Origin of the sequence: Pseudomonas fluorescens, assembly GCF_004683905.1 — a bacterium.
Classification (GTDB): domain Bacteria; phylum Pseudomonadota; class Gammaproteobacteria; order Pseudomonadales; family Pseudomonadaceae; genus Aquipseudomonas; species Aquipseudomonas putida_A.
Map to the genome: position 1 here is coordinate 3,606,795 of NZ_CP038438.1, position 457,573 is coordinate 4,064,367.

A 457,573-nucleotide genomic window follows, 5' to 3' on the forward strand; every position below is an offset into this window, starting at 1 on the left:
CGCGCTGGAGACCAGCGAACTGCCGGGCATCGTCAACGGTTTTCGCCAGGCTGCGGCAAACGCGATTACCGCCGGGTTCGATGGCGTGGAAATTCATGGCGCGAACGGCTATTTGCTCGATCAATTCCTCAGGGACAGCGCCAATCTGCGTACCGATGCGTATGGCGGCTCGATTGAAAACCGGGCGCGTCTGTTGCTTGAAGTGACGGCGGCCGTCGTTGATGAAATCGGCGCCAATCGCACCGGTGTGCGCCTGTCTCCGGTGTCGCCGGCCAACGGCGTCTCCAGCAGCGATCCGCAGGCGCAATTCGATTACGTCGCCGAGCAACTCGATGCCCTCGGCGTGGTTTATCTGCACGTGGTCGAAGGCGCGACCGGTGGCCCGCGCGACGTGGCGCCCTTCGACTTCGGCGCACTGCGCCAGCGCTTCAAAAACACCTACATCGCCAACAACGGCTATGACCTGGACCTGGCGACCTCGAAGCTCGCCGATGACCAGGCCGACCTGATCGCCTTCGGTCGCCCGTTCATTGGCAATCCGGATCTGGTGGAGCGCCTCAAGCAGGGCGCGCCGTTGTCCGCGTTCGATCCCGCCACCCTCTATGGCGGCGGTGCGGCGGGCTACATCGACTACCCGACGCTGGCTGAATCAAGCGTCAGCGCCAACTGAGCGCGTTCTGTTTCTCACATCCTGAAAGAGAGATCCCCCATGAGCACTCGCCCTACTGTTCTGATCACTGGCGCCTCCACCGGCATTGGCGCGGTCTACGCCGAGCGCTTCGCGCAACGCGGCCACGATCTGGTACTGGTCGCCCGCGACCAGGCACGCCTGGACGCACTTGCAGCCCGTTTGCGCGGCGAACACGATGTCACCGTCGATGTGATCCCGGCGGACCTGACCCAACTCGCTGATCTGAGCACCGTTGAAAACCGCCTGCGCGAGGACGCCCGTATCGGCATCCTCGTCAATAACGCCGGCGCCGCCCTCTCCGGTAACTTCATCGACCAAAGCACCGACAGCGTTGCGCAACTGGTCGCCCTCAACACCACCGCACTGGTGCGCCTGGCCAGCGCCATCGCTCCACGTCTGGTCAAGGCCGGTGACGGCGCGATCATCAACATCGGTTCGGTGGTGGGTCTGGCACCGGAGTTCGGCATGACCGTCTACGGTGCGACCAAGGCCTTCGTCCTGTTCCTGTCCCAGGGACTGAGCCTGGAACTGTCACCTCAGGGCGTCTACGTGCAAGCCGTACTCCCCGCCGCCACCCGTACGGAGATCTGGGATCGCTCCGGCATCGACATCAACACCTTGAGTGACATCATGGAAGTGGGCGATCTGGTGGATGCCGCTCTGGTCGGTTTCGATCGCCGCGAACCGGTGACCATCCCGCCGCTGCACCAAGCGCAACGCTGGGATGATCTGCAAGGCGCACGTCAGGGCCTGATCGGGCAAATCCGTCAGTCTGCGGTTGCCCAGCGCTACCTCGACCCACAGTGATTGTCTGGTAGCGAACACGCGCGGCGGATTCGATGCAGGCGCAAGTCACTGCATCGAATCCGGCCCGCGATCCGGAGCAGAAATGAATCAAACCCTGGCAAATAACCACACTGGCGCGTCGACGCCATTCAGCAACGCGGCGAACCAGTCGATCGTGGTCAACAGCGTGCGCTTCGCTTACCGCGACATCGGCCCCGCGATCGGCGTGCCGCTGGTGCTGTTCAACCATTGGGGCGCCGTGCTGGACAACTTCGATCCCGCGATCATTGATGGCCTGGCACGAACCCGACGCGTCATTACCACTGACTATCGCGGTATTGGCGGCTCTGGTGGAGCCGCGCCACTGACTGTCGGTGAAATGGCAGACGATGCCATTCAGTTGATCCGGGCGCTGGGCTTGGAAACCGTTGATGTACTGGGATTCTCGCTCGGCGGCTTCGTTGCTCAGGACATCGCCCTGAAGGCGCCTGATCGGGTGCGTCGCTTGATTCTGACCGGTACCGGTCCGGCCGGTGGCGACGGCATCGACAGAGTCGGTGCGGTCACCTGGCCATTGATCCTCAAAGGCTTGCTGACCTTGCGCGATCCCAAGGTCTACCTGTTCTTCACCTCGACAGCCAATGGCCGTCGATCTGCGTCGCAGTATCTGCAACGCCTGAAAGCACGCAAAAACAATCGCGACAAAGGCCCGACACCGAGCGCTTTTCTGCGCCAGTTGAAAGCGATCACCGCGTGGGGCCAACAGCCGCCGCAAGACCTCGGACGCTTGCGCATACCCACGCTTATCGTTAACGGCGACAGCGACATCATGGTGCCCAGCGTCAACTCGATGGCGCTGGCCAAGCGCATTCCCAACGCACAACTGGTGATTTATGAGGATGCCGGCCACGGCGGCATTTTCCAGCACTGCGTTGATTTTGTCGCCAAGGCCCAGGCATTCCTCGACGCCTGACGACACGGCGCAGCAACACCGCAACGCGCCAGCTACCCTCCTTACAACCGCCAAGAGCCGCACTACGATGAAAGCATTTCTGATTGATCGCTATGGAAAGAACACCGGGCGCATTGGCGAAGCGCCTGCCCCTGTGGTGGGCGCCCGTGATGTCTTGATCGAGGTACACGCCAGCAGCGTCAATGTGCTGGATTCGAAGATCAGCAGTGGCGAGTTCAAGCTGATTCTGCCCTATGCATTACCGCTGATACTGGGCAATGATCTGGCGGGTGTGGTGGTTGAGGTTGGCTCACAGGTGACGCAGTTCAAACCGGGAGACGAGGTTTACACTCGCCCGCCGGAAACGCGGATCGGAACGTTCGCCGAATGGATCGCCGTGGACGAAAACGCGGTCGCCCGAAAACCTGCCAATACCAGCATGGCACAAGCCGCGTCCCTGCCTTTGGTCGCGTTGACGGCGTGGCAAGTACTGATCGAAACCGCACAACTGAAAAAGGGTCAGAAAGTACTGATTCACGCGGGATCCGGTGGGGTTGGCAGCATTGCCATCCAGTTGGCCAGACACCTCGGCGCCTTCGTCGCCACGACCACCAGCACCGCGAACGTCGAATGGGTCAAGGCACTGGGGGCCGATCTGGTCATCGACTACAAACAGCAAGACTTCGAAAGCGTCCTGCACGACTACGACGTGGTGTTGAACAGCCTTGGCCCGGACGTTTTGCAAAAATCACTCAAGGTCCTGAAGCCCGGCGGCCAGCTCATTTCCATCTCGGGCCCGCCCACTGCACATTTCGCACAGGAACAAGGCTTGTCCTGGCCATTGCAACAGGTCATGCGCCTGTTGAGCTTCGGTATCCGGCGCAAGGCGCGCAAGCAGGCGGTCAGCTACACGTTCGTCTTCATGCGGGCCAATGGTGCACAACTGCAAAAAATTGCCACGCTGGTCGAGGAGGCAATCATCCGACCGGTGATTGACCGCAGCTTCTCGTTTGCCTCGACGGCAGAGGCGTTGAAGTACGTCGAGCAGGGGCGCGCCAAGGGCAAGGTCGTCGTTACGCTCAAATGACAACGTGTCCCCCGGCGGCCGGCTGAACTCGTCAGCCGGCCGCGTTCGACTCGACCAGATGAACTTCAGTCGCACTGCGACCGGCGCACCAAGCGAGCACCGACGCAATCACCAACACCGCCGCGCTGAGTTCGAAGGTGGCTTTATAACCGCTCAGATCAAACGCCAGGCCACCGACGATGGCCCCTCCGGCGATGGCCAGTTGCACGATGGCCACGAGCAAGCCTCCGCCGGCTTCGGCATCCTCCGGAAGCGTCTGCGCCAGCCATGTCCACCAGCCAACGGGAGCCGCTGTGGCGACCAGTCCCCAGAGTCCGAGCAGCACCGCAGTCAGCAGCGGCGATGCGCCGAAGTTGACCAGCGCCAATGCAATGACCGCCATTATCAGCGGGATAACTGTCAGCGTGCGATACAGGCCAGTGCCGAGGAATCTTTCGATCACAAAGGTCCCGATAAAACCGGCAAGCCCCAGCCCCAGCAGCATCAAGGACAGGGTTGCAACGCTGACCCCGGTGACGACCTCCAGAAAGGGCCGCAGGTAGGTGAACAGCATGAACTGCCCCATGAAAAATACGCTGACGGCGACCATCCCCAAGGCGACCGGCCATTGCTTCATCAACCGCAGGGCATTACCGCTACCGGCCTGACGCTCAAGCTTGAAGGACGGCAGACTGATCAGCAGCCATATGGCCGCCAGCGCGGCGACCGGAACCACACAGAAGAACGCGCCACGCCAGCCTATGAACGCGCCGAGGAAACTCCCCGCCGGAGCGGCGATTACCGTCGCCAGCGCGTTTCCGCCGTTGACGATCGCCAGTGCCCGGGACACTTGGTCAGGCGGCACCAGACGCATCGCGGTTGCCGCCGACAACGACCAGAAACCGCCAATGGCGATGCCGATCAGGGCCCGCCCGAACATGAACGACGGATAGCCCGGCGCGAATGCGACCACCGTCCCCGAGACGATCATCAGCAAGGTCAGACCCAGCAACAGCTTCTTGCGCTCGACGCGAGCAGCGACCGCTGCAATCACCAGGCTGGTCACCAGGGCGAATGCACCGGACACGGAGATCCCCTGCCCGGCCTGGCCCTCGGTGATGTGCAGTTCGGCGGCAATCGGCGTCAGCAGGCTGACCGGCATGAATTCTGAAGCGACCAGCGCGAAGGCGGCCAGCGACATGGCCAGCACGGCGCTCCAGCCGCGTTGTTCTGTAGAAAGGGAAGTCATGGGAACTACCTGTGTTGCGAGAGGCGTCAGGATCGCGTTGTCGAATCGCGGCTCTCCTGTAATGGTTTGACACATTCTCCCGGTCGATTCACCTCTGCCCTAGTGCATTCCTCTTGAATGCTTGCCTGATCCTCTGAGGATGCAGGGTGGTGTATAGGAATCGCCTGTGCAGCGGATTAGAGTTCGTTCAACAGGAGTTGCCCGACATGATCCCTACCCCGCTGCGCCACCAATCACCTCTGGCGTTGAACATTGACTCGCGCGTGAGCGTAGCGGGCGACTTCGCCACGTCGATACCCGGCCTGTCGCTGTTTCGTCGCGATCAGCCGGCGCCACCGGCCGTGTGCATGATCGAGCCGAGCCTGATTTTGGTGGGCCGCGGGGAAAAGCGCTTGTGGGTCGGCGGTGAGGGTTACCGCTACGACCCTTCGCGGTTTCTGGTCACCTCGCTGGATCTGCCCGCCAACTCTGAAGTGATGCTCGCCAGCCCCGAACAGCCCTGTGTCGGGCTGGTGCTGAGACTGGATGTCGGCATGCTCGCCGAGATCCTCAGCAAAGGTGGCTTGCCTGCGAAACGGCAGCCGTCGATGAACACCGGCGCTGGCATTGGCAACCTGTCGTGCGCGCTGGAAGGCGCGCTCGAGCGCCTGCTGGCATTGCTCGACGAGCCTGAGGCGATCCCGGTGTTGGCGCCGCTGGTGCTGCGGGAAATCCACTATCGGCTGCTCCATACCGATCAAGGCGCGCGGCTGCGGCAGATCACGGCCGTCGATGGCCAGGGTTATCGCATCGCCAAAGCCATCGACTGGCTCAAGGTCAACTACACCGAGGCGCTGCGCATCGATGAACTGGCGGCGCGGGTGCAGATGAGCGCACCGACCTTTCACCATCACTTCCGCCAGCTCACCGGTATGAGCCCGCTGCAGTACCAGAAGTGGCTGCGACTGAACGAGGCGCGCCGGCTGATGTTGATGGAGCGTCTGGACGTTTCGCGAGCGGCATTTGCGGTCGGTTATGAAAGTCCCTCGCAGTTCAGCCGCGAATACGCACGCCTGTACGGCACCGCACCCAGTCGGGACATCGCGCTGCTGCGTGGCGACCCCTTCGCCGCAGAAGCACTGGGCAACGCGGCCAGTTGAGCAAAGAACACGCTTTACCGGTGAGGCGCCACGCAGCGTTTCACCGCTTATAAAAATGCACGTCAACCGATGATCGAGCGGGTGAACCATGGAACTACGAATCAACCAGAAAACCTATCAGGTCGATGCCGACGCCGATACGCCCCTGCTGTGGGTGATCCGCGATGATCTGGGCATGACCGGCACCAAATACGGCTGTGGACTGGCGCAGTGCGGCGCCTGTTCCGTGCTGGTGGACGGCAACGTGGTGCGCTCGTGCGTCACGCCGGTGGCCGGCGTGGTCGGCCGCGAGGTCACCACCATTGAGGCGATCGAGGCCGATGATGTCGGTAAACGGGTGGTCTCGACCTGGGTTGATCTGCAGGTCGCCCAGTGTGGCTACTGCCAGTCCGGGCAGGTGATGGCGGCCACGGCGCTGCTCAAGCAAAACCCCAAGCCAAGTGACGCGCAGATCGAGGCGGCGATGGTCAACCTGTGCCGCTGCGGCACGTACAACGCCATTCATGCCGCCGTGCATGAGCTGGCCGGCAAGGGAGATGCCTGATGAACGTGCGTATCGATCCGTCCCAGGAAGCATCAGCACTGGCTCTGCATGAACCGATCAATGTGTCGCGCAGACGTTTTCTGACCGGCACCGCCGTCGGCGCACTGGTGCTCGGTTTCGGCCTGCCGCTGGGCACGACTCGCGTGCAAGCGGCAGTGGCGGCCGCGACTGCCGAGCGTGGCACGCAGGTACCGGCGTTTCTGGAAATTCGCCCGGACAACCGCGTGCGCCTGCTCTGCCCGTTCATGGAAGGCGGACAAGGTACGTTCACCGCGATGGCGCAGATCGTCGGTGAAGAACTGGATGCCGACCCGTCGACATTCCTGGTCGAAGCCGCGCCGCCCGGCGAAGCCTATGTGGTGATGGAAAACGGTATGCGCATCACCGGCGGCAGCATGTCGGTGCGCATGAGTTACCCGGTGATGCGCCGCCTCGGCGCCCTCGCCCGCGCCATGCTGCTGCAGGCCGGTGCGCAGAAACTTGGGGTGCCGGTCAGCGAACTGACTACCGAACCCGGCAAAGTCGTGCACACCAGGTCGGGGCGATCCGTGGCCTACGGCGAACTGGCCGAGCACGCCATGGATCTGCCGGTTCCCGATCCGGCTTCGGTGCAACTGCGTGATCCGAGCCAGTTCCGCTGGATCGGCAAACCGGTGAAGCGCGTCGATGCCTACGACAAGTCCACGGGCAAGGCGCTCTACAGCATCGATCTGAAGGTCGACGACATGCTCCACGCCGCCGTTCAGCATGCCCCGCGTTTGGGCATGACCGTGGGTAACCTGCGCAACGAAGAGCAGGTTAAAGCGATGAAAGGCGTGCATTCCGTGCATCGCCTGCCGGGGGCCGTGGCGGTGGTCGCCGAGCGCTGGTGGCACGCCAAACGTGCAGTGGAAGCGATTCAGGTCGACTGGCAGGAACCCACGGCCGACAGCAAAGTACGGCCGATGCCCGCGGATTTTTCCAGCGACGCCTGGCTCAAGCGCCTGGCTGACGACAAAGGCCCGGCCAGGGATGATGAAAATGAGGGCGACGTGGCTGCAGTTCTGGCCAGCGCCAAAACGCGGATTGACGCCACTTACCACAATCAGTACCTGAACCACGGCCAGTTGGAGCCGCCATCGGCGCTGGCCCGATTCAATCCCGACGGTTCGCTGGAAGTCTGGCTGCCCAATCAGGCGCCGGACATGTTCCGTGCCGACATCGCCAAACGCACCGGGCTGGATCCGTCGCGCATCACCTTGCATTCGCCATTGCTGGGGGGCTTCTTCGGTCGGCATTTCCTCTACGACGCCGCCAGTCCCTACCCGCAGGCAATCGAGTTATCGAAAGCGGTTGGCCGCCCGGTCAAACTGATCTGGAGCCGCGAGGAAGAGTTCCTGCGCGACGTGCTGCGTCCGGTGGCAGCGGTGAATTTCCGTGCGGCGCTGGATAATGACGGCTGGCCGCTGGCGATCGAAGCAATCAGTGCCACCGAAGGCCCGACCGAGGCGCTGGCCGGCAAACAGGGTGAGAAGCTCGACCCGACGGCGCTTGAAGGCTTGTCAGGCAAGTCCTATGCGATCCCCAACAAGCGCATCGCGCAGATCTACGCCAAAGGCCCGGCGATGCTGGGTTACTGGCGTTCGGTGGGCAATTCGCTCAACGACTTCTTCTATGAATCGTTCCTTGACGAACTGGCCGACAAGGGCGGCAAGGACCCGTTCGAATTGCGCCTGCATCTGCTGCGCGACAACCCGCGACTGACCACGCTGCTGCAAGCGGTGGGCGAGCTGTCGGGTGGCTGGAAGCGTGGGCCGTTTACCGCGGCGGACGGCAGCAAACGCGCGCGAGGCGTGGCGATGGCGTCGCCGTTCGGTACCCAGACGGCGGTGATCGCCGAGGTCTCCATCGAGAACGGCCAGGTCAAGGTGCACGACATCTGGCAGGCGATCGACCCCGGTAGCATCGTCAATCCGGCGATTGTCGAAGCACAGGTCAATGGCGCGGTGGCGCTGGGCCTGTCGCAGACCCTGGTGGAGGAAGCCGTGTGGATTGATGGCAAACCGCGCGCGCGCAACTACGACTTGTATCCGATCCTGCCGCCTGCGCGGATGGCCCGGGTCCACGTGCGTGTTGTCGAGAGCGGGGAAAAAATGGGCGGCATCGGCGAACCACCGTTGCCCGCTGTCGCGCCCGCCGTCGCCAATGCGGTGGCAACGCTGACCGGGCAACGGGTGCGCAGCCTGCCCATGAGCCGACACACCTTCACTTGATCAGCGCCGGAGCGTCCATGAATAACAGCCGATTCGCAAGAACCGCTGGCTGGCTGGCAGTGCCGTGCCTGGTCGCGGCAGGCCTGCTGGCCTGGTATGTCACCCGCGAGCCTGTCTCGCGCCTTGAAAACAACCACACCGCCGTGGCCGATATCGACCCGGCGCTGGTCGCTCGTGGCGAATACGTCGCCCGACTCAGCGATTGCGTGGCGTGCCACAGCGTGCCGGGCGGTGCGCCGTTCGCTGGCGGCCTGGAAATGGCCACGCCACTTGGCGCGATCCACGCGACCAACATCACCCCGGAGCCGGAAACCGGCATCGGTCGCTACAGCCTGGCGGACTTCGACCGTGCGGTGCGCCACGGCGTAGCGCCCGACAGCCGTCGTCTGTACCCGGCGATGCCCTACCCGTCCTACGCCAAGCTCAGTGACGACGATGTGCGAGCGCTGTACGCGTTCTTCATGAAAGGCGTGGCACCGGTCAAGCAGGCGAATATCCCGAGTGCGATTCCTTTCCCGTTGAACCTGCGCTGGCCGATTGCGTTGTGGAACGGTGTCTTCGCCGATACCGAACCTTACGTGGCCAAACCCTCGCAGGATGCCGTGTGGAATCGCGGCGCTTATCTCGTTCAAGGCGCCGGGCACTGCGGCAGTTGCCATACGCCGCGCGGTCTGGCGTTCAACGAGAAGGCTCTGGATGAATCCGCCACGCCGTACCTCGCCGGCGCCTTGCTCGATGGCTGGTACGCGCCAAGCCTGCGTGATGATCACAACACCGGTCTGGGCCGCTGGAGTGAGCCGGAGATCGTGCAGTTCCTCAAGACCGGGCGCAACAAACATGCAGTGGTTTATGGCTCAATGACCGAGGCGTTCAACAACTCGACTCAGTTCATGAGCGATGACGATCTGACCGCGATCGCCCGCTATCTCAAGTCATTGCCGGGGGATCCTCAGCGCGACGGCCAGCCATGGCAGTACCAAACGGTTTCGGCGACGGAACGTCTGGACGCGCCCGGTGCTCATACCTACGTCACGCGCTGTGCTTCGTGCCACGGTTTGGACGGCAAGGGCCAGTCGGAATGGATGCCGCCGCTGGCCGGCGCCACGTCGGCACTGGCCAAGGAAAGTGCCTCGGCGATCAACATCACCCTCAACGGTTCGCAACGGGTGGTGGCCGCCGGAGTACCGGACGCCTATCGCATGCCAGCCTTCCGCGAACAGTTGTCGGATCAACAGATCGCCGAAGTGCTGACCTTCATGCGCAGCACCTGGGGCAATCAGGGCGGTGCCATTGAACCCCAGGCCGTCAACAAGCTGCGTGAACGTACGGATCCGGCCAGCAGCAGCCCGATCATCCTGCAAATGCGTTAGAGGAACTTTGATGGAAAGCATCGACTTGCTGGTCCTGCGCACCGCGCGGGACTGGCTCGCCGCCGGCGAGCAAGTGTTGCTCGCCACGGTGGCGCGCACATGGGGCTCTTCGCCGCGCCCGACAGGCTCGATGATGGCCTTGCGTAACGACGGGCGTGTGGTCGGCAGCGTGTCCGGCGGCTGCATCGAGGACGACCTGATCGATCGCTACACCACCGCGCATGGCGGCAGCGGCCTCAAGGACAGTGCGCCCGAGGTGGTGCGCTACGGCGTCAGCGCCGACGAGGCGCATCGTTTCGGTTTGCCCTGTGGCGGCACGCTTGAGCTGATTCTGGAGTTCAATCCCTCATGGCAGGTGCTCGACGAGCTGCTGGTGCAACTGGATGCCGGGCAACTGGTGCGCCGCTGCCTGGCACTGGATAGCGGTCGCGTCACACTGCAAGCCACGGCAACTCCTGAGCAATTCAGTTTCGACGGCCAACAGATGCTCAATACCCTCGGGCCGGGGTATCGGCTGCTGATGATCGGTGCCGGCGCGCTGGCCGAGTATCTGGCGACCATGGCGCTGTTCAACGGCTTCAAGGTCGCGGTGTGCGACCCACGTGCCGAATACATCGACACCTGGGCGGTGAACGGTGTGGAGCGCATCATCGGCATGCCGGATGACGTGGTGCGCGACTTCGCGGTCGATCTGCGCACCTGTATCGTCGCCTTGAGTCATGATCCGCGACTCGACGATCTGGCACTGCTCGAGGCCCTGCACAGCCCGGCGTTTTACATCGGCGCCATCGGTTCGCGGCGCAACAGTCAGCTGCGCCGCGAACGTCTGATCGAGCATTTCGGTGAGACCCAGGCATCACTCGAACGGCTGCACGGGCCAATCGGCATCTACATTGGCAGCAAGACACCGGCGGAAATCGCGGTCAGCGTGATGGCCGAGATCCTGGCCGCGAAGAATGGCGCCAATTTGCCGAAGGCGTTTTCGATTGCCAGAGCCAAGGCGCAACAGGGTCTGGCGCAATCGCATTGAGCCCCGTTGCTTGGCCCTGTGCCTATATCAGGCGACTTTGATCACCACTTTGCCAAACGCGCCCTTCGCCAGATGCTCGTACGCCTCGCGCGCTTTCTCGAACGGATACACCTGATCGATCACCGGGCGAATCTTGTGCTGGTTGAGGAAGACGTTCATTCGGTCGAAGGATGAGCGCGGTGCCACGGCGATACCGCGAATGGTGGTCTGGCGGAAAATCAGCGGCATCAGATTGAGTGCAACGGTCTGCCCGGTCAAAAAGCCGATTTGTGCAATGCGCCCGGAAGCCTTGGTCGCTGCAACCGACTGATTGATGCCGTTGCCACCGGCCACGTCGAGCAGCAGATCCACGCCTTTGCCGTCAGTCAGCCGCAACACTTCATCGGCCCAGTTCGGTGTCGTTCTGTAGTTCACGCCCGCGACCGCTCCCAGTTCCTTCACGGCTTGCAGGTTGTGCTCGCTACTCGATGTGGCGATCACTTTGGCGCCCAGCGCCGTGGCGATCTGCACGGCAAAAATCGACACCCCGCCCGTGCCTTGTACCAGCACGGTCTGACCGGGCTGGATCTGTCCAAAGTCGACCAGTGAGTACCACGCCGTGAGCGCAGCAATCGGCAACGTCGCCGCCTCTTCGTCGCTCATGTTGTCCGGCGCGGCAACGGCGCTGTCTTCGTGGATGATCATGTATTCGGCCAATCCGCCGGGCAACGGCGAACCAAAGCAGTAGTCCGGTTCATTCGGCCCCGGCTCGCCATCCAGCCAGCGGGAATACAGATGCGAGTTGACCCGATCGCCGACCTTGAAGCGGCTGACGCCGTCACCCACCGCGACCACGGTGCCCGCTGCGTCGCTCACCGGAATCAACGGTTTGGGCACCATGTGCGGCTCGTAGATGCCGTCAACGATCGCCTTGTCGCGAAAATTGAGGGACACGGCGCCGACCTTTACCAGCAATTCGCCGGACTGTGGCTGCGGGGTCGCTGTCTCTTCCAGGTGCAGACTGTCGAGGCCGAACTCTTTCAGTAACCAGGCTTTCATTGCGAATCTCCAAAAACGGATCAATGGCTGCAAACCACCAAGGGTTTGCCTGGGCACATCTTTCGCTGTTGGGCTCGCGCAATAAATACGCAAAAAGGCACATGATTATTCTATCCTCAAGCAACAATTGAATTCCGTCAGGTCCCGATCATGGAATTGCTGCAATCGATGCGACTGTTCGCTCGGCTTGCCGAGCTCGGCAGCTTCACTAAAGCCGCCGAATCGCTGGACATCGGGCGCCCCCAGGTCACCCGTTACATCCAGGAGCTGGAAACATCCCTGGGTGTGCGTCTGTTTCAGCGCACCACCAGAAAAGTCGCGCTCACCACCGAAGGCCAACTGTTCTATGAGCGAGTGCAGGAAATTCTCGCGGATATCTCGGCCGCCACTTCGATGTTCGACCGCAGCGGAGCAACGCTCGAAGGCCGGCTTCGGGTCGATATCCCGACCGCGTTCGCGCAACTGGACTTCATCAAAAACCTGAAAACCTTCACCAGCGCCTTCCCCGGGATCGACATGGTGCTGGGCGTGACTGATCGGGCGGTCGACCTGATCGGTGAAGGCATCGACTGCGCGTTACGAATTGGCGAGTTACCGGACTCGACCTTGATCGCTCGCCCGATCGCCATGGCGACCATGGTCACGTGCGCAGCCCCCGAGTATCTGCAGGAACACGGCGAACCGCGGACACTCGACGATCTGAATGCCCATCGCGGGGTGAATTTTCTTTCCGGCCAAAACAACAGGACATTGCCCTGGCACTTCTCGGTCAAAGGCAAAGACCGCGCGTTCATCAGCAACGCCGGCATCACCGTCACCGAGTCGAATGCCTACGTGCAGTGCGGCGTAGCGGGCTTTGGAATCATTCAGGCGCCAGGCATCACCGTGGCCGAATATCTGGCCAGCGGCACCCTGGTGGAAATCCTCAGCGCCTATCGGCCCACCCCGCGCCCGGTATCACTGCTGTACCCCAGCCGCACGCACCTGGCTGCGCAAGTTCAGGTATTTGTCGAATGGCTGCAGCAGCACTTTGTGCAGATCTATCCTGACTGGCTGGAACAATAACGATCAACAGCGCCTTTCGAGGCTTGCGCGTAATCAAGGAGCACCGCACGACATGGAACAAATCACTTACCGCACCGCGACGGGCGCAGACGCGTTGAGCATGTGTGAGCTGGGGCAATTGCTTAACGACGTGCATCACAATGCCCGCCCCGACATCTATGCCCCGCCCACCGCGGACTTTTCCCGCGACCTGCCCCACTGGTCAGGCCTTTTCGAAAAACCCGGTCACGTTGTGTTCATCGCCCATGTCGACGATCAACCTGCGGCGTTTATCACGGCCAGCCTGTCGGCCAGTTCAGGGCCGTTGATGCAACCGCAGAATGTCGTTCGCATCGGCTCGGTGTGTGTCGCCGAACAGTTTTCGGGACAGGGCATCGGCCGTGGGCTGATGAATCTGGTGAAAAACTGGGCGATCGAACAGGATGCCCAGGATCTGCGGTTGACCGTCTGGCCATTCAATCGCCGTGCCGCGCGGATGTATGCGGAGTTCGGCTTTGAGACTCGGGCTGTCGAAATGGGCATGCGTTTGTAGCGGTTTGCCCTCGTCCAGACTTTTCCGGGACTGCGCGCAGCGATCTGGAAATCACGGCTTTCGCCAACCGGCTGGCAAACGTGTTCAGCGCCTGCGTGATGACGCTGAATCAACCTTCAACGTGAGGCGGCTGCACGGGTGAACTGCTGCTCCGTCACCACGCTGCCCCACTGACTGCCCGGCTCTTCCATGGTCAATTCGAACCCGGCCGCTTCGTACAGTCGGCGCGCGGCGTCGAGGCCCTTGAAGGTCCAGAGCTGAATCGCGTCAAACCCCCGCTGATCGCAAAACTCCACCGCCGCGCTCAGCAGTTGCCGGCCGACGCCACTGCCGCGGCAGCCGTCGTCGAGGATGAACCAGCGCAAATGCGCCTGATTGCTGCCCAGATCCTGGCCGTCGATTGCGATCGAGCCAACGATGCGCTCATCAAGCGTCGCCACCCAGATCTGGTTGCAGGGCTGATCGAGGCGCCCGACAAACTCCGCCACTCCACTGGCGACGCGGCTTTCAAAGATCGCGCCGAAACCGGAATGTCGCGAATAATAATCCGCATGCATTTGCGCCACGCGGCCGATCAGGCCGGGGCGATAGCCGGCGCTGATGTGCAGATTCGGCGCGAGCGGCCGGTCAGCACCCAGGCGGATGGTCTTGAGCGCATGCGCGTAGGTTGAAAGGCCCTGCGCCACGCTCTGTTGCTGCGACGGATTGAGCGTGTCCAGTGCCTTGCTGACCTGGGCCTGGCCGTAGGCATGAATGTCGGCGACGGTCTGCCGGCCCTGCGCCGTCAGGTGCAGATGCTTGACCCGGGCGTCCTCGGCGGCGCGCTCTTCGATCTCCCCGGCCTTGATCAGTTTGCCGACCATACGGCTGACACTGGACTTTTCAAGGCCAAGGCTTTGCGCCAGTTGCGCAGCGCTGACGCCGTCCCCGGCTTCGATTTCCAGCAATGCGTGCACGCCGGAGGCGGAATAGTCGGTCGCCGCCAGTGTGGCGCGCATGAAGCCCAACTCCCGCACCATCGTGCGTGACGCCGTGCGGATATCTTCGATCAAGGCTGGAGGAATAGTCATGACAAGCCACCACTGAGAACATAGTTGTACGATACAACCATATTCCGCAATCTCTGTGCAATGCGCCGACTACGCTGGGTAACGGCGAACAGTATCCAGTCGACAAACCTCCCGGCAGGTTCCACCATGGCCCCTTTCCCTGAAATGACAGCGAGGCGTCGTAATGAGCCAATCCACCATCCGCGCGTTGATCCTTGATGACTACGCTGAAAACAGCTTTCGCGAGGCGCAGATCGAACGCCCGGTGCCGCAGGACAACCAGGTTTTGGTGCGCATCATCGCCAGTGGTGTGAACCCCATCGACTACAAGATCCGCACCGGCAACGCGCCCTACGCCATGCCGGAACTGCCGGCGATTCTCGGTACTGACATGGCCGGCGTGATCGAAGCGGTGGGCGCCAACGTTACCCATCTGGCAGTGGGCGATGAGGTGTTTGGCATGGTCGGTGGCGTGCGCGGTTTGCCGGGGTCGCTGGCCGAGTACCTGGCCGTGGATGCGGATCTGGTGGCACGCAAGCCGAAAAATCTCGGCTTCCGTGAAGCTGCTGCGGTGCCGCTGGTGTTCCTGACCGCGTGGGAAGGTCTGGTCGACCGCGCACACGTCAAGGCCGGTCAGAAGGTGCTGGTGCATGGCGGCGCGGGCGGTGTCGGCCACATGGCAGTGCAAATTGCCGCCGCGCTGGGCGCTGAAGTGTTCGCCACGGTCTCGCCGGGCAAACGTTCGATTGTCGAAGGCTACGGCGCCACGGCCATCGACTACCAGAGCGTGCCAGTCGAGCAGTACGTGAATCAGTTCACCGACGGCCAGGGTTTTGACGTGATCTACGATACCGTCGGCGGCAAGAGTCTGGATGATTCGTTCGCGGCAATCCGCCTCTACGGTCACGTCACCAGTTGCGCAGCGTTCGGCACCCACAATCTGGCCACCGGCTCGCTGCGCAGTGCCACGCTGTCGGGGATTTTCGTGTTACTGCCGATGCTCACCGGCGTCGGGCGCAAGCACCACGCAGAAATCCTCGGCTACGCCACGCGGTTGATCGAAGAAGGCAAGGTCAAGCCGTTGATGCATGCTGAACGCTTCAGCCTCAGCCAGGCGCGCGAGGCGCATGACGCGGTGCAACAGGGCAAGGCAATTGGCAAGGTGGTGATCGACGTCGCCTGAACCACACAAACTCCGGCAAAAAAAAACCCCACAACCGAATGAGGTGCGGGGCAAAGTATTGGTTGGTTGCGGCCAACCAAAGGAGCTCGGATAAAACGGTTTGTGCAACCGGATCAGATGCAGTCCTGGGCGGCGCGTTCAAAACTGGAAGGCAGGAAGTTCGAAGCCAGCAAGTGGCGCTCGTAGATGAACACCTTGCCACCGTTGCCGGCCTTATAGGCTTCCAGCACGTTGTCTGCCGACACCTTGCTCGGCACCACAATCCGGTAGCTGCGCTGGGTCTGCGAAACGGTCGGGTTCAGCGCACTGCCCTGCAGCTTCGGCACCACGCAATCGGCGTATTGCGCCGGAGTCTTGTTGGTCTGCAAGGTCAGCGTCGGGTCGTTCGGTGCGGAGGCGCAACCGGCGAGCAGCAAGGAAGCAACGGCCAGGGTCGGGGCAAACAAAGCACGCATCGGGGTCATCCTGAAAATAAAGGTTCGGTTCATCTGGCAGCGATTCAGCGTCACGGCGCCGCCGCTGCCCTTTTGGTTTTGAGTGTTCAGCTGGAAGCCACCAGCGCCTTGAGCGAGGCATCGAACTGCTTCAAGGCATTGAGTTGCAGGTCACGTTGCTGCTCGATCTGCGCGGCAATCTCGTGCGCCGCTTTGTCGTGTACCCAGACCGACGAAATCTGTTTCTCCACCGAGCCCTCGGCTTTGCCGATGTACTGCAGGTCGGCATCGTAGAAACGCGCGATGAAATGCGCCTCGTACAGGCTGTTCTGCTGAGTCAGCAAGCGGTTGAAGGTGTCGAGTTTCACCACTATGTCCGGGTGTGCCTGAATCAGCGCATCAAGGTCGTCGTAAACGGTCACCGACAGAAACTGGCGTTGCAACGAGCTGAGCAACCAGTCGATCGCCAGTTCCGGGTCGGAGCTGCTGACAAAGGCTGCGCGAATTCGCGGATCCAGTGCATCCTTGGCCCCGTGCAGCGCCATATCGTGGTAGCGCGTCAGGTATTGCAGGTTTTCCCGGGTGTTTTCGCTGTACAACACACCCACGGTCTGTGAATGCTGCAAAGTCGCGCTGCTGCCGGCGATTGGCTGAAGATGACACGCACAGGCGTCGTCGGCGTAAGACGGTGCCGTGGCTACCATGCCGCTCATTAGCAGAGCGGTCAGCGCCAGTCGGGTCAGGGTCTTCATCGCGCAATTTCCTTGAGCTGCGTTTTCAATGAGGGCAATTTTCCGCCTATTGCCAGCAAAGCTGAACTTGCGTTTCGTGATGGTCACTATTACTTCTAGCGATAGTTGCGCACGATAAAGACGGGTACACACTCATCCCCAATGACTAAAACAACAGTGAGGAAGCCGATTTGAGAACCTTTGACCTGATCCGCGACGCGGTTCTGCCCGACTTTCGCGAGCGGGTGGCGGAATACCTGGTGCAGTACGAAAACGTGTTGCTGGACAAGGACATCACCGATGCGCAGCTCAAGCGCGATACCGCCAATCAGTTGCGTGGCTATTTGCGCGGGTTGAACACCACCCGGGTGCTGGGCATGGCGTACTGGGAAGAACTGGATCGGCGGGTCGTCGACACTTGGCTCACGCCTCACGAATGAGCGTGGACGCCGGTCGGTGACGATCGTATGCGGCGCCTGCCAAAACGGCCCCGAACGCTTACAATCGGCGGCCTTACCGACCTTCTGACAGGCTCCCCCGGAAATGCCGCTCGACCCACCAACGATGCTGACCATCTCGATCGCTCTCGCAGCCGCTGCCGCGCTGTACCTGGCGGTCGAGTGGCGCAGCATTCGTGAGCCTTCGCTGCTGTTCTGGAGCGCCGGTTTCGCCACCATCACCGTCGGTTCCACCTTGGCCCTGCTGCGCAGCAACGGTTTTCTGCTGATCGGCATCTGGTTCGCCAACGGCTTGCTGGTGACCGCGCATTTTCTGTTTCTGCTGGGAGTGGCGCGCTTTACGCAGATCCGCCTGTCACGCGCCTGGTACCTGATTTTCGTCACCTGGCTGGTTTTGCTGTTGCTGCCGGACGGGCCGTTGTGGTCGAAAGTCATGCTGGCCGCCAACTCGCTGCTGGTCGCCGCCTCGACGCTCAAGGCCAGTCTGTTGTTGCGCCCGCATGGCAAGTCGCTAAGCGTCGGTGCGGTGCAATTGCGCTATGTGCTGCTCGGTCACGGCATCTTCTATGTGGCCAAGGCCCTGACCGTGGTGATCCCCGGCACGCTGATCGACCTGGCTGCATTCCGTGGCGTCATCATCCAGATCTCGCTGGTCGAGGGCGCGATGGCGATCATGCTCATTGCACTGTCGATGACCGGGACCGAACGCTACCGGCGCGAGGAGCAGATCGCCCGACTGGCCGCCCGCGATCCACTGACCGCGCTCTACAACCGCCGCGCCCTCGACATGCGCGCGCCGGGCCTGCTGCGGGGCGTGTCTGCGGCGCATCCCGGCGCCCTGCTATTGATCGATATCGACAACTTCAAATCGGTCAACGATCAGTACGGCCACAGCGCCGGCGACCGTTTGCTGGTGGCGTTGAGCGAAATGATCCGCGCCGAGACCACCGATGAGGCGCTGGCCGCCCGTTTGGGCGGCGACGAGTTCGTGATTTTGCTGAGCAACGCGCCCAGTGATCACATCGTCAGACTGGGCGACGCCCTGCGCGATCAGTTTCAACGCAGCGCCGCCCAGACCTTCCCCACCGCCGAACCGGTGACGCTGAGCATCGGCGCCACCCTGTTCAACCAGCCACCGGCCAGCCTCGCGGCATTGATCGAACAAGGCGACGCCGCGCTCTACGAATCCAAGCGCGGTGGGCGCAACCGCCTGCGCCTGACCGGGCTCACCACTTCAGGATGATCAGACCCATGACCCGCTCCGAAACGCCTCTGCAAGACCTCGCCGCCCCCGAAGGCGTCTGCTACGGCTGCGGCAGCCGCAACCCCCATGGCCTGCACGTCAAAAGCTACTGGCACGAGGACGGCGTGCACGTCATGGCCGAACACCTGCCGGACGACAAATACTGCGGCTGGCCAGACCTGGTATACGGCGGCCTGCTGGCAATGCTGGTCGACTGCCATTCCAACTGGACGGCCATGGCCTACCACTACCGCCACGAACATCGCGAGCCGGGCAGCCTGCCGCGCATCGACTGCGTCACTGGCAACCTCGGCCTCAAGTTCATCAAACCCACACCGATGGGCGTCACCCTGACCTTGCGCGCCAGGGTCGAAGGCGACGTCGGGCGCAAAACTCGGGTGATCTGCGAGGTGTACGCCGGAGAAGTGCTGACGGCGGTGGGCGATTCGGTGTTCGTGCGGGTCGATACCGGGCAACTGGCGGACGCGGCGCACGGCCGCTGACTCCACACGCGCCCCTGTCGGAATGACACTTGAGCAAACTCGGCTAGGCGTGCCGACCCGGAAATCGACGAGGCTATAGCAGACCGCACTTCCAGGAGCTTCCAACCCGTGTCCGACCTGCCGACCCACCGCGCCTATACCCGGCGCTTCAACAGCGTGCTCGCCTACATCGATGCCCATCTCGAAGGTGACCTGTCGGTGAATACGTTGAGTCAGTTGGCGAACTTTTCGGTGTTTCACTTCCATCGGCAATTCAGCGCGTTCGTTGGCGTGCCGGTCTCGCGCTACGTGCAACTGATGCGTTTGCGCCGGGCTGCACATCGGCTGGCCGCGCAGCCGCAACACTCGATACTGGACGCCGCGTCTGACGCCGGTTTCGAGAGTCCGGAAGCATTCAGCCGCGCCTTTCGGCGCGACTTCGGCATGACGCCAAGTGCCTTCAGGAAGCAACCGAACTGGCAGACCTGGAATGCGGTATTCGCCATCCCCCACTTTTCCAGGAGCGTCATCATGCAAACCAGAATCATCAATTTTCCAACCCTACGGGTCGCTGCGTTTGAACATCGCGGCGCGCCGGGGGAGGTGCAGCAAAGCGTGCAGAAATTCATCGCCTGGCGCATGCACAGCGGGCAGTCACCGGTGGCCTCGAGTCGCACCTTCGGCATTCCCTACAGCAACCCCGATACCACGCTGGCAGAGGACTTTCGCTTCGCCATCTGTGGCGAGATCGACGAAGCCGTGGCGCCCAACACCTTCGGCGTGCGCGAAGCGGTCATCCCCGGCGGGCGTTGTGTGGTGGTACGGCATGTCGGTTCACCGGATCACATCGGCGAAACCATCTATCCCGTCTACCGCGACTGGCTGCCGGCCAGCGGTGAGGAATTACGCGATCATCCGCTGTTTTTCCATTACCTGAGCGTCTATCCCGAAACCCCACAGGATCAGTGGCAGACGGACGTGTACGTGCCTTTGCAAGGGTAAAGGTCACCGAGGTGTTTTTTCGCTTGTCGTGTGCAATGCCAAGCCCTTATAAGAGCGCTCTTTCTCTCTCGAAATAAAGGATGCGCACATGAGCAATGCCTGGAACGAAGGGTATTTCACCGACGAGGGTTACACCTATTCGTACAGCCGGGAAATCAACCCGGTGTTCCAGCGTTTTTGTTTGTTGCTGCGTGGCTTTGCCACGCTGGAGAACGCCGGCGGCTACCACTGCGAACTGGGCTTTGGCCAGGGTGTTTCCATCAATATCCACGCCGCCGCCAACCCGGGCAACTACGTTGGCACCGACTTCACGCCATCTCAGGCCGCGCATGCCATCGCATTGGCGAACGACTGGAACAGCCAGGCACGTCTGTATGACGACAGTTTCGAGCAACTGCTGGCCCGCGATGATCTGCCGGCGTTCGACAGCATCAGCCTGCATGGCATCTGGTCCTGGGTCAGCCGCGACAATCAGCAACTGATCGTCGAGTTCGCCCGTCGCCACCTCAAGCCCGGCGGCATGTTGTACGTCAGCTACAACTGCTTCCCGGGCTGGTCACCTTCGGCGCCACTGCGCAATCTGTTCAGCCTGCACAACCGCTTTGCCAGCCAGGCCTCGACCAGCCCGGCCAAGCGCATCGATGCCGCGATGCAGTTTTCCGAAGCGCTGTTGGCGGCCAATCCGAAGTACGCCAGAGCGGCGCCGGCCCTCGGTGCCCAGTTGCAGAGCATCAAGGGCCAGAACCGTCAGTACGTGGCCCATGAGTATTTCAATCGCAACTGGGACTGCATGTATTTCATCGACGTGGTCGATGCCATGACCGCAGCCAAACTCGACTACGCCACCACGGCCGTACCGCTGGACACCGTGGCTGCACTGAATCTGAGTGCAGAAGGCATGGACTTTCTGGAAGGTATCGAGCACCCGATCATGCGCGAACAGGCGCGCGACTACTTCATCAATCAGAACTTCCGCCGGGATCTGTACGTACGTGGCGCAAATCGGCTATCTGCCGCCGAGCAGCGCGACAGCTTGCTGAGAAGCCGGTTTGTCCTGCTGCAAGCGATTGAGAGCATTCCCGGCACGGTCACTGGTCCCGCCGGCGAGGCTGCGCTGCAAACAGAGATTTACAGCCCGGTGCTCGAAGCGCTCGCTGCCAGTGCCTACGCACCGAAAACCCTGCAGCAGTTGTCGATGGCCGTCGGCTCCGTGTCTTACGACGACCTGGTGCAGGCTGTCACCGTGCTGATCGGCATGGGCGTCGCCGCCCCGTGCCAGAGCGAAGCCGCCGAAAGGCAGGTGCAGGAACGTTGCGACACCCTCAACCTGCAACTGTGCAAGCGCGCCCTGTTCAACAGCAACATTCAGGTGCTGGCCAGCCCGGTCACCGGCGGTGGTGTGCCGATCAGCCGCGTGCAGCAGCTGTTCCTGATTTCGATCAAGCAAGGCATGACCGACCCGCAAGACTGGGCGCAGTTGGCGTGGGCCGTCATCGGTGATCAGGGCGAAGTGCTGCACAAGGGTGACCAGCCGCTGCTGACGGCCGAAGAAAACCTTGCCGAGATGACCGAACAGGCCCGGGCATTTGCCCAGACACCGCTGGACATTCTCATGGCGCTGAAAATTGCTTGAACCAGATATACGCCGGACGACTGGCCGCGATAGAGCCCGGCCAGTCGTCTGCGTGTATGGCCCTGACTGCCGCCTCCTGAGCCATCCTGCCCCCACCTGCCACGCAGCGCCCGTTAAAAAAGCAAAATTGCGATGTGTTTCCGTCGTTCCTTCTTGCGTCGCACTGTTCATTGCCCGTTCCTGTCTGCCTGGAGTTTCTTCGATGCCGTCGCCCAAATCCCTGCCCTCTGCCCTGCTGGGCCTGGCCCTCGCCTGCCCGGTCATGGCCGAGGAACCCAAAAGCATGGAGTTGGGACAGGTACTGATTTCGGCTGAAGAACAAAGCGGTGCAGATGCCTCCGTCGCCGAGGCCCAAGCGCGTCTGGCGCAAGTGCCCGGCGGCAGCAATGTGGTCGACATGCGTTCGCCGTTGCAGGGCCGGGTGGCGAGCAATCAGGATGTGCTGGCGTATCAGCCTGGGGTCTACGCGCAATCGGCGGGTAATGAAGGGGTGAAAATCTCGATCCGTGGTTCGGGAATCAACCGCGCACCGGGCGCGCATGCCTCGGGGTTGTACACGATGCTCGACGGCCTGCCGCTGACCGGCCCCGGAGGCACGCCCTACGAATTGCTCGAACCGCTGTGGCTTGATCATGTGGAGGTGCTGCGCGGCGCCAACGGCTTTGATCGCGGTGCACTGGCGCTGGGTGGCGCCATCGATTACGTCAGCCACACCGGCTATGACGCGCCGAAATTGCAGGTGCGCTATGCCACCGGCAGCCATGGTTATCAGCAGCGTCAGGTGAGTTCCGGGCAGGTGCTGGGCGACTTCGATTACTACGTGTCGCTGACCGACTCGAACGCCGACGGCTATCAGGATCACACCGCCAGCGAGAGCAAAGGCGTGATCGCCAACTTCGGCTATCGCTTCAATCCGAACCTGGAAACCCGCTTCTATATCCGCTATCGCGAGACCGACAACGATCTCGCCGGCCGCGTGACCAAACACTCGATCGAGCACACTCCAAGGGCGGCCAACCCGGCTTATGTGTCGCGCGACGACAGCCGCAAACAACCGGGCAGCACCTTCATCGGCAACAAGACCACCTACTACGTCGACGACGATTCGAGCATTCAGACCGGCCTGGTCTATCACGATTACCCGATGGACCTGCGCGAAGGCCCGAACCGTCTGAAAGTGGCCTACACCGATGTCAGCGGCACCTTCGACTACAAGCGCCGCGATACCGTGTTCGGCATGGAAAGCCGCAGCACCGTGGGCCTGCGCACCACCAAACACCTGCCCAACGACGGCGCCAGTGAATTCGTGCGCATCCCGTCCGGCAACACCGCCGCGTATGCGCCGGGCACCCGCATGCGCAACTTCACCTATCAGGGTTCGGACACCGTTCTGCACGTGGGCAACGACCTGGAAATCGCCGACGACCTGTGGCTGACCACCGGCCTCGCCGCCATTTACACCCGCCGCGAAAGCGCCGTCACCTACCCGCAAAGCGGCGGCAAGACCAGCCTGAACGACTGGGATTACGCGCCACGTCTGGGCCTGCGCTATCAGGTCACGCCGGACCTGCAACTGTTCGGCAACCTCAGCCGTTCGGTCGAAGCACCGCACCCGTGGTCGCTGATCTACAGCTCGAACATCCGCTTCCCGGCCGGCAACGGCGCGGCGACCGGCACCCAGAGCGACCCGATCAAACTGCAGAACCAGACCGCGACCACCCTCGAACTCGGCGGTCGCGGCGACAGCGCGCTCGGCCAGTGGAGCCTGGCGTGGTACTACGCCCAGGTGCGCCACGAATTGCTGTCGGTACTGCCGGACGCCAACGCCGTCACCCCGTACGAACTCAACGCCAGCCCCACCGTGCACCAGGGCGTGGAAGCCAGTCTGCAAAGCACATTGTGGTCGGCCCCCGACGGACGTAAATTGAGCCTGCGCCAGGCCTACACCTTCAGCGATTTCCACTACCGCGACGACCAGCGTTTCGGCGACAACCGCCTGCCGGGCCTGCCGATGCACTACTACCAGGGCGAACTGCGCCACGACTGGCCGCAGGGTTTCTTCGCGGCGGTCAACACGCAACTGGTGTCCAAGGTCGCAGTGGATTACGCCAACAGCTACTACGCCGATCCCTACGCATTGTTCGGCGCCACCGTCGGCTACAACGCGCCGAAAAACGACTGGCAAACCTGGCTCGACCTGCGCAACCTGACCAATAAGCACTACGCCGCGACGGTCACGCCGGGGTATGACGACAAGGGCCTGGATGCGGCGCGGTCTACGCCGGGTGAAGGGCTGGGGGTTTATGTCGGGGTATCGTGGAGTTTGCTCTGACGGTTTGCATACTCGGCAACCCGCCGGGTTACTACTCCAACGTAGGCAAATGATTACGCAAAATATTCTCCAGCCCCGGCCGCGTATGTTTCTCCCAAGGGCAAACATCCTGCGCATCGCCTGTGTGCAGATACTCGCCGGCATCAAATGCCTGATAGATGTCAAAGGCTGGCTGGGGCATTTCTGCGTGCATCGACACATCAACGATGGGGTTGATAAGTGCATTCATCACTTCATCGCCAAACTCAAAATCACGCGTGTTTGATAGGAAATCTCTGGCTACGGCGATCGCGACTTGATTAAGCAGATCGCGACGCTCGACCTGCAGCCGCTCACAAAAGGGTTGCAGATCGATGTTCAAGCCTTCTTCAATCGCTTCCAGCATGACCAGATAAAGATCGGCTTCACTCAACGGCCTACTCATCACACATTTTCCTGCTCTGTTCTTGATGCTCGCCCGGTTCACTCATAAAACTTGCCGGCCAGCAAAATGCTCGCACAGCGCTGCCATACGTTGGCCGAAGATTCCTCTGCTGCCACCTGCCTGGAACTGTCGATTGCCCAGGCACCTGCAGCCTCAAGAAACGCATCCACAGATCCATTTTCCCAACCCAAGGCGCCCGGACCATAGGGTGACAGCGGTTCGTTCATTGTCCGCTCACGGGCGAAATCGGCACCCAGTGCCTGAATAAACGTAATGAACGATTGCTCGTCGTTCACGCGTTCCAGCAACTCATCAAGATCATCAGGCGCAGACATCGTGGCAAATTCCTGTTGGTGAATGGGTTTGCCCGGGATGCTGCTATGCATCGACCAGAGGGTCAACCCGTCCGTCAAAACGGCCCCTGCGTCATCACCCGTGTCTCGATGATGCTGCGCAGCGCAACGACCCGCTTCTGATACAGATCGGTCAAACAATCGAGCTTCGCGCCACAGGCCTTACGGCCTTTGAGGAACTCCTGTTGTTCACCGATCAGAGCATCGCGCCCGCCCATCGGCAGCAGGCGTTTATCGAGGCTGAACAGCTCGCCCATGGTGACGTCCAGGTCGTTCAAGGCGCGGTTGGCGCAAACGGCTTTTTCGTCCATGGATTTGGCCTTGTCGCAGTCGAAACTGGCGGCTTGAGTTGAATTTGCAGCGATCAGCAGCGCACAGCCGAGGGCGGCTGCGGTCGCCCGTGAAATTTCTCGAACTCCCGTCATGGCTTCGTATCCAACGTTGTAGGTCAATGGAGGTATGAAAAATGAAAAGCACCGACGATATCAAGCCTGCAACACCTCATAACGCGCCACCGCTCGACTCCTCGGGCAAACCGGTGGATGTGGTGAACCGCGATCTGCAGGACAGCGACGACGACACCCGCGCCGTGGACGAGGTGATTACCCCCACCTCCACCCGCGTCATGGAACAGGACACCGAGGAGCTCAAGCGTAAGACCGATGCGATCGAACGCAAGGTCGCCGACGGTAACTGACGCGACGCTCCCCCTCCTTAAAGTGAATTTTCACCTTCCTGTCCCGGGTTTTCCTGCCCGGGACAACCCTCCCCCTGTCCTGCAAGCCGCGTTTTTACTGGCTTCGCCCCTTCTGCTTCAGCAATTTGTATTCACATCCCAGCTTAATAATATTTTACCGATACCCCCCTCCTGCCTAGTCTGACCGCAAGCAAAACGGACAAGCCTGAAGCGATCCGAATCCACTTGCCTTGCCAGGAAGGATGTAGAAATGACCACTGAAATAATAAAAACAGACACGCTTGTCGTGGGGGCCGGACAGGCCGGTGTGGCGATGAGCGAGCACCTGAGCAAACTCGGCGTGCCGCACCTGGTGCTGGAGCGCAGCCGCATCGCCGAACGCTGGCGCACCGGGCGCTGGGACTCGTTGGTAGCCAACGGTCCGGCGTGGCACGACCGCTTCCCGGGGCTGGAATTCGATGATGTCGATCCCGACGGTTTCGCCCATAAGGAGCGCGTGGCGGACTACTTCGAAGCCTATGCGAAGAAATTCAACGCGCCGATCCGCACCGGGGTCGAGGTCAAAAGCGTGGTGCGCAATGTCGGGCGTCCGGGCTTCACCGTCGAGACCTCCGAAGGCGTGATCGAGGCCAGCCGCGTGGTCGCGGCAACCGGCCCGTTCCAGCGCCCGGTGATCCCGCCGATCGCCCCGCAAGACCCGCGTCTGTTGCAGATCCACTCCGCCGACTATCGCAATCCGCAGCAACTGCCCGCAGGCGCAGTGCTGGTGGTTGGCGCCGGTTCGTCAGGCGTGCAGATCGCTGATGAACTGCAGCGCTCCGGCAAGCAGGTGTACCTGTCGGTAGGTGCGCATGACCGTCCGCCGCGTGCCTATCGCAACCGTGATTTCTGCTGGTGGCTGGGGGTGCTCGGCGAGTGGGATCAGGCGGCGATGAAACCCGGTCGCGAGCACGTGACCATCGCGGTCAGCGGCGCGCATGGCGGGCGCACCATCGATTTTCGTGGTCTGGCCCATCGCGGCATGACTCTCGTCGGTGTGACCGAGTCGTTCAACAACGGCGTGGTGACCTTCAAGCAGGATCTGCGCGACAACCTCAAGCGTGGCGACGAAAACTATCTGGCGCTGCTGGATGCCGCGGATGCCTACATCGAACGTAATGGCCTGGATCTGCCCGAAGAACCCGAGGCGCGCGAAACCTATCCGGATCCCGATTGCGTGAAAAATCCGCTGCTCGATCTCGATCTGGCCAAGGCCGGGATCACTTCGATCATCTGGGCTACCGGGTTCGCCGTGGACTATTCCTGGCTGCAGGTCGCCGCGTTTGACGACAAGGGCAAACCGCAGCATCAGCGTGGCGTGTCCAGCGAGCCGGGTGTGTATTTCCTTGGGCTGCCATGGCAGTCGCGCCGTGGTTCGTCGTTCATCTGGGGCGTGTGGCATGACGCCAAACACGTGGCCGACCACATCGCCACCCAGCGTAAATACCTCGATTACAAGGATGCCGAGCAGCGTGAAGCCGCCCTGCATTCGACCGCCAGCACGAAAGCCGCCGACACCGTCGACGCTTGATTGCCCTCTTTCGCGGCGGTGCCCGGTGCGCCGCTGAACACCTAGTCTGGAGCTGTACATGAGCAAGCCAACCCACACCCGCATCCGTATGTTCAACACCAAGGACACCTACCCGAATCAGACGCTGGATAACGACCTGTGCCAGGCCGTACGCGCCGGCAACACGGTGTACGTCCGAGGTCAGGTCGGCACCGATTTCGACGGTAATCTGGTGGGCCTCGGGGATCCGCGTGCGCAGGCCGAACAGGCAATGCGCAACGTCAAGCAACTGCTGGAAGAAGCCGGCAGCGACATGAGCCATATCGTCAAGACCACCACCTACCTGATCGACCCGCGCTACCGCGAGCCGGTGTATCAGGAAGTCGGCAAGTGGCTCAAAGGCGTGTTCCCGATCTCCACCGGGCTGGTGGTGTCGGCACTGGGGCAGCCGCAGTGGCTGATGGAGATTGATGTGGTGGCGGTGATTCCCGAGTAAGTCGGAAGACCGAGTCGCGGCCTTCGCGAGCAGGCTCACTCCTACAAGGGAACGCATTTCAAGGTAGGAGTGAGCCTGCTCGCGATGAGGCCAGTCAAGACACACAAGGAGTAAACAGATGACCTTTTCAATCGCAGCCCGTTGCCCCGAAACCGGCCAGTTCGGTGTCGCCATCAGTTCCTCCAGCATCGCCGTCGGCGCGCGTTGCCCGTGGCTGCTGCCGGGTGTCGGCGCGGTGTCGAGCCAGAATATCACCCTGCCGTCCCTCGGCCCGGAGGTCCTTGCATTGATGGAGCAAGGCCACGCGCCCGACGCGGCGCTGGACCAGGTGCTGACCCGCAACGGCTACAGCCAATACCGACAGATCACCGCGATCAACCACTTCGGCCAGACCGCGCATTTCAGCGGCGCGCAGACCCTCGGCGTGCACAACGCCGTGTCCGGCGAACAATGCGTGGCCGCTGGCAACATGCTCGCCGGGCGCTCGGTAATCGAAGCGATGGTCAGTGCCTTTGAGGACGGCGAAGGCCAGTTGGCCGACCGCTTGCTCAAGGCCTTGCACGCCGCACAAGCCCTCGGTGGCGAAGCCGGGCCGGTGCATTCGGCAGCCGTGGTGGTGGTCGGCGAACAGACCTGGCCGATCGTCAATTTGCGCGTTGATTGGGCAGACGCAGACCCGATCGGCCAACTGCAAAAACTCTGGGACGCCTATCAGCCGCAGTTGCAGGACTACATCGACCGCGCACTCGACCCGGCCAAGGCGCCGGGTTATGGCGTTGCCGGTGATGATCGATGAGCAGCAGCGTCGCGTTGCTCAAGACGCTGGTGGGCTTCGACACCACCAGCCGCGAATCCAACCTGCAGCTGATCGAGTTCGTGCGTGATTACCTCGCAGGCTTCGATGTGCCGTGCGAGCTGATCTACAACGCCGAGCGCAGCAAGGCCAATCTGTTCGCGACCATTGGCCCGGCCGAGCAACCGGGCATCGTGCTCTCGGGGCACACCGATGTGGTGCCGGTCGATGGTCAACCATGGACAGTAGCGCCGTTCGAACTCAGCGAACACGACGGCAAGCTGTTCGGGCGCGGCACCGCCGACATGAAGGGCTACATCGCTTGCGTGCTGGCGCTGGTGCCGGCGCTGGTCGCTGCAGAGCTGCGCATGCCGGTGCACATCGCCCTGTCCTATGACGAAGAAGTCGGCTGCCTCGGGGTACGCTCGTTGCTCGCCGAGCTGGAGCAGCGGCCGGTCAAACCGCTGCTGTGCATCATCGGTGAACCGACCGAGTTGAAACCGGTGCTCGGCCATAAAGGCAAACTGGCGATGCGCTGCGACGTGCGCGGCCATCCGTGTCATTCGGCCTACGCACCGCTGGGGGTCAACGCCATCGAGTACGCCGCCGAGCTAATCGGTGAGCTGGGGCGCATCGGCCAGCAACTGAAAGCACCCGAGCATCACGACACGCGCTTCGATCCGCCCTACAGCACGGTGCAGACCGGGGTGATCAGCGGCGGCAAGGCCTTGAACATCGTGCCTGCCGATTGCCGCTTCGACTTTGAGATCCGTGCCCTGCCCTCGCAAGATCCAACCCTGGTAGCGCAGCAGTTGCAGGCTTATGCCGAGCAGCAAGTGCTGCCGCGCATGCGTGCGGTCAGCGAGCACAGTGCGATTCGTTTCAGTGAGCTGTCGGCTTATCCCGGCCTGGCTACCGATGCGCAGAGTCAGGCGGCGGAGCTGATTGCGGCGTTTTGCGGTTCACGGGAATTCGGCACCGTGGCGTTCGGCACCGAGGGCGGGCTGTTCGATGCGGCGGGTATTCCCACCGTGGTCTGTGGCCCCGGCAGCATGGATCAGGGGCACAAACCGGATGAGTTTGTCAGTCGTGCGCATCTCGATGCCTGCGATGCGATGCTGCAACGGATGCTGGCCTCGATTCGCGCCTGATCCTTTCGGCCTGACTGCCTGCCTTCAAGCGTGCAGTCGGGCCAATTCCTCGCGGCAATGATCAACGAACAACTGCACCGGTTTGGTCAGTTGCACCCGACGCAGCCAGGCTGCCGACAAACCCGAGCCGGTCACGGTTTCCGCCAGCGGCACGCACACCACTTTCTGCCCGTCGTAGGTGTACTCGCCGAACGGTCGGGTCACCAGAATCGAAAAGCCGAAACCGCGCCCAACCATGCCGCGCACCATCTCGATCGACGGTGAGCTGAAGACGATGTGCGGGGTCAGTCCGCGCTCTTCGAAGATGCTCACGAAGTAGGTGCGGCTGGGCACCACGTCGAGCAGGATCATCGGCTCCAGCACCAGATCGTGCAGCGAGACTTTCGCCTGTTGCGCGAAGCGATGGTCGGCCGGCAGCAAGGCATAAGGCTGCTGCGGCGGCATCAGCGGTGTGGTTTCGATGGTGGTGTCGAGGTCGTGCTCGAACAGCATCGCGACATCGATGCTGCCGGCGGTCAGCGCCTGCACCAGTTCCTGCTGTTCGCCATCGCGAATACGGATTTCCACGCCCGGCCAGCGCTGCTTGAAACCGGCAATCAGGCGCGGCAGGTACAGCGGCGCGACGGTTTCGAAACAGCCGATATCGATCTGCCCGGAGACCACATCGTTATCCGCCAGCGCGTTCTGCTCGAACTCATGCGCCACTCGCAGCAATTCCAGCGCCTTGCGATAGAACCGCGAGCCGCTGGGCGTCAGCGAAACGCCCTGGGCGTGATGGCGGATGAACAGCTGCACACCGAAGCTTTCTTCCAGATGCTTGATCGCGGTAGAGACGGACGGCTGGGCGATATAGAGCTTGCGCGAGGCTTCGGCGACGCTGCCGCAATCGGCGGTGGTGACGAAGTATTTGAGCTGGCGCAGGTTGTAGGCGGCCATATAAAAACCTCTGCAAGTGAGACAACGCTTTTGTGGTGAGGAGATTTATCTGTTGTCAGGACATTTATCTGTAGTTAGGAGGCTCTGTGGTGAGGGGATTTATCCCCGATGGGGCGCGAAGCGGCCCCTGTTTCTAAAGTCAAAAGAGGGGCCGCTTCGCAGCCCATCGGGGATAAATCCCCTCACCACAAAACTGTGTAAATCCAGGACAGAGTGAAGCCTGAACATACCGGAGCTACGCATTACACGCGGCATATATTTTTTAAGGTCTGAAGCAACAAACTTACTAATTTATCTATCCCGGGCCTTTGCACATGATCGCTTCAACAAGAAATGCGCCGTCCGTGTCGGCGCTTACCGAAGTACGTCCACGTACTCATCCTTGCCTTGGAGTTCGTCATGTCCACCTCTGCAACAACATCCGCGCCGCTCATTGAAAAACACACGATAGGATACGTGCCCCCCGAAGATCGCCACGGAAAGGTCAGGGATCTGTTCACGCTGTGGTTCGGCGGCAACATCGCGCCGTTGCCGATCGTCACCGGCGCGCTGGGCGTGCAGTTGTTCCACTTGAATCTGGTCTGGGGCATCGTCGCGATTCTGGTCGGTCATCTGGTCGGCGGCGTGCTGATGGCGCTGCACTCGGCGCAAGGCCCGCAGATGGGCATTCCGCAGATGATCCAGAGCCGCGCGCAGTTCGGCTCGCTCGGTGCTCTGCTGGTGGTGCTGATTGCCGGGGTCATGTACATCGGCTTCTTTGCCTCCAACATCGTGCTGGCCGGCAAGTCGCTGCACGGCGTGGTCGACAGCGTGCCGGTGCCGGTCGGCATCGTCATCGGTGCCCTCGGTTCGGGGATCATCGGCATCATCGGCTACCGCTTCATCCACGTGCTCAACCGCATCGGCACCTGGGTGCTGGGGATCGGCATCGTCGTCGGTTTCGGCTACATCTTCACCCATATTCAAACCGATGACTTCCTCACCCGCGGCAGCTTCAACCTCTCCGGCTGGCTCGCCACCGTGTCGCTCGCCGCGCTGTGGCAGATCGCGTTTGCGCCGTACGTGTCCGACTATTCGCGTTATTTGCCGGCCGATGTAAAAGTCTCGTCGACGTTCTGGACCACGTATCTGGGTTCGGCGCTGGGCTCGAGTCTGGCGTTCATCTTCGGTGCGGTCGCCGTGCTGGCGACCCCGGTGGGCATGGACACCATGGATGCGGTCAAGCTCGCCACTGGCTCGATCGGCCCGCTGATGCTGGTGCTGTTCCTGCTCAGCGTGATCAGCCACAACGCCCTCAACCTGTACGGCGCGGTGCTGTCGCTGATCACTCTGGTGCAGACCTTTGCCTATCGCTGGATTCCGACCGCCAAGAGCCGTGCGGTGATCTCGATCATCGTGCTTCTGGCCTGCTGCTTCGCCGCCGTCGGCGCGTCGAAGGACTTCATCGGCCACTTCGTCGACATGGTGCTGGTGCTGCTGGTGGTGCTGGTGCCGTGGACGGCGATCAACCTGATCGACTTCTACGCCATTCACAAGGGCCAGTACGACATCCAGTCGATCTTCCAGGTCGACGGTGGCATCTACGGACGTTACAACCCGCAGGCGTTGCTGGCCTATGCGATCGGCATTGCGGTGCAGATCCCGTTCATGAACACCCCGCTGTACGTCGGCCCGGTGTCGGCGCACATCAACGGCGCCGACCTGTCGTGGCTGGTGGGGCTGCTGGTGACCTCGCCGCTGTACTTCTGGCTGGCCAGTCGTGACAGCGCCTATCGGCGGCGGATGATGGGCGGGAAACTGGTGGGCAGTCACTGAGATTGATTCGATGTAAAAAGAAGGCCCGCCATGCGCGGGCCTTCTGCGTTGTGGTGTGGTATTTCTTGATGCCCCGACAGGCACCCACGAGACAGGGAAAACTCATGCTGCGAATTCTGGGCAAGGCGTCATCGATCAACGTGCGCAAAGTGCTGTGGACCTGCGCTGAACTGCAGATCCCGTTCGAGCGTGAGGATTGGGGCTCGGGCTTCAAGCAGACTGATACGCCGGAGTTTCTCGCCCTCAACCCCTGCGCCATGGTGCCGGTGATTCAGGACGGCGATTTCACCCTGTGGGAATCGAACACCATCATTCGTTATCTGGCGGGCAACTATGGCGGCGCTGACCTCTACCCCGCCGAGCCGCGAACCCGCGCGCGGGTCGATCAGTGGATCGACTGGCAGGCGTCGGAGCTGAACCGCTCGTGGTCGTATGCGTTCATATCGCTGGTGCGCCAGTCAGCGGATTATCAGGACAGCGCCGCTCTGGCCAAGGGCATCGAGCAATGGTCGAAGACCATGGGCATCCTTGATCAGCAGTTGCAGAAGACTGGCGCGTACGTCAGTGGCGAGCAGTTTTCCCTCGCCGATATTCCTGTCGGGCTGTCGGTGAATCGCTGGTTCGAAACTCCGCTCGCGCATCCGGACTATCCCGCCGTCAGCGCGTATTACCAGCGTCTGAGCCAACGCGAAGGCTTTCGCCTGTACGGCAGAAACGGTACGCCGTGACAATCAGATCAACAGATCTTCATAAAACGCGCCGAACGGTCGCTGCGGGTGGGCGATCTGGATTTCCAGAATCCACACCCCGGCATTTGGCGTCTGGTCGAAATCGCCGAGATTGCCGCCGCGATGGATCGTGTGCGGGAAATCGCTGACGCGGTGGCCCTTGATGTCGAGATTGAGTTTCCAGCCCATGGTTTCAGCCTGATCGCTGGCGTAACGGTACAACTCGACACCGCTCACGCCTTGGCGCCACAGTGCCTCGACACGCTTGAATAGCTCCTTGGACGCCGCCGCGCAGGCGATCATTTCCGGATCGGAGCCGGTGGTGAAGGTTGCGCCGGCATCGCCTTCGTGCCCCTGCCAGACCACGCCCATGTCAATGAAGAAAATATCGTTGTCACCGAGCACCGGATCGCCTTCGGAACGCTCCTTGAACGCCTTCAGCGTATTGGCGCCGAAGCGAATCAGCAGCGGATGCCAGATGCGGTCCATGCCCAGTTCGGCGAGGATCTGCTTGCCCCGCTCCTGGGCTTCGGACTCACGCATGCCGGGCTTGATCACCCTGGCGATGGCATCAACGGCGTTCCAGGTCAGGCCCTGCGCATGACGCATCGTTTCCAGCACAAACCGCTCACCGACCGCTTCTTTACCGCTCAGGGCTGCACTCATTTGCTTGTTCCTCATGGCTACGCTGTGTAGTTTTTTATATTGCGAAACGCCGATCAAGATACAGCCATGACACAACGTGTCAATTACTCTTCCGCACGCACCACACCGCGCTCCTCCAGCAAACGCACGAACATGCTCAAGCTGCGCGACACCGTGCCCCGGCGCCACACCAGCCAGGTGGTCAGATAGCGAAAATCCGCCGCCAGCGGCCACACGCTCACGGTTGCGCTGCCAGGCATGCTCTGCAGCATTTTGCGCGGCATCAGCGCCAGCCCGGCGCCGGCGCTGACGCAAGCGAGCATGCCGTGGTAGGACTCCATCTCGAAAATCTTGCCCGGCACGGCAGCGTCGGTGCTGAACCATTTTTCGAAGTGATGCCGATAAGAACAGTTGGAGCGGAACGCATAGATATTCTCGCCGTTCACATCCGCCGCGCGCTGCACCGAGGGGTGATTGAGTGGCGCGATGATGACCATCTCTTCCTCGAACGCCGGCACGCCTTCCAGCGCCGGGTGCAGCACCGGGCCATCGACGAATGCCGCCGCCAAGCGTCCTGAAAGTACACCGTCGATCATCGTTCCGGATGGCCCGGTCGACAGGTCCAGATCGACCTTGGGATGCAATTGGTTGTACGCCGCGAGCAGTTCGGGGATGCGCACGGCGGCGGTACTTTCCAGCGAACCGAGGGGAAATGCGCCCTGCGGCTCCTCACCGGCGACGGTGGCCCGCGCCTCCTGCACCAGATCGAGAATGCGTCGCGCGTACTCGAGAAAACTCCAGCCAGCCGGTGACAGACGCAAACGGCTTTTCTCGCGAATGAACAGGTCGACGCCCAAGTCCTGCTCCAACTGCTTGATCCGCGTGGTCAGGTTCGACGGCACGCGATGAATCTGCGCCGCCGCAGCGCTGATGCTGCCGTGCTCGGCAACGGCCTTGAAGATTTCCAGCTGCACCAGATCCACAGTCATTCTCCAATCGTGAAAGAAACGATCTTTATTATTCAGTTTCCAGAAAACAAACGCCACCCTACTCTAGGCCCATCCACTGAACTCGCAGGAGCCCGCCATGAGCCAGATTTCCAGCCAGACCCACGCCATCTCGATCAACCCCGCCACCGGCGAGCAGATCGGTCACTACGCCTTTGAATCCGCCGAAGCCCTCGACGCTGCGCTGACCCGCGCCGCGTTCGGTTTCTCGAAATGGAAACGCAAGCCGCTGCAGGATCGCTCCCGCGCCCTGTCCGCCCTCGCCGGCGCCCTGCGTGACAGCGCCGAAGCCATGGCGACCATGATCACCCTGGAAATGGGCAAGCCGATCGCCCAAGCCCGTGGCGAAATTGAAAAATGCGCCAAGCTCTGTGAGTGGTACGCCGAAAACGGTCCGGCCATGCTCGACGCCGAACCGACTCAGGTTGAAGGCGGCAAGGCGCGCATCGAGTACCGACCACTCGGGCCGATCCTCGCGGTGATGCCGTGGAACTTCCCGATCTGGCAAGTGCTGCGCGGTGCCGTTCCGGCGCTTATCGCCGGCAACACTTACGTGCTCAAGCACGCGCCGAACGTGATGGGCAGCGCCTACCTGCTGCGCGACGCCTTCAAGAACGCCGGTTTCGCTGATGGCGTGTTTGAAGTGATCAACGTCACCCCGGAAGGCGTTTCCACCGCCATTGCCGACCCGCGCATCGCCGCTGTCACCCTGACCGGCAGCGTCCGTGCCGGTATGGCCATCGGCGCTCAGGCCGGTGCCGCGCTGAAGAAATGCGTGCTGGAACTGGGTGGTTCCGACCCGTTCATCGTGCTCAATGATGCGGATCTTGATGAGGCCGTGCAGGCTGCCGTCATCGGTCGCTACCAGAACTCCGGCCAGGTCTGCGCCGCGGCCAAGCGCCTGATCATCGAAGAAGGCGTGGTCGAAGAGTTCACCCGCAAATTCGTCGAGGCCACGCGTCAATTGAAAGTCGGCGATCCGCTGTCCGCCGACACCTACATCGGGCCGATGGCGCGTTTCGATCTGCGTGACGAACTCGACCAGCAAGTGCGCGACACCCTCGAAGAAGGCGCCACCCTGTTGCTCGGCGGCGGCAAGGCCCAAGGCCCGGGCAACTACTACGAGCCGACCGTGCTGGCCGATGTCACGGACCGCATGACCTCGTTCAAACAGGAACTGTTCGGCCCGGTGGCATCGATCATCACTGCCCGCGATTGCGCCCACGCCGTGGCCCTGGCCAACGACAGCGACTTCGGCCTGACCGCGACGATCTACACCGCCAACGTCGCACTGGCCCAGCAACTGACCAGCGAACTGGACACTGGCGGCGTGTTCATCAACGGCTACTCCGCCAGCGACCCGCGCGTGACCTTCGGTGGCGTGAAGAAAAGCGGTTTCGGTCGCGAGCTCTCGCACTTCGGCGTGCGCGAGTTCTGCAACGCGCAGACGGTGTGGCTGGATCGTAAATAATCAGGACTCCAACACGCACTGGTGGGAGTGGGCTTGCTCACGAAGGGGCCGGCATGTTCAGCATTGATCGTGACTGACCTGACGCCTTCGCGAGCAAGCCCGCTCCCACACTCGAAAATTCCGCACACACCGCTATAGCAAGTCGGGCGCTGTTTTTTGCGGCTGCGCAACCGCCGGCCCCTTGCTCAACAGCCCAAGCACCACTGCCGCCGAAGCCAGGGTAATCAGCGTAAGGATGTGCAGGAGGTACTGAAACGCCGTGGCATAACCTTGCACCAGACGTTCTTTGGCCAGCCCCGGAACGGTGTCGAGCGCATGCGCCATGTCCCCCGTGGTGACCCGGTGCGCGGTCTCGGCAATCAACGCCGCATCGACACTGCCTGCCACTGCCCCCGTCAGATCGGTATGCAGCAGCGAAGTCAGCACAGCGCCCACCACCGCCAGCGCAATACCCTCACCCGCCACGCGCACGGTATTGAAGATCCCAGCCGCCATCCCCGCGCGCTCCTTCGGTACAACGCTGACCGACAGACCATCCATCAACCCCCACGGCAAACCGGTGCCAATCCCGATCAACAGCATCGCAATGACCAAGGCGGATTTAGGCTCGCCGACGTTGTACAGGCTCAACCCGTGCAAGCCCACCGCAGCGATCAGAAAACCGATCCCCGACAGGATTCCCGCCGAGACAAACCGGGTCAGCGACGCCGCCAGCATCGGTACCACCAGCATGGGCGCCGACAGCGCCAGCAACAGCAGGCCGGCATCGATTTCGCTCAAGCCTTCCACGCCGATAAAGCGCAATGGCAAGATCACCACCAGCACGATGTAGCAAAAACAGGTGCCGATCGGCAGCATCTGCACGCCGATGAAGCGCGGAAAACGCAACAGGGTCAGATCGAGCATCGGATGTTTGACGCGCTTTTCGATCATCACGAACAACCCCAGCAACAATGCCGAAGCACTCAGCAGACCGACCACCAGCGGGCTGCCCCAACCGCTTTCCGGCGCCTGAATCACGCCGAAGGTGAACAGCGCCAGCATCGTGCTGAAGGTGATCGTGCCCGGCCAATCCAGTCCCGTGGCATCCGGGTTGCGGCTTTCGCGCATGCGAGGCAGGCCGAAGACCATGGCGATCACGCCGATCAGCGCGGTGAATACGAAAATCACCCGCCAGTTGAACGCTTCGATCAACGCACCGGCCAGCAGCGGCCCGAAAGCCAGACCAATGCCGAATGTGGTACCGAGTACGCTGTACGCGCGGGTCCGCGCATGGCCTTCGAATTCCTGCGCCAGCGACGCTGAACCGCTGGCCAACGCCGCAGCACCGGCCACGCCCTGCACTGCACGCAGCCCATCCAGCCAGTACACCGACGGTGCCAGGCTCTGCGCAATCGATGCTGCGGTGAACAGCAACATGCCGAAGCTGAACAGGCGTTTACGCCCATAGACGTCGGCCAACGCTCCCGCCGCCATCAGCAAACTGCCGAACGACAACATGAACGCATTGGTGATCCAGGTCAGGGCAACGGGACTTCCGCCCAGATCACGGCCAATGGCGGGCGTCGCCACCGCGCCACCGGTAAAACTCAAGGGCAGTACCAATGCCGACAGGCACACGGCCGCGAGGATCAGCAGCTTGTTACGCGCGCCTGGTTGATGAGAGACCGTTGTCATGCATTCATCCTTTAAAGAAATTGCCAGGCAGCGACTTTAAGGCCGTGAGATTGATGCGATAATCCCAGCAATTTTGCATGACTTTGTGAAAGGCATTCACAGATGAAATCACCCTCAGCGGCAGACCTTTGCGTATTTCTCTGTACGGCGCAGCACTTGAATTTCAGCAAGGCCGCCGTCGAACTCGGGCTCACCCCGTCAGCCCTGAGCCATTCGGTAAAGGCTTTGGAGAATCGCCTCGGTGTGCGTCTGTTCAATCGCACCACCCGCAGCGTGGCGTTGACCGAGGCCGGTGAGCGCTTTTACGCGCGCCTGAAACCGGCGTTCCGCGACATTGACGATGCACTGGAAGACCTCAACCATTTTCGCGACAAACCCACCGGCAACCTGCGTATCACCTGCGGACGCCAGGCGTGCGAACTGGTATTGCTGCCGATTGCCAGCGAGTTCTTGCAGACGTATCCGGACATTCGCATGGAGGTGGTCGAAAGCGAAGCATTGCTCGATATCGTCGCTGGCGGATTTGATGCGGGCGTGCGCTTTGGCGATCGACTGGAGGCCGACATGGTCTCGCTGCCGATTGGCTCGGCGATGCGTTCGGTGGTGGTGGCTTCGCCGGCATTCCTTGAACGCTATCCTGCGCCGCAAAAACCCGAAGATCTGCACGACTTGCCGTGCCTGCGCCACCGCTACCCCAGTGGCGCCCTGTATCGCTGGGAATTCGAACGCGATGGCATTGCCCAGGAAATCGAGGTCAACGGCCCGCTGACCCTGGGCGACGTCAGCTTGATGGTCGGCCCTGCACTGCAAGGCCTGGGATTGGCGTATGTGTTCGATGACATGGTCAGCGAACACCTGGCATCGGGGCGTCTGATTCAGCTGTTGGCCGACTGGTGCCCCTACTATCCGGGCCTGCATCTGTACTACCCGAGCAGGCGCCACGTACCGGCGCCGCTCAAGGCTTTTATCGACTTCGCGCGCGAGCGCAGTGGTCACTAGGGCTTACAGATATTTCAGCCAGGCAATATCGCGGCGCCGCGATTTCAGCGCGGAAAACCAGCGTACCGCCGGGTACAGTGCCAGCGCCAACAGCAGTGACACCAGCCAGATTGCCGCTACTGAATCGAAGCCGAAATAGCTACCGTGGTTAAGGCCGAACAGCGCCACGGCATTCAGATACAGCACCTTCAGGCCGTACAGGTGCAACAGATAAAAGAACATCGGCGCCGAACCGAAGACCGTCAGCCAGCGAATCCAGTGCCGCGTCTGCAGCCGTTCAGCAGCATGAACAGGATGACCAGACCTCTCAGTGCATCAATAGACAGCAAGCGGCCGGTCGGCGGCGGGTTGGAACGGGTACACACAATCGCCATGGAGATTTCGCCAACGAGCAAATGAATCAGGGGATCGCAACCGCACGCCCCGCCAAAAATTGGCGTTACTCTATAACATTAAAAGTCGATTCCCAAGCCAAACGCCATTTGCCCAATCACGTCAGGCTTCTATAGTGATCAGGCGCCCCCTGCGCTTTGCGCCTGCTGTCGAGCGTTGCCCATGACCTCAACCGAACACCTGATCATCTGCGAGCATTGCGACTGCGTGTACGAAAAGGTCGTGCTCGGCAAACACCAGAAAACCCTCTGCGTGCGGTGCGGCGGCGTGCTGCAGCGCTACAACGGCTTGACCGTCGAGCAGCGGCTGGCCCTGAGTTTCACTGCGGCGATGCTGTGGCTGTTCGCCAATTTCTATCCGGTGATGAGCATCAGCATGAAGGGCCTGAAGAACAGCGCGACGCTGTGGGATTCGGTACTGGCGCTGAGTCAGGGGCCGATCACCTTCATGGCGATGGTCGCGGCGATTTCGATCATCATCGCCCCGGCGTTTCAACTGGTGCTGTTGATCTGGGTGCTGAGTTTCGCCTTGTCATCGCGCCGGGCGCCGGGCTTCAAGCTGTGCATGCGCTGGCTGGAAACCCTGCGTCCGTGGAGCATGCTCGAAGTGTGTCTGCTGGGGGCGATGGTGGCGGTATTCAAACTGGCCGGGCTGCTCGATGTGCTGCCGGGTATCGGCCTGTTCGCTTTGGCGGTGCTGAGCCTGATGATGATCCGCATTGCCGGCCGCGACATTCGTGATCTGTGGGACATTCTATGAAGCGACCCGCGACCGCCAGCGAACTGAATCTGTGCCTGTGCCACAGCTGTGGGCTGGCCTGTGACATGACCGACGAGCCGCACGAGTGCCCGCGCTGCGATGCGCCGCTGCATCGGCGCAAGACCAACTCCCTGACGCGCACCTGGGCCTATCTGTTCGCCGCGTTGGCGTTTTACGTGCCGGCCAATCTACTGCCGGTGATGAACACGGTGATGCTCGGCAACGGCGCCGACAGCACGATCATGAGCGGCGTGCTGGAGTTCTGGGAGGGCGGCGCGTGGGACATTGCGCTGATCATTTTCATCGCCAGCATCGCGGTGCCGGGGATTAAATTCGTCGCCCTGTCGCTGCTGCTGATCACCGTGCAGCGGGGCAGCGACTGGGCGCGCCGTGAGCGCTCGAAGCTGTACCGTTTCGTCGAGCTGATCGGCTACTGGTCGATGCTCGACGTGCTGGTGGTCGCACTGGTCGCGGCGCTGGTGAAGTTCCAGGCGCTGGGCGATATCGAACCACGCCCGGGCATCCTGTTTTTCGGCATGGTGGTGGTGTTCACCATGCTCTCGGCGATGAGTTTCGACCCACGGCTGATCTGGGACAATGCCCCGGACGACGAACCGCTCAGCGACGCACCACCTCAAGCAGCACCTGCAACGGATGGCGCAGCGCCCGATCCGACTGGCGCTTGACCTGACTGCGGCAGGAATAACCGGTGGCCAGTGCTTCGCCCTGCTCCGCCGGCGCCTCAACCTGCCGCGCCCACGATTGCTCGTAGATCACCGCCGAGGTTTCGCGGTTGCGCGCTTCATGGCCGTAGGTGCCGGACATGCCGCAGCAACCGGTGGCCTGCGTCGCCAGTTTCAATCCGGCTCGCTCGAACACTTGTTCCCACTGGCGAGTGGCGGCCGGCGCGTTGGTTTTCTCGGTGCAGTGTGCCAGCAGACGGAATGACCGGGCCGGATCGGCAGTAGCCTGCTCCGGCATCACCTTGAGCAGCCATTCCTGCACCAGCGCGACTTCCGGGCAGTGGTCCATGCCGGGCACTTTCAGGTATTCCTGGCGATAGACCAGCGTCATCGCCGGATCCAGTCCCAGCAGCGGTACGCCAACGTCCGCCAGCTCGCGCAGTTGCTGCGCATTGCGCAACGCCGCGCGGTTGAACGCTGACAGGAAACCCTGCACATGCAGCGGCTTGCCATTGGCACTGAACGGTGCCAGATACACCTGATAGCCAAGTCGTGAAATCAACTCCAGCAGATCCGCTAGCAACGGCGCTTCGAAGTAACGGGTGAAGGCATCCTGCACCAACACCACACTGCGCTCGCGCTGGGCCGGGGTCAGCGCCGACAGATTGGCGACCGTCGCCGGCTGCACCTTCCAGCGGCGCAGCGCAGCGTGGAAATCAAAGCGACTGAGCAACGGCACATCGACCATGCCGCCAAGACGCTCCAACTGTTTGCGCACAAAGGTTGCGCCCATCAAACCGTTGTACAGCGCCGGAATCCGCGCCATGTACGGAATGCTGTACTCCAGCGAAGCAATCAGATAATCCCGCGCCGGGCGCAGATAACGGCTGTGATACAGCTCAAGGAAACGCGAACGGAATTCCGGCACGTTGACCTTGACCGGGCACTGTCCCGCGCAGGATTTGCACGCCAGGCAACCGGCCATGGCGTCATACACCTCATGGGAAAAGTCTGCATCCTGCGCGCGGCTGTTGCGCCAGCGTGTCCACAGGTTGCGGAAAAATGCCGGACGACGGATCGCCTCCGACAGCACATCCACCCCTGCCTCGCCCTGCAAACGCAGCCATTCGCGGATCAGCGATGCGCGACCCTTGGGCGATTGCGCACGCTCGCGGGTGGCTTTCCACGATGGGCACATGGCGTCGTCGGGATCGAAGTTGTAGCAGGCGCCGTTGCCGTTGCAATGCATGGCTGCGCCGTAGCTCTGCCAGACCTTTTCGTCGATTTGCCGGTCGAGTTCGCCGCGCAGGGTCACTTCGTCGATTTTCAGCAACGCCGCACCGGTATTGGCCGGGGTGGCGATCTTGCCCGGGTTGAACTGATTGAACGGGTCAAACGCAGCTTTCAGTGCCTGCAACGCCGGATACAGCTCACCGAAAAATGCCGGCGCGTATTCCGAGCGCAGGCCTTTGCCGTGCTCGCCCCACAACAGGCCGCCGTAACGCTGGGTCAGCGCCGCGACGCCGTCGGACACCGGGCGCACCAGCGCCGCTTGCTGCGGATCCTTCATGTCGAGAATCGGCCGTACGTGCAACACACCGGCATCGACGTGGCCGAACATGCCGTACTGCAAACCGTGGCTGTCGAGCAGTTCGCGCAGTTCGGCGATGTACTCGGCCAGGTGCTGCGGCGGCACTGCGGTGTCTTCGACAAACGGCTGCGGCCGCGCTTCGCCGGCAACGTTACCGAGAAGGCCGACTGCGCGTTTGCGCATGCCATAAACCTTGTTCACTGCCGCCTGGCCGACCGCCAGGGTATGGCCGAGGCGTTCGACGGCGGTGTCGCTGCTCAAGTGTTCGAGGAAGGCTTCGACCCGGTGTTGCAGGTCCTCGGGATCATCACCGCAGAACTCCACCAGGTTGATCCCCAGTGTCGGGCGCTCGGCACTTGCCGGGAAGTATTCGGCGACGCCGTGCCAGACGATGTCCTGCATCGCCAGCAACAACACCTTGGAATCCACGGTTTCAATCGACAGCGGCTTGAGCGCCATCAGCGCCCGGGCATCGCGCAACGCATCCATGAACCCGGCGTAGCGAATGTTCACCAGCATCGTGTGTTTGGGGATCGGCAGTACGTTGAGCTTCGCCTCAACCACAAACCCCAGCGAGCCTTCGGCGCCGCACAGCACGCTGTTGAGGTTGAAGCGGTTGTCGGCCTCGCGCAGATGCGCCAGGTCGTAGCCGGTCAGGCAGCGGTTGAGGTCAGGGAACCGTTGTTTGATCAACTCGCCCTGCTCATCAATGATCTGCCGCGCACAGCGATAAACTTCACCCACCCGATCTTCACGGGCGCACAGCGCTGTCAGTTCGTCTTCCGCAAGCGCTGCGCCGTGCAGGCGTTCACCGCCGCGCAGGACCATGTCGAGTTCCAGCACATGGTCGCGGGTCTTGCCGTAGGTGCAACTGCCCTGGCCGCTGGCGTCGGTGTTGATCATGCCGCCGACGGTGGCGCGGTTGGAGGTCGACAGCTCCGGGGCGAAAAACAGCCCGGCTGATTTCAGCGCGGCGTTGAGCTGATCCTTGACCACCCCGGCCTGCACCCGCACCCAGCGCTGCTCGACGTTGATTTCCAGAATACGGTTCATGTGCCGCGACAGGTCGACGACGATGCCATCGGTCAGCGACTGGCCGTTGGTGCCGGTGCCACCGCCACGCGGAGTGATCACCACTTGCTGATAAGCCGGCTCGGCGATCAGCCGTGCGACCCGCGCCACATCCTCCGCATCCATCGGAAACACCGCCGCTTGCGGCAGGCGCTGGTAGATCGAGTTGTCGGTGGCGAGCACCACGCGACTGGCGTAATCGGCACTGATCTCGCCACGAAAACTACTGGCTTTCAGGGCGCTGAGGAACAGTTGGTAATCAGTAGTCAATGCAGCGGCGGGTGACAGCTGGGCAATCATCGGTGAGGAAATCTCGGTCAAAATCGGGCCGTGTGGCGGTGAACAGTTGTGCGCAATGAATGATTGCGTCACGCTCCCGCCATCTCATGGTGCTTATGTTCATTGCTTGGCGCCGTCGGGACAAACGTAAAATCGACCCGCAATCCATGACTAAAACGAATGAATCCGCGAACTCTCACCCCTTCCATGTCGCTGTTGCTGGCCTTCGAGGCCGCCGCACGCCATGAAAGTTACACCCGCGCCGCCCATGAACTGTCGCTGACGCAAAGCGCGGTCAGCCGTCAGGTGCAGATTCTGGAAAAGATGCTCGGCATGCGCCTGTTCAGTCGCGAGGGACGGCAAGTGGTGCTGACCGATGTCGGGCGCATGTATCAGCGCGAACTGGCCGAAGCCCTCGGGCAGATCCGCAGCGCGACGTTGCAGGCCATGGCGTTCGGTTCCGGCATTCATAGTTTGCGTCTGGCGACGCTGCCGACCTTCGGCTCGAAATGGCTGCTGCCGCGACTCAAGGACTTCTACACCGCACACCCCGGCATGACCGTGCACTTGCATTCACGCATCGAAGCGATCGACTTCGACACCAGCGAGATCGATGCGGCGATCTGCGTCGGTGCGGGGGATTGGCCCGGGCTGAGCGCCCTGCCCCTGCACACTGAAGAACTGGTGGTGATTGCCAGTGCGCAGTTGTCGTTGGCCGAACGCGATGATGCGGAACAGCACATCGCCGGGCAGTTACTGCTCAATGTCAGCAGCAATGCCCAGGCCTGGGCGGAATGGTTCACGCATCATGGTTTGCCCCACCGCAGCATGCGCATCGGGCCGAGCTTTGAAATGACTTCGCACCTGATTCAGGCGGTCCGGGCGAATATTGGCGTGGGGCTGGTGCCACGGATTCTGGTGGAGGATGAATTGCTTAACGGCGAGCTGCTGCAACTGGGGGAGCCGATCACCAGCCGGCGCAGCTATTACCTGGTGTATCCGCCGCGTAATGAGGCGTTGCCGTCACTGAAAGCGTTCAGGGATTGGTTGGTACGATCGTTATGACAGATCGTCTCGCCCGAGCAACGTTCACCGCTTGGGAGGTGGTGGAGCGCTAGGACCACGGGCAGTTTGCGGCGAGTTCCTGTCGTTCGAGCCAAGGTAGCGTGCCACATCTGGCGGCATGGGTCTCGGTGCTTCGGCGGTCATGGCTGGCTCTCTTTTATGGTGGTGAATTCAACCCACTGAACTTTCGACGAATCTATCACCAACAGGTCGGCGTCAAAAGGCTGGGCAACGCCATCGTCACCCAACCATTTCGGGCTCTGCATCACAAACTGTCCATTCGCAGGTTCGGCAGGCCATTCACAAGGCCAGCCAAACAGGCGCCTTTCGTCGTTCAAATGCAGCGTAATGAGCCGATCGTGGCGTGCAAAGGTGCTGTACCACTGGCTGGGAAATGACGTTTTTCTGGTTACATTTCGAAACCGTAACCAGGCATGCAACTTGTCATTTGAAGCGAGATTGCAGGAAAGAAATCCGAGTGTCACTGACACAAAGAACGCCCATATTGTCTGCGCCTTGCCATCCCATATTCCTACAGAAAATCCCTTCGTCCCCACCCATAGACAGATTGCACCTATCCCCAATACAGCCCCATGAATCACAAACGTAAAGATCAACGCCTGCACAATCTGCCCAAACGTATCAGGCCGTTTGAACGCGGTGAGCGTGTAGAAAATCCAGGTAGAAACAAATCCGGGAATCAGATACTGCAACAACGGAATAACTTCTTTGACCAGATCATCCATGATCCGTGGCTCCTTGAAAGGCATGCCCCTCCGGTTACCGGGCGGCACTCAGAAGCCTAGCGCACACTGGGATACGCCTCATGCCGATCTGTCACAGCGCATTTCGCAAAGCAAAAAAAAGCAGAAACCATTGATCCGGTTTCTGCTTTTTGTGCGGCTGGTTTTTGCAGCGGAGGCTGGGCTTTACAGGCAGTCACGCACCGATTTGCGCAACGACCCGGACTTGGCCCATGGCGGTCCCTGATACAGGGAAACGCGACTACCGTCCTTGTATTTGATGATGTCGAGAATCTCGTCGGCGGTGACGAGGCTCGGCGCCTTGATCCGGTAGCCGTTGGAAATGGACGTCTGCGTGGTCTTAGGAATGTCCTGCTGCCACAACGGCAACAAGCACGCGGCATAGTCTTTAGGCGCTTTGGTAGTGGTTTTGCTGAGATTTGGCTCGCCCGGCACCAGCGATGCTGGCAATGAGCAACCCGCCAGCAATGCCAACGCCAAACTCCCGATCCATATCCGCATGGTGTTTCCCTGATCTTGAAAAACGCGAATGTAACGTGTAACCGGGTGTACATCCAGCGCGGCACGTCGCCCACAAGGGAGATTGGACAAATATTTACATGCATGCAGCCCGGTGGCAGACGAGCTGCGCATCATCGAAGAAAAATGCGACTACTCTGTTCTACCGAGAATGTTCCGGAGGTGATCATGCGGCTCAATGAATACGAACACGAACTTCAGCGCGACCTGCAAGCCGTTGCATCGGATCTGAGATGGTCGGCGGTCGACCTCAAACGCATCGCCGAACAGCTGCGCAAGAGCGGCAATGAAGCGGATGCCCAGGCGGTACTCAGGTCCTGCGAGGTGCTGCAAAGTGATGAAGAACGCCTGCAGCTGTATGCCAGGGAAGTGAAGACGCGCTCCATCAGCCGGACCAAAGTCCACTGATACCACCCCCTGCCCTCAACAAAAGCCCCGGCAATCACCGGGGCTCTTTCGTTACATTTGCTTCAACTTGCAGTGTGACTTCGCGCTCGCACCGAGCGTTTTCTGTAACCCGGCAACGCAGCGGCATAGGCCAGCGCCTCCTCTCTGCTACCGAACGACGCAAGCCGATCGCCTTGAGTACAAACCCGCCACGGGCCGTTGTTCACGCTGAGTACGTCGTAGCCGTTCATGTGCATTTTGTTCAAGACCGGAATGCTCATGGGTACCTCCTTTTTGCCGACGGTGGAGTCAGCTCTGCCTTTTTAACTTACACCCGGATGCCGCAGTTGTGCCGACCGGATGTCGCCATCGCGAGGCGCCAAGGCTCTGGCACTTTCAGCCACGCCAAACACTCAAAACCCCAAGGGAACCTTTGAATCCGGGCCCGGCTCGAATATTGCAGTTTTATTTCATTTATGTGACACGCAGTAAACAGGTAACAGATGAAAGTACGCGCCACCGTTATTTGCGAGCAGGATCGACACGTTCTCCTGGTGCGCAAACCCCGCTGCCGCTGGACATTGCCCGGCGGCAAGGTCGAGCCTGGGGAAACCAAAGCCGGGGCGGCGATGCGCGAGCTGCAGGAAGAAACAGCACTGGATGCCGAGCAGATGTTGTATCTGATGGAACTGCACAGCGGCAGCACCCAGCATCATGTCTACGAGGCGTCGGTGCTCGATCTTGAGCAGTTGCGCCCGCAAAACGAGATCACCGAATGCATCTGGCATCCGCTGGACGCGGTGCAGAATCTACCCACCAGCGAGGCGACGTTACGCATCGTGCAGGCGTTTCAGCGGCGCTTGTAAGGTATCAGCCGGCGAATGCCCGGCGCCCGGCGCTCATTTCCGTACGCAATTCGCCAATGAAGTTGGAAATGTCGCGGATCGTCACCAGATGTTCCGGTGAGACACCATTGAGCAACAACTCGACTCGCCCGGAGTCAGGCTCATAAACCTTGATCCGCAACAGTCCCTGCTCCACTTGTGTGCATTCGCATTCAAGCGACGGAAAGCCGGATTCGACAATCCGGCAGATGTCGGCAATGGCTAACATGGGCGCACGCCTCGCAGGCGATGAGTCGGTCGACCGATTCAGCATAGATGAGCGATCAATAATCTGCCGCCCAAGCAAGTGCCAACCCGATCACATTTCCAGCGCGGCCTCAGTGCGCGTCATGATCCCAGATCCAGTTCCACATTCCCGGCAACTGCACCGGCTGCGAACTCTGCTGAACCGTACGCGCCAGCGCCGCTTTCTGTAGCGTCGCGTGATCATCGTAGAACGGTTTGTCCGCCAGTCTCACGCCCGTGGCGGCGGCGCTGTCGAGCAGGATCTGCAGGTACTCGCGGGTATGCCGCGCGGTGTAGCGGTTGAGGTCATGAAAGGTCACCACCACTGGAATCACCCCGTCTACGGTCGGAAATTCGCCGAGGGCAATGCGCTCGCGGACTTCCGATAGCTGGCGCAGCATATTCGCCCGACGTCGGGGACTGGCGTTGAAGCCCCAGATCTTGCCGTCATTGGCGCTCAAATCGGTCAACAACACGTGCAAGCCATGCTGCTGATACGCGGCGAAGGTGCGCTTGTCGTAATTCCAGAATGGCGGGCGCAGCAGGATCGGTGCTGCTCCGGTGATCGCGGCGATATCCGCCGTGCCGTTGCGCAACGACTGCTCCAGTTCTTGCGGATCGAGCGAGCGATGATTGGTGTGCCAATGGGTGGCGGTGTGGAATCCGAGGATGTGCCCTTCGGCGTGCTCGCGCCGCATGATGCCGCGACCAATGTCACTGTTACCGGCGCGAGGCGCGCGGGTCTGGACGAAGAACACCGCTTTGATGTCCGGTTGCACCGGGTTGACCTTGAGGCTATCGAGCACGGTCGCCGAAGGGTTCCAGAAACTCGAGGCGCTGGGGCCATCATCGAAGGTCAGCAGAAAACGCACCGGGGCCTGGGCCTTGAGCCGGGTTTCGGTTTGCGCGGTCATCTCGATCGGCGCGGCAATGCAGCCGGCCAGCCCAAGCGCGATGGCCGCTGCACAGAGAAGATTGAACGCGTATTTCATGTTTTGCCTTGCGCCTGGCCGTTGCGGCCCTGTTGTCGACTGGCAAAACTCCCTCGCCCTGATCCATCCCTGCGCCCGGCTTCGCGAGCCAGATTTGGATAGGGTACACAGGCTTTGGTTCCGGCGCTCGCTCAGTCAGCCAGAGCCTGTTGAAACGAGGTATCGATGACCCCGGCGGTGGCCAGCGGCGCCGGCAGTGCCTTGACCTTGAACAGGAAGTCCGCGGTGCCTTGCAGGTCGACCGCCGCCTGCTGATCCACCGGCCCGACAGTCATGTGCGCCTGACGCAACCAGTGCCGTGAAACCTGCTGATCGAGATTGGCTTTCTTCGCCCACAGGTCCGCGTATTCGTCAGTGTGGCTGTCGACCCAGGCCCGCGCCTGTTTCAAACGCCCGAGAAAATCGGCAATCGCGGCACGCTTGCTGTCGATCGACGGCGCCGACGCGGCAATCGCGCTGAGTCCCGGCATCAGGTTTTTCGCGGTGAGAATCGGCCGCGCACCGGAGAACACGATTTGCTGGGAGATGTACGGTTCCCACACCGGGAACGCGTCGATGCTGCCCTGTGGCAATGCCGCTGCCGCATCAATCGGCATCAACTTGACGAAGTCGACGTAATTTTCCGGCAGACCGCCCTGCTCCAGGGCGCGCAAGGTCAGCTGCTGGCTCCAGGCGCCGGGCCAGTAGGCGACTTTCTTGCCCTTCAGATCAGCGATGGTTTTCACCGGCGAATCTTTCGGCACCAGCAAGGCGATAGTGTCCGGGTTCTGCCGCGACACACCGATCAGTTTCACCGGCGCCTGTTTGGCGGCGAGAAACAGAAAACCCGAATCGCCAAGAAATCCCAGATCCAGCGAGCCGGTCTGCAACGCCTCGGCCAGTGGCGCGGCGGCCTGGAAGTGCTTCCAGTCGACGCTGTAAGGCGCGTCTTTCAACACGCCGGAGGCTTCGACCGAAGCGCGGATGTTGTAGTAATTCTGGTCTCCGACGTGCAGGACCAACGGCTCGGCGGCGTGGGCAAGCGGTGCGGTGAATAATGCGGTCATCAGTGTGCTGCGGAGCAAACGAGAGAGCTTCATGGGGAGGTCCTGCGACGGGATTTTACATAGACCATAACGCTGTTGATAAACCGATTTTAAATTCGATTAAGGCATAAGCTCAGCGCTCGGAATGCTCACTGTCCGCTGCGCAACAGTGCCTTGCCACAATGTTTCCCATGCAACAGTTGAAAGGCGCTAAAACCGGGGAAAACCCCGTAAACATGGGTCGAAACGCACATGGCACAGAGCCTGCAATATTCCATTCATGCAGGACGCAGCCGATAAAAATATATTTTTGGACATAACAACCAGTGCCTTTGCCGGAGCGCCCCATGACATCGTTCTTACCGTTTACCCGCCTCAAAACGCTGCTGGTCGCCAGCGCCATGGCATTGAGCCTGCAACCGCTGGCCGAAGCCGCCGAAGCGCCGCCTGCGGAAGTCCATCTGGATTACGCTTACTACTCACCCGTGAGTCTGGTGCTCAAACATTTCGGTTTTCTCGAAAAGGCCCTGCCACAGTCCAAAATCAGTTGGGTGCTGAGCCAGGGCAGTAACCGTTCACTGGAATACCTGAACAGCGGTGGCGTCGATTTCGCCTCCAGCGCCAGCCTTGCCGCTGTGCTGAGCCGGGCCAACGGCAGCCCGATCAAATCGGTATACGTTTACAGCCGTGCCGAATGGACCGCATTGGTGGTGCGCAAGGATTCGCCCTACCAGAGCCTCGCCGACCTCAAGGGCAAGAAAATCGCCGCCACCAAAGGCACCGATCCGTACCTGTTCACCCTGCGCAGCCTGCAACAGGCCGGGTTGAAGAAAGACGACGTGGAACTGGTGCACCTGCAACATCCGGACGGCCGCACCGCGCTGGAAAAAGGCGATGTCGACGCCTGGGCCGGACTCGATCCGCACATGGCCGCCAGCCAGGTGCAGGCCGGTTCGCGTTTGCTGTATCGCAACCCGGCATTCAACAGCTACGGCGTGGTCAGCGTCACCGAGCAGTACGCCAAGGAACATCCGCAAACCATCGACACGGTGATCAAAGCCTACGAGCAGGCGCGCGAATGGGCGCTGAAAAATCCCGAAGAGTTCGCCGCGTTGCTGGCCAAGGAGTCCGGTCTGCCGCTGGACGTGGCCAAACTGCAGCTGTCGCGCACCGATCTGAGCAGCCCGCAACTGACCGCCAACGACGTGCAAGCGTCGAAAGCCGCAGCACCGATTCTGGTCTCCGAGGAACTGGTGCGGCGTGGAGTGAATGTTGATCAAGTCATCGATCAGTTGCTCGACAGCGGAGTGCAGCAAGCCGTCGCCCGCCAGTAATCGACCAGACTCACAGCCCATCCGCGCTCGACGCGGATTCGCTGTGAGCGGAGCCCACGTATGAGCACTCGCAGTAACGAACTGCCCGCGCCGCCTCGCAGCTTGTCGAGGCCGCGCCCTTCCACCCTCACCCCGACATGGCGCCGGCGCCTGAAAGGTCTGGCCCTGCCACTGCTGATCGTGGTCGCCCTGGAGTTCATCGTGCGTCTCGGCTGGCTGCCGTCCTATCAAATGCCGGCGCCCAGCGAGATCGCCCTGACCCTCACCGACCTCGCCGAAGGCGCGCTGTGGAAACACATCGGCGCCAGCCTGCTGCGGGTGTTGCTCGGTTTTGCGATTGGCGCCAGCCTCGCGCTGGTATTCGCCGCCTGGGTCGGTTTGAGCCGCGAGGCCGAGGCTTATCTGGAGCCGACGTTCGCCGCGCTGCGTTCGATTCCGAGTCTGGCCTGGGTGCCGCTGTTGCTGTTGTGGCTGGGCATCGATGAAACCTCGAAGATCGTGCTGATCGCCATCGGTGCGTTCTTTCCGGTGTACGTCAACGTGGTCGCGGCGATTCGCAACATCGATCGCAAACTTGTCGAGGTCGGGCGCATCTATGGCTTCAGCCGCCTGCAACTGGTGCGGCGGATTCTGCTGCCCGCCGCCCTGCCCGGCCTGTTCACCGGGCTGCGCAGCGGCATGAGTCTGGCGTGGATGTTTCTGGTGGCCGCCGAGCTGATCGCCGCGACCAAGGGCCTCGGTTATCTGCTCAGCGACGGCCGCGAAACCTCGCGCCCGGACATCGTGCTGGCGGCGATTATCGTGCTCGCCTTGCTCGGCAAACTCAGCGACGGTTTGCTCGCAGTGCTGGAACGCCGCTGGCTGATGTGGCGCGACACCTTCACCGGTCAGGAGGCGCAGGATTGATTGGCCAGAGCCAACTATGCTGAAAGCGTCCATCCAGAGATTCGGCGCATGTGCGGAAGACTCTCGCAGTACCGCGGCATTCACGACTTTGTCGCGGTGCTGAGCATTCCCGATGCGCTGATCAATCACGTCGGCGACGCCGCGCTGGAGCGCTACAACGCGGCGCCGACCACGTCACTCGCGGTGCTCCATCAACATGATCAACGCCTGTATGCCGACAACCTGCGCTGGGGCTGGCGCCCGCACTGGGCCAAAGACCGCGCGGCGCCAATCAACGCGCGCGTGGAGAAAGTCGCCCACGGGCCGTTCTTCCGGGCGATCTGGCGTCATCGGCTGATCGTGCCCATCGACAACTGGTTCGAATGGGTCGACGGCCCGGATAAAACCCGACAGCCGTGGCTGATCCGTCGTGCCGATCGCGGGCCGGTTTTCTGTGCCGCCATCGGACAGTTTCCAACACCCGGCAGCGATGCTCGGGACGACGATGGATTCGTGATCATCACCGCCGACAGCGTCGGAGGCATGCTCGATATCCATGATCGAAGACCAGTGGTGTTCCGCGCGGAGCTGGCTGCCGAGTGGCTCGACCCGGCAACACCGGCGGAACGTGCCGAACAGATGCTGCTGTTCGAAGGTGAATCCAGCGAGGCATTTGCCTGGCACAAAGTCGGCAAAGCCGTCGGCAATTCTCGTAATCAGGGTGCCGGACTGATTGACGAAGTGGCTTAAAGATCCGTGATCTCACGCGTTTACCCTGTAGGAGCTGCCGCAGGTGATTACAGGTAACACTCGATCTTTACAGCTGGTGTTTCATCGCTGAGACAGCCCGGAAAAAACAGTCGTTTGAGCGAACTAACCGCCTGTCTGACATTTCAACCGTCATACATACATTTACATGCACTACGGATAGCATGCGCGCCGCATTTCCATTTGGCATACCAGTTGACCAAAGAGTCAGCAAAACCAGGAATCCCCTACAACTTTAACAAGCCTTGCAGAGAACTAAGTTGCGCGACGATTTTGCAATCAAACAGGCCAACGGCCTGGAGTGTATTTATCTGTCCATGACAGAACGCTTTCAACTCGACTGTTTTATCGGCCACTACATCAAGACCCGAAACCTGCGTTCAGTGCCGGACATCGAACGCATCCTGCGCACCACGCTCGAAAGCTATCCCGGTCACCCGCCGGTGATGGTCAACGAGCTCAATGCATGGATCGACAAGACTCTGGGCTATCGGGCGTCACACCCGGACTTCCCGCACCTGGAAGACCTCTGAAAAAAAGAAGCCCCGCTGCTGCGGGGCTTCTTGCATGTTGTCAGAGTTTCACGTCAGGCCCGGTGAGTTCCTTGCCATCGTCGTGCTTCCACGTCTGTTCCTTGCGTTTCTCACGCTCGATTTCTTCTTCGCTGGGCTCGTCTACTTCATCGTCTACATGTTCGTCTTCATCCGGACGCTTTTGCTCGGTCGTCATGTGCACCTCGCCTTGTCAAAAATAGTCATCCAACCAGCTTAGAACAGTTTTTTTACCGGTAACTTACAACCACCAGCGCAGCAAAAAGAAAAACGCCATGCTCAAGAGCATGCTGAGCAAGGTATTGCGGGTGTACAGCACCAGCCCGATCGCTACGAGCGAACTCAGCAAATACGGATTATCCCACTGTAAATTCAACTGTTTGTCCGGCATGAACACGATCGGCCCGCAGATCGCCGTGAGCATGCCCGGTACGGCAAACCCGAGAAACTGCCGAGCATTGCTGCTCAAGCGCAGCGGCAGGCGCGGTTCGAGAAACACGTAACGGTTGAGGAACACCAGAATCCCCATGCCGAAAATCACTGCCCAGACCATCATGTGCGCCCCCGATAAAGCTTGTTGCAGACAAATCCTGCGGTCATCCCGGCCAGCCCTGACAACACCAGCGCCGAGCCCCACTGCCAATAGCTGAACAACACCGAGCAGAACAGTGACACCGCCACGCACACCACGGTCGGCACGTTACGCACCACCGGGGTGATCAACGCGATGAAGGTGGCGGCAATCGAGAAGTCCAGCCCCAGGTGCTCGAGCCCCGGAATGCTGCTGCCCAGGACGATGCCGGCCAGGGTGAAGAGGTTCCAGGCGATATAGAACGTCAGGCCGACGCCCAAGGCGTACCAGCGGTTGAACTGCTGGCGGTCATGCTGGCTGGTCAGGGCGAACAGTTCATCGGTGAGCAAAAAGCCCAGGCCGATGCGCCAGCGTCCGGGCAGCGGCGAAATCACCGGGCGCATGCTCATCCCGTACAGCAAGTGCTGCGAGGTCAGCAGCAGCGTGGTCAACAGAATGGAGAAAATACCGGCACCGCCCTTGAGCATGCCGATCGCCACCAGTTGCGCGGCCCCTGCGAACACGATGCTCGACAGGCCCTGCCCCTGTAACGGCGTGAGATTGGCTTCGATCGCCATGGAGCCGGCCAGCAGCCCCCACGGCGCCGTCGCCAGTGATAACGGCATGATCGCCGCAGCGCCGCGAAGAAACGCACGGCGCGGCATAAGTGAGTCAGACATAACGCTCTTCAACCGAGGAAACGGTCGCAGACTCTGCCAGCAAGTGCCCCTTCGTGGCTTGAACAATCTTGCGCACTTGCGCTAAATCGCAGCGCCCCAGCGTCGCTGTCGGCGTACCATGGAGGCCTTCACAACCACGTCAGGGAGACGACATGCTGTACCGAATCGCAGCCGACGGGCTGGTGCTGTTCCATCTGTCATTCATTCTGTTTGTGCTGTTCGGCGGGCTGCTGGTGCTCAAGTGGCCACGCCTGATGTGGCTGCATCTGCCGGCGGCTGCATGGGGCGTGGCGGTCGAGGTGTTGCACCTGACCTGTCCGCTGACCTACTGGGAAAACCTGATGCGCCACGCCGCCGGGCAGACCGAATACGCCGGCGGCTTCATCGAGCACTACATTTGGCCGATCATCTACCCCGCCGGGCTGACGCCGCAGATCCAGTTGGCGCTGGGCAGCGTGGTGCTGGTGATCAACCTGCTGGTCTACGGGCGTCTGGCCCGCGCGTGGAAACTGCGCCGCGCCAGCCGTATTCCGTTTTAACGAGCGGCGGGTTTCAAGGCTTGCAGCCAGGCCGGATCCAGGCGCTTCTGGTCGATCTCCAGACCCAGCGCCTGCATCCGCTCTTTGTGCGCTTCGACTTCCCGGCGCAACTGCGCATGATCGCTGGAGTTACCGTCCAGTTCGTGCATCTGGGTCAGCCCCAGATGATAGAAGCGCAGCACCTTCATCGCGGTCGGATCGTTCTGTTCCACCGCAGCGGTCACCTGATGCATCACGTTGGTCACGCTCATCAGGCTGCGCTTGAGCCGCCAGCTATAGACCGCCGGGGCCATCCACGCCTGCTGCCAGAACTGCCCGCGCATCAGCGCCGCTGTCAGCAGAAACGCCACGAACACCCCACCGACATTGAACCGCAGGTTATCGCCGCCGGGCTCGCCGAACAGCGCCACCGCCGCCGTCGAAAGCACCATCGCCAGCACCAGAAACAGCACCGCGATGATCAGCGTGCTGCGGCGGGTCTGCTGGCGAAACGTTGCTGGGTCCATCGGCTGGATCTCGAACATCAGGCATGACTTCCTTGAGCGATAAAAAGGGCAACGGAAAAAACTCGCTGCGCATTATCGCCTCTCTCGGGGATTTAGCTATGCTGGGGGCCCTTTTCAACTTTTCAGCGTCCAACGGGGACATGGCGGTACAGCGCAGATCGTGCCATCTTCATTCATGGATACACACTATTCGGATGCCATTTGCCTGCCATTGGAATGACATCGTTTTAAGGATCATTGCATGACCCAACGACACGTAATCAACGCCTCGGTCAGCCCGAAAGGCAGCCTGGAAACCCTTTCTCAACGTGAAGTTCAGCAACTGAGCGAAGCCGGCTCCGGCAGCACCTACACCCTCTTCCGCCAGTGCGCCCTGGCCATCCTCAATACCGGAGCGCATGTCGACAACGCCAAGACCATCCTCGAAGCCTACAAGGACTTCGAAATCCGCATTCACCAGCAGGATCGCGGCGTGCGTCTCGAGCTGCTGAACGCCCCGGCCGACGCGTTCGTCGACGGCGAAATGATCGCCAGCACCCGCGAGATGCTGTTCAGCGCCCTGCGTGACATCGTCTACACCGAAAACGAACTCGACAGCCAACGCATCGACCTCAGCACCTCGCAAGGCATCAGCGACTACGTGTTCCACCTGCTGCGCAACGCGCGCACCCTGCGTCCGGGTGTGGAACCGAAAATCGTCGTGTGCTGGGGCGGTCACTCGATCAACACCGAAGAATACAAATACACCAAGAAAGTCGGCCACGAACTGGGCCTGCGCAGCCTCGACATCTGCACCGGTTGCGGCCCCGGCGTGATGAAAGGCCCGATGAAGGGCGCGACCATCGCCCACGCCAAGCAGCGCATCCACGGTGGGCGCTACCTCGGCCTGACCGAGCCGGGGATCATCGCCGCCGAAGCGCCGAACCCGATCGTCAATGAGCTGGTGATCTTGCCGGACATCGAAAAACGTCTGGAAGCGTTCGTGCGTGTTGGCCACGGCATCATCATCTTCCCGGGCGGCGCTGGCACCGCCGAAGAGTTCCTGTACCTGCTGGGTATCCTGATGCACCCGGACAACGCCGGCCTGCCGTTCCCGGTGATCCTGACCGGGCCGAAACATGCCGCGCCGTATCTGGAACAGCTTGATGCCTTCGTCACCGCCACCCTCGGCGATGCGGCGAAGCAGCACTACGAGATCATCATCGACGACCCGGCCGAAGTCGCGCGGCAGATGACCGCCGGCCTCAAAGCGGTGAAGCAGTTCCGCCGCGAGCGCAACGACGCGTTCCACTTCAACTGGCTGCTGAAGATCGACGAAAGCTTCCAGCGTCCGTTCGATCCGACCCACGAGAACATGGCCAACCTCAAGCTGCACCGCGACCAGCCGCCCCACGAACTGGCCGCCAACCTGCGCCGCGCGTTCTCCGGGATCGTCGCCGGCAACGTCAAGGACAAGGGCATCCGTTTGATCGAAGAACACGGGCCGTACCAGATCCGTGGTGACGCGGCGATCATGCAACCGCTCGACGCGCTGCTCAAAGCCTTCGTCGCCCAGCACCGGATGAAACTGCCGGGCGGCGCGGCGTATGTGCCGTGCTATCGCGTGGTGGCGTAACTCTCCCGCCACCGCATCCCCCTGTGCCTGCCCCCCATGCAGGCACAACAAAACCAAAGTGGGAGCGAGCCTGCTCGCGAATAGGCCAGATCAGCCACTTCAGATGTTGACTGATCCACCGTTTTCGCGAGCAGGCTCGCTCCCACAGGTTGTGTGCCAGCCACAAATGCCAGGCACACCACAATGTTTCTGCGTGCGCCGATGCTGCCAATCAGCCTTTGTTTCTGACACAAAAGCCCCGTACATTCCGCACGACAGCCATCCCCGGCCCGTACTAAGCTTCGCGCTCAATTTTTCAGGGACGATTCATGAAACGGATTGCCGCGTGTCTGCTGTCACTCCTGGCCCTGGCAGCCGATGCAGCAGATCTGCAACTGCTCACCGACAACCATCGCCCCCTGCACTTTCAGCAAGGCGATCACCTGGAGGGTTACGGCGTCGACGTGGTGCGCGCGCTGGCAGAGCAAACCGGTGACCGGATCGACCTGCAGCAAGTCCCCTTGCTGCGAGCCTTGCGCACGGCCAGCGAAACACCCAACACCGGCGTCTTCACCGTCCTGCGTACCGACGAGCGCGATGACCGCTATCAATGGGTCGGGCCGCTGATTGAAGTCGAAACCGCGCTGTATGCCCATGCCAACAACCAGCCGCCGGTAAAAACCCTGCAGCAGGCGGATCAGGCCGGGCGCATCAGCGTGCCGCGCAAATGGCTGGTCTACAGCTACCTTAAGCAGCAAAACCTGAAGAACCTCGACGGTGTCGAAACCCCGGAACAGATGATGCGTCTGTTCAGCCTGGGCCGGACCGATTTCGTGGTCTCCGACACCCTGTCCACCGCCGCGCTCGCCCGCACCCAGGGCATGGAACCGGGACGCTTGCAATATCAGATGTCGCTGATGAAACAGGACACCTACATCGCCTTTTCGCTGCAGACCGATCCGGGTCAGGTCAAACGCTGGCAACAGGCGCTGGAAACCTTGCGCGCCGACGGGCGTCTGGAGCAGATTCGCCAGCGCTGGCTGATGAATGCACTTCCGAGATGACTGAGCTGCCCCGTTCAACTGTAGGAGTGAGCCTGCTCGCGATAGCGTCAGCCCCTTCAGCAATGAGGTGAAAGACCCACCGCTATCGCGAGCAGGCTCACTCCTACAGGGATCTGTGCAAGCCGGTCTGCTTTCATTCCACCAGCCGCGCCGCCAGCGCCTTCGCCTGCAACGCCACATCCGTCACCGCAGTGCTCTCCCACCACATCCCGCGCAACGGTGGCCCCATCGCGAACAATCGGCTGCCGGCCTGCCCTTCAGCATCCAGCACCGCCCCGTCCACCGCCGCTGCAATCCCCAACGCCAACGGCCCCGGACGCACCAGCCCACGCGCCAGCAACTGCTGCGGCAGCGGTCGCGCGACGCGGCGCCAGTCGTACTCGATGCCGCTGGAATTGATCAGCGCTGCCCCCTGTACCACACAGGTTTGCGCCTCGCCGCGACGCCGAATTCGAATGCTCACACCCTCGCCCGTCATCGGCTCAAGCCCTTTGAACGACGCCGCCTGAATCCGCAACCGTCCTTCGTTGTGCAAGCGCTCAACCAATGCTGCACTCAGCGGCGGCGACCGGTGATGATGACTCTCCCACCACGGCCGCACATGGCGTACGAATTGTCGACGCTGCACGTCAGTCGCCTGACTCCACAGCCGTCCGATATGGGCCCGCACCGTGTCCAGCGGCGCCTGCCAATCGATGCCCTGAGCGATCGCCTCGCGGCAATGCCTGCGCAGCTCGCGCAACAACTGTCGCGGCGTGCGAATGCTCTGATCTGCGGCAAGAAAATCCACCCACGCCGGCGGTTGCCGCCGCACATGGGGCAACAGTCCGTGACGGGAAAACACTTCGATCGGCCCGCGATGCCCGGCCTGCTCCAGTGAAACCACGGCATCGACCATGGTCAGGCCGGAGCCGATGATCAGCACAGTCGACTGCGGATCGAGCTGACGCATGGCGGCGACATCCCACGGATCAAGCGCTGCGGCGTTCAGGCCGCTGGACTCTTTCTGCGGCGTGCGCGCGGCGGGGAACATGCCCGTAGCGAGCACGGCATAGGCGCCGCGCAGAGTCTGCCCATTGCTCAAGCTCATTTGCACCGAATCCGCATCAGTTTGCAGATCGACGACTTCAGCGCGAACGTGCTCGACGGTCGAACCATGCTGCGCACCAACGACGCGCGCCTCGGCCAGACGCTGCTGCACATACACGCCAAACAGCCCGCGTGGAGGGAACAGCTCACTGATTGGCACATTCTGCTCGGCAGATTCCGGCCAGCCACCGGCAGCGATGTGCGCGGTCAGCCATTGAGTCAGGTCATCGGGCTTATCGGGGTCGACACTCATGCGCGCCGCATTGCCGTTGAGCGTGTGGCCCAGTTCGACGGCGCTGTAAGCTTCACCGCGACCGAGTTCGGCGCGCGGTTCGATGATCAGGATCCGACGCTGGCCGGGCAGTCGCAGCAATTGCACGGCCAGCATCGTGCCGCTGAGGCCACCGCCGATGATCAGGATGTCTGCGTTCTGACTCATTCAAATCACCACATTGCGCACAAAGCGCACCGCCACCGGCCCGTCATTGCGATAGCCATGGGGCTGGTTGCTGGCAAACATGAAAAACTCGCCGCTCGCAATGGTATTGGTCACATCACCCACCGTTAGCGTCAGGCAACCTTCGAACACATAAATCTGCTCGCTCCAGCCATCGGCGTCGGGTTGCGACGGATAGACCTCACCCGGTTGCAGGCACCATTCCCACTGCTCGACTTCACGGGTGGCGGTGGCCTTGGACAGCAGCACCGCCTTACTTCCCGGAATGACTCCGGCCCAGGCCACCTCGTTGATGCGGCTGGTATCGCGTGCGTCGGGGGCCTGGATCAGGTCGCTGAAGGCCACGTCGAGCGCTTCGGCAACGCGATCAAGGGTGGTCAGGCTGACATTCTTTTCCCCGGCCTCGATCGCCACCAGCATGCGCCGACTGACGCCGGACTTTTCCGCCAGCGCGGTCTGGCTCATGTCGGCAGCGTGGCGCAGGCGCCGAACGTTGTGACTGACGTGTTGCAGGACGGACGCCCGTTGGCTGGAATCTTTGTGCACTATATTGCTCACTCGGTGGGGTTGGGCAGTATACTGCGCAACGTTGGGCGCATTGTGCGTCCTGCCTTTTATAGTGCGCAAGGACATGACGTCAGTGAACAGCTCCCCCACGCCGCTTCGCTTCTCCCGTTTCAGCAAGGCCGAGTGCGTGCTGGTGCTGATCACCATGGTCTGGGGCGGCACGTTCCTGCTGGTGCAACACGCCATGACCGTCAGTGGGCCGATGTTCTTTGTCGGCCTGCGCTTTGCGGCGGCGGCTTGCATCGTCGCGCTGTTCTCCTGGCGCCACTTGCGTGAACTGACCCTGTTCGAGCTCAAGGCCGGATCGTTCATCGGCGTGGCGATCATGCTCGGTTACGGCTTGCAGACGGTTGGTCTGCAAACGATCCCGAGCAGTCAGTCGGCATTCATCACCGCGCTGTACGTGCCCTTCGTGCCGTTGTTGCAATGGCTGGTGCTGGGCCGTCGTCCGGGGTTGATGCCAAGCATTGGCATCATGCTGGCGTTTACCGGTCTGATGCTGTTGTCCGGGCCGTCCGGGGCGTCGTTGAATTTCAGCCCCGGCGAAATTGCCACCCTGATCAGTGCCATCGCGATTGCCGCCGAGATCATTCTGATCAGCACCTATGCCGGTCAAGTCGATGTACGCCGGGTGACCGTGGTGCAACTGGCGGCGACCTCGGTGCTGTCGTTTCTGTTGGTGGTGCCAACCGGTGAAGCGCTTCCGGATTTTTCCTGGACCTTGCTGGTGACCGCGCTGGGACTCGGCGCGGCGAGTGCGGCGATTCAGGTGGCGATGAACTGGGCGCAGAAAAGCGTTTCGCCGACCCGGGCAACATTGATCTACGCCGGTGAACCGGTGTGGGCCGGGATCGTCGGGCGAATCGCCGGCGAGCGCTTGCCGGCGATTGCGCTGGTGGGTGCAGGGTTGATTGTGGCGGCGGTGATTGTCAGCGAGCTGAAGACCAAGGGTAAGGTTGTCGAAGAAGACGCGGAGCTGGAGCGGGAGACCCAAGGTTAATCCGCAATATCTTTAGTGCCTGACCCATCGCCTTCGCGAGCAAGCCCGCTCCTACATTGGAATGTATTTCAAATGTGGGAGCGGGCTTGCTCGCGAAAGGGCCATCCGTCACAACATCCCTCCCCCTGAAACAATGCCAAACCAAATTTTTCAGACTACTTTGTAGGATTCTGAGACATCCTGGCGTTTGGTAATCAGGGAGCTGGCACGTATGATGCTTCACAAACTTCCGCAGATTAGAAGCCTATGTCCCTGATAGTTCTACTGCTTCTGCCATTCATTGGCAGCTGTCTGGCAGCGGTGCTGCCACACAACGCGCGTAATACCGAATCCCTGTTGGCAGGTCTGGTCGCTTTGATCGGCACCGTGCAGGTCGCGCTGTTGTACCCGCAAATCGCCCACGGCGGGGTGATCCGCGAAGAATTCATGTGGCTGCCCAGCCTCGGTTTGAATTTCGTCCTGCGCATGGACGGCTTCGCCTGGTTGTTCTCGTTGCTGGTGCTGGGCATCGGCGCTCTGGTCTCTTTATATGCGCGTTATTACATGTCGCCGGACGACCCGGTGCCGCGCTTCTTCGCCTTTTTCCTGGCGTTCATGGGCGCCATGCTCGGGCTGGTGATCTCCGGCAACCTGATCCAGATCGTGTTCTTCTGGGAGCTGACCAGCCTCTTCTCGTTCCTGTTGATCGGCTACTGGCACCACCGCTCCGATGCCCGGCGTGGCGCTTATATGGCGCTGATGGTCACCGGTGCCGGGGGACTATGCCTGCTGGCGGGGGTCATGATCCTCGGCCATGTCGTCGGCAGCTATGACCTGGACAAGGTCTTGGCCGCCGGCGATCAGATTCGCGCACATGCCCTCTACCCTATCCTGCTTCCCCTCATCCTCATTGGCGCCCTAAGCAAAAGCGCCCAGTTCCCCTTCCATTTCTGGCTACCGCACGCCATGGCGGCGCCCACTCCGGTTTCGGCCTATCTGCACTCGGCGACCATGGTCAAGGCCGGGGTGTTCCTGCTTGCGCGCCTGTGGCCGTCGCTGTCCGGCAGTGAAGAATGGTTCTACATCGTCAGCGGCGCCGGTGCGTGTACGTTGTTGCTCGGCGCCTACTGCGCAATGTTCCAGAACGACCTCAAGGGCCTGCTGGCCTACTCGACCATCAGCCATCTGGGCCTGATCACCTTGCTGCTGGGTCTGAACAGCCCACTGGCGGCGGTCGCGGCGGTGTTCCACATCCTCAATCACGCGACCTTCAAGGCGTCGCTGTTCATGGCCGCCGGGATCATCGACCACGAGAGCGGCACCCGTGACATCCGCAAACTCAGCGGCCTGATCAAACTGATTCCGTTCACCGCCACGTTGGCGATGGTTGCCAGCGCGTCGATGGCCGGCGTACCACTGCTCAACGGCTTCCTGTCGAAAGAAATGTTCTTCGCCGAAACCGTGTTCATCAACGCCACCGCGTGGGTCGAAGCAGCGTTGCCGATTGTCGCGACCATTGCCGGGACCTTCAGCGTCGCCTACTCGCTGCGCTTTACCGTCGACGTGTTCTTCGGCCCGACCGCCACCGATCTGCCGCACACCCCGCACGAACCGCCGCGCTGGATGCGTGCGCCGGTCGAGCTGCTGGTGTTCACCTGTCTGGTCGTCGGGATCTTCCCGGCGCAAGTGGTCGGCCCGTTGCTCGCAGCCGCCGCGCTGCCGGTGGTGGGCGGCACGCTGCCGGAATACAGCCTGGCGATCTGGCACGGTCTGAACGCGCCGATGATCATGAGCCTGATCGCCATGTCCGGCGGCATCGTGGTCTATCTGCTGCTGCGCAACCAGCTCAAGCGGGGCCGCTTCAAATACCCGCCGCTGGTGGGTCGCTTCAACGGCAAGCGCCTGTTCGAGCGCAGTCTGGTGCTGATGATGCGCATGGCCCGTCGGGTAGAACGCCGACTCGGCACCCGCCGCCTGCAAATGCAACTGTTCCTGATGGTCCTGGCGGCAGTGCTCGCCGGCCTGATCCCGGTGTTGCACAGCAGCCTGAGCTGGGGCGACCGGCCGAAGATTCCGGGTTCGATCGTGTTCGTCACCCTGTGGCTGCTGGCGATTGCCTGTGCCCTCGGCGCCGCATGGCAGGCCAAGTATCACCGTCTCGCCGCCCTGACCATGGTCAGCGTCTGCGGGTTGATGACCTGCGTGACCTTCGTCTGGTTCTCGGCGCCGGATCTGGCCCTAACGCAACTGGCGGTGGAAGTGGTGACCACGGTGCTGATCCTGCTCGGCCTGCGCTGGCTGCCCCGGCGGATTGAAGAAGTCTCGCCACTGCCTTCGAGCCTGCGCAAGGCCCGCGTGCGGCGCTTGCGCGACTTGCTGCTGTCGATTGCCGTCGGCGCCGGCATGGCGCTGTTGTCCTACGCGATGCTGACCCGGCAGACGCCCAACGACATTTCCTCGTTCTACCTCAGCCGGGCCATGCCCGAGGGCGGTGGCAGCAACGTGGTCAACGTGATGCTGGTGGACTTCCGCGGCTTCGACACCCTCGGTGAAATCACCGTGCTGGTGGCCGTGGCGCTGACCGTGTTCGCCCTGCTGCGCCGCTTCCGCCCGCCGAAAGAAAGCCTGCAGTTGCCGGCCCAGCAACGTCTGCTCGCGCCGGACGTGGTCACCGATCTGGTCAACCCGCGCAGCGCCAGCGACACCGCGCTCGGCTTCATGATGGTGCCGGCGGTGCTGGTGCGCCTGTTGCTGCCGATTGCACTGGTGGTGTCGTGCTACCTGTTCATGCGCGGCCATAACCAGCCGGGCGGTGGTTTTGTCGCAGGCCTGGTGATGTCGGTGGCGTTCATCCTGCAGTACATGGTCGCTGGCACCCAGTGGGTCGAGGCGCAAATGAGCCTGCGACCGCTGCGCTGGATGGGCACCGGCCTGCTGTTTGCCACCGCCACCGGTCTCGGGGCGATGGCGGTCGGCTATCCGTTCCTGACCACCCACACCTGGCATTTCGCATTGCCGCTGCTGGGCGAGATCCATATCGCCAGTGCGCTGTTCTTCGATATCGGCGTGTACGCCGTGGTCGTGGGCTCGACGCTGCTGATCCTCACCGCCCTCGCCCACCAATCGGTGCGTGGTCACAAGACCGCGTCGCTGCCCAAGTCCGTCGCCAGCAAAGGAGCCGTCTGATGGAAGAAGTCATCGCAATCGCCATCGGCGTGCTCGCCGCCTCCGGGGTCTGGCTGGTGCTGCGGCCACGGACATTTCAGGTGGTCATGGGCCTGTGCCTGCTGTCCTACGCGGTCAACCTGTTCATCTTCAGCATGGGCAGCCTGTTCATCGGTAAAGAACCGGTGATCAAGGACGGCGTGACACAGGATTTGCTGCACTACACCGATCCGCTGCCGCAGGCACTGGTGCTGACCGCGATCGTCATCAGCTTCGCCATGACCGCGCTGTTCCTGGTGGTGCTGCTGGCGTCGCGGGGCCTGACCGGCACCGACCACGTCGACGGCCGGGAGCCCAAGGAATGACGGCGATGACTCACCTGATCGCGGCACCGATCCTGCTGCCGCTGCTGACCGCCGCCATCATGTTGATGCTCGGCGAGAAGCATCGGCCGCTGAAGGCGAAAATCAACCTGTTCTCCAGCCTCGTCGGCCTGTTCATTTCGGTGATGCTGCTGCAGTGGACGCAAACCACTGGTGTGCCCGGTTCCATCGGCGTGTACCTGCCGGGCAACTGGCAGGCGCCGTTCGGCATCGTGCTGGTGGTCGATCGCCTCTCGGCATTAATGCTGGTGCTGACCGGGATCATCGGCGTCAGCGCCCTATTGTTCGCCATGGCGCGTTGGGACGGCGCGGGATCGAGCTTCCACGCTTTGTTCCAGATTCAGTTGATGGGCCTGTACGGCGCCTTCCTTACCGCCGACCTGTTCAACCTGTTCGTGTTCTTCGAAGTGCTGCTCGCGGCCTCTTATGGCCTGTTGCTGCACGGTTCGGGTCGGGCGCGGGTGTCGTCGGGCCTGCATTACATCTCGATCAACCTGCTGGCCTCGTCGCTGTTCCTGATTGGCGCGGCGCTGATCTATGGCGTCACCGGCACCCTGAACATGGCCGATCTGGCGCTGAAGATTCCGCTGGTGCCGGAAGCCGACCGCGGCTTGCTGCACGCCGGCGCGGGGATTCTTGCGGTGGCGTTTCTGGCGAAGGCCGGCATGTGGCCGCTGAACTTCTGGCTGGTGCCGGCCTACTCCTCGGCCAGCGCGCCGGTGGCGGCGATGTTCGCGATCATGACCAAGGTCGGCGTCTACACCCTGCTGCGCCTGTGGACGCTGCTGTTTTCCAGTCAGGCCGGGGCCTCGGCCTTCTTCGGTGGCGACTGGCTGATCTACGGCGGCATGGCGACCATCGCCTGCGCGGCGCTGGCGATTCTCGCCGCGCAACGTCTGGAGCGCATGGCCAGCCTGAGCATTCTGGTGTCGGCCGGGATTCTGCTGTCGGCGGTGGGTTTCGCCCAGCCAAACCTGATCGGCGCAGCGCTGTTCTATCTGGTCAGCTCGACCCTGGCCCTGAGTGCGCTGTTCCTGCTGGCGGAGTTGATCGAGCGTTCGCGTTCGGCCAACGAAATCCCGCTGGAGGATGAAAGCGAGTTGCTGCCGCGTCCGCAGGAATCGCTGCAACCGCCCAAGGGCATCAACCTCGATGACGAGCAGAAAGCCGTGGTCGGTCAGGTCATCCCGTGGACCATGGCGTTTCTCGGCTTGAGTTTCATTGCCTGCGCGCTGCTGATCATCGGCATGCCGCCGCTGTCCGGATTCATCGGCAAGCTCAACCTGATCGGTGCGCTGCTCAATCCGCTGGGGCTGGGCGGCGAGGCACCGATCTCGAACGCTGCATGGGCGTTGCTGGCGCTGCTGATCCTCTCCGGACTGGCCTCGTTGATGGCATTCGCGCGCATGGGCATCCAGCGTTTCTGGACGCCCGAGGAGCGCCCGTCGCCGCTGCTGCGCAAGCTTGAATGCGCGCCAATCTTCCTGCTGCTGGGATTGAGCATCGCCCTGACCTTCAAGGCCGAACCGCTGCTGCGTTACACCCAGGCCACCGCCGACGCGCTGAACAACCCGCAGCAATACGTGATGGCGGTGCTCGGCACCCGCGCCGTTCCCAGCCCTGAAGCCAAAGCGGCGATGCTGGAGGTGCAGCCATGAAGCGCGTATTTCCGGCACCGTTGCTGTCACTGGCGTTGTGGGTTTTGTGGCTGACGCTGAACCTCTCCGTCAGCCCGGGCAACCTGCTGCTCGGTGCAATCCTCGGGTTCGCCGCACCATTGATGATGCGCAAGCTGCGCCCGAAACAGGTGCGCATCCGCCGTCCGCTGACGATTTTGCGCCTGTTCGTGATGGTCGGTCGTGACGTGATCCTCTCCAACCTGATCGTCGCCTGGGGCGTGATCAACGCCGGTCGCCGCCCGCCGCGATCGCGCTTCGTCAAAGTCCCGCTGGACCTGCGCGACGCCCACGGTCTGGCCGCTCTGGCGATGATTTGCACCGTGGTGCCCGGCACCGTGTGGTCGGAGCTGGCGCTGGATCGCAGCATTCTGCTGCTGCATGTTTGGGATCTGGATGACGAGGCGCACTTCATCCACCACTTCAAGACTGCCTACGAGCAGCCGTTGATGGAGATTTTCGAATGAGCCCGCTGCTGTCGAACGCGATTCTGCTGACGCTGTTCCTGTTCTCGCTGGCAATGGTCCTGACCTTGATTCGCCTGTTCAAGGGGCCGTCGGCACAGGATCGGGTACTCGCGCTGGATTACCTGTACATCGTCGCCATGCTGATGATGCTGACCCTGGGCATTCGTTATTCCAGTGACACTTATTTCGAGGCGGCGCTGCTGATCGCGCTGTTCGGCTTCGTCGGCTCGTTTGCCCTGGCGAAATTCCTGCTGCGTGGCGAGGTGATCGAATGAATGCTGAATTGTCATTGTGGGTGGAGATTCCGGTGGCGATCCTGCTGGTGCTCAGCGGGGTGTTTGCACTGATTGGCGCGACCGGATTGCTGCGCATGAAGGATTATTTTCAGCGCATGCACCCGCCGGCGCTGGCCTCGACACTGGGCGCGTGGTGCGTGGCGCTGGCTTCGATCATCTGTTTTTCTGCACTCAAGTCCGGGCCGGTGATGCATGCCTGGCTGATTCCGATTCTGCTGGCGATTACCGTGCCGGTGACTACGTTGCTGCTGGCGCGGGCGGCTTTGTTCCGCAAGCGCATGGCCGGGGATGATGTGCCGGCTGAGGTGAGTAGTCGCCGCACCGAGAGTGGTAGTTAGTTTCTACATCTAGGGTGTCTGAACTGGCCTCTTCGCGAGCAAGCCCGCTCCCACATTTGGAATGCATTTCCCCTGTAGGAGCGGGCTTGCTCGCGAAGAGGCCGGTATTGCCAACACATGAACCGGGTCAGACCCAAGCCACCGCCAACAACCCGGCCCCCAACACCAGACAAAGCGGCGAATACACCCAGGTATCCAGCCGCGCAAACCGCGACCCCTTCACTTCCTTGAAAAACCCCACCAGATTCGAATCGCCGATCGCCCGGGCAAACATTAATAACGCAATCGCACTGATCACCCATTGCAACGCTTTGTGATGCACCGCCGGCATGCCCCAGCCGACCCGCATGCACACCAGCGCGGCAATCACCAACAATGCTGCCGCTACCAGCAAGGTAATCCAGCCTGACGGTTTGAACGCCGGTCGCACCGTCGCCACCAGTCCTCGCACCGGCACTTGCGGTACCGCCGCCACCGCCGCCCATTGCCCACCCAGCGCCCAATACACGTGTACCAGAGCGATTGCCGCAAATATCGTCACCAGCCATTGAGCCAACACAAAGGTCATGGTCGAGAATCCTTTCAAGGGATTTGAACAAAACATCCTAGTTGGCATTTTTTGAAGTGCACGACCGATCAGCGGTACGGTAAAGTGCCGCCCCATGAAATTCACCCGTTCCGATCGCTCACTGCTGGCCTGGATGCTTTATTGTTGCGTCCTGTTCAACGTGTTCGCCTGCAGCATCGGTCACGGGCAAATGGTCGGGATGCAGCTCAACGGCATCGGCGGGCAGTTCTGTACGGTCGACCCGGCCACCCAAGCGCCACTGACCAGCAATCCCAGCGAAGAACAATTGCCGACCCTGTCGAAGGCGTTCGGCTGTCCGCTGTGCTCGGTCGGCGGCGGCATGGGCCCGGCGTTCAACTCCAGCCTGACCCTCGCGGTTCTGCCCGAACAGCACAGCCCGCCGCTGGCGCCCATCGTCAGTGCTGACCTCCCTGCCCGCTTCACCTGGCCTTCGGCCAATCCTCGCGCCCCACCGCTCGCCTGAGTGTCTTTGCCTTTTTGATTTTTCAGCCCACTGCGCCAACGCGCGGCGTTCGCCTGTGCGCTGATTCCCAGACAAGCATTCAGGATTCAACGATGAAACATATTCCTCTGCTGGCGAGCCTGTGCGGCTGCCTGTCCCTTAACGCCTGGGCGCAATCCACTGTAGACCTGGCGCCGATCACCATCGACGGCGAATCCACCAGCGAACCAGGCCTGAGCCTCGATCAATCCAGCGGCATGGCCTCGCGCCTCGGTCTCAGCGTGCGCGACACACCTGCGTCAGTGGCCGTCGCCAACCGCAACGACATCGAACGCCACGGCGCGCAAAACTTTCAGGACGCCGCCAACACCCTGCCAGGGGTCAATGCCAGCGCGCCGCCAGGCTTTGGCGGATTCGTCTCCTATCGCGGTTTCACCAGCAGCCAGATCACCCAGATGTTCAATGGCATCAACGTCTCCGGCGGCCTCGCCCGGCCGGTGGATGCGTGGATCTATGATCGAGTCGAACTGGTCGGCGGCCCGTCGTCGCTGATCAACGGCGCAGGCTCGGTGGGAGGTTCGCTGAACTACGTGACCAAACTGGCAACTCGCGACGAACAAGCCGCTGAAGGTCGCGTCAGCTACGGTAGTTACGACACCACCGAAACCGCGTTCGGCCTCAACCATGCCCTGACCGACCCGAGCGCCGACGTGCAGCACTACGCGCGGCTCGATGTCAGCCACAACACCAGCAACGGCTACATCGACCGCCAGCAACGCGATGCCTGGAGCGTGGCGTTCTCGTTGCTCAGCGACCTCACGCCGGATCTGTCGCACACCCTGGCCCTGGAATATCAGGACGAACACGAAGACAGCCCGTACTGGGGCACGCCGGTGCTCAACCCCAAGGCCGGCGAGTTGAAGATCGACAAACACAACCGCTTCAACAACTACAACGTCGAGGACGGACGCTACGAACAGCGCACGATCTGGGTGCGCTCGATCATCGATTACCGGATCAACGACAGCACCACCCTGCGCAACACGCTGTATCACCTCGACAGCCAACGCGATTACCGCAACCTCGAAACCTATCAGTACAACGCCGACAATAGTGCGGTGACCCGCTCCACCGCCTATCAAGTGCGGCATCAGGGCGAGCAGAACGGCAACCAGTTCGAACTGCGCCACGACAACACCCTGTTCGGCCTCGACACCACTTGGTCCGGTGGTTTCGAGTACAAGGTCAACCAGACCACCAACTCGCCGCTGAATATCAAAGGCGCAAGCACGGTCGATCCGAACAACTACCGTCCGGGGCATTTCTACGATATTCCCGGCACCAACCCGACACTGATCAGCGACAAGACCAACGAGGTCACCACCAAGGCGCTGTTCGTGGAAAACCGCCTGGCACTGACCGACAAACTGGCGTTGCTCACCGGCCTGCGTTACGACGACATCGACCTCGACGTGACCAACCATCGCACCGTGACGGCCGCCAATCCGAAGCATCTCAAACGCAGCTGGGAGCCGATCACCGGGCGTGTCGGCCTGACTTACCAGTTCATCCCATCCGCCAGCGTCTACGTGCAATACAGCACTGCCGCCGAGCAACCGAATGGCACGCAGGACTTCGATGTTTCCACCGGCAAGCAATGGGAAGTCGGCAGCAAGTTCGACTACCTGGAAGGCCGTGGCTCGGCGACGGTTGCCGCCTACACCATCGAGCGCAAGGACTTCGCCGTGACTGACCCGCTGGACCCTACCAGCAGCATCCCGGTAGGACAGCAAACTTCGAAAGGCATCGAGATTGCCAGCTCCCTGCGGATCACCGACAAACTGTTGGCCGAAGGCAACTTCGCCTGGGTCGATGCACAATACGATGATTTCACCGAAAAGAACGCCGCCGGCGCGGTGGTTTCACGCAAGGGCAACACGCCGACCAACGTTCCGGACCGGGTCGGCAATCTATGGCTGACTTACGATTTTTCGCCGCAATGGCAAGGTGGGGTCGATGCGCGGTATGTGGCGTCGGTGTATGCGGACACGGCGAACACCATGACCGTGCCGTCGTACACGCTGTTCGGCAGCTTCCTCAGCTACAAGGTCGACTCGCACACCACCGTCACCGGCCGAGTGCGCAACCTGACCAATGAGGTGTATGCCGAGTTTGCGCATGTATCGCCGGCTTACTATCTGGGTACGCCGCGTACCTTTGAATTGGCGGTGCAAACGAAGTTCTAAAAGCATGAAAGCTTCGCGAGCAAGCCCGCTCCCACAGGAGAACGCGTTCCAATTGTGGGAGTGAGACTGCTCCCACAGGACAGAGCGCTCCAATTGTGGGAGCGGGCTTGCTCGCGAAGAGGCCAGCAGTCTCAACTATCTATTTCAGATCAGCCGCCACCTTCTCCGCCACATCCTTCGGCACCCAAGCCTGCCACACCTCCGGATGCGCCTTCATGAAGGCCTCAGCCGCCTGCCGTGGTGCGGTGTGTTTCTCGCTCATCTCGGCCAACGCCTTGTTCAGCGGCTCGATCGGGAAATCCACCTTGCTGAAGAAATCCGCGATCTGCGGATACTGCTTCTGGAACGGCGTAGACACGCCAATCGACAGCTTCGATGCCAGCGAACGGGTCGGTTTCGGATTGGGGTTATCGGCATCGGTCAGGGTCTTCCACGCCTCGGCATCGAACGGTGGCTCTTCCAGCTGCACCAGTTTGAATTTGCCCAGCAATGGCGTCGGCGACCAGTAATAGAACAGCACCGGTTTGCCCCGACGGATCGAAGAGCTGATCTCGGCATCCAGCGCCGCGCCCGAGCCACTGCGGAAATTGGTGTAATCGTCCTGCAGGCCGTAAGCGGTCAGCTTCTGTTTGTTCACCACTTCCGAGGTCCAGCCGATCGGGCTGTTGAGGAACCGACCCTTGCTCGGATTTTCCGGGTCCTTGAACACATCCTTGTATTTCTTCAGATCACTGACACTGCGCAGGTCCGGCGCCAGCGGCTTGATGCCCTTGGCCGGGTCACCCTTGATCACGTATTCCGGCACCCACCAGCCTTCAGTCGCACCCTTGACCGTATCGCCGAGACTGACGACCTTGCCCTCCGCTTCAGCCTTGACCCACACCGGACTGCGCCCGGCCCACTCTTCGCCAATGACCTGAATGTCATTGTTGGCCAGCGCGGTTTCCAGGGTGATGGTGGTGCCGGGCAACGTATCGGTCGGCAGGCCATAGCCCTTCTCGACGATGATCCGCAGGACATCGGTGATCAGGCTGCCGCTTTCCCAGTTCAGGTCGGCAAAATGAATCGGTGCCTGCGCCGCCGCTGCCGGCTGCGCGGCCGTCAGTACACCGAACGAAACCACGCTGGCGGCCAATAGCCGTCGAATTCCTTTCATGCTTTGCACCTCGTGCTGTTCACAGCAATAGCAGGATGGCCTGGCAGAAGACCGCAAGCCTCTGAATACTCAGTCAACTGACTGTAGCCGAGGTTCCTGCTTTTTCCGGGGGCCAATCCCGGCGAGGTTATGTTTCAGACTTTTCCTGCAAGCTTTGCAGCTCGCGTCTGACCATGCTGGCGTATTCCGCAGGCCGCAAGGTGTAGATCTGCGCTGCCACCCAGCTCAGCCACGCGCCGTGCAATTCGGCTTTGGCGTTGAACAGGCGCAATGCCTCCTCACGCGCACGGTCGAGGTTCTGCGAATGGAAGTCGGCGCGGCTCACACCACCGATCACTCGCTGGCCTTGAACGTGATCAGTTCGCCCTTGCGCCACTTCGCCGCTTTACCGGTAACGGCTTTCAGGGTCTTGGTCAGGCCTTCCTGCAGTTGCTGGTGTGCGGCAAACACCGTCACCACGCTGTGGCCTTCCTTGAACAGGATCGCGTGGCCGTCCGCTGTATCGACAAAGGCGTAATCGCCCAGGCCGTACACCGTGAGTTTGATTTCGCGAAAGCGAATGTCCATCTTGCCGCCTTCACGGCTGGGCAGCACGGCCGCGCTGAAATGATCGCCGACCTTGAGCTTGAGCCCCGGTTTGTCATCGACCACCAACGCACTTTCGGTGTCGATCTCGGCCACGTAAATGCCTTCGGCGTTCTGTTCGGTGATGTAAACAAAACGCGACTGGAACAGCTTGACCAGCTTTGCACGCAAATCACCCAACACGAACAAAGCATGCATATCGAGGTTACTGACTGCCAAAGAAACATCCCCACATCTGAAAAAGTACCCGGCGCCAAAACGCGCACGGCAAAAAAACGGCCAGGCCGATGCTGTTACCGAATGACTTCAGTACACCTGAAACAAGCGGAGCGCCCATACATCACAAGTTCGCAAGACTACTGGAAAGTCAGGCGAGAAACTTGCCTCGATGTTCGCCAGGCCTTGAAGGAAAAATCTTCATTGAAGCGCAACGAAGACGGACTACAAACTTTAGGGAAAAAACTGACGAAAAAAAGCCCTTTTCCGACATATCGCCGGTAAAAAATTGCTTTAGATAGGCACCTGTCGCCAGCAGACACTGGCGATTCTAGAGCAGCGATGCTGCTTCCGACTACCCGAACCGACCTGTAACCGTCGGCTATCTCATGAAAAGGACTTCATATGTGCACTCTGACTCACTTTGCCCAGCCCTCCAAACCAGTCATGGATACGCCTTTCGTGCTGCACGGCACTGATTTGCCGGAACTTGCGCAATACGCACAAAGCGTTCAGACCCCACGATTTCAGGTGGTCCCGGCAGGTAACGCGTTCTTTCATATCAAGGAATCTTCCACCGGTCGTGTAAGAGGTTTCCGCGAAGACCATAACGAGGCGTGCGCCCTCGCCCGCTTGCTTGAATCACGGATCGAACTCTTGTCCAACGGCTGCCTCAGATAAAGAGCGAGCGACAGCGCCATTCCGGCACACGCAAAAGGAGTACACGATGGAACTGCCTGCATATGATCTGAAAACCCTGTTCGACCAACTGGGCCTGCCGTCGGAAAACGGGGCAATCGACGACTTCATCGAAGCGCATCCGCTGGACGCTAATACCAAACTGATCGATGCCGACTTCTGGACGCCACAACAGGCGCAACTGCTGAAGGAGTGGCTGCGCGCCGACGGCGAAGAAGCGGTGATGGTCGATGAATTGAACGTACGCCTGCACGACGGACGTTAATAAATGTCAGTGCAGGCTGTCGCCAGGCTCGGCCATCAGTTGCGCGAGCCAGGCAGCCTTGCACTCCTCCGCCTCGTCGCGACTGGCGAACGCGGTGCCACGCCGCTCACCATTGAGCAACACCACCCAGCAGACGCTCTGGCCCATCGCGCGCAATCCGGCGGGCACACCACTGCCAATCATCACCGCGACATCGACTCTGCACATACTGACCTCTCGATTTCATTAGCTACCTAACTAACGGCCATGTTAATGACTTCATCGCAGAGGAAACAGCAACGCCCGTGCACAGATTCATTGCGCGAGCGGTAACAATCGATCAGCGCGGATTCTCCGGCTTGTAACCCAGGCGCAGACCGCCCCAATGCCGGCCCTTGACCATGATCGGCACCGACAAGTCGTGCATCAGCTCCCCGGTGTCACGGGTGTAGGTCTGCAGCAACACCGCCTGTTGATGGCTGCCGCAGCGGATCCCGGTGCGGTCGGCGAACTTGCGCTTGGTGCGGTTACCCACCGCGTCGACCTGCGCGTCACCGGTCAACGGCTGACTGAACGCCAGGTTGTGCGTCGGCACATAACCCTGCTGCGTGCAGGCAATCGCGAACACTAACCCCTCATGACGCGGCAGCAACGGCTCCTGGATCGCCGGCAGCACCTGATCGGTGTAGCGGTCGAAACGTGTCTGAAACTTCGCCGGCTGCGTCCCGGGAATCGGTTGATATTGACGGTCGAACAAATCCTCAAGACTGATCCGCCCCTGCTCGACATCCGCCTCGAACCGGGCCGCAATCTGACTCGCGCCCTCACGCGCCAGGTCATAGACGCGCTGGTGATAGTCATCCAGACCGACTTCGGCCAGACGCTCGCTGATGGTTTCCGCCTGCCCTTCCATCTGCACAGCGGCCTCGGCCAGACGCCGGGTTTGTTGATCGCTGATCGCCAGATCACTGCGCATCTGCTCGATGGCCTTGAACAGACTGTCGAGCTGCTCGCGATTGGTTTCCGCGCCACGGGCGATTTCGCCGACCTGGGTTTCCACCCCGGCCGCCAACCGCGCGATGTTTTCCAGATGCTGGCCGGTGTTCTCGACCTGCTCGACACCGGTCTGCAGATCGCTGGACAGCTCGCGGATCTGCTCCACCACTTGCGCCGTACGCTGCTGAATGTCGGCAACCATCTCCCCGACCTCGCCGGTCGCCGAGGCAGTCCGCGCTGCCAGACCGCGCACCTCATCCGCCACCACCGCAAAACCACGGCCATGCTCGCCAGCCCGCGCCGCTTCAATCGCCGCGTTGAGGGCGAGCAGATTGGTCTGGCTGGCGATGGACTGAATCACCAGCGTCACCCGTTGAATATCATCGCTGCGCAGACTCAGGGCTTCGATCAGCTCACGACTGGCGTTGGCGCGTTGACTGAGTTGGTGCATGCGCGCAATCGAATCCACCAGTTCGGTGCGCCCCGCCGCGCTGCTGTGATGCGCTTCGCTGGCGGCGTCCAGCGCTTCACGACTGAGCTGCGAAGTGGCGTGTTCGGTGGCGATCATCACTTCGGCGTTGCTGACAATCTGCGCCGCCGCATCGAGTTGCGATTCGAGTTTGCTCGCCAGTTGCTTGACGGAAAACGCCACACCGGCGGCTGACAGCGCGTTATGACTGGTGGTGTAGGAAAGATCGCGGGTGAGTTCGGCAATCGCGCTGCCGGCATCGACAGGCGCAGCATCAGGGGTGGCCCGCGAGCGCAGGCGCGGCAGCCAGACAATCAGCACCGCCAGCGGCAGGCCGATGTACAGCGACCCTCCACCCAGCGTCATGCCGGCGAGCAACAGCATCAGGGCGATGCTTTGCAGGGTCGGAGCGATCCAGCGGTTTTTCGGCAACAGCACTGGTGCGGGCAAAGCCCCAACCAGAGATCCATCTCTCGTCATATCAACACCCCACGCTTGTTCTCATTGTTGTGACTGCATTAAACGCCACTAGAACGCCATTATCCATGGTCCGTTAGTCGTGGAGTCTGCAGCAGGTCAATGGAACGGCGCGCAAAATATCGCAGACGAGCAAAAGCAAAGATCGCAGCCCCGTCAGCTCGTGTAGGAGCTGCCGAAGGCTGCGATCTTTTGCAGGCGCCCCCGATTCAGGGGGCAGCCATGGAATCAGGCCTGACGCTGGTGCTTGTCGATCTGCTCGTGACGCTCTTGAGCTTCGATGCAGTACTTGGTGGTCGGGCTGATCAGCAGGCGTTTCAGGCCGATGGCCTCGCCGCTGTCGTCGCACCAGCCAAAACTGTCTTCCTTGATGCGCTCAAGGGCTTGTTCCAGTTGCGGCAGCATGCGCTGGTCGCGATCGATCGCGTTCACCAGCCAGGTGCGCTCTTCTTCAACCGAAGCCGCGTCCGCCGGGTCGGCCGGAGTGTCCAGGCTTTCGATGGCGATACGGTTTTGCTCAATGCGCTCGTGGGTTTCGACTTTCATGTTCTGCAACAGCTCAGTGAAGAAAGCGTGTTGCTCGGCATTCATGTAGTCATCTGCCGGCATGGCCAGCAACTTGTCCTTTGTCATTGATATCTCTATAAAAAAACGTGCATTAAGGCGAAATAGGGAGCGTTCCGGCGAACCGTGTCCGGTCGACGAAAAGGCATCGTTTATTGCAAACGCCACCCGGCACTCAATTTACGAAGGGGCGGCAGTCTAAGGCCCGTTTGAGGCCTCAGCAACTGTAAATACCGGGAATTTGTCCGACAACAGCCGTAAACGGGTCTGACACAGGCTTCGTGGCGGTCATCGGAGTGCGTTTATAGCAAGAAATTCAGTCCAACGGCTGTATATAGAAGACAAACGGCTAACCGCTGGCGTCTCATCGCGAATTTTTCTACTCCCGGTGCATCGTTTCAGCCAAGCAGAACCCCAAAAGCCCTCCTAACATCAGCCACAACCCAGCACTTTGTGTGATTTGATCAGCCTGAAGGAAGACTTATGCCCCGCCCCGATCTGCCGGCCAACGACGAGCGCCCCCTCGCCAGCCCCCCGATCAATGCCGAGCGTCTGCTGCAACTGATCACCGACGAATACGACACCCTGCCGCGCCAACTCAAGCGCATCGCCAGCTACATGAGCCAGCAAAGCGACCGGATCATGGTCGACCGCATCAGCGACATCGCCCGGGAGTGCGAGGTGCATCCGTCCGCCATCGTGCGCTTCTCGCAGCGCTTCGGCTTCAGCGGCTTCAGCGAAATGCAGGCACTGTTCCGCACCGCCTACACCCACAAAGCCTCGCCGGTGCACAACTACCAGCAACGCATCCGCAGCATGATCGCCAACCAGTCGCAGCAAGCCAGCGACGGCGACCTCGCCCGCGAATGCATCGACGCCACCCGCTCCGGCATCGAACGCCTGGGCCGCGAACTCGACGACGTCGCGTTCGAAAAAGCCGTCGACCTGATCGTCAACGCCGACAACATCTATGTCGTCGGCGTGCGCCGCTCCTTCGCCGTCGCCGACTACCTCGTTTACAACTTGCAACATACTCACAAGCGCATTCACCTGGTTTCCGGGCTGGGCGGCAGTTATCGCGAGCAGATGCGCAGCGTGCGTAGCGGCGATTTGGTGATCGCCATCAGCTTCACCCCCTACGCCAAGGAAACCCAGCACTGCCTGCGCTACGCCCGCCAGCAACAGGCCAACACCCTGATCCTCACCGACAGCCACCTCTCGCCATTGGCCAAAAACGCCAACAGCCTGCTGCTGGTGAATGAGGGCAGCGCATTGGCGTTCCGTTCGCTGAGTGCGACCTTGTGTTTGTGTCAGGCGTTATTTGTGGCGGTGGCGTATCGGCTGGAATTGAATGTGGATGAGATTCACGAACAAGCCGGTTTTGACGACTGACATTTACCTCAGGCTCGGCTAGGTTATGCCTTCCCACCGGTTCGACTTGAAGGAACGCGTCATGAAACTGATCGGCATGCTGGACTCCCCTTACGTGCGCCGCGTGGCGATCTCCGCCAAACGCCTCGGCATCGACCTCGAACATGAATCGGTCTCGGTGTTCCGCCACTTCGAGCAATTCCAGCAGATCAACCCGGTGGTCAAGGCGCCCACGCTGATCCTCAACGACGGCGTGGTCCTGATGGACTCCACCCTCATCCTCGACTACCTCGAAGCCGCCAGCGGCAAAAGCCTGCTGCCGACCGACCTCAAACAACGCGCCCACGCCCTGCGCCTGATCGGCCTCAGCCTCGCCGCCTGCGAAAAAGCCGTGCAGCTCTACTACGAACGCAACCTGCGCCCGGCCGACATTCAATACCAACCGTGGGTCGAACGCGTCGAAGGCCAACTCGCCGCCGCGTTCACCGCCCTCGAACAGGAACTGGAAAAAACCGGCCTGCCCACCGACGGCACCCTCACCCAGGCCGGCATCAGCCTCGCCGTCGCCTGGAGCTTCACCGACCTCGTCGTCCCCGACCAGATCGATACCCGCCGCTACCCGCACATCGCCCAATACACCGCGTACGCCGAAACTCTCGAAGCGTTCGTCAGCACCCCGATGACCTGACCATGAGCACCACCGACACCGCCGCCCCGGCGTTAAAGGAAATCTTCAACGCCGAACGCCTGCAACACATCGCCAGCGAAATGAGCGCCGTGTACCCGGCGTTCAAGGCCAAGGCGTTTCTCAAGCACGCCAACCAAGGGCTGGCGGAATTGTCGGTGATGCAACGCATGGCCCGCGTCAGCGAAAGCCTGCACACCGTGCTGCCCCTGGACTACGAGGATTCCCTCGAAGTCCTGCGCGAACTCGCCCCCCGCCTCAACAGCGGATTCGTCAGCATGTGCCTGCCGCACTACGTCGCCAGCTACGGCAGCCACGCTTTCGAGACCTCGATGCAAGCACTCAAATACTTCACCACCTTCGGCTCCTCCGAATTCGCCATCCGCCACTTCCTGCGCAGCGACCTCGAACGCTCGCTGGAACACATGCACGACTGGACCCAAGACCAAAACCACCACGTCCGCCGCCTCGCCAGCGAAGGCACCCGCCCTCGCCTGCCCTGGTCATTTCGCCTGGAAGCCGTGCAAGCCAACCCGCAACTGACCGCCGTAATCCTCGATCGGTTGAAAGCCGATGAGAGTTTGTACGTACGCAAGTCCGTGGCGAACCATTTGAATGACGTCACCAAGGAACATCCGGAATGGGTGCTGGACACGATTGAAAGCTGGCCACTGGAGAACAAACACACGGCGTGGATTGCCAAGCATGCGTTGCGCAGCTTGATCAAACAGGGCGATCTGCGTGCGCTGACGGTGATTGGTGCGGGCGCCAAGGCTGAGGTTGAGTTGCTGGACGTGCGGGTTGAGCCGGCTGTGGTTCGGTTGGGTGAGGCGATTACGTTGTCGTTTACAGTGAAGTCGACGGTGGCGCATGAACAGCGGTTGGTGATTGATTATGCGATTGACTATGTGAAGGCGAATGGCGGGGTGTCGGGGAAGGTTTTCAAGTTGAAGACGGTGGTGTTGGCGGGGTTTGGGGAAGTGGTTGTGGGGAGGCGGCAGGTGATTAGGGATTTTACGACGCGGAGGCATTTTTTGGGGCGGCATGGGGTTAGGGTTTTGGTGAATGGGGAGGTTTTGGTGGGTGGTGCGTTTGAGATCGTTGCTGAGTGATATCGCTATTGGATTCAGTTGATCTGGCAGAACTCGGACTGATGGGAATTACGAAGGGGCTGCTTTCGGCCAAAAGCGGACTATCAGTAGAACCCCTAGCAGATTAATGATATTCCTACTTTCTTGATAATTTTGGTCAGTCTGAACGTAGCGTGGGGTGTGAACGCTTGCATGGTGTTGTCATCGAGGCAGGCCTAGAACGCAGTTGCCCCCTCGATTGGGAAGAGGAAGAAGACATAGGGTGGGCGGTATGGATGGTCAAAACCAGGAGCGAGTTTCAAGTCCAGCTGCCACCGGGAGCGCAGGCGTTTTCTTCGAGCAGCATGTTCAGGCGTATTGGTTGGCGCAATTGCTTGTCCGCAGCATCCCGCCAATACTGACTGATAGAGGTGTTACAGAGGTCCATTTTCAAACAGAGCATCTCGGTTTCAATACCGATGATTTCCTCGTCATCTGCGAGCGGGAAGGTGAAGCACCCGCAAAACTTGTTGGCCAAGTTAAGCGTAGCCTCACGATTAGTGCTGCCGACGATGAGTGCAAGAAAACTGTTGAAGATTTCTGGAAAGACTTCAAGAAAGCCGTCCCTTTCAACCTCCAGTACGATCGCCTTGTCCTCGTTACTCTACGGGGCACGAACACGCTCCTCGAAAATTTCTCTGGGCTACTCGATTGCGCCAGGGGGGCCGCTGATGGCAAAGAATTCCAGCGGCGCCTGTCTCTCAACGGATTCATCTCTAAGAAGTCAGTCTCCCAGTGCAATGAACTATGCACAATTGTAAGCGCACTGGAAGACACGCCCGTCACTGCCGAATATCTGTGGCCCTTCTTGTGCGTATTACACGTACTGAGCCTCGATCTGCACACATCGACCCGTCAGACCGAAGCACATGTCAAAACACTGCTCGCTCTCAAGTCCACTAACTCAGATCCGCTCGCAAGCGCGACTGCGGCCTGGAACAGCCTTTTGTCCTTTACCAGCGACGCTAATCCAGCCGCTCGAAGCCTGAAACGCGCTGACCTTCCAGATTCTCTTATCCTGTCATACGGCGAAGTCGGAACGCACGAGAGACACGTACTGGTAGCCTTGCAAAACCATACCGATTTCGTGCTGAGGAAAATCCGCAAAACGATTGGACCAACCTTACACCTGCAGCGCGCTAGGATTATTCAAAAAGTTATTGAAGCCCTCGAAACGAAGCAAGTTGTCCTGATCACGGGGCCAGCTGGTAGCGGAAAGTCGGTTATTGGCAAAGAAGTAATGTCTTTTCTTTCCCGCGAATTCTTCACCTTTGGCTTCCGGGTTGAGGAGTTCGCTGCCGCCCACATTGATGAAACCCTGCACAACAGTCAGATTCCCGCGCGCGCCACAGAGCTACAGGCCATTCTCGGAGCGCAGGACCGCAAGGTACTCGTCATCGAGAGCGTCGAACGCCTGCTCGAAAAGCCCACACGTGACGCCTTCAGTGATCTGATGACGCTTACCCAGGGAGACAACGGTCTCAGTATCGTCATGACCTGTCGCGACTATTCCGTGGAGCAAGTACAGGCCAGCTTCCTTCTACCTGCAGGAATTGATTACGCTGTTATCGAGGTACCAGAACTCGACGACTCCGAACTAGAAGAGATTCAGACAGCGTTTCCATCAATGGCGATCCCACTGGGCAATCCAGCTCTGCGCAAGATCCTGCGCAACCCGTACTTTATCGACAAAGCACGCCAGATTCCTTGGGATGCAGGACGCCCACTTCCAGAAAGCGAGAGGGATTTTCGGGCTGTTTTTTGGCGGCAGATAGTACGTGCGGATCACAACCCCGCCAGCGGCATGCCGCGTCTGCGCGAAGAGGCTTTGCAGGAGCTGGCTGTACGCAGGGCGCGTGCCCTTTCAGATCATGTATCCGCTTCTGGATTCGACCCTGTAGCCATAACTCTGCTGAAACAGGACTCCCTCGTTGTTTCTCCGGACGGGAAGCCTCTGCTCGTTGCGACGGCGCACGATGTACTCGAAGACTGGGCCATCCTGCAATGGATCGAGGAGCAGCACCTTACGGATGAAATGGCATTCAAGGCGCTCGCCTCCGCGATTGGCCCGCATCCCGCATTGCGCCGCTCTTACCGAAAGTGGGTTGCCGAACTGGTCGATCGCGATGAGCCTGCTGCAGACCGGATCTTCCGAGCAGCCATCACCCAAGCAGATACTCCCGCTCAATTCCGCGACGACACGCTGGTTTCGCTGTTGAAAGCACCATCTGCCCCCGAATTCCTGGCGCGGCACGAGGCTGATTTGCTCGCCAATGACCGAGCCGTACTCAAGCGGGTAATCCACCTACTGCGGGTTGCCTGCATGACATCGCCTACCTGGCTTGACGGCGTGCGCGGCCACAGTTCGATCCTGAGCGTGCCGGACGGCGTGGTCTGGGCGACCGTCGCAGGTCTTGTTCATCGCAACATTGGCAGTTTCGGTTCGGAAGACTCTCCACTGCTACTTGCATTGATCGAGGATGCCGTACGCGGCGTCAATTGGTGGGCACCGGACATCGAAGGAGCCGAACAGATCGCCGGAATTGCTCATTGGCTCCTCCCGACCGTTGACAACTACAGAAGGGGCGATGCACGCAAACGCGTTCTCAAGGTCATTGCCAAGATTCCAAAGGCCAACCCTGTTCGCTTCGAAGCTGTTATGCGCGGACAAATCAGGGACGGCTGGAATCACGACCCCGTCGCCGAAGAGTTTCGCGACATTCTTCTTGCGGGTCTCGACGGTGCACCTACGGCTCGCGACCTGCCGGATCTTTTGATCCGCGTCGCACTCGATAACTTTCTCGCCACGGAGGAGTACCTGCGCGAGGAGTCCTTCGGTCATTCATCCTTCGACATTGAGCTTTACTTCGGTATCAAGGAAGAACTGAGTCGCCATTTTCTCCCTGCCAGTGCGTTCCGAGGACCATGGATCAACCTGCTCACGCGCCATCCAGAAAAGGGCCTCGATTTCCTGGTACAGGTCTTCAATCACAGCGCCGAGTGGTACGCGCATCCACGCCTTGGTGATCGATTGGAACCCGCTTGGGAAGTCGAGCTGAAGCTCGCAGACGGGCTAGTGCGGAAACAATGGGTAAACCCGCGGCTCTGGGGGATGTACCGAGGCCTCGGCGTCAGCCCCTATGTACTTCAGTCGCTGCTAATGGCTCTCGAGAAGTGGCTGCTCGACTATGCTAAATCCCACCCTAAGGGATTGGACACTGTGCTGCTTGCGATCCTGCGCCGCAGCGAATCCGCAGCACTCGCAGCAGTCGTTGCAAGCGTGGCAATTGCCCATCCTCACCTGTCCGGAGAGGCCCTTCTAGTAATGCTTTCAGTGCAGGACTACATCCTTATCGACCGCATTCGCATGGCCAGCGAGCACCAGACTTCCCTGCTTGCGGGAATGTTTCCCACCATGAACGCCGAAAAAAAAATATATGAAGAGGAAAGGAAGCAGTCTAACGAGCTAGCGCATCGTCAACATGACCTCGAAGTTGCTATCGCAAACCTGCAATTCGGCTCTCTTGCCCCAAGGGTTCACGCCATCATCGACAAGCACCTGGCCGAACTACCTGCATTGGGCAAGCGTCAAGAAGATGACTTTGTATGGCAGCTTGCCCTTCATCGGATGGACTTGCGCCAGTATGTGGTAGTTAAAGACCAGCCAGCATTTAGCGCGACATCTCCAGTGGACAACGAAGAGCCAACTAATAGCTACATCAGTCTGGAACCCAAACCAGCGGCCCCAGAAGTGCAGCAATTCATTGAGGAGAGCACAAAGGGCACAGAAGCAACGAAAGCCCGTCTAGACATCTACAACTGGGGACTCCAAATCTTCCAATACAAACTTGGCTCTGCTGAACCCGCACAATGGAGGGAGATGCTCTCAGAGGCGAAGGAGATCGACCGCACCAATGAATACCCGGACAGTAGCCAAAATGCTCCCGGTTTTGTCGCTGCTGTGTGCATCCGCGATCATTGGGAGGATATGTCGCCACAAGAGCAGGACTGGTGCATTGATGTCATCTGCTCCGAAATCTCCAGGCACGGGGACGCATGGGGAAGCGTAAACCGGATGCAGAGGTTCTCAATGCAAGCCGATCGTCCGTGTGCTTCTGTGGCGCCGCTGCTCCTTGCCAAGCCTCTGACTCAAAGCCAAAAGCCGCGCGTGCGTTTGGCTTTTATTACTGCAATAACACACCCAATTGAAGAAGTCCGCTGGTATGCCAGCAATGGCATTGATGGCCACTTCTGGACAGAAAATGCCACGCTTGCCCTCCGCATTGTCAATGCTATTTCTACAGAGGCGTCTAACTCCAATTGTGATTGGGCAGCCGAAAAGAATAAGCGATACGATAAGCGTAAGCCGCTGGAAGCTATCGTCGCCGCGTCAGCCTCAGCGGTTCGCGAGCGTTTCTGGACTGACGGAACGATCGCCGAAGATGCGCACATCCGGCTCGAAATCACCGACTTATTCGGTGCTGAGGCGTTCGAAAAAGTTCTCGCAATACTCGGCCAAGTACCCAGTGATCCTCTCGCTGTGGCTGCGTACAGACGCGCCACTGAATACTTGGTCGACTGTTGGAGCCGCAAGTACGACCGCTCTAATGGGCAGCGTGAGCGAAACTTTGAAAGTGAACAGTCGATCTGCTACTGCGTGCAAGAGTTTGTCATGCGTGTGGCTGATGTCGATGCGGTACACGTCCTGCAGCCCATCTTGGATGCGGTTGAGAGGCACCCACGCGAAATCCATAGCGTCGTCCAAGGATTGACCAGCAGCGAGGATCGCAACCCTAATACCAAGCAGTATTGGTTTTTATGGAACCTGTTTGCCGAGAGGCTCAAGCACGCCAAGTGGCTTGCACAACTGGAAAAGGAGCATCCATACGGCAGTGAGGTACTCTTGACGATCTTCCTGACCGCGTATTGGAAGGACGAAGTCCGGCACTGGAGGAGCCTGGAAGGCCACGCTCATAACGTCGACTCACTGTTTAATGCTCTGCCGCCGGTCTCGATCGTACTGGACAGCTACGCGCGTTTTCTATACCACATAGGCGAGCGTTCCATGCCAGCAGCTTTTGTAAACATTGCAAGTGCGATCAGGCTCGGAAAGAGCGCCGACATGCTGCGCGAGTCCAACACCGTTTTCATACTCGAAAGTTTGCTCCAGAGGCATGTCTACTCACGTCCGTTAGAACTCAAACGCGATCCCATCCTGCGTGAGGCAATTCTGTATCTGCTCGACGCGCTTGTCGAAAGCGGCTCATCTGCAGCGTTCCGAATGCGTGACGACTTCGTAACACCGGCTACCTGACTTCACTACTTTTTGCTAATGAACTTGTTAGCAGGTGAATCGCCGCGGATTCCCTAAACAGTCGATGACCGCTTTTGGCCGAAAGCGCCCCTTCGTTGGACGCAGCAATGACTCGACGTAAGGACAGGCAGGAGATGTCTTCTTGCTGCCTCCTACCAACTCCCGTACGGAATGCCGAATCTCTCGATATACCGCTTGGACTTTTCACTGACAGGATACGCATAGCGCCCTTGGTTCTTACCTTGACTAGGCCCCAGCGGTTCGACCTCTGCCTGTGCTCTGGCGACTTTGACAGGATGGTGGCATGAGTCTCTAACCCAGACTTGCACGCCACCACCGGGAGCCAGGCCCAAGTAGAGAGACGCGTTATAGCGCCCCTTTTGTTCAGGTGTTTTAGCGCAGCGCTGATTGACGGACTCAAGCATGAGTTGTCTGGCTTCCTCTGGGATATCTACCCAGGCCTTGTACGTTTGCGGTTCAACAATGGACTGCCAACGGACATAGATCCTTTTGGGAAGATCAGCACCTACAACAGCTTTTCCGTTGCTTCCCACGCCGTGCCAACCTTGAGCAGATGCTGTTCCATCCTCTGGCTGCCCGCCTGAGGCCGATCCACCTCCGGTATGCATGAATGCTCTGCCTTTAATGTCTTCGACCGAAGTGTCCTCAACCCAGACTTTCATGTAGTTGGGCTCGGTAAAGCCTAGTTCCCACCAAGGAGATTTGGGGTCGTTTTTGGCTGATAGCGGATCACTTGGCTGGCACCCGCTGATCAAGAGAACACAAAGCATCGTTGTAAGTAGTTTCATCAGATGACTGTTACCAACTACCGTACGGAATGCCGTACTTGTCGATATAGCGCTTGGCCTTTTCACTCACAGGGTAGGCATAACGACCCCCATTTTTCCCCCGCTCCGGACCCAGCGGGTCGATTTCGCCTTGCGCTCTAGCAACCTTGATTGGTCGGTGGCATGAATCCCTCACCCACACCTGAACAACACCACCCGGAGCGAGCCCCAAATAAACTGAAGCCATGTAACGCGCTGTTCTTTCGGGCCTTTCCGGGCATCGTTGATTTGTGGAGGTCACCATTATTTGTCTGGCCTCCTCAGGAATATCCACCCACGCTTGCCAAGTTTTCTGCTCGACGATCGATTGCCATCGGACATAAATGCGAATGGGTAGATCGGCACCCACCACTCTTTTTCCGCTGCCTCCCACCCCTGTCCAGCCGCGGGCAGACTCAGTACCGTCTTCAGGTTCTCCGCCAGCAGCAGTCCCCCCGCCGGTTCTGAAGAAGACTCTGCCGGTAATATCCTGCACCGAACTGTCCTCCACCCAAACCTTCATGTAATCGGGTTCAGTGAAAGCCAGTTCCCACCATTCGGATTTAGGATCATTTTTGGCCGAGAGCGGATCAGCAGACTGGCAACCGGTCATGAACAAAGTAAGAAGTAAGGTGACGATTAGTTTCATTACCAGAGAGTCCAGTCAGGTACATGGGGATGTTGCACACGAATCATGTCTTCGGTGGGTGCGTTGATGTAGACGGCTCGGATACCACTGCCATCCCTTCTTCCAAGTGGATGATTCCAGTTAGCGGACATATGAATGTATTTCAACTTCAGCAATTTCTCCTCATCCTGAGTCGTGCTGTAGTCACCCGCCACAAATCGATCACACAGTGCCTGCAGCTCTGAGGGCACCGCCAGAGCCGCCGTTCCGGGAATCTCGTTGAATCGAACGCCCTTTTCCTTTGCGAGGCTATACATCACTCGCAGGTACACCCTCGACAACAGGCCGCTCACAGGACGTTTGAGTTGTACGGCGGCATAAACACGCTTCCTGCGAGGGCTGAGCCGATCTTGTTGATCTACAGGTAGGAGAAGCGCTTCAGGAGTAACAATCTCCAGCATGTCTTCAGACCAGCCTTTGGAGACCCACTGATTTTTCAAAGACACAGCATCCCGATAGATGGACGTGGTAGACACATCGGTAAACTGCGAGACCTCAAGCGTTTGCATCGGACTGACGAGTACACACTCCTCAATCTCATCGCGGTAGCCACCACCAATATCGGAATGCACACCTGGAAGAGTGATTTCCAGGTGATCGGCTTTGACGCGACTCAATGCAAAGTTCGCCCGATACTCATCACGCGCGGACAGCTGAACGACATCAGTAAAAAAACGACGGTCCAGGTAGAGCTTGATGCCCGTGGCGACTGGGCTCTTTACATTCCCCAGATTGGACCAGCCAGCAATCGAAGGCACGGTGTCGAACAGACCAATGAATCCCATATTGATACTGCTTTTGTACTGGTCAATGAAGGTTCGACTGAAGTCACTCGCATTGCTGCGGAATATATTCCCTAAGGGGCCCTGTTTTCCGCGAACGACTTCATTTGCAAAGTGCCGTGCGGCCGCAGCGCCTCGACTGAAGCCGAACGTATCGAAAGTCAGAGACGTGATTTCACTGTTTGGATTGTTATCCAGAACATCTTCAATACGCGATTTGATCTCTTCAAAAGAGTGCTGGACACGTCCCGCAACACCCGTATCACCTCGACCTGTGCCAGCGCCGAATTTACTGTCCTCTTCACCTGACCGGGTACCGATCCCCTCGACGTAAATCATGCGGAATGCTTGCTTGTGCGAACCATCGCCCTCCGCCTTCTGAGGTGCGAAATAGAGCTCACTCAGTTTTTGCACATTGCTGATGTCGTTGGCGTAGCTGCTATCCGGATCACTCATGTACGGCTTGCAACTGGCATCGATATCCTGCGGCGCAATGGGATGATGAGCACCGCAGAGCAACCCCGCAGCGGAGTTATTTGCGTTGTTACCAGTACCATCAAAGAAAACCCCAATCCTCAACGCGATGCCGACTTTCTCAGGCTCGCGCGCAGGTTCTTTCCCATGCTTCTCATACTCCGCCCAACGCTGGGCATGAATATCGACGGGTTTGGCTTCTTCGTAGCGGTAGTTTTTCGGGGGGTTGGGAACGTAGCCACTCAATCCTTGATTCCTTGTTCTGATCCTTGAAGAACGGGCCGAAGGGTGACAGCCGAGGCTTGGGGGCGCAAGGCGTGGCTCTGTGCCAGCTCGGTTGAAATTGCCGGGTGCGACGAGGGTATGGCTCGTCGCACGGGCACGGCTAGTGGGCGATTTCGACGTTGTCGAGGGCCTGGTTTACGGCGAGTTCGCCGAGCATGACGACCTGGGCGATGCCCAGTGCGGTTTTGCGGTGGGAGGTGTCGAGTGTGGCGGCGAAGTTGTTGAGCATTTCGCTGGCGGAGCCGAGGGTTTCGCTGGCGTTGGCGAGCAGGGATTCGGTGTCGCACTTCGGGTTGGCGAGGTACATGGGTTCAGGTTTGTGCGGGCTGGCCATGATTTGGGTGGCCGGGGACAGGTAATGGTCGAGGGCGCGTTCGGCGGCTTCGTGGAGTTTTTTGGAATCGAGGGATTCGTAGGGCGATGCGAGGTCGGTTTCTGGCGGGTTGGGTGTTGGTTTGATCATGGTGAAACTCCTAGTTATTGAAGAGGAGCCTTCACCCTCGCTACCAAACGAAGGGTGGCGGCCACACGCGGGTTGGTAGACCGGTAACTAGGACCCGGCACACCCGAAGGTGTCCTGCGCATGGCCACCATTGAGCAGCGACCTGATGAGGTCTGCGAACGGTGCGCGATGCGACTAGTTATGGCGGGCTACCAAACCCGATCACTGTTTTTCAGCGACCGACAGACGATAGAACCCGCGCCCTAGACGCACAAGCCGGCGGATTCTGGCGTACTCGTAGGCGATGGCGCAAGGCGTTGTAGGGCTTCGGTGGTAACGGCAGGCTTCATATAAACATCCCGATTATTTCCTGTTTATCCGCCGGTTGAACGAGCTACCGATCCAGCACCCAACCGGCAATGATCGGAATGCACTGTTCCGGCCAAAAAAGTCATTTACACACCTACCTCGCCATCGCCCGGCTCGCTAGAGTGCAGCGCTCTTTTCAACTGGCTGACGTACTGATGAATTTGTGGTTTCGACTGCTCTGCATGCTTTTTCGCCGACCGTGGCGCAAGCCTGTCAATGCGCTGGAATCCACCGTTATCCGCATGCGCGTGTGGCCGCTGGATCTTGATTTGAATCGGCACGTCACCAATGGTCGCTACTTCACCATGGCTGATGTCGGGCGCATGGATTTTGTGTTGCGCAGTGGCGCGTTTCGGGTGGCGCTGCGAGCTAAAGCGTTGCCGATCGTTGGCGATACCTGGGGTAAATTTCGGCGTGAGCTGAAGCTGTTCGAAGCGTTTGAAATTCACAGCCGGATGCTTGGCTGGGACGACAAATGGAGCTTCATGGAGCATCGCTTCGTGAGCAAGGGACGGGTGATCGGCGTGGTGGTCATGCGTGGGCTGTTTCGTTCGGCGAAAGGCACGATTGCGCCGGGTGAGTTTGTCAGGGAGTTGGGGTTGCCTGAACAGTCGCCCGAGATGCCGGAGTGGTTGACGTCGTGGTCGGCGAGTTGTGATCTGATGAGCCGTCAGCTTAGGGGTGAGGAGGTTTGAGTCATCGGGTGCCTGGATGATCGTGTTTATGGATGCAGTACGGTGTCGTTTGGGCTGGCGTCTTCGCGAGCAAGCCCGCTCCCACAGGTTCGCGGTCAGGCTCGGGAACTCGTTTTGACTGGGCTGGCGTCTTCGCTAGCAGGCTAGCTCCCACAGGTTCTGCGCAAGGCTCGGGAGCACGTCTGGCCGGGCTGGCGCCATCGCGGGCGAGCCCGGCTCCCACAAGGATTGGGGGATGGCTATTGGCGGTGGCGGGTCATGTTGATCAGGGCTGCGCGTCTGCCGCCCGGTGCCGGGCGTTCTTCGATGGAGAACGGCACGAAGCCGAGTTTCGGGTAGAGCAGCAACCCCGCCGTGTTTTCATTGAAGCAGGACAGCTGCACTTCCCTTGCCCCGTACTTTTCAAAGCCGACCGCAGTCATGGTTTCGACAATGTAGCGAGCGACACCCTGGCCCCGGGCGTAAGGCGCGACGATGACGTTGCCGATGCAGCAGACGCCGTCGTGCTCGGCACGGTAGAAGTTGGCGAAGCCGACGAACTCGCCGTTGGCCAAGAACGCCGTGGAGTCGAAGCGCTGGCTGATCGCGGTGTGCATCTGCTCTTCCGTCAGCGGGAAGCTCGCTTTCGGGAACATGAAGAACAGCTCTTGTTCGCCTTGCGGAAAGCTGCAGAGGGTGTTGACGTCGTCGGCCGTCACTGGCCGGTGGGAGAAAATCATCGCTGCCCTGCCCTCACTTTTTAACCGTCAGATGATGCGCAACCAAGGCGTTGGCATGACCGTGGCCCATGCCGTGTTCCTCCTTGAGCCACGCCACCAGCTCCATGTGCTTCTTGTCGGTGATGCCGGCGAGCAGGTTCAGCCAGTGCTCGATAGGCTGGCCATATTTTTTTTCGATAGCGGGAAAGTACGACGCCGGGCCTATTACCTTGTTGTCTTCGCTCATGCTGCCAGCTCCCTTGGGTCACGACGGAGGGTCGGCGGACGCTCCTTGTCGGCAGGTCATAGAGTGGACGCGGGACGCTGTTCCGGCAAGTGGCCCGGCCAGCCCGATCAGTTCACGCCGACCTTCACCGGGAATTCGGATGACCACGATTCCTGCCCTGCTTTGAGGATCGGCAGCGCGGGGTAGCGGTATTCGCTGAGTGCCTTCAGTACGGCCTGGTCCACGTCGTGATTGCCAGAACTTTCGACCAAGGTGAGTTGCGGCACCAGCGAACCGGGTTTGCCTTTCGCCTCCAACGTGACCGGTTTATTCGCGGTGCCGGGTTTGATCTGTCTGTTCAACAGCAACTCGGTGTCGTACACCGTACTTGCGAGACTGGTGCTAACAGCGTCGTACCATTTTTCGTTGTAACGCTGTGTCTGTTCGGCAGTCAGGGTCAACCCCTGGGCACGGACCCGCTGCACACTGGCCCAAGCCTGGTCATCGATTTGCTGGGTGGCATTAAGGTAATGCGTCAGCGCCCCGGACAAGTCTTGCGGGCCACCTCGGCCTTCTTCCATCAACCGGGCCAGCGCGAACTCACTGTTGAAGCTTTCTCGGTGTGCGAGCGCCAACTGATAAAGCCGTCGCGCCTCGACAGCGTCGGGCGTCTGCCCGCGGCCCTCCTCGGCCATGCGCGCCAGTTGCTCATAACCGGCGCCGTCCACCGTAGCGACAGACTCATACAGGGAGCGCGCCTTGCGCAAATCCGCCGATAAACCGCCACGACCAAACTCATACAAAGCGCCGAGCGCAAGCTTGCAGTTGAGGTTGCCGTTGTTGCTGGCGTCGCGGATGTAGTCGACGCGATCGGCGGAAAGGTCACTCACCTTGGCGAACAGCAGGCAGCGAGTGCCGGTGAGACTTGCTTCCTGAGGAGTGGGTGGAGTGGTTTTGCAGCCTGCAACGAGGATCGTGAGGGCCAGAATAGCAACTGCCTTGTTCATGAGGGTCATCCGTTCATATCGCTTTAAGGTGCCACGGTTGGAGCTGATTCAATCGAGGGAAGACTCAGTTCTTTCTGCTCTCGTCAAATCTCTGCCGCGGACTCTTGCCGTCCGTCCTGACGATCGGGATCGCCTGATAGCTCTTCTGGCCCGGTGGCATGATCGGGTCACCGGGAAAGCGATAATCGCTGAAGGCTTGCATGACTCTTTGATCAAGGGCGCTATCGCCCGAGCTTTGCCGTATCGAAACCACCGAGGCCAATGCGCCGGGGGTGTGCTCCAGCTGTACTTGCACCGGTTTGGTGGCAGACGTCGAATTGACGTTGTTCTCCAGAGACTTCTCTATGGCGGCGACCCGTTTCTTGAGGCCGCTTTGCACGCTGCTGACAAAGAGATTGTTATAGCGCTGTTGCTGCTCGATCGTCAGAGGCAAGCCTTTGGCGCGCAGGCGTTCGATGCCTTGCCACGCGTCATCACCGAGATACTGCGTGGCGTTGAAGTAATGCGTCAGCGCGCCTTGCAGGTCCTGCGGGCCACCGCGCCCGTCCTCCATGTATTTGGCCAGTTTGGCTTCACTGCGCTGCTGCTCGGGCTTGCTCACGGCACGCTGATAAAACTGCCGCGCATCGGTGTCATTGACCGGCCCGCCGATGCCTTCTTCGGCCATGCGCCCAAGTTGGCCATAGGCGCTGGCGTCTTTATCGGCCACGGCTTGATAGAGGGCCTTGGCTTTGGAAATGTCCTGGGGCACACCGCGCCCCTTCTCGTACAGGTTGCCCAGCATGATCGTGCACGGCAGGTTACCGCTCTGACTCAGGTCGCGGATGTAGCTGACTTCCAGCGAGGTGATGGCTTTATCATCCCAGTAGGCGAAGCAACGCAGAGCGGGAAAATCTGCGACCTGGGTATAAGCGCTGTTGGTTTTGCAGCCTGCGATGAGGGCGGTGAGTGCCAGTAGAGCAACAACCTTGTTCATGAATGGCATCCGTTGAAATCGTGCAGATTTCATCGGCAGGCAGGTGCAAAACCTGAAGTCCAAGCACTCGAACACGCCACAAAAACTGTGGGAGCGGGCTTGCTCGCGAAGGCGTCGTGTCAGCCGAAATCATCAGTGGCTGATACTCCGCCTTCGCGAGCAAGCCCGCTCCCACAGGGATTGGGGGTTGAAGGGGCTCAGGGTTATTCGGTGCGGCCCGGCAACATCCGCACCAGCGTGTTATCCCGCACCCAGTAGTGGTGAAACAGCCCCGCCGCCGCGTGCAAGCCGATCAGCCAGTAGCCGGCGCTGCCCAGCGTTTCATGCCAGTACTTGAGCTGTTTGGCGAAGTCCGGGTCGATGGCGACTGGTGCCGGGACGTGGAAGCCGAAGTACGGGAAGGGTTTGTCGGCCGCGGCGAGCATCAGCCAGGCGAGGATCGGCGTGGCGATCATCAGCACGTACAACGCCAGGTGCATCAGGTGCGAGATGCCGGTCTGCCAGGCTGGCGGCTTCGGAGTGATCGGCGGGCGTGGGCTCAAGCGGCCGAGGAGACGCACCCACACCAGCACGAAAATGCTCGCGCCGAACAGGCCGTGGAAGCCCATCAGCAGGCCGCGCGCTTCGCTGCCCTTGGGCATGAAGCCCTTGATTTCGACACAGGCATAGACGCCGACGAACAGCGCCAGCATCAGCCAGTGCAACGTAATTGACAGTTTTCCATAACGGGTTACGGCGGTGTCGCGGGTCATAAGTAGCGCCTCGTGATTGTCGTGAGTGACGGTCGATTCGTTCGACAGTCTCGATCCGGTTGCAGGGCGAACCGACGGGGCCACCCTGCCCTTGCAGTCTTAAGACAATCTGAAGATTGCCCGTTGATTAACCTTTTTTCACCTTCAGACTTCGTTAAGAAACGCCTCCGATACTGCGCTCAAATCATTGAGGGAGGCGTTCTGCCCATGCCCGATTTCGACTGGAACATTCCCCTGCCCCTGCGCTTCGGTCAAGCCGAAACGCCGCAGATGACGTTGACCGGCGCCTTGCCCGACGACGCGCTGCGAGAGACTTTCGAAGCTTTCATCCAGCAGCGTTTTCGCAAAGCCCACGGCGCCGACATTCGGCACTTTATGCCCGAGCTGTTCGGCATGCACAACGGCGACGGTGAGCTGTGTGCGGTGGCCGGTGTACGTCGTGCACATCAAGAGCCGCTGTTTCTCGAGCGCTATCTGGATGAACCGATCGAACCGTTGATCAGCGCTGCGGCGGATCGTCCGGTGGATCGCACCGGCATCGTCGAAGTCGGCAACCTCGCCGCCAGCGACACCGGCAGCGCACGCATGAGCATCATCGCCATCACCTACCTGCTGGCCATGGGCGGCCTGGAATGGGTGACGTTCACCGGCAACATCGGGCTGGTCAACAGCTTCCATCGGCTCGGTCTGAAGCCAGTGACATTATGCGCCGCCGACCCGGATCGCCTGGGTGACGAGCGTCAACACTGGGGCAGTTATTACGAAAGCAAGCCGTGGGTGCACGTCGGCAACATCCGCGCCGGCTTCATCCATTTGCGCAATATCGGCCTGTTCACTCGATTGGGCCTGCCGACCTCGATTGAAGGAGCCTGCCATGTCGCTTGAACTGCAACGCTTCCAGGAAACCCTGCGCGACCATGCCCGGCGCAATGACAACAGCACCGCGCTGTGGGGCGATACGCTGAAACTCGATTACGCCACTGTTTACGCCGAGGTGCTGTATCGCCAGGAGCGCCTGCGCGATGAACAGGCGCAGGTGATCGCCTTGGCACTGGATAACGGCGTCGATGCGATGCTGTGGGATCTGGCCGTGTTGTTCGAGGGCTTGACCTGCGTGACGCTGCCGGCGTTTTTCAGCCCCGCGCAACGGGCCCATTGTCTGGAACAGAGCCAGGCCGAACGGGTGATTGCCGAACCGGAGCTGGACGCCGAACTGCTCGCCGCCGGTTACGAGAAGCATGGTGAGTTCTGGTGCCGCACGTTCGATGGCCCGAATCGCCTGCCAGCCGGCACCGCCAAACTGACCTTCACCTCCGGCACCACCGGCACACCGAAAGGCGTGTGCCTGAGCGCCAACAGTTTGCTGCGTGTGGCGCGTGAGCTGGATCAAGCGAGCAAATCCACCGATCCGCAGCATCATCTGGCGTTGCTGCCACTGGCGATTCTGCTGGAAAACCTCGGCTGCTACGCCGCGCTGTACGCCGGTGCGACGCTGAGTCTGCCGAGCCAGAAAACCTTGGGCATACAGGGCGCCAGCGGCGTCGATGTACCGCACCTGCTGGGTTATCTGGCCGGACGTGCGCCGGAGAGTCTGATTCTGGTGCCGCAACTGTTGCTGATGTTGGTCAGCGCTGCCGAACAGAAAGCCTTCGATCCACAAAAACTGCGTTTCGCCGCCGTCGGTGGTGCGCGGGTCTCGGAGGACTTGCTGCACCGAGCGCAGCGTGTCGGCCTGCCGGTTTTCGAAGGTTATGGCTTGTCCGAATGCGCCTCGGTGGTGTGCCTCAATCGCCCCGGCGCACGGCGTCCGGGCAGCGTCGGCCAGCCGCTGCCGCACGTTGAAGTGCGCCTGGCCGAAGACGGCGAAGTACTGATCAAGGGCTCGGCGCTGCTCGGTTATCTGGGGGACGCGCCATACGCTGATGAATGGTGGCCGAGCGGCGATCTGGGCGAGTTCGACCCCGAAGGTTTCCTCTACCTCAAGGGCCGCAAGAAGCACCAGTTCGTCACCAGTTTCGGGCGCAACGTCAACCCGGAATGGGTCGAGTCGGAACTGACCCAGCGCCGCCATATCGCCCAGGCTTTCGTCTACGGCGAGGCCCTGCCGCACAACCACGCCTTGCTCTGGCCGCACCGTGCCGATTGCAGCGACGCGGAGCTGGCGGCAGCGGTCGCCGAAGCCAACGAAGCCCTGCCCGATTACGCCCAGGTGCACCGCTGGACGCGCCTGCCGCAACCGTTCACCGCCACCAATGGTTTGCTCACCGCCAATGGTCGCCCGCGCCGCGAGGCGATTGTCGCGCTGTACCACGCCCAATTGACTGAATCCGCTGTTTCCGAGGAGTCCGCATCATGAGTTTTTTCGACACCCTGCAAGAAGCCACGCAGCAGGAACGTCACGAGCTGTTCAACCTGCCGATCATCCTCGATGCCCTGCAAGGCAAGGTCAGCCTGGAAAGCTATCGGGCATTTCTGGCTCAGGCGTATTACCACGTGCGCCACACCGTGCCGTTGATGATGGCCTGCGGCGCGCGCCTGCCGACACGGCTGGAGTGGCTGCGCAAGGCCGTCTGCGAATACATCGAAGACGAATACGGCCATGAACAGTGGGTGCTCAACGACATCGCCGCGTGTGGCGGTGATCGCAACGCGGTGCGCGACGGGCAGCCATCGCTGCCGATCGAATTGATGGTCAGTTTCCTCTACGACTTGATCGCCCGAGGCAATCCGGTGGGCCTGTTCGGCATGGTCAATGTGCTTGAAGGCACCAGCATCGCCCTGGCCACACATGCGGCGGGGAGCATTCGCGAGCGTCTGGCGCTGCCGGACACCGCGTTCAGCTACCTCAGCTCGCACGGTTCTCTGGACATCGAGCACATGCAAACCTATCGCCACTTGATGAATCAGCTGGAAGATCCAGAGGATCAGGCAGCGGTGATCCACGCCTCGAAAGTCGTCTATCGCCTGTACTCCGACATGTTCCGTGGCCTGCCACGTGACGCGGAGGCTCAACATGCAGCTGCGTGATGCGCGGGTGGTGTTGACCGGCGCCAGTGGCGGCATCGGCATGGCCATCACCGAGGCCTTGTGCGCCGCCGGCGCCCAGGTATTGGCGGTGGCGCGGCATGAGCAGGCGCTGGCGCCGTTGCTTGAGCGCTACCCGAATTCGCTGTGCTGGGTCGCCGCCGACCTGACCTTCCTCAGCGACCGGCGCAAAGTGCTGGCCGCCGCCGAAGCCATTGGCGGCATCAACCTGCTGATCAACGCGGCCGGGGTCAATCATTTCGCCATGCTTGAACAGCTGGATGACAGCGACATCAACGCAATGCTCGCGGTGAACATCAGCGCACCGATGTGCCTGACCAAACTGCTGCTGCCACTGCTCAAACAGGCCGACAGCGCGATGGTGGTCAACGTCGGTTCCACTTACGGCTCGATCGGCTACCCCGGTTACGCCAGTTATTGCGCGACCAAGTTCGCCCTGCGCGGATTCTCCGAAGCGCTGCGCCGCGAACTGGCCGACACCCGGGTCAACGTGCTTTACGTCGCGCCCCGGGCCACGCGCACTTCGATGAACAGTGCGGCGGCGCAAGCCTTGAACGATGCGCTCAAGGCCAACGTCGATGACCCGCAAACCGTCGCCTCGGCGGTGATCCACGCGATCGCCGGCGACCGCCGCGACCTGTATCTGGGCTGGCCGGAGCGCTTCTTCGTACGCCTGAACAATCTGCTGCCACATCTGGTGGATCGAGGCCTGCGCAAGCAGTTGCCGCTGATTCGCCGCCTCAGTGAGAAACCTGACAACGAGCCGCCAAAATCATGAAAAGACTTTCCGCATGCCTGTTGCTCGCCGCCCTCAGCCAAAGCGTCTGGGCGCTGGAACCTGCCGATCAGCAACGCCTCAACGGCATCCAGCAGAGCTGGGCGCACATCCAATATGAAGTGGCAGAAAAACAGCGCGCCGCCGCGTTCGAGCAGTTGTCGTCCGAAGCCACTGCCTTTACCACCCAGCGTCCGGCAGTGGCCGAAGCGTGGATCTGGAAAGGCATCGTCACCAGCAGCTGGGCCGGCGCTCAGGGCGGACTCGGTGCCTTGGGCAAGGCCAAGGACGCCAAGGCCGATCTGGAAAAAGCCCTGACACTCGACCCCAAAGCCTTGCAAGGCTCGGCCTACACCAGCCTCGCCGCGCTGTATGATCGCGTCCCGGGCTGGCCGATCGGTTTCGGCGACAGCGACAAGGCCGAGCAACTGCTCAAGCAAGCGCTGCAACTGAATCCGGAGGGCATCGACAGTCTGTACTTCTGGGGCGATCACCTCTACCGTCAGAAGCGCTACGCTGAAGCCAGGGTCGCGCTGCTCAAGGCTCAGCAGGCTGCACCGCGCCCGGGCCGGGAAACCGCTGACGCCGGGCGCCGCAAAGAGATCGCCGCCCTGCTGGTGGATGTGAACAAGAAACTCGACTGACAGGAGTCCGCGTGCGTTTATTACTGATTGAGGATGACGTAGCCCTCGGTGAAGGCATTCATCAGGCATTGGGGCGCGAGGGCTACACCGTCGATTGGTTGAAGGATGGCAGCAGCGCGTTGCATGCGCTGCTCAGTGAAACCTTTGACGTTGCCGTACTCGATCTGGGCCTGCCGCGCATGGACGGCCTCGAAGTGCTGCGCCGTCTGCGCGACAGCGGTTCGAACCTGCCGGTGCTGATCCTCACCGCGCGCGATGCCACCGAAGACCGCATCGCCGGGCTGGACGCCGGCGCCGACGACTATCTGGTCAAACCCTTCGACCTCAATGAGTTCAAGGCACGCCTGCGCGCCTTGTTGCGTCGCAGTGCCGGGCGCGCCCAGGCGCTGATCGAACACGCCGGGATCAGCCTCAACCCCGGCACCCAGCAGGTCAGCTATCAGGGTCAACCTGTCGCGCTGACGCCCAAGGAATATCAGTTGCTGCATGAATTGCTCTCGCCGCCGGGCCGGGTGATGACCCGCGACCAACTGATCCAGTTGCTTTACGGCTGGAACGAAGAAGCCGAGAGCAACACCCTGGAAGTGCACATCCATCACCTGCGCAAAAAATTCTCCACCGACCTGATCCGCACCATTCGCGGTGTGGGTTATCTGGTGGAGGAGCGTCGATGACCTCGATTCGTCGCCGTACGCTGACGCCGATCATCGGGCTGTTGCTCGCCGGTCTTGCGGTGCTCAGCGTGTTCAACCTGCACGACAGCAACCACGAAATCGCCGAAGTCTACGACGCGCAACTGGCGCAAAACGCTCGCCTGCTGCAAGGCGTGATGCGCATGCCGATGGCGAGCAAGGATCACTCGCAGTTGTATCAGGCGTTCAATCAGGCGCTCGGCGAAGCCAAGCCACGCGTCGACGGCCATCCTTACGAAAGCAAGATCGCCTTCCAGGTGTGGAACCCGAAAAACGAGGTGCTGGTGCACACCGCCAGTGCCCCGTCGTTCACCGCCCCGCCGACGAAGCCGGGCTTCAGCGATGTGGTCGACTTGAACAACCGTCACTGGCGCGCCTTCATGCTCGAAGACCCGCAGAACGGTCTGCGCATCTGGGTCGGCGAACGCGATGATGTGCGCGCCGATCTGGTTGATCGCATCGTGCGCCACACGCTGTGGCCGAACGTGCTCGGCAGCCTGATACTCGCGGCGATGGTCTGGCTGGCGATCGGCTGGGGACTCAGGCCCTTGGCGAACATGGCGCAAACCTTGCGCGCCCGACACAGCGGCTCGCTGGAGCCGCTGCAACTGACGCCGCTGCCCAGCGAACTGGAACCGATGCAGGCGGCGCTCAACCGCATGCTCGCGCAGATTCAAGAAGTGCTTGGCCGCGAACGACGGTTTATCGCCGACGCCGCCCACGAGATGCGCACGCCACTGGCGGTGCTGCGGGTGCATGCGCAAAACCTGCTGGAGGCCGGTACCGAACAGGAGCGCCGCGAGTCGTTGCAGTTTCTGATTTCCGGCGTCGACCGCACCAGCCGTCTGGTCAACCAGTTGCTGACCATGGCCCGCCTCGAACCGAAATCCAACCCGCCGCCGCTGCAACGCATCGACCTCAGCGAAACCGTGCGCAACAGCCTCGTGCAACTGACGCCGTGGCTGTTGAGCAAACACCTGGAACTGGCCTTCGAGGACGGCGAACAACCGTTCCACGTCATGGCCAGTACCGCTGCGATCGACATTGCCCTGGGCAACCTGATCACCAACGCCGCCAACTTCTCGCCGGAGCACGGCGTGATCACGGTCAAACTGAGCCAGGCCGAGGGCTGGTGCCTGCTGAGCGTGGAGGATCAGGGCCCGGGAATAGACGAAGCGGATCGGGCGCGTCTGTTCGAACGCTTTTACAGCCGCGGCAACACACAAGGTGCGGGCTTGGGGCTGACCATCGTCAACACCATCGCATTGCGTCTGGGCGGGCGGATTACCTTGGTCAACCGGCCTGAGGGCGGCTTGCGCGCCACCTTGTCGATGCCTCTTGGCTCAGTTGTGCAGCAACGCAGCGGCGGATGACACCACCAGCAACACCGCCAGAATCCGGTTCAGCCACTGCAACTGCGCCGGATTGCTCAACCAGCGCGCCGCACCGCGACCGAGCAACGCCCACAGCGCCAGACACGGCAACGACACCAGAAAGAACGCCAGGCACAACGCGTTCAAGCCCTGCCCTTGCGCGGTAAATACGCTGATCACCGCAATCGACATCATCCACGACTTGGGGTTGACCCATTGCAACAGCGCGGCGCCGAGCAAGCTCAGTTCGGCTTTTTCCTCGCCGGCAGTGGGATCGATGGCGGTGGCCGGCGCGGTGAAAATCTGCCACGCCAGCCACAGCATCCAGCACATCCCCAGCGCACTGATCACCGGGCGCACGCCGGGCAGCATCAGCGTGCTGGCGCCTGCGCCGGCCACCCAAACCAATGACGCAGCGCCCGCCCCCGCGCCGAGAATGATCGGCAGGCACGGCCGCCAGCCGCGTCGGGCGCTGGTGCTGAGCACGATGAGGTTGGTCGGCCCCGGGGTGATCGAGGCAACGAAGGCAAAGAGGATGAACGCAAGCATGGCACGGCCCTGTAGAAAGTCAGGGCTAAGTGTGATGGTCGAGCAAGGTGACGGTCTTGAACGTTTGTTCAGCGTCGAAAGGTGCCAATGGCGCGTTGCTGATAGGCGCCCGGCGTGATGCCGTAGGCACGCACGAACCAGCGGCCGAGATGGCTTTGATCGGCGAAGCCGAGGCGGCCGGCGACTTCCACTGGCTGCATGCCGGCGGCAAGCATCTGCCGGCCACGGCTCAGACGTAGCTGGATCAGCCACGCGTGTGGCGCCAGACCATAGGCAGCCTTGAACGCGCGCGTCAGACGAAAGCGGTCGGTGCCGCAGACGTCGGCCAGGGTTTGCAGGCTGATGTCCTGTTCGTGGTAGGTCACCAGGTAATCGCGTGCCTGCCGGGCGAGCAATGGCGCGTGGTTGGCAGCGGTCGGTTGCGGTCGCCGGTACAGATGAATCGCCAGTCGTTCGAGCAAGGCATCCAGCGCCACATCGCGCACCATGCGCACGTCCTGCTGATGCAGCGCATTGAAGGCAAACAAGGTGGCGCGAGCCAGTTCGGGATCATCGTTGAGCACACTGCCGATCCCCGGCAAGCCGCTGCCGTAACTGCCCAGATGCAAACCGTCCAGCGCTTGCTCCAGCCATGCCGGTTGCAGATAGAGCATGCGATAGGTGAAACCGTCCGGGCTCGGCGCATCGCCGTCATGGATGTCGCCGGGCTCAAGCATGAACACCTTGCCCGGCGTGCTGTCATGCCGCGCCCGACGGCTGTTGAAACGCTGCACACCTTGCTCGGTGAAGCCGATCAGGTAGGTTTCGTGCCAGTGCGGATCGTAGGCGTGCGCATGCCCGGCGAAATGCGCGTGCAGGGTTTCGATGCCGGTCTCCCGGTCGCGGGCAAGGTCGATCCAGTTGCTCATGGCGTGCGTACAGTGGTGGGCTGGGGCCAGTAATCCACAATTGGCGGGTTGAGGCTAGAAGGTTTGTGCATTTCAGATCGAGCGCTGATTGACCCGCGCCATCAGTTGCTCGGCACTTTCCTTGCGCTCGGAATAGCGATCCACCAGAAAATCCTGGCGCTCGCGCAGCAGCACGGTGAACTTCACCAGCTCTTCCATTACATCGACCACGCGATCATAGAACGGCGAAGGTTTCATGCGCCCCGCCTCATCGAATTCCGTGAACGCCTTGGGCACCGAAGACTGATTGGGGATGGTGAACATGCGCATCCAGCGCCCCAGCACGCGCAGTTGATTGACCACGTTGAACGACTGCGAACCGCCGCAGACCTGCATCACCGCGAGGGTTTTGCCCTGGGTCGGACGCACCGCGCCGAGCTCCAGCGGAATCCAGTCGATCTGTGCCTTGAACACCGCCGACATCGCGCCGTGGCGTTCCGGCGAACACCAGACCTGACCTTCCGACCACAGCACCAGCTCGCGCAGTTCCTGGACTTTCGGATGGTCGACCGGGGCGTCGTCAGGCAACGGCAGACCGGACGGATTGAAGATGCGCGTCTCGGCACCGAAGTGCTCCAGCAAGCGTGCGGCCTCCTCCACCAGTAGACGGCTGAAGGAGCGTTCGCGGGTCGAACCGTAGAGCAGCAGGATGCGTGGTTTGTGTTCGTGCGAAGGTGATGTGATCCGGCCTTCGAACAGGCTGTGATCAAGATTGGGCAGGAGCTCTGACATACGTCCTCCGGCTCAGAGGGAGCCGATGCGATCCAGTTCGCGCTGAAGCTCAACGCGGCTGAGTGATTTGAAAGGAAGACCGAGGAAGGTTGCGCAGCGGCGCTCGATGATCGCCAGCGTGGCACGGAACGCCGCATCCACTGCGGCCTCGTCACCGCTCACATCAGAGGGATCTTCCAGCCCCCAATGACATTTGATCGCCGGGCCGAAGTACACCGGGCAGGTTTCGCCCGCTGCCTTGTCGCAGACGGTGATGACGATGTCCGGCGGGTTGCCTTCAAAGGCGTCGTTGCCTTTGCTGTACAAACCGTCGATAGCGATACCGGTCTGTTGCAGCGTCGTCAGGCTGCGCGGCAACACCTGGCCTTTTGGGAAACTGCCGGCGCTCACCGCCTCGAAACCCTCGCGTGCCAGATGATTGAACATGGCTTCGGAAAGGATGCTGCGGCAACTGTTGGCCGTGCACATGAACAGGACACGCATGGATAGCTCCGGGGATATTAGAAGTTCAGCAGCACGCGGTTTCGCGGGCAGGACGGCCGTCCATGTTGTGCAGGCGACAGGCATTGTCCTTGAGCCAATCGGCGTTGGCCGTCGCGGTAATCTTGAGGATCTGGTGAACCCAATCCGGCAGCTCCGGGTTGAGCCGGTAATAGACCCACTGACCCTGACGGCGATCGAGCAACAACCCATTGCTGCGCAGTTGCGCGAGGTGGCGGCTGATTTTCGGCTGGCTGTCGTCGAGGGCGCACATCAGCTCGCAGACACACAGCTCACCCTGCTCGGCAATCAGCAAGGTGGCGCGGGCACGGGTTTCATCGGCCAGGCTTTTGAACAGTTCAGTGGGGGTGAGCATGGGGGGGCGGGCTCGAACATATGGAAAACCGAATATACGGATATCCATATATTATTCAACCCCAGATGCGATCCCTTGTAGGAGTGAGCCTGCTCGCGATAGCGGCATGACTGTGAAGCAGAAGTCGCCTGATACACCGCTATCGCGAGCAGGCTCACTCCTACAAGGGAATTGTGTGGGCAGGATCAGCCGCGCAACAGGCCTTGCTCCGCCTCGCAAAGACCGACGACATAATCCCAGACCACCCGCACCTTACTGACTTGTGCAGCTCGCGCCGGGTACTGATCCAGTAACTGCGCTCGATGCTGTCATCCGGCAGCAACCGCAGAACCCTGTGGGAGCGAGCTTGCTCGCGAAGGCGTAGCGTCAGTCGATATCTACGTCACAGACATACCGCTTTCGCGAGCAAGCCCGCTCCCACAGGGGGATTTGTGCGGGGCAGGACTAGCCGCGCAACAGGCCCTGCTCCGCCTCGCAAAGGCCGACGACATAATCCCAGACCACCCGCAACCTTACTGACTTGTGCAGCTCGCGCCGGGTACTGATCCAGTAACTGCGCTCGATGCTGTCATCCGGCAGCAACGCCACCAGATCCGGGTCCGACGCGGCCATGTAGCAAGGCAACACCGCAATGCCCAATCCCGAGCGCGCCGCTTCCTGCTGGGCGATCACGCTGGTGCTATGGAACACCACGCGCGGGCTGCGGCAGAAGCTGTTGAGGAACATCAGTTCCTGACTGAACAGCAGATCATCGACATAACCGATCCACGCATGCCGCGCGAGGTCTTCGCGGCTGCGCAACAGCGGTGCGTTGTCGAGGTAGCGTTGGCTGGCGTAGAGCGCCAATCGATAGTCGGTGAGCTTGCGCGTGACCAGCATGTCCGCTGCCGGGCGCTCCAGATGAATGCTGATTTCCGCCTCGCGGTTGAGGATGCTGACGAAGCGCGGCACGGCGACCAGTTCCACTTCCAGCCCCGGATAACGTTCGAACAGGCCGATCATCCGGCTGGCGAGAAACTTGATGCCCAGCCCTTCGGTGACGCCGACACGGATCTTGCCCAGCGGTGCGGTTGACTGGGTGATTTCTTCCTGGGCCAGCAGCGCGACGTTCTCCATGGCTTCGGCGTGCTTGAGCAGCGCCTCGCCTGCCGGGGTCATTTCATAGCCCTGGGCGTGCTGGACGAACAGCGCGGTGCCGAGGCTTTTCTCGATGGCCTCGATGTGTCGGGCCACGGTGGCGTGAGTAGTGTTCAAGCGCCGGGCAGCGGTGAGCAGGCGGCCGCTGCGTTGCAACTCCAGAAAGAACCGCAGGTCGTTCCAGTCGAACATGGGGTGTCCTTGTCAGCTATGGTCAATCCTGGCTGTTTGAAAACGCACAGCGGCTGCGCAAAAACTAACATTCTTTTAACGAAAGCTAACAACTAGAGTGTCCGACAATAAAAACAAAAAGCGAGGTCAGGGAATGCAGACTTCCCTTGAAGAATACGACTACATCGTGGTCGGCGCCGGCCCCGCCGGGTGCCTGCTGGCCAATCGACTGTCGGCAGACAAACAGCAGCGGGTGTTGCTGCTCGAAGCCGGCGGACGCGACAACTACGCATGGATTCACATCCCCGTGGGTTACCTGTTCTGCATCGGCAACCCGCGCACCGACTGGTGCTTCAAGACCGAAGCGCAACCCGGCCTGCAAGGTCGCAGCCTGAGCTACCCACGCGGCAAAGTGCTCGGTGGCTGCTCCTCGATCAACGGCATGATCTACATGCGCGGCCAGGCCGGTGACTACGACGGCTGGGCGGCCGAAGGCAATTCGGGCTGGGCCTGGAACGACGTGCTGCCGCTGTTCAAACAGAGCGAAAACCATTTTGCCGGCGCCGCGGAATTTCACGGTGCCCAGGGTGAATGGCGGGTCGAGCAACAGCGGCTGTCATGGCCGATTCTCGACGCCTTTCGCAGCGCCGCCGAGCAGAGCGGCATCGCCAGCATCGACGATTTCAATCAGGGCGACAACGAGGGTTGCGGCTACTTTCAGGTCAACCAGAAGGCCGGGGTGCGCTGGAACGCGGCCAAGGCTTTTCTCAAACCTGTTCGCGAGCGGACCAATCTGACGGTGCTGACCGGGGTTGAAGTGGATCGGGTGCTGCTGGAAAACGGCCGTGCTTCAAAAGTCAGCGCGCGTCACGAAGGCCAGGTGAAAAGCTTCAAGGCGCGCAAGGAAATCGTCCTCTGCGCTGGCGCCGTGGGTTCGCCGAGCATTCTGCAACGCTCCGGGATCGGCCCGCGTCCGTTACTGGAACGCCTCGGCATCGGGGTGATTCATGAGCTGCCGGGGGTCGGCGGCAATCTGCAGGATCACCTGCAACTGCGCCTGATCTACAAACTGCAGAACGCTCGAACCCTGAATCAGATCGCCGGCAGCGTCTGGGGCAAGATGGGCATGGGCCTGCGTTATCTGTATGACCGCAGCGGGCCGCTGTCGATGGCGCCGAGTCAGCTCGGAGCGTTTGCCCGATCCGGGCCGGAGCAGACCTCGGCGAACCTTGAATACCACGTGCAGCCGCTCTCGCTGGAGCGCTTTGGCGAGCCGTTACACAGCTTTCCGGCGTTCACCGCGTCGGTGTGTGATCTGCGTCCGCAGAGCCGTGGGCGCATCGACATCCGTTCGGCAGACCCGCAGGAAGCACCGCTGATTCAACCCAATTACCTCAGCCATCCTGAAGACCTGCGCGTGGCCGCCGACGCGATCCGCCTGACCCGACGCATCGTCAGCGCCCCGGCCCTGCAAGCGTTCAAACCGGTCGAGTATCTGCCCGGCGACAGCCTGCAAAGCGAGGAGCAATTGCACGAAGCGGCGGCGCGCATCGGTACGACGATTTTCCATCCGGTCGGCACCTGTCGCATGGGCAGTGACGCTGACGCGGTGGTCGACGCGCAATTGCGCGTGCATGGCGTGCCCGGCCTGCGCATCGCCGACGCCTCGATCATGCCGCGCATCACCTCAGGCAACACCTGTTCGCCTACGCTGATGATTGCCGAGAAGGCGGCACAGTTGATCCTTTCAGGACCTGTTCACAGCCCCAGTGTGGGAGCGGGCTTGCTCGCGAAAGCGGAGTGTCATTCACCCATGATTTGACTGACACAGCCCCTTCGGGAGCAAGCCCCCTCCCACAGGAATCAACAGCATTCAAGGCAACGCGCAACACCCGGACACGCAACACCAGTGGAACAACAAAAACAATCACTGTGAGGGATACCGACATGTCAGAACACGCTCAGCCGCTGGACGCCGCGAGCGGCGCCAGCACCAGCAATGCCACGCAGAAAGTCATCTTCGCCTCGTCTCTGGGGACGGTGTTCGAGTGGTATGACTTTTTTCTCTACGGCGCCCTCGCGGCGGTGATCAGCAAGCAGTTTTTCGCCGGGGTCAACGACACCACCGCGTTCATCTTCGCGCTGATGGCCTTCGCCGCCGGGTTTATCGTGCGGCCGTTCGGGGCGCTGGTGTTCGGTCGGTTGGGGGACATGATCGGGCGCAAATACACCTTCCTCGCCACGATCATCCTGATGGGTATCGCCACGTTCTGCGTCGGCCTGTTGCCGACCTACGCCAGCATCGGCATTGCCGCGCCGATCATTCTGGTGGTGCTGCGCATGCTTCAGGGCCTGGCGCTGGGCGGCGAATACGGCGGCGCTGCGACCTATGTGGCGGAACACGCGCCAATCGGCAAACGCGGTTTCCACACCAGCTGGATTCAGTCCACCGCGACCCTCGGCCTGCTGCTGTCGTTGCTGGTGGTGCTCGGTTGCCGCTACTTCACTGGCGATCAGTTTGAAGTCTGGGGCTGGCGCATTCCGTTCCTGCTGTCGATCGTGCTGCTGGGCATTTCCACCTGGATCCGCCTGAGCCTGCACGAATCGCCGGCGTACCTGAAAATGAAAGAAGAAGGCAAAGCCTCGAAAGCGCCGATCCGCGAATCCTTCGGCAAATGGGAGAACCTCAAGGTTGTGCTGATCGCGCTGTTCAGCATCAACGCCGGGCAAGCGGTGACCTTTTACGCTGCGCAGTTCTACGTGCTGTTCTTCCTCACCCAGTTCCTGAAAATGGACCCGGCGGTGGCCAACAGCCTGCTGATCATCAGTGTGGTGATCGGTGCGCCGTTCTTCATCATTTTCGGCTGGCTGTCGGACAAGGTTGGACGCAAACCAGTGCTGATGCTCGGGCTGCTGCTGGCCACTGCGCTGTACTTCCCGATCTTCAAATCCCTGGCGCATTACGCCAACCCGGCTATCGATCAGGCCAGCCGTCAGGCGCCGATCACCGTGCTGGCCGATCCGGCCACCTGCACCTTCCAGTTCGACCCGGTGGGCAAGGCCAAATTCGACAGCCCGTGCGACAAGGTCAAGACCTTCCTGGTCAAGCAGGGCCTGCCCTACTCCAGCGTCGCCGCCCCGGCGGGCAGCGGCGTGCAGGTGAGCGTCGGCGACGTGAAAATCGACGGCTACGACGAATCGGCCCTGCGCGGCGCGGTGACCCTCGCCGGCTACCCGCAACAGGCCGACCTGCAACAGATCAACAAACCGATGATCGTGGCGCTGATCGTCGCACTGATCATCATCTCGGCCATGTGCTACGGCCCGCTCGCGGCGCTGATGGTCGAACTGTTCCCGACCCGCATCCGCTACACCTCGATGTCCCTGCCGTATCACATCGGCAATGGCTGGTTTGGTGGATTCCTGCCCACCGTGTCGTTCGCGCTGGTGGTGTACACCGGGGATATTTTCTATGGGTTGTGGTACCCGGTGCTGATCACCGGGGTGAGCTTAGTGGTGGGGATGATTTGTTTGCGGGAGACGAAGAATATCGATCTCGATAAGAACTGAATCTGAAACATGATCCTTTGGTAAAAAAACCTGTGGCGAGGGGATTTATCCCCGATGGGGTGCGTAGCGCCCCCGTGAAAAAGGGGACTACTACGTAGTCCATCGGGGATGAATCCCCTCGCCACAATTAGATCTCTTCCTCCAGTAACTAAGCGTCAGCCTTGATCACCTCAAACTTCACCTGATCCGGATAAAACGCCACATAGTTCTTGATCGCATCGACCGAGATCTTCGGTTTCTCGTACGTCCACACCGCATTCGCCCCCTCATGCCCCGGCACTTGCAGGCTGAAGTAATTGGCATCGCCCTTGTACGGGCAATAACTGGTGTGGTCGGTGCGGGCGAAGTATTTCTCGTCGATGTCCTCGCGGGGCACGTAGTACACCGGCGGGTAGTTGGCCTCATGGAGCACCAGCACATGCGAGGACGCCGCGACCTGGATGCCGTGGAACTTCACCAGCAGGCAACCGGGGAGTTCTTCGAGGGTGATGACGGGATTGAGGCCGGTGGTGCTCATTGGGGTTTCTCCAGGGACAAATGAACTGTGGCGAGGGAGCTTGCTCCCGCTGGGCTGCATAGCAGACCCAAATCCGGAAATCGCGCTGCATCAGGTATAACGCGATTTCAGGTTTTGCGACGGCTTCGCCGCCGAGCGGGAGCAAGCTCCCTCGCCACAAGCGTCAGGTTGGCCCTGTCATTTCACATCAAACCACGATATCAGTCGCCACCGCCTGCCCCACCACACCCACGGCAAAGTCAACCTGCCCCTGCCCGGTCAGATCGACCAGCAGCCCGGTCTGACCGTTCTGCGCGTAGTAAGTCAGGATCGCATCGCCCGCGTGGCCGGTGAAACTGCTGACGAAGTTCAGTGACGCCGCCCCCGTGGCAAACGCGGCGATGCCCGAGAGGTCGATCTTGTCCACGCCGCTCTTGAAATCCATGATCCAGTCCGGCTGGTTGTTGGTCGAGTCGCTGGCCGCGCCGAACACGAAGGTGTCTGCGCCCTCGCCGCCCCACAGCACATCCGCGCCGCCACCGCCGTAAAGGATGTCGTTGCCGGCTCCGCCGAACAGATGGTTGACGGCCGAGTTGCCGATCAGCAGGTCATTGCCCGAACCGCCAACCGCATTCTCCACGGTCACGCCATAGGCAATCGATACGTTGCCGACCAGCCCGCCAACGTCAGAGAACGAACCCTCATTGAGGTTGATCTTCTGGTTCTGGGTGAAGCCGGAGAAGTTCAGCGTATCGTTACCGCCACCGTCCCACACTGAGAACACAACTTTCGACGCCGCCGATGTCGCGCTGTAGAAATCGCGGCCGGCGTTGGAGCCGAAACCGTAGGTGGTGTCATCGGCGCGGGTTGCATAGTTGGCGCCATAGAGTTTCTGCACCGCCACGATATCGTCCAGCAACGGCGCGGAGGCGTAGGCGCCGCTGCCGTCCTTGCTGAAGTTCTGGTCGGTGTTGGCTTCGCTCCAGTAGCTCATCAGGCTGTAGCCACGGGTGTCTTCGGCGTACTTGGCGTCGTTGTAGGTCGGGTTGCCGTTGCCGGCGTTGTAGGCGCCCGGGTGCGACAGGCCAAGGGTGTGGCCGATTTCGTGGGTCAGGGTCTGACGCCCGTAGTTGTTGGTGTCCGGAGTCTTGTTGACCTGATATTGATTGTTGATCAGGTACCACGACTGACCGTCATAGCTGCCGCCGCTCGGCAGGTAGGCGAACGCCGCGCCGCCGGTGCTGACGTCGTAGTTGCCGAAGGTCATGTGGCCGTCGCCGCCCTTGCCTTCAGTGAACGTGACCTTGGCCACGTCGGCCCAGGATTGCATGGCCAGTATGGCTTGAGCCTTTTGCTGAGCGCTGAACTGGCTGAAGTTGCCGAGGTTCGGGTTGTAGTTTGCCGGTTTCTCGGTAAGGAAGGTGTAGGTCAGCGAGATTTTGCCGTCACCGTTCTTGTCGTGCCACGATAGGTTTTTGCGCAGGATTTCGTCGGCTGCCTGATCGGCGGTAAACGACGGTTTGCCGTTCACCAGGCCGACGCCACGGTCGTACAGGTGGCTGAAGGCGTTCACTTCGTCATAGGCGCTGCTGGATTTTGCTTTGGCTTGAGCCATGGTGGGACTTCCTTGTTTCAGAGTGGTCAGTGCGTTCGGACCGTGGCGATCTTCTGGCGAGATCGTCCTGTCGCTCGCGTTTCTTAAAGGCCCGACGAACCTGCCATGCCCGGCAAGCGCGGTGCCATTCGATTTCTCGATAGTCGCCCGCGCCGTCCCGGTAATACCGGTCATTCCCGGCAACGTTTTTATCTGTATATCCATACAGATAAAAGTTGCCCCAAGCGCGAACTCCGGCCATTCTGTGCACCTCCAGTGAACTGAACGACGACGGTGGTTATGCGGCTGTACCTCTGTGAAAAACCTTCCCAGGCCAAGGACATTGCGGCCGTGCTCGGCGCAAAGCGTCGGGGCGACGGCTGCTGGCTGGGAACGGACGTCACAGTGACCTGGTGCATCGGCCATCTGCTGGAAACCGCGCCGCCGGATGCCTACGACGCGCGCTACAAGCGCTGGGTGCTGGCGGATCTGCCGATCATTCCCGACAAGTGGAAAATGACCGTGAAGCCGCGCACCGCCAGCCAGTACAAAGCGGTCAAGCGCCTGCTGGGCGAGGCCAGCGAACTGATCATCGCCACCGACGCCGACCGTGAGGGCGAAATGATCGCCCGGGAACTGGTCGAGCACTGCCGCTATCGCGGGCCGATCCGTCGCCTGTGGCTGTCGGCGCTGGATGAAGCGTCGATTCGCAAGGCTTTGGCCGCGCTGAAGCCAGGAGCGGAAACCTTCAGCCTGTATCACTCGGCGCTGGGGCGCTCGCGGGCGGACTGGCTGATCGGTATGAACATGAGTCGCCTGTTCACGTTATTGGGCCGTCAGTCCGGCTATCAGGGTGTGCTGCCGGTCGGCCGGGTGCAGACGCCGACACTGCGGCTGGTGGTGGATCGCGACCGCAGCATCGCCGATTTCGTGCCGGTGCCATATTGGGCGATCAATGTGCAACTGCTGCACGACGGCACGCCGTTCACCGCGCAATGGCGTGCGCCCTCCGACGCTTGCGACGATCAGGATCGCTGCCTGAATCAGGCACTGGCCCAGCAGGCAGCCGCCGCTCTGGACAGCGCCGCCAGTGCGCGGGTGGTCAAACTGCGCACCGAACGCATGCGTGAAGTGGCACCGCTGCCATTCGATCTGGGCACCCTGCAGGAGGTCTGCTCGAAGAAACTCGGTCTCGGCGCCCAGGAAACTCTCGACATCGCCCAGGCCCTCTACGAAACCTACAAGGTCATCACCTACCCGCGCAGCGATTGCGGCTTTCTGCCGCTGAGCCAGCACAGCGAGGCGCCGGGGATACTGGCGGCACTGCGTCAGGCCGACTCAAGCCTCGATGCGCTGAACGGTCACCTCGACCCGCAACGCCGCTCACGGGCGTGGAACGACGCCAAGGTCAGCGCCCACCACGGCATCATCCCCACAGCGGCGGCGAAAAATCTCGAGCGTTTGAGCGGTAAGCACCGGGCGGTCTATACCCTGATTCGCGCGCGCTATCTGGCGCAATTTCTGCCCAACCACGAATACGATCGCACCCAGGCCGATTTCGATTGCGCCGGTGAAGCATTGCGTGCCGTCGGCAAGCAGATCATCGAACCGGGCTGGAAGCGCGCCTTGCCCGAAGCCCTCGCTACGGCCAAGGGCCGTGAAGCGCCAGCCCCGCAAACCCTGCCGGCGCTGAGCCAGGGTATCGATTGCGCCGTGGCCGGCGTGAACCTCAAGGATCTGTGGACCCAGCCGCCGAAGCCCTACACCGAGGGCGACCTGATCAAGGCGATGAAGAACGTCGCCAAACTGGTGGAAGATCCGTTGCTCAAACAGAAACTCAAGGACACCACCGGCATCGGCACCGAAGCGACACGCGCCTCAATCATTCAGGGCCTGCTGGATCGCGGTTATCTGGTGAAGAACGGCAAGGCGCTGGCAGCGACTGCGGCGGCCTTCAGCCTGATCGACGCCGTGCCCCGGGCGATTGCCGATCCCGGCACCACCGCCATCTGGGAACAGGCGCTGGACATGGTGCAGAGTGGCGAAATGAGCCTGGAGGAGTTCGTCACCAAACAGGCGGCGTGGATGAGCAAGCAGGTCAGCCGCTGTTCGGCGCTGAGCCTGACCATCAGCGGCCCGCCACCGGCCGGCAAGGCTGCGGCGCCGTGGAAGAAAAAGCGTAAATCGACCCGAAGCAAAACTGCCAGCGCAGCCAAACGCACAGCGAAGTAATGATCAGTCCTGTGGTGGGGGACTCTGTGGTGAAAGACTCTGTGGTGAGGGACTCTGTGGTGAGGGACTCTGTGGTGAGGGGATTTATCCCCGATGGGCTGCGAAGCGGCCCCAGCTTTTACTTAAACAAGAGGACTGCTGCGCAATCCATCGGGGATAAATCCCCTCACCACAAGGTATGAGTCGACAATACTGAAGTCGCAATCTTCAGGAATTCCCCCCAATGCCCACTATCGAACTGCACCCCGCCCACCGCGACGAACTGCAAACCATCGAAAACCTCATGCAGTTCTACATGTACGACTTCAGCCAATGGCTACCACTGAAGCTCGGCGAACATGGCTTCTTCAGCATTCAGCCGAAAGACGACTACTGGCGCAATCCAGCTACCCAACCGTTCCTGATCTGCGTCGACGGTGAACTGGCCGGCTTCGTGACCGTGGATGACGAAACCCACATCGACGGCGCCGAACACAACATCGGCTACTTTTTCCTCTCCCGACGCTATCGTGGCCAAGGCGTCGCGCAGTTTGTCGTCTCTGCCCTCTTGAGCCGTCTGCCCGGTCAATGGCAGATTTTCCACATCGACGCCAACCTGCCTGCGCAGCGCTTCTGGGCCAGGTTGATCCCCGAATTGACTGGCGGCACATTCACCCGCCAACAGCGCGCCGTGGACGGTTACCCCTGCACCTTCTACGTCCTGCGCGCCCCCGCATCCGTTGCCTGAACGGAACTTTTCTCATTCCAAAACCGCTTTGTCCGACAATATGTAGTGCGCAAAAATAATCACTACAAAACCGTTGACGGCACCGTTTTGCTTTTGCATGATGAAGACGTTCCCCGATCGGGAACATCGGTAACACGCTTGAGCAAACTCGTCTGACCGCCGAGTTGTTTTTTCCGGATACACGCTGCCCACAAGGCAGATTGAAGAAGCTGACCTGGCCTGAACGTCCAGTACAAGGACGAGAAGCGCTGGCGAAAATTCTCAAGACGCTTGTGGCCGACCCTGAAAACGTCGTCAAGGAGCCTCCCGGTTTTCGCTGCTTCTCCTCGTTGTGACGCTATTGCGTAGCAGTTATTCAACACGACTACATGCAACAGATGCATGACCCCGTATTTCACACGGGCGACCGCTGACGTCCTGGTTTCGGTGCCAGGGATCAACTAACCGATGGGCTACCTGTATTAGCGAATCAACTTTGAAAGATCACCAGACTGGTCAAGGGGCAAACACCATGAATCTGAACAATCAACCTACTATCGAAGAACTGGCTCGTATGTTCGCTGCGCAAAAAGACAGCCACGACAGCCACATTCTCTGGATCAGCAAGTCGGGTCAGGTGCATATCGACTGCCTGTCGCCCCACGCTGGTGAAGAAGAATTCGACCGCAGCAACCAGAACCTGCTGGCCCGCCTGAAGATGTACCGCCGCGGCCACGGTTATGTTGGCAAGAAAGCTGCGGCCGACAAGGACTTCATCGGCAATGTGCTGCAGACGCTGAAACAGGCGTGGGATTCGATGCAGAACAAGAATGAAGTTCGGGTGATTGACCGGTTCTACTGAGTTACAACTTCAATAAATAAAAGGGCCTGCTTCCAACAGAAGCAGGCCCTTTTTATATCCGCAATTCACACACAATCCTGTGGGAGCGGGCTTGCTCGCGAATGGGCCGGGTCAGTCACCATCACCTCAACTGAGACACCGCATTCGCGAGCAAGCCCGCTCCCACAGGGGGCTGTGTTGTTGGTCAGATTTTCGTTTGCAGCACCAGATTCACAAACGCCAGCGCCGCCGCACTGTGGTAATTATTCTGCCGCCGCAACAACGCCGCCCCACGCTGCGGCGCTTCGTTCTCGACGCTCAAGCGACGCAACGCCCGGTCTTCGCTGGCAATCGCTTCGGGCAACATCGTCGCCATCGGCGAATGCCGCACCACTTCCAGCAACGTACTTACCGAGTTCACCTCGATCCGCACCTGCGGCGTGATCCCCTGCTGACGGAAATACTCATCGATCGATAACCGGGTGATGAAATCTGGCGCCAGCAAGGCGAAATCCAGTTGCGCAAGATCACGCGATGTCAGCACCGCACTGCTGTCGTACAGCGGATGCTCGCGCCCGACCATGATCCCCAGGGTTTCAGTAAACGCCGGAATATACTCGATGTCCGGGTGGCGCACCGGGGTAAAGGCAATCGCGATGTCCAGCGAATCGTCCGCCAGCCCCGCCTCGATGTCGTCCATCGACAGCTCGAAAATCTGCAGATGGATACCCGGATAGCGTGCGGCGAAATCACGTACCAACGGCCCGACCAGATAGGCCATGAACGTCGGGGTCATGGCCAGCCGCAAGCGCCCACGCGACAGATCCTTAACGTCATGCAACGCCCGCTTGCCCGCCTCCAGTTCCACCAGCACGCGCCGCGCACACTCAATGTAAGCCTCACCGGCATCGGTGGGTTTAACGGTGCGCGAGGTGCGGTCGAACAGGTTCACGCCAAGGGATTCTTCCAGTTGGCGGATCTGTTGCGACAGAGTCGGCTGCGACACATGCAACGCCTCCGCCGCCCGGGTGAAGCCGCCGTGATCGGCCACGGCCAGCAGATAACGTAAATGTCGCAACAACATGGGATCACCATCTATAGGTAGAGCTTATGCGAAGCATTGTATATCGGTCTTGGACGCTATGGATCAATCGGCAGAAGATTGCTCCCACACAGCAAGCCAACCCTGAAAGGAGTGACACCATGCAACAGTCCCACGCCTACAACGATGCCAGCCTGGCCCTGACCACGCGCATTCTCGACATCAAGGCCCGCAAGAATTTGTCATGGCAGGATCTTGCCGATGGCACCGGCCTGAGCCTGGCCTACGTCACTGCTGCCCTGCTCGGCCAGCACCCGCTGCCACAAGACGCCGCGCAAGTGGTTGGCGACAAACTCGAACTGGACGCCGACGCCGTTGCCGCCCTGCAGATCATCCCGCTGCGCGGCAGCCTCAGCGGCGTGCCGACCGACCCGACCATCTACCGCTTCCACGAGATGATCCAGATCTACGGCACCACCCTCAAAGCCCTGGTGCACGAGCAGTTCGGCGACGGCATCATCAGCGCCATCAACTTCAAGCTCGACATCAAGAAAGTCGAAGACCCGGAAGGCGGCTCCCGCGCCGTGGTCACCCTCGACGGCAAGTTCCTGCCGCTGCGTCCGTTCTGATCCACCCCGGCCCGCACCCCGTGTGCGGGCCCATCCAAACCTCAATTGCCAAGTCGTCACCCCATCTGCCTGGAGGCTGCCCCATGCACAAAATTCTGTTGACCCTGACCCTGACCCTGCTCGCCGGCCTTGCCGCCCAGGCCCAGGCTGATGAAGAGGCGATTGCCTACCGCTACGGCATGACTCTGGATATTGCTGAAATCGTGAACATCACCCCGGTCGCCGACGTCTGCGGCGTTGTACCGGTCGAGATGACCTACCTCGACAGCCACGGCGCAAAACACATTCTTCAATACAGCGAATTCGGCACCGGCTGTTCGAACTGAGAGGACAACACTATGAAAAACCTGATCGAAGGCTTCCTGAAGTTCCAGAACGAGGCGTTTCCGCAACGCACCGAGCTGTTCAAGCACTTGGCAACCACTCAAACCCCGGGCACCTTGTTCATCACCTGTTCCGACAGCCGCGTGGTGCCGGAACTGCTGACCCAGCAAGAACCCGGCGAGCTGTTCGTGATCCGCAACGCAGGCAATATCGTGCCGTCCTACAGCCCGCATCCGGGCGGGGTTTCGGCAACGGTGGAGTACGCGGTGGCGGTGCTTGGGGTGACGGACATCGTGATCTGCGGCCACTCCGATTGCGGCGCGATGACCGCGATTGCCCAATGCAAATGCATGGATCACCTGCCCGCCGTCAGCGGCTGGCTGCAACATGCCGAGTCGGCGAAAGTGGTGAACGAGGCGCGGCCGCATGCCAATGACGCGGCGAAATTGAGTTCGATGGTGCGGGAAAATGTGATCGCGCAACTGGCGAATATTCAGACCCACCCGAGCGTGCGCCTGGCGCAGGAGAAAGGCCTGCTGAACCTGCATGGCTGGGTGTATGACATCGAGACCGGCTCGATCGATGCGCTGGCGGCGGACCGCCGCACGTTTGTGCCGTTGGCTGAGCAGCCAGCGACTTGCGCCATTCAGGCAAACACCAGCGCAGCCGCCTGATACAAATCCGCTGAGGTGAAGAGGAACTTGTGGCGAGGGGATTTATCCCCGATGGACTGCGCAGCAGGCCCGATCTCTTGGGGCCGCTTCGCGCCCCATCGGGGATAAATCCCCTCGCCACAGGGCCGGTGTGCATCAATCGGGATAAGGCGTTTTCAGCGTTTTACGCTGAGGTCGATCTGGGTCATACGGCTACGCACCGTGAACACCCCATCCCCCGAAAGAATCGCACTGCGCGCAAACAAGCGCCCGCTCTCCCAGTTCGAAAGCCCCAGTTCCGGCTTGTTCAGCGCGTACTGGCCATCGACCCAACGGGTAATCCCGTTACCCACAAACGGCGCGTTCACCGCGTTGTAAAAACGCTCTTGCGCAGCAGCATCCTCGCTGATCAACGACACCGTGAACTGCGGGCTGTAGCGGTTGAACAGCGCGATCGCCTGATCCAGATCGTCGACGATCATCAGGCTGACTTCCGGGGTTTCTTCCCACTCCCACTCGCGGCCCAATTCGGATTCCGCCAGCACTTCGGCCAGGGCTTCGGTCTGATAACCCTCGGCGCGATAGACCTCGACCGTTGCGTTGTGCCACTCGGCCGGCAGGTAACTTTCGCTGCCTGCGACGATGTGCAATTTGCAGCCCTGACCGCGTGCGGTACCGGCCTGCTGCAGCGCATTGAGGAACAGCGGGATCAGCTCGACGGCACGATCACGTTGAATCAGGCAGACGTTCAGCGTGTTGCAGACTTTGCGATCCAGCGAATTACGCACCACGGCGGCGAAGCGCGTGGCGTCGGCGTCACGATCGGCAATCAGCCACGCGCCACCAGTGCCGTGCAGGCTGACCGCCGTGCCCGCCTGCTGGGCGATGCTGCCCAACTGGCTGACCGCGCGCCCCGAACCCCGGGCCACCGCCAGCGACAAACGCCGGTCGGCGAACATCGCCCAACCGGCGGCGTGATTGACGCTTTCCACCAGCGACACCGCACCCGCCGGCAGACCGGCATCGGCCAGCGCCGGGTTCAGCGCGTGAGTGACGATTGCTTGCGCGGTGCCCAATGCATCGCTGCCGATGCGCAGCACCGCGGTGTTGCCGGTGCGCAGTACACCGGCGGCATCGGCGAACACGTTCGGCCGTCCTTCAAACACGAACGCCACGATGCCCAGCGGCGATACCACTTGCTCGACCTTCCAGCCGTCGTGTTCGACGCAGCTGATGACCTTGCCGCGCGTGGCCGGCGCATCCCGCCAGGCGCGCAGACCGGCGATCATGTCGCGGCGCATGCGTTCGTCGGCGAGCAGTCGGGTGGTCGAGCGGCCACGGGCCTTGGCGCGTTCGATGTCGGCCAGGTTCGCGGTTTCGATCAAGGTCCAGCATTCCGGGGTTTCCAGGCGTTGCGCGAACAGGTCGAAGAAGCGACTGATGGCTTCGTCGGACACTGCCGACAATGCAGTGAATGCCGCTTCAGCACGCTCGATCGCCACCGAAGCCGCTTGTTGATCGATCACCGGAATCAGCAACAGCTCGCCACTCACCTGCTCGACCAGCAGGTGGTCACCGGGCTGAAACCGCGCCGCCAGTTCGGGGCTGACCACGGTCACGCGGTTACCAGCGAAAGGGATCGGCGTGCCAGCGACTAGACGTTCGAGCGCAAGAGACATGAAGCGGATTCACCATATGAGGGGCGGCCGGAAAATGTAGCGGATTCTGCGCTGAAACACACCTTCTACAAACACCACCGAACCTGTGGGAGCTGGCTTGCTCGCGAAGGCGTCGGCACCATCAACATGGATATTGAATGTGCTGGCCTCTTCGCGAGCAAGCCCGCTCCCACAGGTTTCGTGGTGTTTAAAAGATTGGGTCAGAACACCGACCAGCCAATCCGCGAACTGAGCATCTCCAGCGCCGCCATCCCCGCCAGCGAGTTGCCGGCAGCGTTGAGTTCCGGCGACCACACGCACACCGTGAACTGCCCCGGCACCACCGCGACAATGCCGCCGCCAACCCCGCTCTTGCCCGGCAAGCCGACGCGATAAGCGAAGTTGCCGGCCTCGTCGTACAGACCACTGGTGGCCATGATCGAGTTGACCTGCTGGGTCTGGCGCCGAGTGAGGATCTGTTCGCCGCTGTGCTTGCAGAAACCGTCGTTGGCGAGGAAGCAGAATGCGCGGGCCAGATCGATGCAGTTCATGCGCAGCGCGCAGTGGCTGAAGTAGCTGCGCAGCACCGCTTCGACGTCGTTGTGGAAGTTGCCGAACGATTGCATCAGGTACGCCATGGCCGCGTTGCGGGCGCGATGCTGGTACTCGGATTCGGCGACCTTGCCATCGACGATCACCTGCGGATTGCCCGACAGGCGCCGCACGAAGTCACGCATCGACAGGGCTGGCGCGGCGAAACGCGACTGGTTGATGTCGCAGATCACCAGCGCCCCAGCGTTGATGAACGGATTGCGCGGACGCCCGCGTTCGAACTCCAGTTGCACCAGCGAGTTGAACGGCTGGCCGGACGGCTCGTGCCCCAGGCGCTCCCAGATCGCTTCGCCGGAATGCTCGATCGCCTGCACCAGACTGAACACCTTGGAAATACTCTGCACCGAGAACGGCGTCTCGGCGTCGCCGGCGCAATACATTTCGCCGTCGTTGCCATACACGGCGATGCCCAGCTGATTGGCCGGCACGGTGCCGAGGGCGGGAATGTAATCAGCCACTTTGCCCTGCCCGATCAGGGGCCGGACAGCGTCAAGAATCTCGTTCAACAGCGCTTGCATGCCGGGTTCCGAAGTCTCGCCCCATGGGATTGCGGGGACACTGGGGCTAGACGCTGCGCAACTGCCACGAATCACACTGGCTATCACAGGGGACTGTGGTAGATGAAAGATTCAGGGCTGGCCACGATCAAGGGTGGGAGTGGGCTTGCTCACGAAGGGGTCGGCACAGTCAGCATTGATGTTGGCTGACCTGACGCTTTCGCGAGCAAGCCCGCTCCCACTGGGGCTGTGGTGGATGAAGGATTCAGGGCTGGCCACGATCAAGTGTGGGAGTGAGCTTGCTCACGAAGGGGTCGGTACAGTCAGCATTGATGTTGACTGAACTGACGCTTTCGCGAGCAAGCCCGCTCCCACTGGGGCTGTGGTGGATGAAGGATTCAGGGCTGGCCACGATCAAGTGTGGGAGTGAGCTTGCTCACGAAGGGGTCGGTACAGTCAGCATTGATGTTGACTGAACTGACGCTTTCGCGAGCAAGCCCGCTCCCACAGGGGGGGGCTGCTGCAAATCCGGAACTCAGTGTGCGCCGTCGAGACCGGCGAGCAGCGCACTGTCGCGGCTATAGATATCCGGCGAATAACGCACCTGCCCATCCTTGCCGACCTGTGCCGTCCAGTAGGTCATGAGGATCGGCACCGGTGCCGACAGGCGGAATTCGTGGGTGCTGCCGGTGGCGAGTAAAGTGTCGGTGCGCGTACGTTCCGCCGGGGTCAGCAACAGGTCGCGCAGTTGCATCGGGTGCTCGACCCGCACACAGCCGGAGCTGAATGCGCGCGGCCCCTTGTCAAACAGCGCCTTGCTCGGTGTGTCGTGCAGGTACACCGCGAACGGGTTGGGGAAGCGGATCACCAGTTGCCCCAGCGGATTACGCGGCCCGGCCTCCTGGCGCAGCATGATGTTGCCGGGGTTGTCCCAGTCGATATCCGCTGCGGCCAACGGCTGGCCATGGGCGTCGAGCACCTGCAGATTCTGCCGGCTGAGGAAGGTCTGATCCTTGCGGATCGCCGGCAGCTTGTCTTCTTTCCAGATGGTCGGCGGCACGGTCCAGGTCGGGTTCAACGTCAGGCGCGTGACCCGGGATTTGAGCAGCGGGGTCTGCCGTTCGGCGCGACCGACCTGGGTACGGGTCTGCCAGACCGGCACGCCGGCCTGATATAGGGTCAACTCGGCGGCAGCGACGTTGACCAGCAAACCGTCGGGCTCCATGTCCTGCGCCAGCCAGCGGAAACGTTCAAGGTTGACGCGCAATTGTTCGCGGCGCGTCAGCGGGCTGATGTTGAGCTCGGCAATCGTCCCCGGCCCGACTACCCCGTCGGCCTGCAACGAATGGTTGGCCTGAAAGCTCTTCACCGCTTCCACCAGCACGCCCTCATAGGCATTGCCGGGCGTGCCGATGGCGTGGGTCAGATAGCCCTCGTTGTACAGGCGCTGGGCCAAGTCCGGCACGCGTTTGTCCTCCATCGCCGGGCGCAGCAGCGGGCCGTTGCCCACCGACTGCCAGTGCGGCAAGGCTTGCAGCCGCTGGCTGGCGTAGAGGTGGCGCAGGCTCTGGTATTGCGCCAGACGCGGGCGCGCCAGATCGAACGCGGTCTTGATGTCGTGCAGACCGGGCACGGCGATCGCCAGCAATTCCGCCTGACGATCACGCGGGGTGTCATCGGAATGCCACAGCGGCTCGAAATGCGATTGCAGCAGACGACCGTAATGCAGATCCTGCAGGGCTTGCAGATAAGAGCGGCTGATGTCGATATCGGCGCACAATTCGCCGTCCTGCGGCGGATTGGCGGCCACCGGGTAGCGCTTGGGATTGAGGCCATCATCGGCCAACAGCTGCAACTGCGCGCGCAAGGCCGGCAAACGCCCGGACTCGCTGGCCCACACCGGCAGCCAGTCCTGCTGCTGATAAAACGCCTGCAATTGCGTCAGCGCCGAGCCGCTCAGGTGCGCGGCAATCGCCGGGCACGCCTGGGGCAAACCGATCAGCACCGCTTGCAGCGGACTTTGCGGCTCGAGCGGCATTTCCGCCGGCGGCGTCGGCAGGGTCTGCAACGGCGGCAGCGGCTCATCGGCGCAAGCGACAAACGGCGCAGCGAGCAAACAAATGCTCAAGTAGCATGCGTACTTTTTGAACAACTGCTTTACTCCAATCCGTGGCCGTCTGAATGACGGTCAACCTTACATCAGGTGCGCTGAACAGTCAGGCTCGAAACAGGGGTCTGTCGGGTATGACTGGGAGTCAGGAGCCAAAGTGCCAAATAAGTAGCAAGTGAGGACACTTTATAAATGTTGACGTATTTGCGCCGACTTCTGCTGACCACCGCGACCCTCGTCGTCGTGAGCAGCCCAGCTTTCGCCGCCGGCAAACCATCGCCGGTTCTCTTCACCAGCCTCGCCCACGCCGCGCCGGAACTCAATCCCCAAGCGCTGAAAGGTGCCTTGAGCGCCATGCAATGCGCAGTGAACAATGGCGCGAGACCCTCACGCCACCTGGCGATCATCGACTATTCGCAGCCCTCCACCGCCCGCCGGCTGTGGATCTTCGATCTGAACAGAAAGAAACTGGTGCTGCGCGATTTGGTCGCCCACGGTTCAAATTCCGGGGAAAATTTCGCGACCCAGTTCTCCAACCGCGAAGGCAGTTACCAGTCAAGCCTCGGGCTGTTCCGCACCCAAGAAAGTTACGAGGGGACCCATGGTTATTCGCTGCGCATGGACGGTCTGGAGCCGGGCTTCAATGATCTGGCCCGCGACCGCGCCATCGTGATCCACGCCGCCGACTACGTGAATCCGTTGTGGAGCAAGCGTCAGGGCCGTATCGGTCGCAGCCAGGGTTGCCCGGCGGTGCGCCCACAAGTGGCGAAGCAGGTGATCGATAAACTCAAGGACGGCCAGTTCATGTTCTCCTGGTACCCGGACCAGCGCTGGCTGAAGTCCTCGCCGTACCTCAACTGCCAGCCGCAGCAAGTGGCGAGCATCTTGAGTACCCACGCCAGCTGACGATCAGGGCCACGACCATCAGCGCCGCCGCAACCCCGAACGTGTAGTGCAAGCCACTGCCGATGACCTCGGCCGGGGCTTGCGTCGGGTCACCCGTAGCGAAGGCGAACACCGCGCCCATGACCGCCGCGCCGGTGATCAGTCCGAGATTGCGTGACAGCCCGAGCAGGGCCGACACCACGCCGCGCTGATCCTGACTGACCATGGCCATCAACCCGCTATTGTTGGCCGCCTGAAACAACGCGTAATTGCTGGCAATGACCGCCATCGGCAGCAGATACGCCGGCAGACCGAGACTTATCGGCAACAACGCCAACAAACTGCAACCACCGGCCAACCCGAACAACGCCCCGGCACCACCCGCCGCGCACCGAAGCGATCCACCAGACGCCCCGCCGGCACCCCACCGCACGCCGCCAGCAGCGGCCCGACCGACAATGCCAGGCCGACCACGGTGCTGCCCAGTCCCAGGCCCCGGCTCAGGTAAAACGGCCCGACCACCAGCGTGGTCATCATCACCGTCGTTACCAGCAACGTCAGCGCCAGGCTGCTGCTCAGACGCGCGTCGGCAAACAATGACAGGCGAATCAGCGGCGCCCTGGCGTTCATCTCGACCGCAACAAACACCCCTGCCCCGCACAGGCTGACCAGCAGCAACATCAGCGTGTAGCCATCGAGCGTCATCGCCAGCGCGTAGGCGGCCAGCGTCAATACCAGCACCACGGTGCCGAGGTAATCAAACGCGACTGCCGATTTGGCCGGGCGATCCGCCGGCAGATATCGATAAACCAGCCACGCATTGAGCAGGCCCAACGGCACGTTGAGGACAAAGATCGACGGCCAGCCGACATGCGCGATCAGCAGACCACCCAGCGATGGCCCGAGGCTGGTGCCGGTGGCCGACATGGTTGCCAGCAGACCCATCGCGCTGCCCGCTCGCGCCTTGGGCACCGCATCCGCCACCAGCGCCACCGTCAAGGCGAACATGATCGCCGCGCCAAGGCCCTGCACGGCCCGCGCGCCGATCAACCAGCCCAGCCCCGGCGCCAGCGCACAGCACAGCGAAGCACTGGTAAAAATGCCGATGCCGATCAGCAGCAGTCGCCGCCGCCCGAACACATCGCCCAGACGCCCGACGCTGACAATCAACGTGGTGACCGCCAGCAGGTAGGCCAGCACGATCCACTGCACCTGTTGAAACGTCGCATCGAACGCTGCAGCCAAGGTCGGTAATCCGGCATTGGCGATGCTGGTGTCCAGCGACGGCATCAACATCGACAGCGCCAGACTGGTCAGCGCCCAGCGGGCTTGAGGGGGCAAGGGGGATCCGGGCATCGGGCGCTCCTGGTGCAAAGGTCAGACGGCATAGCCTGCTTCTCGACAAGGCAAGGCGCAAGACGCATGCTTTGCACTTGATACCTGCATGGAACGCCATGTCATGAGCACACCGGATCTGAACCTGTTGATCACCCTCGACGTGTTGTTGCGCGAAGGCAGCGTCGCCCGCGCCGCGCACATTCTGCGGCTGAGCCCGTCGGCCATGAGTCGTGCCCTGGCCCGGCTGCGCGAAACCACTGGCGATCCGTTGCTGGTGCGCGCCGGCCGAGGTCTGGTGCCGACCCCGCGTGCGCTGGAATTGCGTGAGCGGGTCAGCGCTCTGGTGCAGGAAGCCGAGGCGGTGTTGCGCCCCGCCGAAGTGCTCGATCCCGGCCAGTTGCAGCGCACCTTCACCCTGCGCAACACCGACGGATTTGTCGAAACCTTCGCCGCCGCGCTGCTCGCGCGCATCGCTGAAGAAGCACCCGGCGTGCGCCTGCGCTTTGTGCAGAAAGCCGACAAGGACAGCACGCCGCTGCGCGAAGGCCGGGTCGATCTGGAGACCGGCGTGGTCGACGACAGCACCGACCCGACGCTGCACAGCCGCATTCTGTTTGAGGATCACTGGATCGGTGTGGTGCGCGAAGGCCATCCGTTGAGCTCGGGCAAGATCAGCAGCAAACGCTTTGCCGGCGGCCAGCACATTCTGATCTCACGGCGCGGGCGCAGCAGCGGCCCGGTCGACGAAGCGTTGCTCGCCGCAGGTCTGACGCGGGATATCGTCACGTCATTCGGCGGCTTTTCGGCGGCGCTGACGCTGGTGCGCGAATCGGACCTGATCGCCACGGTTCCGGAGCGTCACACCAGCAAGCTGCGCATGGGCCTGCACAGCTTCGCCCTGCCCTTCAGGATGCCGCCGATCAGCGTGTCGATGCTCTGGCACCCACGGATGGACGCCGACCCGGCGCACCGCTGGCTGCGCAACTGTGTGCGGGAAGTCTGCGTTTAACGCGCGTCGCCCCCAGCCGGTTTGTAGAACAGGAATTTTCCGACCGCGGCGGTCTTTTTGTACTCCCTGGCCCAGCTCGGATGCACCTGGCGATCATGGAAATACAGTGCGCCATGGGTGCGATCCGGCAACTGGCGGTTGAGTGCCTTGCCGGCGATGTCCTTGGCCAGGGTGTATTCGGCGTCTTCCTTGACCTGATCGGCCTTGCCATCGCACCACCAGGAAAACTGGCAGCTCTTGGTTTCCGAACCTTGCTTGACCACTTCGCACACTGTGCCGGGAAAGCCGTCGTGCCCCAGGCGATTCATCACCACATTGGCCACCGCCTCCATTTCCGGGGTGTCGCGACCCTTGGCTTCCCAGTAGATACTGCGCGCCAGGCAGGTGATCGGATCGTCCAGCGGCGCGGTGCCGGCGGGGTCAACCGCCTGCACTTCAGTGGGGGTGATCGCTTCGGATTTGGGTGCTGGCGCCGCGCTGACTTTGTCGGCGGCCTTCTCTTCCAGCACCTGGGCTTTCTCTTCGGCCTTGGCCTTGATCGGGGTCTGATCGGTGGCGTTCACAACGCCGGCCATAAGGGTTAATGCGAAACAGCCAGCCAACCATTTCAATCCCATGTCAGTTCTTCCGGCAACGCCCGTTCCGGGCAAGGTGTTTCGTGGGGGAGACGCCCGGTTCCCGGGGCCTTCGGAGAGTGTAGACGGCAAATACCGACGTAACGTTCCGCAGAAAAAACCGCTCGATGAAGAAAAAGACATTGCACTGACCGGGGGCCTTTCGCGCATCATGAGCGCACTCAGCTCAAGGGAGATTTCCATGCGCTTCATGCCATCCGTCTTGCGTTTTGCCGCGCTGTCCGTGGGCCTGGCCGTGGCCGCCTCGGCCATGGCTGCCGACGAGTCGCAACTGATCGAGTCGATCAATGCCTACCGCAGCCAACCGCAGCGCTGCGGCAGCCAGGCGTCCAGTGAACTGCCACCGCTGTCGGCCGATCCACGGCTGAGACTGCCGGCCGCCGGTGCGGTCGATCTGCAACAGGCCATGGCCAGCGCCAGTTACCCGATGGTCAATGTGCAGGCGATCACCCTCAACGGCCCACGGGATGCGGCATCGGCGATGAAGGCGATTGAGGAAAGTTTCTGTCAGGTGGTGCTGGACCCGCAGTTCGTCGATGTCGGTGTCAGCCGTGCTGATCGTGACTGGCGTATTGTGCTGGCGCGACCTCTACTGTCGGCGAAGCTCGGCGATGCGCAAAGCGAAGGCCAGAAGTTGCTCGAACAACTCAACGCCGCTCGCGCCCAACCGCGTCAATGCGGCGGCCAGGCCTTTGCCGCGGCCGGGCCACTGGCCTGGAACGCGAGCCTGGGCACGATCGCCCAGGATCATAGCCGCGACATGGCCAACAACAACTACTTTGATCACAAGGACCGCGACGGCCGCACCCCGGGCGACCGCGCCGAACTGGCCGGCTACAGCGGGCAACTGGTCGGCGAGAACATCGCTGCCGGCCAAGACACCGTGCGCAAGGTCGTCGACGGCTGGCTCGCCAGCCCCGGCCACTGCGCCAACCTGATGAACCCGCAATACAAAGAACTCGGCGCCGCCTACGCGACCGACCCAAAGAGCAGCGCCGGGATTTACTGGACCGCGATGTTTGGGGCGCAATAGCCCGCCTTCAGAAAACACCGAAGACCCAAGGTGGGAGTGGGCTTGCTCACGAAGGGATCAGCACATTCAGCATCAATATCGACTGACCTGACGTCTTCGCGAGCAAGCCCGCTCCCACTGGGGATCGTCGGTGAATGAAGGATTTGCGGCTGGCCGCGATCAAGGGTGGGAGTGGGCTTGCTCACGAAGGGGCCGGCGCATTCAGCATCAATGTCGACTGACCTGACGCTTTCGCGAGCAAGCCCGCTCCCACTGGGGATCGTCGGTGAATGAAGGATTTGCGGCTGGCCGCGATCAAGGGTGGGAGTGGGCTTGCTCACGAAGAGGCCGGCGCATTCGGCATCAATGTCGGCTGACCTGACGCCTTCGCGAGCAAGCCCGCTCCCACTGGGGATCGTCGGTGAATGAAGGATTTGCGGCTGGCCGCGATCAAGGGTGGGAGTGGGCTTGCTCACGAAGGGGCCGGCGCATTCAGCATCAATGTTGGCTGACCTGACGTCTTCGCGAGCAAGCCCGCTCCCACAGGGATCGCATTTATTCTGAAGTAATGCGGTGAATGCGCATCCTGAGTTCAAACCCAGATCGCATCCCATAACGGATAGTCACCGAGTTTTTTTACCAGTCCGGCCCGCAGTGGATTAGCCACTACATAGCGGGCCAGTTTCACCAGGTCCTCCTCTCGACGTAATGCATGATCATGAAAACCGTGTTGCCAAAGGCTCCCGGTTCTACCGACCGCTGTGTTGACTGAACGAGTACTCAGGGATTTGACCTGGCACATCAATTGGCCAAGTGTTCCTTTTTGCAATTGGATCAGCCAATGAAAATGATCGGGCATAACCACCCATGCCAATGTGTCGGCAAACCCCTCCTCCTGCGCCTGCCTGAACTGATGCACAACCAACCGGCCGAGCCTGTAATCCGTGAACACTGGCTCACGCCCCAAGGTATTGGCGGTTAATAGGTAGATCTGATTTTCTTCGCAATGACGGCCGGTTCGCAGGCGATGTGATGAGTAACGCTTGGGCATTCCTTTGCCTTGTCCATGGTTGAATTCAGAAAAAGGCTAGATCAGCCATCACAGTGCGCCGAACATGTTTGTTGGCAGGATGTGTCTGCGCACCGGATCAACTGTGGGAGTGGGCTTGCTCACGAAGAGGTCGGCACACTCAGCATCAATGTCGGCTGACCTGACACTTTCGCGAGCAAGCCCGCTCCCACTGGGGGATCGTCGGTGAATGAAGGGTTTGGGGCTGGCCGCGATCAAGGGTGGGAGTGGGCTTGCTCACGAAGAGGCCGGCACATTCAGCATCATTGTCGACTGACCTGACGCCTTCGCGAGCAAGCCCGCTCCCACTGGGGGATCGTCGGTGATGAAGGATTTGCGGCTGGCCGCGATCAAGGGTGGGAGTGGGCTTGCTCACGAAGAGGTCGGCACACTCAGCATCAATGTCGGCTGACCTGACGCCTTCGCGAGCAAGCCCGCTCCCACAAGGGATCGTCGGTGATGAAGGATTTGCGGCTGGCCGCGATCAAGGGTGGGAGTGGGCTTGCTCACGAAAGGGCCGGCACATTCAGCATCAATGTCGACTGACCTGATGCCTTCGCGAGCGAGCCCGCTCCCACTGGGGGCATCAGTGATGTTCAGAATTGCGGGCACAAATAAACCGGAGTCATGACTCCGGTTTTTTATTGTCAGTGGGTCCTCATTCCCGCTGCATACATCGCCAGTTTCAGCACACTCGCCACCACGGCGAGTAACACGACGCTGCCGAACCAGATCAGCAACAACCAGCCCAGACGCTGGTACCAGCGGCTGGTTTTGACCTCGCGCGAATCAATGGTAGCCATCGCCAATCCTCACTTTGCCGCGGAATACGTAGTAGCTCCAGAAGGTGTACATCAGGATCACCGGCAGGATGAACAGTGCGCCGATCAAGGCGAACAATTGGCTCGAAGGCGGAGACGCCGCCGCCCACAGGCTCACCGATGGCGGGATGATGTTTGGCCAGATGCTCAGCGCCAGGCCGATGTAACCGAGCAGCATCAACACCAGAGTGAACACGAACGGCCAGTGGGTGTGACGCTGACGCAAGGTACGCAGCAGCCCGAACAACGCCAGCAGCGCCAGCACCACCAACCCGGCGAACACCATCAAGTGCCCGCTGGTCGACCAGCGAGTGGCCAGCTCCGGGTGCAACTTCAGTGTCCACGCACCAATCACCACCACCATCGCCGTCAGCAACCACGCCAGCGGCCGGGTGAACAGACGCATCCGCGACTCGAGCATGCCTTCGGTCTTGACCAACAACCAGGTGCTGCCCAGCAGCGCATAAGCCACCACCAGACCGACGCCGCACACCAGCGGAAACGGCGCCAGCCAGTCCAGGCCGCCACCGGCAAACTGCCGATTCACCACGGGAATTCCTGACACATACGCGCCAATCACCACACCCTGGGAGAACGTTGCCAGCAGCGAACCGCCGATAAACGCCTTGTCCCACCAGTGACGCTTGTGCGGTGACGACTTGAAGCGAAACTCGAACGCCACGCCACGGAAAATCAGCCCGCAGAGCATCAGGATCAGCGGCAGGTACAGCGCCTCCAGAATCACCCCGTAGGCCAGCGGAAACGCGCCATACAACGCCGCACCACCGAGCACCAGCCAGGTTTCGTTGCCGTCCCACACCGGGGCGACAGTGTTCATCATCACGTCGCGCTCCTGCTCATCCGGGATCAGCGGAAACAGGATGCCCAGGCCCAGATCGAAGCCGTCCATGATCACGTACATCATCACCCCGAAGGCGATGATCACACCCCAGATCAACGAGAGATCGATACCTTGAATACCCATGACTCAATGCTCCTTCATCGGGGCGGTAGCCGCCGAAATAGGCCGGCGCGGGGTCTGCAACTGATCGCCCTCCGGCGGATGTTCGTGATGCGGCTGCGGGCCCTTGCGCACCAGTTTCATCATGTAGCCGATGCCCACGGTGAACACCGAGCAGTAGATCACCACGAACAGCAACAGCGAGGTGCTCATCTGCGCCACCGAGTGGTGCGACGCGGCGTCATGGGTGCGCATCAGGCCGTAAACCACCCACGGCTGACGCCCGACTTCGGTGGTGATCCAGCCGGCCAGCAACGCGATCAACCCGCTCGGCCCCATCAGCAACACCAGACGCTGGAAGCCGCGATGCTGATAGAGCTTGCCGCCACGGCGCAGCGCCAGCCCCAGCAGACCGACGAGGATCATCAACATGCCCAGCCCGGCCATGACGCGGAAGCTCCAGAAGATGATGGTCGAGTTCGGCCGATCCTCTTTCGGGAAGCTCTTGAGCGCCGGGATCTGCTTGTCGAGGCTGTGGGTCAGGATCAGGCTGCCGAGGTACGGGATTTCCAGCGCATATTTTGTCTTCTCCGCCTGCATGTCGGGGATGCCGAACAGCACCAGCGGCGTCGGGCCGTTGTCGGCGTTTTCCCAGTGGCCTTCGATGGCGGCGATTTTTGCCGGTTGATGCTCCAGGGTGTTCAAGCCATGGGCGTCACCGACCACCGCCTGAATCGGTGCCACGATCAGCGCCATCCACAACGCCATGGAAAACATCCTGCGCACCGGCGCGGTATCGTTGCCGCGCAGCAAATGCCAGGCCGCCGACGAGCCCACGAAGAAGGCCGTGGCGACGAATGCGGCGATCGCCATGTGCGCCAGACGGAACGGGAACGACGGGTTGAACACGATCGCCAGCCAGTCCAGCGGCATCACCCGACCGTCGACAATTTCAAAGCCTTGCGGCGTCTGCATCCAGCTGTTGGACGCGAGAATCCAGAAGGTTGAAATCAGCGTGCCGATAGCGACCATCACCGTGGCGAAGAAGTGCAAGCCACGACCGACGCGGTTCCAGCCGAACAGCATGACCCCGAGGAAACCGGCCTCAAGGAAGAACGCCGTCAGCACCTCATAGGTCAGCAACGGCCCGGTGATGCTCCCGGCGAAGTCGGAAAAGCCGCTCCAGTTGGTGCCGAACTGGTACGCCATGACCAGCCCCGAGACCACGCCCATGCCGAAGTTGACGGCAAAGATCTTCGACCAGAAGTGGTAGAGATCGCGGTAGGTGTCGTCACGGGTTTTCAGCCACAGGCCTTCGAGTACCGCGAGGAAACTCGCCAGGCCGATGGTGATCGCCGGGAAGATAATGTGGAACGAAACCGTGAACGCGAATTGAATTCGCGCCAGGTCCAGTGCCTCCATGTTGAGCATGATGATGTCCTCATCCAGGCTGAAAAGCGGCAGCACGTCGCCGGGCCACCGCCAGGCGCGAACGCCTGCAGCCAGTGAAATTGCCAGTGTTTTTATAAGTTGCGGGTCAGGCCAGCGATGACGGGATCAGGTTGCTGACCTTGGCCGCTTCGAGGCGAATCGCGACGAATTTCGAGGTCGGCGTGTAGGTCCGGTCGCCATAGCTTTCCAGCGGCACCAGCGGGTTGGTTTCCGGGTAGTACGCCGCCGCCTGACCGGGCGGAATGTCGTAGGCGATCAGGGTGAACCCGCTGACCCGGCGCTCGCGCTCGTCATCCCACAGCGCCACCAGATCGACCTTCTGCCCCGGTTCGAAACCGAGACGCTGGATGTCCTGTTCGTTGGCGAAGATCACGTCGCGCATGCCGTAGACCCCGCGATAACGGTCGTCGAGGCCGTACAGCGTGGTGTTGTACTGATCGTGGGAACGCATGGTCTGCAGGATCAGATCCGGCTTGACCGGCAGGTTACGCACGCCTTCGCTGATCAGATGTTCCGGCAGCACGCACGGGGTGAACTGGGCTTTGCCGGACTCGGTGTTCCAGACCCGATCCGAGGCATCGTTGCCGAGGTGAAAGCCACCCGGGGTCAGCAGTTTTTCGTTGAAGTTCTCGAAGCCCGGAATCACGTCGCCGATCAGGTTGCGGATGCGTCCGTAATCGCCCACCGCCCACTCCCAGTCGATTGGATGCTTGCCCAAGGTCGCGGCGGCAATCCCGGCAATGATCGCCGGCTCGGACTTCAAGTGCGCCGACTTCGGTTTCAACTGACCGAACGACAAGTGCACCATGCTGAAGGTGTCTTCCACGGTCACGCCTTGCGGGCCTTCGGCCTGGATGTCGATGTCGGTGCGGCCGAGGCACGGCAGGATCAACGCGTCGCGCCCGGTGACCAGATGGCTGCGGTTGAGCTTGGTTGAAATGTGCACGGTCAGGTCGAGTTTGCGCATTGCTTCGTGGGTGCGCGGGGTGTCCGGCGTGGCTTGGGCAAAATTGCCGCCCAGACCGATAAACACTTTGGCTTCGCCACGCTCCATCGCACCGATCGCCATCACCGTGTTGTGGCCGTGCATGCGCGGCACTTTGAAGTTGAAGCGTTTTTCCAGGGCGTCCATCAACTCCTTCGGCGCCAGTTCATTGATGCCCATGGTGCGGTCGCCCTGCACGTTACTGTGACCACGCACCGGCGACAGACCGGCGCCCGGACGGCCAACGTTGCCGCGCAGCAGTTGCAGGTTGATGACTTCCTGCAGGGTCGGCACCGAGTGCACATGTTGGGTCAGGCCCATGGCCCAGCACATGATCACGCTCTTGGCGCGGCCATACATGCGCGCGGCCAGTTCGATGTCGTGCAGCGGCACGCCGGATTGCTCGAGGATGTGCTCCCAAGTCGTGGCGTCGACTTCTGCCAGGTAGCTGTCCAGACCCGAAGTGTGCTCCGCGATAAACGCATGGTCGAACACCGGTTCGCCACCGCTAGCCTGGGCTTCACGCTCCCACTGCAGAAGGAATTTGACCATGCCGCGAATCATCGCCATGTCGCCACCCAGCGCCGGGCGGAAGTACGCGGTGTTGGTCGCTTCCCAACCGTTGCTGAGCATCTCGATCGGGTTCTGCGGGTTCTGGAAACGTTCCAGGCCACGCTCTTTCAGCGGGTTGATGCACACCACTTGCGCGCCACGTTTCACCGCTTCACGCAGCGGTTCGAGCATGCGTGGGTGGTTGGTGCCGGGGTTCTGGCCGATGACGAAAATCGCGTCGGCATGATGCAGATCCTCGTAGACCACGGTGCCCTTGCCCACGCCCAGCGTCTCGCCCATGCTCACCGCACTGGCTTCGTGGCACATGTTCGAGCAGTCGGGAAAGTTGTTGGTGCCGTAGGCGCGGACGAACAACTGATAGAGAAACGCCGCTTCGTTGCTGGCCCGGCCCGAGGTATAGAACTCGGCCTCGTGCGGCGATTTCAGACCCTTGAGGTGTTCGGCGATCAGCGCGAACGCATCTTCCCAGGTGGTTTCCACATAGCGGTCGACCCGCGCGTCGTAACGCATCGGGTGGGTCAGACGGCCCTGATATTCCAGCCAGTAGTCGCTCTGCTCGGCCAGGCTCGATACCGTGTACTTGTTGAAGAACGCCGGGTCGACCAAACGCCCGGTGGCCTCCCAGTTCACCGCTTTGGCGCCGTTCTCGCAGAACTTGAGCATGCTCGCACCGGGTGCTTCACCCCAGGCACAGCCCGGGCAGTCGAAGCCGCCGTTCTGATTGGTCTTGAGCATGGCGCGGATGTTTTTCAGGGCGTTTTCACTGCCCAGCCAGCTTTTGGTCAGGCTGATCACAGCCCCCCAACCGGCAGCGGCACCCTTGTAAGGTTTGTAACGGTCGACTTGTGACATGGGACATCTCCATGACGATGCACACAGGCATGAACCTGATCTTGGTTAAACAGCGACGGCCGACTTTGCACAGCAATAAAGTGGTCGTTTCAGTTGCCGGAGCAAGGATATGAACCGTTACAAAACATTGTCTAATCGCTATTTATGACCGCATTATCGAAACCCTCTATCACGGCGAAAAACCTTTTACTTACGGGACGTTGCGAAACTAAAGCGGTAACTTTCCAGAGAAAATAATTGATCATCGACGCGCTCAATCAAGCAGTCATAAACAGTGATTGGACGAGATCTGAAGTTGCCCATAGTCTGCGCTAACCGGTTCCGTCCATGCGGACTTCCCACTTCTGCGAGGCTGTCATGTCAGAGCGTGTCTTGATCGATGGTTACAACCGCCGCGTCGACTATCTGCGCATGTCGGTCACCGACCGCTGCGACTTCCGCTGCGTGTATTGCATGGCCGAGGACATGCAGTTTCTGCCACGCCAGCAAGTGCTGACGCTGGAGGAGATCTATCAACTGGCGCAGAGCTTCGTGGCGCTGGGCACGCGCAAGATTCGCCTGACCGGCGGCGAGCCGCTGATTCGTCCGGGCGTGGTCAAGCTGTGCGAGCAGATCGCCGCCCTGCCCGGCCTGCGTGAACTGTGCATGACCACCAATGGCTCGCAGCTGGGCAAACTCGCCGCGCCGTTGTTCGACGCCGGGGTCAAGCGGCTGAACATCAGCCTCGACAGCCTCGACCCGGATCGTTTCAAGCAAATGACCCGCACCGGTGATCTGGCGCAGGTGATCAGCGGCATCGATGCGGCACGCAAGGCCGGTTTCACCCGCACCAAACTCAACGTGGTGGTGATGCAGGGGCGCAACGATCAGGAGATCAACGATCTGGTGAGCTTTGCCATCGACCGCCAGCTCGACGTCTCCTTCATCGAGGAAATGCCGCTGGGGATCATCAGCGAACACAGCCGCGCCGAGTCGTTTTTCTCCAGCGCCCAGGTGCGCGAAAAAATCGCCGAGCGCTACACCCTGATCGACTCCGCCGAGTCGACCCAGGGCCCGTCGCGCTACTGGCGGCTGGCCGAAGCACCGGACATTCGTCTGGGTTTCATCTCGCCGCACAGCCACAATTTTTGCGGCACCTGCAACCGGGTGCGGCTGACCGTCGAAGGGCGCCTGCTACTGTGTCTGGGTAACGAGCATTCGGTGGATCTCAAAGCCGTGCTGCGCGCTCATCCGGGGCAACCAGAGCGGCTGGAGAAGGCCATAATCGAAGCGATGAAACTCAAGCCGTATCGGCACAATTTCGAAGTGAACGACGACGTTCAGGTCGTGCGCTTCATGAACATGACCGGCGGCTGAGCCGCCCTCACCCTGCGTAACCGGGATCGCCCAGCATGATCATCAGACCCAAGGTCAACCAATTCGCCATCCTCTTCACCCTCAAGGGTTCGATCGCCAAACGTATCGCCCTGCGCACTCTGATGGTCACCCTGCTGGCTTCTGCCATCGTGCTGATTGAAATGCTCCATCCGAGCAACTTCACCAAGGTCAACGCCACGCCGTTCACCCTGCTCGGGCTGTCACTGTCGATCTTCATGAATTTTCGCAACAACGCCTGCTACGACCGCTGGTATGAAGCGCGCAAGGCCTGGGGCGATGTGCTGGTGCACATCCGTTCGGTGATTCGCGAAACCCATGTCATCCGCGAATCGGCGCAGCGCAAGCCGTTGCTGCTCAACCTCTGCGGGTTTGCTCATGCGCTGAATGCGCGATTGCGCCGGGAAAGCGAAGCGGCGGCCAGCAGCAAGTGGATCACCCCGCAACACAATGCGCAGGTGCCGGACTACAGTGGACGGATTCTGCAGCAGGTCGGCCAGCAATGTTCGGATATGCATCAAAGCGGTGAACTGAGCGAGTGGCGCTACATGCTGCTGGCCAATCACCTGACCAGCCTGACTCAGGCACAAGCGGTGTGCGAGCGGATCAAGAACACCCCGCTGCCCTTCCCCTACACCTTGCTGCTGCACCGCACGATTTACCTGTTCTGCATCCTGCTGCCGTTCGCCATGGCCGAACCGCTGGGCTGGCTGACCCCGCTGTTCACGGCGATTGTCAGCTACACGTTCTTTGGTCTGGATGCGATTGCCGATGAACTGGAAGACCCGTTCGGCCGCGACGAAAACGATTTGGCGACTGACTCGCTGGTGCGCACTATCGAGCGTGACATTCTCAGCGAACTGGGCGAAACCGACCTGCCGCCGATGTTGCTGCCGGTGGACTATGTGCTGAGCTGAGCTCGTTCCCTCTGTAGGAGTGAGCCTGCTCGCGATAGCGGTCGACCAGTCAGTGAAGATATTGACTGTGCCGCCGCCTTCGCGAGCAGGCTCGCTCCTACAGGTTCCAGGTACACCCCGCAGAATGGCTGATCATCCCACATTCGGATGTGTGTCGGGGTCAGAACAGTTCGCTGAAGGGAATGAAACGCAGAGGATCGCCAATGCCGTGGGTGCTGTTTTCCGGCACCTCCACCAGCCCATCGGCCCAGGTCGCTCCGAGCAAAACGCCGGAACTCTGGTTCGGATACAACACCGCGCGCCCCGCCTCCAGCCGCACCCGCAGATACTCTCGACGGCTGCCCGCCTTGTTCCAGGCGAACCCGGCATTCACCGTGAAGCTCAACGGCATGACCTCTTCCACGCCCTGAATGCGCAGCAGGTACGGCCGCGCCAGCAGGCCGAAGGTCACCAGCGCCGAGGTCGGATTGCCCGGCAGGCCAATCACCGGCACCGTGCCGAAATGGCCCACGGTCAGCGGTTTGCCAGGCTTGATCGCCAACTTCCACAGCAGCGGTTTGCCGTCCTCGCGCAGCACCTGCCCAAGGCAATCGGCATCGCCGGCAGACACACCACCGGTGGTCAGGATCAGGTCAGCCGCCACTTGCAGTTGCTCAAGTTTGAGCCGCGTCTGCGCCGGACGATCCGGGAGGATCCCGGCGTCGATCACCTCGCAGCCCAGTTCCTTCAGCCAGTGGCCGAGCAGCACACGATTGCTGTTGTAGATGCTGCCGGGACGCAGCGGCAGGCCCGGCTCGACCAGTTCGTCACCGGTGGACAGCAGCGCCACGCGCGGGCGCCGCACCACGTGCAACTGTGCCAGCCCCTGCCCGGCGGCGACCGCCAGTTCGAACGGCCCGAGGCGTTTGCCGGCACGCAGCAGGATGTCGCCGACGCGGTTTTCCTGACCCTGCGCGCGAATGTTCTGCCCCGCTTTCAGCGGCTGCAAAAAGCGTACGCGGCCGTCCTCGAGTACTTCGACGTTCTCCTGCATCTCGACGCAGGTAGCGCCAGGTGGCAACGGTGCGCCGGTAAAGATCCGCGCGCAGGTGCCGGGCAATAGCGCGTCCGGTGCCAGACCGGCGTAGACCTTCTGCGACACCTTCAGCGGCTGACGATGCAGATCGGCCAGGTTCAAGGCATAACCGTCCATGGCGCTATTCGGCCACGGCGGCAAGTCGAGCGAGGCGACCAGATCACTGGCCAGCACCCGCCCACGTGCCTCGTCGAGCGGCAGAATTTCGCTATCGGCCAGACGTTGCTCATTGGCCATGCCGAGCAACTGGTCGAGGGCGTCCTCGACCGGCATCAACCCTGCCTTGCTCATCCGCGCGGCCCACAGGCAGCGACTGATTTGAGGTGCGGCACAAAGTTGCACGGGCGATGGCGGTTATCCAGTTGCTCGGCGAGGATACCTTCCCACGCTGTGCGACAGGCACCGGTCGAACCCGGCAGGCAGCACACCAGCGTGCCGTTGGACAGCCCGGCCAGCGCGCGGCTTTGCACGGTCGAGGTGCCGATGTCGAGAATCGAAATGGCGCGGAACAACTCGCCAAACCCGTCGATCTGCTTGTCGAGCAGACAGGCCACCGCTTCCGGCGTGCTGTCGCGCCCGGTGAAACCAGTGCCGCCGGTGATCAGCACCACCTGAATGCTGTCGTCGGCAATCCAGTGCGCGACCTGGGCGCGGATCTTGTACAGGTCATCCTTGAGCAGGTTGCGTTCGCTCAAGGTATGACCGGCCTCCAGCAAGCGGCTGACCAGCAATTGGCCCGACGTGTCGCTCGCATAATCGCGAGTATCGCTGACGGTCAGTACGGCTATGTTCAGGGGAACAAACAGGGCATCCGCTTTCGCACTCATGGGAATCTCCGGCAGTAGTCAATCAGATTGCCAAGCAGCCTAAGTGCCACTTATGAGTACTGTCTAATCACTCTGGCCAACCACATTATCGAGCTGCTCTATCGGCGCCGTTGACCTCGGCCAACGCCTTTGAAACCATGGGCGATAGAGCTGATCGATAGGCTTTTCAATTCTTCCGATTGGACGCAGATACAGGCAGGTGAGATCGTCACACCTCGCGTTTTCCGTGCGCTGCGCGCATCTGCGTCAATACTCAATCCAATTTCTCAACGAGCAGGTGCCTTCGTGGACATCAAACAACTCAAGTTCCTGATCGCACTGGACGAAACCCGACACTTCGGCCAGGCCGCCGCCCGCTGCCACATCACCCAGCCGACCCTGTCGATGCGTCTGCGCAATCTGGAAGATGAGCTGGATCTGGTGCTGGTCAATCGCGGTCAGCGCTTCGAGGGTTTCACCCAGGCCGGCGAACGGGTGCTGGCTTGGGCGCGCACACTGCTGGCAGCGCATGACGGCCTGTTCGCCGAAGCTGCGGCGTGCCGCGGGCAACTGGTCGGCAGCTTGCGCCTGGGTCTGGTGCCGCTCAGCAATTTCAACCCGGTCAATTACATTCAGAGTTTGTCCGGGACCTATCCGGAGCTGAAATTCAGCCTGTCGTCGGGGAGTTCCGACGAGATCATCGCCGGTTTGGGCAACAATCAACTGGACCTTGGCGTGTGTTATCTGGACCACGTCAACCCGAACTATTTCGACTTTTTCGAAATCGGCGAAACCCGCGTCGGTCTGCTTTACGACAACCGTCACTACCATTTCGAAGGCTCGGAAATGAGCTGGGAAGACGCCGCCGAACTGCCGCTGGGGATGATCACCACCGGCATGCATTACCGCAAATCCATCGACCTGAGCTTCCGCAGTCGCGGGCTGAATCCGCAGCCGATCCTGGAAAGCGATTCGACGTATCAATTGCTGCAGGCGATTCACCAGGGCTTCTGCTGCTCGATCATGCCGCTGGACAGCGGGCTGGAAGAGCCGATCGAACACCTGTCGTTCATGCAACTGCCGGATGCCAGCGTGCTGGCGCCGCTGGGGCTGGTAATGCGCAAGACCGAGCCGCGTTCGGCGATAGCCGAGAAGTGTTTTGCCGAGGCGCGGAAAATGTTTGGGGGTGAGGTGCCGGTTGTTTGAGTGACTATCCAGACATTGCTGTTGGACGCTTGGCCGCCTTCGCGAGCAAGCCCGCTCCCACAGGTTGAATGCATTTCAAATGTGGGAGCGGGCTTGCTCGCGAAGAGGCCCGCCCAGCGAATACACATTCGGATATGACAGCGGTGATCGACCCACCCAATCACCAGATCAGAACAAGCGATTGGACGCACTTTTGACTCCCCCGTAGCCTGAATTCACTTCAGCGCTTCGGAACTCTCAAGATGCTCTGCCACGTCGAATCCAACACCGAACCAAACACCGAACCCAACGCCCCCGCCCCGCAACCCTCACAGGTGGCGTTTCGCGAATACCTGCCGTACGCCCCGCTCTCGCACGTCGCCCTGGCCGCGGAGATCGCCCTGGCGATCACCTTCAACGGCCTGAGCCAGGCGGTGATGATGGTCTCGCCCGGCAACCTTGAAGATTTCATCCGGGGCTTCAGCCTGAGCAACGCGATCATCGACAGCGTCGACGAGATCTACGATATCCATCTGACGCATTTCGATCAGGCCTGCCAGGCCGACATGCAGATTTCCAGTCGGGCCTTCTGGGCGCTGAAAGATCATCGTCGGCAGATGGCCGGCACCAGCGGCTGCGGCATCTGTGGCGTCGAGGCGCTGGAGCAGGCGTTGCCGCAACTGCAGATTCTGCAACCCTGCGCCCTGCCGCCGGCCGCGCATTTCGATGGCATCCGCCAGCGTATTGAACAGGCTCAGCAACTGGCCCGCAGCAGCGGCGCCCTGCACGCGGCGCTGTACTTCGATGCCAGCGGTGAGGCGCTGTTGTGCCGCGAAGACATTGGCCGGCACAACGCCCTCGACAAGCTGATCGGCGCGATGCAAATCGCTGACGTCGATGCGCGCCAGGGCTTCGTGGTGGTCACCAGCCGTTGCAGCCTGGAGCTGATCCACAAAGCCGTGCGCGCCCGCCTCGGCACCCTTGTCAGCCTGTCCGCCCCCACCGCGTTGACCGTGCGCTGGGCGCTCAAGCATCGGCTCAATCTGATCCATGTGCCGCACCGCAACGCCCCCCGAATCTACAGCCCGATCCAGGAGCTTTCGCCATGAGCAACACCCTCACCCACCTCGACGATCAGGGCCGCGCCAACATGGTCGATGTCAGCGACAAAGCCGCGACTCGCCGCGAAGCGACGGCGCAAGCCTGGGTGCAGATGCGCCCGGAAACGCTGCAGATGATCCAGGCCAACGGTCACCCCAAGGGCGACGTTTTCGCCGTGGCGCGCATCGCCGGAATCCAGGCGGCCAAACGCACCCACGAACTGATCCCGCTATGCCATGCGCTGCTGCTCAGCTCGATTCACGTTGAACTCAAGGCCTGCGAACCGGACCGCGTGCAGATCACCAGCACCTGCCGCCTCACCGGCCAGACCGGCGTCGAACTTGAAGCCCTGACCGCCGCCAGCGTCGCGGCGCTGACCATTTACGACATGTGCAAAGCGGTGGACCGGGCCATGGTCATCGGCGACATCCGCCTGCTGAGCAAACAGGGCGGACGCTCCGGGCATTTTCAATGGGAGAACGCGCAATGATCCTGATCAACTACTTCGCCAGCTACCGTGATCGCCTCAATCTGGGCGGGGAAAAAATCCCCCTGAGCGACGACCTGAACTGCATCGAGGACGTGCGGCAGATGCTCATGGCCCGTGGTGAGGAATGGCGCGAAGTGCTTGGCGCCGGCAACCTGATGTGTGCGTTGAACCAAGAGCTGTGCCAACCGAGCGCGGCGATCGAAGACTTCGACGAGATCGCGTTTTTCCCACCGGTCACCGGGGGCTGAGCATGACGGTTCGAGTCCAGTACAAAAGCTTCGACGTCGGCCAGTTGACCGCCGACCTGCATGCGCGCAATCCACGGGTCGGCGCGGTGGTGAATTTCATCGGCTATGTGCGTGATCTGAACATTGGCCAGAGCGTGAACGAGCTGTTTCTCGAGCACTATCCGGGCATGACCGAAAAAGCCCTCGAACAGATCGCCGACGAGGCGCGCGAGCGCTGGCCGCTGCTGGGTGTGGAGATTGTGCATCGGGTCGGCGCGCTGGCGGTCAGCGAGCCGATCGTGTTTGTTGGCGTCAGCAGCAAGCACCGGCACATGGCGTTCGAAGCCTGCGCGTTCATCATGGATGTGCTCAAGACCCGCGCGCCGTTCTGGAAGCGCGAGAGCACGGCGCAGGGTTCGCATTGGGTCGAGGCGCGGGAGAGTGATCAGAATGCGGCGCTGCGCTGGAGTCTGGCGCATGCCTGAAGATCAAGAGCCCCTCACCCTAGCCCTCTCCCCGAGGGAGAGGGGACTGATTGGGGAATATTGAAGAAATTCACCGAATTGAAAGATTGGCTCTGAATCCATAATCGACTCGATCTCTCAGGTCGATGGATGACGCCAGACACCTCGGTCGGCCCCCTCTCCCTCTGGGAGAGGGCTGGGGTGAGGGTTGAAAGTCTGATTAGATAGCCACTCCGCCAGGATTAAACTCCGGAGTTTCGTTTGAGCACAGCGCCCAACAACCTGCCCCGCCCCGCTCCCGTCACCCTGCGCCAGGCCTGGCGCTTCTGGCTCAAGCTCGGCTGCATCGGTTTCGGCGGCCCGGCCGGGCAGATCGCGATCATGCATCAGGAACTGGTCGAGCGCAGGCGCTGGATCTCCGAGCGGCGCTTTCTGCATGCACTCAACTACTGCATGTTGCTGCCCGGCCCCGAAGCCCAGCAACTGGCGACCTATATTGGCTGGCTGTTGCATCGCACCTGGGGCGGGGTGATCGCCGGGGCGCTGTTCGTGCTGCCGTCGTTGTTCATCCTGATTGCGCTGTCGTGGCTGTACATCGCGTTCGGTGATGTGCCGGTGGTGGCCGGGATCTTCTACGGAATCAAACCGGCGGTGACCGCGATCGTCTTGCACGCCGCGCACCGTATCGGCTCGCGGGCGCTGAAAAACAGTTGGCTGTGGGCGATCGCCGGGGCGTCATTCGTGGCGATCTTTGCCTTCAATCTGCCGTTCCCGCTGATCGTCCTCGGTGCAGCGTTGCTCGGCTATTTTGGCGGACGCCTGGCGCCACAGCGCTTCAACAATGGCGGGCAGCGCAGCAGTGCCGAATCCTTCGGCCCGGCGCTGATCGATGACGACACGCCGACACCTGAGCATGCGCGATTCAGCCTGCCGAAACTGTGGCGTCTGCTGCTGGTTGGCGCAGCGCTGTGGTGTTTACCGATGGGCCTGCTGACCGCGCTGTTCGGCTGGGATGGCACCTTCACGCAAATGGGCTGGTTCTTCACCAAGGCCGCGTTGCTGACGTTTGGTGGCGCTTACGCGGTGTTGCCCTACGTCTATCAGGGCGCGGTCGGGCACTACGGCTGGCTGACGCCGACGCAGATGATCGACGGCCTCGCCCTCGGCGAAACCACGCCCGGGCCGTTGATCATGGTGGTGGCGTTTGTCGGTTTCATCGGCGGTTACGTGCAACCGGCGTTCGGCGCGGAACATGCGTTCGCCGCGGGCGCACTGGCGGCGACGCTGGTGACCTGGTTCACCTTCCTGCCCTCGTTCCTGTTCATCCTCGCTGGCGGGCCGTTGGTGGAATCAACGCACAACGAACTGAAGTTCACCGCACCGCTGACCGCGATCACTGCGGCAGTGGTCGGAGTGATTCTGAACCTGGCGTGTTTCTTCGCCTATCACGTGTTCTGGCCCAACGGATTTGCCGGGCACGCGGATCTGTTTTCGATCGGGCTGGCGCTGCTGGCGGCGTTGGCGCTGTTCATTTTCAAACGCGGGGTGATCGAAGTGTTGATCGTTTGCGCCCTTGCCGGGCTGGGCTTTCATCTGATGCGCTGAATCCTGGCCTGCGAATCTCCCGTTTACACGCCCGCGAATTCCCCCTTACTATCCGGGCACACCGGTCGGCGGGCCTGCCCCGCCACCGACGTTTTCCGCCAACGGAAACACGCGTTATGAGCACGTCACCACAACAACCAGAAAGGTTGAACGTCTCCGCTGTGTGCGCCCTCTGTCACAGGGGCCGCGCATGAATCGCATCGTCAATCTCCCCATGGCCCTGCGCCGTTCCAAGCTGCGTCACTCCGCACGCCCGCCGGATATCGCCTGCTGACTCTCTCAGTCAACAAAAACGATGGATGCATGACTGTAGTGAGGGGATTTATCCCCGATGGACTGCGCAGCAGTCCTCACAGGTTCTGTGTCACGCCTGACTGATCTCCATTTGATATCCCTGCCGGGACGCTCTTAACGCGTCCGGCCCGATCCTGCGCGCCCATGCGGCGCCATCGTGAGTGATTGACCATGAAATTCGCAGCCATCGAAGACGCACGCCTGTTCCTGGAACAGAACCCCGATATCGACATGATCGAGCTGTTCATCCTCGACGCCAACGGCGTGCCACGGGGAAAGCTGTTGCACCGCGAGGAACTGCTCGCCGTATACGAAAGCGGTCGCCCGCTGCCCAGCACCATTCTCGGCCTGACCGTGCAGGGCGAAGACGTGGAAAACTCCGGGCTGGTGTGGGACGTCGGCGACATCGACTGCCGCGCCTACCCGCTCGAAGGCAGTCTGGTGCGCCTGCCGTGGCGGCAGATTCCGACCGCAGCGGTGCAGGTCAGCATGCACCCGAGCGAGGGAATGCCGGCGAGCATCGCCGACCCGCGGCATCTGCTGATCAAGGTGATCGACGGCCTCAAGGCCGAGGGTTTTCACCCGGTGATGGCCTGCGAGCTGGAGTTTTATCTGCTCGACGCCAAACGCGATCACAACGGTCGCCCGCAACCGGCGCTGGACGCCGACGGTGGCCGACCGCGACACACCCAGGTCTACGGTTTGCGTGAACTGGAGCAGATCGAACCGTTCCTCGCCGACCTCTACGGCGCCTGCAAACTGCACGGCATTCCGGCGCGCACGGCGATCTCGGAATACGCCCCGGGCCAGGTGGAAATCACCCTCGAACACGGCGACGCGTTGCTCGCGATGGATCAGGCGGTGCGCTACAAACGTCTGGTCAAAGCGGTGGCGCACAAGCACGGCATGCAAGCGACGTTCATGGCCAAGCCGTTCGATGATCTGGCTGGCACCGGGATGCACATGCACGTCAGCCTCGCCGATGCCGAAGGGCGCAATCTATTTGCTTCCGAAGACCCGGCCGGTACGCCGCTGCTGCGCACCGCGATTGGCGGCATGCTCGCCTCGCTGCTCGATTCGCTGCTGCTGTTCTGCCCCAACGCCAACTCCTACCGCCGCTTCCAGGCCAACAGCTATGCGCCTTTGGCGCCGACCTGGGGCGTCGACAACCGCACCGTCAGCCTGCGCGTACCGGGCGGCCCGGCCAACACCCGGCACATCGAACACCGCATCTGCGGCGCCGACGCCAACCCGTATCTGGCGGCGGCAGCGATCCTTGCCGGGATCCATCGTGGCATCCGCGAGGATCTGGATCCGGGCGCACCGGTCGAGGGCAACGGCTATGCACAAGCCAAGGAATTGCTGCCGACCGACTGGCTGACGTCGCTGCAGGCGCTGGAAAATTCGGTGTGGGCACGGGATGCCCTGGGCCAGGAATTTCTCGGGGTGTATCTGGCGGTGAAGCGTGCCGAGTACCGGCAGTTCATGGCCGAGGTAGGTGAACAGGATTGGCGCTGGTATCTGACCGAAGCCTGAAGCCTCACACCATCCCCCCTGTGGGAGCGGGCTTGCTCGCGAAGGCGTCGGCACAGTCAATATTTCAGTGACTGACCCACCGCATTCGCGAGCAAGCCCGCTCCCACAGGGGATTGCACCCTGACTCCCGAATTTTGTGTGGACACCGACATGAGCCAACGCTGCAATTCCTACTACACCGCCACCCTCAACCAGGACACCGACTACCCGACCCTGCAGGGCCGGCACCAGGTTGATGTGGTGATCATCGGCGGCGGTTTCACTGGCGTTGCCACCGCCGTCGAACTCGCCGAAAAAGGCCTGAAAGTCGCCATCGTCGAAAGCCACAAGATCGGCTGGGGCGCCACCGGACGCAATGGCGGACAAGTCACCGGCAGCCTCTCCGGCGACGGTGCAATGCGCAAACAGATGCGCCCGAAACTCGGTGATGAAGTCGACGATTTCATCTGGCACCTGCGCTGGCGCGGTCATCAAATCATCCGGCAGCGGGTCGAGAAGTACGGCATCCAGTGCGACCTCAAACACGGCCATCTGCACGCCGCCTACAAGCCAAGTCACATGGACGGTTTGCGCCAGGATTACGACGAAGCCGTGCGCCGCGGCCTGGGTGATGAAGTCAGTCTGCTCGACCGCAGCCAAGTGCGCGACCTGCTGCAAAGCGACCTCTACCACGGCGCAATCAAGAACACCCGCAATATGCACCTGCACCCGCTCAACCTGTGCATCGGCGAAGCGCGGGCGGCGGAAAGTCTTGGTGCCTTGATCTTCGAGAACAGTGAGGTGCTGGAGATCATTCACGGCAAGACGCCAGGGGTGCGCACCGCCCACGGCCAGATCGACGCCAATCAGGTGATGCTCGCCGGCGACGTTTATCACAAGCTCGAACCGGGCCAGCTCAAGGGCAAGATTTTCCCGGCCATGGGCGGCATCGTCACCACCGCGCCGCTGGGCGATCTGGCGCGGCAGATCAACCCCGAAGACCTCGCGGTGTACGACTGCCGTTTCGTCCTCGACTACTACCGCCTCACGGCCGACGGGCGCCTGCTGTTCGGCGGCGGCGCCAACTACAGCGGCAAGGATTCACGGGACATCGCCGCCGAACTGCGCCCGTGCATCGAGCAGACCTTCCCGGCGCTCAAAGGGGTGCAGATCGACTACCAGTGGAGCTGCGCGATGGGCATCGTGATCAACCGCATCCCGCAACTGGGCAAGCTCTCGGACAACGTCTGGTATTGCCAGGGTTATTCCGGACACGGCATCGCCACCACCCACATCATGGGCGAAATCATGAGCCGCGCGATCACCGGGCAGATGGAACAGTTCGACACCTTTGCGCAGTGCCAGCATATTCGGGTGCCGATGGGGGATTTGCTGGGCAATCCGCTGCTGGCGGCGGGGATGTGGTATTACCAGATGCTTGAAAAGTTGCGTTGACCGCACCGGCCCCATCGCGAGCAGGCTCACTCCTACAAGGGAAACGCGTTCCAAATGTGAGAGCGAGGCTGCTCGCGAAGAGGCCAGCAGCCTCACTACAAATCTCACTCCGGCAACTGCTCCACCATTGAAATGCATTCCAAATGTGGGAGCGGGCTTGCTCGCGAAGGCGCCAGCAGCCTCACTACAAATCTCAATCAGGCAACTGCCCCCCCATTGAAATGCATTCCAAATGTGGGAGCGGGCTTGCTCGCGAAGGCTCCAGCCGCCTCACTATACAAATCTCAGTCCGGCAACTGCCCCCCCCCCATTGAAATGCATTCCAAATGTGGGAGCGGGCTTGCTCGCGAAGGCGCCAGCAGCCTCACTACAAATCTCAATCAGGCAACTGCTCCACCACAATCCCCAACCGCCGATAATCCTCGACACTCCCCGACGCCAGGTGCCGCTCGGTTATCAGCGTATGCAGGCGCGTACACGCGGCCACCACAAACGGCTCCACCGCGCCGAGCTTGTCCGCCGTGGTCACCGCAATCACCCGCGCTGCGCTGTCGAGCAGCGCCTGTTTCACCGGCACTTCATCGAAATGCAGCGAGGTGACGCCCACCTCCGGGTGAATCGCACAGACGCCGGTAAACGCCAGATCCGCCTTGATCCCGGCCAGCATGCGCACCGCCTCGTGCCCGCTGGCCGACATCGTGCGCGGGTTCAGTTGTCCCCCGGCCAGAATCACTTTCACCCCCTTGTATTCCGACAAGGCAATCGCTGTCATCGGCGCGGCGGTCACCGCAGTGATCTGGATATCCGGGCGCAACGAGCGCGCCACCTGCAACGCGGTCGAACCGGAATCGAACAGCACAATCTGCCCGTCCTCGACCTTTTGCGCTGCCAACTGCGCCAGCCGCACTTTCACCTCATCGCTCTCCTCCAGACGGGTGAAGTAATCCTTGCCGCTGTCCTTGGGCCTCGGCAACGCCCCGCCATGCACGCGCTGCACCAGTCCGGCGTGGTCCAGTTCGGCCAAGTCGCGGCGGATGGTGTCTTCAGACACAGCGAAGTGCTGGCTCAACTCGGAGGCCATGACCTTGCCGTCGCGTTCGAGGATCAGGAGGATTTTCTGCCGGCGCAGGGATGGCAGTTCGGTGACCGAATGATCGTGCATGGTTTTGCCTGTTTATGCTTGTAGTTGCAGGTTTTGCCGAGACTAGCGAAAGCTTTGGGCAAACACAAATCGGCGGGTATCAATTGTTTCGATCATTGGAATCAACATGCCGAATTTTTTCTTTGCATTCAGCCTGTTCAGAATGGCCTCACTTTAAAAAGGCTCAGGATGAACAGCTGATGAATCTCAATTTTGCGTTTGCGTGCATGATCGTGGTGTCTTTTGCGATTGCGCTGGGCCACGCCTGATCCGTCACACCGACGCCGCCAGATGCTCACGCAACCATTTGTGTGCCGGATCGCGATGCGCGCGCTCGCCCCAGAACATCGCCATTTCGTAGCCCGGCACCGGCAACGGCGCATCGACTACCTGCAACGCCGGGTTGTCGCGAACCAAGCGTGACGGCAGCATCGCCACCAGATCGGTACTCGCCAGCACCGACATCACCATCAGAAAATGCGGCACCGACAGCACCACTTTGCGCGCCAGGCCGACCTCGGCCAGCGCCTTGTCGGTCACCCCGAAAAAGCCCCCGCCCTCGCGCGACACCATCACGTGTTCCAGCGCACAGAACTGTTCGCGAGTCGGCTTACGCTTCAACCCCGGATGCCCGACACGCCCGGCCAACACGTAATGCTCGGTGAACAGCACCCGTTGATGCAGATCCAGCGGCGCCTCTTCGGTGATGTGCAGCGCCAGGTCAAACACGCCCTGCTCCGCTTGCCTGGCCAACTGCGCCGGCATCAGATCGAGCACTGCCAACCGCGTGCCCGGAGCCTGAAGGCGCAAACCGCTGAGCGCTGGCAGCACCACTGTCGATTCGCCGTAATCCGTCGCCGCGACTTTCCAGACATGCCTGGCCTGCGCCGGATCGAACGCGCTGGCCGGCGCCACCGCGCGCTCCAGTGCTTCCAGCGCCTCGCGCAACGGCTCGCGCAATTCATCGGCCCGCGCCGTCGGCCGCATGCCCCGTGGCCCGGGCAGCAACAGCGGATCGCCGAAGATTTCGCGCAGCTTGGCCAGATGCACGCTCACCGACGGCTGCGACAGGCTCAAGCGCTCTGCGGCGCGGGTTACGTTGTGTTCTGCCAACAACACGTCTAGGGTCAACAGCAAGTTGATATCCAGACGTCGTAAATTATTCATGGCTATACCTGACATATCAGACATTCATTTCCAATATACCGATCAAGGATTGATCCTGCCTGCATTCAACCAAGGAGTTGCAACATGAATGTGCTACTGGTCTACGCCCACCCCGAACCCACTTCGCTCAACGGCTCGCTCAGGGACTTCACCGTCCAGCGTCTGCAAGCCGCCGGCCACACCGTGCAGGTCTCCGACCTGTATGCGATGAACTGGAAGACCACGATCGACGCCGATGACGCGCCCGATCGCGATGAAAGCCGGCCATTCCACGCCTCGATCGATTCGAAACTGGCTTACCAACAGGGCCGGCAGTCCGCCGACATCGCCCGCGAGCAGGAAAAACTGCTATGGGCCGACGCGCTGATCCTGCAGTTCCCGCTGTGGTGGTTCACCATGCCGGCGATCCTCAAAGGCTGGGTCGAGCGCGTGTATGCCTACGGGTTTGCCTACGGTGTCGGCGAACACTCCGATGCGCGCTGGGGCGAGCGCTACGGCGAAGGCAAGATGAAAGGCAAACGCGCGATGCTGCTGGTCACCACCGGAGGCTGGGATTCGCATTACAGCCCACGCGGGATCAACGGGCCGATTGATGATTTGCTGTTTCCGATTCAGCACGGCGTGCTGTTCTACCCCGGTTTCGACGTGGTGCCGCCCTTCCTGGTGTACCGCGCCAGCCGCATGGATCAAGCGCGGTTTGCCGAGACCTGCGAGGCACTGGGCACGCGTCTGGATGAGTTGTGGAGCACGCGGCCGATAGCGTATCGGCAGCAGAATGCCGGGGATTACGAGATCCCGGCGTTGACGCTCAAGGATGATATTGCTCCGGGTGAGCAAGGGTTCGCCGCCCACACTTTGTAAAGATCACTGAACCTTTGTGGCGAGGGAGCTTGCTCCCGCTCGGCGACGCAGTCGTCGCAAAACCTGCGATTTTGGTACACCTGAAACACCGTGGCATCGGGGTTTGGGGCCGCTGCGCAGCCCAGCGGGAGCAAGCTCCGTCGCCACAGGGGGATGTGCTTCAGACTTCCTCCCGCGCCCGCCGCACCTGCACCAACAACGCCGGCGCAAAGTGCAGCACGACCATCCGCGCCAGGTGGTGAGTCAGGATGAACACCACATTCAGACCACCGGCGAAGGCGACAATCGCAATCGTCTCGATCGCCCCCGGCATGTACGCCAGCCACAGCGACAGCGGATCACTGCCCAGCCAGCGCGCCGCCACTTCGGCAAACGCCGCCGCGACCACGATCATCAAGCCGACCGACACCAGCGCCGTCCGCCCGTGCCGCCCCAATTCCGCAAGACCGAGTCCCTGAAAGCGCGAGCCAATCCGCACGCCAAGAATCAGCGCCGCCAGATTCAGGCTCCAGTCCGGCATGTGAAAGCCGTGCAGCCATCCCGATTTCACAAACACCGCCGTCAGCAGAATCGCCGTCAACATGAACGGCGCCGGCACGCCGATCACCAACAGCAGTCGCCCGATGACGATGCTCAAGCCGATCAGCGCCAGCACGGTCAACGCCATGCCCGTGCTCAACGGAGCGCTTTCAACCACCGCCACCGAGGCCTGCCCGGGAATCAAAAAGCTCACCAGCAGCGTGATCAGCAACAAGCGCATCAAGTGCACGATGATGACTTTGCTCGAAGCCTTTTCCGACTCCAGCAAATCGAACACCGCCGCCAATGCACCGGGGTACACCGCCAACAGCGCATCGGTGCGATTCCAGCCAGCGCCGCGGGTCAGCCACCATCCGGCGAGGGCAATCTGCACGGTCAGGCATATCAGCAGAACGCCGAGGCTTGGCAACATCGCCGACGCCGTCACACTGTCCCACGCCTCGAACATCAGCCCGGTGGCGATGCCCAGCGTGACCTGGATGTAGCCCAAACCATAAGGCGTCGCGGGGGCAAACCCGAACTTGGTGGCGACCAATGCGGTGACAAGAATCGCCCCCAGCAACAAGCCATGAGGGACACCGCTGACCTGCAACGCAGCGCCGACAGCGGCAGCGATCAACAAACACAGAATCGATTTCATATTCTTCGCCTTCCTGGCTATTTCCCTGAGGTATTCCACTCCCCTGTAGGAGCTGCCGAAGGCTGCGATCTTTTGACTTTGATTTTTAGAAGCAAGATCAAAAGATCGCAGCCTTCGGCAGCTCCTACAGGGGGGATTCGTTTTTACGTGCGCAACCGCCCGATCGCCCGCCGATACTTTTCGACCCGTTCCAGATCCTCCCAACTTGGCGAGGCAATGCGCGACAGGTCGCTGTTCTCCTCCAGATCCGCCAGTTTCACCACCCGGCCAATCGGGTTCTGCGCCGCGCGCTCGACGAAATCCTCGTAGGATTCGCCCGGCACTTTGGTCACCGACTCAATCGCCGTCAGCACCTCTTCGCTGAAGCCTTCCTTACGCAAATCATTGAGGCTGATACCGCAATCCTCGACCACATCGTGCAGCACGGCGACGATGCTTTCTTCCAGCGTGCTCATGCGCAACATGACTTTCAGCGGATGCAGAATATACGGCGCACCGCCCTTGTCGACCTGCCCGGCATGGGCGGTGGCAGCGATGGCGATAGCGCGTTCGAGGGTCTGGGTCATGGGAGTCTCTGTGGGTTAAACGCCGTATCGGCCGCCGACGTGGATGTTGCGTTTGAGCCAGTTGCGGATCGCTTCAAGCCGTCCGGTTGGCTTCGCAGGCCCGGAATGACGTTGAAGAATCAGCGAGACCACGGTGGACTGATCGGCATTTGGATGGGCATCGATCAACTCGGCAACCCACGCGCAGTCAGCCTTCCTCAGGTGTTCACGCCACTCGCCCGGCCAAGCATCCAGCTCATCCAGCGCCAACCACCGCGCACCGCCATGCTCCATATGCCCGCCAGACATCGACTGCTCCAAACAGAAAGGCGAGTCTGGCTTTGCAGGGTCAATGTGAAACAGATAGATGTCGTGAAAGGGATGCTGCGAGGGGAGCGCGTTATTGCGGCTGCCGATTTCGATCATGGGCAATGTTCCAATCCTTGGGCGCTTAATGTTTCCGATTGTTTCGCAGTGTACGCCACACGAGCAAATCAAAAACCCGATGGAACCTCCCTCCGTCTGGTCGCCTCGAAACTTTAAAGCGCCAAAAGCTTCGATCAGACTCGGCGCCCCTGAAGAGGAAACCCCGATGAACATTCGCTTCCTGCTTCTGATCGCCACGTTCGCCGTCATCCCCACCTGCGTCATGGCCGAGGGCTGCGACGTCCAGACCCAATCCTCCAGCGCTTCGGTGCCAGCGGTGGAAACCCACAGCTGCTACGAATACGAAGGCATGCCCGTCAGTTCCATCGACTGGTCGTGCAGCAATGAAAGCAAAGACATGCTCAACAGTAAGAAAACCAAGGTCGACCACTGTGCCGACCACTATCAGGCCACGTGTATCGCCACGATCACCCAGGAATCCCTGGCCAACCCGCACTCCACCAGCAAAGACAAAAACGCCAAGGCGCTGAACATCCCCGATAACGCCCAAGTGACCACGTATTACTACGACGTGGATCATCTGGCCCAGGCGCGAATTGATTGTGAGAATGGTGGGGGCCAATGGAAGGCAAAGTAAGCGTTTGATATCTGTGTTAGCGACAGGCAAAGAAAAGCCCGGCTCTAAAGACCGGGCTTTTTAGTACGCAATATCCGTTAACCACCGCCGTTACCCCCACTGCTGCTACCGAACAGTTGACCCGCGGAGCTGGGCTTGGAGGCAGAAGGCACCGGCCCATTGTCGGTCTTGCCACCATCCCCACCTTTAGGCAGCGAATTGGCATCCGGATCGGCATGGGTGGCAGGGGACGCCGGGTCGCGAGTCTGGCTGTTGCCGTCGTTTACCGTTGGGGTGGGCGTATCGCCGGCCGCGATCGCATACAGCGAACTGCCGGACAGCAACGCCGCGAGGGTCAACACCGTGATTTTATGGTTCAACATGGTGGCTCTTCCTCTGCGTGGGGAGTTACAGCATTGGAAGAAGGTGTGTGGCGAAGGTGCGGTGTGTCGGACGAATGGTTATCGCCCAGTCATTTCGCGCAGTTTCGAAATCTGAAAACTTCGTAGGAAAACGCTTCATGTGGCGAGGGAGCTTGCTCCCGCTGGGCTGCGAAGCGGCCCCAAAACCCGATAGTCCGTTTTACCCATATACATCGGACGCCCCAAATTACGCCGACTGCGTCGCCGAGCGAGAGCAAGCTGCCTCGCCACAGGTACGCGTTTCACGTCCTACAGGTCGGTTGTCGCAGTTGGAATTGCTGCCTAGAGTGGGTTTGTCGCTAACAAAACTGGCGATAGGGTTTCGCAGCCCTTAAGATTCATACCCTGTTCCGTCTGGCTCGGCCGATTCCCGGCTGCCTAGGTTTTTATGGCGGTTGTGCGTGGGAGACCTTCAGGTCTGCCGGTTCATGGTGTTAATCCTCCGGTCTGCGAACCTGCGCATAGCTGCCACCCTTCTGTTTCGCAGCTCAATGGTGGCAATTCTTCTTCACTCAGGATTATCACCATGACGACGCAAAAGCCTCTTCTCCCTTACACAAAAATGTCCCACCCCGCCACCGACCATCCCGTACTCCTCATCGACGCCAACGCCCCATTACAGGATCTCCATGCGTGCGTCGCCGAACGCCTCAACGCTGTCCTCAAATATCTCGACCTCATCGCATGCACCCGCCTGCTCGACCACGCCGAGCATGACATTAACACCGTAACTAACATCGCTAGGATCATGGTGCAGGACGTGAGTGACGTGTTTCGGGTGATTGAGCAGCGAGGTTTGATATGACCTCGAAATTCCCGAATCGATTATGTGCTTTAAGAATGAGCCTTCAGTCCTAAATACGCGTTTACCACGTGTATGGATGCTTAGGATGGCAATCAAATCTGCTCAGCGTTTTTGATCCCCCAAACACAGGAAACGACGAAATACGCTTGGTTAGTTAAGCTGAAGACGATAGATTGGCTCGGGCAAAAAGCCATCATCCACACCAAAAAGCTATTCAACCACACACAAGGACCTCGTATGGGACGTTTGTTAGTCGTAAAGGATTCAAGCAATTTCAATCCAGATCTCGGCAGTGTAATTCCCGTAGCTCTGGAGCATGAAGACGGTAGTTTCAGAAACGTGGAAATTTCGGAGTTCCCAAACTCGGGGATTTTTATATCAAAAGAATACATGAAAATTGACGAGCTTTTTAAGGATGACGAGCTTTTCATAATCAAAGAATGGCATGAAACAGATAACGAATGGCAGGAAGACAAGCGAAAGCAAAAGTACTACTCGAAAGGTGAATGGGCTGAACGGCTAGAACATAACGCCTTAATTCCAGTTATAAAAATGCCGATGCCAGATATAGACACTGGAAAAGTAAGCTTAGGTTACGATCTGCCTAGAAACATCCTGTTCTTTATAGAAAATGAGGGCAGTGTAAATGGCCCATTTTTAGCTACAAAAGACGAAGATGATTGGTTTTTAACGCCATCAACTGGATTGACACCTTTAAATCTTCCTACCGATCATATCGCTAAATTTGACAAAAGCACCTTGGAGCACAGCGGTGAACTACTTCGATTTGAAGTAAGGGGCGGACCAAGAAGCTTTATTACCTCACTCAAAAAGCTAGAGAAATTAGAATTCGATAAAATAGATTACATCTCAGCATCTCGACTTATTAAATACTACGCAAAATCTGGTTTCGGGAAGGGCAACCCTACACTGGGAAAGAACGAAGCAACCAAGCTAACCCAAATAATAGACTCATATAAAAAGAAAAACAAAGCAATGGACAACGATCAGCGCTTAAAGCGACTGGAGCTTGTACTTGCGGACTTTTTGGATGACGAAGGTTACGGAAAAGGAATAATTGAAGAATTTTTACTAGACAATATTGAAGGAAAAAAATACTTAGATAGCTACTTCGAAAAAAATAAAGATATCCTTATAAAAGAAAAAATACAGGAAATTGATGAACAAACCATAGAAAAAAAGGAAAAAATACAAAGAGAAATAAATGATATGTCTCGGGTTGCTGACCAAAAAAGAAAGGAACTCGAAACAATAGATCAAGATGTTGAGAGGGCGCGAACAGAAGCGGAACTGGAGTTAAAACGAATTCAAGAACAGTCCGCGGAGCAAGCCCACCAAAGCCTGCTTGAGAAACAAACCTTACTGACCAACACGAACACTGAACTAGAACAAAAAATAAAAGAAAACCAAAAAGCACTGGAAGAAATACTAGAGAAAAATCAAGACCTAAGACATGTAACCAGTCTAAAGGAAGAAATCCAGTTCCAACAAAGAACAAACCAAGATCGACAAAAAGAAATTATAGACTTGGAAAGAACTCTAGAAAGTCAAAAAACCCTCATTGCATCTCCTCAGCTAGGGGAGAAATTAACAGAATTAAAAACGTTAATTCAAATGCTGAATGGAAAGCCGGACTACGAAACAAAAACAGACACAAAGACTGTGCACCTGAAAGCTTCAGAAATTGAATTAACAAAAGAGAACCGATCCGACTACATACACCATTTACTTAATACGTTTCATGCTGATGAGGGCCGGCCATTTACTTATGACGAAATGGCAAACTTGGTAATTAGCACTACTCAATCTTTCCTCACGTTCCTATCAGGGCCACCAGGCACCGGTAAAACCTCCACAGCTCTACGACTGGCACATGCGCTGAAGCTAAATGGAGCAGATGATGATCATGGGGCCGGCAATTTCCTTAACGTAGCAGTCGGTCGTGGCTGGGTGGCCGGGCGAGATATTCTGGGGTTTTATAACTCATTGAAAGATGTCTACCAACCTTCGCGCAGTGGTCTTTATCAATTCCTAAAAAACAAAGAAACATCAGCGGAAAAATTCACGAAAATAGTATTGTTGGATGAGGCTAATCTTTCTAGCGTTGAACACTACTGGTCTGACTTTTTAGGCATGTGTGATACAGAGGGAACCAAGCGCCGAATTGACCTAGGTATACCCGATGCTACTCAGCGGTACCTTGAAATTGGCGGCAATCTCAGATTCATTGCAACTATAAACAACGATGCGACAACTGAAAAACTTTCCCCGCGATTAATTGATCGCGCACCAATTATTTCTCTCGGGGAAGATGTTAACCTGGAAGATATATCCTCACTAATAAGCTCTCACAGATTCAACGGGGCAGTTCCACACGAGCAAATTAACCAAGCCTTCAATATTTCTTCCAGCGAAGCTGACCTCCTTCCAGACGAGCAAGCTTCGCTTGAACAAATACTTTCTATCCTGACCTCTCAAGTAGCAAAAACCAGCGCAATCCATATTAGCAAACGCAAAACCAATGCAATAAAAAGATATTGCTACATCGCTAATGAGCTCGGAGGAATGCGTAACCGCCCTCTAGACTATGCTGTAGCCCAGCATATCCTCCCCGCAATTGAAGGATATGGTGCCGCCTTTCGAGATAGGTTATTAAAATTAGAACAAAAACTAAGCGACTTCGATTTGAATATTTCCAAACGTGCCCTGCGAAACATCATCGAGGAAGGAGACAATTACGCCGATACCTATTCTTACTTCTAGAGAGGGGCATCAAATGCGATTTATAGCACGTATAATTAGCGGAAAACGAAAAGATCAAATATTTGAACTTTCCTCTATCGAAGCTCATATCGGCGAGAATATTTATTTTCTCGAGGATGAGGCAATTGAATTCAGACTTGAGCTAGAAAGACCAGTTGATGACATTACTTTATGCCTCCATGAAAATGAAATTTCCGCCACAAATAATTTTAAAGAAGGTGAAAAATGGATATACGAATGGAAACCCAAATCACTGGCAAAGTGGGGCTACGAATGCTTTTTTCATAACTACTACGGAATGGCTGAACTAGTACTAGCAACAAAGATAGACAATTACAACGAAAGGATAATTATTGAGCAATTTTCGCCAATTGAAGTATTGGCAAAAAAAATAAACGCTGAACGTGCAGAAAAAATGCTTTCTTTCCTAGCGGCTCATGACAACGAAGCGCTGGCTGCTTTTTTTCGAGTAACTCGATTAAAGGCCGGATTCAAAGAGGGAGATAAGTCCGTAAGTTTTCTTATCGACCAACTCGAAAGAAACGTACTACTACTGAGCGCAGAACTGCCAAAGATATACTCCAAGCCTATAGCTAAACTCATCCCTGTAACAAAGGTAGTTGCATTCTCTGAGAACTCGATAATAGACGATACCACTTTAGCGTGGATAGCTGAAAACTGTGACGGTTTATTCTCTGTTGACGATATCGAACGAGCACTGCTTGAGTTCGATAGCGAACTATACTCTTCAGAAAAAATCCTAGAGAATCATTTAAAGGAAGAGCTAAGCATATACGAGAACCAAGTAGTACATGGATTCATTATTTCACTTATGAGGGCAGCATCAGAGCTGCTTCGGCGATTAGAAGATTACCCAGCTTCTAAAATCCGTACACAACAGGATCTCTCCGGCTACCTTTCGTTTTTTTCTCAACTCAGCAAATACGCCAAAATTATTAATCGAAAAAAAGCGGAAAGATGCAGAGAACTAATAGAAGCGCTTCAGGGTTTAAAACGCAAATTTGATGACAAGGTGCCAGTTACCACCCCTATTATAGGAACTCCTCAATTCACAAGAAAAGCTCGCTATAACCTTCACTATCAAAAAATATTTCATAAAATTATCGCATGGCACCGATTCGGCTCACCAGACTGGAGTGTTCAAGAGGAACTCTTCTCAATTCAAAGCATCCCTAAATTATTCGAGTACTATTTATTATTCTTAGTAAAAAATCACTTGGACACCGAAACAGTTCTAGGTGAAAAGCTTGAACTCCTGCAAAACCCTTCACTGAGCAAAAATGACTTCGAGTACCAATGGGGCGAGTACAACATAAAGATAATGTACGAACCCAAGGCGTGGACTCATGAGCACTTACAATCAAGCGCATCACAAATAATCAACTCCGAAGGCTGGACTTTCAACCACCACAATGGTGACTTAAAACCCAGAGGTCAAACGGGCGCAAACGCCAATCGCTGCCCAGACATACTGTTAGCAATCACGTCATCTGATGGAGAAACCCGACAGCTGATCATTGATGCGAAATACACGAACAGCAAGAAGGCTTTTACTCACTACCTCCCAGAACTTACGATGAAATATTTACATGGACTTCATGAGAAGGAAACTGGACTTAACCCATCGATTGGCCTAATGATTGTTAATCCAAGCGAGCAGTGTACAACACGACACTTCCATCACCAGCGCTATAGCATTTATGGTGCGACCCCGGTCACACCAGCCTTACTAGTGAGTTCCATCACACCAGGCGAAACAGAGGAAAAAAACTCAGACCTAAAAAATAACATTTCTCAATTTCTATATTTAATGAGATCCAGCTTTAAAAAAGAAGACAGAAAAACTTACCTAGAAATAGTTGCATAACATCAGCACCAATCACAAAGGCGGCTCTATCAAATAGAGCTGCCTTTGTGAGAGTAAATCCTCGTCAAAAATTCGCCGGCGTATTCGCACTAATAATTTCCGCCTCATCCGCCCCAATATTCCGAAACTTATGCGGCAGCGTAGTCGGAAAATAATACCCATCCCCCGCGTTCAACACACTCACCGACCCATCCACGGTCAACTCAACCGTGCCACGCGTCACCAGCCCGCACTCCTCACCTTCCGCATGCACAATCGGCTCTTCCCCCGAACTCGCGCCCGGGGCGTATTGCTCGCGCAGCAAGCGCATCTGGCGGCTAGGCACCGAGGCGCCAATGAGCAGCAGGCGCAGGCCGTGGCGGCCCAGGTCGGGTTGTTCGTTGGCGCGGAAGACGTATTGGTGTTCGCGCGGGGGCTGGTCGAAGGTGAAGAAATCGGCCAGGGACATGGGGATGCCTTCGAGCAGCTTTTTCAGGGAGCTGACGGAGGGGCTGACGCGATTCTGTTCGATCAGGGAGATGGTGGCATTGGTCACGCCGCTACGCCGGGCCAGCTCGCGCTGGGAGAGTTTGTAGCTTTCGCGTACTAGTTTGAGTCGAGAACCCGTATCCATGACAGCCTTATGTGAGTAGTACTTAAGGGCAATGGGGGTGGGTGGCGGGTGCCGCGCAAGGCGCGCGGATCACGTTGCTCCCGTGTCCCGGAACCGTGAAAGGCGGCTATTAAATCACGTTTGCCGGTGTTGCTCAGCAGGTTCGATGGACGGTGGGTGAAATGAGCCTGCTGGGGGTAATTGCGGGTCAGGCACAAGACCTGTGGGAGCGAGCTTGCTCGCGAATGGGCGGCACATTCAACATCTTTTTTGCTGATAGGCCGCTTTCGCGAGCAAGCTCGCTCCCACAGGGTTTGTGGTGTTGCCGGTCATGTGAAAAAACCGGCGGCGCCTGTGCGGGACCGCCGCCGGGGAGGTAACTTAGATGCCGAAGCGGTCGCGCAGCGAGTAGTAGACGGCGCCGAGGGCGGTCAATGGGGCGGAGAAGGTGCGGCCGCCGATCATTGGCATGTGCGGCAGCGAGGCGAAGGCGTCGAAGCGTTCGGCGTCGCCGCGGATCATTTCCGAAATCAGTTTGCCGGCCAGGTGCGAGCAGGTGACGCCGTGGCCGCTGTAGCCTTGCATGTAGTAGGCGTTTTTCTCGATGCGGCCGAATTGCGGCATGCGTGACATGGTCAGCAGGAAGTTGCCGGTCCAGCGGTAGTCGATTTTCACATCCTTGAGCTGCGGGAACGTCTTGAGGATCTTCGGCCGGATCAGTTGTTCGATGTCGTCCGGTTCCCGCGCGCCGTAGACCACGCCGCCACCGTACAGCAGACGGTTATCGGCCGTCAGGCGGTAGTAATCCAGCAGGTAGTTGCAGTCTTCGACGCAGTAGTTGTTGGTGATCAAGCTGCGTGCCTGCTTCTCGGTCAGCGGTTCGGTGACGACGATCTGCGAGCCGCACGGCATGCTTTTCGCGGTCACGCGGTTGTCCAGACCTTGCGGCAGGTAGGCGTTGCCGGCGATCAGCAGGTACTTGGCGCGCACCTGGCCTTTGGCGGTGCGCACGACATTCGGCTCGCCGTACTTGATTTCCACGGCAGCCGACTGCTCGTAGATTTTGCCGCCCAGACGCACGATGGCCGCGGCTTCACCGAGAGCGAGGTTCAGCGGATGCACGTGGCCGCCCTGCATGTCCAGCAGGCCGCCAACGTAGGCGTCGGAGCCGATTTCGCGACGGATGTCAGCGGCATCGAGCATCTTCAGGTTCTTGTTGCCGTAACGTTCCCAACTGCGCTTCTGCTCGGCCAGGCCGTTGAGTTGTTTCTTGTTCATCGCCGCGAAGATACCGCCCGGGCGGTAGTCGCATTTGATGTCGTATTCCTTGATCCGCGAACGGATGATGTCGGCGCCTTCGAAGATCATGCTGCCGAGGATTTCCGCCGTCTTGTCGCCGTAGCGTTCTTCGATCACATCGACGTCGCGGCTGTAGGAGTTGACCAGTTGCCCGCCGTTGCGACCGCTGGCGCCATAGCCGACTTTCGCCGCTTCCAGCACCGTCACTTTGTAGCCGGCCTCGGTGAGGAACAGTGCCGAGGACAGGCCGGTGTAGCCGGCGCCGATGATGCAGACATCGCACTCGACCGACTCTTCAAGGGTCGGGAAGTCGATGACTTCGTTGCGAGTGGCGGCGTAGTAGCTGTTGACGTGTTGTTGTTTCATTTTATTGTTCTCCGAGGGTCGCCCTTAGGAGCGACCACCGTTGTAAAAGAGTTAGAGCTTGATCCAGGTCGCTTTCAGCTCGGTGTACTTGTCGAACGCGTGCAGCGATTTGTCGCGACCGTTGCCCGACTGTTTGAAACCACCGAACGGCGCGGTCATGTCGCCGCCGTCGTACTGGTTGACCCAGACGCTGCCGGCCCGCAGGCCACGAGCGAAGGTGTGCGCCTTGCTCAGGTTGCTGGTCCAGACACCGGCAGCGAGGCCGAAGATGCTGTCGTTGGCGATCTGCAGCGCTTCTTCAACGGTGTCGAAGGTGATCAGCGACAGCACCGGGCCGAAGATTTCTTCGCGGGCGATGGTCATGGCGTTGGTCACGCCGTCGAAGATCGCCGGTTGCACGTAGAGGCCACCGGTTTCTTCGAGGGCGCGCTGGCCGCCGGCGATCAACTCGGCGCCCTGCTCGCGACCGATGCTGATGTAGCGCAGCACGTTGTCCAGTTGACGCTGATCAACCACCGCGCCGACGGTGGTCGCAGGATCCAGTGCGTGCCCCGGTTTCCACGCTTGCAGCGCTTCCACCAGCAGCGGGATGAATTGCTCGCGGATCGAACGCTCGACCAACAGGCGCGAACCGGCAGTGCACACTTCGCCCTGGTTGAAGGCGATCGCACCGGCCGCAGCCTGGGCGGCCGCGCGCAAGTCCGGAGCGTCGGCAAACACCACGTTCGGGCTCTTGCCACCGGCTTCGAGCCAGACGCGTTTCATGTTGCTCTGGCCGGCATAAATCATCAGTTGTTTGGCAATCGCCGTGGAGCCGGTGAAGGCCAGCACGTCGACGTCCATGTGCAGCGCCAGCGCCTTGCCGACGGTGTGGCCGAAGCCCGGCAACACGTTAAACACGCCTTTCGGGATGCCCGCGTCCAGTGCCAGTTGCGCGATGCGGATCGCGGTCAGTGGCGACTTTTCCGAAGGCTTGAGAATGAACGAGTTGCCCGCGGCCAGGGCCGGGGCGAATTTCCAGCTGGCCATGATCAGCGGGAAGTTCCACGGCACGATCGCGGCGACTACGCCGGATGGCTCGCGGGTCACCAGACCCAGTTGATCGTGCGGCGTGGCGGCAACTTCATCGTAGATCTTGTCGATGGCCTCGGCGCTCCAGCGGATCGCATTGGCGGTCGCCGGGATGTCGATGCTCATCGAGTCGCTGATCGGTTTACCCATGTCGAGGGTTTCCAGCAGCGCAAGTTCTTCCTGGTGTTGCAGGATCAGATCGGCGAAGCGGATCAGGATGCGTTTGCGCTCGGCCGGGGCTTTGTTGGCCCACACGCCGGAGTTGAACGATTGGCGCGCGACTTCGACGGCGAGGTTGGCGTCGGCTTCATCGGTGCTGGCCACGGAGGCGAGAAAACGGCCGTCGACGGGGCTCAGGCATTCAAAGGTGGCGCCGCTGATCGCCGGGCGATATTCACCGTTGATGAACGCGCGGGATTCGATGCTCAGGGACTGGAAGCGTTGTTCCCAGTCGTTGCGTGTGGTTGTCATTGTTGTGGCTCGACAAGGGGGAATTGGGGGTGTCGTGTCTGGCTTGAGATAGCTGCCCTCTCCCTAGCCCTCTCCCTGAGGTAGAGGGGACCGACCGAGTTGTCTCGGGAGTTGCGCCGACCTGAATGACCGAGTCGATTATGGATTCGGTAAAGCAGGTTCAGGTCGCAGGATTTCCCAAGCATCCCCGGGTCAGTCCCCTCTCCCTCCGGGAGAGGGTTAGGGTGAGGAGCTCTTGGCTTTTGAGGGCCGAAACCATCACACCGTATGCAGATACCAGTTGTACTCAAGGTCGGAAATCGAGTTCTCGAACTCGGCCAGCTCGCTTTCCTTGCACGCGACGAACACGTCGATGTACATCGGGTCGATGTACTTGGCCATGACTTCGCTGTCGTCCAGCTCGCGCAGTGCGTCGCGCAGGTTGTTCGGCAGGCTCTGTTCGTTCTGCTCGTAGCTGTTGCCTTCAACCGGCGCGCCCGGCTCGATCTGGTTGGTCAGGCCGTGGTGAATACCGGCCAGTACGGAAGCCATCAGCAGGTACGGGTTGGCGTCGGCACCGGCCACGCGATGCTCGATGCGCACGGCGTCGGCCGAACCGGTTGGCACACGGACTGCAACAGTGCGGTTGTCGATGCCCCAGCTCGGCGAGTTCGGCACGTAGAACTGCGCACCAAAACGGCGGTAAGAGTTGACGTTCGGGCAGAGGAAGGCCATTTGCGCAGGCAGGGTCTCCAGCACACCGCCGATCGCGTGTCGCAGCGCGGCGTTCTGCTCGGGATCCTCGCTGGCGAAGATGTTGTTGCCTTCTTTGTCCAGGATCGAAATGTGCACGTGCAGACCATTGCCCGCCTGGCCCGGATACGGCTTGGCCATGAAGGTGGTGTCCATCTCGTGGTCATAGGCGATGTTCTTCACCAGACGCTTGAGCAACACCGCGTAGTCGCAGGCCTTGATCGGGTCGGAGACGTGATGCAGGTTGACTTCGAATTGCGCCGGGGCGCTTTCCTTGACGATGGCGTCAGCCGGAATGCCCTGCTCTTTCGCGCCTTCCAGAATGTCCTGGAGGCAGTCGACGTATTCGTCGAGATCGTCGATCAGATACACCTGAGTCGACACCGGGCGCTTGCCGGAGACCGGCGAACGTGGCGACTGCGGACGGCCGTTCACGTTGTCCTGGTCGATCAGGTAGAACTCCAGTTCGAACGCGGCGCAGATGGTCAGGCCCAGTTCATCGAACTTGCGCACCACGTTGGCCAGCACTTCACGCGGATCGGCGAAGAACGGCTCGCCCTCGATCTCGTGCATGGTCATCAGCAACTGTGCGGTTGGGCGCTTCTGCCACGGCTCGATGCTCAGGGTGCCCGGGATCGGGTAGCAGATGCGGTCAGCGTCGCCGATGTCCAGGCCCAGACCGGTGCTTTCCACCGTGGAGCCATTGATGTCGAGGGCGAAGAGCGAGGCCGGCAGGTTGATGCCTTTCTCGTAAACCTTGTGAAGACTGGTGCGCTCGATGCGCTTGCCGCGCACCACACCGTTCATGTCTGCAATCAGAAGGTCGACGTACAAAACCTCAGGATGTTTCTTAAGGAATGCGTTTGCTTCGTTGAGTTGAACGGCACGCAGAGGGACCGACATGATGCACCTATTTAGCTGTTAATTATTATGTTCACCGCTGTTTCGCCGAGCCAGTCAATCCGAAAGGCAAAGTGAAGTCAATAGCGAACACCTGGCCGCTCAGCGTTTATTTTTCGGGCTTTTTTTAACACTCACGTGCCAATGCAGGCGCCGCAAGGCCTGGAATCATGAAGATTGGATGAACGGCGTTTAGAATTTTTTACATGGCAGTTGTTAATTAAAATCAACGAGGCTAAGCTCCGGAAAAGCTCGTTCAAGTGTCAAACTTCGAGGTGAATAAAAATGGCATTCAAGCCATTGATCGGCGTTACTGCGTGCGTCAAACAGATTGGCCTGCACCCCTATCACATCAGCGGCGACAAGTACGTACGTGCTGTCAGCGTTGGCGCTCAGGGTCTTCCAGTGGTCATTCCTTCCCTTGGCAAACTGACTGAAATCGAAGACCTGCTCGGTCAGCTCGACGGTCTGTTGCTGACCGGCTCACCCTCGAACGTGGAGCCCTTCCACTATCAAGGCCCGGCCAGCGAACCCGGTACGGATCACGATCCGGCGCGGGACGCCACCACCCTTCCTTTATTGCGTGCAGCCATTGCGGCGGGCGTTCCGGTGCTCGGCATTTGCCGTGGCTTCCAGGAAATGAACGTGGCGTTCGGCGGCAGCCTGCACCAGAAAGTGCATGAGCTGCCGGGCATGCTCGATCACCGTGAAGCCGACAGCCCGGACGTGGCCGTGCAATACGCACCGGCGCATGCCGTGAGCGTGCTGGCGGGCGGTGTGTTCGAAGCGCTGGCGTTGCCGGGCGAGTTCCAGGTCAACTCGATTCACAGTCAGGGCATCGACCGCCTCGCGCCCGGCCTGCGTGCCGAAGCGGTGGCGCCGGATGGCCTGATCGAGGCGATCTCGGTCGAGCACAGCCCGACCTTCGCCCTCGGCGTGCAATGGCACCCGGAATGGCAGGTACTGGACAACCCGAACTACCTGAAGATTTTCCAGGCGTTCGGTGAGGCTTGCCGGCAACGGGCGACGCGTCGCAGCCAGCGCTGACACCACCCAGGATTTCAAAACTGTTTACTGCCCCCACGGGGTCGGCGGTTGCGCGTGTGCGCATCCGTCATCCGTGAAAACAACAAACCGTAATAACAACAAGTACGACCCAGGCAGCCAGGAAGGCGGCGCCGAACAAGCCCTCGGCAGCGCAAGGTCAGTTAAGCATGCGCAATTCCCCCTGTAGGAGTGAGCCTGCTCGCGATAGCAATAGACCAGTCAACAGAGATGTCGACTGACATGGCCTCATCGCGAGCAGGCTCACTCCTACAGGGGATATGTAATGACTGAAATTGCGCTTACAGGCTTGCAATCCACTTAAGCCCGGCCACGTTGGCCGAGCGAACGAAACCTGTTGGGAGTTTCACATGGCAAACGCCTCCAGCACTTACCGGAAGGCACTTGAAGGCCACCAGCAACCGAAAAAGGTTCTGGTGAAAGTCGATCGTGTCACCAAGAAGTTCGACGAAACCACGGCAGTGGACGATGTGTCCCTGGAGATCCATCAGGGCGAAATCTTCGCCCTGCTCGGCGGCTCCGGTTCGGGCAAATCGACCCTGCTGCGCATGCTCGCCGGTTTCGAGCGGCCGACTGAAGGGCGGATTCTGCTCGACGGTGTGGACATCACCGACATGCCGCCGTACGAGCGGCCGATCAACATGATGTTCCAGTCCTACGCGCTGTTCCCGCACATGACTGTGGCGCAGAACATCGCCTTCGGCCTCAAGCAGGACCGTTTGCCGGCCAGCGAAATCGATGCCCGTGTCGAAGAGATGCTGCGCCTGGTGCACATGACCCAATACGCCAAACGCAAACCCCATCAGTTGTCCGGCGGTCAGCGCCAGCGCGTCGCCCTTGCCCGCTCCCTCGCTAAACGTCCAAAGCTGTTGCTGCTCGACGAGCCGATGGGCGCGCTGGATAAAAAGCTGCGCTCTCAGATGCAACTGGAACTGGTCGAGATCATCGAGCGCGTCGGCGTGACCTGCGTGATGGTGACCCACGACCAGGAAGAAGCCATGACCATGGCCGAGCGCATCGCGATCATGCACCTCGGCTGGATCGCCCAGATCGGCAGCCCGGTCGACATCTATGAAGCACCGGTCAGCCGCATGGTCTGCGAATTCATCGGCAACGTGAACGCCTTCGACGGCACCGTGGTGGAAGACCTTGAAGGTCACGCGATCATCCACAGCCCGGACCTGCAGCAGAAGATCTACGTCGGCCACGGCGTCAGCACTTCGGTGCAAGACAAGTCGATCACCTACGCGATCCGCCCGGAAAAAATGCTCGTCAGCACGCTCAAGCCAGAGACCCGCTACAACTGGTCCGAAGGCAAGGTGCATGACATCGCCTACCTCGGCGGCCACTCGGTGTTCTACGTCGAACTGCCCGGCGGCAAGATCGTCCAGTCGTTCATGGCCAACGCCGAACGCCGTGGCGCGCGTCCGACCTGGGACGACAAGGTCTACGTGTGGTGGGAAGACGACAGCGGCGTGGTACTGCGCTCATGAGAACCTTCAATCAGCAATTCCTGCGCCTGGTGCCCAGCGGGCGAAAGTTCGTCATCGGCATCCCGTTCATCTGGCTGTTCCTGTTCTTCATGCTGCCGTTCTTCCTGGTGATGAAGATCAGCTTCTCGGAGGCTGCGCTGTCGATCCCGCCGTACTCGGAGATCTACACCTACGCCGAACAGAAATTCCAGCTGATGCTCAACATCGGCAACTACACCATGCTCGGCGAAGACGAGCTGTACCTGTCGGCCTACCTCGGTTCGCTGAAGGTCGCGGCGCTGAGCACGATGATGTGCCTGGTGATCGGTTTCCCGATGGCCTACGCAATCACCAAGGCGAGCAAGGAAGCGCAAAACGTCCTGCTGCTGTTGATCATGATGCCGACCTGGACCGCGATCCTGATCCGCGTGTATGCGTGGATGGGCATCCTCAGCAACAACGGTCTGCTCAATGCATTTCTGATGTGGACCGGGCTCACCGATCACCCGATCGAGATCCTCAACACCAACACCGCGGTGTATATCGGCGTGGTCTATGCGTACCTGCCATTCATGGTGTTGCCGCTGTACGCCAACCTGGTGAAACACGACGGCAGCCTGCTGGAAGCCGCGTCGGATCTAGGTTCGAGCAACTTCAACAACTTCTGGAAAATCACCGTGCCGCTGGCCAAGAACGGCATCATCGCCGGTTGCATGCTGGTGTTCATTCCAGTGGTCGGCGAGTTCGTGATTCCGGAACTGCTGGGTGGCCCGGAGACGCTGATGATCGGTCGCGTGCTGTGGCAAGAGTTCTTCAATAACCGCGACTGGCCGGTGGCTTCTGCCCTGGCGGTGGTGATGCTGTTGATCCTGATTGTGCCGATTCTGCTGTTCAACCGCAGCCAGGCCAAAGAGATGGAGGCACGGGGATGAAACGCTTCGGTTTTTCCAAGTTCATGTTGATCTTCGGCCTGATGTTCATTTATCTGCCGATGCTGATTCTGGTGATCTACTCGTTCAACGCCTCGAAACTGGTGACGGTGTGGGGCGGCTGGTCGGTGAAGTGGTACGTCGGCCTGCTCGACAACACGCAACTGATGGGCTCGGTGGTGCGCTCGCTGGAAATCGCCTGCTACACCGCGATTGCCGCCGTCGCACTGGGCACCCTCGCCGCCTTCGTCCTGACGCGAGTGACGCGCTTCAAGGGTCGCACGCTGTTTGGCGGTCTGGTGACGGCGCCACTGGTAATGCCTGAGGTGATCACCGGTCTGTCGCTGTTGCTGCTGTTCGTGGCGATGGCGCAACTGATCGGCTGGCCACAGGAGCGTGGCATCGTCACCATCTGGATCGCCCACACCACGTTTTGTGCCGCCTATGTGGCGGTGGTAGTCTCCGCCCGCCTGCGGGAGCTGGATCTGTCGATCGAAGAAGCCGCGATGGATCTGGGGGCCAAGCCGTTCAAGGTGTTTTTCCTGATCACCATTCCAATGATCGCGCCGTCGCTGGCAGCGGGCGGGATGATGTCGTTCGCCCTGTCGCTGGATGACCTGGTGCTGGCGAGCTTCGTCTCCGGCCCGGGTTCGACCACACTGCCGATGGAAGTGTTCTCGGCGGTGCGTCTGGGCGTGAAGCCTGAGATCAACGCCGTGGCCAGCCTGATTCTGCTCGCGGTGTCGCTGGTGACCTTCCTGGTCTGGTACTTCGGCCGCAAGGCAGAAGCCAACCGCAAGAAGGCGATTCAGGAAGCGATGGATCAGACGGCGAATGAGGCGTGGCAGCAACCGCAACGCGCCGCCACTGCTTAAGCAACACCGATGAACACTGTGGCGAGGGGATTCATCCCCGATGGGTCGCGAAGCGGCCCCAAGCCAAGCACTTGCGGTGTAACAGGAACACCGCATGCAATGGTTTGGCGACTGCTTCGCAGCCGATCAGGGATAAATCCCCTCACCACAGCAAGCTCCCTCGCCACAGGTTTTACGTACACCCGGTTTGGGTTTTTGAATAAAAAGAATGGAGTTTCACCGATGAAAATGTTTGGCAGGACTCTGCTGACACTGTCCTTAATGGGCGCAATCGCCACGGGCGTCCAGGCCAACGACAAGGTGCTGCGTGTTTACAACTGGTCCGATTACATCGCGCCGGACACCGTCAAGAAGTTCGAAGACGAGACCGGCATCCAGGTGACCTACGACGTGTTCGACAGCAACGAGACCCTCGAGGCGCGTTTGCTGGCGGGCAAATCCGGTTACGACATCGTCGTGCCGTCCAACAGTTTCCTGGCCAAGCAGATCAAGGCCGGGGTCTATCAGCCACTGGACAAATCGAAGCTGTCGAACTGGAAAAATCTCAACCCGGTGCTGCTGAAAAACGCCTCCGCCAGTGATCCGGACAACGCTCACGCGTTCCCGTACATGTGGGGCTCGATCGGCATCGGCTACAACCCGGACAAGGTCAAGGAAGTGCTCGGCGCCAAGGCCCCGACCAACTCCTGGGACTTGCTGTTCAAGCCGGAAAACGCCGAGAAGCTGAAAGCCTGCGGCATCAGCTTCCTCGACTCGCCGACCGAAATGATCCCGGCCGCCCTGCACTATCTGGGCTACCCGGTGAACGACAAGGACAAGGCGCACATCCTCGAAGCCGAAGCACTGTTCATGAAGATCCGCCCGTACGTGGCGTACTTCCATTCCTCGAAGTACATCTCGGACCTGGCCAACGGCAATATCTGCGTGGCGGTCGGTTACTCCGGTGACGTGCTGCAGGCCAAGGCCCGTGCGGTGGAAGCCGGCAACAAAGTGCAGATCGATTACAGCATTCCGAAGGAAGGCGCCGGCAGTTTCTACGACATGGTCGCGATCCCGCGCGATGCGGCGAACGTCGAGAACGCCTACCTGTTCATGAACTTCCTGATGCGCCCGGATATCATCGCCGAGATCACCAACAGCAACGGCTACAGCAACGCCAACTCGGCGGCGACGCCACTGGTGGACGAAGCGATCCGCAACGATCCGGGTTCGTATCCATCGCAGGCGGTAATGGCGACGTTGTATGCGGTGCCGGATCAGCCGATTGCCACCCAGCGGATCATGACTCGCGGCTGGACCCGGGTGAAGCTCGGTAAATAACCGAATAACCCTGTAGGAGTGAGCCTGCTCGCGATGGCGGTATGTCAGGCAGCAATGATGCTGAATGTGCCGACGTCATCGCGAGCAGGCTCACTCCTACAGTGGGTCTGTGTTGTGACACAAAGAACTGATAGTTTTCCGTTCACGCAGCGCCTTACCACCGCTGCACCCTGCAATGAACGGCCTCACCTGGCTCCCTCGGCTCAGGTGAATTTCAGGCGCCCTCGGGCGCCTTTTTTTCTGCGCTCAATTCAATGGCCAATCCTGCAGGATTCGATAGCGACCCTTGTGCGATTCGAACAAGGCAAAGCGCTCGGCGCGCAGGAAAAACTCCGGCGGCGTAGTGGCCTCCGGCGCCTCTGTTCGATAGTCACGGGCCAGGGTCAGGTGCGGGCGAAACTCGCGAGGTGATTCTTCAAAGCCGAACGGCAGCATCGCCTGCTCCAGCGCATACACCAGGCGCAACAAACCCGGCGGGGCCTGCTCCGGCGCCAAAGACAGAATTCCGGCCCGATGCCAGACCTGCAGACGATCCAGCGCAATCCGTAACGGCTCACCCGGCGTGCGCACCTTGCCAGCGGCTTCGCAGACTTCATGGATCTGCGCCAGCGGTACGGCACCGAGAAACAGCAGCGTCAGGTGAAAGTTATCCGCCGGCACCGCTTTGCCGGTGCGCAACCCCAGCTCGCCGCGCCACTGGGCAATGGCCTTGCGTTGCGGTGGCGGGCAGTCGAGGGCAAAAAACAGTCGCTTGAACGGTTCATCCCTGCGCGCATCATCGGTCATGGCCCTGCTCCTTCGCTCGTCGATCAGCCGATTCTACACAGGCTCCTCTGACGACTGGCGACACCCGGCTATAGTTCAAGGATTGCCATCGAACCGGAGGTCGCCATGCGCGAGATCCTCAGCAAAGAACCGTGGTGGGCCCAGCCACCCAGCCCAGGGCAGGATGAAACCGAGCTGGAATGGGGCTGGCTAGTGCATTACAGCGAAGGTGAACCGCGTTTCGAATTCGTCCGCGAACGGCCAACGGAAGAGCAAATCCGCAACCGCAAAAGCTGCCGGATAACCCCCTCCCCAGAGTGATCACCCTCCCACACTGGATTTGTGGCGTGCCCATGATCGTCGCCATCCGCAAAACCCTGTGGGAGCGTGGCTTGCCCGCGAAGAGGCCGGCACATTTTGCAAACCCGCTGACTGACACACCGCCATCGCGAGCAGGCTCACTCCTACACGGAATCTGGTGAGTTTCAGGCTTCAAGAATGTTCTTGAAGCCCCCAAAGATCATCCGCTGCCCATCAAACCCCATTGGGTTGACGTCCGGTTGCATGCGCGGGTCGTCCATCATCTTTGCCATGCCGGCATCGCGGGTGGCTTTGTCGGGCCAGATCAGCCAGCCGGACGACACCGTCTCGCCGTCCTTGAGTTTTACCGCCATCGGGAATGACGTGACTTTGCCGTCCGGCACGTCATCGCCCCAGCACTGAACCACCTCCTTCGCTCCGTATTCCTTGAACAGTTTCGCGGCGATCTCACAGTGTTTTTTGTACTGTTCGCGATTGGCATTCGGCACGGGTGCTACAAAAATATCGATGTAAGCCATGATCACTCTCCTTGCACGTTGGGTTCGATCTGCCGGGTAGTCGATTGCGGCGGCCGCCATTCGACACGATTCACGCCCTGCCCGACCGACGGTTGTTCGCCCCCGCCAAGGCTGCCCTCGACCTGCCCGGCGATATGCAGGGTTCCGGCCATGACCCCGGTGGTCGGGTTCTGCAGCAATTTCGCCCAGGCCTTGTCGAACGTGCTGCCCAGGCTGCTGCGAATCAGCGCTTCGCTGTCGGGCCGGTCGTTGGCCTGGATGATCGCGCGGATGCCCGCCACACCGATCGAGATCACCCCGCCGACCAACTTGCCCGCCGCAGCCGCCACGGCACTGGCCGCCCCGCGCGGAGCCATTTCCGCCTCCATCCGCTGGCTGGCGCGTTTGGCCACGGGGGCCATGCCGGCGTCGGTCGAAGCGATGCCTTTGCTGCCGCCTTCGGTGTGGATCTTGTCGATCAACGCGGCATACGCCGGCAAGGTGTTCAGCGGCTCAGTGCTGATGACCTGATAGAGCGACGCATCCCGCGCCGGCGGCGGGCCGAGGGCAATCGCCGGGACCTTTTGCAGACGCCCGTTGAGCTGGGCCACCGGCACACCATAACGCTGGGCGATGAGCGGCATCTGCTGGGCCATCAGTTGCGCGTAGAACGCCGTGGCCTGACCGAGGATCGCGTCCGGATCGATCTCCACCGCCACCGGTTCCAGCACTCTTTCCTGATATTGCTCAAGCAGATAGCTCGCCAGGCGCTTGGCCGACGCATCCTGCTCGCCGCCGGCACTGATGGTGTACCAACTGACCTTCATCGACAGCCATTCCTGGGTCCAGTAGCTGCTGAACCACGGAATGAAATTTTCTTCAGTTTGCTGATAGACGCGAGTGCGCCAATGTTCCATCGAGCCACGGGCAAATACTTTGACTTGCTCGGTGGATTGCTGCGAGGCGCTGACGATGTCGCGGTCGATCTGCTGCCAGGTCGCCTGCGATACCACCACCGCTCGCGGCGCCACCGGGGCCCGCGCCGAGGAGGCACAGCCAGCCAGCAGACACAGTGCGGCGAGGCTCAGCGCACGCAGGTTCACGGTGGTGGAGTCCTTGAATGGAGGAAAACAGATTTGAGTATAGGTGCGGGTATTGGGCCATTTGTCGTTTGTGGCCGGACGGGCGCTCTCACTTTGAAATGCGTTCCCCCTGTGGGAGCGGGCTTGCTCGCGAAAGCGGTGGGTCAGCCATGAAGATGTTGGCTGTGCCGGCCCCTTCGCGAGCAAGCCCGCTCCCACAGGGGGAAGCATCAACCATCAACGCCGTCGATATTCACCATCGCCACGATTGCCTTCCGCCCGCCGCCCGGCGAAGGCACGATTCACCCATCCGAGACGCAACGAGGAGTACCCATCATGATTCGCACCATCACCCTCTCCGTGAGCTTCCCGGTGTTCGGCAGCAACTACTACGACCAGCAAGTCGTCTCGCGCAAGACCCAGGCGCTGCTGTTCAACGAAGATTTCGACGATGTGCTGATGCCCGCCGCGAGCAATCATTTCAGCAATGAAGTGGTCGGCATCAACGATCAGTTCCGCTTTCTGAGCGACATACTCGCCACCCATTTGCTGGATCTCGAGGCCACCGCGCCTGCGCACTCCAGCGTCCGGGCGAGCGCTCATTTTTAATCGACGAGGGCGTTCCCGTTGCGGGAACGCCCTTTTGATTTCTACTCAGTCATCGTCGCGATCACGATAGTAACGACGCCCGTCGCGACGACCATCGTCGCGGTCATCCCAACGCCGGTCATGGTCGTAATAGCGACCGTGATCACGGTCGTAATGTCGTCCGTGGCGATGATCATCATCAAAGTCCGCCACACAGCCAGCCAGCAAAAAAGCGGCGGATATCGTCAACAGCAAGGTTGTTGCACGCTTCATTCAAACTTCCCTAACACCAAGGTCTTGACCACGGAACGGCTGTCTCTGCCCGCGCCTTCAGGACGCAGTGCGCGCAGCCGCTGATACGACCGGACAAAAGGACTTTGATTCACTGCCCGACCACGACCGTTGATCGGCCCGCCGCCAGCATCCGGGCAGCGGCGAAATGCCACCTATACTGCTGCTTACCGACACCCACGCAACGGATCTGCGCCTCGATAACAACAAGCAGAGGTGGACCATGGTCTGGCAGCAAATCTACGACCCGTTCGGCAACCCGTTGATCTCCACGCTCATGGCTGCAGTGCCGGTGGTGGTGATGCTCGCGGCGCTGGCGTTCTTTCACGTCAAGGCGCATCTGGCCGCCCTGTTGGCGTTGGCGTCGGCCCTGCTCATCTCGATCTTCGCCTTCGGCATGCCAGCGAGCATGGCCGGCTCTGCGGCGCTTTTCGGTGCGGCCAACGGCTTGCTGCCGATCGGCTGGATCGTGCTCAACATCATCTTTCTGCATCGCCTGACCACCGAGAATGGCTCGTTCAAAGTGCTGCAGGACTCCCTCGCGCGGATCACCGATGACCGGCGTTTGCAGTTGCTGCTGATCGCCTTCTGCTTCGGCGCGTTTTTCGAAGGCGCGGCCGGGTTCGGCACACCGGTTGCGGTGACCGGGGCGATTCTGATCGGCCTCGGTTTTTCGCCGTTGGCCGCCTCGGGGCTGGCGTTGATTGCCAACACCGCCCCGGTGGCGTTCGGCGCCCTCGGCACGCCGATCATCACCCTGGCCAAGGTCACCGGGCTGGACGAGATGGAGCTGTCGATGATGGTCGGTCGGCAGCTGCCGTTTTTCTCGGTGCTGGTGCCGTTCTGGCTGATCTGGGCGTTTGCCGGGTGGCGCAAGATGCTGGAGATCTGGCCGGCGATTCTGGTGGCCGGGGTCAGCTTCGCGGTGCCGCAATTCCTCGTGTCGAACTTCCACGGGCCGATGCTGGTGGACGTGATCGCCGCGCTGATTTCCATGGCCTGCCTGACGTTGTTTCTGCGGGTCTGGAAACCGGCGACGGTGTACACCTCAGCCGCCCTGTCCGGGCGGGTCGACAACTCCAGGGTCGAGGAAGAAACAGTCACCGCCAGCGCCGCATTCCGCGATCAGGCGCGCCCGGCGGTGATGCGTGCGTGGATGCCGTGGATCATCCTCACGGTGTTCGTGTTTGCCTGGGGCACCCAGGGCTTCAAGAACGTCTTCGACGTGCGCCCGGCGCTGGATCCGGTAACCCATTCGGTGAAACTTGATGCGCAAGGCAAACCGCTAAATGAGGCCAACCCGATTTTCTCGCCGGCGCTGACCTTCACCACCCTGCACCTGCAAGTGCAGAAAGTCCCGCCGGTGGTGCCGGCGCCGAAAGCCGAAGAGGCGATCTACAAGTTCACCTGGTTCACTGCCACCGGCAGCGGCATCCTGCTGGCGGCGGTTGTCGGCGGACTGCTGATGGGCTATTCGATCCCGCAACTGATCAAGCAATACCTGCGCACGTTGTGGGTGGTGCGCTTTTCGCTGATCACCATTGCGGCGATGCTGGCGCTGGGGTTCCTCACGCGTTATTCCGGACTGGACGCCACCATGGGTCTGGCGTTTGCCGCGACGGGGGTGTTCTACCCGATGTTCGGCACCCTGCTCGGCTGGCTCGGCGTCGCGTTGACCGGTTCGGATACGGCCTCGAACGTGCTGTTCGGCGGACTGCAACGAGTGACCTCGGAACAACTGGGCATCAGCCCGGTGCTGATGGCAGCGGCCAACAGTTCCGGCGGGGTGATGGGCAAGATGGTCGATGCGCAATCGATCGTGGTCGCCTCCACCGCCACCCGCTGGTATGGGCATGAGGGCGAGATTCTGCGCTACGTGTTCTTTCACTCGATCGTGCTGGCCATCCTGGTGGGCGGGCTGGTGACATTGCAGGCGTATGTGGCGCCGTTTACGCACATGGTGGTTGGCGGGCATTGATGTCGCTTGTAGGGGCCTCTTCGCGAGCAAGCCCGCTCCCACATTTGGACTGCATTGCCCTTTGGGAACAAGCTATTTCCCCACCAGGATTGCATTCTCCGTGGGAACAAACCCATTCCCACATTGGAATGCATTCCCAATGTGGGAGCGGGCTTGCTCGCGAAAGCGGTGTGTCATTCAACTCATAGACGAACTGTTCCGACGCCTTCGGGAGCAAGCTCCCCTTCCACATTGATAGGCATGCCCCCCAAATTTGGCTATGTCGATCAGAAGATTGATGAGCCATGCGCATAACTCTATAGCGCAAATCCGCAAAAACCTTTTCCCCTCCGCGCAGGTCATTCCAAGAACGAGACCGGTAAACATGCCGGCGCGCCCGTTTGGGCCCTTCAATCCCTGCCGTCCTGATTAAGCCAGAGAGGAATCGAAGCATGACGATTTCCCGACGAAGATTCCTGATCCTCGGCGCGGTGACCGCCACCGCGTTTGCAATGCCCCCCTTCATTAGCCTCAAGGCCTACGCGGCCAGTCTGGAGCAACCCGCCATGGCCAAACTGACGATCAACGTCAACGGTAAACCCCAAGCCCTTGAGGTGGACAACCGCACCACCCTGCTCGATGCCCTGCGCGAACACCTGCACCTGACCGGCAGCAAAAAAGGCTGCGACCACGGCCAGTGCGGTGCCTGCACCGTCATCGCCGACGGCCGCCGGATCAACTCCTGCCTGACGCTTGCGGTGATGCATGAAGGCAGCGAGATCACCACCATCGAAGGCCTGGGCATGCCCGACAACCTGCACCCGATGCAGGCCGCGTTCATCAAGCATGACGGCTACCAGTGCGGCTATTGCACGCCGGGGCAGATCTGTTCGGCGGTGGCGGTGCTCAAGGAAATCCGCGAGGGCATTCCCAGCCACGTCAGCCCGAGCCTGACCGAAGCCCCGCAACTGATCGCCAGCGAATTCCAGGAACGCATGAGCGGCAACATCTGCCGCTGCGGCGCCTACTCGAACATCATCGAAGCCATCACTGAAGTCGCGCAGGTGCCAGCATGAGAGCGTTCAATTACAGCCGCGCCGATTCCCCCGCCGCAGCAGCAGCGCTGGCGGCGCAGGTCGAAGGCGCGAAATTCATCGCCGGCGGCACCAACCTGCTGGACCTGATGAAACTCGACATCGAAACCCCGTTGCACCTGATCGACGTCAACCACCTGGGCCTCGATCAAATCGAAGCCACGCCTGAAGGCGGATTGCGCATCGGCGCGCTGGTGCGCAACACCGATCTGGCCGCTGACAGCCGCGTGCGCAAGGATTACGCGTTGCTCTCCCGCGCTCTGCTCGCCGGGGCCTCGGGCCAGTTGCGCAACATGGCGAGCACCGCCGGCAACCTGCTGCAACGCACCCGCTGCCCGTACTTCTACGACGTCAATCAGGCCTGCAACAAACGCCAGCCCGGCAGTGGCTGCGCGGCGATTGGCGGGGTCAGTCGTCAATTGGGGCTGATCGGCGTCAGCGACGCCTGCATCGCGACCCACCCGAGTGACATGGCGATTGCCATGCGCGCCCTCGATGCGCAGGTTGAAACGGTGAAGCCGGACGGCAGCACACGCAGCATCGCCATCGCCGATTTCCATCAACTGCCAGGCAATACGCCGAACATCGAAACCAGCCTCACGCCCGGCGAGTTCATCACTTCGGTAACCTTGCCGGCCCCGGTTGGCGGCACGCACATTTATCACAAGGTGCGCGATCGCTCGTCGTACGCCTTCGCGCTGGTGTCGGTCGGTCTGATCCTGCAAAAGGACGGCAGTGGCCGTGTGGCGGTCGGCGGTATTGCGCCGAAACCGTGGCGGGTGGAAGACGCCGACACGTTGCTGCCCAAAGGCGCAAAAGCCGTCAGCGAACGCTTGCTCGACGGTGCCACGCCAACCCACGACAACCAATTCAAACTGACCCTGGTCGAGCGCACGCTCGGCTCGGTGTTGGCGCAAGCGAGGGATGAAGCATGAAGTTCGACACGCCCGCCACCACCAACCCGATTGACCAGCTCAAGGTCGTCGGCAAACCCACCGACCGCATCGAAGGCCCGCTGAAAACCAGCGGTCAGGCGCCATATGCCTACGAGCAGCACGAGGCCGTGGCGAATCAGGCTTACGGTTTCATGGTCGGCTCGGCCATCGCCAAGGGCCGCATCAGCCACATCGATCTCGACGCCGCCGAAGCCGCGCCCGGCGTGCTGGCCATCGTCACCGCCGCCAATGCCGGCAAGCTCGGCAAAGGCCAATACAACTCGGCGCCGCTGCTCGCTGGGCCCGAGGTGCAGCACTATCACCAGGCCGTGGCGCTGGTGGTCGCCGAGACCTTCGAACAGGCCCGCGCCGCAGCGCAACTGGTCAAGGTCGATTACGTCGCGGCCAAAGGCGAGTTCGAGCTGGCCAACGTGCTTGACCAAGGCGTCGAAGACGACGAGTTGCCCGACGTCACCCACGGCGATTTCGACAAAGCCTTCGCCGCTGCGCCGGTGCAGTTCGACCAGACCTACACCACTCCCGATCAGTCCCACGCGATGATGGAGCCGCACGCGACCCTGGCCGCGTGGAAAGGTGATCATCTGACCTTGTGGACCTCCAACCAGATGATCGCCTGGAGCGTCGGCGACGTCGCCACGACCCTTGGCCTGCCCAAGGAAAACGTGCGCCTGATCTCGCCGTATATTGGCGGCGGCTTCGGCGGCAAACTGTTCATTCGTGCGGACGCAATCCTCGCCGCCCTCGGTGCGCGTCTGGCCAACCGCCCGGTGAAAGTCGCCCTCGCCCGCCCGCAAATGGCCAACAACACCACCCATCGCCCGGCCACGATCCAGCGCATTCGGATGGGCGCCACGGCGGACGGCAAGCTCAGCGCCATCGCCCACGAAGGCTGGTCGGGCAACCTCAAGGACGGCAAGGTCGAAGTCGCCGCGCAACCGAGCCAGTTGCTTTATGCCGGGGAAAATCGCCGGGTGACCATGCGCCGGGCGCCGCTGGATCTGCCCGAAGGCAATTCCATGCGCGCGCCGGGTGAAGCACCGGGGCTGATGGCGCTGGAGATCGCCATGGACGAAATGGCCGAGCAGCTCAAGCTCGATCCGGTGCAGTTCCGCATCCTCAATGACACCCAGGTTGATCCGGTGAAGACCGAGCGTCCGTTCTCCCAGCGGCGCCTGATCGAATGCTTGCAGACCGGTGCCGAGAAATTCGGCTGGAACCAGCGCAATGCTACTCCCGGCAGCCGTCGCGAAGGTCGCTGGCTGATCGGCATGGGCGTCGCCGCCGCGTTTCGCAACAACCTGCTGCTGAAGTCCGGCGCCCGGGTGCGGCTGGAGCGCGACGGCAAGGTCACGGTGGAAACCGACATGACCGATATCGGCACCGGCAGCTACACGATCATTGCGCAGACCGCGGCCGAGATGATGGGCGTGGACCTGGCGGACGTCAGCGTGCATCTGGGGGATTCGACCTTCCCGGTATCGTCCGGCTCCGGTGGCCAGTTCGGCGGCAACTGCTCGACTGCCGGGGTGTATGCCGCGTGCATGAAACTGCGTGAAGCGGTGGCGACGAAGCTGGGCATGAGCGGTAGTGATGTCGAGTTCGCCGACGGTCAGGTGCGCGCCGGCGGCAAGACCCTGCCGCTGCGTGATGCGGCAAAAGATGGCGTGGTCGAGGCCGAGGACAGCATCGAGTTCGCCGACCTCGCCAAGCAGTATCAGCAATCGACTTTCGGCGCGCATTTCGTGGAGGTTGCGGTGGATGCAGCGACCGGCGAAGTCCGCGTGCGGCGCATGCTCGCGGTGTGCGCGGCGGGACGGATTCTCAACCCGAAAGCCGCACGCAGCCAGGTGATCGGCGCGATGACCATGGGCGTCGGCGCGGCGTTGATGGAAGAGCTGGCGGTGGACAAGCGGCTGGGCTTTTTCGTCAATCACGATCTGGCCGGATACGAGGTGCCGGTGCATGCCGACATCCCGCATCAGGAGGTGATTTTCCTCGATGAGACCGATCCGATTTCATCGCCGATGAAAGCCAAGGGTGTGGGGGAACTGGGGATTTGCGGCGTGAGCGCGGCGGTAGCGAATGCGATCTACAACGCCACCGGGGCGCGGGTGCGTGAGTATCCGATTACGCTGGACAAGATCCTCGATTCGTTGCCGGAGATGACCTGAGCAACCTGGAAAAGCCCCTCACCCTAACCCTCTCCCAGAGGGAGAGGGGACTGACCGAGTTGTCTTATGGGATGCGCCGACATGAGAGGTCGTGTCAATTATGGACTCAGCGTAGTGCTCACAGACATCCCCCAATCGGCCCCCTCTCCCTCCGGGAGTGTATGTACCGGAGACATGGTGGACAGGTGTTCGGAGACATGGTGGACACTTTTTAATAGACACATTGCTCATCGCCAAGGAGATGACCTGTGTCTTGGGAAGAGGTGTCCACCGTGCAACTTCGCTCGGAATTCGTGTTTTTGGCTCGGCAAGAGGGGGCCAATATTCGGCTGCTTTGCCGTCGATTCAATATCAGTCCAAGCACTGCTTACAAATGGCTAAACAGGTTTGAAGCCTCAGGTGTTGAGGGATTGATCAACCAGTCTCGGCGACCGAAAACGTCACCCAAACGCTGTGTTGATGAGGTTGAGCAGCAGATTCTGACCGTGAGTCAGGAGTACGCGGCTTGGGGCGCTCGCAAGCTCAAGCGCGTGTTGGAAGACAACGGCGCAGTGATGCCTTCTGTCAGCACCGTGCATGCGGTTTTAAAGCGTCACTCGCGCGTTGATCCAAAGGCCGCTGAGATCAAGCCATTTATCCGGTTCGAGCATGAAGCTCCCAATGATCTTTGGCAGATGGACTTCAAGGGCCATATCAGCTTGGGCCAGGGCCGTTGCCATCCGTTGACGATACTGGACGATCATTCACGGTTTTCGCTGTGCATCGCTGCGTGCGCGAACGAGCAGCGCCAAACCGTTCAGGAGCATCTAATCCGGACCTTTCGGCGCTACGGCCTGCCTTTGCGCATGACGATGGACAACGGTTCGCCTTGGGGTGACCAGACAGGTGTTTATACCGCACTGGAGATCTGGCTGATGAGCCAAGGCATCAAGGTCGGCCACTCCCGACCTTATCATCCGCAGACCCAAGGAAAGCTGGAGCGCTTTCACCGCAGCCTTAAAAGCGAAGTTCTGCAAGGCCAGTTGTTCATCGATCTCGATGGCGCGCAACGAGCGTTTGATAGCTGGCGTGATATTTACAACCAGAAGCGCCCGCATCAGGCGCTGGACATGCAGGTTCCTGCGGCCCGCTACAGCAGTAGTCCACGGGAATATCAGGAGCAACCCGCGGCGCCGGAGTACAACGATGGCGATGTGATCAGGAAGGTTCAGGTGAAGGGCGAGATCTACTGGGGAAACCGTGAATACACAGTCGGAAAGGCTTTTCACGGGAGGTCAGTAGCTATCCGGGAAACGACGGAGGATGGCATCCACGATGTCTACTGGGGTAAACATCGTATAGCCAAAATCGACTTGAACTTGCAGATTGTCACAGCAGGTAAGAAGATCTAAAACCGTCCACCATGTCTCCGAACATGTGTCCACCATGTCTCCGGTACATACAGGGAGAGGGCTGGGGTGAGGGAACCGCGTCACTCGGATCGCAAATACTGCTCAGCACTCACCTGCTCCATCCACTCCACCACTTCACCGTCCAGCACTTCGGCAATCGCAATGTGCGTCATCGCCGTGGTCGGCGCGGCGCCATGCCAGTGCTTCACCTGCGGCGCGATCCACACCGTATCGCCGGGACGGATCTGTCGAACCGGCTGACCCCACTCTTGAACAAAACCTGAACCGGCGGTGACGATCAGCGTCTGACCCAACGGATGGCTGTGCCACGCCGTGCGTGCGCCGGGTTCGAAGGTCACCGTGGCGCCGCTGACACGCGCGGCATCGCTGCCCTTGAACGGCGCGTCAACACGCACAGTGCCGGTGAACCAGTCTGCCGGGCCTTGGGCCGAGGGTTGCGAGCCGTTGGGAGTGACAATGACGCGCGGGGATTCGTTGGCCTGGGCCTCACCCGCCAGTAAGGACAGGGTCAGTGCAGAAGCGGCAATCGGGTTCATGGCGATGGTCTCCGGTGATCAATAGCCGCACTTTACCGAGCCGTACTCTTCAGATAATCGACTAGAATTCGAAAAAACTTATGCAGGACACTCATCAATGCTTCGAGAAAACGCCAGTGACCTGCTCGCCTTCCTCGCCGTGGCCCGCGAGCGCAGCTTCACCAAAGCCGCGGCCAGACTCGGCGTCTCGCAATCGGCGCTCAGCCATACCATCCGCGCCCTTGAGGCGCGTCTGGGCCTGCGCCTGCTGACCCGCACCACGCGCAGCGTCTCACCCACCGAGGCTGGCGAACATTTACTGCAGACCATCGGCCCGCGCTTCGAAGAGATCGAACAGGAACTGGCGGCCCTGAGCAACCTGCGCGAAACCCCGGCCGGCCGGATCCGCATCAGCGCCACCGACCATTCGCTGAACTGGCTGCTGCGCCCGGTGCTCAAGGAATTCCTGCCCCAGTACCCGGACATCGCCGTCGAGGTGATCTGCGATTACGGTTTCGTCGACATCGCCGGACAAGGCTTCGACGCCGGCATTCGGCTGGGCGAAGACGTGGCCCAAGGCATGATCGCCACCCGCATCGGCCCGGACATGCGCATGGCGGTGGTCGGCTCGCCGGCCTATTTCGCCAACCGTACACACCCGCAAACGCCAAGAGATTTGACTGACCACGCCTGCAACAACCTGCGTCTGCCCACCAACGGCGGGCTGTACACCTGGGAATTCGAAAAGGGTGACGAAAGCCTCAAGGTACGAGTGTCCGGGCAAGTCACGCTGAATGGCGTCTACCCGCTACTCGACGCCGCAGTCGACGGTTTCGGCCTCAGCTACATTCCGGAAAACATCGTCGCGCCGTATCTGGCCGACGGGCGTCTGGTGCAAGTGCTGGCAGACTGGTGCCCGACGTTTGCCGGTTACCACCTGTACTACCCGAGCCGACGGCAGGCGGCGCCGGCGTTCGCGTTGTTGGTGGAGGCGTTGCGGTATCGCGGTTGACCGCCTACCCCAGCAGCGCAATCAACTGATGCCGCTGCGCATCGGTGAGCATCGGCCCGAATCCGGCGCCAGCGTTGTCGGCCATGTAGCGCGGATTGCCGGTGCCGGGAATCACGCAAGTCACCGCCGGGTGCGACAGCAAAAATTTCAGCACCAGTTGTGCCCAGCTGTTGACCTGCACGTCCGAGACCCAGGCCGGCAACGGCTTGACCTTGAGACGGGCGAGCAACCCGCCGCCGCCAAAAGGCCGATTGCAGATCACCGCCACCCCGCGTTCACGGCACAGCGGCAGAATGCGTTTCTCCACGCCACGGTCATCGAGGGCGTAGTTGATTTGCAAAAAATCCAGTTGCTCGGCCTTGAGCACTGCTTCGACTTCATCGTAGGCCGACGGCGTGTAATGGGTGATGCCGATGTAGCGAATGCGCCCCTGTTCTTTCCATTCGCGCAGGATTGGCAGATGGCTCTGCCAGTCCAGCAGATTGTGGATCTGCATCAGGTCGATGCGTTCGGTGCGCAGCAGACGGAAGGACTGCTCCATCTGCGCGATGCCCTCCTTGCGCCCGCGGGTCCAGACCTTGGTCGCCAGAATTGCCGGCGAGCGCGGTTCGTGGATCGATAGCAGCTCGCCAGTGGTTTGCTCGGCGCGGCCATACATCGGCGAGCTGTCGATCAACGTGCCACCCTTTTTGAACAGCTCGTCGAGCACTGCTGGCAATAGCTTATAAGCCGGATCGCCGGGAGCAACGTCAAAGCCGCGATAAGTGCCCACGCCCACCATGGGCAACAGCTCGGAGCTGGAAGGGATGGCGCGGGTCTGCATGGTCTGGTCTCCTGCCTGGCTCGGCGAAGTGGCAGTCGGCGTGATGGCAGTGGCCAACGCCCGGTCAAAGGTCAGGACCGCCGAAACCCCGGCAGCCAGCGTGAGCAAGCGGCGACGGGAGCAACCCTCAGTGTGGCTCATGCGGGTTCCCCTGCTGCGTGAATCTGTTGCACGTTATGTGCGACGGCTGCCGGCCCGATTCGCTGGACTACACTGCGACTGCGAACACCCGCGCCCCGTTAAAGTTAGTCGAATGTCCAGAAAACTGATGTCACTCGTCGCCTTGCTCATCGCCCTCTACCTGTTGCTGTGCGGGGCGCTGTTCATTTTTCAGCGCTCGCTGATCTATTTCCCCCAGCCTGACAACGCCGTGACTACGGAAGATTCGCGGCTGAAACTGGCGATGCCGGAGGCCGATGTCTGGGTGACCACGCGCGCGCATGCCGGGCCAAAAGCGCTGATCTACTTTGGCGGCAATGCCGAGGATGTGTCGCGCAATCTGCCGTCGTTCAGTGAGGCTTTTCCCGACTACGCGGTGTTTTTGCTGAACTACCGGGGCTTCGGTGGCAGCGGCGGCTCACCTTCGGAAGAAGCGATTGCCGAAGATGCGTTGGCGCTGTTCGATCAGGTGTACGCCAGCCATCCAAAGATTGCCGTGATCGGGCGCAGCCTGGGTTCCGGGGTGGCGGCGCGGCTGGCGAGTCAGCGTCCGGCGGAGATATTGATTCTGGTGACGCCGTACAACAGCCTCGAAGACATCGCCGTCCGCCAATATCCGTGGCTGCCGGTGAAATGGCTGCTGAAGGATCGCTTCGAGTCGGGCCGCTATGCCGCGCACATTCGCGTGCCGACGTTGCTGTTGGCGGCCAGCGATGACGAAGTGATTCCACGAGACAGTACGCAACGGCTGCTGACGCATTTCCCCAAAGGCGTGGCGACGCTGCGGGTGGTGCCGGATTCGGGGCACAACTCGATTTCCGAGCGGGTGCAGTATCTGCAGTGGATGCAGGAAGTGCTTGATCGCTGATAGCCGATTATTGCGTTGGCTGAACTGGCCCCTTCGCGAGCAGGCTCGCTCCCACAGAGGTACGCATTGCCAAGGTGGGAGCGAGCTTGCTCGCGAAGACGCCAGTGCAGACAGCACAAAGTCCGGCTCGCCCCCCCCCTGAATCACCCCACAAAAAAGCCAGGTGGCCAGCATGAACCAAGTGCAAAAAGCCCAGTCCTAGTGGCGCCGTATTCCGCGGCTGCCCACTTCAGCACTGTCCTTTTCCCTGAGTCTGCCGTCCCATGCGCCATGTCGTTCGCTCATCACGCTTCGTTTCGCTGTGCCTGCTGATCCTTGCCCCACTGTTCACCGAGACCTCCCACGCCAGCGAGGAGCGGCAACTCGTGGCCGCGATCAACGACTATCGCGCCCATCCGCAACGCTGCGACCGCCGCCCGGCCCAGCGCCTGGCGCCACTGTCGCTGAAATCGAATCTGGCGCTACCGATCGGCTATGGCTACGGCGGTGGCTTGCGCGAAAGATTGAAGTCTTCGGGGTATTCGGCGGTGGCGGTACGCAGTATCCGCATCATTGGGGCCGGGGATGCCGAGGAAGCCTTTGAGCAGTTACAAGACAGCCACTGCAGCGCGCTGCTTGACGCCCAGTACGCCGACATCGGCGTCAGCCGCTCCCGTGGTGAATGGCAAGTGGTGCTGGCGCAACCGGTGCTCGACAGTCGCGTCGGCGACAACCGCAGCGTCGGCAAGGCCCTGCTCGCCGAAGTCAACGCCGCCCGGGCACGCCCCCGGATGTGCGGGCGCCAACGCTTTGCCGCCGCCCGCCCCCTGAGCTGGAACCCGGCGCTGGGCGCCGCCGCACAAGGCCACAGCAAAGCCATGGCCTACGGCAACTACTTCGCCCATCGCGACCCGGACGGCGACCTGCCGGCGGATCGCGCCCGGGCGGCGGGTTATCGGGGACGGCAGATCGGCGAAAACATCGCCGCCGGGCAGAGCTCACCGGGCAAGGCGATGGCCGGATGGCTGGCCAGCCCCGGGCACTGTGCCAACCTGATGAACCCGATGTTCACTCAGGTCGGTGCCGGGTTCGCCAGTGAGGCGCGCAGTGATGAGGGGGTTTACTGGACGATGGTGTTTGGTGCGCCTTGATTCGCTTGAGAGCTTTTCAGTGACGCTACTGGCCCCTTCGCGAGCAAGCCCGCTCCCACACTGGATCTGTGTTGTTCACAAATCCATGTGGAAGCGGGCTTGCTCGCGAAGAGGCCGGGACACCTCAATCGCTTGCGCCGCCTCCCGGTTCAGTCCAGTTCGGTGGGATGCGAGAAGTTACAGCGCAATAGAAACAGTTGCGCCTTTCGACAAAAAGGGCGCTGGAGTCTGGTGTAAAACGACCGGGGTTCAGACCGGAGAAATCGTCGCAAGCATTCCGATCAGAATGGTCAACGTCAGAAACCCACCCAGGAAAATCGCCATCTTGTTCATGCTGCTCTCCTTAATGTTGAGCTCGCGGTGCACCGGGCGCTTCGGGATGAAGGGCTGCCGCGGGTGACCGAATTGCCGGGCTATTCTGAGCGCCTGACTGAGCCGGTTACAGAGGCAGATCCAACAGAAAAATACGGATCAGATGCCCATCTGATCCGCTCCGGACATGATCTGGTATTCAGATCGGCACACAACGGTTCGTGATCCGCCGCTTTGAACTAGAGTGATTGCCGTCGCGCGCAGAACAATAAAAATCCCAGGAGTGGTCAATGTCCGAACTGAACCTGCACCCCAACGCCGCCGAATCCCTGAAACGCTGGCACGAGATGATCCGCACCGGCAACCTCAAGGCCTTGCCCGAACTGCTCGATGCCAATGCCGTGTTCCGCTCGCCCATGGCCCACTCGCCTTACCCCGGCGCGCCAGTGGTGACGATGATCCTCAACACCGTGTTCGACGTGTTTGAAGATTTCAAATACCACCGCGAACTGGTGACTGCCGATGGTTTGAATGTGGTTTTGGAGTTCAGCGCCAAGGTGGGGACGAAAGAACTGAAGGGGATCGACATGATTCGCTTCGATGAGAGCGGGAAAATTGTAGAGTTCGAGGTGATGGTGCGGCCGTTGAGCGGGTTGCAGGCCCTCGGCGAAGAGATGGGGCGGCGGCTTGGTGCGTATCTGGCAAGCGCGAAACCAAAGTAGGATCAGGCGCCACAAAAAAGCCCACTGACCGTTACCGGTTCAGTGGGCTTTTGCGTATCTGGCGTCTAGTTACAGCGCCATGTCACGTGCAGCATTTTCCTTCGGTGCGTCAGCTTTTTCAGCTGCAGGTGCAGCCGGGGCAGCAGCCTGACCGATCACCGGTGGAGTTGGCAGTTCGAGGATCTTGGCGGTGTACGCCCACTCTTGTGCCACTTTGGCCGGATCGCTGTTCAGCTGAGTGCCGTAGCTTGGAACGATCTGGTGCAGCTTGGCCTGCCACTCAGGGGTGGCGACTTTGTCTTTGAAGACTTTCTGCAGCACGCTCAGCATGATCGGTGCAGCGGTCGACGCGCCTGGCGATGCGCCCAGCAGGCCGGCGATGGAGCCGTCTTGTGCAGCAACGATTTCGGTGCCCAGTTTCAGCACGCCGCCAGCGGCTTCATCACGCTTGATGATTTGCACGCGCTGGCCGGCTTGCCACAGGCGCCAGTCTTCGGCTTTGGCGTTCGGGAAGTATTCCTTCAGCGCGTTCAGACGGTCTTCATCCGACAGCATCAGTTGACCGGCCAGGTACTCGACCAGCGGGTATTCCTTGATGCCGACCTTGGTCATCGGCCAGATGTTGTGGGTGGTGGTGCTGGTCAGCAGGTCCAGGTACGAGCCTTCTTTGAGGAACTTGGTGCTGAAGGTCGCGAATGGGCCAAACAGGATGACGCGCTTGCCGTCCAGAACACGGGTGTCCAGGTGCGGAACCGACATCGGCGGTGCGCCAACCGAAGCTTTACCGTAGGCCTTGGCCAGGTGCTGCTCGGCGATGGCCGGGTTATCGGTCACCAGGAACGAGCCGCCGACCGGGAAGCCAGCGTATTCCTTGGCTTCAGGAATGCCCGACTTCTGCAGCAGGTGCAGAGCGCCGCCACCAGCGCCGATGAACACGAACTTGGCGTCGGTTTCGGTCTTGGTGCCGTCTTTCAGGTTTTTGTAGCTGACGCGCCAGGTGCCGTCGGCGTTCTTGGTGATGTCTTCGACTTCACTCGACAGCTTCAGGTCGAAGTTAGGCTTGGTCTGCAGGTAACCGGCGAACTGGCGGGTGATTTCGCCGAAGTTCATATCGGTACCCAGCGGGCTCCAGGTGGCCGCGATTTTCTGGTTCGGGTCACGCCCTTCCATCATCAGCGGGACCCATTTCTTGATCACAGCCGGGTCTTCGGAGTACTGCATGCCGGCGAACAGCGGGCTCGCTTGCAGGGCTTCGTAGCGCTTTTTCAGGAACTTGATGTTGTCATCGCCCCACACGAAGCTCATGTGCGGCGTGGTGTTGATGAACGAGCGAGGGTTCTTCAGAACGCCTTGCTGAACCTGCCAGGCCCAGAACTGACGGGACACCTGGAACGCTTCGTTGATCTCGACCGCTTTCGGGATCGTCACGTTGCCTTTGTCGTCTTCCGGGGTGTAGTTCAGCTCAGCCAGGGCGGAGTGACCAGTACCGGCGTTGTTCCAGCCGTTGGAGCTTTCCAGGGCGACGCCATCGAGGCGCTCGACCATTTCCATCGACCAGCTTGGCTCCAGCTCATTGATCCACACACCCAGGGTGGTGCTCATGATGCCGCCGCCGATCAGCAGAACGTCGACTTTCTTTGCTTCTGCAGCATTGGCGGACGACATCCCCATCGCCAAAGCCAGCCCGAGCAAGGCTGTGTTCACTTTCTTAAACATCCGTTGCACCTATGATAAAACGCCTTCCGCCCGCCGCTGTTATCTGTATGCGATCCGCTTTGATGACGCTCAGGCTCGCGTCGCAGATTCCGGCACACTTCAATTTTGACGGGTGGGCACACAAGGCCGACGTACCACATCGACCTCAGTTAATGTCCCTTCTGAACTGACTTCTTATCATTATTGGCTTCAGCTACTTGAGCGACAGGGATTCCGTCAGCCCGCCCCAAAGGCAGGCAAACCGAATAAGGTCAAACCAAGTTGGCGCGAAGAATATCACGTCAGGGCAAACCCGCGCGTCTGTTCCCGACTTGAGAGTCTTTTTCCGCTCTGGGCGTTATCGGCCGGTTTGGGCTGAACATGATTCAGAAACCTGTGGTGGCTGGGCTGGCTCCATCGCGAGCAGGCTCACTCCTACAGGGAATGGGCTGCTCTCGCGATGGCGGCGCTACAACCGAAACCGATCCACCGACAACGCCAACGCCCCCGCCAGACTCGACAGCTCGTCCGTGGTATTGGCCGTCTGCCCGATCACTTTACTGTTGCCCTCGGACATCCCGGCGATCATTTCCACCTGATGGGCGATTTCGTTGCTGGCATGACTTTGCTCGCCGATGGTGCGAGTGATGTCGTTGACCAGTTGCGTGGTGCTGAGGGTGGCGTCGAGGATTTCGCGAATCGCCCGTTCGACTTCAGCCGTGACCGCCATGCCCTTGTCGACCTGGGCCACGCCGGCCTCCATGCTGCTGACCGCCTCGCGGGTGCTGTTTTGGATCCGTGCAACCATCGCGGCGATTTCCTGGGTTGAGGCGCTGGTGCGTGCCGCCAGGCTGCGCACTTCGTCGGCAACTACCGCGAAGCCACGGCCCTGCTCGCCGGCCCGCGCTGCCTCGATGGCGGCGTTGAGTGCCAGCAGGTTGGTCTGGTCGGCGATGCTCTTGATCACCTGAATGATGTTGAAGATGCCTTCGGATTCCTGATCCAGCGTACGGATCACCTGCGCCGACTGTTGCGCCGAGCGGGCGATGTCGTCCATGTCGCTGACCACCTGATGGATCACCTGTCCGCCGCTCTTGGCCAGCGACTCGGCCTGATTGGCCATGCCCAGCGCGCGTTCGGCATGACGGGTGATTTCCTCGATGCTGGCGGTCATCTGGCTCGCGGCGGCGGCCATGGTGCCGGCCGCGGCGCTTTGCTGCTGACTGCTGTCAGCGACCTGATGGCAGCCGTGGCTCAGTTGCTCGCTCATGCCGCTGACCCCATGGGCGTTGCGCCGAACGACATCGATCATGTTGCGCAGGTCACGCTGCATGGTCGCCAGACTGCGGATCAGCGTACTGGCCTCGTCCTTGCCGGTGGGCTCGCTGATCGGTTCGCTGAGGTTGCCGTGGGCAATGCTTTGCGCGATCTGGTTGGCGGATTTCAGCGGCCCCATGATGCTGCGGGTCACCCAACGCCCTTGCGCCAATAACAGCAGCAGACTGGCGAGCAATACTGCGCCGAGGGCGATGTTGGCGTTGCGAATGGCGCTTTCGGTGGCCTGGCTGGTGTCACGGGTGTTGCTTTCGATCAGTTCGCTGAGGGCCGCCATCTGCTCTTCGAGCTGACTGAAGGCCGCATTGAACGTGCCCAGCTCCCGTTGCGCGCTGTCCGGGTTGTCCAGTGCCAGGCCGACAATGCGCTCGGCCGCCGCAATGTAGGTATCCAGGCTGGGCTTGACGTGTTCCAGAGCGGCCCTGATCGTGGGATTGACCGGCAATTTGAGGTTTTCATCCAGCACTTCGCGAAAATGCGTGGCGTGCTCGTTGATCGAGTCCCGCACCTCTGCGGCTGTGCCGGTACTTTTGCCCAAGCCGACCAGCATTGCCGAATACACGTCGGCTCGCAGCGCATCGTGCATCATGTCGGCTTCCATGTGATTGCGCAGCGCGGTCATGCTCACCGCGTTGTCGTTCACCGCTGCGGACATGCGCGTATTCCCCACATAGCTGACCAGACTCACGATCAGCGCCGTCAACAGACTGGTGGCAATCAGCAGCAGCAAACGCAATTTGATCGACACGGTGGGTTCCTCCCCTGAGGCGCGCCGGAATGCGCCTTTCAGGATTTCAGTTAAGCTTATTTGTGCAGATGTGCCGCTTCAGAGCGTTTCAGCAAGTATCCGTGTGTTCGAACGGAACTCCGGCAAAGGTCGCACCTCTGAGATTATGTAGTCCTTCCTTTTTGCTTCGCGCTTGTGGAGGAACATCGTCATGCGCAAGTTAGTGCTCATTTCTTCTCTCCTGCTCTGCCTCCCTGTCGGCTCGGCGCTGGCCCGTGTCGACGCCGGCGATGTCGCCACCTCAGCGGGCGTTTCCGCGTCGCTGTACTCGACCTTCAAGGATCACAAAATGGTGATCCCGGCGCGCGACGACCTGTCAGCGTTCGTCGCCAGCGGCGGGGCCATCCGTGGGGTTTATCTTGAGTCGGTACTGCAACAGGTGCGGCACGACAACCCCGGCCTCAATGCCAGCGATGAAGACCTTGCCAACGCGATTCTGGTGCATTACGAAGGCCTGAATCAGTAGTTGCCAGGGACGCAGCGGCCGATGGACGGCAGCTGAGGGCGCATAGGCAAAACCGTCTGACGGCCTCTATGATGGAGGCCATGACGACTCTTGCGCCTCCTGCGCCTTTGCGCTCACCCTGCCCGCCCGGCGCCTGCGATTGCGGGCGCGACGCGTTGCTGGAAACGCCGGGCACGGATCTGCGCATTCTGCGCCTGACCCGCGAGCAGGAAAAAATCCTCCTCGCACGGCTGGAACAACTCAAGGACCTCGCGGATTTGCGGCATCTGCAACAGCGCATGCACGAGCAGTTGGGCCTGCGCGTGGAAGTCGCTCCGGGGTTTCATGAGGTACGCAGCATGCTCGGCATCGAGATTCAGATCGAGGCGCTGCCGGGACTGTGCCGCAAGACCCGCAAGTCAATCCCGGCCGCGATTCGTCGGGGCTTGAACAACCACCCCGAAATCGCCTTCGAGCTGCTCAACGCCCACGACTTGCTGCGCGATACCTGATCATTTTTTCATGCCAACCCGCTTGCGCATTTCTGCGGTGATGCTCTGGCGGGTTTTCTTCAGGTCGGCCCACGGCTCATCGCCGACTTCGTTCAGACGCTCATGGACATTGCTGATGTTCCACTGATTGCCACCCTTGATCTCCCCCACTTCTTCGCGAAACAGCGGTACCGACACCGACAGTCCCTCACGGGTGCGCGCCGCGTAGGCACAAATGGTGGTGGCGCCCAGGCCGTTACGCAGGTAGTCGATGAAGATCCGACCGACACGATTTTTCGGCCCGGACACCGCGGAAAAGCGTTCCGGCAACAGCTTGGCCATGTGACTGACGATCGCATGGCTGAAATCCTTGACCTCGTCCCAGCCATGCTTGCGGGTCAACGGCACCACCAGGTGAATGCCTTTGCCGCCGCTGGTCTTGAGAAACGCCCTGAGCCCCAGTTCATCCAGCACGGTGAGGGTCAGCGCAGTGGCTTCGACCATGCTTTTCCACGGCAGCGCAGGGTCTGGGTCGAGGTCGAGAACAAACCGGTCAGGCTTTTCCAGATCGACGGTGGTGGCGTTCCAGGTGTGCAACTCGACCGTGCTCATCTGCACTGCGCCGATCAAGGCTTCGGCGTTGTTGATCAACATCACTGGTTGCCCGGTAACGTCCTTGTCCAGCGTGGTGATGCCGGGAATCGCCAGACGCTCGGCGTTTTTCTGGAAAAACAGTTCGCCGGCAATGCCGTCCGGCGCCCGCACCAGCGCAACCGGGCGATCCTTGAGCTGCGGCAGAATCCACTCGGCGACGCTGGCGTAATACTCGGCCAGTTGCATCTTGGTGGTGCCGCTGACCGCATCGATCACCCGATCCGGGTGGGTGATGCGCACTTTGCCGCTGGCCAGCCCCAACTGGGACGGCGCTGGTTCGGCTTTCTTCGGCTCGGTGGCTTTCTTTGATTCTGCAGTTTTCTTCGACGAGGCAGCTTTTTTCGACGGGGTGGCTTTCGCTGAAGTCTTCACGGGTTTCGCGCGCTCCTCGGTAATCGACCTGGCCGGTTTGTCATTGCGCAGACCATGGAACACGGCGTGACGTACCGAACCGTCCTTGGTCATTTCGGCGAACGCCACTTCTGCCAACAGATTCGGTTTGAGCCAGTGCACGCCTTTGGCCTCGAAGCCGCTCGGCGGATTGACCACCGCACCCTTCTTCACCTGCAACGGCTTGAGCTGGGCGAGGATGCTCTTCAATGTAATTTCATTGAAGCCGGTGCCGACCTTGCCGGCATAGCGCAACTCGCCACTGTCGCGATCATGCAGGCCCAGCAGCAAGGCGCCGAAGGCACTGCGCGCGCCTTTCGGATCGGTATAGCCGACGACCACGAATTCCTGCCGATGCTTGCACTTGAGCTTGATCCAGTCACTGCTGCGCCGCGACACGTAGGGCGAGCCGAGACGTTTGCCGATCAGCCCCTCCATCTGCATCTGGCAGGCACTGTTGAGCAGTGCGTCCGCCGTTTCATCGAAGGCTTCGGAGAAGCGCAGCAACGGCTGCTCATGCCCACCGAGTACCGTGGACAGCGCAGCGCGGCGCTCCTCGACCGGCACTTCGCGCAGGTCAACACCGTTGAGGTACGGCATGTCGAACAGGTAGTACATGATGCTGCCGCTGCGCCCGGCTTCGAAGGCGTTTTGCAACGCCTGAAAATCCGGCACACCCTGCTCGTTGGTGACCACCACTTCGCCGTCCAGCCATGCCGATTCAAGCCCCAGCTCAGCCAGTGCTTGCGCCTGTTGCGGCAGTTTGTGCGTCCAGTCGTGACCGTTGCGGGTGAACAGTTGCACCTGATCGTGATCGATGCGCGCCATGATCCGGTAGCCGTCGAACTTGATCTCGTAGCTCCACTGCCCTTCTGGTGCGCTGTCGACCAGGGTCGCCAGTTCCGGTTTGAGCTGCGCCGGCAGTTTGGCCTTGCGCGCTCCGGTGAGCGTCCCGGATGCCGCTTTGCGCGGTTTCGCCGGGGCCTTTTTCACGGGCCTGGCTTGCTCGGCGGCGAGCTTGGGTTTGCTGATCAGGGTGCGCTCGCTGAGCACGCTGTCCGGCTCGGCGCTGAGCACATCGTAGTCGTCCTGCGGGCGCGCCGCACTGTCCTGATGTTTGATCAGAAACCAGTTTTCCTTCTTGCCCGGCATGTGCGTGCGCACCAGATTCCAGATCCCGGAGAGCTTTTCGCCCTGCAGCTCGAACTTGAGTTTGCCCTTGGCGTAGGCCTTGGCTGGATCCTCCTGCGGAATCCACACACCACGATCCCAGACAATTACATCGCCTGCACCGTAATGCCCCTCGGGAATGCTGCCCTCGAACGTCGCATAATCCAGCGGATGGTCTTCGACGTGTACCGCCAGACGCTTGACCTTGGGATCGAGCGACGGGCCCTTGGGCACCGCCCAGCTCTTCAGTGCGCCATCGAGTTCGAGGCGAAAGTCGTAATGCAGGTGCGAAGCGTCGTGCTTCTGGATGCAGAACTGCAGCGCATGCTCAGTGGCCTTGCTGCGGCCACGACGCTTGACGGCAGCGGGCTCCGAGGTCGCCGAGAAATCGCGCTTGCGGTTGTAGTCGTCGAGGTTCCTGGTCATGGCGCACCTGCCTTGTGTCAGCCAATGCGGGTCACGGTCAGCGCGACCACGGCGATCCGGTCTACGCGCTGGTAACCGGGGTTCAACAACTCTTCACCGAACACGTCGGGATCCAGCTCGCGATAGGTCCAGCCGAATCGCGTCGAGTCCAGGCGTGGCACCACGGTGTCGAAAAACGGATCGCGGCCATCGACCATCGCTACCCCTGTGTACAACAGCAACGAGCCACCGGGCGCCAGTCGATTGAGCGCCTGCTCGACGATGCGCAGCGACAACCCCGCACCGAGCGAGCCACCGCCATGCCGATAAGCACGCCCCGCCGGGTCAGCCATGTACGGCGGGTTGGCGACAATCAGGTCGAAGTTGCCTTCGGTGCCCTGCAGTACATCACTGGCCTGCACCTCGACATTCGCGACCTCGGCCAATGCTGCGTTGATCGCGGTCAGGCGCAGCGCGGCGGGATTGATGTCGACCGCCAGCACCTGCGATTCTCGCCGTGCGCGGGCAATCAGGATGGCGCCGACGCCGGCGCCGCAGCCAATGTCCACCGCACGCTGAATCGGCGCGAAGCTCTGTTGCAGATGCGCGTGAATCAGCTGTGCAAACCGGTAAGTGTCCGGGCCGAAAAATACCGAGTCGGCGGCATCGGTGGGAAAGCCGGAATGCACGAACAACAAGTCATCAAGACTCGACCAGCGCACCCGGCTTTTCAAGCGGCCGTCGTAGACGTCAATCACTTGTGCCTCCTGCAATTGCCGCTGTTCGTCAGCGGACAACAGCCCCGGTTCGAACGGGCGCGACCAGCCGAAGACGTCGCGCAGGGTATCGGCCACCTGCCCTTCGTCACGCTGGTTGACCCGCTGATGGGTCAATGGCGTTGGCGTGATGAAACGGTAGCCGTCGGCCTGCAAGCGCCGGCCGAGTTGCAGCAGCGTGAGATCATTGGCGGACAGTTGTTCTTCCTGATTCATGGAGATTTCCTTAGCGCAGACTGGATTTGAGTTCGATGAAGCGACGTGTCGCCAGCAGCCCCGCCGGATGGGCATGGCGGGCCGGTGCCAACCATGGGATCAGCGTGGCCATTTGCGCGTGTCCGTCCTGACCTTGCAGGGCAGACATCAGGCGCTGCACATCGGGATCGTGTTCGGGCACGGCGGCGTCCGGGGTGGCGACCTGACGGCTGCGTCTTGGCACCGTTTTTTTCTCCGACGACGTCCAGTCGCCGGCAATCCAGTCGTGCAGCAGTTGCTTTTCATACGGACTGAACACGCCGAACATCGCCGCACCGTCGCCATCGATCAACTGCCAGAAACGGCTGGCTTGCGGATCTTCATTGCGTTTGATCCAGCCTTTGTCCTGCATTGCCTGCAGGAAACCCGGTAGCTGTTCGGGAGTGGCCAGCCACTGATTGACGGTTTTGCCTTCGAAACGGCAGTAATCGGAATGCATGTGCTGACCGAACGGGCGTTTGCGCTCTAGCATCGCCAGCACTTCCTGCTCCAGGTCAAAACCTTCGATGATCGCGCGGCTACCCTGCCCCAGGTCGTTGAGTCGATAGCCTAGCGATACCCGGCGCAGGAATTCGCCGCGATCGGCTTCCAGTGGTAGCAGGTCGAGCACCGACTGCACGGCTTTTTGCGCGTGGCCGGTGCTGGCGTTATCGATGGTCACGTGGAGGGTGAAGTAGTACGGATCGAGGCCCAACTCGCTTAGTTCATAGGCACTGATCAGCAAATGCAGCGGTAGTTGTTCGTAGCCGAGGTTGTAGCCGATCACCTCCGGCAGCAAGCTTTCGCCACAGGCGCCAAGTGCCAGTTGCAGTGCACCTTGCAGGTAGCGTTCATCGGCGATGGCGCTGGCGTCCTGCAAGCCGTGCTCAGCGAGCAGTTTGCGGTAGATCACTACGTGGTTTTGCGCCGGATTGCCGTCGCCCAATTCTTCCAGATAGGTACACAGCAACCCGTCGAAACGCGGGTCGCGCCACTGCGACAACAAACCGTACAGCCACGCGCCATCCACCAGTTTGGTCGGTGCCACGGCTTGCAGAAAGTACAACGCGTGAGCCTTGTTGCTGAAGAACTGGCGCGGTCCGCCGGCCTGGCGTTGTTGCAGGTAATCGGCGTACTGCCGGGCAACTTCTGTGCAGTGCTCGGCGACCCAGCCTTGCCACGCCGACGGATCCTGCGGAAGTTCTTCGGGCAACAGCGTGGCGCGCTGCAACTGCTCGGCGAGAAAATCCTGCGCGAGGGTTTCAGGCGCATCCTCAAGCAGCAGTGCCTCATAAATACGCCGCAAATCGCCGTCGGGAGTGATGGGCTGTTGCTGCGCGCTCGGCGCCTGCAAAGGGGTCAGGGCAGTCATGTCAGTGTTCTCGTTCGGTTGGCCGGTCAGGGCGTTGTTTCACGCCTCTACATCAGCAGAGCAACCGCTACGGAGAAAAATTCAATCGACATGAAAATTGCCCTGACGGACGGAGCATCGTGGTCCCGGCAAGGGCTGCCCGAGACCGCGATTTTTGACGGTGCTTCAGGCCCGACCTTTGGCCTGAGCCTCCAGATGCACCTGCAACTGCGGGGCGATCTGCAGCGCGGCAGCCAGTTCATCCAGGTAGTTGCGTTCGGCGTCTTGCTGGTCGTCCACCAGGATCACGCTGACCAGATACATCTCGGCGGCCATGGCCTGGTCGCCGTTTGCAGCCGTGGCGACTTCGTTGGCGTCCAGCGATTTGGCGACTTCGCTTTCGAACCACTGCTGCAATTGCGGATCGTCGGTGTGCTTGCTGATTTCACTGTTGATCATCTGTTGTTCCCGGGGGTCGATCTCGCCGTCAGCCTTGGCTGCCGCGATCAGCGCCCGCAGCACCGCGTGGCTGTGTTCCTCGATCTCGGGGCCGGCCAGCAGATTGGCCATTTGCGGGATCTGTTGTGGCGCCGCCGACGCCTGACTGCGCTGCCAGGCCTGATATGCCTGGAACGCCATCATTCCCAATGAGGCCAGCGCCGCATAATTGGTGCCGCCGGAACGACTTTGTGTACCGCCGCCACCGAGTGCCCCGCCCAATCCACCGCCGCCACCGCCGCCAAGCAAACCACCCAGCAATCCACCCAAACCGCCCAGCCCACCGGACTGCGCGCCACTGGCGCCTGTACTCGCGCCGCCGCCCAACAGACCGCCAAGCAAACCGCCCAACCCACCCAGCCCACCGCCGGCCGAACCAGCACCTTGTTGTCCCGCCGAGGCCTGGCCCCGCAGCAGTTGTTCGAGCAAATCGCTGGTGTTCATGATCTCGTCCTCAGCCATTGGCAATAAATGCGTCAGGCAACAATAGACCGCCGACGCCGGCGCGCCAGCACCGTCTGGCTGACGCTGGCAGATTTCGCCGAGGTATTTTTTGTGCGGGCAGCTAAGATTCAAAGGTGGTGAACCTTATCCCGGCCAAACCGGTCGATAGCTGCAACCCCGACCCGGTTTGCCGGCGCCCTTTGCCCAAGGGTGATACCCGGCATGCTTCATTTTTCTGGAGAACGCCCCTGTGATATCGACCGTACACATCGCCAGGCTCAAAGCATGGGGCGCCCATGGTTTTACCGCGACCGGCGTGGTCACAGCCTTTCTGGCGACCCTCGCCCTGCTGGAAAACCAGCCTACTCACTGCCTGATGTGGCTGGGCGTGGCATTGATCGTCGACGGTCTCGACGGGGCGTTGGCACGTAAGGTCAATGTGCAGTCGGTGCTGCCGAGTTTCGACGGCTCGATCCTCGATCTGGTGATCGACTACCTGACCTACGTGTTCATTCCGGCGCTGTTCATCTATCGCTACATTCCCCTGCCCGACTACACCCTGCTGCTGAGCGTGTCGCTGATTCTGGTGTCGTCGCTGTTCTGTTTCTGCAACGTCAACATGAAGAGCAAGGACAACTATTTCGTCGGTTTCCCCGCCGCGTGGAACGTGGTTGCCCTGTGCCTGTACATCATCGACCCGGGGCCGTGGATCACCTTTCTGACCATCATCGGTCTGGCGCTGCTGACCGTGACCCGCATGAAGTTCCTGCACCCGTTCCGGGTACGCCGGTTCATGCCGATCAACATCGCGGTGACGGCAATCTGGCTGCTGTGCAGCCTGTCGCTGGTGCTCAATCACCCGGTGATCAATCCGCTGGTGATGGGTTTGTGGTTGCTGGCGTCGGCGTACTTTCTGGGGATCTGCATCTGGCGTACGGCGCTGGAGTGGGTTGATCGGCCGCACCTGAAATAGGCCTGATCGCCACACCTAAAACCTGTGGGAGCGGGCTTGCTCGCGAATGCGTATGTCCAGTCAATAATTCTGTCTACTGATCCACCGCATTCGCGAGCAAGCCCGCTCCCACAGGGGTTTTGCATGGTTCTGAACATTCAGCGCTTGGTAATGACCACCTCCAGATACTCGCTCGGCACCACCAGCGACTTCTCTCCCACCCGGTTCGAGCGGTTCAGCAGATCCGCCAGATCACTCTCCAGCGCCTGCCCGCTTTCCGGCGGCAATGCCGCAAAGGCCTTGTGTACCGGCCCGTACCAGTGACGGAAAATGTCGATGAAATGCGCCGCCGAGCGATAGCGGAAATTGAAGGTGCGGCGGGTGACCTGCAGCAGAAATTCGCGCTCATTGAAGTGGCTGTGCAACCACGCTTCAGTGCCCCAGTTCGACGGCGGCTGGGCCACGGCGGGGGGTGGCACGTGGCGACCAAGCACCTTGAACATCTGGCCGACGAAACCTTCCGGCGTCCAGTTCGCCAAACCAATGCGCCCGCCCCTTCGGCAGACCCGCGCCAGTTCCGCTGCGGCAGTCGCCTGATCCGGGGCAAACATCACGCCAAAGGTCGACAGCACCGCGTCGTAACTCTCGTCGGCGAACGGCAACGATTCGGCATCGGCGACCTGAAAAATCACATCAAGATGCTCGGCCCGCGCCCGATCCTGCCCGCGCTCCAGCAGCGCCGCGACATAGTCGGTCGAGGTCACCTGACAACCACGTCGCGCCGCCGCCAGAGTCGCATTACCGTTACCGGCGGCGACATCCAGCACTTCCTCATCGCAGTGCAGGTCGCAGGCCTCGGCGAGGTTTTCGCCGACGATCTGCAAGGTGGTGCCGATCACCGCGTAATCGCCGCTGGCCCAGGCGACTTTCTGGCGCTCTTTCAGACCCGTCAGATCAATGGGAGTACTCATCAATCGTGCTCCGCAGCAGGTAGAAGGACTTCATTCGGCCGTGGTCGGGTCGATGACCGTCATCACCCGCGCCACGCTGTTGGCCGGGAATCCACCCAGCCTGGCGTGCTCGCGCACCTGCTCTTCGTCAGGGGCGATGTAGACGCAATAGATTTTGTCGGCGGTGACGTAACTCTGCAGCCACTGCACCTGTGGCCCGAGTTCACGCAACACCTGGCAGGAGGTTTGCGACACGGCTTGGAGTTCTTGCGGCGACAGCTTTCCGGCCCCTGGAATCTCGCGTTCAATCACGAATTTCGGCATGGCAACCTCGCGTTCTTTTTATCAGTGACAGGGTCGGCAGTGGCCCTGCTCATCCACTATCGCGCCGAGGGTCGATGGCGTCCCTGCCAATCGTCCGAAGAGCCGGCAAAACAACGGCCGGGCCGATGAGTGGCGGTTTTTTGTAAAGGCCTCGAGACACTCCGAGATTGCCATTGCGTGGGGCAATCGGCTTTTATGCCTTCCCGTCTTCCGTGAATGGATTCCATCATGTCCCTGCGTCTTGAATGGCTCGTCGATCACCCGCAGCACAGCGACACTTACGCCGCGTGGATTCACCGCCAGTTCGCCTACGAATATGCCGAGCAACCCTTGACCGAATGGCAACGCGAGTTCGCTGCCGGCCAGGACAATGGCGACTGGTCATGCCTGATTGCGCTGGACGGCGAGCGTCTGCTCGGCGGTGCGGCGCTGGCCCGGGCGGATCTGGCCCTGCGTCCGGATCTCGGCCCTTGGCTGGCGTGCGTGTTTGTCAGCCCGCAAGCTCGTGGCCAGGGGCTGGCAGAGCGGTTGATCGATGGCATCAGCCAGGCGGCGAAACAGCGCGGCTTCGCGCGTTTCTATCTACACACGCAGAGCAAGCAGGACTACTACGCCAAACGCGGCTGGACAGTGCTGGAGCGCTTTCGCGCGTGGGACAACGAGCAATGGCTCATGGTGCGCGACCTGTGAGCCATTGATGTGCGCGGCGGTGACTGTCGATGCATCTGAGCACTCAGTTCTGGTTGTTGCAGCCATCGGCGAATTTGCGGTAATCCAGCACCTGGGTTTTTCCGGCCGAATCCAGGTACGTCATGCGCGCATCGATAATGCCGCAGGTCACCGCGTTGTCCTCGGTCATCGACAGCACTTTCTGGATGTCCAGGTGCGTGCCGTAGGTGTAGGTGTGCGGGCTGCCATCGGCTTCGGCCCGGGCCGACAGGGTGCAGATGTTCAGGGCGGCGAACAGGCAGGCGGCGACAACGGTTTTGTGCGTCATGATGGTTTCCTCAAGGCTTGTATGGGTTGAGCCGAGGCAAGTTGTGTGGGCCTCGATGGAGCCTATTTGAGGCGCGTGAGGTATCGCGTCTGTGTCAGGAAACGGCCGCTATCAATCACTGTGTATCCCCACCGCCCGGAGATACACAGCGATACAAAACCCTGAAAAAATCGCGTTTTTGCATGTGTGTGTATCCGCCATTACGCCAGATACACTGCAATACAAACCCGGGCAGGCAAGCCGGCGCAGGCTCGATAGACTGCATGGCATTGCCCTTTGATAGAGGTTCTGCACCGATGGAACATGTCGATCACATCCTTATCGTCGACGACGACCGCGAGATCCGCGAGCTGGTCGGCAATTACCTGAAGAAGAACGGACTGCGCACCACCGTGGTCGCCGATGGTCGGCAGATGCGCAGTTTTCTCGAAGCCAACACCGTTGACCTGATCGTGCTCGACATCATGATGCCCGGCGACGATGGCCTGCAGCTGTGCCGCGAATTGCGCGTGGGCAAACACAGGGCCACACCGGTGCTGATGCTCACGGCGCGCAACGATGAAACCGACCGCATCATCGGCCTGGAAATGGGCGCCGACGATTACCTGACCAAGCCGTTCGCCGCCCGCGAACTGCTGGCGCGGATCAACGCGGTGCTGCGGCGCACACGCATGCTGCCGCCGAATCTGGTGGTCACCGAAAGCGGTCGCCTGCTGGCCTTCGGCCGTTGGCAACTGGACACCTCGGCCCGGCATCTGCTGGACAATGACGGCACACTGGTAGCCCTCAGTGGTGCCGAATACCGCTTGCTGCGGGTGTTCCTCGATCATCCACAACGGGTGCTCAGCCGTGATCAGTTACTCAACCTGACCCAGGGCCGCGAAGCCGATCTGTTTGATCGCTCGATTGATCTGCTGGTCAGCCGTTTGCGCCAGCGCCTGCTTGATGATGCGCGTGATCCGGCCTACATCAAGACCGTGCGCAGCGAGGGTTATGTTTTTTCGCTACCGGTGGAAATCCTCGGGGCCTCGGCATGAGCCTCAAGCTGCATTGGCCACGCACCCTGGCTTCGCGGTTGTCGCTGATCTTTCTGGTCGGGCTGATCCTGGCCCAGGCCCTGTCGTTTGGCGCGCAGTATTACGAGCGTTTCCAAAGCGCCAGAAGCACCATGCTCAGCAATATGCAAAACGACGTTTCGACGTCGGTTGCAATCCTCGACCGCTTGCCCGCGCAGGAACGCCCTGCCTGGCTGCCACGACTGGCTCGCATCAACTACGATTATCGGTTGAACGACGGCGATCCCGGCGCCCCGCTCGACGCCGAGGAGGTACCGGTGGCCGCGACCTCGATCAGCAGTGCGATCGGCGGCGCCCGTCCGCTGTCCTTCAGCCGTTTTCCCGCGGAGAAAAAACACTTCCAGGCCCATTTGCGCCTCAGCGACGGCAGCCCGTTGACCATCGATGTGCGTCCGGCCATGCCGCCGCTGTCGCCGTGGCTGCCGGGGGTATTGCTCGGGCAACTGGCGCTGCTGATCGCCTGCACCTGGCTGGCGGTGCGCATTGCCATACGCCCCCTCGCCCGCCTCGCCAATGCCGTGGAATCCCTCGACCCCAACGCGCACCCGGTGATGCTCGACGAACACGGCCCGACCGAAGTGGCCTACGCCGCACGGGCCTTCAACGCGATGCAGGCGCGGATCGCCGCGTATCTGAAGGAGCGCATGCAACTGCTGGCAGCGATTTCCCATGACCTGCAAACCCCGATCACCCGCATGAAATTGCGCGCAGAGTTCATGGACGACTCGGTCGAGAAAGACAAACTGTGGAACGACCTCGGCGAGATGGAACATCTGGTGCGCGAGGGCGTGGCGTATGCCCGCAGCATCCACGGCTCGACCGAGGAAAACCGGCGCACCGATCTCGACTCGTTCCTCGACAGCCTGGTGTTCGACTATCAGGACATGGGCCAGGACGTGCAACTGAGCGGCAAGAGCGCGGCGGTGATCGATACCCGTCCCCAGGCTCTGCGTCGGGTGCTGGTGAACCTGACCGACAACGCACTGAAATTTGCCGGTGCCGCGCAGTTGCAGGTCGATATCGACGACGGTCTTTGCATCAAAATCCTCGATCGCGGGCCAGGCATTGCCGAAGCCGAGTTGCAACAGGTCATGCAGCCGTTCTACCGGGTGGAAAACTCGCGCAACCGCAGCACCGGCGGCACCGGCCTGGGCCTGGCCATCGCCCAGCAACTGGCCATGGCCCTCGGCGGATCACTGACCCTGAGCAACCGCGAGGGCGGAGGCCTGTGCGCGGAGTTGAAATTGCCCCTGCGCTGATCCCCACACCAATCACCTGTGGGAGCGGGCTTGCTCGCGAAAGCGGCGTATCAGCCCCTGATGCATCGACTGACACACCGCGTTCGCGAGCAAGTCGAATCTTCGTACCGCCGCTCCCACATTGGAATTTGCATGGAGCACAAACACTGCATCTTGCCCCAGCCCGGCTAGACTGATTCATTACCCAGTCGAGGGGGATTGCAGGACGACGTCAGCTGTGCCCTGCCCACTTCTGTGACCACCGCCCAGCGGCCCATGCCTCGACAACGTTTTGCCACCGGACGGTGATCCTGTATCAGGAGCACTCGTGATGGACGAAACACGACTCAACGCCTTCATGGGCAAACTGGTCAACGACATGGGCGGCGCCGCGATGCTGGCGAACGTCATCGTTGGCGAAGAACTCGGGCTGTACCGGGCGATGGCCGACAGTCAGCCGGTCACCCCGCAAGCCCTCGCCGAAAAAACCACCTGCAACCCGCGTCTGGTACGCGAATGGCTCAGCGCGCATGTCGCGTCCGGCTATATGGAGCATCACGATGGCCAGTTTCGGTTGCCGGAAGAGCAGGCGCTGGCACTGGCCGTGGAAGACTCGCCGGTGTACGTCGCCGGCGGACTCGGTGTGGTGGCCTCGTTTTTCCACGACAAGGACAAACTGGTCAAAGCCATGCGCGGCAATGGCGCCCTGCCCTGGGGCGATCACCATCCGTGCATGTTCAGCGGCACCGAACGCTTCTTTCGCCCCGGCTACAAAGGTCACTTGATCGCTGAATGGCTGCCGGCGCTGGACGGCGTGGTCGCCAAACTCGAAGCAGGCGCCAAAGTCGCCGACATCGGCTGCGGCCACGGCGCCTCGACGGTGATCATGGCCCAGGCGTTTCCCAACTCGCGCTTCGTCGGTTTCGATTATCACGCGCCGTCGATCACGGTTGCCACGCAGCGCGCCGAAGAAGGCGGCGTCAGCAGCCGGGCAAAATTCTTCCAGAACACCGCCAAAAGCTACCCCGGCGACGACTACGACCTGATCTGCTATTTCGACTGTCTGCACGACATGGGCGACCCGGTCGGCGCCGCACGGCATGCGTTCGAATCATTGAAGAAGGACGGCACGGTGCTGCTGGTCGAGCCGTTTGCCAACGACGCGCTGGACGACAACATCAACCCGGTCGGACGCCTGTTTTACGCGGCCTCGACCTTTATCTGCACGCCGAATTCGCTGTCCCAGGAAGTTGGCCTGGGGCTGGGTGCGCAGGCCGGTGAAATGCGCTTGCGCAAGGTGTTTACCGAGGCCGGGTTCAAGCATTTTCGCCGGGCGACGCAGACGCCGTTCAATCTGATTCTGGAGGCGCGCAAATAAATCACCGCTATCACCTGTGGCTAGGGAGCTTGCTCCCGTCGGATTGCAAAGCAAGCCCAAAACAGGCCTGCTGCGCAGTCCAGCGGGAGCAAGCTCCCTCGCCACACGGTTAATGCTAACCTGCGGGCATCGTCCTCCCCGGAGTGCTGACCATGCTCGACAGCCCGACCCGCGAACACCTCGACACCCTGCACCAGGCCATGGCCGATGGCGGCTTTGTGGTGCTGACCGGCGCGGGCATCAGCACGCCGTCGGGCATCCCGGATTACCGCGACAGTGAGGGTGTACGCCGGGGCCGGCAGCCGATGATGTATCAGGAATTTCTCGCCGCTCCGGAATCCCGTCGCCGCTACTGGGCGCGGGCCATGCTTGGCTGGCCGCGGGTGCGTCAGGCGCGGCCCAATGCCGCGCATCAGGCGCTGGCCGATTTGCAGCGCCGGGGTCTGATCAGCGCCTTGATCACGCAGAACGTCGACACCCTGCACGATCAGGCTGGAAGTCAGGACGTGATCGAACTGCATGGCAGCCTGCACCGGGTGTTGTGCCTGGATTGCGGCCAGCGCAGCGCGCGTGACGACATTCAGCAGCGGATGGTCGAGCAGAATCCGTATCTGGCCGGGGTCGACGCGGTGCAGGCGCCGGACGGCGATACCCTGCTCGATCCGGCCTTCGAAGCACGTTTTCAGACGCCACAATGCCCGTATTGCGCCGGTGAACGGATGAAGCCGGACGTGGTGTTTTTCGGTGAAAACGTGGCGCAGCCGACGGCGGCGCGGGCCATGGCAGCGGCAGAAAATGCCGCGGGATTGCTGGTGGTGGGTTCGTCGCTGATGGCCTATTCGGCGTTTCGTCTGTGCCGGGTGATTGCTGATCGGGGCAAGCCGTTGCTGGCGATCAATCTGGGCAAGACCCGCGCCGATGATCTGCTGGATCTGAAGATCGAGGCGTCATGCGAACAACTGCTGCCGTTGCTGGTGCAACGCTTGACTTCCTGACTCGCGAAATCCCCTGTAGGAGGACGTGATCGAACTGCATGGCAGCCTGCACCGGGTGTTGTGCCTGGATTGCGGCCAGCGCAGCGCGCGTGACGACATTCAGCAGCGGATGGTCGAGCAGAATCCGTATCTGGCCGGGGTCGACGCGGTGCAGGCGCCGGACGGCGATACCCTGCTCGATCCGGCCTTCGAAGCACGTTTTCAGACGCCACAATGCCCGTATTGCGCCGGTGAACGGATGAAGCCGGACGTGGTGTTTTTCGGTGAAAACGTGGCGCAGCCGACGGCGGCGCGGGCCATGGCAGCGGCAGAAAATGCCGCGGGATTGCTGGTGGTGGGTTCGTCGCTGATGGCCTATTCGGCGTTTCGTCTGTGCCGGGTGATTGCTGATCGGGGCAAGCCGTTGCTGGCGATCAATCTGGGCAAGACCCGCGCCGATGATCTGCTGGATCTGAAGATCGAGGCGTCATGCGAACAACTGCTGCCGTTGCTGGTGCAACGCTTGACTTCCTGACTCGCGAAATCCCCTGTAGGAGATTCTATGTTGCTCAGCAACCCTAGAATCTCAAACTGATCGGTATTCGCCCTGATTCTTCATCAGGGTGAATGCCACTCGGCAGAGCTTGCGAGCAAGAGCTACCAATGCCTGTGTTTTCGAGAAGCCTCTGGCCAGGTAAGACTCGTAAAAAGGCTTCCACTTGGTTGAGCGACACGCCGCCATTGCGGCGTTGTAGGCTAGTCGACGGATCTCCGGATCTCCTTTTTTGCTCAGGAACCTCGGGCCGTTCTTTTTCCCCGAATCGTCCACCGTCAGATCCATACCCAAAAACGCGATGAACGCGTCGCTGTTGGCAAAGTCACCGCGCATATAGGTCGTTGCCAACCCCGTTGCAGTCAGCTCTCCCACGCCCTCGATTGCTTTGCAGCGGCCAATATTGTCATCAATACCGGCCTCTTTGCTGACTTTGCGCAGCAGGTTTTGAATGACCTTGTCGGATCGCTCGAATGCCTTTTGCTGAGCCGTACGTTCTTTCTTCAGCAAGGGTTCGTCGGCCCAGCTCAACATCAGACCCGTATGGTTCTGAATCAGCGTCGCGCGTCTGTGCAGCAAGCTTTTCAGTACGGTGTAGGCTTTAGGAGGCGGGTTCCAAAGCCGCAGTTTGCTTTGTTCATTCGTCAGATAGCGTGCGAGCACGCGTGCATCGCAGGGATCATTTTTGGCTCGCTGACCGACACCGCGACGATAGTGGCTGACTCGATAAGCATCCACCACATAGACCTGATGTCCCATCGCATGAGCCAGATCAACAGTCTCCAAATGGTAGATATTGGTGGCTTCGACAGCGATAGCGCTTTGCGCGGGCAGAGTTTTGAGCCAACGTTTGAGGGCGGCACGATCATTCTTGACCGCTTCAATGGTTTCCAGGTCGGCGCGATAGACAACGATTTCGGCCTTGGCGATATCGATACCAACAACCGTCTGCGAAGTAAGGATTGTCATGACGAATCCTCGGAGCTAGGGTTTAAGAGCTTGTTGGGGTCTACCGTTGCGCTGGCTTGTCTCTGTCGTCGGTTTACCGATGAATTCCTTATTGGCGCTTTGGGTAGAAGGGGCGGGACGAGAAGTCTCCCACGGTCTGTACTGGTCAGAGTCAGAATCGAGTCTGTAGTCCCGCCCACCCCTTCAAGTCTAAACATACAAGCGAGCCTGCTCGCGATAGCGTCCTTTCAGCCAAGACTTTCCTCGACTGATACCCCGCCTTCGCGAGCAAGCCCGCTCCCACAGGATCAATGTTCGGCTTTGAGAATATCGAACAGTGCCTGCGCCGCTGCCGACAGCTCATTGCCCGGCTCCGTCAGCACACCAATCGCCCGCTCCACTGAATCATTCAACGTCAGGCAATGCGCGCCCAGTTCGAGCATCTGCTCGGCGCACAACGCCGGCACCGCACTCACCCCCAATCCGCTAGCGACCATGCGCCCGACGGTTGCCAGTTGATGACTCTCGAATTCCACCGGCAGTTTCATGCCCCGGGCCTGCAAGTGCTCTTCGAGCATCACCCGCACCGTCGACGGCCGTTGCAGGGTGATGAACGGTTCCTGCAGCAGGGTCTGCCAGTCGATCTCTGTGCGCCCGGCCAGCGCGGAATCCTGCGGCACCACTGCGACGAAGCGATCGATGTACAGCGGGGTGAACGTCAGCGAGGTGTTCTGCATCGGCTCGAACGCCACGCCCAGCTCCACCTGCCGGTCGCGGACCATTTCCAGCACTTGCTCGTTGATCACGTCGTTGACCGTGACGTTGACGTTCGGATAGCGCGCGCGAAAGGTCTTGAGGATCGGCGGCAGCAGGTTGCCGGCAAACGACGGCATGGCCGCCAGCGTCACCCGCCCGCGTTGCAGGCTGAAGCGCTGGCGCATTTCGTCTTCGGCGTTGTCCCAGTCGGCAATCAGGCGCCGGGCCAGCGGCAGCAGCGATTCGCCCTCGGCGGTCAGCGCCACATTGCGCGTGTTGCGGCTGAACAGCCGCCCGCCCAGCCCCTCTTCCAGCGCCTTGATGGTCAGGCTCAGAGCCGATTGCGACAGGTGCAAGCGCTCACAGGCCACGGCGAAGCTCAGGCTCTGAGCCACGGCGAGAAAGGCGCGGATCTGTTTGATGGTCATGAGCGCTATGCTTCCGTATCTGCAATCAGTCAATTGTTTAACTTTATCAATCAATCAACCTTAAAAATCAACTTAACAAATATATCTCTCAGCGAGACACTCCAGTCATTCGGCTAGCCAGCCGCCCGACAAACAATAAAAGAGGTGCATATGGCAGGTTTCGACAAGCGCGTGAGTTCCTACGAGGAAGCTCTGGCCGGTCTTGAAGACGGCATGACCGTGATCGCCGGCGGCTTCGGCCTGTGCGGCATCCCGGAAAACCTGATCGCCGAGATCAAGCGCAAGGGCACCCGCGACCTCACCGTGGTTTCCAATAACTGTGGCGTCGACGGTTTCGGCCTCGGTGTGCTGCTGACCGACCGCCAGATCAGCAAGGTGATTGCCTCCTACGTCGGCGAAAACAAACTGTTCGAAGAGCAACTGCTCAAGGGCGACATCGAAGTCATCCTGACCCCGCAAGGCACCCTCGCCGAGAAAATGCGCGCAGGCGGCGCCGGCATCCCGGCCTTCTTCACCGCCACCGGCGTCGGCACCCCGGTCGCCGAAGGCAAGGAAGTGCGCGAATTCAACGGGCGCAAGTACCTGATGGAAGAGTCCATCACCGGCGACTTCGCCATCGTCAAAGGCTGGAAAGCCGACCATTTCGGTAACGTCGTCTACCGTCACACCGCGCAGAACTTCAACCCGCTGGCGGCCACCGCCGGCAAGATCACCGTGGTCGAAGTCGAAGAAATCGTCGAGCCCGGCGAGCTGGATCCGTCGCAGATCCATACCCCCGGCATCTACGTCGACCGGGTCATTTGCGGCACGTTCGAAAAGCGCATCGAACAGCGCACCATCCGCAAATAATTCAGGCTGACGGAGAATAAAAACATGGCACTTACCCGCGAACAAATGGCTCAGCGCGTCGCCCGCGAAATGCAGGACGGCTACTACGTGAACCTCGGCATCGGCATTCCGACCCTGGTCGCCAACTACATTCCCGACGGCATGGAAGTCATGCTGCAATCGGAAAACGGCCTGCTCGGCATGGGCCCGTTTCCGACGGAAGACACCATTGATGCCGACATGATCAACGCCGGCAAACAGACCGTGACCGCGCGCATCGGCGCATCGATTTTCAACTCCGCCGAATCCTTCGCGATGATCCGCGGCGGGCATGTCGACCTGACCGTACTCGGCGCGTTCGAAGTCGACGTCGAAGGCAACATCGCCTCGTGGATGATTCCCGGCAAACTGGTCAAGGGCATGGGCGGCGCGATGGATCTGGTGGCCGGTGCCGACAACATCATCGTGATCATGACCCACGCCTCCAAGGACGGTGAGTCCAAACTGTTGGCCAGGTGCAGCCTGCCGCTGACCGGCGCCGGCTGCATCAAGCGCGTACTGACCGACCTCGCCTATCTGGAAATCGAAAATGGCGCTTTTGTCCTCAAGGAACGCGCACCTGGCGTCAGCGTCGAGGAAATCGTCGCCAAAACCGCTGGTAAACTGATCGTCCCGGATCACGTACCGGAAATGCAGTTCGCTGCCCAGTGAGGAATTCGAAAATGCAAGACGTCGTAATTGTTGCCGCCACCCGCACCGCGATCGGCAGTTTCCAGGGTTCGCTGGCCTCGGTGTCCGCCGTTGATCTGGGCGCTGCGGTGATTCGCCAGTTGCTCGAGCAGACCGGCCTGGACGGTGCACAGGTCGATGAAGTGATCATGGGCCAAGTGCTGACGGCCGGCGCCGGCCAGAACCCGGCGCGTCAGGCCGCGATCAAGGCCGGCCTGCCCCACGCCGTGCCGGCCATGACCCTGAACAAGGTTTGCGGCTCGGGACTGAAAGCCCTGCACCTGGGCGCACAAGCGATCCGTTGCGGCGATGCCGAGGTGATCATCGCCGGCGGTCAGGAGAACATGAGCCTGTCCAACTATGTGATGCCGGGCGCACGCACCGGCCTGCGCATGGGTCACGCGCAAATCGTCGACACCATGATCAGCGATGGCCTGTGGGATGCGTTCAACGATTACCACATGGGCATCACTGCCGAGAATCTGGTCGATAAATATGAGATCAGCCGCGAACAGCAGGACGCCTTCGCCGCCGCCTCGCAGAGCAAAGCCGCTGCGGCCATTGAGGCCGGACGCTTTGTCGATGAGATCACCCCGATCCTGATCCCGCAGCGCAAAGGTGACCCGGTCGCGTTCAAGGTCGACGAACAACCACGTGGCGACACCACCGCCGAATCGCTGGCGAAACTGCGTCCGGCGTTCAAGAAGGACGGCAGTGTCACCGCCGGCAACGCTTCGTCGCTGAACGATGGCGCCGCCGCAGTCATCCTGATGAGCGCCGAGAAAGCCAACGCCCTGGGCCTGCCGGTACTGGCAAAAATCGCCGCGTATGCCAACGCCGGTGTTGACCCGGCGATCATGGGCATCGGCCCGGTCTCGGCCACCCGTCGCTGCCTGGACAAGGCGGGCTGGAACATCGGCCAACTGGACCTGATCGAGGCCAACGAAGCTTTCGCTGCGCAATCGCTGGCAGTGGCCAAGGATCTGCAATGGGATCTGGACAAGGTCAACGTCAACGGCGGCGCCATCGCCCTCGGTCACCCGATCGGTGCGTCGGGCTGCCGCGTGCTGGTGACCCTGCTGCACGAAATGATCAAGCGTGATGCGAAAAAAGGTCTGGCGACCCTGTGCATCGGCGGCGGTCAGGGTGTGGCGCTGGCGCTGGAACGCGGTTAACCCAAAGGAGCAATACAGGCGGCGGACGGATCCACGACATCCGCTCGCTGTCTGGTTTCACCGCTTTTGTGGCGAGGGGATTTATCCCCGATGGGATGCGCAGCAGCCCCAGAATTTTTCGCCTCGACACACATCTTTGCCAGCGCTTCGCACTGGATCGGGGATAAATCCCCTCGCCACAGGGTGCTTTGAAAGTCACACCACCATCTGCAGAATCAACCAGGCATTCGCGCCACTGATCACCACAAACAATCCCCACGCCAGCACCCGGGTCGGCAGCCGGTTCACAAACGGCCCCATCAGTTGCTTGTCGCTGGTCATGCGAATCAGCGGGTACAGCGCAAACGGCAGCTGCAGGCTCAACACCACCTGACTCAGCACCAGCAACTTGCCCACCGCGTTATCCCCCATCAGCCACACGCCGATGAACGCCGGGATCAGCGCCAGCCCACGGGTGATCAAACGCCGCTGCCAGCAGGGAATCCGCAGGTTCAGATAACCCTCCATGATCACCTGTCCGGCGATGGTCCCGGTGAACGTCGAGCTCTGCCCCGACGCCAGCAACGCCACGCCGAACAACACACTGGCCAGTGCGCCGCCGACCAGCGGGTCGAGCAGGTGGTAGGCGTCCTGAATGTCGACCACGTCGGTATGCCCGGACTGGTGAAACGCAGCCGCCGCCAGAATCAGGATCGCCGCGTTGACCAGCAGCGCCAGCGCCAGCGAGCCGATAGTGTCGATGCGCGCCAGGTTGACCGCGTCCTGCTTGCTGGCCAGGTCCTTGCCGATCATCCGCGTCTGCACGATCGAACTGTGCAGGTAGAGGTTATGCGGCATCACCGTCGCGCCGAGAATACCGATCGCCAGATACAGCGGTGCGGCATCGCTGATCGCCGAGAGCGACGGTTTGAAACCGGCGAACACATCCGGCCAGTAGGGTTTGATCAGCACCAGTTCAACGAAGAAACACACGCCGATGGTCGCCACCAGCACCAGCATGATCGCCTCCAGCCGACGGAAGCCACGGTTCTGCAAGGCCAGCACCAGCAGCGTGTCGAAGGCGGTCAGGGCAATGCCGAAGGTCAGCGAACAGCCAAGCAACAAGTGAAACGCCAGGGCGCAGCCGAGCACTTCGGCCAGATCAGTGGCGATGATCGAGATTTCCGCCAGCACCCATTGCAGGCGCGCGGTCGGGGTGCTGTAGCGCTCGCGGGACAATTGCGCCAGATCGCGACCGGTGGCGATGCCCAGACGCGAGCACAGGCACTGCACGACCATTCCCGCCAGACTTGCGAGCAACACCACGAACAGCAGGCTGTAACCAAAACGCGAACCGGCCTCGATGGCGGTCGCCCAGTTGCCCGGGTCCATGTAGCCGATCGACACCAGCAAGCCAGGCCCGGCAAAACGCAGCACGCGTTTGAAGAACGAAGCGCTCGGATCCACCGCGACGCTGCCGGCCACTTCCGGCGGGCAGAACGGCGCGGTGGCGATTTTGGGTAAGCTGAATTTCACGCACACATCCAGAAACAAGTTCGAAAGACGCAGCTTAGAGGTTTCAGTCAGCGCCTTGAAGAACAAAAACTCTATCGGCTCATGCCCAACAGTTGCTCACGCAGTTCGGGATTGCGCGTACGCGGATCCAGCCAGATATCGAAAAATGCCCGGGCAAATTGCGGATCATCGATTTCATGCTGCAACTGCTGACCGACAAAAAACCGCGCACCCTGCCCCGGCAGATACACGCCCGTGATCCGCGTGCCGGCCTGCACATCGACGAACGATTGCTGCATTTGTCCTTGCCACCTGGCCAGTTGCGCGGGACTGACGCCCGCGCCAGCCAGGCGTTTGATTTCATCGACGCTGGCCTGCACCAGATCATCGCGGGAGATCTTGCGCCGATAGATCAGCTCCAGAGCGAAGGGCTGTTCGGTGGACAACGGGCGTGCCGCGCTCCACAACCGGGCGTTGTAGACGTCGAAGCCGAACACACTGAAATCACCGGTGCCGATGATTTGCGCGCCGGGCACGGCGTCCTGCCAATTGGCCCAGGTCGGCGTGAGTAACAGCGCCCACAAGCCAATGCCACAGCACCCACGCAGCAACTTCGATGGTTTGCACATCGCGGCATCGACTCCGTTAAACCCTGATCTTCAGAGCATAGCGGATATCACTCACAGACTTTGTATACAAAAATTGTCGATCAATGCAGCAATCGGTTACCTTGGCCGTTCCATCCCCGGAGGCCTCCCGCGTGCTGATCCTCAAATTACTGCTGATCCCCGCTTTTCTGCTGCTGATTTCTCTCGCCGGCAAGCGCTGGGGACCAAGCGTCGCCGGTTGGCTGTCGGGGTTGCCGGTGGTGGTCGGGCCGATTCTGTTTTTCCTCGCCATCGAACAAGGGCCGCAGTTTGCTGCGCAATCGGCGGTGGCGGCGCTGTCGGCGATGTTCGCCATGATCGCCTTCTGCATTACCTACGCGCAGGTGGCACAGCGGGCGAACTGGCCGTTGGCGCTGACGATTTCCCTGACGGTGTGGGCGGTGCTGGCGCTAATGTTGTCGCTGATTCCGTCGTCACTGACGTTCTCGGTCGCTGCGGCGGCGATTGCCCTGCTCGCCGCGCCGTACCTGTTTCCCGACGTGCAGCCGGTGCTGAACGGCCCGGCACCGAAGTCGGACAAACTGCTCTGGCGGATGATTGCCGGCGCGGCGCTGACGCTGCTGGTGACCATGCTCGCGAGTACTGTGGGCGAGCGCTGGAGCGGCTTGCTCGCGGTGTTCCCGGTGCTCGGCAGTGTAATGGCGGTGTTTTCTCAGCAGACTCGTGGCCCGGCGTTTACCGCGGCATTGCTGCGGGCGACGGCGACCGGCATGTACTCGTTCTCGGCATTTTGCCTGGTGACGGCGCTGGCCCTGCCGAGTCTCGGCCTCAGCGGATTCATCGCCGGTGTCGCGGTGTCGGTGGCGATGCTCGGGGTCACCCGCAAGTTGCTGGCCCGACCGACTCCCGCCAAAAGCCCACAACCTCAAGGCTGAGGCAGCCTGACAAACCGCGCTGGAATGCCAGGCATGCTCCGTGGGATCATCGCCGCCCTGGCGCGACCATCCCTCGGAGATTCACATGTCATTGCTCAGCAAGAAAGCCGTCGTCCTGTTGCTGGCGGCGGTCGCCGGCCTCGGCGCCCTCAACGCCCAGGCAGCCAAGCCCAAGGAAAAGGCCTCGACCAACAACGTGTCGATGCTCGACGGCAAGTTCACCTTCGTCCTGCCCAAAGGCTTCACCGCCGACCCGCTGCCGGCCGGGCCAACCGGTGCCAAGGGCACGATGTACACCAATCAGGCGACCAAGACCGTGGTCATCGCCGCGGAAAACCAGATCGCCGGCGGCGCCAGCGTCAAGGACAACGACAACGAATTTCTCGATGGCAGCCTGGCGAGTTTCATCGATGACCAGCGCAAGGCCCTGCCGGACTTCAACAAGCTCAGCGAAAAAAGCCTGACCCAGAAAAGCAGCGGCCTCGGCGTGCGTCAGGTCGACAGCACCGCCACTCAGGGCGGCGGCCAGACCCTCAATACCACCCTGCTCGCCGCCTCCGGCAAGCGCATGGCGCTGGTTCAGGTGATTTCCCGGGCTAGCGACAAGAGCGGTCACGATGCGCTGGTGAAAACCATCCTCAAGGACAAGTGATCCTTACGGATTGAGCTGCTGCAGCCAGGCGTTCAAGTCCCGCAGCTCGGCAGAACTGATGCTGTGGCCGACACCGGGATAAGCGTGAAACTCGGGTTTGTAGGCAAGTTTTTGCAGCAGCGCATTGGCTTCGGTGCCGTCGCGGTACGGCACCCGATCATCGGCGGTGCCGTGGCCGATGAAGATGTGCAGCGGCAACGGTGGCTGCTCGGTCCTTAGCTCAGTTTTCAACACCGGCAACAGGCGTCCGCTCAACGCTGCAATGCCGCCGACCGCCACGGGCGGACGCAGGCCCACCTCGTAGCTCATCATCGCGCCCTGGCTGAAGCCGATCAGGTACACCTTGTCCGGGCTGGCGTGATATTTCTTCGCCGCCTGGGCGACAAACTCCCGCAGTTTCTGACCGCTGGCCTTCAGATCATCGGTCTCACCGTTGTAGGCCCCTTCGCCTTTCTTGCGAAACCACTGGAAACGCCCTTCGCCCAACGCCAGCGGCGCCTGCACCGAAAGGTAGTTGTACTGCGCCGGCAGCTGAAATTTCATGCCTATCAGATCGGCTTCGTTACTGCCGTAACCGTGCAGAAAAATCACCAGCGGCCGGGTGTTCGCGTCTGGGTGGACCTGTTCGATGTATTTCAGTGGCAAGTCGCTTTGCAGCGTGGTTTGCGCGTGGACGGCGCTGGACGCCAGCAGGGTTAACAGGGCAAACGCCTTCAACATAGAGCCTTCCTTCACAGAGTGTCGGGTTCGTCGGTGAGCCTAACACTCTCTGAAGATTGTGGTGCTGGCGAGACCGCTATCGCGAGCAGGCTCACTCCTACAGGGACAACGCATGCCAAATGTAGGAGTGAGCCTGCTCGCGATGAGGCCGGAAAATCCAAGGAAATCTGTCAGTCGTTGATCAGCTTGCCCACCCGAATCGGCTCACGCCCCGCCACCTTGGCCTGCCAGATCCCCGGCTGGGTGTAGCGCCCACGATCAATCGCAAACAGCACGCCGCTGGTGCCGGCGCGGACGGTGGTGAGGCGGTCATTCAACGGATCCACCACTTCGAACAGCGCATCGCCCTGCTCGACCCACTCCCCGGCATTGCGCAGGAAACTGACCACGCCATGGTGCGGCGCGAACAGGTATTCGGTGCCTTCGAACGGCATGCCTTCGCAGCATTCGCTCGGCGCCGCCGGCCATTCGCCGCTGATGAAACCCTGCTCGGCGAGAAAGCCGAGAATCGCTTCACAATTGGCCTGCGCCTGATCGACCCGCGTGTCGCCCATGCTGCCCAGTTCAAGGGTGGTGGCGAGGTTCGCCGGGGGAATCGCCGCACTCGGAAACGCTCGGGCCAGACGCAGCCACGGCGATGAGCACGACTCATCGAACGAACTGCCACCGGAGTCTTCGCACAACAAGGCCACGCCGGCCTTCAGTCGCGCCGCCAGCGATTGCCAGCGCGGCCAGTGTTGCGGCAATGCGTAAATGTGAATCGCCGCGTCGAAATCGCAATGCAGATCGAGGGTGATGTCGGCGTCGCAGGCATGGCGCAGCAGCAAGCGGTGCAGCGCTTCCAGTTGCGAGGCCGGGGCTGGCAACTCATCGAGCACCTGGCCCATGGTCTGGCGGATCAGCGCGATGTTGGCCTCGGCGTCGCTGCCCAGTTGCTCACCGATTCGCGCCGCCACCGGCGCACTGAGTTCAACAAACGCGCGGTTGAAATTCTTCCCGCTGCCCAACTCGAAGCGCCCCATGTGGCTGCCTTGCAGATGCTGGTCGAGGCCAATCGGGTTGGCCACCGGTACCAGCTCGATCACGCCTTGCAGACGGCCCTGCTGTTCCAGCGCGTTGAGGCGTTGCTTGAGTTCCCACGCGGTGCGCATCCCCGGCAGTTCGTCGGCGTGCAGGCTGGCCTGGATGTAGACCTTGCGGCTGCCCGCGCCGTAACGGAAGACGCTGAGGGAACGTTCGCTGCCCAGATGGCTCCAGGGCAGGACATGGTCGATGCGTTGCATGGGAAAACTCCTGAATGGCTGGATCACGCAGATCCCCTGTAGGAGTGAGCCTGCTCGCGATAGCGGTGTGTCAGGCACTAAAGCGGCTGAATGTTAAACCGCTATCGCGAGCAGGCTCACTCCTACAGGGTTCTCCTATGAATCAGAGCACAAAAAAAGTGGCCACCGCGCAAACGGGACCACTTTTTTCTACAGCGTATTAATGACCGTACACGTCAAAGTCGAAGTACTTGTCCTGGACTTTCTTGTACTCGCCATTGGCGCGGATTTCGGTGATGGCCTTGTTGAATTTCTCGGCCAGCTCGGTATCGCCCTTGCGTACGGCAATCCCGGCACCGCCGCCGAAGTACTTGGCGTCTTCGTAAGTCGGGCCGACGAATTCGAAACCTTTGCCGGCGTCGGTCTTCAGGAAACCGTCGCTGAGGTTGACCGAGTCGGCCAGCATCGCGTCAAGACGACCAGATTTCATATCCAGGTTGGCTTCCTGTTGCGAGCCATAGCGCACCACTTCAAACCCGGCGTCCTTGGCCATGTCGGTGGCATAGCGGTCGTGGGTACTGGCGCGCAGCACGCCGACTTTCTTGCCCTTGAGCTCGGTCAGCGGGTCTTTGACACCGGAGCCTTCCTTCATCACGAAGCGCGCCGGGGTGTGGTAGTACTTGATGGTGAAATCGACGTTTTTCTTGCGGTCGTCAGTGATGGTCATCGAGGACAGGATCGCGTCGATCTTCTTCACTTTGAGTGCCGGGATCAGGCCGTCGAACTCCTGCTCGACCCACACGCATTTGACGTCCATCTGTTTGCACAGGGCATCGCCGATCTCGACGTCGAACCCGGTGAGTTGGCCATCAGCGGTTTTCATCGAGAATGGCGGGTAAGCGGCTTCGATCCCCAGACGAATCGGTTTGGCGTCTTCGGCCACAGCGGTCAGGGACAACATCGACAGTGCCAGGGCACCGAACATCACTAGCTTCTTCATTTATTACTCCTGTGTGCGGAGGCTTTTATTGGCAGCTTTCGATTGGCGTTCGGTCATGGCCATTGAGCAGCAAAAACCGACGTGGCCGGCAGTCTATGGCGGCGCGCACAGGGCAAATTGTGTTTAGGCGACAAATACTTACAGAAAATCGGCGCACGCGTTGACCGGGATCAACGGTGCGCCGACATGGTGCAAAGGCTGTAGGACAAACTCCGATTCTGCTCAGGAAATGGCTGAAAAACCTGTCAGCATTCGCAGGCAATGACAACTCGGGCAGGCTGTTCGACACTCAGCGAAAATCCCTCATCCAGCCAGCCGGTCACGCCGCCAATCATCTCCTTGACCGGGTAACCCAACGCCGCCAGTTTCACCGCAGCCTTGTTGGCGCCGTTGCAGTGCGGGCCGGCGCAATAGACCACGAACAACGTGCTCGTCGAATACTCCACCAGGCCTTCGGCGGTCAGCAAGCGGGTCGGAATGTTGATCGCGCCCGGCACGTGACCGCGCTCGAACGCCAAAGGCCCGCGCACATCGACCAGGACAAAATCGACTTCACCGGCCTCCTGGCTGCCGTACACGTCAGAACAATCGGTTTCAAAGGTCAGACGGTTGCTGAAGTGCATCAGGGCAATCGCCGACGGTGCGGCAGGAATGTCGCGAACCAAGCTGGTCATGTTGTGTGGCTCCTTCATCTGTTGGGGTGTGAGCAGACTTTATCGGGCCGGCACTTGGCGCTACAGTGGCGCGCAAGACACTCACCGGGAATTTTCCGCCAAATGCCTGACTCACCTGGATTGGTCGCGATTCTGGCCTACGATGGCCTCTGTACCTTCGAGTTCGGCATTGCCGTGGAGATTTTCGGCCTGCCCCGGCCGGAATTCGATTTCCCGTGGTACGAGCACTGCATCGTCGCCGTCGATCAAGGGCCGATGCGCGCCATGGGCGGGATTCACGTATTGGCCGACGGCGGCCTGGAGCTGCTGACGCAGGCGCGCACCATCATCATTCCCGGTTGGCGCGACCGCGAGGCCCCGGTGCCGCCGGCGCTGATCGACGCCTTGCGACAGGCCCACGCCCAGGGTGCGCGGTTGCTGTCAATTTGCTCAGGGGTGTTTGTGCTGGCCGCCAGTGGCTTGCTCGACGGCCACGGTGCGACCACCCACTGGCGCTACACCGATGAACTGGCGCGACGCTACCCGGCGATCGCGGTCAATCCGGATGTGCTTTACGTCGATTCCGGACAGTTGATCACCTCGGCGGGCAGCGCCGCCGGGATCGATGCCTGCCTGCATCTGCTGGCACGGGACTTCGGCACCCAGGTCGCCAATTCAGTGGCCCGGCGTCTGGTGATGTCGCCGCAACGCACTGGCGGTCAGGCACAGTTCATCCCCACGCCGGTCAGCGCGACGCCGCGAAACGACTTGTCGCGGGTGATGCAGTGGGCCCGCGAGCGCTTGCACCAACCGCTGGAAGTGCGCGATCTGGCCAGCGAAGCGGCGATGAGCGAGCGCACCTTTTTGCGCCGTTTCACCGAAGCCAGCGGACAATCGCCCAAAGCGTGGCTACAACACGAGCGACTGGCCCGGGCGCGGGAATTACTGGAGAGCAGCGTGCACAACACCGAGCAAATTGCCCTGCACTGCGGTTATCGCTCGGTGGAAAGTTTTCGCGTGGCGTTTCGCAGCGTGGTCGGGGTGCCGCCGTCGGTGTATCGGGAGCGGTTTGGGCGTGGGGTCAAGGCCATTTCTTGAGTTGACTGTGATGACCCCTTCGCGAGCAAGCTCGCTCCCACATTTGAAATGGGCCCCCCTGTGGGAGCGAGCTTGCTCGCGAAGAGGCCAGTCCAGCCACAATAAACCTACGGCTTACGCAACAGATAGGTATCCATGATCCAACCATGCTCGGCCCGCGCCGCCTTGCGCACCCGCTCGATCTCGGCCGCCACATCCTTGAGCTTGCCACTGATCAGAATTTCATCCGGTGTGCCCAGGTAGGCTCCCCAATAAATCTCTGTCTGCTGATCCGCCACATGGTGGTAGGAATCTTCCGCATCGAGCATCACCACCAGGCTGTCCGTGTCACTCACCTGCCCCGCCGCCAGACGCCGGCCAGTGGTGATTTCAATTGACCGGCCAATGCTGTTCAACGGCACTTTATGCTGCGCCGCCAACGCCTGAACGCTGGTTATCCCGGGGATCACTTCAAACTCGAAAGCACAGCGACCTGACACCAGAATCGCCTGCAGGATACGAATCGTGCTGTCGTACAACGCCGGGTCGCCCCACACGAGGAATCCGCCGCACTGCTCGTCAGCCAATTCTTCATTGATCAGTTGTTCGAAGGTTTCTTGCTTGGCGCGATTCAGATCATCGACCGCGCGGGTGTAGTCCACGTCGCCGCGCGCGCGCTCGGGGCTGTGGGATTCGACGAAGCGATACGCAGGATCGGTGATGTAGCGCGCACAGATGTCGCGCCGCAGATCGATCAGTTTGTCCTTGCTCGGGCCTTTGTCCATCAGAAAGAACACGTCGACTTGATTCAGCGCCTTTACCGCCTGCATCGTGATGTAGTCGGGATTTCCGGCGCCGATGCCAATTACCAGCAGTCGTTTCATTACAGTGCTCCCGCAAGATCGATACCCGGCAAGCGTAGCCGCCAGATGCCGTTGAACCGCAGTTCAACCATGGACAACGGTTCAACATCAATGGCGTTGAACGCCGCGCCCTGTAACACCTGCATCAGTGCCGCACGCACCACAAACGGATGGGTGACAGCGACGATGTGCCCCGATACGCCTTGCAGACTGGTCAGCCATGCCGCCACGCGTTCGCTCAACTGCATTACCGACTCGCCACCATGCGGTGCCGCCTGCGGATCATTGATCCACGCCTGCAAGGCCTCGGCCTCGTGCACTTGCAGATCCTTGATCGCTTGCCCGTGCCAGCGCCCCCAATCGCAATCGCGCAGCGCTTCGTCCACTTGCGGCGCCACACCGAACCACTCGGCAGTCTGGCGCGTACGCAATTCCGGCCCGCACAACAAACGACTGGCGCCGGTGAACTTCGCGGCCAACGCGCCGATCGCGAATGGCGAATTTTCAACAGGCTCGTTCGTAGGAAAACGCGACAATTTCTGTGCGACGGTTCGCGCGTGGCAAATCAAAGTCAAACGGGTGGACTGCACAGGATTTCACTCGATAAGCATCAGCTGAATCGGCGGCAAATCGCCGGTCTTGTGGCAATTGTGCCGTAACCCGGTCGCTTCAGGGGATCTCGTGAACCTCCAGCCCAGTACTCTGAAGTAGAAAAAGCGGCAATGTCTGACACGCCTGGAGGCAATGGACTACAAGAGGCACAGACTTAGGTGTAGCCCTTGTTACTCAGGGTTGTGAGCTTATTTAAACGTCGAATCGCCAACGCTAAAAATTCACTAGACATGTAACCTGAGTTACATAAATACTGTTTTAACGGATTGTGAAACGAATTCAACACCCCCCCCCTCATCCAGCAGGAGCCCGGATGCCCCCTCTCAGAGACTTGATCACCGACCCCGGCCTGGAACTGACGCCGTCGGAGCGCAAAGTGATTCGCGCCCTGCTCGACCAGTATCCACGCAACGGCTTGGGTCCGATGGCGCGTCTGGCCGAACACGCCGGCGTCAGCGATCCGACCATCGTGCGGCTGGTGAAGAAGCTCGGATTTGGCGGTTATGCCGAATTTCAGGACGCCCTGCTCAGCGACATGGACCACCGCCTGCGTTCGCCGCGCACCCTGTTGCAGCCACGCTCGCACCTCAATAAAGACGATGCCTGGGGCCATTATCTGGCTGACAGCCAACGCCTGCTGGTGGAAACCCAGGTTCTGACGCAACCCGAAGACGTGCGCATTCTGCTCGACTGGCTGCTCGATACCCGGCACCAGATCTACTGCTTCGGCGGGCGCTTCAGCAGCCTGATGGCCAACTACCTGCTCAACCACCTGCGCTTGCTGCGGCCCGGCTGCTTTGCCCTGGAGGACAACGCGCAACTGCCCGACCGCCTGTTCGATCTGCAACGCCAGGACGTGGTGCTGCTGTTCGACTATCGGCGCTACCAGTCCCAGGCCCTGCGGGTGGCCTCGGCGGCGAAGAACAACAACGCGCGGGTGGTGCTGTTCACCGACATCTATGCCTCGCCGCTGCGTGAACTGGCTGACCTGATCATCAGCGCCCCGGTGGAATCGGCCTCGCCGTTCGACACCATGGTGCCGGCGCTGGCCCAGGTCGAGGCGCTGATTGCCTGCCTGACCCTGCGCAGCCCCGATCTGGCCGATCGCCTGGAAGGCATCGACGCCCTGCGCAACGACTTCAACACCCATCTGCTGGAGGATAAATAAGGATGTTCAGTCTTCCCCACCGCTCGCCGCGCGATTTGCCGTTCGTCACCGACCACACCGCATTGCTGCTTGTGGACATGCAGCGTGCCTGGCTCGAACCGCAGTTCGACCCGCACCTGAACGGCCCGGACGCCGAGTATTTCCTGACCCGCGCGCACATGCAGGTGGTGCCCAACCAGCGCCGTTTGCTCAGTGCCTTTCGCGAAGCGCGGCAGAACGTGCTGCACACGATTATCGAAAGCCTGACCGCCGACGGTCGCGACCGCTCGCTGGATCACAAACTGTCGGACATGCACCTGCCCAAGGGCAGCACCCAGGCGCGGATCATCGACGACCTGACCCCGGTGGAAAACGAGATCGTGTTGCCGAAAACCTCATCCGGGGTGTTCAACTCGACCAACATCGATTACGTGCTGCGCAACCTCGAAACCCGTCACCTGATCATCGCTGGCATCGTCACCGACCAGTGCGTCGACATGGCCGTGCGGGATGCCGCCGACCGTGGCTATCTGGTGACGCTGGTCGAAGACGCCTGCGCCACCTACACCCCGGCGCGGCATGACGCCTGCCTGAACGCGATCAAGGGTTACTGCTGGATCACTGACACACAAACCGTGCTCGGCCGCTTGCAGGAGATGCGTCCATGAGCGAGCGCCTGACGCCGTTGCCGATGACCACCATCGTCACCACCGACCTGATCGGCATCACCCGTGGCCGCTCGTTTCCCACCGATCAGCTGGAGCATTATCAAGCCGCCGGTTGCGGCTGGGTGCCGGCCAACAGTGCATTGACGCCCCAGGACATCATCGCCTCGACCAACCCATGGGGCGCTTATGGTGATTTGCGGTTGATTCCCGATTTGAGCAGCCGCGTGACGGTCGGTAATGGCCCGGACGCCGCAGCACCGGCGCTGGACTTCATCCACGGCGACATCCGCGAGACCGATGGCCAGCCGTGGAGCACCTGCCCGCGCACGCTGCTGCGCGATGAAATCGAGCGCTATCGCGACGACCTCGGTTTGCAGGTCAACGCGGCGTTCGAACACGAATTCAACCTGCATGCCGGCTTCGCCGAACACCTGGCGTTTTCCCTTGAAGCCCAGCGTCAGGGTGCCGAATTCGGCGGCTGGCTGCTGAGCGCCCTGCGCGCCGGCGGTGTCGAGCCGGAAATGTTCCTGCCCGAATACGGCAAGCACCAATACGAAATCACCTGCCGGCCAACCCTCGGCGTGGCGGCGGCGGATCGTGCGGTCAACGTGCGCGAGATCACCCGCGAAATCGCCCGACAAATGGGCGTCGACGTCAGTTTCGCGCCGAAAACCAAGGCCGACGCGGTGTGCAACGGTGTGCACCTGCACGTCAGCCTGCTCGACCTGCAAGGTCTGCCACTGCTCTACGACGCCGGCACCAGCAACGGTCTGTCGACCCTCGGCCAGCATTGGGCCGCCGGGATCCTGCATTACTTGCCGGCGCTGTGTGCGTTCACCGCGCCGACACCGGTGTCGTATGAGCGTTTGCAGCCGCACCACTGGAGCGCGTCCTATGCGTGTCTGGGGCAGCAGAACCGTGAAGCGGCGCTGCGCATTTGTCCGACCGTGAGCCTGGGCGGCAAATCCGTGGCGGCGCAGTACAACCTGGAATTCCGCGCGATGGACGCCACCGCCTCGCCGCATCTGGCGATGGCCGCACTGCTGATTGCCGGACGGCTGGGCATCGAACAGCGTCTGGCGCTGAACGCGATCACCGACGACATTCCCGATTCACTCAACGACGAGCAACGCAAGGCCCGGGGCATCGTCGCCCTGCCCGCCTCGCTGGCCCAGGCGCTGGATTGCCTGCGTGACAGTGCAGCCTTCAATCAATGGCTGCCCAAGCCGTTGCTCGACACTTACCACGCCCTTAAAACCGAGGAACTGGCGCTGACGGAACAGCTCTCGCCCGCTGACCTGTGTGAGCACTATGCACGCCTGTACTGAATCCGCCGAGCTGGGGTTGTACACCCGCCCGGTCTACAACCTGAGCCGCGAAGATTCATCGCATCCGTTGATTCTGGTGTGCGAGCACGCCAGCCGCTACATCCCCGAGGCCCTGAACAATCTGGGCCTGGACGATGCAGCCGCGCGCGAACACATCGCCTGGGACATCGGCGCACTGCAACTGGCCGAAAAGCTCTCGGAGACACTCGGCGCGACGCTGTTGAGCGCCAACTATTCACGGCTGCTGATCGACCTCAATCGGCCCCGGCATGCGCCCGACAGCATTCCGGCGCAGAGCGAGATTTATCAGGTGCCGGGTAACCGAGAGCTGGACGAAGCCACTCGCGAATACCGGCGCCAGACCCTGTTCAAACCGTTTCACGCCCGGCTGCAGACCCTGATCGACCAGCGTGTTGCACAAGGCCAGGCGGTGCGGGTAGTGGGGATTCACAGTTTTACCCCGGTGTATTACGGCCAGCCGCGCCCGCTGGAAGTCGGCGTGCTGTTCGGTCAGGCCGGCGCCTATGCGCAACGGGTGATCGATGGCCTCGGTCAGCACCCGCTGAACGTCGCGGGCAACCAGCCGTACCGGGTTGATCCGCTGGGCGACATGACCGTTCCGGTGCACGGCGATGCCCGGGGGCTGGAATCGGTGTTGATCGAAGTGCGCAACGATCTGCTGCGCAGCCCTGAAGCGGTATCGTTGTGGGCCGAGCGTCTGGCGCCACTGCTGTAAAGAATGCTGCAAGACTGCTGACGCTGTAACGATGGATCGACATAACAACTAAAAACGCTGGATAGGCTGACAAGGAGTTGCGCTTCATGGAAATAGAAGAGTTCGGCTACAAACAGGAGTTGAAACGTAGCCTGACACTGACCGACCTGGTGGTGTACGGGATGATCTTCATGATCCCCATCGCCCCCTTCGGCGTGTATGGCTACGTGAATGCCGAGGCGCCCGGGATGGTGCCGCTGGCCTATATCATCGGCATGGTCGCGATGCTGTTCACCGCGCTGAGCTACGGCAGCATGGCCAAGGCGTTTCCGGTCGCAGGCTCGGTTTACTCCTATGCGCAACGCGGCCTCAATCAACACGTCGGCTTCATCGCCGGCTGGCTGATGCTGCTCGACTACCTGCTGATTCCACCGCTGCTGTACGTCTACGCGGCGATGGCTCTGAACCATTTGTACCCGGACATTCCGAAGGTCGGTTTCATTCTGGCGTTCCTGGTCAGTGCAACCTTCGTCAACCTGCGCGGCATCACCTTCACCGCACGGATGAACATCATCTTTCTGCTGGCACAGCTGGTGGTGTTGGGGATTTTCCTGTTCTACGCCTGGAACGCTTTGCACAACGGAGGCGGCAACGGCGAGCTGACCCTGGCGCCGCTGTATCACCCGGAAACGTTCAATTTCGCCCTGCTGATGCAAGCGGTGTCGATTGCCGTGCTGTCGTTCCTTGGCTTCGATGCAATCTCGACCCTCGCCGAAGAAATCAAAGGCGATCCGGGCAAAAGCGTCGGCCGCGCGGCGCTGATCACTCTGTTGGTGATGGGCGTGATTTTCGTCGTACAGACCTGGATCGCCACCGATCTGGCCGCCGGCATTGGCTTCAAGTCCGCCGACACCGCGTTCTATGAAATTGCCGAAATCGCGGCTGGCAGCTGGCTGGCGACCCTGACCGGTGTCGCCACGGCGCTGGCCTGGGGCGTCGCCGTGGCGATCACCTCGCAAGCCGCCGTGTCGCGTCTGCTGTTCGGCATGGCCCGCGATGGCAAGTTGCCAAAAGTGCTGGCCAAGGTGCACCCGAAGCACAACACCCCGTACCTGAGCATTTATCTGGTGGCGGTGCTGTCGCTGGTGATCTGCTACCTGTTCATCAATTCGGTCGACACCCTGACTTCGCTGGTCAACTTCGGTGCCCTCAGCGGTTTCATGCTGCTGCACCTGACAGTGATCAACTACTACTGGCGTCGGCAGAAGTCCGGTCAGGTCGTACGCCATCTGATCTGCCCGGTGATCGGCTTCATCATCGTCGCCGCCATCATGTACAACATGGGCGTCGATGCGCAGAAACTCGGCCTGATCTGGATTGCGCTGGGTCTGGTGTACCTGTTCTTCCTGAACAAGCTCGGCGCCAGCACCGCGCTGCCTGACCCGAGCAATGGCTGACAAGAAAAAGAGCGGCGTCTGACATCAAATCAGGCGACCGCCGCTTTAAAGCGTGGCAACCGACAGTGATAGTCAGGTTCGGTGGGGATCACCGGACCCTTTGATACAGGAGTGCATCCATGCTGGTCTTACGCCCAGTCGAGACAACCGACCTGCCGCAATTGCAACAGCTGGCCCGCGACAGCCTGGTCGGCGTCACGTCGCTGCCGGACGACAGCGAACGCCTGCGCGAAAAAATCGCCGGCTCCTGTGCCTCGTTCGACAACGACATTCAGGCGCAAGGCCCGGAGAACTACTTCTTCGTGCTGGAAGACCTCGACACTCAACGGCTGGTCGGTTGCTCGGAGATCCTCGCCACGGCCGGTTTCAACGAACCGTTCTACAGCTTGCGCAATCGCCACTTCACCAGTGCTTCGCGGGAACTGAACATCGAGCACGGGGTGCCGGCGTTGTCACTGTGTCACGACCTCAGCGGACACACGCTGTTGCGCGGGTTTCACATCGACAACGCACTGGTACGCAGCGCCTTTTCCGAATTGCTGTCGCGGGCACGGCTGCTGTTCATCGCCGCTCACGCACAACGCTTTGCCGATGCGGTGATCACCGAGATCGTCGGCTATAGCGATGAGAACGGTCATTCGCCGTTCTGGGACGCACTGGGCAAACACTTCTTCGACCTGCCCTACGTCGAGGCCGAGCGCCTGTGCGGTCTGCAAAGCCGCACGTTTCTCGCCGAACTGATGCCGCAATACCCGATTTACGTACCGATGCTGCCTCCGGCAGCACAGGAGTGCATCGGCCGGATTCACCCGGACGGCCAGGAAGCGTTCGACATCCTCGAACGCGAAGGCTTTGAAACCAACAGCTACATCGACCTGTTCGACGCCGGCCCGACCCTGTATGCGCGCACCGCGAACATCCGTTCGATAGCCCACAGCAAGACAGCCAGCGTGCGCGAGCAGGCGCAGATCGACGCCCGCGGCCATTACCTGCTGAGCAACGACGCGCTGCATGGCTTCCGGGCCATCGTCGCCGAACTGGATTACCAGCCTGAGCAACCGCTGTCGCTGACGCCGGATCTGTGTGCCGCACTGAAGGTCACCGATGGCAGCACGATCAGGGTGATAGCCCTGTGAACCGCCACCGGCTGCACACCCAACGACAGTGCCCGAACCGGCGCGTACAAGGAGTTACCGCATGATCGTCCGTCCGGTCAAAGTCAGCGACCTGCCAGCACTGATGACCCTGGTGCAACAGGCCGGCCCGGGGTTCACCACCCTCCCGGCCAATGAGGATCGCCTCGCCCACCGGGTGCGTTGGGCCCAGCGCGCGTTTTCCGGACAAGTGGAACGGGCCGACGCCGATTATCTGTTCGTGCTTGAAGATGACGACCTGCGGGTGATCGGCGTCAGCGCCCTGACCGGCGCGGTAGGCTTGCGCGAGCCGTGGTACAACTACCGAGTCGGCCTGACCGTGAGTTCGGCACCGGATCTGGGCATTTCGCGGCAGATCCCCACGCTGTTTCTCAATAACGAGCTGACCGGCCAGTCGGAACTGTGTTCGCTGTTCCTTCAGCATGAGCAACGCCATGGCAACAATGGACGGCTGCTGTCGCTCGGGCGGCTGCTGTTCGTGGCCGAGTTTCCGCAACTGTTTGGCGAGAAGATGATCGCCGAACTGCGCGGCAGTGCCGATGAACTCGGTTGCTCGCCGTTCTGGGACAGTCTGGGCCGGCATTTCTTCCAGATGGACTTCAGCCATGCTGACCACTTGTCGGGTCTGGGCAACAAGTCGTTCATCGCCGAACTGATGCCGCGCCAGCCGTTGTACACCTGCATGCTCACCGAACAGGCACAGGCGGCCATCGGCCAGGCGCATCCCAATACCGAGCCCGCGCTGAAGATACTGCGCGAAGAAGGATTTGTGCATAAGGGCTACATCGACATCTTCGACGGTGGCCCGGTGATCGAAGCACCGATCGGCAACATTCGTACCGTGCGCGACAGCCTGGCGCTGACCCTGAGTCTCGGCACGCCGGACGATCAGGCACCGTTGTGGCTGATCCACAACCGGCGCTTGGAGAACTGCCGCATCACCGTGGCCCCCGGTCGTCTGGTCGGCAATACCCTGGTGGTCGATCGCCTCACCGCCAAGCGCCTGCAACTGCAACCGGGCAATTCGGTGCGCGCCGTGCTGCTGCCCAGGCAACAGCAACAGGCGGTAGCGGCCTGATCCGCGGTTTAGCCAGTGAAAATCCGCTGACTGCCGATGAAACCTTTCAGCCGCTGGATCCTTCATCGACGCCTCACTCGCAAATTCGTCATGAACCTTGACCCATTCGCGTGATAGCCTTTTCATTCTTCGGCGTTGACACCTTTGCTCAAGCCGTTCCATTCCTTTGTATTGGTGGAACTCGTATGACCAGGCTTTCCCATCAAGATTTGCGCCGTAACTTCCGTCAATTGCTGGCTTCCGACACCTGCTACCACACCGCCTCGGTGTTCGACCCGATGTCCGCGCGCATTGCCGCAGACCTGGGTTTTGAAGTGGGGATCCTCGGCGGCTCCGTGGCCTCGCTGCAGGTGCTGGGCGCCCCCGACTTTGCCCTGATCACCCTCAGCGAATTCGCCGAACAGGCCACCCGCATCGGCCGCGTTGCCCAGTTGCCAGTGATCGCCGACGCCGACCACGGTTACGGCAACGCCCTCAACGTGATGCGCACCATCGTCGAACTGGAGCGCGCCGGCGTCGCCGCCCTGACCATCGAAGACACCCTGCTGCCGGCGCAATTCGGCCGTAAGTCCACCGACCTGATCTCGGTCGCCGAAGGCGTCGGCAAGATCCGCGCGGCGCTGGAAGCCCGGGTCGATTCGGAAATGGCAATCATCGCCCGCACCAATGCCGGCATTCTGCCGAATCAGGAAATCATCAGCCGCACCAAGCAGTATCAGGCCGCCGGTGCCGACGGCATCTGCATGGTCGGGGTGCAGGACTTCGATCAGCTCGAGCAAATCGCCGAACACCTGACGGTCCCGCTGATGCTGGTGACCTACGGCAACCCGGCGCTGCGCGACGACAAGCGCCTGGCCGAACTCGGGGTGCGCGTGACCATCGACGGCCACGGCGCCTACTTCGCCGCGATCAAGGCGACCTACGACAGCCTGCGCGAACAACGCCAGATCTTCACCCAGGCCTCGGACCTGAGCGCCACCGAGCTGACGCACACCTATACCCAGCCTGAGGATTACATTCTGTGGGCGAAGGAATACATGAGCGTCAAGGAATAAGCTGCGGCCAGGTCTGGCCCCTTCGCGAGCAAGCCCGCTCCCACAGTGGATTTTCAGTGAACACAGCATGGGTGTTGAACACAGATCCCATGCAGGAGTGAGCCTGCTCGCGATGACGTCAGCACATTCAACACCCATTTAGCCTGACCCGCCGCCTTCGCGAGCAAGCCCGCTCCCACAGTGGATCTTCAGTGAACACAGCAGTGGTGTTGAACACAGATCCCATGTAGGAGTGAGCCTGCTCGCGAGGACGTCGGCACATTCAACACCCATTTAGCCTGACCCGCCGCCTTCGCGAGCAAGCCCGCTCCCACAGTGGATCTTCAGTGAACACAGCAGTGGTGTTCGGCGCAGATCCATTGTGGGAGCGAGCTTGCTCGCGAAGGCGTCAGTTGCAGCACCGCCAATCCGAGGGAGTCAGCGCTTGGCCAGTTCCATGATCATCCGCGACAACAGATAAATCCGCGGCGCCACGCTCGCCACTTCGGCGTATTCCTCAGGCGTGTGGATATTGCCGCCGACAATCCCGAAACCGTCCAGCGTCGGCGTACCCACCCCGGCGGACAGGCTGGCATCCGCCGCGCCACCACTGCCCTCTTCGGTCAGCTTGCGGCCGATCTCGCCGTAAATCCCTTGGGCCATGGCCATCAAGCGATCCGACTCCGCCGTTTGCGGCATCGGTGGCAGGCCGCGTTTGAGGCTGGTGGTGACTTCGGTTTCAGCGATCAGCTTATCCTGCGACACTCGCGCCAGGTCTTTCTCGATCCGGTCGAACTCTTCCGGCACCGCCGCACGCACGTCAGCCTTGGCGGTGGCGTGATCCGGGATCACGTTGGTGCGATCACCGGCCTGAAGCACGGTGAAGTTGATCGTGGTTTTCTTCGCTTCGTCGCCGAGTTTGCCCAGTTGCAGAATCTGGTGCGCCGCTTCCATCGCCGCGTTCCGCCCCAGTTCCGGCGCGACTCCGGCGTGCGCCGCCTTGCCTTTGACCTCGACCAGCGCCGTCGCGCTGCCTTTGCGCCATACCACCAACCCATCGGCCGGACGCCCAGGTTCAAGGTTGAGGGTCACGTCATGCGCCTTGGCGGTTTTCTTGATCAGGTCGGTGGCGACGTCGGAGCCGGTTTCCTCGCTGGCGTCAAGCAGGAAGGTGATTTGCGCGTAATCCTTGAAGTCGAGGTTCTTCAGAATTTTCAGCGCGTAGATCCCGGCGACGATGCCGCCCTTGTCGTCCATCACCCCGGGCCCGTAGGCGCGGCCGTCCTTGATGTGGAACGGGCGCTCGGCCGCGGAGCCTTCCTTGAACACCGTGTCCATGTGCGCCATCAAAAGGATTTTTGCCTTGCCGGTGCCTTTGAAGGTGGCCAGCACATGATTGGATTTTTCCGGGGTATTGGGCACCAGTTCGATGGTGGCGCCGAGCTTCTTCAGCTCATCGATGGCGATCTCGCTGACTTGTTTCAGGCCCGGTTCATAACCGGAACCGGAGTCGATGTTGACCAGCCGTTCCAGCAGTTTCAGGGCTTCGGGCTGATACTGCTCGGCATCCGCCAGCACATGCTTGTGCGGTTCGGCGAAGGCGCTGGCGGAGCTGAGGACGAGGGACAGGCCGAGGCTGGCGGCCAGCAGCGAGCGGGAAAATGAGAACGTCATGAATCGATCCTTGTTTCGCGTCGGGGGGACTCAAACCGTACCTGACATCGACGCAAGGCTCTATACCGGATGCGACATCTCTGCGGCCGACACCGAACACTTGTAGGCCTTCGCCTGCTCGCGACAGCGGAGTGTCAGCCGACATCAATGCCGCTAACAGAACGCCTTCGCGAGCAAGCCCGCTCCCACAGGGGACGGCGGTGATAGATCAGACCGAATCGAGCAGTTCCTGCTTCGGCAGATCATCACTGTTGCAGATCACCCGATTGCGCCCGCTCGCCTTGGCCTCGTACAGCGCCTGATCCGCATCATTGAGCCAACGGGTCGCGTCGCCGTGTGCCGGTTCGTAAGCCGCCAGACCAATGCTCAGACTGACCTTGAGCGCCGGGTTCTGCTCGTAACCCAGGGTGGCGAAACGCTCGCGCAAGGCTTCCATGGCCTGCGCGGCATTGAACAGCGGCAGGTCAGGCAGGATCACGCAAAACTCGTCGCCGCCATAGCGCCCGGCGACGTCCGCAGCGCGCAGGTTCTGCTTGAGCATTTTGCTCAACTGGCGCAGCACGATGTCACCCGCCACATGCCCGTAGGTGTCGTTGATCGCCTTGAAGTGATCGATGTCGATCAACGCGATCGCTGCGCCCTGCTGCTGCCGACGGCAACGTTGAAAGGCGATTTCCAGTTGATCCTTCCACGCGCCGTGATTGAGCAGTCCGGTGAGGCTGTCGGTGCGGCTCAGGGCCAGCAGCTCACGCTTGTGCAGGCCCAGCGTGTAGGCCTGGCGAAAGCAGATCCAGCCCAGCGCCAACGGGTACAGCATCAGCAACGGCAGACACGCGTACAGCTGCGGAGGCGAAGTTTGCGGGATGAACGCCGGGGCGAAAACCACCAGGCCGACGCCGATACCGAGGATCTGCGCCGCCAGGCCTGCGGCGAGAAAACGTAATCCGCCGATGGCGACGTTATTCATCGCCATCATCGAAATGGTCGTGGCACTGGGCAGCGGATTGAACTGCATGGCGGCGACCCAGAAGCCGCCCATAAAGGCATCAACCAACAGATTGCGGTGTTCCGCATGGTAAGGAACGCTGGCACGACGGGCCCATTGAAACGCCAGGTGCGGCCAGAGCAGGCCATTGCACAGCATCAACGCCCAGACCCACAGCGGCGGGTCTAGCGGGTACATCGCCGCGCTCACGCACAACAGCCCCAGCACCAGCCCGAGGGTTCGCGATGTATAAAGCCTCCTGGCCAATGAAAGTCCCTTTCCCCCCTTGTTTCGCATAAGGGCCTCGACCACTCAACGGAACCTGCGAACACCGTCAGACGGATGTGCTGGAAGTCTAACAGGCAGCCGTTAAATAGCTATCACCGGCCAGCCGCTGAATACCGCGCCATCGCCGTCGCGCACAGGGCAAATTTTTAGCTATACCTGAAAGGACGAAAACGGAAAAACGACTATAAGAAGGAGGCCCATGCAGACCTACCGAGTGTTGATCATCGGCAGCGGATTTGGCGGCCAATGTGCGGCGGTCAACTTGCTCAAGGCCGGAATCGACGATTTTCGCTTGCTGGAAAGAAGGGACTTTTTCGGCGGCACCTGGTGCCAGAACACCTACCCCGGCGCGGCGGTGGATGTGCCGTCGCCGCTGTACTCGTTGTCGTTTGCGCCATTTCCCTGGACGCAGATGTTCGCCGCCCAGGCCGAATTGCATCGCTACACCGAACACGTCATCGAGCGCTTCGGCCTGCGCGAGCGCGTGGCGCTGCAAACCAACGTCGAACGCATCGAATGGGACGACGCCGAAAAGCGCTGGGCGGTGCATACCAGCAAGGGGATTTTTTACGCGCAGTTCGTGATCAACGCCTCCGGGCCGTTGAGCCAACCGGTAATCCCACCCTTTCCCGGCCTGGATCGCTTTCAGGGCAAGACTTTTCATACCAACAATTGGGATCACAGCTACGACTACCGCGGTAAACGCGTGGCCATCGTCGGCAGCGGCGCCAGTGCCGCCCAGGTGATTCCGGCGATTGCTGCCGAAGTCGAGCAATTGCACGTGTTCCAGCGCACGCCACATTGGGTGCTGCCGCGCGCCGATCGCACGTTCGGGCCTTTCCAGCGCTGGCTGCTGGGTGTCAAACCGGCGTACAAGCTGCTGCGCTGGCTGCTCTACTGGCAATTCGAAACCCGGGTTATCGCCTTCAAATATTCGAAACCGGCGATTCACCTGGTCCAGCGCCAGGCCCTGCGCTTTCTCAAGCAACAGGTGCCGGACCCGGTATTGCGCGCAAAACTCACCCCGGACTTCACCATCGGCTGCAAGCGCATTCTGCTGTCCAGCACCTATTACCCGGCGCTGACCCGGCCCAACGTCACGTTGCACAGCCGCGAACAAGGCATCGCCGCGCTCGATGAAACCGGGATCACCACCACCGACGGCCAGCACATCGACGTCGATCTGATCGTCTGGTCGACCGGCTACGACGCCACCGACGGCGTGGTCTCCTACCCGGTGACCGGCAGGCACGGCGTGCAACTCAAGGATGTCTGGGCGCAGTACCCGCGCGCCTACCTGGGCACCAGCCTGCCGGACTTTCCCAACCTGTTTATCGTCACCGGGCCCAACACCGGCATCGGGCATACCTCGGCGCTGTTCATCATCGAAGCGCAGATGAATTACATCCTCGACTGCATCCACACCCTGCAGTCAAAAGGCCTGCGCAGCATCGAAGTGCGCCCCGCAGCGGAACGTACCTACACTGCAATGATCCACCGTGAGATGGAACGCACGGTGTGGAAGTCCGGCGGCTGTCACAGTTGGTATCAGAGCAAGAGCGGTCATGTGATCGCGATATTTCCGGGCTTCAGTTTCAGCTACTACCGGTTGACCCGGACGCTGAAACCGGCTGACCACATTCTGTCCTGAACACGTAAAAGGAAGACGTCGATGCTTGTGCTGTTTGTCGCTCTCGCGGTTTTCGTGGCCTGGAGCTGGTTGAGTTATCCAGCGATCGGCCATTGGTTGTACGACCTGAGCACGGCGCTCGAGGCCAAGTTGTACAAGTTGCACAAAATCGAGGTGCCGATTGCCGAAATGACCGTCTCGACCTGGCAGGGTGGTCCCTATGAAGCGGCCAGCGCGATCCTGATGCTGCACGGCTACAGCGCCGAGAAGAATCTGTGGCTGCGCTTCGCCAGGCATTTTGTCCGCCAGTACCGGGTGATCATTCCGGACATCGCCGGTCATGGGGAAACCGGGTTCAAGGCCGGTGGCGGCTACGACATTGCGCTGCAGGCCAAGCGCATGATCCAGCTGCTGGACGTGTGCGGCGTGGAGAAAGTCCACGTGATCGGCAACTCCATGGGTGGCTACATCGCGGCATGGCTGGCAGCAACTTACCCGGAGCGGATCGCCTCGGTGGCGCTGATCGACCCGGCCGGCGTCACTGCACCGCAGGCCAGCGACATGGAGCGCCACCTCGCCCGTGGGCATAACCCGTTCCTGATCAACTCCCGGGAAGAGTTCCGCCAGTTTTATGCGATGACCATGGCCTCGCCGCCGTGGGTGCCCGGGCTGGTGCTGGACGCCATCGCCCAGCGATACGAACGCCAGCGTGATGAACTGGAAGAGATCTTCCGCGACTTCCGCGCCAGCCCGCCGATGGAGCCGAAACTGGCCGATATCAAATGCCCGGCGCTGCTGCTGTGGGGGCGCAAGGACCGCTTGATCGACGTCAGCAGCGTGCCGGTGTGGAGCAAGGGCATCGCCAATCTGCGGGTCGAAGTGTGGGATGGTGTCGGACACATGCCGATGGTCGAACAACCGGGGAACACCGCACGGTTGTATCGGGAGTTTCTGGGCAATCAGCGATGAGTCCCAACACTATCCTTGTGGAGAGGGGATTTATCCCCGATGGGTTGCGCAGCAGCCCCAGTTCCAGCACTAAGCTGAATCAGACACACCGCATTCTCTGGGTTGGGGCTGCTGCGCAGCCATCGGGGATAAATCCCCTCACCACAGGTAATCACGTCCGCCGATGGGGTCGAAATGAACATTCTCTACGACGAACGCCTCGATGGCCCGCTACCGGAGGTGAACAAGGCCGAGTTGCTGAAAACCCTGCAGCGCGCCCTCCCGGATCTCGACCTGCTCTGGCGTGAAGACGAACTCAAGCCGTACGAGTGCGACGGCCTCTCGGCCTACCGCACCACGCCAATGCTGGTGGCCCTGCCCCGGCGACTCGATCAGGTGCAGGCCCTGCTCAAGCTCTGTCATCAACACAACGTGCCGGTGGTTGCCCGTGGCGCCGGCACCGGGTTGTCGGGCGGCGCGCTGCCGCTGGAAAAAGGCCTGCTGCTGGTGATGGCGCGCTTCAACAACATCCTGCACATCGACCCGGCGGCCCGTACCGCGCGGGTTCAGCCCGGGGTGCGCAATCTGGCAATTTCCCAGGCGGCCGCGCCATTCGGCCTGTATTACGCGCCGGATCCGTCGTCGCAGATTGCCTGCTCGATCGGCGGCAATGTCGCGGAAAACGCCGGTGGCGTGCATTGCCTCAAGTACGGCCTGACCGTGCACAACCTGCTGAAAATCGAAGTGCTGACCATCGAGGGTGAACGTCTGACGCTGGGCAGCGACGCCCTCGATGCGCCGGGTTTCGATTTGCTGGCGCTGTTTACCGGCTCCGAAGGATTGCTCGGGATCATCACCGAAGTCACGGTCAAACTGCTGCCCAAACCGCAGGTCGCCAAAGTCTTGCTGGCCAGTTTCGACTCGGTGGAAAAGGCTGGCCGCGCCGTGGCCGACATCATCGCTGCGGGGATCATTCCCGGCGGCCTGGAGATGATGGACAACCTGGCGATCCGCGCCGCCGAAGACTTCATTCACGCCGGTTACCCGGTTGATGCCGAGGCGATTCTGTTGTGCGAACTCGATGGCGTCGAAGCCGATGTCCACGACGATTGCCTGCGGGTGCGCGAGGTCATGCTCCAGGCCGGCGCCAGCGAAGTGCGGCAGGCCCGCGATGAAGCCGAGCGCGTGCGCTTCTGGGCCGGGCGCAAAAACGCCTTTCCGGCGATTGGCCGCTTGTCGCCGGACTACTACTGCATGGACGGCACCATCCCGCGCCGCGAATTGTCCGGCGTGTTGCACGGCATCGCCCGCCTCGGCGCCGAATACGGCTTGCGCGTGGCCAACGTGTTTCATGCCGGCGACGGCAACATGCACCCGCTGATTCTCTTCGACGCCAACCAGCCCGGCGAACTGCATCGCGCCGAAGCGTTAGGCGGGAAGATTCTCGAACTGTGCGTGCAGGTTGGCGGCAGCATCACCGGTGAACACGGGGTCGGCCGCGAGAAAATCAATCAGATGTGCGCGCAGTTCAACAGCGCTGAGCTGAGCCTGTTCCACGCGGTCAAAGCCGCGTTCGACCCGCAAGGCCTGCTCAACCCCGGCAAGAACATCCCCACCCTGCACCGCTGCGCCGAATTCGGCGCGATGCACATTCATGCCGGACAACTGCCATTCCCCGAACTGGAGCGTTTCTGATGGCTGATTTCGACGCCAGCAGCGCGCTGCTCGATCAGGTCAACCAGGCCCGGGCCAACGCCACGCCGCTGAAGATTCAGGGCGGCAACAGCAAGGCGTTTCTCGGCCGCGAAGTGGCCGGTGAAGTGCTCGACGTCCGCGCACATCGCGGCATCGTGCGCTATGAACCGACCGAGCTGGTAGTCAGCGTGCGCGCCGGTACGCCGTTGCGCGAGCTGCTCGCGGCGCTCGACGCGGCCGGGCAGATGTTGCCCTGCGAGCCGCCGGCCTTCGGCGACAGCGCCACGGTGGGCGGGATGATCGCCAGCGGACTGTCCGGGCCACGGCGGCCATGGTCAGGTTCGGTGCGCGATTTTGTCCTCGGCACTCGGGTCATCACCGGGCTCGGCCAACACCTGCGCTTCGGTGGCGAGGTGATGAAAAACGTTGCCGGCTACGACCTCTCGCGCCTGTTGACCGGCAGTTTTGGTTGTCTCGGGGTGCTGACCGAAGTGTCGCTGAAAGTCCTGCCGAAACCGCGTCAATGCCTGAGCATCCGCCTCGACCTCGATTGCGCCCGGGCGCTGGCGCGGCTTGCCGAATGGGGCCAGCAACCGTTGCCGATCAGCGGCGCCTGCCATGATGGGCAAAGCCTGTATCTGCGCCTTGAGGGCGGCGAAGGCTCGGTCACCGCCGCGCATCAACGGCTCGGCGGCGAGCCGCTGGATTCGACGTTCTGGCGCGACCTGAACGAGCAACGCCTGAGCTTTTTCGACGAAGGCCTGCCGCTGTGGCGCCTGTCACTGCCGAACAATCTCGGGCCGCAGGACTTGCCCGGCCAGCAGTTGCTCGACTGGGCCGGCGCGCAACGCTGGCTGAAATCCGATCACGAGCACATTCAGATCCTCGCCCAGGAACTCGGCGGCCACGCCACCAGCTTTACCCATGGTGCCAGCGACACACCGTTCCAGCCGCTAGCCCCGGCGCTCATGCGTTATCACCGGCAACTCAAGGCGCAACTCGACCCGCAAGGGCTGTTCAACCCCGGCCGGATGTACGCGGAGTTCTAGCCATGCAAACCACCCTCAGCGAAGAGTCCCGACAACTGCCGCGCGCGGCCGAGGCGGAAAAAATCCTCCGTACCTGCGTGCATTGCGGTTTTTGCAACGCCACCTGCCCGACCTATCAGTTACTCGGCGATGAACTTGACGGGCCGCGCGGGCGCATCTATCTGATCAAGCAAGTGCTTGAAGGCGCTCCCGCTACCGAGCAGACACAACTGCATCTGGATCGCTGCCTGTCCTGCCGCAACTGCGAAACCACCTGCCCTTCCGGTGTCGACTATCACAACCTGCTGGATATCGGGCGGGCGGTGGTCGATCAGGCGGTGCCGCGCCCCGCTGCCCAGCGCTTGTTACGCGAGGGCTTGCGTGCACTGGCGCCGAATCCCGGGATGTTCAAGGGTTTGCTGCGCGTTGGTACAACCTTCAGGCCCCTGCTGCCACGAATGTTCGAAAGTAAATTGCCGCAGCGCTCGTCAGCATCCGGTTCACGCCCTGCTCCGCGACATGCGCGGCGGGTGTTGTTGCTCGAAGGCTGTGTGCAACCGGGCCTGTCGCCAAACACCAATGATGCGACGGCGCGGGTGCTCGATCGGTTGGGGATCAGCGTGACGCCGGTGGCCGAGGCCGGTTGCTGCGGCGCGCTGGACTATCACCTTGACGCCCAGGCCAAGGGCCTCGACCGCGCGCGGCAGAACATCGACGCGTGGTGGCCGCACCTGGAAAACGGCGCGGAAGCCATCGTGCAGACGGCCAGCGGTTGCGGCGCGTTCATCAAGGATTACGGGCATTTGCTGGCACAGGATCCGCGCTACGCCGACAAGGCGTGGCAGATCAGCGAACGGACGCTGGATCTGGTACAGATCCTGGCCCGGGAGCCCCTGGAGAAACTGTGCGCCGCCAGCCAACGCCGGATCGCCGTGCATTGCCCCTGCACCTTGCAACATGCGCTGAAACTCGGCGGCGCGGTGGAGACACTGTTGACCCGGCTGGGCTTCAACCTCACGGCGGTGCCGGACGGGCATTTGTGCTGTGGTTCGGCCGGCACCTATTCGCTGACCCAACCGACCCTTGCCCGGCAACTGCGCGACAACCGCCTCAATGCCTTGGAGAGCGATCGCCCGGACCTGATCGTCACCTCCAACATCGGTTGCCAGAATCATCTGGCCGGCGCCGGGCGCACCCAGGTTTTGCACTGGATCGAACTGGTGGATCAGTCGTTGGCAGAATGAAGTTCGTAGGATTCTTCGTTTGCCGCCGTCGGCGAAGGCTGCGATCTTTTCCTCCATCCATTACGTGACCGTGGCAGGAATTTTTTTCATGACCGTGCAGCCTTTCGTCAGCCCCGACCTGATCCGCCAACGCTTCTCCAAAGCGATGTCCGACATGTACCGCGAAGAAGTGCCGTTGTACGGCGCGCTGATGGAGCTGGTGGAACAGACCAACCGCGAAGTGCTGGCGGCTCAGCCGGACATCGCACGGCAGCTCGACAGTACCGGTGAAATCCAACGGCTGGACATGGAGCGCCACGGCGCCATCCGCGTCGGCACGGCTACAGAGCTGGCGACCCTCGCCCGGCTGTTCGCGGTGATGGGCATGCAACCGGTGGGTTATTACGACCTGACTCCGGCGGGTGTGCCGGTGCACTCCACGGCGTTTCGCGCGGTGCATGAAGCGGCGCTGCAGGTCAGTCCGTTTCGGGTGTTCACTTCGTTGCTGCGTCTGGAACTGATCGAAGATCCCGAGCTGCGCGCGTTTGCCGAATCGGTACTGAATCAGCGTTCGATCTTTACCCCTACTGTCTTGCACCTGATCGAGCAGGCTGAGTCAGCGGGTGGTCTGAATGAGCCTGAAGCGGAGGAATTTGTCCTGCAGGCCCTGGAGACCTTTCGCTGGCACCACAGCGCAACCGTCACCGCCGCGCAGTACCAGACCCTCAGCGCTCAGCACCGTCTGATCGCCGATGTGGTGGCGTTCAAAGGCCCGCACATCAATCACCTGACCCCGCGCACGCTAGACATCGACAAGGTTCAGGCGCAAATGCCGGTGCATGGCATCACCCCGAAAGCGGTAATCGAAGGGCCGCCGCGTCGGCACTGCCCGATCCTGCTGCGCCAGACCAGTTTCAAAGCGCTGGATGAGCCGATCACTTTCACCGACCAGCACAACACCCGTGGCAGCCACAGCGCGCGCTTCGGCGAGATCGAACAACGCGGCGCGGCGCTGACTCCCAAGGGCCGGGCGCTGTATGACCGCCTGTTGAATGCCGCGCGCGATGAACTCGGTGACTTCCCCAACGAAGGCAACGCCGCACGTTACAACGCGCTGATGACTCAGCACTTTGGCGAATTTCCTGACAGCGTCGAAGGCATGCGCGAACAGGAGCTGGCGTATTTTCGCTACTTTCCTACGGAAAAAGGCCTGGCAGCGGGTAGCCTAACGTCCGCATCGCTGGAGGATTTGCTCCGCGAGGGCCACGTGAAAGCTGGACCGTTGGTGTACGAAGATTTCCTGCCGGTGAGTGCGGCGGGGATTTTTCAGTCGAACCTTGGGGACGCGGCGCAGACGCACTATGGCGAACACTCCAACCGCCAGGCGTTCGAACAGGCGCTGGGGCGTGCGACCATTGATGAGTTGAGGTTGTATGCCGAGACGCAGCGGCGTTCGATTGAGGAGTGTGCTCAGGTTTTGGGCGTGAAACTGTTCTGACTGTGGCGAGGGAGCTTGCTCCCGCTGGGCTGCGAAGCGGCCCTCGTTTTGGGAGCGCTGCGCACTCCAGCGGGAGCAAGCTCCCTCGCCACAGAATCAAATGTTGCCTCTAGCGCAGTCGCGACAACAAGGCGAAACGCTCGACGCTGGCCCTTGGCCTTACTGCGCAACTTCTTGCGCACTCGCTCGGCGAAAAAGACTGATCATCGCGCTGTAGGCCTTGAGGCACGTGGCCCGCAGCCGAGTGCGCAACTTCTTGCGCAGTACTGCGCAAGAAGTTGCGCACTTTCCCTCTCGATTCAGCAAAAAACATCGGCCAAACCGCACGCCAGAGCCACTCCACCCCCGGTTGCCGGGACCTTCGACAAACCTGGCACGCTCCTTGATAACAGTCAGGCACCCACCGGGCGATTTCGCCTCCCGGGCACCCTAAATTTATCCGCAAGGAGAGCACCCCATGGCAACACCAGCGTACATGTCGGTTACCGGCGAAAAACAAGGCCTGATCACTGCCGGCGCCTTCACCGCCGACTCCGTTGGCAACACCTACCAGGAAGGCCACGAAGACCAGGTCATGGTTCAGGCTTTCAGCCACGACGTGATCATCCCGCGTGACCCACAATCCGGTCAGCCAACCGGTCAGCGCGTGCACAAGCCAGTGATCATCACCAAGGTCTACGACAAGGCTTCGCCTCTACTGCAAGCTGCTCTGACCTCCGGCGAGCGCATGAGCGAAATCGTTATCCAGTGGTACCGTACTTCGGCTCAAGGTACTCAAGAGCACTACTACACCACCAAACTGGAAGACGCGATCATCGTCGCCATCAACAACAAAATGCACAACTGCCAGGATCCAGGCAACTCGCACTTCACCCACCTGGAAGAAGTGCAGTTCACCTACCGCAAAATCACCTGGACCCACGAAGTATCCGGTACTTCGGGTTCCGATGACTGGCGTGCTCCAGTCGTTTAATTACGGCTGATCGTTACAAGCATCGACCAGCCCTGCTGGTCGATGTTGTTTACGCCCCTCCAGAATTTCGCGTGCGTTGAACCGCCTTGCGGTTGTCGACGAACGCCGCTGTACAGCACGAGGAACAAGGGATGTTCGCGCCGGCCAATGAAACCCACTTTGCCCTGACCATCGAAGGGCTCTCCGCCGATTTTCAGGTGTTTACCCTGACCGGCCGGGAAGCCATCAGCCAGCCTTTTGTCTTTGAGGTGGAGCTGGTCAGTGAGCAGCCGTCGCTGGACCTCGAAACCCTGCTGCACAAACCGGCCTTCCTGCAGCTGTCGCCCGATGGCAGCGGCATCCATGGCCAGATCTACCGCGCCGCGCAAGGTGACTCGGGCAAACGCCTGACCCGTTATTCGGTGACCCTGCGCCCGCAATTGTCGTACCTGGCGCACCGCGTCAACCAACGGATCTTCCAGAACCTCACGGTGCCGAAAATCATCGGCATGGTTCTCGAAGAGCACGGCATTCAAAGCAACGCCTACGAATTCAAGACCGGTTCGATCTATCCCGAGCGCATCTACTGCGTGCAATACGATGAATCGGACCTGCATTTCATCCAGCGTCTGTGCGAGGAAGAAGGTATTCACTACCACTTCCAGCACAGCGCCACGGCGCACAAGCTGGTGTTCGGCGATGACCAGACGGTGTTCCCGAAACTCAAGCCTGTGGCCTACCAGCAAGACTCCGGCATGGTCGCCAGTAACCCGGTGATCAAGCGTTTCGACCTGCGCCTGGAAACCCGTACCAGCCGCACCACGCGCCGCGATTACGACTTCGAAAAACCGCGCCTGACCCTGGAAAGCGAAAACCGCGGCGACGCCCTTCCCGACCTCGAAGACTACGATTACCCGGGCCGGTTCATCGACCGCGAGCGCGGCAAACACCTGGCCAAACGCGCCCTCGAACGCCACCGCAGCGACTTCCAGCTCGCCGAAGGCAAGAGCGATCAGCCGCTGCTGGTCAGCGGCCACTTCCTCGCCCTGACCGAGCACCCGAAGGCCAAGTGGAACGACCTGTGGCTGCTCACCGAAGTCCTCCACGAAGGCAAGCAGCCGCAAGTGCTGGAAGAGTCGGTGACCAGCGACACCACCGCCCTCAAAGATGATTTCCATCAGGGCTATCGCAACCGCTTCCAGGCAACGCCGTGGGACGTACCCAACCGACCACCGTTGCGCCACCCGAAACCGCGCATCCTCGGCAGCCAGAGCGCCGTGGTCACCGGCCCCAAAGGTGAAGAGATTCACTGCGACCAGTACGGTCGGGTCAAAGTGCAATTCCACTGGGACCGCGAAGGCCAGGCCGACGACAAAACCAGTTGCTGGCTGCGCGTCTCCAGCGCCTGGGCCGGCGCCCAGTACGGCGGCATCGCCATCCCGCGCATCGGCATGGAAGTGCTGGTCACCTTCCTTGAGGGCGACCCCGATCAACCGCTGATCAGCGGCTGCCTGTACCACAAGGAAAACACCGTCCCGTATGAGCTGCCGGCAAACAAGACCCGTAGCACCTTCAAGACCCTGAGCTCGATGGGGGGCGGCGGTTACAACGAACTGCGCATCGAAGACAAGAAAGGTCAGGAGCAGATCTTCCTCCACGCCCAGCGCGACTGGGACGAGAACATCGAGCACGATCAGAAGATCCGCGTCGGCAACGAACGCCACGACACCGTCGAGCAGAACAGCTACACGGAATTCAAAGCCGAAGAACATCACACCGTCTACGAAGACCGCAAAGTCGAAGCCCGCGCCAACGACCACCTGACCGTGGGCGTGAACCAGCACATCAAGATCGGCACCGGCCAATTCATCGACGCCGGCCAGGAAATCCACCTGAGCAGCGGCATGAAAGTCGTGCTCGAAGCCGGCGCCGAGTTGACCCTGATCGGCGGCGGCAGCTTCATCAAGATCGACGCCGGCGGCGTGACCATGAGCGGCCCGGTGATCAACATGAACTCCGGCGGCAGCCCAGGCAGCGGCACCGGCGCCGCCCCGCTGATGCCCGGCATCCTGAAACAGGCCGACACTGACAAGGCCGGCCAGGTCCTGACCCCGGCCCAGATCAATACCCTCAAACGCAACGCGCCGTTCTGCGAAGAATGCGAAAAATGCAAGGCAGGTGCCTGTGCCATCTGATCGACTGACACCCAAGGATTGGCTGGCACAACAGCCGCTGCAGACTGGCGAGCGCCTGTACCTGATCGTCAGCGCAGCAAGCGATGCCGACGCGCTGAAAACCCTGTACCTGACCGAACCCACCGCCCAGCTCCTGCCGATCTGGGGCGGCACGCCCTACTCCACCTGGCAACCGGTGATGCCCTACGTCACCGAACTCAAACCGAACTCGGCATTCCTGCCCTGGATCGCCGAAACCGACGCCCTCGATTGGGGCTGGCTGGCGGTCTCACGCGCCGAACCGAACGAGGTGTTCGAACACCTGCGCAGCCTGACCCAGGTGAAGATGCCGGACGGGACCGAGGTGTTTTTCCGCTTCTGGGATGGGCGGCATATCTACCCGATTCTGAAGGGGATTGGGGAGAAGGCTGGGGAAGTAATGCCGGTGTTTGAGCGGTATTTGATTAATGGGCAGACGCTGGAGGTTGGGACACGGGTGTTGCCGAAGGTGAAGGATTGGCCGTGGTGGGAGGTGCCGAAGGATTTGCTGGATGGCTTAGCCAAGGACAACCCGACGACACTGATCAGCAACCTTATGCAGTGGCTGGAAGAAGACCGCCCGGACATTTACAACGCTTGGCCTGAGAACAACCTGAAGCTGAAAGTCAGCCGTTTCGTGCGCCGCCCGGATGCGCCGAAAAACCTTAAAGAAGCACTGTTAAACCACCTGATTCTGGAGCAAGGCTGATGGATCGCGTTGCCTTTGTTGATAAACAACTCTCTACCTTCCCGGACAGTTTGAAGGACTACCGAGAACTGACTGAAAGCAAATATGCGGAATGGCTGGACAAGGGGCCTCAATTTCTCGATAGACCAGCATTTTTTGGGTTGAGCAGATCCATCAAGCTCGGGAGCGCGAACGCTACTGTCAGTGTGAAAGACGATGAGTTCGAATCCACGGTTGCACAGTGCCCCAAGGATGGCAGACTGCTGATCGAAAGTAAGTTTGTCTCCGTCAACGACATTCCCGTTGGCAATATAACGGTCGAGGTCACTCCCAAAGAAGGCGGCACAGCAACTTCTATCACTCTCGATGCTGATGGAAAAGGTGTTTACAAGGGCGTACCAGGAAAAAAATACTTCGTTCGGGTACAAAGCTCAGTAACAAAAAATCAGCTAAATCAGCTATTTAGCTCCTACGACGGGTTCACCGCACAGTTAAAAGACTGGCTCGACTTAGAATGGAGAAAATACAGACCACTTTGGCCGAAGGAAACACTTGCCTCCCCCTACCTCGCCCAGATGAAGGGAACGCTCATTGGAAGTTGGGAGGCGATCAAGGCAGCATTTGACGGCATTAAGCGAATCTTTGAGATCCTGAAGGATCCGAAACAATTCGCAAAGGAATTGGGAGAAAGCGCGAGCGATTTGTTGAGACTAGCGAAAGAAACACCAGCGATGATGGAAAAGCTGATGTTGCTAGCCAGCGACCAAGCGGCACTTTTTCTTATTCTGAAGGCGTCAGGAATCTGGCTACTACAACTCCCTCCCAGCGTAATATCCGGAAAAACCGCAGAACAAATATCCAGCGCCATCGTAACTATTTTAATAGATATTCTTCTGGCGATCGTTCTCACGTTCGCTGCAGAGGGCTCAGGTATTGCCTACCTCGGCGTGCGCTTGGTTAACTACGGTGCAAGAGTTATCGAAGCTGTCTCTGGGTTTGTAAAATCCATATTCAGTATTGTTAAAAAGTTCATGGAAGCGATCGAGCACTACAAAAAACTCGCTACAAGGGCGATCGCTGGGACTTTTGAAAAGGGCAAGGTCAAACTTGGCTGGGACCGACAAGACCATGCAAAAGTTGGCAGTTCAGAGCATGTTGATGACAAATCAAAACAGTCAACCAACCACGACGATAAAAACGTCGCCTGCACCAGGGAAACTTGTGTTAACGGCTGCCCAGTATCGATGGTTACAGGGGAGGAACTGCTAACGCTTACTGACGGCCAGTTAAATGGACTGTTTCCATTCGAATGGACCCGCCTATATCGTACTAGCGCAGCAGAAGTAGACTGTGGACTAGGCTACGGGTGGAGTCACGCTCTTGCGCAGCGAGTCCAAGTGAATGACGACGGGATTGTCTGGACAGATCATGAAAATCGCATCACCAACTTTCCGCTTCCTAGCGAACAACGGTCAGCAATAACCAATAGCCTAGCAAAAGCGGCTATCTTTATTGGTGATGATCCATCTGAACTCATTCTGACCCAGGCAGGCGAGCGCCCGCTGTTCTATCACTTCAGGTACAACAGCGAAGGCGCAACACTTATTGCAATTACTGACCGGTATCGTAATCGGCTTCATATTACTCGCGATATTCATGGACGAATCAAACGTGTAGATAACGGTGCGGGACGAGCATTATTAATTCGCTATAATCGCAAGCATATTGTATCTGTCGATTATCAGCAGTTCATCCCTGCAGACAACCTGGAAGATGCTTGGGCCACCATTCAAACACTTGTCACTTATCGATACGACGAGCACAGTCGCCTCGTGGAAGCGAAAAACGCCGCGGGTGAAAGTGAGCTTTATTCCTATAACCACCAAAACGTAATTCTCGAAAGGCAACTAGCTGGTGGTGCGAGCTTCTTCTGGGAATGGGAGAACGAAGGAAAATCCTCTCGATGCATCCATCATTGGGCAAACTTTACACAGATGGATGCCCGCTATACTTGGGACGATAATGGAAGCGTCACTGTTACTAACGCTGATGGCAGTGAGGAAATCTACACTCATGACGATCACGCCAGACTCATCAGCAAAGTCGAACCGGGTGGAGCGGAACACAGCAACATCTACGACGAAAAGGGCCGTCTTGTTGCCGAAAAGAATCCATTAGGCGCAATCACGGAATACCAGTACAACGACGCGGGTCGATTGGAAGCAGTAATTCCGCCAGAGGACACACCTACACTTTACGACTACAAATTCGGCTTTGTGTCCGAAGTTCGTCGTGGCGATGCGATCTGGAAATATATACGAAACAAACAAGGTGATATCACTCAACAAATTGATCCCGACGGTAATTCAACGTATTACTCTTACGATGATCAAGGTCGTCTTTTAGAGATTCTAAACCAGGATGGCAGCCGCCATAGGTTAGGTTGGAACAACCTCGGCGAATTGCTTGAAGAGCAGTTACCGGATGGTGGGAAACGTAAATACCGTTACGATGCACTTGGGCGGCAAATCACTCGCCAAGATGAAACGGGCGCCATTACTCAATACCAATGGGATGCCGTTGACCGTCTGATTCAGGTGATCCTACCCGGTGGCGCCAGCCGTGCCTTCACCTATAACCCGTATGGTCGCGTCACCGCCGAGCGAGACGAACTTGGGCGCATTACCCAGTACGAATATGCTGACAACCTGCATCTTGTCAGTCGTCGCATCAATCCGGACGGCAGCCAACTGCGCTACCGCTACGACAATGCGGGACTGCTGCTTACCGAAATAGAGAACGAGCGCGGCGAGCAATATCACCTCGACTACTACGCCAACGGCCTGATCCAACAGGAAACCGGCTTCGACGGTCGTCGCACTGCCTACGAGTACGACCTCAACAGCCAGTTGGTCAAGAAAACCGAATTCGGCGATGACGGCAGCGAACTCGTTACCGAATACCAGCGCGATGCTTCTGGCCGCCTGTTGGTAAAAATCCTCGCCGATGGCGAAGAGATTCACTACAGCTACGACGGACTGGGTCGTCTGGTAAATGTCGACGACGGCAATTGGCCACTCGCCTACGAATACGATGTGCAAGATCGCCTGATCACTGAACACCAAGGCTGGGGCACCACACGTTACGAATATGACAGCGTCGGCCAACTGAACCACTGCCGCCTGCCCGATGGCAGCAAACTTGACTACCGTCACCTGCCCGGCGGACGTCTGAGCAGCATCGACCTCAATGGCTCTCGCCTGACCGCTCACCAGTTCAGCGCCGGACGCGAACAGCAACGCCAACAAGGTCTGCTGCTCAGCCAATACCAGTACGATGAGCAGGGTCGCTTGCAAGCCCACACAGTCGGCCAGCGAGACAAGAACCTGTTTCAGCGTCGATACAACTACGACGCCAACGGCAATCTCGCCGGTATCGATGACAGCCGCAAAGGCAAGCGCAGCTACCACTACGACCCGCTCGACCGACTCATCAGCGTGCGCGGCGCCACACCGGAAAGCTTCGCCCATGATCCGGCCGGTAACCTGCTGGGTCAAAACAACGAAGGCACAGCGAACCTGGCCAACGTCAAAGGCAACCGCCTGCTGATGCAGGGCGACCGCCATTACGACTACGATGCCTACGGCAACCTGATCCGCGAACGCCGTGGTGCCGGCCAGAAACTCGTCACCGAATACCGCTACGACTGCCAGCACCGCCTCATCGGCGTCAGCCTGCCGGGCGGCAGTACCGCATCCTACAAATACGACGCCTTTGGTCGCCGTATCGAAAAAACCGTCGACGGCCACACTACCGAGTTTCTGTGGCAAGGCGAACGATTGATCGCTGAAAGCGCGGAAAACCGCTACCGCAGCTACATTTACGAACCTGGCAGCTTCCGCCCTCTGGCAATGCTCGACGGCGAAGGTCCACGCAAAGCTACGCCGTTCTACTATCAGCTTGATCACCTCGGCACGCCGCAAGAACTCACAGATTACAGCGGCGAGATCATGTGGTCGGCGAAGTACCGCGCCTACGGTAACCTCGCCGCGCTGGACGTCAGCGAGATTGATAATCCGCTGCGCTTCCAAGGTCAGTACTTCGATGCCGAGACGGGGTTACATTACAACCGGCACCGCTACTACAATCCGGGCACTGGGCGGTTTTTGACGCCGGATCCGATCAAGCTCGCGGGTGGGTTGAACAACTATCAGTACGTGCCTAATCCTACGGGTTGGGTAGATCCGCTTGGTCTGAACACTTGTCCTGGCGGAGATAAATGCATCCCTGGCCAAGGCGCTGAGGCGCCTGAGGACAAAGCCAGAGTAAATCAAGGAGATGCGCAGGTTCCAACGGCGGCCGCATCTGTCAATTGGAAGGGATTTTCTTCTGGGAAGTTGCAACCTCATTATCAAAAGCATGTAATTGATCAAAAAGAATTCGGAAACATAAGCCAAACTGAATACTTAAAACAGGCGAAAGAATTCTCGAAAGAATCAGGAAGCTTTAACGAAACGAATGTCGGAAATTTTGTAATCAAACATGACCCAGCAACTGGAAGAATATTTGTTGGACACTTGAAATCCAGAGAAATTAGAACATTTTATAGAGATGATGGTAGAAGCGCCGACGCCTTCCAATCCGCCATTGAATTGGCTAAGGGTTTATAAAATGACCAAAATTGATCGACACGATGCTATAAAAAAAATCTCAAAGGCAATTTTGATTTTGCTTGACCATGACGAGCGAGAATCTCATCTCCTCGATTGGTGGAGTATTGATGAGAGCAATCCTGAATTCTTCACACTATCAGAGCAACTGCAGAGCCTTATTGCTAGCGGGGACGATCTACCTAGCGACATCGATGATAAAAAATATGACGAACTTATCTTGCTTGCCCTAACATCAAGCTATAAAGGCGTAACAAACGTATTCTTATCAAAAAAATTAAAACAATTGAATATTGGAGAGTACGAGGTATCTGGAGAAATTGAAACTCTGATGCCTTGCCCGTGCTGTAAATACCGCACGCTTTCAGTGCTTGGTAATTATGAAATTTGCGACCTATGCAAATGGGAAGACAATGGAACTAGCAACCTTGACACTTATAGCGGCCCAAACCACATGACTCTTCGGGAAGCAAAAGAATTGTTTGCAAAAAAAACTGAGAAACTTCCTTTGGATAAATGGGTGAAAGAATAACGTTGAGATGAGTCATTCGCGTGTGTGGATAGTCGAAATTGCGACTATGGCGAAGTAATCAGGTCACCGACCTTACAGACGAGACTAAGGGGGACTAAGGGGACAGGTTTATTTTCCGGCTTGCCCCCCTTTTTTGATTCAAAAGGGAGTGAAAATCCCCCTGTTCTAGCCGCTTTTTCAGAAACAGATCCGTCCCCTTTTTCCGGAAGAGCGTCTGCCGGACGGAGGTCAACGGAAGTATCGCTACGACGCACTGGGTCGTCAGATCACTCGTAAGGAAGAATCCGCGCCATCACCCAATACCAACGGAATGCGGCCAACCGCCTAGCACAGCGCAACACGTGCCTTCACCTACAACGCCTATGGCAACGTCACCGCCGAACGTGACGAACTCGGCCGCATCACTCGCTACGAATACGCCGACAACCTGCACCTTGTCAGCCGCCGCATCAATCCGGACGGCAGCCAACTGCGCTATCGCTACGACAACTCGCAACTCAACCTCACCGAGATCGAGAACGAGCGCGGTGAACGCTATCAACTCGACTATTACTCGAACGGCCTGATCCAGCAGGAGACCGGTTTCGACGGTCGCCGCACGGCTTACGAATACGATCTTAATGGCCAGTTGCTGAAGAAAACCGAGTACGGTGATGACGGCAGCGAACTCGTTACCGAATACCAACGCGATGCCGCTGGCCGTTTGCTGGTCAAGACACTTCCCCATAGCGAAGAGATTCACTACAGCTACGACGCACTGGGCCGCCTGATAAACGTCGACGACGGCCATTGGCCGCTCGCCTACGAATACGACGTGCAGGACCGCCTGATCACCGAGCACCAGGGCTGGGGCACGACGCGATATGAGTACGACAGCGTCGGCCAATTGAGCCACTGCCGCCTGCCAGATGGCAGTACGCTCGATTACCGTCACCTGCCCGGCGGGCGTCTGAGCAGCATCGACCTCAACGGCTCACGTCTGACCGCTCACCAGTTCAGCGCCGGCCGCGAACAGCAACGCCAACAAGGTCTGCTGCTCAGCCAATACCAGTACGATGAGCAGGGTCGCTTGCAAGCCCACACAGTCGGCCAGCGAGACAAGAACCTGTTTCAGCGTCGCTACAACTACGACGCCAACGGCAATCTCGCCGGTATCGATGACAGCCGCAAAGGCAAGCGCAGCTACCACTACGACCCGCTCGACCGACTCATCAGCGTGCGCGGCGCCACACCGGAAAGCTTCGCCCATGATCCGGCCGGTAACCTGCTGGGTCAAAACAACGAAGGCACAGCGAACTTGGCCAACGTCAAAGGCAACCGCCTGCTGATGCAGGGCGACCGCCATTACGACTACGATGCCTACGGCAACCTGATCCGCGAACGCCGTGGTGCCGGCCAGAAACTCGTCACCGAATACCGCTACGACTGCCAGCACCGCCTCATCGGCGTCAGCCTGCCGGGCGGCAGTACCGCATCCTACAAATACGACGCCTTTGGTCGCCGTATCGAAAAAACCGTCGACGGCCAGACAACCGAATTCCTGTGGCAAGGTGAACGACTGATCGCCGAAAGCGCCGAAAACCGCTACCGCAGCTACATCTATGAGCCCGGTAGCTTCCGTCCATTGGCGATGCTCGACGGCGAAGGCCCGCGCAAAGCCACGCCGTTTTACTATCAACTCGATCATCTGGGCACACCGCAGGAACTCACCGACTACAGTGGCGAGATCATGTGGTCGGCGAAGTACCGCGCCTACGGTAACCTCGCTGCGCTGGACGTCAGCGAGATTGATAACCCGCTGCGCTTCCAGGGTCAGTATTTCGATGCCGAGACGGGGTTACATTACAACCGGCACCGCTACTACAATCCGGGGACTGGGCGGTTTTTGACACCGGATCCGATCAAGCTTGCGGGTGGGTTGAACAACTATCAGTACGTGCCTAACCCTACTGGATGGATCGACCCACTGGGATTGAGTTCCGATTGCCCCGGAGGACCAAACTGCAAGCCCGGAAAAATAGAAGATCCCTCACGTAAAGCAAACGTGGATGACGGAGCACCAAAATCTCCAGATGTTCAATGGACCAACCACGGAAATAAGCACGTAGCACCCAAGGCTCCTTGGCCATCTGTTGTAAAGTCAACAGCAAATGGCGGAGCAGCCAAGTATGCACCAGGCACAGACATTGAAGCTTTAGAACGACATGCTTTTGAGCATGGCCAAGAGGTTAACAACGGGAAACCTTGGAAAGTGATCGACATGGGACGAACAATCGGCGCAAACGATGGAAAAGAAACTCGATTCATGAGGGTTGAGCTCAGTGCAAATACAATTCATGGACATCCAATTTCCGAAGATGCATTTAAAAAACTCACGAAAAAGAAGAAATAAAACATGCTTATTACAGAAATAGAAAAACTAGGCGGAACTGTAACATTCGATGATATTTCTCAGCTGGATCAGTCCGCTGATATATCCATCATATTGGATGAACTCAAAGAAGATCTATTTCAAGCCATTCTTCCCTTCCAGCAAATAATTGATATTGGTTGGTATCCGGAGTTTAGTGAACACGGCGCATTCAAAGTATCATTAATCTCAAATTACAACTGGGAAGCGCCCATCCATAGCGAAAAAGCAAAAGACTGGACCGAGCTGAAAAATGCAATCAAAAATACTTTGAAAAAAGTACAAACAGAATAACGAATAGAAATTAACTATTCAAAAACTTAAAAACCCCTTAGAAAAATCACAAAAACGAAAATGGGACAACGAAAATGGTGGCGGATTTATTTCGAGCTTGCCACTTTTTGATCAAAAGAGACTGAAGCTCTCCTTTGGCCCCTTTTCAGAAAATAAATCCGCCCCCTTTTTCTAAAGCAAATTTAAATAATGCTGCGGAAAAATTCGCCGGCAACAACCTTATAATTAGCAAACTATTTAGAGTAAGAAAATATACAAAAACCCTCAAGACGGAGTAGAAGTAGTAGAAGACATGAATGGAAACTATTTTAGAGTTTACGACCCCTCACTTCACGGAAAACGTAAATATCTGAACCTTGACTTAATTGTACCTAGCAACAAAACGCTTCCGAACGGAAAGCAAACAGGCAGATCGCGAAGCGAATACAACGAAGTTACGCACTTTAACAAGGAACCATAGAAGTGAAAACAATTTCAGTGCCAGTAACCGTGGAAGCAATGAATCGATTAGACTTTGATGCATGTTTACCGGGAGATCTGGAAGAAATTTTTCTTTCCGAAGATGAATTCTCAATCCTTGTAAAGACCGGAGCAATTGAAAAAATTTACTCAACACTAGGAATACTTATAGACGAGTACGAAGACGAAAAAATACAAGGAACCTCAGAATTACAAACATCCCTCAACATATTCCAAGAAGCATTAAAAACCACCAACACTGAAATAATAAACAAAATCTTAAAGCTTAATGAATCAGCAATAAAACATGATACTGGATTGTTTTTTTACTTCTGAATTTTTTCCAGAAATATATAAATTGATAAAAACTACAAATCCATATTTAATACTCAACTCAAAGAATATCGAAAAAAACCACTCTTTATTCGATAAAAATGGCAACTCAACATAACTGAATGACATAAACACATAAACGCTTTCAATTTATAAAAAATAATGGATTTCTATTTCTGGTGAAATCACTCACCAAAAAACTGAGCATACCTATACTGCTTCAGCTTGCCACTTTTTGATCAAAAGGGATTGAACGCCCTCCCTTTGGCCTTCTTTTCAGAAAATAAATCCGGCCCCTTTTTCATTGCAAAAATTCGATGACTGGGAAAAGCTTCAATGAAGACCACTTTTGAAACTGCTTTAGACCTTCACGAGACATCTGATTTCTTTAAAGGAAATGGACAATATTTTGCTCGAGACTCAGACTGGGGAGACCATCTTTCTATTAGTAACTGGCAGGAAATATGCAGCGTTTTAAAGAACCAGAAAGCCGCACAAAACTTACTTACATCGATATTTGAAGATTATGCAGAATACTTAAAGGAAGATTATTCAGATGCCGAAGGATTATTCTCCAACATAAGCGCCTACTACACACTTAAAAACAAAATAGCCTTTTTATCGAGCAATAGTTACGACCTAATCGAAAGTCTTGACGAGAGAAGCAAGAAAAATATAGGAAAACTATTTCGTCTGCTTAGGCAGCAATATGATTTAAAAAACAAGGATCTGCCAAAGTACACATTTGATGAGGAAATTAAACGATTAAGACTCAAGGGATGCACTCTTAATCTTGAACAACTTTGAGAAACCTGCAGATCACGACTTCGGCATAGCTGAGGATAGATATTTAAAACAATTCAAAATCTAAAATTCTTCTATCTCCATAAATACCGCATTAAATTAGTGGGTTAAGGGGACAGATTTATTTAACGGTTCGCTTTCCTCTCGATTTAAAAGGGATTAAAAATCGATCCGTCGCCCTCTTACCACTTCAATCAACGACCAATTAAAAACTCTAGAACAGGCAAAGCACCTGGTAAAGCCCACTACATATTTCGAGCAATTTAGAATGTGGATATCATCAATATCGAACAAAAAGCAGTGGACGTCGATTTTCGGAGAAACATATTCCCCCTCAAGCATGCGTACGTCATACGTAATGCTGGACGGAAACTCTATATGCATAAAATTATCCAGCAAAATAGAGCAAGCAGCCCCTAAAAAGTGGCTGACAAAGAATTACAACGAGTATGAGTTTCAGCTCTACATAGTAGACATAGAAAATTTTAATGTAGAGAATTTCAACTTCAGCGGCACCACCACCTTAACAATCGAGGGAAAATCCTCAGACTACAAAGTCACAATTAAATTTGAAAATAACTGTGCAGTCACATGCCAAGCAAAAAATATTAGTATAGCCAATATTAGGGCATACAATAATGACGGCGCAGTATAGTGCAATGCGCTCACTGACACTTTTATAGACAGTATTGCATTCAGGCATTACCGACAATGTCGGGTACAGATCACAGTTTCTTTTTACATAGACGCGATCATCTTACAATCTAATCGCCTTCATAAACATGACTCTTGGGCTCTCTAGTTTTAGGCAGAAACTATACCCATTACTTTGCGGCCCTTCGGTTTACATGAGCACCCATGAATAAACATCAAATCACACTCGCCAATAACTGGATCGCCACCTTCGAAAACAACGGTGAATTCCGCATGGGAGCCGAAGGCTGGAGCTTGCTCCTGCAAGGGCCTGACGGCAGAAATATCAATTACTTCGCGGACAAGATCATTTTGGTCAACGATGACGACGGCACCCAGGCTAATTCATGCATTCGTCTATCCAGCGACGGTGTCTACGGTTATTTGAGCACAGCCGTTGACAGCTGCTGGGTCATCGATTTTTCGCGGTGCATGATCGCCCCGCACCGAGTTAGCATCCATCACTACCATGACGCCTACGACGTAAGCGTGGCAGCTTACGAACAACCGGCCTTCAAGCGTGCGAGGCAATATATCAGTGTGGTTGGAAGATACATCTATCTGACCTTCCCGCTGACCAAAGATGAAGACTTCCCCAAGGTATGGGAAGAGTATCTGTCCATACGCAAACGCCAACTGGATGAGCTCTATTTCAGAAACTGACCAGTGGGCGCCAATATCATGTTGCGATTGGCGCGCCCTACCCGATCAACTCGTCCGCCACCTCATACTTAACCACCACCCGATTTCGATACAACCTCACCCTCTCCACCAATTCCCCCACCTGCCCCTTCTCCCGCACCTCCCGCCAGATCTCATTCTCCCGATACACCCGCTCCCCCTCCCGCACAAACCGGTGCTTTTCCTGAAACACGTGATACCGATACGCCCGCACCTGATCGCACAGCAACTCACCCTCCAACTGCGTTTCCCCCACGTTCAACTTCAACTGAAAAGTCCGATCCGTCGGGTTATGCAGCACCAGATCAACATAGTTGTAGAAAATCGCCGCGCCCGAACCGAATGGCAGCACCCGCCCTTCGTCCGGGAATGGGTCGAAGCTGTGGTTGGAGCGTTCAACGACTATCAGCGGTGAGTGGATCGCCATCCAGTGGATCAGGTTGCTCAGTTGGCAGATTCCGCCGCCGATACCGCGTCGCGCTTCGCCGAAGGACAGTTCCATGCCTTCGACGTAGCCGCGTTTGCGGGTTGGGCGGCCGACGAGGCGGCAGAAGGAGAAGTGTTCGCCGGGGGCGATGATGAGGCCGTCGATGGCGGCGACGGCGAGTTTGAGGTTGATGACTTTGTTGTGTTGCAGGGCGAGGTCGGAGTTGCCCAATTTGCGGATGAGTTTCGAGGTGTGTTTCAGGTAGCGGAATGGCAGACGGTCAGCGCCGGCCACAAGGCGTGCGTAGCGTTTGCTGGAGCAGTGCCAGGCGATCTGGCGGAATAGTCTTTTTTGCCACACGCGCAGCCAGTACAGGGCCGGGTGGTAGAGGGAAAGTGGTTTCATCCGTGAGGCGACGGCAGGTGCCGTTTTGTCCTTGAAGCATCTGAGGGGCGCGCAGTTTAGCCTGTGGGCCGGCTTGCGTCGTGCGCGAGATGTCGTGGCTCGACACACTTCGAATGGCTTGCTGAACGGCAAATTAAGCTTCAACTAAGCTTGCGTCGCTAGCATCCCGGCCCGAGAGACACCTGTCGCCGATCAACCGCGGATGAGCTTCCCGAATGAGCCAGTTTGATTTACCAGCCGTTACGCAGCCGAATTTCAGTCTTGTATTGGTAAATTACAAAACCCCGGACATCACCCGGATGTGCCTGGAGTTATTGCGCCAGCATGTTCAAGCGCAGCGCATTCCGGTTTGGGTGGTGGACAATGATTCGGCGGATGCCAGTCTGGATTACTTGCGTTCGCTGGACTGGATCAACCTGATCGAACGTCCCTCCCCCGGCAAAGAAGCGGGACATATTGCGCATGGCAAGGCGCTGGATCTGGCGCTGGAAAAAGTTGAAACCGACTATCTATTTCTGCTGCACACCGACACCTTTGTCTACGACAAGGAAGTCTTCGCGATGATGCTGCGTGAGTGTACAAAGTCTGCGGACATCGCCGCAGTCGGGTGTGTCGAGCAAATCAATCGAGGGATTCTGAGAGACACCTGGCGACTAACTTCGCGGTTTTGCAAACACTATATTCGCCGGGCGAAAACTGCATTGGGTTTGCGCAGTAAAGAGCCGAAACCTTATCGGGAAACTCACCTCAAGAGTTTCTGCACTTTGTGGAACGCCAAGTTGATGAAGTCCCATGGACTGCACTTTTGCATGGATGACCGAGTGCCCGGTTATACCCTGCAAGATCGAATGGTCGGTCTGGGCTATGGCATCAAGCTGCTGTCACCACGCAAGATTTTCCGCTATCTGGATCACATCCAGGCAGGAACCGTCGCCGCCGCCGGCACGTACGGCAAAAACCACCGCCGCACCAAGATGTATGAAGCCACCCTCAAACGATTTGAGGGGCAGGCATCGGCATAATCGCGAACACAAAAAAGGGGCGACTGCAAAGTCGCCCTTTTTTATCTGAAATTGTATACATCCGCTCCGAAGAGGTGTTCGCCCAGTGTAATGGCCTGGCAATCCATGCACCGGTAAAGAGCCCTGACACTGGGCGAACGGGAAGGATTTTAATAGAAGTTGGCAGATATGTCGTCATACACAAAGGTAAATTTTATGTACGAAAAAGTTAATAGATATTTATCGACGAAATCCTTTCGTGAAACTTTCAAAGCACGGCTCAGCCCATTTCAGATGATTGTTCTCATACAATAATTTGTACAAGAACAATCATCTTGTAGAGTTAATACTCAGCTTTCATGCTGACTGGTCACTTTTAATACATCGGTATAAGTGACAACTACGCTCTGCCCGACTTTCAGATCTTTCAGCTTGGCCTGAATTTCAGGCTTTTTGACGTCGAGGATTTTCGACTGACCTTGAGGGTTTTCCAGGGTCACCTGATTATTCTTCAAATCAATTTTGGTGATTTTCAGTTGCACCTGAATCTGGCGATAAGCCTCGCCGCCCGGGTTTTCGCTGCCCGGCGCCTTGCGCAGCTCGCCGCTACGCTCGACGGTGCCAGGCAGACCTTTATCTACATCGGTATCGAGGTAAGCCGCCACCGAGCGTTGTACTTCGACTTTTACCAGATCGCCGACCTGAAGATTGGCGAGGTTTTTCGCCTTGTCGCTGAGCTGAACGTGAACTTGACGACCTTCGGCGCCTTCGAGCACCACCTGATGGTTGGCTGCATCGACGGCCAGCACTTTGGTGGTGACCTGATCGCCCTCGACGGTGGCGGACAGCGGAATATCGGCCGCCATGGCGCCGAAGCTGGTGGCGGACAGGACGGTTGCGAGGGTGATGGCCTTGGCCAGAGCGTGGAGCTTCATAAGCGGTACTTTCCCTGTAATGAATGGCAGCAACCGGCGCCAACGTCTGTTTGGCGCCGAATGTGCCACTGAGCATAGACGCTGTTCAGGGCTTGGCTTTCGTTTCTGACGCGGCGGTCTCCTGCGCGGTGGACTCGCCACTGGCGGTGCCCTTGCCGCTGTCCTCGCGCTGTTTGGGGTCGGTCGGGCGCAGGGCGTCGTTGTCGCGCTCGGTTTCTCCCGTTGGCCGGGGTTCGTCGGGGTGTTCGCTGGGGGATACGGGTTTCATGGTGGTTCTCCTCAGGCGTCAGGGTCATCCAGTTCATTGGTAACGTTCACGGCAGGCGAATCCTTGTGCAGGTCATCGGCCTTGGCGCGCAGGATCTGCCACTGCTCCAGATCGATCGCGCCCTGGCCGAGCAGGTCGTCGGTGATGCGTTGCAGGTCGAAGTAGTGAGCGTCGGGGGATTGCTGCCAGTAGGTCTGATCGTCGAACAGACGCTGCCACGTGGTGAGGTCGGGAGGTTGCAGGTCGTCGCTCATGGGGGGAGTCCTCGCCGGGGCCTCGAAATGGGCCGGGATTGATCGGTAGAGGATGGTAGACGGGGCGGAGTTCCAGGCAATTGCTCTGTGGGTGACTGTACCGGCGCCTTCGCGGGCAAGCCCGCTCCCACAGGGGTTTGTGTACGAAACTCAGTACCCGGTCATTTCCAGATAGCCGCGCCCGCCATGGCTGCCGCTGATCCGCACCGGCCCTTCCCAGTAAGGGATGCGCAGGTTCATCCAGGCGTCGGGATTGAGCGCGTCGAGGCTGATGTCGAGGTGTTTGTCGGGAATGCTGATCGACCAGCGCACCGGCATCTTACGTCCGGCGACTTTGGCGGTGTCCTGAGGCGTGAGTTTGATCTGCGCGCCGTGCAGGGTTTCGGTCTGGCCGTCGGCGTTGATCCAGGTGCCGGTCAGATACGGCGCGCCGTCGGTTTGCCGGGTGCGAAACAGCATCAGCGACTCACCACTGTCCAGGTGCAGGGAAAACCAGTCCCACCCGGTCTGATTGGCTGCCAGCGGCTGACTGCTCCATTCACGATCCAGCCACGCCGGGCCGCTGACGGTGTAGGTCTGGCCGTCGATTTGCAGGGTGCCGCTGGCCTGAAAAAACGGCTGACTGTAGTAGTACGAAGCCTGACCCTGTTCGGATTTTCGGCTGAAACCGTTGTCACCTTGCAACACCAGTGGACGACTGGAGGTGAGGTGCAATTGATAGCTGAAAGCTTTGTCGCTGGCACTGAGTTGCAGATCGGTCAGCGGATCCTGCGCCTGACTGGCGAAGCGCCAATCATCGATCCACGCCTCGAACGGCGCGACGTTCACCCCGGCCTGCCCTACTCCGCCCCGGGCATAGCGCTCGGCGGCATGGTGCACGGTGGCCGACGTCACGGCGGCATGGCCGAGCCAGATTGTCTGGTTGGCCCAGCCCGGTTGCTCTGCCGCAGGCTTTAACGCACTGCGAAACAGCGTCCATTGCACACCGAAATCGTGACCCTGCCGGTCCTTGAGATTGGCGGTGACATACCACCACTCGATACGAAAACCATCATGTGCGCCGTGATCTGCCGGGAAGCTGAACACACGCCCCGGCACCACGGCGGTGAACTGCGCAGCCTGATCGCCAAGCCCGGCGAAGCCCTTCTGCTCAGGCGCAGGCTGATCGCAGCCGCCCAACAGCAGCAGCGCGAACAGTAGCGCAACCCGGTTAATCCTCATGGGCAAACGTCCTCAGCAGATCCGCCGGTTGCGTGCGGTACAACGAATACAGCGGCCACGCCGAGGCCAACAGCGTCGCCAGCAACGCCAGCCCGAGCAACTGCAGCAGTTGCAGCGGAAAGATCCGCAACGGCAAGCGCCAGCCGAATGCCTGCACGTTGATCACCGCATCCAGACACCACGCCAACGCGATCCCCAATGGCAACGCCAGCACCAGCGTCAACACCGCCAGCAGCCAGGTCTGGCCGAGGTTGAGCAGCATCAACTGGCGGCGCGTCACGCCCAAGGCCCACAGCGGCGCCAGTTGCCCTAGGCGGCTCTGGCTCTGAGTCAGCAGGCTGATGAACAGCGCGACACCGGCCACCGCCAAAGTCAGGCTGTTGAGCGCGGCGGTGGCGGCGAAAGTGCGTTCGAAAACCTGCACCGACCACCCCTTGAGCCGCGCCTGATCGACGATGCGGCTGTCATCGAGCTGAAAGCGCGTTTGCAGCGCAGACAAAAACGGCGGGATATCGGGCGGCGCGATGCGCAGGTTGAAACGGTTCGGCGTCAGTGACGGCCACAGCCGCAGCAGATGATTGCTGTTGACCAGCACGTGCCCCTTGGGATTGCCGTAGTCGGCGTAGATCCCGACGATCCGCGGTGACCACGCCCCGCCCGGTGTCGGCACGTTCAAATGATTCCCCGCCCGCACCTTCAGCCGTCGTGCCAGTTGTTCGCTGAGCATCACTGAATCGTCGTTCGCCAGATGCGCCCACGGATCTCCGGCAATCGCCTCGAGCAACGGCCAGTGCTGGCGATAATAAGGATGATCGATCACCCCGAAGACATCCGCCGGCCAGCCTTGCAGGGTCACCGCGACTTGCCAGTTGGGCAGCACCGCGCTGACGTTCGGCTGTTGCTTGAGCCAGGCGTACATCTCGCGCGATTGCGCCGGATTGACCGGGTTGAGGTACAGCTCGGCACTGAGGCGCTGTTCGAGCCAGTCGTCGAAGGTCTGGCGAAAACCGGCGGTCATGCTGCCGGCGCCGATATTGGCCGACAGCGCCAGCAGCAGCGCCATCAGCGCCAGACTGAGTGCCGGCAGTTGCTGGCGGCAATCGGCGAGAAACCACTGACCGAGTACCGAGCGACTAAGCCCGAGCAACGGATTGAGCACCGCGCTGAGCACCACCGGCAACGCCAGCGCAGCGCCGAGCAGCAACCCGGCCATCAACACAAATCCACTGCCAAGGCTGTCACCGAATAGCAACGCCAGCAGCGCGATCAGTCCCAGCACCGCCGCCAGCCAACCCTGACGGCGCAACCAGCGCGCATGTTGCTGATGCCAGGCCTGCGGATCCGCCACCGCCAACAGCGGCAAGCGTGCCGCACGCAGCAGACTGTTGGCACCGGCCAGCAACGCGCCGAACAGGCTCAAACCAATACCGCTGAACCACCACCACGGACTCAGGCGCAACTGCCCCGCCACTTCCGCGCCATAAAGGCCGCGCAGGCTGGCGGCGACATCCGGCAGCAACACGCTCGCCAGCCAGTAACCGCTGATGACTCCGAACACCCCGCCAGCCAACGCCAACACACCGAGCTCGACGACCAGACAGCCGATCAACATCCGCGCACTGACCCCGCAGGCGCGCAACGTACGCAGCAGGCCGCGACGTTGTTCCAGTGCCAGACCGATCGCCGCGTGCACGATGAACAGTCCGACCAGAAACGAGAGAAAGCCCAAGGCATCCAGGTTGAGGTGAAAGCTCTCGGTCAGGCGCGAAAGATTGTTTTCCTCGGCGCTGCTTTTGAGCTGCAGCCGGCCATTGAACGCGGCCGGCAGCTCGCCATGAAAATCCTTGGGCAGTAACAAGCGTGACAGTTGCCCGGGCTGTTCGAGCACGGTTTGCGCGACGCCGATGTCGACCAGCAACATGCCCGGTGCCATGTCCTTTTGCGCGTGCAGCGGCGGCAGCGTCTGGCCGCTGGCGGTTTGCGGCGTGGCGCCTTCGGTCAGGCCCAAGGCGTGCAGGGTTTCCGGTGAAATCCACGTGCTGCCCGGCGGCGAGAAGAACGCGACGATGCGCTCGATCGGCATCGCCTGCCCGGCCACCGCAGCGTCCGTCGGCAGCGACACCGGTTCGATGCCCATCAGTTGCAGCCGCTGATCCGGATGATCCTTGAGCATCAGCCGGCCTTGCAGCAGCGGCGACACCGGCCAGCCTGCGCGGCGCAGATCGATGAACCACTGCTGGGTGAACGTCGCACCGCTCGGTGTGGCCAGACTGGCCTGAGGTTCGCCGCCGATCATCTGGCTGGCCCGGGCGTAACTGTCGCGGGCCTGACTGTTCAGCGCCTCGACCCCGGTCAGCAGGCTGGTCGCCAGCCACAACCCGGTCAGCACACTGAAGAACTGCACCGGATGCCGCCGCCAATGGCTGAGTAGCGCGCGCAGGGTTTGCCAGAAAACGTTCACGTCAGCCGGCCACTGGACAACACCACCCGCTGCGCCAACCGCGCCGCCACGCGTGGGCTGTGGGTGACCATCAACAGCGTGGTCGGCGTGTCGTCGAGCAGCTCGAGCAACAGGCGCAGCACTTCATCGCTGGTGGCTTCGTCGAGGCTGCCGGTGGGTTCGTCGGCCAGCAACAGTTTTGGCCGCGACGCCAAGGCTCGGGCCAAAGCCACCCGCTGCTGCTGGCCGCCAGAAAGCTGTTCGGGGTAACGCTTGAGCAACTCGCCCAACCCCAGACGCTGCACCAGATGCGCCTGCCAGCGCGGCTCATGGCGCCCGGCCAGACGCGCCTGAAACGCCAGATTGTCCTCGACCCGCAGGCTGCCGATCAGGTTGAACTGCTGGAACACCAGACCGATTTCAGTGCGCCGCCAGTCGGCCAATTGCGCTTCGTTCATGCTTTCCAGCCGATGCTCGCCGCTGCGGATGCTGCCGCGATCAACCTTGTCGAGGCCGGCGATCAGGTGCAGCAAGGTGCTTTTGCCGCTGCCGGATTCGCCCATCAGCGCCAGACTGCTGCCGGGCTCGAGGGTCAGGTCGATGCCTTGCAGCACCGGTAACGGGCCTTGGGGGGTGAGGTAACTTTTGAACACGCCTTGAACCTGAAGCATGCCGCCATCCGTTGGGTCAGTGTGGGGCAAGGATAGCGGATTGCGGTCTCTTCAGATCAGTGGTGTTTGCACTGGCCTCATCGCTGGCAAGCCAGCTCCCACAGTGTTTTTGGGTGTATTCAGTATTTGTGAACAACCTCAATCCCTGTGGGAGCTGGCTTGCCAGCGATGAGGCCCGTTGGCCCGACACAAATCTCAATCCCCGGTCGCCACACTGGTCGCCGCCGCACCCGGCGTGACGATGGTCTTCAGATCAATATGCTTCCACTCAGGCTTGGCCCCCAGCCGCGCATTGAAGCGGTAGTTGAAGGTGAAGTCGTCCGCCGTCGGCAGCGTCAACGGTTTGCCGTACAGCGCCTCGACTCCCGCCAGGTCATACCCCATCAACTGCAGCAGCGTCGGAAAAATGTTGTAGTGGCTGGAGCGGTCCTTGTTCGCCGGCAACGCTTGCGCCCAGTCTGGCCCGTGCAGTTGATCGCCCTGAATCACCACCAGTGGCACCAGCCCTTCTTCCTCCACCGGATCGCCACCGCAGTGGGTATTGAGCCCGGGGTTGCCGCGTTCATGCAGGTCCTGGCCGTGATCGGAGGTGTAGATCAGCAGCGCATTGTGCAAATTGGCCTGGGCAAATACCCGGGCGAAGAACTCGCCGACATTCCACAGCACGGTGTTCTTGTAGGCGTTGCGGTACAGCACCCAGTCATCCGGCTGGCCGTTGAAACCGTCGCGCTTACCGGTATCCGCCACTTCGGTGAATTGCCCGCGCGGCAAGGTCGGACGGTAGGCCATGAAGGCGTCGGGGTATTTGTCGTGCACCGGGAAATGCGCGCCGACCTTGTTGATCACCACCAACTCCGGCTGATCATCGTTGAGCAATTCGATCAGCTTGGCGGCGGCAGCCATGTCGCGGTCGCGCACGCTGGTCTGGTCAAACTGGACGAATTCATCGATGTCTTTTTTCTCGGTGTCGGTCATCAGGTTCTGCAGATTGCCGGCAGTGCGCTGAGCGTCGATGTACACCGTGCGCAACCCGGCCTTTTTCGCGTACTGCCAGATCGACGGCAGCGTGCTGTTGATGCGCATGTAATCGGCGCGGGTGCCGCCGTAGCGCAACGTGACGTTGGTGTCGGCGCTGCAATTGGCGATGGATGCGGCGTAGCCGTAGTTGAAAATGTCGACGCCCGGATGCGCCTGATTAAGGTTGCTGTGCACTCCGAACGGCGCGTTGATGTCCAGATAATTGCCGGAAATGCTTTCGTCGATGATCAGCACGATGTCGTGATTGATCGCCACTGCGTTGCGCGCCAGCGTCACCGGCTCGCGCGGGCCGACCGTGTTGTGCAGCGCTTCATAAGCGAACAGGTTCAGATAGGCCAGCGGCGTGTACATGATCGGCAAACCGCGCGCGCCCTCGCCCGCCCGCAGGAACAACACTGCGCTCAACAGCAGCACACCACACACCGGCGCCGCCACACGCAACGCGTTGGGCACCACCAGTGCATGGCGCGGTTTCAGACCGATGCCGAACAGCAACAGCAGACCACTGAGCGCGCCATGAATGATCGCGTCGCGATACTGATAGGCGGCCTCCTGAATGAAGCCGCCGGAGTACACCAGCGAGACAAAACTGCTGTAGCTCAGGTAATCCGCGGCGACCCGGGTATAGACATCGAAAAACACCGCCGAGACAAACAGTGTTATTGCGAACAAGTGGCGAATGAGAGCCTGACAAATATAAGCCGTTAGATATAACGCTAAAGTAAGCGCCAAAAACATCGCGCCAAAAAGAAGTACAGCAAAACCGACGCCGATAGCATTTAACCGATCAACGTAATATTCGGAATAAAGCAGCAAATAAACAATTAAAAGTACTTCTTTGGCATATCTGAACATGGCGATACCGCTCGTGCAAAACGGCATGGAGTCAAAGGTTTGTCGGTCAGAACCTGACACTAGCACCCAGCCATCAAAGCGCAAGAATTGACTGTTTTCTTTAGAAAGCGTCAAAAAACCGGTGACTCAAATCTGACACACACAAAACGCTAGAAGCCTTTAAATTAAAGACTTACAACCGTTTATCGCTTATTTGAAATCTGAACAAATCTGCAAAAAAACAACAAATCCAATCGCAGCAATGACTTGATGGCCAATCGCCAAAAAGCGCTCAAGTGTTATACAGGTGCAACATGTCATTTTGCTGACACGCTTTCCAAACCCTGCGCTATACCCCTTTTACAGTCTTCTTCCGAACTTCTTCTTTTCGCTCTATCGAGGGTGCGCAGATGGACGTGAGCGTATTTGGCACCGGCTATGTCGGATTAATTCAAGCCGCCGCACTTGCAGATGTAGGGCATCGGGTTTTATGTGTCGATATTGACCCCAACAAGATCAAGCAACTGCAACAAGCTGTGCCACCTATTAGTGAGCCAGGTCTTTCCAGCACCCTCGAAGAAAACATCAAGGCCGGCCGCTTGCTCTTTAGCACCCAGGCCAGCGACGCGGTGGAGCATGCCGAGCTGATTTTCATCGCCGTGGGCACGCCGGCCGATGAAGACGGTTCCGCCGACCTGACCCACGTGCTCAACGTCGCCCGGGAGATCGCCTCGCACATGGAGGCCGATCGCACCCTGATCATCAAGTCCACGGTGCCGGTCGGCACGGCGGACCAGGTCGCCGCCAAGGCCAGCGAAGAGTTGCAGCGCCGTGGCCGCAGCAGCCTCAAAGTGCGGGTGGTGTCCAACCCCGAATTCCTCAAGGAAGGCAGCGCCCTCGCCGATTGCATGCGCCCGGACCGGATCATCGTCGGCACCCGCGATGACGAAGCCCGCGAGCAGATGAGCGAGCTGTACGCGCCGTTCTGCCGTAACCACGAAAAGCTGATGTTCATGGACAACCGCAGCGCCGAGCTGACGAAGTACGCGGCCAACGCGATGCTCGCCACGCGCATCAGCTTCATGAACGAACTGGCCAACCTCACCGAACTGCTCGGCGCCGACATCGAAGCGGTGCGCAAAGGCATCGGCTCCGACCCGCGCATCGGCTACCACTTCATTTACCCCGGTTGCGGCTTCGGCGGTTCATGCTTCCCCAAGGATCTGCGCGCCCTGCTGCACACCGCCGAACACAACGGCATGCCGCTGAAATTGCTGCGCAGCGTCACCGACGTCAACGACAGCCAGCGGCACATCCTCTTCGGCAAACTCAAGGCGCAGTTTCCGCAGGGTCTGGCCGGCAAGTCGATTGCGATTTGGGGCCTGGCGTTCAAACCCAATACCGATGACATGCGCGAAGCCCCCAGCCGCTACCTGATGGACGCGCTGTGGGCCGAAGGCGCCAGCGTGCAGGCCTACGATCCGGAAGCCATGTCCGAATGCCGGCGCCTGTACGGCTATCGCAACGACCTGCACCTGTGCGCCACCCGCGACGACACCCTGGAAGATGCCGATGCGCTGGTGATCTGCACCGAGTGGAAGAATTTTCGCGTAGTGGATTTCGAGCTGCTGGCGAGCAAGCTGCGCTCGAAAGTGATTGTCGACGGTCGCAACCTCTACAACCCGGAACACGTGGCCGCCGCCGGTCTGCATTACAGCGGCATCGGCCTGCGCCACATCGCTCCGGAAGGACTGCGCCCATGAAAATCCTGGTCACCGGCGCAGCCGGCTTCATTGGCGCCCATTGCGTGTTGCGGCTGATGCGCGACGGGCATGCGGTGGTCGGCCTGGATAACTTCAACGGCTATTACGACCCGCAACTGAAACACGATCGGGTGCAATGGGTGCGCGATCAGGTCGGGCATTTCCCGCTGGCGCGGATCGATCTGGCCGATGCCGCCGCGATTGAAGCGCTGTTTGTCCGCGAGCAACCGCAAGTGGTGATCCACCTCGCGGCGCAGGCCGGGGTGCGCTACTCGCTGGAAAATCCGAAGGCCTACCTCGACAGTAACCTCTGCGGTTTCCTGAATATTCTCGAAGGCTGCCGGCACCATCCGGTGGAGCACTTGATCTACGCCTCGTCGAGCTCGGTGTATGGCGCCAACCAGCACACGCCGTACTCGGTGCATGACGGGGTGAATCACCCGCTGTCGCTGTACGCCGCGACCAAAAAAGCCAACGAGCTGATGGCCCACAGTTACAGCCATCTGTTCGGCATTCCCTGCACCGGTCTGCGCTTTTTCACCGTGTACGGGCCATGGGGTCGGCCCGACATGTCGCCGATCCAGTTCGCTCGGGCGATCACCGAAGGCACGCCGCTGAAGCTGTTCAACTACGGCGAGCACCAGCGCGATTTCACTTATATAGACGACATCGTCGAAAGCATCGCGCGCCTCACCGACCATCCGCCGCACAACCACCCGGAGTGGGATCGTGAACATCCCGACGCGGGCAGCAGCATGGCGCCGTGGTGTCTGTTCAACATCGGCGGCCACCACCCGGTGGAGCTGAAAACCTATCTGGCACTGATGGAAAAACACCTCGGCCAGAAAGCCATTGTCGAGCTCTTGCCCCTGCAACCGGGCGATGTGCTCAACACCTGTGCCGAGACCGATGATCTGGCCCAGGCCACCGGGTTCCAGCCCCGGATCGAGCTGGATGAAGGACTGGGGCGTTTCATCGCCTGGTTTCGCGACTACTACCCCACTGCCTATCGCCCACGCGCCGCTCGCGGCTGAACATCAGCGGAGGACCCCATGACTGGACATGAACAAGGTGTACCGATCAATCAGATGCGCCGTGACAAGCGCATGGATCCCGAGCACCGAATGCGCCTCGATTCCGCCATCCACATGCAGGGCCGTGGCTGGTTGACCGGCCGCGATGGTGGCCGGCCATGGACGCTGTCACGCACCAACCGGGTATTGGCCTGCTTCGGTGCGCTGCTGATTCTGGTGGTGTTTTCGCCGCTGCTGCTGGGCCTGGCGCTGGCCATCAAATTCACCAGCCCGGGACCGGTGATGTTCGTGCAGAAACGCACCGGTTATCGCGGCCGCACCTTCGGCATGTACAAGTTCCGCACCATGGTCTGCAACGCCGAAGAACTCAAGGAATCGCTACGCCACCTCAACAAGCACGGGGTCGACGCCATCGACTTCAAGATCGACAAGGATCCACGCATCACCGGCATCGGCGGTTTCCTGCGGCGTACCAGCCTCGATGAACTGCCCAACCTGTTCAACGTGGTCAGCGGTGACATGCGCCTGGTCGGCCCGCGGCCGACTTCGTTCAACGCCTACCGCTACAAGGACAACCACCTTGCGCGCCTGAGCATCTACCCCGGCATGACCGGCCTGTGGCAGATCTCCGGGCGCAGCAACATCGACTTCGACCAGCGCGTTGAGTTGGACCTCAGCTATATCGCCGAGCAAAGCCTTTTGCTTGATCTGAAGATCTTGTTGAAAACCCCCTTCAAAGTATTCAGCGGCCACGGAGCAAGCTAATGGACGGTTCAACCAACAAAAGCCTGAGCATTGCCAACCCCAGCGAATCGAACCTGATTTCGACCGTGCTGGATCTGGATCTGCGGATCCTGTTCCTGACCGCCGCCAACCCCGGCGCGGGCACCACCACCAGTGCCCTCGCACTGGCCAGCCAACTGGCGCAGATGAGCAGCGGCCAGGTGTTGCTGGTCGATGCCAGTCAGTCGGCAGGCAACCTCACGCAGCAATTGAACCTGGGCAAAGAGCGCGGCCTGCGCGACCTGCTGTTCAACCCGGACAACCCGCCGCTGTTGCAGGACTGCGTGGTGCAGGTCTCGAGCCTGCCTTTCCATGTGCTGCCCAATGGCCGGCCGATCCGCACCCTCGAACACCTGACCGCCGAGCGCCTGAGCCCGCTGCTCGACCGCCTGGGCACCCAGTACCGCTTCGTGGTGATCGACGGCGACGCGGTGTATTCCGCCGCCGACACGCTGGTGCTCGCCACTCAGGTCGATGGCGTGGTGTTCGTGGTCCGCGCTGAGGACACCCGCTGGGAAGTCGCCCAGGCCGCCGTGCAACGTCTGACCCAGGCCGGGGCAAAAGTGGTCGGCAGCGTGTTCAACCGGCGCAAGTACTACATGCCCAAGTGGCTCTACAAAAACCTGTAAGCAAACGCGAAGGATGACGCCATGAACGCCAAGATACTTGTTCTGCTGATGCTGCCGCTTGCAGGCTGCTCCAGCACTTCCGAAACCCAGAACATGCCGGTGAACATTCTCACCGCCACCCCGGCCAATGCCCAGGCCACCGATATGCCCAAGGTCGAACAGACCCTGCGCCCGCAAGACGTGCTGGATGTGATCTTCCACATCAGCACCAGCGGTTCGGACGCTTACCGCGTGCAGTCGGGTGACCAGATCGGCCTGAACTTCACCGCCGCCAGCCAGCTCAATGGCAACCAGTTGGTGCTGCCCGACGGCACCATCAACCTGCCCGGCGCCAACACCTCGGTGAAAATCGCCGGCCTGACCGCCGACGAGGCTCGCGATGAAATCCAGCGTGCTTACCAGCGCAAACAGCTGTTCCAGCCCAACCGCAATCAGCTGACCGTGCAGGTCATCAGCCCGCTGACCAATGAGCAGAACCTGAAAAGCGCACTGAATCACCCGGCCACCGGCATGAGCCGCGAGATCACCGTGGGCAATGACGGTTATGCAAGCTTTCCGGAAATCGGCGCCGTGCCGCTGCAAGGCATGACCATCAACCAACTGGAAACCTTCCTTAACCAGAAATACGCGCAATTGCCGGGGCGGATGAGCGTCGATGTGATGCTCAAGTCCACCGCCGGCAACGAGATCTACGTGCTCGGCGAAGTCGGCCAACCGGGTTCCTACCCGATCCGCCGTCCAGTGTCGGTGCTTGAAGCGCTGACCCTGGCGCGCGGCACCAACGTCAAGGCGCGCCTCGACTCGGTGGTGATCATGCGGCGCAACGGCAACCAGGTGCAGGCCGTGCACTACGACGTGGAAAAAGCCCTGTCGGGCGATGCGTCGCAGATCGCCTACCTGCAACCGGACGACATGCTGTTCGTACCAAAAACCAAACTGGCGAGTGCCGGCGATCTCGCCCGGCAACTGGCCGACGTGGTGTTGTTCCAGGGCGTGGGCTTCAGCTTCGGCTACCGCGTCGACAACAAAAGCAGCAGCAGTAACTGACTCTCAGGTGACCGATCATGAATCCAAAGGAAAACTACCTGCATGAGTTCTTCAGGATCTTCTTCGCCAACAAGCAACTGGTGAAACGGGTCTTCCTGATCTTTGCAGTCATCGCGTTGGTACTGCCGCTGGTGCTCAAACAGAGCTTCGATATCACCGCTCAGGTGATCGTGCAGTCGAAAAAACTCTCCCAGGGTGACGCCACCACGTCACTGACGGTCGATAACGCCACCTTCATTCCGCCGTCGCTGGCGGACATGGAAACCGAAAGCAACATCCTGCGGTCCCCGGCGCTGATCCGCCAGACCATCAGCGAGCTGCGCGACAAGGGCGAGTACAACCCGCCGGTGGGCATCTTCGCCAAACTGGTGAGCGACCCGTTCCGCCGCTATGTCTCTTCGCCGCTGCGTGAGTACGTGATCAATCCGCTGCGCAACATGCTCGGGCTGCAAACCGATCCGGTGCGTGACACCGTGCTCGACGGCCTGACGCAAGATGCGATCAACAGCCTGAAAATCGAGACCCTGCCCGGCTCCAACGTGATCTCGATCGTCTACAGCTTCCCCGATCCGCATCAGGGCACGACGTTCGTCGCCACTCTGCTGCAGAACTATCTGGGCAGCCGTCAGGCGCTGCAATCGATCGACCTGCCGCAATCCTTCTACGAAACCAAGAAGCACCTGTATCAGGTGCGTCTCGACGGGCTGGAAGGTAATCGGCAGGCGCTGCTGGAAAGTGTTGCATCGTCCGATCCGAAGGAAGAAATCACCTTCCGCCTGAACGCGATCAACACCGAAGAGCAAGCCCTGAACCTGTACCAGGATCGTCTGCTACAGAGCCAGCGCTGGCTCGAATACCTGAAAACCGCGCTGACGGCCGCCAGCAGCAACAAGCTCAACGACTACACGTTCCCCTTCACCTTCACCACCACCGTCGATAACGTGGCGTTCGAGGATCGGGAAATCAAACAGTTGGGCGAGCAACTGACCACTCAGGTCAGCCGCTACATGAATGACCTCGCGGTGTTCCAGCCCGGCAGCGAGCCGATGCTGCTGACCCGCGAGCAGATCGCCCGCACCCGCCAGCAGTTCCTCAAAGTGGTGAGCAACCGCATTCAGGAGCGCACCAACGATCTGGCCGTGGTGCAACAGGTGATCGATCAGAAAACCGCGCGCATCGCCGAGTTCAAGAACCGCATCCACACCTTGCAGCAGACCCAGAGCAAGCTGCGGCAGATGGACACGGAAATCGACGCGCTGCACACGGCGTTCTCGACCTACGCGCAACGCTTTGCCGAAAGCAGCACCGCCGGTTCGCTCAACGACGACCTGTCGAACGCCAAGGTGCTCAGCCCGCCGTTCGAGCCGACCGAGCCAGCGTTCCCCAAACCGCTGCTGATCATTCCGTTCGGGCTGTTCACCGGTCTGCTGCTGGCGATAGCCCTGGTCTATGTGCGTGAGTTCTTCGATCACCGTTTCAAACACCCTGCGCAAATCACCCACGAACTGGGCCTGCCGGTGTTGCTGGTGATCAACGACGAGAACGTGCTGCCGAGCAATCCGCACAAGAACTGGACCGTGCCAAGCTTCGTGCACTGGGTGCGCAATTGAACACGCTGTCCACCCCGAACGCCGCGCTGCCGATCATTCATTTGCTCAGCAGCGGCGGCTTCTATGGGGCCGAGCGCATGCTGCTCGATCACTGCCTGGCGACACCGGGGCAGCACCAGGTGCTGTTCCTCGATGCGCCGCCGGCGTTGATCGCGCGCTTTCGCGAGGCCGGGGTGGACTGCCGTGGCTGTGCCGGGCTGGGTGAGCTGTTGCGCCACCTGCGGGCCCGGCGCAGCGAACGGCCGCTGATCAATACGCACAACTTCAAAGGGCTGCTGTTCGGCTGGGTCGGCGCGACGCTGTTGCGTTTGCCGCTGGTCATCACCCAACACGGCTTCACCCCGCGCAGCCGCAAGCAGAAGTTTTACACCTGGCTGAGTCTGCAGTTGTGCCGCACCGCGTCGGTGGATCGGGTGGTGTGCGTGGCCGAGAGCATCGCCGTGCTGCATCGTCAGGCCAGCGTGCAGGCGGACAAACTGCAGGTGATCCCCAATGGATTGCCCGCCGCCGACGCGCTGGTCAGCACCGTTGACCGCCAGCGCTGGCTGGCCGGTTACGTCGGGCGCCTGAGCAGCGAGAAAGGCCCGGATCTGTTTCTCGATGCGCTGATTCCGCTGTGTCACCAGCATCCGCAACTGGACGCGGTGATGCTCGGCGACGGCCCGGAACGCGAGGCGCTGCAGGAGCGGATCGACGCCGCAGGTTTGCAGCAACGGATTCGTCTGCCCGGCTACCAGACCGCCATGCAACCGTGGTGGCAGCGCCTGGATGCGCTGGTGATCAGCTCGCGCACCGAAGGCACGCCGATGATTCTGCTCGAAGCGATGCAGAGCGGCGTGCCGGTGGTGGCGTTCGCCGTCGGTGGCATTCCCGATGTGCTCGAGCACCGGCACAACGGTCTGCTGGCGACACCTGCCGACAGCGCCGACCTCGCCCGTCAGCTCGACAACCTGTTGAGCGAGCCGAAGCTGGCCCGGCATTTGTGCGACAACGCAAAGCGTACGCAACAGGATCGCTACGACCTCAAGGCCCTCGCCGAACGCTGGTCGCAGCTGTACATCCGCACGGCACGGGAGGCACGCGCATGATTTTCCCGCTCTCGATCGTCACGCTGCTCGGCATGGTGTGCATCGGTCTGCTCGCCAGCCCTTATCCGTTTCTCGCACCCGGCGCGGTCATTGGCCTGGTGGGTTTCACAGTGTTGTATCGCAAGCCGGCCTGGGGCCTGCTGGGCATTGCCGCGCTGGTGCCGTTCGAAGGTTTCTTCAAGGACAGCGCATTGTCCGGAAGCAAACTGATCGGCGCTTCGCTGGCGGTGATCCTGATGCTGCAACTGGCCATGCACCAGATTCCTTCCGAGCGCCTGCGCAGCAATATCTGGCGGTTTCTGCTGTGGTTTCTGGCGCTGTATTTCCTCAGCCTGTTCAACACCGATGACCTGGGCATGTCGCTGGGGCATCTGCGCGAACTCAGCGTCGGGCTGATCCTGTTTGTCATCACCCTGCTGATCGGCCGTGAACTGAACCTCGACCTGTTCGCCCGACTGGTGACCCTGAGTGTCAGCGCCACCTGTGCCATGGCGATGTTTTCAGTCAAATTCCAGGATCAGGGCCGCGCTGCCGGTCTGCTGGAAGACCCCAACGCCTTCGCCTTGCTGATCGCCTTCGCCATTCCGCTGGCGCTGCTGCTGGTGATTCGCGGGCCGAATCTGTTGCATCGGTTGTTCTGGGGCGCTTGCTGCCTGTTGCTGCTCGGCGGCATGACCAAGACCGAATCGCGCTCCGGGCTGGTGGTGGTGGCGTTGAGTCTGTTGATCGGCTGCTGGCACTACCGCGCGCAACTGACCCGCATTCGCCCACGGCACTTGGGATTCGCCATGCTCGGCGCAGCCATCGTGATTCCGCTGGCGATCTACGCGATGCCCGCCGGTTACCTCGCGCGCATTCAGTCCCTGAGCGTGTTGAGCGCCGGGGCCAAGGGGCACGACGACGAATCCCTCGGCCGGCGCGCCTCGTACATCGTGGTCGGCGGGCAGATGATCCGCGAGAACCCGCTGCTCGGCTCCGGCCCCGGCACCTTTCCGCTGCACTACGCGACCACCGGCTACGCCAAGGCGTTTTCCGCCAACCGCAAGATCGGCGACCTGTACCGCCGCGCCCACAACACTTATCTGGAAATTTTCAGTGAGCTGGGGATCCCCGCCGGCCTGCTGTTTGTCGGCATGCTCGGCCTGGGCCTGTACAACCTGATCCGCGCGCGCGCCGCGTGGATGCTGCGGCGCGATTGGCAGCAGGCGGACCTGATGACTCACCTCGGGGTGAGCTTTCTGTCGCTGACCCTGTTCCTGATGTTCCTCAGCGCACCGAACCAGAAATACCTGTGGATCATGCTCGCGCTGACCAGCGTCCTGCGCCTCAAGGCCGAACAGGCGCCACTGACCGAGGCCAGGACATGAGCCGGATCAGCATCATCATCCCGATGTACAACGAGGCCCGGCACATCGGCCGCACGCTGCTGGCAGCGCAAAAAGCCGCACATGCGGCCGATGTCGAGTGCGAGTTGATTGTGGTCGACAACGGTTCGAGCGACGACGGCCCGCACATCGCCCGTCAGTTCGGTGCACAGGTGCTGGTGCTGCCGGGCCTGCTGATCGGTGCGCTGCGCAATCGCGGTGCGCTGCTGGCAAGCGGCGAGTGGATCGCGTTCATTGATGCCGACGTCGAAATGCCCGAAGACTGGCTCAAGCCCTTGTTCGAGCTGCAAGCCGAGGGTCAGGCCGACGTCTTCGGTCTCGACCTGCACACCCCCGCCACTGCGCCGTGGTACGCCGCCGCCTGGCAACGGCGCACGCTGCGCCCGTCGAGTCAGGCATCGCACCCGGTGGACTGGCTGCCCAGTTCCAACCTGCTGATGCGCCGGCGCTGGTTCGACAAGGTCGGCGGCTTCAACGAACACCTGCGTACCGGCGAAGACAAGGAATTTACCCTGCGCCTGCACGAACAGGGCGCGCGGCTGCTGTCGGTGAACAGCAGCGTGGCCCTGCATTGGGGCTACGAGATGAACTGGCGCGAGTGGATGGGCAAGGAAATGTGGCGTCAGGGCAGTCATCTGCAACTGCTGCGCACTCACGGTTTCAGCCTGCGCCTGCTGCGCTTTCCGCTGCTCTCGCTTGGCGCGTGGCTGCTCGACTTGCTGGCGATTTCCGCACTGCTCAACGGTTTTCCGCACCACGCGGCCGTCATGGTGATGCTGACCACGATACCGGCGCTGGTGCTGAGCATTCGCCAGAGTTCACGCCATCATGATGTGGGCCTGACCCTGCAACTGTGGGGCCTGCACTGGGTGCGGCTGCACCTGGCCGGGGCGGCGTTGATTCTCAGTCTGTGTCATTGGAACGCCAGGAGGCCTGCCCGTGGCTGAATTCATTTTCTGGATGTGCCTGCTGCTGCCGGTATACGCCTACCTTGGCTACCCGCTGCTGCTGACTGTGCTGGCGCCGCTGTTCCCGGCCTGGCGCCACAGCCCGGCGCCGCCGCTGAACATCAGCATCGTGATTGCCGCGCACAATGAGGCGCGGCACATCGAGCACAAGTTGCGCACGCTGCTGGCGCAGGACTACCAGCCGGCCACGCTGCAGATCATTCTCGCCAGCGATGGCTCGACCGACGACACCGTGGCTTGCGCGCACAAAGTGGTTGATTCGCGAATCACTGTCCTCGACCTGCCGCGCCAGGGTAAAGCCGCGACGCTGAATGCCGGCGTAGCCCTGGCGACTGGCGATATTCTAGTGTTCACCGACGCCGACAACCAATGGTCGCGGGAAACCCTTGGCTACCTGCTCGCGCCACTCAGCGACCCGAATGTCGGCGCCTGCGCCGGGCACATGGTGATTCCAGTGACCGGCGGCGGCCTCAGCGTCGGCGACAGTCTGTACCGGCATTACGAGGGCTGGCTGCGTCGGGTGGAGAATCGCACCGGCTGCATGGTCTCGGCCGACGGCGCCCTGCTCGCCCTGCGCCGCGAGCTGTTCCAGAGCGTGCCGGCGGAGGTCAACGACGACTTCTTTCTCAGCACCTGTGCACCGGTGGCCTTCAAGCGCATTGTGTACGTGCCAGAGGCGCAAGTGATCGACCACGGTGTCGACGAAGCGGACAAACAGTTCCGCCGCCGTCAACGCGTCACCGTCGGTGGCCTGCAAAGCCTCGCCCAGCGCAGTGAGCTGCTCAACCCACTCAAACATGGCCTGTATTCGCTGGCGCTGATCAGCCACAAACTGATCCGGCGCCTGGCACCGATCCTCCTGCTGCCGTTGCTGCTGAGCAACTTCTGGCTGTGGGACGACCACGGTTTCTATCGACTGGCCCTGATCGCCCAACTGTTCGGCTACGCCATTGCGCTGGCCGGACTGCTGGACTCGCAACATCGCTTGCCCAAACCGTTTCGTCTGGCCGCGTTCCTGCTGGTCACCCTCGCCGGGATGAGTCTCGGCCTGTGGCAGTTCCTGCGCGGCCACCGATATGCCCAGTGGAACCCTGAACAAAACCGTTGAGAGGACCGAAGCCATGGCGATCAAACAATTAATAAAACGCACCAGTGGCTGGCTTTACCTCAACTCGCCCGTGGGACGAAACCAGTTGCACGGCGCCGGGGTGATTCTGATGCTGCATCGGGTGCTGGCCAACGACCGCGCCGCCGACTTGCCGCACCGCAATGAGCTGTGTGTCGGGCCCAAGGCGTTCGAGCACCTGCTGGTGTGGCTGCGCCGGCACTTCGATTGCGTGCCGCTGATGGACATCCTCACGCCCACCGCATTGCGCAGCGAACGCCCACGGGTGGCGCTGACCTTCGACGATGGCTGGCGCGACAACGCGGTCAATGCGTTCCCGTTGCTGCAAAAACATCAGGTGCCAGCGAGCATTTTTCTCTCCACCGATTTCATCGGCAGCCGTCAGCGCTTCTGGTGGGAAAGCCTTGGCGAAACCCTGTGGGGCAGCCACGGCGAAAAGGCCCGCATGCATCTGATCGAATGCCTGCACGTAATCCACCACCCGGTGCCGGTGCTGGTGGATGACATCGACGTCGATCGCCGCAGCCTGTCGCTGCTGCATTACCTGCAAAGCCTGAAAACCCTTGAACCGGCGATGCTCGAACGCCTGACCGACGAATGCCCGCCCGAAGCGCAGCCGCAAGCGCTGGACTGGCATCAGGTACGCGCGCTGGAGGCTTCGGGGCTGGTGCGTTTCGGCCCGCACGGCGCCAGCCACGCGATCCTCACTGAACTGGACGATGTGCGCCTGAGCGAAGAAATCAGCCGCAGCCGCGACGCCCTGAACAATGGCTGCAACCGGCCGTTGCCGGTGTATTGCTACCCCAACGGCAACAACGACGATCGCGTGCGCAAGCAGATTGCTGCGCACGATTATCCGTTCGCCCTGGGCACCGGCACCGGCATCTATCGCGGTGAAGGCGATCCGCTGAACCTGCCGCGTTTCGGTGTCAGCCAGCGTACTGCGCGCAATCCTGAGCTGCTTTCGTGGCGCATCTTTCGTGGCAACCGGCCATGAGCCGCAGCCATTACCTCAAGCATCTGGCGCTGAGCATGGGCACCAAACTGGCGATGATCGCCTTGCGCCTGCTGCGTAACGTGTTGCTGGCGCGGATCCTAGGGCCGAGTGAGCGCGGGTTGTTCGCGCTGCTCAGCACTTTGCCCGACCTGATCAGCGCCGCCACCAGTGGCGGGCTGAATTCAGCCGTCGGTTATCAAGCCGCCAAACAACGACCGATGGGCCTGCTGCTGAGTCAGGTGCTGGTGTTCGGTTGCTTGCTCGCGGGTCTGCTGACCCTGCTGGTGGTGGCGCTGGTCCGTGAGTTCGGCAGTGAACTGGATGTCACCGTGCAGCTTGGTCTGCTGGCCTGGCTGTTGCTGCTGGCGGTGCCGCTGACCGTGCTGAAAAGTGGCCTGCTGACCCTGCACAACGCCTCCGGCGGCGTGGTCGCGTTCAACGCCTTGCGCCTGACCGAATCGCTGGCGCCGCTGCTGCTGTTTCTCGCGCTGTTCTGGATGTGGAAAAGCGCGGCACTGGAAGCGGCGCTAATCAGTTGGCTGGCCGGGATCAGCCTGGTGGTGCTGGCCGGTTGGGTCTGGCTCAAACGCGCGCAACCGCTGCAGTTGCAATGGGATCGCGCCAGCCAGAACGAACTGCTGCGCTACAGCGCGCGCAGCCATCCGGACCTGCTGTTCCAGCAAGTGATTCTGCGCTCGGACTACCTGTTCATCGGCGCCCTGCTCGGCAGCACCGCGCTGGGTCATTACGCGATGGCCAGCGCCGCCGCCGAACTGCTGCTGATCGTTCCGGAAGCGGTGACCACGCCGCTGATGAAACGCCTGCTACAACAGGACGAAGGCATGGACAAGGTCACTCCGCTGGCCCTGCGCCTGACCGCCACGGTGATGCTCGGCGCGTGCCTGAGCATGGCAGTGATCGGCAACTGGCTGATCGTCACCCTGTTCGGCATCGCCTACCAACCGGCGTATCCGGCGCTGCTCGCCTTGCTGCCGGGGCTGCTCGGCCTATGCTACGCGAGCATCCTGCGTCTGGACCTGCTGGGGAAAAACCGCCCAGGCACGGTGTCGCTGCTGATGGGCCTCGGCGCCCTGCTCAATCTGGCGCTGAACCTGGTGTTGATTCCGGCCTACGGCATCGTTGGCGCAGCGGCGGCTTCATCGATTGCCTATCTGGCCGTCACCGTGGCGATGCTGGTGTTGTACTGCCGTTTGAGCGGCGTGGCGTTCTGGCAAACTTTGATCATCCTGCCCAGTGACATCGCGCCGATGTGGCAGATGTTGCACCGGAAGGCCGCATGAAAGGCCTGGTCCTGCTGCTCGGTCTCGGCCTGTCGCTGGACGCCTTTGCCGCGTCGATGCGCTGGGGCGAGATCCGCGACGGCAGCCTGTACCTGCAAACCGACCGTCCGGACACCGTGACCGTGCGCTGGACACCCGCGTGGCAGGCCGAGGCCAACGAAGAGCATCTGTACCTGCTCGACGGCCAGGGCAAATTGCAGGGCGAGCGCGTGATCAAGGCCAGCGAAACCCGCGGCACCCAGAACTGGGCGTTGCTGCCGGGTGCCGCCAGTTATCGCCTGGAAATTCCCGGCTACAGCTTCCGCAATTACCGGGTCGAACACGACGAGCACACCGTGGCGCTGTTCGAACCGGCCAAGGTGCATTTCAGCGCGCAGACGCAGAACGGCGACGAGTTGTATTTCAAGGTCGCGCCGGGGGAACACGCGGTGCTCGCCGGCAAGTTCCATGGCGGGGTCAATGCGTTGCAGACGCAGCGGGTGGGCGATGATCAGTCACTGACGCTGACACTGACACTGACACTGACACTGAAACCCTATCGCGCCTATTGGCAGTTCGATCAACTGGCGTTGCCGGTCAGCGAGCGCGAACAGGTCTGGCGCCTGCGCCTGCAAGGCAGCGGCAAAGCGGCGTTCTGGCTCGACGGCACGGCCAATCGGTTTGCGCAGACTCCGCAGCAACTCAAACCCGTGCGCGAAGAGACCGGCCAGATCCACCTGACCCTGCACGACAAAATCCTCGGGCGCACGCCGGATCTGGGCATCGCCCTGCCCTACGTAATGCCACCCGCCAGTAGTCACGCGGTGCTGGATGCGCTGAAACCGACCGCTGCCAGTTACTACAGTTTTGTCGATGTCACGGCGAAGAATCCGCACTTCGAAGACGCGTTCCGCCAGGCTTATCAGGAGCGCTTCGGCATCCGTCAGGACATCACCCTGCTCGCCGGCAGCCAGCGTCAGGCCGATCTGCGCGCCGACGTGCAAAGCAATGGCGGCCTCGATGCATGGCTGGCCGGCACCCGCGCCTTGGGCGGCAAAGGCACGCACTACATCGGTTTTGCCGATGAGCCGAACCTCAACTATTCGAGCTTCGAGCAATACCGGGCGATTTTCACCAGCATGGCCAGACAGGTGCGCAGCGATCCGGCGAATGCCAAGGCTGGCGTGCGCATCGCCATGCCGGCCAGCTCACGGCTGGTCAACGGGCCGTTCGCCGATAACGCGGCAGACAAGCGCGGCATCGACTGGGCGCGACGTTTGCTCGGTGAGTCCGCCGAGCAGATCGACGCACTGGCGTGGCACGAGTGGATGATCCGCGACCTGCTCGCCACCCGGGTCTACCGCGACAGCGTGCACCGCGCCGCCGAACTGGTCGGCCTCGACGCTCGCGGCCAACCGCGCAAGGCCTTGCTGCTGGATCAGACCAATATGTCCAGCGGTTCCAGCCTCAGCCCCTACGATCAGGAGACGCACTACGCCTCGCTGTGGTGGGCGTCGGTGGTGATCAACGCTTCGCAGGACGGTTTGCTGAGCATGCTCAACTGGTTTCAGGCCGCCGATGAACCGCAGTATCCCAAGGGCATGATCCGGGTTTTGGGCGCTGAGCGTTTTGAGCTGAAACCGGTGGGTCTGGCCCAGCAGTTCATCGCGCAGCATTGGCTGCACCAGGTGCTGTGGCTGGAGAACGATGGCTTTGAAGTCGATGTGCTGGCGATGGCCGGCGACGAGCAGCGGGGTCTGCTCGGTGTGAACAAGGGCACGCGTTTGCAGCGTGTTGACCTGAGTGGCGCCAAGTGCCCGCTGAACAACGGTGCGTTGCGTTACTTCGGCGCGGACAACCGCAGCCGCGACGCGCCATTCGCCTGCCGCGACGGACGCGTCAGCTTCGACTTGCCAGGGGAAACCCTGTTCGCCCTGAGCTGGAGCGCGTCATGAACCCAATTCCGAATATCAGAAAAGGTAAAGCGAACAAAGATTTGTGGGTAGGGAGTTTTTGTGGCGAGGGGATTTATCCCCGATCGGCTGCGCAGCAGTCGTCGCTTTTAGCCTGTAAATGCGGGGCCGCTTCGCAGCCCATCGGGGATAAATCCCCTCGCCACAGAGCCCCTCGCCACAGTTGTTCGCCCTGCCGGAACGCCGGAGTACAGAACATGGGTACCGTCAGCAAACTCAGCCAGCACATCAAACAAAAAGGCCTGCGCGCCACCCTCGCCAAGGCGTGGAAGCACTACGTGTTTTTCCATCAGGAGCTGCTGTGGATGGAGCGCGATCTGGTCAGTCCGGTGCCACCGCACAGCCTCAAACCGTATCCGCCGCTGCGGGTGGTGAAGATCACCGCCGACAACGCCAGCGCCTTCGCCCGCTACTTCGGCGACCGCGTCGGGACCATGGCCGAGCTGGCCAACGAAGGCCACACCGGGCACATGCACCTGGACGATCAGGGCGATGCCGTGGCGTTCATCTGGGGCAGCGCACGGGACTACTTCGACCGGCATTACTACGGCTGCCTGTTCCCGGTGAAACCCGGCGAGTTCTTCGAATTCGGTGGCGAGCTGACCCGTGCCTACTGGGGCAGCGAACTCTCGGTGGACCTGCAACTGGAACTGTGGAAAGCCATGGCGGCCCAGGGCTGCGACAAGGTGGTGGACGTCTGCGAATTCCACAACGTCCCGGCGCTGAAACTGCATCTGCGCATGGGTTACACCGAGCAAGGCCGGATCATGAACGTCTACACCCTGTTCGGTCGCTGGCACTTCTACCGCGAAACCCGCTACAGCGGTTCGCGACTGGATGCGCTGCGCAAACCGTCCCGCCCACCTGTCACAGCCACGGCGGTCTGAGCCTATGACGGCGCGATTCGAATGGCGCACTTCACTGTGCGCCGCCGACTTCCCGGCAGCCGCCTATGAAGCGCTGCGCCTGCAGGTGACGGATCACACGCCGTTCAACCACCTGGGCTGGTTGTGCGCGGCGGAGCAGGCACTGGGCGCGGGTGAGCGCCTGCACATCCTGCTCGGTTGGGAAGCGGACGAATTGCGCCTGTGCCTGCCGCTGGTAGCGGGCCGTGAGCGCTTTGCCGGCGTGCCGTTTCGTGTACTGCACCACTTGGGATATCCGCTGGCGGACCGGCTGGCGCTGCTGTCATTGCTCAAGGGCGAAGACATGCGCGAAGCCTTGCACCTGATCCGCCGACAGCTGCCGCACGCCCTGCTGCAACTCAACGAATTGTCCGAGCCGGCGGGTGAGGAAAGCGCCCTGACCGAATGGATGGCCCACAGTTCTGCGGGCGAACGCCGCCTCAGTTGCCGGGTGCCGGTGCATCTGATCAGCGACGCGGATCACCAGGAGGTCTCCGGCGACCCGCGCTACAAGCTGCGGCGGGCGCGCAAACGGATTGCCGCGTGTGGCGCCCAGGTGCGACGCATCTGCCCCGACGCGCTGAGCATGGGTCCGCTGTTGCGGGCGATCAGCGAAGTCGAAGCGGTGAGCTGGAAAGGCGACGAAGGCGTGGGCATCTTTGCCAGCGAGCGCAGTCGGCAATGGATCGAACGCGCCTTCACCGCCCTCGCCGGCCAGGGCCTGGTACGGGTGGTGACGCTGGAACTCAACGGGCGTTGCATCAGCTATCGCCTCGGCTTGCTGGAGCAGGGCCGACTCTTCGATTACAACCTCGCGTTCCTGCCGCAATACGCCGATCTGGGCAGCGGCCGGGTGCTGCTGGAGGAATGGATTCGCTGGGGGCTGGACGAGCATTGGCGCTGGATCGATGCCTCGCGGGTCAGTCTGGAAAACTCCAGCCACCAACTGCACGAACGCATGACTGGACAACTGGAACACTGGCGCTGGAGTTTCTATTCCTGGCGCCCCAGCGGGATGTTGCTGGGGCTGGGATTGCGGCTCTGGCAGCGCTTGAAACCGACGGTGCAGCAATGGCGCGCGCGACGTGCGGCCAGACCGGCATCGGCGCCCACACCTGTCGTCATCACCACGGAGGGCGATCATGCCTCGCCAAGTCATAGTCAACGCTGACGATTTCGGGTTGAGCCCGAACGAAAACGCGACGATCTTCGCCGCGTTTCAGGCCGGGGTCATCAGCTCGGCCACGGCCATGGCCAACATGCCGGCCTTCGAAGCGGCCTGCGCAATGGCCCGGCATCCGTCGCTGCAAGGTCGGGTCGGATTGCATTTCAACCTGACCTACGGGCGGCCGCTGAGTACCTCAATCCTGCGCAGTCGCACCTTCTGCGACGGCCACGGCGTGTTCAACCTGAGCCTGCCACGGCACAGCTTTTGGCTCAGTCGCGAAGATCGCGACGCGGTGCGGGAAGAGTTGCAGGCGCAGTGGCAGCGCTGCGTCGAACACGGCGTACGGCCGAGCCATATCGACTCGCATCAGCACGTGCACAACATCTGGCCGATCGGCGAAATCGTCGCGCGCTTTGCTGCCCATCAAGGCGTGCCGATTCGCCTGGCGCGCAACCTGGGGCAGAACCTCAGTCTGCCGAAACGCATATTCAAAGGTTTGCTCAACTGGCGCTTGCAGAGTCTGGCCGGAGCCACGGCGGACTATGTGTGCACGCCGGTGGATCTGCGTAACGACCCCGCGCCGAGCGACGGCGTGCTGGAAGTCGTTGCCCACCCGAATCAGCTTGGCAGCGATTTCGGTGATGCCTACCTCAATCCCGGAGAATCCCTGAGCCACGTGCTGGAGCAGCGGCTGCCGGGTGTGCCACGGGTGTCCTATGCCGATCTGCACAAGGATTTTTTACGCGGTGCCGCGGCACTCGATTGATTCATCCCCACAACAGCAACATCCACCACACCGGGCTTCGGCCACGGAGGGCAACATGAACTTCATCGGAAAACTGCGTGACCGGATTCGTCAAAAAGGCTTTCGTAACTTCTTCGCCAGTCTGTGGAAGCGCTACGTGTTCTTCCACTGGGAACTGCTGTGGATGGAGCGCGATCTGGTGACCCCGGTGCCGCCACACAAGCTGCGGCCATACGAGGGAGTGCGCAAAATCGATATCACACCGCACAACACCGGGGCGTTCGCCAAGCATTTCGGTGACCGCGTGGAAACCATGGCCGAACTCGCCGCTGAAGGTCACACCGGGCACATGTACCTCGATGCCGACGGCCACGCGGTGGCATTCATCTGGGGCAGCATTCGCGATTACCACGACCGCCACTATTACGGCTGCTGGTTCCCGGTCAAACCCGGCGAGTTCTTCGAATTCGGCGGCGAAATGGCCCGCCCGTATTTCGGCACCAGCCTGTCGGTAGACGTGCAAGTCGCCCTCTGGGAAGCCATGGCCGCCCAGGGCTGTCATACCGTCGTGGACACCTGCGAAACGCGCAACATTCCGGCAATGAAACTGCACATCCGCATGGGCTACCACGAACAAGGGCGCATCACCCACGTTTACGGCCTGTTCGGCCGCTGGCGCTTCTACCGCGAAAGCCGCTATCAAGGCTCACGCCTGGAACCCCTGCGCAAACCGGAGCGGCCGGCGGTGAGTGCGGCGGCGCAGGCTTGATTCGGTTGTAAAAGGCATGGCGGCCATTCGGCCGCCATCGCGAGCAGGCTCGCTCCTACAGTGGATTTGTGTACGACACCGATCACGTGTAGGAGTAAGCCTGCTCACGATGAGGCCAGATGGAGCAACAAATTCTCAGGTTTTGCGAGCGACCAAGGTGAAGCACAACGGCATCTGCGCCTCGCAATTCAGATACTGGTCATACACCTCCTCCCGATTCGAGTGCGCATACTCCTTGAAATGCGCGATGTTCAGCCCGGCCGCGATGGCGCCGCTGAAGATCGCGCCGAGGGTGTGCACGAACCAGTATGACTTGGCAGCCTGCTGTTCGACCTTGCCGACGTAGACGATCGGTTCTTCCTGCACGAATGGCTCGGCGCGAAAGTAGGAGCTGGCGAGGCGGTACGGGTCTTCGGCGTCGGGGTCGACCATTTCCAGAAACGGATGGGTTTCGTAGATCACCAGTTTGCCGCCCGGCTTCAGGGTCAACGCCACGTGGCGAAAGAACTCGCCGATGTCGGGCATCCAGTTCAGCACGCCGATGGTGATCAGCGCCACGTCGAAGCGGCTGTGCAGCGCGGCCGGCAGGTGATGGATATCGCTTTCGATGAATTCGGCATTGTACGGCGAGCGCTGATTCAGCTCGCGGGCCTGTTCGAGAAACGCCTCCGATTGATCGACGCCGACCACACTGCGCGCGCCGAGGGCAAACAGCGACAGGCTTTCGCGGCCGTTGTTGCAACCGAGTTGAATCAGCGCTTTGCCATCGACGCCGACCTGTTCCAGCACGCCACGCAAGGTGTCGTCGAGGCAAGAAAAATCAGCCTTTGACACCTCGTTCAACAGCGCTTGCCATTCCGCCGACTCACGGTGATGACGAGCAGAATCGTTCCACGCCTGTCGATTGCTGTCGATGGCGGTTTTATTGTTGGGCACTTCCATGGCGCACTCCGGGCGATGCTCGTGATTGAGCGGACCCGAGTCTAGAACAGCCCGATCAATACGGTTGTTGCGACTTTGTAAGCCACACCGCCGTTCCACTGTGGGAGCGAGCTTGCTCGCGAAGGCGTCGGCCCAGCCAACATCTTCATTGCCTGAACCACCGCTTTCGCGAGCAAGCCCGCTCCCACAGGGGTAATGCGGCGGCTTCGTAGAGATTTTTGCGACCGGACCTCATCGCTGCAAAAAGCTCCCACAAGATTTCAGATAGAACGCAAGATTTGCACACGTCACAAAACCTGTGGGAGCGGGCTTGCTCGCGAAGACGTCGGTCCGGCCAACATCTTCATCGACTGACACGACCTCTTCGCGAGCAAGCCCGCTCCCACACTTTTGGCGTGGTCACATCTGGTTGAGGCGTTCGCGCAGGAATTCGACCAGTGCCTGCACCGGGCGCGAAGCCTGGCGGTGCTGCGGATACACCGCCGACAGGGTCAGCGGTTCGGGGCGGTAGTCGTCGAGCACTGGCATCAGCCGCCCGTCCTTCAGCGCCGCGCCGACGATGAACGTCGGCAGATAAGTAATCCCCATCCCCTGCACCGCCGCGTCCCTCAGCAGCTCGCCATTGTTCACCCGCATGCGTCCGGTGACGTTGACCAGCAGCGGCTTGCCCTGCCCCGCGTTGAAGCGCCACTGCACCGAACGACCGTGGCCGTACGGCAGGCAGTCGTGGCTGTGCAGGTCTTCGGGATTGAGCGGCGTGCCACGTTCGGCCAGATATGCCGGGCTGGCGCAGTACACCCGTTCGATGGCGGCGATGCGCCGCGCAATCAACGTCGAGTCTTCCAGCACACCAATGCGCAGCGCCAGGTCATAACCTTCGCCAAGCAGGTCCACCGGGCGGTCGCTCAAATCCACCTCCACGGTGACATCGCGATAGCGCTGAAGAAACAGTGGCAGCAGACAGCCCAGATGCGCCACGGCAAACGACAGCGGTGCACTGACGCGAATGGTCCCGCGCGGCTCGGCAGTCTGCCCGGCGATGCCCTGCTCGACCTGTTCCACTTCGCCCAGCAGACGCAGCGCCGATTCGTAGTAGCTCTGGCCCAGTGGCGTGACGTCGAGGCGTCGGGTGGAACGGTTCAACAGCCGCACACCGAGGCGCTCTTCGAGCTGCATCAAACGGCGGCTGACGAACTGCTTGGACAGGCCCAACTGATCGGCCGCAGCAGTGAAACTGCCGGAGTCCATGACCTGGCAAAAAATACGCATGTCTTCGAACGGGTTCATTGTCACTCTCTGGTAGACAGTCAAACGCTTTATAGCCGCTTTTTCACTTTTCGACAGCTCATTAATCTGTGCTCACGGTTTGAAAACAGCCCGACACAACACCAATAACTTTCGAAAATGGAATTGAGCATGAACATCAAAAAAACCCTGACCGCATCCCTCCTCGCCCTGTCCATCGGCAACGCGTTCGCTGCCGGTAGCCCGGGTGTCGAACACAACACCCAGGCGTTTCTCGAAGCCCTCGCCGCCGGCGGCGGCAAACCGCTGGAGCAACTCAGCCCGAAGGATGCCCGTGCAGTGCTGACCGGCGCTCAGGCCTCGGTGAAGGTTGATCTGTCCGGAGTTGAAGTCAGTGACAAGGCAATCAAGGTCGATGGCCAGACGATCAACCTCAAAGTGGTGCGGCCGGCCAAGGTCAAAGGTGAATTGCCGGTGTTCATGTTCTTCCACGGCGGCGGTTGGGTGTTGGGCGATTACCCGACGCACCAACGCTTGATTCGCGATCTGGTGGTCGGCTCTGGAGCGGTCGCGGTCTACGTCGATTACACGCCGTCGCCGGAAGCGCAGTACCCGACAGCGATCAACCAGGCCTATGCGGCGACCAAATGGGTGGCTGAGCATGGCAAGGACATTGGCGTCGACGGCAAGCGTCTGGCGGTGGCCGGCAACAGCGTCGGCGGCAACATGGCGGCGGTCGTGGCGCTGATGGCCAAGGAACAGCAAACCCCGGCCCTGCGCTTCCAGCTGCTGATGTGGCCGGTGACCAACGCGCAGTTCGACGACGGTTCGTACCAGCAATTCGCCGAGGGCCACTTCCTCACCAAGGGCATGATGCAATGGTTCTGGGACAACTACACCACCAACCCGGCCGAGCGCGCACAGATCCACGCCTCGCCACTGAACGCCAGCGCCGAACAGCTCAAGGGCCTGCCCGCCGCGCTGGTGCAGACCGCCGAATTCGACGTGTTGCGTGATGAAGGCGAAGGCTACGCGCGGCATCTGGATGCGGCCGGTGTGCCGGTGACGTCGGTGCGTTACAACGGGATGATTCATGACTTTGGCTTGCTCAATCCGCTGAGTCAGATTCCCGAAGTGAAAGCGGCCGTGCGGCAGGCCGCGGCTGAGCTGAAAACACATCTGAACTGAGCCCCCCTCACTCGCCACACCTGACGGTGTGGCGAGTTTTTTGTCTGCAGGAACCCTTGTGGTGAGGGGATTCATCCCCGATGGGTTGCGAAGCGACCCCGCCGCTAACCAGAAAGGCAGGGGACTGCTGCGCAGTCCATCGGGGATGAATCCCCTCACCACAAAAGCTTCTTCTACACCAACGTTCATGCAGTTCCGGAGATCGCCATGTCCATCCTCCTCACTCACCCACTGTCCTGGAGCGCCGCCCTGCTGCTCCTCGACACGTTGCTCTGGCACCTCGCGCCGTTTCAGCATCGGGCACCGAGAGTCGGCATTCGCCTGGCGCTGTTTCTGGCGTTCAGCGCACTGATCATCAACGCCGAGATCAGCCCGTTGCAGGCGCCGCTGTTCGCCGATGACCGGGTGATGCAACTGGGCGCAACGGCGTTGGGGATTGTCTGGTGGCTGTACGCCGCGCGGGTGCTCACCGAGGTGATCGGTCTGGCGCTGATGCGGCGCATCGGCCACAGCGGTCGGCTGTTGCAGGACGTGATCGGTGCGCTGGTGTTTCTGGCAGCGATCGTCGCGGCCGCCGGCTATGTGCTGGAACTGCCAGTCAAGGGCTTGCTGGCGACCTCCGGCGTAGTGGCGATCGTCGTCGGTCTGGCGTTGCAAAGCACCTTGAGCGACGTGTTCTCGGGGATCGTGCTCAACACCACCAAGCCGTATCAGGTCGACGATTTCGTGGTGATCGACGGTGTCGAGGGCAAGGTCATCGACATCGACTGGCGCGCCACGCATCTGTTGACCAGCAGCGGCACCCTGGCGGTGGTGCCGAACTCGGTGGCGGCCAAGGCGAAGATCGTCAATCTCAGTCGCCCGACCAACCTGCACGGGGTGTCGATCAGCATCAAGGTGCCGAATCACATTCGCCCGCGGCGGGTGCTCGACGCCCTCGACCGCACGCTGCAGGGCAGCAGCAGTCTGCTGCTCAATCCGCCACCCAAAGCCGTGTTGAAAGAGGCCGGCGAGGAGATGTCGGAGTACGTCGCCAGCGGCTTCATCAGTGAACTGAGCAAGAAAGGCGAAGTGCGCAATCAACTGTTCGACCTCGCCCATCGACATCTCGAAGCCGCAGGAATTTCCCGCCATCCCGATGGCGTGATCGAGCCCTCGACCCGCGCCCGGGCGTTGCTCGATGAAGTGAAAGTTTTCCGCTCGCTGAGCCATGAGGAACGTGATCGCCTCGCCGAATCGATGGTCGCGCAGCAATACGCGGCCGGTCAGGTGGTGCTGGGGCTGGATGAAGTGCCCGACAGTCTGTTTGTCATCGCCACTGGTGTGGTCAGTGCAACCGTGCCCGATGGCAACGGCCAGACCGAGGCTGGACGCATGGGGCCGAGTGAGGTCATGGGCGAACAGAGCATCCTCGCCGATACCCCGTCGCAAGCCACGTTCACCGCGCTGACGTCGAGCATCATCTATCGCCTCGACAAAGCGCTGACCCGCCAATGCATGGAGCAGCGCAGCGAAGTCGGCCAGGCGCTGAACAAATTGCAGGCGGTGCGACAGCAGAACAGCCGGCTGGCGTTGATGGCCAAACCGGTGGCGGTGCGCAAGGGTGGTTTTTTAGGTTGGCTGCAAAAGCGCTGATGCGAGAGCAAGATCAAGAGCCCCCCTCACCCCAACCCTCTCCCCCAAGGGGGCGAGGGGGAAAGGGAGCCGATCTCCGTGTACTTCAATTTCGGAGATCGGCTCGGTATTGCAGGTCGGCGTATCGCGAACAAACCCCTCGGTCAGTCCCCTCTCCCCCAAACGAGGGGAAAGGGAGCCGATCTCCGTGTACTTCAATTTCGGAGATCGGCTCGGTATTGCAGGTCGGCGTATCGCGAACAAACCCCTCGGTCAGTCCCCTCTCCCTCTGGGAGAGGGCTAGGGTGAGGGGCTTCAGGCATCACTTGGCCGTGAACTTGGTGTAGCTGTTGATCAGGTTGCGATAGTTCGGCAGGCGTTCGGACAGCAGATGCGCCAGGCCTTCCATGTCGTTGCGCCAGTCACCTTGCAGCTCGCACGCTACCGAGAACCAGTTCAGCAGGTGTGCACCGGCGGCCGACATGCGCGCCCACGCGGCTTGTTGCACGGTGGTGTTGAAGGTGCCGGAAGAATCGGTGACCACGAACACTTCGAAACCTTCAGCAATGGCCGACAGGGTCGGGAATGCTACGCAGACGTCCGTCACCACACCGGCGATGATCAGTTGCTTGCGGCCGGTGGCCTTGATCGCTTTGACGAAGTCTTCGTTGTCCCAGGCATTGATCTGGCCAGGGCGCTGAATGAACGGTGCATCGGGGAATTGCTCGCGCAACTCAGGCACGATCGGGCCGTTCGGGCCGGCATCGAAACTGGTGGTGAGGATGGTCGGCAGCTTGAAGAACTTGGCGATGTCGCCCAGTGCCAGCACGTTGTTCTTGAACTCGTTGGGGGTGAAATCCTGTACCAGCGAGATCAGACCGGTCTGGTGGTCGACCAGCAGCACGACCGCATCATCTTTGTTCAGACGCTTGTAGGGAACGCTCATGGGAAACTCCTCGGTGGATGGTTGTTGCGTGAGGCGCCGACCGGATGGCCGGCGCTTTTTTGTAGTGATCAGAAAGCGAAACAGGAACAGCCGAACGCGCCCCAGAAACCGGCGAAGTCGCTGACCGGTGCGTTCGACAGTCGGGCTTTTTCATGGCTGTGCGCGTGCACTGCGCAAGCACCGACGCACTGGTGCACTTGCGCCTGCAAAGGCGAGTTCGGGCGCCAGTGGCCCGGCACCTTGACCACCGGCGACCAGTCCGGCAGCACGGGGATCGAGCGTGGGCCGAGGTCTTCGAAATCGCCGGCGGCGTAAACGATCTTTCCGCCGACCACGGTCAATACCGACTCGATCCACTTGATCGCTTCTTCCTCGACGTGGAAGAAGTCCGCGCTCAGCGCCGCCAGATCCGCCAGTTGCCCGACCTTGATCTGGCCCTTCTTGCCCTGTTCCGACGAGAACCAGGCGCTGCCGTGGGTGAACAGTTCCAGTGCGGTAGTGCGTGGCAGACCTTCTTCGTACAAGGCCAGACCGCCGACGGTGCGACCGCTGACCATCCAGTACAGCGAGGTCCACGGGTTGTAGCTGGATACCCGGGTGGCATCGGTGCCGGCGCCGACCGGTATGCCTTCGGCGAGCATGCGTTTGATCGGCGGCGTGGCTTCGGCGGCTTTCGCGCCGTAACGGTCGACGAAGTATTCACCCTGGAACGCCATGCGATCCTGAATCGCGATGCCGCCGCCCAGCGCCCGCACCCGCTCGATGTTCTGCGGGGTGATGGTTTCCGCGTGGTCGAAGAACCACGGCAGACCGTTGAACGGAATGTCACGATTGACCTTCTCGAACACGTCGAGCATGCGGCTGATTGATTCGTTGTACGTGGCGTGCAAGCGGAACGGCCAGCGCTGCTCGACCAGATGGCGCACCACCGGTTCCAGCTCCTGTTCCATGGTCTGCGGTAGGTCCGGACGCGGTTCGAGGAAGTCTTCGAAGTCGGCCGCGGAGAACACCAGCATCTCGCCGGCGCCGTTGTGCCGCAGGTAATCGTCGCCCTGGTGCAACTTGACGCTGCCGGTCCAGTTCTGGAAATCGGTCAGCTCTTCTTTGGGCTTCTGGGTGAACAGGTTGTAGGCGATGCGCACGGTCAACTGATCATCCTTGGCCAGTTGCTCAATCACCTGATAGTCATCTGGATAGTTCTGGAAACCACCGCCGGCATCGATCGCGCTGGTCAGGCCGAGGCGATTGAGTTCGCGCATGAACTGCCGGGTCGAGTTGACCTGATATTCCAGCGGCAGCTTCGGCCCCTTGGCCAGCGTCGAGTACAGAATCATCGCGTTGGGTTTTGCCACCAGCATCCCGGTCGGATTGCCATTGGCATCGCGGACGATCTCGCCACCCGGTGGGTTCGGCGTGTCGCGGGTGTAACCGGCAACCCGCAGTGCGGCACGGTTGAGCAGCGCGCGGTCGTACAGGTGCAGAACGAATACCGGGGTGTCCGGTGCCGCCTGGTTGAGTTCTTCGAGGGTCGGCATGCGTTTTTCGGCGAACTGGAATTCGTTCCAGCCACCCACCACGCGCACCCATTGCGGGGTCGGCGTACGGTCGGCCTGCTCCTTGAGCATGCGCAGCGCATCGGCCAGCGACGGCACGCCTTCCCAACGCAGTTCGAGGTTGTAGTTGAGGCCGCCACGGATCAGGTGCAGGTGCGAGTCGTTGAGACCGGGGATCACGCAGCGCCCGTGCATGTCGATCACTTGCGTGGCCGAACCACGCAGGGCCATGGCCTGGGTGTCGTTGCCAACGACGACAAAGCGGCCGTCCTTGATCGCCACGGCACTGGCCAGCGGCTTGCTGCGGTCTACGGTATGAAATTGGCCATTGAACAGAATCAGATCGGCGTTCATCGCAGTTCCTTTCGAGTAGATGAATGGGTGTCAGCGTGACGGCTGTTTCGCCGGCTCGACGTGAGCATGGGCCTGACCGGCTTCCAGCCACGGCGCGAACAACCGGGTCACGCGGGGCATGAACACGTACACCACCGACAGGACGATGGTCAGGGTGATCAGGAACGTGGCGACCACGTAGTTGGAAAGCAGCGGATGCAGCTTGAGCAGCGGCCCCCAGATCAGCGGCACCAGCAGCGTGTGCGGCAGAATCACCAGCAGGGTGATCACCGCTTGCTTCCAGCGCGGCGGCGGCTTCGCGGCATCGGCCAGCGGCGCGAACCAGAATTCGTTGACCGGTGCGACTTCAGTCTGGTCGCCATCGGCGAGCATCGGCGCCGCCTCATCCACCAGCGCCTGACGCTGCGGCGATTCCAGCCACATCTGCATGGCCTCGGTGGAGGAAAAGCGCAGGACGCAGGTGTAGGTGTCGAGACCGGCCAGTTTGCCGCGCACCACGTCGACCCCGAGGTGACCGTCGCGCTGCCCGGCGACCCGGACGATGTTGCGCAACCACGCCTCGTAAGGCTGTTCAAAACCGGCCTTGACCCGGTGCTTGACGATCAGGGTCACCGTTTCACCGACCCCCGGTGCTTTTGGACTCAGGGCTTCAGGCATAACGCAGCACTCCGGGCAGACGAACATTGAGCGCCAGGCGTCCCGGCCCGGCGATAAACACAGTGGCGAACAGGATCAACAGCAACCAGCCGAATTGCCCCTCGGCCACACTCCATTGCGGATGCACGACCAGCAGCGCCACCAGCAGAACAAAAAGAATAGGCAAGCAGGCCAATCGCGCCAGCACCCCGGCGACGATCAGTAGCGGGCAGAGGACTTCAGCGAAAATCGCCAGGCAGAGTGTGAGGTGCGCACCGAGGTGGAACGGGTCTTCGATCTGCTGCAATTGCGCGTTGAAGTCCAGCAGCTTGGGCAAACCGTGGACCCACAGCAGGAACAGCCCGCCGCTGACCCGCAGAAACAGCAGACCGACATCCTGTGCCTGTTCATCGTGTTGTGATGCGCTCATGACCCTACCCTTTAATCCTTATCGGGTTGAATCATGCTCGGTGCGGGCGAGGGAAAATTGAATGGATGTGCTCTCTTTCAGGCGAGTCGGATTCCTGTGCGAGCGAGCCTGGTGCGGGCGGCGATCCGACAGTGGCGTCCGGTCAGCCAGCATCATTGTTGAATGACACACCGCTTTCGCGAGCAAGCCCGCTCCCACAGGGAAATTTGGCGCGTCAGGAATGCGGGATATCCAGCGGCGCCGCCATGAACTGGCTGATCCGCGAACGCAGCCAGCGCTCGGCCGGGTCGTTGTCGTGCACCCCGCTCCAGGCCATCGAGAGCTGTGCGGCGTCGATCGGGAACGGTGGATCTTCGGCGCGCAAGGCGCAGCCTTCGACCAGCGCGCACGCGGCATAGTCCGGCACGGTAGCAATCATTTCAGTGCCGGCGAGCAACGCACGCAAACCGCTGAACTGCGGCACGCCGAGCACCACGCGCCGACGCCGGCCAACCTTGGCCAGGTCCAGGTCAATGTTGCCGCTCAGGTCGCCGGAGAACGACACCATTGCGTGCGGGCGCTCGCAGTATTCGTCCAGCGTCAGCGGCCCCGGGCGATCATCGCCGCGTAGCACTTTGCAGGGAATGTCGCGCAGTTTCTTGCGCTTGGCGTTGGCCGGCAGATCGGTGGTGTAACTGACGCCGACCGAGATTTCCCCGGACGCCAGCAGCGCCGGCATCAACAGATAATTGGCACGGCGCACCACCACGACAATCCCCGGTGCTTCCTGCTGAAGCTGTCGCAGCAGCGGCGGAAACAGACCGAACTCGGCGTCGTCCGACAGGCCGATGCGGAACACGTCGCAACTGCTCGCCGGGTCGAATTCCTTGGCCCGGCTGACCGCGCCGGAGATCACATCCATCGCCGGTTGCAGCTCCTGCAGAATCGCCAGCGCGCGGGCGGTCGGCTCCATGCTGCGACCGTTGCGCAGCAGCAAAGGATCATCGAACAGGTCGCGCAAACGACCCAGCGCCGCACTGACCGCCGGTTGGCCCATGAACAGTTTTTCAGCGACGCGGGTCAGGTTCTTTTCGAACATCAGCGCTTCGAAAATCACCAACAGGTTCATGTCGACGCGACGCAGATCGTTACGGTTCATGGGCTCGAGTTCCTTGCTTGAGAAGTCGTGTTCAGTCGGGTGCGATAGCGCCGTACTTTACTTGATCAACGGTACGCTGGCCGCACGTTTGTATGGGCCGTATTTCACCGGCACCCATTGGAAGTGTTTGTCGATGGCGACGACTTGCAGCGAGGTGCTGAGTTCAACGTTTTGCGGCGCAATTAACAACGTTTAACTCGTCAGTCTTCCGGCCCCGTCCAACAATGAAACCCTCTGCGAAACATTGTTTTTTTGACCAGAGGGAAACGTGCCGAGCGTGCGTTGCCCCCCGACACGGACATTGGCCATGGCTCACTTACAACAAACAGTCGCCCTCGCCCCCTCCAGCGAATCTTGCACACCGCGCATCGGCGGCCTCAGTCCGCAACGCGAACGGCGGGCCAAACAGTTGATCCTCGATCGCCTGGGTGAAAGCCTGGAAGTCACCGAACTGGCAGAGGCCTGTTCGTTGTCACGCAGTCATTTTTCCCGGGCGTTCAAATGCAGTACCGGACTCTCGCCACAGGACTGGATCCGCACCCAGCGCATCGCTCGCGCCAAGCAGTTGATCCGGCTCACCCACTTGAGCCTGACGCAGATCAGCCTGGAATGTGGCTTCTGCGATCAGGCACATTTCTGCCATATCTTCACCCGCAGCGAAGGGATCAGCCCTTTCGCCTGGCGGTGTCGTGAGGTGCCGGGCATGAAGCCCGAAAAGCCACCAGCGTCGGCCGCGCCTGTCGGCATACGCCTGGCGGTCTAGACGCTGCCGCGCGCCAAGCTCATTTCCCTGCGCTTCATTGCTGCCTCAACCGCTGCGCTACTTGCGCCACCCGCTCGCCCAGGTGTGCCGCCGTACGCCGGTCTTCGAGCGGCGGCGCCTGCTCGGGGGGCTGTTCGACATTGGATTGGGACATGGCCCCGAGCGCGCTGCCCAGACGATTCAACTGTCCATCGAAGCAGCCCGCCACCGAGCGCGCCGGGAGCAGGTCGAGACCCACCCAGATCATCGAATGCTGCGCGGCGAACACCGCCATTTGCAGCAATGTATTGAGCTTGTCGCCGCACAGGCTTCCGGAATTGGTGAACCCGGCGGCAACCTTGTTGCGCCATGGTTTTGCCAGATAGAACGCCGCGCTGGCCTCCATGAAATGCTTGAAGCCCGCCGACGCGCTGCCCATGTAAGTCGGCGCACCGAAAATGATCGCGTCGGCGCGGTGCAACTCATCCCAATAGAACTCGACTTCTTCTACCGCCACCAACCGACAGGTACTGCCCAAGTGCCGTTCGACGCCCTGCGCCACGGCTTCTGCCATGACGCGAGTGTGGCCATAGCCGCTGTGATAGACCACCACCACGTTGCTCATTGCGCCGCCCTCCGCTCAGGTGCACTCCATTGCAGCCATCAGGTCCTGGCCTGAGGCCAGGCTTGATTCAGCGGATTTTTGGGGTTGAAGCGAACACAGACGAGTTAATCGTTGTTAATTGTCCGCGAGACAAAGCGCTGGTCTGAACATTGCAGCGAGCAAAAATGCCGATCGCTGCATCACTTTCGAGCATTGCCGGCAATCTGCACGTTGCACTGACGCCAGAACCTGCGGAATATGTCCGCAAAACTGCGGATTAGAAGGCTTGCGTGCCGCTGACGCTGATCCGCGCTGCCCTTCACGGAGGCTTCACACGCCGTGGGCAGGATTATAAAAATTTCGCAGGAGTGAGCTGTTGAGTCTTCCCCCGAATCAGGCCCTCGGTTTCGGCCCCTATCGGATTCAGCCCGGCAAACGGCTGCTGCTTGAAGGCGAGCAGCCGTTACGCCTGGGCCGACGTGCCATGGATATTCTGCTGATCCTGCTGGCGCATGCCGGCGATGTCGTGAGCAAGCAGCAACTGATTGCCGGCGTGTGGCCGGACAGCGTCGTCGAAGACATCAATCTGCGGGTGCACATGGCGGCGTTGCGCAAAGCCCTGGGCGATGGTCAGGGCGGGCAGAGATACATCGTCACGGTGGCGCAGCGCGGCTACAGCTTTGTCGCACCGATCAGGCTGCAATCGATCGAACAGCACACCTGCGCAGAGACCGGCACCCGGCATAACCTGCCACTGCGCCGCACGCGAATGATCGGCCGCCAGCCGCTGGTCGACAGCCTGATCAGACAGTTGCCACGCCAGCGCTGCATCACGCTGGTCGGCCCCGGCGGCATCGGCAAAACCACCGTGGCCCTGCGCGTTGCCGAGCAGATGATCGGCCACTATCGGGACGGTATCCGGCTGCTGGATCTGTCGCCGATCAACGACGCACGAATGATCTGCTCGCACCTGGCGGCCCTGCTGGATGTGGTGCCGCATGACAACGATCCGCTGACCCACCTCGTCAATGCGCTGCGCGAGCGCCAGATGCTGCTGGTAATCGACAATTGCGAACACCTGATCGACGCCATGGCACTGCTCAGCGAGAGCATTTTGCGCGGTGCGCCGCAGGTTCACATTCTGGCCACCAGCCGCGAGAGCCTGCGTGCCGAAGGCGAGTATGTGCAACGTCTCGAATCCCTCGATTACCCGCCGCCTATTGCCGTGCTTGATCGTGCGCAGGCGTTGAGTTTTTCGGCACTGCAACTGTTTGCCGAACGCGCCCTGGCCGCGCACGAGGGCTTTGAATTGAGCGACGCCGAGTTGCCCGATGCGCTTGAAATCTGTCGGCGTCTGGACGGCATTCCGCTGGCGCTGGAGCTGGCGGCGGCGCAGGTTGGAGAACTCGGCCTGCAGGGTTTGCTCAGCCAGCTGCAAGGGCGTCTGCCGGTAGTGGCGGCCGGCAACCAGAGCAGCGTGGAGCGCCATCAGACGCTGCGTGCCACGCTGGACTGGAGCTTCAACCTGCTCACCGATTGCGAACAGACCTGCCTGCGCCGGCTCGGCGTGTTTCGGGGTGGCTTCACGCTGGAGTCCGCCGCTGCGGTGATCGGTGGACAGCAGATCCAGCCCGGCGAGGTGTTCGGTTCGATCACACAACTGGTCGCCAAATCGTTGCTCAACGTCGAAGTCGGTGACGAGGAAGTGTTCTATCGGTTGCTCGACACCACGCGCCGCTATGCCCTGGAAAAACTCGAGCAAGGCGCCGAACTCGCCGAAACCCGCGAACGCCACGCTGAACGTTGTCTGGCGCTGATGTATCAGGCGCAGACCGATTGGGAAACGACCTCAACCGCCCTGTGGATCGAACGCTACGCACGCGGTCTGGAAGACCTGCGCGCGGCGCTCGACTGGAGTCTGAACGGTGCAGGCCCCGATGATGTGGGGATTTATCTGGCCGCGACCTCGGCGCCCCTGTGGCAAGAGTTGTCGCTGCTCAAGGAATACGGCGGTTACGTGCGTCAGGCGCTGGCCCTGCTGGAAAACGCTGCCGAACCTTGCCCTCGGGTGAAGATCGCGCTGAAACTGGCGCTCGGCAGCGCCTGCTACCACACCTGGGGTGGTACCCCGGAAACCATCGCCGCATTCGTCGATGCCCATGCGCTGGCGCAAGCGTACGACGACGTGGCTGGCCAACTGCGTGCGGTGTCCGGGCACATGGCGGTCAACCTCAGCTGTGGCCACTATCGGTCGGCGCTGGAACAGAGCGAACAGTTCGATCGACTCGGCCTGCACGGCGACCCGCAGCTGTCGCTGAGCACACATCGCCTGCGGGTGTTGGCGCTGCATTACGCCGGCGACCAGCAGCAGGCACGCCTGCATGCCGAGCAAGTGATTCAGCGCATGGCGCAAAACGGCAACCCCAACCGCTTCACCCATGGCTTCGGCGTGCAGTACGACCAGAGCGTCGCCTCGCTGACGGTGCTGGCCCGGGTGTTGTGGCTGCAAGGTTTCCCTGAACAGGCCTGGCGTACGGCCAGGCAGGCACTGGACATCGCCGTGCAAATCAACCACGGCACCTCGATCTGCTACACCCTGGCGCTGGCCAGTTGCCTGATTGCTCATTACAACGGTGACCCGCAAAACGCCCGTGCTTTGCTGCAGCTGTTGCTGGAGCAGGCGCAGAAGCATTCCGTATTGCTGTTCTATCGCTGGGCACGGCAATACGCGCAGGTCCTCGACGCCGATGCCGCCGTGCCGATAGCGACCGATGACAGCGGTCTGATCAGAGAAATCATGGTGACCCTGGACAGCCGCTTTGTTGATGATGCGTTGCTTGAGCGGGCACACAGCGGAGCTGCAGGCTGGAGCACGGCGGAGATTCTGCGGGCTCGGGCCGATCGCATGTTGATTGAACAATCGGCTTGCCCCGACAGCAGCACCCGGCAAGCCGAAACGGTCTTGCTCCAGGCACTGTCGATCGCGCAAACCCAGGGCGCCCTGGCCTGGGAACTGCGCAGTGCTACTTCGCTGGCGCAGTTGTGGCAACGGCAGAACCGCTACCGCGAAGCACTGGAGTTATTGAACCCGATCTATCAACGCTTCACCGAGGGCTACGCCACCCCGGACCTGCGCAAGGTGCGCTGGTTACTCGACGAGTTGAGCCGCCAACTGCGAGCCTGACACCCAACGACTGCGGCTGACGAAGCGCGCATGCCGACGCTCGTACTCGTTGGATTCACCGCTGCGTTCCAGTTGTTCGCGGGCGTATCGACGAGTGGTGTTGAGCATGCGATAGCGCAACCCGGCACTGCCCCGCTCCACCGCCAGCAAAGACTTCTGCGCCAACCGATCAATCATCAGGGCCAACGTCGACGGGGGTAATAGCGCGCAACTGATGACGCCCATCGCCGCATCAATGGCAAACGCCGTTTTGAAGACCGACAGGCGTTGCAGCACCCGCTGTTCCTGCTCACTCAGGTGCTGATAGCTCCAGTCCAGCGCGGCTTTCAGGGTTTGATGGCGTGGCACGGCAGTACGCCGACCATGGCTGAGCAGCTGTAAACAATTGTCGAGTTGAGACTGCAAGCCGACCAACGCCAGCGCATCAATGTGCGCCGCCGCCAGTTCAATCGCCAGTGGCAGCCCATCGAGCCGCCGACAGATGTCGCGCACAGCATTGAGATCCTGTTCACGCAGGGTAAAACCCTGCTGCCGGGCTCGGGCACGACTGACAAACAATTGCACGGCCGAATAGCTCATGGTCTCTTCGACACTGCCCAACGCTGAGGACTTGGGAATGGCCAGTGGCGGCAGGGTTTGCACGGTCTCCAGACTGGCCTGCAATGCTTCGCGACTGGTCGCAAGAATCGACAACCGTGGCGCGGCCTCCAGTAAACGTTCAACCAGAGCCTTGCAGGCTTCACGCAGATGCTCGCAGTTATCCAGCACCAGCAAGCTGTGACGCGCTGCCAGCGTGACGAGATCGGTTTCAAGGGTGTGCAACAGATAATCGAGCAGTGGCGTGGCGTCGTTGACTACCGCCAGGTCCACCAGCCAGACCCCGTCGCGAAAATGCTGTAACAGCAACTCTGCAGCACGCAACGCCACCGTGGTTTTGCCGACACCCGCAGGCCCCGTCACGGTCATCAATCGGCACAGTGGCAATTGCCGCACCATCGAGCCCACCACTGAATCGCGACCGGTCACCGGCGTCAGCCGCACAGGCAAGTTGTGTTGTGGCGCTTGCAGGTGTTCCAGGGCCACGTGCTCGAAATTGTCGCCGTGCACCGGAGCAACGAAGCTGTAGCCACATTGCGGCACATTGACGATGTAGCGCTGGCCGTTCTCACCGTCACCGAGCGCCCGGCGCAGGGCGGCAATGTGGACGCGAAGATTGATCTCTTCGACCACCGAAGTGGGCCAGACCCGTGCAATCAACTCTTCCTTTCTGACCACTCGGCCTGCACGCTCGACCAGCACCTGCAGAATGTCCAGCGCCCGCCCGCCCATGCGCAGTTGCCGATCCCCGTCGAGGATCAGCCGTTGGCGCAAATGAAAGGCGTAAGGGCCGAAATACAGGACTGACGCCGAGTGCAAATCGTTGAGGCTGTTCATGCCAACTATCTTGGCAGCCTGCGATGACGGCACAACCTTCACACAGGGCGCAGCACGGACATCCGGGTGCGCACAACGGACAGAATCGCTCTAGCTGAACTGTTCGCGGTATTGCACAGGCGTAAGGCCAAGTTTTTCCGCGAACAACAGACGCATGTGCCGAACACTGCCAAAACCACTCTTGTAGGCCACGGTTTTCAAAGGCAGGTCAGTGGTTTCCAAAAGATTTCGTGCGCAGTCGATACGCGCACTTTGCAGGAACTCCATCGGCGTCATATTGATGTCGCGGACAAACGTCCGCGCGAAGTGCCGTGCACTCATGTTGGCCAATCCTGCCATGCGCTCGACACTGAACACTTCGTCGAGATGGTCCAGGACGTAATTCTGTACTCGGGTGATCGGTGTTTCCTGAGGCGCCACCGCCGCCATCAAGGGGCTGAACTGCGCCTGTCCGCCTTGACGTTTCATCACCACCAGCAGCACTTTGGCGACGTCCTGGGCCAACTTCTTGCCGTGATCCTGCGCCACCAGCGCCAGCGCCAGATCGATGCCGGCCGTGACCCCGCCAGAGGTGATCAGATTGCGATCCTCAATGAAAATCTGGTCGGTGGCGACGCTCGCCCTTGGAAATGCCTTGATCAGGCGTTCGGTGTAGTTCCAGTGAGTGGTCACCCGATAGCCGTCGAGCAACCCGGCATGGCCGAGCACGAAGGCACCGGTGCAGATCGAACCATATCGCTCGGCACAGGGCACCGCCGCTTTCAGCCAGGCCAGCAACGCCGGGTGTTTTTCGTTGTAAGCCCCCGGCCCTCCTGGCACCAGCAGCAAATCGTAGCGCTCAAGGGCTTGTTCGATATGCCGGTCGGTGTGTACCAGCACACCGTTGGACGCACGCAACGGCCCGCGCTCGGTGCCAAGGGTCGTCAGCTGATAGTGCGACTCCGGTTTCAAATAGCGATTGGCCACCGAAAACACTTCCAGCGGCCCGGCCATGTCGAGCAGCAGAAAGTCGGGGAACAACACCATGGCCACGGTTTTCATGGGGTACACATCACTGATAATGAAAAATGGACGGACAAGACTGGCTGAGCATTATGGCCAACTGCGACACAATCGTCGGAAAAAAATACGTGATCAAGCGCACACAACTGTCAACCAGAAAGGGACAGTATTTCAATTTCCATCTACTTATTACCCCGAAGAGTAAACAGTAACCTTCTCCTCACTCGGACGAATTCACGTCCCCCCAGGAGATTTCATCATGCTGACTCTTCGCAAAGCCTCCGATCGTGGCCTCGCCAATCATGGCTGGTTGAAGTCGTTCCACACCTTTTCCTTTGCCAGCTACCGCGACCCGCGTGAACAGGGTTTTTCCGACCTGCTGGTGATCAACGATGACCGCGTTGCCGCCGGAAAAGGTTTCGGCCAGCACCCGCATCGCGACATGGAGATCTTTTCCTACGTGCTCGAAGGTGCGCTGGAACATAAAGACACGTTGGGCACCGGCTCGGTGATCCGCCCTGGCGACGTACAACTGATGAGCGCCGGCAGCGGCGTGGCGCACAGCGAGTTCAACCATTCGGCCACCAAGCCCGTGCACTTTTTGCAGATCTGGATTGTGCCGGAGATCAGCGGCGCCAAACCGCGCTATCAACAGGAGCACTTCAGTGCGCAAAAAAAACGTGGTCGCCTGCAACTGATCATCTCGCCGGACGGCAGCGATGGTTCGCTGACAGTACGCCAGGATGCGCGGGTTTACGCCGGGTTGTTCGACGGCAAGGAAAGCGCCACCCTGAAACTGTCGGCCAACCGTTACGCCTACGTGCATGTCGCTCGCGGCAGTGTTGAACTCAATGGCCAGTTGCTGCAGGAAGGTGATGGCGTGCGGGTTCGCGAGGAACAGGCATTGACCCTGAGCAATGGCGTGGATGCCGAAGTCCTGGTGTTTGACCTGCGTCCGCAAGAGCTGCCGCAAATGCCATGAGGCATGGGTTTCCAAAGCCAACAAAAACGGCCTTCGATTGAAGGCCGTTTTTTTTATTTTGGCAACACCGATGATGGCAACTCGGCAGGCTTGGCAGCACCGACATCTTTGCCCGCCTGAACCGCCGCCAAGGTTGTTTGTATCGCTGCATACAGGTTGGCCTGACTGGCGAAATAGCCACCCACGACAATGCTGACCACACCAAACAGATGCACAGCCGTTGCCATCCAGACGTTGGCATTCACGGAACCCGCCTTTTTGAGCGCCTCTCTGGACTCGATGGCAATGCCTTGAATCATCGAGTCGTAGCGTTTATCCCGTTCGACCTGAATGCGCTCATTCGCCTTGTCTCGCTCTGCCTGGGAGCAAAGGAACTCTCGGATATCTGCATGCACTCGCTCTACCCGAGCATCCATCCTTGCCTCGATGGTCTCGATCCTGGCGTTGAATTCTTCACGGCTGATAGCGTTCATGGCTTGTGTGTTACGACCTTTGCTCAATGTGTCGAAGCTTTGATATTGCTCGAATTCCCTGGCTTTCAATCCGATCCCCTTCCCTGGGTTAGCGATACCTTCTCTGGCGCACCGATTTCCTGGCGCTGCGAGTTGCATCAACCTTAGGACTGGCGCTCCAAGCCCACAAGCCGGCAGATTCTGCTGTGGATGTAGGGCGTTTCATCAGACGATGTAGCTTCTCCAAAGCGCTTTGAGCCGTCACTCATTCTCCAGTGCAAACGCCTCGACAATCTGCTCAATCACCGCCCTGACCCGTGCGGTGTGGCGCAAGTCCGCGTGGGTCACCAGCCAGACCTCATACGGTTGCGGGCGATTGCGCTCCGGCCAAAGCCTGATCAGGCCATCGCGCTCGCCCATGTATACCGGAATTTCTCCTACGCCCAGGCCAGCCGCAATCGAGCGGCGTACCAGCAGACTGGAGCTCAGACTGGCGACAATCCGCCCGCGATGCAGCGGTTCGCAAACCAGCGTCATGTCCTTGTGCGTCTGCAAATACGGTTGGTAGACCACCAGATCATGGCCTTCGAACGCGGTACCCTGAGGCGGGATGCCATGGGCGTCGATATACGCCTGTGATGCGAACAATCCCACGGGCCAGCGCGCAATCCGCCGCGCGATCAGATCGGGATTGTCAGGCCGGGTATTGCGCACAGCGATGTCGGCCTCGCGCTTGGCCAGGCTGAGGATCTGCGTGGAGGCGTCCAGTTGCACACGCACGTCCGGGTGCTGCGCGTGCAGGCGGCTAATGGCCGGGATCAGGAAGTCGATGGCCAGCGAGTCGGTGGTGCTGACGCGAACGGTGCCGGTCAGACGATCATCCAGGCCCTGAATCTGCCGCTCAAGTTCCAGCGCCGAATGCTCCATTTTTTCCACGCTTTTGAGCGCGGCCTCGCCGACCGCGGTCAATGCGTAGCCGTCGGAGGTGCGCAGGAACAAGGTCGCGCTCAGGGACTTTTCCAACGCCGTGATCCGTCGCCCGACGGTCGCCTGATCCACCCCCAGAACCCGCGCTGCGCCGCGTAAGGTCGACTCTCTGCATACTGCGAGAAATACCCGCGCATCATCCCAGTTCATGCTGCCCCCAACCGATGCGAATTTGCATCACTATAAAGCCAAATCGCTGCATTACCGCAGCAAAGATAGCCGATATCCTGAGCGCCATAGACCTTCCTCAGGAATGCTGTCATGCGTACATCCACCTCAGCGTTACCGATTTTCTCGGGACTCTGCGCCAGCCTGGTCGGCATTGGTCTGGCGCGTTTTGCCTACACACCGCTTATTCCCTCGCTGATTCAGGCGCAGTGGTTTTCTGCCAACGATGTGGTCTACCTCGGTGCAGCCAATCTGGTCGGCTATCTGATCGGCGCCCTGCTCGGCCGGCCGATAGCGCGGCAACTAAGCAATAAAAACGCCCTGCGACTGATGATGCTGCTGGTCACCGCAGCGTTTTTTGCCTGTGCATTTCCATTGTCGGTGAGCTGGTTCTTTGGCTGGCGGTTGTTGTCGGGGATTACCGGCGGCGCAATTATGGTGCTGGTGGCGGCGACTGTTCTGCCCCACGTGCCGGCATCCCGCAAAGGGCTGGCCAGCGGTGCGATTTTTCTCGGTATCGGCCTGGGCATCGCCGCCTCCGGAACCCTTGTCCCGCCCTTGTTGAATATGGGCCTGCCCGCCACCTGGTTGGGACTGGGCGGATTGTCGTTGTTGCTGACCGCGATCAGCTGGTTTGGCTGGCCTGCTGATCTACCGCACCCGATCGCCATTCACGCAGGCGCGACGGTTGAGCCAACGCCCTCCGCCGTCTATTTGCTGTTCGGCCAATACGCATTCATGGCCGCAGGTCTGGTGCCGGCCATGGTGTTTCTGGTGGATTACGTGGCTCGCGGGCTCGGTGCCGGGGCGCAGATTGGTGCACTGGTTTGGGTGATGTATGGCCTGGGCGCAATTGTCGGCCCGGTAAGTTACGGCTTTCTCGCGGACAGGCTTGGCGCGCGGATGGGCATCCGGCTGGTATTGGTGGTGCAGGCGATTGCGCTGGGACTGCTGGCGGTTTCCCACTCTTTCATCGCGTTAGCCGTGCTGGCAGTGATCATCGGTTCATTCCCGCCCGGCATCGTCCCGCTGGCCTTGGCCCGCGTGCATGAGCTGGTGCCGGATCACCATCGCCAGCAAATCGCCTGGAGCCGCGCCACCGTATCGTTTGCCACATTTCAGGCGCTGGCCGGATTTGCCTATTCGGCACTGTTCAATGCCACGGGCGGTCAGCACGCAATGCTCTTCGTGATCGCCGCAGGGGCGATTGCCGTGGCGATCCTGTTAGAGCACGCCCTGAAATGGCTACCCTCAGTGACTGAACCACGCGTCTGTGAAAATTGAAGGGAATCATTGCCCGCGGGCTGCGCTCCCATCTTCAGAACCTCAAGCAACAGGAATCGACATGACTTTGCCCAACGAAATGACCCGGATCGAAATCACTCAACCCGGTGGCCCGGAAGTCTTGCAAGCCAAACGTGTGTCCCTGCCCGTCGCGGCAGCCGGTGAAGTACTGATCCGCGTGCATGCCGCCGGGATCAACCGCCCCGACGCCCTGCAACGCGCCGGCAAATACCCGATGAAGCCGGGCATGAACCCGATCCCCGGTCTGGAAGTGGCCGGCGAAGTGGTGGCGCTGGGTGCCGGTGTCAGTCAGTTTGCCGTCGGGGACAAGGTCTGCGCGCTGACCAACGGTGGCGGTTACGCCGAATACTGCAACGTCCCGGCCGGGCAAACCCTGCCGATCCCCGATGGACTGGATTGGGTGCAGGCCGCCGCTATCCCGGAAACCTTCTTTACCGTGTGGGCCAATCTGTTCGGCCTCGGCGACGCCCAGCGGGGTCAGCGTGTGCTGATTCACGGCGGCACCAGCGGCATCGGTACCACCGCGCTGATGCTCTGCCGCGAGTTCGGCATCGAAGCCTTCGCCACCGCCGGCAGTGCCGATAAATGCGCGGCAATCAGCAAACTGGGTGGGCAGCCGATCAATTATCGCGAGCAGGATTTCGCCACAGTCATCGCCGAAAAAACTGCAGGCCAGGGGGTGAACGCGATTCTCGACATCATGGGCGCCTCGTACCTCAACGGAAATGTCAGCGCGCTGGCGATGGATGGCCGGCTGGTGATGCTGGGCTTTCTTGGTGGCGGCAAGGCCAACGACATCGACCTGTTGGCGATCATGGCCAAGCGTGCGGTGATCACTGGCTCCTTGCTGCGAGCGCGCACCGCAGAGGAAAAAGCCGAAATTGCCGAGCAACTGCGCGAACACGTGTGGCCGGCGCTTAACGCCGGACGCTGCCTGCCGATCATCGATAAGGTTTATTCGCTGAACGATGCCGCCCAGGCGCATGCGCGCATGGAAGGTGGCGACCACATCGGCAAAATCGTCCTGCGCGTGGGCTGAGCTGCAGCATTTTGTAATCGTTGCGAGTAGACGGTGGTCGAAAAAGTCACGCGCAGACCGAGCCTTCTGGTAAAAAGCCTTCTTTGTCTGCGCTGTGGTGAACCGTTTAATGTTCCTGTCCTTCATGACCCGTTTGCGTCGCCGCCGTCTGGCGTTCGCCTGCATGGCTGCACTGATCATTGGCGTGCCGACGAGTTGTGCGGTGCTCGAACACACCGAGCGCAAACTGCTGTTTCGCATCGAACCGGGCACGGCCGGCTGGTATCACGGCTTGCCGGGCAGCGTGCAGGAACTCGACTTGCAGCCCAAGAGCTTCAAGGCCGGGCAGAATATTCATGCCTGGTGGTGGCCGGCGGAAAAAGCCAATGCACCGGCAATTCTCTATCTGCATGGTGTGCGCTGGAACCTTACCGGGCAGTTGTTTCGTATCGAACAACTGCGCGCGGCCGGCTACTCGGTACTGGCGATCGACTACCGTGGTTTCGGCCAGAGCAAGGGCGATCTGCCTTCGGAAAGCAGCGTGTACGAAGATGCCCGTGTGGCGTGGGAGCGCTTCAAACTGCTGCAGCCCGACCCGAGCAAGCGCCTGATCTACGGTCACTCCCTGGGCGGTGCCGTGGCGATTGATCTGGCGGCCGAACTCGGCCAGGACGCGGCTCGGGACCATACCCCGCTGCCGGTCAAAGGCCTGGTGATCGAGTCGACTTTCACCTCTCTCGCCGATGTGGCGGCGGCGGTGGCCAACACCTCGCTGCCGGTACGCTGGCTGCTGTCGCAGAAATTCGACTCCATCGACAAGATCGCCGAAATTCACATGCCGCTGCTGGTGGTGCACGGCATGGCCGACGCGTTCGTGCCGCCGCGCTTCAGCGAGCAGCTGTTCAACGCCGCCCGACAACCGAAACGATTGCTTCTGGTGCCGGGTGCCACCCACAACAACAGCATGGCGCTGGGCGGGCAGAATTATCGCAAGGCGATCGATGCGCTGATGCAGTCCAAACCCGCGCCGCGCGTGGCCGGCCCAGCATTGGTGCGCAGCGCGCAGGATTCCTAGCGATAGCCGCGAGCCTGCAGATCGAACAGCTTGGCGTAGTGCCCGTTTGCAGCGATCAGGCTGTTGTGATCGCCCTTCTCCAGTATCCGTCCACCCTCCAGCACCATGATCTGATCGGCATTGCGCACACTGGAAAAGCGATGGGAAATCAACAAGGTCATGCGCCCTTCGGTGTGTTGGCTGAAATGCTCGAACACTGCCGCTTCCGCTGCCGGATCCAGCGCCGAGGTCGGTTCGTCGAGAATCAGGATGTCGGCATCGCGGCGCATGTACGCCCGGGATAAGGCAATCTTCTGCCATTGCCCGCCCGATAACTCCTGACCGCCAGCAAACCAGCGGCCCAACTGCGTGGCATAGCCACGGTCGAGGCCTTCAATGAACGGCGCGGCCATGCCTTCGGCCGCTGCGGCCTGCCAGCGCGATTCATCGTTGAACGCCGAGGTATCCCCCACGCCAATGTTTTCGCCCACGGTGAACTGGTAGCGAATGTAGTCCTGAAAAATCACGCCGATACGCCGCCGCAAGGTGTTCTCTTCCCAATCCTGCAAATCGCTGCCATCAAGCAGAATCCGACCCTGATCGGGCCGATAAAGGCGCGTCAGCAATTTGATCAGCGTGGTTTTGCCTGAGCCGTTCTCCCCCACCAGCGCCACACTCTTGCCCGGCACCAGGTGCAGATCGATGCCTTCCAGTGCGGCACGGCTGGCCCCCGGATAGCGGAAACCGACGTTCTCAAAACGCAGGCCATCACCCGGATACGCGCCAACGGTGAGATAACCGCAATCAGCCAACACCGGTTCGGCCAGATACTCATACAGGCTCGACAGGTACAGACCGTCCTCATACAAACCGCTGATCGCACTCAGGCTGCTGCTGACCGCACTCTGCCCCTGCTTGAACAACACCAGGTACATGGTCATCTGACCGAGACTGATATTGCCGTGCACCGCATCGATCACCACCCAGGCATAAGCCAGATAGAACGCCCCTGTACCGAGCAAGCCGAGACCGAAACCCCAGCCATCACGACGCAATGTCAGGCGCCGATCCTCGGCGTAGAGCTTGGCAAAAGTGTCCCGATAACGCTGCAACAACAACGGCGCGAAGCCGAACAGCTTGACCTCTTTGATGTAGGCCTCATGGGACAGCAAGGTTTCGATGTAATTTTGCTGCCGACTCTCCGGGGCACGGCGGGTGAACAAGCGGAAAGCGTCGCCGGAAAAATGCGCCTCGGCAAAGAACACTGGCAACGCGCCGATCACCAGTAATACCAGCGCCCACGGCGAAAAATGCACCAGCAGCACACCGAAGCTGATCAGCATGATCAGGTTCTGGATCAACCCCAGCGACTTCATCACCAACGCCAGCGGCCGGGTCGAGGCTTCGCGGCGCACGCGCACCAGCTTGTCGTAGAACTCGGAGTTCTCGAACTGCACCAGCGACAGGGTCTGCGCCTTTTCCAGAATCAGCGTGTTGACCTTCTGCCCCAACTGCACCCGCAACAACGACTGCTGCACCGAGAGCGCCCGTTGTGTACCGGACAACAACGCCAGCACGCCCGCCTCCATCAGCACATAACGCAACACCGGCCACAGCGGTGCATCGCCCTGCTGCGCGTGCAACTGCATCGCCGTCACCACCGCATCGACAATGCGCTGACCCAGCCATGCGGCCAGCGCCGGCAGAACGCCGGCAATCAGGGTCGCCAGCACCAGGCCCAGAAACAAACCGCGGGATGTCGCCCAAACCAGTAGCAAGGCGCGCCGGGCCTGATCGAACAAAGCGTGGAAGCGGGAAATCAAAGGCATGGAACACAGAGCTCGACGGCGGATGGAGCGTGCCATGGTACTCCGCAGGTTTGATCCGTGCTGAAACTGCGCTTTTTCATGAGAAAAACATCTGGAAAAACACTGGCCTTTGCAGCGTCCAAAGCTCTTCTATGTTTTAGCCGCCCTTCGCGGAACCTGGCGAAAATCGCCTCTCTCCGCGCCTACTGTCAGGAACCCCGCCATGCGGATCAATCCCTGCCTGATCTTCAACGGCAACTGCCGTGAGGCTTTCAATTGCGAGACTGACAAGTGACGCTGACTTTTCGTCAGGCATGAAAAAGCCCAACCTCTTCAGGTTGGGCTTTTTGGTTTATCGCTGGGCCAGCTCATGCCGCACGCACTGTTCGTAATAGGTCTGCTTGACCGCCGCCGGCTTGAGCTTCGACGTGCTGTTGTAGGTCTGCTCGGTAATCCCCATCGCCGTCATGCGCATCCACGGTTGCTGGAACTTGCGCACCTGCAACTGCTTGCGCGCGCCATACAACGAGATCCCCGAGAGCTTCGACTGTTGTGCGCCGGCGGCGATGTCCGAGCCCCACGTACAGGCAAACCGGTGACTCTTGCTCAACTCCCTCGCTTCAATGGCCGAAGCGAAGGCAGCCAGGGAAAGCGTTGCAACGGTTATGACAATCGTCCGCATATAGCCAACCTAACCTTTTGAAAAAAGGCGAGTTTGCCGGGGAAGCCCAAGCCTGGGGGCCAGCAAATTGCCGCATTTGCGAGATTGATCCGGGCCTGCGACGCGATCAGCGACAGCTGCGGACCTCAACCCGCAGACGCTCGGCGCCCTCTTCCGAGCATTCGATAGTGACCGGCAAGAAGCGCTCGATCACCGCGATGTTGCTGTGCAGATGCTCGGTCATCCTTGGGGTGGTAAATGATCCACCGCCGGCCAGCGCCATCGGCAGCAGCAACTGATCGGCGAGGTGTTCCGCCATCGCAGCGTCACTGCGTAACCAGTCTGTCGCCTGATTGATTGCGGTATCAGCGACCTTCTCCGCCCGTAACAACACCTGGCCAAAGGCACTGAAGACTTCGGTGACCTGCTCGAACACGTACTCCAGTAACAGCACGTTACCGGGGCCACGCGCCGGGTCGAGCGTGATCGGATGCAAAGTTTCCGCTGCCCAGCGCAAGCGTTTCGCCACCTGATTCAGTTCACGCTCGGCGACGCTCGGTGCGAGACCGGCCGTCAGCGCCAAGGCTTGCTGCGACAGCAGCGCCCCACGCTCACACAGGTCCAGCGGCGTCAGTTGCGACGGCTGCACCGTGACGTCGATCTCACCGCCACCGGCCGGGACAAAGCCGTGACGCAGCAGATCCAGCTCAATGCCGGCACCCATGCGCCGCATCAACGGCAACCAGCTGCGCGTAAGGAAATCGACAGGCGGCGCCAACGGATTATGCGTACCGCCGCTGATCCGTACGCGACTTGTGCCCGGCGCCTGCAACAGCGCCGGCAGCAATGTCTGCAACACCAACGTGCAACTACCGGCCGTGCCGATCGCAAACCGGTAATCACCCGAACGAATCGCTCCCGGCTCGAAGCGCAACTCCTGCGAGCCCAGTTCCGCTCCCGCGATCCGTGCGCCGCAGACTTCGGCGGCCGCCATCACTGCCGTCAAATGCTGGCGTAACAATCCCGGCCGACTGCGGCGGGCACGAATCTGTTTAATGCGAAACGCCTGGCCCGTCACCATCGACAGGCTCAGCGCGCTGCGCAACACCTGACCGCCGCCAATCGCGCCGTCCAGTTCAATCACTTGCTGTTCCATTTCAATCCTTACGCGTACAACCCGACGGTCTCCCTGAGGTAATCATCCAGTCGTCGCGAGTCTTCCTGAGTTCTGAGTAATGTGGGCACATCGCGCTCGAGTTCGGCAGTGATGAACCTGTGCAGCGCCGGACGACGCGGGCCGTAGGCGCGCTCGTCGGCATTGCGTTTAAGTGCCAGCAGTTCGTCGACTTCAGCCAGCAGTGCGCGGTCGTCGACCGTGGTCAGCAGGTCGGCGAAGGTCATCGGTGGACGCCCACGCCCCTGATCGATCCAGCGCACCGCCAGCAACGGCCGCAGCACGTAGAAGTACTTCTTGAACCGTACGCTGTCGCCTTGCAGGTACTGGCGAAAGTTGTTTTTCGCCATCGACAGATAGTGGTTGCGGGCTGCCGGCGGGCTGTAGAACGCTTCGGCCAGCTCCCGCAGTTGCGTAACCTGCGCGCTTTCGCTGCGGTACACCAATGGCGAGTCGAGCCACTCCAGCAACGTCGGGTTGGACTTGCGCAACAACCCGAGGGTCTTGCGCAGTTCCCAGCCGCTGACGTCCAGCTCGTCGTCCAATGGCCGCTCGATCACAGCGCGCGGCGTGTCGACCTGAACGAACCACTGCGGTTTTTCCACGTACACGAACCGGACGTCGTAGTCGCTGTCGGTCGAGGCAAAGCCCCAGGCCCGACTGCCGGACTCACAGGCGTACAACACCGTGACATTGCGCTCGCGCTCTATACGCGCCAACTCTTCCAGTACCCGCGCACGCATCGTGGCACACAGCGGGTGGCGTTCTGCAAATTCCATGACTGCTGATCCTTTTATCCTTTGACGCACACCACTTGCCGCAGGGTGTGCAGCACTTCCACCAACTCGCGCTGGGCGTGCATGACTTTGTCGATGTCCTTGTAGGCCATCGGAATTTCGTCGATCACCGCTTCGTCCTTGCGGCACTCGACATGCGCCGTGGCGCGGATCTGGTCTTCGACGGTGAACGTATTCTTTGCCTTCGTTCGGCTCATGGTGCGGCCGGCGCCGTGGCTGCAGGAGCTGAACGACTCTTCGTTGCCCAGGCCGCGCACAATGAAACTCTTGGCGCCCATCGAACCCGGAATGATCCCGAGTTCACCTTTCTTCGCCGACACCGCGCCTTTGCGGGTGACCAGGATTTCTTCGCCGAAATGCCGCTCTTTCTGCACGTAGTTGTGGTGGCAGTTGACCGCTTCCAGCGCCACCTCGAACGGTTTGCGAATGATCTGGCGCGTGGCCTGAATCACCGCGCGCATCATCAATTCGCGGTTCTGTCTGGCGAAGTCCTGCGCCCAGCTCACCGCTTCCACGTAATCATCGAAGTGCTGGCTGCCTTCTTCGAAGTACGCCAGGTCACGATCCGGCAAGTTGGCGATGTGTTGCCGCATATCCGCCTGAGCCATCTGAATGAACAGGTTGCCAATGGCGTTGCCGACACCGCGAGAACCACTGTGCAACATGAACCAGACCCGGTTGGCTTCATCCAGGCACACTTCGATGAAGTGGTTGCCGCTGCCTAGCGTGCCCAGATGCCCACGGTTGTTGGTGTTGGTCAGTTTCGGGTACTTGTCGGTGATCAGTTTGAAACGTGGCTGAAGCCCCGCCCAGGCCAGATCGGCTTGCTGCGGAATCTCGTCCCACGCGCCCTTGTCGCGCCGAGAACGGTTCGAACTGCGGCCATGGGGCACCGCTTGCTCGATGGCGCTGCGCAGACCTTGCAGGTTGTCCGGCAAGTCGGCTGCGGTCAACGACGTGCGTGCGGCGATCATGCCGCAACCGATGTCCACGCCGACGGCCGCAGGGATGATCGCGCCCACCGTCGGAATCACGCTGCCAATAGTCGAGCCCTTGCCCAGATGCACATCCGGCATCACCGCCAGATGCTTGAAGATGAATGGCATCTTTGCCGTGTTCATCAGCTGCTCGCGGGCCTCGTTTTCCACCGGGACGCCTTCGGTCCAGAGTTTGATCGGCTTGCCGTTGGCGACTTCGAGCAGTTGGTAAGTGTGTGCTTTCATTTCTCTATTCTTTATTCGTTGGCCGATGATTCGGCGTTGTTCCGTCATGTGCAGCGACAAAAAAACAGACACTGTGGCTCTGCCAGTCGAGCCCCCGTTGCCGGGGCGGGATTCGAACCCGCGTTCCGATGGAGTACCTGTTGCATTCGCTGCTTTCTTTTCCAATAAGGTGGCACGACAAAAGTTGATGACTGTTGCGCGTCGCCGCGCACCGGGGTTAACCGGCCTCAGATGTACAGCCATCAGGCATTCGTGCCGTCACACACGCTGACAAGGGTTTGATGAGACGTCTTGGATGTAGTCCCACCGGCATTCAGCGCCTGTGACAAATCAATTCATTGCATCTTCTCGATCGCTTCGACCCAGTGCTGGGCACCGTAACGACCGCTGGTGAACTGCTCGACCACATCGAACACCGCATCGCTGAAACCGCCGACATTCAGGATGTCATCGCGGTCGGCTGCCTGCGTTGCATAACCCGGCTGGATATCGATGCACACCAGCCGTGCCTGCGGGTTGATCCGCTTGATGCGCTCCCACTGGAGCATGGTCTCACTGGCACCACGGCGCCGCGTGTCGATCCAGGACTCGTTGTCCGATACCAGAATCAGCGTATCGACCCTGGCCTTGCTGTCCGCCAGTTTCTTCAATGGCGCCGAGCAGTTGGTGCCGCCGCCAAAGGCCGCGGCCAGTTTCTCCGCATTGCTGATCACGCTGTCCCGTGGATTGAGCTTGATATCCACCACCTTCACTTCGAACGGCATCACCCGCGCCGCCGGCTGTTTGCGCAACACCGCCGCCGCGACCAGTGCCGCCACATCAATGCAACGCACTGCGGTGGTTGCACCCTGACGATAACCGGTCGCTGGGCTGCCCATTGAACCCGATACGTCCGGGCATACCACCACCGCGCCTTCCAGCTTCGGCACGTTGGCCAGCGATAACTCAAGTGCGTCCTGCAATGCCTCGCGGATCTGCAGCGGAACGTTATCGCCAACCATCCGGTAGGCCGCCAGCAACTGGTACGGATAAACCCGCGCCTTGGCCACTTCTTGCGGATCTGCAAGTCGCGCGGCCACGTACTCGACGCAACCCGGAACCTCGAACGCGCCATGCCGCGCCAGGGTGTTGAGGTTGATGCGCAACCCCTGCCAGCCCATGTTGCAGGCCTGCGCCGCCCATTGCTCTTTGCTCAGAATTTCGTTGCCGAGCAGTTGAAACGGTACTGCGGGGACTTCGCGACTCGCACCGCTGCGAAATGCCAGCAAATCACGGGTCAACTCGGGCAATGCCTGCACATCCACCGGTTTGCCGATCAGCCAGGCGAAGAACGCTTCGCGCCAGGCCTCAGCCGGCTTTGGGTGAACCATCTTCACCACGTCCGCCAGCGATGGCTGGTTGCCAATCGACGCTTGCAGCAGTTGACGTTCGGTCGCGCGGTTCAGCCAGTTCTGCACCAGACGCTTGGGTTGCGAACCGAGGGATTTGCGCCCGGTGGCGCCACTGCGCAGGATCTGCACGTAGTTGCGCAACATCTTGCCGCTGTCGATCACTTGTTCAAACACCTCAGGCACCAGCGTCGAACGGTTCGCCGTTAACGCCGCGAGCAGCAATGCCGGCATGTCTTTCATGTGGCCCTTTTGGCGAGCGTAGACAGCAGCCTTCGCCACGAAACGGCTGTCGAGTTCAGCCACCAGCTTCAACACTTGATCCAGCTGGCTTTCAGCGCTGGCGTAAAACGTCTGGTTCAGGCAACCGGTGACCGCCAGTTGAGCCAGTTGATGCTTCGGCGTGTAGGCATATGCCGAGGCGCCGGAGGCATTCAAAGTGTCGCAGGCTGGCAGCTGTTTCGATTGCGTGTTGAAGAGTTTGAAGTTGGCCATCGTGGCGTCTCGCTGTGTTGTCCTGTTCGTTGCGATAGGTATTGCAGCGGCTGTGCCAGTTTTTGAGAGGCGCAAAATTTATTTTTTATCTTATTGATTTATATAGTTTTTTTATTTTTTATCGATTTCTTTGAGCTGAACCAAAGACAAACCCAGTGTGAGAAACCTATCATCTGATATCGTCATTTATCTTTTGAGATAGCCATGCCCAACAAACGCACCGTCGCCATCGGTTTTATCGGCGCCACCCTGGACCGCGTTGGCAAAGGCGCCAATCGCTGGAGCCACTGGCGACCGAGCGTTGGCCTGTGCCAGCAACCGGACGTGCTGATCCATCGTCTGGAACTGATTCACGGTATCGACGCGCGCGACATCAGCCTCGCTGAACGGGTTCGCGCCGATATCCAGCAGGTCTCGCCGGAAACCGAGGTACACCTGCACCCCATGGCACTGCGCAATCCGTGGGATTTCGAAGAGGTCTACGGCGCACTACATGACTTCACGACGGCCTACAGCTTCGATACCGAGCACGAGGACTATCTGGTTCACATCACCACCGGCACCCACGTCGCGCAGATTTGCTGGTTCCTGCTGACCGAAGCACGCTATCTGCCGGCGCGCCTGATCCAGACCTCCCCCGCCCGACGCAAAAGCGAAGATGAACAAGCCACCGGCACTCACGCGCTGATCGACCTCGACCTGTCGCGTTATGACCGCATTGCCTCGCGTTTCGCCAACAAACGCCTCGAAGGCCTGGAGTTCTTGAAGTCCGGCATCGCCACCCGTAACGCGGCGTTCAACCGCTCCATCGAACAGATTGAACGCGTGGCCGTGCGCTCCAAGGCGCCCATGCTGCTGATCGGCCCGACCGGCGCCGGCAAATCGTTTCTTGCCCGACGCATCTACGAACTCAAACGCAATCGCCATCAAGTGCAGGGCCGGTTTGTTGAGGTGAACTGCGCCACCCTGCGGGGCGACGGTGCGATGTCGGCTTTGTTTGGTCACGTCAAAGGCGCTTTCACCGGCGCGCAAAACGCCCGCGACGGCCTGCTGCGCGCTGCGGACGGCGGCATGTTGTTTCTCGATGAAATCGGTGAGCTGGGCGCGGACGAACAGGCGATGCTGCTCAAGGCTATCGAAGAAAAGCGCTTCTTTCCGCTTGGCTCCGACAAGGAGGTCGACAGCGACTTCCTGATCATCGCCGGCACTCACCGCGATCTGCGCAGCCGCTTCGCCGAAGGCCTGTTCCGCGAGGATCTGTACGCACGCATCAACCTCTGGACATTTGATTTGCCCGGCCTGGCCGGCCGCCGCGAAGACATCGAGCCCAACATCGATTTCGAGCTCGAACGTCACGCTCGCGATCACGGCCAACTGGTGCGCTTCAACCTCGAAGCGCGCCGACGCTACCTCTCCTTCGCCAGCTCTCGGGAAGCAGCATGGCTGGGCAACTTTCGCGAACTGTCAGCGTCGATTACCCGGATGGCCACGCTGGCGGACAGCGGGCGGATTGATGAGGCGCAAGTGCAGGAAGAAATTGATCGGCTGCGTTATGCGTGGGGGCTGGCGCAAGCGGACGGCGTGTCGGATGACCTCCCGGGAGACGCCGATAGCCTCGACCTGTTTGATCGATTGCAATTGAAAGCGGTAATTGAAGTATGTCGGCAAGCGGACAGTCTGTCGGATGCCGGACGCAGACTGTTCGGCGTATCGCGCCAGGCCAAGGCGCAGCCGAATGATGCAGATCGCTTGAGAAAATACCTGAGCCGCTTCGGGATTGAATGGGCCGACTTGCAAGGCCGCAAAATATAGCGCGGTGTTTTCGCGGCGCTTTGTCGCGGTCATGTTTGTGGTCGGCTTGGTAGAAATCCTTCTACTTTCACATTGGGCCGGGTATCTGTGACTTTACCGCTCGTCCAACGGCCAGCACCTTAGGCCTGTTCATGCCTCCAAAGAGTTACCCACATCTCGCGGAAGACTCAGATCATGAACAAGTCGATTGCAACCCTGACGCTTGCAAGCCTGCTGTTGACTGGCTCGCTCTTCACGCAGACCAGTTCGGCAGCAACACCGACGGCCTCCTCCGGCACAAATCAGGCGCAAAGCTCAGAGTCCAACGAGGAAAAAGCCAATAAAAAAGGCGAAGAAGCGTCAGGCTCAAACTCCGGCGCCGAACCGCAAGAAACGCAGAAGGACGCCGCAACCTCCAGTGACTCGGAGGACATTCAGCAAGATTCGAAACCTTAACACTTGGGCGACTGCCGTCGCCCCACTTGACTCACCTGACACGAATCACAATTGTTGACGCAAGCATGTCGCCCAGGCGTTTGCGCGAGCCAAAGAAGATGAAAATCCAGTCGAGGATGTTCAGAAACGGCGTTGTGATATTGCGTATGAACGATTGATACAGATTGCAGTTCAAGTAGCTACGCTCATCAATCACCGACATCCCCAGCAGCTTTTTACCCAGGCTTTGCCCGTTGGGCATTGCGTCGGAAAACAGGTAATACGCCACACCCGTACCAAGAGCCAGGACAGCCACCACATTTGGCGGCAAACCAATAAACTCCGCCAGCCGTCCTACGAAGAGGATCAAAAAGTAGGTGATCAACGTATCGATGATCTGCCCACCCCAGCGACGGCCCAGCCCTGCGAGATTTTTCGGCTTTTGATATTCACTGCTGGTATTGCTGATGTCCATGCGCCTTCGCTCGATCGGAATTTAGATACCGGAGTATCGGCAACCGATCGCCAATATTTAATGGCGCATCAGAGGCGAGCGCACTGACAGTACGGTCTATCAAACCCCGCAACACTGCTGCGCATGGCTCGGCTCGCTGAAGGTAAAGAAGTAGAAGGAAATTTTTTCGTCCTCTACGTCTCTTAATTCATATCTGATTCTGTCGAGCCCACGATCGATTCGGGTAACGACGAGCTCCATGAATTGAGTCAATCCGCCGCCAAAGCCACTTAGATCAAGCGCACTGACATCCTGAAAATTTATAGTGATAGCGCTTTCTGCTGCGTCATCGAGCGACGACATCGTCAAGGCCAGATTGTACTTGAAGTCTTGAATTTCGATATTCAGCGAAACGACTGCATTGTGCTGAATCAAAAGCGAGTTCAAGCGAGATAACTTATCCATTTTCTTATGAACCAATGACGGAAAAGATGTGGCCTGCAACATTCGTGTATTTGAGCGAGCATCTTCAGCCCTGGCAGGCAGAGTATCAACCCGACATCAGAGTAACTGCGCAGAACCTTTGCCGAGCTTGCGTGCCAACTCGACATTCATTTCGAACTGTTCGCTGACATCAATCGCCGTACGGCGACTCTTTTCGACTGAGCCTTCCCGAGTCCAGAGAAACGGGAAAAACGAAAAGCACTGATCCGCTTCCAGCGCCTGCAGGTCGTGAATCCAGCCGTTCCAGCGCAAACCGTCGTAGAAGGTCGCGAGCCGATCACTCAACGCCCAACCCAGAAAGTCGGTGTAAGTAATGTGCAATGGCTCCCACAACAGCGTGTCAGGCGCCCAGTAATACATCGCCCCAACCTCTTCACCCAAACCACCGCCATTGAGAGCAAAAAAACCTCCAGCAGCATCGTCGGCGACCAACATATAAGCATCAGCACGGCCGCCATTCCAATCCAGAAGATTTCGCGGTAATTGCGGATGCCCGGAGCCGAGCACACGTAACCAGCCGTGATCAATCAACAGCCCACCCGTTTCGAAGGCGATCGCACCCAACGTCGATTTAGTCGTGAGCTGAAGACCTGAAAGAACTCTGCCATTTTCGGTGGAGGGAGGGAGTAACTGATAGTTGAGTACGGCTTCCCCCAGCATTTTTTCAATGATGGGCAGCGCCGGATCCCGCTTGTCTATCAAGTGATCCAAATTTTTCATCCAGCGACCTTTTTTTGCGCGAGCTTTGCGCAGGCACAAAAAAGCCGATCTAGATGATCGGCTTAAGTGTCTGATTTTACTCAGGAATAATGGTCGGGACGGAGTGATTCGAACACTCGACCCCTAGCACCCCATCTCTTTTTTCATATTTCTTGAAAGCTTCCAAAATTTCACTCTGGATTTTTCCAAGCGAGTATTTACTTGAGCTCCAGCGGTGTTCTGCTCTACGAGTGTCCAAGAACGTCCATCAAGAGCCGACGTTTTTGTGGGGGTAAAAGTAGGGGGAACCCATTTCATGGCCAAAATCACCATCAAAGAGTTCGAGTCGCTGACCGCTGAAGATGCCGGCCGCATCCTCAGGGAAGATGGCAATCTCTCCGGTCGAATCTCAGTGCGTAAGGACGGTGTATCAGTCAGCTTTTTCTATCGGTATCGCTGGGGCGACCAAAACAAAGAGTACGCCTGTGGCTCCTGGCCGCGCAAATCCCTGACAGACATCCACAAGGCACGCAACCAGGCCCAGGCGCTCATTGATGAGCAGATCAATCCTAACGAGCAAAAGAAAATCTCGATCATTATGTCGATTTGGCTCGCGTGATTTTGACGATGCACAAGAAAAGGTCGACCGGAATCTTCAAAGCTGCAGAGTTGTCTGCCAGGGACTTTATCAGCGCAGTGGGAACTCTCGATCTGCCTATGGCACCTAGGGCGGCTTGAGAGAGTCAACCCGTGGCTTATTGGTTTGAAATACTGGCATGAACTAGATCAGCAGAGGCCTTGTTGAGTGACTGAGCAAAATCATTTGCTTTGGATTCTGCGGCATAATTAGCGCCAAAGCTGTCACTCCAGGCTTTGATCTCAGCGTTTTTCATCGCCGTTTCGTAGTTTTGTTTGGCAATAGTACGCCGAGCATCTCCCCACACGTTCTCCCAACCGCCATAATCCTTCTCAGCTTTCGCCACTTCTTCAGCCTTCCGACGCTTGAAACCTTCAAGCGCTCCACGATGCTCAGCGATAATATCCTTAGGCTCAACTTTTGGCCTCCAAGGGTTCTTGGTAGCACGCTCGCTGATGTTCTGTAGAAGGACCTTCTCCGCCGCAGCGATTAAAATCTTGTGGGCTGGGTCATCTGCATACTTCCTGGAATAACTTGCACTTTGCGCTTTAACACAACTTAAAGCTCTATCGACAACTAGCTTAGCGCCGACGCTACTCCAAATAGCCATCTCCTTTTTGGTGAACGGGTAGAATTCGTCCTTAGGCATGTCTTTTGAACTGCGAAAACTTCCGAATTCTTCAGTCCTTATACCGACAAGCCCGCAAAACATTTTTATGCTTGATAGATAGGAAGCCTCTATTCCGCGACCTTGAGCATCAGCCACCTGCTTATCCGTTACGGCCGGCATCCCCTCCGCCGTGTAGTACTTGTACTCCATGTAGCGCGTTTGATTCTGGAGCTGCTTCTTATCCTGGCGAGCAGCGTTGAGACTGCGCTCTAAGCCCTCCAGCTCACCCTTGGCGAAGTCTCGCTCAGCCGCCAGGGACTTGAGTTGGGTTTCCAGCGCGGCAACCTTGGGTCGTTGCTCTTTCAGGATGCCCTCGTACTCAGCAACCTGCTCTTCCAGCCGATCCTTTTGGTAGATGGGTTTCACGGTGTAGAAATAGCCGAAAACTGCTACTACCACGAGAACGATCTGCGAGAGCTTTTCTACGAAAGAAAGCCAATCCGCTTTCTCACGAACAGATTCAGTGCCAACCCGATCACCGCTGGTGGTGGGGCTGCTCGTCTCCACTCGCTCCTGCTGCCTTCTCAAAAATGCGTTGCGCCTTGTCATGCAATCCCTTCATCGAACCAACAAAATGCCTGCCGGCAAGCCGGCGGGCATTGAGGAGTTGCCGAGTAGGTTACCAGCCCAACGCTTTTTTAACCTTTGCGTTCAGGTCATCACGCATTACTACGGCACTCAGCTCTTTTGCATGGAGCGCGTTCTCGGCATTATGAACATCCCCCAGCGTTTTCTTGCTGTGCTTGTTCATCAGGTTCTCGATGAATTCCAGAACCTCGTAGCCCTCGTCTTTGTCGACACGCGACCGATCTTTAGGGCCTGCGTATCTACCATCACCGTTGTCGCGTTTCCAAGTGTAGGTATATTTAGCAGTTTGCAGGTGTTCTTTCTTGAGCTGAACAGTCATAACTCTTCTCCCGGCTTAAGCAAGCGCTCATTCTAGAGCACCAAAATTGGCTTTGTGATGACGGTCGGGAGCCAGTGAGAAAAATCAGGCTTAAGCGTTGACTCTCAATCTTGAGTTTTCTCTAATGCGCATCCCGCCGGTGGGCGATGCAATACCTTGAAACCGCGTCAATGTGACTTGGATTGAACCTTGCCATCCACCAAGGTCACCACCATATATACGTACACCTCCGTCCCCCACGTATAGACCTGCACGTTGCCGCCACTGGCAGCCTCCTTACCGGGAATCTTGACGATGTCCAGCACCTGTTCATAAGTCATGCCGGGTTTAATTGCAGCGTATTGTTGATCACTAATATTGGGACGCTGGGCTCTTATCGTTTCAAGATCGGGAAAGCCGGATTGATAGTTGACGTTATTGCCATTGCCAGAAATGACCGGACTGTTGTTGCCGCTGGAGCTGTGCGAAACCGCCGGGGTTGGCAGGACGAGCGCCGCCACTGATGCCAAAGCCCCCAATATGCCTGTGTACAAGCCAATTTTTTTTATGTTTGCCATGTCATTCTCTGGATTCTCAGATGATTCAGTTATACGACTACGGCGAAGCGCTGAGCATCAAGGGCGGCAACAGCCGAGAATCCAGCGCCCTTTTTGAAACTCATGTTATGGACAAAACTCTTCATCGCATCAGACGGATCGATGGTTTCGAGGTTAAGTCCGTCAACAGTTGGTCTAGAGAACGCAGCACTCAGAATCGGCTGCTCCTCCATATGACCTGTCGAGCTGTTGAGCACATTGTCCAGAGCGGTGACGATGACCAGGTCATCCGGCAGGATTGCCAACAACTCTCGACCTACTCGCAGGGCGCAACTGCACACGTAGTCCTGATGAAGTTCGTTGAACCGCCCAGCAGGCATAGCTTTGGTCGACAGTTTGCCGCTTTTGAGTAGAGATTTTATTTCGGTCGGAATCACGTCGGAGCCATGAATAGCGACTTTCGCTTCTAAGACACCACCTTCATGAACAATCATCTGAATAGCTGAGCCGAGGTGTGATATTTCTGCAAACGACTCGAAAGCTTCGATGGCATCTAGCTTGGCCTGACGGTCACCATCAAGGATACGGATCGCAATGTCCCTCTCCTCCGCCCACTCGGTATGGGCAGTTTTCCATTCATCAAGCTGAGCCTGATATTGCCTTTCGTCTTCCGCCTGCGCGGTGCCAATTTTTCCTTCCAGGGCCATGCGCTGACGAGCCTCTAGCTTGAAAAGCCGAGCCCAGAAATTGGGGTGATATGTAGCGGCCGCATGCGTAGCTTCTTGCTCAAGAGCACCGCTCTTGAGAGGCTGTTTAGGTTCAGGATTGGAGAGAATTCGCTTCCATTTCACAGGCTCGGCACACTCCTTGTGCATCGAAAGGAGGATATCTACGTGATTTTCGTACACCTCAACTTCATACGCTGCTTGTTCCAGCGCTTCCATCTTTGCGTACTCTTTCTGTCGCTTTTCAAGCTCACGCTGACGGCGATGAGCGTTGCGCTCTGATCGCCGCGCAGACGCTTGCAGCGAACGTACAGTCCCTTTCCAACCCATCACGACTCTCCATACCGTTCACATGATGGCACATTAACATAACTCGTGGCATTGCCTGAATCACCTGAGTATTTGGAAACCGAAATATCAGTTAACCCAGAAATAGCGCATTTGTACTCCACGCTTCTCAGAGCAAAGGCACGACCAGTTACCCAGAAGCAAGGGGACCTTCATGACCCCCTTGTTTCTCGTTTACTCCGCCGTTTGGCGTATGGCCTTCTCAATTCGCTGACGTCCCGCATGAGCAAGCTTGCTTACACCAGCTTCCTTCGCAACAGCGTATATCAATGACTCCCCTTCGTGGCCCCGCTGCACCATTTCGTCAACCAAAGCACGCAGTTCTGGCAGACAGATTTCAGATAGCCCTCTCGTGGAATCTTCGTCGCCGGGCCTACGGAAAACGACACAGGTATCCGACTCTATATGAGTAGGCCAGAAAAAAACTCCTGCCTGCTCCTCTTCATGTAAGCGGAATCGAGCACGGGCAATTTGGTCAACGCGATCACGTATCCGTGAGCCGGTTCGTACCCAGCCATGAGCACGGGCAATGCGCCTTGCGAGCACCGTGTCCAGAACCGGTCCCTCTTCCGCTACCACATGAGCAATCATCTGCTCCAACGTTTCTGTGTAACTCGCGTCAAAGAACTGATCTGGATCGACCAACCCTACCGCCTGACGAGGGTCGGTTTCTTTATAAATCAAATGTTCAAGGGGGCGAACAAAAGCCAGGACATCCTCGACTGGCGTGAGAGATGCCGCCTTGGCGTACTTCAACTCAGGCAAAGCGCCTGAGGGATCATTGGCTTCGGCCAAACCATCCGCTGCGGCGACCACAGCCACCTGATCCACTACCTCAATGACCTCAGCCATAGCCGCGTCGATTTTCAGTCGCTCTGCCTCCAGAGCTGCATCAATGACAGTTTGCTTGGCTCGAGACTCAGCGAGGAGCTCATTCAGACGCTGATGCACCTTCTCAGCAGTTCCAATTGCATCTACCCACCAGTCCGTCGACCATATCCTAACGATCTCCCAGCCAAGTCCACGCAGCACAAACTCACGGAGCTTGTCGCGATCTCGAGCAGTCGCGCTGCGGTGATAGGTAGCACCGTCGCATTCAATACCGGCAAGGAATCGCCCGGGAGCATCAGGGTGAACAACCCCAAGGTCTACACGAAAGGAAGAAACGCCAATCTGGGTATGTATCTGCCACCCCTTTTTGGCCAAGGCTGCTGCAACCGCCTCTTCGAATGGGCTGTCGAAACCACCCACGCTGCCAGAGTTAGCTTCTGCGAGAGCCCGCGGGCCACGCTCTGCAAACTCTAGGAAGTGCTTGAGATCCCGCACCCCAATCGCTTGCGTACGAGCCAAATCAATGTGCTCTGGTCGCAAGGTCGAGAACACCAAAAGCTCCTGGCGAGCGCGGGTGATAGCCACATTCAGTCGACGCTCACCACCAGGGCGGTTCATCGGACCGAAGTTCATCGACAGCACGCCAGCAGCATCTTTCCCGTACGTGGTTGAGAAGTAGATGATGTCTCGCTCATCACCTTGAACGCTCTCAAGGTTCTTGACGAAAACTGGCTCCAGCTCGGACTCAGCGAAATACACGTCGAGTGATGGGTCTTTCCGGCAAGCCTCGTCCAGCATGTCCATGATGAGCTTCTGCTGCTCACCGTTGAAGGTTACGACCCCCACGGTTCTCCTGCTTTCACGGAAAACCGGAGACTGTAGGCGAGCTACCAGATCGGCAACCAACGATCTTGCTTCGATCAAGTTGGTTCTTGACCCTCCCTTGTCATATACACCAGGGATAGGGCACAGCCGTACTGCCTTGTCGGCCGTAAACGGTGATGGGAAGGTCACCAGCTTCGACTGGTAGTAACGCTGATTCGAGAAGGCGATCAGACTCTCGTGGCGGCTGCGGTAGTGCCAGTTCAGATTACGCATCGGCAGGTTGGCGCTGATGCACTCGTCCAGAATACTCTCGAGATCAGCCTCTACATCCTCATCTTCAGCGGTCGACTCAGCTCGGTCAAAGAAGGAAGTTGGAGGGAGCTGTTTGGGGTCGCCCACCATCACTACCTGCTTCCCTCGGGCCATGGCCCCGATGGCATCCCAGACAGGTATTTGAGATGCCTCATCGAAGATTACGAGATCGAACGGTGTTGAGGCAGGCGGCAGATACTGAGCAATGGAGAGAGGGCTCATGAGCAAGCATGGAGTGAGTTTGGTTAGCGCTTCTGGCGCACGACTCATCAGCTCCCGCAATGGAATATGCTTGGTCTTCTTGCCCATCTCATGGCGCAGGACTCCCCATTCTGAAGAGCGACTTACGCTGTCTTGGCTTGGTAGGTCGGAACACAGCCGAGCTCGGAGCCAGTCCTTGGTCAGCTCGGTGAACTTGTCATCCAAAGCCCGGAAATCACGAATGCGCTGTTCGTGCTCAACGCTGACGAACGTCCGGATCACCTCCTCGTTGTCCACCGTCGTGTTCAGCCACCAGCGGGCATAATTCACTTCCAATACACGACGGACATTTCCAGAGGTAATGGCTCCTGTTTCCATCGCTTGAACAATCGGAGCCAGTCCGACAGCGTAGGCTTCATCGCGAACCTTCCGCCAAGCGCACCATGCCTTGAGGCGCGATTCAGACGAGACAACCGTTTCGCAGTTTTTCTTGATATCGATTAGTGCAAGATGGGCAATTTCGATGACGCCCATTTCGGTAAAATGACCGACGGCAGTCAGGTGCGCTGCTCGCTCCTGGAGCAATTCGAGCTTTTCGCGAAGGGTAACTCCGGCAATAGCTATAGCAGCTTCCGGCTCAAGCAGTGCGTTACCATCCCCCAGCAAAGTTTGAAGTGGTGCTTTATAGGCCGCGACCTGCTCAGGATTAAGTGCTAGCTTCGCCACTGCGGTAGCCATCTCCCCCTGGAATGCTACCGCCCTACGTGCAACATCAACCTTCGTTTTCAAGTTATTCCAGGCAGGGGCAATTTCTCGCAGATCAGCCAGATCCACCAACTCTCGTTCAATTGCTGCTCTTTTCTTGAGCAGCTCAAAATCAGCTTTGAACAACGAGCCACAACGCCCCTCCTCTACATGAGGATGGTCGTCGACAAGCCGGCCGCATTCTTCGATATCACGTCGTTCAGCCTGGAAGCACAGCGCTGCTGTCAGCACATCAATATCAGTGTTCAAACCGCTCCAGAGAGAGCTAGTTGCTGAGCCGAGCTCAACCAGCTCATCTAACCCAGCATCGAGACGAGTAAGCGCACGCAGCCGGCGGAGTTCCTCCTTCAACTCATCACCAAGCTGGCCCTGCTCAACCAACTGGAAGCCATCATCGATCCAGACGGAGTTATTTTTCTGAAGCCTAATGACCTCTTGCAGTTTGATTGCTGTCGCGAGATGCGTTGCTTCGGATTTAGCACCTTGCCAAACAGCGACACACTCATGACCTGGCTCCAGCTCATCGACTGCTCGACGCACCGACCGAATCTCTACCCAAGTAGCGAGATCCTTACCATTGTCGACTTCACCTGTTGAAGTCTGCATCGGAGCCAGTAGCCCAGCGATTCGGCGTTTTCCAAGCCAAGACTTAGGCCAGAAAGACTCCTCCGCATCTTTCCACTCGCGCAGCAGGAGCTCGGTATCAAGCGCTTCAATGGCGTCACTGTAGGACGCGGTTAGCTGCTGCTTAAGGTCGTCTATCTGATCCAGTAATGTGACAGCTTGCCCAAGGACGTCGCAGACACTTTGTGGCCAGGCTTGGCCCAGTTCTGCGAAAGTTGCGCGGCGTTGCTGCAGCAGATCAATGCCTTGTTTAGCATCAGCAACAACACGAGACGGCCAGAAAGTTGAGAGCCTAGAGTTGATGTCACGGTGCTGCTCGATCCCGGTACAACCGTCACTCAGACGCTGAGCAATTGAGCGAGCATCAGGTCGCAATGCGAAACGCCAATCATGCCCAGCGGCAGCCGGAAGTGCTTGAGAAAGGATCGATAGCCCTTCAAGCGCTGTAGGGGTGTACTGCGTAACAGGAAGCCCGGACAGCTCAACAAAGCGATCAGCAGCTCGCTGGACCTCAAGCACTGCGGGAAGCACGTCACGAGCAGCCTGCACGAGTTGTTGTTGCCAATGAGGCGACCACTCTGCTTGGCCTACCGCGGACAAAGCGTTGCCTGCCAACTGACTGTAGCCCACAGCTTGTGCGTTCACTTCAAGGCGGTCGCCCAGCTCTCGAAGCTCAAGCATGGCCTTCTGATCATGCGTTTCCGGAGATGGCCAACCAAGTGAAGCTACTGCCTCATCAACACCAGATGTCACCGTCCCGATGGCATCGTAGATGGTGTAGCCGTTGCGGTGCCGGCGATGCAGACGCTCGACATAAATATTGAGGCTGTCACGCAGGGAAGCGAGCCGCTGCGCTTCCACCTCCCATGCGGCAGCGTCTACCTGCCCTTTCGCCTCCCAAGCCGACTGCAACTGAGCAAGGACATCCGTTTTCCGAGCTTTGCTGGAGTGAAGTTCAAGGCAGAACTCACCCAGACCGATTTCACGCAAGCGCCGGTACACGACGTCCAGGGCAGCAATTTTCTCAGATACGAACAGAACCCGGCGCCCTTGAGCGATCGACTGGGCAATCATGTTGGAAATCGTTTGGCTTTTACCCGTGCCGGGTGGGCCGATGAGAACGAAGTCTTTGCCCTTGGCTGCTGCCATCACAGCCGCAAGCTGAGATGAATCAGATGGCAGTGGGCAGAACACATCAGTTGGGCCGTAATCACGGTCCAGAGACTCAGCCTCCGGAAACGGGGTATCGGAGATGAACGAATCGCGTGGCGTATCCAGAAGGTGCTGGACTACTGGACTCTGTCGAAGGTGCTCTGCATTCTCGGCAAGATCCTTCCACATGAGATACTTAGCAAACGAGAACATCGAGAGTACAACGTCCTCGTTCAGCTCCCAACCAGCGATGTCCTTGATCGCATGACCAACCTTGTTCCAAATACCTGCGATATCCAGACCGGAGTCGTCCCGAGGCAGCTCCTGCTCCAGCGAACCCAAGCCCAACTCAAAGTCTTGACGCAGCATCTCGATCAGAGTCGGGTTAAAACGAGGCTCATCATCGTGCAGCACCATGGTGAATCCGGAGCGGGCGCTCTTACGTTCCAACGTAACTGGTACCAACACCAGCGGCGCTTTGTACTTCTGCCCCGCCCTATCCTCACGCGTCCAGCTAAGAAAACCGATGGCCAGGAACAGAGTGTTGGAACCACCTTCCTGCAAAGCAGTACGAGCGCTTCGATACAACTCAGTTAACCGGACATCCATTTCGGCGGACGTCAGCGCAACGAATATTTCCCTGCGCTTAAGAGCATCTTCAGCATGACGACGGCGAACATCTTCTCGCTCACGCTGCTCATAGAGTGCGCGCTCACGCGGATCTGCACCATCCATCAGGTCAGGCCTGGTAAGCAACTTCAGAGACTGTCCACTTGCAAGAATGTCCTCGAGCGCACCAGGATCAGGAGATTCAAGCTTCAGCGCACGCTTACCCATTTTGAAATTGAGTAAGTTATTTCGAAGCGACAGATCCAAAAGCTTACGCTGCCAACGGCCGAGGCGATCTGCTGGATCGAGCTTGGAGAGATCCTCAACCTGCACCTCAATGTTGTCATCGGCGATGCCGATCCCCTCCTCCACCAGAAGCGATGGGGCTTCGTCAGATTCAGTAACGGCAACACGCGCGATCTGAGCCTCTGAGCTGGCGAGTGGCTTGATACGTTGCAGACGGGCGCGGCGGATATCCAGCAGCATCTCGAAAACACTTTCAGCGTCTTCGGCGACCTGTTTCGTGCCCATCTCTACCGCATAAGAGAATGGCGGTATTGAGTTGTGAGTAATGAGGGTAGTCTCGAACAGCACGAGTTCCTGAAGCTTCACCCGCTTACGTACTGCTGTGACATCATCCACCAGGGCAGTCGTAAACTCTTCGGGCTTAAGCCACAAACCAGCAAAAGCATGACCATGGGTGAATACGATCACAGGGTTAAGACCGATCTGCTCCAATGCCGCGCAGAAAAGCAGAGTCAGGTCGAGACAAGTAGCCAACCCGGAGTCCGCAATCTGACTGGGGCTACGAATCTTCTGTCCGGATTGTTCGAAGCTTGCCGGTGGCAACGCATAGTCGAGCTTCATGCGCGCCACCGCACCCCACACTGCCGACGCCAACTGCCAAGCTCTTTTGGGGCCACCCTCATATCCATCAAGTGCGGATGGCTTATCGCTAAGACGAAGCAACTCGGCCGCCTGTTTGAGCAACCGCTCAACCGCCGCATCATTCGGCTGAACAAAAGCCGCAGTCATATCTGGTATATGCCGCAATCCGCCCCACTGGTTTCTGGGCAAAAGGTCTACGACCTGTTCAAGCCGAGCAACTTCCTTGCGACCGCTTTCCGCCTCCTTGTCATCGGCTTCAAGAACGAAGGTAAAGGTCGACATCTCCGCTTCTGTCAAGCGATTCAACAACGGGCCATCCAGAACAAGATCAAGCCCAGGTATGACCCGGAAGCTATCTGCAGCGATCTCGTCAATCCGCCAGATCTTGGACTTAAATACCTCGGGCGCCGAGCGAAGGGTAAGAGTCGCATTGACGAAACGATCACTCGTCTCGTTCGAGATGCCAAGCTCGCGTATCACAGGGATGGCGTTCTGGAAATCTGCAAGGTTCAGCTTCGCCACCAAGGTGGCAAGGATTTTTACTTCTTTAGGCTGGACTTCTTCTTGGGGCGTGAGGGGCTGAACGATGTCGTCCATGCGCAACCATCCTTGTCGTTATGCCCAAGGGAGTGCCGGAATTGGCCGGCCAGGGAGCCCCTCTTGAGCTGATGGCGGGATGATAGCTCTTCTAGTGAGAGCCGTAATGTGCCTTTGGTCGTTACTGATTTCTCATCCCATCATCGAATGGCCGCTAGGTAGACCAGAGCAATCCGCCTGCCAAAAGCCCCTAGGACAAAATCCGATATTGGTAACACATCCGAAAAATCCACTCAGAGCCAGCCTTTTTGTGGGGGTAAAAACGCGGACAAATAAAAAAGGGTCGCGAGATAAAATCTCGCAACCCCTTGAATAATATGGTCGGGACGGAGTGATTCGAACACTCGACCCCTAGCACCCCATGCTAGTGCGCTACCGGACTGCGCTACGCCCCGACTGCTTTGAAACCCGCCCCTCGTCTCGAAGAGCGCTCAAGAATATATCGCAAGCTTTTGAAAACTGGAAGTATTCAAACGCAGCTTTTTATTTCTTGAGCACCACCAGTACATCTTCAAGCTCAGCGATCATCTGGCGGATCATTTGCTTGTATTGGGTGGTGTCGTCTTTGGCTTCATCACCGGACAAGCGCAGACGCGCGCCGCCGATGGTGAATCCCTGATCGTAAAGGAGCGCGCGGATTTGCCGGATCATCAGCACATCCTGGCGCTGATAATACCGGCGGTTTCCGCGGCGTTTGACGGGGTTGAGTTGAGGAAACTCCTGCTCCCAGTAGCGCAGCACGTGTGGTTTTACCGCACACAGCTCGCTGACTTCACCAATGGTGAAGTAGCGTTTGCCCGGGATGACGGGTAGTTCGTCGTTATGACTTGGTTCCAGCATAAGCCTCAACTCGGGCCTTCAACTTCTGCCCTGGACGAAAGGTGACCACACGGCGAGCCGTGATCGGGATTTCTTCCCCCGTTTTCGGGTTGCGGCCAGGCCGCTGGCGTTTGTCCCGAAGGTCGAAATTGCCGAAACCGGACAATTTGACCTGCTCGTTGTCTTCAAGAGCGTGCCTGATTTCCTCGAAAAACAGTTCAACCAACTCCTTGGCTTCCCGCTTGTTCAGGCCCAGCTCTTCATACAGACGTTCCGCCATCTCAGCTTTCGTCAAAGCCCCCATACGTCACTTCCTTAACGTGGCGTTCAACCTTTGTTCGAGCGAGGTGAGGATATTTTGCGTCGTCGAATTCACCTCATCGTCATTAAGAGTGCGCGATGGATGCTGCCAGGTCAAGCCAACTGCAAGGCTTTTTCTATCAGGATCAATGCCTTTACCCTGATACACGTCAAACAGCCTGAGATCCGTGAGCCATTCGCCTGCATTTTCACGGATTACGTCCAGTACAGCCGAGGCCGCGACGTCTTTGTGCGCGATCAGCGCAAGGTCACGACGCACTTCAGGAAAACGCGACAACTCATGGAATTGCGGCATTTTTCCGGAAGCGACTTCAGCCAGAACCAGCTCGAAGACGAAGACCGGACGATCCAGACCCAGGGCCTTGGACAGCTCCGGGTGAATCGCACCGATAAAGCCGACTTCACGCCCATCACGTTCGATGCGCGCGGTTTGCCCCGGGTGCAGCGCCGGGTGTTTACCCGGAGTGAAAGTGAAGGTATCCAGTGCACCGGCAAAGCCCAACACCGCTTCAACATCAGCCTTCACGTCGAAGAAATCGACGGTGTCGCGACCCTGCGCCCAACCTTCCGGCAGACGGCTGCCGCAAACAACACCCGACAGCATCGGTTCTTGCTTCAGACCTTCCAGCTGACCGACGAAGCGCAGACCGCTTTCGAACAGACGCACGCGATCCTGCTGGCGGTTCAGGTTGTGCTGCAACGCCTTGACCAGGCCCGGCCACAGCGAGGAACGCATGGCAGCCATATCATTGGAAATCGGGTTGGCCAGCAACAGCGGCTCAACGCCCGGGTTGAACAGTTCGAACTGTTTCGGATCGATGAAGCTGTAAGTGATCGCTTCCTGATAACCACGGGCTACCAGCAGACGACGCAGCTCAGGCAATTCGCTGCGTGCTTCAGCCTTCGCTTGCGGCGCCAGACGCGCTTGCGGGTAACGAACCGGCAGACGGTTGTAGCCATACAGGCGAGCCAGTTCTTCGATCAGATCGACTTCCAGGCTGATGTCGAAGCGATGGCTTGGCACTTCTACGCGCCACTGCCCTGCTCCGTGAGCGGAAATATTCAGACCCAAGGCGCTGAGCAGACGCTCGACCTGAGCCGAATCCATTTCCATCCCCAGCATCTGGGTGATGCGCTGCGCACGCAGGGTGATCGGCGCGATCGATGGCAGGTGCTGTTCGCTGACGGTCTCGATGATCGGGCCGGCTTCACCACCGGTAATTTCCAGCAGCAGGCCAGTGGCGCGCTCCATGGCTTCACGGGCCAGTTGCCAGTCCACGCCACGCTCGTAACGGTGCGAGGCGTCGGTGTGCAGGCCGTAGGAACGAGCCTTGCCCGCCACAGCGATCTGATCGAAGAAGGCACTTTCCAGGAAAACGTCGCGAGTGGTTGCGGACACACCACTGTGCTCGCCACCCATTACGCCGGCAATCGCCAGAGCGCGGGTGTGGTCGGCAATCACCAGGGTATCGCTACGCAGGCTGACTTCCTGACCGTCGAGCAAAACCAGCTTCTCACCCTCTTCCGCCATACGCACGCGGATGCCGCCATTGATTTCGGCGAGATCGAAAGCGTGCAGTGGCTGACCCAGCTCAAGCATCACGTAGTTGGTGATGTCGACGGCAGCGTCGATGCTGCGCACATCGGCGCGGCGCAGGCGTTCAACCATCCACAGCGGGGTTGGTTTGGACAGATCAACGTTACGGATGACACGACCCAGGTAACGCGGGCAGGCGGCAGGCGCCAGCACTTCTACCGGACGCACTTCGTCGTGCACAGCCGGAATGGTCATGACCACCGGGCGAGTGACCGGCGTGTCGTACAGCGCACCCACTTCACGGGCCAGACCGGCCAGCGACAGGCAGTCGCCACGGTTCGGGGTCAGGTCGACCTCGATGCTGGCATCTTCCAGATCCAGGTACACACGGAAATCTTCGCCCACCGGCGCATCGGCCGGCAGTTCCATCAGACCGTCGTTGCCTTCACCGACCTGCAGCTCGGCTTGCGAGCACAGCATGCCGTTGGACTCGACGCCACGCAGCTTGGCCTTCTTGATCTTGAAGTCGCCCGGCAGTTCGGCACCGATCATGGCGAACGGAATCTTCAGGCCCGGACGCACGTTTGGCGCACCGCACACGACCTGGAAGGTTTCCGCGCCATTGCTGACCTGGCATACACGCAGCTTGTCGGCATCAGGGTGCTGCTCGGTGCTCAGCACCTCGCCCACGACCACGCCGCTGAATACACCGGCGGCCGGGGTCACGCTATCGACCTCCAGACCCGCCATCGACAGACGAGCAACCAGCTCGTCGCGACTTACCTGCGGGCTAACCCAGCCACGCAGCCATTGTTCACTGAATTTCATCCTGCTCTCCTAAGAATTCGTTACGACTAGCGAAATTGCGCGAGGAACCGCAAGTCGTTGTCGAAGAACAGACGCAAGTCGTTCACGCCGTAACGGAGCATTGCCAGACGCTCGACACCCATGCCGAAGGCAAAACCGGAGAACTCTTCCGGATCGATGCCGGACATGCGCAGCACGTTCGGGTGCACCATGCCGCAGCCCATGACTTCCAGCCAGCCGGTCTGCTTGCAGACGCGGCAGCCTTTACCGCTGCACATCACGCATTCCATGTCGACTTCAGCGGATGGCTCGGTGAACGGGAAGTACGAAGGACGGAAACGGACGGCCAGCTCTTTTTCGAAGAACACCCGCAGGAATTCCTCGATGGTGCCTTTGAGGTCGGCGAAATTGATGTCGCGATCGACCAGCAGGCCTTCGACCTGGTGGAACATCGGCGAGTGGGTGATATCGGAGTCGCTGCGATACACACGGCCTGGGCAGACGATGCGGATCGGCGGCTGCTTGGACTCCATGGTGCGGACCTGTACCGGCGAGGTATGGGTGCGCAGCAACATGTTCGCATTGAAATAGAAGGTGTCATGCATCGACCGGGCCGGGTGGTGGCCTGGGATGTTGAGCGCTTCGAAGTTGTGATAGTCGTCTTCGACCTCAGGGCCTTCGGCGATGCCGTAGCCGATGCGGGTGAAGAACTGCTCGACTCGTTCCAGAGTCCGGGTCACAGGATGCAGACCACCGGAGGTCTGGCCACGGCCCGGCAACGTCACGTCAATGGATTCGGCAGACAGTTTGGCAGCCAGTTCGGCTTCTTCAAACAGAGCCATGCGCGCATTGAGAACGCCTGTAACACGCTCCTTGGCAACGTTGATCAGGGCGCCGACTTGCGGACGCTCTTCTGCCGGCAAATTCCCCAGGGTCTTCATCACCTGAGTCAATTCACCCTTTTTGCCAAGGTATTGAACCCGGATTTGCTCCAGGGCATTGATATCTTCAGCGCTTTGCACAGCCTCTAGTGCTTGAGAGACCAGCGCATCCAGGTTTTCCATGTACAGACTCCAGATACAAAATAGGGGAAGAGCTTGAAGGCTCTTCCCCTATTTATGACGTTTAACACCTGGCCCCACAGAGGTGAGGCCGGGTGACTGTCGGGGGTACTTAAGCCAAGGTGGCTTTAGCTTTCTCGACAATCGCAGCAAACGCCGCTTTTTCGTTCACTGCCAGATCAGCCAGAACCTTACGGTCGATCTCGATGGACGCTTTTTTCAGGCCAGCGATGAAACGGCTGTAGGACAGACCGTTAACACGAGCACCAGCGTTGATACGAGCGATCCACAGAGCGCGGAACTGACGTTTTTTCTGACGACGGTCACGGTAGGCGTATTGGCCTGCCTTGATTACCGCTTGCTTGGCAACACGGAATACGCGGGAGCGTGCGCCGTAGTAGCCTTTAGCAAGTTTCAGAATTTTTTTGTGACGCTTACGGGCAATGACGCCACGCTTTACACGAGCCATGAGTTACTTCCTCTATTCTTGACTAAAATTAACGAAGGCGCAGCATGCGCTCGACTTTTGCCACGTCAGACGGATGCAGCAAGCTGCTACCGCGCAGTTGACGCTTACGCTTGGTCGACATTTTGGTCAGGATGTGGCTCTTGAAAGCGTGCTTGTGCTTGATACCGTTAGCAGTTTTCAGAAACCGCTTAGCAGCACCACTTTTGGTTTTCATTTTTGGCATGTTCGGATACTCCGCATTCAGTTGATAAACATAATCAGAAGGCCTGCCGTGCCCTGTTGATTACTTCTTCTTTTTCGGGGCGATGACCATGATCAGCTGGCGTCCTTCCATCTTAGGATGCTGTTCGACCGAACCGTACTCGAGCAGGTCAGCTTCAACCCGCTTGAGGAGTTCCATCCCCAGCTCCTGGTGGGCCATCTCACGGCCGCGGAATCGCAAGGATACCTTGGCCCTGTCCCCGTCACTCAGGAAACGTACCAGGTTGCGCAGTTTTACCTGGTAATCCCCTTCCTCCGTCCCTGGACGAAACTTGATTTCTTTTACCTGAATCTGCTTCTGGTTTTTCTTCGCTGCTGCAATCTGCTTCTTCTTCTCGAAGATCGATTTGCCGTAGTCCATCACCCGGCAAACCGGTGGGACTGCGTCAGCAGAGATTTCTACCAGATCAAGCTTTGCTTCTTCAGCAATACGAAGCGCTTCATCAATCGAGACGATGCCAATCTGCTCGCCATCAGCGCCAATTAACCGAACCTCGCGTGCCGAGATATTCTCGTTGATCGGGGCTTTCGGTGCAGCTCGTTTATCTTGTCTCATTTCACGCTTAATAATAATTACTCCGAATCTGGGCGACCACGCCGGGAAACCGCTTGCGCGAGAAACTCAGCGAACTGGGCGACGGGCATCGAGCCCAGGTCAGCACCTTCACGAGTACGCACAGCGACAGTCTGCATCTCGACTTCCTTATCTCCGATAACCAAAAGATAGGGAACCTTGAGCAAAGTATGCTCGCGGATTTTAAAGCCGATCTTTTCATTTCTCAAGTCGGACTTGGCACGAAATCCGCTTTCGTTGAGAGTTTTTTCTACTTCTGCAACAAAATCTGCCTGTTTATCAGTGATATTCATGATCACTGCCTGGGTTGGCGCCAGCCACGCAGGGAATGCACCTTCGTAATGCTCGATCAGAATCCCGACGAAACGCTCGAACGAACCGAGGATCGCCCGGTGCAGCATCACTGGGTGTTTGCGGCTGTTGTCTTCGGAGACGTATTCGGCGCCGAGACGGACAGGCAGGTTGAAATCGAGCTGCAAGGTACCACACTGCCAGACGCGACCGAGGCAATCTTTCAGCGAGAACTCGATTTTCGGACCGTAGAACGCACCTTCACCCGGCTGCAGATCATACGGCAGACCCGCAGAATCAAGGGCTGCAGCCAGTGCCGCTTCGGCGCGATCCCACAGCTCGTCGGAACCCACGCGTTTTTCCGGACGAGTGGACAGTTTCATCTCGACATCGGTGAAGCCGAAGTCGCGGTAAACGTCCATGGTCAGCTTGATGAACGCTGCGGATTCGGCCTGCATCTGCTCTTCAGTGCAGAAGATGTGGGCGTCATCCTGGGTGAACGCACGCACACGCATGATGCCGTGCAGCGCGCCCGATGGCTCATTACGGTGGCAGGCACCGAATTCGGCCAGACGCATCGGCAGCTCGCGGTAGCTCTTCAGGCCCTGGTTGAAGACCTGCACGTGGCACGGGCAGTTCATCGGCTTGATGGCGTAGTCGCGGCTTTCCGACTCGGTGGTGAACATGTTGTCGGCGTAGTTGGCCCAGTGCCCGGATTTCTCCCACAGGCTGCGATCGACCACTTGAGGGGTCTTGATCTCGAGGTAGCCGTTGTCACGCTGCACCTTGCGCATGTACTGCTCGAGCACCTGGTACAGAGTCCAGCCATTCGGGTGCCAGAACACCATGCCCGGCGCTTCTTCCTGGGTGTGGAACAGGCCCAGGCGCTTGCCGATCTTGCGGTGATCGCGCTTTTCCGCTTCTTCGATGCGCTGGATGTAAGCCGCCAGCTGCTTCTTGTCAGCCCAGGCGGTGCCGTAGACGCGCTGCAGCTGCTCGTTCTTGGCATCACCGCGCCAGTAGGCACCGGACAACTTGGTCAGCTTGAAGGATTTCAGGAAGCGAGTGTTCGGCACGTGCGGACCGCGGCACATGTCGACGTATTCTTCGTGGTAGTACAGACCCATGGCCTGTTCGTTCGGCATGTCCTCGACCAGACGCAGCTTGTAGTCTTCGCCGCGAGCCTTGAACACTTCGATCACTTCGGCGCGCGGAGTGACTTTCTTGATCACGTCGTAATCTTTATCGATCAGCTGATGCATGCGCTGTTCGATGGCGGCCATGTCGTCCGGAGTAAAAGGACGCTCGAAGGCGATGTCGTAATAGAAGCCTTCATCGATGACCGGACCGATGACCATTTTGGCCGTCGGGTACAGCTGCTTGACCGCATGGCCAACCAGGTGCGCGCAAGAGTGGCGAATGATCTCCAGCCCCTCTTCATCCTTTGGAGTGATGATTTGCAGCGTCGCGTCGCTGTCGATGATGTCGCAGGCGTCGACCAGCTTGCCGTTGACCTTGCCGGCCACGGTGGCCTTGGCCAGACCTGCACCAATGGATGCGGCGACCTCGGCTACGGAAACCGGGTGATCGAATGAACGTTGACTGCCGTCGGGAAGAGTAATAGTTGGCATGGCGCCTCCTCTCCTAGTGGTGACCCCTACCAAAGGTCACGTGGGTTGGGATGAGCCAGTACAAGATCCGATCCAGGCCATTCAATGACGAACGCCTGCCTTACAGCGGCAGGAGCCTTGCGGCCAACCGGAAAACCGAACCAGAGTGACTGGGATTCAAATCAGAATTTTTCGCACGCTGACCGCTGCCGGGGCTGAAGGCCATCCGGAGCCTGAGAACGCTTGAGCCGGGCATGCTAGCACAGATGAGCGACCATCGACGTCATCGAATTGATGTGCCGGTGATTCGCGCATTTTTGCGGTGCAAAGTGAACTTGGGATATACGCTTTGCCTCAAATAAGCTGAGAATCGTCGCCGATATCAAATCAGGAGTTTCAGACATGCGCCTTATCCGACTTTTTGCTTTCGCGGCCCCGCTGGCCCTGCTGCTGCCGCTGAGCGCCAACGCTGCGTGGCCTGCCGGCGTCAAAGCCAAATACATGAGCGACTGCACCAGCGCAGCCAGCAAAAGCGTCAATCCAGCCGAAGCGAACAAGCACTGCGCTTGCGGCGCAGATGTTTTGGAGAAGAAATTCACCACTCAAGAAATTTCGCAACTTATGGACCCAAAAACGCCGCCAACTGCCGAACTGGGTCAGCGCGCCCTGAAAGAAATCTCGGTTTGCCGCGTGCAGAAATAAGCGCTGACGAATGTTTTTTCGGGCGTCCAGCAGGCTGAAAACCGCCAAAAAGACCCCGAAATCGATAATTTACGCAGGTTTTATAGCTTTTTTTACACCCTCTTCACTCGGCTGAAAGCCACTGAAACCGGGGCTTGCAGACATTTGAGAGGTTGAAATCAATGCAATATGAAAGCAAACAGCACGTCCGGGGGGCTACCAAAGCGAACATTTCGACTATGATACTCCGGTGTGCCCAGTTGGCCTGAGCAGCACAGTACTACTGAAAATATATGTTTCTTGGAGATACACCATGTCTAATCGCCAAACCGGCACCGTTAAATGGTTCAACGATGAAAAAGGCTTCGGCTTCATCACTCCTCAAGGTGGCGGTGACGACCTGTTCGTACACTTCAAAGCTATCGAATCCGACGGTTTCAAAAGCCTGAAAGAAGGCCAGACCGTCTCTTTCGTGGCTGAGAAAGGCCAAAAGGGTATGCAAGCTGCACAAGTTCGCCCAGAGTAATTTCCTGGCGCACTAAAAAAACCCCGTCCATGTGACGGGGTTTTTTATGCCTGCAACAAAAGCGATCTGCGATCAGCCGCAGTTGACGCGAGTGACCACCAGGTTGTTGTCGGTGTTCAGATTCAGGCGATCGGAACGGTACTCCAGAGTGATCATGTCAGTTGGCTTGAGGAAGCGGGCGTTTTGCGCGCCAGCCTTGACGCGAGCCTGATCGAGCAGTTCCGGCGAAGCCTTTTTACCGATGGCAAACTCCGCTGCCTTTGCTTCACAGCGGCTATGACCGGCATCGGTCGCCACAGGATCCTTTGCCGACTCGCTGGAGGTTGTGCTGCAACCGGCCAACATGGCAACGGCCATTAGTGCACCCAGAGACGCGAACTTCAAAGGCATGAAGCCTCCTTTTTTCAAATGGTTAAGCTGAGATCGTGCGACCGCCAATTCGGCGTTTGGTTTCACAGCCGGTGCCATCACCCTGCCCCACGACCCGGAAAAACGCTGAGTCTGCCTGAAGTGCGCGCACCGCATCCTCACGCAATCGTCACCGAATATTAATGAAGCTCAATAGACGTCGATGTAATCGTGCGGCGGATTCGGCCAGTTGTCTTTCAGCGCATTGAAAATCTGCATCACCCAGACTTCATCACTGGCCGCGACCTTGCCGACATACCCCGACCCCTTGGCCCAGGTCTCCAGGCGAAACAGCAGGCCATCAATATCCTGCCCGCCGGTCACACCGGAAGAAATATAGGCAATTCCACTCTTGGTCACGCGCAGCTGCGTGTGCACATCATCGCTGGCCGACGCCAGCAACTGGCGCACAGCGTCGAGTGTGAGGCCGTCGGGGGTGTTCAAATCGATCTGCACAGCACATTCCTTGGATCAGCCGGAAAAGACCAAGTGTCGCATAGCGCCGCGCTCATGCCTAAGTCGCAGTGCCAAACGCCCGACAAAGTGGTTAACTCGGACGCAGACATTCCTGACTTTTCGAGCACATCCATGAGCACTGTAAGCATCACCGCCGACATCAAGGTTCTTTGGCCTAAAGGGCACAGTTCGTATAGCCCTGGCAGTTCGGAGGAGCTGGCGTTGATCAGCATCGATCTGCTGGTCAAGACCATGGGCACACAAGGTGCGCAGACGTTTATCGCCCAGGTTTTCGAACGCTATCAACACGAGAACAAGGGCGCGCAGGACGCTGAGAGGGAGTAGCGACCCGCAGGCTGGCACCTGCGGGTCACAGCCTTACTTCAAGCGCTTCAGACGCTCGGTCAGCAGATCGAAGAAGCCTTGAGCATCCCCATTTTCCACCCAGAAGGCGTTCTTCGGCGCCTTCAGACCGTCATACCAGTCAACGATGGTCTGGCCAAAAGTCGGACCTTCGCGACTATCCACCACAACGTTCACCGAACGACCGGTGAACAGCTCAGGCTTGAGCAGGTAAGCGATGACGGTAGCGTCATGCACCGGGCCGCCCGGGATGCCGTAGTGCTCCATGTCACCCTTGATGTACTCGTTGAGGATGTCGCCAACAATCTTGCTTGCGTTGTTGTTCAGTGCAGCGATCTGTTTCAGGCGTGCGTCGCTGGTGAGGATCTTGTGGGTCACGTCCAGCGGCAGGTAGGTCAGTTTCACGCCGCTCTTGAGTACCACTTCCGCCGCTTGCGGGTCGGCGAACAGGTTGAATTCGGCCACCGGGGTGATGTTGCCGCCATTGAAGTGCGCACCGCCCATGATCACCACTTCCTTGATGCCATTGACGATCTCCGGCTCCTGGATCAGCGCCAGCGCCAGATTGGTCTGCGGGCCAAGCATGGCGATGGTGATGCTGTGCGGCTTGGCTTTTTTCAGGGTGTCGATCAGGTAGTTGACCGCATTGCCTTCGGCCAGGCCTTTTTTCGGCTCATGCACGGTGACACCCGACAGGCCTTCCTTGCCATGGATGTTCTCGGCGTAGATCGGCGTACGCATCAGCGGTTTCGGCGCACCGGCATACACCGGAACGTCTTCGCGCCCTGCCCATTCGCGAGCCAGGCGCGCGTTGCGCGATGTCTTGTCGAGGCGCACGTTGCCAGCCACGGTGGTCAGTGCACGAATGTTCAGTTCATCCGGCGAAGCCAGGGCGAACAGCAAAGCGACCACGTCGTCGGCACCCGGGTCGGTGTCGATGATCAGGTCGATCTTTTCAGCAGCCTGAGCGCCGGTGGCGGTAATAAAAGACAAAAGCAGCAGACTCCGAAGCAATTGGTGGAGTTTTTGAGCATAGCGGTGCATGGCGCATTCCTTGTGCTGATGAAAATGAAAGGGTCGGAAACCCGATTAGAACGTTACCCCGGCCACCAGCACGATGTTGCAGTACGGCTGGCATTCGCCTGTACGAACAATCGCCCGCGCCTGTCGGCTGAGAACCTTGAATTGCTCATGCGTCAGCAGATCGCGCCGACCGAGGGCACCCTCTTCTTGCAACTCGTCCAGCGCGACCAGGGCGGTCGGCTGCTTGTCGAGAATTTCGTTGGCCAGCACATGGCTTTCCACCTGCATCTCGCTGAGCACGACTTTCAGGGTACTGACAAAATCCGGAACGCCGTGGGTCAGCGCCAGATCAATCAATTCAACACCCGGTGGCACCGGCAGTCCGGCGTCACCGATGACCACCATGTCACCATGGCCCAGGGAGGCGATCAGCCGCGACAACGCGACGTTGAGCAGAGGAGTCTTTTTCATGCGGGTTTGAACGCCTGTACGTCGGACATGGTTGGAATGGAAGGTTGTGCGCCGGCCCGGGTCACAGACAGCGCTGCCGCGACTTGCCCGTACCGGATCGCCTCGGCCTCGGATTTGCCACTGGCGAGCGCCGCAGCAAAACCGCCGACGAAGGTATCGCCCGCGGCGGTGGTATCGACCGCCTGCACCTTTGGCGCCGGGAAGTGCTCGAAACCTTTGCCATTGGCAAACAGTGAACCTTGCGCACCGAGGGTAATGATGACCTTGCCCGCGCCCATTGCGATCAACTGGCTGGCAGCGCTTTCTGCGCTTTGCAGCGAATCGACCGGCAACCCGCTCAACGCGGATGCTTCACTTTCGTTGGGGATCAGGTAGTCGATGGCGGCAAACCAGTCTGCCGGTAGCGGACGACTGGCCGGCGCCGGATTGAGGATCACCGTCTTGCCCAACGCACGTGCACGCTTGAGCGCATGCCCTACCGTTGCATCCGGGATCTCGAGCTGGCAGATAATCACGTCGGCCGCTTGCAGCACCGCATCAAAACGGTCGATCACTGCCGGGGTCATTGCACCGTTGGCGCCAGCAACGATCACGATGGCGTTCTGACTGTTGTCATCGACCACGATCAGCGCCACGCCACTGGAATCTTCGACCGTGCTCACCGCCTGACAATCGATCTGCTCGGCCAGCAATGCCTCACGCAATTGCACGCCGTAGTCATCGTTGCCAACACAGCCGACCATTGCCACCCGCGCACCCAGGCGCGCAGCAGCGACTGCCTGATTGGCGCCCTTGCCGCCGGACACGGTGGCAAAGGAATGACCGATCAGCGTTTCACCGCCCTTGGGCAGCCGTGGTGCCCGGGTGACCAGATCCATGTTCAGGCTGCCTATTACCACTACATTTGCTGGCATACATCACTACTCGTCAATTCGGTTTCAGCGGTACTCGGTGAATACGCCGGACAGCGGCGCAGTCGATTCGCGCAAGACAATACTCGGGGTCACGATCCGTTGATCGGTGACCAGACTCGGGGTAGCAATCCTTCGCAGCAACACTTCCGCAGCCATCTCGCCCAACTGCAGGATCGACTGGCCAACGGTGGTCAGCGCCGGGTACACGTAGCGACTCATCTGGATATCGTCGAAGCCGATCACCGACAGCTCGCTCGGTACGCGGACATTGCGCTCGGCCGCCGCGCGCAGCACACCGATCCCGATCATGTCGTTACCGGCGAAGATCGCACTCGGCGGATTGCTTTCAAGCAGGATCGCCGCCGCGTTGTAACCGCCAGTGCTGGTGAAATCGCTTTCCAGCATGCGCTCGGCCCGCACCTTGATGCCCGCCTCCTGCAGCGCCCGACAAAAACCGGCCTGACGCATTTGCGCCACGCTGGTGCTCGACGGACCACCGATGGTGGCGATGTCACGATGGCCCAGCTCCAGCAGATGCCGCGTCGCCAGATAAGCGCCATATTCATGGTCGATACGCACCAGGTCGGCGTCGACGCCATCCAGCCCGCGGTCGACGATGACCATCGGCGTCTTCACCCCGGCCAGCCCTTGCGCGAGCCCGATGTCGCCACCGGCGGAGGCGACGATCAGGCCGTCAATACGCTTCTCCAGCAGCACGCGCAAATAGCTGCGCTGTTTTTCCGGGTTGTCGTCAGAATTGCACAGGATCACGCAGTAGCCGTTACGCTCGCAGTAATCCTCGATGCCCCGTGCCAACTCGGCAAAATACGGGTTGAGGCTGTTCGGCACCAATAAGCCAATGGTCGCAGTGGTCTTGGCTTTCAGCGAACGCGCCACCGCACTCGGCACATAGTCGAGGCTTTTGATGGCCGCCTCGACCTTCAACCGCACTTCCTGGCTGACCGGGCGCGTCTTGTTCACCACGTGAGAAACCGTGGTGTAGGAAATCCCCGCGAGCGCCGCCACATCCTTGATCGTTGCCATCTGTTAGCCCCGTCGACTGGCGCGCTGGCTGCGATAGGTATCGAGCACTACCGCGATGACAATCACCGCGCCGGTGATGATGCGTTTGGTTGGCTCGGTCGCGCCGATCTGCGCCAGACCGGCGGCCAGTACCGAAATGATCAACACACCGAAAAAGGTGCTGATCACCGAACCACGGCCACCCATCAGACTGGTGCCACCGATCACCACGGCGGCGATCACTTGCAACTCAAGGCCAGAACCGGCATTCGGGTCCGCCGCTTCCAGACGGGAAATCTGGAACAGCGCGGCGATACCCGCGAGCAGCCCCATCAGGCTGAACACCAGAATCTTGTACGGTTTTGGATTGATCCCGGCCAGCCGCACCGCTTCCTCATTGGTGCCGATACCGATCAGGTAACGACCAAACACGGTGCGGGTCAGCACAGCTTGCGCAATGAATATCACCAGCAAGGCAATGATGAACGACGGCGAAATGCCGAACGCGATCGGGTTCGACAGCCAGGCAAACGAATCACCGATGTAGGCGGTGCGCGAACCGGTCATCTGATACGCCAGGCCACGGGCCATTTCCAGCACACCGAGCGAAACGATGAACGACGGAATGCGCCACGCCACGGTGATCGAACCGGTCACCGTACCCGCCAGTGCCGCCACCGCCATACCGAGCAACGCGGCCGGCAACACGCTCCAGCCCCAGCCGAGAATCGCCACGCTGACTGTCGAAGCGGCAAGTGCCAGCACCGAACCGACCGACAGGTCGATGCCGCCGATGATCAGTACAAAGGTCATGCCCACCGCCAGCACCATCAGATCGGGAATCTGGTTGGCCAGCGTGCTGAAAGTGTCATAAGACAGAAAGTGGCTGCTCATCATCGAGAACAGCGCCACCATCGCCAACAGGGCCCCGGCCAGGCCCAGATAGGTGCCCAGACCGTAGAAATTGCCACTACGTTTGCCGGCGGAAGATGCAGTTTTCATGGGAGATCCCTAGGCGCCGCTTCATTGAGCAACGCATCACGTTTTTGGTAGCCGGCGAACGCGGCGGCAAGCAAATCATCCTGGGTCCAGCTGTCGCGCTCGAAGGTATCGATCAAACGCCCTGCCGACAGCACACCAATCCGGTCGCAGATCAGCATCAGCTCGCGCAGGTCACTGGACACCACCACCAGCGCCTTGCCCTGACGCGTCAACTCGCCCAGCAAGGCGTAGATATCGAACTTGGCACCGACATCGATGCCGCGGGTCGGCTCGTCGAACAACAGCACCGAGCAATCGCGCTCCAGCCAGCGGCCGATCACCACTTTTTGCTGATTGCCGCCGGACAGTTCCGACACCAATTGTGTCGGGCTCGAACTGCGGATGCGCATGGCGTTGATCTGACGCTGCGCCAGGGAAATTTCGGCGCTGGCATTGACGATTCCTGCCCTGGAAATCTCCGGCATGTTGCCCAGCGCGATGTTGGCGCTGATCGATTGACTGAGCAGCAGGCCTTCGCCCTTTCGGTCTTCGGTGATCAAGGCAATGCCATGCTTCACCGCATCAACCGGCGAACGCACATTGACTACCTGCGCCGGCGAACCCAGCGCAATCGTGCCGCTGTCGGCCAGATCGGCGCCGAAGATCAGTCGCAGCAATTCGGTGCGCCCTGCCCCGATCAGCCCGGAAATCCCGAAGATCTCGCCGGCACGCACTTCGAAGGATACATCGCGCACCTTGTCGGAGCGGGTCAGGCGCTTGACCGTCAGGGCCGGGGCGCCGATCTTGCGCGGGCCCATGTCGATGTGTTCGCCCAGTTCGCGGCCAACCATCAAGGTGACCAGTTGCTCACTGTTGTAGTTGGCCATCGGTTCGACGCAGACCAGATTGCCGTCACGCAGCACGGCAATGCGTTGTGCGACGCGCGCCAGTTCTTCGAGACGGTGGGAGATATAGATGATGGAGACGCCACGCGCCTGCAAACGAGTGATCTGCTCGAAGAGCATTTCCACCTCGCGGGCAGTGAGCATCGCGGTCGGCTCATCAAGGATCAGCACATGGCAATCGCCGATCAGGTTGCGTGCGATTTCGACCATCTGCTGGTGCCCGATCCCCAGCTCACCCACCAGGGTGTCCGGATCAATGGCGTCGAGACCGACCTGCGCCATGGCTTCGATCGCGGCTTTGCGCAATTGCTTGCGACTGATCCAGCCCCCGTTGCTCGGCAGGTTGTCGAGAAACAGGTTTTCCGCCACCGACAGGGTCGGCAGCAGATTAAGTTCTTGCATGACCATGCGCACGCCAAGCTCTTCGGCCTGGGTGCGACTGCCCGGACGGTAGTCCTTGCCCTGGAATTGCATCTGACCGGTGGTGGGCGTAACCAGCCCCCCAATGATCTTCGACAGCGTGCTTTTACCGGCGCCATTCTCACCGGTCAGCGCCAGCACTTCACCGCGCATCAGCGTCAAGTCGATGCCCGTGAGCACCGGTTGCGCATAGGTCTTACCGATACCGCTGACCGAGAGGACAGCGTTCGGGGCGGAAACTGACATAAAAAACTCTCCATGCGCTCGTCCGGACGGACGAGCGCCGTTGTGTCGCCGGAAGACTTACTTAGTGACCAACTCGACTGGCGTTTCGATCACGCCATTGACGCCGCTGTCGACTTTTTCGCCCTTGAGGATTTTCAGCGCAGTCTCGATACCGAACACGGCCTGCTTGGCAGCGAACTGATCGGCCGTCGCCAGTACGCGACCATCCTTGAGCATCGGCTTGATCGCATTGATGTTGTCGTAACCGACCACTTGGACCTTGCCCGCCTTGCCGGCAGCACGCACAGCGGAAACAGCGCCAACGGCCATGCTGTCGTTACCCGCCAGCAGCGCTTTCACATCCGGGTATTCGCTGAGAATCGAAGCCGCAACCTTGTTGCCCTTGTCGATCTCCCAGTCACCGGATTGCAAGGAGACAACCTTGATCTGCGCCGCCTCCATCGCATCCTTGAAGCCTGCGGTGCGTTGTTGGGCGTTGGTGGTGGTGGACACGCCTTCGATGATGCCGACCTCGTCACCGGCCTTCAGTTGCTTGGCCAGGTATTCGCCGACCAGACGCGCACCTTTGCGGTTGTCCGGGCCTACGAATGGCACGCTGATGTTTTTGCTTTTGACGATCTGCGGATCGAGCTGGTTGTCGATGTTGATCACAGTGATGCCGGCATCGACGGCTTTCTTGATCACCGGCACCATGGCTTTGGAATCGGACGGTGCGATGACCAGCGCGTTGACCTTGGCCAGAATCATCTGCTCGACGATGCGGGTCTGGCCGGCGGTATCGGTCTCGTCCTTGATGCCGTTGGAGATCAGGTCGAAGTCGGCGGAGTGTTCTTTCTGGTAGGCCTTGGCGCCATCTTCCATGGTCAGGAAGAATTCGTTGGCCAGGGATTTCATGACCAGTGCGACTTTAGGTTTTTCCGGGGACTCGGCGAAAGCCGAAGAGACAGGTAGTGCGGCGGCTGCGGCAGCCAGCATAGCGACAGCAAGAAGACGTCCAGCGAATGGCAGCTTCATGGGTTCACTCCGATCTTATGATTATTGTGAGCAACGCTCGCGCTGGCGTAAGCTTCAGCGCTCTCTTCCGGATAATAGTGCACCGGGGAAGCCGCGCAAACGTTTGCGTAGACCGAACTATGCGAATCCCGCCGACATTTGTCAACAATCAGAAATCGTCGTTGTATTGCGGGGCGCAATCGTCTGATTCGCCCCTACCCGCTCAGGCCGTGGTGCTGACCAGGTTGCCGCTGGTGGAATCCTTGGACATTTCCTTGACCAGTGCCGCGGCGACTTCCATCAACGCACCGCTGGTTTGCGCGATCTGCCCCTGAACGGACATCACCGCCTGTGACTTGGCCTCGGGCGTCGGATAGCTCGCCGCCTGAGCCGCAGCCAACTGCTGTTGCTGCTCCTGCAGTTGCTTCTGCAATTCCTGCATGCGCTTGAGCAACATTTTTACGGTGACGCTCAGACTGTCGCCGCTGTCAGCGCTATCCGCCTTGCTGGCTTCTTGCGCGGGACCACCGGTGCGAACTTGATTGCTCGGTTCTTTTTCAACGCCAAGCGCCTCGTCGGCCGCATCTGCTTCCGCCTGGTTCATTGCATTGATTGTCGCTGCGGTTTTACCGCCAATGGTGACTGAGCCGGGATTTGAAAAACCGATCGTCAGTGACATGTGCACTCCCTAAATAAACGTTTCCTTCCACAGCCATCGGCCTGCTGACGGGTTTCTTTAGCGGAAAACCTGAACCGGCAAGCCGTTGCGGTCGCCAGGAGGCGTAGTCCCTTTCGGTGAACCGAACATGAAAGCTTCCTTTGTTCGGAAACCCGGATAAGCCATTCACTCAAGAATCCGCCAACTTACAAAATATTGATATAAATCATCAGGTTAAACATTTTTCTAAAGCAAAGTAGCACTGGTACAGATCCTGCTCCCTAGCCTGCACCCCGGGCATTCAGATCGGCACGGGGCGCATCTAGATGAACCTGCATCAGCACCGTCTCACTACTAGAGAGAAAAATAATGAAATCTGCTTTCAACACCTTGGTTCCGGGCGCTTTGGCCCTCCTCCTGCTCCTGCCCACTGCCCTTCAGGCAAAAGAAGTCGAAACCCAGACCAAACTCGCCAACGTCGTGGTGCTTGCCACGGGCGGCACCATTGCCGGTGCCGGCGCCAGCGCAGCCAACAGCGCCACCTATCAAGCGGCCAAAGTCGGGATTGAACAACTGATCGCCGGCATCCCCGAACTGAGCAAACTGGCGAACGTGCGTGGCGAACAAGTCATGCAGATCGCTTCGGAAAGCATCACCAACGACAACCTGCTGCAACTGGGTCGCCGCGTATCCGAGCTGGCCGACAGCAAAGACGTCGATGGCATCGTCATCACCCACGGCACCGACACCCTGGAAGAAACCGCGTACTTCCTGAATCTGGTGGAAAAAACCGACAAGCCGATCATCGTGGTCGGCTCGATGCGTCCGGGCACCGCCATGTCGGCGGACGGCATGCTCAACCTGTACAACGCCGTCGCCGTCGCCAGCAGCAAAGAAGCGCACGGCAAAGGCGTGCTGGTAACCATGAACGACGAGATCCAGTCCGGTCGCGACGTCAGCAAAATGATCAACATCAAGACCGAGGCGTTCAAAAGCCCTTGGGGTCCGCTGGGCATGGTGGTTGAAGGCAAATCCTACTGGTTCCGCTTGCCGGCCAAGCGTCACACCATGGATTCGGAATTCGACATCAAGAACATCAAGAGCCTGCCTGACGTAGAAATCGCCTACTCCTACGGCAACGTCGACGACACCGCCTATAAGGCTCTGGCCCAGGCCGGCGCCAAAGCGATCATCCATGCCGGTACCGGTAATGGTTCGGTGTCCTCCCGCGTTGTGCCATCCCTGCAAGCCCTGCGTAAAGACGGCGTGCAGATCATCCGTTCTTCCCACGTCAACGCCGGTGGTTTCGTTCTGCGTAACGCCGAACAACCTGACGACAAGTACGACTGGGTGGTCGCTCACGACCTGAACCCGCAAAAGGCCCGCATTCTGGCCATGGTCGCCCTGACCAAAACCAACGACAGCAAAGAGCTGCAACGGATGTTCTGGGAATATTGATTGCCCCTCGCCTGACCCATTCGAGTCGGGCAACCTGCTCACCACTCGCCCGCGCGGCGGGTGGTGCTGCCACTTACGCTGAGCGCGACTTTTTCATACAAAATAATCGACCCGACCTACACCAAAATCGGAAAAGCGCTGTCAGAGGATTTTCTTGAATTTTAAGCAGTTGCGAAAATGCTTACAGTTAAATACTGTATGCACGTACAGCTTAATAAGGATAACCTCGTGGCCACCTCTCCTGATACTCCTGACGCTTACGAACGCATGGGCATGCGCGTTCAGAAAATCATCAATTCTCCTACCGCACAAAAAGCCAAAGCCGCACTGATCTTCCGCCTGCCGGACGAGCCTGTGGATGCATGGGAGCAACTGCTCGAGGAAATCGACGAGAACGACAACGTCACACTCGCCTATCGCGACGATGGCGGCGTGCAGATTTTTTGGGTTGTGCCGAAGGAAGATTGATTCAATGAGTGTCCGCTGTTTTGCTTTGCTGCTGCTGTTCATCGCTTTTGGCGCCCAGGCTGGCGCGCCCCGCACTTTTACCGAGGCCAAAAAGGCCGCCTGGAAACTGTATGCACCGCAGTCCACCGAGTTTTACTGCGGGTGCAAGTACACCGGCAACAAGGTGGACTTGAAGGCTTGCGGCTACGTACCACGTAAAAATGCCAAGCGTGCTTCACGCATCGAATGGGAACACATCGTCCCGGCGTGGGAGTTCGGTCACCAGCGTCAATGCTGGCAGTCGGGCGGGCGCAAGAACTGCACCCGCTATGACCCAAGCTACCAGAAAGCCGAAGCCGACCTGCACAACCTGGTGCCGAGCATTGGTGAGGTCAACGGTGACCGCAGCAACTTCAGTTATGGCTGGCTGCCGGTGCAATCCGGGCAGTACGGCTCGTGCCTGACCCAGGTCGACTTCAAGGCCAAGAAGGTCATGCCGCGCCCGTCGATTCGCGGCATGATCGCGCGCACCTATTTCTACATGAGCAAGCAGTACGGCTTGCGCCTGTCGAAACAGGATCGGCAACTGTACGAAGCGTGGGACAAAACTTATCCAGTGCAGGACTGGGAACGTCAACGCAATCAGAGCGTGGCGTGCGTGATGGGACGTGGCAATGAATTTGTCGGCCCGGTAAACCTGAAAGCCTGCGGCTGATTCTTCAGCGCAAAAGAAAAGGCCTCGAACGTGATGTTCGAGGCCTTTTTTGTTTTTAGCTGCCAGCCTTGTTGTAGCGCCAGTAGCCCATCAGATTGAGTGACTCGCGGGGGATACCGCACTCCTTGATCAGGTATTTGCGCAGACGCATGACCGCCGCGCTTTCTCCGGCAATCCAGCCATAAAATCCTTCAGGGGCCGTGTTGGCGATCTCCCAGAGTATGTCTTTGTCGATATCGACTTCGACGAGTTCGGCAGCTTGCCCGACCGATGAATCCTCTGCCGGCAGGAACGCCTGCTGCACTGCCTCTACCATCAGCGCCCCAGCCACTACTTCTGGCGCCTGATCGCGGACCAGCCACTGCACCGACAGCCCGGGCCAATCCGGCACCGGGAGCATGTCTGGTGCGCTGTCCACTTCAAAGTAAGCCTGAGTCTGAGGCGGTTCAGCCATGGCAGCCAACTCGTCAAGAATGCCCATGGCGGCCGGCAATGCCGTGGCATCCGCCACCAGCAAAACCTCCTTGAGCAGCTGCGGCGGTTTCCATTCAAACCCGCCGGCGTCCTGCGCGGAAAAACCGCTGTCAGGAGCGAGAATCTGCATAGACGCTCCTGGCTGCGCACGCAGCGCCCAGCGCGACGCGGGCCCGGTTTCGCCATGCAGAACAAAATCGATATCGACCTCGCCTTGCTCGGCGCGCAAATGACGAATGGTGTAGGTGCGCATTGCTGGCCGCCGGCTCGCCAGCATCGAACGAAAACGCGCGTACCAGCCCTCCTCCTGCGCAAGACTTGCAGGCGATCCATCTTCAGCAGGGAAGAACAATTTGACCCGCTGATCCGGCGCCCAAGTGGCCATGCCACCTATCGAAGGGTCGGCGAGCGTGATCCGCATCATGTGCGGACTCACCAGCGTCTTGCGGTGCAAAACCGCATTGAAGAGTTTGTAGGGAGCGGTGGAGGCCATGCGGAGCTCCTTCGGGAAATCGTGATTGACTCGTATAAGACGAATCGCCCGCGATGTCCTTTAGGCCGCTCCGCTGAAAGTGCTGCTTACGGCGCGAGCGGATGCTCGACGATCACCGACTCGACGTTCTGCTTCTTGGCCTTCACCAATGCCGCATCCACCTCTACCTTGCGCGCTTGCGCGTCGGCCTGGGAGTTGAACGGACCAATCAGGATCCGCGTCTTGCCGCTGCTGTCCTTGATCACGGTCGGCACGAACGCATGCTCGATCAACCAGCCACTCAGGTCACTGACAGCCTGAGGCGTTTCGCCGCGTACTTCGAGGTCCCATTGCGGGGCGGACGCCGCCGCAGGTGCGGCCGCGACTGCCGTTTTCGGCTTCTGCACGTCTACACTCTTGCCTTCACCACATCCCGCCAATGCCAGTGCCGCGACCATCCAGACCAGTTTGCGCACAACGCTTTCCTCGAAAATCACAAAGCGCCGATCTTAACATTCATAAATACTTCGCGAGGCCCGCAAAATGGGCACAAAACAACGAGATTGATGATTGCAGCCTCTGTATAGTTACGCCCTGGGAATTAATGCCGCATCTGCGCGTCAGAAAGAGGCACCCAAACCGTGAGACTTCGCACTAATCTATACGTACCACCGACCTCTGCACTGTCTGAATCAGGTGCCCTACAAAGCAATCAAGGAGAAGACCATGCTGATACTCACCCGCAAAGTCGGTGAAAGCATAAATATTGGTGATGACATTACGATCACCATCCTCGGCGTAAGCGGTCAGCAAGTCCGTATCGGCATCAACGCCCCGAAAAACGTTGCCGTGCACCGTGAAGAGATCTATCAGCGCATTCAGGCTGGCCTGACCGCCCCGGACAAGCCACAAACGCCCTGAGCCACCCCGCAGTCAGTAGCCAGTCCATTTGCCTTCGCGTAAGACTGGCTAAAGATTCACGCGCCGTATTGCCATCCGCTCCCCAGTCCACTGGGCACGGCGCCTGACACATCCCTTCTCCGCTTCATTCGCTCCCCTCCCTTTCTCCAGCAGCGCGATACTACCTGCGACTGCCAAGCCTGGCTGTCAGACATTTCCGAGAGGACACAGGGAATTGCTCCCTGCTAGCCGAACGTCACGCCGCGCGCCATGCCGGTAGCTGCAATCATCATCAGTACCAACAGCAGCGCCTCGACATGGCTGATCCGCGCGAACAGCTTTGCACGTCCGGTATCGAGCGCCTTGCCCCGCGCCAATGCGATCCGCCATTTGACCAGCGTGATCATCGGCGCCAGCTCTGTCAGCAGAATCAGCACGAACAACGTCATCTTCAAATGAAACAGCGGCTGGTGCAGATAGTAGTCAGTGCCCTTTTCAAAGCCACCGAAGGCGCGCATGCCACCGGTCACCAGTAGCACCAGCGCAGCAATCCCCCACAGATTATCAGCGAGCAAAACCCGCTTGGCCTCACCGACGCCAGCGGCCAGACGACTGAACGCCGTGCCACGGGTCAACACGGCCCAGAAGCCCAGTGCAAAAGCCAAGAGATGAATTGCGGCGAGAAGCCAGTGAACCAGCATCGACGAACTCCTTTGAGAAAGCCCTGGAAAACGCCAGTCAGTAGTAGTCGAAAAAAGCCGGTTGCGCCCGCACACAGCAATGGGGCTGGAAAGCTTCGCGCAGGAAACAGAGAGACAGAAACGGATTCGCCAAATCGCAGGCAAAAAAAATCCCAAGCAGCTGATGGAAGCTTGGGATTTAAAAATGCATAAACCGTGGTGGTGAACGCGGGGCAGATGTTACTGAACTTCACGACCAGCAACAACATTTTTTTGATAACCGGTCGGTTAAAAATACCGGTAACCCCTTCAATATCCACACTTTTTAGACGGATCCAAAAAAAGAACAGAACGCCATATCAGCAGGTCGTGTTATTTCGAAACACGCTAAGCGCTTGGGTAACGGAAGAGATGCAGTGTCGAGAGGTGCGCTGAGGTGGGGGTTTTGAAAAAGCTTTGCAAAAGTTTTGCAAATCGCAGACAACAAAAAAGGGCCCACCTTTCGGTGAGCCCTTCTAGACCGCCCAGCAGAGCGGATTTTGTTTGGTAGGCGCGATTGGACTCGAACCAACGACCCCCACCATGTCAAGGTGGTGCTCTAACCAACTGAGCTACGTGCCTGCTGTGAGGCGGCATTCTACGGAATTCCGGAGGGGTGTCAACACCTTTTTTTCACCTAACCCTATGAATATGCAAAATATTTAATTTCGGGCCAGTAGAGAAGATTTTTCCGGTGGCTGGCGGAGGTTTTTCAACTCGGGTAGGATCGACGCACTCGTAAAATATATTAAACAGAGGCGCAGGATGGCGAACACCCCTTACCCAGAGTCTTATTACGCTGCGTCGGCCAATGCCGTACCGCCACGTCCGGCCTTGCAGGATGATGTGGAGACGGATGTCTGTGTGATCGGCGCCGGGTATACCGGGCTGTCCTCGGCGTTGTTTCTGTTGGAGAACGGTTTTCGCGTGACGGTGCTGGAAGCAGCCAAGGTCGGCTTCGGTGCATCGGGGCGTAATGGCGGGCAGATCGTCAACAGCTATAGCCGTGACATCGACGTCATCGAGCGCACCGTTGGCCCGAAGCAGGCGCAACTGCTCGGGCAGATGGCCTTCGAAGGCGGACGGATCATTCGGGAGCGCGTGGCCAAGTACAACATCCAGTGCGACCTGAAGGACGGCGGCGTGTTCGCCGCCCTCTCCGCCAAGCAGATGGGTCACCTGGAGTCGCAGAAGCGCCTGTGGGAGCGCTTTGGCCACACGCAACTGGAACTGCTCGATCAGCGCCGCATTCGCGAAGTAGTGGCGTGCGATCAATACGTCGGCGGCATGCTCGACATGAGCGGCGGCCACATTCATCCGCTGAACCTGGCGCTCGGTGAAGCTGCTGCGGTCGAGTCCCTCGGCGGCACCATCTATGAGCAATCGCCAGCCGTGCGCATCGAGCGTGGTGCCAACCCGGTGGTGCACACGCCGCAAGGCAAGGTCAGGGCCAAGTTCATCATCGTTGCCGGCAACGCCTATCTCGGCAATCTGGTACCGGAACTGGCGGCGAAATCGATGCCGTGCGGCACCCAGGTAATCACCACCGAACCGCTGGGCGATGAGCTGGCGAAATCTCTTCTGCCACAGGATTACTGCGTCGAAGACTGCAACTATCTGCTCGACTACTACCGACTGACCGGCGACAAGCGTCTGATCTTCGGCGGCGGCGTGGTTTACGGTGCGCGGGATCCGGCGAACATCGAAGCGATCATCCGCCCGAAAATGCTCAAGGCGTTCCCGCAACTGAAGGACGTGAAGATCGACTACGCGTGGACGGGCAACTTCCTGCTGACCCTGTCGCGCCTGCCGCAGGTTGGGCGCCTGGGCGACAACATCTACTATTCGCAAGGCTGCAGCGGCCACGGCGTGACGTACACGCATCTGGCCGGCAAGGTACTGGCCGAGGCGTTGCGCGGTCAGGCCGAGCGTTTTGATGCGTTTGCCGATCTGCCGCATTACCCGTTCCCCGGCGGGCAGTTGCTGCGCACGCCGTTTGCGGCATTGGGTGCGTGGTATTACGGGTTGCGTGACAAGCTGGGCTTCTGATCAGTTTTCTTGACTGGCAAACAACTGTGGCGAGGGAGCTTGCTCCCGCCGGGTCGCGCAGCGGACTCTCTTTTATCTAAAAAGAAGGCCTGCTGCGCAGTCCAGCGGGAGCAAGCTCCCTCGCCACAAATTTGCAGAATCCAGATCAGAGCTGGTCTCGGGCAATTCCGCTACGAATCCGCAAGATATCCGCCAGCACCGCCAAAGCGATCTCCGCCGGTGTTTTGCTGCCCAGGTTAAGCCCGATTGGCGCATGAATCCGCGCCAGCTCGACCTCCCCCAGCCCACCAATCCTGCGCAGGCGCTCGAAGCGTTTCTGCGAAGTCTGCTGCGAGCCCATGACGCCGATGTAAAACGCCTCGGTTCGCACCGCCTCCATCATCGCCAGATCGTCGATGCGCGGATCATGGGTCAGCGCCACTACCGCGGTATCGCGATGACAGCCGCCATCGGCGATGAACACCGAAGGCAGTTGCCGACGAATCTCCACGCCATTCAGCACCACGCCTTCGAGCACTTCATCACGTGGATCGCAGAGAATCACTTCGAAACCCAGACCCACCGCGAACTCGGCACAGGCCTGCGCCACGCTGGAGTAACCCGCCAGCAGCAAGCGCTGGGCGGCACCGACGCGAATCCGCACCCGATCAATCTCGCGCTCGATGCGCGCACCCTGCTCGCGATCAGTGAACAGACTGCGCGCACCGCTGGCCAGATCGACCTCGCGAATCAAACGGCGCTGGCCGAGCAATGCCGATTCGAGTTCACGCAGATGCGCCTGCACCTCGCAGTCGGCGTCAAATTTCTCTACCAGTACGTCGAGAATGCCGCCACAGGGCAGGCTGACCCGCGAGCGCGGATCATCACCTTCGCCGTAACGCACCACGTTGACCGCATCGAGAAACGCACCTTCAGCGACGCGCTCGAGAAAGTCTTCCTCAACACAGCCACCGGACAGCGAGCCGATCCACTGGCCTCTATCGTTCACCGCCAGCAGCGAACCCGGTGCACGCGGCGCCGAGCCGTAAGTGGTCAGCACGGTGCAGAGCCAAATGCGCTGCCCCGCTACCGACCACTCCAGTGCCCGCCGCACAACCTGTAGATCGAGATGCTGCATGTCAGTGCGCCTTGTGCTCGACGGCCGGAGCGTCAGCCTGCAGTTTCTGCACGTCGCTCACCGCCAGTTCAGCCGATTGACCGCCCCAGCCTTGACGCAGGTAGTTCAGCAGATCAGTCAGTTGCTCAGGTTTGAGCTTGTCGGCGAAACCCGGCATCGGTTGCATGTGTTCGAATCCAGCGAATTTCTGCTCACCGATACCGTCCTCGATCACCCGCACCAGGTTGCGCGGATCTTCCAGGCGCAGCGTGGTATTGCCGCGCATGGCCACGGCGATGTGCGGCTTGCCTTCACCACCGGCGGCATGACAACCGGCGCAGACGTTCAAATATTCCTGACGGCCGCGCTGGGCGCTCGGGCTGAGCTTGTCCAGCGACACTTCAGTCAGCTCTTTTGCCGCTGGCGGCTTGTCGCCAAGCAGGAACGTCGCCATCGCCGCCAGATCCTGATCGTTCAGACCCTGAGTGCTGTTGTGGAACACCGGGAACATCTCGTTGAACATCGTGCCCTGGGCGCTCATGCCGTGCTTGAGGAACGTGCTCAGATCCTGCTGATTCCAGCCGCGCGCCGCCAGATCGGTGGCGAGCAGGCTCGGTGCCAGATAACCGTTGAGGATGCCGCCGGTCAGGCGCTTGTCCAATTGCATCGCGCCCGGCAGGCCGCGTGGCGTGTGGCATTCGCCGCAGTGACCGAGCACTTCGACCATGTACTGGCCGCGCTTCCAGGCTTCGCTTTTGCCTTCGCCAGACTCCAGCTTCAAGGCCTTGCCGTACAGCATGTTCCAGCCGATCAGGCCCGGACGCACGTTGAACGGAAAGCTCAAACTGGTGACCGGCGCGGCGCGCTCGATCGGCTCGATGGTTTTCAAGTACGCGTGGATTGCATCCGAGTCTTCCCGCGGGACCAGGTGATACGAGGTGTACGGCATCGCCGGATACAGATTGGCGCCGTCGCGACGCTTGCCTTCGGTCAGCGCAGCGAAGAATTCGTCATCGCTGTACAGGCCGATGCCGTGCGCTTTGCTCGGGGTGATGTTGGTGCCGTAGATCGTGCCGAACGGCGAAACGATCGGCAGCCCGCCGGCAAACGGCGCGCCGCCCGGCGCGGTGTGGCACGCCATGCAGTCGGCGGCGCGGGCGAGGTATTCGCCGCGCTTGACCTGATCATCAGCGTGAGCAAACAACACCGGCGCAGCCAGCCCGACCGCCAGGGTCAGGCGGGTCAATAGATGCTTCATGCTCAACCCTCCTTGACCAGGCCGAGATCGGTCAGCACGTTGCGCGTGGCGTTGTAGTAACGCACGTACCCGGTGCAACGGCAGATGTGGTGGCCGAGGCTGTCCTCGATGACTTTTTCCAGTTGGCTTTTGACGATCGGCTGGCGCTGCAGCTTCTCCACCAGCACCGTCGCGGCGTTGACGAAGCCCGGCGCGCAGTAGCTGCACTGGAAGGCGAATTCGTCGACGAAACGCTGCTGGACCGGGTTCAGCTCAGTGACCTGGCCACTCTCATCACGCTTGGCGTGACTTTCGATGGTGCGGACTTTCTTGCCTTCGAAGTAATGCGCGCCGGTGATGCAGGTGCGCACTTCTTCACTGGTGCCGTCCGGGTTGTCGACGATCACCACGCAGGCGTGGCAAATGCCCTGGCCGCAGCCCAGGCGCGAGCCGGTGAGGTTCTTGTATTCGTGCAGATAGTCGATCATCGGCAGGTCATCAGGGATGTCCACCGGGCCGACGGATTGACCATTGAGGGTCAGTTGAAGCGGACGGTTAGCCATTGAGGGCCTCCTTGATGCGCGCAGCAGTGATTGGCAGATCGCGAACACGTTTACCGATGGCGTGCGCCACGGCGTTACCGATGGCACCGACCACCGGGATCATCACCACTTCGGCGATGCCTTTGGACGGATCGCTTGGCGACAGCGGCGGCAGAATCTCCGCAGTCTGCTTCCACACCGCCACGTGACGGGCCATCGGCAGGCGATAACGGTTGAAGTTCCAGTCACCCTCCCCCGGTCCGCCTTCGTACAGCGGCATCTCTTCCATCAATGCATGACCGATGCCCATGGCGATCCCGCCTTCGAGCTGGCCCTTGACCAGTTCTTCGACCAGCACCCGACCGCACTCGACCCACGAATGGTGGTTGAGCACCTCGACTTCCGCCGAGCCTTTATTGACCTTCAGCTCGACCAACGTGGCCACCGGGCTGTAGTAAGTCACCGCAGCGTTGTTCAACTGGACCACCGGGTAGTTGATGTTCTGGCGATCCAGCAGGTGGAAACCCGCCGTGCTCATCAACGCTTTCTTCGCCTTCGGCGCGCCATCACCGTACTTCACTGCGAGACCGTCGAGCGGCAGACGCTCGCGCACGCCGTCGATGCTGTATTCGGCCTCGGCCCAGCTCCAGCGGTTGAACGCGTGAACGGTGGCACCGGTGACCAGACCACGTTCGTGAGCGCGTTTGGCCAGCTCTTCGAAGCTCAATGGCTGCATGCCATTGGCAGTGAGCTTGCCATCGACCCAATGCGCATCTTCACGACGCACCACGTAAGGGTTGGCTTGACCGCCGTAAGGGCCCTGACGCCAGATTTCCATGGCCGCCGGCCACAAACCGTTGTTGAACAGCACGCGCGCCGCTTCACGGGTGGCGTGACTGAAGTAGTAGGCCGAGTTGGTCGCGGACGACGCCGAGGCCAGCTTGCCAACCCAGCGCGGGTTGCGCAGCAGGTTGTCCTGTTCGGCCTGGCTCATGATGTAAGGGTTGCCGCTGGTGATCAGCTGCATTTCCTTCCATTCGGTTTCGCCGGTCTTCACGTCGTGCGCCGGGCTGCCAAGGAAATCGGCCACCACCAGCGCCTGCGAAGTGGACATGCCAGTGCCGATTTCAATACCGATGTGACGCAGGGTGATGCGACCTTCAGCAGTGAATTCGATGCTGGCCATCGGCGCTTCGGAGCCAGTGCCGAAGTCTTTCTGGCAAATGGCAAAACCCACGCCGTACCAGTTGTCCGGGTCGGCAGCTTCGCGCTGTTTCTTGATCGCGTCGCGGTTTTTCCAGACTTCGTGCACCGAGGCCTTGTCGAGAATCTCGTGCAGGCGCAGGGCACCGGCCGGAATCGCGCCCTGGGTGTTTTTCATGCCCGAACGCAAGGCGTTCTTGCGACGCAGATCAATCGCGTCAACGCCGAGGCGGTTGGCGATTTCGTCGACCATCATTTCGGTCGAGGCCATGCTTTGCAGGGTGCCGTAACCGCGCATCGAACCCGCTTCAACACCACGCGAGTGATAAGCGGTGACCTGCAGATCGTTCTGCGGCATGTAATAGATCGACTGCGCTGCCGTGGCACCGACTGCCGCTACCGACGGGCTGTAGTTGATACGGCCACCACCGTCGACGCTCATCTCGGCACGGAAAATCTTGAAGCTGTAGTCGTTCTTGTCCACTGCGAGCTGATAGCGGATGTCGAACGGGTGACGCTTGATGCCGCTCTGGAACTGCTCATAGCGGTCGTTGGCCAGACGGATCGGTACACCGGCGCCGTACAGCGCAGCGAGGGCCGCGTAGTAGACGAAGATGTTGTGGTCTTTGGAACCGTAGCCCACGGTGTAACCCGGGTGCATGTTCAGGTTTGCCAGGCCGAAGCGCGATGGCGCGATCATTTTCGCGGTCTCGGTCGCCGCTTCCAGCGGGCACTGAGTGGCGACCACGAAGTGCAGGGTCTTGGTTTTCGGGTCGTACCAGCCGTTGCCGTTGTCCGGCTCCATGGCGGCCGGTTCGATCGACGGAGTCTTGTAGCGCTCGTCGAACACCAGCCAGTTGTCCGGCGGCGTATCGATCTCTTTTTTCATGCGGTCGGCGTAGAACAGACCGCGCTCGGTCAGGTTGCCGTGCAGGTTCGGCTGGGAATTCCACACCGGACGCCGGTTTTTCAGCATCGGGAACAGAATCGAGTCTTTCAGGCTGGCGAATTCGTCTTCGTCGGCCGATGTCGCGCCGCCCACGCGCACGTAGCGGAAGCTGCCATAAGGGTCGCCTTCGTAGTACGGCACTTGTGCACCGTAACGAATCGCCTTGTCATTGAATTTGAGTTTGTTCTTGGCCTGACGAAAACGCTCGAAATCGTTCCAGATCAGGATCGCCACCGGGTGGCCGATGAACATCGGCACTTTGCCTTCCGGCAGCAATGGATCCGGCGCGTGTTCTTCAGGGAACACGATGCCGTCCTTGTCCAGATCGGCCGCTGTGACAATGCGGTCAGGTTGCAGGTCGGCGCCCAGCCACGACAGGTCGTAGCCTTCGTAGATTCGGTCAGCCTTGATGGTTTTCAGCAGCATGGCGTGGCCTTGCTGCTCAGGCCAGCCCGGCATGTCCTTGGAACGAATGTCGCGGGCAAATACTTTGCTGCCGCAGACCTTGGACAGGGCGTCGTTACGTTGGCGTGCCTTGCCGTTGTTGCCGAGCCACTTCTCGGACGGCACGGTGACGCTGTTTTCCATCAAGGCAGCCAACGCCTGACTGCTGAGCGGCGTGAGCGTGACGCTCACACCCGCCACCAGCCCGCCCTGGAGGAACGAGCGCCGGGATATATCACGGTTGGACATGGATCATCCTCTGGGCGGTTATGTGTCCGCCCTTCTGGTTATCTACTGGGAATCTCGAGTCTTGCAGAAGCCCTTCTTGGCTAAACAAAGGGCGTGTTGACAGTGCAAAGCTGACCGAAAGGTTAACTTTAAAGGTTTCTGAGCGTCCGGCAAACAACCAGTTACAAAAATTTGACTAAAGAATCAAAAAATCAATGCGACGTGGCACCGCAGCAGATCGCCGGGCACACCGCCCCCCCCCCCCTGTGGGAGCGGGCTTGCTCGCGAAGGCATGGTGTCAGGCAGACCATTTTCAACTGATACACCGCTTTCGCGAGCAAGCCCGCTCCCACAGGGGGATTTGTGTTGGATTCAGGGTGGAGGCACGAGCCTAAGGAAGGAAATACCAAATTTCAGACACAAAAAACCCCGGTCTTTCGACCAGGGTCTTTGCTATCGATTCCGAAACAACCAACGGTTGCTTTCGGTGTTTCAAGGCGTTCAGTGGTCCTTGAAACAGATATGGCGCAGCGGACGGGACTCGAACCCGCGACCCCCGGCGTGACAGGCCGGTATTCTAACCGACTGAACTACCGCTGCGTATCGCTTTGAGCTTGCGCTCAAGTAACTCGTTTTGACTGAAAGCTTCGGTGCTTTGCAATCGCGAACCAGACAATGTCTGACTCGTAAAATATGGCGCAGCGGACGGGACTCGAACCCGCGACCCCCGGCGTGACAGGCCGGTATTCTAACCGACTGAACTACCGCTGCGCGTCGGTGGAGGCACTTTCAGCCTACCTCTTGCTTTCGCAAGTTTCTCGGGGAGTGGTGGGTGATGACGGGATCGAACCGCCGACATTCTGCTTGTAAGGCAGACGCTCTCCCAGCTGAGCTAATCACCCGTTTGCATCTCCGAGGCCGCGAAATTTACGCAGGTAGCGAACCTAAGTCAATAGCAGGATTGAAGTTTTTCTGAAAAAGACGAAATTGTTTCCATCCTGCAAGACTGCATTCGCGAGCAAGCTCGCTCCCACAGGGGGATTGCATTCCAAATGTGGGAGCGAGCTTGCTCGCGAAGACGGCAGCCCATTTGAAGCAAATTCAGGAGAAGAGCGCGATCTACTCGGTGTAAATCATCTTCTTGGTCATGCCGCCATCCACGACGAATTCCTGCCCGGTGACAAACCCGGCATTGCGCGACAACAGCCACGCGACCATCGCCGCCACATCCTCGACCGTCCCTACCCTGCCCGCCGGATGCTGAGCATGATCGGCATCGGCCAAAGGCTCTGCTCGCCGCGCAGAAGGATCCCGAGCATCAATCCAGCCAGGGCTGACCGCATTGACGCGAATTTCCGGCCCGAGACTGATCGCCAACGCATGGGTCAGCGCCAACAACCCGCCCTTGCTCGCCGCATACGCCTCGGAATCAGCCTCCGACTGCCGCGCACGGGTCGAGGCCAGATTGACGATCGAGCCGTTGTGCGCGCGCAGATACGGCGCACAGTGCTTGGCCAGCAGCATCGGCCCACTGAGGTTTACCGCCAGCACTCGATTCCAGTACGCCAGATCAAGACTTTCCAGGGTGATGTTGTGCGGGTCAGCGACTGCCGCGTTGCACACCAGCGCATCGAGACGACCAAATTGGCCGAGCACCTCGGCAACGCCGAGCGCGACCTGACTTTCATCCGCCACGTCCATGGCGATGAACCAGGCATTCTCGCCCAGTACCTTCGCCACTTTCGAGCCGCGCACCCGATCGAGATCGGTCAGCACCACTTGCCAGCCTTCGCTGATCAACCAGGCCGCGATACCCAAACCGATGCCGCGCGCAGCACCGGTAACCAGCGCCACGCGGCCATGGGTGCCCGCCTTCGGAGTAGACAACTCGATCACAACGCCGCCAGACCGCGCGACAGATCAGCCTGCAGGTCCGCCACGTCTTCCAGACCGACCGCGATGCGGATCAGGCTGTCACGAATCCCTGCTGCTTCACGCTCCTGTGGCGCCAGACGGCCATGGGAGGTGGTGCTCGGATGAGTGATGGTGGTTTTGCTGTCACCAAGGTTGGCGGTGATCGAGATCAACCGGGTGGCATCGATAAAGCGCCACGCGCCCTCTTTGCCGCCCTTGACCTCGAAACTCACCACCGCACCGAAGCCCTTCTGTTGACGCTGGGCCAGTTCGTGCTGCGGATGACTCTTGAGACCGGCGTAATGGACTTTCTCGATACCGTCCTGCTGCTCCAGCCATTCGGCCAGTTGCTGGGCGTTGGCGCAGTGCGCCTTCATCCGCAGATTCAGGGTTTCCAGGCCCTTGAGGAAGATCCACGCGTTGAACGGGCTCAGTGTCGGCCCGGCGGTGCGCAGGAAACCGACAACTTCTTTCATCTGCTCGCTGCGACCAGCCACCACACCGCCCATGCAACGGCCTTGGCCGTCAATGAACTTGGTCGCCGAGTGCACGACAATGTCCGCACCGAGTTTCAGCGGCTGCTGCAAGGCAGGCGTGCAGAAGCAGTTGTCGACCACCAGCATCGCGCCTTTGGCGTGAGCGATTTCCGCCAGCGCGGTGATATCCACCAGCTCTGCCAACGGATTGGACGGCGACTCGACGAACAGCAGCTTGGTGTTCGGCTTGATCGCCGCATCCCACGCCGAGAGATCGGCCAGCGGCACGTAGTCAACTTGCACACCGAAACGCTTGAAGTACTTCTCGAACAGGCTGATGGTCGAACCGAACACGCTGCGCGACACCAGCACGTGATCGCCGGCACTGCACAGGCTCATCACCACCGCCATGATCGCGGCCATGCCCGTAGCGGTGGCGACCGCTTGCTCAGCGCCTTCCAGCGCAGCGATACGCTCTTCGAACGCGCGCACGGTCGGGTTGGTGTAGCGCGAGTACACGTTGCCCGGCACTTCCCCGGCAAACCGCGCAGCCGCGTCGGCAGCGGTGCGGAACACGTAGCTGGAAGTGAAGAACATCGGATCACCGTGTTCGCCTTCCGGCGTCCGGTGCTGACCGGCACGTACGGCCAGGGTATCGAACGCTACGCCTTCGAGGTCGCTGTCCAGCCGACCGGCATCCCATTCCTGACTCATGCTGTCACTCCTTGCCCTGTTCTGAATAAATGAAAGTCTTTTGCCAGATACAAAACCGGCCCCTCAGGGCCGGTAGAAACTCAGTTGTTGTACAGATCGATGATCGCACTGACCGCCTGGGTCTTGACCTTGGAGGCATCGTTGCGTGCCTGCTCGATCTTGTCCAGGTAAGCCTCGTCGACGTCGCCGGTGACGTACTTGCCGTCGAACACCGCGCAATCGAAGTTTTCGATCTTGATCTTGCCGCCACCGACTGCTTCGATCAAGTCAGGCAGATCCTGATAGATCAGCCAGTCTGCACCGATCAGATCCGCCACATCCTGAGTCGAACGATTGTGTGCGATCAGTTCGTGAGCGCTCGGCATGTCGATGCCGTAAACGTTCGGGAAGCGTACGGCCGGGGCCGCCGAGCAGAAGTAGACGTTTTTCGCGCCGGCTTCGCGGGCCATCTGGATGATCTGCTTACAGGTGGTGCCGCGTACGATCGAGTCGTCGACCAGCATCACGTTCTTGCCGCGGAATTCCAGCTCGATCGCGTTGAGCTTCTGACGAACCGACTTCTTGCGGGCAGCCTGGCCCGGCATGATGAAGGTCCGGCCGATGTAGCGGTTCTTGACGAAGCCTTCGCGGAATTTCACGCCCAGGTGGTTCGCCAGCTCCAGCGCGGCGGTGCGGCTGGTGTCCGGGATCGGGATGACCACGTCGATGTCGTGCTCTGGACGCTCGCGCAGGATCTTCTCGGCGAGTTTCTCGCCCATGCGCAGACGCGCCTTGTACACCGACACACCGTCGATGATCGAATCCGGACGCGCCAGGTAGACGTGTTCGAAGATGCACGGGGTCAGGGACGGGTTGGTCGCGCACTGACGAGTGTGCAGCTTGCCGTCTTCAGTGATGTAGACCGCTTCGCCCGGGGCCAGGTCGCGGATCAGGGTGAAACCGAGCACGTCCAGGGAAACGCTTTCGGAAGCGATCATGTACTCGACGCCTTCGTCGGTGTGACGCTGGCCGAACACGATCGGACGAATGCCGTGCGGGTCACGGAAACCGACGATGCCGTAACCGGTGATCATCGCCACCACCGCGTAACCGCCGACGCAACGGTTGTGCACGTCGGTCACGGCGGCAAACACGTCTTCTTCGGTCGGTTGCAGCTTGCCGCGCTGGGCCAGCTCGTGGGCGAACACGTTAAGCAGCACTTCCGAGTCGGAACTGGTGTTGACGTGACGCAGGTCGGATTCGTAGATCTCCTTGGCCAACTGTTCAACGTTGGTCAGGTTGCCGTTGTGCGCCAGGGTGATGCCGTAAGGCGAGTTGACGTAAAACGGCTGCGCTTCGGCCGAGGTCGAGCTGCCGGCAGTCGGGTAACGGACGTGACCGATACCCATGTGGCCGACCAGGCGCTGCATGTGACGCTGCTGAAACACGTCACGCACCAGACCATTGTCCTTGCGCAAGAACAACCGGCCATCATGGCTGGTCACGATACCGGCAGCGTCCTGGCCGCGGTGCTGGAGCACGGTTAGCGCGTCATACAGCGCCTGATTGACGTTCGACTTACCGACGATACCGACGATGCCACACATGCGACGCAACCCCTACTTAATGGATCTGAACTGAACAACACTCACTGAGGCGTTTTGGCCGACGGCAAGAGTTGCTCCTTGAACGGAATATCAGCGGGTACGCTGATTCCGCTGGCAAGCCACTGACTGCTCCACCCGAGAATCAGGTTTTTGGACCAGTCGGCGACCAATAGAAACTTTGGCACGAGCTGTGATTCTTTCCACCACCCGTCCTGCTGTACCGGCCCCAGGCTCAACAGCCCGACTGCCACGACCACCAGCAACACGCCACGCGCCGCGCCGAAGGCCATGCCCAGGAATCGATCGGTGCCGGACAATCCGGTCACGCGCACCAACTCGCCGATAAGATAATTGATCATTGCGCCCACGATCAGTGTGGCGACAAACATGATGGCACAGCCCGCGATCACGCGAGCCGATGGGGTTTCGATGTATCCGGCGAGGTACTCGGACAGTGAGCCACCGAACATCCAGGCAACCGCTCCTGCGATGATCCAGGTCACCAGCGATAATGCTTCCTTGACGAAGCCGCGGCTCAAACTGATCAAAGCGGAGATGGCGATGATTGCAACGATCGCCCAGTCAACCAGGGTAAATGGCACAGTGCAGCCTACAGACGGATAAGGCGGCGCATTTTAGCAGAGCGCACCGCTGTCGGTAAGCTGCGATTTTCAGTGCATTTCAATCGAATCGATAGATCCTAGCCGCGCTCGGGCTGGAAGCGCACAACAAACCCCTTGAGGTTCTGCTGGCGACTCAACAGATCACGCAGACGATCGGCCTCGGCACGCTCGATCAGCGGACCCACGAACACCCGGTTCTTGCCGTCGGCGGAACGGATATAAGCGTTGTAGCCCTGACTGCGCAGGGTTTTCTGCAGGCTTTCGGCGCTGGCGCGACTCGACAGACTGGCCAGTTGCACCGACCAGCTGACCGACAGACCGTTGGCATCGACGCGACTTTGCGTGGTGTCAGGTTTCGACGCAGCAGCAATAGGCTGAGCAGGTGCCGGAATCGGTTTGGCCACCGCAGGCGGCGCAGTCGGCTTGGCGATTGCTATGGGCGCCGTCGGCGCCGGGGCTGCCGCGATTGGTGCAGCAGGCGCAGTGTCTTCTGCGACTTCTTCATCCGCTGGCACCGGTTCTTGCGGCAAAGCCTGCGGCTCAGGCACGGCCACCGATTCCATTTGCACCTGCGGCATCGAAGGGGCTTGCGGCGCGGCAGGCGCCTCTACCGTCACTTGACGTTGCTCGTCCTGGCGGGAAAACAGCATCGGCAGGAAAATCACCGCCAGTGCCACCAGCACCAGGGCGCCAACCATGCGCTGCTTGTACGCTTTATCCAGCAAAGCCATTTGCCGCTTCCTCCGTGGAGCGCCGGGCCAACCATTCAAGGGCCTCGGCGACACAATAAAATGATCCGAACAACAGAATCTCGTCGTCGCTGGTTGCGATCGCACACTGCCCTTCCAGCGCAGCCGCGACACTGTCATAGGACGTGACGGACGCGCCAAGGTTCTGCAACCCGGCGTGCAATTCACTGACCGGACGCGAACGCGGCGAATCCAGCGGCGCTACTGCCCAGTGCTGGACACTAGCATTCAATTCGCCGACAACACCATCCAGATCCTTGTCCGCCAGCAAGCCGAACACCGCCAGACGCTTGCCTACCGGCGGCCGAGTGGCCAGGCGCCGCGCCAGATACTCCGCCGCGTGCGGGTTATGCCCCACGTCCAGCAGCAGGTTCAGGCGCTTGCCATCGAATTCGAACGAGCGGCGATCCAGCCGGCCGACCACGCGAGTGGCCTGCAACGCAGCAACAATTTGCGACGGATTCCACGGCAAACCGAGCATCAGATACGCCTGCAAGGCCAGCGCTGCGTTTTCCATCGGCAGATCGAGCAGCGGCAAGTCGCGCAGTTCGACCGGCTGGCCTTGCGCATCGGTACCGCGCCACTGCCAGTGCTGGTCTGTGATGCCGAGGTCGAAATCACGCCCACGCAGGAAAAACGGACATGCCAGCTCCCGCGCCTTGTCGAGCAACGGCTGCGGAGGATTCAGGTCGCCGCACAAGGCTGGTTTGCCCTGACGGAAAATCCCGGCCTTCTCGAAGGCCACGGATTCGCGGGTATTGCCCAGGTATTCGGCATGATCGACGCCAATGCTGGTGACCAGCGCGATATCGGCGTCCACCACATTGACCGTGTCCAGACGCCCGCCCAGCCCGACTTCCAGCACCACAGCGTCAAGTTTTGCCTGTTGAAACAACCAGAACGCCGCCAGGGTGCCCATTTCGAAGTAAGTCAGGGAAGTGTCGCCACGCCCGGCCTCGACTGCAGCGAAGGCCTCGCACAGCTGAGTGTCAGTGGCTTCGACGCCATTGAGCTGCACCCGCTCGTTGTAACGCAGCAGGTGCGGAGAATTGTAGACACCCACGCTCAGGCCCTGCGCCCGTAGCAAGGAAGCCACGAAAGCGCAGGTCGAACCCTTGCCGTTGGTGCCGGTGACCGTAATCACCCGAGGCGCCGGCTGGCCCAGTCCCATGCGGGACGCTACCTGTTGCGAACGCTCCAGCCCCATGTCGATGGCCGATGGATGCAACTGCTCAAGGTAGGCGAGCCACTCGCCAAGGGTACGCTCGGTCATACGTTGGCAGGCACCGGTGGAACGACGATTGGCTCGACAGGAGCGGCGACGTAGGTCGGAGTCGGCTGGCCGGTCAGTTGCGCCAGCAGATTGCCCAGGCGCGGACGCAGTTCACGACGATCGATGATCAGATCGATCGCGCCATGCTCCAGCAGGAACTCGCTGCGCTGGAAGCCTTCCGGCAGTTTTTCACGCACGGTCTGCTCGATCACGCGTGGACCGGCGAAGCCGATCAGTGCCTTTGGCTCACCGACGATCACGTCGCCGAGCATCGCCAGACTGGCGGAAACGCCGCCGTAGACCGGATCGGTCAGCACCGAGATGAACGGAATGCCTTCTTCACGCAGACGCGCGAGCACGGCCGAGGTCTTGGCCATCTGCATCAGCGAGATCAGCGCTTCCTGCATGCGCGCACCACCGGAGGCGGCGAAGCAGATCATCGGGCAACGGTTTTCCAGGGCGTAGTTGGCGGCGCGCACGAAGCGTTCACCGACGATGGCGCCCATGGAACCGCCCATGAAGCTGAATTCGAACGCCGACACCACCACCGGCATACCCAACAGGGTGCCACTGACGGAGATCAGCGCGTCCTTTTCGCCGGTCTGCTTCTGTGCAGCGACCAGACGGTCCTTGTACTTCTTGCCGTCGCGGAATTTCAGACGGTCAACCGGCTCCAGGTCTGCACCCAGCTCGTTGCGGCCTTCGGCATCCAGGAAGATGTCGATACGCGCCCGTGCGCCGATGCGCATGTGGTGGTTGCACTTGGGGCAAACGTCCAGGGTCTTTTCCAGCTCAGGGCGATACAGCACAGCCTCGCAGGACGGGCATTTGTGCCACAGACCTTCAGGCACCGAGCTCTTCTTGACCTCCGAACGCATGATCGAAGGGATCAGTTTGTCTACCAACCAGTTGCTCATGCTTTCTTTCTCCAGTACCGGCGGCCCGAACGCTCTGGTTCGCAGCCCCGCGTATGCCCTTCAGCTAAATTCATGTGTGTGGCGATGATTGATGGAACGCCGCGGTCAGCGCGGAACATGACCTGCGTGCAACTCCAGAAACCCTCAGCCTCGCCTGCTTTGTGCAAGTGCATTGATGGACGGCGGCAGTTCGCCAGCCGTCACATCGAAGTAGACGCTCCCTGCGAGCTTCTACGTACGGCATTGATGAACGCGCGGATCTTCGCATGATCCTTGATGCCCTTGCTCGCTTCTACCCCGCCGCTGACATCGACCGCGTACGGTTTGACCCGGGCCACAGCGTCGGCGACGTTTTCCGGGGTGAGGCCACCGGCCAGGATCAGCGGCTTGCTCAAAGCTTGCGGAATCAAAGACCAGTCGAACGCCTCGCCGGTTCCGCCCGGCACGCCTTCGACGTAAGTGTCGAGCAGCACGCCACTGGCACTCGGATAGGCATCGACGGCAGCCGCGATGTCATCGCCAGCCTTGACCCGCAATGCCTTGATGTACGGACGATGCCAACCTTCGCACTGTTCAGCGGTCTCGTCGCCATGGAACTGCAACAGGTCCAGCGGCACGGCATCGAGGATTTCCCCCAACTCGCAGCGGCTGGCATTGACGAACAGGCCCACCGTCGTCACGAACGGCGGCAAGGCCTGGATGATCGCCCTTGCCTGCTGCACGCCCACTGCACGCGGGCTCTTGGCGTAGAACACGAACCCGATCGCATCCGCCCCGGCCTCGACCGCTGCCAACGCATCTTCTATGCGGGTAATCCCGCAGATCTTGCTGCGAACGGCTGACATATCGAGAAAAACTCCGCGTCAAATTCGGGAAAGTCCCGGATGGTAACAAATGCGTTCGAGGGCGTCAGCCGTCAAGTTCCGAGAAACCCGTAAGGAAATGTGGCCCGATAAAACGCTCGGGCAACGGAAATTCATCGTGATATTCGACCTGCACCAGATACAACCCGTACGGATGCGCTGTCACGCCACCGGAACGGCGCTCGCGGCTTTCCAGCACTTCCTTCATCCACTCGACCGGGCGCTCGCCAGCACCGATGGTCATCAGCACACCGGCAATGTTGCGCACCATGTGGTGCAAAAAGGCGTTGGCGCGGATATCGAGCACGATCATCTTGCCGTGACGGGTCACGCGCACATGATGCATCTTCTTGATCGGCGACTTGGCCTGACACTGGCCGGCGCGGAACGCACTGAAATCATGAGTACCGATCAGGTATTGCGCCGCTTCAGCCATGCGCTCGACGTCGAGCGGGCGGTGGTTCCAGGTGATTTCTTCGTTGAGATGCGCCGGACGAATCTGATCGTTGTAGATCACATAGCGATAACGCCGGGCGATGGCTTTGAACCGCGCATGGAAATGCGCCGGCATCACCCGCGCCCAGCTGACACTGATGTCGTGGGGCAGATTGATATTGGCGCCCATCACCCAGGCTTTCAGCGAACGATCGACTGGCGTGTCGAAATGAACCACTTGTCCGCAAGCATGCACCCCGGCATCGGTACGCCCGGCGCACTGCAGCGAAACCGGCGAATTGGCGACTTTCGACAAGGCTTTTTCGAGTTCTTCCTGCACCGTGGCCACGCCGGTCAACTGACGCTGCCAGCCGCTGTAGCGCGAGCCTTTGTACTCGACGCCCAGTGCCACACGGTAAAAGCCTTCGGGTGCCATTTCGGCGACCGGGTTATCTATGTTTGCCAAGGTGGGACAGCCTGCTGAGGTACAAAGGCGGGCATTATAAGGCTGTGGGTCGGGGATGCCAGTCAGTTCTGTGTTGACCGATCCGACCTCTTCGCGAGCAAGCCCGCTCCCACAGGAGGAATGTATTCCAAATGTGGGAGCGGGCTTGCTCGCGAAGGCGGTCGATCAGGCACCACAGAAATCCAGCCCAAAAAAAAACGGCAGCCTCGATGGGCTGCCGTTCCGTTTACTGCTGACGCTGGCTCATGCCAGGTGCGAAAGCATTTCCTTGGCTTCGCCACGCTGCTTTTCGTCACCCTCGGTCAACACTTCGTTGAGGATGTCGCGTGCGCCGTCGCTGTCGCCCATATCGATGTAAGCCTGGGCCAGATCGAGTTTGGTCGCGGCTTCGTCGGTGCCGGCGAGGAAGTCGAAATCGTCCTCGCCCAGATCATCGCCCATGGCCGCATCGGCTTCGGTGAAGGTCGGCTCGGCGATGCTCTGCGACAGGCGATCCAGCTCGGCGTTGACGTCATTCAGTTCCGCTGCGAATGCGTCAGGCTCGGCCGCCGGGTTGCTGTCCATTTCATCAGCCAGCGACAGATCGAAATCCGCCGGCAGCTCCAGATCGTCCTGTGGCACTTCGTTGGCGACCACAGGTTCGGCCGGCGACAGATCTTTCACGCCTTCGTCCAGATCCAGCAGGAAGTCATCATCCGCCAGATCCGCCGCCGGAGCTGGCGCAGGCTCGGCACCCAGATCCAGATCGAGGTCGAAGTCCGACAGGTCGTCGAGGTTCTCTTTGATCTCGGTCTGCTGTTGCAGCACCGATTCAAAGCTCAGATCGTCGTCGGCCGGGAACTCGTCCAGCTCCACCGGAGCTTCAGGCTCAACAACAGGTGCAGGCTCAACCGGAGTGATGTTGTCGAGATCGTCCAGGCTCAGGTCGAACGCGCTGTCCAGGTCGTCCGCCGCAGGCTCAGGCGCAGGCGCCTCTGGCTCGTCGAGCAGCAGCTCCTTGACGTATTGCGCATCGAGTTCGGCGGCGGCTGCCGCTGCAGCCAGACCCGCGACAGCGACGACCGCCATGGCCGGGAAGCGTTTTTTCAGCTCTTCGACCTTGGCGAAGTTATCACCGTTGGCCACCAACTGACGCTCCTGACCCACGAACGCATCGCGATCACCCTGCTGACCGTAGACTTCCATCAGCTTCAGACGCAGATCACTGCGTTGCGGCTCGAGGCTGACGCCCTCTTCCAGCAACGCTGCGGCCTGATTCAGGCGACCGGCATTGATGTGCGACTGAGCCTTGTCCAGCACGTCATCGGAACGCTCGGCGGACGGTGCGACCAATGGCGCGGCAATCGGCTCAGCCATCACCACCGGAGCCACTACCGCAGCAGGCGCTGGCGCAGGTGCCGGGGTGTTGAGCTTGACGCTGGCAGCAGGTGTTTCCAGGCCTTCGAAGCTGCTTTCCGGCAGATCCTGCTCGGCGGAGAACTCTTGCTCTTCCGCCAGAGCGCGAGCCATGCGCAGGTGTTTCTCGGCTTCCTGCTGGGCTTTGCGGCGACGGGCCAGCAGCAACAGCAGAAGCAGCAACACCACCGCACCGCCACCGATCAGACCCAGCAGGATCGGATTGGTCAGCAGTTCATTGAAGGTTTTATCCTCGTCAACAACCGGTTTCGGCGCGACCACCGGCGTTTCAGCAGGCGTGTCGACCGGTGGCGCAATCGCCGATTCAGGTGTTGGCGCCGCTTCTGCCGGGGTGGCTGGAGGGGTTGCAGCCAGTTCGGCGGTGATCGCCGGTACGGCAGCAGTGGCGGCTGGCGCAGCGCCCGGGCCTTCGGCCTGCATCTTCGCCAGTTGATTGTTCTTCAGCTCGATCAGGCGTTGCAGCTTGTCCAGCTGACTTTGCAGATCGGCCATGCGGCTTTTCAGTTCCTCGTTGTCACGACGGGTCGTGTCGAGGCTTTCCTGAGTCACCGCCAGCTTGTTGCTCAACGCCTTGGCATCGCCGGCCGGGCCTTTGCCACGCCCTTTGGCGTTTTCGGCAGAGACCAGACTCAGGTTGTCCTTGGCATTCTGGCCGGCGCCGACATTGCTGCGACCACGCTTGGTGGCATCGAGCTGCTGCTGGCCGGTACCCGGCTTGGCCACATAGCGACGACCCTGACGCCAGGCTTCGTTCTGCGCGGCGACTTCGGCAATCGCTTTCGATTGCGGCAGCGCGGTGCTTTCCACCGAGTCCGGCAGGCGCAGCACCTGACCGGTTTTCAGCCGGTTGATGTTGCCGTCGATGAACGCATCCGGGTTGAGCGCCTGAATCGCCAGCATGGTCTGCTGCACCGAACCGCCGGTGCGCGCCTTCGCGGCAATTTCCCACAGGGTGTCGCGCGGCGTGGTGGTGTATTGCGACGGGTGCGTGGCGCCAGTGGTCGGTGCGGTGATGGTCTGCGACGGTGCCGGTTGCGCGGCGGCGTCAGCGGTCTGTGGCGAGAATTTCGACGGATCCAGCAGCACACTGTAATCGCGCAGCAGACGGCCATTCGGCCACATCACCTGCACGAGGAATTTCACCATCGGTTCCGACAGCGGCTTGCTCGACGTTACGCGCAGCACGCTTTTGCCGCTGGCGTTGAGCACCGGAGTGAACGTCAGGTCGTTGAGGAAGGCCTGGCGATCGACACCGGCCTTGGCGAAATCTTCGGGTGAAGCCAGGCTCGGCACCACTTCGGCAGCGGTGAGATCCTTGACGTCGAGCAGCTCGATCTCGGCCACCAGCGGCTGGTTCAGGGTCGACTTCAGGGTCAGCTCCCCGAGCCCGAGGGCATGCGCCATACCGGAGGACAGCGCCGAGGCGGCCGCTATTGCTAACACCAGTTTGCGAACTTGAACCATAGCCTCATCCTTTGTTTGAACGTTCCTCGGCCAGCGAGAAGATGTTGATTGCCGCTGCCGTAAGGCATTGCGCGCGACGACGACAGACTGCCGCGCGCGATCATTTCTTTGATGCCCCGGAAAGTCCCGGAGGGTGACACGTTATCAAGTGCTCCGGGCAAGCATAGCGCTCACCTAGAATCAGTCGACAAATTGTTGCCAAGTATCTTTTACGGCAGGTCTTTTATCAACAATTCAGCGACCTGCACAGCATTCAGGGCCGCGCCTTTGCGTACGTTATCTGACGTCAGCCACAGATTAAGTTCCGCCGGGTCGTCGACACCGCTGCGCACCCGACCGACATAGACAACGTCCTGCCCCACCGCGTCACCCACCGCAGTCGGATAATCGCCGGCCTCAACCAGCTCGATGCCGGGCGCATCCTCAAGCGCAGCGTTGACCTTTGCCAGGTCAACCGCACTCGCTGACTGCAAGGTCACGCTATAGCTATCGCCAAAAAACACCGGGGCTTGAACGCAAGTGGCGGAAATCTTTAATAAAGGCTGCTTCAGCACCTGACGCAACTCGCGCACCAGCCGCTTTTCCAGCAGCGTGTGGCCTTGAGCGTCGGGCGTGCCGACCTGGGCCAACAGGTTGAAGGCCATCTGCCGATCAAAGAAAGTCGGCTCCAGCGGACGCATGTTCAGCAACTCAGCGGTCTGCCGCGCCAGCTCGGTCACAGCTTCGCGACCTTGGGCGGACACGGCCAGATTGGCGGTGACGTTGACGTATTGCAGTTCGAGCAAATCGAGCAGCGGCGCCAGCACCACGGCCAGCGTCGTCGCCGAAGGGCTTGGGCTGCTGACCTGGAACGGTGCTTTCAGACCGGCAATGACCTCGGCGTTGGCCTCCGGCACCACTTGCGGCGCCTGCTCGGCCGGCAATGCGCCGGACAGATCGATCAGCGAGCAACCGGCCGCGTGGGCACGCGCCGCGTAACTCAGGGAAACGGCAGCGCCAGCGGCGAAGAACACCAGTTTGACCTTGCTGAAATCGAACTCGTCGACTTCACGCACGCGCACGTTCTTGTTGCGGAACAGCACCGAGCTGCCGGCGGATTCGCTGCTGGCCAGGAGGTGCAGGTTGCCGACCGGAAAGTCGCGTTCTTCGAGAATCTGTACGAGGGTTTCGCCGACAGTACCGGTGGCGCCGACGACGGCAATATCAAGGGTCTGGGTCATGGTTCTACCTCTGGCGAAACGGGGGGAGCGGCACTTTACCGGGTGACTGCCATGCAGGCAATTTCTGCGGGACTTGCAGTGTCTGTTCTGACCTCTTCGCGAGCAAGCCCGCTCCCACAGGGGGAACGCATTTCAAGGGTGGGAGCGGGCTTGCTCGCGAAGGCGCCAGACCTGACACCGGAAAACCTCAGGCATAAAAAAACCCGCACCTATCACAAGGCACGGGTTCTTTCATTGCATCAAGCGATCAACGCTCCAGCAGGATCCGCAGCATGCGACGCAGCGGTTCGGCCGCGCCCCACAGCAGTTGGTCGCCGACGGTGAACGCACCGACGAATTGCGAGCCCATGTTCAGCTTGCGCAGACGACCCACCGGTACGTTCAGGGTGCCGGTGACCTTGGTCGGGCTCAGCTCCTGCATGCTGATGTCGCGGTTGTTCGGCACCAGTTTGACCCAAGGGTTGTGCTGGCTGATCAGCCCTTCGATATCAGCGATCGGCACGTCTTTGTTCAGCTTGATGGTCAGCGCCTGGCTGTGGCAACGCATGGCGCCGATGCGCACGCAGATGCCGTCGACCGGGATCGGGCTCTTGAAGCGGCCGAGGATCTTGTTGGTCTCGGCCTGGGCCTTCCACTCTTCACGGCTCTGGCCGTTCGGCAGTTCCTTGTCGATCCACGGGATCAGGCTGCCGGCCAGCGGCACGCCGAAGTTTTCGGTCGGGTACGCGTCGCTGCGCATGGCTTCGGCCACGCGACGGTCGATGTCGAGGATCGCGCTGGCCGGATCGGCCAGTTGATCGGCCACCGCAGCGTGGGTCGCGCCCATCTGCTTGATCAGTTCACGCATGTTCTGCGCGCCGGCACCGGAGGCCGCCTGATAAGTCATGGCGCTCATCCACTCGACCAGACCGGCCTCGAACAGACCACCCAGGCCCATCAGCATCAGGCTGACGGTGCAGTTGCCGCCGATGTAGTTCTTGGTGCCCGCGTCCAGTTGCTGGTCGATGACCTTGCGGTTGACCGGGTCGAGAATGATGACGGCGTCATCGTTCATGCGCAGGCTGGAAGCCGCGTCGATCCAGTAACCCTGCCAGCCGGCTTCGCGCAGCTTCGGGAACACTTCGCTGGTGTAGTCGCCGCCCTGGCAGGTCAGAATCACGTCGAGGGTTTTCAGCTCTTCAATGCTGTAAGCGTCCTTGAGCGGAGCAATGTCCTTGCCCACGGACGGGCCTTGGCCACCGACATTGGAAGTGGTGAAAAACACCGGCTCGATAAGATCGAAATCCTGCTCTTCCAGCATCCGCTGCATGAGCACGGAACCGACCATGCCGCGCCAACCGATCAGACCTACACGTTTCATCGCAACTACACCTTCTTGAAAAGTGGGCCGCTGCTTTGTATTGAATTTCGCAGCGGGCCCGAGAGATTACAGATTCCGCAGCGCGGCGACTACTGCGTCACCCATTTCCTGCGTTCCGACTTTAGTGCAACCGGCCGAATAAATGTCACCGGTACGCAAGCCTTGATCCAGCACCACGCTGACGGCTTTCTCGATGGCATCGGCCGCATCGTGCAGATTGAAGCTGTAACGCAGCATCATCGACACCGACAGAATGGTCGCCAGCGGGTTGGCAATGCCTTTGCCCGCGATGTCCGGGGCCGAACCGTGGCAAGGCTCGTACATGCCCTTGTTGTTCGAATCCAGCGAGGCCGACGGCAGCATGCCGATGGAGCCGGTAAGCATCGAGGCTTCGTCGGACAGGATGTCGCCGAACATGTTGTCGGTGACGATCACGTCGAACTGCTTCGGTGCGCGCACCAGTTGCATGGCGGCGTTGTCGACGTACATGTGGCTCAGTTCGACGTCCGGATAATCCTTGGCGACCTGCTCGACCACTTCACGCCACAATTGGCTGGACGCCAGCACGTTGGCCTTGTCCACCGAACACAGCTTCTTGCCACGGACCATGGCCATGTCGAAACCGACGCGGGCGATACGGCGGATTTCACTTTCGCTGTACGGCAGGGTGTCGTAGGACTGACGCTCACCGTTTTCCAGGGTACGGGTGCCGCGTGGCGCGCCGAAGTAGATGCCGCCGGTCAGCTCACGGACGATCAGGATGTCCAGACCAGCAACGATTTCCGGCTTCAGGCTCGAAGCGTCGGCCAGTTGCGGGTAGAGGATCGCCGGACGCAGGTTGCCGAACAGGCCCAGCTGCGCACGAATTTTCAGCAGACCGCGCTCAGGGCGGATGTCACGCTCGATGGTGTCCCATTTCGGGCCGCCCACGGCGCCCAACAGGACTGCATCGGCTGCACGGGCACGCTCGAGGGTTTCGTCGGCCAACGGCACGCCATGCTTGTCGATGGCCGCGCCACCGATCACGTCATGGCTCAGCTCGAAGCCCAGGCTGTACTTGTCGTTGGCCAGCTCCAGCACCTTGACCGCTTCGGCCATAATTTCCGGACCAATACCGTCACCTGGGAGAATCAGAATCTGCTTGCTCATGCTTTCCTCGTGTCTTCAATCGGTGCGCCACTCAGGGCGCGCCCGGAAAAATTCTTAGCGTTCAGCCATCAGTACGATTACATCTGTACTGAACGAGCCGTCGGCATCAATCTCAAAATATTCGCGCACTTCATTGCCCATCGACTGCTGCAACTGGCGGATCGCCGCGCGCATCACTTCGGGCGTGCGCATACGCTCCACCCAACTGCTGTACTCCAGACGCAGGCGCTGACGGCTGGTGCTGCGGGTATGCAGCCCGGCCTCGCCGACCTGACGCAGCCACTCACCGGCGGAATAGTCGCGCACATGGCTGGTGTCGCGCAGCACTTCGACGCTTTGCAGGTAAGTGTCAAACAGCGGACTGCCCGGTGACAACACGTCGATGAACGCTGCCACACCGCCCGGTTTCAGCACCCGACGCACTTCGCGCAGGGCCACCCCGAGGTCGCTCCAATGGTGCGCCGAATAACGGCTGAACACGTAATCGAATTCACCATCGGCAAACGGCAGGCGCTCGGCGGCGCCGTTGACCGTGGCAATGTTGTTCATGCCGCGATCAACCGCCGCAGCGGCCACCACATCGAGCATTTGCTGCGACAGGTCGTAGGCCACCACTTCCTTGACCAGCGGCGCCACATGAAAACTCACATGACCGGCACCGCACCCCAGGTCCAGCACCCGGGCGTCGCCCTGCCCGGCCAGTTCAGCCTGTAGCAGCGCGAACTCGGTGCCTTGAGCGTGAACAGCGCTGCTCAGGTAGGCGGCGGCCTGTTCACCGAATTGCTTTTGTACAACCTGACTGTGCTGGGCGGTGCTGGTCATGGTCACTTCCTGGTATTTGTGTTGTTTGGGCCGGCCTCTTCGCGAGCAAGCCCGCTCCCACAGGGGAATGCATTTCAAATGTGGGAGCGAGCTTGCTCGCGAAGGGGCCAGCCCTGACTACATCAATCTTATGCGTCGCGGAACAACCACGGCTGGCTCACACGATGCTTGGCCTCGAACGCGGCAATCGCATCACCGTCCTGCAAGGTCAGGCCGATATCGTCCAGCCCATTCAACAAGCAATGCTTGCGGAACGCGTCGATCTCGAAGCGGTACACCTTGCCGTTCGGGCTGGTCACGGTCTGTTCGTGCAGATCGATCTGCAATTGATAGCCCGGCTCGGCCTCGACCTGCTTGAACAACTCATCGACTTCAGCGTCGCTCAGGATGATCGGCAGCAAGCCGTTCTTGAAGCTGTTGTTGAAGAAGATGTCGGCGTAGCTCGGCGCGATGATGCTGCGGAAACCGTATTCTTCCAGCGCCCACGGCGCGTGTTCACGGCTGGAGCCGCAACCGAAGTTCTCGCGGGCCAGCAACACGCTGGCACCTTGATAACGCTCGGCGTTGAGCACGAAGTCCTTGTTCAACGGACGCTTGGAGTTGTCCTGATACGGCTGGCCGACATCCAGGTAACGCCACTCATCGAACAGGTTCGGGCCGAAACCGGTGCGCCTGATCGACTTCAAGAACTGCTTGGGAATGATCTGGTCGGTGTCGACGTTGGCACGATCCAGAGGCGCGACGAGACCAGTGTGCTGGGTAAAGGCTTTCATGCTGCGCTTCCTTTTAGATCAATTCACGAACGTCGATGAAACGACCGTTTACCGCCGCCGCAGCGGCCATGGCCGGACTCACGAGGTGGGTACGGCCACCGGCACCCTGACGGCCTTCGAAGTTACGGTTGGAGGTCGAGGCGCAATGCTCGCCGGACTCCAGACGGTCCGGGTTCATCGCCAGGCACATCGAGCAACCCGGCTCACGCCATTCGAAACCGGCTTCGAGGAAAATCTTGTCCAGACCTTCGGCTTCCGCCTGCGCCTTCACCAGACCCGAGCCCGGTACGACGATTGCCTGCTTGATCGTCGAAGCGACTTTGCGACCCTTGGCGATCACGGCTGCAGCGCGCAAGTCTTCGATGCGCGAGTTGGTGCAAGAGCCGATGAACACGCGATCCAGCTGAATGTCGGTGATCGCCTGATTGGCGGTCAAACCCATGTATTTCAAGGCGCGGACGATCGAATCGCGCTTGACCAGATCCATCTCTTTGGCCGGATCCGGCACGTTCTGATCAACGGCCAGCACCATTTCAGGCGAAGTGCCCCAGCTGACTTGCGGCTTGATCTGCGCCGCGTCGAGTTCAACTACGGTGTCGAACTTGGCATCAGCGTCGGAGACCAGGTCTTTCCAGGCTTCAACCGCCTGATCCCACTGCGCGCCTTTCGGCGCGAACGGACGGCCCTTGACGTACTCGACGGTTTTTTCATCCGCAGCCACCAGACCCACACGGGCGCCGGCTTCGATGGACATGTTGCAGATGGTCATGCGGCCTTCGACGGACAGGTCGCGGATCGCGCTGCCGGCGAATTCGATGGCATGGCCGTTACCGCCGGCGGTGCCGATCTTGCCGATCACCGCGAGGACGATGTCCTTGGCGGTCACACCGAATGGCAACTGACCTTCGACGCGCACCAGCATGTTCTTCATTTTCTTCGCGACCAGGCACTGGGTGGCGAGCACGTGCTCGACCTCGGAAGTGCCGATCCCGTGCGCCAAGGCACCGAACGCGCCGTGGGTCGAGGTGTGCGAGTCGCCGCAGACCACGGTCATGCCCGGCAAGGTTGCGCCCTGCTCCGGGCTGATCACGTGGACGATGCCCTGACGGATGTCGTTCATCTTGAACTCGACAATGCCGTATTCATCACAGTTGTCATCGAGGGTCTGCACCTGCAAACGCGAGACCTGGTCGGCAATCGCGGCGATGCCGCCCTTGCGCTCCGGTGTGGTCGGTACGTTGTGGTCCGGGGTCGCGATGTTGGCATCGATGCGCCACGGCTTGCGCCCGGCCAGACGCAGGCCTTCGAAGGCTTGCGGCGAGGTCACTTCGTGGATGATGTGACGATCGATATAGATCAGCGCCGAGCCATCGTCGCGCTGTTTGACCAAATGCGAATCCCAGAGCTTGTCGTAGAGCGTTTTGCCGGCCATCAGACGGTTCCTCATCAGCTTGTTTCTATGCCCTGGGCTTATCAATAACCCTTTGGCTTGTGAGGCCGATCCTATGGGGTTACATTAAATAACTCAAATTCATATTTTTTATGCTTTGGATAACCAACTGGAATACGAACCATGGATCTGGCCAACCTCAATGCTTTTATCGCCATCGCCGAGACCGGCAGCTTCTCCGGCGCCGGGGAACGCCTGCATCTGACGCAACCGGCGATCAGCAAACGCATCGCCGGACTGGAGCAGCAATTGAAGGTGCGGCTATTCGACCGACTCGGTCGTGAAGTGGGCCTGACCGAGGCCGGCCGCGCCCTGTTGCCCCGGGCTTATCAGATTCTCAACGTGCTGGACGACACCCGCCGTGCCCTGACCAACCTGACCGGCGAAGTCAGCGGTCGGCTGACCCTGGCCACCAGTCACCACATCGGCCTGCACCGCTTGCCGCCCCTGTTAAGGGAATTCACCCGCCGCTACCCACAGGTGGCGCTGGATATTCAGTTCCTTGATTCGGAAGTGGCCTACGAAGAGATTCTCCATGGCCGTGCGGAACTGGCGGTGATCACCCTGGCGCCAGAGCCGCACACACTGGTCAAAGCCGCGCCGGTGTGGGACGACCCGCTGGATTTCGTGGTGGCGCCGGAACATTCGCTGATCAGCAACGGCGCGGTGAGTCTGGCGGACATTGCCGGTCATCCGGCCGTTTTTCCCGGAGGCAACACCTTTACTCATCACATTGTCCAACGCTTGTTCGAAGCCCAAGGGCTGACGCCGAACATCGCCATGAGCACCAACTACCTGGAAACCATCAAGATGATGGTCTCCATTGGTCTGGCCTGGAGTGTTCTGCCCCGCACCATGCTTGATGAACAGGTGGCGCGCATACCTTTGCCGGGCATACAGCTCAGTCGCCAGCTAGGCTATATCGTGCACACCGAACGGACGCTGTCGAATGCGGCAAGGGCTTTCATGGCCTTGCTGGATGCGCAAATCGATCTGCCAGGGACTCCAGGCTAACTTGTGCTACTCCTATAGAGCCGCTGTCCCTGTACCTAACGCCACCATCAGCTCAAGGCCCGTTAACAATGCCGAAATCTGTTGACCGAATTCCGCCGATGCCGCGTATTCAGGCCATTGATCCGCGACGTTCCGAGCAGAGCTGGGAGAGTGCGCCGCAATTGCTCGCCGCGCTCAACGGCGCCCGGCTCGGTGCCTGGTATTGGGACATCGAGCGCGGGCAGATCAGCTGGTCACGGGGTACCCAGGCGCTGTTCGGCTTCGATCCACGTCAACCGTTGCCCCAGGACCTGGAATATCTCGACCTGCTGCCGCCCGAAGACCGGGCGAAAACCGTGCGCGCCTTCCACGCGGTGATTGCCGGCGCCCCGCTGGAACAGGCGATGCACCACCGCATCCGCTGGCCCGACGGCAGCCTGCATTGGCTGGAAATCAGCGGCAGCCTGCTGCCGGACAAAAACGGCCGGCCCCGAATGATCGGGGTGATTCGCGAAATCACCCACCAGCGCCAGCGCGAACAGGCTCTGAGCAGCTCGGAGAAACGTTTCGCCACACTTTTTCACCTGTGCCCGAACATGGTGCTGCTGACGCGCCAGGAAGACGGCCTGATCACTGAAGCCAACCAGTATTTCGAAAGTCTGTTCGGCTGGCCGGTCCAGGACGCCATCGGTCGCACCACACTGGAACTGGGCCTGTGGGTGCACCCCGAACAACGCGCAGAGCTGGTGAAAAAGACCAAGGCCAAAGGTGAATTGATCAGCATGGAAGTGCAGTTCCGCGCCAGCAACGGGCAGATTCATGACGGTATCCTCAGTGCGCAAAAGGTCGAACTCGAAGGCCAGCCGTATCTGCTCAGCACGTTTCTCGACACCACCGAACGCAAAGCCGCCGAACACGCCTTGAAAGACAGTCAGGAACGCCTTGATCTGGCGCTGGACTCGGCGCAACTCGGCACCTGGGACTGGCACATTCCCAGCGGCATGCTCTACGGCTCGGCGCGGGCCGCGCAACTGCACGGGCTGGAGCCGATCCCGTTTCACGAGTCGTTCGAGGAGTTTTTCGAAGGCGTGCCCGGTGAGGAGCGCGACAGCATGCGCGACGCCTACCGCAGCCTGCGTGAAGGCCCGGCCGGCAACTATCAACTGACCTATCGCGTGCAACTGGCGGATGGCAGCTCACGTTATCTGGAAAGCCGCGCCCGCCTCTACCGCGACGAAAATGGCGCGCCACTGCGTATGGCCGGGACCTTGCTGGACATCACCGATCAGGTCGAGCGCGAGCAACGCCTGGTCGCCTCCGAAGAGAAATTTGCCACGCTGTTCCAGGTCAGCCCCGACCCGATCTGCGTCACCCGCCAGGACAGCGGCGAGTTCATCGAGATCAACAACAGCTTCACCCAGACCTTCGGCTGGAGCGCCGCCGACGTGATCGGGCGCACCGCCGAGGACATCGGCCTGTGGGACGCCTCGGCGAAAAGCCTGCAACGTATCGAGCGGGTGATCCGCGAACAGGGCCTGAGCAATGTCGCAATCATCGTCCAGCACAAGGACGGCCAGTCGCTGACGTGCGTGATTTCCAGCCGGCAGATCAGCGTCGGCAATCAGCCGTGCATCGTCACTACCCTGCGCGACATCACTCAACAGCAGCGCTCCGAGGCCGCACTCAAGGCCAGCGAAGAGAAATTCGCCAAGGCGTTTCACTCCAGCCCCGACGCGATCACCATCACCGAACGTGACACCGGGCGCTATCTGGAGGTCAACGACGGTTTCTGCCGCCTCACCGGTTATCGTGCTGAAGAAGTGGTGGGCAAGACCGTGTACCAGATCGGCATCTGGGCCGAAGAGAAACAACGCTCGGCTCTGCTTGCCGAACTGCAGATCAAGGGCCGCGTGCACCATCAGGAAATGCTCGGGCGCAACAAGCGCGGTGAGTTGCTGACCGTTGAAGTGTCGATCGAACCGATCACCCTCAACGAAACGGCGTGCCTGCTGCTGACCGCCCGGGACGTCAGCCTGTTGAAAAACGCTGAAGCACAGATCCGCCATCTGGCCTATCACGATCCGCTGACCAATCTGCCCAACCGCGCCTTGCTGATGGATCGCCTGAGCCAGCAGATTGCCCTGCTCAAGCGCCACAACCTGCGCGGTGCGCTGCTGTTCCTCGACCTCGATCACTTCAAGCACATCAACGACTCGCTGGGTCATCCGGTCGGCGATACGGTGCTGAAAATCATCACCGCGCGGCTTGAAGCCAGCGTGCGCATGGAGGACACGGTGGCGCGTCTCGGCGGCGATGAATTCGTGGTGCTGCTCAGTGGCCTCGAAGGCACGCGCAACGAGGTCAGTGCACAAGTGCGGGAACTGGCCGACACCATTCGCGAACTGCTCTCGGAGCCGATGTTCCTCGACGGCCAGCGCCTGCAAGTGACACCGAGCATCGGCGTGGCACTGATTCCCGATCACGGCTCGACCCCGACCGACCTGCTCAAACGCGCCGACATTGCGCTGTACCGGGCCAAGGATTCCGGGCGCAACACCACGCAGATGTACCACAACACCATGCAAAAGGCGGCCAGCGAACGGCTGCGCATGGAGACTGACTTACGTCTGGCGTTGTCGCGCGGTGAATTCAACGTGCACTACCAGCCGCAGGTCGATGCGCGGGACAACCGCATCATTGGCGCCGAGGCGCTGGTGCGCTGGAATCACCCGGAACTCGGCGCGCAATCGCCCACTGAATTCATCAAGGTGCTGGAAGACAGCGGGCTGATTCTGGAGGTCGGTACCTGGATCCTCGATGAGGCCTGTGAGGCGTTCAAACAATTGATCGCGCTGAAACTGGTCGACCCGCTCAACTTCAGCCTGTGCGTAAACATCAGCCCACGGCAGTTCCGCCAGAACGACTTCGTCGAACGCATCGAACACAGCATGAGCAGCCACGGCCTGCCCTGCTCGCTGCTGAAACTGGAGATCACCGAAGGCATCGTCATCCAGAACCTGGAGGACACCATCAGCAAGATGCGCCGCCTGAAAAAACTCGGTGTGAGCTTCGCCATGGACGATTTCGGCACCGGCTATTCATCGCTGACCTACCTCAAGCGCCTGCCGGTGGACACCCTGAAAATCGACCAGTCGTTCATCCGCGACGCAACCACCGACCCCAACGACGCCGAGATCATCCGCGCCATCGTCGCCATGGCCCGCAGCCTGGAACTGGAGGTGATTGCCGAAGGCGTGGAGACGCCGGAGCAACTGGCGTTCCTTCAGGGGCTGGGCTGCCATTTGTATCAGGGCTATCTGCACAGTCGGCCGGTGGCGTTGGAGGCGTTGAAAAAGATGCTGTCGTGAGGCGGGCAGTTTGCAACAGATCAATAATTGTCAGGATTTGCGACAACCTGTAGGGTCGCGTTTTTTGCGCTGTTTCGAGATCGATCATGCAGGATGCAACCCTTCCCCGCCCAGCCCTGCTGGGCATTGACCTTGGCACCACCAACAGCCTGATCGCCGTCTGGCAGGACGGTCAGGCCCGATTGATCCCCAACGCCCTCGGCGAGGTACTCACCCCGTCAGTGGTCAGCCTCGATGAAGATGACACGATTCTGGTCGGCAAAGCCGCTCGCGCTCGCCTGACCACGCATCCCGATCGCACAGCCGCTGCCTTCAAGCGCTTCATGGGCAGCGACAAGCGAATCGAACTCGGGAATCGCCACTTCAGCCCGGAAGAATTGTCGGCGCTGGTGCTCGGCTCGCTCAAACAGGACGCCGAAGCATTTCTCGGCTACCCGGTATCGGAAGCTGTAATTTCGGTGCCGGCGTATTTCAGTGACGAGCAACGCAAGCGCACCCTGTTCGCCGCCGAACTGGCCGGCCTCACCGTCACCCGCCTGATCAATGAACCGACCGCTGCCGCGATGGCCTATGGGCTGCACGAGCAAAAGTTCGAGCGCACATTGATCTTCGATCTGGGTGGCGGCACGTTCGACGTCACGGTGCTGGAATACGCACTGCCGTTGATCGAAGTGCATGCCTCCACCGGCGACAACTTCCTTGGTGGCGAGGACTTCACCGCTGCGCTGTTGCAAGCCTGCCTGAAAAACTGGCAACTGACCCCGTCAACGATCGATGCTCAAGGCATGGCCAGCCTTGGCGACGCGCTGGAGCAGCTCAAGTGCAAACTCGGCGAAGGCACTCAGTCATTGCGCTGGCAGCATGTCGACCGGTCATTTGAATGGTCGCTGGACGAAACCGCCGCCGTGAAGATCTGGGAGCCATTGCTCGCACGATTGCGCGCACCGATCGAACAGGCTCTGCGCGATGCACGCCTGAAGCCCAGGGATCTCGACAGCCTGGTGCTGGTCGGTGGCGCCACGCGGATGCCGGCGGTGCAGCAGATGGTCGCCACGCTATTTGGACGCTTGCCGTATCGGCATCTCGACCCGGACACCATCGTTGCACTCGGCGCGGCCACGCAAGCTGCGTGCAAGGCGCGTGATGGTGCGGTGGAAGAGTTGATCCTGACCGATGTCTGCCCTTACACGCTGGGTATTGCGACCATGCGCGGCAACGGTATCGACGGTGCCTTTTCGCCGATCATCGAACGTAACACCATCATCCCGACGTCACGGGTGGAGCGCTATCACACCACCCATCCCGGTCAGGCACAGATCCGCATTGCGGTCTATCAGGGCGAACGGCCGTGGGTACGCGACAACATCCTGATTGACGCTTTCGATGTCGACTTGACGCCCTGCGATCACATTCAGGAACTGGATGTGCGCTTCAGTTACGACATCAACGGGCTGCTCGAAGTCGACGTCACGCTGCTCGAAACCGGTGATCGCCACAGCCACAGTATTGACCGCAGCCCTACGGGGCTGGATGAACAGGCGCGAAGGGAAAGCCACAACCGCCTGTCCACACTGAAGGTCCATCCACGTGATGCATTACCCAACCGCACATTGCTGGCCCGCCTGGAACGCGCGTGGATGCAGAGCCTCGGCACACAACGCGAACGCATTGCCGAATGGCTGCACAGTTTCACTACGGTACTCGGCGGCCAGCAACCGTCAGAGATTGCCAGCCACCGCTCGGAGCTCAACAAGGCGCTGGATCAACTGCGCCTTTAGCCGTTGAGCCGACGCAAAGCAGCCTGCAGGCCGCCGGACAGCATGTCGCTACCACCGCTGTCCGGCGGCACGCCGTAGCGGTTGGGTAATTTATCTCCCGGAAAACCGAACAGCACCAATGGCAAAAATGGCAGGACCGGTGACAGCGCCATGAATATCAGCAACGTTGGTATGCCCCGGCCCATGTCGTGCAACCGGCGCAGAATGGCGCCGAGCAGCAGCAGGACACCGAGTAACAGGATGAGAATGCCAGAGGCCGTGGTGCCACTGATCAGACCTGCCACCGGTGTAATCACCACAACCCCCAGAACCTGAGCGATAAAAGCCTTGCGCCCCAGCCGAGACCCCAGGCGCCAGATCGCACCCGCCGGTACCGGCTGAATATCACTGTTGGCCAGCAGTAACCGTTCCGACCAGGACAGCAAGGCACACAATGCCAGCCGTAACCCGATACTGTTCTGCACGTCATCCTTGCCCTGCTGCAATTGGCGCAGTACGCGCGTTTTCGGCACACCGGCAGCGCCATAACGAATCAGGGACTTGAGTGCGTCCAGTGCCTCATACGCCAGCAGTTTGTCGACACCAAAATCCGTCAACACCTTGCGCGGCGGCCACACCGGCTCGCCCTTGATCAAGCCGTCGCGAAAACCTTCGAACCAGTCGTCCTCACAACTGACCGCCGCGATCGACTGCAACAAGGCACGATGCTGTTCGGCGCCCAGGCTCGGGTCGTGATAGAGCACGCCCCAGAACATCAACAAACCCAGCAGATCGTCACCGCAGGCTTCCCGGTCGCTTTCGACGCAGGTGTAAAGCAAGGTATTGGCAGGCAGTCTGGCGCTGTCGAGAGCCTGTTGCACGCTGAACAATTGCTGCACCAACAAACCATGAACCGGATCATCGCCTTGCAGCCATCCCAGTAAACCGTCGCAACTGCCTTGCTCACGCCGCAAGCGCTGCAACAGTGGCTGCAACCGAGCCAAAGGATGAGCAGGATTGAATGCCAGGCGCTCCAGGCACTGTGCATCAATCAACTGCAGCCAACGCCCGGGCTGCTCCAGCAACGCCAGTAAAAACAGGGTCTGGGCATTCCATTCCCATGTAGCCTGCCCCAAGCCAACCGGCGGCAATTCAATACCGCGAAGGCTCAACTGCAGCAGCAGATCGAGTTCGGACAAGTCGCAGTCGTCTTTGACGGCGCTCAGGCTGAACGCTTCGGCCATTCGCTCCAGCGCCGCGGCGCTGTAGGGCCGCAAGCGTCGCAGCCACAAACGACAGACCTTGTGCGTTTCGCCTTTTGTCAGCACCTCGGGCAAGCTGCGCGAAATCGCGTCCGCCTCGCAGAAAGCGTCCATCGCCTGCGCAATCGGGGCACTGCTCAACCAGCGCAGATGCTGCCCGGCCTGATATTTGAAACCGCCCATCACCAGGCTTTCGAGCGCATCGACCGGCAGCGGCGCATCCAGAATCTGCTGCAGCAACGCCGAATCCCCCCGATGCAACGCCCAGGCCTGGCGGTACAGCTGCAGCAATCGGCTGTCGGCATTTTCGCCCAACAGCTGTGCTAACAATGGGAGTTCATCGCCCGTCATGCGCCAGTCGACAAAGCTCTGCGCCAGACTATCAAGCTGCAACTGCCCGACATCCAGCCAACGATTCAGCGTCTCCGGGCGCTGTGACGGACTGCCATAGACCTGGCACTCATCCCCGAGATCCTCTGACCAGTCAGCGCAGTCCTGCAGACGATCGAATGCCTGAATCAGCAGCGGTAGAAAGGTCGGCTGTCGCTTGGCACACAGCTCCAGCAGACGGCTTTCAGCCATCGGATGACGATGTTCGCTCCACAGCCGGATCCAGCAAGGCAATGCATGATCGTCCCGGCCCAACAAGCTGTTCTGACACGCCAGCAAGTACAGCCAGTCCACATCATCCGGAGCTGCAAGTTGCTGCTCGACACAGCACTGCAAAAATGTCGACGCACCGATTCCCGCTTGAGTGAACTGCACCAGCAAGCGCTTGATGAACACAGCATCATCCGGCAACGGCAGGCACGTGTGCTGACTGGCGAAGTCGGCGAACTCATGGAGGGGGCGCTGAGAGAAGATGAAGTCGAGACTACGGGCGTACCACAGCGATTCAGTCTGCGCAGACTCTGACCAGGAGCTCATCAGATCCGTGTTGAATGGGTCGGGCGTTTCGATTCGCTGCAGAAAGGCTTCCACCCGGTGTGCATCATCGAACTCCAGATCGAGCAACTGTTGATCCCAGGCCATTCGCCTGGCCAACAGGTTCGCGCAACGGTAGGACAACGGACCGGCACCCGCCATCCGGTGGTAGAGCCCCCAACTGAGCTCATCCAGCTCATCCAGTGACAATTCATCCAGTGCCTGAACAAATGCCTGCCATGCCGCGAAATTGAACCGCCGCGCGGGATCATCAAGCAGCTCGCAGAAATTCACGAACACCTGAGGGATCGCGACGATCTCCTGCTCTGCCTCTTCGGACTGTTCTTCGGACTCGTCCTCCTCTTCCTCACGCGCCAGACGCATCGCGTTTTCGTAAGCCATGCGCAACGCCTGAAAGCCCTCCGGATCGGTCTCTGGATGATGCGCCGGCAGGCGTGCGCGGTAGGCATTGCGAATCAGGTTTTCGTCAGTAGTAGGCTCGATGCCCAGTCGGATCCAGCAACTCATGACCAGTCGAACTCCTTGAGCGATGCCGGCCGTGGCGGCAGCTCAATTTCCATGTGCCAAGGCAAATCAGCCAGAAAGTGCGGAATGTTCTGCGCAAGGCCACGAGTAATCCGCAGGTTGTGGGCGCTGTTACCCTGTCGGTCCAGCTCGCAAGCCAGCTCGTCATCGCTGGTGCTCAGGCAGCTCCAAAAGGTCCGACCCACCACAAAACCATTGAAATAAGCCATCCAGCTGCCGTAGTGAAATTGCGCCCTGATGGCCAAGCGACTGTGCAGCCAGTTGCTCTCGACCAAATCGATCCACTGATTGCGTACCGCACACCGCAGGAGAAACCCCATCCGCCCGTAATCCCAGGACAAAATCCCCCCGGGGCCGCAACTGCCGAACGTACGGCTGGCGAATTCATGCAGGACACGCTCGCGGGGGCTCAATTCTTCGAGCAACGCCTGCCATTGACTCGGCAGACAACGCTGCCAAGCCAGATAGGCACCGCTGAGATGCTTGGCATGGCCGTCATCGGTCATCCATTCGAGCATGTCGAACAATTGCCGCCGATCATCGATCCCCCAGCTGTCTTTCAGATCGATGTAGTGGTCATCGCAGAACGCGGGGTCGTCGTACCCGGCGCCGGTATTGAGCGCAGCCATTGGTGCAGAAAGGGCGCACAGCCAGCGCTGTTGAATCTCGTCCATGAAAAAAGACTCCAGGCCGACCGCCAAGGAGTGGGGCCGGCAAAATTGCGGAGAATTGTAGAGAAACCGCTGTCAGGGGCAAAGTCGAACAGCGCTTTTCTTGCGGCCACAAAAAAGGCCCCGACGGATCGGGGCCTTCATTCAGCGGCTCAGCGCCTGTTCAGGCATTTTGTATCTGCACGTGAATCAGTGCTGCAGAACCGGCTTCTGCGCTCCGTTGATCGGGATGCGCTTGGCTTTCGCTTCTTCCGGGATCACCCGCAACAGGTCGATGCTCAACAGACCGTTGCTCAGATCGGCGGCCTTGATCTCGATGTGATCGGCCAGGCGGAAGGACAGCTTGAAAGCACGCTGGGCAATGCCTTGATGCAGGAAGGTCACGCCTTCGTTGGCATCACGCTTGCCACCACTGATGGTCAGCACACCCTTCTCGACTTGCAGCTCCAGGTCTTCTTCCTGGAAACCGGCTGCCGCTACGACGATGCGGTATTGATCGTCACCGTGTTTTTCCACGTTGTAGGGTGGGTAGGTGCTGCCTGGCTCGTTGCGTAGCGCGGTTTCGAACAGGTCGTTGAAACGGTCGAAACCCACCGAGGAACGGAACAGTGGTGCCAGGGAAAATGCAGTACTCATGGTTCAAATCTCCTGAAAACAATCAGCAAGGTTTTTTGACTCCGCGACCCGAATTCGGCATCGCGTACCCCTTAGATAGGGACCGCCAAAATGTTTTCAAGAGAGTATTTGCAGATTTTTTTTCAGGCTGCGGCGGCGACCGGCAAACCGAGCAAGCGCGAGACCTGGTCCGGCTCGGTCTCGCGGCGCAGCACGGTAAACAGCTCCGTCGCCTCGGGATAATTGCGCGTCAGCATCGCCAGCCATTGCTTCAAGCGACCCGGCGATTGCCGTGCGGTCATCTGCGCCTTGGCTTGCAGCCAGAAGTCCTGAATCAGCGGCAGCAGCTCGGCCCAGGTCATCTCGACCACTTCTTCACCGGCGCGCGCGGCAGCGATCTGCCGGGCCAGATCCGGGCGCGACACCAGACCGCGTCCGAGCATGATGTCTTCGACGCCGCTGATCTCGCGGCAACGACGCCAGTCCTCGACGCTCCAGATATCACCGTTGGCGAACACCGGCACCTTGACCACGTCCTGCACCCGCGGAATCCACTCCCAATGCGCCGGCGGCTTGTAGCCATCAACCTTGGTCCGGGCATGCACCACGATGTGCTCGGCGCCGCCCTCGGCCAGCGCCGTGGCGCAGACCAGCGAGCCGTCCGGGCTGTCGAAACCCAGGCGCATTTTCGCGGTGACCGGGATGTGCGCCGGCACGGCGCGACGCACGTGTTCGACGATGCTGTTGAGCAGTTCTGGCTCCTTGAGCAGCACTGCCCCGCCCCGGGATTTGTTGACGGTCTTGGCCGGGCAGCCGAAGTTAAGGTCGATCACTTCCGAGCCGAGCTCGCAGGCCAGCGCCGCGTTTTCCGCCAGGCACACCGGATCGGAGCCCAACAATTGCACGCGCAACGGCACACCGGAACGGGTGCGGGCGCCGTTGAGCAGCTCCGGGCCGAACTTGTGGAAGTAGGCCGGGGTGAGCAACTGATCGTTGATCCGAATGAATTCGGTCACGCACCAGTCGATGCCGCCAACGCGGGTCAGCACGTCGCGCAGGATGTCGTCGACCAACCCCTCCATGGGCGCCAGGGCAATTTGCATGGGGAAAACACTACTCAGGAAGAAAAAACGTGCGGCAGTTTACTGGATATCGCAAGAAACCGCAGATCCCTTGTAGGAGTGAGCCTGCTCGCGATAGCGGTGGGTCAGATAGAGGAATGCCGACTGACACTCCGCTATCGCGAGCAGGCTCACTCCTACAGTTTAGATTTGGGCTGTTTCTGGATTTTGGATCGCCGGGCCATAACCCTCGATGAACTCCGCCGGCATGCGCTTGGGCTTGCCGCTGGACAGTTCGATGCAGACGAATGTGGTCTGGGCACGCAGCAGGGTGGCGTTGTCGCTGGGGCGGATCAGCTGGAAGTGCCGGGTCATTTTCAGGCGCTGATCCCAATCGACGATCCAGGTCGCCAGTTGCAGCTCGTCGCCTTCGTAGGCAGCCGCCAGGTAATCGATTTCGTGACGCACCACGGCCATCGCCCGATCCAGGCGCCGGTACTCGACCAGGTCCAGCCCCAGACGCTGCGAGTGGCGCCAGGCGCAGCGTTCGAGCCAGGTCACGTACACCGCGTTGTTCGCGTGGCCCAGCCCGTCGATGTCCTCGGCGCCTACTTGCAGATCAATGGTGAACGGCGTTGCCCGATCCCAGCCCATGCCCCACTCCCGGTCAGATGATTCAACCGGGGCAGTGTAACGGATGTCAGGCCGATTGCCGCGCTTGAAGGCTGCGCCCCGCCAACAGTGATAACACACCATCAACCACCCGAGGGTCGGCCAGCACCCGCTGGTGGCCGCCGCTTTCCAGGCGCAGCAGGCGACTGTCGAACCAGGATTCGTGGATCAATTGCGATTCCTTGACCGAGACAAAGGTGTCGTCCTCGGCATGCACGATCAGGCCCGGCATATCCAGTTGATAGTGCGCGACATCAAGGGTCGCGGCGCGCATGCCAACGTCCTGCTCGACCTGGCGGATGAACGCCGATCGGGCCCGCGGTGGCATGCCGACATAGCGGGCAAAACCGCGCAGCACGCCGAGGATCCGTGCGGGGGCTGCGATGCTGACCAGGGTTTCGGTGCGCAGGCCCAGTTGCACCGCGAGCATGGCACTGGCGCCGCCCATGGAGTGGCCGATGACGGCTTGCAACGGTGGCAGTTCGGCGGCCGCTTCGAGCATGGCGCGGGCGAACAGTACGACGTTGGCTTCACGCCCCGGTGAGCGACCATGGGCCGGGCCATCGAGGGCAACGACGGTGTAACCGGCCTCAACCAGCGCCGTGATCAATGCCGCAAACTGGGTGGGCCGCCCTTCCCAACCGTGCATCAACAGCACCGCCGGCCCCTGCCCCCAACGCAGCGCCGACAGGCCGAAGCGCAGCGTGATGCGTTCGGCACTCGCCAGCAGCGGCAGCTCCCAATCGCGCAGTGGCAACGTGCGCGGCGTCATGAACGCCTGACGCATTTTGCTTGCTACTCGTTGCGGTGCAATCCAGCCCAAGGTGCCATTAACGCCACGAACCCACTTCAACGTGTTCATCGCTTTCTCCTCAGGCGTGTTGCCTTCAGGTCAACGCACCGCCGACTTGGCAGCGCGCAGCAATCGATCGGATAAATCGCCCGGGCCCAGCGCACGTGCCAGCGCCAGACCACCCACCATCAACGCCACATCAGCCAACGCCTTGTCGGTGTCCTCGGGGCTGGACGCCAACTGCGCAATCATCAGTTCCAGGTGCTCGTTCAGTGCGATGCGGAAGGATTCCGGCAGACGCCCCAGTTCGCCGATGGAAGCCGGAATCGGGCACGCGGCATCGCTGGAATCGCGATGCTTGCGCGACAGGTAGAACGCAGCGACCAAGGCGCGACGCTCTTCGCCGGTCAGCTCGGAATCCATGTCGGCAATCAGGTCGCGTCGACGGCTGAGCAGTTGCTTGAACGCCTCGAGCATCATCGCGTCCTTGCTTTCGAAGTGCGCGTAGAAACCACCGACGGTCAGGCCGGCGGCGCCCATCACTTCGCCCACGCTGGGATCCGCCGGGCCACGCTGCATCAGTGCGGCGCTGGCCGCCTTGAGGATGCGTTCGCGGGTTTGAGCTTTTTTATCGTTCATCGTTGCCTCCGAATATTACGACTAGAATATTATTCGCATAATAATATTCCGCAAGTCGAGGATATGACCGCTGGTCTGAAGCACAGTGTAAGGAAAAAGGAGAGTTGGCCAAACGCCAGACAAACAAAAGGGCCATTCAATAATTGAATGACCCTTATAAATCCCGCAGAGCGGGTAATCGTGGCGTCCCCTAGGGGACTCGAACCCCTGTTACCGCCGTGAAAGGGCGGTGTCCTAGGCCACTAGACGAAGGGGACACAAACCCTTCTATACAGCTGATCAGTGCTGAGATCTGATCTGATTCAAGGCCGGTGTGGCCAGACCTTGAACTGTAAAATTGGTGGAGCTAAGCGGGATCGAACCGCTGACCTCCTGCATGCCATGCAGGCGCTCTCCCAGCTGAGCTATAGCCCCGGATTTTTCGCCTCGCGGCGGAGCGACATCTTGCAACATCGCTTCTGTAAAACTGGCGTCCCCTAGGGGACTCGAACCCCTGTTACCGCCGTGAAAGGGCGGTGTCCTAGGCCACTAGACGAAGGGGACGCAAACCCTTCTATACAACTGATCAACGCTGAGTGCTGATCGCTTCGGAGCCGGTGTGGCCAGGCTTCGAAGTGTAAATTGGTGGAGCTAGACGGGATCGAACCGTCGACCTCTTGCATGCCATGCAAGCGCTCTCCCAGCTGAGCTATAGCCCCTCATCGTTGATGTCATCGCTGAGGACGGGGCGAATCTTAAGGGCGTATCGAAAGCCTGTCAAACTTATTTTTGAAAAATTTAAAAGTTTTTTGTCGGCATAACAATCACTTACCGCCCTCCCCCCGAAAATCCGGGGGAAAAACGCCGAAGGCCGGAATCAAACGATCCCGGCCTTCGGCGGTAACCGCAGAGTCAGACGTGCTTAAGCAATCGCGCCCAGCAGCTTTTCCCACTCTTTGTTTTCTTTCTTCGACACGCCACCCAGCAAGTCAATCGCCTGGCGCAGACGGAAACGGGTCAGATCCGGGCCGAGGATTTCCATCGCATCGAGCACCGATACCGAACTCGCCTGCCCGGTAATCGCGGCAAACATCAGCGGCATCGCATCGCGCAGCTTCAGCTCGAGGGATTCGACCACCGCCTGAATCGTCGCGGTGATGCTGTCCTTCTCCCACTGACGCAGGCTTTCCAGCTTCCACAGGATCAACTGCATCAGCTGACGCACCTGATCACCGGAAAGCTTTTTCGATTCGAACAGCTTGGCATCCGGGTTCACGCCACCGGCAAAGAAGAAGCCGCCCAGCGGTGCAACCTGGCTGAAGGTTTCCACGCGCCCCTGCACCAGCGGTGCGATCTTCATCATGTACTCGGAATTGAACGCCCACTTCTGCACGCGTGCGGCGAACTCTTCCACCGGCAGGTCACGCAGCCACTGGCCGTTGAGCCACGACAGTTTCTCGATGTCGAAGATCGGCCCGCCGAGGGACACGCGCTTTAGGTCGAAGTTGTCGACCATTTCCTGCAGCGAGAACTTCTCGCGCTCGTCCGGCATCGACCAGCCCATGCGACCGAGGTAGTTGAGCATCGCCTCCGGCATGAAGCCCATGCGCTCGTAGAACGTCACCGAGGTCGGGTTCTTGCGCTTGGACAGCTTGCTCTTGTCCGGGTTACGCAGCAGCGGCATGTAGCACAGCTCCGGCTGCTCCCAGCCGAAGTATTCGTACAGCAGAATCAGTTTCGGCGCCGATGGCAGCCATTCTTCGCCGCGCAGCACGTGGGTGATGCCCATCAGGTGGTCGTCGACCACGTTGGCGAGGAAGTACGTCGGCAAGCCGTCGGTCTTCATCAGCACTTGCATGTCCATGCGATCCCACGGGATCTCGACATCGCCACGCAGCATGTCCGGCACCACGCAGACGCCTTCGGTCGGCACTTTCATGCGGATCACGTGCGGTTCGCCGGCGGCCAGACGGGCGGCGACTTCTTCCTTCGACAGCAGCAGCGCGCGGCCGTCGTAGCGCGGGGTCTCGCCGCGCGCCATTTGTTCGGCGCGCATCTGGTCCAGCTCTTCAGCGGTGCAGAAGCACGGGAACGCGTGGCCCATGTCGACCAGTTGCTGGCAATACTTCTGATAGATATCGCCACGCTCGCTCTGCCGGTACGGGCCGTGCGGGCCGCCAACGTCCGGGCCTTCGCTCCAGTCGATCCCCAGCCAGCGCAGGGCGTCGAAGATCTGCTGTTCGGACTCGCGGGTCGAACGCAACTGGTCGGTGTCTTCGATGCGCAGGATGAACTCACCGCCATGCTGCTTGGCAAAGCAGTAGTTGAACAATGCGATGTAAGCGGTACCTACGTGGGGGTCCCCGGTAGGCGATGGCGCGATGCGAGTGCGGACGGTGGTCATGGCATGTCTCGAAAAGAATGAAAAGCAAAACAATCAAGCGGCGAATGGTAACAGGCGACACCCGCCCCGCTCCAGCGGGCAGGGCATTTAAGCCAAGTTTGCGTCTGTAACGCCCATAGACCGTGGTGACGGCCCGAATATCAGCCATTGGCATTTACCGTTTATCGGCGGTATGCCAGATTCAGCCGCAGATAACTTTCCTTACAATTCCTCGACTACAGTTTGCCTCATGCCTGCCCAACTCAAGCGTCGTCTGTTTATTTTCCTGCTCCTGGTGCTGTTGATTGCCGGGGGCTTCTTCGCCCATTGGTTTTTCAAGGGCCGTTTTTATGAAAGCACCGATAACGCCTATGTCCAGGGCGAGATCACCCGCGTCTCCAGCCAGTTGAGTGCGCGCATCGACGAAGTGCTGGTGCAGGACAACCAGCACGTGGAAAAAGGCCAGTTGCTGGTGCGCCTTGAACCCAATGATTTCCGCCTCGCGGTCGACCGCGCCAATGCCGCCCTCGCCACCCGCGAAGCCGAGCGTTTGCAGGCACAAAGCAAATTGACGCAGCAATCGAGCCTGATCGCCGCCAGCGACGCGCAGGTAGCGACCACCCAAGCCACCCTTGGCCGCTCGCAGATGGATTTATCGCGTGCTGAAACCCTGCGCAAACCCGGCTACGTTTCCGAAGAACGAGTGACCACCCTCTCCGCTGACGCCCATATCGCCCGCTCGCAAGTGGCCAAGGCCCAGGCCGATGCGCAGAGCCAGCGCCAGCAAGTCAATGCACTGACGGCCGAGATCAAACGCCTCGACGCACAGATTGCCAACGCCCGCGCCGATCTGGCGCAAGCCGAGCTCAACCTGACCCGCAGCGAAATCCACGCGCCGATCAGCGGCATGGTCGGCCAGCGTGCCGCACGCAATGGCCAGGTGGTGCAGGCCGGCGCCTATCTGCTGTCGATCGTTCCCGATGAAGACATCTGGGTGCAGGCCAACTTCAAGGAAACCCAGATCGGCCACATGCAGCCCGGACAGAAAGCTGAGCTGACCTTCGATGCCTACAGCGACACGCCGATCGAAGCGCGAGTCGACAGCCTGTTCGCCGCCTCCGGTGCGCAGTTCAGCCTGTTGCCGCCAGACAACGCCACCGGCAACTTCACCAAAGTCGTGCAGCGGATTCCGGTAAAGCTGACCTTCAAGGCCGATAACCCGTTGCATGGCAAGATCCGCCCGGGCATGTCGGTCACCGCCACCGTGAATATCAAAGACGCTCCAGACAATGGCCGGTGATTCGCTGATCCGCCCCGTTGGCGAACCGACCCGGCGGGACTGGATTGCGGTGATGAGCGTGATGCTTGGCGCGTTCATGGCGGTGCTCGATATTCAGATCACCAACTCTTCGCTCAAGGATATTCAGGGCGCACTGTCGGCGACGCTGGAAGAAGGCTCGTGGATTTCCACCTCGTATCTGGTCGCGGAAATCATCATGATCCCGCTGACCGCGTGGCTGGTGCAGTTGCTCTCGGCACGGCGCCTGGCGGTATGGGTGTCGCTGGGTTTCCTGGTGTCATCGCTGCTGTGCTCGATGGCCTGGAGCCTCGAAAGCATGATCGTCTTTCGCGCCATGCAGGGCTTCACCGGCGGCGCGCTGATCCCGCTGGCGTTCACCCTGACCCTGATCAAACTCCCCGAACACCACCGCGCCAAAGGCATGGCGATGTTCGCCATGACCGCGACCTTCGCCCCGTCCATCGGCCCGACACTGGGCGGCTGGCTCACGGAAAACTGGGGCTGGGAATACATTTTCTACATCAACATCCCGCCGGGGCTGATCATGATCGCCGGGCTGATGTACGGGCTGGAAAAGAAGGAAGCGCACTGGGAACTGCTGAAAAGCACCGACTACACCGGAATTCTCACGCTGGGTGTCGGCCTCGGTTGTCTGCAGGTTTTTCTTGAAGAGGGCCATCGCAAGGACTGGCTCGAATCGAACCTGATCGTGACCTTGGGCAGCATTGCCCTGCTGAGCCTGATCACCTTCGTCATCGTGCAGATTTCCAAACCCAATCCGCTGATCAACCTCGGCATCCTGCGCAATCGCAACTTCGGCCTGTCGAGCATTTCCAGCCTGGGCATGGGCGTCGGCTTGTATGGCTCGATTTATCTGCTGCCGCTGTACCTGGCGCAGATCCAGAATTACAACGCCCTGCAAATCGGCGAAGTGATCATGTGGATGGGCGTGCCGCAGCTGTTCCTGATTCCGCTGGTGCCGAAGCTGATGAAGTTCGTTTCGCCGAAATGGCTGTGCACCCTGGGCTTCGGGTTGTTCGGGCTGGCGAGTTTTTCTTCGGGGGTGCTCAACCCGGATTTCGCCGGGCCGCAGTTCAATCAGATCCAGATCATCCGGGCGCTGGGTCAGCCGCTGATCATGGTGACCATTTCGCTGATCGCCACGGCGTACATCCTGCCGCAGGACGCAGGGTCGGCATCGAGTCTGTTCAACATCCTGCGCAACCTCGGCGGTGCGATCGGCATCGCCCTGCTCGCTACGCTATTGGATGCACGCACCAAGACCTACTTCGATTATTTGCGTGAGTCGATTGTGCCGACCAACCCGCAAGTGGCCGAACGTATGGCCTCAATGACCGACCGGTTTGGCAGCGACACCGCGGCGCTGGGCAAGATGAGCGAGATCGTGCATCAGCAGGCGCTGATCATGGCCTACAACGACGCGTTTCACTTTGTCGGGATTGCGTTGGGGATCAGCATGCTGGCGATTTTGCTGACCAGGAAATTGCCGGCGGGGTTGAAGGCTGGGGAAGCTCACTGATTTTTGTGGTGTCTGCACTGGCCTCTTCGCGAGCAAGCCCGCTCCCACAAGTTTCTTTGGTGATCACACATTTTGTGTACACCATCAATCCTTGTGGGAGCTGGCTTGCCAGCGATGGGGCCAAGTCAGCTATCACAGGCTTCTTTGGTGATCACACATTTTGTGTACACCATCAATCCCTGTGGGAGCGAGCTTGCTCGCGAAGAGGCCCGACCAAACACTGCAAATCTTCAGACAGCCAAAAGCCGCTCACGCAGTTTGGCAATCTCATCGCGCATCTGCGCCGCCGCTTCGAACTCCAGATCCCGCGCCAACTGGTACATCTTCTCTTCCAGCGCGCGAATACGTTTGGTGATTTCGCTCGGTGAGCGCAGTTCGGCTTCGTACTTGGCGTTTTCTTCGGCAGCCTTGGCCATGCCCTTGCGCTTCTTGCTGCGCGAACCGGGCACGGTGGCGCCTTCCATGATGTCGGCGACGTCCTTGAACACACCCTTCGGCGTGATGCCGTTTTCCAGGTTGAAGGCGATCTGCTTGTCGCGACGACGCTCGGTCTCGCCAATCGCCCGCTCCATCGAGCCAGTGATGCGATCAGCGTAGAGAATCGCCCGGCCATTGAGGTTACGCGCGGCCCGGCCGATGGTCTGGATCAGCGAGCGCTCGGAACGCAGGAAGCCTTCCTTGTCCGCGTCGAGAATCGCCACCAGCGACACCTCCGGCATGTCCAGACCCTCGCGCAGCAGGTTGATCCCCACCAGTACGTCGAAGGTGCCCAGACGCAGGTCGCGGATAATCTCGACCCGCTCGACGGTGTCGATGTCCGAGTGCAGATAACGCACGCGCACGCCGTGGTCGGCGAGGTAATCGGTGAGGTCTTCGGCCATGCGTTTGGTCAGCGTGGTGACCAGCACCCGCTCCTCGACCGCCACCCGTTTGGTGATTTCCGAGAGCAGGTCATCAACCTGGGTCAGCGCCGGACGCACTTCAACCTGCGGGTCGACCAGACCGGTCGGACGCACCACTTGCTCAACCACGCGCCCGGCATGCTCGGCCTCGTAGTTGCCCGGCGTCGCCGAGACGAAAATGGTCTGCGGGCTGACCCCTTCCCACTCGTCAAAACGCATCGGCCGGTTGTCCAGCGCCGACGGCAGGCGGAAGCCGTATTCGACCAGGGTTTCTTTACGCGAACGGTCACCCTTATACATCGCGCCGACTTGCGGCACGCTGACGTGAGACTCGTCGATCACCAGCAAGGCGTCGGCCGGCAGATAGTCATACAGCGTCGGCGGCGCGGCACCGGCCGGACGTCCGGACAGGTAGCGCGAGTAGTTTTCGATGCCGTTGCAGTAACCCAGTTCGAGGATCATTTCCAGGTCGAAACGGGTGCGCTGTTCGAGGCGCTGGGCCTCGACCAGTTTGTTGTTGCTGCGCAGGTATTCGAGGCGTTCCTGCAATTCGACTTTGATGTGTTCGATGGCGTCGAGCAGGGTCTCGCGCGGCGTCACGTAGTGACTCTTCGGGTAGAAGGTGAAGCGCGGCATCTTGCGGATGACTTCGCCGGTGAGCGGGTCGAACGCGGAGATGCTCTCGACCTCGTCATCGAACAGTTCGATGCGGATCGCTTCCAGATCGGACTCCGCCGGATAGATGTCGATCACGTCGCCGCGCACGCGGAAAGTCGCGCGGGCAAAATCCATGTCATTGCGGGTGTACTGCAGATCGGCCAGACGCCGCAGCAAGGCGCGCTGATCGAGTTTGTCGCCGCGATCGACGTGCAGCACCATCTTCAAATAGGTTTCCGGGCTACCCAGACCGTAGATGCACGACACCGTGGTGACGATGATCGCGTCCTTGCGCTCGAGCAACGCCTTGGTCGCGGACAGGCGCATCTGCTCGATGTGGTCGTTGATCGACGCGTCCTTCTCGATGAAGGTGTCGGACGACGGCACATAGGCTTCGGGCTGGTAGTAGTCGTAGTAGGAAACGAAATACTCGACCGCGTTGTTCGGGAAGAACGCCTTGAACTCACCATACAGCTGCGCGGCGAGGGTCTTGTTCGGCGCCAGCACCAGCGTCGGGCGCTGTACCTGCGAGATGACATTGGCGATGCTGAAGGTCTTGCCCGAGCCGGTCACACCGAGCAGCGTCTGGTGCGCCAGCCCAGCCTCGATGCCCTCGACCAATTGGCGGATCGCTTCAGGCTGATCGCCGGCGGGCTCGAAGCGGGTGACTAGCTGGAATTCGGACATACACACCTCTGGGATCGCGGCTCGCGCAGAAAACAGCCGAGCCGCGGGGATGACCGCAAACGACCGTTGTCGCCCAAGGAAAAACGAAGATTGTGCTCAATGTGGAGCCGATTGCCTCGCCTTTCAAGGCAAACGTCCTACATCCGGTAAAGTCTCTGACAGAGTCAATCGACTAACGGTCAAGAAATAATCGGAAAAACTTGCCGGAAAAGCTGAATCGCCTGTCGCCATTGCTCAGTGATGGCCTCTATACTAGCTCCCCGTTTGTGCACCGCTCTAGTGCATTCGGCTGGAGCGCGACACGTCCCTCCACTCTCCATTCAGAGCCGCCGTAATAATGAGCCTGTTCTCCGCTGTCGAAATGGCACCCCGCGATCCAATCCTGGGCCTCAACGAAGCATTCAACGCCGATACCCGGACCACCAAGGTCAACCTGGGTGTAGGTGTTTACTGCAACGAAGAGGGGCGAATTCCCCTGCTGCGCGCGGTGATCGAAGCCGAAACCATTCGCGCTGCCCAGCACGCCTCCCGTGGCTACCTGCCGATCGACGGCATCGCCGCCTATGACCAGGCCGTGCAAAAGCTGCTGTTCGGTAACGACTCGCCGCTGATCGCTGCCGGTCGCATCGTCACCACTCAGGCGGTCGGCGGTACCGGCGCGCTGAAAATCGGTGCCGACTTCCTCAAGCAACTGCTGCCGAACGCCGTCGTGGCGATCAGCGACCCGAGCTGGGAAAACCACCGCGCGCTGTTCGAAACCGCTGGCTTCCCGGTGCAGAACTACCGTTACTACGACGCCGCCACCCACGACGTGAACCGTGCCGGCATGCTCGACGACTTCAACGCCCTGCCGAACGGCTCGATCGTTGTGTTGCACGCCTGCTGCCACAACCCGACCGGCGTCGATCTGACCCCGGCCGACTGGAAAAACGTGCTGGACGTGGTCAAGGCCAAAGGTCACGTACCGTTCCTCGACATGGCTTACCAGGGTTTCGGCGACGGCATCGACGAAGACGCCGCGGCTGTGCGTCTGTTCGCTGAATCGGGCCTGACTTTCTTCGTTTCGAGCTCGTTCTCCAAGTCGTTCTCGCTGTACGGCGAGCGCGTTGGTGCCCTGTCGATCGTCAGCGAATCGAAAGAAGAAAGCGCGCGCGTGCTGTCGCAGGTCAAGCGTGTGATCCGCACCAACTACTCCAACCCGCCGACCCACGGTGCAAGCATCGTCGCCGCTGTGTTGAACAGCCCGGAACTGCGCGCCCAGTGGGAAGCGGAACTGGCAGAAATGCGCCTGCGCATTCGCGGCATGCGCGAGCAGATGGTCGCCCTGCTGGCGGAAAAAGCCCCGCAGCGTGACTTCAGCTTCGTCGGCCGTCAGCGCGGCATGTTCTCCTACTCCGGCCTGACCACCGAACAGGTGCACCGCCTGCGCAACGAGTTCGGCATCTACGCCCTGGACACCGGCCGCATCTGCGTCGCGGCACTGAACCAGAGCAACATCAAAGCGGTCACGGATGCGATCGTTCAGGTCATCTGATTTCGCTTTGCCATGAAAAACGGGAAGCCTTGGGGCTTCCCGTTTTTTATTTGTCCCGGAAAACTATCCGAACCCTCTAGACTGCACACAGGTTCCATTGTGGGAGCGGGCTTGCTCGCGAAAGCGGTGCATCAGGCGACAACAATAATGGCTGGGCCGACGCCTTCGCGAGCAAGCCCGCTCCCACAGGTTTTGTGTACACCTCAGAGTTTTGCGAGAACACCTATGAAAAACGACAACCTGCGCGCCGACCGAGACGACCTGGATGACTTCATCCCCCGCACCACGGCCAAACGCGACAAAAGCCTGGTGCTGCAAGTCGCAGCGGGCGTCTTCCTCGGCGGCCTGGCCCTGTGGCTGGTGCAACTGGCCGCCACCGCGGCTTATGCCAAACTGATGCTCGGCACCATCACTTTCGGCGGTTAAGCCAGTTCCGTCGCACGTTGACTGGCCGCATCGTCATAGGCGACGTACAGCGATTCGGCGATCTGACTTTTGATTGCCTTGGTGCTTTCCAGGCCGAGCACGAACCCTTCGGCCTTGCCGCCAGCACGGTTCAACTCCTCAGCGGTGCTGGCCTGGGTAATCGCATCGAAGAGTTTCTCGGCGTGCGGGCCGACGCCTTTAGGCAGGCTGATCTGCGTGACGCTCATACGAACACCTCGCGTGAAAGGGAAACAACAACGGTTCGAGTCATGGCGCGTACCTTTTCGGCAAATGGCCGGCAGCGCGTGTCACCACTTCCGGGCAACCATGGTAGACCTGTGAGGCGGTTCTGGTAACCGCCAATCGCTGACAAAACACCGCCCGTCCTGCCGAACGCAGAAAATTTACGCCCGACGCTTGACTTCTCTTTTTGAATCAGTAACATACGCACCAATTCCGCAATAGCTCAGTTGGTAGAGCAAATGACTGTTAATCATTGGGTCCCTGGTTCGAGTCCAGGTTGTGGAGCCAAATAGCAAAGCCCCTGAATCGAAAGATTCAGGGGCTTTTTTGTGGACGCTCGAAAAGTCAAAAGATCGCAACCTGCGGTAGCTCCGATCCCCTGTAGGAGCTGCCGCAGGCTGCGATCTTTTGCTCTTCAAACCAAAAAGGCCGATCTGTCTCACAACAGATCGGCCTTTTTTCATCCATTTAGCGCTCAAACATGCTCGCTGCTCTTCATCTGGGTCTTCGGCGCGCCATGCCCATGATCGTGTTCATCAGGCTCGATCACCGGCACTTCCTTGCCATCGCAATCGCGCAGCTTGCCGTCGCTGAAGTAATCGCCTTCCCGCAGCGCCGCCAGGTCGCGATAACGCAGGGTGCGCTCTTCCGCTGCGGCGAAAACCGACTGCTGGTCCGAGTTGCCGGCGGTGAAGTGGTTGAAGGTCAGGTTGAGCACGATCGCCATGATCGCCGAGGAGCTGATGCCCGAATGGAAAATGGTCGCGAACCAGCTCGGGAAATGATCGTAGAAGTTCGGCGCGGCAATCGGGATCATGCCGAAGCCGATCGAGGTGGCGACGATGATCAGGTTGACGTTGTTGCGGTAATCGACCTTCGACAACGTGCGAATCCCGCTCGCCGCCACCGTCCCGAACAGCACGATACCGGCGCCGCCCAGCACCGACGTCGGCACTGCTGCGATCACCCGGCCCATGAACGGCAGCAGACCGAGAATCACCAGGAAGATACCGCCTGTGGCCACCACGAAACGGCTCTTGATCCCGGTCACCGCCACCAGCCCGACGTTCTGCGCGAAGGCGCTCTGGGTGAACGAACCGAAGATAGGGGCAAACATGCTCGACAGCATGTCCGCGCGCAGACCGTTGCCCAGGCGTTTGGAGTCGACCTTGGTGCCGATGATCTCACCGACCGCCAGAATGTCCGCCGAGGTTTCCACCAGGGTCACCATGACCACGATGCACATCGACAGGATCGCGGCGAAGTGGAAGGTCGGCATGCCAAAGTGGAACGGCGTCGGGAAGCCGAACATCGGCCCTTGGGTGACACTGGAGAAATCGGCCATGCCGAGGAACACCGCCAGAATCGTGCCGATCACCATGGCCAACAGGATCGACAGGCGCGAGATGGTCGAACTGCCGACCTTGCTCAGCAGCAACACCAGCACCAGCGTCACCGCCGCCAGACCGATGTTCTGCATGCTGCCGAAGTCCGGCGCGTGGCTGTTGCCACCCATGGCCCAGCGCGCAGCCACCGGCATCAGCGTCAGGCCGATGGTAGTGATCACGATGCCGGTGACCAGTGGAGGGAAAAACTTGGTGATTCGCGAGAACACCGGGGTGATCAGCAAGCCGATCAACGATGCGGCAATCACCGCGCCCAGCACCGACTGGAAGCCGCCCTCCCCGCCACTGCTGACAATCGCGACCATGGTCGCCACACCGGAGAACGACACGCCCTGCACCAGCGGCAACTGACAGCCAAAAAACGGTAGACCCAGGGTTTGCAGCAGTGTCGCCAGCCCCCCCGCAAACAATGAAGCAGCAATCAACAGACCAATGTCCGCCGGCGACAGCCCGGCCGCCTGGCCGATGATCAGTGGCACCGCAACGATACCGCCGTACATGGTCAGAACATGTTGCAGGCCGTAAGCCATATTCGCGCCGACCCCGAGATTTTCGTCCTCGGGCCGTTGGTGTGAAACATGGGGCGTTTTCATGTGGGGGGTTCCCTGTTTTTTGTTATGCGCACACTGTATTCAATACTCGGGACAAATGTCCATAGAGTTGTATACAACTTGTCAGTCACATAATGGATAGGTAGCCACCCAAGCTTCTATCTCGCCACCTCCATCTCCCACAAATCCGGCAACACATCCCCTCCTGCCCCCGGTTTTTATCGCACTAGGCTGAAGTGTTCATGGCGACCAGCGGTGCACCGGCGCTCTTTTTTATACATATAAAGTATGCATAATGAAGTCATTCGAAACTCAGTACGACAAAAGCAAGAACGCAGCCAACAAACTCAAGCACAGGGGCGTCAGCCTTGCCGAGACCGAGCCGGTCTTTCACGACGAACGCGCGCTGACGATCGAGGACAACGACCATGACGAACAGCGCTGGATCACCCTCGGCCTCGACGGCAAAGGGCGCTTGCTGGTGGTTGCGTACAGTTATCGCGAGGCCAACGTCGTACGAATCATTTCTGCACGTGTCGCCACACCGAGCGAACGTCGCGCATATTTTCTGGAGGCTTGATCAATGAAAGACGAATACGATTTCTCGCACGGCAAGCGCGGTGCCTTGGCGCCCGCCAAGGGCAAGACCCGCATCACCATCATGCTCGATGACGCCGTCATCGAAGCCGCCCGCAGCGTGGCGGAAAACGAAGGGTTCGGTTATCAGACGGTGATCAACAACACTCTGCGCCATACCCTGCTGGAGGCTGGCAGCAAAACGCAGGACGTCGAGCCGCACCACTCCGGGCAATTCAAGAAAGGCATCACCGCCGCCGACCTCAAGAGTCTGGAAAAAAAGCTGTCGGCGGCGGTCGGGGAAATCCGCCGGGTACTGGAACCGGAGGCCAAGCCCTGAGATCAGGCCGGTACAAGCATCCGCGCCAGCGACTGGCGCACATGCGGCTGGTCAGGCACGCGCAGGCCGAATTCCTGCTCCAGCACTTCAAGCAGTTCATCGACATCCGCCACCTCGCGCCGCTCGCTGTCGGCGCCCATGTGATGAATCGCGAAGCTGCCGTTGTTCAGGGTCCGCCGCCAACCATCGCCGGTGCGCGCAACCATCAACCGCTGAGCAAACGGTGACTCGGGATGGGTCGAGACGTACCAGTTGCCGAGCGTGTAATCGATGTCTTCCTGGCGTTGCAGATCAAACAGGTACATCGCGCGCCATTCGCCGGCGACATTGGCGCGCAGCATGTAACCATCGGCCTGTTTCTCGATGCGATAGGACTCGTGCGGCGTCGCCTGTTCAGCCTCGGTATCGAGCAGCAGCGGCGCGGTCGGCACCATACCGCCAAAGCCGACGTCGGTGATGTAGCGCTCGCCATCGATGATTACCAGGCTCAAGCGGTGGGTACGCGCCGTCCACGTGCCTTCGGGTTGCGCCAGCACCACACGCCCGGAGATGCCACGGGCGTCGAAGCCCAGCTCCAGCAATAACGCCAGAAACAGATTGTTCAGTTCGTAGCAGTAACCACCCCGGCCACCGTGGAGAACCTTTTGTTCGACCGAGGCCAGATCGATCAGCACCGGCGCGCCAGTGATCGTCGACAGGTTCTCGAAGGGAAAGACGCCGGTGTGGCGCAACTGCAACTGCCGCAGGGTTGTCAGTGTGGGGGGCGGTGGGATGTCGAACCCCAGGTGTTGCAGGTACAACGTCGGATTCGCCAGACGTGGCTCGCTCATTGCTCAGTCCTTTTGCATGTGGCCGCGGATCGTTGCGCCGCTGGCCGACATGTATACGGGATCGAGCCCCGACTCCGACAATTGATTTCGCCAATCAGCGCTACCGACGCTTGCGCGAACCGATGCGAATCCAGGTCGGCGCATGATCGCTGGCGTGCTGTTCGTTGCGCACCCAGGCGTCGACCCCGGCTTCGTGCAGATACGGACTGAGTGCCGGGTTGAGCAGCAGATGATCGATGCGCAGACCGGAGTTGGTTTGCCAATGCTGGCGAAAGTAATCCCAGAAGGTGTAGAGGCGATCGTCGGGATACAGATGGCGCAGCGAATCAGTCCAGCCTTGATCAAGCAGTCGTTGATAACACTCGCGGCTTTCGGGTTGCAGCAGCGCATCCTTGAGCCAGGAACGGGTGTTGTAGATGTCCATGTCAGTGGGCACCACGTTGTAATCGCCGGCCAGCACCACCGGATGATCACTGCTTTGCAAATCCTTGGCGTAGCGGATCAAGCGTTCGAACCAGGCCAGTTTGTAGTCGAACTTCGGCCCCGGTTGCGGGTTGCCATTGGGCAGGTACAGGCAGCCGACCAACACACCGTGCACCGCCGCCTCCAGATAACGGCTGTGCTTGTCCTCGGGATCGCCCGGCAGACCGCGGCGACTCTCCAGCGGCTGCGCATCGCGAGCGAGAATCGCCACGCCGTTCCACGACGCCTGCCCGTGCCAGATTGCGCCGTAGCCGGCGGCTTCCAGTTCGGCGGCCGGGAATGCACTGTCGACTGACTTGAGCTCTTGCAGGCAAGCGATGTCCGGTTGCTCGCGCTTGAGCCACTGCAGCAGGTTCGGCAAGCGTGCGCGCAGGCCGTTGACGTTGAATGTGGCGATCCGCAGGTTTTTCATCGTCCAGGCTCCGGCGAACAAGGTGTGAAATTTGTGACCCTGTGCTAACGGCGGTGGTTGCATCGGATCAACCGGCTGCGGCGTAATAGGCGCTCGTCACTGCCCCGAACTGCCGAGACTCGCCTCCATGCTCACCACGCTGCAAGGCCCGCGCATCCTCCTGCGTCCACTTCAGTACAGCGACGCCGACGCCCTGCTCCGCGCTGCCGCCGACGGCGAACTGTGGAACCTCACCGTCACTGTGGTGCCGTCGGCGAGCACCATCGACAGCTATCTGAAAAAAGCCCTCGACGGCCGTGATGCCGGCACGGTCATGCCGTTTGTGATCGTGTTGAAGGATAGCGGCGAAGTGATCGGCTCGACCCGGTTCTGGAAGATCGATCCGCTCAATCGCAAGCTGGAAATCGGCAGCAGCTGGATCTCCGCGCGCTGGCAGAAATCCTTCGTCAACACCGAAGCCAAATACCTGATGTTGCGTCACGCCTTCGAGGTGCTCGACTGCGTGCGAGTGCAGTTCACCACCGACGAGAACAACCAGAAGTCGCGCAACGCGATTCTGCGCCTCGGAGCGCAACAGGAAGGCATCGTGCGCCACGAGCGGATCATGCCCGACGGCCGCAAGCGTAACTCGGTGCGTTTCAGCATCATCGATGACGAATGGCCGCAGGTGCGGCAGGCGCTGGAGCAGAGGCTGGCTGAGGATCGAGGCTGAGGTTCGACAACCGCTCGTCAGCCAATCGGCACCAACGGGTGAAAGCGTCAGACCAAAGTCAGGTAACCGAGCCTTTCTGGAGACGTACCATGAAAACGCGCAAACTGACTTCCCTGTTGCTCGCCGGGCTGCTGACCACCGCCTCGGTCGGCGCCTTTGCCGCCAATGACGGGGCGGATGCCTCCGGCACCAAATCCGGTGCTACAAGCGGCACCAACATGCCACCCAACAGCACCCCCGGTGCTCCGAAAAACGGTGACAGTACCGATGGCGCCGGCAAGGGTACCGGCACCAACAGTGGCACCATGGGTTCTGGATCGGGAGCGGGGGGCGGCACCGGTTCGGCCGGCGGCGGAACCGGCGGTGCCGGTGGTGGCACAGGCAGCTGAACGAATAAGCGTGACCGCTGGTGATCCGGCATGAAGGCATGAATCTGTGGCGCTGGAATCCGATTCCTCGCCACAGATCAAGCGCGGAGGCTTTAGCGATCCGACCGCATCAACTCGGCAACACCCTCCTCCAGCGACAACACCGCCGCGCGATTGCGTCCGGCATTTTTTGCCTGATACAGCGCCGCATCAGCACGCTGGATAAACACTTCGAGGCTGTCATTGCCGCTCGGAATAAATGAGTAGCAGCCCAGACTCACCGTCAGGTAACCGGTGGGCGAACCGCTGTGAGTAATGCGTTTATCCATCACGCTGCGGCGAATCTGCCCGGCAATCGCCAGCACGCCGTTGATGTCGGTATCCGGCAGCAACACCGCGAACTCTTCGCCACCGTAACGCACCGCCAGGTCAGACTTGCGTTGAGAGCAATTCTTCAACACCTGCGCCACCTGAGTCAGGCAGTGATCCCCTGCCACGTGCCCGTAGGCATCGTTGTAGCGCTTGAAGAAATCGATATCGAGCATGATCAGGCCGACCGGACTCGACTGTCGGGCACCGCGGGCAAACTCAATCTCCAGCGAACGCTCGAACAGGCGCCGATTCGCCAGCCCCGTCAGGCTGTCGTGGGTCGCGATCTGCTCCAGTGTGCGCTGTGCCTTGCGCAGGTTTCTCTCGATTCGCTCGCCGTCACGCACCTGATGAATGAACACCCAGCCGAACAGGCCGACGCCAAGAATCACCAGCGCCACAATCACGCTGGACTGAAAGGCCCGCTCATACCAACCCTTGAGAATCGTGTCGCGCGAAGAGGCGGACGCTACCACCAGCGGGTAAGCCGCCAACTGGCGGTAGCCGTACAAGCGCACCACGCCGTCGACCACCGACTTGATCATCGCAGTGCCGGCCGGGGCTTCGGGCAGCAGCTTCTGGTAGATCCTGCCTTGCGCCAGCGACGAACCGATCAGGCCTTCGTCGAACGGTCGCCGCGCCAGCAACGTGCCGTCCTTGAGTCCGAGAAACATGATGCCGTTGTCATCGAGGCTGAAGCTTTTGAAGAACCGGTCGAAGTACGCCATCTTGATCCCGGCCATCAGCACGCCCTGGAAATTGCCGGCGCGGTCGTTGATGCGTTTCGAGATCGGGATGATCCACTCGCCATTCTCGCGGCTGCGAATCGCCGGGCCGATGTGCGCCACGGTAGAAGCGTTCTGCTGGTGAAACCTGAAGTACTCGCGGTCGGCGACGCCATTGCCACGGGGCAGGTCCGGGAACGAGGTGATCACCCACTGGCCCTCGCGATCGAAGAGGAACATGCCGTGCAACTGCTCCAGTTGCTGCACCCGACGCGCGAAGGTTTTTTGCAGACGTGGTCGCTGCGCGGCGCCATAACCATCGTCCTCAACCCAATCGGCAAGACTGGTGAGCACAAGGTCGGCGGCCAGAAACGTGTCTTCCGCCTGCTGCGCCATGGCTCGGGTCAGGTTGGTGGAAGCGATCTGCGCGTTCGCCAGGTCCTGACGCCGTGTCTGCTCCAGTTGCAGATAGAGCAAGCCAGACAGGCACAGACACACCGCAACGATGAACAGCGCTGCCGCCTTGCGCAGCGGCAGGCGTTTAAGCGTGCCGGGAGTCTGATGCGGGTCGTGAATGGGGATTGGCAAAAACGTGTCCTGGGCAGGTACGACAGGGGCCGCAGCCCGAAACCCTTACTTTTCATGAGCGTAGCCCAGCGGGGTGCGCACAGCAAACCCGCCCCGCCAACACACGCCTGCCCCGCTGTATCGGCGCGCAAGGGATTTGGATGACCTCCGCACGTCGATTTATTTTCAGTGGTGGTTTTGCGGGTGATCGCCCTCGCGTATCTGCGCAGGGCGATCGCGTGGGGCACCGATTACGCCTATCGGGGTTTGTTGATTTCGCGCAGCAGATCCGCGACTGGCAGGTTCATGGTGTTTGAGTAGTAGGGTTTATAGCCGTACGCGGTGACGACGACTTTGCAGGGGATTTGTTGTTTGTTCGCGAGGAGTTGATTCAGTTCTGTTACTGAAAGATTTCTCTCAGAACTTCGGTTGCTGGAAGTTTCACTGAGGAATGCGCGAGTAAGGTAGGAAAACTTTCCCTTGTTGTTTTCATTTTTTTCCGATCGTATCAAACCGGATGCGGAGAACTGTATGGCTTTGCCTACTGAGAAATCATGATCATCCGCCAATGCGCAATGAAGCATGCCCGAAATCATCCCAACTCGCTCCCCGCGATCAAAAAGATCCAACACATCAACGTCCGACTGATACCGGATGATGTATAGCAGCGACTTTTCTCTTTCCACAGATTCGAAGTTCAGGTTTGCGGGAGGCTTTGTGTGGTCTTTCGCACAACCTGAGCAAATAGCGAGCAAGCAACAAATGAGCACCCTGTACATCATGGAAAATCCTTCATGATTGAGTCAAAAAGCATATCGGCTGCCGATTTGCTCCCCGCGATACGGGCAGTAAACAACCCCAATGCATTTGCATGATTAGTGTCTATATTGACGTTCAATGAAGGGCCACAGGAGATAAGCCACTTTTCACCAAAATCAGCGACCCCATCTGACGAATCTCTTTTAGTTGGCATCGCTTTGATGTTGATCCAGTCGGCAGCAATTGGATCGGGGCGTTCGCGATAAATATCCGACCCCAACCAGACCAAGGCCCCTTCACCCACGGGATCAAGGGTAATCAGCATCTGAATCCGGTAACCCCATTCCGACATGATCTTTGTCAGATGCGCACCGTTCCACCCACCGAGGCTATGACCCACGATATAGACAGGACAGCTCTTGTAGGGGATCAGACTCAAGACATGTCGCTGAATATCCTGTTTTCCTCTGACTTCGTTATAGCCCAGCCACTCAGACTTATATTTACCCTCCTTTGCCAAGCTTGTCGTGCGCTCATCAAAGTCCTTCCGTGCCTCTTGGATGTTTCCATAAGGCCCCGAAAAATAATAACGTTCCTTATCCCCAGCGCCTCCGACGAAAACAACAATCGCCTTGGTACTCTCCACCGGCACAGGCTTGTCACTGACATCCTTCTTGTCCGTCAGCGCATGTTCCTTGTGCAGCTTGTAATTGTTGCCTTTCGCGCACGTTACTGTTTCAGCGGCCATGCCTCACTCCTCCAAAAACAGCTTGATGGTTTCAGGCAGGTGCGAGCTAACTTCGTGGGTGAACCCGTTAGCGTCAGACACCCCGTGCTCCAGACGCCCGTCTGCGCGCTGGATCACGTAGGGATGATTGGTCATGGGCTCACCGGTCACGTCATTGACCAGTTTCAATTTGTCCGTGAAATGCACCGGCATCGGCAGCAATCCACTGAAAGGTGCCGCTGTTACCGTGTCACCAATGATGACCGTGCCCGACCCGCCAATGACCACATTGCCGTGCCCACCGGTGCTGTCCAGGGTCGCGGCGTTTAAGCCATTGATAAACACCGTCGAGGAAACGCCGCCAGTAATCGGGCTGCCGCACGCTGATTTATCGGTCATTCGGGCAGCCGCCAATCCGTCGAAATTCACATTCGGCGAGCCACTGGCAATCGGATTGGTGCCATGTCCCGGGAGTGGGCAGGCGGTTGGATCGGTGACGCGGGCGGCGGGTTTTCCGCTCATGAACAGCTCCTTGCAGTGTTGCGGGTCATCCTTTTTGGGGGCGCAAGCATGCGTGAATTTTCCGGTTGCTTCAAACCTCCAGGCAAAAAAAGGCGCCCGATCGAGGCGCCTTTTTCATTCGTGCAACCACTCACATCAACGCGACGGCGGCACCCGAATATCCCCCGCCCGGCACTGCGTCTTCACGCCCTTGCCGCACGCGCCGAACTGCAGATCCTTGCCCATGCACACCCGCACTTCCGAAAGCTCCGGGCCGCTGCAGATCACCGCGATGCCATTGGCCGGGATCCCCGGGTTGGCCTTGCGGAACAGGTCGGCGATTTCCTGGGCTTCGAAGTAATACGAGCTGCTGAACGGTTGCAGCTCCTGCGGGATTTTCACCGCGCCAACTGCTTTGTCCGCTTCGTCCAGATAACCCATCGCGCCCAGGCCGCTGCAGGTGCCGTGCTTGGACCATTCGTGGTCAAGCAGTTTCTTGGTCGGGAACAGTGTCAGGCCCTTGGTGGTTTCCGCGGCCGACAACGTGGTCAGCGGTGGGCAGGATTCCGGCCAGCCGCCGTTGGCGTATTGCGGCCACAAGCCGTGCAGCACGAAGCCGTAGCCCTTGCCGGAGCATTGCACGTCATCTTTGTGGGTGAGGCAGAACGTTGGCGACCAGGACAGCGTCAGCAGGTAGTAATCGAACTGCCCCGCTACCGCTTCCGTTTGTACCTTGCTGGCGTTCGACTGACGCGCCGAACTCAGGCCGATGCTACCGGCCGTCAGCGCGATCAGCGCCAGAATTGTAAACAGCTTTTTCATGTACCCGCTCCTTGGGACGCCTGCGTCCGTGGTTTTTGATGCTGACCAGACTTGGCCAGCGCTGATTTCGCCATGCTTGTGTTGCAAGCGCATGACGCAAGGCAACGCCACACCCCGTTGAACGGTCTACGATTAACAGGCAGACATCAAACCAAGGGATCCGAAATGAGTAAAGCAGACGAACTCGCCGCCAAACTCAAGCAAACCCGGCACACCCATGCGGATGCCGCGCTGGAGATCGATTGCTGGCCGGCGCAGGTCTACGATCTGTACCACCGCATCGAGGCCTGGCTGCAGCCAGTCACTGAAGTGGGCCTGAAAATCCGCCGCAATCCAACTCACGTTTGCGAAAGCTCACCGGATGGCGAAAGTCACGATTACGCGATCGACCAACTGGTGATCGAAGCCAATCAACAAACCCTGACATTTGATCCCATCGCCCGGTTTACCGAAGACGGCGCCGGCCGCGTGCAGATCACCCTGCCCGAGCGCAACACCTATCTGTTGCGCACCGTCGATGAACATCACGAAAGCCATTGGTGGCTGCAAACGGTGGAAACCGGGCAAGAACTGGATGCGATTGCGCTGACCGAGAACAATCTGTTGCAGGTGGTGCAGGAAGGGCTCGGCCTCTGACAGCGAACTGACCATAGGGATCAGCGCCTAGAACGTGGTTAACTTCTCGCTCCGATCCCTTTGAAGCCCGACAGACATGCCCATCAATAAAAAACTGCTCTTGCTCGGTTCATTGCTCGCGCTGAATTTAAGCGCTCAGGCCGCCGAGCAACCGTCGCACCTCGACACCATCCAGCAACAAGGCCAGTTGCGCGTCTGCACCACTGGCGACTACAAGCCCTACACCTTCAAACGCAGCGACGGCGACTTCGAGGGTATCGACATCGCCATGGCGCGCTCGCTGGCCGACAGCCTCGGCGTGAAAGTCGAGTGGGTGCAAACCACCTGGAAAACCCTGATGCCGGACATGCAGGCCGGCAAGTGCGACATCGGCATGGGTGGCATTTCGGTGACGCTGGAGCGGCAGAAGAAAGCCTACTTCAGCAACACCCTCGACAGCGACGGCAAGATCCCGCTGGTGCGCTGCGCCGATCAGTCCAAGTACCAGACCGTCGAGCAGATCAACCAGCCCAACGTACGGCTGGTTGAACCGGCAGGCGGCACCAACGAAGCCTTCGTCCACGCCTTCCTGCCCAAGGCGCAACTGGCCCTGCACGACAACGTGACGATCTTCCAGCAACTGCTCGATAACAAGGCCGACGTGATGATCACCGACGCCTCGGAAGCGCTGTATCAGCAGAAACTCAAACCGGGTTTGTGCGCGGTGAATCCGCACCAGTACATGCAGTATGGGGAGAAAGCCTATCTGCTGCCGCGCGATGACATCAGCTGGAAACTGTACGTTGATCAGTGGCTGCATCTGAGCAAAGTCACTGGCAGTTATCAGAAGGTCATTGGTGAGTGGCTGGCGCTGCCGCAGTAATCTTCCAGGCACAAACATTTGTGGCGAGGGAGCTTGCTCCCGCTGGGCTGCGCAGCAGTCCGCTGTTTTAAAAGCGGGGGTTGCTTCGCAACCCATCGGGGATAAATCCCCTCGCCACAGGTTCAGGTTCTATTTCTATCAATCGTTGTGCAACATCCCGGAGCTGTACTGGTTCAAGCTGCTACCAATACTGTTACCGCCGAATTTGAGGGTCGTTGCATTTGTGCGACCCTCCGGCGATTGGCAATCCGAGGAGAAACAACTGGTGGTGGTCAGCCCACCGGAGCCCGAACAGGCACTCAATACCGAGACAGCTGCAGCGATCAACAGCACTTTGACGACATTGGTGCGCATCATACGGCTCCCCTTGGGATGATCTTGTGCAAGCATCCTAGGCCTAAGTCGCGCCCGGCAAGATGAAATTTTGCTGATCGACAGCGCGGGTTCAGAATCCAGGGCTGCGGCAATCGGCTGGTCTGCCGACAACGCCGCAAAAGATTCTGTCACCCCATTGGAAAAACGCCCCCGGCCCGCTCATTCCCTTCCCGGTCTGGGTATCGCAATACGGCTACTGGTCTTGACCTCACGCAACGCCAGGCTGGACTGGATGGACGCAATCCCGACTTGGCGCCTGAGCACCTGCTCGATGAAATCGCTGTAGCTATCCAGATCCTCGGCCAGCACCTGCAACACATAATCGGCATCGCCGGTGATCTTGTGACAGGACAGCACCTGGGGCAGTTGCGCAATCACCGACTCGAAGGCGTCCGGCGCGTGATCGGCGTGGGTGGAAAAACGGATGTGCACGAACGCCATGATGTCCAGCCCGAGCATTCGCCGATCAAGGTTGGCCTGATAGCCCTTGATCACCCCGGCCTCCTCCATTCTTTTGCGCCGCCGCCAGCAAGGCGTAAGGCTCAACGACAGCCGCTCACTGAGTTCAGCGTTGGAAATACTGGCGTCTTCCTGCAACAACTCAAGAATCGCCAGGTCGGTCTCGTCGAGACTGATGCGTTTGGATGATTTTTTCTGCATGACGCCAATCCTGAGTAAGAACGCCCGATTAATCTACTGAATCAAGAAAACAAAGCAAAGAAAGCGCAGGTCAGCCGGAACAGAATATTTGCACTGGCTCACATTAACGGATGCGCAGAATGTTTACAGTTTTCAGTGATTCCCACCGTTTGCACCATGGCACCGAATTGAAGGACGGCGTGCTCAAGCCGTCATTCGAACAACCGAGTCGGGCCGATACGGTGCACAACCGCGTCAAACAGGTCGGCCTTGGGCAAATCGTCGAACCGCGTGCGTTTGACCGCTCGTGCTACGTCAACGCCCACAGTGAGCGCTACGTCAGTTTTCTGGAAAGTGCCTGGACCGAATGGTGCGCAACCGGACGCACGCACGATGCCTTGCCCCTGGTCTGGCCGGTACGCGATCTGGGCAACGAGCAAGTGCCGACGTTCATCGACGGCAAGCTCGGCTTCTATGCCATGGATGCCGGTTCGCCCATCACCGCCACGACCTGGCAAGCGGTGAAAACCAGCGCGGATATCGCCCTCACCGGACTCGCACTGATCGATGAAGGCCACGACAGCGCCTTTGCCCTGTGCCGCCCGCCCGGCCATCACGCTGCGCGCGAATACATGGGCGGTTATTGCTACCTCAATAACGCCGCGATTGCCGCGCAGCAGGCCATCACCCAAGGCGCCAAACGTGTCGCGGTGCTCGACGTCGACTTCCACCACGGCAACGGCACCCAGAACATTTTCTACCAGCGCAGCGACGTCATGTTCGTCTCGCTGCACGGTGAACCTGCGGTGTCCTACCCGTACTTTTCAGGTTACAGCCACGAAGTCGGCGCGGGTGTCGGCGAGGGTTACAACCTCAACTACCCGCTGCCGAAAAACACCACGTGGGAGAGCTACCGCAACGCCCTGCTCCACGCCTGCAAAAAGCTCCAGCAGTTCGCACCTGAAGTGCTGGTGATATCCCTGGGTGTCGACACGTTCAAGGATGACCCCATCAGCCACTTCCTGCTGGAAAGCGAGGACTTCATCGGCATCGGAACGCTGATCGCCAGTGTCGGCTGCCCCACCCTGTTCGTGATGGAAGGCGGCTACATGGTCGATGAAATCGGCATCAATGCGGTGAACGTGCTGCATGGTTTCGAGAGTAAACGCAGCTGAACCATCCCCGCTCTGCGGCCTTTGAATGACTGAATCGGAGAACAACAACATGACGCTTTTTATTGATGTCGATGATGCTGCACGCCTGTTCACCCAGGTCGGCATCCGCCGGGCCATCCGCGACATGGCGGGCTACATCGAAGCGGACTACGCACGCTGGGCGCAATTTGATAAATCGCCGCGCACGGCCAACCACTCGGCAGACGGCGTGATCGAGCTGATGCCCACCGACGATGGCCAGCAGTACTCGTTCAAATACGTCAACGGCCATCCGGACAACGGTCAGCAGAATTTACTGACGGTCATGGCCTTCGGGCTGCTGGCCGATGTGCAGAGTGGCTACCCGACCCTGCTCAGCGAACTGACCCTGACCACCGCTGTGCGCACCGCTGCCACCTCGGCACTGGTTGCGCAGTCGCTGGCTCGCCCGGGTGCGACCTCGATGGCGATCATCGGCAACGGTGCGCAGAGTGAGTTTCAGGCGCTCGCCTTTCATGAAATGTTGGGCATCAGCGAAATCCGCATCTTCGATATTGATCGCGACGCTTCGCTCAAGTTGAAGCACAACCTGGCGGCGTTTCCGCAGATCGAAGTGATTCTGGCCGACTCGGTAAAGGACGCGGTCAAGGGTGCGCATATCGTCACCACAGTCACCGCCGACAAAGCCTACGCAACGATTCTCACGCCCGAAATGATCGAACCCGGCATGCATATCAATGCGGTCGGCGGCGACTGCCCGGGTAAAACCGAACTGCACGCCGACATCCTGCGCAACGCCCGGGTCATCGTCGAATTCGAGCCGCAAACACGCATTGAAGGCGACATTCAGCAATTGGAGGCCGACTCTCCAGTGGTCGAGTTTTTCCGGATTGTGCAGGGCGAAGTGCCCGGCCGCGAGAGCGATACGCAGGTGACGGTCTTTGATTCGGTGGGCTTTGCTCTGGAAGATTTTTCGTCACTGCGCTACCTCAACGACCTGGCTCAGCAACAGCAAATCGGCCAGCGCATCCACCTGGTACCGACGCCGGCCAACATCAAAAATCTCTTCCAGTTGCTGGAGCCGCAACCGGCAACAGCCTCACGTCTGCGCACCGCCAGTTAATCAGTAAGGACCGCCCCCACGCGATTTTGCGAGGGGGCCATTCACTCTCCAGGCATCGCTGTGATTAGCCGCTGTCTCTCTAACAAGAACGCTCGACACCTACTTTCTGCCAAAACTCAAAAACATAAAATCAAGAGGTTTTGCAATGAATTCGAATCCTTCCGGGCCGCTTGAACAGCCCGCGCTGCAGCGCACGCTCAGCAATCGTCACATCCAGTTAATGGCCATGGGCGGTGCCATCGGTACGGGACTGTTCATGGGCTCCGGGAAGATCATCGCCCTCTCCGGGACGTCGATCATCCTCATCTACATGATCATCGGCCTGTTCGTTTTTTTCGTCATGCGCGCCATGGGCGAAATGCTCCTGTCCAACCTGAACTTCAAAACCTTTGCCGATTTTGCCGGCGCCTACCTCGGCCCGCGCGCGGCGTTTTTTCTCGGCTGGTCGTATTGGTTGAGCTGGAGCGTGGCGGTGATCGGCGATGCCGTTGTGGTCGGCGGATTCTTCCAGTACTGGTTCCCCGAGGTACCGGCGTGGATACCCGCCGTCGGCATGCTGGCGACGTTGTTTGCGCTGAACGTGCTGACGGTCAGGCTGTTCGGTGAGGTGGAGTTCTGGTTTGCGATCATCAAAATCATTGCCGTCGTGACCTTGATCGGCGTCAGCACCGTGCTGATTGCCACGTCCTTCGTGTCCCCGAGTGGCGTCACCGCATCCCTGAGTCACCTGGTGGATAAACAGGCGGCCTTCCCTAACGGCTTGTTCGGCTTCTTCGCCGGATTTCAGATGGCAATTTTCTCCTTCGCCGGCACCGAGTTGATCGGCACCGCCGCCGCTGAAACCCGATCTCCAGAGAAGACCTTGCCCAAGGCCATCAACTCGATTCCGCTGCGGATCATCCTGTTCTACGTGCTGGCACTGACTTGCATTGTTGCCGTGACCTCGTGGCAGCAGGTGTCTCCGGTCAAGAGCCCCTTTGTCGAACTGTTTCTCGTGGCTGGGTTTCCCGCGGCCGCCGGTATCGTCAACTTCGTGGTCCTGACATCGGCGGCATCATCGGCCAACAGTGGCGTGTTTTCATCGAGCCGCATGCTGTTCGGCCTGGCCAACCAGCAAAACGCTCCGGGCATCTTCCGGCGACTGTCAGGTAACAGCGTGCCGCTGCTGAGTCTGGCGTTCACCACACTGCTGATGCTGATTGGGGTGCTAGTGCTGTTCATCGTGCCGGAAGTGATGACCGCCTTCACCATCGTCTCCACCGTGTCGGCGATTCTGGTGATTTTCACCTGGTCGACCATCCTCGCGTCGTACATTGCCTATCGCAAAAAACGCCCGGACCTGCATGCGAAGTCGGCTTACAAGATGCCCGGCGGCGTACCGATGGCCTGGTTTTCCCTGGCATTTCTAGGCTTTGTGCTGTGTCTGCTGGCATTGCGACCTGACACGCGGATCGCCTTGATGGTCATGCCGGGTTGGTTCGTTTGGTTGGCGATTGCTTACCAGTTGACCTGCTCAAGGCAGACGAAATCGGCAGTTGAGTCGGCGAGCCAGTTTGGCTGAATCTGCACGCCTGAGCCGTCACCTCAACGTGATGGCTCAGGCTCAAAGACCAGCCGCCGTCAAATCGGCTGCCACGCCTCCACCGGAATCTGCGCCATCGCCTCAAACGCCGGTTTGGCGAACCAGAATCCCTGCATCAGATAAATCCCGCAATCAGCGAGAAAATCCCGCTCCTCGGGGTGCTCGATGCCCTCGGCAATCACCTCGACGCCCAACTCGGCACACATGCCCACCACGCCACGCACAATCGCCTGGCGTACGCGGTCGCGATGGATATCGCGAATCAGCGCCATGTCCAGTTTGATCAGATCCGGCTGAAAGTCCGCCAGCAGATTCAACCCGGAATACCCCGCACCGAAGTCATCAATGGCGGTCTTGAACCCGAACTCGCGGTACTCGCGCAAGATGTTCATCAAGTGCTTGTTGCTTTCGACGTGCTCGCCTTCGACCGCTTCGAAGATCAACCGCTCAAGCGGAAACGCATGCGCGCGCGCCGCCTCCAGCGTGCTGCGAATGCACAGGTCCGGACGATAAACGGCGTTCGGCAGGAAGTTGATCGAAAGAAACCCGGTGAGCCCCAACTGCGCGGCCGTGGAGATTGCCCGCACGCGGCACAGTTGATCGAAGCGATAGCGGTTCTGGTCATCGACCTGCTGCAGAACCGACAGTGCACCTTCGCCCTGCACGCCCCGGACCAGCGCCTCGTGGGCGAAGGTCGATTGATCACGCACATCGACAATCGGCTGGAACGCGAAGGAGAACGCCATATCGGCCTCGCCTTTTTGCCGGCATCCTTGGCACCCCCCGCTGGGCTGGGGGAAAATTGGTGTATTGGTCATGACGCCCCCTGAGAGCGGGTTGCAACCATCCATGGCCCAGAAAAAAATCACTGCACGGACCGGGTGGCGCCGCTTGGCGGCCCCCGCTTATACAGGCTGACCGGTCAATTCCGGCCAAGTTCATTGCGAAATGCCATCAGGTGCGGAAATGCGCCGTCATGCGTTGCAGGTCCTGCCCCAGCGACGCCAGTTCAATGGTCGCGGCAGCGCTTTCTTCGCTGGCGACGGCCGACTGATCGGCCACATCGCGCACACTGACGATGCTGCGATTGATCTCATCGGCCACCGCACTTTGCTGCTCCGCGGCGGCGGAAATCTGCAGGCTCATTTGCTGGATCGTGCCGATCGAATGGTTGATCTCGGTGATCGCCTGCTCGGCCTTCTGCGCCAGCACCACGGTGTCCAGGGTGCGCTCGCGGCTGGAGGTCATCAGTGTAGATGCCGCTTGCGTGCCCTGTTGCAAAGTGACAATCAGCGCTTCGATTTCCTTGGTCGAATCCTGGGTGCGCTGCGCCAGCGAGCGCACTTCATCGGCAACCACCGCGAAACCACGGCCCTGCTCACCCGCCCGCGCCGCTTCAATCGCCGCGTTCAGCGCCAGCAAGTTGGTCTGCTCGGCGACTGCCTTGATCACATCGATGACCTTGCCGATCTGCTCACTGTCCTGGGACAGTACGTTCATCGCTCCGCCCAACTCTTCGATCGCCACCGACAATTCGCTGATCTGCACGGTCGCCTGCTTGACCACTGCACTGCCGTGACGCGCCTGCTGATCGGCCAGGGTCGCAGCGGCAGATGCGTCGGTGGTGTTGCGCGCCACCTCCTGCACGGTCGAGGCCATTTCGTGCATCGCCGTGGCGACCTGATCCACCTCGACTTTCTGCTGGCGCACGCCGGCGCTGGTCTGCTCGCTCATCGCCGAGAGCTTCTCGGCCGATGTCGAAATATGCGTCACGCCGTTACCGATCCCCTGCACCAGCGTGTTCAGGCTTTGCGCCATGTCCTGCATCGCGTTTTGCAGATCGCCCAACTCATCCTTGCGGCTGGATTTGGCTTGCACCGTCAGATCGCCTTTGGCAATCCGTCGCGCCAGCTCCACCGTCAGCGCCAACGGCCCGGTGATCTGCCGCGAGATCAGCACCGCAGCCAACAGACCGACCACCAGCGCCAGCACCGTCAGCACGGCAATCTGGATAAACGCACGCTGTTGATCGTCCCGCGCCAGACGCTGCTGAGTGTCCATCAGGCCGGTCATGATGCTGTCCATCGCCTGGCTCTGCTGATCCACCTGCTGACGCAGACTCTGCTTCTGCTCGAACAGAGCCGCCACCTGCACCAGCACCTCGCGATAACGGCGCATCCCGGCCTGCGCCTCTTCAAGCTGACTCGACAGAGCCGCCGGCAAACCGCTGCGCGCCTTGCTCATATCGGCCAGAAACGCATCGGTGGTGTCCAGCAGCACCTTCTTGTTGGCCTCGCTCGGCACCGCGATATAACGCCGCAACATCAGACGAAACATCGTCATGCCATTGCGCAGATCTGCCACCGTGCGCAAGTCCGCCACCCGCGCACTGTCGGCAGACGCCAACGCGCTGGCCGTGGTGCTCTCGAACATGCTGTTGAAGGTCTCGGCGTACTTGTCCGACATCGCTCCCAACGGTTTCAGCGCATCGCTGGTCGCCTTGTCCGCCTCGACCAAACGCTTGACCTGCTGATCGTAAGCCAGCGTGGTGTCCTGCAAACGCTTCAAGGCTTGCTGGTTTTCCGCCCGCGTCAGGGTCTGCAACGCCTTGGCGATCAGCCCTTGCAACACATTCAACTGCGACTGATAAGCCTCGGCATAAGCGACATCCGCCGCCGCTTCGTACTGCTTCTCCGACAGACGCATGTCCTGCGTCGCATCGTTGAGCGTGCCGATCAGACGCGTGGTACCCAGGCGATCAACCAGCACATTGCTGCTGTTATAGCCAATGAAGGCAACCGCTCCCACCGCCAGCAAAAGAACGCCAAACCCGGCCCCCAACTTTCGGGAAACCTTGATGTTGCCCAGGAAATTCGATGCTTCTGCCATGTTCAGCCTCTAACGCCCTGACGCGATTCAACGCCAGGCACAAAAAGTAGATCTCTGATAACCGGAGTTACCGCTCATATTCGGGGTCGTCGTCCTGGGCGAAATACGGGCAGCTTCCACTGACCCGGCTGCAACAACCTGACGCGAAAAGCCGTACCGACGGCCCACGCACCAGCAGACAAATCCAGGACTGACGCTGGATTTATCGTTTCAGCAAAGGTGTTGGAACGGATGCTATAAATTTTGGGAAAAGTTGTACAACTTTATATTTTTGTATAATCGTTGAACTTTTTTGAGCGCGTGATGACGCATTGCCATCATTTTTTGTGGCACATCGCTATTGCTGCGAAAACAGGCTGAAACCCGCCATTTTGAGCGGTTGTTTTGCGCATCGACAGAACGCCCTCCGCGACCACAACCTCGCCGCTTGCCACGGAGGGCAGCGCTCTACGCCTTGAGCTCGACGTTATCCAACGCCTGATTCACCGCCAACTCCCCCAACATCACCACCTGCGCAATGCCGAGCAGCGTCTTGCGGTGCGAGACCTCCAGCAACGCGGCGAAATCGTTGAGCATGGTCGTGGCGGAACCCAATGATTCACTGGCGTTGGCGAGCAGGGATTCGGTGTCGTAGGCCGGGTTGGCAAAGAACATTGGTTTGGATTGATCACCGCTGGCCATGATCTGGCTGGTTGGGGTGAGGTAGTGATCGAGGGCGCGCTCGGCGGCTTCGTGGAGTTTGCGGGAATCGAGGGATTCGTAGGGGGATGCGGGGTTGGTTTCGGGTGGGTTGGGTGTTGGTTTGATCATGGATGAAACTCCTAACACTTTTAGTGAAGGCTTCACCCTTTCGCTACCAAACGAAGGGTGGCGGCCATGAACAGGTTGGTAGACCGGGTGTTAGGAGCCGGCGCGCCCGAAGGCGCCCTGTACATGACCACCATAAACCCCGATCGCAAATACGATCGGTGATGGTGACGCTGTACATCTAACACGCGGGCTACCAAACCCGGTCACTGGTTTTCAGTGACCCGAGAACGATAGAACCCACGGTCTAGACGTACAAGCCGGCGGATTCTGTCTTAGGTGTAGGGGGAGGCGCAAGGTGGTGTAGGGCTGAGGTAGTACGGACAACCTCATCTTAAACAGACTGAATCTCAACCGTTTAAATTGAAGACGCTGTACCAAGGCACGAGTCCAAACAAGTCTGATAGAGTCGGCACCGGTTCATTCGTTGACAGGGAGTCAAACATGGCAAAGCCAGCCGCACGCATCACCGATCCCACCAGTTGCCCAATGCCTGGGCACGGCCCCAAAGCAATCGCTTCCGGTTCCCCCGACGTATTCTTCGACGGACTGGCGGCTGCTCGAAAAGGCGATACTTGCACTTGTGGTAGTGCGTTGGCTTCAGCGGTTTCCGGGACAGTTTTCATAAACGGCAAAAACGCCGCGCTTGTCGGCACCACGGGTACGCATGGAGACGTTGTGACTGGTGGATCGGGAACAGTGATCATCGGTGACTCCCATACACCAGCTCCTTTTACAGCCCCTACCCCGATCATCGTTCACCCTGGTTGGATCAGCTTCAATATTCCAGGGGAGGAGTCATATCAGGGCATGAGTTGCTCCGCACACTTTGACGACGGATCTACCCTATCAGGCGTTTTTGATAACACCAACACAGTGAAATTTCTCAATATCCCCGGGAAAATCTGTCACAAGCTTGAATTCGGTACACAAGAGGAATCGGCCGCTGGTTCGATCTTCGATACGTTATTCAACGCTTCTTTGAAATAAGGATTTTTTCATGACTGAACCATTGCTCGTCACGGGAAGCTACGTTGTCCAGAAAGCACACGCGCTCGAAAATTCGCCCTTGGATATGGCCATTGCGGGAATGGAAGGTGCTGCTACAAGATTTTCTGTAGACGCTATATCGGATGCAAAAGTACGCACCAACTACATGAACAACATCAAACGTATGTCAGTGGAAACAAAAGCCGAAGTTGCTGCAGGAAGGCTTAGTGCTAAAGAAGGAGCAGCGTTCTGCCAAGAGATGCGAAACAGAATTTTGCTGGAGCACCGAAAATACACTTCGGCACAAGGCGTGGCCTTTGCCGAGAGAAAAAAGAGACTTCCTCCAACGCTTCAGGAAACGCTAGATAAATACGCATTAAAAACCGCAAAAGTGGAATACAGCAAACTTACTCCGGAACAAAAAAGCAAAGTTTACTATGAGATTCTTGACTCAGCAGGGCGGGACAATGCACCGGTAAGTAGGGGAACCAAGAAATTAAGAATTATGGGGAAAGTCGGTTTATTGGTCACCGCCACCTTCGCCGTTTATGAAATTATGAATGCTGACAACAAAGTGAAGGAAACAGCCAGACAAGGAATCATCATCGGCGGTGGGGCTGCGGGTGGTGGGGTGGCGGGCTTGGGCGTTTCCGCATTTTGCGGGCCTGGTGCCATTGCATGTGCTGTAGCAATCGTCTTGGCAGGCAGTATCGCAGGAGGCATTGCTGGTAGCGTTGTTGCTGATACCTTTGATGAAGAGTTGGAGGAATTTTCCAAATGGGACGCGCTATGACAAAGCAACAAAGAGCGGATATTCGCTGGGCATTGTCAGACGCATTCGTTGATAACGAAGTCGACTATGCTGCGATTGCGCGGCAGACAGAAGAATTTGATAGAGACGAAATCAAGCGAATTTTGTTTGAAGAGGTAGCGCCTGTTTGTCACTCCAACCTTGAAAGTACACTTCCGACTATCTGGCTTTGTTTCAATAGAGAAGAGCTGGAAAACGACATTGAAGAAATGCTTAATGCAAAGAAACATAACTGGATGAAGAATCAGCTAAACTCTCTATTGGTAAAATGGCTAAAACACAGATACAAATATATTTGGCACAATATAGAAACTCATTATTAACAACCCGAAAGGAATGCAGTACCAAAAAGCACACCAACTTATCATCTGCAACAAACAATCAAATTTCGCTAGAGGCCCTTAGCGAAGATCCGTTCAAAAACGGCAAGGACGATCAGAACGTCTAGACAGGAACGCTCACAAAAGCGGACTTCACTTGGAGAATATATAAATCATCGTCCCACCACCGTCACGAACGAAAGCTTGGCACTCAATTGCAACTCCTCTCTGCTCAACCGTAGCGATCTCTCCGCTATCATTAAGCGCCCGCGCCCTACACTGCTTCGAATATTTCATAATATCGGCGGCTGATCGTGTCGAAACCAAACTACCTGCCCTTCCTACTAGATCATAGAATTGCTGAACCGGGGTCGGACCTTCCCATGAGATCGCAACATTCGGTAGGCCGGTTGCGCAGCTAAGAGACAAAGTCATGTATCGCCCATCACGAAAGTGCGTTGTCTGTTTGCCTTCGGTTTGCCTATCCAGTGTTAAGTGACGCTCCGCATAAAGTTTCGAAAGAATTGACTCGCAATTATCAGCAAGCGCGCTGTTAGAAAGCGTCAAAAGAGCAATGATGGTACCAACGCTGATCCGAAATTTACCGCTCATGAGCGTCCTTTTGTGATCGTTTTCGATCAGTTCTTCAATTAAAAGGGGGTAGATTTATTACTGCCAAGCATTCCCCCAATGCTTGGCTAATTTTTGAGCATAGACCTCCGCCAGCTACCAAACCCGTCCGTCCCCCATTCCTGATAAACTCCCCACCTCCCAGCCCCACCCAATCCAGAACCGCCAATGTCCCCTATCTCCGCCACACCCGCCCCACTCTCCCGCCGCTTCTCCGTCGCCCCGATGATGGACTGGACTGACCGCCACTGCCGTTTCTTCCTACGCCTCCTGTCGAAGAACGCCCTGCTCTACACCGAAATGGTCACCACCGGCGCCCTCCTCAACGGCGATCACGAACGCTTCCTCCGTCACAACGAAGCCGAGCATCCGCTGGCACTGCAGCTCGGCGGTAGCGTTCCGCTGGATCTGGCCGCTTGCGCGCGCATGGCGCAGGAGCATGGTTACGACGAAGTGAATCTGAATGTTGGCTGCCCAAGTGATCGGGTGCAGAACAATATGATCGGTGCGTGCCTGATGGGGCATCCGCAGTTGGTGGCGGATTGTGTGAAGGCGATGCGCGATGCGGTGTCGATTCCGGTGACGGTGAAGCATCGGATCGGGATCAATGGGCGGGACAGTTACGCCGAGTTGTGTGATTTCGTCGGTACGGTGCGGGATGCCGGGTGTACCAGTTTTACCGTGCATGCGCGGATTGCGATTCTGGAGGGCTTGTCGCCGAAGGAGAATCGCGACATTCCGCCGTTGCGGTATGACGTGGCGGCGCAGTTGAAGGCGGATTTCCCAGAGCTGGAGATTGTGCTGAACGGCGGGATCAAGACGATGGAGGCCTGCCATGAACATTTGCAGACCTTCGACGGTGTGATGCTCGGGCGTGAGGCTTATCACAATCCGTATTTGCTGGCGGAGGTGGATCAGCAGTTGTTCGGCAGCAGCGCGCCGGTGATCAGCCGGGCCGAGGCGCTGGCGCAGTTGCGGCCTTATATTGCCGAGCATCTGCAAGCGGGCGGTGCGATGCATCACATCACGCGGCACGTGCTGGGGCTGGGCACCGGGTTCCCGGGGGCGCGTAAATTCCGTCAGTTGTTGTCGGTGGATATTCACAAGGCCAAAGATCCGTTGGCGTTGCTGGATCAGGCTGGCGAGTTGCTGCAAGGGCGTTGATGCCCTCCCTCCGTAACACGCGCCAGGCGGGGTGATCCGCCTGGCGTGCGCATCACCCCGCCGCCGCTTCCGTCCAGTTCACCCAGCCAAACACCCACGTCGCCAGAATCAACAAGCCAAACGCGATCCGATACCAGGCGAACGCGGCGTAGCTGTGGTTGGCGATGAATTTGAGCAGGCCGCGCACGGCGATCATGGCGAAGATGAAGGCGATGACAAAACCGAGGGCGAACACTGGCAGGTCGCTGGCCTGGAACAGGTCACGGTATTTGTAGCCGGAGTACACCGCGGCGCCGACCATGGTCGGCATGGCGAGGAAAAACGAGAACTCTGTGGCGGCTTTCCGGGACAAGCCGAACAATAAACCGCCGATGATGGTCGAGCCCGAGCGCGACGTGCCGGGAATCATCGCCAGGCATTGCACGAAACCGATTTTCAACGCGTCTGACCAGCGCATGTCGTCGACGTGATCGACGCTCACCACATGATTGCGCTGTTCGGCCCACAACATGACGATGCCGCCCACCACCAAGGCCATGGCTACGGTGATCGGGTTAAACAGGTATTGATGGATTTTGTCAGCGAACAGTACGCCGAGGACCACCGCCGGGAGGAAGGCGATCAGCAGGTTGAGGGTGAAACGCTGCGCATTGCGTTGGGTGGGCAGGCCTTTGACGATGTCGAAGATCTTCGGGCGAAACTCCCAGACCACGGCCAGGATCGCGCCCAGCTGAATAATGATGTTGAACGCCATCGCGCGTTCGCCGCCGAAGTCCAGCAGGTCGGCGACGATGATCTGGTGGCCGGTACTGGAGATCGGCAAGAACTCGGTCAGGCCTTCTACCGCGCCCAATATCAACACCTGGATAAAGGTCCAGAAATCCATTAATCCTCCGTCAGAGCGCTCTTGATGAGCGACCGGTCAACTGTATTCAGGAATTGAGTATCTGAAGTTAAACAATCGGTATAACGCGACACCCATTGCCTGATCAGGCGACGGAGAATATGTCTTATCAAAAGACACACTCAAGCCATGTTAATAAACGTCCGCCTACGAACTGCTCAAAAAATATTTAGGGCTATAGTAGAAAAAAGTTCGATTGGCCAATAAAGTGTGACCCAGCTCACATTGTCTCAGGATCGTCGACAGTGGCAATTGGACATGAATAAAGCCATCGCCATAGATTCAAAATAGTGGCACAATTCCACATTGCCACCATGTAACGACTAGTTCACAGCCCCGAGAAAATCAACTAAAAGCTTGAAATGCTTAATTATTGTTAGAAAACTCGGGAGCCACGTCTAAAAATCGCGTGAATGTTACCAATTGTCAGTCACAGATGAGAACCGGTGCTTTAACATCCCGATGTCAGCACCTAATTCGAGTCAAAGCATGATGCTCTCAGGGAACTTGGCGACTAGAAGTCCGCGCCCGACAAACGACGTACCCGGTGTTCTCACACTGGGCCGTACCCGTGGCGTGGCCGAACATTTTAGTGCGCTGATCGCAAAGCACGTACGCACTGATATGGCACTTGAGGCCAGTTCGTACACTAGTTCCTATAACAATGAACTTTCTGGTTCGTATCGAGCCATCTTCATCGTTATCGACACTCCGCAAGCGCTGGAAGACAATCTTGCGCTGATCGAGAACCTGCGTTCCGACAACTTGAAACCGATCATTTGCGCAGTCATTACCGGTCGCGGCGCCTTCAACAAGATCAAGTACTTCCTGGCCGGTGCCGACTTCTGTATCAAACTCAATACCCTTTCCGACGAGGGCGACGAGTTGCTCGGTGAATTCTTCAACAGTGAAGAATGGCAGCGAGATATCAATCTGACGCTCGACCCGACGCGCATCTGCCTGCTCGGCGGCGCCAGCCAGAAACTCGACATCTCGTTTGCCGAGATGAAGATCCTGGAAGCCTTTGCGCAGACCAGCAATCACATTCTCAGCCATGATGAAATCGCCAGCATCATGGGGCTCAATACCAATTTCTACGATCCGAGAGCGCTGGAAAAATCCATCAGCCGCTTGCGTGGAAAAATCAAGGACATGTATGGTACCAATGCGATTCAGAGCATCCGCGGCTACGGCTATCGCCTGATGCGGGGTCTGATATCGACTGCCTGACTCTCGGGCAGCCATTCTCTTTGCATAATCACGAAGGATCGTCATATGCAACCATACAGCTCAAGTTGTACTTCAAATCTACTAATAATCAAGCCATTGAATGAGCACGGCTACACCGAACCATAACAATAAACTTAACAACATAGCAGCAGAACGAGTGGAATTTATCGAGGCCATTTTGGGCCCAGACCCTGCCTGTCGGTTACTTCCAAGGAAGTTATTGCTCGCCTGCCGATTTACCTTTTCGCCCATTTTGGTGCACATTTTAGGAGAGAGACATGGAAACTAGTACAACCCTCCCAAGAAAATATTTTGTCGTCGTGACCAACAGTACAACGTCGCAGCGTGAACTTGAGAGCATTCTGTCCAGCGAGCGCTTCAATTCGTTTGGCACGTCTCAGGCACAAATGTTTATTGAAGGTGCTACTTCGCCCTCTTCCGCTCCCATGCTGATGGAGTTCACTTACCCAAGGGGCACCCGGAAAAACGTTGCCCGCACGATTGAACACGACACCCAGCGCATATTGGCCACCCTCGAATCGGAATGGTTGTCCGCACAATCGGCGAAGCCGTTTCAAAGTGCAGAGAGCGACAACCGCACTGCTGCCATCGAAGACGCCGCCACTTGCAACGAAACCTGGCATCTGGACAACGATCAAGGCGCACTGGTCAAGGAAGGCGTCGAGATCAGCCTTACCGGACTGGAAACCGCGCTGGTGCGCAAAATGCTCCATCACGAAGAGCGTGTAGTCAGTCGTGATGACCTGATCCTCAGCATCGGCCGCGAGCCGGAGCAATATCGCGGCCTGGAAATGTGCCTGAGTCGCCTGCAGGACAAGTTCAAAAACGCGAGTAATGGTGAGCGATTGTTCCGTGCCGTAAGAAACCGCGGTTATTGCCTCATTCAGGAAATCGTTGCGTAAATACCGCCGATATCCGCGAACAAAACAAACAGAAAACAGTGCGATTACAAAAACAACAAGAGCACTCTGTTTGGCTTCACCTCCCCTGGTAATAATAGCTCCCTGCCTCCACCCCTCCTACAGTAACAAACACAACATAATTTATTCACCCCCCGCTCTGCGACCTTTTCTAACACCCTTGTATTTGATTATTAAAAAGTTGGCACTGTGCCATCTTGTTAGAACTCGTCAGACACCCTCTCCGGCAATAACTTAGTCTATTGATTGACGACAGTTCGGCCTATCGACGTTGTTACCTCAGGACACTCGTCCAATAACAACAACAAGCCTATCTAGCAACTCGGACTTCAACTGTCGAAACCTGAATGGACGTATTTCTGGGGATATCTCATGGAACTTTCTCTACGGATCAATCGAAATAACGGCCTCAAGGGACTTACCTTCTGGGGCCAATGGGCATTGGCGCAGGCTTTCATTGTTGCGTTGTTATTCATACTGGCTGAACGGCACACAGGCACCGTCGAGTTCTATTACCGCATGTGCGCAACACTGGCGGTATTGGCCTCGGTGCCGGCATATACGTTCAGCGGCGTGTACCGCAAGCAGGACAATTACCTGAGCGGGCTTGGACGCTTGTTCATGGGCTGGTCGATGACCATGGTGGCGCTGGCCGGCATCGCGTTCGTGTGCAAGGCCGACGAAGTGTTCTCCCGCGAGGTGACGCTGAGCTGGGCGGTCTACGGCTTCCTCGGTCAGGCGTTGATGTACGCGCCGCTGCATGCCTTTTCCAAGTACTACCAGCGTTCCCGCACCAGCGCGCAGAAGACCCTGATCGTCGGCACTGGCGAGCTGGCTCTGGGTCTGGCGAAGAAGATCAGTCAGGTGGAAAACCTGCCGTTGGTAGGTTTGGTCAGCAATGGCGCGACACCGAATCTGGATTCGGATGCACCGCGTGTGGTCGGTGATCAGGAAGATTTGCTCAAGCTGATCACAGACCATGACATCCGCCGGTTGTACATCACCCTGCCGCTGGCTGAGGCTGCGAAAATCGAAGCGATGTACGTCGATTTGCTCGGCGCCAACGTCGATGTGGTCTGGGTGCCGGACTTGAACAGCCTGACCCTGCTCAACCACTCGGTGAAGGTCGTGGATGGTCTGCCGGCGATCTGCCTCAACGAAAGTCCGCTGACCAGCCGCCCTACCGCTGCGCTGAGCAAGAGTCTGGTGGAAAAAGGCGTGGCGCTGTTGGCGATCATCCTGCTGAGCCCGGTGCTGCTGTTCATCGCGTTGGCGGTGAAGATCAACTCGCCGGGGCCGGTGTTCTTCAAGCAGGATCGCCACGGCTGGAACGGCAAGGTGATTCAGGTCTGGAAATTCCGCTCGATGCGCGTGCACGATGATCGTGAAGTGGTTCAGGCCAGCCGTAATGACTCGCGTATTACTGCGGTCGGGCGCTTCATACGCCGCACCTCGCTGGATGAGCTGCCGCAGTTGTTCAACGTGCTGCAGGGGCAAATGGCCTTGGTCGGCCCGCGCCCGCACGCGGTGGCGCACAACCACTACTACTCGGGGAAAATCCTCGCGTACATGGCTCGTCATCGAATCAAACCGGGTATTACCGGGCTGGCACAGATCAGCGGCTGCCGTGGCGAGACCGACACCATCGACAAGATGCAGCGTCGGGTGGAGATGGACCTGCATTACATCAACAACTGGTCGTTGTGGCTGGATCTGAAGATCCTGGTGAAGACGCCGTTTACGTTGTTGTCGAAAGATATTTATTGATGGACGGGTGACAAGCCAGGCAATACCGCAAGGGGACGAAAGTCCCCTTTTTTGTGGGCGGGATTTGGGCAGTGGGTCAGGCTGTTGCGAGGGTGGCAGTGCCGACGCCTTCGCGGGCAAGCCCGCTCCCACACGGGATCTCGGTATGGATCGGGATATGCGCTTCACCCCGTTCCACTGTGGGAGCGTGGCTTGCCCGCGAAAGCGGTGGATCAGGCAGCACAGATATTGAATGTGCCGGCGCCTTCGCGAGCAAGCCCGCTCCCACAGGGTCCGGCGGCGTTCACTCAAATCGGGCATACCACAAAATCACTGTGGGAGCTTGCCTGCAAGCGATAGCGGTGGGTCAGGCAGCACAGATGTTGAATGTGCCAACGCCTTCGCGGGCAAGCCCGCTCCCACAGGTCTCAAGGGGGTTCTCGGGTTTACTCGGTAATCTTCGAGAAGTTGCGGTAGAACATGTCACCCTCACGGCTATCGGTCATCGAGTGCAGCTGGAAGCTGCGATTGAGCCTGGCGCCGCCGTCACGGGTCAGGGGGGCCCAGACGAGGTTGGCGCGGCGCATGGTCGACATGCTCATCATTTCGTCGAACGGGATCGACAGGTAGATGCCCTTGTCGAAACTACCCTCCCCGTACTCGGCGCTGCCAGCAGTGGTGATCGTGGCCCAGGCACCGAAGCGCACGCCGTTGAAGAACTCGCGGGAGATATCGAGCGTACCGCCCCAATCGCCGGCCAGATAGCGACCGACGCTGACCGCGGCCAACGTGTCATACGGCAAATCGGTGTAACCGGTGATGTGCCCGGTCCAGACCGAGTAGTCGCGCAGGCCGAAACCCTGGTCGAACTCGCGCTGACGCACATAGTTCAGATCCGCTCCCACCGACCAGCGCTCACCGGTCGGCCGGAACAGCACCTCACCGCCGACACCGGCAAACATCGACTCCAGATAGCCGCCGTAGACCATGCCATACAGGTCCTTGTCCAACTGCTCGGCATGGCTGACCTGGAACAACGGCATGGTCACTTCCGAGGTGGTCAGGTACTGACGCAAATCGGTACGCACCCGCGGCAGGCCGCTCGGCGCATCGTAGGTGAACTTGTCGAAGTTGTTCACCAGGTTGGCACTGAGCAGACCGTTCCACCAGGTGTTGCGGTTGAAGCGGTACTCGGCGTCCGCGTCGGCACTGAATTGATAGAGCAAACCATCCGGGCCGCCAACGTTCTGCTTGAAGCCCAGTCCAACGCCATAATTGAAGTGCTGCGGCGCTTCGCTGTAGAGGGTTTTCTCGTTGTGCGGCATTGCCGGGTTGATCTCGGTGGTGCGGTGCAACGACTCCAGCGATTCCTCGTTGTTGATCACTTCGCGGAAGGTCTGACGCGGCACACTGGTCTCTTCCAGCGGCAGGTCGTAACGCTTGTTGACCACGGTGAACCAGTTGATGTCGTCGTTCACACTGTTGTCGAGAATCCGGCTCGCGCGGCCGACAGCCTTCGACGAATGGAAGTAGCGCTGCTGCTCGCCGTAGACGATCAGCTCGGAATCACGCTGACTGATGCGCTCGACCTTGTACCCGGCATTCTGCTGCAGGCGTTGCGACACGTCGGCCCAGTTGACCTGTTCCATCGGCGTAGTCGGCATCTTCGCCGGTAGCGGTTCCGGCGTCGGGTCGTAGGTCTTGGCCGGCGCCTTGCGGCTGACGAAATTGGTGTGGAAGGTGATGCCGAACATCGCCGTGTTGCCCCGCTCCCACGCCGCGCTGACGTCCACCGAATCGGCCACCTTGAACACCGCGCCGAAGTTGATCGGCGAGTCTTGCTTGATCACGTTGTCCTTCGGCTCGTGCTTGTAGTCGTTGCCTTCGTATTCGAGTTTCAGGCTGAGTCGGTCCCACGGTGTCTGATAGCTCACACCACCAAAGAACGAAGGCTTGCCGCGAAAGTACGAACCGGCGTTGACGTCACCGGTGCCTTCCAGGGCCGGACGGGTCTTGAAGCGATCGTCGAGGTAGCCCAGCGGGTTGTCGAGGTCGCCGCGATTACCGAGATAACCCCAGGCAATGCCGGCGCTGAAATCGAAATTATCAAAGCGCTTGTTGGCGACGAAATATTCGCTGGCGAACAAGCCGGTACCGCCAATGTCTCGGAAGCCCAGAGCGACATCGGGGGCCCAATGAGTTTCCTGCCACAGCCGGACTTTGGCATCGACCGCCTTGTCCTTATAGCTCTGGCTGCCGCTCATCGACTCCGGCCCGTACGGCCGGTTGGTGATCGCGGTGTAGCGGAACGAACCTTCGAGCCAGTCCAGTGGCTGCAACGACACGCTGTAGCGGCTGTAAGGCTCGGTGCGGTTGGCGTTGACGCTCAGCTCTCCGGCCGGGGCCATGCGCGCGGTCGGGGTCTGCAACAGACCGGTGCCGCCGAAATCATTTTGGGTAATACGCGGCTCGGCATGCACCAGACCGCACGGCAATAACAACACAGCTGCAAAACGTAACTTCAACGAACCACCTCAGCCAGCTGCGTGGCAATCAATTCGGCCAACTGCTGATTCAGTTCAGGAACAGGCGGATCCAGATCATCGTTTTTCACCGGCACCAGAATCTTGCTGCCGGCCACGGGGAACTGCCCGCTCTCGCGATTCCAGTGCGCGATACCCACGCGCCGCACCGCACCATTGGGCTGGATCAGCCACAGGTAATCGGCCTCGGCATCGTCCAGTGGCGTGCAGCTTTCCAGGTACTCACGCGCCTCCAGCAAGGGCTGATAAGGCAGGTGGCAGGTCTCGGCAACCGCGCCCAGCACTTGCACCTCGTCGACCCGTTTCGGGTAGATCAGCCGATCGCCGTCGTCCAAACGAATGTTGCGCGCGAAACCGACTTCCACCGCGACCGGATCGAGGTCCGCCACCTGTCGCCCGGTGACCGGCATTTGCCGCACCTGCTGAGCCAGGCGCAGCGCCAGCGCCGCGCGGCTCGGGCGGTCAAACAACGAAGCCATGCGCTGCAACACATCCAGATCAAACAACACCCCGGCCTTGAGCCGCGCCTGCTGTTCCAGCAACGACTGGCGCAGCAACACGCCGGCCAGCCAGTAACCTTCGGCATTCGGCACCGCCACGCTGATCACGTCGAGCAAGCGCCCGCCCGGCGGCAACTCCACCGGCCCTGGGTTGGCGACATCGCCGCTGACGGTGACCGCTGCCTGACTGATGCCGCTGAGCAACAGCAAACCTGCCGATAACATCCGTAAGCGCTTCACGGCAGATGCCTGCGATCAGGGGTCAGTTGCACGATGCGCACACGCATTTGCGCGGTCAGTTGCTGCTCGCTCTGCAGGATGAAACCGTCCAGCGGATCGACCCAGTAATGGTTGGTCGCGCGCAGCCCGATCGCCGGGACGTCGATACGTTCGTCGACACGCAGCACGGTGTATTCCTTGTCGAGAATTTGCAGGGTTTGCGTGGATCGACGGGAGAACCGGCTGTTGACGATCAAACCGACTTCCTGGCCCTTGTACAGGTCGATCCAGCGCTGACTGGTGAAGCCATCGGCGACTTGATGCAGGCCGCGCTTGAACGGCGCGTTGTCGGCCAGCCGCGTACCGTCCAGGTCGCCCTCGACGCCGAGGCCGATGGTGCGCACGGCGAGGCCATCACGCAGCAGCAACACCTGTTTGCCGGAAGCCACCCAGAACTGCAGGTCTTCCCGCTCGCGCACCAGCGCCAGCACCCCGGAGCCGGACGGTGTGGTCAGTTTGACTTGCGGGTACTTGACCTCGGCCACCTGCGCCGCACTCACGTCCAGCTCATCCGGCCCGATCACCGCCGACTTTAGGTTGCGCACCGAGGCGGTCATCAGCGGGTTACAGCCACACAACATCAAGGCCGCCATCAGGCAGACGCCAACTTTCAAGGTTTTCACGGTCGGCCTTATTTGCTGTTGTTACTGAATTCGCTCCAGTTCTTCGCAGCGGAAGCCCCGGTCCCGACAATCGATGCCGACGGCACCAGTTGGCTGATGAAGCGGTTCCAGCGCGTGACGTTGGCCGGGCCGACGTAAACCACATCCTGGGGGCGCACTTCAAAGTGCGAAGCGAGTGCCATGGCGGTCGGCGACTGGGCTTCCAGTTGATAGATCTTCGCCGGCTCGACATCGAGGTTTTCCACCCCGCGAATCACGTACACCGCATTGCCGTTGGAGGTGGTCTGGCTCAAGCCGCCGACTGAACCGAGCACGTCGGAGAGGTTCATCGTCGCAGTCTTGAAACTCAGCGCACGGGGCTGATTGACTTCGCCCATGACGTAGATGCGCTTGTTGTCGTTGTACGGCAGGTACAGCTGATCGCCGCCCTTGAGGAAGACGTGCTGCAACTCGGAATCCTGCTGGTTGAGCGAGTCGAGATTGAGCGGATACACCCGGCCATTGCGCGTCAGCAACAAGCCAGACAAATCAGCATTGTTGGTGTCGATGCCGGCCGTACCGAGGGCTTCGACCACGCTCAGCGGGTTGGTGGAAATCGGTTGTGGCCCGGCCTTGGCCACGGCACCGGAAACCACCACTTTCTGACTGGCGAAACGCAGCACCGCGACATCCACTTGCGGTTCGGCGATGAACGCCGACAGCCGGGTTTCGATGTCCGAGCGCAGCTGTTGAATAGTCTTGCCGGCCGCCTGCACTTCCTTGATGAACGGGTAGTACAGCGTGCCATCGGAGCGCACCAGTCGACCGTTGGCGTCGATCTGCTGTTGTGCCCCCGATGGCGCGGTCAGCTCCGGGTGATCCCAGACCGTGATGTACAGCACATCGTTGCTGCCGATGCGGTATTCCGCAGGCGTTGCCAACAGTTCCGACGGTACCGTCTCACGCTTCTGCGTGGCACGGGTCATCGAGATCAGCTTGGGCGTGATCGGAATCAGCTCGACCCGACTGCTTTCGCTGGCGCCCTGGCGCGTGATGTCGCCAGTGCTCAGGTATTGGCCGGGGGAAAACATGCAACCTTGCAAAGCGATACTTGCCAACAGCAAAAGAGAAAAACTACGAGTCATAATGGCACTACGCTATTCAAGGGCGAATCTAAAAATAAAGTCACCCGACTTGCGTCGGGCGACCCTGTACTGCACTAACAAATGTTCCTGTTAGTTGTGCGTGCCGGTGGTGCCGGTAGTACCGGTGGTGCCAGTGGTACCGCCGTTGGCACTTCCGCCGCTGTTGGACGCTGCGACTGCACTGGCAACCATTGCAGTACTGGCAGCAGGCGCTGTAGAAGCCGCAACGCTGCCAGATACATTGGTCACCGCAGTTAGCGGCGCTTCAGCAGCGGACGCCCAGTTGCTCAACATCGTCAACAGGGCAATCGCCATCACTTTTTTCATATCAACTCCTTTCTAACATTCGACCTGTTAAAAACCGGTCTTTGTTAGCGGTGGTAGCGTTCAAGTCCGCGAAAAGCGCGAACAAGATCCGTCGTTCTTTCACAGTCTTACCCAACTGATAAAAGTCGAACGGCAGGTTTATATCTACGGACTTGCAAAAGGCATTTCCAGCGTATTTTCCCGACGATATCTAACAGCTGACCGAAACTAACATTCAGTATTAGAACGACATCATTCGAGATAACCGCGCGGATGATTCGATTGCCAGCGCCAGGTATCGGTGACCATGTCCTGCAAACTGCGCGTGGCTTTCCAGCCGAGTTCTTTTTGCGCTTTCGAGGCGTCGGCCCAGCTCTCGGCGATGTCCCCGCTGCGCCGTGGCATCACCCGGTACGGCACCGGACGTCCACTGGCTTGTTCGAAGGCATGCAGCACTTGCATCACGCTGTAGCCGTCGCCGGTGCCAAGGTTCCAGGTATGAATGCCCGGACGGTCGGCAATCGATTGCAAGGCTTTGAGATGGCCATCGGCGAGGTCGACGACGTGGATGTAATCGCGAACCCCCGTGCCGTCGATGGTCGGGTAATCGTCGCCGAAGATCGATAACTCCTGCAGGCTGCCGACCGCGACCTGGCTGATGTAAGGCAGCAGGTTGTTGGGGATGCCGCTGGGGTCTTCGCCCATATGCCCGCTGTGATGCGCGCCGATCGGGTTGAAGTAACGCAGCAAGGCGATGCTCCAGCGCGGCTCGGCCTGGCTCAGGTCGCGCAGCACGTTCTCGACGATCAGCTTGGATTGACCGTAAGGATTGGTCGGAATGCCGGTGGGGAAATCCTCGCGGATCGGCATCTGCTCAGGCTCGCCATACACCGTGGCCGAAGAGCTGAACACCAGCCGGAACACCCCCGCTGCGGCCATCGACTGACACAAGGTGATGCTGCCGCCGACGTTGTTCTCGTAGTAATCCAGCGGCTTGCGCACGCTCTCGCCGACGGCTTTGAGCCCGGCAAAATGCAGCACCGCGTCGATCGCATGCTCTTGGAAAATCCGGTCGAGCAACGCCCGGTCGCAGACATCGCCGCGAATCATCAACGCGCTTTTGCCGCAGATACCTTCTATCGCGTGCAATGCCGCATCGCTGCTGTTGCAAAGATTATCCAGTACAACAACTTCATAACCTGCTTCAAGCAGCGCAAGTGTGGTGTGCGAGCCGATATAGCCGGCGCCACCCGTTACCAGAATCTTCATAGCGCGGTCCGTCATTGGATAAGTGACAAGTAGCCTGTCAAGTCCCTTTCATTGAATCTGTGGCGCACCACACAAATAAGGACGACAACAGCCTTAAACAAAATTAGTTCAACCACTGGCAATAAATATTTTGGCAGGTCAAACTGTATTGCCCGGTACTTATTAGCACCCCAAGTACACTCATCACTATCAACAGATACCGACTAAAAATAACTAATAACGCCTTAACCGACATCTCATAACATTGTCATGTTTTACCCCCTGCGCTAATTGCCATTAACAACCTGACTCAGGTATTAAAGTACTCGTTCAATAATCATTGAAACTTGTGCGCCTTGATAAGTGCGCGCATCCGTTGCCTGTGTTCCATGACTGTCCAGGATACTTTTATGATTCGTAAATGTTTGTTCCCCGCTGCCGGTTACGGCACGCGTTTCTTGCCGGCGACCAAAGCCATGCCCAAAGAAATGCTGCCGATCGTCAACAAGCCGTTGATCGAATACGCCGTTGAAGAAGCACGGGACGCCGGCCTGCAACACATGGCCATCGTCACCGGTCGGGGCAAGCGTGCGCTGGAAGACCACTTCGACATCAGCTACGAACTCGAACACCAGATCCGCGGCACCGAGAAAGAGAAGTTCCTCGCCGGCACCCGCGAGCTGATCGACACCTGCACCTTCTCCTACACCCGTCAGGTGGAAATGAAGGGCCTCGGTCACGCGATTCTCAGCGGCCGCCCGTTGATCGGCGATGAACCCTTTGCCGTGGTGCTGGCCGACGACTTGTGCCTGAACCTGGAAGGTGACGGCGTGCTGTCGCAGATGATCCAGCTGTACAAGAAATTCCGCTGCTCGATCGTCGCCATCCAGGAAGTCCCGGCCGACCAGACCCACAAATACGGGGTGATCGCCGGCGAGCTGATTTCCGAGGGCATCTACCGGGTCAATAACATGGTGGAAAAACCGGCGCCGCAGGATGCCCCGTCGAACCTGGCGATCATCGGCCGCTACATCCTCACCCCGGACATCTTCGACCTGATCGCCGACACGCAACCGGGCAAGGGCGGCGAAATCCAGATCACCGACGCGCTGATGAAACAGGCGCAGAACGGTTGCGTGCTGGCTTACAAGTTCAAGGGCCTGCGCTTTGACTGCGGCGACGCCGAGGGTTACCTGCAAGCGACCAACTTCTGCTACGACAACGTCTACCTCAAGGGCCGCTGAGACGGTCCCCGCCCACTTCTCTTTTCAGGAGGCAACCCATGAACATGGCACAGCATGCAGCAGAGATTGAACGGGAGGTGGGCAACCTCGGCACGGTGAGCTGGCTGTCACACCATCAGCCGTTGCCCAGCGCCAACGAGTCGTGGCTGGGCAGTATTTTGCAGGGGGAACGCATCGGCATGTTTCCCTCGTCCGGCGACATTCGCCGCACGCTGGCGGATCCCTACCCCCTGCTCGCCCATCTGAAACAACGGTATGCCGAGCAGGCGCTGGAAATGGACGATCGTGATGGCCTGAAGGTGATCTTCAGCGACTGGCGCTTCCGCGTACGCCTGTGCTGCAACGAGCCGGCGATCATCATCAATGTCGAGACGCGGTGTGCCACGCAACTGATGCCGCAGAAAACGGCTGAGCTCCTGAGCCAGATAGATAACTTCAAATAAAACACGCCCCTGTAGGAGCTGCGGCACGCTGCGATCTTTTGATTTTGTTTTCAAGAGCAAGATCAAAAGATCGCAGCGTGCCGCAGCTCCTACAAGTCGCAACTGTCCGCGTTGATGCCACTGACGATCCAGCGATAGAAGTAATCGGCAATCACCTTCCCGCCCGTGGCCGGCTGCGGATGAATCTTGTCCGGGCCGATCATCGCCGCCGCGTAGCGTTTGACGTCCGGGCCGAACGCGCATTGCAGATTGGCAAAACCCAACTGCTGCTCATGCGCCCACGGCTGCAAGACCTGTGCATACGCCGACATCGGATAGGCACTTGAGCGCGTGGTGTCCTGACGCATGATCAGGTTGATGCTCGCCGCCGGCTGGATCTCGCGGATCATCGCCACCAGGCCCTGAACGTTGTGCAGGTACTGTTCGGGTTTGACCCCTAAGCCCTGATCGTTGCCGCCGAGCATGATCAGGTAAACGTCGGCGGGGATCTTCGACACGGCGGCTTTCCACTGCACCTGCCATTGCGGGTTCTGGTGATAGAAATCCGCGGATGCCGCGCCCGAGGCCGCCAGTTTTGAAACCCGCACGCCGTGCTGATCGTTGCTCAGCCACAGGCCAAACAAGGTCGGTGCGCCCTTCACCACTTCCAGTTTGAATGACCAGTCTGGCGCTGAAGAGAGACCTGCAAGCGGTACTTCCTGAACGCCCGAACCCTTGAGCGTCAATGGCTGCCAGTCTTCCGAGGGTGTCCAACGGTAGCGCAGCTCACTGGCTTCGCCGTTGCCCAGATAGAGCAATTTCGCCTGGGTGACTTGGGTGTCGATGGCCGGTGTCGGGCTGGCATCGATTTGCAGCCAGGCACCGGGCTTGCCGGTCACCGTGCGGCTGTCGGGGCTGGCTTGGCCGAGGCCGGACACTTGCCAGCCACCACCGAAGTATTTTTCGCTGCTGCGGGTGTATTTGAAATGCGTGCCCCCCAGCGCGGCGCCGTGGTTGAAACCGACGTAACCGGGGCCGGCAAAACCCACTTCGCCGGCCACGCGCTGCACCAGTTTGTTCAGGTAGAAATCCTGCCCGGCGCTGTAGCTGTCGCCGATCACCGAGACCGACAAGACCTTCCCGGCCTTGCCTTCGCGCCACTGGGCAAAACGCTCGCGGGCATCGCCTACTTCCACCACCGACGCCGCGACGGGCTGAGCGTCATTTACTGCCAACATGCATTATTTCCTTCAGTCTGGAATGGCCCCTTCGCGAGCAAGCCCGCTCCCACATTGGATCTCGGCAACTCACACAACCCCTGTGGGAGCGGGCTTGCTCGCGAAGCCTTTCAGCTATTGGCCGGCACCACCGGAGCAATGCCCGCCACCGGTTTTTTCTTCGCCGCGCGCTCCCCGAGAAACAGCACCGAAGTGACATTGAAGCGGCTGAAAATCATCGACAGCACCACCGGCCCCAACAGACCAAACAGCAGCCCACTGAGCACCAGAATGCTTTCGTCTTTCACACCCAGCCGCCCCATGACAAACCGCGAAGTCGCCGCGAACAGCACATGGAACAGAAAGATCGCGTAAGAGTAGCCGCCCAGCCAGGTCAGCCACTTCGAGCGCATGTCACTCGACAGCAAAGCAATGCAGGACACACACCCCACGGTCAGACCGATCAGGCTGCGGCGGTCGACGATCAACTCACGATCAATCGCCGCCACGTACAGCAGCGTCAACGAAATCAACACAAACACCAGCGGCCCGATCACCTTGAACCGTTGCTTCAACGCCTCGACATTTTCCTGACCGATCATCCCCGCCACAAAAAACGGCAGCAGGTAAATCGCGCCATTGATGCCGAACGCATCGAGCTTGAACGGTGGCAGCAGAAACACCGCCGCAGCGAACCCGAACAGCAGGTACACGCGCGTCATCGAGCGCAGCAGCCCGCGCCATTCCAGCAGGCCGACGAACATGAAAATGATGAACACCGCCTGCAGGAACCAGAAGTGATTGACCGGTACCCAGAACGACAACAAGGCATCGATCACGCCGACATCCTTGTTCACCCCCGGCCCCACCGCCTGCAACACCGAGAACGGCACGCCGACGCAAAACAGCGGCACGATCAGCCGTCGCACTTTGCCACTGAAGAACGCGGAAAAGTCATTGCCGCGAATTTTGTAGATCGAATAGATGTAGCCGGAAATGAAGGTGAACAGCGGCATGCGCACGTACACCATCGAGTCGGCGATCACCCGAAACGGCGAGCCGAGATCGATCTTCAGGCCTCCGCCCAACGGGCCAATGACGTGATAGAGCACCAGCAGCAGGCACGCCAGGCCACGCAGGGTTTCGATCTCCAGCGATTTTTTCTTGCTCGACATAAACACCTGCCTCAATTCAGAACTCGTGATTCAACCCGCACCGGCTTGTTCGCGCGCAACATCAAGCCGAGGCCAACAAACAGCACCGGCACCACCATGGAAAAGTGCCGGGCGAAGGAGCCGAAGTCCGGCTCGAACAAACCTTGCACCAGCAAAAACGCCAGCGGAATCGCGATCAGTTCCTTGGGTTTGGTTTCGATCGGTGCGCCTTTGTAGTCGGTGGAGGTGATGACTTTGAACAGCAGCAGCGCGGTCATGATCATCAGCGCCACAAAGATCACCTGGCCCGGCCCGGACAACAGAATCAGCTCCACCGGGAATGACAGCCGGAAGAAAATGATCATCGAGTCCAGCGCCTGCGAGACGAAGTCACTGCCGCTGAGCCACGAGACGATCAGCGATTTCGAACCCTCCTCCCCGGCCGTACGCAACTCGTTGTTGCTGGCGCGAATCGACGACACCGGAAACCCCAACGCCAGCTGGATCGCCATGGCCACCGCCAGGTAAAACAGGAACAGCATCAGGAAGAAGGTGAAGCGCGACACATACTTCTTCATCACGCAGACGCCGACCCACGACAACGAAAACAGAATCCAGTAAGGCCGGATCAGCACGCCGTAGATCACCGCCGACAGAAAAAATCCGCCGCGGTATTTGCGCGTCAGCGAGCTGAACAAAATGCTCAGCACCGCCACCGAAACGATGATTTCCTTGGTCAGGTTTTCCAGAAAGAACGAACGCACAATTCCCCACAGGCACAGGGTGCCGAAGATCGCCAGCGGCATGCGCCGGAACACCACTACCGGAATCGCCGTGAGGAAGAAATTGCAGAACATCCCGTAGGCCCAGGCGTTGGTGAGATTGATCCCGGTGGGCCGCAGCAGGAACGCCGAACACTCATAGGAGGAGCGATCAGGCGAGAACGGGTTCCAGAAATTGCAGTTGTCGGCGCGGGCGTAGGACGACCACAAGGTCATGGCATCCGGGCCCGGAGCGCGCGGGATCAGCAGCGGCATCGCCACCGACAGAAACAGCCCGGTGAACAGAATCAGGAACGACAGCGAAGAATCGAGTTTGCGGCCGCGAAACTCGATGCACGGCAACTTCAACCCCATGCCAGCGCCCCTTTGGCACGGGTCGCCCGAGTCAATACGGCGATCACCCCGAGCTGCACGATGATCGCGAAGACATTGCCCCACGCCGCGCCATAAATCGAATAATGCTTGATCAGCAGATAGCTGACCGGCACCGACACCAGCAAGCAAATCGCCGCGCTGGCGAATGACACTCGACTGTTTTTCGAAGCGATCAGACCGCCCCAGACGATGTCGCCGATGGCCCGCAGGGCAAAGGAAAAAATCAGTACACCGAGGATCGCGTTATCCGGACGCGGCACGCTGCTGGCGACGTAATCGAGCACCACGTTGAAGAACAGATAGATCAGCACCGCCACCGCCGCCGACACCAGCAGCGAGCGCATCACCCATTTGTTGACGAACAAATGGGTGACCGTGAACGCCTGCTGATCCGCCTGAAACCGCTTGGCCAGCACCGGAATCCCCACCACCGCCACCACCGCGTAGGACAGCGCCTGCAAAGTGTTCGCCGCAGACCACGCGTACACATATTTACCCAAGCTGGCGTAGGGCTCGAGATCGGCAATCAGGAAGCGCTCGACGGACTGACTCAAGGCGATCAACCCCGTGCCGAAATAAAACGGCAACCCGGCTTTCCACACGGTCGCGGTTGTCAGTGCTTCGCTGACCCGGCCCTTGTGCACGTTCACCACGATCAGGTAACCAGCGACGATCACCAACACGTTGGCGGCCACCCACAGCCACAGCACACTGGCAATGCCGGAGACCCAGTCGAGCATCATCCCGCCCACCGCCAGCAACGCCCAGAGACCGGTCTTGATGAAGAACAGCAGCGCGCCCGCGGTAGCTTTCTGCGCAGAAAACACGAACGAGTTGATCTCGAACGACAGGTGTTCGGTGAGCAGCACCAGCGTCACGCAAAGAATCAACGCGGTGCTCGCCTCGACCTGCTGGAACAGCGAGTAAATCCCCACCGTCAGCAGCGACAGCAGCAGCCCCACTGCCAGGTACAGCAACAGGACTTTGTCGACCACCCGCCGCGAGCTGCCGCCAACGCTGATCAACCGATTGATCTCGGAACTGAAACCAACGCTGTAGAACTTCGAAGCGATCAGCGACGCCGCGACCACCACGCCATAAAACCCCAGCGCTTCGTAGCCCAGGTAATGGGTGATGGCCAACACCAGCAGAAACTTCGCGCCCAAGGCTCCGCCGCGCAGCAGCAAGCGAAATATCATCGAACGACGCCTTTGATGATCTCGTCCATCATCACCGTCTTGGCTTCGATTTCGCGGCAAGTGTCGGTCAGGCGCTTGCCGAAGTTCGACAGGGCATTCGGCGCATACACGGTGTCGATGATCTGGTCGACATTGATGTCGCCACCGTTGATCACCCAGTCTTCCACGCCCATGTCCTGATAGGCGCCAAAGCCTTTGCGCTCATAGCTGATGTGGTACGCCGGGACACCGGACAGCAGCGACTCGATGGCGCCGTGCAGACGCACCGAGATCACCAGGTCCGGCTGATATTTGGCAATCGTCGCCTTCAACGACAGCAGGTCCTCGGTGATGCCCAGTTCGCGATAGAACGCACCGTCATCGTTGCCGCGAACGGCGCTCTGCACCGCGCAGACCACTTTGCTTTTGTTCTTCAGGCGCTGCAGCAGCAACTTCAGGTTGGCGACGTAGGCGACCTTCTTGTCCTTGCTCCACTCCGGCGGCTTGCGCAGCACCACGCACACAGTGGCCGGCGACGCGGCACAGCGGGTGAACTTCGGCTGCTGAAGAATCTTGCTGGCCAACGACTGCACCGCCAGATCCGGCGCGCGGTAGACGTTTTCACAGGCATCGAACATTGCCGAGGAGCGGTTATCGCGCACGAACACCGCGTCAGCGCTGGCGTAGTGATCGACGATCTGGCGGCTCTCGCCATGGAACGGACCGATGCTTTGCGGCAGGTACACCGACGGCACTTTGCTGAGGATCGCCGTTTCCAGTTGCTTGGCGTGGCCGAGTTTCAGCTTGATGTGTTCGAAGGCGCTTTTGGAGCGCATGTAGCCGCCACCGACGCCGACGATCAGATCGGTCTTGCGCAGCAGATCCGCCAGCCCGGCATACGACTGATTGAGAAACACCGCCTGCTTGACCCGCCCCAGGCCCTTGGCCGCCATCACCGGCGCATCGAAACGCGGGTGCGGCAGGTAGGCGAAAGACTGCGGGTCGGAGGCCACGACATTGATCGCGGTGTCTTCGCCAAAGTTGCGCTGCACCAACGCGATGGCCAGATCGACGAGCAGGCCGTCACCGGAGTTGGAGGCACTGTAGCCATGCAAAATCGTTACGTTCATAAGCTTGAGTTCTACTTAATAAGTGGGAGCGCAATACACGTCGTAGGTCTGGCGGATCATCAGCGCGGCACTGAAGCGCTCGCGCACGATGTTCCGGCCTTCGCTGCCGAGGTCGAGCAACCGCGGCTTCTGGATTCGCGCCAGCACGTCGGCCAGCGCCTGATGATCACCGGTGGGAAAGACGTAGCCGGACACTTCATGGGTGACCAGTTCGGGCAGTGACGTGCAGTTGCTGGCGATCACCGGCAAGCCCATGGCCATGCCTTCCAGCGGCACCATGGCAAAACCTTCCCAGCGGCTCGGAACGATCAGCGCGTCGGCCTGTTGATACAGCGCCTGCACTTCGGCCGGCGTGACCCACGGCAGGTACTCGACCGCGTCCATCTCGGGGCACTCGACCGTGTCCTCGTTGACCGCACTGCCGACCACCGTCAGTTTCAGATCACTTCGCTGCACCTTGGCGAAGGCCTTGAGCAGCACGTCGAAACCTTTCTGGTAATCGAGACGACCGACGAACAGCAGATGAATCGGCGCGGGGCTCTCGGCCTTCGGCGCCTCGTCGCGCTGGTGGATGCCGTTGTAGATCAGCTTCATGCGCGAGCGCTGAATGCCGAACCGCGCAGCCTTGTCCATCTCGTAGCGGCTGACGCAGATAATCACGTCGGTGACTCTCTGCAGGACCCGCTCGATCCATGCGTAGATCTTCTGCTTGGTCGGCGAGCTTTCCATCAGGAACGAAAAGGCGTGCGGGCAGTAGACGATTTTCGGCTTGCGCCACGGTCGCAGAAGCACACAGACCACGCGGCCGATCACCCCGGAAAAGGTGCTGTGCAAATGCACCACATCGGGTTTTTCCTTGAGCATCACCCGGGTCAGTTGCCAGGCAAAACGCAGCAGCGAACGCACATCACGCCCGCTGCGTTCGAACGTGCGAATCTGCTGTGCATCAATGCCGTGCAGCTCTTGTTTCTGGTCGAGCGGCACCAGATAGACCAGCTCGTAATTCGAATCCTGGCCTTCGGGCGACGCCGAGATGGTGCGGATAACGGTGGCGACCCCACCTTTTATCGTTTCAGCCACGTGCAGTATTTTCTTCACAACCCACCCACTTTCATGCCTGTTGGAACGCCCCTGATTTCAGGATTTGTCCGACGCGTATTCGTAGTTGTAATAGCCATAGCTGCCATTGCCGTAGTAGCTGGCAGCGCGCTTCTCGACGCCGTTGAACACCGCGCCCTTGAGCTCGATGCCGTTCTGCGCGAAGCGGCGAATGGTCGCTTCAATTTCCTTGGCCGGGTTTACCGCAAACCGCGTGACGATCAGGCTGATCCCGGCTTCACGCCCGACAATCGCCGCGTCGGTAACCGCGAGCAGTGGCGGCGTATCGATGATCACCACGTCGTAGCGCTGACTCAGCTCGGCGAGCAAATCGCGGAAGTTGGCGTGCATCAACAACTCGGAAGGATTCGGTGGAACCTGACCACGGCTGATGAAGTGCAGGTTGTCGATTTCCACCGTGTTGATCGCCTGCTCGATGCTGCAGCGCTTGACCAGCAGATCCGACAGGCCATTAGCGATCGGCACATTCAGCGTCTTGTGCAGGTGGCCCTTGCGCATATCAGCGTCGATCAGCAGCACGCGCTGACCGCTCTGCGCCATGACCGCGGCGAGGTTGGAGGAGACGAAGGTCTTGCCGACCTGCGGGCTGGGGCCGGAGATCATGATGCGGTTGTTGGTCGAATCCAGCGCGGCGAAATGCAGGCAGGTGCGCAGGCTGCGGATCGACTCGATGGACAGGTCGGTCGGGTTGCGCAGGGCCAGCAGATAGGCCGGCGTCTCGGCGGTGATTTTGGCTCGGCCTTTTTTCGTGTCCTCGTCACGCTGCAAGGCGCTGTAGGGAATCGACGCGTACACCGGCAGCCCGAGCTGTTCGATGGCTTCCGGCCCTTCCAGACCCTTGCTCAACGATTTGCGCAACAGCACCAGGGCTACGCCGAGAAAGGCGCCGAGGAACGTTGCGATCAGCACGATCAGGGCTTTTTTCGGTTTGACCGGGCTGCTCAGGTCAACATCCGCCGGATCGATCAGGCGCACATTGCCCACCGCCCCGGCGCGGACGATGTCCAATTCCTGGGATTTGTTCAGCAACTGCGTGTAGATCTGCGAAGCCACTTCCACATCGCGGGTCAGGTTGAGCAGCTCCTGCTGCGTGGCCGGCAGATCACCGACCTTGCCTTCCAGCGATTTCTGCTGCTGGGTCAATTCGCCGATCTGCGACATCAGCGCGCGATACGCCGGATGCTGCTTGGTGAACTTGCGATCCATTTCCGCCTGCTGCATTTTCAGCTCGGAAATCCGCGTTTCCAGCGCCACGGACTGACCAAGCACCGATTGCGTTTCCAGGGAAATATTCACGGTCTTGCCGTGGGTCTGATACGCGTTGAGCGCATCGCTGGCCTTGGCCAGATCACGCTTGACCTGCGGCAACTGGCTTTGCAGGAACGCCAGGCTCTGCGCCGCTTCCGCCGAGGTGCGGCGCACGTTCTGGTCCACGTAGAGCGCGGCGATCTTGTTGAGGATCTTCACCGCCTCGGCCGCATCGGCGCTGGCCAGCGCCAGACGGATAATCCCCGACTCTTTACCTTGCTCGGAGATATCCAGCGCATCCTGGTAACCCTGAATGGTCACGATCCGTGGATTGCGCACCACTTCAAAGCGAGTACCCGGGTTGGCTTGCAGGCGCTCGATCAAACCCTCGACGCCGTCCTGGGCGAAGGCTTCGCCGGCGACGCCCTCGACCAACAGGTTGTCGTTGTCATCGAGCAACTGAAAGTGCTGTTGTTCGCCAGCCACCAGGGTGAGCTTCTTGCCCAACAACTCTTTGGGCAGATTGAGCCGGGTAAACTCCAGACGCTCGCCGCCCCAGGCGTAGCTGTTGAAGCCAAAACGCGGCGGCGCCACGCTGAACTCGGTTTCGCCGCGATAACGCCGGGCGAGAAAACCGCCGACCACCGGGAAGGTGTTGGGGGTGACGTCGATGTCCAGGCGCAGGTCGTCGACAGTTTTGCCGATCACCGCGCGGGACTTGATGATGCCGATTTCGGTCACCGACGGCGATTGCCCGCCGAGCATGCTGCTGAGGTCGGAAAAACCGAGCATGTCGTTCTTTTTCGGTTCGACCTGAACCAGTGCGTTCGCCAGGTACACCGGCGTCGCCAATACCGCGTAGGCAACGCCAGCGGCCATGAATGCACCGGTGAATGCACCGATCAACCATTTCTGGTCGATCAAACTGCCGAATATGCCGAGAAGATCAATACTGTCTTGATCGTTATCACGGTTGGCGATTACTGACGGTAACTGCATAAGTCTTTCTTACCATTCACTGATCTGAAGAATATTCATCAATGTCCGAGGCGCTGCGCCCACGAGCTAACAGCATCTTCAATCAATGCATGGGCATGAATAAAAGCGGCCTTACCTTGACGATACGGATCCTGTATTTCTCGTTCGCTCTGCCACTTGCCGAGAAGAAATACTTTGCCTCGGGCGTGCGAGGCAATCTTCAGCACCTGATTCACATGTTGTTTTTCCATGACCAGAATCAGGTCTGATTCATTGACGATATCGGCGGTCAATTGCCGGGCCCGGAAACCCTCGGCGCTGTGCCCGTGGTCTTCCAGCACCTGGCGCGCCGAGGCTTCCATGCCTTCGCCGACCCGCGCAGAGAGACCTGCGGACGTCACCGAAATGGTTGAGGGGGTCAGCGCGTTACGCAGCAGAAGTTCTGCTGTCGGACTTCGGCAAATATTGCCAACGCACACGACGAGGATCTTTTTGAACAAGGTTTACATTCCTGTGTAATATCATTCTGCCAACATCTAGAGCGGATCTTAATGAACCCACTAGATCATTCTGCACTCAGAAATAGATTCGCCCTGTTAGTACCAGCGTATTAAGTACCACAGGGTCAAAAGCCGCCAAAACACAATTAACGGACTAAAAATAACTGTGATTTTCAGGTCTGGTTTTCCTGACAAAAAATAACATTGGCGCACTTAGTGCCATTGTTAGTTTCGAAACAGTTATCTCGAGATATCTTTTCGCCGTTGTCACTTCTCACCCGGAGAACCGACATGAAATCAGCCCATCTCAACCCCCTGAGCGCCCTGACCCTGTTACTGCTGGCGGCAACCGGCCAGAGCCAGGCCAATGAACTGTTCCCGGCATTGCCCGCCAATAAAACCATCGGGGTTCAGGTCAAAGTCCAGACCTTTTCCGCTGCCGACGCCGAGCGCGTCAAAGCCACCGGCTTCAGTTTCGTGCGTTTTGGCGTATGGACTGACAGCCTGCCCAGCGCGGCCTACCAGAAGCAGATCAGCGATGCCTTCGCCGTGGCCCGCGCAGCCGGACTGCCGGTGCTGATGACCCTGCGCGCGACCAAGCCGTTACCGGCCAATGATCTGGCGAACGCGGGGGTCGCGTATGCCAACGCGCTGACCAGCCTGGCAGCGACCTATGGCTCACAACTGGTGGCGATCGAGCTATGGAATGAGCCGGACCTCGGCACTTACTGGCCGACCGGCAATTTCGACACGACGTTCGTGCCGTTCATGAGCGCAGCGTGCAAGACCCTGCAAGACAAACCCCAGACTGTCCCGGTGATCGGTTTTGGCTTCGCCCGGCCGCCGACTGCCGGCTCGGCGTCCACCGTGGCACTCAACCGAATCGTCAGCGAATACCCCAAATGCCTCAACGCGGTCTCCTACCATCCCTACGGCATGAGCGGCACGCAGATCAGCAACGCCCAGGCGTTTATCCAGCAGAACTTCCATCTGCCGGGGGTGATCAGCGAATGGGGCATCTCGGCGCTTCCCTCCAACGGCGGAACTGAAGGCCAAGCCAGTAAAATCAGTGCATTCGTGGCCGATATCAAAACCCGCAACATTGCCCTGACCTCGATTTACGAGTGGAAAAACAGCGACACCGGCAGCAATGACCGCGAGAAGAATTTCGGTCTGTTGACGTCCGATGGCCAGCCGAAACCGGCCGAAACTGCGGTCAAAACCCAGCTGAGCCAGCAATAACCTCCATCAATGTGCTCAAGGGGCGCTGGCCGTCAGTTGCTTTGAACCTGCGGCCGATTTTGGCATCGTATTCATCGATACCGCGCCCCACCGTTCAAACAGCCGTTCTCAGGTTGTTGCCCCCGGGGAACCCGTTGCGCCTTGATGCCCTTGAGTGGCTGTCAACGCTCGGGTAATGTCGTCAAACCCACAGGACAGAGCACACCCATGACTTCCAAGCTGGAACAACTCAAACAGATGACCACCGTAGTTGCCGACACCGGCGACTTCGAAGCGATCGCCCGGGTCAAGCCGGTCGACGCCACCACCAACCCTTCCCTGCTGCTCAAGGCAGCCGCCATCCCCGCCTACGCCGAGCTGCTGAACGCCTGCGTCAGCGACTGCAAGGGCGACGTGGGTCTGGCCAGCGACCGTTTCGGCGTCGCCGTGGGCCAGGAAATCCTCAAAGTGATTCCGGGCCGCATTTCTACCGAAGTGGATGCGCGCCTGTCGTTCGACCAGGACGCCGTGCTCAAGCGTGCGCATCGCCTGATCGAGCTGTACGACAAGGCCGGCATCGGCCGCGACCGCGTGCTGATCAAGATCGCTTCGACCTGGGAAGGCATCCGCGCTGCCGAGATCCTCGAGAAGGAAGGCATCCAGACCAACCTGACCCTGCTGTTCTCCTTCGCTCAGGCTGCCGCTTGCGCTGACGCCGGGGTGTTCCTGATCTCGCCGTTCGTGGGCCGCATCTACGACTGGTACAAGAAGGCTAACGGCAACGACTACACCGGCGCCGATGATCCGGGCGTGCAGTCGGTCACCCGCATCTACAACTACTACAAGGCCAATGACTACAAGACCGTGGTCATGGGTGCCAGCTTCCGCAACCTGAGCCAGATCGAGCAACTGGCCGGCTGCGATCGCCTGACCATCAGCCCGGACCTGATCGACAAGCTCGCGGCAGACACTGGCAAACTGGAGCGCAAACTCGCCCCGGGCCACGCCGGCGAAGCGCGCCTGAGCCTCAACGAAGCACAATTCCGCTGGCTGTCCAACGAAGACGCGATGGCTACCGAGAAACTGGCTGAGGGCATCCGTCAGTTTGCCCGTGACCAGGAGAAGCTCGAGGCGCTGCTGCAGGCCAAGCTGTGATCTGAGCGGTTGAAATGCAAAAAGGGCGAACCCGGTTGGGTTCGCCCTTTTTTGTGCCTGCTGGATTATTAGTGTTTTGGCGAGAGCTATCGCGAGCAGGCTCACTCCTACAGTGGATCTGTGGATTACTCAAGATTATGCGTCGAATGAGAAACCCTGTAGGAGTGAGCCTGCTCGCGATAGGGCCAGCAGGCCCTACCCACATTTCAGGCCATCAATGCCGTTCGAGGGCATTCACCAGATCATGGAAGGCTTCACGATTGGAGTCGTTCAGGCCCATGAGGATCTTGTGCGCTTCGAGCACCTTGATCCGCACCACTTCTTCGGACTGGTCCTGATCCGGCAGGTCATCCAGGCACTCGGGGCACGGCACCGGGTGGTTGACGATGTTGAACACCTGCTCGAAGCCCATCGACTGCAGCAGACGGGTGATGTCTTCGTGGGTGGTGACGACGGTCGGCAGCAGGCCGACCTTTTGCCGCGACAGGATCGACAGTTTGGCCAGCAGGCCGAGGGTGGTGCTGTCGATGCTGCGGGTTTCGGTCAAATCGATCACGATCGCGTTGAAATTCAACGCGGTGAAGATTTTCTCAATAGTCGCATCCAACGCCGAACACAGGGTCAGGCGAACTTCACCGACGAACTTCAGGACGAAGGTGCCGTCCTGCTCGGCGAACTGGATTCTACCGGTACTCATTGAAGGTTCCTGCTCAACACCAACAGGGCGATATCATCCGGCATCTCCCCTAGCGTGGCCAATCCAAACACTTGCCGCAGACCATCCAGGCTGCCGCCCGCCGACTTCACCCGTTGGGGCAAAGCGGCTTCTTTTTCCTTGAGCGTCGGTTCTGGCAACAGATCCAGAATGCCGTCGGACATCAGCGTCAGGCTGAACGTCGGAGGCAGCTCAAGCACGTGATCTTCGTAGGTGGCCTCATTGAACAGGCCCACCGGCAAACCGCGGCCTTCGAGGTAACGAACACTGTCAGGCGTGTACAACACAGGCAACGGCAGATGGCCGCCGATGCTATAGGTCAACAAACCGGTCTCCTCGTCGATGACTCCACCGACCATTGTGACGTGTTTGCCCAGCTTACAACTGATCAGCCCCCGGTTGATATGACCAAGGACTTCCGAAGGCTTGAATTCCGGCAACGTGCCGTTGCGCTTGGACTCGAACAGCAGGCGCGTGGTCATGAACTTCAGCAGCACCGTGACGAACGCTGACGAGGCGCCATGGCCCGATACGTCGGCCAGGTAGAACGCCACCCGACGCTCGTCGACACGGAAGTAGTCGACAAAATCACCCGACAGGTACAGCGACGGGATGATCTGGTGGGCAAACTGGAACTCGTCGATGCGCCACGGGCTTTCCGGCAGCATGTTCATCTGCACCTGACGACCGGCGTTCTGGTCTTCCTGGAGCAGGTTCAGGCTGGCTTCGAGCTCGCGGTTGGCCTTCTCCAGCTTCTCGCGGTAGCGCTGGTTCTCCAGCAGCAGGCGCGCACGATCCAGCGCGCGGCGCACCGAATGCTCGAGCACGGCCAGGTCTTCGAGAGGCTTGATCAGGTAGTCCGCCGCACCCAGGCGCAGCGCCTCGACCGCGTCGTTCATCACGCCGGCACCCGAAACGACGATCATCGGCGTTTGCGGTGAGCGCTCGGTGACCTGACGGATAAGTTCGAGACCACCCATCTGCGGCATGCGCAGATCGCAGATGACCAAGTCGGGCTTGTCTTGCTCGAATACCTGAAGACCCTGTTGGCCGTTGCTGGCCTGCAGGACGCTGAAACCACTGTCTTCCAAATAGGCCGCGAGGCTCGCGCGCACTACTTCGTCATCATCGATTATCAGCAGCGTGGCACTGGTTTTTGGCATGTGGGCAAACGGCGCCAGAATTAGGTTGGCGTAGCAGGCGGGGCATCGGCCCGGCTCAGACTACTGGATTCGCTTTCTAGCCTCTCTGCTGCACCGCTTTCGAGCACTGAGCCGGAACGCGATTGCACCAGAGGTGCCCTTCTAAGGCGCAGACGGTACTCCCATCCGCGGGGCGTTTCAAGCATGCGCCGATGGTCGCTTGACGACTTTACTTGTCAAATCACCGAGAGTTATAAGAACAGCTCAAACCGTAACCCAATGGAAGGTCGAAGCCATGAGTCAAACCGGTCGGGACTACAGCGAAAAGCGCGATTTCATCCGCATGCGGGTCGATGCCGATGTGGTGTTGATTCATGAAGGGGATCAGGTGTCGGGCGTGTGCATCGACCTCTCGAGCAGTGGCATGCAGGTCGAAGCGCCGCGCCAGTTCGCGGTTGGTGACCGTTTGAGCGTGCGCATCGATTCCGAGCATGCGGCGCTGAGCGGGCTGGAAGCGGAGACCGAAGTGGTCTGGGTCAAGGCTCAGGACGGCGATGGCCAGAAGCTCGGCCTGAGCATTCTGAAGATGAAATAAGCGCACACAAAAAAGGCGGCCTCGCGGGCCGCCTTCCTGTCATCGGTCGAGATTAAAAATCGTCTTCGACGTGACCATCCTTGACCTTGAACTCGCGGTTCTGCAGGTAGGCGTTGCGGATGAAGGTGTATTTGTCGCCGCTGATCAGCTTCTCGCTCGACAGCAGGCTGGCGCGGGTGTCGACGATGTTCAGGCCGAACACCGAGTTACGGACAGGCACGTCGTTGATGTAGCGGTACGGACCGGTGTAGCTGTCGACGTACTTGGACGGTGCATCACGCAGGGTGCTCGGGCCGAGCAACGGCAGCATCACGTAAGGGCCGCTGCTGACGCCCCAGTAACCGAGGGTCTGACCGAAGTCTTCGTCACTGCGATTCAGGCCCATTTTGGTGCCGACATCGAAGAAGCCCAGCAGGCCGAAGGTGGTGTTGAAGATGATACGCGCGGTATCGACACCGGCTGCTGCCGGTTTGGCCTGCAGAATGTTGTTCGCCAGGTTGGTGACGTCACCGACGTTGCGGAACATGTTGTGGATGCCGTCTTCGAGGAACTGCGGCGTCACGAACTCATAACCCTGCGCCAGCGGCTTGAGCGCGTAGGTGTCAACGAAGTCGTTGAACTGGAAGATCGGGCGGTTGACGCTTTCCCAAGGGTCTTCTTCCGTTGCAGCGTTGGCGGCGAACGGAACCAGCAGGACGCTGGCACATACACATAGCTGAGCGAGAGGATTGCTCCAGCGCATAGAAAAACTCCTTGGATTTTTACTGGCGCGGGCACCCGGGCCCAGGCGTTAAGAGCGCTAGTATAAGCGCAAAAGCCGTTTTGGGCAGTCCACCCGTGAAGAGTAATGCAGGACGTTTCCAGGGAGCGCCTTCACACACCTGTCATCCAACTGTCACCGGCGTCGCCTAGCCTCATGCCTATTTCAGGGACGTTGCCATGACCCATGCTGAAGTCTTGCCTGTCGCCGCGCCCGGCCTGACCGCCGTGCTGTTCGGACTCAGTGGCTGTCTGGTGGATTTCGGCGCCCGTGCCCATCAACACGCCAGCGTACTGCCCGAGCACGCCCACGCCACACCCGGCGCTCTCGACAGCCTGCTCAGCCTGCAGCGCCAGCAGATTCCCTGTGCGTGGATCGACGAGCTGCCCCCTGCCCTCGCGCAACCCCTGGCGGCCTCTCTGCCGGCGTGGATCAAACCGACGCAATATTCAGCAACAATCAATCCATGGCCCGCACCGAACGCCTGCTGGCAAGCGCTGATGGTTTTGAACGTCAGCTGCCTGGATGGCTGCGTGCTGGTGAGCGGCGAGCCCCGGTTGCTGCAAGCGGGCCTCAACGCCGGGCTGTGGACCATTGGCCTGGCGTCCTGCGGCTCACTGTGCGGCCTGTCGCCGAGCGAGTGGCAAGCGCTGAGCCAGAACGAACGCGACCAACGACGCGGTAAGGCAACCCTGCAGTTGTTCGGGCTGGGCGTGCATTCGGTGATCGATCATCTGGGCGAGCTCGGCACCTGCCTGGCCGACATCAACCTGCGCCGCCTCAAGGGCGAAAAGCCCTGACCGGGATCATGCAGGTTGCAGCAGAGTGGATTAATCTAAAGGTCAGCCATAGACCTTTGGCGCGCGGCTGCGGTCAATGCCAGTGCCTCTTGATAAAAGGAACCCCACCATGCCCGCCCAAGAACTGCAAAAACAACTCGACACCCTGCGCGAGCAACTGGAGCAGAATCCTCCGCTGTCCGAAGCCGAACGTGAAGATCTGCATGCGCTGATGGCGCAGATCGAATCGGAAATCAAACTGGAGAACGCCACTCAGGATGCCAGCATCGCCGATGGCGTGAACCTGGCGGTGGACCGCTTTGAACTCGAACACCCAGCCATTGCCGGCACCCTGCGCAATATCGTCAATGCGTTGGGTAGCATGGGGATCTGATTTCCCTCCCCCTGAAATGCAAAAAGCCCTGCCAGCGCTGGCAGGGCTTTTTCATTTCCACAATTTGAAACACATTCCAATGTGGGAGCGGGCTTGCTCGCGAAAGCGGTCTGTCAGTTGATGATGCATTGGCTGACAGACCGCTTTCGCGAGCAAGCCCGCTCCCACAATTCAGATGTTTATTGACGGACCAGGCGGTGATTCGGCAGTTGTACCGCTTCGGTGCTGCGATACGGGTTGATATCCAGCCCGCCGCGACGCACATAGCGCGCAAACACCGTGAGCTTCTCCGGCTTCAGCAAACGCTGCAGGTCGAGGAAAATCCGCTCCACACACTGCTCGTGGAAGTCCGAGTGCTGGCGGAAACTGACGATGTATTCCAGCAGACTCGCGTGATCCAGCGCCGCGCCACGATATTCCACCACCACGCTGCCCCAGTCCGGCTGACTGGTCACCGGGCAGTTCGATTTGAGCAGATGGCTATGCACGCTCTCTTCGACAATCTTCGAATCATCGCAACGCAGCAGTTCCGGACGCGGATGCTCATAGTTGCTGACGCTGATGTCCAGATCGTCGATGCACACGCCCGGCAACGCCACGACGCCTTCGGCCTCGACGTCCTTCAGGCTGCGTACCCGTACGCCGACCGGTTTGCCGGCAGCGGCCGACAGGTCCTTGACCAGCGTCGCTTCCAGGCTGGCGATGTCGGTAAACGGCGTCTGATTCAGCGAGTTCAGGTACAGCTTGAACGACTTCGATTCGATGATGTTCGGCGAATCCGCCGGAATGCTGAATTCACCGATTGCCACCACCGGCTTGCCCGATGGCAACAACCACGACAGTTCGAAGCAATTCCAGAAATCCACGCCTTTATACGGCAGGGTTTCGGCGGTCAGGCCCAGCTCGGCCCATTTCGCGGTGCGCGGAATCGGGAACAGCAGGGACGGCGTGTACGTGGCGATGTATTCGCTGGATTTGCCCAGCGGCGAATGTTCGGCTGCGGGATGCATGGCGGAAACCTGACTGAAGAATCAGCGGATTCTATCAGCCTTTGCGCCCGCCTTTGAGTGCTTACTGACTGACAGTCAGTTTGCCGACCATGCCCGCCTGGTAGTGACCGGGAATATTGCAGGCGAACTCCAGGCTGGTGGCCTTGCTGAAGGTCCAGGTCAGCTCGGCGGTCTTGCCCGGCTCGACCAGCACGCTATTGGGGTCGTCGTGCTTCATGCCGTGGCCCATGCTGCCGTGATCCATACCCGCCATGTCGTGGGACATTTCTTTCATGCCGGTAGGCGTGAGCATGCCGCTTTGCTGCATCTGCAACATTTCCTGCTGGTGTTGGGCATGCATCGCGGCGTCACCGAGGTTGAATTCGTGCAGCAACTGGCCTTTATTCACCAGCACAAAGCGAACCGTCTCACCGGCCTTGACCTGAATCGCCTTGGGATCGAACGACATGTCGTTCAGTACAACTTCAATGCTGCGAGTAGCCTTGGCTGCTGGTGCCGGTTGGCCAAAATCATAAGTGTGCGCGGGAGCGGCCCAGACAGGTGAACTCAGCGCTAGCAAGCAGGCGGCGACGGCCAGAGGGTTGCGCAAAAACATAGTCATACTCCAACAAGATAAGGTTCAGCCTGTGGGAAACTCTAGCCCGCCTGCGCTGGCAGCTACCTGACAGGCAGATTACAACTTTGTCAGGTTGGCGCGTGTCGCCTGCTCCCACGGTATAACGCTTTTGTTCCTACAACCCGAGTCGCCCATGAAACTGCTGATCGTCGAAGACCAACCGAAAACCGGCCACTACCTGCGCCAGGGCCTGACCGAGGCCGGCTTCAACACAGAACTGGTGGCCGACGGCGTCAGCGGTCAGCAACTGGCGTTGAACGGGGATTATGCGCTGTTGATTCTCGACGTGATGCTGCCCGGGCGCAGTGGCTGGCAGATTCTGCAGGCGGTGCGCAACGCCGGCCTCGACACGCCGGTACTGTTTCTCACCGCCAAGGACGCCGTGGAAGACCGGGTGCACGGCCTCGAACTCGGCGCCGACGATTATCTGGTCAAACCCTTCGCCTTCTCCGAACTGCTGGCCCGGGTGCGCAGCCTGCTGCGCCGGGGCAGCGCCCTGCCCCAGGAAACCAGTCTGCAACTGGCCGACCTGCGTCTGGACCTGATTCGCCGTCGGGTCGAACGCAGTGGTCAGCGCATCGACCTGACCGCCAAGGAATTCGCCCTGCTGGAAATGCTCCTGCGCCGCCAGGGTGAAGTGTTGCCGAAATCGCTGATTGCCTCGCAAGTCTGGGACATGAACTTCGACAGCGACACCAACGTGATCGAAGTGGCGATCCGGCGCCTGCGCCTGAAGATCGACGATGACTTTCCCAACAAACTGATCCACACCGTGCGCGGCATGGGTTACGTGCTTGAAGAGCGTTCGGCCTGATGCGTCGCCTGTCGCTGAGTTCTCGTCTGGCTCTGCTGTTTGCCGCGTGCACCGCCGTGGTCTCGCTGTTCGCCGGGGTGCTGTTCAGCCGCGCCAGCGAGGCGCACTTCATTGAGCTCGACCAGCAATTGCTCGACGGCAAGCTGATCGGTTTGCGCCGTGCCTTGCAGGATGTGCAACCGGCTCAGCGTGAGGCGCGGCTGGCGGATGAGCTGAGCCGTCAGGCCGATCTGGCGCTGCGTATTACCGGCAGTGACGGCCAGCGCTGGTACGACAGCTCGATCAATTTACCGCAGGACTTGCCGCAACAGCCGGGCCTGTCGACCATCAGCCATGACGGCGCCGACTACCGCGTGCTCAACGCCCCGCTCTACCCTGACAAAACCGACTCGCCACAGCTCACTCTGCTGCTGGACATCACCCATCACCAGCACTTCCTGCAACGCATGCAGCATCTGATCTGGCTGACCGTCGGCTTGTCGGCCCTGGCCACTGCGCTGCTCGGCGCCTGGGCTGCACGCAGCGGCTTGCGTCCGCTGCGGCGCATGAGTGCAGTGGCGCGTGGGATTTCCGCACATTCGCTCAACGCCCGACTGCCGGAAGCGCAAATGCCGCCAGAACTTGCGGAAATGGCCCACAGCTTCAACGCCATGCTCGGACGCCTCGACGACTCGTTTCAACGGTTGTCGGCGTTCTCTGCCGACATCGCCCATGAACTGCGCACACCGCTGTCGAATCTGCTGACCCACACCCAGGTCACCCTCACCCGCCCGCGACCGATCGAGGATTACCGCGAAGCCCTGCACAGCAATCTCGAAGAACTGCAATGGATGGCGCAACTGGTCAACGACATGCTTTATCTGGCCAAGGCTGATCACGGTTTGCTGATGCCCAAGCGTGAGGCACTGGAGCTGGCGGATGAGAGCGATGTGTTGCTGGAGTTTTTCGCGCCACTGGCCGAGGACGCCGGGGTGACGCTGAGCCGCGAAGGTCACGCGCGCATGGAAGGTGATCGCAATATGTTGCGCCGGGCCTTGTCGAATCTGCTGGATAACGCGCTGCGCTTCACTCCGGCGGCGGGCAGCGTGAGGCTGTCCATTGTCGATCAACTGGATGCCGTGCAGGTGTCGGTGGAGAACAGTGGCGAGGGCATTTCAGCAGAATTGTTGCCGCGGCTGTTTGACCGGTTTTATCGGGCGGATCCGGCTCGGCAGGAAGGCAGCAGTGAGCATGCGGGGTTGGGGCTGGCGATTACCCAATCGATCGTCCGCGCGCATGGTGGGCAGATTCATTGCGAATCGGCTGCGGGGTGGACGCGGTTTGTGATCGAGTTGCCCAAGGGGAATTGAGGCCAGCAGGCCCGGCCCCTTCGCGAGCAAGCCCGCTCCCACATTGGATCTGCGTTAACCCTGAATTTGTATCACTGTGGGGGTTAGCTAGCCACACAGGGGATCTGTGTCATACACAAATTCCCTGTGGGAGCGGGCTTGCTCGCGAAGGCGATATTGAAGCTTACGAATATCTCAGCGCATGCGCCGGCTCGATCTTCGCCGCCCGCAACGCCGGGTACACCGTCGCCAGGAAGCTCAGAATAAAGCCCGCCGAGCAGATCAACAGCACATC

The 457,573-nt window shown here is 59.9% G+C and carries 429 protein-coding genes, 10 tRNA genes and 8 pseudogenes (2 of these 447 only partly in view); 215 read left to right on the top strand and 232 right to left on the bottom strand.

Annotation, left to right across the window (positions count from 1 at the left end; genetic code table 11):
• The 4 genes from E4T63_RS16380 to E4T63_RS16395 all read left to right on the top strand — a co-directional run.
• A protein-coding gene (locus E4T63_RS16380) for an alkene reductase (RefSeq protein ID WP_135296024.1) crosses the window boundary here: on the top strand, positions 1-670 show its 3' portion. It extends 431 nt beyond the left edge of the window; only the last 670 of its 1,101 coding nucleotides appear in the window; the start codon falls outside the window, past its left edge; the stop codon is at positions 668-670.
• 39 nt (positions 671-709) lie between these two features.
• Complete coding sequence (locus E4T63_RS16385; protein ID WP_135296025.1) at positions 710-1,498, top strand: SDR family NAD(P)-dependent oxidoreductase; 789 nt, start codon at positions 710-712, stop codon at positions 1,496-1,498.
• 82 nt (positions 1,499-1,580) lie between these two features.
• Positions 1,581-2,450, top strand: coding sequence for an alpha/beta fold hydrolase (locus E4T63_RS16390; protein WP_135296026.1), 870 nt, complete (start codon positions 1,581-1,583; stop codon positions 2,448-2,450).
• A 67-nt stretch (positions 2,451-2,517) separates the two neighbouring features.
• Positions 2,518-3,516 (top strand): NADP-dependent oxidoreductase, encoded by a 999-nt coding sequence (locus E4T63_RS16395; RefSeq protein ID WP_135296027.1) that lies wholly within the window; start codon positions 2,518-2,520, stop codon positions 3,514-3,516.
• Between the two features lie 31 nt (positions 3,517-3,547).
• Here E4T63_RS16395 and E4T63_RS16400 read toward each other — a convergent pair whose 3' ends face one another.
• Positions 3,548-4,744 (bottom strand): MFS transporter, encoded by a 1,197-nt coding sequence (locus E4T63_RS16400; RefSeq protein WP_135296028.1) that lies wholly within the window; start codon positions 4,742-4,744, stop codon positions 3,548-3,550.
• Positions 4,745-4,950: 206 nt separating this feature from the next.
• Here E4T63_RS16400 and E4T63_RS16405 point away from each other — a divergent pair, with 206 nt between their 5' ends.
• The 5 genes from E4T63_RS16405 to E4T63_RS16425 all read left to right on the top strand — a co-directional run bounded on the left by E4T63_RS16405 (position 4,951) and on the right by E4T63_RS16425 (position 11,079).
• On the top strand, positions 4,951-5,883 hold the full coding sequence (locus tag E4T63_RS16405) for an AraC family transcriptional regulator (protein ID WP_135296029.1): 933 nt from the start codon (positions 4,951-4,953) through the stop codon (positions 5,881-5,883).
• An 88-nt stretch (positions 5,884-5,971) separates the two neighbouring features.
• The gene (locus E4T63_RS16410) at positions 5,972-6,427 is read left to right on the top strand and encodes a (2Fe-2S)-binding protein (protein WP_027613020.1); all 456 of its coding nucleotides are present in this window, start codon (positions 5,972-5,974) and stop codon (positions 6,425-6,427) included.
• Complete coding sequence (locus E4T63_RS16415) at positions 6,427-8,679, top strand: xanthine dehydrogenase family protein molybdopterin-binding subunit (protein ID WP_135296030.1); 2,253 nt, start codon at positions 6,427-6,429, stop codon at positions 8,677-8,679. Before E4T63_RS16410 ends, E4T63_RS16415 begins: the two co-directional genes overlap by 1 nt.
• A gap of 17 nt (positions 8,680-8,696) precedes the next feature.
• Positions 8,697-10,049, top strand: coding sequence for a c-type cytochrome (locus E4T63_RS16420; RefSeq protein WP_135296031.1), 1,353 nt, complete (start codon positions 8,697-8,699; stop codon positions 10,047-10,049).
• A gap of 10 nt (positions 10,050-10,059) precedes the next feature.
• Positions 10,060-11,079, top strand: a complete 1,020-nt coding sequence (locus tag E4T63_RS16425; RefSeq protein WP_135296032.1) for an XdhC family protein — start codon at positions 10,060-10,062, stop codon at positions 11,077-11,079.
• Between the two features lie 27 nt (positions 11,080-11,106).
• Here E4T63_RS16425 and E4T63_RS16430 read toward each other — a convergent pair whose 3' ends face one another.
• Positions 11,107-12,117, bottom strand: a complete 1,011-nt coding sequence (locus E4T63_RS16430; protein WP_135296033.1) for a zinc-dependent alcohol dehydrogenase family protein — start codon at positions 12,115-12,117, stop codon at positions 11,107-11,109.
• A 168-nt stretch (positions 12,118-12,285) separates the two neighbouring features.
• On the opposite strand from E4T63_RS16430, the gene E4T63_RS16435 reads away from it, so the two are divergent.
• Positions 12,286-13,182 carry a LysR family transcriptional regulator gene (locus tag E4T63_RS16435; RefSeq protein ID WP_177408971.1) on the top strand — a complete coding sequence of 299 codons (897 nt, stop codon included), beginning with the start codon at positions 12,286-12,288 and terminating at the stop codon, positions 13,180-13,182.
• A gap of 52 nt (positions 13,183-13,234) precedes the next feature.
• Positions 13,235-13,714, top strand: coding sequence for a GNAT family N-acetyltransferase (locus E4T63_RS16440; protein WP_135296034.1), 480 nt, complete (start codon positions 13,235-13,237; stop codon positions 13,712-13,714).
• 116 nt (positions 13,715-13,830) lie between these two features.
• On the opposite strand, the gene E4T63_RS16450 is transcribed toward E4T63_RS16440, so the two are convergent.
• Positions 13,831-14,784, bottom strand: a complete 954-nt coding sequence (locus tag E4T63_RS16450; RefSeq protein WP_135296035.1) for a bifunctional helix-turn-helix transcriptional regulator/GNAT family N-acetyltransferase — start codon at positions 14,782-14,784, stop codon at positions 13,831-13,833.
• A 163-nt stretch (positions 14,785-14,947) separates the two neighbouring features.
• Here E4T63_RS16450 and E4T63_RS16455 point away from each other — a divergent pair, with 163 nt between their 5' ends.
• Positions 14,948-15,946, top strand: coding sequence for a zinc-dependent alcohol dehydrogenase family protein (locus E4T63_RS16455; RefSeq protein ID WP_135296036.1), 999 nt, complete (start codon positions 14,948-14,950; stop codon positions 15,944-15,946).
• Between the two features lie 113 nt (positions 15,947-16,059).
• On the opposite strand, the gene E4T63_RS16460 is transcribed toward E4T63_RS16455, so the two are convergent.
• Positions 16,060-16,401 carry a hypothetical protein gene (locus E4T63_RS16460; RefSeq protein ID WP_095136448.1) on the bottom strand — a complete coding sequence of 114 codons (342 nt, stop codon included), beginning with the start codon at positions 16,399-16,401 and terminating at the stop codon, positions 16,060-16,062.
• A gap of 86 nt (positions 16,402-16,487) precedes the next feature.
• The gene (locus tag E4T63_RS16465) at positions 16,488-17,132 is read right to left on the bottom strand and encodes an ATPase (RefSeq protein ID WP_135296037.1); all 645 of its coding nucleotides are present in this window, start codon (positions 17,130-17,132) and stop codon (positions 16,488-16,490) included.
• 170 nt (positions 17,133-17,302) lie between these two features.
• On the opposite strand from E4T63_RS16465, the gene E4T63_RS16470 reads away from it, so the two are divergent.
• The 6 genes from E4T63_RS16470 (at position 17,303) to E4T63_RS16495 (ending at position 24,261) form a co-directional block, all read left to right on the top strand.
• Entirely contained in the window at positions 17,303-17,551 is a 249-nt protein-coding gene (locus tag E4T63_RS16470) for a hypothetical protein (RefSeq protein WP_027613011.1), read from the top strand.
• A gap of 103 nt (positions 17,552-17,654) precedes the next feature.
• A complete protein-coding gene (locus E4T63_RS16475) occupies positions 17,655-18,812 on the top strand; it encodes a GGDEF domain-containing protein (RefSeq protein ID WP_098964345.1) in 1,158 nt (385 codons plus the stop codon).
• Positions 18,813-18,820: 8 nt separating this feature from the next.
• The gene (locus tag E4T63_RS16480) at positions 18,821-19,315 is read left to right on the top strand and encodes a PaaI family thioesterase (RefSeq protein ID WP_135296038.1); all 495 of its coding nucleotides are present in this window, start codon (positions 18,821-18,823) and stop codon (positions 19,313-19,315) included.
• Between the two features lie 108 nt (positions 19,316-19,423).
• Entirely contained in the window at positions 19,424-20,296 is an 873-nt protein-coding gene (locus tag E4T63_RS16485) for an AraC family transcriptional regulator (RefSeq protein ID WP_135296039.1), read from the top strand.
• Positions 20,297-20,384: 88 nt separating this feature from the next.
• Complete coding sequence (locus E4T63_RS16490) at positions 20,385-21,929, top strand: class I SAM-dependent methyltransferase (protein WP_135296040.1); 1,545 nt, start codon at positions 20,385-20,387, stop codon at positions 21,927-21,929.
• Positions 21,930-22,131: 202 nt separating this feature from the next.
• On the top strand, positions 22,132-24,261 hold the full coding sequence (locus E4T63_RS16495; RefSeq protein WP_135296041.1) for a TonB-dependent receptor family protein: 2,130 nt from the start codon (positions 22,132-22,134) through the stop codon (positions 24,259-24,261).
• A 31-nt stretch (positions 24,262-24,292) separates the two neighbouring features.
• Here the strand turns inward: E4T63_RS16495 and E4T63_RS16500 are convergent, their stop codons facing one another.
• The 3 genes from E4T63_RS16500 to E4T63_RS16510 all read right to left on the bottom strand — a co-directional run bounded on the left by E4T63_RS16500 (position 24,293) and on the right by E4T63_RS16510 (position 25,463).
• Entirely contained in the window at positions 24,293-24,685 is a 393-nt protein-coding gene (locus tag E4T63_RS16500; protein WP_098964350.1) for a hypothetical protein, read from the bottom strand.
• A 38-nt stretch (positions 24,686-24,723) separates the two neighbouring features.
• Complete coding sequence (locus E4T63_RS16505; RefSeq protein ID WP_098964351.1) at positions 24,724-25,020, bottom strand: DUF7660 family protein; 297 nt, start codon at positions 25,018-25,020, stop codon at positions 24,724-24,726.
• A gap of 74 nt (positions 25,021-25,094) precedes the next feature.
• Positions 25,095-25,463 (bottom strand): lysozyme inhibitor LprI family protein, encoded by a 369-nt coding sequence (locus E4T63_RS16510; protein WP_135296042.1) that lies wholly within the window; start codon positions 25,461-25,463, stop codon positions 25,095-25,097.
• A 41-nt stretch (positions 25,464-25,504) separates the two neighbouring features.
• On the opposite strand from E4T63_RS16510, the gene E4T63_RS16515 reads away from it, so the two are divergent.
• From E4T63_RS16515 to argE, 5 genes are all read left to right on the top strand, one after another.
• Entirely contained in the window at positions 25,505-25,735 is a 231-nt protein-coding gene (locus tag E4T63_RS16515) for a hypothetical protein (protein ID WP_096796409.1), read from the top strand.
• A gap of 250 nt (positions 25,736-25,985) precedes the next feature.
• Entirely contained in the window at positions 25,986-27,305 is a 1,320-nt protein-coding gene (locus tag E4T63_RS16520; protein ID WP_135296043.1) for a flavin-containing monooxygenase, read from the top strand.
• A 58-nt stretch (positions 27,306-27,363) separates the two neighbouring features.
• Positions 27,364-27,780, top strand: a complete 417-nt coding sequence (locus E4T63_RS16525; protein WP_003225869.1) for a RidA family protein — start codon at positions 27,364-27,366, stop codon at positions 27,778-27,780.
• A gap of 118 nt (positions 27,781-27,898) precedes the next feature.
• A complete protein-coding gene (locus E4T63_RS16530; protein ID WP_135296044.1) occupies positions 27,899-28,576 on the top strand; it encodes a DUF1028 domain-containing protein in 678 nt (225 codons plus the stop codon).
• Positions 28,573-29,724: an acetylornithine deacetylase gene (argE, locus tag E4T63_RS16535; RefSeq protein ID WP_135296045.1), complete on the top strand. Its 1,152-nt coding sequence runs from the start codon at positions 28,573-28,575 to the stop codon at positions 29,722-29,724. Before E4T63_RS16530 ends, argE begins: the two co-directional genes overlap by 4 nt.
• Before the next feature lie 24 nt (positions 29,725-29,748).
• Here the strand turns inward: argE and E4T63_RS16540 are convergent, their stop codons facing one another.
• Positions 29,749-30,660, bottom strand: a complete 912-nt coding sequence (locus E4T63_RS16540; protein ID WP_098964356.1) for a LysR family transcriptional regulator — start codon at positions 30,658-30,660, stop codon at positions 29,749-29,751.
• A 399-nt stretch (positions 30,661-31,059) separates the two neighbouring features.
• Between E4T63_RS16540 and E4T63_RS16545 the strand changes: the two genes are divergently transcribed.
• Both E4T63_RS16545 and E4T63_RS16550 read left to right on the top strand, forming a co-directional pair.
• On the top strand, positions 31,060-32,475 hold the full coding sequence (locus tag E4T63_RS16545; protein ID WP_096796404.1) for a purine-cytosine permease family protein: 1,416 nt from the start codon (positions 31,060-31,062) through the stop codon (positions 32,473-32,475).
• 104 nt (positions 32,476-32,579) lie between these two features.
• Entirely contained in the window at positions 32,580-33,203 is a 624-nt protein-coding gene (locus E4T63_RS16550) for a glutathione S-transferase family protein (RefSeq protein WP_135296046.1), read from the top strand.
• Positions 33,204-33,206: 3 nt separating this feature from the next.
• Here E4T63_RS16550 and E4T63_RS16555 read toward each other — a convergent pair whose 3' ends face one another.
• Positions 33,207-33,869: a M24 family metallopeptidase gene (locus E4T63_RS16555; RefSeq protein WP_135296047.1), complete on the bottom strand. Its 663-nt coding sequence runs from the start codon at positions 33,867-33,869 to the stop codon at positions 33,207-33,209.
• Between the two features lie 83 nt (positions 33,870-33,952).
• Positions 33,953-34,831 (bottom strand): putrescine utilization regulator PtrR, encoded by an 879-nt coding sequence (ptrR, locus tag E4T63_RS16560; RefSeq protein WP_135296939.1) that lies wholly within the window; start codon positions 34,829-34,831, stop codon positions 33,953-33,955.
• 103 nt (positions 34,832-34,934) lie between these two features.
• On the opposite strand from ptrR, the gene E4T63_RS16565 reads away from it, so the two are divergent.
• Complete coding sequence (locus E4T63_RS16565) at positions 34,935-36,326, top strand: aldehyde dehydrogenase family protein (RefSeq protein WP_135296048.1); 1,392 nt, start codon at positions 34,935-34,937, stop codon at positions 36,324-36,326.
• A 132-nt stretch (positions 36,327-36,458) separates the two neighbouring features.
• On the opposite strand, the gene E4T63_RS16570 is transcribed toward E4T63_RS16565, so the two are convergent.
• Positions 36,459-38,003, bottom strand: a complete 1,545-nt coding sequence (locus E4T63_RS16570) for an MFS transporter (RefSeq protein WP_134786666.1) — start codon at positions 38,001-38,003, stop codon at positions 36,459-36,461.
• 102 nt (positions 38,004-38,105) lie between these two features.
• On the opposite strand from E4T63_RS16570, the gene E4T63_RS16575 reads away from it, so the two are divergent.
• Positions 38,106-39,002, top strand: coding sequence for a LysR family transcriptional regulator (locus tag E4T63_RS16575; RefSeq protein ID WP_135296049.1), 897 nt, complete (start codon positions 38,106-38,108; stop codon positions 39,000-39,002).
• 3 nt (positions 39,003-39,005) lie between these two features.
• Here E4T63_RS16575 and E4T63_RS16580 read toward each other — a convergent pair.
• A pseudogene (locus E4T63_RS16580) lies at positions 39,006-39,281 on the bottom strand (hypothetical protein); the annotation flags it as partial.
• Between the two features lie 276 nt (positions 39,282-39,557).
• Between E4T63_RS16580 and E4T63_RS16585 the strand changes: the two are divergent.
• Entirely contained in the window at positions 39,558-40,154 is a 597-nt protein-coding gene (locus E4T63_RS16585) for a paraquat-inducible protein A (protein WP_003225887.1), read from the top strand.
• Positions 40,151-40,840: a paraquat-inducible protein A gene (locus tag E4T63_RS16590; protein ID WP_027612991.1), complete on the top strand. Its 690-nt coding sequence runs from the start codon at positions 40,151-40,153 to the stop codon at positions 40,838-40,840. The genes E4T63_RS16585 and E4T63_RS16590 overlap by 4 nt, the downstream gene beginning before the upstream one ends.
• Here E4T63_RS16590 and ydiJ read toward each other — a convergent pair.
• Positions 40,773-43,799 carry a D-2-hydroxyglutarate dehydrogenase YdiJ gene (gene ydiJ / locus E4T63_RS16595; protein WP_135296050.1) on the bottom strand — a complete coding sequence of 1,009 codons (3,027 nt, stop codon included), beginning with the start codon at positions 43,797-43,799 and terminating at the stop codon, positions 40,773-40,775. The two genes, E4T63_RS16590 and ydiJ, sit on opposite strands and share 68 nt — an antisense overlap.
• 159 nt (positions 43,800-43,958) lie before the next feature.
• Between ydiJ and E4T63_RS16600 the strand changes: the two genes are divergently transcribed.
• Positions 43,959-44,843 carry a LysR substrate-binding domain-containing protein gene (locus E4T63_RS16600; RefSeq protein WP_135296051.1) on the top strand — a complete coding sequence of 295 codons (885 nt, stop codon included), beginning with the start codon at positions 43,959-43,961 and terminating at the stop codon, positions 44,841-44,843.
• A gap of 140 nt (positions 44,844-44,983) precedes the next feature.
• Here E4T63_RS16600 and E4T63_RS16605 read toward each other — a convergent pair whose 3' ends face one another.
• Both E4T63_RS16605 and E4T63_RS16610 read right to left on the bottom strand, forming a co-directional pair.
• A complete protein-coding gene (locus tag E4T63_RS16605) occupies positions 44,984-45,589 on the bottom strand; it encodes a DUF6338 family protein (RefSeq protein ID WP_135296052.1) in 606 nt (201 codons plus the stop codon).
• Positions 45,590-45,772: 183 nt separating this feature from the next.
• Positions 45,773-46,108, bottom strand: coding sequence for a hypothetical protein (locus E4T63_RS16610; RefSeq protein WP_003225912.1), 336 nt, complete (start codon positions 46,106-46,108; stop codon positions 45,773-45,775).
• Between the two features lie 186 nt (positions 46,109-46,294).
• On the opposite strand from E4T63_RS16610, the gene E4T63_RS16615 reads away from it, so the two are divergent.
• A complete protein-coding gene (locus E4T63_RS16615; RefSeq protein ID WP_027612987.1) occupies positions 46,295-46,534 on the top strand; it encodes a hypothetical protein in 240 nt (79 codons plus the stop codon).
• 62 nt (positions 46,535-46,596) lie between these two features.
• Here E4T63_RS16615 and E4T63_RS16620 read toward each other — a convergent pair whose 3' ends face one another.
• The gene (locus E4T63_RS16620) at positions 46,597-46,794 is read right to left on the bottom strand and encodes a DUF2188 domain-containing protein (RefSeq protein WP_096796397.1); all 198 of its coding nucleotides are present in this window, start codon (positions 46,792-46,794) and stop codon (positions 46,597-46,599) included.
• 222 nt (positions 46,795-47,016) lie between these two features.
• On the opposite strand from E4T63_RS16620, the gene E4T63_RS16625 reads away from it, so the two are divergent.
• Positions 47,017-47,379: an NUDIX hydrolase gene (locus tag E4T63_RS16625; protein ID WP_027612985.1), complete on the top strand. Its 363-nt coding sequence runs from the start codon at positions 47,017-47,019 to the stop codon at positions 47,377-47,379.
• A gap of 4 nt (positions 47,380-47,383) precedes the next feature.
• Here E4T63_RS16625 and E4T63_RS16630 read toward each other — a convergent pair whose 3' ends face one another.
• The 3 genes from E4T63_RS16630 to E4T63_RS16640 all read right to left on the bottom strand — a co-directional run bounded on the left by E4T63_RS16630 (position 47,384) and on the right by E4T63_RS16640 (position 49,714).
• Positions 47,384-47,626 (bottom strand): DUF1652 domain-containing protein, encoded by a 243-nt coding sequence (locus E4T63_RS16630; protein WP_003225919.1) that lies wholly within the window; start codon positions 47,624-47,626, stop codon positions 47,384-47,386.
• A 109-nt stretch (positions 47,627-47,735) separates the two neighbouring features.
• Positions 47,736-48,635, bottom strand: a complete 900-nt coding sequence (locus E4T63_RS16635) for a polysaccharide deacetylase family protein (protein ID WP_027612984.1) — start codon at positions 48,633-48,635, stop codon at positions 47,736-47,738.
• A gap of 131 nt (positions 48,636-48,766) precedes the next feature.
• Positions 48,767-49,714 (bottom strand): ABC transporter substrate-binding protein, encoded by a 948-nt coding sequence (locus tag E4T63_RS16640; RefSeq protein WP_027612983.1) that lies wholly within the window; start codon positions 49,712-49,714, stop codon positions 48,767-48,769.
• 293 nt (positions 49,715-50,007) lie between these two features.
• Between E4T63_RS16640 and E4T63_RS16645 the strand changes: the two genes are divergently transcribed.
• From E4T63_RS16645 to E4T63_RS16660, 4 genes are all read left to right on the top strand, one after another.
• Complete coding sequence (locus tag E4T63_RS16645) at positions 50,008-50,994, top strand: aliphatic sulfonate ABC transporter substrate-binding protein (RefSeq protein ID WP_135296053.1); 987 nt, start codon at positions 50,008-50,010, stop codon at positions 50,992-50,994.
• A 60-nt stretch (positions 50,995-51,054) separates the two neighbouring features.
• Positions 51,055-51,900 carry an ABC transporter permease gene (locus E4T63_RS16650; RefSeq protein ID WP_135296054.1) on the top strand — a complete coding sequence of 282 codons (846 nt, stop codon included), beginning with the start codon at positions 51,055-51,057 and terminating at the stop codon, positions 51,898-51,900.
• Between the two features lie 48 nt (positions 51,901-51,948).
• A complete protein-coding gene (locus E4T63_RS16655) occupies positions 51,949-52,629 on the top strand; it encodes an SOS response-associated peptidase (RefSeq protein ID WP_135296055.1) in 681 nt (226 codons plus the stop codon).
• A gap of 278 nt (positions 52,630-52,907) precedes the next feature.
• On the top strand, positions 52,908-53,180 hold the full coding sequence (locus E4T63_RS16660) for a hypothetical protein (RefSeq protein WP_097090314.1): 273 nt from the start codon (positions 52,908-52,910) through the stop codon (positions 53,178-53,180).
• Positions 53,181-53,220: 40 nt separating this feature from the next.
• Here the strand turns inward: E4T63_RS16660 and E4T63_RS28565 are convergent, their stop codons facing one another.
• From E4T63_RS28565 to E4T63_RS16670, 3 genes are all read right to left on the bottom strand, one after another.
• Complete coding sequence (locus E4T63_RS28565; protein WP_167734154.1) at positions 53,221-53,376, bottom strand: hypothetical protein; 156 nt, start codon at positions 53,374-53,376, stop codon at positions 53,221-53,223.
• Positions 53,377-53,439: 63 nt separating this feature from the next.
• Entirely contained in the window at positions 53,440-53,751 is a 312-nt protein-coding gene (locus E4T63_RS16665) for an AzlD domain-containing protein (RefSeq protein ID WP_166497451.1), read from the bottom strand.
• A complete protein-coding gene (locus E4T63_RS16670) occupies positions 53,751-54,449 on the bottom strand; it encodes an AzlC family ABC transporter permease (protein WP_135296056.1) in 699 nt (232 codons plus the stop codon). The genes E4T63_RS16665 and E4T63_RS16670 overlap by 1 nt, the downstream gene beginning before the upstream one ends.
• 152 nt (positions 54,450-54,601) lie before the next feature.
• Here E4T63_RS16670 and E4T63_RS16675 point away from each other — a divergent pair, with 152 nt between their 5' ends.
• The gene (locus E4T63_RS16675; RefSeq protein WP_027612976.1) at positions 54,602-54,988 is read left to right on the top strand and encodes a DUF2784 domain-containing protein; all 387 of its coding nucleotides are present in this window, start codon (positions 54,602-54,604) and stop codon (positions 54,986-54,988) included.
• Here E4T63_RS16675 and E4T63_RS16680 read toward each other — a convergent pair.
• Complete coding sequence (locus E4T63_RS16680; RefSeq protein WP_134786673.1) at positions 54,985-55,512, bottom strand: DUF3087 domain-containing protein; 528 nt, start codon at positions 55,510-55,512, stop codon at positions 54,985-54,987. The two genes, E4T63_RS16675 and E4T63_RS16680, sit on opposite strands and share 4 nt — an antisense overlap.
• Positions 55,513-55,735: 223 nt before the next feature.
• Between E4T63_RS16680 and ppnN the strand changes: the two genes are divergently transcribed.
• Both ppnN and E4T63_RS16695 read left to right on the top strand, forming a co-directional pair.
• Positions 55,736-57,109, top strand: coding sequence for a nucleotide 5'-monophosphate nucleosidase PpnN (gene ppnN / locus E4T63_RS16685; protein ID WP_027612974.1), 1,374 nt, complete (start codon positions 55,736-55,738; stop codon positions 57,107-57,109).
• A gap of 308 nt (positions 57,110-57,417) precedes the next feature.
• Entirely contained in the window at positions 57,418-58,152 is a 735-nt protein-coding gene (locus E4T63_RS16695) for a substrate-binding periplasmic protein (protein WP_135296058.1), read from the top strand.
• A gap of 133 nt (positions 58,153-58,285) precedes the next feature.
• On the opposite strand, the gene E4T63_RS16700 is transcribed toward E4T63_RS16695, so the two are convergent.
• Together E4T63_RS16700 and E4T63_RS16705 are read right to left on the bottom strand one after the other, a co-directional pair.
• Positions 58,286-59,680: an FAD/NAD(P)-binding protein gene (locus E4T63_RS16700; RefSeq protein WP_135296059.1), complete on the bottom strand. Its 1,395-nt coding sequence runs from the start codon at positions 59,678-59,680 to the stop codon at positions 58,286-58,288.
• The gene (locus tag E4T63_RS16705) at positions 59,681-60,244 is read right to left on the bottom strand and encodes a helix-turn-helix domain-containing protein (protein WP_103368869.1); all 564 of its coding nucleotides are present in this window, start codon (positions 60,242-60,244) and stop codon (positions 59,681-59,683) included.
• Between the two features lie 85 nt (positions 60,245-60,329).
• On the opposite strand from E4T63_RS16705, the gene E4T63_RS16710 reads away from it, so the two are divergent.
• The 7 genes from E4T63_RS16710 to E4T63_RS16740 all read left to right on the top strand — a co-directional run bounded on the left by E4T63_RS16710 (position 60,330) and on the right by E4T63_RS16740 (position 67,569).
• Entirely contained in the window at positions 60,330-61,265 is a 936-nt protein-coding gene (locus E4T63_RS16710) for a DMT family transporter (protein ID WP_135296060.1), read from the top strand.
• 246 nt (positions 61,266-61,511) lie between these two features.
• On the top strand, positions 61,512-64,430 hold the full coding sequence (locus tag E4T63_RS16715) for a monovalent cation/H+ antiporter subunit A (RefSeq protein WP_135296061.1): 2,919 nt from the start codon (positions 61,512-61,514) through the stop codon (positions 64,428-64,430).
• Positions 64,430-64,774, top strand: coding sequence for a Na+/H+ antiporter subunit C (locus tag E4T63_RS16720; protein ID WP_003225953.1), 345 nt, complete (start codon positions 64,430-64,432; stop codon positions 64,772-64,774). Before E4T63_RS16715 ends, E4T63_RS16720 begins: the two co-directional genes overlap by 1 nt.
• Entirely contained in the window at positions 64,771-66,450 is a 1,680-nt protein-coding gene (locus tag E4T63_RS16725; protein ID WP_097090309.1) for a monovalent cation/H+ antiporter subunit D, read from the top strand. Before E4T63_RS16720 ends, E4T63_RS16725 begins: the two co-directional genes overlap by 4 nt.
• Positions 66,447-66,935, top strand: a complete 489-nt coding sequence (locus E4T63_RS16730) for a Na+/H+ antiporter subunit E (RefSeq protein WP_135296062.1) — start codon at positions 66,447-66,449, stop codon at positions 66,933-66,935. The genes E4T63_RS16725 and E4T63_RS16730 overlap by 4 nt, the downstream gene beginning before the upstream one ends.
• Complete coding sequence (locus E4T63_RS16735) at positions 66,932-67,210, top strand: K+/H+ antiporter subunit F (protein WP_003225959.1); 279 nt, start codon at positions 66,932-66,934, stop codon at positions 67,208-67,210. Before E4T63_RS16730 ends, E4T63_RS16735 begins: the two co-directional genes overlap by 4 nt.
• Positions 67,207-67,569, top strand: a complete 363-nt coding sequence (locus tag E4T63_RS16740; protein WP_027612967.1) for a Na+/H+ antiporter subunit G — start codon at positions 67,207-67,209, stop codon at positions 67,567-67,569. The genes E4T63_RS16735 and E4T63_RS16740 overlap by 4 nt, the downstream gene beginning before the upstream one ends.
• A 127-nt stretch (positions 67,570-67,696) precedes the next feature.
• Here the strand turns inward: E4T63_RS16740 and E4T63_RS16745 are convergent, their stop codons facing one another.
• A complete protein-coding gene (locus tag E4T63_RS16745) occupies positions 67,697-68,137 on the bottom strand; it encodes a DUF3995 domain-containing protein (protein ID WP_098964385.1) in 441 nt (146 codons plus the stop codon).
• A gap of 94 nt (positions 68,138-68,231) precedes the next feature.
• On the opposite strand from E4T63_RS16745, the gene E4T63_RS16750 reads away from it, so the two are divergent.
• A complete protein-coding gene (locus E4T63_RS16750; protein ID WP_047598254.1) occupies positions 68,232-68,621 on the top strand; it encodes a DUF2946 domain-containing protein in 390 nt (129 codons plus the stop codon).
• Positions 68,622-68,713: 92 nt separating this feature from the next.
• Positions 68,714-70,846 (top strand): TonB-dependent receptor, encoded by a 2,133-nt coding sequence (locus tag E4T63_RS16755; RefSeq protein WP_135296063.1) that lies wholly within the window; start codon positions 68,714-68,716, stop codon positions 70,844-70,846.
• A 139-nt stretch (positions 70,847-70,985) separates the two neighbouring features.
• Here E4T63_RS16755 and E4T63_RS16760 read toward each other — a convergent pair whose 3' ends face one another.
• From E4T63_RS16760 to E4T63_RS16770, 3 genes are all read right to left on the bottom strand, one after another.
• The gene (locus E4T63_RS16760) at positions 70,986-72,002 is read right to left on the bottom strand and encodes an ABC transporter substrate-binding protein (protein WP_097090304.1); all 1,017 of its coding nucleotides are present in this window, start codon (positions 72,000-72,002) and stop codon (positions 70,986-70,988) included.
• Positions 72,003-72,129: 127 nt separating this feature from the next.
• Entirely contained in the window at positions 72,130-72,327 is a 198-nt protein-coding gene (locus E4T63_RS16765; RefSeq protein ID WP_135296064.1) for a hypothetical protein, read from the bottom strand.
• 8 nt (positions 72,328-72,335) lie between these two features.
• Complete coding sequence (locus E4T63_RS16770; RefSeq protein WP_007966910.1) at positions 72,336-72,806, bottom strand: hypothetical protein; 471 nt, start codon at positions 72,804-72,806, stop codon at positions 72,336-72,338.
• Between the two features lie 402 nt (positions 72,807-73,208).
• Here E4T63_RS16770 and E4T63_RS16775 point away from each other — a divergent pair, with 402 nt between their 5' ends.
• A complete protein-coding gene (locus E4T63_RS16775) occupies positions 73,209-73,484 on the top strand; it encodes a hypothetical protein (RefSeq protein WP_027612961.1) in 276 nt (91 codons plus the stop codon).
• A gap of 46 nt (positions 73,485-73,530) precedes the next feature.
• Entirely contained in the window at positions 73,531-73,767 is a 237-nt protein-coding gene (locus E4T63_RS16780) for a DUF2789 family protein (protein WP_027612960.1), read from the top strand.
• Between the two features lie 6 nt (positions 73,768-73,773).
• Here E4T63_RS16780 and E4T63_RS16785 read toward each other — a convergent pair whose 3' ends face one another.
• The 3 genes from E4T63_RS16785 to E4T63_RS16795 all read right to left on the bottom strand — a co-directional run bounded on the left by E4T63_RS16785 (position 73,774) and on the right by E4T63_RS16795 (position 76,321).
• The gene (locus E4T63_RS16785; RefSeq protein WP_007966907.1) at positions 73,774-73,974 is read right to left on the bottom strand and encodes a hypothetical protein; all 201 of its coding nucleotides are present in this window, start codon (positions 73,972-73,974) and stop codon (positions 73,774-73,776) included.
• Between the two features lie 112 nt (positions 73,975-74,086).
• Entirely contained in the window at positions 74,087-75,691 is a 1,605-nt protein-coding gene (locus E4T63_RS16790; protein ID WP_135296065.1) for a methyl-accepting chemotaxis protein, read from the bottom strand.
• Between the two features lie 225 nt (positions 75,692-75,916).
• Positions 75,917-76,321 (bottom strand): TraR/DksA family transcriptional regulator, encoded by a 405-nt coding sequence (locus E4T63_RS16795; protein WP_003225981.1) that lies wholly within the window; start codon positions 76,319-76,321, stop codon positions 75,917-75,919.
• A gap of 414 nt (positions 76,322-76,735) precedes the next feature.
• Here E4T63_RS16795 and E4T63_RS16800 point away from each other — a divergent pair, with 414 nt between their 5' ends.
• The 5 genes and pseudogenes from E4T63_RS16800 (at position 76,736) to E4T63_RS16815 (ending at position 84,752) form a co-directional block, all read left to right on the top strand.
• Complete coding sequence (locus E4T63_RS16800) at positions 76,736-77,644, top strand: MurR/RpiR family transcriptional regulator (protein WP_135296066.1); 909 nt, start codon at positions 76,736-76,738, stop codon at positions 77,642-77,644.
• 61 nt (positions 77,645-77,705) lie between these two features.
• Positions 77,706-78,311 (top strand): glutathione S-transferase, encoded by a 606-nt coding sequence (locus tag E4T63_RS16805; RefSeq protein ID WP_135296067.1) that lies wholly within the window; start codon positions 77,706-77,708, stop codon positions 78,309-78,311.
• A 2-nt stretch (positions 78,312-78,313) separates the two neighbouring features.
• Positions 78,314-79,420 carry a DNA alkylation repair protein gene (locus E4T63_RS16810; protein WP_135296068.1) on the top strand — a complete coding sequence of 369 codons (1,107 nt, stop codon included), beginning with the start codon at positions 78,314-78,316 and terminating at the stop codon, positions 79,418-79,420.
• 324 nt (positions 79,421-79,744) lie between these two features.
• Positions 79,745-79,804, top strand: a pseudogene (locus tag E4T63_RS28985) (hypothetical protein); the annotation flags it as partial.
• A 721-nt stretch (positions 79,805-80,525) separates the two neighbouring features.
• Positions 80,526-84,752, top strand: coding sequence for an ATP-binding protein (locus E4T63_RS16815; protein ID WP_432431707.1), 4,227 nt, complete (start codon positions 80,526-80,528; stop codon positions 84,750-84,752).
• Positions 84,753-84,904: 152 nt separating this feature from the next.
• Here E4T63_RS16815 and E4T63_RS16820 read toward each other — a convergent pair whose 3' ends face one another.
• The 4 genes from E4T63_RS16820 to E4T63_RS16835 all read right to left on the bottom strand — a co-directional run bounded on the left by E4T63_RS16820 (position 84,905) and on the right by E4T63_RS16835 (position 88,271).
• Positions 84,905-85,561, bottom strand: a complete 657-nt coding sequence (locus E4T63_RS16820; RefSeq protein WP_135296070.1) for a DUF2931 family protein — start codon at positions 85,559-85,561, stop codon at positions 84,905-84,907.
• 10 nt (positions 85,562-85,571) lie between these two features.
• Positions 85,572-86,228, bottom strand: coding sequence for a DUF2931 family protein (locus E4T63_RS16825; RefSeq protein ID WP_123586750.1), 657 nt, complete (start codon positions 86,226-86,228; stop codon positions 85,572-85,574).
• Positions 86,228-87,769 carry a T6SS phospholipase effector Tle1-like catalytic domain-containing protein gene (locus tag E4T63_RS16830; protein WP_135296071.1) on the bottom strand — a complete coding sequence of 514 codons (1,542 nt, stop codon included), beginning with the start codon at positions 87,767-87,769 and terminating at the stop codon, positions 86,228-86,230. Before E4T63_RS16830 ends, E4T63_RS16825 begins: the two co-directional genes overlap by 1 nt.
• 139 nt (positions 87,770-87,908) lie before the next feature.
• Entirely contained in the window at positions 87,909-88,271 is a 363-nt protein-coding gene (locus E4T63_RS16835) for a DUF6124 family protein (RefSeq protein WP_003226001.1), read from the bottom strand.
• 503 nt (positions 88,272-88,774) lie between these two features.
• Between E4T63_RS16835 and E4T63_RS16840 the strand changes: the two genes are divergently transcribed.
• On the top strand, positions 88,775-89,314 hold the full coding sequence (locus E4T63_RS16840; RefSeq protein WP_095136509.1) for a thioesterase family protein: 540 nt from the start codon (positions 88,775-88,777) through the stop codon (positions 89,312-89,314).
• A 239-nt stretch (positions 89,315-89,553) separates the two neighbouring features.
• On the opposite strand, the gene E4T63_RS16845 is transcribed toward E4T63_RS16840, so the two are convergent.
• The 5 genes from E4T63_RS16845 to E4T63_RS16870 form a co-directional block, all read right to left on the bottom strand.
• On the bottom strand, positions 89,554-90,033 hold the full coding sequence (locus E4T63_RS16845; RefSeq protein ID WP_135296072.1) for a GNAT family N-acetyltransferase: 480 nt from the start codon (positions 90,031-90,033) through the stop codon (positions 89,554-89,556).
• 13 nt (positions 90,034-90,046) lie between these two features.
• On the bottom strand, positions 90,047-90,259 hold the full coding sequence (locus E4T63_RS16850; RefSeq protein ID WP_135296073.1) for a DUF4287 domain-containing protein: 213 nt from the start codon (positions 90,257-90,259) through the stop codon (positions 90,047-90,049).
• 107 nt (positions 90,260-90,366) lie between these two features.
• Positions 90,367-91,254, bottom strand: a complete 888-nt coding sequence (locus E4T63_RS16855; protein WP_135296074.1) for a tetratricopeptide repeat protein — start codon at positions 91,252-91,254, stop codon at positions 90,367-90,369.
• Positions 91,255-91,309: 55 nt separating this feature from the next.
• Positions 91,310-92,221 carry an SEL1-like repeat protein gene (locus tag E4T63_RS16860; protein ID WP_135296075.1) on the bottom strand — a complete coding sequence of 304 codons (912 nt, stop codon included), beginning with the start codon at positions 92,219-92,221 and terminating at the stop codon, positions 91,310-91,312.
• Between the two features lie 203 nt (positions 92,222-92,424).
• On the bottom strand, positions 92,425-92,973 hold the full coding sequence (locus tag E4T63_RS16870; protein WP_098964407.1) for a cytochrome b: 549 nt from the start codon (positions 92,971-92,973) through the stop codon (positions 92,425-92,427).
• A 207-nt stretch (positions 92,974-93,180) separates the two neighbouring features.
• Between E4T63_RS16870 and E4T63_RS16875 the strand changes: the two genes are divergently transcribed.
• Genes E4T63_RS16875 through E4T63_RS16905 form a run of 7 tightly spaced genes read left to right on the top strand, consistent with a single transcriptional unit; the run spans position 93,181 to position 99,502 of the window.
• A complete protein-coding gene (locus tag E4T63_RS16875) occupies positions 93,181-93,858 on the top strand; it encodes a thermostable hemolysin (protein WP_098964408.1) in 678 nt (225 codons plus the stop codon).
• The gene (locus E4T63_RS16880) at positions 93,848-95,329 is read left to right on the top strand and encodes an AMP-binding protein (RefSeq protein WP_135296076.1); all 1,482 of its coding nucleotides are present in this window, start codon (positions 93,848-93,850) and stop codon (positions 95,327-95,329) included. Before E4T63_RS16875 ends, E4T63_RS16880 begins: the two co-directional genes overlap by 11 nt.
• On the top strand, positions 95,326-96,000 hold the full coding sequence (locus E4T63_RS16885; RefSeq protein ID WP_135296077.1) for a TenA family transcriptional regulator: 675 nt from the start codon (positions 95,326-95,328) through the stop codon (positions 95,998-96,000). Before E4T63_RS16880 ends, E4T63_RS16885 begins: the two co-directional genes overlap by 4 nt.
• Entirely contained in the window at positions 95,987-96,796 is an 810-nt protein-coding gene (locus E4T63_RS16890; RefSeq protein ID WP_098964411.1) for an SDR family oxidoreductase, read from the top strand. The genes E4T63_RS16885 and E4T63_RS16890 overlap by 14 nt, the downstream gene beginning before the upstream one ends.
• On the top strand, positions 96,793-97,437 hold the full coding sequence (locus E4T63_RS16895; RefSeq protein ID WP_135296078.1) for a tetratricopeptide repeat protein: 645 nt from the start codon (positions 96,793-96,795) through the stop codon (positions 97,435-97,437). The genes E4T63_RS16890 and E4T63_RS16895 overlap by 4 nt, the downstream gene beginning before the upstream one ends.
• An 11-nt stretch (positions 97,438-97,448) precedes the next feature.
• Positions 97,449-98,111, top strand: coding sequence for a response regulator (locus tag E4T63_RS16900; protein WP_098964413.1), 663 nt, complete (start codon positions 97,449-97,451; stop codon positions 98,109-98,111).
• Positions 98,108-99,502 (top strand): ATP-binding protein, encoded by a 1,395-nt coding sequence (locus tag E4T63_RS16905; RefSeq protein WP_135296079.1) that lies wholly within the window; start codon positions 98,108-98,110, stop codon positions 99,500-99,502. The genes E4T63_RS16900 and E4T63_RS16905 overlap by 4 nt, the downstream gene beginning before the upstream one ends.
• On the opposite strand, the gene E4T63_RS16910 is transcribed toward E4T63_RS16905, so the two are convergent.
• From E4T63_RS16910 to E4T63_RS16940, 6 genes are all read right to left on the bottom strand, one after another.
• Positions 99,473-100,051, bottom strand: a complete 579-nt coding sequence (locus E4T63_RS16910) for a LysE family translocator (RefSeq protein ID WP_135296080.1) — start codon at positions 100,049-100,051, stop codon at positions 99,473-99,475. The genes E4T63_RS16905 and E4T63_RS16910 overlap by 30 nt on opposite strands.
• Positions 100,052-100,119: 68 nt before the next feature.
• Positions 100,120-100,959, bottom strand: coding sequence for a helix-turn-helix domain-containing protein (locus tag E4T63_RS16915; protein WP_135296081.1), 840 nt, complete (start codon positions 100,957-100,959; stop codon positions 100,120-100,122).
• A gap of 72 nt (positions 100,960-101,031) precedes the next feature.
• Complete coding sequence (arsH, locus tag E4T63_RS16920) at positions 101,032-101,730, bottom strand: arsenical resistance protein ArsH (RefSeq protein WP_135296082.1); 699 nt, start codon at positions 101,728-101,730, stop codon at positions 101,032-101,034.
• A 12-nt stretch (positions 101,731-101,742) separates the two neighbouring features.
• Entirely contained in the window at positions 101,743-102,213 is a 471-nt protein-coding gene (locus E4T63_RS16925; protein WP_135296083.1) for an arsenate reductase ArsC, read from the bottom strand.
• Between the two features lie 25 nt (positions 102,214-102,238).
• Positions 102,239-102,586: a metalloregulator ArsR/SmtB family transcription factor gene (locus tag E4T63_RS16930; protein WP_135296084.1), complete on the bottom strand. Its 348-nt coding sequence runs from the start codon at positions 102,584-102,586 to the stop codon at positions 102,239-102,241.
• Between the two features lie 444 nt (positions 102,587-103,030).
• Entirely contained in the window at positions 103,031-103,915 is an 885-nt protein-coding gene (locus E4T63_RS16940; RefSeq protein WP_135296085.1) for a LysR family transcriptional regulator, read from the bottom strand.
• Between the two features lie 133 nt (positions 103,916-104,048).
• On the opposite strand from E4T63_RS16940, the gene E4T63_RS16945 reads away from it, so the two are divergent.
• Together E4T63_RS16945 and E4T63_RS16950 are read left to right on the top strand one after the other, a co-directional pair.
• Complete coding sequence (locus E4T63_RS16945; protein WP_135296086.1) at positions 104,049-105,716, top strand: GMC family oxidoreductase; 1,668 nt, start codon at positions 104,049-104,051, stop codon at positions 105,714-105,716.
• Between the two features lie 125 nt (positions 105,717-105,841).
• Complete coding sequence (locus tag E4T63_RS16950) at positions 105,842-107,464, top strand: MFS transporter (protein WP_027611735.1); 1,623 nt, start codon at positions 105,842-105,844, stop codon at positions 107,462-107,464.
• Between the two features lie 148 nt (positions 107,465-107,612).
• On the opposite strand, the gene E4T63_RS16955 is transcribed toward E4T63_RS16950, so the two are convergent.
• A complete protein-coding gene (locus tag E4T63_RS16955; protein ID WP_098964421.1) occupies positions 107,613-107,981 on the bottom strand; it encodes a DUF427 domain-containing protein in 369 nt (122 codons plus the stop codon).
• 187 nt (positions 107,982-108,168) lie between these two features.
• On the bottom strand, positions 108,169-109,575 hold the full coding sequence (locus tag E4T63_RS16960; RefSeq protein ID WP_135296087.1) for a serralysin family metalloprotease: 1,407 nt from the start codon (positions 109,573-109,575) through the stop codon (positions 108,169-108,171).
• 279 nt (positions 109,576-109,854) lie between these two features.
• Here E4T63_RS16960 and E4T63_RS16965 point away from each other — a divergent pair, with 279 nt between their 5' ends.
• The 3 genes from E4T63_RS16965 to E4T63_RS16975 all read left to right on the top strand — a co-directional run bounded on the left by E4T63_RS16965 (position 109,855) and on the right by E4T63_RS16975 (position 113,354).
• On the top strand, positions 109,855-111,786 hold the full coding sequence (locus tag E4T63_RS16965) for a DNA topoisomerase III (RefSeq protein WP_135296088.1): 1,932 nt from the start codon (positions 109,855-109,857) through the stop codon (positions 111,784-111,786).
• Between the two features lie 223 nt (positions 111,787-112,009).
• Complete coding sequence (locus E4T63_RS16970) at positions 112,010-112,513, top strand: GNAT family N-acetyltransferase (protein ID WP_135296089.1); 504 nt, start codon at positions 112,010-112,012, stop codon at positions 112,511-112,513.
• A 511-nt stretch (positions 112,514-113,024) separates the two neighbouring features.
• Positions 113,025-113,354 (top strand): hypothetical protein, encoded by a 330-nt coding sequence (locus E4T63_RS16975; RefSeq protein ID WP_007966852.1) that lies wholly within the window; start codon positions 113,025-113,027, stop codon positions 113,352-113,354.
• Positions 113,355-113,538: 184 nt separating this feature from the next.
• Here E4T63_RS16975 and cynR read toward each other — a convergent pair whose 3' ends face one another.
• Positions 113,539-114,417 carry a transcriptional regulator CynR gene (cynR, locus tag E4T63_RS16980; RefSeq protein WP_135296090.1) on the bottom strand — a complete coding sequence of 293 codons (879 nt, stop codon included), beginning with the start codon at positions 114,415-114,417 and terminating at the stop codon, positions 113,539-113,541.
• A gap of 119 nt (positions 114,418-114,536) precedes the next feature.
• Between cynR and cynS the strand changes: the two genes are divergently transcribed.
• The 3 genes from cynS to E4T63_RS16995 all read left to right on the top strand — a co-directional run bounded on the left by cynS (position 114,537) and on the right by E4T63_RS16995 (position 116,002).
• Positions 114,537-115,004, top strand: a complete 468-nt coding sequence (cynS, locus tag E4T63_RS16985; RefSeq protein ID WP_097090280.1) for a cyanase — start codon at positions 114,537-114,539, stop codon at positions 115,002-115,004.
• A gap of 83 nt (positions 115,005-115,087) precedes the next feature.
• Positions 115,088-115,330: a DUF2790 domain-containing protein gene (locus E4T63_RS16990; RefSeq protein WP_098964432.1), complete on the top strand. Its 243-nt coding sequence runs from the start codon at positions 115,088-115,090 to the stop codon at positions 115,328-115,330.
• Between the two features lie 12 nt (positions 115,331-115,342).
• On the top strand, positions 115,343-116,002 hold the full coding sequence (locus E4T63_RS16995) for a carbonic anhydrase (RefSeq protein WP_135296091.1): 660 nt from the start codon (positions 115,343-115,345) through the stop codon (positions 116,000-116,002).
• A 155-nt stretch (positions 116,003-116,157) separates the two neighbouring features.
• Here E4T63_RS16995 and E4T63_RS17000 read toward each other — a convergent pair whose 3' ends face one another.
• From E4T63_RS17000 to E4T63_RS17020, 3 genes are all read right to left on the bottom strand, one after another.
• The gene (locus tag E4T63_RS17000) at positions 116,158-117,660 is read right to left on the bottom strand and encodes an aldehyde dehydrogenase family protein (protein ID WP_135296092.1); all 1,503 of its coding nucleotides are present in this window, start codon (positions 117,658-117,660) and stop codon (positions 116,158-116,160) included.
• Between the two features lie 200 nt (positions 117,661-117,860).
• Positions 117,861-118,769: a glutaminase B gene (glsB, locus tag E4T63_RS17005; RefSeq protein WP_003226050.1), complete on the bottom strand. Its 909-nt coding sequence runs from the start codon at positions 118,767-118,769 to the stop codon at positions 117,861-117,863.
• 514 nt (positions 118,770-119,283) lie between these two features.
• On the bottom strand, positions 119,284-120,900 hold the full coding sequence (locus E4T63_RS17020; RefSeq protein ID WP_135296093.1) for a L,D-transpeptidase family protein: 1,617 nt from the start codon (positions 120,898-120,900) through the stop codon (positions 119,284-119,286).
• Between the two features lie 150 nt (positions 120,901-121,050).
• Between E4T63_RS17020 and E4T63_RS17025 the strand changes: the two genes are divergently transcribed.
• Positions 121,051-121,764 carry a murein L,D-transpeptidase catalytic domain family protein gene (locus tag E4T63_RS17025; RefSeq protein WP_027611721.1) on the top strand — a complete coding sequence of 238 codons (714 nt, stop codon included), beginning with the start codon at positions 121,051-121,053 and terminating at the stop codon, positions 121,762-121,764.
• On the opposite strand, the pseudogene E4T63_RS17030 reads toward E4T63_RS17025, so the two are convergent.
• Positions 121,712-123,099 (bottom strand): annotated as a pseudogene (locus tag E4T63_RS17030) (MFS transporter). The gene E4T63_RS17025 and the pseudogene E4T63_RS17030 sit on opposite strands and share 53 nt — an antisense overlap.
• Before the next feature lie 103 nt (positions 123,100-123,202).
• On the opposite strand from E4T63_RS17030, the gene E4T63_RS17035 reads away from it, so the two are divergent.
• Positions 123,203-124,090, top strand: a complete 888-nt coding sequence (locus E4T63_RS17035; RefSeq protein ID WP_027611719.1) for a LysR family transcriptional regulator — start codon at positions 123,203-123,205, stop codon at positions 124,088-124,090.
• On the opposite strand, the gene E4T63_RS17040 is transcribed toward E4T63_RS17035, so the two are convergent.
• The gene (locus E4T63_RS17040) at positions 124,087-124,707 is read right to left on the bottom strand and encodes a cell wall hydrolase (RefSeq protein WP_098964440.1); all 621 of its coding nucleotides are present in this window, start codon (positions 124,705-124,707) and stop codon (positions 124,087-124,089) included. The genes E4T63_RS17035 and E4T63_RS17040 overlap by 4 nt on opposite strands.
• 199 nt (positions 124,708-124,906) lie before the next feature.
• Here E4T63_RS17040 and E4T63_RS17045 point away from each other — a divergent pair, with 199 nt between their 5' ends.
• Complete coding sequence (locus E4T63_RS17045) at positions 124,907-125,758, top strand: CAP domain-containing protein (protein ID WP_135296094.1); 852 nt, start codon at positions 124,907-124,909, stop codon at positions 125,756-125,758.
• A 571-nt stretch (positions 125,759-126,329) separates the two neighbouring features.
• Here the strand turns inward: E4T63_RS17045 and E4T63_RS17055 are convergent.
• From E4T63_RS17055 to E4T63_RS17085, 5 genes are all read right to left on the bottom strand, one after another.
• Positions 126,330-126,788: an REP-associated tyrosine transposase gene (locus tag E4T63_RS17055; RefSeq protein WP_135296095.1), complete on the bottom strand. Its 459-nt coding sequence runs from the start codon at positions 126,786-126,788 to the stop codon at positions 126,330-126,332.
• Positions 126,789-127,453: 665 nt separating this feature from the next.
• Positions 127,454-127,609, bottom strand: coding sequence for a DUF2474 family protein (locus E4T63_RS17070; RefSeq protein WP_135296096.1), 156 nt, complete (start codon positions 127,607-127,609; stop codon positions 127,454-127,456).
• Entirely contained in the window at positions 127,596-128,612 is a 1,017-nt protein-coding gene (gene cydB, locus E4T63_RS17075; RefSeq protein WP_135296097.1) for a cytochrome d ubiquinol oxidase subunit II, read from the bottom strand. The genes E4T63_RS17070 and cydB overlap by 14 nt, the downstream gene beginning before the upstream one ends.
• Positions 128,613-128,615: 3 nt before the next feature.
• Positions 128,616-130,019: a cytochrome ubiquinol oxidase subunit I gene (locus E4T63_RS17080; protein ID WP_135296940.1), complete on the bottom strand. Its 1,404-nt coding sequence runs from the start codon at positions 130,017-130,019 to the stop codon at positions 128,616-128,618.
• A 106-nt stretch (positions 130,020-130,125) separates the two neighbouring features.
• Positions 130,126-132,450, bottom strand: coding sequence for an FdhF/YdeP family oxidoreductase (locus E4T63_RS17085; protein ID WP_135296098.1), 2,325 nt, complete (start codon positions 132,448-132,450; stop codon positions 130,126-130,128).
• 357 nt (positions 132,451-132,807) lie between these two features.
• On the opposite strand from E4T63_RS17085, the gene moaA reads away from it, so the two are divergent.
• Complete coding sequence (gene moaA, locus E4T63_RS17090; protein ID WP_096796449.1) at positions 132,808-133,806, top strand: GTP 3',8-cyclase MoaA; 999 nt, start codon at positions 132,808-132,810, stop codon at positions 133,804-133,806.
• Positions 133,807-133,841: 35 nt separating this feature from the next.
• Positions 133,842-134,741 carry a bestrophin family protein gene (locus tag E4T63_RS17095; RefSeq protein WP_135296099.1) on the top strand — a complete coding sequence of 300 codons (900 nt, stop codon included), beginning with the start codon at positions 133,842-133,844 and terminating at the stop codon, positions 134,739-134,741.
• Between the two features lie 160 nt (positions 134,742-134,901).
• Here the strand turns inward: E4T63_RS17095 and E4T63_RS17105 are convergent, their stop codons facing one another.
• Positions 134,902-136,107, bottom strand: a complete 1,206-nt coding sequence (locus E4T63_RS17105) for a molybdopterin molybdotransferase MoeA (protein WP_135296100.1) — start codon at positions 136,105-136,107, stop codon at positions 134,902-134,904.
• Entirely contained in the window at positions 136,104-136,643 is a 540-nt protein-coding gene (gene moaB / locus E4T63_RS17110; protein WP_027611709.1) for a molybdenum cofactor biosynthesis protein B, read from the bottom strand. Before moaB ends, E4T63_RS17105 begins: the two co-directional genes overlap by 4 nt.
• 285 nt (positions 136,644-136,928) lie before the next feature.
• Here moaB and E4T63_RS17115 point away from each other — a divergent pair, with 285 nt between their 5' ends.
• From E4T63_RS17115 to E4T63_RS17150, 8 genes are all read left to right on the top strand, one after another.
• Positions 136,929-137,828 carry a LysR family transcriptional regulator gene (locus E4T63_RS17115; protein WP_098964452.1) on the top strand — a complete coding sequence of 300 codons (900 nt, stop codon included), beginning with the start codon at positions 136,929-136,931 and terminating at the stop codon, positions 137,826-137,828.
• Between the two features lie 242 nt (positions 137,829-138,070).
• A complete protein-coding gene (gene fdhD, locus E4T63_RS17120) occupies positions 138,071-138,916 on the top strand; it encodes a formate dehydrogenase accessory sulfurtransferase FdhD (protein ID WP_135296101.1) in 846 nt (281 codons plus the stop codon).
• The gene (gene moaC / locus E4T63_RS17125; protein ID WP_047601713.1) at positions 138,913-139,398 is read left to right on the top strand and encodes a cyclic pyranopterin monophosphate synthase MoaC; all 486 of its coding nucleotides are present in this window, start codon (positions 138,913-138,915) and stop codon (positions 139,396-139,398) included. The genes fdhD and moaC overlap by 4 nt, the downstream gene beginning before the upstream one ends.
• Positions 139,395-139,646 (top strand): MoaD/ThiS family protein, encoded by a 252-nt coding sequence (locus E4T63_RS17130; protein WP_027611705.1) that lies wholly within the window; start codon positions 139,395-139,397, stop codon positions 139,644-139,646. The genes moaC and E4T63_RS17130 overlap by 4 nt, the downstream gene beginning before the upstream one ends.
• A 2-nt stretch (positions 139,647-139,648) precedes the next feature.
• Entirely contained in the window at positions 139,649-140,110 is a 462-nt protein-coding gene (gene moaE / locus E4T63_RS17135) for a molybdopterin synthase catalytic subunit MoaE (protein ID WP_047601716.1), read from the top strand.
• A gap of 240 nt (positions 140,111-140,350) precedes the next feature.
• Entirely contained in the window at positions 140,351-141,694 is a 1,344-nt protein-coding gene (chrA, locus tag E4T63_RS17140) for a chromate efflux transporter (protein WP_135296102.1), read from the top strand.
• A 465-nt stretch (positions 141,695-142,159) separates the two neighbouring features.
• A complete protein-coding gene (locus E4T63_RS17145) occupies positions 142,160-143,524 on the top strand; it encodes a glutamine synthetase family protein (RefSeq protein WP_135296103.1) in 1,365 nt (454 codons plus the stop codon).
• 150 nt (positions 143,525-143,674) lie between these two features.
• A complete protein-coding gene (locus E4T63_RS17150; protein WP_135296104.1) occupies positions 143,675-144,958 on the top strand; it encodes an NAD(P)/FAD-dependent oxidoreductase in 1,284 nt (427 codons plus the stop codon).
• 376 nt (positions 144,959-145,334) lie between these two features.
• Here the strand turns inward: E4T63_RS17150 and E4T63_RS17155 are convergent, their stop codons facing one another.
• Together E4T63_RS17155 and E4T63_RS17165 are read right to left on the bottom strand one after the other, a co-directional pair.
• Positions 145,335-146,120: a DeoR/GlpR family DNA-binding transcription regulator gene (locus tag E4T63_RS17155; RefSeq protein ID WP_135296105.1), complete on the bottom strand. Its 786-nt coding sequence runs from the start codon at positions 146,118-146,120 to the stop codon at positions 145,335-145,337.
• A 252-nt stretch (positions 146,121-146,372) separates the two neighbouring features.
• Complete coding sequence (locus E4T63_RS17165; protein WP_177416196.1) at positions 146,373-147,266, bottom strand: LysR family transcriptional regulator; 894 nt, start codon at positions 147,264-147,266, stop codon at positions 146,373-146,375.
• A gap of 84 nt (positions 147,267-147,350) precedes the next feature.
• Between E4T63_RS17165 and E4T63_RS17170 the strand changes: the two genes are divergently transcribed.
• Entirely contained in the window at positions 147,351-148,127 is a 777-nt protein-coding gene (locus tag E4T63_RS17170) for an NAD(P)H-dependent oxidoreductase (protein ID WP_134786723.1), read from the top strand.
• Between the two features lie 160 nt (positions 148,128-148,287).
• Here the strand turns inward: E4T63_RS17170 and E4T63_RS17175 are convergent, their stop codons facing one another.
• The 3 genes from E4T63_RS17175 to E4T63_RS17185 form a co-directional block, all read right to left on the bottom strand.
• Entirely contained in the window at positions 148,288-149,307 is a 1,020-nt protein-coding gene (locus E4T63_RS17175; RefSeq protein WP_135296106.1) for an AbrB family transcriptional regulator, read from the bottom strand.
• A gap of 143 nt (positions 149,308-149,450) precedes the next feature.
• Positions 149,451-149,873 (bottom strand): HD domain-containing protein, encoded by a 423-nt coding sequence (locus E4T63_RS17180; protein ID WP_134786725.1) that lies wholly within the window; start codon positions 149,871-149,873, stop codon positions 149,451-149,453.
• A gap of 15 nt (positions 149,874-149,888) precedes the next feature.
• On the bottom strand, positions 149,889-150,278 hold the full coding sequence (locus E4T63_RS17185) for a hypothetical protein (protein WP_135296107.1): 390 nt from the start codon (positions 150,276-150,278) through the stop codon (positions 149,889-149,891).
• A gap of 166 nt (positions 150,279-150,444) precedes the next feature.
• Between E4T63_RS17185 and E4T63_RS17190 the strand changes: the two genes are divergently transcribed.
• Entirely contained in the window at positions 150,445-150,876 is a 432-nt protein-coding gene (locus E4T63_RS17190) for a hypothetical protein (protein WP_098964471.1), read from the top strand.
• A gap of 77 nt (positions 150,877-150,953) precedes the next feature.
• Here the strand turns inward: E4T63_RS17190 and E4T63_RS17195 are convergent, their stop codons facing one another.
• The gene (locus tag E4T63_RS17195; RefSeq protein WP_135296108.1) at positions 150,954-151,238 is read right to left on the bottom strand and encodes a hypothetical protein; all 285 of its coding nucleotides are present in this window, start codon (positions 151,236-151,238) and stop codon (positions 150,954-150,956) included.
• 565 nt (positions 151,239-151,803) lie between these two features.
• On the opposite strand from E4T63_RS17195, the gene E4T63_RS17200 reads away from it, so the two are divergent.
• From E4T63_RS17200 to E4T63_RS17210, 3 genes are all read left to right on the top strand, one after another.
• The gene (locus tag E4T63_RS17200; protein ID WP_135296109.1) at positions 151,804-152,082 is read left to right on the top strand and encodes a fructose-bisphosphate aldolase; all 279 of its coding nucleotides are present in this window, start codon (positions 151,804-151,806) and stop codon (positions 152,080-152,082) included.
• A 237-nt stretch (positions 152,083-152,319) separates the two neighbouring features.
• A complete protein-coding gene (locus E4T63_RS17205; protein WP_135296110.1) occupies positions 152,320-154,866 on the top strand; it encodes an AAA family ATPase in 2,547 nt (848 codons plus the stop codon).
• Between the two features lie 13 nt (positions 154,867-154,879).
• Complete coding sequence (locus E4T63_RS17210) at positions 154,880-156,754, top strand: DUF2357 domain-containing protein (RefSeq protein WP_135296111.1); 1,875 nt, start codon at positions 154,880-154,882, stop codon at positions 156,752-156,754.
• A 64-nt stretch (positions 156,755-156,818) separates the two neighbouring features.
• Here E4T63_RS17210 and E4T63_RS17215 read toward each other — a convergent pair whose 3' ends face one another.
• From E4T63_RS17215 to E4T63_RS17230, 4 genes are all read right to left on the bottom strand, one after another.
• Positions 156,819-157,367, bottom strand: a complete 549-nt coding sequence (locus E4T63_RS17215; protein WP_007950154.1) for a cupin domain-containing protein — start codon at positions 157,365-157,367, stop codon at positions 156,819-156,821.
• A gap of 360 nt (positions 157,368-157,727) precedes the next feature.
• The gene (locus E4T63_RS17220; RefSeq protein WP_135296112.1) at positions 157,728-159,011 is read right to left on the bottom strand and encodes an NAD(P)/FAD-dependent oxidoreductase; all 1,284 of its coding nucleotides are present in this window, start codon (positions 159,009-159,011) and stop codon (positions 157,728-157,730) included.
• Positions 159,012-159,062: 51 nt separating this feature from the next.
• A complete protein-coding gene (locus tag E4T63_RS17225) occupies positions 159,063-160,553 on the bottom strand; it encodes an aldehyde dehydrogenase (protein WP_134786730.1) in 1,491 nt (496 codons plus the stop codon).
• Between the two features lie 258 nt (positions 160,554-160,811).
• The gene (locus E4T63_RS17230; protein WP_027611689.1) at positions 160,812-162,188 is read right to left on the bottom strand and encodes a glutamine synthetase family protein; all 1,377 of its coding nucleotides are present in this window, start codon (positions 162,186-162,188) and stop codon (positions 160,812-160,814) included.
• 282 nt (positions 162,189-162,470) lie between these two features.
• Between E4T63_RS17230 and E4T63_RS17235 the strand changes: the two genes are divergently transcribed.
• The 5 genes from E4T63_RS17235 (at position 162,471) to E4T63_RS17255 (ending at position 167,846) form a co-directional block, all read left to right on the top strand.
• Positions 162,471-163,232 (top strand): gamma-glutamyl-gamma-aminobutyrate hydrolase family protein, encoded by a 762-nt coding sequence (locus E4T63_RS17235; RefSeq protein ID WP_135296113.1) that lies wholly within the window; start codon positions 162,471-162,473, stop codon positions 163,230-163,232.
• Positions 163,233-163,600: 368 nt separating this feature from the next.
• Positions 163,601-164,743, top strand: a complete 1,143-nt coding sequence (gene potA, locus E4T63_RS17240) for a polyamine ABC transporter ATP-binding protein (protein WP_041073459.1) — start codon at positions 163,601-163,603, stop codon at positions 164,741-164,743.
• A 29-nt stretch (positions 164,744-164,772) separates the two neighbouring features.
• The gene (locus tag E4T63_RS17245) at positions 164,773-165,654 is read left to right on the top strand and encodes an ABC transporter permease subunit (RefSeq protein ID WP_371260449.1); all 882 of its coding nucleotides are present in this window, start codon (positions 164,773-164,775) and stop codon (positions 165,652-165,654) included.
• Entirely contained in the window at positions 165,651-166,526 is an 876-nt protein-coding gene (locus E4T63_RS17250) for an ABC transporter permease subunit (RefSeq protein WP_098964480.1), read from the top strand. Before E4T63_RS17245 ends, E4T63_RS17250 begins: the two co-directional genes overlap by 4 nt.
• A gap of 222 nt (positions 166,527-166,748) precedes the next feature.
• The gene (locus E4T63_RS17255; RefSeq protein WP_027611685.1) at positions 166,749-167,846 is read left to right on the top strand and encodes a polyamine ABC transporter substrate-binding protein; all 1,098 of its coding nucleotides are present in this window, start codon (positions 166,749-166,751) and stop codon (positions 167,844-167,846) included.
• A 246-nt stretch (positions 167,847-168,092) separates the two neighbouring features.
• Here the strand turns inward: E4T63_RS17255 and thpR are convergent, their stop codons facing one another.
• On the bottom strand, positions 168,093-168,632 hold the full coding sequence (gene thpR, locus E4T63_RS17260; protein ID WP_135296114.1) for an RNA 2',3'-cyclic phosphodiesterase: 540 nt from the start codon (positions 168,630-168,632) through the stop codon (positions 168,093-168,095).
• Positions 168,633-168,737: 105 nt separating this feature from the next.
• Here thpR and E4T63_RS17265 point away from each other — a divergent pair, with 105 nt between their 5' ends.
• A complete protein-coding gene (locus tag E4T63_RS17265) occupies positions 168,738-168,932 on the top strand; it encodes a hypothetical protein (RefSeq protein WP_135296115.1) in 195 nt (64 codons plus the stop codon).
• A gap of 164 nt (positions 168,933-169,096) precedes the next feature.
• Here E4T63_RS17265 and E4T63_RS17270 read toward each other — a convergent pair whose 3' ends face one another.
• Positions 169,097-169,450 carry a DUF1428 domain-containing protein gene (locus E4T63_RS17270; RefSeq protein ID WP_135296116.1) on the bottom strand — a complete coding sequence of 118 codons (354 nt, stop codon included), beginning with the start codon at positions 169,448-169,450 and terminating at the stop codon, positions 169,097-169,099.
• A 2-nt stretch (positions 169,451-169,452) separates the two neighbouring features.
• Complete coding sequence (locus E4T63_RS17275) at positions 169,453-170,532, bottom strand: hypothetical protein (RefSeq protein ID WP_135296117.1); 1,080 nt, start codon at positions 170,530-170,532, stop codon at positions 169,453-169,455.
• A 315-nt stretch (positions 170,533-170,847) separates the two neighbouring features.
• Between E4T63_RS17275 and E4T63_RS17280 the strand changes: the two genes are divergently transcribed.
• A complete protein-coding gene (locus tag E4T63_RS17280) occupies positions 170,848-171,120 on the top strand; it encodes a hypothetical protein (RefSeq protein WP_003226119.1) in 273 nt (90 codons plus the stop codon).
• Between the two features lie 45 nt (positions 171,121-171,165).
• On the opposite strand, the gene E4T63_RS17285 is transcribed toward E4T63_RS17280, so the two are convergent.
• Positions 171,166-171,372, bottom strand: coding sequence for a hypothetical protein (locus E4T63_RS17285; protein WP_135296118.1), 207 nt, complete (start codon positions 171,370-171,372; stop codon positions 171,166-171,168).
• 241 nt (positions 171,373-171,613) lie between these two features.
• On the opposite strand from E4T63_RS17285, the gene E4T63_RS17290 reads away from it, so the two are divergent.
• The 5 genes from E4T63_RS17290 (at position 171,614) to E4T63_RS17310 (ending at position 178,959) form a co-directional block, all read left to right on the top strand.
• Positions 171,614-173,368: an L-lactate permease gene (locus E4T63_RS17290; RefSeq protein WP_135296941.1), complete on the top strand. Its 1,755-nt coding sequence runs from the start codon at positions 171,614-171,616 to the stop codon at positions 173,366-173,368.
• 431 nt (positions 173,369-173,799) lie between these two features.
• Positions 173,800-174,423, top strand: a complete 624-nt coding sequence (gene paoA / locus E4T63_RS17295) for an aldehyde dehydrogenase iron-sulfur subunit PaoA (RefSeq protein ID WP_097088855.1) — start codon at positions 173,800-173,802, stop codon at positions 174,421-174,423.
• Positions 174,420-175,376 carry an FAD binding domain-containing protein gene (locus E4T63_RS17300; protein WP_135296119.1) on the top strand — a complete coding sequence of 319 codons (957 nt, stop codon included), beginning with the start codon at positions 174,420-174,422 and terminating at the stop codon, positions 175,374-175,376. The genes paoA and E4T63_RS17300 overlap by 4 nt, the downstream gene beginning before the upstream one ends.
• On the top strand, positions 175,373-177,568 hold the full coding sequence (paoC, locus tag E4T63_RS17305; RefSeq protein ID WP_135296120.1) for an aldehyde oxidoreductase molybdenum-binding subunit PaoC: 2,196 nt from the start codon (positions 175,373-175,375) through the stop codon (positions 177,566-177,568). The genes E4T63_RS17300 and paoC overlap by 4 nt, the downstream gene beginning before the upstream one ends.
• Positions 177,569-177,816: 248 nt before the next feature.
• Positions 177,817-178,959: an IS481 family transposase gene (locus E4T63_RS17310; RefSeq protein WP_135295291.1), complete on the top strand. Its 1,143-nt coding sequence runs from the start codon at positions 177,817-177,819 to the stop codon at positions 178,957-178,959.
• Positions 178,960-179,039: 80 nt separating this feature from the next.
• Here the strand turns inward: E4T63_RS17310 and E4T63_RS17315 are convergent, their stop codons facing one another.
• Positions 179,040-179,516, bottom strand: a complete 477-nt coding sequence (locus E4T63_RS17315) for a (R)-mandelonitrile lyase (RefSeq protein WP_135296121.1) — start codon at positions 179,514-179,516, stop codon at positions 179,040-179,042.
• A 97-nt stretch (positions 179,517-179,613) separates the two neighbouring features.
• On the opposite strand from E4T63_RS17315, the gene E4T63_RS17320 reads away from it, so the two are divergent.
• Complete coding sequence (locus E4T63_RS17320; RefSeq protein ID WP_098964496.1) at positions 179,614-180,507, top strand: LysR family transcriptional regulator; 894 nt, start codon at positions 179,614-179,616, stop codon at positions 180,505-180,507.
• A gap of 4 nt (positions 180,508-180,511) precedes the next feature.
• On the opposite strand, the gene E4T63_RS17325 is transcribed toward E4T63_RS17320, so the two are convergent.
• On the bottom strand, positions 180,512-181,471 hold the full coding sequence (locus tag E4T63_RS17325; protein WP_171061868.1) for an aldo/keto reductase: 960 nt from the start codon (positions 181,469-181,471) through the stop codon (positions 180,512-180,514).
• A gap of 112 nt (positions 181,472-181,583) precedes the next feature.
• Between E4T63_RS17325 and E4T63_RS17330 the strand changes: the two genes are divergently transcribed.
• The 3 genes from E4T63_RS17330 (at position 181,584) to E4T63_RS17345 (ending at position 184,521) form a co-directional block, all read left to right on the top strand.
• Complete coding sequence (locus tag E4T63_RS17330) at positions 181,584-182,357, top strand: alpha/beta hydrolase (RefSeq protein ID WP_135296122.1); 774 nt, start codon at positions 181,584-181,586, stop codon at positions 182,355-182,357.
• Positions 182,358-182,620: 263 nt separating this feature from the next.
• Positions 182,621-183,487: a CAP domain-containing protein gene (locus tag E4T63_RS17335; protein WP_098964501.1), complete on the top strand. Its 867-nt coding sequence runs from the start codon at positions 182,621-182,623 to the stop codon at positions 183,485-183,487.
• A 602-nt stretch (positions 183,488-184,089) separates the two neighbouring features.
• Complete coding sequence (locus E4T63_RS17345; protein ID WP_135296123.1) at positions 184,090-184,521, top strand: nuclear transport factor 2 family protein; 432 nt, start codon at positions 184,090-184,092, stop codon at positions 184,519-184,521.
• A 69-nt stretch (positions 184,522-184,590) separates the two neighbouring features.
• Here the strand turns inward: E4T63_RS17345 and mqo are convergent, their stop codons facing one another.
• The 3 genes and pseudogenes from mqo to E4T63_RS28995 all read right to left on the bottom strand — a co-directional run.
• Positions 184,591-186,237, bottom strand: coding sequence for a malate dehydrogenase (quinone) (mqo, locus tag E4T63_RS17350; RefSeq protein WP_135296124.1), 1,647 nt, complete (start codon positions 186,235-186,237; stop codon positions 184,591-184,593).
• A gap of 448 nt (positions 186,238-186,685) precedes the next feature.
• Positions 186,686-187,549, bottom strand: a complete 864-nt coding sequence (locus tag E4T63_RS28990; RefSeq protein ID WP_410477718.1) for a methyl-accepting chemotaxis protein — start codon at positions 187,547-187,549, stop codon at positions 186,686-186,688.
• Between the two features lie 42 nt (positions 187,550-187,591).
• A pseudogene (locus E4T63_RS28995) lies at positions 187,592-188,299 on the bottom strand (MCP four helix bundle domain-containing protein); the annotation flags it as partial.
• Positions 188,300-188,489: 190 nt separating this feature from the next.
• On the opposite strand from E4T63_RS28995, the gene E4T63_RS17360 reads away from it, so the two are divergent.
• Complete coding sequence (locus E4T63_RS17360) at positions 188,490-188,804, top strand: DUF2388 domain-containing protein (protein ID WP_007962425.1); 315 nt, start codon at positions 188,490-188,492, stop codon at positions 188,802-188,804.
• A 68-nt stretch (positions 188,805-188,872) separates the two neighbouring features.
• On the top strand, positions 188,873-189,295 hold the full coding sequence (locus E4T63_RS17365; protein WP_047601787.1) for a hypothetical protein: 423 nt from the start codon (positions 188,873-188,875) through the stop codon (positions 189,293-189,295).
• Here the strand turns inward: E4T63_RS17365 and ligD are convergent, their stop codons facing one another.
• The 4 genes from ligD to E4T63_RS17385 all read right to left on the bottom strand — a co-directional run bounded on the left by ligD (position 189,296) and on the right by E4T63_RS17385 (position 195,196).
• On the bottom strand, positions 189,296-191,914 hold the full coding sequence (gene ligD / locus E4T63_RS17370; protein ID WP_135296126.1) for a DNA ligase D: 2,619 nt from the start codon (positions 191,912-191,914) through the stop codon (positions 189,296-189,298).
• Positions 191,915-191,931: 17 nt separating this feature from the next.
• Positions 191,932-192,885 carry a methyltransferase gene (locus tag E4T63_RS17375; RefSeq protein WP_135296127.1) on the bottom strand — a complete coding sequence of 318 codons (954 nt, stop codon included), beginning with the start codon at positions 192,883-192,885 and terminating at the stop codon, positions 191,932-191,934.
• A gap of 10 nt (positions 192,886-192,895) precedes the next feature.
• Positions 192,896-194,275 (bottom strand): iron-containing redox enzyme family protein, encoded by a 1,380-nt coding sequence (locus tag E4T63_RS17380; protein WP_135296128.1) that lies wholly within the window; start codon positions 194,273-194,275, stop codon positions 192,896-192,898.
• A gap of 165 nt (positions 194,276-194,440) precedes the next feature.
• Complete coding sequence (locus tag E4T63_RS17385; protein WP_135296129.1) at positions 194,441-195,196, bottom strand: tellurite resistance TerB family protein; 756 nt, start codon at positions 195,194-195,196, stop codon at positions 194,441-194,443.
• A gap of 250 nt (positions 195,197-195,446) precedes the next feature.
• On the opposite strand from E4T63_RS17385, the gene pcsA reads away from it, so the two are divergent.
• Complete coding sequence (pcsA, locus tag E4T63_RS17390) at positions 195,447-196,169, top strand: phosphatidylcholine synthase (protein WP_135296130.1); 723 nt, start codon at positions 195,447-195,449, stop codon at positions 196,167-196,169.
• Between the two features lie 137 nt (positions 196,170-196,306).
• Here pcsA and E4T63_RS17395 read toward each other — a convergent pair whose 3' ends face one another.
• Positions 196,307-197,119, bottom strand: coding sequence for a class I SAM-dependent methyltransferase (locus E4T63_RS17395; RefSeq protein ID WP_098964516.1), 813 nt, complete (start codon positions 197,117-197,119; stop codon positions 196,307-196,309).
• 30 nt (positions 197,120-197,149) lie between these two features.
• Positions 197,150-197,422, bottom strand: a complete 273-nt coding sequence (locus E4T63_RS17400) for a DUF4242 domain-containing protein (RefSeq protein ID WP_007962415.1) — start codon at positions 197,420-197,422, stop codon at positions 197,150-197,152.
• Between the two features lie 228 nt (positions 197,423-197,650).
• On the opposite strand from E4T63_RS17400, the gene E4T63_RS17405 reads away from it, so the two are divergent.
• A complete protein-coding gene (locus E4T63_RS17405) occupies positions 197,651-198,112 on the top strand; it encodes a GNAT family N-acetyltransferase (protein WP_135296131.1) in 462 nt (153 codons plus the stop codon).
• Between the two features lie 43 nt (positions 198,113-198,155).
• Here E4T63_RS17405 and E4T63_RS17410 read toward each other — a convergent pair whose 3' ends face one another.
• Entirely contained in the window at positions 198,156-198,419 is a 264-nt protein-coding gene (locus tag E4T63_RS17410; protein ID WP_135296132.1) for a DUF2790 domain-containing protein, read from the bottom strand.
• Between the two features lie 296 nt (positions 198,420-198,715).
• On the opposite strand from E4T63_RS17410, the gene E4T63_RS17415 reads away from it, so the two are divergent.
• From E4T63_RS17415 to E4T63_RS17435, 5 genes and pseudogenes are all read left to right on the top strand, one after another.
• Positions 198,716-199,456 carry a response regulator gene (locus E4T63_RS17415; protein WP_135296943.1) on the top strand — a complete coding sequence of 247 codons (741 nt, stop codon included), beginning with the start codon at positions 198,716-198,718 and terminating at the stop codon, positions 199,454-199,456.
• Positions 199,453-200,754 carry an ATP-binding protein gene (locus tag E4T63_RS17420; protein WP_135296133.1) on the top strand — a complete coding sequence of 434 codons (1,302 nt, stop codon included), beginning with the start codon at positions 199,453-199,455 and terminating at the stop codon, positions 200,752-200,754. Before E4T63_RS17415 ends, E4T63_RS17420 begins: the two co-directional genes overlap by 4 nt.
• A gap of 310 nt (positions 200,755-201,064) precedes the next feature.
• Positions 201,065-202,111, top strand: a complete 1,047-nt coding sequence (locus E4T63_RS17425; RefSeq protein ID WP_098964523.1) for a class I SAM-dependent methyltransferase — start codon at positions 201,065-201,067, stop codon at positions 202,109-202,111.
• 152 nt (positions 202,112-202,263) lie between these two features.
• Entirely contained in the window at positions 202,264-203,106 is an 843-nt protein-coding gene (locus tag E4T63_RS17430; RefSeq protein ID WP_027611655.1) for an NAD-dependent protein deacetylase, read from the top strand.
• Positions 203,107-203,128: 22 nt separating this feature from the next.
• Positions 203,129-203,620 (top strand): annotated as a pseudogene (locus E4T63_RS17435) (Sir2 family NAD-dependent protein deacetylase); the annotation flags it as partial.
• 51 nt (positions 203,621-203,671) lie between these two features.
• Here the strand turns inward: E4T63_RS17435 and E4T63_RS17440 are convergent.
• Positions 203,672-204,607 (bottom strand): IS110 family transposase, encoded by a 936-nt coding sequence (locus E4T63_RS17440; RefSeq protein WP_135295914.1) that lies wholly within the window; start codon positions 204,605-204,607, stop codon positions 203,672-203,674.
• Between the two features lie 287 nt (positions 204,608-204,894).
• Complete coding sequence (locus E4T63_RS17450; RefSeq protein WP_096796496.1) at positions 204,895-205,770, bottom strand: LysR family transcriptional regulator; 876 nt, start codon at positions 205,768-205,770, stop codon at positions 204,895-204,897.
• 150 nt (positions 205,771-205,920) lie between these two features.
• Here E4T63_RS17450 and E4T63_RS17455 point away from each other — a divergent pair, with 150 nt between their 5' ends.
• Genes E4T63_RS17455 through E4T63_RS17465 form a run of 3 tightly spaced genes read left to right on the top strand, consistent with a single transcriptional unit; the run spans position 205,921 to position 208,502 of the window.
• On the top strand, positions 205,921-206,619 hold the full coding sequence (locus E4T63_RS17455) for a CoA transferase subunit A (protein ID WP_098964529.1): 699 nt from the start codon (positions 205,921-205,923) through the stop codon (positions 206,617-206,619).
• Between the two features lie 24 nt (positions 206,620-206,643).
• A complete protein-coding gene (locus E4T63_RS17460; protein ID WP_027611653.1) occupies positions 206,644-207,309 on the top strand; it encodes a CoA transferase subunit B in 666 nt (221 codons plus the stop codon).
• 11 nt (positions 207,310-207,320) lie between these two features.
• On the top strand, positions 207,321-208,502 hold the full coding sequence (locus E4T63_RS17465; RefSeq protein WP_135296134.1) for an acetyl-CoA C-acetyltransferase: 1,182 nt from the start codon (positions 207,321-207,323) through the stop codon (positions 208,500-208,502).
• 195 nt (positions 208,503-208,697) lie between these two features.
• On the opposite strand, the gene E4T63_RS17470 is transcribed toward E4T63_RS17465, so the two are convergent.
• Positions 208,698-209,966 (bottom strand): Nramp family divalent metal transporter, encoded by a 1,269-nt coding sequence (locus tag E4T63_RS17470; RefSeq protein WP_245223466.1) that lies wholly within the window; start codon positions 209,964-209,966, stop codon positions 208,698-208,700.
• Between the two features lie 122 nt (positions 209,967-210,088).
• Positions 210,089-210,625 carry a chalcone isomerase family protein gene (locus E4T63_RS17475; protein ID WP_135296136.1) on the bottom strand — a complete coding sequence of 179 codons (537 nt, stop codon included), beginning with the start codon at positions 210,623-210,625 and terminating at the stop codon, positions 210,089-210,091.
• A gap of 131 nt (positions 210,626-210,756) precedes the next feature.
• On the opposite strand from E4T63_RS17475, the gene E4T63_RS17480 reads away from it, so the two are divergent.
• Positions 210,757-211,539 (top strand): hypothetical protein, encoded by a 783-nt coding sequence (locus E4T63_RS17480; protein WP_135296137.1) that lies wholly within the window; start codon positions 210,757-210,759, stop codon positions 211,537-211,539.
• Positions 211,540-211,624: 85 nt separating this feature from the next.
• The gene (locus E4T63_RS17485) at positions 211,625-212,191 is read left to right on the top strand and encodes a hypothetical protein (RefSeq protein ID WP_086792572.1); all 567 of its coding nucleotides are present in this window, start codon (positions 211,625-211,627) and stop codon (positions 212,189-212,191) included.
• Between the two features lie 3 nt (positions 212,192-212,194).
• Here the strand turns inward: E4T63_RS17485 and E4T63_RS17490 are convergent, their stop codons facing one another.
• The 4 genes from E4T63_RS17490 to E4T63_RS17510 all read right to left on the bottom strand — a co-directional run bounded on the left by E4T63_RS17490 (position 212,195) and on the right by E4T63_RS17510 (position 215,847).
• Entirely contained in the window at positions 212,195-212,911 is a 717-nt protein-coding gene (locus E4T63_RS17490; RefSeq protein WP_135296138.1) for an alpha/beta hydrolase, read from the bottom strand.
• Between the two features lie 170 nt (positions 212,912-213,081).
• Positions 213,082-214,194, bottom strand: a complete 1,113-nt coding sequence (locus E4T63_RS17495) for a M14 family metallopeptidase (protein ID WP_115989444.1) — start codon at positions 214,192-214,194, stop codon at positions 213,082-213,084.
• Positions 214,195-214,393: 199 nt separating this feature from the next.
• A complete protein-coding gene (locus tag E4T63_RS17505) occupies positions 214,394-215,173 on the bottom strand; it encodes an ABC transporter substrate-binding protein (RefSeq protein WP_135296139.1) in 780 nt (259 codons plus the stop codon).
• Positions 215,174-215,418: 245 nt separating this feature from the next.
• Positions 215,419-215,847: a rhodanese-like domain-containing protein gene (locus E4T63_RS17510; RefSeq protein WP_135296140.1), complete on the bottom strand. Its 429-nt coding sequence runs from the start codon at positions 215,845-215,847 to the stop codon at positions 215,419-215,421.
• Between the two features lie 102 nt (positions 215,848-215,949).
• Here E4T63_RS17510 and ftrA point away from each other — a divergent pair, with 102 nt between their 5' ends.
• Positions 215,950-216,924 carry a transcriptional regulator FtrA gene (gene ftrA, locus E4T63_RS17515; RefSeq protein WP_135296141.1) on the top strand — a complete coding sequence of 325 codons (975 nt, stop codon included), beginning with the start codon at positions 215,950-215,952 and terminating at the stop codon, positions 216,922-216,924.
• A gap of 107 nt (positions 216,925-217,031) precedes the next feature.
• Here the strand turns inward: ftrA and cobF are convergent, their stop codons facing one another.
• Both cobF and E4T63_RS17525 read right to left on the bottom strand, forming a co-directional pair.
• Positions 217,032-217,787: a precorrin-6A synthase (deacetylating) gene (gene cobF / locus E4T63_RS17520; protein ID WP_135296142.1), complete on the bottom strand. Its 756-nt coding sequence runs from the start codon at positions 217,785-217,787 to the stop codon at positions 217,032-217,034.
• A complete protein-coding gene (locus tag E4T63_RS17525) occupies positions 217,787-218,356 on the bottom strand; it encodes a histidine phosphatase family protein (RefSeq protein WP_135296143.1) in 570 nt (189 codons plus the stop codon). Before E4T63_RS17525 ends, cobF begins: the two co-directional genes overlap by 1 nt.
• Before the next feature lie 335 nt (positions 218,357-218,691).
• On the opposite strand from E4T63_RS17525, the gene E4T63_RS17530 reads away from it, so the two are divergent.
• The 8 genes from E4T63_RS17530 (at position 218,692) to E4T63_RS17565 (ending at position 226,980) form a co-directional block, all read left to right on the top strand.
• Positions 218,692-219,546: a MurR/RpiR family transcriptional regulator gene (locus tag E4T63_RS17530; RefSeq protein WP_027611641.1), complete on the top strand. Its 855-nt coding sequence runs from the start codon at positions 218,692-218,694 to the stop codon at positions 219,544-219,546.
• 2 nt (positions 219,547-219,548) lie between these two features.
• The gene (locus E4T63_RS17535; protein WP_007968761.1) at positions 219,549-220,193 is read left to right on the top strand and encodes an isochorismatase family cysteine hydrolase; all 645 of its coding nucleotides are present in this window, start codon (positions 219,549-219,551) and stop codon (positions 220,191-220,193) included.
• On the top strand, positions 220,190-221,521 hold the full coding sequence (locus E4T63_RS17540) for a glutamine synthetase (RefSeq protein ID WP_135296144.1): 1,332 nt from the start codon (positions 220,190-220,192) through the stop codon (positions 221,519-221,521). Before E4T63_RS17535 ends, E4T63_RS17540 begins: the two co-directional genes overlap by 4 nt.
• The gene (locus E4T63_RS17545) at positions 221,505-222,257 is read left to right on the top strand and encodes an N-formylglutamate amidohydrolase (RefSeq protein WP_097088806.1); all 753 of its coding nucleotides are present in this window, start codon (positions 221,505-221,507) and stop codon (positions 222,255-222,257) included. Before E4T63_RS17540 ends, E4T63_RS17545 begins: the two co-directional genes overlap by 17 nt.
• A gap of 86 nt (positions 222,258-222,343) precedes the next feature.
• Positions 222,344-223,693 carry an APC family permease gene (locus E4T63_RS17550; protein ID WP_135296145.1) on the top strand — a complete coding sequence of 450 codons (1,350 nt, stop codon included), beginning with the start codon at positions 222,344-222,346 and terminating at the stop codon, positions 223,691-223,693.
• A 119-nt stretch (positions 223,694-223,812) separates the two neighbouring features.
• Positions 223,813-224,829 carry an arginine N-succinyltransferase gene (locus E4T63_RS17555; protein WP_135296146.1) on the top strand — a complete coding sequence of 339 codons (1,017 nt, stop codon included), beginning with the start codon at positions 223,813-223,815 and terminating at the stop codon, positions 224,827-224,829.
• 61 nt (positions 224,830-224,890) lie between these two features.
• Complete coding sequence (gene astA, locus E4T63_RS17560; protein WP_134786762.1) at positions 224,891-225,925, top strand: arginine N-succinyltransferase; 1,035 nt, start codon at positions 224,891-224,893, stop codon at positions 225,923-225,925.
• Between the two features lie 185 nt (positions 225,926-226,110).
• Positions 226,111-226,980: an isocitrate lyase/PEP mutase family protein gene (locus E4T63_RS17565; RefSeq protein WP_007968750.1), complete on the top strand. Its 870-nt coding sequence runs from the start codon at positions 226,111-226,113 to the stop codon at positions 226,978-226,980.
• Positions 226,981-227,397: 417 nt separating this feature from the next.
• Here E4T63_RS17565 and E4T63_RS17570 read toward each other — a convergent pair whose 3' ends face one another.
• Positions 227,398-228,633: a M20/M25/M40 family metallo-hydrolase gene (locus E4T63_RS17570; protein ID WP_135296147.1), complete on the bottom strand. Its 1,236-nt coding sequence runs from the start codon at positions 228,631-228,633 to the stop codon at positions 227,398-227,400.
• Between the two features lie 208 nt (positions 228,634-228,841).
• The gene (locus tag E4T63_RS17575) at positions 228,842-229,915 is read right to left on the bottom strand and encodes a diguanylate cyclase (RefSeq protein ID WP_135296148.1); all 1,074 of its coding nucleotides are present in this window, start codon (positions 229,913-229,915) and stop codon (positions 228,842-228,844) included.
• Positions 229,916-230,105: 190 nt separating this feature from the next.
• On the opposite strand from E4T63_RS17575, the gene E4T63_RS17580 reads away from it, so the two are divergent.
• The 17 genes and pseudogenes from E4T63_RS17580 (at position 230,106) to E4T63_RS17660 (ending at position 252,639) form a co-directional block, all read left to right on the top strand.
• Complete coding sequence (locus E4T63_RS17580; RefSeq protein ID WP_135296149.1) at positions 230,106-231,557, top strand: flavin-containing monooxygenase; 1,452 nt, start codon at positions 230,106-230,108, stop codon at positions 231,555-231,557.
• A gap of 21 nt (positions 231,558-231,578) precedes the next feature.
• Positions 231,579-232,505, top strand: a complete 927-nt coding sequence (locus E4T63_RS17585; protein ID WP_027611631.1) for an alpha/beta fold hydrolase — start codon at positions 231,579-231,581, stop codon at positions 232,503-232,505.
• Positions 232,506-232,679: 174 nt separating this feature from the next.
• The gene (gene glcD / locus E4T63_RS17590; protein WP_135296150.1) at positions 232,680-234,179 is read left to right on the top strand and encodes a glycolate oxidase subunit GlcD; all 1,500 of its coding nucleotides are present in this window, start codon (positions 232,680-232,682) and stop codon (positions 234,177-234,179) included.
• Complete coding sequence (gene glcE / locus E4T63_RS17595; protein WP_135296151.1) at positions 234,179-235,228, top strand: glycolate oxidase subunit GlcE; 1,050 nt, start codon at positions 234,179-234,181, stop codon at positions 235,226-235,228. Before glcD ends, glcE begins: the two co-directional genes overlap by 1 nt.
• 2 nt (positions 235,229-235,230) lie before the next feature.
• Positions 235,231-236,451 (top strand): glycolate oxidase subunit GlcF, encoded by a 1,221-nt coding sequence (glcF, locus tag E4T63_RS17600; RefSeq protein ID WP_135296152.1) that lies wholly within the window; start codon positions 235,231-235,233, stop codon positions 236,449-236,451.
• Between the two features lie 88 nt (positions 236,452-236,539).
• Positions 236,540-237,928 carry a 2-oxoadipate dioxygenase/decarboxylase HglS gene (gene hglS / locus E4T63_RS17605; RefSeq protein ID WP_135296153.1) on the top strand — a complete coding sequence of 463 codons (1,389 nt, stop codon included), beginning with the start codon at positions 236,540-236,542 and terminating at the stop codon, positions 237,926-237,928.
• 457 nt (positions 237,929-238,385) lie between these two features.
• A complete protein-coding gene (locus E4T63_RS17610) occupies positions 238,386-238,901 on the top strand; it encodes an Hcp family type VI secretion system effector (RefSeq protein ID WP_003226246.1) in 516 nt (171 codons plus the stop codon).
• A gap of 131 nt (positions 238,902-239,032) precedes the next feature.
• The gene (tssI, locus tag E4T63_RS17615) at positions 239,033-241,075 is read left to right on the top strand and encodes a type VI secretion system tip protein VgrG (protein WP_135296154.1); all 2,043 of its coding nucleotides are present in this window, start codon (positions 239,033-239,035) and stop codon (positions 241,073-241,075) included.
• Positions 241,065-241,802 carry a DUF4123 domain-containing protein gene (locus E4T63_RS17620; protein ID WP_134786771.1) on the top strand — a complete coding sequence of 246 codons (738 nt, stop codon included), beginning with the start codon at positions 241,065-241,067 and terminating at the stop codon, positions 241,800-241,802. Before tssI ends, E4T63_RS17620 begins: the two co-directional genes overlap by 11 nt.
• Positions 241,802-246,451: an RHS repeat-associated core domain-containing protein gene (locus E4T63_RS17625; RefSeq protein WP_245223389.1), complete on the top strand. Its 4,650-nt coding sequence runs from the start codon at positions 241,802-241,804 to the stop codon at positions 246,449-246,451. The genes E4T63_RS17620 and E4T63_RS17625 overlap by 1 nt, the downstream gene beginning before the upstream one ends.
• Position 246,452: 1 nt before the next feature.
• Positions 246,453-246,983: a CPCC family cysteine-rich protein gene (locus E4T63_RS17630; RefSeq protein WP_158547269.1), complete on the top strand. Its 531-nt coding sequence runs from the start codon at positions 246,453-246,455 to the stop codon at positions 246,981-246,983.
• 205 nt (positions 246,984-247,188) lie between these two features.
• Positions 247,189-249,375 (top strand): annotated as a pseudogene (locus E4T63_RS17635) (RHS repeat-associated core domain-containing protein); the annotation flags it as partial.
• Positions 249,376-249,378: 3 nt separating this feature from the next.
• Positions 249,379-249,687 (top strand): hypothetical protein, encoded by a 309-nt coding sequence (locus tag E4T63_RS17640; protein ID WP_135296155.1) that lies wholly within the window; start codon positions 249,379-249,381, stop codon positions 249,685-249,687.
• 462 nt (positions 249,688-250,149) lie between these two features.
• Positions 250,150-250,482, top strand: a complete 333-nt coding sequence (locus E4T63_RS17645) for a hypothetical protein (protein WP_135296156.1) — start codon at positions 250,150-250,152, stop codon at positions 250,480-250,482.
• Between the two features lie 333 nt (positions 250,483-250,815).
• Complete coding sequence (locus E4T63_RS17650) at positions 250,816-251,286, top strand: hypothetical protein (RefSeq protein WP_135296157.1); 471 nt, start codon at positions 250,816-250,818, stop codon at positions 251,284-251,286.
• 337 nt (positions 251,287-251,623) lie between these two features.
• Entirely contained in the window at positions 251,624-251,938 is a 315-nt protein-coding gene (locus E4T63_RS29000; protein ID WP_432431698.1) for an Imm50 family immunity protein, read from the top strand.
• A gap of 203 nt (positions 251,939-252,141) precedes the next feature.
• A complete protein-coding gene (locus E4T63_RS17660) occupies positions 252,142-252,639 on the top strand; it encodes a hypothetical protein (protein ID WP_135296159.1) in 498 nt (165 codons plus the stop codon).
• Positions 252,640-252,676: 37 nt separating this feature from the next.
• Here the strand turns inward: E4T63_RS17660 and E4T63_RS17665 are convergent, their stop codons facing one another.
• Complete coding sequence (locus E4T63_RS17665; protein ID WP_135296160.1) at positions 252,677-253,489, bottom strand: VanW family protein; 813 nt, start codon at positions 253,487-253,489, stop codon at positions 252,677-252,679.
• Positions 253,490-253,704: 215 nt separating this feature from the next.
• Here E4T63_RS17665 and E4T63_RS17670 point away from each other — a divergent pair, with 215 nt between their 5' ends.
• Positions 253,705-254,511 (top strand): glycosyltransferase family 2 protein, encoded by an 807-nt coding sequence (locus E4T63_RS17670; RefSeq protein WP_135296161.1) that lies wholly within the window; start codon positions 253,705-253,707, stop codon positions 254,509-254,511.
• A gap of 329 nt (positions 254,512-254,840) precedes the next feature.
• Here the strand turns inward: E4T63_RS17670 and E4T63_RS17675 are convergent, their stop codons facing one another.
• The 7 genes from E4T63_RS17675 to E4T63_RS17705 form a co-directional block, all read right to left on the bottom strand.
• A complete protein-coding gene (locus E4T63_RS17675; protein WP_135296162.1) occupies positions 254,841-255,425 on the bottom strand; it encodes a hypothetical protein in 585 nt (194 codons plus the stop codon).
• Between the two features lie 85 nt (positions 255,426-255,510).
• The gene (locus E4T63_RS17680; RefSeq protein WP_135296163.1) at positions 255,511-255,693 is read right to left on the bottom strand and encodes a hypothetical protein; all 183 of its coding nucleotides are present in this window, start codon (positions 255,691-255,693) and stop codon (positions 255,511-255,513) included.
• An 11-nt stretch (positions 255,694-255,704) separates the two neighbouring features.
• Positions 255,705-255,947: a hypothetical protein gene (locus E4T63_RS17685; protein WP_135296164.1), complete on the bottom strand. Its 243-nt coding sequence runs from the start codon at positions 255,945-255,947 to the stop codon at positions 255,705-255,707.
• 150 nt (positions 255,948-256,097) lie between these two features.
• Entirely contained in the window at positions 256,098-257,168 is a 1,071-nt protein-coding gene (locus E4T63_RS17690; RefSeq protein ID WP_135296165.1) for a lipocalin-like domain-containing protein, read from the bottom strand.
• Complete coding sequence (locus tag E4T63_RS17695) at positions 257,158-259,629, bottom strand: ABC transporter permease (protein WP_135296166.1); 2,472 nt, start codon at positions 259,627-259,629, stop codon at positions 257,158-257,160. Before E4T63_RS17695 ends, E4T63_RS17690 begins: the two co-directional genes overlap by 11 nt.
• The gene (locus tag E4T63_RS17700; protein WP_083368660.1) at positions 259,626-260,279 is read right to left on the bottom strand and encodes an ABC transporter ATP-binding protein; all 654 of its coding nucleotides are present in this window, start codon (positions 260,277-260,279) and stop codon (positions 259,626-259,628) included. The genes E4T63_RS17695 and E4T63_RS17700 overlap by 4 nt, the downstream gene beginning before the upstream one ends.
• A 195-nt stretch (positions 260,280-260,474) precedes the next feature.
• A complete protein-coding gene (locus tag E4T63_RS17705) occupies positions 260,475-262,172 on the bottom strand; it encodes a sulfatase-like hydrolase/transferase (RefSeq protein WP_135296167.1) in 1,698 nt (565 codons plus the stop codon).
• A 389-nt stretch (positions 262,173-262,561) separates the two neighbouring features.
• Between E4T63_RS17705 and E4T63_RS17710 the strand changes: the two genes are divergently transcribed.
• The 17 genes from E4T63_RS17710 (at position 262,562) to E4T63_RS17790 (ending at position 281,421) form a co-directional block, all read left to right on the top strand.
• Entirely contained in the window at positions 262,562-263,914 is a 1,353-nt protein-coding gene (locus E4T63_RS17710) for a UDP-glucose dehydrogenase family protein (protein ID WP_098964569.1), read from the top strand.
• Positions 263,911-264,948 carry an NAD-dependent epimerase gene (locus E4T63_RS17715; protein WP_041066280.1) on the top strand — a complete coding sequence of 346 codons (1,038 nt, stop codon included), beginning with the start codon at positions 263,911-263,913 and terminating at the stop codon, positions 264,946-264,948. The genes E4T63_RS17710 and E4T63_RS17715 overlap by 4 nt, the downstream gene beginning before the upstream one ends.
• Positions 264,949-264,966: 18 nt before the next feature.
• Entirely contained in the window at positions 264,967-265,713 is a 747-nt protein-coding gene (locus E4T63_RS17720) for a sugar transferase (RefSeq protein WP_135296168.1), read from the top strand.
• Positions 265,713-266,360 carry a CpsD/CapB family tyrosine-protein kinase gene (locus E4T63_RS17725; RefSeq protein WP_007961335.1) on the top strand — a complete coding sequence of 216 codons (648 nt, stop codon included), beginning with the start codon at positions 265,713-265,715 and terminating at the stop codon, positions 266,358-266,360. Before E4T63_RS17720 ends, E4T63_RS17725 begins: the two co-directional genes overlap by 1 nt.
• A gap of 21 nt (positions 266,361-266,381) precedes the next feature.
• Positions 266,382-267,407, top strand: coding sequence for a polysaccharide biosynthesis/export family protein (locus E4T63_RS17730; protein ID WP_098964572.1), 1,026 nt, complete (start codon positions 266,382-266,384; stop codon positions 267,405-267,407).
• A 17-nt stretch (positions 267,408-267,424) separates the two neighbouring features.
• Positions 267,425-269,017, top strand: coding sequence for a GumC family protein (locus E4T63_RS17735; protein WP_098964574.1), 1,593 nt, complete (start codon positions 267,425-267,427; stop codon positions 269,015-269,017).
• Positions 269,014-270,105 carry a glycosyltransferase family 4 protein gene (locus E4T63_RS17740; RefSeq protein ID WP_135296169.1) on the top strand — a complete coding sequence of 364 codons (1,092 nt, stop codon included), beginning with the start codon at positions 269,014-269,016 and terminating at the stop codon, positions 270,103-270,105. The genes E4T63_RS17735 and E4T63_RS17740 overlap by 4 nt, the downstream gene beginning before the upstream one ends.
• Complete coding sequence (locus E4T63_RS17745; RefSeq protein ID WP_134786784.1) at positions 270,102-271,472, top strand: O-antigen ligase family protein; 1,371 nt, start codon at positions 270,102-270,104, stop codon at positions 271,470-271,472. Before E4T63_RS17740 ends, E4T63_RS17745 begins: the two co-directional genes overlap by 4 nt.
• Positions 271,469-272,437 carry a glycosyltransferase gene (locus tag E4T63_RS17750; RefSeq protein ID WP_098964579.1) on the top strand — a complete coding sequence of 323 codons (969 nt, stop codon included), beginning with the start codon at positions 271,469-271,471 and terminating at the stop codon, positions 272,435-272,437. The genes E4T63_RS17745 and E4T63_RS17750 overlap by 4 nt, the downstream gene beginning before the upstream one ends.
• Positions 272,430-273,566, top strand: a complete 1,137-nt coding sequence (locus E4T63_RS17755) for a glycosyltransferase family 2 protein (RefSeq protein WP_134786786.1) — start codon at positions 272,430-272,432, stop codon at positions 273,564-273,566. The genes E4T63_RS17750 and E4T63_RS17755 overlap by 8 nt, the downstream gene beginning before the upstream one ends.
• A gap of 13 nt (positions 273,567-273,579) precedes the next feature.
• A complete protein-coding gene (locus E4T63_RS17760) occupies positions 273,580-274,581 on the top strand; it encodes a polysaccharide deacetylase family protein (RefSeq protein WP_135296170.1) in 1,002 nt (333 codons plus the stop codon).
• Positions 274,578-275,882: a lipopolysaccharide biosynthesis protein gene (locus E4T63_RS17765; protein ID WP_135296944.1), complete on the top strand. Its 1,305-nt coding sequence runs from the start codon at positions 274,578-274,580 to the stop codon at positions 275,880-275,882. Before E4T63_RS17760 ends, E4T63_RS17765 begins: the two co-directional genes overlap by 4 nt.
• A complete protein-coding gene (locus E4T63_RS17770) occupies positions 275,879-277,816 on the top strand; it encodes a hypothetical protein (protein ID WP_135296171.1) in 1,938 nt (645 codons plus the stop codon). The genes E4T63_RS17765 and E4T63_RS17770 overlap by 4 nt, the downstream gene beginning before the upstream one ends.
• Before the next feature lie 215 nt (positions 277,817-278,031).
• On the top strand, positions 278,032-278,721 hold the full coding sequence (locus E4T63_RS17775; protein WP_134786787.1) for a GNAT family N-acetyltransferase: 690 nt from the start codon (positions 278,032-278,034) through the stop codon (positions 278,719-278,721).
• Between the two features lie 4 nt (positions 278,722-278,725).
• Positions 278,726-279,910 (top strand): GNAT family N-acetyltransferase, encoded by a 1,185-nt coding sequence (locus tag E4T63_RS17780; RefSeq protein ID WP_135296172.1) that lies wholly within the window; start codon positions 278,726-278,728, stop codon positions 279,908-279,910.
• The gene (locus E4T63_RS17785; RefSeq protein WP_135296173.1) at positions 279,882-280,673 is read left to right on the top strand and encodes a ChbG/HpnK family deacetylase; all 792 of its coding nucleotides are present in this window, start codon (positions 279,882-279,884) and stop codon (positions 280,671-280,673) included. Before E4T63_RS17780 ends, E4T63_RS17785 begins: the two co-directional genes overlap by 29 nt.
• Positions 280,674-280,728: 55 nt before the next feature.
• Entirely contained in the window at positions 280,729-281,421 is a 693-nt protein-coding gene (locus E4T63_RS17790) for a GNAT family N-acetyltransferase (protein WP_135296174.1), read from the top strand.
• A 135-nt stretch (positions 281,422-281,556) separates the two neighbouring features.
• Here the strand turns inward: E4T63_RS17790 and E4T63_RS17795 are convergent, their stop codons facing one another.
• Positions 281,557-282,363, bottom strand: coding sequence for a class I SAM-dependent methyltransferase (locus tag E4T63_RS17795; RefSeq protein ID WP_135296175.1), 807 nt, complete (start codon positions 282,361-282,363; stop codon positions 281,557-281,559).
• A gap of 399 nt (positions 282,364-282,762) precedes the next feature.
• Entirely contained in the window at positions 282,763-283,650 is an 888-nt protein-coding gene (locus tag E4T63_RS17810) for a LysR family transcriptional regulator (RefSeq protein WP_096796201.1), read from the bottom strand.
• A 129-nt stretch (positions 283,651-283,779) separates the two neighbouring features.
• On the opposite strand from E4T63_RS17810, the gene E4T63_RS17815 reads away from it, so the two are divergent.
• Both E4T63_RS17815 and E4T63_RS17820 read left to right on the top strand, forming a co-directional pair.
• Positions 283,780-284,796 carry an alpha/beta hydrolase gene (locus tag E4T63_RS17815; RefSeq protein WP_135296176.1) on the top strand — a complete coding sequence of 339 codons (1,017 nt, stop codon included), beginning with the start codon at positions 283,780-283,782 and terminating at the stop codon, positions 284,794-284,796.
• A gap of 207 nt (positions 284,797-285,003) precedes the next feature.
• Entirely contained in the window at positions 285,004-286,431 is a 1,428-nt protein-coding gene (locus tag E4T63_RS17820) for a mechanosensitive ion channel family protein (RefSeq protein WP_135296177.1), read from the top strand.
• Between the two features lie 301 nt (positions 286,432-286,732).
• Here E4T63_RS17820 and ycaC read toward each other — a convergent pair whose 3' ends face one another.
• The 6 genes from ycaC to E4T63_RS28825 all read right to left on the bottom strand — a co-directional run bounded on the left by ycaC (position 286,733) and on the right by E4T63_RS28825 (position 291,656).
• Positions 286,733-287,356, bottom strand: coding sequence for an isochorismate family cysteine hydrolase YcaC (gene ycaC / locus E4T63_RS17825; protein WP_007961287.1), 624 nt, complete (start codon positions 287,354-287,356; stop codon positions 286,733-286,735).
• A 68-nt stretch (positions 287,357-287,424) separates the two neighbouring features.
• Positions 287,425-289,263: an amidohydrolase gene (locus tag E4T63_RS17830; RefSeq protein WP_103367640.1), complete on the bottom strand. Its 1,839-nt coding sequence runs from the start codon at positions 289,261-289,263 to the stop codon at positions 287,425-287,427.
• 30 nt (positions 289,264-289,293) lie between these two features.
• The gene (locus E4T63_RS17835; RefSeq protein ID WP_135296178.1) at positions 289,294-289,920 is read right to left on the bottom strand and encodes an antibiotic biosynthesis monooxygenase; all 627 of its coding nucleotides are present in this window, start codon (positions 289,918-289,920) and stop codon (positions 289,294-289,296) included.
• Positions 289,913-290,329, bottom strand: coding sequence for a DoxX family protein (locus E4T63_RS17840; protein ID WP_098964597.1), 417 nt, complete (start codon positions 290,327-290,329; stop codon positions 289,913-289,915). The genes E4T63_RS17835 and E4T63_RS17840 overlap by 8 nt, the downstream gene beginning before the upstream one ends.
• Positions 290,330-290,543: 214 nt before the next feature.
• A complete protein-coding gene (locus tag E4T63_RS17845; RefSeq protein WP_027611588.1) occupies positions 290,544-291,467 on the bottom strand; it encodes a LysR family transcriptional regulator in 924 nt (307 codons plus the stop codon).
• Positions 291,468-291,524: 57 nt separating this feature from the next.
• On the bottom strand, positions 291,525-291,656 hold the full coding sequence (locus E4T63_RS28825) for a hypothetical protein (RefSeq protein WP_263399141.1): 132 nt from the start codon (positions 291,654-291,656) through the stop codon (positions 291,525-291,527).
• A gap of 118 nt (positions 291,657-291,774) precedes the next feature.
• Here E4T63_RS28825 and E4T63_RS17850 point away from each other — a divergent pair, with 118 nt between their 5' ends.
• On the top strand, positions 291,775-292,230 hold the full coding sequence (locus E4T63_RS17850) for a helix-turn-helix domain-containing protein (RefSeq protein WP_135296179.1): 456 nt from the start codon (positions 291,775-291,777) through the stop codon (positions 292,228-292,230).
• A gap of 34 nt (positions 292,231-292,264) precedes the next feature.
• Here the strand turns inward: E4T63_RS17850 and E4T63_RS17855 are convergent, their stop codons facing one another.
• Entirely contained in the window at positions 292,265-292,834 is a 570-nt protein-coding gene (locus E4T63_RS17855) for a flavodoxin family protein (RefSeq protein ID WP_027611586.1), read from the bottom strand.
• Positions 292,835-293,189: 355 nt separating this feature from the next.
• Between E4T63_RS17855 and E4T63_RS17860 the strand changes: the two genes are divergently transcribed.
• On the top strand, positions 293,190-295,997 hold the full coding sequence (locus tag E4T63_RS17860) for an ATP-binding protein (protein ID WP_135296180.1): 2,808 nt from the start codon (positions 293,190-293,192) through the stop codon (positions 295,995-295,997).
• Here E4T63_RS17860 and E4T63_RS17865 read toward each other — a convergent pair.
• The gene (locus E4T63_RS17865) at positions 295,962-297,431 is read right to left on the bottom strand and encodes an ATP-binding protein (RefSeq protein WP_027611584.1); all 1,470 of its coding nucleotides are present in this window, start codon (positions 297,429-297,431) and stop codon (positions 295,962-295,964) included. The two genes, E4T63_RS17860 and E4T63_RS17865, sit on opposite strands and share 36 nt — an antisense overlap.
• Positions 297,432-297,521: 90 nt before the next feature.
• Positions 297,522-298,472, bottom strand: coding sequence for a GlxA family transcriptional regulator (locus E4T63_RS17870; protein WP_135296181.1), 951 nt, complete (start codon positions 298,470-298,472; stop codon positions 297,522-297,524).
• Between the two features lie 220 nt (positions 298,473-298,692).
• Between E4T63_RS17870 and E4T63_RS17875 the strand changes: the two genes are divergently transcribed.
• Complete coding sequence (locus tag E4T63_RS17875; RefSeq protein ID WP_095136690.1) at positions 298,693-299,415, top strand: pirin family protein; 723 nt, start codon at positions 298,693-298,695, stop codon at positions 299,413-299,415.
• Between the two features lie 53 nt (positions 299,416-299,468).
• Here the strand turns inward: E4T63_RS17875 and E4T63_RS17880 are convergent, their stop codons facing one another.
• Together E4T63_RS17880 and E4T63_RS17885 are read right to left on the bottom strand one after the other, a co-directional pair.
• Positions 299,469-299,957: a hypothetical protein gene (locus E4T63_RS17880; protein ID WP_245223391.1), complete on the bottom strand. Its 489-nt coding sequence runs from the start codon at positions 299,955-299,957 to the stop codon at positions 299,469-299,471.
• 171 nt (positions 299,958-300,128) lie between these two features.
• Positions 300,129-301,004 (bottom strand): LysR family transcriptional regulator, encoded by an 876-nt coding sequence (locus E4T63_RS17885; protein WP_103367635.1) that lies wholly within the window; start codon positions 301,002-301,004, stop codon positions 300,129-300,131.
• Between the two features lie 111 nt (positions 301,005-301,115).
• Between E4T63_RS17885 and E4T63_RS17890 the strand changes: the two genes are divergently transcribed.
• From E4T63_RS17890 to E4T63_RS17900, 3 genes are all read left to right on the top strand, one after another.
• Positions 301,116-302,306, top strand: a complete 1,191-nt coding sequence (locus E4T63_RS17890; protein ID WP_135296182.1) for a YbfB/YjiJ family MFS transporter — start codon at positions 301,116-301,118, stop codon at positions 302,304-302,306.
• A 61-nt stretch (positions 302,307-302,367) separates the two neighbouring features.
• Positions 302,368-303,366, top strand: a complete 999-nt coding sequence (locus E4T63_RS17895) for an NAD(P)H-quinone oxidoreductase (RefSeq protein ID WP_134786800.1) — start codon at positions 302,368-302,370, stop codon at positions 303,364-303,366.
• Between the two features lie 109 nt (positions 303,367-303,475).
• Positions 303,476-304,420, top strand: a complete 945-nt coding sequence (locus E4T63_RS17900; protein ID WP_135296183.1) for an alpha/beta hydrolase — start codon at positions 303,476-303,478, stop codon at positions 304,418-304,420.
• Here E4T63_RS17900 and E4T63_RS17905 read toward each other — a convergent pair.
• The 6 genes from E4T63_RS17905 to E4T63_RS17930 all read right to left on the bottom strand — a co-directional run bounded on the left by E4T63_RS17905 (position 304,417) and on the right by E4T63_RS17930 (position 311,945).
• Positions 304,417-306,228 carry an ABC transporter ATP-binding protein gene (locus tag E4T63_RS17905; protein WP_135296184.1) on the bottom strand — a complete coding sequence of 604 codons (1,812 nt, stop codon included), beginning with the start codon at positions 306,226-306,228 and terminating at the stop codon, positions 304,417-304,419. The genes E4T63_RS17900 and E4T63_RS17905 overlap by 4 nt on opposite strands.
• A gap of 331 nt (positions 306,229-306,559) precedes the next feature.
• The gene (locus E4T63_RS17910; RefSeq protein WP_007961262.1) at positions 306,560-306,889 is read right to left on the bottom strand and encodes a hypothetical protein; all 330 of its coding nucleotides are present in this window, start codon (positions 306,887-306,889) and stop codon (positions 306,560-306,562) included.
• A gap of 106 nt (positions 306,890-306,995) precedes the next feature.
• Complete coding sequence (gene rtcA, locus E4T63_RS17915; protein WP_135296185.1) at positions 306,996-308,024, bottom strand: RNA 3'-terminal phosphate cyclase; 1,029 nt, start codon at positions 308,022-308,024, stop codon at positions 306,996-306,998.
• 8 nt (positions 308,025-308,032) lie between these two features.
• Positions 308,033-308,821: a nucleotidyltransferase domain-containing protein gene (locus E4T63_RS17920; RefSeq protein WP_135296186.1), complete on the bottom strand. Its 789-nt coding sequence runs from the start codon at positions 308,819-308,821 to the stop codon at positions 308,033-308,035.
• Positions 308,822-308,835: 14 nt separating this feature from the next.
• Complete coding sequence (locus E4T63_RS17925) at positions 308,836-310,062, bottom strand: RtcB family protein (RefSeq protein WP_135296187.1); 1,227 nt, start codon at positions 310,060-310,062, stop codon at positions 308,836-308,838.
• Positions 310,063-310,397: 335 nt separating this feature from the next.
• Entirely contained in the window at positions 310,398-311,945 is a 1,548-nt protein-coding gene (locus E4T63_RS17930) for a TROVE domain-containing protein (RefSeq protein ID WP_135296188.1), read from the bottom strand.
• A 204-nt stretch (positions 311,946-312,149) separates the two neighbouring features.
• Between E4T63_RS17930 and rtcR the strand changes: the two genes are divergently transcribed.
• Positions 312,150-313,757, top strand: coding sequence for an RNA repair transcriptional activator RtcR (gene rtcR / locus E4T63_RS17935; RefSeq protein ID WP_135296189.1), 1,608 nt, complete (start codon positions 312,150-312,152; stop codon positions 313,755-313,757).
• Between the two features lie 174 nt (positions 313,758-313,931).
• Positions 313,932-314,192 carry a hypothetical protein gene (locus E4T63_RS17940; RefSeq protein WP_027611570.1) on the top strand — a complete coding sequence of 87 codons (261 nt, stop codon included), beginning with the start codon at positions 313,932-313,934 and terminating at the stop codon, positions 314,190-314,192.
• A 31-nt stretch (positions 314,193-314,223) separates the two neighbouring features.
• Here E4T63_RS17940 and E4T63_RS17945 read toward each other — a convergent pair whose 3' ends face one another.
• The 3 genes from E4T63_RS17945 to E4T63_RS17955 all read right to left on the bottom strand — a co-directional run bounded on the left by E4T63_RS17945 (position 314,224) and on the right by E4T63_RS17955 (position 315,849).
• Positions 314,224-314,646, bottom strand: coding sequence for an RDD family protein (locus E4T63_RS17945; protein WP_097088693.1), 423 nt, complete (start codon positions 314,644-314,646; stop codon positions 314,224-314,226).
• 99 nt (positions 314,647-314,745) lie between these two features.
• Entirely contained in the window at positions 314,746-315,090 is a 345-nt protein-coding gene (locus tag E4T63_RS17950; protein ID WP_135296190.1) for a hypothetical protein, read from the bottom strand.
• 96 nt (positions 315,091-315,186) lie between these two features.
• Positions 315,187-315,849: a DUF2625 domain-containing protein gene (locus E4T63_RS17955; RefSeq protein WP_135296191.1), complete on the bottom strand. Its 663-nt coding sequence runs from the start codon at positions 315,847-315,849 to the stop codon at positions 315,187-315,189.
• A gap of 295 nt (positions 315,850-316,144) precedes the next feature.
• On the opposite strand from E4T63_RS17955, the pseudogene E4T63_RS17960 reads away from it, so the two are divergent.
• Positions 316,145-316,414 (top strand): annotated as a pseudogene (locus E4T63_RS17960) (Arm DNA-binding domain-containing protein); the annotation flags it as partial.
• A 169-nt stretch (positions 316,415-316,583) separates the two neighbouring features.
• Here E4T63_RS17960 and E4T63_RS17965 read toward each other — a convergent pair.
• The 14 genes from E4T63_RS17965 to thrS all read right to left on the bottom strand — a co-directional run bounded on the left by E4T63_RS17965 (position 316,584) and on the right by thrS (position 334,226).
• Positions 316,584-317,684, bottom strand: a complete 1,101-nt coding sequence (locus tag E4T63_RS17965; RefSeq protein WP_135296192.1) for a hypothetical protein — start codon at positions 317,682-317,684, stop codon at positions 316,584-316,586.
• A gap of 70 nt (positions 317,685-317,754) precedes the next feature.
• A complete protein-coding gene (locus tag E4T63_RS17970; RefSeq protein WP_016774053.1) occupies positions 317,755-318,042 on the bottom strand; it encodes a hypothetical protein in 288 nt (95 codons plus the stop codon).
• 167 nt (positions 318,043-318,209) lie between these two features.
• On the bottom strand, positions 318,210-318,599 hold the full coding sequence (locus tag E4T63_RS17975; RefSeq protein WP_016774052.1) for a hypothetical protein: 390 nt from the start codon (positions 318,597-318,599) through the stop codon (positions 318,210-318,212).
• Positions 318,600-318,628: 29 nt separating this feature from the next.
• Positions 318,629-319,633 (bottom strand): hypothetical protein, encoded by a 1,005-nt coding sequence (locus E4T63_RS17980; protein ID WP_135296193.1) that lies wholly within the window; start codon positions 319,631-319,633, stop codon positions 318,629-318,631.
• 192 nt (positions 319,634-319,825) lie between these two features.
• Positions 319,826-326,455 carry a DUF3320 domain-containing protein gene (locus E4T63_RS17985; RefSeq protein WP_135296194.1) on the bottom strand — a complete coding sequence of 2,210 codons (6,630 nt, stop codon included), beginning with the start codon at positions 326,453-326,455 and terminating at the stop codon, positions 319,826-319,828.
• A 318-nt stretch (positions 326,456-326,773) separates the two neighbouring features.
• Positions 326,774-326,850, bottom strand: a tRNA-Pro gene (locus E4T63_RS17990).
• An 88-nt stretch (positions 326,851-326,938) separates the two neighbouring features.
• Positions 326,939-327,295 (bottom strand): MerR family transcriptional regulator, encoded by a 357-nt coding sequence (locus E4T63_RS17995; protein ID WP_003179985.1) that lies wholly within the window; start codon positions 327,293-327,295, stop codon positions 326,939-326,941.
• Positions 327,276-327,578, bottom strand: a complete 303-nt coding sequence (gene ihfA, locus E4T63_RS18000; RefSeq protein WP_002553164.1) for an integration host factor subunit alpha — start codon at positions 327,576-327,578, stop codon at positions 327,276-327,278. The genes E4T63_RS17995 and ihfA overlap by 20 nt, the downstream gene beginning before the upstream one ends.
• 3 nt (positions 327,579-327,581) lie before the next feature.
• Positions 327,582-329,960: a phenylalanine--tRNA ligase subunit beta gene (gene pheT, locus E4T63_RS18005; RefSeq protein ID WP_135296195.1), complete on the bottom strand. Its 2,379-nt coding sequence runs from the start codon at positions 329,958-329,960 to the stop codon at positions 327,582-327,584.
• Between the two features lie 26 nt (positions 329,961-329,986).
• The gene (gene pheS / locus E4T63_RS18010; protein ID WP_003226365.1) at positions 329,987-331,003 is read right to left on the bottom strand and encodes a phenylalanine--tRNA ligase subunit alpha; all 1,017 of its coding nucleotides are present in this window, start codon (positions 331,001-331,003) and stop codon (positions 329,987-329,989) included.
• A 109-nt stretch (positions 331,004-331,112) separates the two neighbouring features.
• Positions 331,113-331,469 carry a 50S ribosomal protein L20 gene (gene rplT / locus E4T63_RS18015; protein WP_002553161.1) on the bottom strand — a complete coding sequence of 119 codons (357 nt, stop codon included), beginning with the start codon at positions 331,467-331,469 and terminating at the stop codon, positions 331,113-331,115.
• A 28-nt stretch (positions 331,470-331,497) separates the two neighbouring features.
• On the bottom strand, positions 331,498-331,692 hold the full coding sequence (rpmI, locus tag E4T63_RS18020; RefSeq protein ID WP_002553160.1) for a 50S ribosomal protein L35: 195 nt from the start codon (positions 331,690-331,692) through the stop codon (positions 331,498-331,500).
• 60 nt (positions 331,693-331,752) lie between these two features.
• Complete coding sequence (gene infC / locus E4T63_RS18025) at positions 331,753-332,304, bottom strand: translation initiation factor IF-3 (RefSeq protein WP_170929410.1); 552 nt, start codon at positions 332,302-332,304, stop codon at positions 331,753-331,755.
• Positions 332,304-334,226: a threonine--tRNA ligase gene (gene thrS, locus E4T63_RS18030; protein ID WP_003226368.1), complete on the bottom strand. Its 1,923-nt coding sequence runs from the start codon at positions 334,224-334,226 to the stop codon at positions 332,304-332,306. The genes infC and thrS overlap by 1 nt, the downstream gene beginning before the upstream one ends.
• 381 nt (positions 334,227-334,607) lie before the next feature.
• Here thrS and E4T63_RS18035 point away from each other — a divergent pair, with 381 nt between their 5' ends.
• Both E4T63_RS18035 and E4T63_RS18040 read left to right on the top strand, forming a co-directional pair.
• Positions 334,608-334,907, top strand: a complete 300-nt coding sequence (locus E4T63_RS18035; protein ID WP_135296196.1) for a hypothetical protein — start codon at positions 334,608-334,610, stop codon at positions 334,905-334,907.
• A gap of 292 nt (positions 334,908-335,199) precedes the next feature.
• Entirely contained in the window at positions 335,200-335,412 is a 213-nt protein-coding gene (locus E4T63_RS18040) for a cold-shock protein (RefSeq protein ID WP_003179963.1), read from the top strand.
• Between the two features lie 72 nt (positions 335,413-335,484).
• Here the strand turns inward: E4T63_RS18040 and E4T63_RS18045 are convergent, their stop codons facing one another.
• Together E4T63_RS18045 and E4T63_RS18050 are read right to left on the bottom strand one after the other, a co-directional pair.
• Positions 335,485-335,802, bottom strand: a complete 318-nt coding sequence (locus E4T63_RS18045; RefSeq protein WP_098964624.1) for an I78 family peptidase inhibitor — start codon at positions 335,800-335,802, stop codon at positions 335,485-335,487.
• A 168-nt stretch (positions 335,803-335,970) separates the two neighbouring features.
• On the bottom strand, positions 335,971-336,276 hold the full coding sequence (locus E4T63_RS18050; RefSeq protein ID WP_098964626.1) for a hypothetical protein: 306 nt from the start codon (positions 336,274-336,276) through the stop codon (positions 335,971-335,973).
• Between the two features lie 132 nt (positions 336,277-336,408).
• On the opposite strand from E4T63_RS18050, the gene E4T63_RS18055 reads away from it, so the two are divergent.
• The gene (locus E4T63_RS18055; RefSeq protein ID WP_027611555.1) at positions 336,409-336,621 is read left to right on the top strand and encodes a hypothetical protein; all 213 of its coding nucleotides are present in this window, start codon (positions 336,409-336,411) and stop codon (positions 336,619-336,621) included.
• 33 nt (positions 336,622-336,654) lie between these two features.
• On the opposite strand, the gene E4T63_RS18060 is transcribed toward E4T63_RS18055, so the two are convergent.
• The 8 genes from E4T63_RS18060 to E4T63_RS18095 form a co-directional block, all read right to left on the bottom strand.
• Positions 336,655-337,683, bottom strand: coding sequence for a nucleoside hydrolase (locus E4T63_RS18060; RefSeq protein ID WP_096796176.1), 1,029 nt, complete (start codon positions 337,681-337,683; stop codon positions 336,655-336,657).
• A 45-nt stretch (positions 337,684-337,728) separates the two neighbouring features.
• Complete coding sequence (gene rbsD / locus E4T63_RS18065) at positions 337,729-338,133, bottom strand: D-ribose pyranase (protein ID WP_027611553.1); 405 nt, start codon at positions 338,131-338,133, stop codon at positions 337,729-337,731.
• Complete coding sequence (rbsK, locus tag E4T63_RS18070; RefSeq protein ID WP_135296197.1) at positions 338,130-339,047, bottom strand: ribokinase; 918 nt, start codon at positions 339,045-339,047, stop codon at positions 338,130-338,132. Before rbsK ends, rbsD begins: the two co-directional genes overlap by 4 nt.
• A gap of 24 nt (positions 339,048-339,071) precedes the next feature.
• The gene (locus E4T63_RS18075) at positions 339,072-340,091 is read right to left on the bottom strand and encodes a LacI family DNA-binding transcriptional regulator (RefSeq protein WP_027611551.1); all 1,020 of its coding nucleotides are present in this window, start codon (positions 340,089-340,091) and stop codon (positions 339,072-339,074) included.
• Between the two features lie 3 nt (positions 340,092-340,094).
• On the bottom strand, positions 340,095-341,072 hold the full coding sequence (locus E4T63_RS18080; protein ID WP_007961238.1) for an ABC transporter permease: 978 nt from the start codon (positions 341,070-341,072) through the stop codon (positions 340,095-340,097).
• On the bottom strand, positions 341,069-342,622 hold the full coding sequence (locus E4T63_RS18085; protein WP_135296198.1) for a sugar ABC transporter ATP-binding protein: 1,554 nt from the start codon (positions 342,620-342,622) through the stop codon (positions 341,069-341,071). Before E4T63_RS18085 ends, E4T63_RS18080 begins: the two co-directional genes overlap by 4 nt.
• A 57-nt stretch (positions 342,623-342,679) precedes the next feature.
• Positions 342,680-343,636 (bottom strand): sugar ABC transporter substrate-binding protein, encoded by a 957-nt coding sequence (locus E4T63_RS18090; protein WP_003226388.1) that lies wholly within the window; start codon positions 343,634-343,636, stop codon positions 342,680-342,682.
• A 202-nt stretch (positions 343,637-343,838) separates the two neighbouring features.
• On the bottom strand, positions 343,839-344,294 hold the full coding sequence (locus tag E4T63_RS18095) for a hypothetical protein (protein ID WP_027611549.1): 456 nt from the start codon (positions 344,292-344,294) through the stop codon (positions 343,839-343,841).
• Positions 344,295-344,642: 348 nt separating this feature from the next.
• Between E4T63_RS18095 and E4T63_RS18100 the strand changes: the two genes are divergently transcribed.
• From E4T63_RS18100 to E4T63_RS18110, 3 genes are all read left to right on the top strand, one after another.
• Positions 344,643-345,731, top strand: coding sequence for an asparaginase (locus E4T63_RS18100; protein WP_027611548.1), 1,089 nt, complete (start codon positions 344,643-344,645; stop codon positions 345,729-345,731).
• Between the two features lie 198 nt (positions 345,732-345,929).
• Positions 345,930-346,199: a DUF1654 domain-containing protein gene (locus E4T63_RS18105; protein WP_415752806.1), complete on the top strand. Its 270-nt coding sequence runs from the start codon at positions 345,930-345,932 to the stop codon at positions 346,197-346,199.
• Positions 346,200-346,203: 4 nt separating this feature from the next.
• Positions 346,204-346,893, top strand: coding sequence for an endonuclease (locus tag E4T63_RS18110; protein ID WP_003226397.1), 690 nt, complete (start codon positions 346,204-346,206; stop codon positions 346,891-346,893).
• A 55-nt stretch (positions 346,894-346,948) separates the two neighbouring features.
• Here the strand turns inward: E4T63_RS18110 and E4T63_RS18115 are convergent, their stop codons facing one another.
• Together E4T63_RS18115 and E4T63_RS18120 are read right to left on the bottom strand one after the other, a co-directional pair.
• A complete protein-coding gene (locus E4T63_RS18115; RefSeq protein WP_135296199.1) occupies positions 346,949-347,860 on the bottom strand; it encodes a siderophore-interacting protein in 912 nt (303 codons plus the stop codon).
• Positions 347,861-347,946: 86 nt separating this feature from the next.
• On the bottom strand, positions 347,947-348,315 hold the full coding sequence (locus tag E4T63_RS18120; RefSeq protein ID WP_047293271.1) for a sporulation protein: 369 nt from the start codon (positions 348,313-348,315) through the stop codon (positions 347,947-347,949).
• A gap of 250 nt (positions 348,316-348,565) precedes the next feature.
• Here E4T63_RS18120 and csrA point away from each other — a divergent pair, with 250 nt between their 5' ends.
• Entirely contained in the window at positions 348,566-348,760 is a 195-nt protein-coding gene (csrA, locus tag E4T63_RS18125; protein ID WP_003179932.1) for a carbon storage regulator CsrA, read from the top strand.
• Positions 348,761-348,984: 224 nt separating this feature from the next.
• On the opposite strand, the gene E4T63_RS18130 is transcribed toward csrA, so the two are convergent.
• Together E4T63_RS18130 and E4T63_RS18135 are read right to left on the bottom strand one after the other, a co-directional pair.
• Positions 348,985-349,440 (bottom strand): DUF2214 family protein, encoded by a 456-nt coding sequence (locus E4T63_RS18130; RefSeq protein ID WP_098964639.1) that lies wholly within the window; start codon positions 349,438-349,440, stop codon positions 348,985-348,987.
• Between the two features lie 523 nt (positions 349,441-349,963).
• Positions 349,964-350,040: transfer RNA gene (locus E4T63_RS18135), tRNA-Val, on the bottom strand.
• A gap of 183 nt (positions 350,041-350,223) precedes the next feature.
• Between E4T63_RS18135 and E4T63_RS18140 the strand changes: the two genes are divergently transcribed.
• Entirely contained in the window at positions 350,224-351,507 is a 1,284-nt protein-coding gene (locus E4T63_RS18140; RefSeq protein ID WP_134786865.1) for an NAD(P)/FAD-dependent oxidoreductase, read from the top strand.
• 145 nt (positions 351,508-351,652) lie between these two features.
• On the opposite strand, the gene E4T63_RS18145 is transcribed toward E4T63_RS18140, so the two are convergent.
• The 23 genes from E4T63_RS18145 to leuC form a co-directional block, all read right to left on the bottom strand.
• A complete protein-coding gene (locus tag E4T63_RS18145) occupies positions 351,653-352,624 on the bottom strand; it encodes an XdhC family protein (protein WP_134786866.1) in 972 nt (323 codons plus the stop codon).
• A 1-nt stretch (position 352,625) separates the two neighbouring features.
• A complete protein-coding gene (locus E4T63_RS18150; protein ID WP_135296200.1) occupies positions 352,626-353,861 on the bottom strand; it encodes a c-type cytochrome in 1,236 nt (411 codons plus the stop codon).
• Between the two features lie 2 nt (positions 353,862-353,863).
• Entirely contained in the window at positions 353,864-354,403 is a 540-nt protein-coding gene (locus tag E4T63_RS18155) for a (2Fe-2S)-binding protein (protein WP_134786868.1), read from the bottom strand.
• Positions 354,396-357,227 carry a xanthine dehydrogenase family protein molybdopterin-binding subunit gene (locus E4T63_RS18160; protein WP_135296201.1) on the bottom strand — a complete coding sequence of 944 codons (2,832 nt, stop codon included), beginning with the start codon at positions 357,225-357,227 and terminating at the stop codon, positions 354,396-354,398. The genes E4T63_RS18155 and E4T63_RS18160 overlap by 8 nt, the downstream gene beginning before the upstream one ends.
• Positions 357,228-357,729: 502 nt before the next feature.
• Positions 357,730-357,806: transfer RNA gene (locus E4T63_RS18165), tRNA-Asp, on the bottom strand.
• Positions 357,807-357,900: 94 nt separating this feature from the next.
• Positions 357,901-357,977, bottom strand: a tRNA-Asp gene (locus E4T63_RS18170).
• A gap of 55 nt (positions 357,978-358,032) precedes the next feature.
• A tRNA-Val gene (locus tag E4T63_RS18175) sits at positions 358,033-358,108 on the bottom strand.
• A 217-nt stretch (positions 358,109-358,325) separates the two neighbouring features.
• On the bottom strand, positions 358,326-359,102 hold the full coding sequence (locus E4T63_RS18180) for an SDR family oxidoreductase (protein WP_003226413.1): 777 nt from the start codon (positions 359,100-359,102) through the stop codon (positions 358,326-358,328).
• The gene (locus E4T63_RS18185) at positions 359,099-360,310 is read right to left on the bottom strand and encodes an O-succinylhomoserine sulfhydrylase (RefSeq protein WP_027611539.1); all 1,212 of its coding nucleotides are present in this window, start codon (positions 360,308-360,310) and stop codon (positions 359,099-359,101) included. Before E4T63_RS18185 ends, E4T63_RS18180 begins: the two co-directional genes overlap by 4 nt.
• An 80-nt stretch (positions 360,311-360,390) precedes the next feature.
• Positions 360,391-361,896, bottom strand: a complete 1,506-nt coding sequence (purF, locus tag E4T63_RS18190; RefSeq protein ID WP_003226416.1) for an amidophosphoribosyltransferase — start codon at positions 361,894-361,896, stop codon at positions 360,391-360,393.
• A 41-nt stretch (positions 361,897-361,937) separates the two neighbouring features.
• Positions 361,938-362,498, bottom strand: coding sequence for a CvpA family protein (locus E4T63_RS18195; RefSeq protein WP_007961197.1), 561 nt, complete (start codon positions 362,496-362,498; stop codon positions 361,938-361,940).
• Between the two features lie 98 nt (positions 362,499-362,596).
• Entirely contained in the window at positions 362,597-363,250 is a 654-nt protein-coding gene (locus E4T63_RS18200; protein ID WP_096796160.1) for an SPOR domain-containing protein, read from the bottom strand.
• Complete coding sequence (folC, locus tag E4T63_RS18205; protein ID WP_135296202.1) at positions 363,234-364,541, bottom strand: bifunctional tetrahydrofolate synthase/dihydrofolate synthase; 1,308 nt, start codon at positions 364,539-364,541, stop codon at positions 363,234-363,236. Before folC ends, E4T63_RS18200 begins: the two co-directional genes overlap by 17 nt.
• Positions 364,538-365,458, bottom strand: coding sequence for an acetyl-CoA carboxylase, carboxyltransferase subunit beta (gene accD, locus E4T63_RS18210; RefSeq protein ID WP_027611535.1), 921 nt, complete (start codon positions 365,456-365,458; stop codon positions 364,538-364,540). The genes folC and accD overlap by 4 nt, the downstream gene beginning before the upstream one ends.
• A gap of 200 nt (positions 365,459-365,658) precedes the next feature.
• Complete coding sequence (locus tag E4T63_RS18215) at positions 365,659-366,303, bottom strand: phosphoribosylanthranilate isomerase (protein WP_098964649.1); 645 nt, start codon at positions 366,301-366,303, stop codon at positions 365,659-365,661.
• A 64-nt stretch (positions 366,304-366,367) separates the two neighbouring features.
• Positions 366,368-367,192: a tRNA pseudouridine(38-40) synthase TruA gene (gene truA / locus E4T63_RS18220; RefSeq protein ID WP_167797102.1), complete on the bottom strand. Its 825-nt coding sequence runs from the start codon at positions 367,190-367,192 to the stop codon at positions 366,368-366,370.
• A 273-nt stretch (positions 367,193-367,465) separates the two neighbouring features.
• Complete coding sequence (locus E4T63_RS18225) at positions 367,466-370,102, bottom strand: FimV/HubP family polar landmark protein (protein WP_135296204.1); 2,637 nt, start codon at positions 370,100-370,102, stop codon at positions 367,466-367,468.
• 209 nt (positions 370,103-370,311) lie between these two features.
• Entirely contained in the window at positions 370,312-371,322 is a 1,011-nt protein-coding gene (locus E4T63_RS18230) for an aspartate-semialdehyde dehydrogenase (protein WP_135296205.1), read from the bottom strand.
• A gap of 247 nt (positions 371,323-371,569) precedes the next feature.
• Positions 371,570-372,682, bottom strand: coding sequence for an aspartate-semialdehyde dehydrogenase (gene asd, locus E4T63_RS18235; RefSeq protein WP_003226428.1), 1,113 nt, complete (start codon positions 372,680-372,682; stop codon positions 371,570-371,572).
• Between the two features lie 66 nt (positions 372,683-372,748).
• Complete coding sequence (gene leuB, locus E4T63_RS18240; protein ID WP_135296206.1) at positions 372,749-373,831, bottom strand: 3-isopropylmalate dehydrogenase; 1,083 nt, start codon at positions 373,829-373,831, stop codon at positions 372,749-372,751.
• Positions 373,832-373,885: 54 nt separating this feature from the next.
• Positions 373,886-374,653 carry a class I SAM-dependent methyltransferase gene (locus E4T63_RS18245; protein ID WP_135296207.1) on the bottom strand — a complete coding sequence of 256 codons (768 nt, stop codon included), beginning with the start codon at positions 374,651-374,653 and terminating at the stop codon, positions 373,886-373,888.
• Between the two features lie 128 nt (positions 374,654-374,781).
• Positions 374,782-375,426 carry a 3-isopropylmalate dehydratase small subunit gene (gene leuD, locus E4T63_RS18250; protein ID WP_135296208.1) on the bottom strand — a complete coding sequence of 215 codons (645 nt, stop codon included), beginning with the start codon at positions 375,424-375,426 and terminating at the stop codon, positions 374,782-374,784.
• A 13-nt stretch (positions 375,427-375,439) separates the two neighbouring features.
• Positions 375,440-376,858 carry a 3-isopropylmalate dehydratase large subunit gene (leuC, locus tag E4T63_RS18255; protein ID WP_096796153.1) on the bottom strand — a complete coding sequence of 473 codons (1,419 nt, stop codon included), beginning with the start codon at positions 376,856-376,858 and terminating at the stop codon, positions 375,440-375,442.
• Between the two features lie 141 nt (positions 376,859-376,999).
• Here leuC and E4T63_RS18260 point away from each other — a divergent pair, with 141 nt between their 5' ends.
• The 3 genes from E4T63_RS18260 (at position 377,000) to E4T63_RS18270 (ending at position 383,015) form a co-directional block, all read left to right on the top strand.
• On the top strand, positions 377,000-377,890 hold the full coding sequence (locus E4T63_RS18260) for a LysR family transcriptional regulator (RefSeq protein ID WP_103367614.1): 891 nt from the start codon (positions 377,000-377,002) through the stop codon (positions 377,888-377,890).
• Between the two features lie 68 nt (positions 377,891-377,958).
• Positions 377,959-381,237, top strand: a complete 3,279-nt coding sequence (locus E4T63_RS18265; protein ID WP_135296209.1) for a sensor domain-containing protein — start codon at positions 377,959-377,961, stop codon at positions 381,235-381,237.
• Between the two features lie 86 nt (positions 381,238-381,323).
• Positions 381,324-383,015, top strand: a complete 1,692-nt coding sequence (locus E4T63_RS18270; protein ID WP_135296210.1) for a molecular chaperone HscC — start codon at positions 381,324-381,326, stop codon at positions 383,013-383,015.
• Here E4T63_RS18270 and E4T63_RS18275 read toward each other — a convergent pair.
• The 12 genes from E4T63_RS18275 to gltX form a co-directional block, all read right to left on the bottom strand.
• Positions 383,012-385,708 carry a DUF805 domain-containing protein gene (locus tag E4T63_RS18275; RefSeq protein WP_135296211.1) on the bottom strand — a complete coding sequence of 899 codons (2,697 nt, stop codon included), beginning with the start codon at positions 385,706-385,708 and terminating at the stop codon, positions 383,012-383,014. The genes E4T63_RS18270 and E4T63_RS18275 overlap by 4 nt on opposite strands.
• A complete protein-coding gene (locus tag E4T63_RS18280) occupies positions 385,705-386,400 on the bottom strand; it encodes a DUF1266 domain-containing protein (RefSeq protein ID WP_135296212.1) in 696 nt (231 codons plus the stop codon). Before E4T63_RS18280 ends, E4T63_RS18275 begins: the two co-directional genes overlap by 4 nt.
• A 186-nt stretch (positions 386,401-386,586) precedes the next feature.
• Complete coding sequence (locus E4T63_RS18285; RefSeq protein WP_108183245.1) at positions 386,587-387,033, bottom strand: Hsp20 family protein; 447 nt, start codon at positions 387,031-387,033, stop codon at positions 386,587-386,589.
• 122 nt (positions 387,034-387,155) lie between these two features.
• A complete protein-coding gene (locus E4T63_RS18290) occupies positions 387,156-388,115 on the bottom strand; it encodes a tRNA dihydrouridine synthase (RefSeq protein WP_096796151.1) in 960 nt (319 codons plus the stop codon).
• A 162-nt stretch (positions 388,116-388,277) separates the two neighbouring features.
• Positions 388,278-388,727, bottom strand: coding sequence for an acyl-CoA thioesterase (locus tag E4T63_RS18300; RefSeq protein ID WP_098964657.1), 450 nt, complete (start codon positions 388,725-388,727; stop codon positions 388,278-388,280).
• A gap of 46 nt (positions 388,728-388,773) precedes the next feature.
• A complete protein-coding gene (locus E4T63_RS18305; protein WP_096796149.1) occupies positions 388,774-389,607 on the bottom strand; it encodes an alpha/beta fold hydrolase in 834 nt (277 codons plus the stop codon).
• 30 nt (positions 389,608-389,637) lie between these two features.
• Entirely contained in the window at positions 389,638-390,177 is a 540-nt protein-coding gene (locus E4T63_RS18310; RefSeq protein WP_007969225.1) for a TetR/AcrR family transcriptional regulator, read from the bottom strand.
• 181 nt (positions 390,178-390,358) lie between these two features.
• Positions 390,359-390,434, bottom strand: a tRNA-Glu gene (locus tag E4T63_RS18315).
• 81 nt (positions 390,435-390,515) lie between these two features.
• Positions 390,516-390,591 (bottom strand) — tRNA-Ala (locus tag E4T63_RS18320).
• Between the two features lie 53 nt (positions 390,592-390,644).
• Positions 390,645-390,720: transfer RNA gene (locus E4T63_RS18325), tRNA-Glu, on the bottom strand.
• A gap of 79 nt (positions 390,721-390,799) precedes the next feature.
• A tRNA-Ala gene (locus E4T63_RS18330) sits at positions 390,800-390,875 on the bottom strand.
• Between the two features lie 203 nt (positions 390,876-391,078).
• Positions 391,079-392,560, bottom strand: coding sequence for a glutamate--tRNA ligase (gltX, locus tag E4T63_RS18335; RefSeq protein WP_003226448.1), 1,482 nt, complete (start codon positions 392,558-392,560; stop codon positions 391,079-391,081).
• Positions 392,561-392,789: 229 nt separating this feature from the next.
• Here gltX and E4T63_RS18340 point away from each other — a divergent pair, with 229 nt between their 5' ends.
• Positions 392,790-393,839, top strand: a complete 1,050-nt coding sequence (locus E4T63_RS18340) for an HlyD family secretion protein (protein ID WP_027611523.1) — start codon at positions 392,790-392,792, stop codon at positions 393,837-393,839.
• A 49-nt stretch (positions 393,840-393,888) separates the two neighbouring features.
• Entirely contained in the window at positions 393,889-395,379 is a 1,491-nt protein-coding gene (locus tag E4T63_RS18345) for an MDR family MFS transporter (RefSeq protein WP_209318238.1), read from the top strand.
• A 230-nt stretch (positions 395,380-395,609) separates the two neighbouring features.
• Here E4T63_RS18345 and uvrB read toward each other — a convergent pair whose 3' ends face one another.
• Positions 395,610-397,625, bottom strand: a complete 2,016-nt coding sequence (gene uvrB / locus E4T63_RS18350) for an excinuclease ABC subunit UvrB (protein ID WP_007969222.1) — start codon at positions 397,623-397,625, stop codon at positions 395,610-395,612.
• Between the two features lie 337 nt (positions 397,626-397,962).
• Between uvrB and E4T63_RS18355 the strand changes: the two genes are divergently transcribed.
• Complete coding sequence (locus E4T63_RS18355; protein ID WP_135296214.1) at positions 397,963-399,159, top strand: amino acid aminotransferase; 1,197 nt, start codon at positions 397,963-397,965, stop codon at positions 399,157-399,159.
• Positions 399,160-399,384: 225 nt separating this feature from the next.
• The gene (locus E4T63_RS18360; RefSeq protein WP_003226457.1) at positions 399,385-399,585 is read left to right on the top strand and encodes a hypothetical protein; all 201 of its coding nucleotides are present in this window, start codon (positions 399,385-399,387) and stop codon (positions 399,583-399,585) included.
• On the opposite strand, the gene E4T63_RS18365 is transcribed toward E4T63_RS18360, so the two are convergent.
• Entirely contained in the window at positions 399,582-399,812 is a 231-nt protein-coding gene (locus E4T63_RS18365) for a hypothetical protein (RefSeq protein ID WP_003226459.1), read from the bottom strand. The two genes, E4T63_RS18360 and E4T63_RS18365, sit on opposite strands and share 4 nt — an antisense overlap.
• A gap of 228 nt (positions 399,813-400,040) precedes the next feature.
• Here E4T63_RS18365 and E4T63_RS18370 point away from each other — a divergent pair.
• Positions 400,041-400,116: transfer RNA gene (locus E4T63_RS18370), tRNA-Asn, on the top strand.
• Between the two features lie 187 nt (positions 400,117-400,303).
• On the opposite strand, the gene E4T63_RS18375 is transcribed toward E4T63_RS18370, so the two are convergent.
• Positions 400,304-401,827, bottom strand: coding sequence for a nucleobase:cation symporter-2 family protein (locus E4T63_RS18375; protein ID WP_135296215.1), 1,524 nt, complete (start codon positions 401,825-401,827; stop codon positions 400,304-400,306).
• Between the two features lie 253 nt (positions 401,828-402,080).
• Here E4T63_RS18375 and E4T63_RS18380 point away from each other — a divergent pair, with 253 nt between their 5' ends.
• Positions 402,081-402,365, top strand: a complete 285-nt coding sequence (locus E4T63_RS18380) for a BrnT family toxin (protein ID WP_098964664.1) — start codon at positions 402,081-402,083, stop codon at positions 402,363-402,365.
• A 3-nt stretch (positions 402,366-402,368) separates the two neighbouring features.
• The gene (locus E4T63_RS18385) at positions 402,369-402,701 is read left to right on the top strand and encodes a BrnA antitoxin family protein (RefSeq protein WP_098964666.1); all 333 of its coding nucleotides are present in this window, start codon (positions 402,369-402,371) and stop codon (positions 402,699-402,701) included.
• A 2-nt stretch (positions 402,702-402,703) separates the two neighbouring features.
• Here E4T63_RS18385 and E4T63_RS18390 read toward each other — a convergent pair whose 3' ends face one another.
• Positions 402,704-403,531: an arylamine N-acetyltransferase family protein gene (locus E4T63_RS18390; RefSeq protein WP_098964667.1), complete on the bottom strand. Its 828-nt coding sequence runs from the start codon at positions 403,529-403,531 to the stop codon at positions 402,704-402,706.
• 100 nt (positions 403,532-403,631) lie between these two features.
• The gene (gene xth / locus E4T63_RS18395) at positions 403,632-404,426 is read right to left on the bottom strand and encodes an exodeoxyribonuclease III (RefSeq protein WP_135296216.1); all 795 of its coding nucleotides are present in this window, start codon (positions 404,424-404,426) and stop codon (positions 403,632-403,634) included.
• Between the two features lie 127 nt (positions 404,427-404,553).
• On the opposite strand from xth, the gene E4T63_RS18400 reads away from it, so the two are divergent.
• Positions 404,554-405,138 (top strand): GNAT family N-acetyltransferase, encoded by a 585-nt coding sequence (locus E4T63_RS18400; RefSeq protein WP_098964670.1) that lies wholly within the window; start codon positions 404,554-404,556, stop codon positions 405,136-405,138.
• Positions 405,139-405,227: 89 nt separating this feature from the next.
• The gene (locus E4T63_RS28605; RefSeq protein WP_098964672.1) at positions 405,228-405,527 is read left to right on the top strand and encodes a hypothetical protein; all 300 of its coding nucleotides are present in this window, start codon (positions 405,228-405,230) and stop codon (positions 405,525-405,527) included.
• 92 nt (positions 405,528-405,619) lie between these two features.
• On the opposite strand, the gene E4T63_RS18410 is transcribed toward E4T63_RS28605, so the two are convergent.
• The 5 genes from E4T63_RS18410 to E4T63_RS18430 all read right to left on the bottom strand — a co-directional run bounded on the left by E4T63_RS18410 (position 405,620) and on the right by E4T63_RS18430 (position 409,976).
• A complete protein-coding gene (locus tag E4T63_RS18410) occupies positions 405,620-407,188 on the bottom strand; it encodes a sensor domain-containing diguanylate cyclase (protein WP_135296217.1) in 1,569 nt (522 codons plus the stop codon).
• 236 nt (positions 407,189-407,424) lie between these two features.
• Positions 407,425-407,949: a hypothetical protein gene (locus tag E4T63_RS18415; RefSeq protein WP_097088632.1), complete on the bottom strand. Its 525-nt coding sequence runs from the start codon at positions 407,947-407,949 to the stop codon at positions 407,425-407,427.
• Entirely contained in the window at positions 407,946-408,674 is a 729-nt protein-coding gene (locus E4T63_RS18420) for an alpha/beta hydrolase (RefSeq protein WP_098964675.1), read from the bottom strand. Before E4T63_RS18420 ends, E4T63_RS18415 begins: the two co-directional genes overlap by 4 nt.
• Before the next feature lie 3 nt (positions 408,675-408,677).
• Complete coding sequence (locus tag E4T63_RS18425; RefSeq protein WP_098964676.1) at positions 408,678-409,175, bottom strand: PAAR domain-containing protein; 498 nt, start codon at positions 409,173-409,175, stop codon at positions 408,678-408,680.
• Between the two features lie 135 nt (positions 409,176-409,310).
• Entirely contained in the window at positions 409,311-409,976 is a 666-nt protein-coding gene (locus E4T63_RS18430) for a ribonuclease T2 (protein ID WP_027611510.1), read from the bottom strand.
• Positions 409,977-410,141: 165 nt separating this feature from the next.
• Between E4T63_RS18430 and E4T63_RS18435 the strand changes: the two genes are divergently transcribed.
• Both E4T63_RS18435 and E4T63_RS18440 read left to right on the top strand, forming a co-directional pair.
• On the top strand, positions 410,142-410,612 hold the full coding sequence (locus E4T63_RS18435) for a hypothetical protein (RefSeq protein WP_098964677.1): 471 nt from the start codon (positions 410,142-410,144) through the stop codon (positions 410,610-410,612).
• A gap of 76 nt (positions 410,613-410,688) precedes the next feature.
• Positions 410,689-411,474: a transporter substrate-binding domain-containing protein gene (locus E4T63_RS18440; RefSeq protein ID WP_098964678.1), complete on the top strand. Its 786-nt coding sequence runs from the start codon at positions 410,689-410,691 to the stop codon at positions 411,472-411,474.
• A gap of 138 nt (positions 411,475-411,612) precedes the next feature.
• Here the strand turns inward: E4T63_RS18440 and E4T63_RS18445 are convergent, their stop codons facing one another.
• A complete protein-coding gene (locus E4T63_RS18445; protein ID WP_098968434.1) occupies positions 411,613-411,828 on the bottom strand; it encodes a hypothetical protein in 216 nt (71 codons plus the stop codon).
• A gap of 180 nt (positions 411,829-412,008) precedes the next feature.
• Positions 412,009-412,509, bottom strand: a complete 501-nt coding sequence (locus E4T63_RS18450) for an Lrp/AsnC family transcriptional regulator (RefSeq protein WP_103484277.1) — start codon at positions 412,507-412,509, stop codon at positions 412,009-412,011.
• A gap of 119 nt (positions 412,510-412,628) precedes the next feature.
• Between E4T63_RS18450 and E4T63_RS18455 the strand changes: the two genes are divergently transcribed.
• The 3 genes from E4T63_RS18455 to E4T63_RS18465 all read left to right on the top strand — a co-directional run bounded on the left by E4T63_RS18455 (position 412,629) and on the right by E4T63_RS18465 (position 416,326).
• Entirely contained in the window at positions 412,629-413,663 is a 1,035-nt protein-coding gene (locus tag E4T63_RS18455) for a histone deacetylase family protein (RefSeq protein WP_135296218.1), read from the top strand.
• A 49-nt stretch (positions 413,664-413,712) separates the two neighbouring features.
• Entirely contained in the window at positions 413,713-414,765 is a 1,053-nt protein-coding gene (locus E4T63_RS18460; RefSeq protein ID WP_135296219.1) for an ornithine cyclodeaminase, read from the top strand.
• 145 nt (positions 414,766-414,910) lie between these two features.
• Positions 414,911-416,326 (top strand): amino acid permease, encoded by a 1,416-nt coding sequence (locus tag E4T63_RS18465; RefSeq protein WP_135296220.1) that lies wholly within the window; start codon positions 414,911-414,913, stop codon positions 416,324-416,326.
• 59 nt (positions 416,327-416,385) lie between these two features.
• On the opposite strand, the gene E4T63_RS18470 is transcribed toward E4T63_RS18465, so the two are convergent.
• From E4T63_RS18470 to E4T63_RS18480, 4 genes and pseudogenes are all read right to left on the bottom strand, one after another.
• Positions 416,386-417,165, bottom strand: coding sequence for an EAL domain-containing protein (locus tag E4T63_RS18470; protein ID WP_135296221.1), 780 nt, complete (start codon positions 417,163-417,165; stop codon positions 416,386-416,388).
• A gap of 136 nt (positions 417,166-417,301) precedes the next feature.
• Complete coding sequence (locus E4T63_RS29005) at positions 417,302-418,174, bottom strand: methyl-accepting chemotaxis protein (RefSeq protein ID WP_401065649.1); 873 nt, start codon at positions 418,172-418,174, stop codon at positions 417,302-417,304.
• Positions 418,175-418,207: 33 nt separating this feature from the next.
• Positions 418,208-419,236 (bottom strand): annotated as a pseudogene (locus E4T63_RS29010) (methyl-accepting chemotaxis protein); the annotation flags it as partial.
• Between the two features lie 447 nt (positions 419,237-419,683).
• On the bottom strand, positions 419,684-420,046 hold the full coding sequence (locus tag E4T63_RS18480; protein ID WP_135296223.1) for a DUF6124 family protein: 363 nt from the start codon (positions 420,044-420,046) through the stop codon (positions 419,684-419,686).
• 441 nt (positions 420,047-420,487) lie between these two features.
• Here E4T63_RS18480 and E4T63_RS18485 point away from each other — a divergent pair, with 441 nt between their 5' ends.
• The 3 genes from E4T63_RS18485 to E4T63_RS18495 are packed head-to-tail and all read left to right on the top strand — an operon-like array spanning position 420,488 to position 422,167.
• The gene (locus tag E4T63_RS18485; RefSeq protein ID WP_135296224.1) at positions 420,488-421,033 is read left to right on the top strand and encodes a PAAR domain-containing protein; all 546 of its coding nucleotides are present in this window, start codon (positions 420,488-420,490) and stop codon (positions 421,031-421,033) included.
• Between the two features lie 10 nt (positions 421,034-421,043).
• Entirely contained in the window at positions 421,044-421,826 is a 783-nt protein-coding gene (locus E4T63_RS18490; protein ID WP_135296225.1) for a hypothetical protein, read from the top strand.
• Entirely contained in the window at positions 421,811-422,167 is a 357-nt protein-coding gene (locus E4T63_RS18495; RefSeq protein WP_135296226.1) for a DUF7079 family protein, read from the top strand. The genes E4T63_RS18490 and E4T63_RS18495 overlap by 16 nt, the downstream gene beginning before the upstream one ends.
• 150 nt (positions 422,168-422,317) lie before the next feature.
• Here the strand turns inward: E4T63_RS18495 and E4T63_RS18500 are convergent, their stop codons facing one another.
• Complete coding sequence (locus E4T63_RS18500; RefSeq protein ID WP_135296227.1) at positions 422,318-422,776, bottom strand: hypothetical protein; 459 nt, start codon at positions 422,774-422,776, stop codon at positions 422,318-422,320.
• 186 nt (positions 422,777-422,962) lie between these two features.
• On the opposite strand from E4T63_RS18500, the gene dusA reads away from it, so the two are divergent.
• Positions 422,963-423,958, top strand: coding sequence for a tRNA dihydrouridine(20/20a) synthase DusA (gene dusA / locus E4T63_RS18505; protein WP_103520640.1), 996 nt, complete (start codon positions 422,963-422,965; stop codon positions 423,956-423,958).
• 52 nt (positions 423,959-424,010) lie between these two features.
• On the opposite strand, the gene E4T63_RS18510 is transcribed toward dusA, so the two are convergent.
• Positions 424,011-424,844: an undecaprenyl-diphosphate phosphatase gene (locus tag E4T63_RS18510; RefSeq protein WP_027611490.1), complete on the bottom strand. Its 834-nt coding sequence runs from the start codon at positions 424,842-424,844 to the stop codon at positions 424,011-424,013.
• Between the two features lie 507 nt (positions 424,845-425,351).
• Here E4T63_RS18510 and E4T63_RS18515 point away from each other — a divergent pair.
• The 3 genes from E4T63_RS18515 (at position 425,352) to E4T63_RS18525 (ending at position 428,800) form a co-directional block, all read left to right on the top strand.
• Entirely contained in the window at positions 425,352-426,092 is a 741-nt protein-coding gene (locus E4T63_RS18515; RefSeq protein ID WP_134786931.1) for a winged helix-turn-helix domain-containing protein, read from the top strand.
• A gap of 278 nt (positions 426,093-426,370) precedes the next feature.
• On the top strand, positions 426,371-427,015 hold the full coding sequence (locus E4T63_RS18520) for a winged helix-turn-helix domain-containing protein (RefSeq protein ID WP_027611488.1): 645 nt from the start codon (positions 426,371-426,373) through the stop codon (positions 427,013-427,015).
• 390 nt (positions 427,016-427,405) lie between these two features.
• Positions 427,406-428,800 carry an undecaprenyl-phosphate glucose phosphotransferase gene (locus E4T63_RS18525; RefSeq protein ID WP_135296228.1) on the top strand — a complete coding sequence of 465 codons (1,395 nt, stop codon included), beginning with the start codon at positions 427,406-427,408 and terminating at the stop codon, positions 428,798-428,800.
• Between the two features lie 425 nt (positions 428,801-429,225).
• Here E4T63_RS18525 and E4T63_RS18535 read toward each other — a convergent pair whose 3' ends face one another.
• The 6 genes from E4T63_RS18535 to galE all read right to left on the bottom strand — a co-directional run bounded on the left by E4T63_RS18535 (position 429,226) and on the right by galE (position 435,423).
• On the bottom strand, positions 429,226-431,304 hold the full coding sequence (locus E4T63_RS18535) for a YjbH domain-containing protein (protein ID WP_098964764.1): 2,079 nt from the start codon (positions 431,302-431,304) through the stop codon (positions 429,226-429,228).
• Complete coding sequence (locus tag E4T63_RS18540; protein WP_349016850.1) at positions 431,301-432,062, bottom strand: capsule biosynthesis GfcC family protein; 762 nt, start codon at positions 432,060-432,062, stop codon at positions 431,301-431,303. The genes E4T63_RS18535 and E4T63_RS18540 overlap by 4 nt, the downstream gene beginning before the upstream one ends.
• On the bottom strand, positions 432,059-432,724 hold the full coding sequence (locus E4T63_RS18545) for a YjbF family lipoprotein (RefSeq protein ID WP_041074034.1): 666 nt from the start codon (positions 432,722-432,724) through the stop codon (positions 432,059-432,061). The genes E4T63_RS18540 and E4T63_RS18545 overlap by 4 nt, the downstream gene beginning before the upstream one ends.
• Before the next feature lie 8 nt (positions 432,725-432,732).
• The gene (locus E4T63_RS18550) at positions 432,733-433,794 is read right to left on the bottom strand and encodes a polysaccharide biosynthesis/export family protein (protein ID WP_096797780.1); all 1,062 of its coding nucleotides are present in this window, start codon (positions 433,792-433,794) and stop codon (positions 432,733-432,735) included.
• 144 nt (positions 433,795-433,938) lie between these two features.
• Entirely contained in the window at positions 433,939-434,175 is a 237-nt protein-coding gene (locus tag E4T63_RS18555; protein WP_003226528.1) for a hypothetical protein, read from the bottom strand.
• Positions 434,176-434,406: 231 nt separating this feature from the next.
• Positions 434,407-435,423, bottom strand: coding sequence for a UDP-glucose 4-epimerase GalE (gene galE / locus E4T63_RS18560; RefSeq protein ID WP_096797779.1), 1,017 nt, complete (start codon positions 435,421-435,423; stop codon positions 434,407-434,409).
• Positions 435,424-435,812: 389 nt separating this feature from the next.
• Here galE and galU point away from each other — a divergent pair, with 389 nt between their 5' ends.
• Together galU and E4T63_RS18570 are read left to right on the top strand one after the other, a co-directional pair.
• Entirely contained in the window at positions 435,813-436,646 is an 834-nt protein-coding gene (gene galU, locus E4T63_RS18565; protein WP_027611481.1) for a UTP--glucose-1-phosphate uridylyltransferase GalU, read from the top strand.
• 38 nt (positions 436,647-436,684) lie between these two features.
• Positions 436,685-437,089, top strand: a complete 405-nt coding sequence (locus tag E4T63_RS18570) for a mannose-1-phosphate guanylyltransferase (RefSeq protein WP_135296230.1) — start codon at positions 436,685-436,687, stop codon at positions 437,087-437,089.
• Between the two features lie 89 nt (positions 437,090-437,178).
• Here the strand turns inward: E4T63_RS18570 and E4T63_RS18575 are convergent, their stop codons facing one another.
• The 8 genes from E4T63_RS18575 to E4T63_RS18610 all read right to left on the bottom strand — a co-directional run bounded on the left by E4T63_RS18575 (position 437,179) and on the right by E4T63_RS18610 (position 446,749).
• Positions 437,179-438,306 (bottom strand): SGNH/GDSL hydrolase family protein, encoded by a 1,128-nt coding sequence (locus E4T63_RS18575; RefSeq protein ID WP_135296231.1) that lies wholly within the window; start codon positions 438,304-438,306, stop codon positions 437,179-437,181.
• A gap of 110 nt (positions 438,307-438,416) precedes the next feature.
• Positions 438,417-439,460: an acyltransferase family protein gene (locus E4T63_RS18580; protein ID WP_135296232.1), complete on the bottom strand. Its 1,044-nt coding sequence runs from the start codon at positions 439,458-439,460 to the stop codon at positions 438,417-438,419.
• An 11-nt stretch (positions 439,461-439,471) separates the two neighbouring features.
• Complete coding sequence (locus E4T63_RS18585) at positions 439,472-440,575, bottom strand: hypothetical protein (RefSeq protein WP_003226536.1); 1,104 nt, start codon at positions 440,573-440,575, stop codon at positions 439,472-439,474.
• Entirely contained in the window at positions 440,566-441,795 is a 1,230-nt protein-coding gene (locus E4T63_RS18590; RefSeq protein WP_135296233.1) for a polysaccharide biosynthesis C-terminal domain-containing protein, read from the bottom strand. Before E4T63_RS18590 ends, E4T63_RS18585 begins: the two co-directional genes overlap by 10 nt.
• Positions 441,792-442,904 (bottom strand): polysaccharide pyruvyl transferase family protein, encoded by a 1,113-nt coding sequence (locus tag E4T63_RS18595; RefSeq protein WP_135296234.1) that lies wholly within the window; start codon positions 442,902-442,904, stop codon positions 441,792-441,794. The genes E4T63_RS18590 and E4T63_RS18595 overlap by 4 nt, the downstream gene beginning before the upstream one ends.
• A gap of 15 nt (positions 442,905-442,919) precedes the next feature.
• Entirely contained in the window at positions 442,920-444,002 is a 1,083-nt protein-coding gene (locus E4T63_RS18600) for a glycosyltransferase (RefSeq protein WP_027611474.1), read from the bottom strand.
• A gap of 39 nt (positions 444,003-444,041) precedes the next feature.
• Entirely contained in the window at positions 444,042-446,270 is a 2,229-nt protein-coding gene (locus E4T63_RS18605) for a polysaccharide biosynthesis tyrosine autokinase (protein WP_135296235.1), read from the bottom strand.
• A 38-nt stretch (positions 446,271-446,308) separates the two neighbouring features.
• A complete protein-coding gene (locus E4T63_RS18610) occupies positions 446,309-446,749 on the bottom strand; it encodes a low molecular weight protein-tyrosine-phosphatase (protein WP_007968224.1) in 441 nt (146 codons plus the stop codon).
• A 291-nt stretch (positions 446,750-447,040) separates the two neighbouring features.
• On the opposite strand from E4T63_RS18610, the gene E4T63_RS18615 reads away from it, so the two are divergent.
• Positions 447,041-447,991: a glycosyl hydrolase family 5 gene (locus tag E4T63_RS18615; protein ID WP_135296236.1), complete on the top strand. Its 951-nt coding sequence runs from the start codon at positions 447,041-447,043 to the stop codon at positions 447,989-447,991.
• 207 nt (positions 447,992-448,198) lie between these two features.
• A complete protein-coding gene (gene tal / locus E4T63_RS18620; protein ID WP_027611470.1) occupies positions 448,199-449,125 on the top strand; it encodes a transaldolase in 927 nt (308 codons plus the stop codon).
• 214 nt (positions 449,126-449,339) lie between these two features.
• On the opposite strand, the gene rssC is transcribed toward tal, so the two are convergent.
• Together rssC and rssB are read right to left on the bottom strand one after the other, a co-directional pair.
• A complete protein-coding gene (rssC, locus tag E4T63_RS18625; RefSeq protein ID WP_003226553.1) occupies positions 449,340-449,822 on the bottom strand; it encodes an anti-sigma factor antagonist RssC in 483 nt (160 codons plus the stop codon).
• On the bottom strand, positions 449,819-451,003 hold the full coding sequence (rssB, locus tag E4T63_RS18630) for a two-component system response regulator RssB (protein WP_041074010.1): 1,185 nt from the start codon (positions 451,001-451,003) through the stop codon (positions 449,819-449,821). Before rssB ends, rssC begins: the two co-directional genes overlap by 4 nt.
• A 274-nt stretch (positions 451,004-451,277) precedes the next feature.
• Here rssB and E4T63_RS18635 point away from each other — a divergent pair, with 274 nt between their 5' ends.
• Positions 451,278-451,577, top strand: a complete 300-nt coding sequence (locus E4T63_RS18635; protein ID WP_135296237.1) for a PilZ domain-containing protein — start codon at positions 451,278-451,280, stop codon at positions 451,575-451,577.
• 52 nt (positions 451,578-451,629) lie between these two features.
• Here the strand turns inward: E4T63_RS18635 and E4T63_RS18640 are convergent, their stop codons facing one another.
• On the bottom strand, positions 451,630-452,319 hold the full coding sequence (locus tag E4T63_RS18640) for an MlaA family lipoprotein (RefSeq protein WP_098964788.1): 690 nt from the start codon (positions 452,317-452,319) through the stop codon (positions 451,630-451,632).
• A 197-nt stretch (positions 452,320-452,516) separates the two neighbouring features.
• Between E4T63_RS18640 and E4T63_RS18645 the strand changes: the two genes are divergently transcribed.
• Positions 452,517-453,137, top strand: coding sequence for an HAD family phosphatase (locus tag E4T63_RS18645; protein ID WP_135296238.1), 621 nt, complete (start codon positions 452,517-452,519; stop codon positions 453,135-453,137).
• Positions 453,138-453,246: 109 nt separating this feature from the next.
• Positions 453,247-453,510 (top strand): DUF4404 family protein, encoded by a 264-nt coding sequence (locus tag E4T63_RS18650; protein ID WP_135296239.1) that lies wholly within the window; start codon positions 453,247-453,249, stop codon positions 453,508-453,510.
• Positions 453,511-453,689: 179 nt separating this feature from the next.
• Here the strand turns inward: E4T63_RS18650 and queF are convergent, their stop codons facing one another.
• Entirely contained in the window at positions 453,690-454,520 is an 831-nt protein-coding gene (gene queF, locus E4T63_RS18655) for an NADPH-dependent 7-cyano-7-deazaguanine reductase QueF (RefSeq protein WP_135296240.1), read from the bottom strand.
• Positions 454,521-454,581: 61 nt separating this feature from the next.
• Complete coding sequence (locus tag E4T63_RS18660; protein WP_095668725.1) at positions 454,582-455,115, bottom strand: copper-resistant cuproprotein CopI; 534 nt, start codon at positions 455,113-455,115, stop codon at positions 454,582-454,584.
• Between the two features lie 154 nt (positions 455,116-455,269).
• Here E4T63_RS18660 and E4T63_RS18665 point away from each other — a divergent pair, with 154 nt between their 5' ends.
• Complete coding sequence (locus E4T63_RS18665) at positions 455,270-455,950, top strand: heavy metal response regulator transcription factor (RefSeq protein WP_135296241.1); 681 nt, start codon at positions 455,270-455,272, stop codon at positions 455,948-455,950.
• Positions 455,950-457,299, top strand: a complete 1,350-nt coding sequence (locus tag E4T63_RS18670) for a heavy metal sensor histidine kinase (protein WP_135296242.1) — start codon at positions 455,950-455,952, stop codon at positions 457,297-457,299. Before E4T63_RS18665 ends, E4T63_RS18670 begins: the two co-directional genes overlap by 1 nt.
• A gap of 163 nt (positions 457,300-457,462) precedes the next feature.
• Here E4T63_RS18670 and E4T63_RS18675 read toward each other — a convergent pair whose 3' ends face one another.
• Positions 457,463-457,573 carry the 3' end of a lipoprotein-releasing ABC transporter permease subunit gene (locus E4T63_RS18675; RefSeq protein ID WP_041068958.1) on the bottom strand. 1,134 nt of this gene lie beyond the right edge of the window, so only the last 111 of its 1,245 coding nucleotides appear in the window; the start codon falls outside the window, past its right edge; its stop codon occupies positions 457,463-457,465.

Bases quoted from the DNA above. Each gene is read 5' to 3' on its own strand.
- E4T63_RS17405 (WP_135296131.1), top strand. From the start codon at position 197,651: ATGTCCCTGCGTCTTGAATGGCTCGTCGATCACCCGCAGCACAGCGAC.
- E4T63_RS18500 (WP_135296227.1), bottom strand. From the start codon at position 422,776: ATGAGCGGTAAATTTCGGATCAGCGTTGGTACCATCATTGCTCTTTTG.
- E4T63_RS18460 (WP_135296219.1), top strand. From the start codon at position 413,713: ATGACGCTTTTTATTGATGTCGATGATGCTGCACGCCTGTTCACCCAG.
- E4T63_RS18265 (WP_135296209.1), top strand. From the start codon at position 377,959: ATGCCGAAATCTGTTGACCGAATTCCGCCGATGCCGCGTATTCAGGCC.
- E4T63_RS18200 (WP_096796160.1), bottom strand. From the start codon at position 363,250: ATGGCTTTGCTGGATAAAGCGTACAAGCAGCGCATGGTTGGCGCCCTG.
- E4T63_RS16405 (WP_135296029.1), top strand. From the start codon at position 4,951: ATGATCCCTACCCCGCTGCGCCACCAATCACCTCTGGCGTTGAACATT.
- E4T63_RS16590 (WP_027612991.1), top strand. From the start codon at position 40,151: ATGAAGCGACCCGCGACCGCCAGCGAACTGAATCTGTGCCTGTGCCAC.
- E4T63_RS17865 (WP_027611584.1), bottom strand. From the start codon at position 297,431: ATGAACAGCCTCAACGATTTGCACTCGGCGTCAGTCCTGTATTTCGGC.
- paoC (WP_135296120.1), top strand. From the start codon at position 175,373: ATGAAGTTCGACACGCCCGCCACCACCAACCCGATTGACCAGCTCAAG.
- E4T63_RS17085 (WP_135296098.1), bottom strand. From the start codon at position 132,450: ATGTCACAAGTCGACCGTTACAAACCTTACAAGGGTGCCGCTGCCGGT.
- paoA (WP_097088855.1), top strand. From the start codon at position 173,800: ATGACGATTTCCCGACGAAGATTCCTGATCCTCGGCGCGGTGACCGCC.
- E4T63_RS18650 (WP_135296239.1), top strand. From the start codon at position 453,247: ATGCCCGCCCAAGAACTGCAAAAACAACTCGACACCCTGCGCGAGCAA.
- rssC (WP_003226553.1), bottom strand. From the start codon at position 449,822: ATGAGTACCGGTAGAATCCAGTTCGCCGAGCAGGACGGCACCTTCGTC.
- E4T63_RS16520 (WP_135296043.1), top strand. From the start codon at position 25,986: ATGACCACTGAAATAATAAAAACAGACACGCTTGTCGTGGGGGCCGGA.
- E4T63_RS17195 (WP_135296108.1), bottom strand. From the start codon at position 151,238: ATGTTGAACCATAAAATCACGGTGTTGACCCTCGCGGCGTTGCTGTCC.
- cydB (WP_135296097.1), bottom strand. From the start codon at position 128,612: ATGGGTATTCAAGGTATCGATCTCTCGTTGATCTGGGGTGTGATCATC.
- ligD (WP_135296126.1), bottom strand. From the start codon at position 191,914: ATGACCAGGAACCTCGACGACTACAACCGCAAGCGCGATTTCTCGGCG.
- E4T63_RS18225 (WP_135296204.1), bottom strand. From the start codon at position 370,102: ATGGTTCAAGTTCGCAAACTGGTGTTAGCAATAGCGGCCGCCTCGGCG.
- E4T63_RS16945 (WP_135296086.1), top strand. From the start codon at position 104,049: ATGCAGACTTCCCTTGAAGAATACGACTACATCGTGGTCGGCGCCGGC.
- moaA (WP_096796449.1), top strand. From the start codon at position 132,808: ATGTCAGAGCGTGTCTTGATCGATGGTTACAACCGCCGCGTCGACTAT.
- E4T63_RS16715 (WP_135296061.1), top strand. From the start codon at position 61,512: ATGTCCCTGATAGTTCTACTGCTTCTGCCATTCATTGGCAGCTGTCTG.
- E4T63_RS17750 (WP_098964579.1), top strand. From the start codon at position 271,469: ATGAGCCGGATCAGCATCATCATCCCGATGTACAACGAGGCCCGGCAC.
- E4T63_RS18075 (WP_027611551.1), bottom strand. From the start codon at position 340,091: ATGGCAACGATCAAGGATGTGGCGGCGCTCGCGGGGATTTCCTACACC.
- E4T63_RS17465 (WP_135296134.1), top strand. From the start codon at position 207,321: ATGCAAGACGTCGTAATTGTTGCCGCCACCCGCACCGCGATCGGCAGT.
- arsH (WP_135296082.1), bottom strand. From the start codon at position 101,730: ATGTCAGAGCTCCTGCCCAATCTTGATCACAGCCTGTTCGAAGGCCGG.
- E4T63_RS17345 (WP_135296123.1), top strand. From the start codon at position 184,090: ATGTCCGAACTGAACCTGCACCCCAACGCCGCCGAATCCCTGAAACGC.
- E4T63_RS18485 (WP_135296224.1), top strand. From the start codon at position 420,488: ATGGCAAAGCCAGCCGCACGCATCACCGATCCCACCAGTTGCCCAATG.
- E4T63_RS18035 (WP_135296196.1), top strand. From the start codon at position 334,608: ATGCGCCTTATCCGACTTTTTGCTTTCGCGGCCCCGCTGGCCCTGCTG.
- E4T63_RS17290 (WP_135296941.1), top strand. From the start codon at position 171,614: ATGGTCTGGCAGCAAATCTACGACCCGTTCGGCAACCCGTTGATCTCC.
- E4T63_RS16795 (WP_003225981.1), bottom strand. From the start codon at position 76,321: ATGACAAAGGACAAGTTGCTGGCCATGCCGGCAGATGACTACATGAAT.
- E4T63_RS17835 (WP_135296178.1), bottom strand. From the start codon at position 289,920: ATGCCTGAAGCCCTGAGTCCAAAAGCACCGGGGGTCGGTGAAACGGTG.
- E4T63_RS16875 (WP_098964408.1), top strand. From the start codon at position 93,181: ATGCCCGATTTCGACTGGAACATTCCCCTGCCCCTGCGCTTCGGTCAA.
- E4T63_RS16785 (WP_007966907.1), bottom strand. From the start codon at position 73,974: ATGTGCAGAGTCGATGTCGCGGTGATGATTGGCAGTGGTGTGCCCGCC.
- E4T63_RS16585 (WP_003225887.1), top strand. From the start codon at position 39,558: ATGACCTCAACCGAACACCTGATCATCTGCGAGCATTGCGACTGCGTG.
- E4T63_RS17300 (WP_135296119.1), top strand. From the start codon at position 174,420: ATGAGAGCGTTCAATTACAGCCGCGCCGATTCCCCCGCCGCAGCAGCA.
- E4T63_RS17040 (WP_098964440.1), bottom strand. From the start codon at position 124,707: ATGGGATTGAAATGGTTGGCTGGCTGTTTCGCATTAACCCTTATGGCC.
- E4T63_RS18575 (WP_135296231.1), bottom strand. From the start codon at position 438,306: ATGTTGGCAGTAAATGACGCTCAGCCCGTCGCGGCGTCGGTGGTGGAA.
- E4T63_RS16430 (WP_135296033.1), bottom strand. From the start codon at position 12,117: ATGAAAGCCTGGTTACTGAAAGAGTTCGGCCTCGACAGTCTGCACCTG.
- E4T63_RS17920 (WP_135296186.1), bottom strand. From the start codon at position 308,821: ATGGAATTTGCAGAACGCCACCCGCTGTGTGCCACGATGCGTGCGCGG.
- fdhD (WP_135296101.1), top strand. From the start codon at position 138,071: ATGCTCTGCCACGTCGAATCCAACACCGAACCAAACACCGAACCCAAC.
- E4T63_RS16400 (WP_135296028.1), bottom strand. From the start codon at position 4,744: ATGACTTCCCTTTCTACAGAACAACGCGGCTGGAGCGCCGTGCTGGCC.
- mqo (WP_135296124.1), bottom strand. From the start codon at position 186,237: ATGTTTAAGAAAGTGAACACAGCCTTGCTCGGGCTGGCTTTGGCGATG.
- E4T63_RS18635 (WP_135296237.1), top strand. From the start codon at position 451,278: ATGAGTCAAACCGGTCGGGACTACAGCGAAAAGCGCGATTTCATCCGC.
- E4T63_RS17660 (WP_135296159.1), top strand. From the start codon at position 252,142: ATGAATAAACATCAAATCACACTCGCCAATAACTGGATCGCCACCTTC.
- E4T63_RS16625 (WP_027612985.1), top strand. From the start codon at position 47,017: ATGAAAGTACGCGCCACCGTTATTTGCGAGCAGGATCGACACGTTCTC.
- E4T63_RS17315 (WP_135296121.1), bottom strand. From the start codon at position 179,516: ATGAACCCGATTGCCGCTTCTGCACTGACCCTGTCCTTACTGGCGGGT.
- E4T63_RS17055 (WP_135296095.1), bottom strand. From the start codon at position 126,788: ATGCCCAAGCGTTACTCATCACATCGCCTGCGAACCGGCCGTCATTGC.
- E4T63_RS17875 (WP_095136690.1), top strand. From the start codon at position 298,693: ATGCTGACTCTTCGCAAAGCCTCCGATCGTGGCCTCGCCAATCATGGC.
- E4T63_RS18520 (WP_027611488.1), top strand. From the start codon at position 426,371: ATGGAAACTAGTACAACCCTCCCAAGAAAATATTTTGTCGTCGTGACC.
- argE (WP_135296045.1), top strand. From the start codon at position 28,573: ATGAGCAGCAGCGTCGCGTTGCTCAAGACGCTGGTGGGCTTCGACACC.
- E4T63_RS17870 (WP_135296181.1), bottom strand. From the start codon at position 298,472: ATGAAAACCGTGGCCATGGTGTTGTTCCCCGACTTTCTGCTGCTCGAC.
- E4T63_RS16465 (WP_135296037.1), bottom strand. From the start codon at position 17,132: ATGAAGACCCTGACCCGACTGGCGCTGACCGCTCTGCTAATGAGCGGC.
- E4T63_RS18045 (WP_098964624.1), bottom strand. From the start codon at position 335,802: ATGCCTTTGAAGTTCGCGTCTCTGGGTGCACTAATGGCCGTTGCCATG.
- E4T63_RS16915 (WP_135296081.1), bottom strand. From the start codon at position 100,959: ATGAGCAACTGGATCGACCTTGCCCGCGACCGGGAGACCGGCATCGAA.
- E4T63_RS18365 (WP_003226459.1), bottom strand. From the start codon at position 399,812: ATGAGCGTCACGCAGATCAGCCTGCCTAAAGGCGTCGGCCCGCACGCC.
- E4T63_RS17900 (WP_135296183.1), top strand. From the start codon at position 303,476: ATGTTCCTGTCCTTCATGACCCGTTTGCGTCGCCGCCGTCTGGCGTTC.
- E4T63_RS16490 (WP_135296040.1), top strand. From the start codon at position 20,385: ATGAGCAATGCCTGGAACGAAGGGTATTTCACCGACGAGGGTTACACC.
- E4T63_RS17820 (WP_135296177.1), top strand. From the start codon at position 285,004: ATGTCCATCCTCCTCACTCACCCACTGTCCTGGAGCGCCGCCCTGCTG.
- E4T63_RS17725 (WP_007961335.1), top strand. From the start codon at position 265,713: ATGGACGGTTCAACCAACAAAAGCCTGAGCATTGCCAACCCCAGCGAA.
- E4T63_RS18380 (WP_098964664.1), top strand. From the start codon at position 402,081: ATGAAGTCATTCGAAACTCAGTACGACAAAAGCAAGAACGCAGCCAAC.
- E4T63_RS17505 (WP_135296139.1), bottom strand. From the start codon at position 215,173: ATGAAGAAGCTAGTGATGTTCGGTGCCCTGGCACTGTCGATGTTGTCC.
- E4T63_RS17365 (WP_047601787.1), top strand. From the start codon at position 188,873: ATGATGGAGGCCATGACGACTCTTGCGCCTCCTGCGCCTTTGCGCTCA.
- E4T63_RS17165 (WP_177416196.1), bottom strand. From the start codon at position 147,266: ATGAATAATTTACGACGTCTGGATATCAACTTGCTGTTGACCCTAGAC.
- E4T63_RS18390 (WP_098964667.1), bottom strand. From the start codon at position 403,531: ATGAGCGAGCCACGTCTGGCGAATCCGACGTTGTACCTGCAACACCTG.
- E4T63_RS18145 (WP_134786866.1), bottom strand. From the start codon at position 352,624: ATGCAGCATCTCGATCTACAGGTTGTGCGGCGGGCACTGGAGTGGTCG.
- E4T63_RS18385 (WP_098964666.1), top strand. From the start codon at position 402,369: ATGAAAGACGAATACGATTTCTCGCACGGCAAGCGCGGTGCCTTGGCG.
- E4T63_RS18570 (WP_135296230.1), top strand. From the start codon at position 436,685: ATGAACATGGCACAGCATGCAGCAGAGATTGAACGGGAGGTGGGCAAC.
- E4T63_RS16480 (WP_135296038.1), top strand. From the start codon at position 18,821: ATGACCCGCTCCGAAACGCCTCTGCAAGACCTCGCCGCCCCCGAAGGC.
- E4T63_RS17105 (WP_135296100.1), bottom strand. From the start codon at position 136,107: ATGAGCAAGGCAGGGTTGATGCCGGTCGAGGACGCCCTCGACCAGTTG.
- uvrB (WP_007969222.1), bottom strand. From the start codon at position 397,625: ATGTCCGAATTCCAGCTAGTCACCCGCTTCGAGCCCGCCGGCGATCAG.
- E4T63_RS29005 (WP_401065649.1), bottom strand. From the start codon at position 418,174: ATGCAGGACATGGCGCAAAGCCTGAACACGCTGGTGCAGGGGATCGGT.
- E4T63_RS16890 (WP_098964411.1), top strand. From the start codon at position 95,987: ATGCAGCTGCGTGATGCGCGGGTGGTGTTGACCGGCGCCAGTGGCGGC.
- E4T63_RS18400 (WP_098964670.1), top strand. From the start codon at position 404,554: ATGCTCACCACGCTGCAAGGCCCGCGCATCCTCCTGCGTCCACTTCAG.
- E4T63_RS16780 (WP_027612960.1), top strand. From the start codon at position 73,531: ATGGAACTGCCTGCATATGATCTGAAAACCCTGTTCGACCAACTGGGC.
- E4T63_RS16940 (WP_135296085.1), bottom strand. From the start codon at position 103,915: ATGTTCGACTGGAACGACCTGCGGTTCTTTCTGGAGTTGCAACGCAGC.
- E4T63_RS17540 (WP_135296144.1), top strand. From the start codon at position 220,190: ATGAGCGAGCGCCTGACGCCGTTGCCGATGACCACCATCGTCACCACC.
- E4T63_RS18640 (WP_098964788.1), bottom strand. From the start codon at position 452,319: ATGCGCTGGAGCAATCCTCTCGCTCAGCTATGTGTATGTGCCAGCGTC.
- E4T63_RS17840 (WP_098964597.1), bottom strand. From the start codon at position 290,329: ATGAGCGCATCACAACACGATGAACAGGCACAGGATGTCGGTCTGCTG.
- potA (WP_041073459.1), top strand. From the start codon at position 163,601: ATGGCAAACGCCTCCAGCACTTACCGGAAGGCACTTGAAGGCCACCAG.
- rpmI (WP_002553160.1), bottom strand. From the start codon at position 331,692: ATGCCAAAAATGAAAACCAAAAGTGGTGCTGCTAAGCGGTTTCTGAAA.
- E4T63_RS18585 (WP_003226536.1), bottom strand. From the start codon at position 440,575: ATGGGGTTGAAGTTGCCGTGCATCGAGTTTCGCGGCCGCAAACTCGAT.
- E4T63_RS17280 (WP_003226119.1), top strand. From the start codon at position 170,848: ATGATTCGCACCATCACCCTCTCCGTGAGCTTCCCGGTGTTCGGCAGC.
- rssB (WP_041074010.1), bottom strand. From the start codon at position 451,003: ATGCCAAAAACCAGTGCCACGCTGCTGATAATCGATGATGACGAAGTA.
- E4T63_RS16850 (WP_135296073.1), bottom strand. From the start codon at position 90,259: ATGAGCGAAGACAACAAGGTAATAGGCCCGGCGTCGTACTTTCCCGCT.
- E4T63_RS17910 (WP_007961262.1), bottom strand. From the start codon at position 306,889: ATGCGGACGATTGTCATAACCGTTGCAACGCTTTCCCTGGCTGCCTTC.
- E4T63_RS18615 (WP_135296236.1), top strand. From the start codon at position 447,041: ATGAAATCAGCCCATCTCAACCCCCTGAGCGCCCTGACCCTGTTACTG.
- glcE (WP_135296151.1), top strand. From the start codon at position 234,179: ATGGCTGATTTCGACGCCAGCAGCGCGCTGCTCGATCAGGTCAACCAG.
- E4T63_RS17675 (WP_135296162.1), bottom strand. From the start codon at position 255,425: ATGAAGCTCCACGCTCTGGCCAAGGCCATCACCCTCGCAACCGTCCTG.
- E4T63_RS16680 (WP_134786673.1), bottom strand. From the start codon at position 55,512: ATGTTCGAGATCCAGCCGATGGACCCAGCAACGTTTCGCCAGCAGACC.
- E4T63_RS18055 (WP_027611555.1), top strand. From the start codon at position 336,409: ATGAGCACTGTAAGCATCACCGCCGACATCAAGGTTCTTTGGCCTAAA.
- E4T63_RS17730 (WP_098964572.1), top strand. From the start codon at position 266,382: ATGAACGCCAAGATACTTGTTCTGCTGATGCTGCCGCTTGCAGGCTGC.
- E4T63_RS16925 (WP_135296083.1), bottom strand. From the start codon at position 102,213: ATGCGTGTCCTGTTCATGTGCACGGCCAACAGTTGCCGCAGCATCCTT.
- rbsK (WP_135296197.1), bottom strand. From the start codon at position 339,047: ATGCCAGCAAATGTAGTGGTAATAGGCAGCCTGAACATGGATCTGGTC.
- leuB (WP_135296206.1), bottom strand. From the start codon at position 373,831: ATGAGCAAGCAGATTCTGATTCTCCCAGGTGACGGTATTGGTCCGGAA.
- E4T63_RS16630 (WP_003225919.1), bottom strand. From the start codon at position 47,626: ATGTTAGCCATTGCCGACATCTGCCGGATTGTCGAATCCGGCTTTCCG.
- E4T63_RS17145 (WP_135296103.1), top strand. From the start codon at position 142,160: ATGAAATTCGCAGCCATCGAAGACGCACGCCTGTTCCTGGAACAGAAC.
- E4T63_RS16440 (WP_135296034.1), top strand. From the start codon at position 13,235: ATGGAACAAATCACTTACCGCACCGCGACGGGCGCAGACGCGTTGAGC.
- E4T63_RS18140 (WP_134786865.1), top strand. From the start codon at position 350,224: ATGGCGAACACCCCTTACCCAGAGTCTTATTACGCTGCGTCGGCCAAT.
- E4T63_RS17580 (WP_135296149.1), top strand. From the start codon at position 230,106: ATGCAGACCTACCGAGTGTTGATCATCGGCAGCGGATTTGGCGGCCAA.
- E4T63_RS17330 (WP_135296122.1), top strand. From the start codon at position 181,584: ATGTCCAGAAAACTGATGTCACTCGTCGCCTTGCTCATCGCCCTCTAC.
- E4T63_RS17375 (WP_135296127.1), bottom strand. From the start codon at position 192,885: ATGAATCAGGAAGAACAACTGTCCGCCAATGATCTCACGCTGCTGCAA.
- E4T63_RS16640 (WP_027612983.1), bottom strand. From the start codon at position 49,714: ATGAAGCTCTCTCGTTTGCTCCGCAGCACACTGATGACCGCATTATTC.
- E4T63_RS16575 (WP_135296049.1), top strand. From the start codon at position 38,106: ATGAAATCACCCTCAGCGGCAGACCTTTGCGTATTTCTCTGTACGGCG.
- E4T63_RS16390 (WP_135296026.1), top strand. From the start codon at position 1,581: ATGAATCAAACCCTGGCAAATAACCACACTGGCGCGTCGACGCCATTC.
- E4T63_RS16750 (WP_047598254.1), top strand. From the start codon at position 68,232: ATGAAATTCACCCGTTCCGATCGCTCACTGCTGGCCTGGATGCTTTAT.
- E4T63_RS18355 (WP_135296214.1), top strand. From the start codon at position 397,963: ATGAGCCTGTTCTCCGCTGTCGAAATGGCACCCCGCGATCCAATCCTG.
- E4T63_RS16885 (WP_135296077.1), top strand. From the start codon at position 95,326: ATGAGTTTTTTCGACACCCTGCAAGAAGCCACGCAGCAGGAACGTCAC.
- hglS (WP_135296153.1), top strand. From the start codon at position 236,540: ATGACCGTGCAGCCTTTCGTCAGCCCCGACCTGATCCGCCAACGCTTC.
- ihfA (WP_002553164.1), bottom strand. From the start codon at position 327,578: ATGGGGGCTTTGACGAAAGCTGAGATGGCGGAACGTCTGTATGAAGAG.
- E4T63_RS16545 (WP_096796404.1), top strand. From the start codon at position 31,060: ATGTCCACCTCTGCAACAACATCCGCGCCGCTCATTGAAAAACACACG.
- E4T63_RS18515 (WP_134786931.1), top strand. From the start codon at position 425,352: ATGATGCTCTCAGGGAACTTGGCGACTAGAAGTCCGCGCCCGACAAAC.
- E4T63_RS17785 (WP_135296173.1), top strand. From the start codon at position 279,882: ATGCCTCGCCAAGTCATAGTCAACGCTGACGATTTCGGGTTGAGCCCG.
- pheT (WP_135296195.1), bottom strand. From the start codon at position 329,960: ATGAAATTCAGTGAACAATGGCTGCGTGGCTGGGTTAGCCCGCAGGTA.
- E4T63_RS17185 (WP_135296107.1), bottom strand. From the start codon at position 150,278: ATGATCGAAATCGGCAGCCGCAATAACGCGCTCCCCTCGCAGCATCCC.
- E4T63_RS16840 (WP_095136509.1), top strand. From the start codon at position 88,775: ATGAATTTGTGGTTTCGACTGCTCTGCATGCTTTTTCGCCGACCGTGG.
- E4T63_RS18525 (WP_135296228.1), top strand. From the start codon at position 427,406: ATGGAACTTTCTCTACGGATCAATCGAAATAACGGCCTCAAGGGACTT.
- E4T63_RS17475 (WP_135296136.1), bottom strand. From the start codon at position 210,625: ATGTGCAAACCATCGAAGTTGCTGCGTGGGTGCTGTGGCATTGGCTTG.
- E4T63_RS17685 (WP_135296164.1), bottom strand. From the start codon at position 255,947: ATGAGCGACGACCTGCAACCTCCCGACCTCACCACGTGGCAGCGTCTG.
- E4T63_RS18550 (WP_096797780.1), bottom strand. From the start codon at position 433,794: ATGTTTTCCCCCGGCCAATACCTGAGCACTGGCGACATCACGCGCCAG.
- E4T63_RS17270 (WP_135296116.1), bottom strand. From the start codon at position 169,450: ATGGCTTACATCGATATTTTTGTAGCACCCGTGCCGAATGCCAATCGC.
- E4T63_RS18555 (WP_003226528.1), bottom strand. From the start codon at position 434,175: ATGAAAAAAGTGATGGCGATTGCCCTGTTGACGATGTTGAGCAACTGG.
- E4T63_RS18215 (WP_098964649.1), bottom strand. From the start codon at position 366,303: ATGTCAGCCGTTCGCAGCAAGATCTGCGGGATTACCCGCATAGAAGAT.
- E4T63_RS16710 (WP_135296060.1), top strand. From the start codon at position 60,330: ATGACGTCAGTGAACAGCTCCCCCACGCCGCTTCGCTTCTCCCGTTTC.
- E4T63_RS18360 (WP_003226457.1), top strand. From the start codon at position 399,385: ATGAAAAACGACAACCTGCGCGCCGACCGAGACGACCTGGATGACTTC.
- ydiJ (WP_135296050.1), bottom strand. From the start codon at position 43,799: ATGATTGCCCAGCTGTCACCCGCCGCTGCATTGACTACTGATTACCAA.
- E4T63_RS17450 (WP_096796496.1), bottom strand. From the start codon at position 205,770: ATGACCATCAAACAGATCCGCGCCTTTCTCGCCGTGGCTCAGAGCCTG.
- E4T63_RS16530 (WP_135296044.1), top strand. From the start codon at position 27,899: ATGACCTTTTCAATCGCAGCCCGTTGCCCCGAAACCGGCCAGTTCGGT.
- E4T63_RS16895 (WP_135296078.1), top strand. From the start codon at position 96,793: ATGAAAAGACTTTCCGCATGCCTGTTGCTCGCCGCCCTCAGCCAAAGC.
- E4T63_RS17080 (WP_135296940.1), bottom strand. From the start codon at position 130,019: ATGCTCAACATGGAGGCACTGGACCTGGCGCGAATTCAATTCGCGTTC.
- E4T63_RS17190 (WP_098964471.1), top strand. From the start codon at position 150,445: ATGAACATTCGCTTCCTGCTTCTGATCGCCACGTTCGCCGTCATCCCC.
- E4T63_RS17510 (WP_135296140.1), bottom strand. From the start codon at position 215,847: ATGACCAGCTTGGTTCGCGACATTCCTGCCGCACCGTCGGCGATTGCC.
- E4T63_RS16790 (WP_135296065.1), bottom strand. From the start codon at position 75,691: ATGACGAGAGATGGATCTCTGGTTGGGGCTTTGCCCGCACCAGTGCTG.
- E4T63_RS17625 (WP_245223389.1), top strand. From the start codon at position 241,802: ATGGATCGCGTTGCCTTTGTTGATAAACAACTCTCTACCTTCCCGGAC.
- E4T63_RS17980 (WP_135296193.1), bottom strand. From the start codon at position 319,633: ATGGGTTGGAAAGGGACTGTACGTTCGCTGCAAGCGTCTGCGCGGCGA.
- E4T63_RS16730 (WP_135296062.1), top strand. From the start codon at position 66,447: ATGAAGCGCGTATTTCCGGCACCGTTGCTGTCACTGGCGTTGTGGGTT.
- E4T63_RS17610 (WP_003226246.1), top strand. From the start codon at position 238,386: ATGGCAACACCAGCGTACATGTCGGTTACCGGCGAAAAACAAGGCCTG.
- E4T63_RS18305 (WP_096796149.1), bottom strand. From the start codon at position 389,607: ATGAACACGTTGAAGTGGGTTCGTGGCGTTAATGGCACCTTGGGCTGG.
- E4T63_RS17950 (WP_135296190.1), bottom strand. From the start codon at position 315,090: ATGGATAAGTTATCTCGCTTGAACTCGCTTTTGATTCAGCACAATGCA.
- E4T63_RS17175 (WP_135296106.1), bottom strand. From the start codon at position 149,307: ATGAAATCGATTCTGTGTTTGTTGATCGCTGCCGCTGTCGGCGCTGCG.
- E4T63_RS16950 (WP_027611735.1), top strand. From the start codon at position 105,842: ATGTCAGAACACGCTCAGCCGCTGGACGCCGCGAGCGGCGCCAGCACC.
- E4T63_RS16955 (WP_098964421.1), bottom strand. From the start codon at position 107,981: ATGAGCACCACCGGCCTCAATCCCGTCATCACCCTCGAAGAACTCCCC.
- E4T63_RS16600 (WP_135296051.1), top strand. From the start codon at position 43,959: ATGAATCCGCGAACTCTCACCCCTTCCATGTCGCTGTTGCTGGCCTTC.
- E4T63_RS18080 (WP_007961238.1), bottom strand. From the start codon at position 341,072: ATGAAAACTGCATCTTCCGCCGGCAAACGTAGTGGCAATTTCTACGGT.
- E4T63_RS16760 (WP_097090304.1), bottom strand. From the start codon at position 72,002: ATGAAAGGAATTCGACGGCTATTGGCCGCCAGCGTGGTTTCGTTCGGT.
- E4T63_RS18595 (WP_135296234.1), bottom strand. From the start codon at position 442,904: ATGAACGTAACGATTTTGCATGGCTACAGTGCCTCCAACTCCGGTGAC.
- E4T63_RS17670 (WP_135296161.1), top strand. From the start codon at position 253,705: ATGAGCCAGTTTGATTTACCAGCCGTTACGCAGCCGAATTTCAGTCTT.
- E4T63_RS16755 (WP_135296063.1), top strand. From the start codon at position 68,714: ATGAAACATATTCCTCTGCTGGCGAGCCTGTGCGGCTGCCTGTCCCTT.
- E4T63_RS18415 (WP_097088632.1), bottom strand. From the start codon at position 407,949: ATGATGTACAGGGTGCTCATTTGTTGCTTGCTCGCTATTTGCTCAGGT.
- E4T63_RS16720 (WP_003225953.1), top strand. From the start codon at position 64,430: ATGGAAGAAGTCATCGCAATCGCCATCGGCGTGCTCGCCGCCTCCGGG.
- cynS (WP_097090280.1), top strand. From the start codon at position 114,537: ATGCAACAGTCCCACGCCTACAACGATGCCAGCCTGGCCCTGACCACG.
- E4T63_RS17220 (WP_135296112.1), bottom strand. From the start codon at position 159,011: ATGAAACAACAACACGTCAACAGCTACTACGCCGCCACTCGCAACGAA.
- E4T63_RS17415 (WP_135296943.1), top strand. From the start codon at position 198,716: ATGGAACATGTCGATCACATCCTTATCGTCGACGACGACCGCGAGATC.
- E4T63_RS28605 (WP_098964672.1), top strand. From the start codon at position 405,228: ATGAAAACGCGCAAACTGACTTCCCTGTTGCTCGCCGGGCTGCTGACC.
- gltX (WP_003226448.1), bottom strand. From the start codon at position 392,560: ATGACCACCGTCCGCACTCGCATCGCGCCATCGCCTACCGGGGACCCC.
- E4T63_RS17575 (WP_135296148.1), bottom strand. From the start codon at position 229,915: ATGCGAAACAAGGGGGGAAAGGGACTTTCATTGGCCAGGAGGCTTTAT.
- E4T63_RS17215 (WP_007950154.1), bottom strand. From the start codon at position 157,367: ATGGATACGGGTTCTCGACTCAAACTAGTACGCGAAAGCTACAAACTC.
- E4T63_RS16550 (WP_135296046.1), top strand. From the start codon at position 32,580: ATGCTGCGAATTCTGGGCAAGGCGTCATCGATCAACGTGCGCAAAGTG.
- dusA (WP_103520640.1), top strand. From the start codon at position 422,963: ATGTCCCCTATCTCCGCCACACCCGCCCCACTCTCCCGCCGCTTCTCC.
- E4T63_RS17410 (WP_135296132.1), bottom strand. From the start codon at position 198,419: ATGACGCACAAAACCGTTGTCGCCGCCTGCCTGTTCGCCGCCCTGAAC.
- E4T63_RS17940 (WP_027611570.1), top strand. From the start codon at position 313,932: ATGAACAAGTCGATTGCAACCCTGACGCTTGCAAGCCTGCTGTTGACT.
- E4T63_RS17795 (WP_135296175.1), bottom strand. From the start codon at position 282,363: ATGGAAGTGCCCAACAATAAAACCGCCATCGACAGCAATCGACAGGCG.
- E4T63_RS17650 (WP_135296157.1), top strand. From the start codon at position 250,816: ATGAAGACCACTTTTGAAACTGCTTTAGACCTTCACGAGACATCTGAT.
- leuC (WP_096796153.1), bottom strand. From the start codon at position 376,858: ATGGCCGGCAAAACGCTCTACGACAAGCTCTGGGATTCGCATTTGGTC.
- E4T63_RS17760 (WP_135296170.1), top strand. From the start codon at position 273,580: ATGGCGATCAAACAATTAATAAAACGCACCAGTGGCTGGCTTTACCTC.
- E4T63_RS16845 (WP_135296072.1), bottom strand. From the start codon at position 90,033: ATGATTTTCTCCCACCGGCCAGTGACGGCCGACGACGTCAACACCCTC.
- truA (WP_167797102.1), bottom strand. From the start codon at position 367,192: ATGGCACCCGAAGGCTTTTACCGTGTGGCACTGGGCGTCGAGTACAAA.
- E4T63_RS17640 (WP_135296155.1), top strand. From the start codon at position 249,379: ATGCTTATTACAGAAATAGAAAAACTAGGCGGAACTGTAACATTCGAT.
- E4T63_RS17965 (WP_135296192.1), bottom strand. From the start codon at position 317,684: ATGACAAGGCGCAACGCATTTTTGAGAAGGCAGCAGGAGCGAGTGGAG.
- E4T63_RS18260 (WP_103367614.1), top strand. From the start codon at position 377,000: ATGGATCTGGCCAACCTCAATGCTTTTATCGCCATCGCCGAGACCGGC.
- E4T63_RS17155 (WP_135296105.1), bottom strand. From the start codon at position 146,120: ATGCACGATCATTCGGTCACCGAACTGCCATCCCTGCGCCGGCAGAAA.
- E4T63_RS17230 (WP_027611689.1), bottom strand. From the start codon at position 162,188: ATGTCGGTCCCTCTGCGTGCCGTTCAACTCAACGAAGCAAACGCATTC.
- E4T63_RS17380 (WP_135296128.1), bottom strand. From the start codon at position 194,275: ATGACTGCCCTGACCCCTTTGCAGGCGCCGAGCGCGCAGCAACAGCCC.
- E4T63_RS16735 (WP_003225959.1), top strand. From the start codon at position 66,932: ATGAGCCCGCTGCTGTCGAACGCGATTCTGCTGACGCTGTTCCTGTTC.
- E4T63_RS16975 (WP_007966852.1), top strand. From the start codon at position 113,025: ATGAATCTGAACAATCAACCTACTATCGAAGAACTGGCTCGTATGTTC.
- E4T63_RS16385 (WP_135296025.1), top strand. From the start codon at position 710: ATGAGCACTCGCCCTACTGTTCTGATCACTGGCGCCTCCACCGGCATT.
- E4T63_RS17035 (WP_027611719.1), top strand. From the start codon at position 123,203: ATGAGCACACCGGATCTGAACCTGTTGATCACCCTCGACGTGTTGTTG.
- E4T63_RS16510 (WP_135296042.1), bottom strand. From the start codon at position 25,463: ATGACGGGAGTTCGAGAAATTTCACGGGCGACCGCAGCCGCCCTCGGC.
- E4T63_RS18435 (WP_098964677.1), top strand. From the start codon at position 410,142: ATGAGTAAAGCAGACGAACTCGCCGCCAAACTCAAGCAAACCCGGCAC.
- rbsD (WP_027611553.1), bottom strand. From the start codon at position 338,133: ATGAAAAAGACTCCTCTGCTCAACGTCGCGTTGTCGCGGCTGATCGCC.
- glcF (WP_135296152.1), top strand. From the start codon at position 235,231: ATGCAAACCACCCTCAGCGAAGAGTCCCGACAACTGCCGCGCGCGGCC.
- E4T63_RS17130 (WP_027611705.1), top strand. From the start codon at position 139,395: ATGATCCTGATCAACTACTTCGCCAGCTACCGTGATCGCCTCAATCTG.
- E4T63_RS16500 (WP_098964350.1), bottom strand. From the start codon at position 24,685: ATGAGTAGGCCGTTGAGTGAAGCCGATCTTTATCTGGTCATGCTGGAA.
- E4T63_RS17555 (WP_135296146.1), top strand. From the start codon at position 223,813: ATGCTGGTCTTACGCCCAGTCGAGACAACCGACCTGCCGCAATTGCAA.
- E4T63_RS17855 (WP_027611586.1), bottom strand. From the start codon at position 292,834: ATGAGCAACGTGGTGGTGGTCTATCACAGCGGCTATGGCCACACTCGC.
- E4T63_RS16505 (WP_098964351.1), bottom strand. From the start codon at position 25,020: ATGTCTGCGCCTGATGATCTTGATGAGTTGCTGGAACGCGTGAACGAC.
- E4T63_RS17225 (WP_134786730.1), bottom strand. From the start codon at position 160,553: ATGACAACCACACGCAACGACTGGGAACAACGCTTCCAGTCCCTGAGC.
- E4T63_RS18425 (WP_098964676.1), bottom strand. From the start codon at position 409,175: ATGAGCGGAAAACCCGCCGCCCGCGTCACCGATCCAACCGCCTGCCCA.
- moaB (WP_027611709.1), bottom strand. From the start codon at position 136,643: ATGAGTGCGAAAGCGGATGCCCTGTTTGTTCCCCTGAACATAGCCGTA.
- moaE (WP_047601716.1), top strand. From the start codon at position 139,649: ATGACGGTTCGAGTCCAGTACAAAAGCTTCGACGTCGGCCAGTTGACC.
- E4T63_RS17205 (WP_135296110.1), top strand. From the start codon at position 152,320: ATGGGACGTTTGTTAGTCGTAAAGGATTCAAGCAATTTCAATCCAGAT.
- E4T63_RS17630 (WP_158547269.1), top strand. From the start codon at position 246,453: ATGACCAAAATTGATCGACACGATGCTATAAAAAAAATCTCAAAGGCA.
- E4T63_RS17895 (WP_134786800.1), top strand. From the start codon at position 302,368: ATGACTTTGCCCAACGAAATGACCCGGATCGAAATCACTCAACCCGGT.
- E4T63_RS16745 (WP_098964385.1), bottom strand. From the start codon at position 68,137: ATGACCTTTGTGTTGGCTCAATGGCTGGTGACGATATTTGCGGCAATC.
- E4T63_RS17735 (WP_098964574.1), top strand. From the start codon at position 267,425: ATGAATCCAAAGGAAAACTACCTGCATGAGTTCTTCAGGATCTTCTTC.
- E4T63_RS17945 (WP_097088693.1), bottom strand. From the start codon at position 314,646: ATGGACATCAGCAATACCAGCAGTGAATATCAAAAGCCGAAAAATCTC.
- E4T63_RS16620 (WP_096796397.1), bottom strand. From the start codon at position 46,794: ATGAGCATTCCGGTCTTGAACAAAATGCACATGAACGGCTACGACGTA.
- E4T63_RS16990 (WP_098964432.1), top strand. From the start codon at position 115,088: ATGCACAAAATTCTGTTGACCCTGACCCTGACCCTGCTCGCCGGCCTT.
- E4T63_RS17770 (WP_135296171.1), top strand. From the start codon at position 275,879: ATGAAAGGCCTGGTCCTGCTGCTCGGTCTCGGCCTGTCGCTGGACGCC.
- E4T63_RS16870 (WP_098964407.1), bottom strand. From the start codon at position 92,973: ATGACCCGCGACACCGCCGTAACCCGTTATGGAAAACTGTCAATTACG.
- E4T63_RS18090 (WP_003226388.1), bottom strand. From the start codon at position 343,636: ATGAAGCTGCCATTCGCTGGACGTCTTCTTGCTGTCGCTATGCTGGCT.
- E4T63_RS17925 (WP_135296187.1), bottom strand. From the start codon at position 310,062: ATGAAAGCACACACTTACCAACTGCTCGAAGTCGCCAACGGCAAGCCG.
- E4T63_RS16555 (WP_135296047.1), bottom strand. From the start codon at position 33,869: ATGAGTGCAGCCCTGAGCGGTAAAGAAGCGGTCGGTGAGCGGTTTGTG.
- E4T63_RS16635 (WP_027612984.1), bottom strand. From the start codon at position 48,635: ATGAAATACGCGTTCAATCTTCTCTGTGCAGCGGCCATCGCGCTTGGG.
- rtcR (WP_135296189.1), top strand. From the start codon at position 312,150: ATGCCCAACAAACGCACCGTCGCCATCGGTTTTATCGGCGCCACCCTG.
- E4T63_RS18285 (WP_108183245.1), bottom strand. From the start codon at position 387,033: ATGAGTACTGCATTTTCCCTGGCACCACTGTTCCGTTCCTCGGTGGGT.
- E4T63_RS18275 (WP_135296211.1), bottom strand. From the start codon at position 385,708: ATGAGTTGCTGGATCCGACTGGGCATCGAGCCTACTACTGACGAAAAC.
- E4T63_RS16675 (WP_027612976.1), top strand. From the start codon at position 54,602: ATGCTGTACCGAATCGCAGCCGACGGGCTGGTGCTGTTCCATCTGTCA.
- E4T63_RS16460 (WP_095136448.1), bottom strand. From the start codon at position 16,401: ATGCGTGCTTTGTTTGCCCCGACCCTGGCCGTTGCTTCCTTGCTGCTC.
- E4T63_RS17680 (WP_135296163.1), bottom strand. From the start codon at position 255,693: ATGAAACCCGTATCCCCCAGCGAACACCCCGACGAACCCCGGCCAACG.
- E4T63_RS17775 (WP_134786787.1), top strand. From the start codon at position 278,032: ATGGGTACCGTCAGCAAACTCAGCCAGCACATCAAACAAAAAGGCCTG.
- E4T63_RS17460 (WP_027611653.1), top strand. From the start codon at position 206,644: ATGGCACTTACCCGCGAACAAATGGCTCAGCGCGTCGCCCGCGAAATG.
- E4T63_RS17000 (WP_135296092.1), bottom strand. From the start codon at position 117,660: ATGTCTCTTGCGCTCGAACGTCTAGTCGCTGGCACGCCGATCCCTTTC.
- E4T63_RS17885 (WP_103367635.1), bottom strand. From the start codon at position 301,004: ATGAACTGGGATGATGCGCGGGTATTTCTCGCAGTATGCAGAGAGTCG.
- E4T63_RS17150 (WP_135296104.1), top strand. From the start codon at position 143,675: ATGAGCCAACGCTGCAATTCCTACTACACCGCCACCCTCAACCAGGAC.
- E4T63_RS17565 (WP_007968750.1), top strand. From the start codon at position 226,111: ATGACCAGGCTTTCCCATCAAGATTTGCGCCGTAACTTCCGTCAATTG.
- E4T63_RS16420 (WP_135296031.1), top strand. From the start codon at position 8,697: ATGAATAACAGCCGATTCGCAAGAACCGCTGGCTGGCTGGCAGTGCCG.
- E4T63_RS17335 (WP_098964501.1), top strand. From the start codon at position 182,621: ATGCGCCATGTCGTTCGCTCATCACGCTTCGTTTCGCTGTGCCTGCTG.
- E4T63_RS18040 (WP_003179963.1), top strand. From the start codon at position 335,200: ATGTCTAATCGCCAAACCGGCACCGTTAAATGGTTCAACGATGAAAAA.
- E4T63_RS18510 (WP_027611490.1), bottom strand. From the start codon at position 424,844: ATGGATTTCTGGACCTTTATCCAGGTGTTGATATTGGGCGCGGTAGAA.
- E4T63_RS18290 (WP_096796151.1), bottom strand. From the start codon at position 388,115: ATGCAAATTGCCCTGGCGCCCATGGAGGGGTTGGTCGACGACATCCTG.
- E4T63_RS17955 (WP_135296191.1), bottom strand. From the start codon at position 315,849: ATGAAAAATTTGGATCACTTGATAGACAAGCGGGATCCGGCGCTGCCC.
- E4T63_RS17995 (WP_003179985.1), bottom strand. From the start codon at position 327,295: ATGCTGGAACCAAGTCATAACGACGAACTACCCGTCATCCCGGGCAAA.
- E4T63_RS17665 (WP_135296160.1), bottom strand. From the start codon at position 253,489: ATGAAACCACTTTCCCTCTACCACCCGGCCCTGTACTGGCTGCGCGTG.
- E4T63_RS28990 (WP_410477718.1), bottom strand. From the start codon at position 187,549: ATGCAGCGTGACCTGCGCAACATGATCGATGTCGTTCGGCGCAACGCC.
- E4T63_RS18470 (WP_135296221.1), bottom strand. From the start codon at position 417,165: ATGACCAATACACCAATTTTCCCCCAGCCCAGCGGGGGGTGCCAAGGA.
- E4T63_RS16540 (WP_098964356.1), bottom strand. From the start codon at position 30,660: ATGGCCGCCTACAACCTGCGCCAGCTCAAATACTTCGTCACCACCGCC.
- E4T63_RS16670 (WP_135296056.1), bottom strand. From the start codon at position 54,449: ATGTCTGACTCACTTATGCCGCGCCGTGCGTTTCTTCGCGGCGCTGCG.
- E4T63_RS17485 (WP_086792572.1), top strand. From the start codon at position 211,625: ATGTCATTGCTCAGCAAGAAAGCCGTCGTCCTGTTGCTGGCGGCGGTC.
- E4T63_RS18660 (WP_095668725.1), bottom strand. From the start codon at position 455,115: ATGTTTTTGCGCAACCCTCTGGCCGTCGCCGCCTGCTTGCTAGCGCTG.
- E4T63_RS18130 (WP_098964639.1), bottom strand. From the start codon at position 349,440: ATGCTGGTTCACTGGCTTCTCGCCGCAATTCATCTCTTGGCTTTTGCA.
- E4T63_RS17325 (WP_171061868.1), bottom strand. From the start codon at position 181,471: ATGAGCCACACTGAGGGTTGCTCCCGTCGCCGCTTGCTCACGCTGGCT.
- E4T63_RS17715 (WP_041066280.1), top strand. From the start codon at position 263,911: ATGAAAATCCTGGTCACCGGCGCAGCCGGCTTCATTGGCGCCCATTGC.
- E4T63_RS16615 (WP_027612987.1), top strand. From the start codon at position 46,295: ATGCGGCTCAATGAATACGAACACGAACTTCAGCGCGACCTGCAAGCC.
- E4T63_RS17975 (WP_016774052.1), bottom strand. From the start codon at position 318,599: ATGGCAAACATAAAAAAAATTGGCTTGTACACAGGCATATTGGGGGCT.
- E4T63_RS17815 (WP_135296176.1), top strand. From the start codon at position 283,780: ATGAACATCAAAAAAACCCTGACCGCATCCCTCCTCGCCCTGTCCATC.
- E4T63_RS16410 (WP_027613020.1), top strand. From the start codon at position 5,972: ATGGAACTACGAATCAACCAGAAAACCTATCAGGTCGATGCCGACGCC.
- E4T63_RS18580 (WP_135296232.1), bottom strand. From the start codon at position 439,460: ATGTCGAGCAAGAAAAAATCGCTGGAGATCGAAACCCTGCGTGGCCTG.
- E4T63_RS17255 (WP_027611685.1), top strand. From the start codon at position 166,749: ATGAAAATGTTTGGCAGGACTCTGCTGACACTGTCCTTAATGGGCGCA.
- E4T63_RS16525 (WP_003225869.1), top strand. From the start codon at position 27,364: ATGAGCAAGCCAACCCACACCCGCATCCGTATGTTCAACACCAAGGAC.
- E4T63_RS17720 (WP_135296168.1), top strand. From the start codon at position 264,967: ATGACTGGACATGAACAAGGTGTACCGATCAATCAGATGCGCCGTGAC.
- E4T63_RS18495 (WP_135296226.1), top strand. From the start codon at position 421,811: ATGGGACGCGCTATGACAAAGCAACAAAGAGCGGATATTCGCTGGGCA.
- E4T63_RS17385 (WP_135296129.1), bottom strand. From the start codon at position 195,196: ATGAACACCAGCGATTTGCTCGAACAACTGCTGCGGGGCCAGGCCTCG.
- E4T63_RS18085 (WP_135296198.1), bottom strand. From the start codon at position 342,622: ATGTCAGTTTCCGCCCCGAACGCTGTCCTCTCGGTCAGCGGTATCGGT.
- E4T63_RS18375 (WP_135296215.1), bottom strand. From the start codon at position 401,827: ATGAAAACGCCCCATGTTTCACACCAACGGCCCGAGGACGAAAATCTC.
- glcD (WP_135296150.1), top strand. From the start codon at position 232,680: ATGAACATTCTCTACGACGAACGCCTCGATGGCCCGCTACCGGAGGTG.
- E4T63_RS16965 (WP_135296088.1), top strand. From the start codon at position 109,855: ATGCGGCTGTACCTCTGTGAAAAACCTTCCCAGGCCAAGGACATTGCG.
- E4T63_RS16395 (WP_135296027.1), top strand. From the start codon at position 2,518: ATGAAAGCATTTCTGATTGATCGCTATGGAAAGAACACCGGGCGCATT.
- E4T63_RS18445 (WP_098968434.1), bottom strand. From the start codon at position 411,828: ATGCGCACCAATGTCGTCAAAGTGCTGTTGATCGCTGCAGCTGTCTCG.
- E4T63_RS17700 (WP_083368660.1), bottom strand. From the start codon at position 260,279: ATGCTTCAGGTTCAAGGCGTGTTCAAAAGTTACCTCACCCCCCAAGGC.
- E4T63_RS18455 (WP_135296218.1), top strand. From the start codon at position 412,629: ATGTTTACAGTTTTCAGTGATTCCCACCGTTTGCACCATGGCACCGAA.
- astA (WP_134786762.1), top strand. From the start codon at position 224,891: ATGATCGTCCGTCCGGTCAAAGTCAGCGACCTGCCAGCACTGATGACC.
- E4T63_RS17810 (WP_096796201.1), bottom strand. From the start codon at position 283,650: ATGAACCCGTTCGAAGACATGCGTATTTTTTGCCAGGTCATGGACTCC.
- E4T63_RS16645 (WP_135296053.1), top strand. From the start codon at position 50,008: ATGACATCGTTCTTACCGTTTACCCGCCTCAAAACGCTGCTGGTCGCC.
- xth (WP_135296216.1), bottom strand. From the start codon at position 404,426: ATGAAAAACCTGCGGATCGCCACATTCAACGTCAACGGCCTGCGCGCA.
- E4T63_RS16835 (WP_003226001.1), bottom strand. From the start codon at position 88,271: ATGATCAAACCAACACCCAACCCGCCAGAAACCGACCTCGCATCGCCC.
- E4T63_RS17780 (WP_135296172.1), top strand. From the start codon at position 278,726: ATGACGGCGCGATTCGAATGGCGCACTTCACTGTGCGCCGCCGACTTC.
- E4T63_RS17985 (WP_135296194.1), bottom strand. From the start codon at position 326,455: ATGGACGACATCGTTCAGCCCCTCACGCCCCAAGAAGAAGTCCAGCCT.
- E4T63_RS16810 (WP_135296068.1), top strand. From the start codon at position 78,314: ATGAGCACCACCGACACCGCCGCCCCGGCGTTAAAGGAAATCTTCAAC.
- E4T63_RS16700 (WP_135296059.1), bottom strand. From the start codon at position 59,680: ATGAGTCAGAACGCAGACATCCTGATCATCGGCGGTGGCCTCAGCGGC.
- E4T63_RS16475 (WP_098964345.1), top strand. From the start codon at position 17,655: ATGCCGCTCGACCCACCAACGATGCTGACCATCTCGATCGCTCTCGCA.
- E4T63_RS17535 (WP_007968761.1), top strand. From the start codon at position 219,549: ATGTTCAGTCTTCCCCACCGCTCGCCGCGCGATTTGCCGTTCGTCACC.
- moaC (WP_047601713.1), top strand. From the start codon at position 138,913: ATGAGCAACACCCTCACCCACCTCGACGATCAGGGCCGCGCCAACATG.
- E4T63_RS18450 (WP_103484277.1), bottom strand. From the start codon at position 412,509: ATGCAGAAAAAATCATCCAAACGCATCAGTCTCGACGAGACCGACCTG.
- E4T63_RS18310 (WP_007969225.1), bottom strand. From the start codon at position 390,177: ATGAACGATAAAAAAGCTCAAACCCGCGAACGCATCCTCAAGGCGGCC.
- E4T63_RS17420 (WP_135296133.1), top strand. From the start codon at position 199,453: ATGAGCCTCAAGCTGCATTGGCCACGCACCCTGGCTTCGCGGTTGTCG.
- E4T63_RS18230 (WP_135296205.1), bottom strand. From the start codon at position 371,322: ATGACCCAGACCCTTGATATTGCCGTCGTCGGCGCCACCGGTACTGTC.
- E4T63_RS17440 (WP_135295914.1), bottom strand. From the start codon at position 204,607: ATGACAATCCTTACTTCGCAGACGGTTGTTGGTATCGATATCGCCAAG.
- E4T63_RS17705 (WP_135296167.1), bottom strand. From the start codon at position 262,172: ATGTTCAGATATGCCAAAGAAGTACTTTTAATTGTTTATTTGCTGCTT.
- E4T63_RS16855 (WP_135296074.1), bottom strand. From the start codon at position 91,254: ATGACCCTCATGAACAAGGCAGTTGCTATTCTGGCCCTCACGATCCTC.
- E4T63_RS16995 (WP_135296091.1), top strand. From the start codon at position 115,343: ATGAAAAACCTGATCGAAGGCTTCCTGAAGTTCCAGAACGAGGCGTTT.
- E4T63_RS18340 (WP_027611523.1), top strand. From the start codon at position 392,790: ATGCCTGCCCAACTCAAGCGTCGTCTGTTTATTTTCCTGCTCCTGGTG.
- E4T63_RS16880 (WP_135296076.1), top strand. From the start codon at position 93,848: ATGTCGCTTGAACTGCAACGCTTCCAGGAAACCCTGCGCGACCATGCC.
- E4T63_RS16610 (WP_003225912.1), bottom strand. From the start codon at position 46,108: ATGCGGATATGGATCGGGAGTTTGGCGTTGGCATTGCTGGCGGGTTGC.
- E4T63_RS16415 (WP_135296030.1), top strand. From the start codon at position 6,427: ATGAACGTGCGTATCGATCCGTCCCAGGAAGCATCAGCACTGGCTCTG.
- E4T63_RS16860 (WP_135296075.1), bottom strand. From the start codon at position 92,221: ATGAACAAGGTTGTTGCTCTACTGGCACTCACCGCCCTCATCGCAGGC.
- purF (WP_003226416.1), bottom strand. From the start codon at position 361,896: ATGTGTGGCATCGTCGGTATCGTCGGTAAGTCGAACGTCAATCAGGCG.
- E4T63_RS17490 (WP_135296138.1), bottom strand. From the start codon at position 212,911: ATGTTGAAGGCGTTTGCCCTGTTAACCCTGCTGGCGTCCAGCGCCGTC.
- glsB (WP_003226050.1), bottom strand. From the start codon at position 118,769: ATGCAAGCGCTGTTGAACGAGATTCTTGACGCTGTCCGGCCCCTGATC.
- E4T63_RS18155 (WP_134786868.1), bottom strand. From the start codon at position 354,403: ATGGCTAACCGTCCGCTTCAACTGACCCTCAATGGTCAATCCGTCGGC.
- E4T63_RS17790 (WP_135296174.1), top strand. From the start codon at position 280,729: ATGAACTTCATCGGAAAACTGCGTGACCGGATTCGTCAAAAAGGCTTT.
- E4T63_RS18095 (WP_027611549.1), bottom strand. From the start codon at position 344,294: ATGTCACTGACGATCGGTTTTTCAAATCCCGGCTCAGTCACCATTGGC.
- E4T63_RS18670 (WP_135296242.1), top strand. From the start codon at position 455,950: ATGCGTCGCCTGTCGCTGAGTTCTCGTCTGGCTCTGCTGTTTGCCGCG.
- E4T63_RS17095 (WP_135296099.1), top strand. From the start codon at position 133,842: ATGATCATCAGACCCAAGGTCAACCAATTCGCCATCCTCTTCACCCTC.
- E4T63_RS17930 (WP_135296188.1), bottom strand. From the start codon at position 311,945: ATGGCCAACTTCAAACTCTTCAACACGCAATCGAAACAGCTGCCAGCC.
- E4T63_RS18280 (WP_135296212.1), bottom strand. From the start codon at position 386,400: ATGGACGAGATTCAACAGCGCTGGCTGTGCGCCCTTTCTGCACCAATG.
- E4T63_RS16695 (WP_135296058.1), top strand. From the start codon at position 57,418: ATGAAACGGATTGCCGCGTGTCTGCTGTCACTCCTGGCCCTGGCAGCC.
- E4T63_RS17210 (WP_135296111.1), top strand. From the start codon at position 154,880: ATGCGATTTATAGCACGTATAATTAGCGGAAAACGAAAAGATCAAATA.
- E4T63_RS16725 (WP_097090309.1), top strand. From the start codon at position 64,771: ATGACGGCGATGACTCACCTGATCGCGGCACCGATCCTGCTGCCGCTG.
- thrS (WP_003226368.1), bottom strand. From the start codon at position 334,226: ATGCCAACTATTACTCTTCCCGACGGCAGTCAACGTTCATTCGATCAC.
- E4T63_RS18185 (WP_027611539.1), bottom strand. From the start codon at position 360,310: ATGAGTCAGGAATGGGATGCCGGTCGGCTGGACAGCGACCTCGAAGGC.
- E4T63_RS18465 (WP_135296220.1), top strand. From the start codon at position 414,911: ATGAATTCGAATCCTTCCGGGCCGCTTGAACAGCCCGCGCTGCAGCGC.
- E4T63_RS16650 (WP_135296054.1), top strand. From the start codon at position 51,055: ATGAGCACTCGCAGTAACGAACTGCCCGCGCCGCCTCGCAGCTTGTCG.
- E4T63_RS17765 (WP_135296944.1), top strand. From the start codon at position 274,578: ATGAGCCGCAGCCATTACCTCAAGCATCTGGCGCTGAGCATGGGCACC.
- E4T63_RS17400 (WP_007962415.1), bottom strand. From the start codon at position 197,422: ATGCCGAAATTCGTGATTGAACGCGAGATTCCAGGGGCCGGAAAGCTG.
- E4T63_RS17360 (WP_007962425.1), top strand. From the start codon at position 188,490: ATGCGCAAGTTAGTGCTCATTTCTTCTCTCCTGCTCTGCCTCCCTGTC.
- E4T63_RS17430 (WP_027611655.1), top strand. From the start codon at position 202,264: ATGCTCGACAGCCCGACCCGCGAACACCTCGACACCCTGCACCAGGCC.
- E4T63_RS18480 (WP_135296223.1), bottom strand. From the start codon at position 420,046: ATGATCAAACCAACACCCAACCCACCCGAAACCAACCCCGCATCCCCC.
- E4T63_RS16905 (WP_135296079.1), top strand. From the start codon at position 98,108: ATGACCTCGATTCGTCGCCGTACGCTGACGCCGATCATCGGGCTGTTG.
- E4T63_RS16805 (WP_135296067.1), top strand. From the start codon at position 77,706: ATGAAACTGATCGGCATGCTGGACTCCCCTTACGTGCGCCGCGTGGCG.
- rtcA (WP_135296185.1), bottom strand. From the start codon at position 308,024: ATGGAACAGCAAGTGATTGAACTGGACGGCGCGATTGGCGGCGGTCAG.
- E4T63_RS16495 (WP_135296041.1), top strand. From the start codon at position 22,132: ATGCCGTCGCCCAAATCCCTGCCCTCTGCCCTGCTGGGCCTGGCCCTC.
- thpR (WP_135296114.1), bottom strand. From the start codon at position 168,632: ATGACCGATGATGCGCGCAGGGATGAACCGTTCAAGCGACTGTTTTTT.
- E4T63_RS18605 (WP_135296235.1), bottom strand. From the start codon at position 446,270: ATGCAGTTACCGTCAGTAATCGCCAACCGTGATAACGATCAAGACAGT.
- E4T63_RS16605 (WP_135296052.1), bottom strand. From the start codon at position 45,589: ATGGATGATCTGGTCAAAGAAGTTATTCCGTTGTTGCAGTATCTGATT.
- cynR (WP_135296090.1), bottom strand. From the start codon at position 114,417: ATGTTGTTGCGACATTTACGTTATCTGCTGGCCGTGGCCGATCACGGC.
- E4T63_RS16775 (WP_027612961.1), top strand. From the start codon at position 73,209: ATGTGCACTCTGACTCACTTTGCCCAGCCCTCCAAACCAGTCATGGAT.
- E4T63_RS17905 (WP_135296184.1), bottom strand. From the start codon at position 306,228: ATGCCTTTGATTTCCCGCTTCCACGCTTTGTTCGATCAGGCCCGGCGC.
- E4T63_RS16455 (WP_135296036.1), top strand. From the start codon at position 14,948: ATGAGCCAATCCACCATCCGCGCGTTGATCCTTGATGACTACGCTGAA.
- E4T63_RS28565 (WP_167734154.1), bottom strand. From the start codon at position 53,376: ATGACGACCGAGCAAAAGCGTCCGGATGAAGACGAACATGTAGACGAT.
- tssI (WP_135296154.1), top strand. From the start codon at position 239,033: ATGTTCGCGCCGGCCAATGAAACCCACTTTGCCCTGACCATCGAAGGG.
- E4T63_RS18060 (WP_096796176.1), bottom strand. From the start codon at position 337,683: ATGCACCGCTATGCTCAAAAACTCCACCAATTGCTTCGGAGTCTGCTG.
- accD (WP_027611535.1), bottom strand. From the start codon at position 365,458: ATGAGCAACTGGTTGGTAGACAAACTGATCCCTTCGATCATGCGTTCG.
- rplT (WP_002553161.1), bottom strand. From the start codon at position 331,469: ATGGCTCGTGTAAAGCGTGGCGTCATTGCCCGTAAGCGTCACAAAAAA.
- leuD (WP_135296208.1), bottom strand. From the start codon at position 375,426: ATGAAAGCCTTTACCCAGCACACTGGTCTCGTCGCGCCTCTGGATCGT.
- E4T63_RS18100 (WP_027611548.1), top strand. From the start codon at position 344,643: ATGAAATCTGCTTTCAACACCTTGGTTCCGGGCGCTTTGGCCCTCCTC.
- E4T63_RS17545 (WP_097088806.1), top strand. From the start codon at position 221,505: ATGCACGCCTGTACTGAATCCGCCGAGCTGGGGTTGTACACCCGCCCG.
- E4T63_RS18645 (WP_135296238.1), top strand. From the start codon at position 452,517: ATGACCCATGCTGAAGTCTTGCCTGTCGCCGCGCCCGGCCTGACCGCC.
- E4T63_RS17025 (WP_027611721.1), top strand. From the start codon at position 121,051: ATGTTGACGTATTTGCGCCGACTTCTGCTGACCACCGCGACCCTCGTC.
- E4T63_RS18300 (WP_098964657.1), bottom strand. From the start codon at position 388,727: ATGGGCTGGGATCGGGCAACGCCGTTCACCATTGATCTGCAAGTAGGC.
- E4T63_RS17425 (WP_098964523.1), top strand. From the start codon at position 201,065: ATGGACGAAACACGACTCAACGCCTTCATGGGCAAACTGGTCAACGAC.
- E4T63_RS17395 (WP_098964516.1), bottom strand. From the start codon at position 197,119: ATGAGTACTCCCATTGATCTGACGGGTCTGAAAGAGCGCCAGAAAGTC.
- E4T63_RS18490 (WP_135296225.1), top strand. From the start codon at position 421,044: ATGACTGAACCATTGCTCGTCACGGGAAGCTACGTTGTCCAGAAAGCA.
- E4T63_RS16570 (WP_134786666.1), bottom strand. From the start codon at position 38,003: ATGACAACGGTCTCTCATCAACCAGGCGCGCGTAACAAGCTGCTGATC.
- E4T63_RS16425 (WP_135296032.1), top strand. From the start codon at position 10,060: ATGGAAAGCATCGACTTGCTGGTCCTGCGCACCGCGCGGGACTGGCTC.
- E4T63_RS18105 (WP_415752806.1), top strand. From the start codon at position 345,930: ATGCACGTACAGCTTAATAAGGATAACCTCGTGGCCACCTCTCCTGAT.
- E4T63_RS17830 (WP_103367640.1), bottom strand. From the start codon at position 289,263: ATGAACGCCGATCTGATTCTGTTCAATGGCCAATTTCATACCGTAGAC.
- E4T63_RS18430 (WP_027611510.1), bottom strand. From the start codon at position 409,976: ATGAAAAAGCTGTTTACAATTCTGGCGCTGATCGCGCTGACGGCCGGT.
- E4T63_RS18270 (WP_135296210.1), top strand. From the start codon at position 381,324: ATGCAGGATGCAACCCTTCCCCGCCCAGCCCTGCTGGGCATTGACCTT.
- E4T63_RS17235 (WP_135296113.1), top strand. From the start codon at position 162,471: ATGGCATTCAAGCCATTGATCGGCGTTACTGCGTGCGTCAAACAGATT.
- E4T63_RS17690 (WP_135296165.1), bottom strand. From the start codon at position 257,168: ATGAGGATTAACCGGGTTGCGCTACTGTTCGCGCTGCTGCTGTTGGGC.
- E4T63_RS17570 (WP_135296147.1), bottom strand. From the start codon at position 228,633: ATGACGTTCTCATTTTCCCGCTCGCTGCTGGCCGCCAGCCTCGGCCTG.
- E4T63_RS16930 (WP_135296084.1), bottom strand. From the start codon at position 102,586: ATGCTCACCCCCACTGAACTGTTCAAAAGCCTGGCCGATGAAACCCGT.
- E4T63_RS18110 (WP_003226397.1), top strand. From the start codon at position 346,204: ATGAGTGTCCGCTGTTTTGCTTTGCTGCTGCTGTTCATCGCTTTTGGC.
- E4T63_RS16960 (WP_135296087.1), bottom strand. From the start codon at position 109,575: ATGGCTCAAGCCAAAGCAAAATCCAGCAGCGCCTATGACGAAGTGAAC.
- ftrA (WP_135296141.1), top strand. From the start codon at position 215,950: ATGCCTGACTCACCTGGATTGGTCGCGATTCTGGCCTACGATGGCCTC.
- E4T63_RS16665 (WP_166497451.1), bottom strand. From the start codon at position 53,751: ATGGTCTGGGCAGTGATTTTCGGCATGGGGATTCTGGTGTTCCTCAAC.
- E4T63_RS17070 (WP_135296096.1), bottom strand. From the start codon at position 127,609: ATGGCTACCATTGATTCGCGCGAGGTCAAAACCAGCCGCTGGTACCAG.
- E4T63_RS16825 (WP_123586750.1), bottom strand. From the start codon at position 86,228: ATGAAACTAATCGTCACCTTACTTCTTACTTTGTTCATGACCGGTTGC.
- E4T63_RS16820 (WP_135296070.1), bottom strand. From the start codon at position 85,561: ATGAAACTACTTACAACGATGCTTTGTGTTCTCTTGATCAGCGGGTGC.
- E4T63_RS17710 (WP_098964569.1), top strand. From the start codon at position 262,562: ATGGACGTGAGCGTATTTGGCACCGGCTATGTCGGATTAATTCAAGCC.
- ycaC (WP_007961287.1), bottom strand. From the start codon at position 287,356: ATGAGCGTTCCCTACAAGCGTCTGAACAAAGATGATGCGGTCGTGCTG.
- E4T63_RS18420 (WP_098964675.1), bottom strand. From the start codon at position 408,674: ATGGCCGCTGAAACAGTAACGTGCGCGAAAGGCAACAATTACAAGCTG.
- E4T63_RS17845 (WP_027611588.1), bottom strand. From the start codon at position 291,467: ATGAACCGTAACGATCTGCGTCGCGTCGACATGAACCTGTTGGTGATT.
- E4T63_RS17180 (WP_134786725.1), bottom strand. From the start codon at position 149,873: ATGACCCAGACCCTCGAACGCGCTATCGCCATCGCTGCCACCGCCCAT.
- E4T63_RS18245 (WP_135296207.1), bottom strand. From the start codon at position 374,653: ATGACCAGCACCGCCCAGCACAGTCAGGTTGTACAAAAGCAATTCGGT.
- E4T63_RS16800 (WP_135296066.1), top strand. From the start codon at position 76,736: ATGCCCCGCCCCGATCTGCCGGCCAACGACGAGCGCCCCCTCGCCAGC.
- E4T63_RS17530 (WP_027611641.1), top strand. From the start codon at position 218,692: ATGCCCCCTCTCAGAGACTTGATCACCGACCCCGGCCTGGAACTGACG.
- queF (WP_135296240.1), bottom strand. From the start codon at position 454,520: ATGCATCCCGCAGCCGAACATTCGCCGCTGGGCAAATCCAGCGAATAC.
- E4T63_RS17200 (WP_135296109.1), top strand. From the start codon at position 151,804: ATGACGACGCAAAAGCCTCTTCTCCCTTACACAAAAATGTCCCACCCC.
- E4T63_RS17890 (WP_135296182.1), top strand. From the start codon at position 301,116: ATGCGTACATCCACCTCAGCGTTACCGATTTTCTCGGGACTCTGCGCC.
- E4T63_RS17455 (WP_098964529.1), top strand. From the start codon at position 205,921: ATGGCAGGTTTCGACAAGCGCGTGAGTTCCTACGAGGAAGCTCTGGCC.
- E4T63_RS18115 (WP_135296199.1), bottom strand. From the start codon at position 347,860: ATGGCCTCCACCGCTCCCTACAAACTCTTCAATGCGGTTTTGCACCGC.
- E4T63_RS17850 (WP_135296179.1), top strand. From the start codon at position 291,775: ATGGCTCACTTACAACAAACAGTCGCCCTCGCCCCCTCCAGCGAATCT.
- csrA (WP_003179932.1), top strand. From the start codon at position 348,566: ATGCTGATACTCACCCGCAAAGTCGGTGAAAGCATAAATATTGGTGAT.
- E4T63_RS16655 (WP_135296055.1), top strand. From the start codon at position 51,949: ATGTGCGGAAGACTCTCGCAGTACCGCGGCATTCACGACTTTGTCGCG.
- asd (WP_003226428.1), bottom strand. From the start codon at position 372,682: ATGAAACGTGTAGGTCTGATCGGTTGGCGCGGCATGGTCGGTTCCGTG.
- ppnN (WP_027612974.1), top strand. From the start codon at position 55,736: ATGACCCAACGACACGTAATCAACGCCTCGGTCAGCCCGAAAGGCAGC.
- E4T63_RS16970 (WP_135296089.1), top strand. From the start codon at position 112,010: ATGCCCACTATCGAACTGCACCCCGCCCACCGCGACGAACTGCAAACC.
- galU (WP_027611481.1), top strand. From the start codon at position 435,813: ATGATTCGTAAATGTTTGTTCCCCGCTGCCGGTTACGGCACGCGTTTC.
- E4T63_RS16565 (WP_135296048.1), top strand. From the start codon at position 34,935: ATGAGCCAGATTTCCAGCCAGACCCACGCCATCTCGATCAACCCCGCC.
- pheS (WP_003226365.1), bottom strand. From the start codon at position 331,003: ATGGAAAACCTGGATGCGCTGGTCTCTCAAGCACTAGAGGCTGTGCAA.
- E4T63_RS18440 (WP_098964678.1), top strand. From the start codon at position 410,689: ATGCCCATCAATAAAAAACTGCTCTTGCTCGGTTCATTGCTCGCGCTG.
- E4T63_RS18665 (WP_135296241.1), top strand. From the start codon at position 455,270: ATGAAACTGCTGATCGTCGAAGACCAACCGAAAACCGGCCACTACCTG.
- E4T63_RS17265 (WP_135296115.1), top strand. From the start codon at position 168,738: ATGCGCGAGATCCTCAGCAAAGAACCGTGGTGGGCCCAGCCACCCAGC.
- cobF (WP_135296142.1), bottom strand. From the start codon at position 217,787: ATGAAACGACTGCTGGTAATTGGCATCGGCGCCGGAAATCCCGACTAC.
- E4T63_RS16515 (WP_096796409.1), top strand. From the start codon at position 25,505: ATGAAAAGCACCGACGATATCAAGCCTGCAACACCTCATAACGCGCCA.
- E4T63_RS17045 (WP_135296094.1), top strand. From the start codon at position 124,907: ATGCGCTTCATGCCATCCGTCTTGCGTTTTGCCGCGCTGTCCGTGGGC.
- E4T63_RS29000 (WP_432431698.1), top strand. From the start codon at position 251,624: ATGCGTACGTCATACGTAATGCTGGACGGAAACTCTATATGCATAAAA.
- E4T63_RS17495 (WP_115989444.1), bottom strand. From the start codon at position 214,194: ATGCAACGCATCGACCATGTCCTGCCCTGGAGCCATCTGGGCAGCGAA.
- E4T63_RS18160 (WP_135296201.1), bottom strand. From the start codon at position 357,227: ATGTCCAACCGTGATATATCCCGGCGCTCGTTCCTCCAGGGCGGGCTG.
- E4T63_RS17250 (WP_098964480.1), top strand. From the start codon at position 165,651: ATGAAACGCTTCGGTTTTTCCAAGTTCATGTTGATCTTCGGCCTGATG.
- galE (WP_096797779.1), bottom strand. From the start codon at position 435,423: ATGAAGATTCTGGTAACGGGTGGCGCCGGCTATATCGGCTCGCACACC.
- E4T63_RS16450 (WP_135296035.1), bottom strand. From the start codon at position 14,784: ATGACTATTCCTCCAGCCTTGATCGAAGATATCCGCACGGCGTCACGC.
- E4T63_RS17970 (WP_016774053.1), bottom strand. From the start codon at position 318,042: ATGACTGTTCAGCTCAAGAAAGAACACCTGCAAACTGCTAAATATACC.
- E4T63_RS17550 (WP_135296145.1), top strand. From the start codon at position 222,344: ATGGAAATAGAAGAGTTCGGCTACAAACAGGAGTTGAAACGTAGCCTG.
- E4T63_RS17170 (WP_134786723.1), top strand. From the start codon at position 147,351: ATGAATGTGCTACTGGTCTACGCCCACCCCGAACCCACTTCGCTCAAC.
- E4T63_RS17320 (WP_098964496.1), top strand. From the start codon at position 179,614: ATGCTTCGAGAAAACGCCAGTGACCTGCTCGCCTTCCTCGCCGTGGCC.
- tal (WP_027611470.1), top strand. From the start codon at position 448,199: ATGACTTCCAAGCTGGAACAACTCAAACAGATGACCACCGTAGTTGCC.
- E4T63_RS17285 (WP_135296118.1), bottom strand. From the start codon at position 171,372: ATGAAGCGTGCAACAACCTTGCTGTTGACGATATCCGCCGCTTTTTTG.
- E4T63_RS18150 (WP_135296200.1), bottom strand. From the start codon at position 353,861: ATGAAGCATCTATTGACCCGCCTGACCCTGGCGGTCGGGCTGGCTGCG.
- E4T63_RS16910 (WP_135296080.1), bottom strand. From the start codon at position 100,051: ATGCTTGCGTTCATCCTCTTTGCCTTCGTTGCCTCGATCACCCCGGGG.
- E4T63_RS17585 (WP_027611631.1), top strand. From the start codon at position 231,579: ATGCTTGTGCTGTTTGTCGCTCTCGCGGTTTTCGTGGCCTGGAGCTGG.
- E4T63_RS16740 (WP_027612967.1), top strand. From the start codon at position 67,207: ATGAATGCTGAATTGTCATTGTGGGTGGAGATTCCGGTGGCGATCCTG.
- E4T63_RS18590 (WP_135296233.1), bottom strand. From the start codon at position 441,795: ATGATATTTCGCTTGCTGCTGCGCGGCGGAGCCTTGGGCGCGAAGTTT.
- E4T63_RS17745 (WP_134786784.1), top strand. From the start codon at position 270,102: ATGATTTTCCCGCTCTCGATCGTCACGCTGCTCGGCATGGTGTGCATC.
- E4T63_RS16435 (WP_177408971.1), top strand. From the start codon at position 12,286: ATGCGACTGTTCGCTCGGCTTGCCGAGCTCGGCAGCTTCACTAAAGCC.
- folC (WP_135296202.1), bottom strand. From the start codon at position 364,541: ATGACCGAGCGTACCCTTGGCGAGTGGCTCGCCTACCTTGAGCAGTTG.